Genomic DNA, 461,373 nt, shown 5'->3' with positions numbered 1-461,373 from the left:
TTGGCAGATCATCGAGAAGTACGGGGTGTCGATCTACTACACCGCCCCGACCCTGGTGCGCACATTCATGAAGTGGGGCAGGGAGATTCCCGACGCGCACGATCTGTCGAGCTTGCGCGTGCTCGGTTCGGTCGGTGAGCCGATCAATCCCGAGGCGTGGCGCTGGTACCGGGATGTGGTGGGCGCCAACAGGACTCCCATCGTGGACACCTGGTGGCAGACCGAGACCGGCACCATCATGATCTCGCCGCTGCCGGGCGTCACCGCGGCCAAGCCGGGCGCGGCCATGACCCCGCTGCCGGGCATCTCGGCCAAGGTCGTCGACGAAGAGGGTAAGCCGGTCGTACTGGGCGAGACCGAGGCCAACGGGTACCTGGTGCTCGATGAGCCGTGGCCGTCCATGCTGCGCGGCATCTGGGGCGATAACGAGCGCTACAAGGAGACCTACTGGGCGCGCTACGGCGACCAGGGCTGGTACTTCGCCGGTGACGGGGCCAAGCTCGACGCCGACGGCGATCTGTGGGTGCTGGGGCGCGTCGACGACGTCATGAACGTGTCGGGCCACCGCATTTCGACCGCCGAGGTGGAATCGGCGCTGGTCGGTCACTCCGGCGTCGCCGAGGCGGCGGTGGTCGGCGCGTCCGATGAGACCACCGGACAGGGCATCGTGGCGTTCGTGATCCTCACCGCCGGAGCCGAGAACACCGGGGATGACCTGGTGGCCGAGCTCAAGGCCGAGGTCTCCCGGGAGATCTCCCCCATCGCCCGCCCGCGCGAGATCCACGTGGTTCCCGAGCTGCCCAAGACCCGCTCGGGCAAGATCATGCGCCGCCTGCTCCGGGATGTGGCCGAGGGCCGCGAACTGGGTGACACCTCAACCCTGGTGGATCCCAACGTTTTCGAGGCGATTCGCGCCGGTAAGGCGTAAAGCTCCGGCGCACAACGGCATCGGCCCCATGACCGCTCGGTCATGGGGCCGATGTGCGTTCCGCGCAGGTCGCGCGACACGACCCGGGTCCTTATGTCCGGAATCAACCGTTAGAATTGCGTAAGGTGTGCCGGGAAGTCTGGTCGGCATGCGGTATGCGCCGACCGAGCTCCGGTGAGTCGCACTCCGCAGGTTCTGTCGACCGCACAGCCGGAAAGGTGCACCCTTTGATTGTTCAGTTGCGCTCCGAATTGTCCCGCTATCTCCGGACCGAAACCTTCGGTGGCGCACTGCTTCTCATCGCGGCGGCGACCGCGGTGCTGTGGGTGAACTCCGCGTGGGGCGCGGGCTACACGACCATGACCGAGACCCATCTCGACATTCCCGCGCTGCATCTGAATCTGACCCTGGCCGACTGGACCAAGGACGGACTGCTCGCGATCTTCTTCTTCGTCGCCGGACTCGAACTCAAACGGGAACTGGTGGTCGGCGAACTGGCCGATCCCAAACGCGCCACCCTGCCCATCGTGGCGGCCGTCGGCGGTGTCGTGATGCCCGCGCTCATCGCCGTCGGCATCGGCTGGGGTGTGGAGGGCATGGATCGCGGCTGGGCGGTGCCGGTCGCCACCGATATCGCGTTCGCGCTGGCGGTGCTGGCGCTCACCGGTTCTCGCATTCCGGCGGGCGCGCGGGTGTTCCTGCTGAGCCTGGCCGTGGTGGACGATCTGATCGCCATCATCCTGATCGCGGTGCTGTTCACCACCACGCTGAAGATGCTGTGGCTGGCGATCGCGATCCTGTGCTGCGCGGTGTGGGCGCTGGGCCAGTGGAAGCGCATCGGGACACCGTTCCTGTATGTGCCGCTGGCGCTGCTGGCCTGGTACTCGCTGCACGAGGCGGGCATTCACCCGACCCTCGCGGGCGTGGCGCTCGGTCTGCTCACCCGGGTGCGGCCCGATCCCGACGAGGACGAGCACTGCGTGCCCGCGGCCAAACTGGAGCACTTCTTCCAGCCCATCTCCGCGGCGCTCTGCGTACCGCTGTTCGCGCTGTTCGCCTCGGGCGTGCAGCTCGATACCGAGGTGTTCTCGGAGCTGTTCACGAACCGGATCTCGCTCGCCATCATCGTGGGCCTGCTGGCCGGTAAAACCCTCGGCATCTTCGGGTTCGCTTGGCTCGCGGTACGTCTCGGTATCGCCCAGCGGCCCGACGATCTTGATTATCGGGACATGTTCGCCCTGTCGGTACTAGGCGCGATCGGCTTCACCGTTAGCCTCTTGGTGGCAGAACTCGCACTCGCGGACGTCGGCGACGGCTCCGCGGTCGAACTCGCGAAAGCAGCGGTGTTGCTGACGTCTTTGGCGGCTTCCCTGGCAGGATCGGCACTACTGTTGCGTCGTGGCCGCGCCCACCAGGCGCGCCGTGACGAGCGGGCACTGCAAGGACAACAGTGAGCGACACCGGGGAGTTCCGGGACATGGAGAAGGGTCGAGCAATTGAGCTTCACACAGGGCGGTAACGGGCGAAACGGGGACCGCACCCGCACCATCACCTCGATTCCGCTGTCCGATGTCGATACGCACGAATCGGCGACCATCGGCAGCCTGGTGCGTGACGCGACCGAACAGATGTCGACCCTGGTGCGCGCCGAAGTCGCGCTCGCCAAGGCCGAGGTGACCGGCGAGGTCAAGAAGGGCCTGCAGGGCAGCGTCTTCTTCATCGCGGCGCTGACCGTCCTGCTGTTCAGCTCCTTCTTCTTTTTCTTCTTCCTCGCCGAACTGCTGGACGTATGGGTGTACCGCTGGCTGGCGTTCCTCATCGTCTTCCTGCTGATGATCGTGGCGACGGCGGCGCTGGCGCTGTTCGGCTATCTCAAGGTGCGCAAACTGCGCGCGCCGGAGAAGACCATCGAATCGCTCAAGGAAGTGAAGACGGTGCTGCCCAGCGGTTTCAGCGGCTCCGGTGAGCATTCGGCGGACGCCGGCGCGGGTCTCGGCAAGCCGCGGCTGTAGACCGTCGATTAGTCTCCTTCGGCGTGTCGTCGATATCGCCCCCCGATCCGTCCGCTGTCCGTTACGACGGACCGTGGACCCATCGGGATGTGCACGCCAACGGCATTCGCTTCCACGTGGTCGAGGCGATGCCCGCGGGCGGCGTGGTCTTCGCGGATCCGGATACGCCGCTGGTGGTGCTGCTGCACGGCTTCGGTGACTTCTGGTGGTCGTGGCGGCATCAACTGACCGCGCTGTCCGAACTGGGCTATCGCGCGGTCGCGATGGATCTGCGCGGCTACGGCGACAGCGATAAACCACCGCGCGGCTATGACGGCTGGACGCTCGCCGGTGATATCGCCGGACTCATTCGCGCGCTCGGGCATACCGAGGCCACGCTCGTCGGCCACGCCGAGGGCGGTCTGGTGTGCTGGGCGACCGCGGTGCTGCAACCGCGCGTGGTGCGCGCCATCGGACTGGTGAGCTCACCGCATCCGGCGGCGCTCAAGAGTTCCATCCTGCGCGACGGCAAACAGCGCGCCACCTGGCTGCCGAACTTCCTGCGCTATCAGATCCCCCGCTACGCGGAGAACCTCATCACCGCCGATAGCGGGGCCGAGATCGAACGCCTGCTGCGTCAGCACGCCGGTGAACACTGGTCCGCCACACCGGAATTCGCGGACACCGCGGAACGCATGCGCACCGCCATCCGGATTCCGGGCGCGGCGCACTGTGCGCTGGAATACCAGCGCTGGGCCTTCCGCAGCCAATGGCGGCCCGACGGTGCGCGATTCATGGAAACCATGCGCGAACCGATCGACATCCCCGTGCTGTCCATGCACGGCGATCGCGACCGCTACATCCTGACCAGCACCATTCGCCGCGGCCAGGAATTCTCCCCGCAGCGCCGCGTCATCACCATCCCGGACGCGGGACACTATGCGCACCAGGAGAATCCGGCGGCCGTAACCACGGAGCTCGCCAAACTCCTGGCCTGACAACCTCCGTCATACCGATATGATTTCGGCCGGGATCCAGGGTGGATCCCGGCCGAATTCGCGCTGCGGGCGGCGTCAGCTCAGGACGCAGCTGCCGGTGCCGACCGGGGTCGAATCTCCGGCCGCGCCATTCACTTCCGGGCGCACCTCGTCCAGGGTGAGTACGTAGCCGGTGTCGTCGTCGGTGACGGCGGCACCGAAGACCACGCCGAGGATATTGCCGTCGGTGTCCACCAGCGGGCCGCCGGAGTTGCCCGCGCGGACCTGACCGCGCACCGTGTACACCTCGCGCTGCACATTGTTGTCGCGATAGATGTTGGGGCCCTTGAGATCCAGGGTCTCGCGAACACGGGCGGCGCTGGCCGTGTAGCGGCCACCGCCCGGGTAGCCCAGCACGATCGCGGATTCACCGGAGTTGGCGGCCTTGGGGGCCAACGGGATCACCGGTGCGTTCAGACCGGGCACCGCCAGAACCGCGATGTCCTTGGCGGAGTCGAACAGCACGACCTGCGCCTCCATCGACCCGCGCGCGGTGTCCACACTCACCGTGCTGGTGCCCGCGACCACGTGCGCGTTCGTCATGACGCGCTCGGGTGCGACCACGAAGCCCGAACCCTCCAGCTGCCGTTGGCAACTCGGCGCGATACCGCGAATGCGCAGCACGCTCGACTGCAGCGATTGCGCCACCGGCAATTGCAGCACGCTGGCATCCGGCGGCTCCACGGCCGCGATCGGGACGCGCCCGAACGGTCCGATGACGTCCGGCAGCCCCGAGGTATTGAGCAGGTTGGAGAATTCGTTCGGCACCCGCCGCAGCCAATCCGGCGCGACATGGTCCACATTCACCAGGACCTGAGAGTTCTTGACCGCGGCCGCGATTCCCGGCTGCGACGAGTTCGCCAGCGGCAGCGCCAGCAGCCAGGCCGTGGCCAGCACCGCCGCCATCTGCAGGCCCGCGCCGACCACGCTGTCCACGCTGCGGGTGAACGGATCGCGCATACCGCTGCGCGCGGCCCGGCCCAGCACCATGCCCGCCACCTCGCCGACGATCACCAGGGCCACGATCAGCAGGACGCCGACCAGCACCCGGGATCGCCCCTCGCTGAGGTGAATCAGGATGTGCGGTGCGATCAGAATGCCCGCGACCGCACCCAGAACCACGCCTAGGAAAGCCAGCGCGGACGCGACCGCACCCTGCCGCCACCCGGAGGTGGCGGCCAGCAGCGCCAGAATCAAGATGCCGAGGTCGAGCCAGGCCGAAGAACTCATAACGTCATCCCAACCGCGGCCAAAGAGGCCTGCAGATCACGCACATCGTGATGGTCCCATTCATGTTCCCAACCGGAGACCGCGAGCAGTCCGGCCAGTACTCCCCCGGTGAAGCCCCACACCAGCATGCCGTCGACGGTGAACGCCGGACCCATATAGCCGAGTGGATGCCGCACCACGAATCTGTTCGCCGGATCGATGAGGTCCGCGACCGGCACCCGCACCACGCGGGTCGCCTCGTTCTCGCTGACCACACCGACCTCGCCCGGGGTGCGCCAGTACGCGACCACCGGCGTCACATCGAAGCGCGACGGCGGCACGAAGATCTTGGGCAGCACGGCGATCGGCTCGACGCCCGCCGGATCCAGGCCGGTCTCCTCCTGGGCTTCGCGCAGCGCGGTGCCGATGGGACCGTCATCGCCGGGTTCCACGCCGCCACCCGGGAACGCCACTTGACCGCTGTGCGTGCGCATGGTCGCCGCGCGCTGGGTGAGCAGCACATCGGCGTCGGCGGGCAGTCCGCCCAGCGCGTTCGGGTCGACCGTCTCGTCACCGCTGAAGAGCACCAGCACGGCGGCTTCGCGCGCTCGCATGGCCGCCGAAGCGAGCCGCTTCAGAATCGGATTCATGCCGGTCGGATCGGCCGGATCGTGGTCGGCCACCCCGCGCAGCCACTCCGGAATGGAGCCCGTAGGCACCTCGAGTCTCATGCCCACGCTCCAAGATCGACCACCACACCAGCAACCACCAAGCCGCACAAGCTATTTCGCCACCTCACGCCCGCACCCCGAGCTCAGCCGCGACGGTATCGGCAATGTCATCGACGCTCTTGAACGGGCGCACAACGAGTTTGGCGATCGAGCCATCCGCGCGCAACAGGACCGAGATCGGCAATACCGCGGGCGCGCCGACAGCGGTGCGCACCTTGGTATCCGGATCCTCCACCCCGGGCAGATGAATCCCGAGCCCGGTCAACCGCGCCAATCCCTTGGCCGTACCCGGATCACTGTGCACCGTCAGCACCGTGATCGACGCCGACGCCCGATCCGAGAACTGTTGCAGCAGCGGCAGTTCCTCCGCACACGGCCCACACCAGTACGCCCACAGATTCAGCAGCGCGGGCTTCCCCGCCAGCGCGGCGGTCAAATCCATGGGGCTGCCATTGGAGAGGCAGTTCAACGTCAGTCCACGCAGCGGACTGTCGGCAACCGGAGCCCCCGACGGAGCAGGACAGTCGACCAGCGCGGCCCGCGCCCGCTCACTCGCGGAAACCGGTTTGCCGCCGGGCGCGGCGGTACCACCGGCCGAACCCCCACCGGAGCCCGAGCACGACGCCACAGCCAACACCAAAGCCGCGAACACGGCGATCAATCCGACCCGCCGCCGAATTCCATCGCGGCCGACTCTTTTGCGACCGGCCCAGACCCGTTCGCGCACCGGCGCAATGGCGCCACCGGCCGAACCAATGCCGGAGGCGTCGGTCAGTCCAACTCCTGAGACCGGTCCGGTCCGCCGAATTCCGGTGCGGCCGGCGGAGTCCCGCGGCGCGGCGGCGGGCGAATGGCCGTGTTCGCCCGCGGCGTCGGGCCGGGGGCGTGCGGTGGGCCGGGGTGGAGCCGCAGGGCTCACAGCCCCACCAGTTCCAGCAGGTGCTCGGTTTCCGGGCCTTTGACCAGGGCGGCGGCGACGGCCGGATCGGTGGGGCCGGTGCCGTACGAAGGGCAGTCCTTGGCGAGGATGCAGGCGCCGCACGCCGGTTTGCGGGCGTGGCAGACGCGACGGCCGTGGAAGATGACGCGGTGCGAGAGCATCGTCCACTCTTTGCGTTCGATGAGCGCGCCGACGATGTGCTCGACCTTCACCGGATCTTCTTCATCCGTCCACCCCCAGCGCCGGACCAGGCGGCCGAAGTGGGTGTCGACGGTGATGCCGGGGACGCCGAAGGCATTGCCGAGGATGACGTTCGCGGTCTTGCGGCCGATGCCGGGCAGCTCCACCAGCTGATTCAGCGTATGCGGGAGTTCGCCGTCATAGCGTTCGACCAGCGCCCGACCCAACCCCATCAGCGAGCTGGTCTTGTTGCGGTAGAAGCCGGTCGGCCGGATGAACTCCTCCAGCTCGGCCCGATTCGCCTCCGCGTAATCGCGGGCGCTGCGGTACTTGGCGAACAACGCGGGTGTGGTCAGGTTCACTCTGACGTCCGTGCACTGCGCGGAAAGGATTGTGGCCACGGCCAATTCGAGGGGCGTGGTGAAGTCGAGTTCGCAGTGTGCGTCCGGAAAGGCCAGCGCGAGCGTGCGATTCATCCGGCGGGCGCGACGCACCAGGCCGGTGGGGGTTTCCTTGGCGCGCGACTTCGCTTTCCCGCCGACGGGCGCAGCTGCGCCGAGGGCGGGAGTCACCTGGCTGGATGTCGAGACACGCACGCGTCCACCTTACGTAACCGGTAAGCCCCATCAACCGGGCTGCGCACCCGCCGTGTTCCATCTGAGACCTTCGCCGTGTTTACTCCTCCCTATGCAAGGACTCGCTGTGGTGCTGTTTCCGATAGCGCTGATGCTGTTCGCATTGGTGATGGAACGTGTCGAGAACCGGCTTCGCAAGCTGCTCGAGCCCGATCCGGAGGTGCAGCAGTACCTGGATCGAGCCACGAATGCCGAGGTCAGTGACCTCACCAAACTGGGATTGCCCGCCGCGGCGGCGCGTCCGCGGCGCGCCCGGCCCGCGGCCAAGGGTCTGGATGTGGCGCAGGCCAGCTGAGCCGACGCGCTCCGCTTTTGACCGATCTGCCGTTTTTCGGCCGGTTGAGAGCATTTTCCGATCTTCATGGGTGGGCTCGACGGCGTGTCGCTAGAGTTGAACTTTGCGTGTCGCGAGATCGACGGTGCGTGTCGTGTAATCGGACTCCGCGTGTCGGAGAATGACCCCGCCGCGTGGTGTCTATCACTACCCGGACGTATTGCAAAGTAGACTGCACTGTCGGCCGAATGCTTCGGTCCAGAACAGAGCCATTTCCCATAAGGAGCACATTCGTGGACGAGGCCCTCGCCAGAGCAGGCATCTTCCAAGGCGTCGAGCCCACCGCGGTGGCCGCCCTCGCCAAACAACTTCAGCCCGTGGACTTTCCGCGCGGTCATGTCATCTTCAACGAGGGTGAACCGGGAGACCGGCTCTACATCATCACCTCCGGCAAGGTGAAGATCGGCCGACGTTCCCCCGATGGTCGCGAGAACCTGCTGACGATCATGGGCCCGTCGGACATGTTCGGCGAGCTGTCCATCTTCGATCCGGGCCCGCGCACCTCGACGGCCACCACCGTCACCGAGGTCCGCGCGGTCACGATGGATCGGGACGCCCTCAAGGCCTGGATCGATCAGCGCCCGGAGATCGCCGAGCAGTTGCTGCGGGTGCTCGCCCGTCGTCTGCGCCGGACCAACAACAACCTGGCCGACCTCATCTTCACCGATGTGCCCGGTCGTGTCGCCAAGGCGCTGCTGCAGCTCGCACAGCGCTTCGGCACCCAGGAAGCGGGCGCGCTGCGCGTGACCCACGACCTGACCCAGGAGGAGATCGCCCAGCTGGTCGGCGCCTCTCGCGAAACCGTGAACAAGGCCCTGGCCGACTTCGCGCACCGCGGCTGGCTGCGGCTCGAGGGCAAGAGCGTGCTCATCTCCGACTCGGAGCGCCTGGCCCGCCGCGCGCGGTAGTCACAGCGACACAGGGGAACAGAGACTCGTAGGGACCGGGTCGCCACGAAAGTGACGACCCGGTCCCTTCGTGCGTATCAGCCCTCGGCGCGGATGTAGGCGAGCTGGGCCTGCACCGAACTGTGCGCGGCGGGCCAGAGCCGCTTGTCGACGTCGGCGTAGACCTTCGCGACGATCTGCAGGGCTTTCGCGTTGGGGCCCAGCTCTTCCAGGGCCGCCCGCACCTGATTCAGGCGCTCCTCGCGATGCTTGATGTAGAAATCGATGACCGGCAAGGCATCCGGATGATCCGGGCCGTGCGCGGGCAGCAGCACCCGCGCCGGGGCCGCCTCGGCCAGCCGCCTCAGCGAGCTCAGGTAGTCGGCGAGCGCACCGTCACGGGATTCCAGAACCGTGGTGCCGGTGCCCAATACGGTGTCGCCGGTGAGCAGCACGGCATCCGCGTCATCCGGCCCGTCCACCAGGAAACTCACCGAATCCTCGGTATGCCCGGGGGTTGCCAGCACGGTGATGCGGAGTCCGGCGGCCTCGATGACCTCACCGTCTGCCAGCACCGAGGTCGAGCCGTGCAGAAATTGGGAGTCCTTGGCGCGCACCGGGGTTCCGGTCGCCTTCACCAGGCGATCGATACCGCCGGTGTGATCGGCGTGATGGTGCGTGATCAGCGTCAGCGCGATCCTGCCGCCGGTCTCGCGCACCAGCGCCTCGGTGTGCTCGCGATCCTTGGGACCCGGGTCCACCAGCACACAGTCGGCGCTGCCCGGAGCGCGCAGCAGCCAGGTGTTGGTGCCCTGCAAGGTCATTCCGCTGGGATTGTCGGCCAGCACCACACCGGCGGACGGAGTCACTTGCCGCAGTTGTGCATACGCGGGATGAGTGAGGGTCATACTTCTGTCCTAACCCAGGGAGTGCGGCGGGTCCAGGGTTGGACGCACCACACTTCCCACATCTCCTCGAATGGGCAAGCGCTCAGCGCACTTCGGCGATGAGTTCCACTTCCACGGGGGTGTTCTTCGGGAGTTCGGAGACGCCGACGGCGGAGCGCGCGTGCACGCCCGCATCGCCGAAGACCTCGCCGAGGAAGTTCGACGCGCCGTTGATGACGACCGGCTGATCGCTGTAGCCGGGGGCCGAGGCGACGAAGCCGACGACCTTCACGATGCGCACCACATTGTCGAGTCCGACCAGATCATGCACGGCCGCAAGCGCATTGAGCGCGCACAGCTGAGCGGCCTCGGCGGCCTGTTCGGTGGAGACCTCAGCGCCGACCTTGCCGGTGACGGTGAGCTGCCCGTCCACGAACGGCAGCTGGCCGGAGGTGTAGACGAGGTTCCCGGTCCGGATGGCCGGAATGTACGAGGCCACGGGCGCGGCCACGGCGGGCACGGTGACGCCCAGCTTCTCCAGGTTTTCCGCCCACGCGGTGGCGGCGGTCATCAGTTCTTGGGTCGCTTCAGGTAGGCGACGTGCTGCTCACCGGTCGGGCCGGGCAGCACCGAGACGAGCTCCCAGCCGTCGGAGCCCCACTGGTCGAGGATTGCCTTGGTGGCGTGCGTCAACAGCGGGACGGTTGCGTACTCCCACGCGGTCACTTCACTCATGGTCGTGAGATTAGCCCCGCTCCGGGTGGTCCCATACCTCGGACCCTGGTCTGGCGCATTCGATATCAGGAAATCGAGAATTCCAGAGTGGTGTATCAGACAGTCGGTGTCACTTGTGGGCATGAACCAGGAACGAGTTATAGGCTCGCGAGCGTGGGAGTACCGATAGCAGTGCCCGTTTCGGTTGAGCCGGGGGTCGAAGCAGGTTGGCCGGAGCGGGCGGACAAGGCCCGCCTGCATTACGTATCCGGGAAGGGCGGCACCGGGAAGTCCACGGTCGCGGCCGCACTCGCGCTCGCGCTCGCGGCGGGGGGCCGCCGCGTGCTGCTGGTCGAGGTCGAGGGCAGACAGTCCATCGCCCAGCTCTTCGATCTGCCGCCGTTGCCGCCCACCGAGACTCGCATCGCCACCGCCGAGGGCGGCGGCGAGGTGCTGGCGCTCGCGCTGGATGTCGAACACGCGTTCCTCGAATACCTGGACATGTTCTACAACCTGGGTTTCGCGGGCCGGGCCATGCGCCGGGTGGGAGCGATCGAATTCGTCACCACCATCGCGCCGGGCCTGCGGGACGTGATCCTGACCGGCAAGATCAAGGAATGCGCGGTGCGCGTCGACAAGTCGGGTAAACCGGCCTATGACGAAATCGTCATCGACGCCCCGCCGACCGGGCGGATCGCCAGCTTCCTGGACGTCACCCAGGCCATGGCCGAGATCGCCGGCGGCGGTCCGATCGCCTCGCAGGCCGAGGGCGTCTCCAAACTGCTGCATTCGCCGCAGACCATGATCCACCTGGTCACGCTGCTGGAGGCGCTGCCGGTGCAGGAGACCGCGGACGCGGTCGCCGAACTCACCGCCAATGACCTCAATATCGGCACGGTCATCGTGAACCGGGCCAACCACGGCTACCTACCGCGCGCGCAGCGCGAGAAGGCCGCCACCGGCGACCTGGATACCGACGCGCTGCGCACCGGGCTCGCCGAGGCCGGAATCACCCTGTCCGAGGCCGACTTCCAGGGCCTGGTCGCCGAGACCGTCGAGCACTCCGCTCGCCTGCACGCGCAGGACGAGAGCGCAGAGGAGCTCGCGCAGGTGGACATCTCCCGGCTGTACCTGCCGTCGCTGGCCGACGGTATGGATCTGGGCGGGCTGTACGAGCTGGCCGAAGTACTGAGCGCGCAGGGAGTCCGCTGACCATGATCGTTCCGGCCAATACCGTCCCCCTGGACATTTCGAAGATGCTCGCCGATCCGACCTCGCGCATCGTGGTGTGCTGCGGTTCCGGCGGCGTCGGCAAGACCACCACCGCTGCGGCCATCGCGCTGCGTGCCGCCGAGGCGGGCCGCAAGGTCGTCGTGCTGACCATCGATCCGGCGCGCCGGCTCGCGCAATCGCTGGGCGTCAGCGATCTCGGAAACACCCCGCAGAAGGTCGAATTGGGCGAGGGCGTCAAGGGTGAGCTCTACGCCATGATGCTGAATATGCGCCGCACCTTCGATGACATGGTGCTCGAGCACACCAGTCCGGAGAAGGCCGAGCAGATCTTCGCCAATCCGATCTATCAGACCGTGGCGTCCTCGTTCGGCGGCACGTCCGAGTACATGGCAATGGAGAAGCTCGGGCAGCTGGCGAGCAAACGCGAGTGGGACCTGATCGTGGTCGACACACCGCCCTCGCGGAACGCCCTGGACTTCCTCGACGCGCCCAAGCGTCTCGGCAATTTTTTGAACGGCAAGATGATCCGCGTGATCATGGCGCCGGGCCGTGGCGTCGGCAAACTGGTCGCGGGTGCCATGAGCCTGGCACTGCGTGGCGTGTCCACGATCGTCGGCGGACAGCTGCTCAAGGACGCCTCGGTGTTCCTGCAATCGCTGGAGTCCATGTTCGGCGGATTTCAGGATCGCGCGGATCGCACCTACGCCATGCTGTCCCGGCCGGGCACGCATTTCATCGTGGTGGCGGCCGCCGAACCGGACGCGCTGCGGGAGGCGTCGTTCTTCGTGGACCGGTTGTCCACGGACAAGATGCCTTTGGCGGGGCTGGTGCTCAATCGCACGCACCCCGTACTGAGTTCGCTTTCGGCCGAGCAGGCGCAGGTGGCGGCGGACAAGCTGGCCCCGCAGACACCGGTGAACGGCGAATCCGAGACCCCGGCCGCGCTGGCGGCCGCCGTACTGCGGATTCACGCGCAGCGGGCGGTGACGGCGAAGCGGGAACAGCATCTGCTGCACCGGTTCACGGGCGCGCACCCGCGGGTGCCGATCGCGGCGGTGACGGCCCTGCCGTTCGAGGTCGCCGATCTCGAGGCGTTGCGAGCGGTCGGCGATCAGCTGGCCGAGGCGGGAGCAGCCCGAACCGCCTGACGCATATGCGCCAGCCTTGGCGCGACTGCGCAACCCCCCTGAATTACGACGGAGGATTTGCCTGTTCTGCCCGTTCCGACCCCAGACACGGACCGAGCCCGCATCAGCGGGCTCGGTCCGTTCTGCCTATGGGAATACGGCTGATTACATGGCTACTTTCTGCGTACGCTGGACACGGAAGAAGTCCGCCCAGGAGGTCACCTCGGGATGCTGCTTCAGCAGCGCGCGACGCTGCCGTTCGGTCATGCCGCCCCACACACCGAACTCGACCCGGTTGTCCAGGGCGTCCGCCCCGCATTCCATCAGCACCGGGCAGTGCCGGCAGATGGTTGCCGCCTTGCGCTGGGCAGCGCCGCGCACGAACAACTGGTCGGGATCCACTTCCTTGCATCGGGCCTGGGAAACCCAGGCGATCCTTGCTTCGGCCTGCTCCACGTCCAATCGAGCTATCGGGGTAGTCATGTGCATTTAAGTGCCCCTTTGCAGTCCGAACACCGGGTCACGGCGCTCCAGAATCGCGTGTGCAGCGCGCAGATACCCAACCCCACTGCGAACTGCACCACATTCCACTTTGAGTGTTAGCTCTATCACACTGGGTTCTCAATCTAGATAGTGGTGTAGCGCTCGCGCAAGACCGTCCTGAGATTTTCTGGTACGTCCGTCCATGCATTCGTTGCCTAAAACCGGGCAGTCGGCATCTTTGAGACGAATGGACACCCCGTGCCCGGGCGAGCACCGAGCACCGGAAAGGGCAATTAGGCTAGGGGCCGTGCCGATCACACGAACGCTCGCGAGACTGGCCGGCAGCTGCGTCCTGGCCGCCGTTCTCCTCGCCGGGCTGCTGTTCCCACTCGCCGGCGGCTTCGGCTATATCTCCAACCGAGCCGCCGACGCCGTAGACAACGTCTCCGCCGAACTGGTGGAAGGCGCGGTCCCGGCGGTGTCGACCATGGTCGACGCCAACGGGCAGCCGTTCGCGTGGCTGTACGAGCAGCGCCGATTCGAGGTCCCCAGCGACAAGATCTCCAACGACATGAAGCTCTCGCTCGTGTCCGTTGAGGACAAACGCTTCGCCGAACACGGTGGCGTGGACTGGCAGGGCACCTTCCGTGCCTTCCTGACCAACACCAGCGGCGGCGAAGTGCAGCAGGGTGGTTCGACCATCGACCAGCAGTATGTGAAGAACTATCTGCTGCTCGTGGTCGCCAAGACCGACGCCGAACGCCGCGCCGCCATCGAGACCACGCCCGCCCGCAAGATCCGCGAGATCCGCATGGCGATGACGCTGGACAAGCAACTCACCAAGGACGAGATCCTCACCCGCTATCTGAACCTGGTTCCGTTCGGCAATTCGTCGTACGGCATCCAGGACGCCGCGCAGACCTACTTCGGCGTGGACGCCAAGGATCTGAACATCGTGCAATCCGCGATGCTGGCGGGCATGGTGCAGTCCAGCTCCAAGCTGAACCCGTACACCAACCCCGCGGGCGTGCTCGAGCGCCGGAACACCGTGCTGGACACGCTCATCGCGAATATCCCCAGCCGGGCCGACGAGTTCCGCAAGGCCAAGACCGATCCGCTGGGCGTGCTGCCCGAGCCCAAGGGGCTGCCGCGCGGTTGCATCGCGGCCAATGATCGCGGGTTCTTCTGCGATTACGCGCTGCAGTACCTGGCCAATGCCGGGATCAGCCGCGATCAGATCGACAAGGGCGGCTACCTGATTCGCACCACGCTCGATCCCGATGTGCAGAACTCGACCAAGGCGTCGGTGACCGCGAACGCCGATCCGAATCTGGACGACATCGCCTCGGTGATGAATGTCATTGCCCCGGGTCAGGATTCGCATCCGCTGCTGGCGATGGCGTCGAGCCGCACCTACGGACTGGACGGCAATGCGCATCAAACCGTGCAGCCGCAGCCGTATTCGCTGGTAGGCGACGGCGCGGGCTCGATCTTCAAGATCTTCACCACGGCCGCGGCGATGGAGAAGGGGCTCGGCATCAGCGCACAGCTGGACGTCCCCGCGAACTTCCAGGCCAAGGGCATGGGTAACAGTGGCACGCCGGGCTGCCCGGCCGAGACGTATTGCGTGAAGAACGCGGGTGCCTACAAGTCGCCGATGTCGGTGACCGAGGCGCTGGCGACCTCACCGAATACCGCCTTCGTCAAGCTGATCCAGGCCGTCGGCGTCACGCCGACGGTGGATATGGCCGTGCGCCTGGGCATGCGCTCGTACGCGCAGCCGGGGACCTCCGGGCATGGCAATCAGAGCCTGGCGGACATGGTGAAGGATCAGAACCTCGGTTCCTTCACCCTGGGCCCGGTCGGCGTGAACGCGCTGGAGCTGTCGAATGTGGCCGCGACACTGGCCTCCAGTGGTCGCTGGTGCCCGCCCACCCCCATCAAGGAGGTGCTGGATCGCAGCGGTAAGCCGGTGCCGCTCACCCAGCAGGCGTGCGAGCAGGTGGTCGATCCGGGCCTGGCCAATACGCTCGCCAACGCGCTGAGCCACGACGTGCTCAGCGGTACCGGTGCCGGTGCCGCCGGATCGGTCGGCTGGACCTTCCCGCTGTCCGCCAAGACGGGAACCACCGAAACGCACCGCTCCTCGGCCTTCCTGGCGTTCAGCGGCTCGTTCGCGGGTTCGGCGTACATCTACGGTGACAGCCCCACTCCGGGTGAGATCTGCTCGTACCCGCTGCGCAATTGCGGCAGCGGAAACCTGTACGGCGGTAATGAACCGGCGCGAACCTGGCTGGGCGCGATGAAGAACGTGCTCGGCAAGTTCCCGCCGCTGAGTCTGCCGCCGCTGGATGACAAGTACGTGCGCGGCTCGAACAATTCGCAGATTCCGGATGTGATCGGCCAGAGCCAGGCCGAGGCGACCGGCAACCTGATCGCCGCCGGATTCCAGGTATCGGTGACTTCCACGCCCGGCGCGAACAAGGGCACGGTCATGAGCATCTCGCCGGATGGTTCGGCCATCCCCGGCTCGGTGATCACGATCTACGTCAGCGACGGCACCCAGCATCCGCTGCCGTCCGCCGCTCCCCCGCCATCCCTGCCGGGGATCCAGTTGCCGGGCCTCCCGCAACTCCCCCCGATCCCCATCCCCATCCCGATCCCCCGCTAGCGCGGTAGAGAACCGCTAGCGCGGAGAAGAACCAAAGCGGCCCCTCGCCAATGGCGAGGGGCCGCACTCGTTCCCACGATCGTGATCACTCCCGCCTCCAGCGGAACGCGAGGGCCCCTAGCCGGTATCGGCGAGGGGCCCTGATGCTTTCGCGTATCGCGGTCAGAGGCGGGCTTTGACCGCCGCGGAGACGCGGGTGCCGTCGGCGCGCCCGGCGGCGAGGGCGGTGGCGACCTTCATGACCTGGCCCATCTGGCGCATGCCGGGGCGTTCGCCGAGTTGTTCGGCGACGTCGGCGATGGCGGTGTCGGCGATATCGCCCACCTCGGCGTCGGTGAGCGGGGTGGGCAGGTACTCCTCGATGATCTGTTCCTCGGCGCGCTCGGTGGCGGCGAGTTCTCCGCGCCCGGCCTGCTCGTAGACCACGGCGGACTCATTGCGCTTCTTCGCCTCCTTGGACAGGACGGCGATCACCTCGGCATCGGTGAGTTCCTTCGCCTCCTTGCCGGCGACCTCGGCGGTCTGCACGGCGGCGAGCAGCATGCGCACGGTGTTGAGGCGCAGCGTGTCCTTGGCCTTCATGGCGGTGGTGAGATCCGCGCGCAGCTTCGATTTGAGTTCCGACATGGCCGCCACGGTACCGTTCATCACCCGCGAGGCTCGACGCATTTTCAACGGGTCGCCTATTCTGGGCGAATGCCCGTAATCTCGACCGTCGCCCTTCGCCGTACCGCTCTGGGAGCCGCAGGGGCCGCCGTCGCCGGAGTCGGATACGCCACGCTGATCGAGCGCAACGCCTTCACGCTGCGTGAGGCGACGCTGCCGGTGCTGGCGCCGGGTAAACCCTCGCTCCGGGTGCTGCACATCTCCGATCTGCACATGATGCCGGGTCAGCAGTTGAAACAGGCGTGGTTGCGGGAGCTGGATCGGCTGGAGCCGGATCTGGTGGTGAACACCGGTGACAACCTCTCGCATATGAAGTCGGTGCCCGCGGTGGTGCAGGCGTTGGGCGGGTTGCTGGGTCGTCCCGGCATTTTCGTGTTCGGGTCGAACGACTATTTCGCGCCGGTGCCGAAGAATCCGCTGAAGTACTTCAAGAAGGATCACAAGCGCGTTTTCGGTGATCCGCTGCCGTGGCAGGATCTGCGCGCCGCGTTCACCGAGCGCGGCTGGCTGGATCTGACGCATGTGCGCCGCGATATCGAGGTCGCCGGGGTGAAGATCTCCACCGCCGGTGTGGATGATCCGCATTTGAAGCGGGATCGCTACGACACCGTGGCGGGTGCCCCGAATCCGTTGGCGGACTTGAGCATCGGGCTCACGCATTCGCCGGAGCCGCGGGTGCTGGATCGTTTCGCCGGTGACGGTTACGACCTCATCATGGCGGGTCACACCCATGGCGGTCAGCTGTGCGTTCCGGGTTTCGGTGCGCTGGTGACCAATTGCGGTATCGACCGTTCGCGGGTGAAGGGTCCGTCGCAGTGGGGTTCGCATACCCGGCTGCACGTGTCGGCCGGGCTGGGCACGTCGCCGTGGGCGCCGTACCGGTTCTGCTGCCGTCCGGAGGCCACGCTGGTGACTCTGGTCGGCGCGCCGCCCAAGCAGCCGGTGGCGGAGTCGGGTCGCGGGCGCACCACCTCGGAGGCTGTCGCGCGATAGACCCGTTCCGCGATATACAACGCGGTATGTAGTCGTCAGTCAGGGGTGAGCCGTGGCCAGTGGTAATGAACCGAACGAGGATCCGACAACGAAGGGTCCGGATCCGGACTGGTGGCAGGGCGCGCCCGCCGCTGATTCGCCGTGGCAGTCGCATCCGGCGCAGCCGCAGCAGCCCGCACCGAATTACGGTGTGGGCCAGTCGGATCCGACGGTGCATCAGCCGTGGGGGCAGCAGCCGCCCCCGACCGCGCCGTTCACGGGCGGGCAGCCGTATCAGAGCGCCCCGAATCCGTATCAGAGCGCGCCGAGCCAGCCGTATCAGCAGACGCCGTATCAGTCCGGGCCGAATCCGTATCAGCAGCCGCCGCCGCAGCCGCCCTACGGTCCGCCGGGTTACGGCCAGCAACCTCCCGGCGGCGGTAAGGGCAAGGGCTGGTTGTTCGCCGGTATCGGCGCGCTGGTGCTGGTGATCATCGGCGCGGTGGTCACCGTGGTGCTGGTGAACCGCGGCTCGAATGATCCTTCGGCACATGGGAATACGACGCCGTCGTTGATCAGCGCGCTCACCACGACCCCGTCCGGCAACAAGCCGAGCACCTCCCCCAAGCCCACCAGCGCCCCGAAGACGTCCACCCCGGCCGCGGTGATTCCCGGCTACCAGGTGGTGACGATCACGGAAAACGGTGCGGCATACGACATTCCGAAGGAATGGAAGCTGGACCGCACCGGTCAGACCAGCTTCAACAGCGGCGGTGATTCCGTTCCGATCGCGGGCCTGGCGCAGGATGGCGTCGATTACTGCCCGAACTACGTCCGCACCAACGTATTCCTCAGTCAGTCAACGGAAACCGATCCCGCCAAGGCCGCGGCCGATATCTCCACCCGTATGGCCAAGATCGGCTGGTCGACCTCCACGGGTTCCACCCCCGGCGCGTCGGAACCCTTCAGCAACACCGATAATCAGCTCCAGGGCGTCTACTTGGAGACGAAGGGCAACGCCCCGCCCCCGGCGTCCGGCTGCGCCTCCACCTACTCCATCTACACCTTCGCCTTCCCCGGCGACAACGGCGCGTTCGTCTTCACCATCGCCGCCGACACCGGCGTGGCCAACTCCGTGGACGCCACCCTGGCCAAGAAAATCCTGGCCACGATCCGCCCCCTCTAACCCCTTCCCCCAACCACATTTACCCCCTCTGACCACCCGATTTATCATCCGGCCCACCCATCGGCTAAGCTACTCCACGTTCACATCACGGGGTGTGGCGCAGCTTGGTAGCGCGCTTCGTTCGGGACGAAGAGGTCGCAGGTTCAAATCCTGTCACCCCGACGTGTTGGTTGAGACACAGGAAAGGCCCTGACTTCGGTCGGGGCCTTTTCGCTGTTTCGGGGTCGGTTCGCGGCTGTTCGAGTCAGCCTGCGGCGGGGTGCAGGGGGTGGGTGCCGAGGCGGTGGGCTCGGGTGGTGATGAGGGTGCGTAATGCGGCCGCTGTGAAGGCATTTGCGGGGGTGAGGACGAAGAGGCGGTGGGCCGAGGTGTCGGGGGCCACCAGGGTGTCGTAGTCGAGGGTGAGGGTGCCTTCGGTGGGGTGCTGGAAGCGTTTACGGCCGTGGTGGCGTTCCTGGACGGTGTGGTCGTTCCACCAGGTGGCGAAATCGGGGCTGGCGGTGCGCAATTCGGCGATGAGGTCGCGCAGGCGGGGGTCTTCGGGGTTGCGGGCCAGGTTGAGGCGGAGGTCGCCCACGGTTTCGCGGGCGACCTTGGGCCAGTCGAGCTGGGTGGCGCGGGTGGGTTCGTCCAGGAAGATGAGGCGGGCGATATTGACGCCGGGGAGGAAGTCTTCACCGAAAAGGGCTGCGGCCGCGGCATTTCGGGAGAGGACATCGCCGCGGAAGTCCATGGCGTAGGCGGGCAGGAGCGGCATCCCGTCGAGGATCGACCGCATGGAGGCGCTCAGCGGGGCCTGGGCGCGCTGCGGCGGGGGCTGGGAGCCTCGGGCTATCAGGTGCAGGTGGGAGCGTTCGGAGTCGTTCAGCTGCAGGGCCGCGGCGATGGCGTCCAGGGCGGCGGCCCCGGGGGTTACGGCGCGGCCCTGTTCCAGGCGGATGTACCAGTCGATGCTGACGGCGGCGAGTTCGGCGACCTCTTGGCGGCGCAGGCCGGGGGTGCGGCGTTTGCCAGTGCCGGGCAGCCCCGCGGCCTCGGGCGTCAGTCGTTCTCGCATTGCGCGCAGGAAGGAGCCCAACTCGACTCCGGATTCCGCTCTGTCCACCGGACCATCATGGCGCAGGGCGTTGAGCACGGCCGATCGGGTGGTACGCGAGATACCAGGATGCGGACGGCCTTCTCCGTGATCCCACTATCCAAGATTCTTGTCTCAACAATTGAAATAGGAAATCTTGGAGGATCGTCATGAACAACATCGCGCGAATCGCGTCCGCCGCCATCGCCGCCTCCGGTCTGCTGAGTGTGGCGGCCTGTGGATCGGACAGCGAGCCCGCCCCGGCGGCACCGCCCGCCGCCGCGGGAGTCACGGTGCGGAGTGTGGCTCCGGCGGGGACCGCGACGTTCGAGGTGAGCAGTCCGGACGTGAAGGATGGAACGTTCGGGGCGGACAACTTCGCGGGGGCGTTCGGCTGCACCGCGGCCAATCATTCGCCTCGGGTGCGGTGGTCGGGCGCTCCGGCGAACGCGAAGAGCTTCGCGGTCACCATGTTCGATCCGGACGCGCCGACCGGCAGTGGCTTCTGGCACTGGGTCAACTGGGATATCGCCCCCACCGCAACGGAATTCGACACCGGCGTCACCGCCGTGACCGGAACCAACGATGCGGGCGCGCCCGAGTACCTGGGCCCCTGCCCGCCGAGCGGCGATAAGGCGCACAACTACCGAATCACGGTGCTGGCCTTGGACGTTCCGAAAATGGATCTGCCCGCCGCCACTCCCCCGGCGGTCGCCTCGTTCTCGATGAGCAGCCACGTCATCGGCATCGGCCAGCTGTCGGTCAGCGCCCAGCGCCCCTGAACCACGAATACGCGACGACCCCCGGCCCATCAGGGTCGGGGGTCGTTGTCCTACAGCAGTTTTCAGCCCAGGTGCAGCTTCTTCATGAGGCGCAGGGTCATGAGGGTGCTCTTGAGCTGCTTCTCGTAGGGCATGCCCGCGCGGGCGGCGAGGATCTGCTTCTTCTGCACGCCGACATTGATGGTGTCGGTGTACTTGAGGATGCCCGCCGCACCGTGCCGGGTGCCGACGCCGGAGCTCTTGACGCCGCCGGAGGGGGTGCCTTTGGCGGCGTAGGTGGTGACGAAGCCGTCGTTGATATTGATGGCTCCGGCTTCGAGCTTCTCGGCGATGCGCCCGGCGCGGGCGAAATCGCCCGCCCAGACGCTGGCGTTGAGGCCGTAGTCGGTGTCGTTGGCCAGGCGGATGGCCTCTTCGTCGCTGCCGAATTTGTAGATGGCCACGACGGGTCCGAAGGTTTCCTTGGTGGCGAGTTCCATGTCCTTGGTGACGCCGGTGAGGATGGTGGGCTCGTAGAAGGCGGGGCCGATGTCCGGGCGGGGCTTGCCGCCGGTCACCACGGTCGCGCCCTTCTCGCGGGCCTCCTCGACGTGGGCGCATACGCGCTGCATGTGCTCGACCGAGACGAGTGAGCCGATCTCCGGATCGAAGTCGTAGGTGGCTCCGGCTTTCGCGCCCAATTCCTCTGCGGCGGTGACGAATCGGCGCACGAACTCGTCGTAGACGCGTTCCTGCACGTAGATGCGCTCGATGTGCATGCACGCCTGGCCGGTGTTGCCGAAGACGGCGAAGGTGGCGCTGGGGATGCATTCGTCGAGGTTGACGTCGTCGAGGACGATCATCGGGTTCTTGCCGCCGAGTTCGAGCGAACAGCCGATGAGGTTGTTGCCCGCCTGTGCGCCGATGGTGCGCCCGGTGTTGGTGGATCCGGTGAACATGACGAAGTCGACGTTGTCGATGATGGCCGGGCCGACGTCGGGCCCGCCGCCGCACACCACCTGGACTAGTCCGCGCGGCAGGCCCGCCTTGTGCAGCAGTTCGATGCCGAACAGCGTGCACAGCGCGGTCTTGTTGTCCGGCTTGAGGATCAGCCCGTTGCCCGCCATGAGCGCGGGGGCGGAGTCGGACATGGAGATGGCGAACGGGAAGTTCCACGGTGCGATGACCGCGACGACGCCCTTGGGGCGGTGTTCTTCGGTGGAGCTGGTGATGACCGGCATGGGTCCGCTGCGCTTCTTGGAGCGCAGGGTCTTCTCGGCGGTCTTGAGGTAGTGCGCGATGACCATCGGGGTGTCGCAGGCTTCTTCGATGGCCATGCGGCGGGCCTTGCCGCAGCCGATCTGGATGAGGTCGGCGATGGTCTCGATCTCGGTGAGGATCAGCTCGTGTGCGCGCTCGAACACTTCGAGGCGCTGCTTGAGCGGGCGGCGTGCCCACTCGACCTGGGCGGCGCGTGCGATGGCGACGGCGGCCTCGACGTCTTCGGGCGAGGACTGCGGCAGCTTGCCGACCACGTCACCGGTGTAGACCTCGATCATGTCGAAGGGTTCGCGGGCCTCGCCCGCGGTGCCCGCGGTCACCATGCCGGTGAGCCGGTTGATCAAGGATTCCGTTACCCGGGGCGGCAGCTTGCTCTGCGTACTCGTACTCATGGCATATCTCCCATAACTTGCCGCCCGTGACGGCGGTCACCACAATCCAAACTAGAACACGTTATTGTTCAAGACAACGGCGCGGGGTAGTTTCGTCCCCGAATCTGCGGAAAGAAAGGTCGGCGATGACGACAGCCACCACTGAAACAAGTAGCAATACCGAGCCTCACGCTCTCGTGGAGAAGCGTGGCGGCACGCTGATCGTCACCATGAATCGCCCCACCGCCAAGAACGCGCTCACCGGCGAGATGTTGAGCATCATGACCGAGGCGTGGGAGCGGGTGGACAGTGATCCGGAGATCCGCTGCTGCATCCTGACCGGTGCGGGTGGCGCGTTCTGCGCGGGCGCGGACCTCAAGGCCATGTCCAAGCGTAACCCGAGCGACGGCATGGGCGAGGGCTCCGCGTTCGATCCGACCCGGATGCCGGGACTGCTCAAGGGCTACCGCCTGAGCAAGCCGCTGATCGCCGCGGTCGAGGGTCCGGCCATCGCGGGCGGCACCGAGATCCTGCAGGGCACCGATATCCGCATCGCCGGTGAGAGCGCCAAATTCGGTGTGTCCGAGGCGAAGTGGAGCCTGTTCCCGATGGGCGGGTCGGCGGTGCGACTGCCGCGCCAGATCCCGTACACGGTGGCGGCGGAGCTGCTGCTGACCGGCCGGCACATCACCGCGGCGGAGGCGTTGCAGCACGGGCTGATCGGGCATGTGGTGCCGGACGGGACCGCGCTGGACAAGGCCCTGGAGATCGCCGAGTTGATCAATAACAATGGGCCGCTTGCGGTTCAGGCGATCCTGAAGGTGATCCGCGATACCGAGGGCATGCACGAGGAGGAAGCCTTCAAGATCGACGCGAAGGTCGGCCTGCCGGTCTTCCGCAGCGAGGACGCGAAGGAGGGCCCGCGCGCCTTCGCCGAGAAGCGCAAGCCCAACTTCCAAGGCAAGTAAGGAGGTGGGGGGCCGCGGCCCCCAACCCACCGCTTACCGGGCGATCAATTCTTCGCCGAGGAAGCCACCCGATTGATGCCGCCACAGTTGCGCGTACGTTCCTTCCGCGCGCAGCAGCTGCTCATGGGTGCCGGACTCGACGATCCGCCCGTGATCGAGCACCACGAGCCGGTCCATACCGGCGACGGTGCTCAACCGGTGCGCGACCACCAGCGCCGTACGCCCCTCCATCAGCTCCCAGAGTGCCTGCTGCACAAGCTTTTCGCTCTCGGAGTCGAGGGCGCTGGTGGCTTCGTCCAGCAGCAGGATGGGTGCGTCGCGCAGGATGGCGCGCGCGAGCGCGACCCGCTGCCGCTGTCCGCCCGACAGTTTCACGCCGCGTTCGCCGAGCAGGGTTTCCATGCCCTGCGGTAGCGCGTCGGCGAATTCGGTGACGTGCGCGGCTTTCGCGGCGCGCAGGATCTCCTCGTCGGTGGCCTCGGGCCGGGCGAAGCGGATGTTCTCCCGCAGTGTGCGGTGGAACATGGCCGGATCCTGCGGCACATAGGCGAGCTGGCTGCGCAGATCGCTCTGCTTCAGCTTCGAGATGTCCTGTCCGCCAATGCGAATCACGCCCGCATCGACGTCCATCAGGCGCAGCAGCAACTGGGTGAGCGTGGTCTTGCCGCCGCCGGAGCGCCCGACCAGACCCAGCTTGGATCCGGCGGGCACATCGAGGTCGAGCCCGGTGAACAGCGGCCTGGCCCCCGCGTGCGTGAAGTGCACCCCGTCGAATCGCACATCGGAACCCTTGGGCCGCAGCACTTCCGGCTCGGGGTTGTCCACAACGGTGGGCGGGGTGCGCAGCAGTTCGGTGAACTGGGCGGCCTCGGTGAATGTGCTCTCCAGCCGCCGGTAGATCTGGTTGAACCGGAACATGATCCCGGTCGCGTTCCAGTAGTAGGTGAACGCCACCATGATCGCGGTGACCGAGGCGTGCCCGCCGCTGAGCCCGAGCACGATGAGCAGGCCCGCGACATTGGTGACGACCACCAGCGGCGTCACCACGGTGTCGATGCGCAGGTTGGCGTAATCCCAGGACAGCAGGGACTTTCGCCGCTGATCGAGCACCCGCCGCCGATGCTCGTCGGCTTCCTGTCGTTCGGCCGCGAAGGCCCGCACCACCTGCATATTGGCCAGGCTGTCGGCCACATGCCCGGACACCAGCGCGATGGACGCCTCGCGATCGTCGACCAGCGCCTGTCGCCGTTGGATCAGGGGCGCGATCACCAGCGCGGTGAACAGGATCATGCCGATCAACACCACCACCAGCATGGGGTCGTAACGCCACAGCACGATCGCCGCGAAGCCCAAAGGCAGTAGGGCGGAGAAGATTTCGAATGCGAAGGTGTCGACGAACTGCTCGAATCGGGTGGCGAAGCTCAGGGCCCGCTTGGTGAGCGATCCGGCGAAATTGTTGTGGAAGAACGCCGCGTCCTTGGCCAGCAGTTCGTCCATGGCGATCACGTACAGGCTTTCGATGCCGTAGGCGTCGAGCCGGTTGAGGCAGTGGATTCCGATGCGCCACAGCACTTCCGACAGCACGATCACCCCGGCGAAGGCCGCGACCAGCGGCCCGACCGTGGACAGGCTGGAATCGCCGGTGCTTGCGACCCGGCCGATCAGGATCGCGACCAGTAGTGGCGCGATGTAACTCTGGCAGACGCTGCCCAGGGCAGGGCCCAGCATTCCGCCGGTGGTCAATAGTTTTCGCCGGGCCATTTCCCGGCCGTAATATCGCAGAACCAGTTTTATCGCGGGCGCGCGCGAGCTCATCCGTCCCCTTCTCGAATGGTTTCCGAGCAGTGCAGAAGAGCTATCGTGCCGCGCGGGGGCGGGTTCCGGCCAGCGATTATTCGCTGGCCGATTGCGGTGGAGGGGCTGCTTCGTCACAGGGAAGAAGAGGCGCTGGGCGATCGCAGAGCCCCGATCGCCCAGCGCCGATTGCGGTCACCGGTCGGAGCACGAGCCGGTTTCCGCGCGACGGTTAATCCGTCGGCTTCACGGTGCGGCCCACTATCCGGCGCATGACGCCGGGCAGGAATCGCCGCATCAGGTAGAAGGGGTACGCCTGTCCGGGGAATACGAACAGCGGGCTCTTGGGCTTGGCCAAGGCTTTTTCGAGCGCGTCGATGACGCCTTCGGGGCTCATGCCACCGGTTCCGGCGAGCACCGATTCGTTCTCTTCGCGGACCTTGTCCAGGAAGGCGGTCTCCACCATGGGCGGGCACAGTCCGAGCAGCCGCACGCCGCTGTCCTGGAGTTCGTAGGCGAGACTGTCGATGAAGCCGATGACCGCGAATTTCGAGGCGGAGTAGCCCGCCATACCGGGTGAGGGCAGCCAGCCCGCGACGGAGGCGAAGAGTACGACGGTGCCGGTCCTGGTCTGTTTCATGGCCGGGATGACGGCCTGGCACAGGTTGACGGTGCCGATGTAGTTGACGTCGATCATCCGGCGGATCTGCGCCACATCATGATTCAGCGCGGAGGCGTGCACGTGGCACATGCCCGCGGCGTGCACCAGCCGGTCGATGGGCCCGAGTTCACCGCGCACCTTCTCCACCACCGCGTGCACCTGTGCGGTATCGGAGACATCGCAGGTGTAGGTGGCCATATTCGGTGAGCGCCTGGCGGTTTCGGCCAGTCCGTCGGCGTTCAGGTCGACGGCCGCGACCTTCCAGCCCGCCGCGGCGAGCCGCTGCGCGACGATGCGGCCCATTCCGCTGGCCGCGCCGGTGACGAGTGCGGTCTGGGTCATCGGGCCTCCCGGGTCGGCAGTACGGTGGTGGCGTCAGCGAAAGTCATTGCGAGCGAACCGATCCGGCTGCCGAACAGCGCGCCCCTGGGTAGGCCGAGGGCGCGCAGCTGCTGTGAGATCGGATGATTGCCGAGTTCGACGCGGACGCCCCCGGGCCGGCCGCGCACGGCGCTCGGGTTCATCACCCACGGTGTCCGGCGCAGCGTCCCATTGCGGTGGGTGTAGGCGTCGATGGACGCCCCGCCCGCGCCGCCGGGCATGGGCAGCCCGCCCGCGACCCGCATGCTGAGGACGAACTCGCCGTCGACGCGCACATCGCACAGGTGCCCGCCGCGTACCGGCATGATGTCGATATCGGCCATCAGTTTGGGGAATCCCCAAATCGACTGTCCCGCTTCGCAGGTGAAGCTTTGATTGACCGGCAGCCAGTGGATGTAGGCCCCGGTGCTGTCCTTGCGCCCGGGCTGACGGGCCATGAGTGAGAAGGCGAATTCGTGGTACGGCCCGAGATCGCCGTCGACGTATCGCACGAAGGCGAGCGAGAGGATCGCCCTGCCCAGCACGGTGACCGGTTCCAGTCCGGCCGGTGCGAGCAGCTCGCGCGCCGCCGCGGTATCGGCGAAGAACAGTGCGGACGCGGCGTCGGCATGTCTGATCTCGACCGGCATGCGAACCTGTTCACCGAGCACGGTGTGCGCCTCTGCCATGTCAGAATTAGAACAGGTTCCTGTGATATTCGCCATCGATTCGGCCAAGGTATCTCGCTGATCGGACCCTGACGTGGCATTCGCTTCCATAACCGGTTATCGCACCTCGTGCGCGGGCTCGGCCGCGGCGGCGTGCGCTTTGGCCCAGCGGTAGTCGGGTTTTCCGCTGGGGGTGCGCGCCACGGTCTCGACCACCCAGATGCGCCGGGGCAGTTTGTATCCGGCGAGATGCGACCGCACGTGCTCCTCCAGAGCCGGGAAATCGATTCCGGCCGGAGCCGACACCACCGCGCCGACCAACTGCCCCCAGCGCTCGTGCGCGATCCCGATCACGACGGCGTCGTACACCGATTCGTGCGCCTTGACCACGGCTTCCACCTCTTCGGGGAAGACCTTCTCACCGCCGGTGTTGATGACCATGTTCCCGCGCCCGATGAGCGTGATGGCCCCGTCGGCTTCGACCCGCGCCCGATCGTCGGTGATGACCATGCGCTGCCCATCCACCGTGCGGAACAGCCTGTCGGTCTTGACCGGATCCTTGTAGTAGCCGATCGGCACATTGCCGGTCTTGGCCAGCCAGCCCTCGCCGCCCGGCGCGACCGGTTGCCCGTCCTCATCGACCACCACCGCGCCGCGTCCGGTGTTCACCCGCGGCCCGCGTCCCGGGTCGTCATCCTTCTGCGCGAAACCGATTCCCCCGAAACCTGTTTCGGATGACCCGATGGACTCGGTGACCAGCGTGTTCGGGAACAGTTCCAGCAGTTCGTTTTTCACCGGCTGGGTCAACTGGGCCGCGCCGGAGCCGATGGAGAACACCGAGGCGGCGTCCACGGGTGCGGCCCGGTAGGCGTCGATGAGCGGCCGGGCGATGGCGTCGCCGGTGATGACCAGGATATTCGGCTGCTCCCGCGCCACGGTCTGCCAGATGCGCGCCGGATCGAAGCGGGGTTCGAACAGCACGGTGTTCCCGGACCAGAGCGCGGTGAAGGTGGGCATCATGGCGGCGGCGTGGATCAGCGGCGGCAGTACGAACCAGCGCAGCGGCTGTTCCAGTGCCGCACCGGCGCGGGATTGCTGATATTCGTCGGCGACCGGTTCCCCGGTGTAGAAGTCGATGCCGCCGCCGAGGACGCGCCACATGTCCTCCTGCCGCCACATGACGCCCTTGGGGAGTCCGGTGGTGCCGCCGGTGTACATGATGAACAGGTCGTCGGCGCTGCGCTCGTCGAAATCCCGTTTCGGGGACGAGTTTTCGAGTGCCTTTTCATAGGACATGGAGGCGGTGGGCAACCCGTCGCCGCCCTGATCGTCCTCCACCACGAGACTGTGCCGCAGTTTCGGCAGCTGCGGCCGGACCGCCTCCAGCAGCGGTGCGTAGCAGCGGTGGTGCACAACCATTTCCAGGTCGGCGTTGTCGTAGACGTAGCGCAGTTCCTCGGCCTGATAGCGGTAGTTGATATTGACCGGCACCGCGCGAATCTTGAAGCAGCCCAGCAGCGTTTCCAGGGTTTCGATGCTGTTGTGCATATGGAAGCCGATATGGGTGCCGGGTCCGGCCCCGGCGGCGGCGAAGTGATGCGCCAGCCGGTTGGCGCGCTCATCGAGTTCGGCGAAGGTGAGCCGCCGTTCGCCCTCGATGACGGCGAGCCGGTCGGGTACCGCGTCGGCGGAGTGTTCGTAGAGGTCGGCGAAGTTGCGGGCCATGGGCGTTCGCTTTCTACAGGACGGTCAGCGGCAGGGGGATGCCCCGGTCGGTGAAGGTGAAGGCGGCTCCGGTGCTGAAGCGGGTGATCGCGACCTCGCCCGCCTCCCGGAAGGGTGTCGCGGACAGCCCGAATTCGACGGTGAGCGCGGTATCGGTGCTATCGCGTACCCGCACCTCGAAGCGCGGATTCACACCGCGCGCAAGGGAGTTGAGCGCTTCGAGATGCGTATCGTCGACGAGCGCGGCCCAGGCTCCGTCCGCCACGGCACCGCAGTCGCGGCCGAGTCGCAGTTCCACCGTCCGCTCCCCGCCGTGCGTCTCGCTGCTCACCTCGGCGTCGACGTAGACCGCCGGGTTCAGGGCGGGGTGCAGTCGCAGCACCTTGGCCAGCGCCGCCGCGTCATCGCCGAGCCCGAGCGCGATGCGCAGCCGCTCGGCGGTGATTCCGGCGATGCCGGTGAACTGTTTGCGTGTGATGTCCAGCGCCACAACCGAATCCGAGCGTTCGGCGACCGCCCGGCGGAATCCGAGGGTCAGCAGATGCTGTTGCAGGCACACCTCGTCGGCCATCCGGATCAATGCCGATCGGGAGAAGTCCGTGAACCGCAGATCGTTCAACAGCGGTCCGGCATAGTCGTGCCGGCCATCACCATCGGAATCGATCGCCGCCAATTCCACGGTAGCCGCGTGTGTTTCGGCCAATGCCCGGGCATCGTCCGGAGCTTCGAACGGCGGCTGCGACCGATCGATGGTCACCGTCCACGCGCAGACCGGCGTCCGGTCCGCGGGCACCCGGGGCGGCCGATGCAGCGGCCGCACGCGCGCATACGGATTGGTGGCCAGCGCCGTGGCATCGAAGGTGGGGTCTTCGATGTGGTGGCACATGCCGACCACGTACTCCTCCCCCATGGGTTCGACATCGGCGAGCGCCCCGCAGTGGTCCAGGTGGAATTCGCCGTGGTCGTGATCGTGCACCCGGTACCGGAAGTCCATGAATTGCGGTGGCGCGCCGATATCGAGCTGGAAGCCCTTGAAGATGGCGTCCACCCCGTCCCCGGTGATGCCGAGGGCGTCGCGCATGCGGCGGGTGTAGATCGGCGAGGCCAGCCGCCATTCGTCGATGGCGACCCCGGTCATGCCCTCGCGCCCGAAAGCGCCGATGGCATGGGCCATTCCGGAGCGGTCGATGAGATGCCCGCACAGCAGCAGTTCGGGTACGAGAACGGCCAGCTCGCCGCGATTCAGCGAGCTGTATCGACTGTTCACCACAGTGGCGCCGGACCCTGGCCGACCGGATACCAGCCTTTGAGCGGTTCGCCCGAGACCGAGCGCTCGATCCGCTTCTGCATGCCCGAGGACAGCACCCCGCCGGAGATCATCTCCACGAAAAGCGCTGTGACATTGCCGAAGTCGAAGAAGTCGCGCTGCCAGGACCATTGCCCGTCACCCGCGTACCGGAACCAGCTGCCGCCGATGCCCTCCGGGCTGTAGGGCCGTCCGTCGGCGCGGGTCTTCTCGTTGATCTGCTTCCAGAAGCCGATGACGCTGCCGCTGCGCTCGTCGACCACGAATTCCTGATAGGGGTAGGTCCAGCCCTCGAGTCCGAACATCTCCTGTCCGAGGGCGATATCGCGGATCTCATCGCGCCCGACCGCCATGAATTCCTGGGTGGGCCCGTAGTTCCAGCCGTAGGTGGCGTCGGGGGTGTAGAAGTCGGCCAGGGGTTTCCAGTCGCCGAGCGCCTCGCAGCGCCGGTTCTCCTCCACCCAGCGGGTGATCATGTCGTCGAGTTCGGTGCGGGACCAGGCCATGAGGGTTCCTTCAATCGGCCGTGCTGTCGTCACGGAGTGCGAGCGCCTGGGTGGGGCAGTAGCGGACGGCGGTGCGGGCCGCTTCGAGATCGTCGCCGGGGTCGGCGCTGAGGATCTCGACCTGGCCCTGCTTGGGTACGCGGAAGAGCCCGGGGGCTTCGTCCTGGCAGACGGCGTGCCCCTGGCACAGGTCGATGTCGACGACGATCCGCATGGCTATTCTCCTGAATCCTTCGGCTGCTCAGGGTCTTTCAGTGGGGCTTCGGGCTGGACCTCGACCAGCACCAGGTGTGCGCCGCGCGGGGTGGACACGACGGCGACGATGGCAGCGGCGATATCGGCGGCGCGCAGGAAGTGCGGATGCCGTGCGAATCCCCATTTCACCCAGTCCTCGAGCATGGGCCCGATGACCGCCGGATCGGCGCTCATGCCCATACCCGTGAGGGTCTGGCCCGGGCGCACGATGGAGGAGCGCACGCCGGTGCCCTCGAGTTCCATCCGCAATTGCCGGGCCAGGGCTTCGACGCCCATCTTCGCGCCGTTGTACGCACCGACGCCCGGTCGCGGCCGGTCGGCGCAGTCCGAGCCGATGACGACGAAATCGCCGCGTTGCCGTTCGATCATGCCGGGGATGAGGCGGTGCGCGAGCCGTTGCGCGCCGACCAGATGCACTCGGACCTGAGACTCGAAAACCTCGGGATCCATGGCCCAGCCGGACGAGAATTCCAGGTCACCGGCTCCCGACACCACGATTTCGATTGGCCCGAGCGCGTTTTCGGCCGCCGTCACGAATTCGTCGACCGAGGCGGTATCGGCGACGTCGAGGCGGTGCGCGAAGGCTTCGCCCCCGTCGGCGCGAATCTTGTCGGCGAGTTCCTCGCAGATCTCCACCCGCCGTGCGCCGAGTGCGACGGGATATCCCAACTCCGCGAGGGCCGTAGCGGTCGCCGCCCCGATACCGGAGGACGCCCCGGCGATCAGGACCGGCCGCCGCGCCGGATGCGGTGTGAACCTTGGCATTACCGAACCTCCACTGTCACGGGCAATTTCGCGAAGCCGCGCACGTTCACCGAATGCACGCGCTCACTGCCGGGCAGCAGTTCGTACGACCGCACCCGATCGGTGAACTCGCGCAGCACGATTCCGGCCTCCAGGCGGGCGAGGTGCGCGCCGAGGCAGAAGTGCACGCCGCGGCCGAAGCTGATCAGTCCGCCCTTGTCGGCGCGGTCGATGTCATAGCTGTCCGGATCGTGGAAGGCCGCCGTATCGCGATTCGCCGAGCCGATGAGCAGCAGCACCTTCGAGCCCTGCGGAATCGTCTGCCCGTAGTACTCGAGGTCCACCGCCGCCGTGCGTGCCAGGATCTGGCTGGACGCGTCGTAGCGCAGCGTCTCCTCGACCCAGTCGTCGACCAGATCCGGATGCGCGGCGACCTTGGCGTATTGCTCGGAATGCACTCCGGCCCAGTGCAATGCGTTGCCGAGCAGTTTGGTGGTGGTCTCGTTTCCGGCGACCACCATGAGGAACATGAAGCCGATGATCTCCTCATCGGTGAGCCGATCCCCGTCGGCCTCGGCGTCCAGCAGCGCGGAGGTCAGATCCTCGGTGCGCTGTTTACGCCGTTGCGCGACCATCTCGGTGTAGTAGCCGAACAGGTGCAGCGCCGCCTCCATGGCGGGCACCGGCACATCCAGCACGCCCTCTTCGCGATGCAGCAGTACGTCCGCGAGCCTGCGCAATTCGGCGCGATCGGCGTCGGGAACGCCGAGCAGTTCGGAGATGACGTCCATGGGCAGTTTGCCCGCGACATCGTCGATCCAGTCGAAACTGCCTGCCGCGAGCGCGGGTTCGAGGTGTTGCAGGGTGATCTCGCGAATGCGATCGCTCATCTCGGTGACCCGGCGCGGGGTGAAGCCCTGGTACACGAGTTTGCGCAGCCGCAGGTGCCGCGGATCGTCCATGGCCAGGAAGGACATGGTGTGGTGCGCGTGCGGCCCCCAGGCGGCCGGATCGAGGGAGACCCCGTTGGCGCTGGAGAGGTTCACATTGTCGCGGAATCCGGCCGCCACATCGGCATGTCTGGACAACGCCCAGAAGTCCAAACTCGGATTGTGATAGAGCGGCGCTTCGGCCCGCAGCCGCTGATAGACCGGGTACGGGTCCTCATGGATGCGGTAGTCGTACGGGTCGAACAGCAGCGGCTCGACGGAGGCTGCGGTCATCGTCTCTGCACCTCGTATTCGATAACACGTTCGTCGACTCTGACGGACGGTGTCCAACCCCCTGGGACATCTGGCTGGACATGTGTCCGTACGGTACTAGCGCGGGGGCTGTCTGACAACGGGAATCGAAAATCGACACTCGGAACCAGTCTCGCAAACTGAAACATGTTCTTGCGTGTTTCCGGCGTCCGAACTTATAGTCCGTACACGTGTCCGGACAGCATGGGAGCTACCGTTGAGCCTGAGCAATCTCATTCCAGATGGCGGGTCCCAATTGCTGATCGGGGGCAAGCTCGTCCCCGGCGGGGCCGGTGTGTTCAGCAATGTCGATCCGGCGACCGGGGAGCAAATCGGCTGGGCGGCCAATGCCGACGCCACCGATATGGATGCCGCTATAGCCGCCGCCCGCACCGCCTTCGACGACACCGGCTGGTCGCGTGATCCGGCCTTCCGCGCGCACTGTCTGCGGCAGCTGCGCGATGCGCTGCGCGCGCATATCGAGGACCTGCGCGAGATCACCATCGCCGAGGTCGGCGCGCCCCGCATGCTGACCGCCGGACCGCAGCTGGAGGGACCGATCGGGGATCTCGGCTACTTCGCCGATCTGGCCGAAAGTTATTCCTGGGAGACCGATCTCGGCGTCGCCTCGCCCATGGGGATCAAGAGCAGCCGCACGCTGCGGCGCGAGCCCATCGGTGTGGTCGGCGCGATCACGCCGTGGAACTTCCCGCATCAGATCAATTTCGCCAAGCTCGGCCCGGCCCTGGCGGCGGGGGCGACGGTGGTGCTCAAGCCCGCGCCCGACACCCCGTGGTGTGCGGCGGCGGTGGGCCGAATCATCGCCGAGGAGACCGATATTCCGGCCGGGGTGATCAATATCGTCACCTCCGACGACCACGGTCTGGGGTCGCGGCTGGTCACCGATCCACGCGTGGACATGATCTCGTTCACCGGATCGACGCGCACCGGCAAAGCCGTGATGGCCGCCGCCGCACAGTCTTTGAAGAAGGTGTTCCTGGAGCTGGGCGGCAAATCGGCGTTCATCGTGCTCGATGACGCGGATCTGTCGGCGGCGGTGAGCTACGCGGCCTTCGGGGTGAGCGTGCACGCCGGACAGGGCTGCGCGATCAGCACCCGGCTGCTGGTGCCGCGCGAGCACTACGATCAGGCGGTCGAAATCGCCACGCGCGCTCTGAAAGGCATCCGGCCCGGCGATCCGAACAAGCCCGGAACCGTCTGCGGCCCACTGATTTCCGAACGGCAGCGCGCCACCGTCGAACGCTATCTGGACAGTGCGCGCAGCGAGGGCGGCACCGTTATCGGCGGTAACCGCCCAGATCGCCCCGGCTACTTCATCGAACCCACTCTCATTGCGGGCCTGACCAATTCGGCGACCGTGGCCCAGGAGGAGATCTTCGGCCCGGTGCTGGTGATCATCGCCCACGACGGTGATGACGATGCCGTGCGACTGGCCAACGATTCCCCCTATGGCCTGTCCGGAACCGTCTGGGGCGTCGATACCGAGCGCGTCCGCACCGTGGTGCGGGGCGTGCGCACCGGCACCCTGAGCGTGAACGGCGGCATCTGGTATTCCGCCGACGCCCCCTTCGGCGGATACAAGCAATCCGGTATCGGACGGGAAATGGGCATCGCCGGATTCGAGGAGTACCTCGAGACCAAACTTATCGCGACCGGCTGCTGAAGGAGCATGTCATGGCCCGATTCACCGATAGAACCGTCATTGTCACCGGAGCCGCGCAGGGTATCGGGGAGGAGTACGCCAAAGCACTCGCCGCCGAGGGCGCGAAAGTCATTGTGGCCGACCTGAACACCGAGCGCGGCACGGATGTCGCCAAGCAGATCACCGCCGGCGGCGGGACCGCGATCTTCCGCGAGGTGGATGTCTCCGAGCCCGAATCCGCGGCGGCCGTAGCCGAATTCACCCTCGGCGAATTCGGCCGCATCGACCATCTGGTCAACAACGCCGCCATCTACGGCGCCATGAAGCTGGATCTGCTGCTGTCCGTGCCGTGGGACTACTACAAGAAGTTCATGGGCGTGAATCTGGACGGCGCGCTGAATATGACGCGCGCGGTGTGGAAGCCGATGCGCAAGCAGGGCGGCGGGTCGATCGTGAACCAATCCTCCACCGCCGCATGGACGTACTCGGGCTTCTACGGACTGGCCAAGGCGGGCATCAACAGCCTCACCCAGCAGCTGGCACATGAGCTGGGCAGCGCGAACATTCGCATCAACGCCATCGCGCCCGGCCCCATCGATACCGAGGCCACCCGCTCCATCGTGCCGGAGCAGTTCGTGGACGAGATCGTCAAGGGCGCGGCCATCAAGCGCCTGGGCACCCCGCAGGATCTGGTCGGGGCCTGCCTGTACCTGCTGTCGGACGATGCCAAGTGGGTCACCGGCCAGGTGCTCAATGTCGATGGCGGAACGGTATTCCGGGCATGAGCGACACCGCGGTGGGATTCATCGGCCTGGGCAATATGGGCGCGCCCATGGCCAAGCGGCTGCTCGACTGGCCGGGCGGACTGGTGGTCTGCGATATGCGGGCGGACGCGCTGACGCCCTTCACCGACGGCGGTGCGACGGCCGCGGCGACGGCGGCCGAAGTGGCCGAGACGTGCGCCGTCATCTCGGTGGTGGTGCTCGACGACGCCCAGGTGCGATCGGTCGTCACGGGCGACGCCGGGATTCTGCGAACTGCCGAGCCGGGCACGGTGATTGCCGTGCACTCGACCATCTCCGATAAGACGGCGGTCGAGCTCGCGGCCGAATGTGCCGAGCACGGTGTGGAATTCGTCGATGCCCCGATCAGCGGCGGCGCACCCGCCGCGCAGAAGGGCGGACTCGCGATCATGGTGGGCGGCAGCGAGACCGCCTTCAAGACCGTGCGCGCCCCCTTCGCCAGTTTCGCCTCGCTCATCGTGCACGCGGGCGAGGTCGGCGCGGGCACCCGAATGAAGCTGGCGCGCAACCTGCTCCACTTCATCGCCTTCACCGCCGCCGCCGAATCGCAGCGGCTGGCTGAGGCCGCGGGACTCGACATCACCGAACTCGGCAAGGTGGTGCGGCATTCCGATTCGCATACCGGCGGTCCGGGCGCGATCATGTTGCGCAACACCACCGCACCGGTCGCCGCGGACGATTTCTGGTTCCCGATCCTGACCCACGTACGTGATCTCGGCGAGAAGGATCTCGCCCTGGCCCTGGACCTCGGCCGCCGGCTCGGCGTCGACCTACCGCTCGCCGATCAGGCGCTCGGCGGACTCGGTGACGGTCTCGGCGTCGGCCGTGGCGCAATCGCAAAGGAGCAGTGGTGAAATGACCGATGAACGCAGAGAACGCGGTCTGAAGAAGATGAGCGAGGTGTACGGCTGGGAGTTCCAGGACGGTCCGGGCGTGCACTTCGGCGTCACCGCCGATCATCTGTTCGCCGATATCTGGTCGCGTCCGGGACTGTCCATTCGCGATCGGCGACTGCTGCTGCTGGGCGCGGTCACCGCGCAGGGCCTGTTCGATATCGCGGAGATCCAGGTCGGCGCGGCACTGCGCAATGACGAACTGGACGAGGAGCAGTTGCACGAGATCGCGCTGTTCCTGTGCCACTACGTGGGCTGGCCCGCGGGCACCACCCTCGACGGCGTCGTCGGCAAGGCCGCCAAGGCGCATAAGAAGCAATAGCCCTCCACCAGTTAGGAATTCCAAGACCATGGCCGATACCGCAACCGTGCGACCACTCCGGGCCAGTGAGGTGAGCTCCTGGGATCTCGAAGCCGAAGTGGTCGTCGTCGGCTTCGGCATTGCCGGGGTGTGCGCTTCCATCGAGGCGGCCCGGGCCGGGGCCGATGTGCTGGTACTGGAACGCACCGGCGGGTGGGGCGGCGCGGCCGCCCTGTCCGGCGGGTTCATCTATCTCGGCGGCGGTACGGCGCTGCAGCGCAAGCTCGGGTTCGAGGACACCCCGGAGGAGATGGAGAAGTTCCTGACCGCCGCGCTCGGACCGGGTGTGGACAAGGCCAAGATTCACGATTACTGCCAGGGCAGTGTCGAGCACTTCGACTGGCTGGTCGCCAACGGCGTGCCGTTCAACGAGGTGTTCTGGGGCGAACCCGCCTACGAACCGCCCGCCGATGAGGGCCTGATGTTCTCCGGCGGCGAGAACTCCGCACCGTTCAACGCCATCGCCACCCCCGCACCGCGCGGGCATCTCGCCTGGACCCGGGATAAGAAGCTGGGCGAGAAGGGCGGCGGCTACATGCTGATGGAGCCGCTCGCCCAGCAGGCCGAAAAGCTGGGCGTGCGACAGGAATTCGATGTCCGGCTGCAACGCCTGGTCGTCGACGACGCCGGCCGCGTGGTCGGCGTCGCCGCCAAGCGGTATGGCAAGGAACTGTTCGTGCGCGCCGAACGCGGTGTGGTGCTGGCGACCGGCAGCTTCGCCTACAACCACCAGATGGTGGAGCAGTACGCGCCCAAGATCCTGGGCCGTCCGGCCGCGACCGTCGAGGAGCACGACGGCATCGGCATCCGGGTGGCGCAGGCGCTCGGCGCGGATCTGGCGCATATGGACGCCACCGAGGTCGCGCTCATCGCGGACCCGCAGGTGATCGCGCGCGGCATCCTGGTGAACGGGCACGGTCAGCGCTTCATCACCGAGGACACCTATCCCGGCCGCATGGGTCAGGCCGTACTGCAGGATCAGGACAACAAGGCGTACCTGATCATCGACGAGGCGGCGCTGGAGGCGGCGTTCGAGACCGAATCGTCGATGAGCTTCCTGCGCATCGCGCCCACCTGGGTGGCCGAGACCATCGAGGAGCTGGAAGGCGAGATGGGTTTGCCCGCGGGCACCCTGCGAACCACCATCGATCTGTACAACCGGCATGCCGAGAACGGCGAGGATCCGTTCCTGCACAAGAAGACCGAGTGGGTGAAGCCGATCAGCGCCCCGCTCGGCGCGTACGACCTGCGCGGGTACACCGGCGGCTTCACGCTCGGCGGACTGCGCACCGATCTGGATTCGCGGGTGCTGCACGTATCCGGCGAACCCATCGCGGGACTCTTCGCGGCGGGCCGGGTCTCCTCGGGCATCTGCGCGGGCGGATACGCCAGCGGCTGTTCACTGGGTGACGGCAGTTTCTATGGACGGCGCGCGGGTGTAGCCGCGGCCAAGGGCAACTGAGAAAGGTAGGCGCACATGCGATTCGGTATTGTTCTCTTCACCAGCGATCGCGGGATCACGCCCGCCGCTGCCGCCAAGGGCGCCGAGGACAACGGGTTCGACTCGTTCTTCGTCCCGGAGCACACCCATATTCCGGTCAAACGCGATGCGGCGCATCCGCTCACCGGAACATCCGAACTGCCCGATGACCGGTACACCCGGACCTTGGATCCGTGGGTCTCGCTGGCGACGGCCGCCGCGGTGACCTCGCGCATCGAATTGTCCACTGCGGTGGCGCTTCCCACCGAGAGCGATCCGATCACGCTCGCCAAGACCCTGGCCACCCTGGACCATCTGTCCGGCGGCCGCCTCACCCTCGGTGCCGGATTCGGCTGGAACACCGATGAACTCACCGATCACGGCGTGCCCGGCAATAAGCGGCGCACCGTGCTGCGCGAGTACATCGAGGCCATGCGCGCCCTGTGGACGCAGGAAGAAGCCAGCTACTCCGGCGATTTCGTCTCCTTCGGGCCGAGCTGGGCCTGGCCCAAGCCGGTGCAGCCGCATATTCCGCTGCTGATCGGCGCGGGCGGCACCGAGAAGACCTTCAAGTGGATCGCGCGGACCGGCGACGGCTGGATCACCACGCCCGCCGAAACCGATGTCTCGGCGTCCACCGCACTGCTCATGAAGATCTGGAAGGAAGCCGGGCGCGAGGGCGCTCCGCGCGTGGTGGCACTGGACTTCAAGCCCGACGCCGACAAGCTCGCGCGCTGGGCCGAGGCCGGGGTCACCGATGTGCTGTACGGACTTCCGGACAAGCCGGAGGCCGATGTGCTGACCTATCTGGAGCGACTGGCGGGCAAGCTGGAGCCGATTCGTAACGCATGACCGCCCGGTGACCGATCGTTACCTGAAAGACATACGCCCCCAGTAGATTTCGCTGCGCCCAAGGAAAGGTGTGCCCGTGCGTATCGCCCTGCTGTCCTATCGCAGCAAAACCCACTGCGGGGGACAAGGGGTGTACGTCCGATACCTCAGCCGCGGCCTGGCCGAACTCGGGCACGAGGTCGAGGTGTTCTCGGGACAGCCGTATCCGGAGCTCCTCGACCCGCGCGTGCGGCTCACCGAGGTGCCGAGCCTGGACCTCTACCGGGACTCCGATCCCTTTCGCACACCGCGACCGTCGGAGATCCGGGATCGGACGGACCTGCTGGAGGTCGCCACCATGTGGACGGCGGGCTTCCCGGAGCCGCGCACCTTCAGCATCCGCGCGGCCCGCGTCTTGCGTTCCAGGACAGCCGACTTCGATGTCGTGCACGACAATCAGTGCCTGGGCTACGGACTGCTGGACATCGCCCGGCACCTGCCGCTGGTGGCGACCATCCACCATCCGATCACCCGGGATCGGGCGGTCGACCTCGCGGCCGCGCCGTGGCATCGAAAACCGTTCGTGCACAGGTGGTACGGCTTCCTCGGCATGCAGCAGCGGGTCGCCCGGCGGATACCGGAACTGATCACGGTCTCGTCCTCGTCGGCGACCGATATCGTCAGCGACTTCGGGGTGCGCCCGGAGCAGGTGCGAACGGTGCCGCTGGGTGTGGACACCGAACTCTTCCGGCCACACGACGAGCCGCGCGCACCCGGCCGGATCGTCGCCGTGGCCAGCGCCGACAAGCCGCTCAAGGGCATCGCGCATCTGCTGAACGCCATTGCGCGGCTGCGCGTCACGCACACCCTCGAACTCCGGCTGGTCGCCAAACTGGAACCGGACGGCCCCACCGAGAAATTGATCGCCGAACTCGGCCTCGCCGATATCGTCACCGTCGTCAGCGGACTCGGTGACGATGAGCTGGCCCTACTGCTGGCCTCCGCCGAAATCGCCTGTATCCCATCGATGTACGAGGGTTTCTCACTGCCCGCCGTGGAAGCCATGGCCAGCGGCACGCCCCTGGTGGCCAGCCGCGCCGGTGCGCTGCCCGAAGTGGTCGGCGACTGCGCGGAGCTGGTCGAGCCCGGCAATGTGGACGAGTTGACCCGCACCCTGGGCGCTCTGCTCGACTCCCCCGCGCACCGGCAACGCCTGAGCCTGGCGGGCCGGAACCGCGCCCTGTCCGTCTTCAGCTGGGAAGCCGTTGCCGCGCAAACGGTTTCCGTCTACGAAAACGCCATCGCACGCCATCAGGAGGCCATTTCATGCTGACCGTCGACTTCGACCGCCTGGGCATCGGCCCGGGCACCCGCGTCATCGATGTGGGGTGCGGGGCCGGACGGCATTCCTTCGAGGCGTATCGGCGCGGGGCCGATATCGTGGCGTTCGATCAGAACGGCAGCGATCTCGCCGATGTGGACACCATGTTCGGTGCCATGGCCGAAGCCGGTGAAGCGCCCGAATACGCCAAGGCCGAGACGGTGCGCGGGGACGCCCTGGACCTGCCCTACGGCGACGGCGAATTCGACGTGGTGATCGCCTCGGAGATCCTCGAGCACATCCCGCAGGACGGGGCCGCCATCGCGGAACTGGCGCGCGTCCTCAAACCCGGTGGGGCGCTGGCCGTTACGGTGCCGCGCTGGCTGCCCGAACGCATCTGCTGGGCGCTGTCGGACGAATACCACGCCAATGAGGGCGGGCATGTGCGCATCTACCGCGCGGACGAGCTGCGCGACAAGGTCACCGCACGGGGTTTGCGATTCATCCACAGGGCGCACGCACATGCGCTGCACTCGCCATACTGGTGGCTCAAATGCGCGGTGGGCGTCAACAATGACAAGCATCCCGCGGTGAGCGCCTACCACCGAATGCTGGTGTGGGACATGATGTCCGCGCCCCAGCTGACCCGCACCGCCGAACGACTGCTCGATCCGCTCATCGGCAAGAGCGTGGCACTGTACTTCGCGAAGCCGGCGGTCCGCCGTGCCCACCGCTGAGCTACCCGCGGTCCCCGGCGTCCTATCCGCCCGGGACTGCCTGCGCACCGCCGAAACCATCGCGGCCGCACAGGAATCCGACGGCGCGCTGCCCTGGTTCACCGGCGGCCATACCGACCCGTGGGACCATATCGAGAACGCCATGGCGCTGACGGTGGCGGGCCTGTGGGATCAGGCCCGCGACGCCTACCGCTGGTCCGCGAAAACCCAGCGCGCGGACGGCTCCTGGCCCATGCAGTTCCGGGCGGGCGTCATCGAGAACGCGGACGCCGACACCAACTTCTGCGCGTACATCGCCACCGGCGTCCTGCACTTCCTCACCAGCACGGACGATTTCGAATTCGTCCGGGAGATGTGGCCGACGGTCCGCGCGGCCGTGGATTTCGTCCTATCCCTGCAACAGGGCGACTTCGGTGAGATCCACTGGTCCCTCGGCCCCGGCGGCTCCTCCGGCGCAGCGCTGCTCACCGGCTGCTCCAGCATTTTCCACAGCCTCCGCTGTGCGCTGTCCCTGGCCGATCAGCTCGACGATCCACAGCCCTCCTGGGAGGTGGCGGCCTTACGCCTGGGCCATGCGCTGCGTGATCACCCCGAGGCGTTCCTCGACAAGAGCCGCTACTCGATGGACTGGTACTACCCCATCCTCGGCGGCGCGATCCGGGGTCGCGCCGCGTACGACCGAATCACCTCGCGCTGGGAGGATTTCGTGGTCCCGACCCTCGGCATCCGCTGCGTCTCCGACCAGCCCTGGGTCACCGGCGCGGAAACCTGTGAACTGGTGCTGGCCCTGGATGCCCTGGGCGACAACCGGCGTGCTCGCCAGCTCTTCATCAATATGCAGCATCTGCGCGAGGCGGACGGTTCCTACTGGACCGGCCTGGTCTTCACCGACGGCAAACGCTGGCCCGAGGAACGCACCACCTGGACCGCCGCCGCGACCCTGCTGGCCGCCGACGCGCTGACCCGAACCACGCCCGCCAACAACATCTTCCGGGATCTGCCGCGCCCCACCCGCATCACCGCGAGCCACTGCGCCTGCGCCACCAGCCCGACGCACTGAGGGCTAGTTGCAGGCGGCGTTGCGCTGGAGGATGCGCAGGGATCCGGTGACGGAGAGTTCACGGAACTTTCCGGAGTCCAGGGCCCGGCGATAGATGTTGTAGGGGGCCTGCCCGCCGTCCGCCGGGTCCGGGAAGACATCGTGGATGGCGAGCAGGCCGCCGCCCGCCACCCAGTGCGTCCAATTGTCGTAATCGCGCTGGGCGGCTTCCTCGGTGTGGCCGCCGTCGATGAAGAGCAGGCGCAGCGGTGTGCGCCAGAAGCGCGCGGCGGTGGCGGAGGAACCGATTATGCCGATGACGGTTTCGGTGAGACCGGCACGAATCATGGTGCGGCGGAACGTCGTCGAGGTGTCGAAAACACCGGTCTCCGGATCGATCAGCGTGGGGTCGTGGTATTCCCAGCCGGGCTGATGCTCTTCGGAGCCGCCGTGATGGTCGACGGTGAAGACGGTGGCACCGGTCTCGCGCGCGGCCGCACCCAGATAGATCGCGGATTTACCGCAGTAGGTGCCTATTTCGAGAATCGCGCCGTCGCCCGCGTAGGTGCGGGCGGCTTCGTACAGCGCGCGGCCTTCTTCCGGCGGCATGAATCCGACGGCCTGTTCGGCGAGTGCGAACAATGCGGCGGTATCGGCGGAAATGTCGGCCTGAGTCATCCGAAAACCTTTCTGGGGCGCGCGCATTGATACGGATTGCGTATCGGCGAGTTGCCCGGAGAGCAGCGCCATAGTAGCATCCGGACACGTGTCTGATTCTCTTTCCGACCGCCCGGTCGTAAACATGGAGGCCACTCGCCGCCGCCTCACCGAGAAGCAGGCCGAGACCGTCGACCGCCTCACCCGGGCGGCGATGGAGGTGCTCTCGCGCGAGGGGTTCGCGGGGCTCACGGTGCGCATGGTGGCATCGGCCGCCGGGGTCGGCACGGCCACCGCCTACACCTACTTCTCCTCCAAGGAACACCTGGTCGCGGAGATGTTCTGGCGACGCCTGGCCGCCACGCCGGCACCCGATCTCGCCGATGCGGACAGCACCGAGCGGGCGGTGGCGGTGCTGCGGCAGATCGCCATGCTGGTCGCCGATGAGCCCGCGCTGGCGGGCGCGGTGACCAGTGCGCTGCTCGGCACCGATCCGGATGTGGCGCATCTGCGTTTGCGCATCGGCAGCGAGATTCGGCAGCGGCTGATCGACGCGCTCGGCGCGGACGGCGATCTCGAAATGGTGGAAACCCTGGAATTGCTGTACGCGGGCGCACTGGTGCGCGCGGGCATGGGTTACGCCTCCTATGCCGAAATCGCGGACCGGCTGGAGAAGGCCGCACTGCACGCATTGCGCGGCTGACCCGCCGCGGTCGCTTTCCGCTCGAAATCGTTTATCCCCCAGTGAAATCTCTTGCCGCGCCCGCATACCCGTAGTACCGTCCAGACAGGTGTCTACTCCAGCGCGGGAGGTATTCCGATGACCCTGGTCAAGCCCCAGCAGGTCTCGGGCGGCGAGCACGAGCACGGCCATCTCGAAGAGTTCCGGACCGATCCCATCGCCCTGATGGCGCGCGTGCGCGCCGAATGCGGTGATATCGGCTCATTCCGGCTCGCCACCCGGGATGTGATCCTGCTGTCCGGTGCGCAGGCCAACGAGTTCTTCTTCCGGGCGGGTGATGAGGATCTGGATCAGGCCGCGGCCTATCCGTTCATGAAGCCCATCTTCGGCGAGGGCGTGGTGTTCGACGCACCGCCCGAACGCCGCAAGGAAATGTTGCACAACACCGCATTACGCGGTGATCAGATGCGCGGGCACGCCACCACCATCGCCCGCGAGGTGGATCGCATGCTGGCGTCCTGGGGTGACGAGGGCGAGATCGATCTGCTCGAATTCTTCGCCGAGCTGACCATCTACACCTCCTCGGCCTGCCTCATCGGCACCAAGTTCCGCGAGGAGCTCGACGACCGCTTCGCACACCTCTATCACGAGCTGGAGCGCGGCACCGACGCCTACTGCTACGTGGACCCGAACGCGGATATCGAGAGCTTCCGCCGCCGCGATGAGGCCCGGCATCAACTGGTGAAGCTGGTGCGGCACATCATGGCGGGCAGACTAGCGAATCCGCCTCGGGGCAAAGAGGATCGGGACATGCTCGACGTCCTGGTGTCGGTGCTGGACGAGCAGGGCAAACCCCGGTTCTCGGCCAGCGAGATCACCGGCATCTTCATCTCGATGATGTTCGCGGGCCATCACACCACCTCCGGCACCGCCGCCTGGACGATCATCGAACTGCTGCGCAATCCCGAGGTGCTCGGCAGCGTGGTGACCGAACTGGATGAGCTGTACGCCGACGGCGCGGACGTGAGTTTCCATGCGCTGCGCCAGATTCCGCGCTTGGAAGCGGTGCTCAAGGAGGTGCTGCGCATGCATCCGCCGCTCATCATTCTGATGCGGGTGGCGCAGGACGAGTTCGAGGTGTGCGGGCATCGCATCGCGCCGGGCGATCTGGTGGCGGCGACACCCGCTGTCTCCAACCGGATTCCGGAGGATTTCCCGAATCCGAATATCTTCGATCCGGCCCGTTATATCGATCCCAATCAGGAAGACCTGGTCAATCGCTGGACCTGGATCCCGTTCGGCGCGGGCCGGCATCGCTGCGTCGGCGCGGCCTTCGCGCTCATGCAGTTGAAGGCGATCTTCTCGATTCTGCTGCGCGACTGGGAGTTCGAACTCTCCCAGCCGTCGGACAGCTACCGCAACGACCATTCGAAAATGGTCGTGCAGTTGGAACAGCCGTGTGCGGTGCGTTATCGCAGGCGCACGCGTTAGACCGCGCTCTCGATCGCCGCGATGACCGAGGGGTCGGTGGGCTCGGTGCGGGGGCGGATGCGCGCCAGCACCGAGCCGTCGCGGCCGATCAGGAACTTCTCGAAGTTCCACTGCACGTCACCGGCGGTGCCGTCGGCATCGGCGGTCTGGGTGAGCTCGCGGTAGATGGGGTGCGCGCCCTCGCCGTTCACCTCCAGCTTCTCCAGCAGCGGGAAGTCCACACCGTAGGTGGTGGAGCAGAATTCGGCGATCTCCTCGGCGGTGCCGGGCTCCTGGCCCATGAACTGGTTGCTCGGCGCGCCGATCACGGTGAAACCGCGGTGGCCGAAGGCGTTCTGCAGTTCCACCAGGCCGTTGTACTGCGGGGTCAGACCGCATTTGGAGGCCACGTTGACCAAGAGCACCACCTTGTCGCCGGCCAGCTCGGCGAGGGTGGTGGGCTTGTCGTCCAGGGTCTGTACGGGAATTTCGCGAAGTGAGGTCACATTCGCATAGTAGAACGGGTTCGCCGCGAACAGCCGCTCACCCGTAGTTGACCGGCCAGTGTTTGATCCCATTGATCCACCCTGCGCGCAACCGTTGCGGCGGTTCGAGCTCGGTGATATTCGGCATGACATCGGCGATCGCATTGAACATCAGATCGATTTCCAGCCGCGCCAGATTCGCGCCCACACAGAAGTGCGCACCGGTCCCGCCGAATCCGACATGCGGATTGGGATCGCGCAGCACATTGAACGAGAACGGATCGTCGAACACGTCCTCGTCGAAATTGGCGGAGCTGTAGAACAATCCGACCCGATCGCCCGCACGGATGGCCTGTCCGCCGAGTTCGGTATCGCTCAGCGCGGTGCGCTGGAATGAGGTGACCGGCGTCGCCCAGCGCACGATTTCATCGGGTGCGGTGCGCGGCCGCTTTTCCCGGTACAGCTCCCACTGTTCCGGATTGTCGACGAACGCCTTCATACCGTGCGTAATGGCATTGCGGGTGGTTTCATTGCCCGCCACCGACAGCAGGATGACGAAGAAGCCGAATTCGTCCGAACCCAGTGCCTCACCGTCGATATCGGCGGTCACCAACTGCGTGACGATATCGTCCATCGGGCAGGCGCGGCGCTGTTCGGCCAGGTTGTAGGCGTATCCGAGCAGTTCGGCATTGGCCTGCATATTGGCCCCGGCGAACTCCGGATCATCGAAGTTCAACAGCTGATTGGACCAGTGGAACAGCTTGTGCCGATCATCCTGCGGCACCCCGAGCAGTTCGGCGATGGCCTGCAATGGAAGTTCGGAGGCCACCTGCTCCACGAAATCGCCGCCGCCGGTCTCCTTCGCCTCCGCGACAATCGCCGCGGCGCGCTCGGTGAGAGCCTTGCGCAATCCCTCGACCGCGCGCGGGGTGAAGCCCTGCGAGACGATGCGCCGAATCTTGGTGTGCTTCGGCGGATCCATATTGATCAGCAACGCATTTCGTGACAGTTCCAACTGTTCCGGTAGCGAATCCGCAGGCATCCGGATGATGGAACCTTTTTCATGCGAGGACCAGACGTCCGGTCTCCGGGATATCTCCTTGACATCCTCATAGCGGGTGATGGCCCAGAATCCCGCGTCGGTGAACGGGGCCGCTTGTTCGGGCGTCTGGGCATTCCACCAGACGGGTGCGGTGCGCCGTAGTGCGGCGAACTCCTGAGCGGGGCTGTGATCAGCCCACAGCGCCGGATCGGTGAAATCGAAACCTGCCGGTAGCGACGGAACAGTCATTGTTCCTCCTCGCACATATTGCCGCCATGATCGCAAAAATGGAACGCGTTTCATGTGAATTGAACCACGCCCCGGCCGCTCCTACCATGGTTTCGACGGGCCGAACCCGCCCCGGCGACAACCTGCGAGGCCAGCTAATACACAGCATCTCTAGAACAAGTTCTACCGATTGCCGGATGATCATATTTTCGGCCCCTGAGGTCGCCCGCATGGCTGGACATCAAGTCCGCCCTGTGCGCAGACTAGAACTTGTTCTACAGTGACCGCAGGCACACTCAAGGATGAGGTAACGAAGAATGACCGCTTCTCCGCGCTCCGGGGACAACGCAACCGAGGCCGATTACGTAGTCGTCGGATCGGGCAGCGCCGGCGCCATCGTGGCCGGCCGGCTCGCCGAGCGCGGCGCCAGCGTGATCCTGTTGGAGGCCGGCCGCAAGGACAACACCCGCATGGTCACCATGCCCGGCGCGATCAGCATGGTGCACACCGTCCCGCAGCTGAAGAAGCGCGTGACGTGGAAGCAGTTCTCCATCCCGCAGAAGCACGCCAACGATCGCCGGATCCCCATGACGCGCGGCAAGGTGCTCGGCGGTTCCAGCTCCGTCAACGGCATGCTCTACGTGCGCGGCAACCGGGCCAACTTCGATTCCTGGGCCGCCGAGGGCAATACGGGCTGGAGCTACGACGAGGTGCTCCCCGCCTACAAGAGCCTGGAGAACTGGCAGGACGGCGCGAGCGAGCTGCGCGGCGCGGGCGGCCCCATCGAGGTCACCCGGCAGCAGGACCTGACCCCGATCGCCCAGCAGTTCATGGTCGCCGCCTCCGACACCCTCGGCGCGCCGATCATCGAGGACTACAACGGCGAATCGCAGGAAGGCATCTCGATCTTCCAGCAGAGCGTGAAAAACGGTCTGCGCTACAGCTCTTCGCGCGGTTTCATCACCGACCGGCCGAACTCCAACCTGACCGTGCTCACCCACGTGCACGTGACCCGGGTAGTCATCGAGAAGGGCCGCGCCACCGGCGTGGAACTGGCCGAGAAGAACGGCACCCGCCGAATCATCAGGGCGGCCAAGGAGGTCATCGTCTCCGGTGGCGTCATCGGCTCCCCGCAGCTGCTCATGCTGTCCGGCGTCGGCCCGGCCGCGCACCTGCGTGAACTCGGCATCGACGTGCTCGCCGATCTGCCGGTCGGGCAGAACCTGCACGATCACCTGTTCGTGCCGATGACCTTCATCTCCAAAAAGGCCATCCACCGCGGTATTCCGACCCACTTCGCCAGCGGCATCATGCAGGAACTGGCCCGCCCGGGCAGCTCCTGGATGGGGCGCACGGTCTTCGAGGCGTGCGGCTTCGTCAAGACCAAGTACGCCGAGGGCGACTACCCGGATATGCAGATCCACACCCTGCCGTGGAGCTACCCCATCCCCAACCAGGATGAGGACAAGCTGCACCTGGTGGATCGCCGTCCCGGCTTCACCATCTTCCCGAGCCTCATCTACCCCAAGAGCCGCGGCGAACTGAAGCTGGCCTCGAACGATCCGTTCGCCTCCCCGCTCATCGATCCGGGCTACCTGAGCGATCCGCGGGATACCGAATTCCTCGTCGAGGGCATTCGGATGATCCGGGAGATCATGGCGCACAAGAGCATTGCCGGTGACTGGACCGAGGAACTCGCCCCCGGCCCCGCGCTGCAGGACGAGACCGCGCTGCGCGCCGAACTGCCCAACCGCGTGCACTCCATCTACCACCCGGTCGGCACCTGCCGCATGGGTGTGGACGAGCGCGCGGTGGTCGATCCGACGCTGAAGGTGAACGGTATCGAGGGCCTGCGCGTGGCGGACGCCTCGATCATGCCGAGCATCACCGGCGGCAACACCAACGCACCGAGCTACCTCATCGGCGAGAAGGCCGCGGAGTTCATCGGCGCGTAAGCACCGAGCAGGACAGCGGTGCCGGAAAACTGTTACTTCCCTTACGGTTCCGGAACCGCCGGTCACCGGCCACAACGCGCGGTGACCGCTCCGCCCCGAGCCTGACGACCTCAGCGCTCGGGGCGGAGTTCTTTCGTGCGACCGAACCGATGGGAATGCGATGTCACTGCCGCTCGATATCTGGCTGAACGCCCCCGTCGCCGAATCCGCCGCGCGCGCACGGCAATTGCGCGCGGCGGGGGTGGACGGCGTCTTCACCTTCGAGGGCGCGCACGATGTCTTCCTGCCGCTCACCCTGGCCGCGGACAGCGGGCTGGGGCTCATGACCAATGTGGCGATCGCGTTCCCGCGCAGCCCGATTCACCTCGCGCACGCCGCCTATGACCTGCAACTGTTGTCCGGCGGCCGATTCCGCCTCGGCCTGGGTTCGCAGATCCGGCCGCATATCGAGCGCCGCTACGGCAGCACCTGGTCCCGCCCGGTGGACCGCATGGGCGACACCGTCGCGGCGGTGCGAGAGATCCTGCGTGCCTGGCAAACCGGGGATCGCCTGGACTATCGCGGCGAATTCTGGCAGCACACCCTGATGCCGCCGAATTTCGATCCCGGCCCCAATCCCCATGGCGTGCCACCGGTGCTGGTCGGCGCGCTCGGCCCGCGCATGACCGAGATGGCGGCACGGGTGGCGGACGGGGTGCTGGTCATGCCCTTCAACACCGAGCGGCACTTCCGCGAGCGCACGCTACCGGCGATCGACAAGGGCTTGGCGGGCTCGGACCGGCCCTTCGAGATCATCGCCGAAGCCATTGTCGCCATGGGTGATTCGGCGGAGGAGATCGCGACCGCACGACAGGCGGTGCGAAATCTGCTGGCCTTCTACGGTTCGACGCCGTCCTATCGCCCGGTGCTCGAGGTACAGGGCTGGGCCGATCTGCAACCCGAACTCAACCTGCTGTCCAAACAGGGCCGCTGGCGCGAGATGGCCGGGCTGATCGACGATCCGATGGTCGACGCGCTGACCGTGAGCGGGACGCCCGCACAATGCGCGGACGAGATCCGGAATCGGTTCGGAGACCGAATCTCCCGGGTGTGCTGCTATTTCCCCGGATATCCGATCTCCGATACCGCTATCGCCGAACTGGCCGCCGCACTGAAATAGCCGCTCGGCTACTCGATCACGATCGGCTCACCGAGCTCGTACACGCTCTGCCGCCCGGTCATATCCGTCACCAGCAGGCGCGGCAGATGCGGCCCCGGATCGGTGTAGGCGTGTGAGACCGCCGTACCCGTGGTGACGGTGTGCGCGCCGTCGCCGAAGTACCAGTCGTACTGGCGGATCGCCCCGCCCGCCGGTTCGGCGTCGAAGTCCACCATCGTCCCGGCCGGACCCGCCGTCCGGGAGATGGTGAACCCGTCACCCGAAGGCCCACCGCCGCCGAACCATTCGCGCATGGCGGGGTTCAGCAGGAAGGCCCTCGCGTACTCCCGCGCACCCTCGGGGTCCGCGTGCGCGATGGCGGTCGCGCGGCACTGCGGCGGTACCTCGGTGAGTTGCGGGCAGGCCAGCAGGCGCAGTGAGATCTCCTCGTCGCCGAGCGGATTCATCCACAGTTTGCGATCACCGTCCTGACTGGCGAGGCCGTCGGCCGCGACCGCGAACGCCTCACCCGCGGCGGCATTGGCCTGGGCCGCCGCCTGCCGGAACGCCTCCGCCGAGACGCGCACGAACTCGGACCAGCGGGCCCGCAACACCTCCGGCACACCCGGCGCGTCCGCACCGTGAAAGTAGTTGGATACCAGTACCTTCGGATTACCCGGTAGCGCGTGCGCCTTCTCGATGGCGGCACGCATACCGCGACCGCCGTAGCCGAGTTTCGCGCCGCTGAAATACGGCACGTGCGCGGCGGGGTTCGCCGACTCGGCTCCGATGCCGCCGCATTCCCGCCGTATCGCGGCGGTCAGATCCTTGGTGCCGGGGGTGACGCCGACCGGAATGCCGAAGACCGGATCCAGATCGTTGATACAACCGTCCAGCAGCACCAGGTCCACCGGATAACCGTGCGCGCGGGCCTCGGCCCCCGCCTGCTCCAATTGGCAGAACACATCGGGTAGTTCATTCGCGCCGGATTCGTCGGCGGTCTTCGGATCCACGGGGCATTGCGCATCGCCCGCCCCGGTGTGCAGGCCGGGGGCGTCCAGCGCCGCACCGGAGACCGAATAGTCGTGCAGCCGGGTGGCCCGCCCGGTCTGCTCGCCGAGCGTCTGGGCGGTGAGCCCCGCGAAGGTGCGGTCCAGATCCAGGCCCTGCCCCCAGGTGACCGCGTCACCGGCCGAGACCACGTGCAGCGGGCGGCATTCCCGGCCCACCCGCAGATTCCAGGGCTTGCCGTAACCGCTCGCCGCGCCGCCGGGGACTCTGGCCCGGGCGTCCACCCGTAGTCGGCCGTCCGCGGGTAGTTCGTCCTGGCCGATATCGAAGCCGATCGTCATCACATCGCTGTTCATCGGGATGATGCCGGTGCGGATCGGTTGTCCGCCGCCGAGAATTCGCCATTCCACATCGGCGTGCGCGGGCACCCCGGTCGGGAAGTACACGGCGGTGGTGCCGTGCAGCGGACCGGCGCACTGCCCGTCCGCGGGCGTACTGACATCGATGATGAGCGGTAATTCGGGGATGACGTCGGCCCGGGCCACCGGCCCGGCCGCCGCTGTCGCACCCACCAGCACGGGCAGCACAGCCGCCCGTAACCAGCGGGATCGCCACAACTTCACATGCGCCTCCTGAGGCATTCCGCAACTTGACAGCAGCCATAGTGCGGGGGACCCGGCCGGGGTCGATCAGGCGCGCCGAATTGGCCTAATTTAGTCCTTTTGACCGGCGTTTCTGCTAGACAAACGGTATGAATGCGAGAAACCTCACGCTCGCGACACTGGCTTTCGGCCTCACCTTCTGGGCCTGGAACCTGATTGGACCGCTATCCGGTAGTTACACAGACGATTTGGGCCTGTCCCCCGGTCAGACCTCGATGCTGGTGGCCACACCGGTGCTGGTCGGCTCGCTCGGCCGGATTCCGGCCGGCGTGCTCGCCGACAAGTTCGGCGGACGGCTCATGTTCGCCGTCATCTGCTTCATATCGATCATTCCCACGCTCTTCGTGGGCTGGTCGAATTCCTATGGGGCGCTCATCTTCTGGGGTTTCTTCCTGGGCATCGCGGGCACCTCGTTCGCGGTCGGCGTTCCGTTCGTGAACGCCTGGTTCGAACCGGCCCGGCGCGGCTTCGCCACCGGCGTGTTCGGTGCGGGCATGGGCGGTACGGCGCTCTCGGCGCTGCTGACCCCGCGGCTGGTCGATCATCTCGGCCGCGCCACCACCCACGTCATCATGGCCGTGGCGCTGGCGATCATGGGCGTGATCATGCTGATGTTCAGCCGCAACTCGCCGAACTGGAGCCCGGCCACCGAGCCCGCGCTGCCGCGCATTCGAGAAGCGTTGCAGCTCAAGGCGACCTGGCAGGGCTCACTGCTGTACGCGGTGGCGTTCGGCGGTTTCGTGGCCTTCTCCACCTATCTGCCGACGGTGCTGCGCAATGTGTACGAGTTCGCGCAGTCCGATGCGGGCCTGCGCACCGCCGGATTCTCCATCGCGGGTGTGCTGGCGCGGCCGCTGGGCGGCACGCTCTCGGACAAGCTGGGGCCGGTCAAGGTACTGGCCATCTCGTTCGCGGGCACCGCGATCATGGCGGTGGTGCTGAGTTTCGAACCGCCGCAGGAGTTTCCGGCCGGCACCAGCCTGGTGCTGATGGCCTTCTTCCTCGGCCTGGGCACCGGCGGCGTCTTCGCGCTGATCGCCAAGCTGGTGGATCCGGCCCGGGTCGGCACCGTGACCGGCGTGGTCGGCGCGGCGGGCGGGCTCGGCGGCTATTTCCCGCCCTTGGTCATGGGCCTGGTCTACAGCTCCCGGCACGACTACACGCTCGGCTATCTCCTGCTGGCGCTGACCGCCGCGGCCGCCTTCGCGTACACCCTGAAGGTGGGTCGAGAAATCTGAATTCTGTTCCGCCCCAGCATTTTTCGTGAATGCAAGATCTTCTTAAGGCCGTGCCAAGCACGGCCCCGCATTGTTGTGTGCAACACCGGGACACCGGTACAGCCACCACAGATGTCCTGCCGCGAAGGGGGCGGCAGGCCGGGCGCGGGAACCCGCCGAACCTGTCCACGAGGGGTGTCAGGATCGGCGGGTTCCGCGTTTCGAATCCCACCGCCGGGTGATCTTGATACCCGGTATCGTGGAGATAAGTGCGCCAAGGAGATTGGATCCGACGATGGAAACAGTGATCGTCTTCGTGTTGGCCTGTGTGATCTATTGGTTCGGCCTCATACGCTGACCCGCTGGGGCCGCCGCCACCGCCACCAGGGCATCGGCGATCTGCGCACAGAAGACGTCGGCGTCGTCGGTGCCGTGCGTGAGCGCCCGGAACAGGGTCGCGCCGCGCAGCAGTTCGAACACCGCGTCCGCATCGCATCCGGGATCGGCCTGACCGGCCCGCACCGCACCGGCGAGCAACTCGCCCAGCGCCTCTCGCGTGGGCAACTCCCCCCGGTCCAGCAGGCGGCGATAGCTGTCGTGATCGTCGTGGTACTCCGAGAGCAGTCCGGGAATGGCCGAGCGGGCCGCCGGATGCGCCGAGACGGACAGGAACAGCCGGGTCCACGCCAGTAGATCCGCGCGCAGATCACCGCTCGGCGCGGGGTGGTGGATCTCGTCGAGCGCGAAGATCGCATCCTCCACCAGGGCCCGCTTACTCGGCCAGCGTCGGTAGATCGAGGTGGTGACCACGCCCGCCCGGCGTGCCACCGCGGCGATAGTGGTGGCCTGGTAGCCCTCGCTGACCAGCAATTCCTGTGTCGCCGCCAGCAATTGCGCATCCAATTGCGGATCGCGCGGGCGACCCGGCCCGGAGCGGGCCTGCGAAGGTGCGCTCACCGGAGTGCTCCCAACTGGTCGAGGAAATTCTGCGATTGAGGGTACCGCCCGGCCCGCTTTCAAATACGCTGTGCCCCGTATTCTAATTGCCACCGAGAGGTTCCCGTCGATGTTGACGCCCCAGGACGAACTGCTCTGCCACCAACTGCCCACCACCTTCGACCACGTCCAGCAGAGCGATCTGCGCTGGACCGAACGCGTGGTCATGTACGGCTTCGACACCGTCGGCGGGGTGAGCGTCATGACCGGTATGGCCCGCTACCCCAACCGCAATCTCATCGACGCCTACGCCATGATCACCATCGGCGATAAAGCCCATACCGTGCGCATGTCCCGGCAGATCGACGACCGGCACGACGGGCTCGGGTCCTGGCGGGTCGGGCCGTTCACCTACGAGATCGTCGAACCGCTGCGCAGGGTGCGCGCGAGGCTCGACGACAATGCGCACGGCATCCGGTTGCAGCTCGAATTCGACGCCCAATTCCCGGCTTACGAGCAGGAACCCGCATTCTTCCGGTCTCGTGGCCGGGTGCGCGAGGACGCCCGGCGGTACTACCAGAACGGGACCGTCAGCGGCTGGCTGGAAATCGAGGGCAAGCGCATCGACATCGATCCGGCCGACTGGTGGTTCGGGCGCGATCACTCCTGGGGCACCCGGCACGGCGGTGGCGGCGGAGCCATCGACGAGGGCGGCGGAATCCTGCAACCCACCGAGATTCCCGAGGGCGTCCTGTACTACATGGGCATCTTCCAATTCGAGGACGAGCTGGTGCATTTCGCGCAGCGCGAGACCCCCGAGGGACACCGCTGGCATTTCGAGGGGACGGTACTGCCGCGACTCGGCTCCGCCGCCGGACCCGAGCCGATTCGCGATGTGCGACACGACCTTACGTTCCGGGAGGAATTCCGGATCGTCAGCGGCGGCCGGTTCACCGTCGTCGACGCGGCGGGCAAGACTCGCGAATTCACCATCACCCCGGTCTCGGATTTCTGGCCGGGCCTGGCGGGCTACGACAACTATCGCGGCTACGCCTCCGGGGTCTGGAAGGGCGCGGACTGGAGTGACGGATTCGTGGTCGACCTCGCCGATACCGCGGAGCTGAAGCAGGTCAGCATGCTGAGCGAAACCTTCTGCCGCGTCGAGACCGACGGCAAGGTCGGTTACGGCCTGGTCGAAATGGTCTTCATGGGCCGCAATGAGCGGTACGGGTACGAAGGGTACCGAGCGTGAGCACCATTCGACTGCCCGCCGATAAGCTGGCGGCCGGCCTGGAACCGCTGCTGCACCGGAATTTCCCGGTGCCCGGGACGGCACGGATTCGCGACTTCCGCCGCACCGATCGCGGTTTCGCCACCGAGACATACCTTTTCGACGTCGACAGCGAAAGCGGTTCGCTGCCACTGGTTTTCCGGCGGCCGCCGGAGATGTCGCTGTTCCCGGACTACGATCTGCTGCGGCAGGTGCTGGTCATGCAGCGACTGGCCGGGACCGATATCCCGGTGGCGACCCCGATCTGGCTGGACCGAGGTGAAGCCGACCTGGGCAGCCCGTACTTCGTCATGAACCGGCTGGCGGGTGCCGCGCCCAGCGACTACCCGTCGTATCACGTATCCGGCAATTACTTCGAGGCCACACCGGAACAGCGCGCCCGCATGTGGTGGGGCTGCGTCGACACCATCGCCGATATCCATCGATTGGATTGGCGGGCACTGCGATTGGAGTTCCTGGCGCTGCCCGCCTACGGGACGACGCCGGTGGAGCAGCTGGTCAACTATCTGGACGCGGCATTGAGCTGGGCGACCGGCGGGACGCAGCCGGAGATCTACCGGCGCGCCATCGCCGAGCTGCGGGACAACCGCTACGACCCCGAGCACATCGTCTTGAACTGGGGCGATGCCCGCATGTCGAATATCCTGTACGACAGCGATTTCCGGGTCAGCGGCGTCCTCGACTGGGAGATAGCGCATCTCGGCGATCATGAGCTGGATCTGGCCTGGTTGCTGTTCCTGGACTGGGCCAGTTCGACTTTCGAAGGCCACGAACCTTTGCCCGGCACCCCGATCCGGGACGAGACCATCGCCTACTACGAGCAGCGCAGCGGGATGCGGGTGCGCAACCTGGTGTTCAACGAGATCCTGGCGGCCGTGCTGCTGTCGGTTCCGCTGCTGCGCATGGCGAATCGGGTGCAGCTGCCACCGGAGATGGATATCACCGGCTTCTGCACCACCCGAATCGAGCAGTTGCTGTCCTGACGGCGGCTGCTTCACAAAAGAACTCCGCCCCCGGGACTGGCACCGGGGGCGGAGTTCTTGTTTCGACGGCTAGCGGGCGTCGACCAGCTCGTCATCCACCGGCTCGGTGGGCGAAACCCCTTCCGCATTCGCCGCTTTCGCACCCCGCATCAGGAAGAACGCGAGCACGCAGGCGGCCAGGACGCTGACCGCACCGGCGGTGAAGGTGGTCGACATCGCGTTGGTGAAGGCTTCGCGCGCCGCCGCGATGATCGCGGCGTCACCGCTGCCGATAGCCGGGGCCAGGTTCTCGCGCACCAATTCCGGAGCCGATTCCGGCATGCCGTTGGTGTAGGACTTCGCCAGAATCGCGCCCAGCACAGCCACACCCAGCGCGCCACCGGTCTGCTGAATGGTGTCGTTCAGCGCCGAGCCGACACCGGCCTGCTCCGGCGGCACCGCACCCATCAGCGCGCCGATGGCGGCGGGCATGGCCAGACCCGCACCACCGCCGACCAGGGCCATGGCGACCGCGGGCATCCAGAATCCGGAATCGACGGTCAGCGTGGTCAGCACCCCGGTGCCCGCCGCCAGCACGAGCAGGCCGCCGATGGTGACGGTGCGGACGCCCAGCTTGCCGATCAGTCCCGCGCCGATGGCCTGACATACCAACGCCGCCAACGCCATCGGCGTGAAGGCCACCGCGGTCTTGATCGGCGAGTAGCCGAGCACGAACTGCAGGTATTGGGTGAGCACGAGCAGCAGTCCGGCATTGGCGAACACCACCAGCACCAGCGAGAAGCTGGAACCGGTGAAGACCCGATTGCGGAACAGCTGCATGGGCACCATCGGGTGCTCGGCCTTCAGCTCGCGAATGATGAAGGCGGAGAAACCGATCACGGCCACGATCAGCGACGGCCACACCCCGGCGAAACCCTTGGCCGGGAATTCGATAATGGTCCACACCAGCGCCGTAGTGCCGACGATCGACAGCACCATGCCCGGGAAATCCGGTTTCGTCCACGGCCCCTTGGATTCCGGCATGAGCGCCAGCGCCGCGATGATCGCGACGATCGCGATCGGCACGTTCAACAGGAATACCGAACCCCACCAGAAGTGGTTCAGCAGTACGCCGCCCATCACCGGGCCGCCGACCATGCCGACCATGGCCACCGCGCTCCACGCGGCGATCGCCTTGGGACGCTCTTCCTCGTCGAATACGGTGATCAGAATGGACAGCGTGCTCGGCATGATGAGCGCACCGCCGATACCCATGACCACGCGGCCCGCGATCAGTGTCTCCGGCGAGGTGGCGTACGCGGCCAGCAGTGAGGCCGCCCCGAACAGGGCCAGGCCGATCACCATCACCAGCCTGCGCCCGAACCGGTCGGACAGGCTGCCCGAGGTGAGCAGCAGGCCCGCGAACACCAGGATGTAGGAGTCCAGCACCCACTGGATGTCCTGGGTGGTCGCGCCCAGATCCCGGGACAGCTGCGGAATCGCGACATTGAGCACCATATTGTCGATCACCAGCACCAGCGAGCTCAGGCAGAGCACGATCAGGATCAGCCAGCGCTTCGGGTTGCGCTGTGCCGCATGCGAAGTCACCGCCGCGGCCAAGTCTTTCGCAGTCATCTCATATCCCCTCGAGAACTTTCACCGCACACTGTGCGGCGCTGTCGAACACTGTACGGTCTCCGTACACTGTTCGCAATACCGAACACCGTACCGGGATTCGAACAGCGTTCTAGCAGCGGATATGCTGACCGCCAGACGAAGGAGAAGTGGCCATGAGCGAGGACGAACAGCAGATTCAGTCGGTGTGGACCCGCCAGCCCGCGCGCGGCCGACGCCGCGATCAGCCCGCACTCAGCCGGGAGCAGATCGTGTCCGAGGCCCTGGCCCTACTCGACTCAGAGGGCAGCGAAGCGCTCAGCATGCGCAAGCTCGGGGCCCGGCTGGGCGCGGGGGCCACCTCGCTCTACACCCATGTGGCGAATAAGGACGAGCTGATGGAGCTCGTCACCGATGCCGTCTTCGGTGAACTCACCCCGCCGGTCGCCGGGCCGGATGGCTGGCGGCCCGCGATGGTGAGCTTCACCCGGGATCTGCGCGAGATGATGCTGCGCCACCCCTGGCTGTCCACGGTGCTCGGCGAAATGGGCCTGCTCTACCTCGCGCCGAATATGTTGCGGCTCAATGAATCCGTGCTCAGCCTGCTGGAGGATGCGGGCTTCACCCCCGATGACGCCGATACCGCGGTGACGGTGATCTTCTCCTTCGTCATCGGCATGGCATTGAGCGAGGCCGCCGCCCAGGTCACCTTCCGGCGCAGCGGGCTCACCGAGGTCGAATGGTTCCGCAAACTCATGCCCGCCGCGGAAGTGGCGGCGCGGCCGTACCCGACCCTGCACCGCCGCTACCTGAAGTTCGACGAACAGACCCTCGCACCCGATGTGGATATGCATCAGATCCGAAGTAGCGCTTTCGATATCCAGGTCGGCCGCATACTCGACGGACTCGACCCGGAGCTGCGCAAGGACTGTTAGCGGCCGGTCGGGAGATTGGCCCCACCGGTGACATCCAGGACCACACCGGTGATGAAGCCGTTGGTGGCCAGGGCGTGTACCGCGCGGCCCAGTTCCGCCGGATTGCCCACGCGGCCAACGGGAGTGGTGGCGGCCAGGCCGTCGAAGAGATCGCGGCGGCGCTCCTCCGGGACGCGATCCCACCACGGGGTGTCGATGACGCCCGGGGAGACCGCGTTGACACGGATGGGCGCCAGTTCGACGGCCAGCGGCGGGACCATCGATTGCAGCGCACCGTTGACGGCCGCCAGGCCCGCGGTTCCGGCGAAGGCGGCGCGAGCCGACGCGGCGGTGATGAGGGTGACCGAGGCGGTCGGATTCAGGTGCGGCAGTGCGGCTTTCAGGATGCGCACCTGCGGCCAGAACTTCTGCGCGAAGCCCGCTTCGAGATCGTCGAGGTTCAGTTCGGCGAAGGGTCCGCTGCCCGCGGCGCCGCTGACCGCGATGACCAGGTGATCGATCGGACCGAACTGCGCGAAGAAGGCGTCGATATCGGCCGGGCTGGTCGCGTCCATACGATAGCCGGTGGTCTTGCCGCCGATGCGAGTGACGGCCGCGTCGATCTTGTCTCGGGTGCGGCCGGTGATGATGACCTCGGCCCCCTGCGCGGCGAAGGTGGTGGCGGTGGCCTCGCCGATACCGGAGCTGCCGCCCATGACGACTACCCGCTGGACGGTGGTGGCCGAATCCGCTGTGGTCATGTCGAATGCCTTTCTGACCGTGGCCCCGTCTACTCTTACGAGACCCACAGTCTCGACAACGCAGTTACCGAGACTTTTAGTCTTGACAAAGCGGTGAGTTGGGTCACAGGAGGCACATATGGAACGACCGCATACCGGACGACGCCGCAATGAGGCCGCGCACCAGGCGATTCTGGATGCCGCACTGCGACTGCTCGCGGAATCCGAAGGGGCCAAGGTGAATATCGACGCCATCGCCAAGGCGGCGGGCGTCGGGAAGCAGACCGTCTACCGCTGGTGGCCATCCAAGGGGGCGCTACTGCTGGACGCGCTCACCGACCGGTCCGAACAGGATGTGGCGCGCCCGGACACCGGCTCGCTGCGCGAGGACCTACTGCAGCTGATCGAGTCCACTTTCGCCGGGGCACAACGGGTTCCGACCGGACCGGCGCTGCGGACGCTGGTGCGTGAGGCGGCGTGGGACGAGCATCTCGCGGAGTCGCTGCGCACCTTCGCCATGGAACGGCGCGAGGTCGCGCGGGAGGTGCTCGCGCGCGGACGCGAACGGGGGGAACTGCGCGCGGACGCGGACCTGGATCTGCTGCTGGACCAGTTCTACGGGCTGTTCTGGTATCGCTTCATCATCGGCCACGCCCCCTTGGACCGCGAAACGGCCGAGGAGCTCACCGATTCACTCCTGCGCTGAACGGACCCCTTGCGCCGAAAACGACACCGGGCCCGCACCTTTCGTGGTGCGGGCCCGGTCTCCTGCATAGCGCTAGCTGTTCAGCCCCGCTCGCACACCCTCTTCGATGCGCTTGCCGAGCTCGGTGTCCACGTTCTTCCAGTACTCGAAGACGCGGCTCAGCACCGGCTCCCGCACTCCACCCAGCACATGCCCAACCACGTTGGACACCAGGCGATCTCGCTCACCGTCATCGAGCACCTCGCGCACCAGCGTGCCCGGCTGGGTGAAATCGCCGTCCTCGGCATGCTCGATGTAGCCCGCGTGCACCATGGTCGGTTCGAAATCCCAGAGGCCGCCGTCGGGGGCCCGGTCCGGATCGGCGTGCGGGCCGCCGTACGAATTCGGTGCGTACACCGGGGTTTTCGCGTCGTTGTAGCTGTAGCGCATGGCGCCCTCCTTGGAGTAGGAGTTCACCTCCGCCTTGGGCTGGTTCGGCGGCAGCTGCGCGTAGTTGGTGCCGATGCGGTAGCGGTGCGCGTCGGCGTAGGCGAAGACGCGGCCCAGCAGCATCTTGTCCGGCGAGAAGCCGATGCCCGGAACGACATTCGAGGGTTCGAAGGCGGCCTGCTCGATATCGACGAAGTAGTTGCCCGGGTTGCGGTTCAGCGTCCACTTGCCGATCTCGATCAGCGGGTAGTCCTTATGCGACCACACCTTGGTCAGATCGAAGGGGTTGAAGCGGTAGCCCTCGGCGTCCGCGACCGGCATCACCTGCACATGCAGTGTCCAGCTGGGGAATTCGCCGCGCTCGATGGCCTCCCACAGATCCTGGCGGTGGAAGTCCGGATCGGTGCCCGCGCGGGTGTCCGCCTCGGCCTGGGTCAGCGACTCCACGCCCTGATCGGTCTTGAAGTGGTACTTCACCCAGAAGCGCTCACCGGCGGCATTGATCCACTGGTAGGTGTGTGAACCGTAGCCGTTCATATGGCGGTACGACTTGGGCACACCGCGATCGCCCATCAGCCAGGTCACCTGGTGTGCGGTCTCCGGGCGCAGGGTCCAGAAGTCCCACTGCATATTGTGATCGCGAAGTCCGTTGCCGGGCAGGCGTTTCTGCGAGCGGATGAAGTCCGGGAACTTGATCGGATCCTTGATGAAGAAGACCGGGGTGTTATTGCCGACCAGGTCGTAATTGCCGTCGGGGGTGTAGAACTTCACCGCGAAACCGCGCGGATCGCGCCAGGTGTCCGGGGAGCCCTGCTCACCCGCGACGGTGGAGAACCGCACCAGCGATTCGGTGCGCGCACCGGGCTGGAACAGCTTCGCCTTGGTGAAGCGGCTGACGTCGCCGGTCACCACCAGTTCGCCGAACGCGCCCGCGCCCTTGGCGTGCACGATGCGCTCGGGCACCCGCTCGCGGTTGAACTGAGCCAGCTTCTCGATCAGATAGTGGTCGTGCAGCAGGATCGGGCCTTGCGTGCCGGCGGTGAGCGATTCGTCGTCGCTCACCACCGGGGTACCGGTATTGGTGGTCGTCGGCTTGGTCATTCGAAGCCTCCTCAGGGTGGGGAAAAACTCTTTTTCACCCTGCTCCCTTTTCTGGAGTTAGTCAAGAAAAGCTGGCCGTTTCCTTGAAAAAACCTCGCTACCTGCACAGACGAGTTCACTGGAACGGGTTCACGCCCGGCGGAACCGTCAACCGCGGGGTCGGCGGCGTGGTCGGGGCCACCGGCTGCTGATAGGGGTAGCCCGGCCGCGGAATGTTCGATGGCCAATCCCGCAGCAGTTCCGTCGGGAAGGTCGGAAACGGCCGATACGGAAGGGTCGGCGGTGGATACCGCGCCCACGACGGGACGACCGGCTCGGGCGGCGGGGTGTAGGTGGTCTTGCTCGAATCGGGTGACACACCCGCGACGAGCGCCCGGAGGATCAGGAAGATCACCACCCCGACCACCCACTTGGTGACGCGCTTACCGCGGGCCTGCGCCTTGGTCTCGTACAGGAACTGCGGTTGCGGAACACTGGCGTAGCGGTTCGCCAGCCGCCGCGTCTCCTCCGCCTGCGCGGCCAGCGCGATCCGCTGATCGTCCTCATCCAGCCAGTTCAGATGATCGCGCACCGCCGAGCCGTACTCCGGATCCAGCAGCGCGACCCGCCGCAACTGCTCCTTCCCGGCTTCCCGATCACCGCCCTCGATATCGATCAGGGCGAGCTCGTACAGGGCCTCGGCGTTCTCCGGGTCCAAACACAGCGCCTCCCGGAACGCCGCCTCGGCTTGTTCGTTGCGCCCCTTCAGATTTCGGCGCAGGATGACTCCCCGCAGCAGATGCAGGCCGACATCGTCCGGATCGATCTCCAGTGCGGTGTCCAATGTCGCCAAGGCTGCCGCCGGATCCCGATCCCGCTTGGTGGAAGCCAGAATTCGCAGATTATCGGTGTTCTCCGGCGCGATCTTCACCGCCTGTTCGGCGGCGACCTGCGCCCGCAACCGATGCTCGGCGACCGCCTCCTCCCCCAGCCCGGCATCCCGAGCCATCCCCAACTCCCCCAGCGCCCGCACCCGCCACGCGAACGTGTTCTCCGGATCCCCCCGCAACGCCAGCGCGCTGTACTCCACCGCCCGCGAGTAATCCCGCAACCGCAACACCACATTGGCCATATCGGCCAGCGCCACAACATCTTCCGGCTCCCCCACCAGCACCTCCCCCAGCGTCTCCCGAGCCGCCTCCAACCGCCCCAGACTCGCCAGCACCCGAGCCCGCTCGATCCGGCTATCCATGCGGCACCAGCACAACCGGCGGAAAGGACCGCAGACCCGATTCGATCGCCGGGTCGGTGATCGGGAACAGCGGCCCCGGCCCGGTGGTCCGCACCGGCTGATGATCACTCGTGTCCGGGGAACACCCGCTCACCGCCAACCGGATGAACAGCAGAATCGGCAAGAGCAACAACGCCACCCGCCCCCACCGCCGCTTCCGCCGCGGCGCGGGAGCGGTCGTGGTCACGGGGCCGGACGCGGGACCGGAAACGGTCACGGGAGCGGGAACAGACCCGGGACCGGGAGCGGTCACGGTCGATCCCGCGGATTGCTCATGGCTCGGGTCGCGCTCATCCACCGGCACGGCCGAAGCGGACACGGCGGCAGCGAGCGCGGGCTCATCGGCCCCGAACTTCGGTGTCGACGCCGCGGTCGAACTCCGCCCCAGCACCAGCTCCATCTCGATCTGCCGGACGTACTGCCGGGCCCTTTTGCCGAAACGTGGATCGAGCCGCACCGCTGTCCGGAAGTGGCTGAGCGCCGGTGCGAGGTCGTCACGCTCGTATTCGAGACATGCCAACTCGAAGGCGGGCCTGGCATCCTCCGGGTCCAATCGCAATGCCTCCCGGTAGGCCGCTATGGCCTGATCGCCGAAGGAGGCATCGCGGTGTCGCAACCGGCTCAGGATCTCAGCCCGCACCTCATGCATGCTCGCGCGTTCGGAATCGATCGCGAGAGCGCGATCCACCGTCGCCAACGCGGCCGCCGGATCCGTCAGGCTCTGCACCTGGGCAAGGACGCGCAGAGAGCCGATGCCCTCGGGCTCGAGATCCACCGAGCGGTGCGCCGCGATCGACGCGTCGCCGTAGTGGTTCCGCTGCGATTCGGAGCCGGGCGGGGCAAATTTCGTGAGCAAGTAGAGCGTGAACGCGCGGTGCTTCCACAGCTCCACATTCTCCGGTTGCACCCGCAGTCCGGCATCGCAGAACTCCAGCGCGCGCTCCGGCTCGCTGAGACGAAGCGATACGACCGCCATATGGATGAGCACGGCACAGTTCTCCGGCTCACCCGCCAGCACCTGCGCGAAAAGCTCCCGCGCATCCTCCAGCCGCCCCAAATCGGCCAGTACAGCGGCTCTTTCAATCCGGCTATCCATGCGGGACCACCGGCGGCGGGGAGCGCAGGAACGATACGAACGCCGGATCGGTCGCCGGGTTGTAGGGCGGCACGTATCGAGTGTTCGTCACCGTCGGTGGCTGATGACCGCTCGAATCCGACGAACACCCGCTGGCCACCAACCGCACGAACAGCAGGATCGGAAACAGCAACAGCGCCGATCCACCCCAGCGCCGCGGCCGGTGCAGGCGGGTGGCCGCAGCCTTCTCACGCGTGCTCGCCGCCCTGGACCGCGCGCGCCGCTGCCGCGCTTGTTCTCGCGCCCGCACCCTCACGGCTTCCGCGGCGATCTCCCGCTCGACCCGCGCGGTTTCGGCACGCTCGACCTCGGACTCGATCAACCCGATATGCCGCGCCACCTCTTCCGCCCGCCCCGAATCCCATTGCGCCACCTTGCGCAACCGCGCGAGCGCGGCCCGCCTGCGACCGCACAGCCAATCCGCCAGGGCCAATTCATGTGCGGCAGCGGCATTCTCGGGGTCCGCGCGGAGCATCTCGCGCAATGCCGTCACGGTCGCGACGAAGCTCTCCGCGGTTGCCACGCGCCAGTGCTCGGCATTCAAGAGCCGCAGTTCCGCCAGTATCCCCTCGTTCCATTCGCCTTCGGGCGGAGAGAGACTGGGGACGACCGCACGGACAGGCTGGGACTCGATCAGGGCGATATGCCGCGACACCTGTTCGGCCCGTTCCGAATCCCATTGCGCCACTTCGTGCAATCGCGTAAGCGCGGGTCCACGACGCCCGCACAACCAATCGGCCAACGCCAATTCGTGTGCGGCGGCGGCATTGCGGGGGTCGAGGGCGAGCAGGTCGTGCAACGCCGCGACCGCCGCGTCGAAGCTCTCCGGGGTGGTCTCACGCCAGCGTTCCGGATCGAACCGGCGCAGTTCGGCGAGCGCCTCGGCGTTCCATTCGCCGGTGGGTCCCGAGGGAGCCGGTGCGGGCACCGACTCAGACTCGGGCTCGGGCTCGGGGCTGGAAGCCGCAGCGGGATCGGAGTAGACCAGGGTGAATCCGTCGGCCCGGTACTCATGCTTGATCCGGTGAAGGTAGTGCCGCGCCGACTCCGCGTAGTACGGGTCGATCCGTGCGGCCATATGTAGCCGCTCGGCCGCTTGACTGCGATCGCCGTGCTCGAAGTCGATGACGCCGAGGTGGTAGAGGGCTTCCGCGCTGTTCGGTTCCAGGCGGAGCGATTCGTGGTAGGCGGCTCGGGCTCGCTCGATGAATTCCGCACCGCGCGATTTCAGGCTGTACAGCACCGTGGCATACAACGAGTGCAGAGCGGCGTCCTCGGCATCGATCTCCAGGGCCCGCCCTACTGTCGCGAGGGCGGTGTCCGGATCGGATTCGGCCTGCGTCACCGCGAGAATGCGCAGGCTGGCAACGTCCTCCCCATCGATCTGCACGGCGCGCAACGCGTTCGCCAGGGCATCGGCGTAGTAGCGGCGCGCGGTTTCCGGCTCGGCGGCGGCCCGGCGGCCCAGCATCCAGAAGGCCGCGGCTCGCGAGCGCCACAGCGACGCGTTCTCGGGTAGTGATCGCAGCGCGTCACCGCTGTATCGAAGCGATCGCTGGTAGTCACCGAGCCGATATTCGATATCGGCCATCAGGGCCAGCGCCCACAGATTCTCCGGCTCGCCGGCGAGCACTTCCGCCAGCAGCTCCCGGGCGGCTTCCGGCCGCCCCAGTTGAACGAGCACACCGGCCCGTTCGATACGGCTATCCATTTGGTCTTCCCGCCCCTACCGCATGCTCGGTCAGCGGAGCTTCATGCGCTTCATGTAGGTGGCGAGTTCGTCGTAGGCGCCGTCGTTGTTGGCGAATTCGACTACGTTGCGGGCGGATTCGAACCAGGCGTTGGTGCTGGGGCGGATCTGGGTCATGGCCTGGTCGATATCGGACATGCGGATGGGGCGGACGGCTCCGGCGCGCAGGGAGTCGGCCATCGCCAATTGGGTTGCGGAGGTGGCGATGTGGGCCAGGTCCGCGCCGGAGAAGCCGTCGGTGCGCAGGGCTATGGCCTTGAGGTCGATGCCCTCGACGGGCCGGTCCTTCAGGTGGTGGCGCAGGATGGAGACGCGGGCGTCCGGATCGGGCAGGGTCACCAGGATCATGCGATCGAAGCGGCCGGGGCGGCGCAGCGCGACATCGATATCCCACGGGTGGTTGGTCGCACCGAGGATGTAGACGCCCTCGTTATCGCCTGTGGCCGAATCCATTTCGGTGAGCAGCTGATTCACCACGGTGCGCAGGCCCGCCGAGCCGGACATCTGGCTGCGCTTGTAGCCGAGCGCGTCGACCTCGTCGATGAACAGCACGCAGGGCGCGTTGCGGCGCGCCACCTCGAAGATCTGGTGCAGATTGCGTTCGCTCGCGCCCAGGTGGATATCGAGGATGTCGGCGATCTCGATCGGATAGAAATTCGCGCCCAGCTCGCCCGCCACCGCCGAGGCGATGAAGGTCTTACCGCAGCCGGGCGGACCGTACAGCAGCAGCCCGCCGCGCGCACTGGTGCCGAATGCCTTGGCCAGCTCGGGATTTCGCAGCGGGCCGAGCAGCGAGAGCTCCAGCTGCTCCTTCACGTTCTGCATACCGCCCACCTCGGACAGTGACAGCTTGGGCTTCTCGAACAGCCCCACATCACCCTCGTTGACGACCAGCGGTTCACCGTCGTCGTCCACGAACGCCGGTTTGATGATGTCGCCGACCTCGGCTTCGGCGGCGGCCCAGTCGAAACCGTTGCCGCGCGCGGACTTTAGAGCCTCGGACTCCGGTGCGGCAGGCTCGGCGGTCGCGGTTCCGCCGGACGCGGCAGCGGGGGTCGCGGCGACCGGAGCCGGGCTCGCGCCGCCCGCGAGCGCGGCCGAACAGCGTTGCAGCAGAGCCATAGCCGTCGCATTCCCGGGATCCTGACCCAGCGCGACCGCGCAGTGCGTGAGCGCGTCCGCGTAGCGCTCACGATCGGCGAGCAGTTCGACCACCCGCAGCCGCAGCGACAGCAGCTCGGGGTTCTGCTCGAGCACGCTCGTCAGTTCGGTGATCACCGGATCGTCGGTCAAGGCTTCCCCCCGGGAAAAAGTTCGGTCTTCGGTGCGAATGCTAAACGGTCGCGGTGACAGTGCGCACCGAATAGTTTGCCGCGCGAACCCGCACGGGCCGCCGGGTAGCGCAGATCACACCGCCGGGGCCGGAATAGATCCCGCCGCGGCCCGGTTGATCCCCACTGTCGGCGTCGGTAACAGCCCCGGGCCGCACCCTCCGTCGCTACGAGCGACCACCCGCCGAGAGGCGCTTGTTGGGCGTCGACGCTGCTTCGCGGCACAGCCGCGAGCGACGCCGCCAGGACTCCCCCCGCCTGGCGGCGTTTTGCTGTGCGTTTCGGGGTCTGGGACAGTGCCCGCCGGATAACCTGAAACCCATGTTGCGCAAGCGCGGGGGTTGGGCCGGCGCGGTAGCGGTGGCACTGGTGATCTGCGGCGGCGGTTTCGCGCACGCGCAGCCGGCGGAAATGGCTCAGCCGGAAATACGGTGCGAGCAACCGCAGGGCCGGGAATTCGAACGGGCGGCTCCCGAGCAGGCCGGTCTGGACAGCGCGCGGCTGCGAGACGCGTTGAACTTCGCGGCAAGCCGAAATCGATTGAATGTGCAGGTTTTCCGACATAATTGCCTCATCGGCGAGGGGCCGGAAAACGCTCAAACCGGACATATTCCATGGAATGTCTGGAGCGTCACCAAGAGCATTGTCTCGTTACTCGCCGGAATCGCCTGGGATCAAGGCAAACTCGATATCGACGCGCCCATCGACCGTTATCTCCCGCCCGGCATCGGTGATGCCGAACATCGGTCGATCACCGTGGAGAATCTGCTCACCGAAACATCCGGTCTGCGAATCGGACTCGTCACCGAAGGGCTCACCGGCGTCATTCCGGTCGACCCGTTCAGCGCGGTGCAGGCGCTCGCGGTGCCATTCGACAATCCGCCGGGCACGAAATTCTCCTACAGTCAGCGCAATGTCGACCTGCTCTCCTATGTGATCGAACTGGCCATCGGCGAACCGCTCCAGGAGTTCGCACAGCGGGAACTGTTCGGCCCCATCGGCATACAGCGCGGCGACTACTACTGGGCCCGGGACCGCTCCGGGCACACCTACGGCTACGCGCACCTGATGATCCCGCCCGACGATCTGTCCCGGCTCGGCATGCTGACCGCGAACGACGGCCGCTGGCACGGCCGCGAGATCGTCTCGCGGGCCTATCTGCACCGCGCCACCACCTCGTCTAGCACCAACAGCTGCTACGGCTACCTGTTCTGGATCGGCCCCGACTGCGCCGAGAACGCCGAATTCCTGCCCGCCGACATGTATTCCATGTCCGGGCTGGGTCTACAGCACGTGTTCATCATCCCGAGCCTGGACCTGATGGTGGTGTGGACCGGGGTGTTCGGCGTGCACACCAACCAGGGCGCGAGCGGAATCCTGCAGTACGGCATGGAGGTTCCGCACGAATTCTTCCGGGAGCTGTTCGCCGCCTTCCACGACAGCCCGGTACCCGATCCCGGGCAGTTCGTGGAACCGCCGCTGCGCTTCGACGCCTCCAAATACTTCGACACCGATATCGCGCTCGCCGTGTTCGGCCTCGGACCGGACGCCTATCCGGGCTGTAATGTGCTGTCCTGCTTGAATACTCCGCTGGCGCCGCCGTTCAGCGACGCACCGCCGGGCTGTGCGCTGCTGGCATGCGTGGGTCCGGACCCACGCACCCCCGGCATTCACTGAAGGTCCGTTCCGGCATCCGTGGGCCCCCACACCCACGGATGCGTTACGGCGTCACAGCGGCGCGGCCTGCCAGTTCACGCAGATCATCGGCCGGTCGGCGACCCGCGAACTGGAGTAGATCGCGCACCACCTCCCGCGCGCGCGGATCATGGTGCACCAGCTCGGGAGCCAATCGCTCGGCATTGAGCAAGGCCCCCAGCGCATCCTGCGCCTGGCGTCGCTGCGCGTGCGCGCGAGCCACGTCGACCAGGAAACGCGCCTGCCGTTCGGGTGAGAGCACCGAGGCGTCCACCGACGCCGCGGTATCGAGCGCCTCACCCGCATCACCCAATTCGACGGCCACCGCGACCGCGTGCACGGCCACACTGGTCGGACCGAATTCGGTGTCGAAATCATTGCGGCCCTCACCGAGTCGCTGCGCGGCGTTGCGCGCGGCGGCCAAGCCGGTGCGCGCGGCGGTCCGATTGCCATCGGTCGCCGCGATCACCGCCAGCATGAGCTGCAGAGATCCGTAGAGCGACAACACTTCCGGGCGCAACAGCTCGGGATCGGCGACCTGCGGCGCGAGCGCCGCCACCGAAACCCGGGCCGCCTGCTCGGCCTGTTCCAACCGCTGTAGTCGCAGGAAAGCCTGTGCCATGCGGTAGGTTCCGGCCACGACGCTGAGCGCGTCACCGGATTCCTCGGCCGCGGTGAGCGCCCGATCGGCGGCTACCCAGGCCGCGTCCACTTCCTCCTGACGGGTGAATGCGGTGGCGGCCACCTGATAGGCGCGTGACAACAGTGTCAGCACCTCCGGCCGTTTCGCGGAGGTGGTCCGCGCCGCGTGTTCGAGATCCGGAATCAGTTCCAGCAGTGCGCTACCGACCTCGACGAGCCGGGACTCGTGCGCCAACTGCCATGCCAGATCTACTCGTTCCTGTAGCCCCGGCAACTCATCGGCCGACTCGCGATCGGCCTCGTCACCGAGAAGTTGCTCCAGCGCTGGATGTCCGGTGAGCAACAGTCGCAGTTGTTCGAAAACGGCGGATCCGGCTCGATGACCATCGCCACGATCGGCGGCCATCGGTTCGGCCGCCTCGGGTCTCAGGTCTCGCACCGCGACTCCGAGGACGTCGGCCAGTCGCTGGAGTACGGACAGTCTTTCGACCGGCAGTACATCCCGTTCGACTTGCGACACCCAGCTTTCCGAGCGCCTGATTGCCGCGCCCAACTCTTTCTGCGATAGTCCCCGCCGCCGGCGCAACTCCGCTACCCGTGCCCCTAGGGTACTTTCGGCCACCGGGTCAAACTCCTTCTGCCTGATCGGCTTTCCCGGCCGTCACCGCCCGCTTGTTTCGCCGATACCTACCATGCCCTTCTCCTTCCCAGATGGGATCTGCGGACAAGGATTCCACGCCGGGCGAGCTTACGGCGCACAGTATGGAACATGTATTTTTCTTATTGCACCGCAATTTTTCTGTGTTTACCGTTTACTTGGGACCCGTCGCACCAATCCGACAACAAGAGGTGGCACATGACCGCCGCACCGCAAACGCGCGAAGTCCATGTGCGCCTACGCTTTCCGGGTGGCATGGTGCTCGACTACCGAGCCGCCCGCGCAATTGCCGAACGCCTCGCGGCGCACTTGCGTCCGCACAGTATTGAAGTCACCATCGGGACATCGGCAACCACCCCCGATGGTTCCTCGATAGATCGACTTCCACCACTACCCTGTGCGGAACTCTGGACCGACTGAAGAAGGCCAGAATATGAAAAACGGACCGTTCAATCCGTGATGGATCGAACGGCCCGTTTTCGAGACTTTGGACTCAGCGGTCCGCGAGCAGAACTTCGGCGATCTGAATGGTGTTCAGCGCCGCACCCTTGCGCAGGTTGTCACCGGAGATGAACAGCGCCAGACCGCGACCGTCCGGGACGCCCGGATCCTGGCGGATGCGGCCGACGAGCGAATCGTCCTTACCGGCGGCGGCCAGCGGGGTGGGGACATCCACCAGCTGGACGCCGGGGGCGTTGGCGAGCAGCTTCTTCGCGGTCTCGACCGAAATCGGTTCCGCGAATTCGGCGTTGATCGACAGCGAATGCCCGGTGAAGACCGGCACGCGCACGCAGGTGCCGCTGACCAGCAGATCGGGCAGGCCGAGAATCTTACGAGACTCGTTGCGCAGCTTCTGATCCTCGTCGGTCTCCTCCGAACCGTCGTCGACCAGCGCGCCCGCGAGCGGGATCACGTCGAAGGCGATCGGGGCCACGTACTTGTTCGGGGCCGGGAAATCCACGGCCGAACCGTCATGCACCAGCTTCTCGGCATCGTCGATGACCGCGCGCACCTGGGTGGCGAGTTCCTCGACGCCCGCCAGGCCGCTGCCCGACACCGCCTGATAGCTGGAGACGATCAAGCGTTGCAGACCCGCCTGATCGTGCAGCACCTTCAGGACCGGCATGGCGGCCATGGTGGTGCAGTTCGGATTGGCGATGATGCCCTTGACCAGATTGCGGGTCGCCTCCGGATTCACCTCGGAAACCACCAGCGGCACTTCGGGATCCTTGCGCCAGGCCGACGAATTGTCGATGACCGTGACACCGGCCGCCGCGAAACGCGGAGCCTGCACCCGGGACATGGTGGCGCCGGCGGAGAACAGCGCGATATCCAGACCGGACGGATCGGCGGTCTCGGTGTCCTCGACCACGATGTCCTGCCCGCGGAACGGCAGCGTCTTACCGGCCGAGCGCGCGGACGCGAAGAACCGCACCTCATCGGCCGGGAAGTTGCGCTCCTCCAGCAGCTTTCGCATCACCGCGCCGACCTGACCGGTCGCGCCGACAACACCTACGCGTACGCCCATGATTAGCGCCCCGTTCCGCCGTGCACCACGGCCACTTCATCGCCGCCCAGATCGAAGGCGCGGTGCAGCACCTTGACGGCCTCGTCCAGATCGGTGTCCTTGACCAGCACCGAGATTCGGATCTCGGAGGTGGAGATGAGATCGATATTGATGCCCGCGTCCGCGAGCGATTCGCAGAAGGTGGCGGTCACGCCCGGATGCGACTTCATACCCGCGCCGACCAGCGACACCTTGCCGACGAAATCGTCGTACACGACCTGCGAGAAGCCGATCTCGCCCTGCGCCTTGGTGAGCAGTTCGACCGCACGCGGGCCGTCCAGCTTGGGCAGGGTGAAGGTGATGTCGGTCTTACCCGTCTCCACCTTCGAGATGTTCTGCAACACCATGTCGATATTGATCTCGGCATCGGCGACGGCCCGGAACACCTTGGCGGCGTAGCCCGGCTTATCCGGAATGCCGACCACGGTCACCTTGGCCTCGCTGCGGTCGTGCGCGACGCCCGTGAGAATTGCCTGCTCCAACGGGATGTCCTCCATCGATCCGGAAATCAGGGTGCCGGTCTTGTCGGTGTACGACGAACGCACATGAACCGGCACGTTGTAGCGGCGCGCGTACTCGACGCAGCGCAGCATCAGAACCTTCGAGCCGCAGGCGGCCATCTCCAGCATTTCCTCATAGGAGACGGTGTCCAGCTTCTGGGCATCGGCGACGATGCGCGGGTCGGCGCTGAAAACGCCGTCCACATCGGTGTAGATCTCGCACACATCGGCATTGAGCGCGGCGGCCAGCGCGACCGCGGTGGTATCGGAACCACCGCGACCGAGCGTAGTCACGTCCTTACTGTCCTGGGACACACCCTGGAAACCCGCGACCAGCACGATGGTGCCCTCGGCGAGCGCGTTCTGCACCCGGCCCGGAGCCACATCGATGATCTTCGCGTTGCCGTGCGTACCGGTCGTGATGACGCCAGCCTGCGAACCGGTGAACGAGCGGGCTTCCGCGCCGAGCGAATGAATGGCCATGGCCACCAGCGCATTGGAGATGCGCTCACCCGAGGTGAGCAACATATCCATTTCGCGGGCGGGCGGCGCGGGCGCCACCTGCTGGGCCAGATCCAATAGTTCGTCGGTCGTATCACCCATCGCGGAGCAGACGACCACGACATCGTGGCCCTGCTTCTTCGTCTCGACGATCCGCTCGGCGACCCTGCGGATGCGCTCGGCGGTGGCGACCGAGGATCCTCCGTACTTCTGGACGACGAGAGCCACTGCGGGAATCCTCCAAGATCGACAAACTGCTGCTACCGACCTGCAAGACTACCGGCCGAGGTCCATCGGTTTTCGTGCTACCTCCCGGCTAGCCGGTCGCCGAACGGTCACGGCCCGAATCATGGCTTCCCGAAAGAGCATTGAAGAGCCAGCTGTACTTGGTGTTGTGAAAGGCCGCGAAAGCCCACTCCCCCTCGGACCGAACAGCGACGTAGAGATTCACTTTCGTATTGAACCGACCGCGCCGCCGCCTGCCCTTCACCACCGCGCCACGACCGTGTACGACCGCGACGTCGGGAGTGAGGAAACGCACGCCGGTGATCTCCCCGTCGAGGCGCGTGCCCTTCAAATACTTGGCGAACACCGGAACATGCGAGGTCTCGATGGCCTCGCGCCCCTCGAGGTGCTGGCCGAACCAGGTCACATAGTCGGCGTCGGGGGTGAATACGGCGGCGTAGGCGTGCGCGTCCCCTGCCTCCCACGCCCGGTTGGAGCGATCGAAGAGCGAGCGGATGGCGGTTTCGTCGGTGAGTTGAGCGGTCATGGCATCCCCTGAATCAATCGATATCTGACTGAGTAAATAGTTGATTCAGTAAGATATTGCGCGGGACAGACTATGCTGTCAAGGGATGACGAAAAAACACCGTGAGCTCGCCGCCGCGCTCACCCTCGCCGCCCAGCGCACCGCCACCGATGCCGTCATGGTGCACGGGGCCATCGCCGACAAGCTCGGCCTGCACGTCACCGACCTGCGGTGTCTCAACCTGCTGCGGCTGGACGGGCCCGCCACCGCGGGCGAGCTGGCCCAGCGGACCGGGCTCACCACGGGGGCGATCACGCGGATGATCGACCGGCTGCTCAAAGCCGGTTACGTGCGCCGCGAACACGACGAGCTGGATCGGCGGCGCGTCATCGTCACCGCCATCCCCGAGCGCATCGACGAAATCGCCCCGCACTACGAGGTTTTGGCGCGCGAATTCGGCAAGGTCATGAACGACTACACCGATGAGCAGATGCGCGTCCTGCTCGATGTGTTCCAGCGGCTGCACGAAACCTCGGTGCATGTCACCGCGCTGCTACGCGATCCAGCCAGGTGACCTGGGCGTCATTCTCGAAGGCCTCGCGGCGGGTGACTCGGAAACGGGAGGGGTGGAATTCGCCGTCGAAGAGCCGTACGCCCGCGCCCGCGATGACCGGATAGGTCTTGATGACGAGCTGGTCGATCTCGTCGATCAACTCCCCGGCCAACTTTCCGCCACCGCACAGCCACACATCCCTGCCCTCTTCCTTCTTCAGTCGGCGGACCAGCTCGACCGGGTCGCCGCTCACGATTTCCACATCGGGGAAATCGGCCTGGGCCAGCGTGCCGGAGATGACGTACTGCTTCAGGTGCGGATAGGGGTTGGTGATGCCGACGGACAGGCCCGGCTCATAGGTGCCGCGACCCATGAGGATGGTGTCGAACTCCCGGTTCGGCTCATCGACCGCCAGGCCCACCGATTCGCGCAGGAAGGCCGGGATGGTCTCGGGGTAGCGCGCTCCGATCCAGGCGGTCATGACCGCGTCGACCGGCAGGAAGTCGAACTCACCCCGCGGGCCCGCGATGATGCCGTCGATGGAGGCGCCGACGTAGTAGACAAGATTTCGCATGGTTACCGCCTCGTTCGTTGTACTTCGTTTGTAGTGATTAGGAATGTAGTACTACGTCTGGAGTGGTGTCAACGGGAAAGTTTCGGAAAGTTTCGGCGTCGATTCGCGTGTTATCGACTCGAGTTCATTCTGTGACCTGGGTCACCAATTCGGTAAACGGAACTTACCCACGGGTACGTTCCGATTCCATTGCGCGACAGTGAAATTCATGATTCCGGCGAACCAGACAAGACCGGGCGGTATGCGACACAGTTGACTCGGCGAGCGACGCTGGTCACAATCGGTGCCCAAGCTGGAGGGTAGGAATGCGCACTAAGACTGATCACCGCTTCATCATCGACATCGATCCCGATCAGGTGATGGAGGCGTTGCTCATGGTCGAGCAACTTCCCGACTGGTCCCCCTCGTATCAGGACGTCCGGGTCGCCACCCGCGACAAATTGGGCCGCCCCAAGCGGGCATACGTCTCGGCCACCCTCATGGGCCGCCCCGATCGCCAGGTCATCGAGTACACCTGCAGTGAGAACCGGGTCGCCTGGAAGGTCTCCGAATCCAGCGCCGGCGCGGGCGGCCAGGGCTGGTTCGACCTCGCCGAAACCGAGGACGGCGGTACCGAGGTCTGGTACCACACCGAGCTCTACCTGCCGATTCCCGCACCGGGCATGTTCCTCAAGCGCACCGCCCGCCGTGAGGGCGAGACCACCATCGAGAACTTCATCTCGTTCGTCGAATCGGTCACCGGCATTGCGGGACTCGGCGAGGTGGAGGAAGCACCCTACGTCGAACAGGCCGGGTACGAACCCACGAGCTATTCCCAGCCGCTGCACTACGGCGGCCGGCTCGAACCCGGCTTCGGCACCGCGTGACGCCGACGGTGAACACGCCTCGCTGACACTGCCCTTCGGGCCGCGAACCCGGCACTATGTCCAACATGCCCGGTGCGCAACGAAAGCGAATAATGCCGGTGGCGCGAGACGCCTCCGTCACCCAGCTGGAACTCTTCTTCGACCTGGTGATCGTGTTCGCGTTCACCATGGTCACCGATCTGGCCGCCCACGAGACCACCGCGATCAATCTGCTGCGCGCGCTGGTCATCCTCATGCTGCTGTGGTGGATGTGGATCGGCTACTCCTGGCTCGGCAATGTGGTCAAGGCCGATGAGGGCATCGCGCGGGTGGCCATGTTCGTGGCCATGGGCGCGGCGTTCGTCATCGCGCTCACCATTCCCGAAGCCTTCCACGACCTTCCGGGCGGCTGGTACGGGCCGCTGGTCTTCGTCATCGCGTATCTCGTCGCACGCCTGGTGCACCTGTCGGTGTTCTGGATGGCCAGCGCCGATGACGAGAAGCTACGCGGGCAGGTCATTCGCTGGGCCTTCGGCTCACTCACCATCGCCGCGGTGCTGCTGCTGCTCGGCGTGCGCAGTCACGGCGACTGGCAGATCCTGCTCTGGCTGGCCGCGCTCGCCGGCGAAATGCTGTGGACCGGATTCTCCGGCAACGACTGGGTGGTCAACTCCGCCAAGCATTTCGCCGAACGGTACGGGCTGATCATCATCATCGCGCTCGGCGAATCCATCGTCTCGATCGGTGTGGGCGTGGCCGGACTGCCGATCTCCTGGGCCATCACGCTCGGCTCGCTGCTCGGACTCGCGGTCGCGGGACTCATGTGGTGGGCGTACTTCGATGTCGCGGCACTGGTGGTCGAACACGAGATGGAGCACAGCACCGGTGAGCGGCGCATTCAGATCGCGCGCGGCTGCTACACCTACTGGCACTTCCCGATGATCGCCGGAATCGTGGCCATGTCACTGGGATTGAAGAAGGTGCTCGGCTATGTGGGCGGGGCGCAAGGGCATTCGCTCGAGGACAAGCTCTACGGCATTCCGCTGTATGCCCTTTACGGGGGCGCAGTGGCCTATCTGCTGGCGTTGGTGGGTTTCCGGTACTACGCGACACACAAACTGCTCATACCGCGCGTGGTGGCCGCCGTGGCCCTGCTGGCGCTGATCCCGCTCGCCACCACCCTGCCCGCGCTCGGTTCCCTGGCACTGCTGTGCGCGGTGCTGCTGGCGCTGATCGCCTGGGAGACCGTGCGTTACGCGAATCCGCGCGATCGCATCCGGCACGGCGGCGACGAGCTCCGGCACGGTGGCGATGTCCGGCACGGCGGCGGCGAGGCCGCACAGCACGGGTGACGTTGTGGCCGCGCGGGTGAGAACTATTGCTGGAGCCGGTGATTCACCGACTCCGGCACCCGCACCCCGGATCGCACCGCCGTCCGCATCTGATCGATGTTCTCGCGCAGCACATCCGCCACCAGCTCATCGGTGCGCGGATCGGCGAGCACCTGGAATACCAGGCGGAAACTGGCATCGGCGATACCGCGAATGATGTCCTCGTGGAACGGGAGATAGCGCACCCGGCCCAACTGCGGATCCTGGCGGATGAGCTCGAGCATCATCTGATCGAGCTCGCCCCGGTTCTCCTCCAGCGCGTTCGCGATATTGCGGGCGTAGTGGCCGGTGCGCAGCACCTCGCCGACCTCATCGATGACGGCCATGGTGACCGGGCGCTTCACCGCCTCGACGATGACGCCGACCGAACGATTCACCACGGCGGCGGTGACGCGTTCACCGAGTGCGCGATCGGCCACCCGGCCGACGCGGACCGCGATCACCACGATCCGCAGCAGCCGGAAACCGCGGAAGAACGGGCTGGTCACCGGGATCATGCCCAGTACCTCGTACCAGTAGATGAACGGGAACGTCCAGCTCCACGCCTCCCGCCGCCAGCGCCACAGGAATTCGGCCAGGAAGATCGCGCAGATGCTGTAGTCGACGACCCGAATGGCGTTATAGGTGTGCCCCGACACCGGGAAGAATGTCACCCAGACCACCAGCGCCACCGACACCACGGCCAGTGCGAGCATGAACAGATCCGTCCACAGGGCGGGTGGCTTCGGCGGGAATGCCTCCGCCTCCGGTGCGCCGATTTCGCTCACGCCGACCCCTTCCTCACTGAACGGTCTGGCGCCAGCGTAATTGCCCCGGCCGGATCGGTCCGAAACGCGTGACTCGGGCTGCGTCCTGGCTCGCGACGCATATATACAGCGTGCGCGAGCAACCTCGCAGCCCGTCGTCCAGCTATCTACCCGCGCGAATGATCGCCTCGATATTGCGTTCGGCGAGCGCGGTGATGGTGAGGGACGGATTCACCGTCGCGGTACTGCCCGGAATGCCCGCGCCGTCCATCACGTACAGACCCGGATGACCGTGCACGCGACCGTTCACATCGGTGGCCCGGCCGAAGACCGCGCCGCCGAGCGGATGGGCGGTGAACGCCGCGTTGGCGTCATAGCCGATCGGCGAATAGTCGACCGAGGAGTTCGACAGGCCCGCGATGCGGCGATCCACGGTCCGGCACGCGGCGATCACATGATCCTGGGTGGCGCGCGGCCAATTCAGGCCGACGGTATTGCGGGCCCGGTCGTAGCCGAAGCGCGCCCGGGTCGGATCCAGCACCATACCGAGCGAGGCGATGGCCAGGGTGTCCACGGGAATGCCTGGGACATACCAGTTTTCGAGCGTCAGCGGTACACCGGACTCGTCCAGGATGCGGCTGGCGCTGGGCACGCCGCCACCGGTGGTGGTGGGCTCGCTGACGCTGCGCGCCAGCACCACATCGCCATTGGTGCCCCAGCCGTCGCCGATGTGCTCGTTCAGATTCGGCAGCGTGCCGGTGGCCTGCGCGCGCACCAGCAGTTCCGAGGTGCCGACCGAACCCGCGCCCAGGAACAGGCGGTCGCAGGTGAGCGTGCGGGTGCCGAGTATCTGACCGGTCGGGGCCAGTTTGGTCACCGACACCACGTACTTGCCGGTGCCGTCCTGGCCGATCGAATCCACCCGATGCCCGGGGAAGATCCCGGTGCGACCGGTGGCCTCGGCGTAGCGCAGGTAGTTCTGATTCAGATCGAACTTCGCGCCATTGGAATTGCCGAGATTGCTGCGCGAGGCCGTGGCCGACGCCCGCGACGCGCCCGCCAGTTCGGCGCGCAGCACATCCCAGTTGAAGATCGAATCATTGGGCACCGGTTGATAACCCGCCGCCCGCACCTGCCGATCCCACACCCGCGAATGCGTGAACGGGGCCGAGTTGTAGATATCGGCGGGCATCGGGCTCAGCCGCAGCATGTCCCGCACCCGCGGGTAGTAGACCCGGTCCAGTTCGTCGTAGTCGGCGATACCGCCGAACACCGTGTCGAACAGGTGCTTCGGCGGCGCGACCATGGCCCCGGTGAATACGATCGAGCCACCGCCGACCGCCGCACCGCGCCATACATCGATGCCGCCGAATTCGGTGACGTCGAGCACGCCGCCGAAATCGGCGAACGTCATCGGCACCTTGGTGACGCCGGTGAAACTGGTGCGATGCCAGAAGCCGCGGCCGTCCGGCAGATCGTCACCGGTGAAGATCTCCCGATTGGGATCGTTCGGCCAGCGCGAACCGCGCTCCAGCACGGTATTGGATACGCCCGCCTCGGCCAGCCGCCGCGCGGTGACCGCCGCCCCGAAGCCCGAGCCGATCACGATGGCGTCGGTGTGCTCCGGCGGATCAGGCAGCGGCGCAAAGATTTCCGGGACCCACGCCTGGAAGAGCGCGTTCCAGATCGGATTCGCCGCGGCGGTACCCGCGCCGCGCATCGCGGCCCCGGATCCCATACCCGCCAGCAGAGCCGCCATACCGGCAGCTTTGAACACCGCGCGCCTGCGCAACCGGCCACCTCCCTCATCAAGTAGGCCGCGCGCGACACTACCGGCCGGTCGCGCCCCGCTCAACACATTCAGGGTGAGCCACAAGACTCGCCATGCGTGTCGGCTATGTGTCGCGGGGAAGACGTGCTAGCGGGGGCCGAACGGCCCCCGAAAACAGTCTACGAACAGCGTGACGGAGTGGTGTTTCACAATCGGGGAGTCCAGGGGTGACCATCCACCATGCACCGGGAAACGGTCAATGCAGTCAGGCGCGCAGACGTTCGCGACGCAACTGATCCACCTCGGGGAGATCGAGGGGGGCGAGGGTGTCCACACCGAGGGCCTGCTTCAGCAGGTAGTCGGCGAGCTCGGGATTGCGGGCCAGCGCCGGACCGTGCATGTAGGTGCCCAGCACCGAACCCTGGACCACGCCCTCGAGACCGTCGCCGACACCGTTGCCCACCCCCTTGGTGACGCGGGCCAGGCCGGAGGCATCGCCGCCGAGTTTGGTTCCGCCGCGGTGGTTTTCGAAGCCCGTCAGCGGCTGGGTGAGACCGGGCAGCAGCGGCTGGGTCGCGACCTCGCCGATGGCGCGCTTGTCCTGGGGCGAGGTGGTGACGTCGAAAAGCCCTACGCCGTCGACCTTTTCCCCGGACGACGTCTCGTACCAGTGGCCCAGCACCTGGATGGCGGCGCAGATGGCGAGCACCGGCGCACCGCGACCCGCGGCCTGCTGGAGGCCCGGGTAGCGCTGGAGATGCCGGGTGGCCAGGCGCTGGGCCGAATCCTCCGCACCGCCGAGGGTGTAGATATCCAGCGAGTCCGGCACCGGATCGGACAGATTGATCTCGACGATCTCGGCGTCGTGGCCGCGCAGGCGCAGGCGCTGGCGCAGCACCAGGGCATTGCCGCCGTCGCCGTAGGTGCCCATGACATCGGGCAGCACCAGGCCGATACGTACGGTCGATTCGCTCATGCGCGGGCCTTCGCTTCCAGGTCGCGGTTCAGGTCACGGAAGGCCGTGTAGTTGGCGAGCACCTCGACCTTGCCCGGCGGGCAGGATGCGATGGCGCGCAGGGGATCCGCGACGGTGATGTGATCGACGCCCGCATAGGTCAGGCGCACCGCGAGATCGGTGGCGCGTTCGCCCGCTGCCACCACCTGGGTGCCCTCGAAATGTTCGAAGCGCACATCCCAGAGCCAGGACAGATCCTCGCCGTCCGGCACCTGGCCGTTCACCGCGATCACCAAACCCGTTGCGGCGGAGTCGATCATGGACAGCGCCTCCTGCCAGCCCGCGGGATTCTTGGCCAGCAGCAGTCGCGCGTTATGCCCGTTCACCTCGACGGTGCGGTAGCGGCCCGCGATCTCGGTGACGGTGCCGGTGGCATTGGCCGCGGCGAGCGGATCCGCGCCCATCGCCACGGCGGCGGCCACCGCCTGGGTGGCGTTACCCCGATTGGCGCGCCCCGGAAGGGCAAGCGCCAGCGGCAATTCCAGGCCGTCCGGACCGTGGATACCGTGCTCGTCCACCCGCCACTGCGGTTCCGGGCGTTTGAAATCCGCGCCGGTGCTGTACCAGTGCTCGCCCTCCCACACGATGGGCTCACCGCTGCGCGGGCAGCTGGCCGAGTCCACCGCCCAGCCGCTCCCGGCGGACACCCACACCACATTCGGGTGGTCGTAGGCGATCGAGGTGACCAGTACGTCATCGCAATTGGCGATCAGCACCGCGTCCGGATGGCGCGCCATACCGGCGCGCAGGCGGCGCTCGATCATATTGATCTCGCCGACCCGGTCCAGCTGATCGCGGGACAGATTGAGCAGCACCACCGCGGCGGGCTCCAGCGCATCGGCCACATGCGGCAGATGCAGTTCATCCACCTCGATGGCGGCCAGCGGCGCGACCCGATTCGCGGTGAGCGCGGCCACGATTCCGGCATCCATATTGGCGCCGTCCGCCTGGGTGGCGACCGCGCCGATCGTCTGTAGCGCGGCGGTGGTCATGCGGGTGGTGGTCGACTTGCCGTTGGTGCCGGTGACCAGCACCGTCCGGCGACCCCGCCCGAGCTGGGTCATGATCGTCGGATCGATTTTCAGCGCGATCAGGCCGCCGATCATCGAACCGTTGCCGCGCCCGGCGCGCCGCGACGCCCATGACGCCGCCGTCGCCGCCCGCAGCGCCAGCTGTCCGCGTACCGAAATGTCTGCCACGCCGCGAGTTTATTGGTGCGACCGGGCCGATGCGCAGGCGGCATCGACCCGGCGCGCGTGAGGTGCGCCGCACTCAGGACTTGTAGAGCAACTCCTCATAGGTGTGCGAGTAGTGCTGCTCCAATTGTTCGAGCGTTTCGGTGGCGTCCGGCTGCAATTCCTTCACCAGGCGAGCCTGGCTGGGCAGGGTGTCGACCGGCCACCGCTCCGGCTTCCACAGGCCGCTGCGCAGGAATGCCTTGGCGCAGTGCAGGAAGATCTGCTGCACATCCACTTCGACGGCCAGGATCGGGCGATGACCCTTGACCACCATGTCGTCGAAGTACGGGGCATCGCGCACCAGTCGCGCACGGCCGTTGACGCGCAGGGTTTCCCCGCGACCGGGGATCAGGAAGATCACGCCCACATGCGGATTGCTCAGGATATTGAGATAGCCGTCCGCGCGGCGATTGCCCGGCCGTTCGGGAATGGCGATGGTGGTGTCGTCGAGCACCCGCACGAAACCGGCCGGATCGCCCTTGGGCGAGGCATCGCAATTGCCGTCGGCATCGCTGGTGGCCAGTACCACGAAGGGAGACAGGGAGATCCACTCCTTATCGCGCTCGTGCAGCGCGACCCGCTCCTTGGCGACGGCCCGGGGCGTCGGAGCGCCCAGGAGTTCACGCAGTTCAGCCGGATCCTTGATCTCGCTCATGACTTCGATTGAACGCGCGAACCAGGGTGTGCCGCCAGTGATTTGTAGGGAATGTCGCTACATGGGAATGTCGAAGAGATTCGTCTGACCGGCCTTGTAGCGCGCGATATCCAACTGCCGGAACGGTTCCAGCTCGGTGGCGCGGTACAGCTTGAACAGCTGGCAGCGCGGGGCATTGGAACCCGAGACGTCCAGTACCGCGTTCACCGCGGTGCGCGCGGCCTCGGACGCGCCCTCCATCGTCGCCAGATCCACATTGGTGCGCACGTAATCGCCTGCCAGGAACAGGTTTTCGATATCGGCGGTATGCGATTCCGGGCGCAGCGCCCAGGAGCCCGCGGTATTGATGAGCAGCGGATCGGCATTGGTGTTGCGCTTGGCCCCGGCGTCCCAGGTGATGCCGGTGTCCAGGAACCAGGAGTGCAGATCGGCATCGCTCAAGAGTTCGCGCTGATCATTGAGGTGCGCCTTGAGCTGCGCCCACACCTCGCGGGCGATCTCGTCGTGGGTGCATTCCTTGGCGGGTTTGCCGTACAGCATGCCGGGGGTGTTCCAGTCGGAGATGTCCACCGACAGGCAGTCCTTGACGGTACCGTCGCCCATACCCGTCACCGGGGTGCGGTTCCAGAATTGATTCTGCGAAATGGAGGTCAGCGACCACGGCGAATCCACATAGGCGGCATGCCCGCGCGCGATATTGGTCTCGGTCTTCAGGAAGAACTGGATGCCGGTCATCCAATCCACCATGAGCTGATTCATGCCCGCCAATTCCGGTCGGCGGGAAAGGATTTCGGGTGTCCACAGGGTGCGGGCGACCTCGGTGGGCACGGCGGAGATGAAATAGTCGGCCTCGACCTGACGGGCCGCGCCGGAACCGTCCACAATGCGCGCGGAAGTTATTCTGCCGTCCGCGATCTCGAGTCCGCGCACCTCGCCGGTCGCGAATTTCACGCCCAGATCACGCAGCCGCGCGACCCACGGATTGATCCACGCCTCATTGGTGGAACCGTTCAGCAGCCGGTCCAGCGCACCGTCATTGGCGACCTCCAGGGGATTGCCCAGGAACTGCTCACCCATATTGCCGATGGTGAGGGTGCTGGCCAGATCGTCCTTGGCCGCCACCAGCAGCGTGGTGAGGGTGCGCGAGAGCAGCATGCGGAATTCGGTGGAGCGGCGGCCCGCGCCCACGTATTCGCGCCAGGCGACCTTGTCCCACTGGCCGTAGCGGCGGGCATCGCAGCTGGTGTTGAAGACCAGTAGTCGATTGGCGAAGTAGAGCGCGTCCGATTCGGACATCTTGGTGCTGGTGGCGATGGCCGAACCGACGGTTTCCCGGAAATCGTCGGGGGTGGCCCAGATTCGCCCGGCCTTACCCATCGGCAGGATCACGTCATCGGCGTCGCGGCGGGAGAAACGCGCCTCGGAGGCGGCGACCAGATTGTCCCAGACCCCGTTCGCGTTGCCCGCGAACGGGATTCGCCGCATGGTGTCGGGAATGTGCCGGTAGAAGCCGGGGAAGAAGCGGAAACCGTGCTCGCCCATGAGTTCCGGGCGGCCGTCCCGGCCACTGTTCGGCACCGGGATGCTGCGGGCTTTGCCACCGAGTGCCCGGCGCTCGTACACGGTGACGTCGAAACCGCGCTCGGCCAATTCGTGCGCGGCGGTGAGACCGGCGACACCGCCGCCCAGTACGGCCACGCTGCGGCCCGGATCGGCGTGCGCGGGAGTGGGTCGCAAGGTGGCGGCGGCGCCCGCCAGCGCACCAGCCGCGACCGCGCCACGCAGCATCGTTCGCCGCGTGACGGACAAACGCTGTCCAGTCATTCCCTACCTCCCACGCCTGGGGGAATCCTAGGCAGCGGGAACCGGGGTTTGGTCCGTTGGGTCCTGTTTTGCGTACCTTGTGTTGAACATTGATGCCCGAATGCCGACTATTCGCTTCGCAGACTTCGCAGACTGTCCGGGCCGCGCCGAGGTCGCGGTGAACGCGCCCGCGATGACAATGGCCGCCCCCAGCAGGGAAACCGCCGTCGGACGCTCATGCAGGAACGCCCACGAGGCCGCGATGCCCACCACCGGAACCAGCAGCGACAGCGGTGCGACCGTGCCCGCCGGATAGCGGCTCATCAGATACGTCCACAGGCCCGAACCCGCGATGGTGCCCAGCAGCACGATGTACGCCAGCGCGGCATAGGCGGGCCAGCCGGTCACCGAGAACGAGGCCGCCAGATCGCGCAGGCCGGTGGTCGGTCCCTCCACGAGCGCGGACAGCGCGAACATGGGCAGCGGCGGAATCACCGTCATCCACAGCGTCAGATGCAGCGGATTCACCGGACCCCCGGGCGCGGCATGCGCCGCCGCCATGCGGGACCCGATATTGCCGAAGGCCCAGCCCAATCCGGCCAGCAGCGTCAGCACCAGCGGCAGCAGCGCCGCACTGTGCGATCGGTCCCAGCCGATCACCGCCATCCCGGCCATGGCGACCGCGATACCGGCGAATTGCATGGGCCGCAACCGTTCTCGCAGGAACACCGCCCCGAGCAATACCGTGAAGGGCGCGGACGACTGCAACACCAGCGAGGACAACCCGGTCGGCATCCCGGCCCGCATGGCGCTGAACAGAAACGCGAATTGCAGAATCCCGAACCCGACGCCGTACAGCAGCAACCAGCGCCACGGCACCTGCGGCCGCGGCACGAAGATCAGCACCGGCACCGCGATCACCGCGAACCGCAGGGCCGCGAAGAAGAACGGCTCGAAGTGATCGAGTCCGACCCGAATGGCCAGGAAATTCAGTCCCCAGAGCACCACGACACCCAGGCCGAGCAGCCGATCACGATTGGTCATGCGGCAAATACTGAAGCCATCGATAGGTAAGATCAATCGAATAATTCTGCACCAATGATGTAGTAGAACTTATCTATGCACCACCCCGAAGACCCGGAACACCCCACCCCACCCCGCACCGTTCCCCGCCCGCGCCGCATCACCACCCCGACCGCAATGGGGCCCCGCCACCTCCCGGCGGGCACCCCACCCCGGACCCTGGCGGAGGCCGTCGCGGCACCGGCCGGGGCGGACAACCCGGACACGGCGAGCCTGCGGCCCCCCGGACTTCGGCCCGATTCTCCCGGCGGCGGAGCGGAAAATAGTGGGCGCGTGGGTGATTCGAGTGAGGTCGGCAGCGGGGGGCCGCTCATGTCGGTGGAGCGGTTGCGGGTGCTGCGCGAATTGGCGGATCGGGGAACGGTGGCGGCGGTGGCGGCGGCACTGTCGATGACACCGTCGGCGGTTTCGCAGCAGTTGAAGGTGCTGGCTCGCGAGGCCGGGGTGGCGCTGCTGGAGCCGGACGGGCGGCGGGTGCGCTTGACCGATGCCGGGCGGGCACTCGTCGTGCGGGCGGATGAGGTGCTGGCGGCGATGGAGAAGGCAGCGGCCGAGATGGCGTCCTATCGGGGGTCGCCGCGCGGACAGGTGCGGGTGGCGCTGTTTCCGTCGGGGGCGGCGCTGCTGCTGCCGCAAGTGCTCGCCGAATTGGCGGAGACCGGGGTGGAGATGGTGGCGGCCGATGAGGATGTGCCGCCGGTGGAAGTGCCTCGGCTGCTTGCCGATTACGACGTGGTGCTGACCCATCGCGATGAGCGGTCGGCGTCCATGAGCGGGGCGCGGGTGGCCTCGCGGGTGCTGATGCGCGAGCCGATCGATGTGGTGGTGGGGCCCGAGCATCGGCTGGCGCGACAGGGTGCGGTGGTGCCCGCCGAGCTGGCGGATGAGACCTGGTTGAGTGTGCGGGGCGGATTCCCGGTGGACGACGTACTGCGGTCGATCGCCACCGTCACCGGCGTGCAGCCGCGAATCGCGCAGCGGCTCAACGATTTCACCGTGATCGAGGCGCTGGTCGCCTCCGGCTACGGCATCGCGCTCATGCCCCGCCACGCGGTGCGGCATCCGGATCTGGTGATGCTGCGCCTGGCGGGCGTGCGCGCGGCCCGCCTCTACGATCTGGCGACCCGGCCGCACGCGGAGAAAAGGCCCGCCGTCGCCACCGTGCTCGCGGCCTTTCAGCGAGCCGCCCGCCGCACCACCGCCGGCTGATGCGGGCCTTCGCGCCCGGGAATACGCTGCCGCACACTGAACATCCGGTGCGGCACTTGACTTGGAGTGCACTCCAAGTCATAGCGTGAACACATGAGCATTCGTCTCGGATATCAGATGCCCAACTTCAGCTACGGGGTAGCGCCGCGCGAGCTGTTCGCGGCCGTGGCCGCGCAGGCGCGCGAAGCCGAGGCGGCCGGATTCGACGCCGCCTTCGTCATGGATCACTTCTATCAGCTGCCGCTGCTCGGCACGCCCGATCAGCCCATGCTGGAGGCGTACAGCACGCTGTCCGGACTGGCGGCTGTCACCGAGCGAATTCAGTTGTCCGCCTTGGTGACCGGCAATACCTACCGCAATCCGGCGCTCACCGCCAAGACCGTCACCACACTGGACGTGGTGAGCAGCGGGCGCGCGGTGCTCGGGATCGGCGCGGGCTGGTTCGAGCTCGAACATCAGGCGTACGGCTTCGATTTCGACACCTTCACCCAGCGGTTCGAACGCCTGGAGGAGGCCCTGCAGATCATCACGCCGATGCTGCGCGGTCAGCACTCCACCTTCGACGGCAAGTGGTATCGGACCCTGGACGCCATGAACGAGCCGCGCGTGCGCGACGATCTGCCGATCATGCTCGGCGGCGGTGGCGAGAAGAAGACGTTCGCGCTGGCCGCGCGCTTCGCCGACCACCTCAATATCATCTGCAACGCCTCCGAACTGCCCCGCAAGCTGGAGGCCCTGCACGCCCGCCTCGACGAGGCCGGCCGCGCCCGCGAATCCCTGGAGACCAGCTACCTGGCCTTCGTCATCGTCGACGAAGACGGCGACCGCGCCCGCAAGACCCAGGCGGATCTCCTTGCCCGCATCGGCATTACGGACCTGTCCTCCATGCCGGTCGAGGCCCTGAAGCAGTCCCCCGCCGACCGCCAATTCGTCGGCACCCCCGACGAGGTGGCCGAACAGCTGCAAGCCCGCGTCCTCGACCACGGCATCGACGGCCTCATCGTCAACCTGGTCACCAACGGCCACGAGCCCGGCACCGTGGATCTGGCAGGCCGCGCCCTCGCACCCCTGGTCCACGCCTGACGTCAGACGACAGAACGCCCCGCGACTTCATGTCGCGGGGCGTTGTCGTATTCACCTGTGGCGCAGTGCTTTTCCGCTCAGCGCGGGTGGTTCGGGGAGAAGCGCTGGGAGGCGTGGTAGCCGAAATCGTCGGCGACCATGGCGGCCAGTTCCAGCAGGGCGCGGCGGGTCGGCTTGGAGACCAGTTCCAGGTCGATTTCGGCGCCCTCGGCGAGGTGATCGTCGAACGGCACCACCTGTACCGCGCGGGTGCGATCCAGGAACAGCTTGCGCAGCTGATCCAGATCGACCGTGGAGGAACCCTTGCGAGATGCGTTGACCACCACCACGGTTCGCTCCACCAGCTTGTGGTAGCCGTGATGATCGAGCCAGTCCAGCGTCGCCGAGGCGCTGCGCGCGCCGTCGATGGCGGGTGAGGTCACCAGCACCAGCGAGCTCGCCATATCCAGCACGCCGGACATGGCCGAGTGCATGAGTCCGGTGCCGCAGTCGGTGAGGATGATGTTGTAGAACTGCTGCAGGATGCCGATCGCCTTGCGGTAGTCGGCCTCGCTGAACGCCTCCGACACCGCCGGATCCTGTTCGCTGGCAAGCACTTCCAATCGGCTCGGAGCCTGCGAAGTATGCGCGCGCACATCGGAGTACCGGGTGATGTGGCTGTCCTCCAACAGGTTTCGCACCGTGGAGCGGGTCTGCCGCGGCACCCGGTGGGCGAGCGTGCCCAGGTCGGGATTGGCGTCGATGGCGATGACCCGGTCACCGCGCTCGGAGGCGAACGTCGACCCCAAACCGACAGTGGTGGTGGTCTTTCCGACACCGCCCTTGAGCGACAGGATCGCGATCCGGTAATCACCGCGCACCGGCTGATTCACCCGATCCACCAGCTGCGCGTGCATCAGATCCGCGGGCGACTCCCCCGGGTTGATCACACCGCCGGACGCCTTGTGCACCGCACGCCGCCAGCCACTGCGCGGCGCGCGCCGCGCCCGGCGCAGCAGATTCAGATCATTGACCGAATGCCCCGGCGGCGGCTGCTGCTGGAATCCGCCCTGCTGCTGCGGAAATCCCTGCTGCGGCTGACCATTCCAGCCCTGCTGCTGCGGGAAACCCTGCGGCGGCAGCTGCTGCTGCGGCGCCTGCGCGGGCGGCGGGGACCAGCTGTAGATCGGCCCGCCCGGTTGATCATTGGACGGCGCGAACTGCCCGGGGTGACCGAACTGCCCGGGTGCGCCGCCCGGTCCGGCAGCGCCCTCCGGTCCGTGCTGAGCGCCCGGATCGGGCTGGCCGGACTGGTCGGGAAACACCCGGCGAACCATGCCGTCGCTGCCGATTTCCTGCCGGATCTCGCCGTACGGGGTGTTGTCGCGGACCTCACCGTAGCTGCCGTCCGGACCCGGGAACTGGCCCGGCGCAGCCGAATTCGGCGGCGGCGCGAACTGTCCGGCATCGGGTGCGGGGTAGTTGCCGGTGGGCGGGAAACCCTGCGGCGGACCCTGCGGGAACTGGTTGCCCGCGAACGGGCCCTGTCCCTCGAACGGGCCGTTCGGGCCGCCCTGGTACGGCTGGCCGTACGGACCCTGCTGCGGGAATCCCGGCTGGCCCGCACCGTACGGTGCGGCCTCGGGCGGGAAGACGGTGGTCTGCTCGATCGAGTCCGGCACCGGCGGGAAGAAACCCGCGCCCTGCTCACCCTCGCCATTGGCTTCGGCCTCGGCCTTACCCGGCTCCGGGGCGCCCGCGCCGGACGAGGCGTGCTCATCCTTGACATCGTCGGCGTCCACCGGCAGCCCGGCCGCGGCCTGTGCGGTCGAATTCTGATCGTTCGTAGTCACGTGTCCCCCATCTGCTCGACAGCTCGAACAGAGAGCTCGGCGCTAATGCGGTTCCACGCTAGCATTGCCGACGCTCTCCCACCCTGGCCTGGTAATACCTCGCACCCCCGCGCAACTGCGCCGCTACCGGGAGTTCACTGTGGAAAACGATGATCCCGCCCCGAATCTCGGAGCGGGATCAGCACTGTGGATCGATGTGGATCAGTTGCCGCGGGCCGCGCGGTTGACGGCCGAGACGACCGCGCGCAGCGATGCGGTGGTGATCGAGGTGGCGATGCCGACGCCCCAGGTCACCTTGTCGCCGATGGCGCATTCCACGTAGGCGGCGGCCTGCGCGTCATCGCCCGAGGACATGGCGTGCTCGCTGTAATCCAGGACACGCACGTCGTATCCGATGGTGGCCAGCGCGTCCACGAACGAGGCGAGCGGGCCGTTGCCCTCACCGGAGATGGCCTGTTCGACGCCGTCCACCTTGACCACGGCCTCGATATGGTCGACGCCGCCGTCCAATTCGGAGGCGGTGACCTTCTGCCGGATGCGCTCCAGCGGCACGATCGGGGTCAGGTACTCCTCGGAGAAGACGTCCCACATCTCCTTCGGGGTGACCTCGCCGCCCTCACCGTCGGTGATCTTCTGGACCGCCTGCGAGAACTCGATCTGCAGACGGCGCGGCAGCACCAGCCCGTGATCGGTCTTCATGATGTACGCGACGCCGCCCTTGCCGGACTGCGAATTCACCCGGATGACCGCCTCGTACGTGCGGCCGACATCCTTCGGATCGATGGGCAGGTACGGGACCGCCCAGGTCATATCGGCCACATCGGAATCCGCGGCGTCGGCCGCGGCCTTCATGGCGTCCAGGCCCTTGTTGATGGCGTCCTGATGCGATCCGGAGAACGCGGTGTAGACCAGATCGCCGCCGTACGGGTGGCGCTCGGCGACGGGCAGCTGGTTGCAGTATTCGACCGTGCGGCGGATCTCGTCGATATTGCTGAAGTCGATCTGCGGATCGACACCGCGCGAGAACAGATTCATCCCCAGGGTCACCAGGCAGACATTGCCGGTGCGCTCACCGTTGCCGAACAGGCAGCCTTCGATGCGATCCGCACCGGCCTGGTAGCCCAGTTCGGCGGCGGCCACGGCGGTGCCGCGGTCATTGTGCGGGTGCAGCGACAGCACGATGGAATCGCGGCGCGCCAGGTTCCGGCTCATCCATTCGATGGAGTCGGCGTAGACGTTCGGGGTTGCCATCTCGACGGTCGCCGGCAGGTTGATGATCAGCGGCTTCTCCGGGGTCGGCTGAATGATCGCCGATACCGAATCGCATACGTCCAGTGCGTAATCCAGCTCGGTGCCGGTGTACGACTCGGGGCTGTACTCGTAGCGCCAGCGGGTGTCCGGGTACTTCTTCTCGATCTCCAGGCACAGCGTCGCGGCGTCGGTGGCGATCTTCTTGACGGCCTCGCGGTCCGCGCGGAAAACCACGCGGCGCTGCAGGATCGAGGTGGAGTTGTAGAAGTGCACGATGGCCTGCGGTGCGCCCGCGCACGCCTCGAAGGTGCGCTCGATCAGTTCGGCGCGGGACTGGGTCAGCACCTGAATGGTGACATCGTCCGGGATCGCGCCGTCCTCGATGATCTCGCGGACGAAGTCGAAGTCGGTCTGCGAGGCGGCGGGGAAGCCGACCTCGATCTCCTTGTAGCCCATCCGCACCAGCAGATCGAACATGCGGCGCTTGCGGGCCGGGCTCATCGGATCGATGAGCGCCTGATTGCCATCGCGCAGATCCACCGCACACCAGGACGGGGCGCGATCGATGATCTTGTCGGGCCAGGTGCGGTCGGGAACCGAGATGGGCTCGACCTCCTCCGCGAACGGCCGGTACCGGAAGGTCGGCATGGAGGAGTTCTTCTGCGTGTTCCAGGCAGGCTGGTCGGCAGGGGCCGGCTTCGACGGCACGTTGATCGTGCGCGAACCGGAAACGAAAGCATCAGCGGGTGACATGGCGATTTATCTCCGAGAGTGTGGCTGGATCCCAGGTATGGGGTAGACCGGCACGACGAACACCCGCGACGGGAGCCGGTCCGTATCAGACCCCGCCGCGGCGGCCGAGGAGAAGGCTTGCCCGCTGCATGATGATCACGAGTTTACAGCGTGGCAATACGGTGCCGGAACCCAGGTGCACGGCTACCCTCGGCCGCATGGCGATGCTGGCGAATCTGCTGGGGCAATGGTCCGGCGCGAACGATTTTCGGCTGATGCCGACCGACACCATGGAAACCTCCGCCGCGACCGTCACGGTCAGCTTCGGGGCGGGCGGGAATCTGGCGTCGATCGGCTACACCTGGAGTCATCCGGCGGACGGGCCGCAGCAGGGGATGCTGGTCGTCGGCGCGGACGCGGACGGGCAGGCGCAGGCGCTGTGGAGTGACACCTGGCATCAGAAACCAGGACCGTCGGTGCTGACCGGTACCGCGCTGCCGGGGGCGCAGGTCGAACTGTCGGCGACCTACGCGGGTGACTGGGAATGGCGAATCATGGTGGACGACACCGTGGACGGGGTCTTCCGGCTGCGGATGGACAATGTGGTGCCCGAGTCCTACAAGCCCGGCGTCGGCGCGTACACCGCCATGGAGCTCACCGCGCATCGCGGATAATCGCCGCGAATGATCAAGCGGCGGTGCACAGTTCGTGGATGAAGCGCATTTTCTCCAGTACCGGCCCGGCCAGCACGAACGGGTAGAGGTCGGGATGGCCCATGGAACGGTTCACCATGTTCAGCGACCAGGCCAGCGGTAGCCACAGTTCGATGATGCGATCGAAACCGGAGCGGCCGACCTGCGGGCGATCCATGGTCGCGCCCGCCGGCGCGAAGCCGAACGCGGCGGCGGTATCGAGGGTGTCGCGAATGTGCAGGTAGTGGGCGAAGGTTTCGGCCCAGTCCTCGGCCGGGTGCATGGTGGCGTACGAGGAGACGAAGCTCGACTCCCAGCCGGGCGGCGGACCGTCGGCGTAGTGCTTGTCCAGGGCCGCCTGATAGTCGGCGAAGGGATCGCCGAACAGGGTGCGCGACCGCTCCAACTCGGCATCGGTCACCAGCACCGGGAAGTAGTAGTGGCCGATCTCGTGCCGGAAGTGGCCGAGCAGGGTGCGGTAGGGCTCGGACATCTCCACGCGCAATTGTTCGCGGTGCACGTCATCGCCTTCGGCCAGATCCAGGGTGATGACCCCGTTCTCATGGCCGGTCATGACCTGATGGTCGGCGCTGGCGAGCAGATCGAAGGCCAGGCCGAAGTCCGGATCGGCGATTCGGTCCACGATGGGCAGACCGAGTTCGGTGAGTTCCACCAGCAGACGGCGTTTGGCGGCCTCGGCCTCGGCGAAGGCGGGCAGCCAGTGCTCGTCCTGATCGGATGGCCGGGTGCGGGTGAGGCGGCAGGATTCGCACAGACCGGAGCCGCGCACCAGCCAATTGCATTGCGCCACATGCCGGTTGTCGCAGAGCCGGAAGGTATTGGCGTCCACGACGCCGTCCAGATCGGGGTCGATGACTTCGCCCTCGGGATGGTTGTGCGTCTCCTCGGGCGCGGCGTCCTTCGCCAGCACCAGCAGTGTGCGATCGGCGAGGCTGAAACCCAGTGGGCTGCGGCAGTGCAGGCACAGCGAGTTCTCGAAGGCCAATTGCTGACCGCAGTTGGGGCAGGCGAAATCGCGCATGTCACACCTCTATCGGGGCGACGTCGACGGAGACCCGGATGCTGCTCTCCTTGGCGTCGGTGTAGATGATGCCGCGCACCGGCGGTACGTCGGCGTAATCGCGGCCCCAGGCCACGGTCACATAGCGTTCATCGGCGAATTGATTGTTGGTGGGATCGAAATCGACCCAGTGGCCCTCGGCGCTGCCGTCCGGCAGCCAGACCGCGGCCCAGGCGTGCGTGGCGTCCGCGCCGACCATGCGTTCCTTACCGGGCGGCGGATCGGTGGCGAGATAACCCGAGACGTAGCGGGCGGCCAGGCCGAGCGAGCGCAGGCAGGCGATGCCGAGCCGGGCGAAATCCTGGCAGACGCCGCGCCGATCGGCGAAGACGTCCGCGACGCGGGTGCTGACGTTGGTGGAACCGGATTCGTAGGTGAAATCGGTGTAGATGCGGGCGGTCAACTCCTCGACGGCCTCGAGCAGCGGGCGACCGGGCGGAAAGGATTCGGCGGCGTAGGCCGCGACCTCGGGAATGATCTCGGGCGGAGTCAGATCGAGTGTGAATTCCACTGCGAGCGGGCCGTTCTCGATGGACGGGCAGGCTTTCTCCCACGGGGCGGGCGCGGGCGGATCCGGCGGATTGTGCACCTCGACCACCGATTCACCGGTCACCTCCAGGCGGCGATGATCGGCGGTGACATGGAAATACAGGGTGGTGTTGCCGTAGACATCGGTGCCGACCGAGCGATCCGACGGCACCGGATCGATCCGGACCTCATGGGAGAGCAAACGCTGGCTCGGAAATTCGCGCGGTGTGAGATAGGCGCGGCCGTAGGAACTGGTGACCGCGTCCGAATACACGTAGACGGTGCTGTGCACAACCCGATAGCGGCGCATCCTCACTCCACCACCCGGGTGGAGCCCCACAGCGGCTGGATCTCACGCGGCACCGAAAGCCTTGTGGTCTCGAATGATTCGGAGATCTTGCGCAGGCGCAGGTGCACCCCGTCCAGCAGTTCGGCGAGTTCGGTGCGGCAGCCCGCGCTGTCGGTCACCTCCAGATCGGCCGGGTCGACGCGGCGCAGCATTCGCTGAGCATCGGTCAACAGCCGTTGCGGGCGCGAGGATCCCGAAGCGGCGGGCAACGCGAGGAAGTCCGCTTCCAGGCGTTCCAGCTGATAGGCCAGTGAGCGCGGATTGCCCGCGTCGAACAGCAGCAGGCCCGCGAGCGCGGCGACTCGTACCGAATCACCGTGCCGCCTGCGATAACTCACCGCGGACACACTGGCCTGCAGCACCGCCTCGGTCACCACCCGGGTGACCGGATCCGGATAGGAATCGGTGAGCGCGGCGGCGAGCAGGGACGACAGCGCCAAGCCGCGCTCCAGCCTGCGGCCGATATCCATCACATGCCAACCGGTGTCGCGCACAGTGGATTCCGCGTCGATGCCGGACAGCGACAGCAGTGCGGCGAGTGCGCGCGAATGCACCGCCGACAGTGCCGCGCCCCGATCCCTGCGCGCGCCACGGTATTCCGACAGCGCGCGGTCGATGGCGCCGAGAATCATCCAGGTATCCGGTGAAAGCTGGTCTCGCACAGCGCGAGCCGCCTTCCCGTATCGCTCGATGGCGAACGCCAGCGACCCGGGCAGCTCCCGGTCGACCGTCAGCGACACCAGATAGCCGTGATCGCGCCGCGAAGCACCCGGTAGCGCGATGGGCACCGTCGGCTGATCGGAGAACTCGCGCCGCCGCGCCGCCGCCGACAACTCCGGCGACGGCGTGCCTTGGCTCTGCCACTGCCCACCGGAACCTTGGCTCTGACTCTGGCCACCGGAACTCTGGCTCTGGCTCTGGCCCCCGGAGCCCTGGGTCTGCCCGCTCGAACCTTGACTTTGGGACAGGTCGCCTTCGCTCTGCCGTTGGTCGCTCGAATTCTGTTGCTGCCCGGCTGGATACGGATCAGCGGCAACGCCGTCCGGTGACGGGCCGGTCGAATCCGGTTGCGGCGGTGTCTTTCTCGGTGGTGGCGGGGTGGTGCCGGTCATATGCCCCAGGGCCGCGATGAGGATGGGCATGGCTTCCGCGCCCTCCATCCAGGGGCGGTAGCGGTAGTCCTGGTAGCGGTCGTGGGTGGCGCCGAGCAGGCGGACGGCGGCCTCGGCGCGTTCGGCATAGCGGCCCATCCAGAACAGGTCGTTCAGGACGCGCGGTGAACTGATGACGTCGAGGGTGGGGAGGACGGGGGCGCGGCGTTCGTGCTCCTCCGGGATCTCCGTGGCGGGCACCGCGGCCGGGGCGGCGCGCACCCAGACATCCTTGGCGGTGGCCTCGCCGATCATGCCGTCCGGGCCGGTGCGCTGATGCAGTTGGCCGAGTCCGCCCGCCATGACGCGATATCCGACCCGTCCGGCCAATGAGAACAGCCGGACCGCGACCGGCGCGGCGGCCAATTCGCCGGACCCGGCCACGGCCGGAGCCACCGAGAAGCGGGCGGGTTCCTGGCCCACCCACTTCCAGCCCTCGGCGGTGATGCGGTCCCGCCATTCGTCGAGTTGCGGCCGGGTGAGCAGGGATCCGAAGACGGTGGCATCGTCGACGGTGGAGCGCAGAATCAGCCGGGGCAGGTCGGCGAGCAGTTTGGTGTGCTGGGAATCGTCTCCGCCCCAATAGGTTTCGACACTCGGCAGGATGAGGTCCTGATCGAGCAGCGCACGCGAGAGTTCGGGCAGGAACGCGGCCAGGGCCGGGCTCTCCAGCAGTCCGCTGCCGAGCGTATTGACCACGGTGACCGCACCGCGCCGCAGCACCTCGACCAATCCCACCACTCCCAGCCGCGAATCCGGCCGCAAGTCCAGCGGATCGGAGAATTCCGCATCCACTCGGCGCAATACGACGTCCACCTGTTTGAGCGTGCCCAGCGAACGCATCCACAAACGTCCGTCGCGCACCACCAGATCCGCGTTCTCCACCAGCGGGAAACCCAGTACCGACGCCAGATACGCCTGATCGAAGGCGGTTTCGGAATGCGGGCCGGGGCTCAGCACCACCACCACGGGTTCCTCCGCGGCGGCGGGCGGGGCGGCCTCCACCAGCATGAGCCGCATGGCGCGCATGAACGGATTCAGCGGTAGCGGACTGGCCAGTTCGAAGGCCGCCGGAATGGCCGCGGACACCACCCGCCGATCGGCGAGCGCGTACCCCGCACCCGAGGGCGCCTGCGCCCAATCCGCCAGCACGCGGAAACCGCCGTCGCTGCGGCGGCTGATATCGCAGGCGTGCAGGAACAGCTGATGCCGTCCGGGCAGTGAGATCCCGTGCGCCGCACGCACATAACCGCGGCAGCCGAATACCACCTGGGGCGGCAGCAGACCCGCGGTGAGGGTGCGGCGCGGCCCGTACACATCGGCGAGCAGTGCGTCCAGCAGTCGCGAGCGCTGCACCACGCCCGCCTCCAGGCCCTGCCAGTCCGCGGCGTCCAGCAGCAGTGGAATCGGGTCCAGTCGCCAGGGTCGCGGTGCGGCGGGCTCATTCGCGTCGCCACCGAGATCGGTGTAGGTGATGCCGTCGTCCTCGATGCGGCGGCGCACCCGGGCATCGAGGGCGTGCAAACCGTCCCGGCCCTGCTCCAGGAATTCGGCGGACAGTTCGGCCCAGAGCGGGCGCAGGCGGCCGCTGTCGTTCACCAGTTCGTCGTAGTAGCCGTCGACGGGCAGGCCGACGGCATCGAAGGAACCCGTATCGGCTGCCGCCGCACGGTATTTCGCGTACTCCCCGGCAGCTCCCACCGTCACCACTTTCAGCGTGTGCCTACCGGTCGCCGGTACCCCAGACCGTGCGCGCCCGGCGTAGGTCGAGGATCCCAGGCGCGCCGATATCCGTGGCCTGTATGGCCATTTTGGCACGCAGATCCGCGATGTCGACCGGACCGGAGGTATGCCCGGCCGGTTCGAAGCGCCGGTTGCGCCGCGATTGCGCCACCATCGCGTTCACCGGCGGCCCGGCATAGAACATGCCGCCCGGATGCGCGACGTGATAGGTGCAGCCGCCGCGGGACAGACCGGTCTCCAGATCCACCACGTCGAAGGTCAGCGGGGCGTCCACGGTGATGGTGGGATGCAGGGATTCCGGTGGCTGCCAGGCGCGATACCGGACACCGCCGACCTGCACATCGGCCTTGCCCGCGGCCATCAGCGGGATGGGGAATCCATTGCAGGTCACCACATATCGGCCGCGATCGGCACCGGTCACCCGCACCTGCATGCGCTCCACCGAGGAATCCACATAGCGCGCGGTTCCGGCGGCGGTGGTCTGCTCGCCGAGGGTGTTCCACGGTTCGATCGCCCCGCGCAATTCCATTTCCACATCGCCGAGCACCACCGTCCCGAAACGCGGAAAACGGAACTCGGAGAACGGTTCCAGCCAGCTGATATCGAATTCGATACCGTGCGACCGCAGATCGGCCACCACATCGGCGATATCGGCGGCCAGGAAATGCGGCAGCAGATAGCGGCCGTGCAGATTCGCACCGTGCTGAATGAGCGGCGCGGTGTACGGCTGCTCCCAGAACCGCAGCACCAGCGCCCGCACCAGCAGCGATTGCACCATGGCCATGCGGAAATGCGGCGGCATCTCGAACCCGCGCAATTCCACCAGACCGAGACGGCCGCGCGTGGAATCCGGGCTGTACAGCTTGTCGATGCAGAATTCGGCGCGATGGGTGTTGCCGGTCAGATCGGTGAGCAGATGACGCAGTGCCCGATCGACAACCCAGGGGGCGGCGGCATTCTCGCGCGGGATCGCGCCCTGCGATCCGGGCAGGACACCGTCGTCGAATCTCGCGTGACCGCCCGCTCCCCCGGTGCCCGAGGTGGAATCGCGGCTCAGCCGGGCGATCTCGGCGAAGGCGATCTCCATTTCGTAGAGCGCCTCGACCCGGCCCTCATCGGCGCGCGGAGCCTGTGAGGTGGGGCCGATGAAACGGCCGGAGAACAGGTACGACAGCGCGGGATGCCGCTGCCAGTAGCGCAGCATGGAAACCAGCAGATCGGGACGCCGCAGCATCGGCGACCGCGCCGGGGTGGCACCGCCCAGTGTGATGTGATTGCCGCCGCCGGTACCGCGATCGGTGCCGTCCACATCGAAGGATTCGGTGCTCAGCCGCGCCAATCTGGCTTGTTCGTAGAGGGTTTCGAGCAGGGTCGACTGTTCGGCGAAACTCGTCGTCGGCTGCACGTTCACCTCGATCACGCCCGGGTCCGGGGTGATCGAGAGCGATTGCAGCCGGTCATCGGCCGGCGGGCCGTAGCCCTCCAGCACGACCGGCCGCCCGATCGCCAGCGCGGCCGCCTCGACCCGGCGCACCAGATCGCAGAACGCGCCGAATTCCGGCACCGGCGGCAGGAAAACGTACAGCCGGTCATCGCGAATCTCCGCCACCAGCGCGGAGATCGGCGCTCGATCGGCCGATTCCAGCACCGCGGACGGCTCATCCGCCGCGAGCGGCAGCCGGGGTGCGAACGGGTCCGCCTCCGGCCGCGCGGGCGGGGCCTGCCATGACACCGACCCCAGCGGCAACCGCAGTCCGGCGGGAGAATCACCTTCCGTCAGGATGATTCGGCCGCGCCGCAGCCGCCAGTCCGCACTGGCCCAGCCCGCCTCATCGGCGCGCCGATACAGCGACAGCACATACGCCGCGGGTGCGCCCACCCCGGAATCGAGCCGTTCCAGCAGTTCTCGCCGCGCCAGTGCCGAATCACGTTCCGGCGCAATATCGTCCTCGCGCTCGACCGGATCGCCACTCGGCAGCGCCGCGTGCGCGGCCATCCGCAGCAGCGGATCCTCATATGCCGCTCGCACCTGCGACGGCGGCAACCCCAGCCCCGCCACCACATGCGCGATCAGATCACGCGCGTCATCCACACTGTCGTCGGCACTCGAAGCGCTCCGGACAACCTCTCCCCCATCATGTTCCAGCGGCGAATCCCCGTGCGCATCCTCTGCCAGGTGGTGTGCACCGTTACCGGCATCGAGATCCGCGGAACCATCGCCTGGAACGTCCGTGCCATCACGCGGCGACGCGGCGGAATCGATGTCGGGACTCGCGTCCGCCGAATGCGCTGCTCGCGCACCATCGGGATCGGTCCCGGGAGGCGCGGGCACCGTGTTATCCGGCTGCGGCGCAAGGGGATCCGGCCTGAGGTGCAGTGGGGTCGGCACGACGGGCTCGCCGAGCGCCGCGTTCGCCTGGAGGGCGCGGCGTTGTTCGCCGAGCAGGGCGGCGCGGCGTTCCTCGTTCGCGCGGCTCGCCCGGATTTGTTCATCGGTGGTGCGGGTCGAGGAGCGGCCGCCGGAGCGGTGTGCGACCTGGTTCAGCTGGGCGATCGGCGGGGACAGCCAGGGGTCGGCGAGCAGTTCGGGGTGATTCCACAGGGGTTCGCCGTCGGTACGCCAGAGCAGCGCTATCTCCCAGCGCGGCAGGGGTTCTCCGGGATACCACTTGCCCTGGCGGTACTGGGTCAGCCCGCGCGGGGCGTAGACGCGACGCAGGCGCTGGGCGAGATCGGCGGCGCGCTCACGCTTTCGGGGTCCGTCGGCATCGGTGGTCCATTCCGGGCCGGTCTGATCGTCGAGGGACACGAAGGTGGGTTCACCGCCGAGGGTGAGGTCGATGCCCACGGCGCTCATGCGAGCGTCGACGGCGGCGCCGGCCTCGGTAATGCGCTCCCATTGAATATCGCTGTAGGGCAGCGTGACTCGCGGGTCCTCATGAATGCGATGGACCGTATTGGTGAAGTCGAGGGTGGCCTGCACCGGATCGGTCGCACCGGTGATGGGGGCCGAGGAGACCGGGTGCGGGGTGGCGGCCAGCGGTATGTGACCCTCACCCGCGAACAGGCCGGAGGTGGGGTCCAGGCCGATCCAGCCCGCGCCGGGCAGATACACCTCGGTCCAGGCGTGCAGATCGGTGAAGTCGGCGGGCGGGCCCGAGGGTCCGTCCAAAGACGGTACGTCCTGGGCCAATTGGATGAGGTAGCCGGAGACGAAGCGGGCGGCCAGCCCGTACTCGCGCAGGATCGACACCAGCAGCCAGGCCGAATCACGGCAGGAGCCGAGACCGGACTCCAGCGTGTGATCCGGTGTCTGCACACCGGGTTCCAGCCGAATGGTGTACGCGACGTCCTGGCACAGCGCCTGATTGAGGGCGATCAGGAATTCGATGGTGCGGGGTCCGTCCGCGGGCCGATGCCGGGCCACCCAGTCGAGTACGGCTTTGCCTGGGCCGGAACCGGATTCGCCTTCGTCCACGGGGCGCAGATACGCCTCGAGATCGGCGGCCAGCGCGGGGACATAGGTGAACGGGAAATGCTCGGCGGCCTCTTCGACGAAGAAGTCGAAGGGGTTGACCACATCCATATCGGCGATCAGGCCGACGGTGATGGACAACTCCTGCGCGGGTTCGGGAAACACCAGGCGCGCCAGGAAGTTTCCGAACGCGTCCTGCTGCCAGTTCACCCAGTGTTCGGCCGGGGTGACGTGCATCGAATACGACTGAATCGCGGTGCGCGTATGCGGCGCGGGTCGCAAACGAACCACGTGCGGATGGATCCGCACGGGGCGATCGAAGGTATAGGTGGTGCGATGTTCGAGGGAAACCCGAATCCCCATAGTCAAGTTCACCACGCCAGGCCGAGACACGCTGGGTTTATTCCCGACAGATCGGACGACACGCGGTGACCTCCCCCTGCTTGTCGGACCCGGGTGCTTGGATTTCGAGTAGACGGTTGAAGGAGGACGCATGAATTCCTGCCATGGAACGCTCATCGCACATGCCGACGGTTCGGCCGAGTGCACCGATTGGGCATGCGCGGACACCGACCGGCTACGCCACCCCTACCTGGCCGACTGCTCCGATATCGCGGGCGGCTGCGAATGCGTCGAGCCCGAGTTCAGCACCGGCCCGCAGACCCTCGCCGGGTGACTACTAGCCTGGTCAGGTGAGCTACGACCACGTTCTACTACCCTCCGGCGTCGCCGCGACGGCCGCCGAGATCGACGCGTTCCTGACCGCGCAGGATCGCAAGCCCGCCGCCGAGCCGGTGGCCGCGATGGCCGCCGAACTCGACGCGCGCAATGGTGAGCTCATCGAGGAGGACGCCTTCCTCGGTGCACCCGCCGCCGACGGGGCCATGGGCGAGGCGCTGTTCATCTCCAGCCCGTACGACGCCATCGGACATGTACGGGCACTGCTTTTCGAGCTGGCGACCCCGCGCGGGTACGCCCTCTACGATCCGCAACTGTCCTGGCTCATCGACCCCGCCGGTGCGGTGCCGGTCGCGGTATCGCACGGCGGCGCGGGTGATTTCCCCTATCTCACAAGCGAACTCGCGCATTTGTGGGTACCGGAACTCACCGCGCCCGGCCCTTATCTGATCGTGGAGAGCGGCGATCAGACCTATATCCAAACCTATCGCCATGAGAATGGCCGCTACGACGTGGAATACCGCGATGGATCACCGGACCGCCATTTCACCGTGCGCGTGGACGATCCGGCGACCGTGGCTGATCTGATCTGGTCGTGGACGCTCGGCGATCGGTCGAAATTCGACGTCCTCGATTGGCAGCGCCTCACCTTCTGAGCCGGGTCTACCGGACCGGACAATGGTTTCCACCGGTCCTGTGCATTCGGCGTCCATTCCGATCGGAAGATTACGATCCCGGTCGATAATCGGTGTTTCGCCAGCTCAGCGGCACTGAATCCGATGGATATCGCCAACTCGAGGTGCGCGGCCGAATAACAACAGCGTCTCGATTCGGGATTGGGCACCCGAGAGATTAAGTCCGCGCAGGCGTAGGAACGCTAGCCTTTCACTAATTTCGCGCTGTGCTGTTCCCCTGAGGCAGGAGAGAACTGTGAAGCTACGCCCGAAGAAAGCGACACCGAGGCTGCGTAAGAGCCTGGCGGTACTCGCCGGAATAGCCGCCGCGCTGGCCGCGGTAGTTGCTTTGCACGCCACGGGGGCGGGTGCCGATATACCCAGGAACAGCCAGCACATTCCCTGCCCGCAACCGGCGGCACTGGCACCGCCGGTGTGGACTTAGACAACTCTCGTAACTCTCAGGGGTAAACCCCTGAAACCCCGTTCGGCCGAGTTCTCGGGGCGAGCCCCCGAACCCCGCAAAGGTCATGCCCTTACAAGGCGCGGCGGCCGGAAAGGGCTCGGCCCAGGGTCAATTCGTCGGCGAATTCGAGGTCTCCGCCCATGGGGAGGCCCGAAGCGAGGCGGGTGACGCTGAGGCCCGGGAAATCGCGGAGCATGCGGACCAGGTAGGTCGCCGTCGCTTCACCCTCGGTGTTCGGGTCGGTGGCGATGATGACTTCGCTGACGTCGATGCCGTCTTCCTGATTGCCGATGCGCTGCAGCAGTTCCCGAATGCGGAGCTGATCGGGGCCGATACCGGACAGCGGGTCCAGGGCTCCGCCCAATACGTGGTAGCGGCCGCGGAATTCGCGGGTGCGCTCGATGGCCTGCACGTCCTTGGGCTCCTCGACCACGCAGATCATGGTGCGGTCGCGGCGCGGGTCGGAGCAGATCCGGCAGAGCTCACCGTCGGAGACGGTGCCGCAGACGGCACAGAAGCGCACGCCGTCGCGCACCTTCTGCAGGGCCGCCTGGAGCCGGTCGATCTCCGGCGGTTCCACGCCGAGTAGGTGAAACGCGATGCGCTGTGCGCTCTTCGGACCTACACCGGGCAGTTTGCCCAGCTCGTCGATGAGATCCTGAACCGGACCCTCGTACACGCCTCCACCTTCCCGTGGCCGAAACCGCCCGGCCGTATTCCTGTCCGAAACCCGGACGCGGTCATATCAGCCGGGCAGCGCCTATCTCAGCAGCCCGGGCTCAGAAACCCGGCAGCGCCCCGCCGGGTCCGCCCAGACCACCGGCCAGCGGGCCGAGCCGATCGGCGGCCAGCTGCTGGGCATTCTCCATGGCCGCGTTGAGCGCGCCGATGACCAGGTCCTGCAGGGTATCCACATCCTCGGGATCGACCACCTTGGGGTCGATGGTCAGCGCCAGCACCTCACCGGTGGCGCGAATCCGGGCGCGCACCAGGCCACCGCCCGCCTCGCCCTCGACCTCGGACTCCGCGATCTCCTGCTGTGCGGCCATCACGGCTGCCTGCATCTGCTGCGCCTGGGCCATCAACTGCTGGATATCGAACTCTCCACCGGGTTGCACGGCGTGTCCTCTCTGCGGGGGAAGTAACGGTGCCCAGCCTAGTCGTCGTTCCGCGCGGCGCTCTTGACTCTCCCCCGGTGGGAGAGTGTTCGCTGAAGGCATGACAGCGACGGTTCCGATCGGGGAGTTCTCCCGGCTCAGCTATCTCAGCGTGAAAGCGCTGCGCTACTACCACGAGATCGAATTGCTGCCGCCCGCCACGGTTGATCCGAGCACCGGGTACCGCTTCTATTCGACCGATCAGGTGGAGCGGGCGCATCTGATCCGCCGCTTGCGCGAGCTGAATATGCCGGTGCCGGAGATCAAAGCGGTGCTGGACGCGCCGGATCGCGGGACGCGCGATGCCGCACTGCGCGCACATCTCGAGCGCATGGAAGCCGAACTCGCCCGCACCCGCGATGTGGTGGCCTCACTGCGCGCGCTGCTGTTGCCGCCCGGCGATGAGCCGCTGAAGGTCGAATATCGTTCCGTCCCCAGCTTTCCCGCGCTCGCGATCGCCGAGGTGGTGTCCCGCGACGGCATCGATGTCTGGTGCGACACCAGTTTCGGCACGCTGTACCAGGCTCTGGAAGCCGCGGGCATCGCACCGGACGGCCCCGGCAGCGCGACCTACGCCATGGAGTTCTTCGAGAACGATCACGGTGAGGTGGTGGCCTTCGTGCCCATCGCACCCGCCGATCGGGAGCGTTGCGCCGCGCTCGGCACGGTGATCGATCTGCCCGCCCGCCGCTTCGCGGTGGCGGTGCACCTGGGTCCGTTCACCGATTTCGACCGCACCTACGGCGCACTGGGCAGCTATGTCGCCGAACATGACTCGGCGCTCGCGGAACCCGTCCGCGAACGCTATCTGGCCGGTCCCGGCGATGTCGCCGAGGCCGACTACATCACCGAAATCTGCTGGCCCATCGGCCGGCTCTGAACAGGAGAACCGCCATGCCATTGACCATCGCCAACATCACCGTCGACTGCGACAACGCCGCCGAACTCGCCGGATTCTGGGCGCAGCTGCTGGAGCGCACCGTCGATCCGGACGCCAACCGGGAATTCGCCACCGTCGGGCAGAGCACCGGCGTCACCCCGACGCTCATGTTCATCCGGGTGCCGGACAAGACGCCGGGCAAGAATGTGGTGCATCTGGATCTGCACGGTGAGGACCTCGCCAAGCAGATCGAACGCGCGGTTGCCCTCGGCGCCAAGCACATCGCCGATTTCGACGAGTACGGCATCAAGTGGTCGACACTCGCCGACCCCGAGGGCAACCTCTTCGATATCGCCGGTTAGGAAAGTTCCCGCTTCAGGTTCTCCAGCACCTCGGCCTGGATCTTCTTCAGGCCGAGCGGTGCGAAGATGCCTTCGAAGATGCCGCCGATGCCGCCCGCGCCCTTCCAGCTGGTGCGCGTGGTGACCAGCGAACCGCTGCCCTGCGGGGTCACTGTCCAGGTGGTGACCATGGAGGAGTTCGAATCCCGTTCGGTCACCATGGAATCGGAGACCGAGATGGTGGCGTGCACATTGCGCGACCGCTTCTCGGTGGCCTTGAGCGTCCAATCCACCACGGTGCCCGCACCCTTGCCGCCCTCGACCACCTTGTAGTCCAGGTAGTGCGCGGAGTTGATGCGCGGCCGCACCGATTCGTAGTCCGCGATCGCCTCGAGGGTGCGCTGCGGATCCGCCGTCACGACGATCGAACTGGAGGCGCTGACCTGTCCCACCATGTGCTCCTTAATTCCCGCTGTGCTGTTCCGCCTCCCAGACTTTAGCCCCAGGCCCAGCCGCACAACACTTTCAGATTCGGTTCCGCGTCGCGCTAGCCGGTGAGCAGCAGACCCGCGACGGCCAGTGTGGTCGCGGCGACAGCCAGCACCAGACCGGAGAGTACGAAGCGCGCCGGCGGAACCCGCACCCGATAGACGCGGCAGAACTCCAGGCACAGCAGGGTGGCCAGGGAGGCCCACGGGGTCACGATCGGGGCGACATTCGAGCCGATCAGCAAGGCCAGCAATTGGTTTCGGTTGGCGTCCGGGATCACGGCCTCACCGGCGGTGTAGGCGGGCAGGTTGTTCACGATATTGGACAGGCCCGCGCCCGCACCCGCCGCGCGGAACGCACCGGACGCTCCCGGATCGTCACCGATCAATCCGTGCATCAGATGTGCGAGGCCGAACCGGCTCAGGGTGGGCACCACCAGGAACAGGCCGGCGACGAATACCAGCAGCTGCCAAGGGAACAGCGACGGCCGCAGCACCGAGCGATCGAAGATCGCGAACGCCACCAGGGCGATCAGCGCCGCGGCCGCGGCCGCGTAACCGATGTGATCACCGGCCAGCGGGATCGCCAGCACGAAGGCCAGGCAGGCGCCGCCGGTCGACCAGAGCAGCCACCGTTCCCGGGAATCGGCCGGGCGCACCGGTTCCGGCACCACATAGCGATCCGCGCCGCGCCGCGAACGCCGCCAGTAGAACACCCACAGGCACACCATGGTGGCCGCCGTGGACAGCAGCTGCGGCAGCCACATGCGGGCCGCGAAACCGGTCACATCGAGGCCGACGCGATCGGCGGCGAGCAGATTGGTGAGGTTCGAGACCGGCAGCAGCAGGCTCGCGGTATTGGCCAGCCACAGCGTGGTCATGGCCAGCGGCAGCGGCGCGATCCGCGCCGGCACCGCGAGGGCCAGCATGACCGGGGTGAGCAGGACCGCGGTGGTGTCGAGATTGAGCACGACGGTGGTCACCGTGGCGAAGAGCCCGCACAGTAGGAACAACGCGGCGTAGTCGCCACCCGCCACGATCGCGAGCCGATGCGCGATCACATCGAATACCTTGGCGGCGCGGGCCAGTTCGGCCAGCACGATCACACTGCCGAGAAACAACAGCAGCGGCGCGATCCGCCGCATATTGTCGGCCGCCTCGGCGCGGGGTAGCAATCCGGTTGCCACACAGAGCAATCCGGCGGCCAGCAGCGCCAGCCGGACTTTATCCAGGTTGCTCGGACGCCAACGCACCGCCTCATTCAAGCAGCGGTGCGCGCTATAGCGCCGTCCGCCCCCGAGCAGTCCGGGCGATCGGCTGAGGCGCGAAGACCGGAAAAACTCCGGAGCGGAAATACATCCAGATAGTTAGCTCTAGTAACTATAATCACCGGGATAACGGGAATAGACTCGATATGCGGCTGGTAGCGGGTGTTGATGCGTATGCAAACTGTGCGTGAAAAACCGCCCCGCCGGTGTGCTCCTGCTGGCCGTACCGGTCGGTGCAGGCTAGCGTTTCGGGGGTGGCAGTGAGTCTGTTGGGGAAGGCAGGCCGGATACCGGCCGTGCGGGAATCAGGGTTCGCAGCGCATCAGGCAGGGGTCGATCGGCTACTCGCTTCGTATCGAGCCATACCGCCCGATGCGAATGTCCGGCTGGCCAAGAAGACCTCCAATCTGTTCCGCGCCCGGGCCAAGAGCACCGCGCCCGGACTCGACGTCTCCGGATTGACACAGGTCATCGCGGTCGACCGGCACGCCAAAACCGCCGACGTCGCGGGCATGACCACCTACGAGGATCTGGTCGCGGTCACCCTCCAGTACGGGCTCGCGCCGCTGGTGGTGCCGCAACTCAAGACCATCACCCTGGGCGGCGCGGTCACCGGACTCGGGATCGAGTCGACCTCGTTCCGCAATGGGCTGCCGCACGAATCCGTCCTGGAGATCGACGTACTCACCGGGGCGGGCGAGATCATCACCGCCACCCCCGACGGCGAGCACGCGGACCTGTTCCGGGGCTTCCCGAACTCCTACGGCACGCTCGGCTACTCCACCCGGCTGAAGATCCAGCTCGAAGCGGTCGAACCCTATGTGGCACTGCGCCACATAAGGTTTCATGAACTGCGGGAGCTGGAAACGACCATGGCGCAGATCATCGCGGACCGCTCGTACGCCGGGGAGCGGGTCGACTACCTCGACGGCGTGGTGTTCACCGCCGACGAGAGCTACCTGGTGCTCGGGCGGCAGACCGATGAACCCGGACCGGTCAGCGACTACACCGATATGGACATCTTCTACCGGTCCATCCAGCACGATTCGACCGAGCCCAAGCGCGACCGGCTGACCATCTCGGATTACCTGTGGCGCTGGGACACCGACTGGTTCTGGTGCTCACGGGCGTTCGGGGCGCAGAACCCGAAGATCCGGCGCTTCTGGCCGAAGAAGTACCGGCGCAGCAGTTTCTACTGGAAGCTCATCGGACTCGACCAGAAGTACCACATCGGCGACCGCATGGAGGCCCGGCAGGGCAATCTGCCGCGCGAACGCGTGGTGCAGGACATCGAGGTGCCCATCGAGCGCACCGCCGACTTCCTGGACTGGTTCCTGCGCGAGATACCGATCGAGCCGATCTGGTTGTGCCCCTTGCGATTGCGCGACTCCGGCGGACCGGAGCGGCCGTGGCCGCTCTACCCCCTGGAACCCGATCGTACCTATGTGAACGTCGGCTTCTGGTCGGCCGTGCCGACCCGGCCGGGACAGCAGGAGGGCGCGGCCAACCGCGCCATCGAGAAGGAGGTGTCCGCGCTCGACGGGCACAAATCCCTCTACTCGGACTCCTACTACGAGCAGGACGAGTTCGCCGAGCTCTATTACGGCGGCAAGACCTACACCCAACTCAAAGCAACCTACGACCCGGATTCTCGTTTACTGGATCTGTATTCGAAGGCGGTGCAACGCAAGTGACCACGTTCAAGGATCGTTCCGACGTTTTCGCCGAGCTCGGAACAAAACTCACCATTGCCGAGATCTTCGAGACCCTCATCGAGGGACCGATGCCGATCCGCTTCACCGCGTACGACGGCAGCAGCACCGGCCCCGAGGATTCCGAGTTCGGGCTGGAGATCGTCAATCCGCGCGGCGTCAACTACGTCGCCAACGCGCCCGGTGATCTCGGCATGGCGCGCGCCTACATCTCCGGCGATATGATCGCGCACGGCGTGCACGCGGGCGACCCGTACGAACTGCTGAAAGCCATGGCGGGCTTGAAGTTCCGGCGCCCCACCGCCATGCAGCTGGTCGTCATCGCACGCTCGCTGGGCTGGGAACTGCTCAAGCCGGTCGCCCCGCCGCCTCAGGAGACGCTGCCGCGCTGGCGGCGCATCGCGCTGGAAGGCTTGCGGCACAGCAAAACTCGCGACGCCGAGGCCATCCACCACCACTACGACGTCTCGAACACCTTCTACGAGTACGTCCTGGGCTCCTCCATGACCTACACCTGCGCGGTGTACGAGGACGAGCAGTGGAGCCTGGAACAGGCGCAGGAGAACAAGTACCGGCTCGTCTTCGACAAGCTGAACCTGAAGGCCGGAGACCGGCTGCTCGATATCGGCTGCGGCTGGGGCGGCATGGTGCGCTACGCCGCCAAGCGCGGCGTAAAGGTCATCGGCGCAACGCTTTCCGCCGAACAGGCGGAATGGGCGCAGCAGAAGATCGCCGAAGAGGGCCTGACCGAACTCGCCGAGGTGCGGCATTCGGACTACCGCGATGTGCGCGAGGGCGATTTCGACGCCGTCTCCTCCATCGGGCTCACCGAGCACATCGGCGTGCACAACTACCCGGCCTACTTCGAATTCATCAAATCCAAGCTCCGGGTCGGCGGCACCTTCCTCAACCACTCCATCACCCGGCCGGAGAACACCCGCACCACCAAGGCGGGCGACTTCATCGACCGCTACGTCTTCCCCGACGGTGAGCTAGCGGGCTCCGGGCGCATCATCTCCGATATCCAGAACGTGGGTCTCGAGGTGCTGCACGAGGAGAACCTGCGCCGGCACTACGCGCTCACCCTGGCCGAATGGTGCGAGAACCTGGTGAAGAACTGGGAAGCCGCCGTCGACGAGGTCGGCGAGGGCACCGCCAAGGTGTGGGGCCTGTACATGGCGGGCTGTCAGCTCGGCTTCGAGCGCAATGTGGTGCAGCTGCACCAGGTGCTCGGGGTCAAGCTCGGCGAGGACCAGGCGTGGACGGTACCGCTGCGCCCGTGGTGGAAGCCCTAGGAACAGGCCCTACGACAGGTTCGGCACCGGCAGCCCGAGACGGGCGGTCAGCCACGGCAGCGTCGAGGTGAACGCCGACGACGCGAACTGCCAGGTATGACCGCCCTCCGCGGTGTGCACCGTGCACTCGATGCCGACGCGGCGGCCATCCTCGCAGAGGGTGTTCGCCGCACCCAGCTCACCGGTGTCGAAGACGCCGTCGTGGCCGCCCAGGCCGACCGAATCATCATCGGCGGCAGGCTGTTTCGGGCGGAAGTTACCGCCGTTGCCGTAACCGTTCGCATTGGCGTTGCCGCCGTTGCGCATACCGCCCTGATGCTGCGGCGGGGTCAGATCGTCAAAGACGCCGACCATATCGGTGTACGGGCCATGCTCGGCCATCACCGTCTGCGGATCGAATCGCGCCCAGGTGTCGGCGTTTCCGGCGTACAGGCGGCGAATCGTCTGCTCCTTGGTGCCCGCCGTCGGGCCGAGATCACCGGCGATATCGAGGAACGTGTGCAGTAGCTCCGGGTGCATGACCGCCAGATCGACCGCGCAGGTGCCGCCCATGGACCAGCCCACCGCCGCCCACTTCGCCGGATCCGCCGACACCCCGAACGCCGACTTCGTATAGTCCGGAACATCATTGGTGAGATGGTCCGCGGCGTCACCGCGACTGCCGTTCACGCATTCGGTGTCATTGTTGAAACTGCCGCCGGAATCGACGAACACCAGCACCGGCGCCTGACCGTTGTTGCCGTTCACGAAATCGTCCACGGCGGGCATGATCTGGCCGCTGCGCACCCAGTCCGCCGGGGTGTTGAACTCCCCGCCGATCATCATCACCACCGGCAGCGCGGGCGGCTTGTCACCGGCGAACCACGCGGGCGGCAGGTACACGTACTCCTCGCGATGCTTGAAATGACTGCCGGACTCCGGAATATCCACCGGCACAATGCGTCCCGAGCCCACATTGGTATTGCGCAACGAGGCCAGCGACGCCAGCGAGGTCTGATGCGGCAGCGGTTCGGCCGTAAGCGCTTCCCACGCGGCATTCGCCGTCGGGTAGTAACCCACCCACTGATTCAGCACGATCAGCGCGTTCACCAGCGCCAGCGGCACGGCCAAGAGCGCCGCCCCCTGCTGCCACCACGGTCCCGACCGCCAGCCGACAATGAAGGCCCCACCCGCCGCCGCGATCATGGCGATGCACACCCACAGCAGCATCGGCGCCGGATCCGAGGCCAGCCCCTCGTCCATCATGTACAGCCACGCACCCCAGGCCGCCGCCACCCCGAGCGCCACACACACCGGCACCGAGAACAGCCACCAATTCCGCTTGCACCGGGCCAGCGCCACGATCAGCGCGAACACCGTCGCGAACAACACCACCTGCGGTAACCACCCGTGCAACAGCGAAATCCCGTGATGGAAGTTCCCACCCCGCCCCGTCATCACCGGAACGTGCGGTGCGGGAGGAGGACCGAGCGGAGGACTCTGCGACAGCACACGGGTGAACAGCACGACGGCGATTCTCAACACCGTTCCTCGAGAAACCCTGTGAACCCCCTCGAGGTCACCTGGCTACCCGCGCGATCAGAGCAGCGAATCGAGGAAGGCGCGCGGCAGCTCGGGAGCGTCGGGACTGCCGATATCCACCAGCGGGAGCTGGGTGCGCATGGTGCGCAGGATGTTCCGCACGCCGGGGCCCGCGTCCAGGAAGGGCCGGGTCCAGCCCAGCGGGGCGAACCGCACCACCACCGGGGTCAGCACCGCGATGGACTCCCCCACCCAGCCGGACGCGGACAGGCATTCGGTGAGCAGCAGGGCGGCATCCATTTCCGCGCGCGGGCGGTCCTTCTCGCGAATGCGGGCGTGCAGGGCGCGGGCGCGTTTGACGGCCGTGTCATCGGTGCCCAGGGGGGCCAGGTCATCAGCGGGGCCGCGATCGTCGCCGCGGTAGTGGCGGTAGAGCAGCGCTCGGACGGTGGCGAATTCCTCGGCCTCGGCGGCCAGGGCGGCCGCACCGGACAGATGCCGGACCGGGCGGGTCATCGGGTCGGTGACCAGGCCCGCGGTGAGTTGATCCGGCGGCAGGCCCAGGCGGAAGCGCTCGGCCCTGATATGGGCGGCGAGGCGATTGAGCTTGCGATCCAGGGCGATTCGCGCGCCCTCATCGAGTCTGGCGGTGGCGGTGTCCAGATCGCCGTGCACCGCCTTCACGCGGGCACCGATGACGAAGGTGCTGATCAGGAAGTCGACCGGCCCCACGTGGGTGGCGAGTTGATAGCTCTGGTCCAGCAGGCGTTCGGCGCTGTCGAGATCATTGCGGCGATAGGCGAGTTCGCCGAGCAGGGCGGCGGCCACCCGCACCGGCTGCGAATGCGGACCCGAGCGATCCCGCGCGGTCTGCCAGGCCTGTTCGAAAAAGGCTGTGGCGGAATCGATATCGAGTTGTTCGTAGGCGGCATCACCCTGACCGCAGAGGCCGAAGACCGCACCCAGCGGATCCGCGGACAGCGCGTGATACGGCGCGGCCCACTCCTGCATGCGGCGCGCGCCGTCGAAATCGAATTCGCAGAGCCGCACGAAGGAGGCCAGATTCGCGGCGGTGGAGACCGTCCAGGGCGGCAGCTCCTCCGCCAGGCGCAGACTGTCGGCGAGTTTGTCCAGGACGCCGTCGGTGCGATCGCGCGCCACCTGATCGGCGGCATCGAGCACGGCCGCCTGACAGCGCTGATTCACCGCCTCGGCATCGGTGGGTGAACTGCGCGCCAGCATGCTGGACAGCCGGCCCAGCGCGGTGCGGGCCGCACCGGACTGTTGCAGATTCACATTCGCCCGGGCCAGCGCCATCAACAGCTTGCTGCGCGAAGTCACCTGCTGCACAGGCAGTTTCGATACCGTTCCGAACAGCGTGGCCAGCCGCGAGCGGTCGATCAGATCCATGCCGCCGTTCTCGATGAGATCGAGGGCGAACTTGAAATCGGTGGCGGCCAGCGCGTGATCCACCGACTGCCGCAGCAGCTGATGTTCGGCGAACCAGCGGGAAGCCTTGCGGTGCAACGATTTCACCTGCCCGGGCTGAGCGCGTTCCAGCCGCGCGCGCAGATGTTCGGCCACCATCGGCTGCATGCGATACCAGGACGGGTCATCGGACAGCCTGTGCACGAACAACTCTCGCTGTTCAGCCTGATCCAGTAGCGCACCGGCCTCGGCGCTGCCGCTCAACGCCTCGGCGAGCGAGGCGTTCACCCGCTCCGGCACGGCGACGGCGGACAGGAAGTCGAGCATGGCCGGTTCCAGGCTGTCGAGCACATTCTCGGCGAGGTATTCGCGAATCGCCTTGCTGTCACCGGATATTCGAGTGATCAGCTGATCGGCGTCCGCCCCCGCGGCCCGCAAGGACAGGCTCGCCAGCTGAATGGCGGCGGGCCAGCCGTCGGTGGCGGCGTAGATCTGCTCGACCTGACGGTCGGTGAGTTGCAGCCCGGTGCGGTCGACGAGAATCTGCCGCGCCTCCGCCTCGGTGAGTTTCAGTTGATCGCAATCGATTTCGACGAGTTCATCGGCGACCTGCATGCGGCTCAACGGCAATCCGGAGCGCTCGCGGCTGGTGATCACGAAACGCAGGTGGTGACAGCCGTTGTCGAGCAGATTGTCCATCACCCGGTGCGCGCCGGTATCGGTCACCCGATGCCAATCATCCACCACCACGACAATGGTGTTCCCGCCCGCGTGCACCTCGTCTATCAGCGCGGACACCGCGTACGGCACCGCCTCGGCGGGCCGCTCCTCCAGCACCTGCTCCAGTCCGGCCCCGAGTTCGGGCCGCACCCTGCGAATGGCGGCGATGATGTGCGCGAGCAGCCACACCTCGTTGTCGTCGTATCGGTCGATGGCGATCCAGGCCACCGACACCCCGCGATCGGTGAGTTCGGCGCACCATTGCGCGGCCAGCGTGCTCTTGCCGAATCCCGCCGGGCCGTGAATGACCGCGAGCCGTCGCCTGCCGCCCGCCCGCAGCGGGTCCAGCAGCCGCGGCCGCGCCACCGGTTCGCGCGCGGGGGTCGGCGGCCGGAATTTCGTCGCGGCCGTTGGCGGTAGCGTATGCCCGCTCGGCGTGACGGACCCGCCCACGGGTGTGAAGGTCCCGCTCGGGGTGCTCGGCGGGCGCAGGGTCAGCGAGCGGTTGCGCGGTGAGTTCATCACCGTGCGCTGGCGCGAATACTGTTCGGTGGCTTCGGAATCCGCCTCGTCACCGGGGCTGTCCAGCAGCGCCATCTCATCCGGCACCTGCCCGTGCCCGGTCTGCACAGTGCGCAGCAGATCACCGAATTCCACCGCCGACTCCGGGCGATCGCGCGGATCCGGGGACATGGCGGCCTCGATGGCCGCCGCCACATCCGCCGGAATCTCCTGTTCCCGCAGATCCGGCAGCGGTGCGCTGGTGATGCGCAGGAACTGCGCGACGATCTTCTCCCCCGCCTGCCGCTCATAGGCGGCATGCCCGGTCAGCAGCGCGAACAGGGTGGAGCCGAGACCGTACACATCCGAGCGCACGGTGGGCTCGTCACCGCGCAGCACCTCGGGGGCGGTGAACGCGGGCGATCCGGTGATCAAACTGGTCGAGGTGCGGAAACCACCCGGAATCCGGGCGATGCCGAAATCGGTGAGCTGCGGTTCGCCGTATCGGCTCAGCAGCACATTGGCGGGCTTCACATCCCGGTGCAGCACCTGCGCGCGATGCGCGGTCTCGATCGCGCCCGCCAGCTTCACCCCGACCCGCAGGGAATCCGACCAGGTCAGCGGGCCGTTATCGCGCACGAGCTGTTCCAGGGAACCGTGCGTGGCATACGGCATCACGATGTACGGCCGCCCGCTCGCGGTCACGTCCACCTGGAGGATGTCGACGATATTCGGATGCCCGGAGAGCCGCCCCATGGCGTGCTCCTCGCGCAGGAAGCGCTCGCGGCTCTCATCGTCGATCTCGGTGGAGAGCACCTTCACCGCGACGACCCGATCGAGTACGCGCTGCGTGCAGCGGAAAACCACCCCGAAACCGCCGCGGCCCACCTCCTCGGCATCGATCAGTCCCATGGCCTCGAGCTCATCGGTGATGCTCACGGGAACATATGCCTGCGTGGCCGTTTCGGGCCGAGTAGAGTCGCTCCGGGAGCCTCCCGGGCGCGGCTGTGGTTCCATCTCTACCCCACCTCGCACTGGACGAGCGCGCACCGAATCTACGGGCGATACCGGTGTTCTACCCGCGCATATTCAAACGTAGCGCGCTAGGCACGTATGTGTGTGGAATTCAGCACAGCGCCGAGGTCCGAGCGGGGTTCCGGGCGCACCGAAATCCGGTACGACCGCCCCGAAATCCACGGGATGCCCAACGTTGGCCGCACCCGGCCCGAACATCGCCTCGCCATACCCGGACATCGCTTCGGACGATACGAACGTCACCCACGCTCGACAGGGCATCGGATACGACAGGACCCGGGCCGTGGGGACGACCCGGGTCCTGTCTGTACCCGCTATCGCGCCGAGGTTATCCGAACCCTCAGCGCGACAGGCGCTTTCGTATTACTTGCGCAGCGAGGCCGGAACCTCGAAACGCTCGCCGAACTTGGCGGCCAGCTCATCGGCGCGAGCCACGAAGCCGGCGGTGCCGCCCGGGTAGCCCACGATGAACTGGTGCACGCCACCGGTCCAGGCCGGGTAACCGATGCCGAAGATCGAGCCGATATTGGCGTCGGCGGTGGTGGTCAGCACACCCTCGTCGAAGCACTTCTGGGTCTCGATGGCCTCGATGAACAGCATGCGGTCCTTCAGGTCCTGCAGCGAAACGCCCTCGGGCAGTTCACGCTTGGAACCGAAGGCCTCACGCAGGCCCTCCCAGATGCCGGCGGTCTTGCCGTCGACGTAGTTGTAGAAGCCCGCGCCGCCCAGCTTGCCCTTGCGGTCGAACTTGTCGATCATCGTGTCGATGACGTTGCCCGACGCGAGCGAGGCGGCCGAGATGACCTTGCCCTCGGCCTCGGCGGCGGCCTTGGTCTCCTTGAAGATCTTGTTCATGGTCTCGAAGTTGAGCTCATCGCTCAGCTTCAGCGGCGCGGCCGGGTAGCCCGCCTGCAGACCGGCCTGCTCGATGGTCGCGGGATCGATGTTCTCCTGCAGCATCATGATCGCTTCATTGATGAAGGTGCCGATCACGCGCGAGGTGAAGAAGCCGCGGCTGTCGTTGACCACGATCGGGGTCTTGCGGATCGCGAGGGTGTAGTCGTACACCCGGGCCAGCGCCTCGTCCGAGGTCTTCTCACCGCGGATGATCTCGACCAGCGGCATCTTGTCCACCGGGGAGAAGAAGTGGATGCCGATGAAGTCCTCGGCCCGCTTCACACCGTTGGCCAGCAGGGTGATCGGCAGCGTCGAGGTGTTCGAGCCCAGCAGGGCGTCGGCGTCGACGATGTCCTCGATCTCCTGGAAGACCGCGTTCTTCAGTTCCGGCTTCTCGAAGACGGCCTCGATGACGAAGTCGACACCGGCGAAGTCGGCCGCATCGGCGGTCGGGTGGATCTTCGCGAGCAGCGCCTTGGACTTCTCCTCGGTGGTCTTGCCACGCGAGAGCGCCTTCTCCTCGAGCTTCTCGGAGTAGTTCTTGCCGCGCTCGGCCGCCTCGATGGTGACGTCCTTCAGCACGACCTCGTAGCCGGCCTTGGCGGAGACGTACGCGATACCCGCGCCCATCATGCCCGCGCCGACGACGCCGATCTTCTTGATCTCACGCTTGGGCACGTCCTTGGGACGCGAACCACCATTGTTGATCGACTGCAGATCGAAGAAGAACGCCTGGATCATGTTCTTCGCGACCGGGCCGGTCAGCAGCGAGACGAAGTAGCGCGACTCGATCAGCGACGCGTTGTCGAAATCGACCTGCGCGCCCTCGACCGCGGCGGCCATGATGGCCTGCGGCGCCGGCATGTTCTGGCCCTTGAGCTGCTTGCGCAGGTTGGCCGGGAACGCCGGGAGGTTGGCGGCGAGCGCCGGGGTGGACGGGGTGCCGCCCGGGATCTTGTAGCCCTTGACGTCCCAGGGCTGCACGCCCTTGTCCGGGTTGGCCTTGATCCACGCCTTCGCGGCGGGGACGAGCTCCTCGATCGAGCCGACGACCTCGTTGATCAGGCCGGTGGCCTTGGCCTTCTGCGGGTTGAACTTGTTGCCCTGCAGCAGGACACCCATCAGGCCGTTCGCGATGCCGAGCATGCGGGTGATGCGGGTGACGCCGCCACCGGCCGGGAGCAGGCCGAGGGAAACCTCGGGCAGGCCCAGCTGCACGCCCTTGACGTCCGCGGCGATGCGGTAGTGGGTCGCAAGGGTGATCTCCAGGCCGCCGCCGAGGGCAGCGCCGTTGATCGCGGAGACGACCGGCTTGCCGAGGGTCTCCAGACGACGCAGGTCACCCTTGATGGAGCCGAGCTCCTCCATGATGTCCGCCGCGTTCTCCGGGGTGGTCTTCATCATGTTCTTGAGGTCGCCGCCGGCGAAGAAGGTCTTCTTGCCGGAGGTGATGACGACACCGGTGATGTCGTCCTTCTCAGCCTCCAGGCGATCGACGGTCGCCTTCATGGAGTCCTTGTAGAGCTGGTTCATGGTGTTGGCGCCCTGGTTGGGGTCGTCCATGGTCAGCACGACGATGCCGTCGGCGTCCTTTTCCCAGCCGATCATGTTCTCAGTCATTGTCTTTGGTTCTCCTCGAGAAAAGTCGGTGGGCGTTAGACGCGCTCGATGATGGTGGCGACGCCCATGCCGCCGCCGATGCACAGGGTGATCAGGCCGTAGCGCGCGTTGCGACGGTGCAGCTCGTCGACAACGGTGCCGGTGATCATCGCGCCGGTGGCGCCCAGCGGGTGGCCCATCGCGATGGCGCCGCCGTTGACGTTCAGCTTCTCGTCCGGGATCGCCAGATCCTTCTGGAACTTGAGCACGACGGAGGCGAAGGCCTCGTTGATCTCGAAGATGTCGATATCGTCGACGGTCAGGCTCGCCTTGGCGAGAGCCTTGAACGCGGCCGGGGTCGGGCCGGTCAGCATGATGGTGGCGTCGGCGCCGGAGGTGGCGGTGGCCACGACGCGAGCGCGCGCGGTCAGGCCGGAAGCCTTGCCGGCGTCCTCGTTGCCGACCAGCACCAGCGCGGCGCCGTCGACGATGCCCGAGGAGTTACCACCGTGGTGCACGTGGTTGATGGCCTCGACGTAGGTGTAGCGCTGCATGGCGACGGCGTCGAAACCGCCCATTTCGCCGATGCCGGCGAAGGCCGGGTTCAGCTTGCCCAGGTCGGCGGCGGTGGTGCCGGGACGCATGTGCTCGTCGTTGTCCAGCACGGTCAGGCCGTTGAGGTCCTTGACCGGTACGACGGAGTTGGCGAAGTAGCCGTTCTTCCAGGCGTTGGCGGCCAGGTCCTGCGAGCGCACGGCGTAGGCGTCGACGTCATCGCGGGTGAAGCCCTCGATGGTGGCGATCAGGTCGGCCGAAATGCCCTGCGGGACAATGTAAGCCTCGTAGGAGGTCTTCGGGTCCATGAACATGGCGCCGCCGTCGGAGCCCATCGGCACGCGGGACATGGACTCGACGCCACCGGCGATGACCAGGTCATCGAAGCCGGAGCGGACCTTCTGGGCGGCCAGGTTGACGGCCTCGAGGCCGGAGGCGCAGAAGCGGTTGATCTGGATACCGCCGACGGTGTCGGGCAGGCCCGCGGTCAGCACGGTGGTGCGGGCGATATCCGCGCCCTGGTCACCGACGGGGGAAACAACACCCAGGATGATGTCCGAGATCCGATCCTCATCGAGGTTCGGGAAACGGTTCCGCAGCTCTTCGACCAGACCGGTGGTCAGATCGATCGGCTTGACCGAGTGCAGCGACCCCTTCTTGTTGCGGCCGCGCGGGGTGCGGATGGCCTCGTAAATGTAGGCCTCTGTGGTCATATCGGAGTTTTCCTTCCGTAATGTGCGCCGACACCGCGTTGTGCGGGGCGGCCGCGGGTAGCCTCGCCGATCGACTTGTTCGGGCGACCGTCTGACGCTGTACAAACAGCCTCAGAGGCGGACCGACGCGCTCTCTGGCAACCCGTACGCCTGGGCATACCTTAGAACCTCGCCGAACCGATACTCACGGCCACCCGATCATAGTACCGCCCGATGCGAACTCCGGTTAACTTAATGCGTCTCACAGGGCAACTGTCAACCCTCCAGCGGAGTCGCCCCCAGTTCCGACCGCAACAGTTCCAAGGCCACATCATCAGGGTCGCGGCGCTCCTCGGCGGGGATCGGCACGGCGGCGGCCGCCAGCAGCTCGCGCTCCTCCTCGTCCGTAGTAGCAGGTGGGACGCCGTCATAACCTACTGGCGAGTAGTCCGACGGCCCCGGGTCGTCCGGATAGTCCGGCCCGTCAGGCAGCGGAATATCGTCCTCCGGAGGTGCGTTCCGCACCCCCGCGCCACCGTTGCCGCCGCGGGCCTGCGCACCCGCCGCGGCGGTCCCCGCACCCCCGGCCGCCGCACCCGAACCACCTTGCGCCGAGCCGCCGAAGCCCGAACCGCCCGCTGCCGCATCACCCGCTGTGCCGGGGGCCACACCGTCACCCGCCGTGCCGGGCGCGGCCGCCGGGCTCCCCCACGCCGCCGGGGCGGCGACCGTGGTGGCCGCACCCGCCGTGGCGGCCTTGGCCTGACTCGGCCGCGAGAACTTGGCCGCGGCCTTCTTCGGCGCGGCTCCCGCACCCGCCGCCGGTCCCTTACCCGCTCCACCGGCACTCGCCTGCGGAGCGGCGGGCGCGGCCCCGCTCCCCACTTCCCACTTCACGTCATGCTCACGCCCCAGCACGGCCTTGACCGCCGACCGCACCGCATCCAGATTGGCGGGCTGCGACAACCGCTGCGCCAGCGGCGCGTGCTGATGCGCGAAAACAATCGTCCCGCCCTCGAGCCGCGATACCGAGGCCCCGGACAGCAGCGCCTGCACCGCCGCCCCGAACTCCCGCACCTTGGCCCGAATATCAGCCCAGGCCGCCTCGATCTCCCGCAACACATCCTCGGAGGAGTCACCCCCGGCCACCGGCGCGACGGGTTCGCTCACAGCGGCAACCGGCTCGGGCTCGGGGATCAACTCGGGCTCGGCGGCCTGGTCGGGTACTGAAACAACCTCGGCCGCAACAGGTTCCGGCTCGGCCAGCGGAGCGGCGACCTCAGCCGGAGCCTGCGGATCGACCTTCGCCTCGGAGTCCGCCACAAGTTGCGCGACCACCTCGGAAGCGGCTGCCGCATCAACGGATTGCGCCGAGAACGCGAACGCGGGCGTCAGTTCATCGGCCGAGTCGCCATCGGGCTCGTCCATGCCGAGTGCCATCTGATTCGGATCGATTTCCGGTTCGGCCGCTTCGGGTTCGGCCGCAGCCAGCTGCGCACTGCCCGCGGCACCGGCGGAATCCGCCGAACCTCCCTGCGCCGCAGCGGCTGCCGCGGCCCGAGCCGCCGCTTCCTTGGCGGCGGCGGCAGCGGCCAAATCCGCTTCCGCAACCAATCCGGGCAGCGGAATATCAGCAGCGGACCCGTCCTCAACAGCGGCGATATCAGCCACTCGCTCCGATACCGCTGCGGGCGCAGCGGGCGCTATCCCCATCGCACCTGCCGAATCAGCCTGCGGCGCAGCGTCCGAGATAGTGTCGGTGCTGGCAACGTCTTGCGCTGCAACAGTTTCCGTGGACGGCACAGGTGCAGCCTGCGACGCGGCGTCAGCCACCGGGCCACGCACCGCATTCATCTCCGGCGGCCGGACCGCCGCAACGGGAGCTTGCGCGGGCGAATCACCCTGCGGCACAGTCGCTTGCACCGGCGATTGCGGAGCCGCTGCCGCAGGTTGCTGCACGGGAGCCGCTGCCGTCCGCTGCTGCGGAGACACGGCGGCCTGAGGCTGCTGTGGCGCGGGAGGGTTTGCGCCGGGGCGGTTTTCGCGCAGGGCAGCGAGGGCTTCCGCGCCTCGGCGGCGTGGGGCTCCGGTCGGCGGCGCGGCGGGTGCGGCTGCTGCGGGGCTGGACGCGGGTGCGGGGTCGGAAGCCGGAGCGGACCGGCCCGCCGAGGGAGCGGCCTGCGGGATGGCGCCGCCCGCCATGCGGCGCTCGAGGGTTTCGAGGCGTTGCAGGGTGGCGGTTTCGGCGTCGGAGGCGGCGGGCAGGAGCATGCGGGCCGCGACGACTTCGAGTAGGAGGCGGGGGGCCGTTGCGCCGCGCATATCGCCGAGGCCCTCGTGCAGGAGTTCGGCGTGGCGGGCGAGGGTGGCGGGGCCGAGGCGGGCGGCCTGGTCTCGCATGCGGGCGAGGACATCGCCGGGGCCGGTGACCAGGTTGCGCTCGGTGGCGTCCGGGACCGCGCGCAGCAGGATGAGGTCGCGGAGGCGTTCGAGCAGGTCGGTGGCGAAGCGGCGGGGGTCGTGGCCCGCTTCGACGACGCGGTCGATGGTGCCGAACAGGGAGGCCCCGTCGGAGTTCGCCAGGGCGTCGACGGCGTCGTCGATCAGGGCCACATCGGTGACGCCGAGGAGGGAGACCGCGCGCGGATAGGTGACGCCTTCGGGGCCCGCACCCGCGAGCAGCTGGTCCAGCACCGAGAGGCTGTCGCGAGGTGAGCCGCCGCCCGCGCGAATCACCAAGGGGTACACGGATTCTTCGACTTCCACATGTTCCTGCTCGCAGATCTTGCCGAGCAGGCCGCGCATGGTGGCGGGCGGGAGCAGCCGGAAGGGGTAGTGGTGGGTGCGGGACCGAATGGTCGGCAGCACCTTCTCCGGTTCGGTGGTGGCGAATACGAAGATCAGGTGGGCGGGCGGCTCCTCGACGATCTTGAGCAGCGCGTTGAAGCCCGCGGTGGTCACCATGTGCGCCTCGTCGACGATGAAGACGCGGTAGCGGGATTCGGCGGGCGCGTAGAAGGCGCGGTCGCGCAGTTCGCGGGTGTCGTCGACGCCACCGTGGCTCGCGGCGTCGAGTTCGATCACATCGAGGTTGCCGGAGCCGCCGGGCCCGAGCGCGACGCAGGACGAGCAGACCCCGCACGGCGTGGAGGTCGGACCCTCCACACAGTTCAGCGAGCGCGCGAGGATGCGCGCGGACGAGGTCTTGCCGCAACCGCGCGGGCCGGAGAACAGATACGCGTGACTGATCCGCCCGGTGTCGAGGGCGATACTCAGGGGATCGGTGACGTGCTCCTGCCCCACCACTTCAGCGAACGTTGCCGGTCGGTACTTCCGGTACAGAGCCACGGCCCACAGGTTACCGAGTACCCCTGACATCGAGCGATTCGCTGCCCGCGCGGCCGCCCATGCGTCGCGTTCCAGCACTCCGGCGCGTCAAACTGTGGGTTATGTCACATCCATTCTGGATGCCCGTTCGATACCGACCGGACTGAACTCGATTCTGCTGTGACCCGTGAGCAAATTCTTGGCGTGGGTGTCCAGGGACGATAGCCGGACACCGGCTCCGCCCAAGATCGCCGTTTACGGATGCGTGTTCGGTTTCATCCACGCAGACCGGACATAACGATCCAGTGAACCGATGCAGCAAGATCGCAATCGTTTGGCTACCGTGGACATCGGCAACTTCGGTAGCCAAACCTTCATCAGGTTGGTGGCCCCGGCCGGTCCCTCATCCCGACCGGGGCACAACCAAATCTCATCGGAGGATCTCCCAAGTGCCGTCGCACGACGACATCGCCCACGCCTGGCTCTCCAGCACCGAATTCGCCGGTGATCTCGCCGCGGTCGGACTGCTCAGTCGAGCCATCAGCCCGCAGGACTACGACATCAAGCGTGATTCGCTACCGGTGTCGGCAGCCGCGGATCCGGCCACCGCGGGCGCGATTCTGGAACTGCTGCAGCGCGGCCAGGTGCCGACGCTGGCGGCCATTCAAACCCTCATCGTGCAGAACGATATGCGCGCCGAGGCCGAGCGCATCGAACGCCTGGGCCGCCGTGCCCAGCGCAGTGTCGACGATTTCGGCCGGGTGCTGGCCAAGCTCACCGACGAATACTGGACCGCGCACGGCACCGGGCCGACGCGCCGGGACATTCTGCTGTCGGAGCCGGTGTTCGCGCTGATTCGCGATCGCGTCGGCGATATCCCGCCGACCGCGGTGAAGCATCTGTGGTTGATCGAGCGGGCGCAGCGCGCGGGCTGGATCGCCTACAACGCGACACCCCGATCCCTGTGTGCCGGAAGGCGTTTCCATGCCGCCCGGTTCGGCAATCGGGTGTCGCTGCGGCCGGTGAACGCCATCGGCACGCTGGTGGCGGCCTATCTGCGCGATCAGCTGGCGGAGAACGAGCGGCCGCCGCGCTGGTCGGTGCTCGCCTATGAGCTGCGCGATGATCGCGGCCGGCGCGTGTTCAACGACACAGCCGACGCCCGGGCGCAGCAGCAGTGGCTCACCACCGCCGAGTGGATGGCGCTGACGGATGACCTGCCCGTGCCGGGACCGCGTGGAATGCGGGCATTGTCGCGCAAGAACAAAGAGCGCCGCGCCTGATCGCTGTTACATACACGTATCCAAGTCCTCATTTTCGTAACAGCGCCGAAACGTGAGGATTCGGTAACTTCCGTGCAACGCGATTTCGCGCGGAAGGAGTTTGTTCATGAACATCGATCCGGCGGCTACCGCCTGGCTGCTCGCGGCCACGGCGATGGTGCTGCTCATGACGCCCGGCCTGGCTATTTTCTACGGCGGCATGGTGCGCTCCAGCGGTGTGCTCAACATGCTCATGATGAGTTTCATCTCGATTCCGCTGGTCACGGTGGTGTGGCTGGTGGCGGGGTACAGCCTGGCGTTCGGTGATGACGCGGGCGGCGGACTCATCGGAAATCTCGGTCATTTCGGACTTTCCGGAATTGATCCCACGACTGTGCACGCGGGCAGCGGAATTCCGGAACTGCTGTTCGTCACCTTCCAGCTGACATTCGCGATTCTCACCGTGGCACTGGTCAGCGGCGCGATCGCGGACCGCGCGAAATTCTCCGCGTGGATGATCTTCGTTCCGATCTGGGCGCTCATTGTGTACGCCCCCATCGCGCACTGGGTGTGGACGCCGAACGGCTGGCTGGCCTCGTTCGGCACCATGGATTACGCGGGTGGCCTGGTCGTCGAGATCGCCTCGGGCGCTTCGGCACTCGCGCTGGCGATCGTGCTCGGCCCGCGCGTGGGCTTCAAGGTCGATGCCATGCGGCCGCACAATCTGCCGTTCGTGCTGCTCGGCGCGGGCCTGCTGTGGTTCGGCTGGTTCGGCTTCAATGCCGGTTCGGCCTTGGGCGCCAATGGAACCGCCGCCGCGGTGTTCTTGAATACGCTCGTCGCGGGCTGCCTCGGCATGCTTGGCTGGCTCATCGTGGAGCAGGTGCGCGACGGCCGGCCGACCACCTTCGGTGCGGCCTCGGGTGCGGTGGCCGGTCTGGTCGCCATCACCCCGTCCTGCGGTTCGGTCAACACCATGGGCGCGCTGATCGTGGGTCTGGTCGCGGGCACCGTGTGTTCGTTCGCGGTGGGCTGGAAGTTCAAGGGCGGCTACGACGATTCGCTCGATGTGGTGGGCGTGCACTTCGTCGGCGGCATCGTGGGCACGCTGCTCATCGGATTCCTGGCGAACCGGGCGATGACGGGTGAGAACGGTCCGGAGGGGCTGCTCTACGGCGGCGGACTCGCACAGCTGGGCAAGCAGTTGGTCGGCGTGCTCGCGGTGGCGGCGTTCGCGTTCGGGGTGTCGTTCGCACTGGGCAAGGTGATCGATCGGACCATCGGTTTCCGGGTGAGCCGCGAGGAGGAGATCTCCGGTATCGACTTCGCGCTGCACGCCGAGACCGCGTACGCCGAGGGCGTGAACGGGCACGGTCATCAGATCAAGCGGGACGGGCCGTTCGGGCACTGAGCCGATAGCCATGAAAGTGGCCGGGGCAGCGAATGATTCGCTGCCCCGGCCATTTTCGTGTGGTCAGTTGACCTTGTTCAGTGCCGCCGCGAAGGTGTTGCACTGCGCGGTGCGGTTCTTGTCGTAGCCCATCTCGAACCACGCGCCGCCGTTCTGCGAGGTGCCGTGATCGCGCATATCGCCGGGGGCGTCGCCGCGGTGGTACATATCGTTGCGGGCGACGCCGATCTGCGCATTGCTCAGTGCGCCACCGTTATTCGACGAGGACAGGAACATGCCGTCGAAGCAGTTGGCCTGGAGTTCGGTGCGGCGGGACAGTTCGAGGCCGGTATCGCTGCGCGCGCCCGCGTCCCGGCGCTGCTGATGCACCTTGCCCAGGATGCCGGATTCGGCCTGGACGTGATGCCCGTACTCGTGCGCGAACACCGACAGGTAGACCACCCAGTTGTTCTTGTAGATATCGGTCTGCAACTGGCTGATCGGCATGTAGATGGTCTTGTCGGCCGAGCAGTAGAAGGCGGCGAAATTACTGCTGTTGCCGGTGCACAGCGTGGTGATGCCGCTGGTGGTGGCCGAGACGTTCAGTTTCGGCGGTTCGAACGGCAGCTTGATATCGGTGAAGAGGGGTTTCCACGCTTCGGCGAGACAGTCCGCGGCCGTTTGGAAGAAGGTGCGCGCGACGTCGACGTCGGTGCTCCACGGCGTGTACGCGCAGTTCTCCGGCAGCAGGGTGAGGCTGTCATCGGTGACCAGCGGATTGTCCGAGGTCTTGGCGACGCCCGCGTTCTCGGTGCCCGGATCGTTGCTGTACCCGGTCTGCACCTTGTCGCCGGTTCCCAAGGCGCTCAATCCGGTTCGAATGGCGGTGCGCAGCACAACGGTGCTGACCAGCAGAATCAGAATGACCACGAGCGTGCCCCAGCGACGGCGGCGCGGCGGAGCCGGACGCTGGACCGCCTGCATCCCGGTCTGGGTATGCGCGGCGGGCGGCGGCATCGGCGGGCGATACGCGGGCTGCCGCGGCTGCGCGAAGGTGGGCGCGGGCCCGGAGCCCTGCGGCGATGAGAAACCCTGTCGCTGTGGATAACTCGGCTGCTGTGGATAACCCGTGCGCGGCTGCGCCGGAATCCCTCCCGGCGGTGCGGAGGGGTGCGGCGGCTGCACCGGATAGCCGCCCGGGCGCGAGGGATACCCACCCGGCCCACCGGGGTACCCGCCCGGCTGACCCGGATAGCCGCCGGGCTGGGCCGGATTCCCACCGGGGCGCGGGGGCTGCCCGCCGGGTTGTGCGGGGTGCTGTGGACGGCCGCCGGGCCGCTGGGGATAACCGCCGGGCGGTGGCGAATTGCCTTGCCGCGGTTGTCCGGGCGGCTGCTGGGGGCGGCGCGGATCGGGTTCGGGCGGCCAGCCGCCGTGGTTATTCGGTCCGTAGCCGGACGGTGGGCGAGTCATACCCCCGCACCCCCTCGTTCTCACCGATAACCGACAGCCGCTGAGGAAGAATAGCAAGCTGGCTAGAGTGACCATCCATGCAGATTTTTCGGGGCGGCGTCCTCGTGGCGCTGCTGCTCGCGCTGGCGGGCGTGGCAGCCCCGGCCGCCCAGGCGCAGCAGCCCGACGGTGTGAAGATCACCGCGGATGTGGATCTGGGCGATGACGGCCTGCTCCGGGTGACCGAAACCGTGGAAGTGCCCGCCGGCAACGAGTTCCGGCAGGTGCTGCCGCTGCGGGTGCAGGTCACCGATGCCATTCAGCGCACCTTCCAGGTGAGCGATATCCAGGCCACCGGTGACGGTGAGGCCACCGTCGCGGACGACCGTTTCACCATCGACGCCCGGTCCGGCACGGTGACGTTCAAGTACACGGTGCACAACACCGTCGCCGATTCCGCCGGGGCGCAGACGTTCCGGTGGACCGGGGTGCTCAATACCGATGTGGCGTCCATCAGCGTGGTGGTGACGAGTCCCGATTTCCGGATGGGCGTCACCAAATGCACCATCGGCCCGCCCGGTAAGCCGGAGGACTGCGCGGATATCCGCGTCGAACCGGACGGCGTCGCGCATCTGGACAAGACGGATCTGCGCAAGGGCGATGTCATCGATGTGACCCTGCAGATCCCGCCCGGCACGGTGAAACCGAATGCCGATATCCAGGACGATGATTCACCCGGCCCGTTCTCCATCACCGGCCCGGTGCTGGCGGCGTTCGGAGCGCTGCTGGCGGCGCTGGCGGCGGCCGCCGGATATGTGGTGTGGGCGCGCAGGCAGCAGCCGAGCGCGCAGGTGCTCGATCCGCTGGAGCGCCAGGGCGATCACATGCGATTCACCTCCCCCGACGGCATCCTGCCCGGCACCGCCGGTCTGCTGATCGACGGCTATGTCGACGCCCCCGATATGGCGGCCACGGTGGTGGATCTGGCTGTGCGCAGCTATATCTGGATCGCGGCGATCGGTGAATCCGATTGGCGGATCAGCCGGATGAACCCGATCGACGACCAGCTCACCGGTTACGAGCGCGCGGTCTACGAGACATTCCTGCCCGAGGGCACCGATGCGGTCATGGTGTCGACGCTGCGCGACAGGGTGAACGCGCGGGAGGTCCGCCGCACCCTCATCGACGAGGCCACCGCGCAGGGCAGTTTCATCGACCGCACGCGCCGGGGCTTCGAATTCTGGCTCGGCGCAACGCTGGTGGTGGCCGGTGCCGTCACCACCCTCGCCCTCGCGCTGGGTCCCGGTCACGCCCTGATCGGTGTCGCATTGATCCTGGGTGGCGTGGCGGCCCTGCTGCTCCCCCGCTACCTACCGTCCCGCACCGCCCTCGGCCGGGAGCTGGCTGGCCGCGTACAAGCCATGCTGCGCAGCCTGGATGCAGTTGTCCCACAGAACATTCCGGCACCCGACCGGGAAATGATCTTCTCCCGGGCGCTGCCCTTCATGGTGGCGGGCCGCCGCACCGATCAGTGGGTGCGCACCTTCCGCGACCTGAACCCGACAGATGACGGCACCCCCGGCCTCTACTGGTTCGGCGGCTTCGAATCCGATCACGATCTCTACCGTTTCGCGGCCCACTTCCCTTACTGCATAACCGAATTGGAGAAGCTCTTCACCGAGAGCTGAGGCCAGTCACGCTCCCGAATGGACGGCGAGCGCGCGCCGGGCGTAGGCGCGGACGTCGGCGTCGGAGTCGTCCAGGGCGATGTTCAGGGCATCGCGTGCGGCGGTGGATTCGGGCCAGCTGCTGAGCGTCAGCACGGCCGCCTTGCGGATATCCGGGTGGATATCGGCCAGCGCCAGGCTCAACGGTTCGGCGGCCAGGTCCGCGCCGACGGCCGGGAGCCCGCGCGCCGCGCCCTCGCGCACCTGCCAGGCCGAATCCTTCAGGGCGACAGTCAGAGTCGTGATGTCATCGGCATTGCCGAGCCGAGCCAGCGCGGTCAGGGCGGCGGCCCGGACGAGCGGATCGCGGTCGGCGAGCAGGGCCCGAACCGCTTCCAGTCCGCCGATGCCGATGGTGGCCAAACCCTTGGCAGCCACGATGCGGACCTCGCGGTTCTCATCGTGAGCGGCGGTAGCCAGCGTGGACCAATCATCCAGTGACACAAGACCGTTGATCGCCTCTATGCGTACTCGATGATCGGGGTCGACGGCGGCCTTGGCGAACAGTTCCACCGAACCGGCGCGCAGGGCACGCAGCAGATCCACCACGGTCGCGCGGACCGCCGGGTCCGGGGAATCGGCATGCTCGGCGAGGGCGCCGCCACTGCGCTCGGGCAGGATTTCGACGAGTTCCCGCAGTCCGGCGACGGCATTGCCGCGTACCGCCGAGTCGGAGTCGGCCAGCGCCGCGATGAGTGGCACGTCGAAGCCGTCCGGGGTGCCCTCGGTGAGCACGGAGAGGGCGGTGGCGCGCACCTGGGGGTCGGGATCGGCGAGGAAGGATTCGAGTTCTTCGACGGTGGGGCCGTCCAGGCTCAGCAGCAGTGCGATCCGCGGGGCGACAGGGGCTTTCGCGGGGGCTTCCGCATCGGGTGCGGTGCCGGGCGTGGTCGGCGCGGCGGCCAGGTTCGGCGGGCTGCCGATCAAGGCGGGCTGCCGCACCGGGATGACGGTGGGGTCGTCGGTGGGCAGATCGTCCAGGCCGGGAACCGGGACGAAATACGGTGCGACGGGGCGCTTCAGGAATTCCATCTCGCCGTCGTCCGCCTTGCGGAGGTTGAGGTGGTAGCGCCATTCGACGTCATCGCGCTCGGGGAGGTCGGCGCGTTCGTGGTAGAGGCCCCAGCGGGATTCGGTGCGGGTCAGCGAGGAGCGGGCGGCCATCTCCGCGCAGTCGCGAATGAAGGTCACCTCGGCGCAGCGCATCAGCTCGTGCGGGGTCTGCGCGCCCATGGCGGCGATGTCGTCCAACATGCGGTCGAAGGTCTCGATGGCGAGGGAGAGCTTGGTGGCCGTCTTCGGCGGGGCCACATAGTCATTGACGAAGCGGCGCAGTTTGTACTCGACCTGCTGCTGCGGCGGGCCTTCGGGATTGCGCAGCGGGCGGTAGACGAGTTCGTGTGCGGCGGCCAGCTGGTCGGCGGGCAGTTCGGCGGGGGCCGGGGTGTCGGCGAGGGTGCTCGCCGCGTGCGAACCCGCGAGGTCGCCGTAGACGAACGCCCCGATCATGTAGTTGTGCGGCACGCAGGCCAGATCACCGGCGGCGTAGAGGCCGGGGACGGTGGTGCGGGCGTTCTCGTCGACCCAGACGCCGGAGGCGGAATGTCCACTGCACAAACCGATTTCGGAGATGTGCATCTCGATATCGTGGGTGCGGTAGTCGTGCCCGCGATTGGCGTGGAAGGTGCCGCGGGTGGGGCGCTCGGTGGTGTGCAGGATGCCTTCGAGCGCGTCCAGGGTTTCGGTCGGCAGATGCGAGACCTTGAGATAGATGGGGCCGCGCGCGGATTCGATCTCCCGCTTGACCTCGGACATCATCTGACCCGACCAGTAATCGGAGTCGACGAAGCGCTCACCGAGGGCGTTGACCTGGTAGCCGCCGAACGGATTGGCCACGTACGCGCAGGCCGGGCCGTTGTAATCCTTGATGAGCGGGTTGATCTGGAAGCATTCGATACCGGAGAGCTCCGCCCCCGCGTGGTAGGCCATGGCGTAGCCGTCGCCCGCGTTGGTGGGGTTCTCATAGGTGCCGTAGAGGTAGCCGGAGGCGGGCAGTCCGAGGCGTCCGGCCGGACCGGTCGCCAGGATAACGGCTTTCGCGGCGACGGCCACGAATTCGCCCGTGCGCGTGTTCAATGCGGCCGCGCCGACCGCGCGCCCGTTCTCGGTGAGCACCCGCACCGGCATGAGCCGGTTCTCGATCTGGATCTTCTCGCGCATCTTGCGTTGCCGCAGTACGCGATACAGCGCCTTCTTGACATCCTTGCCCTCGGGCATGGGCAGCACGTACGACCCGGAGCGGTGCACGCGGCGGACCGCGTATTCACCGTAGGCGTCCTTCTCGAATTTCACGCCGTAGCGTTCGAGCCGCTGCACCATGGCGAAGCCGCGGGTGGCGGTCTGATAGATGGTGCGCTGGTTGACGATTCCGTCATTCGCCCGGGTGATCTCGGCGACGTAGTCCTCGGGTTCGGCCTTGCCCGGGATGACGGCGTTGTTGACGCCGTCCATACCCATGGCGAGCGCGCCGGAGTGCCGCACATGCGCCTTCTCCATGAGCAGCACGTTCGCGCCCTGTTCGGCGGCGGTGAGTGCGGCCATGGTGCCCGCGGTGCCGCCGCCGATGACCAGGACGTCGCAGTCGAGCCGGGTGATCGCGGCGAGGTCGGGAATCTCCATCAGGCACACCAACATTCGTGAGGGGATCGGTCGGGGACGCCGTCAGAGCGCGGCGAGATCGCCCGAATGGTCCAGGGCGGTAATGATTTCGGCGCGCAACACGGTGCGGTCCACACCGAGTTCGCGCGGTTGCGGCACATCCAGCAGGGCACGCAGGGGTGCTCCGGCGCGGCCCAGGACCGCGACGCGGTCACCCAGCAGCAGCGCCTCGTCCACATCGTGGGTGACGAAGACCAGGGTGGTGGGGTGGGTGCGCCAGGTGTCGATCAGCAGGCGCTGCATGGTGGCGCGGGTCTGTGAGTCGAGCGCGCCGAAGGGTTCGTCCATGAGCACCGAGCGGGGCGCACCGGCCAGACCGCGCGCGAGCTGAACGCGCTGGCGCATACCGCCGGACAGGCTCTTGGGCAGGAAGTCGGCGAATCCGGTGAGACCGATCTCCTCGATCCACCTCTCCGCCAGCGTCTTTCGGCCCGCGCGGGGTTCCCCGCGCAGTTTCAGCGCCAACTCGATATTGGATCGCACGGTGCGCCAAGGCAGTAGCGCGTTGTCCTGGAAGACGACGGCTCGATCCCGATTTGTTCCGGTGACCGGCGTCCCGTCGGCGAGCACCTGTCCGGCATCGGGTCGCAGCAGTCCGGCGAGGGCGCGCAGGACGGTGGATTTTCCGCATCCGGACGGCCCCGTGAGAATCAGGATCTCGCCCGGGCGGACCTCCAGGGACAGGTCCCGGATCACCGGCGCACCGGTGTAGGACAGGTCGATTCCGTCCACCCGCAGACTCATACCGCTGGTCATTTGGTCACCTCCGGTACCCGCGGCAGCCAGTGCGTGACCCGCCGTCCGATGAGTTCGACGGCGGCGGAGGTGCCGTACCCCAGCACGCCGATGGTGATGATGCCGACGAACACGCCCGGGTAGTCGACGATGGTGTACGCCTGCCAGGTGCGGTACCCCACACCGAGGCGGCCGGAGATCATCTCCGCGGAGACCACGCAGATCCAGGACACCCCGATGCCGACGGACAACCCGCTGAAGACGCCGGGCAGGCTGCCGGGCAATACGACCCGCAGCAACACATCCCAGCGACTGCCGCCGAGCGTGCGCACCGAGTCCTCCCAGATGGTCGGCAGCGCACGCACGGCGTGCCGGGTGGAGACCATGACCGGGAAGAACGCGGCCAGGAAGGTGATGAATACGATCCCGGCCTCGTCATCCGGGAAGAGCAGAATCGCCACGGGCACAACGGCGATGGCCGGAATCGGCCGGGCCAGTTCGGTGAGCGGCCCGATGGTGTCCGCGATCCAGCGCGAACGCCCCAGCGCCACACCGAGTGTCACGCCGAACACCGCCGCGAGCCCGAATCCGGTGAGGATGCGGATCAGCGACTGCCCGAGGTCGAGATAGTAGGTATCGGTCCCCAGCTGCTTGTGGAATGCCCGCACGATCTCGGTGACGGTCGGCAGCGTGTCGAACCGCACCCAGAGCCGAATGTTGTTGGCGGTCAGGAACTGCCAGGCCCCTATGACCACGAGCACCGAGATGAGCTTGACCAGGCGGGAGGTCCACACCACCCGGATCGCCCGCCCCGCGCGAGCGTCCCCAACTCCGTCATCCCGGCGTGTTCGTGGCCGGGATCCACCGTTTTCGACCTGGTCACCGTGGATCCCGGCCAAAAGCGTGCCGGGATGACGAGAGGACTGTGCGGCGGCCTGCGAGGTCATTGCCGGACCTCGGTGATGGCTTGGTCGTAGCCGACGACCGCGCCCGAGGGGTGCTGGGTCAGGTAGCGCTGGGCCGCGGCGGGGGTGGTGAAGGGCAGGTAGGTGTCGCCGTCGCGAACCCAGATGGCCTTGTCGGCGAACCAGCGGGTGCCGAGTTCGGCATCGGGGACGTAGGCGGCGCGGACCGTTTTGCCCTGTGCGCGAGCCTGTTTGATGGCACGCAGCAGACTGGTGGGGTCGGCGGCGGGCTGGGTGGCGGCGGAACCGGTGAACCAGATCTCACCGGCCTGGGCCGGGTTGTCGGTTGGGCGGTTGGTCAGCGGATCGATACCGGTGACGGGTGCCGGGTTGGCGTTATTACCCAGTGCCGCATCGTAGTTCGCGCCGCTCTCCTGGAAGGCCTTGCGCAGTGCGGTGTCGTCGACGAACTTGTCGATATCTAGGTCGGCGAAGTCACCGATCGACTTCAGGTACGGCACATCGGCTTTGAAGGCGTCGAGCAGTTTCGGCTTCAGCGTGGTGTCGAAGGAGGTTCCGCCCGGCCCGTTGTAGAGGTACACGACCTCCTGAGGCAGGCCGCTGCCCTCGGCGACGAGCTCGGCCGCTTCCAGGGGCTGCTTGTGGATGAAATCGGTCGCGTCCAGTTGTGCGCGCAGGAACGCATCGAGCACCTCCGGGTGCTGTTTCGCGTAGTCGCGACGGGCCACCACGCCGTGGAAGGTCGGGACGTTCAGCTCCGCACCGTCGTAGAGGAGCTTGGCCTTGTTCTGGAATACCAGCAGTCCGGGCCAGGCCACGAACTGGGACAGCGCCGCCACCTGACCGGATTCCAGTGCGGAGGAACCGATCTGGGGCTGCTGGTTGAGCACCTCGACCCCGGTCTTGGGATCGATGTGCGCGCGGGTCAGCGCCTGCACCAGGGTGCCGTGCCCGGCGGAGCCGACGCTGGCCGATACCTTCTGCCCCGCGAGATCATTGATGGCCTGCGCCTTCGAATCCGGCGCGACCACAACCATATTCAGCGCACCCTTGGGGTTGTACCCGGTGATCGAGACCAGTTCGGTCTGGGACCGCTCATTGGCCTGCGTGCGCGAACCGTTGATCAGCAGCGGGTAATCGCCCATGGAGCCGATATCGATCTTCTCGGCCACCATCTGCGCGGTGATGGGGGCACCGGTGTCGTAGTCCTGCCATTCCACCGCGTACTTGGGCCCCCCGTGCGCCGACAGGTCGTTGAGCCGCTGCTCCAGGAATCCCTTGGCCTTCAACAGGGTTCCGGCGGTGACGGTATTGATGGTCTTGGACTGGTAGCCGATGACGACCTTGACGGTATCGCCGTCACCGGAGGATTCCAGCGAGCAGCCGGACGCGGTGAGCGCGATGGCGGCGGCGACCGCGGCGGCGGCGAGACGGGCGATGCGGTGGTGCTTCATGCGTGGTCCTTCAGCGGAGCAGGTAGGGCATATTGACGGTGACGGCGCCGGTGGGACAGCGCGCGGCGCACGGGCCGCAGTACCAGCACTCGTCCACGTGCATGAAGGCCTTACCGTTTTCCGGATTGATGGCCAGCGAGTCGAGCGGGCAGATCTCCACGCAGAGCGTGCAGCCCTGGATACACAGGGATTCGTCGATGGTGACGGGGACGTCGGCGCGCTGATTGACCAGTGCCATCAGGTCAGCCTCCAATCGGTGCGTTCGGGCGGCCGGGTGAGGCTGCCGCGCATGGTGATCCGGTCGCCGCGCATCCGGATGTATTCGAGGTCGACGGGGCGGCCGTCGTCGAGTTTGGTGAGGCGTTCCAGCAACAGCAGGGCGCCGCCCTCTGGCATTTGCAGGGTCGCTGCCGAATGGGTGTCGGCGGTAATGGCTTCCAGGGCCAGGTCGGCGGAGCCGAGCGGGCCGCCGCTGATCTGTTCGATGAGCGCGAACACGTCGTTCGTCTCCAGATCGCGGGTGATGACCTCATCGCCGATATCCGGGACGAGGTAGGTCAGATCGAGACTGAGAGGCAGATCACCGAACCAGCGCAGCCGCTCGATATATACGGCGGGTTCGCCCGGCGCGAGCCGCAATTTGCGGGCAACCGCCGGGGGCGGGGTGGTGCGGGTGGCGGCGCGCACCTCATTGCGCACGTCACCGTGGCCGCGCAGGGTTTCCTTCAACCCGAGCAGCGCGTCCAGACCGTGGTCGTATTTGCGGCGTGCGACGTGCGTGCCGATCTTGGGTGCGCGCTCGATCAGCCCCTCATCCTTGAGGAGGGCGAGGGCGTCGCGCACGGTGTTGCGCGAGACCGTGAATTCGGCGGCCAGCTCCTGCTCGGTGGGCAGTGAATCCTCGATCGCCCCGGCGTGAATCTGCTGGCGCACGATATCGGCCACCTGGCGGGCTCGATCGGCCCGGCGGGCGGGGGTGCGCAGCGGTGTGGGTTCCGGCGTCACGTCATCTCCTTTCCGCCATTGACCAGCGGTTTCAGACTTTAACGGGGACGCCGGAGAGTACCGCTCGAGCGCTTCACGCCACCCGGCACGGCCTGTGGATTTGCGCCGCCCGCGCATGCGCCCGGCCTGCCGCGATCCGCGCTCGGAGGGCTATTGCGCCACCCCGCTCCGACCAGCTGAGTCTTGTAATCACGGTGATCGGAATACCTGCGCTCGCGGGCGCGACGAGGTGGAGTGAGCAGGCACTCATTTCTCGAGATATGGGAGAACGGATTCCGTTCGCCCTGAGCGGGATGTTAACTTTGTACCCATGTCCGCCAATCGCACCGCTGCCGCACGGGTCACGTATGTGACCGTGGCGCTCGGTGTTCGGCTGCCTCGCCAACGCGAACTGTGTTGTCGCTGCTTCCAGGCAGCCGAGCTCTGATTCCCCGATCGGCCTCGAATCCTTCGTGATTCGCTCCCGGGTCCGGGCCTCCTCGCTGCACCGCTGAATCTCTTCATGTAGGCACTCGTCCCCCCTTTTCCAGGCCGGGACCGCAGCAAGGACTTCATATTATGACCAGCCCCACCCTTGAAAAACGTACCCACGGCACCGTCGCCACCGCTCGTCTGGCCCCGGCCCGCCCCGCGGTGCCGCCGGAGCTGCGCATTACCGACAACCCCGCCGCGGCCGTGCTGCGGGCCGCCGCACGCGGCCCGATCTTCCGCGATATCGCCGCGCAGAGCACGGGTTTGAGCATCGCGACCGTGAATCGCCAAGTGTCGGCGCTGCTTACGGCCGGACTGCTGCGCGAGCGCGCCGATCTGACCGCCTCCGGCGCGGTGGGCCGTCCCCGCGTGCCGTTCGAGGTGGACACCGATTCGTTCGTGACGCTCGGTGTGCACATCGGTTCCACGCTCACCCGCATCGTGGCCGCGGATCTGTCCGGCCGGATTCTGGGCGGGCTCGAAATCGCCACTCCCCAAACGGGTCAGGACGCGGCGCTGACCATAGTGGCCCGCAGTGCCAAGGCTTTCCTGGATCGACTGCCGCGCCGCCGTCCGCTGTGGACCGGTGTGGCGCTGGCCGGCCGGGTAGATCCGGCCGCCGGTGTGGTGGATCATCCGCGCCTGGGCTGGCAGGCCGCGCCGGTGGCGGCGGTGTTCAGCAGCGTGCTGGATCTGCCGGTGTCGGTGTCCGCGCACGTGGAGGCCATGGCCGCCGCGGAACTGCTGCTGGCCGGGCGCGAGCCGGGCGAGGGTCAGCGACCGGGTTCCAGCCTGTACATCTACGCGCGGGAGACCGCGGGTGTGGCTGTGACACTGCATGATCGGGTGCACACGCCCGCCAACGGCCCGGGTTCCATCGCGCATCTGCCGACCGGTTCGGACGCCGATTGCACCTGCGGCCGCAAGGGTTGCTTGGAGGCGACCATCGGTGAGCGCTTCTTCCTGGAGCGCGCGGTGCGCCGCGGTGTACTGCCCAAGCCGGAGGCGCCGCGCCGCCCGGTGATCACCGATCTGTACCGGGCCGCCGATTCGGGTTCGGCCGCAGCGAAGGATCTGCTGCTGGAGCGGGCCGAAATCCTCGGGCGCACAGCGGCTCTGGTGCGGGATATGTTCAACCCGGACCGAGTCGTGCTCGGCGGTCAGGCTTTCACCGGCTACCGGCCCGGAATGGAGCGGGTGGCACAGGCTTTCGCGGAGAGCACCACGCTCCCGGCGGCGGATCTGCGCATCAGCCGTTTCGGCGGCCGGGTGCAGGAGTTCGCGGCGGCGGTTACCTCGCTGAGCGTGTTCTACGCCGATCCGGTCTCGGCCATGCGCCGCGCCACCCGTACCGCCCGCTGACCCACCGACCCGAAAACGCCCGGCTGGATGGTCCCAGCCGGGCGTTTTCGTTTGTCCCGCACGCCTTTTCAGGCTCGCCTACGCCCGTCAAGCGGCGCGGCGGATCAGCGGAAGATGGTCATGTACCAGAGGCCGTCGTTGCCCTGGTCGCAGCGGTAGCGCCAGCCGTCCTCACCGCGCAGGTTGACACCACCGGCCTGGAAGCTGCCGTTGGAACCGTCGGCGTCGCAGGCCTGCACGGAGCCGTAGCTGCCGTCGACCTGGAGCTCCTCGGCGTGCGCCACACCCGCGCCCAGTCCGGCGGCGGCGAGCGCGAGGGCGGTGACGGCGAGAGTCTTCTTCATGGGGTTTTCCTATCGTTCGATGACCTCTGCACCACATTCAATAGGTCGCATCGTGACGATTTCATGACTGGCACAGGAGGTTTCGAAACATGGAAGAGCCGGGCCCGGACGGTCCACGGTCCGGGCCCGGCTCGACGACCACATCTGCGGGTTGGCCCTAGGGCGCAGATGTGGTTTTTCCGCGCCGCTCGCTCACGGAGTCCCCGTTCGCTCGCGAGCGGCGGCGGATTCACGCCGCGCGAACGTGGGTCAACCCCCATTCGCGGGCAAGCAGGCGGTGCGAATTCAGGCGATCCGCGTGATCGTGGGTGACGCTGGTGATCACGAGTTCGTCCGCACCGGTGAGTTGTTGCAGGGCGCGCAGCCGCTCGGCCACCGAACTCGGTGAACCGACGAACTGGGTGGCGACCCGGTCATCGATCAGGCGGCGCTGATGATCCGAGAGCGCCGGAGCGGTGGCGGGATCGAGGTACTCGGCCGCCCCGGCCCCGCTGCGAATGCTGTAGACCCAGTGCCCGTAGCTAGAGGCCAGGTGCCGCGCGGTCGCATCGTCTTCTGCTACCACGACATCCGCCGATACCACCAGGTAGGGGCGCGGGAAGCGTTCGGAGGGACGGAAAGCGGCGCGATACGCCTCCACCGTCTCGATGATGGTGCCCGGCGACACGTGATAGTTCGCCGCGAAGGGAAGTCCCAATTCGCCTGCGAGCTGCGCGCTTTCACCGCCGCTGCTGCCGAAAAGCCACAGCTGCACATCCGCGCCCTCACCGGGGAACGCCCTCAGGTGCACGCCATCACCGGCCGTATAGGTGCCCGCCAGCAAGTCCCGAATCTGCTGTACCTGTTCGGTGTACGGCAGCGGTTGCGCCCCGGGCAGACTGAGCGCCTCCAAACCCGCTGCGATACGGGAGGTGTCGAGCAGCTGCCCCGGATTGAAGGGCGGCGGCAGCACCACACCGTCGCGCACCTCGGTGCGCCGGTCCTGCTTCGGCACCGGCGGCACCCCGGCGGAACGGATCTGTGCGCCACGGTGACCGGAGCGGCCCAGACCCAGATCCAGGCGGCCCGGGTACAGCGCGTCGACCGTACCGAACGCCTCCACCACGGCGGCGGAGGTGTGATGACCCAGCTGCACCGCCGCCGTGCCCACCCGAATGGATTCGGTGGCGGCGGCGATGAGGCCGATCAGGGTGGTGGATGCCGAGCTGGCCACATTCACGAAATGGTGTTCGGCGATCCAGAAGCGCCGGTAGCCCCAGCGTTCGGCCTGTCGCGCCAGATCGATGGTGTTGCGCAGCGCCTGCCGGGCGTCCGAGCCCGCGCTGATCGGTGAGAGGTCCAGGACCGAGAGCGGAGTGGTCATAGCGCCTGCCCCTTGCGCGGATCCTGTTCGCCCGCCGTGATTTCCACCGGGAGACGGTTCTCCGGCGGGGCGACCGGGCAGGTCGCGTAATCGGTGAAGGCGCAGGGCAGGTTCGCCGTGCGGTTGAAGTCGATGGTGAGGGTGCCATCGGCGGCCGGGCGGGGCAGATCGAGGCGGCGCGCGCCGCCGTAGGTGGTGACGCCGCTGGTGCCGTCGGTGAAGAGCAGGTGCAGGCCGGAGGTCTGGTTGCCGAACACGACCAGCGTGTGTTCGGTCCCGTCGAGCTCGAAAGTGACCGTGCCGGTGGCGACATGGTGGTGTTCGAGCCCCGCCACGACCGCGCCGGTGGTGACCACGCGCGCCACCTCGAAGGGGGTGAACCGGCCGGTGACCACCCAGCGCGGATCGGGCGCGTAGGCCGGGATCGCGGTGAACGCAGCCAGGGACGGTGCGGCCGGATCGTGCACGCGCAGCGCGAATTGCCCACTGCGGCGGATGACTTCGATGAGCCGATCGCCGTGGCGCACCTCGAGGCCGGGCGCGCCTTCACCGGGTGTGAGGACGGTGGTACCGGACAGCACCGCGCCGTCGCGGGTCAAGGGTGTCGCCACGCCCTGCCCCGCCGGGTCCGCGGTGTCGGATTCCGCTGTCACGTAGACGTTTTCGGCATCGGCGCGCCAGCGGCCCGGCAGCCCCGGCACGGTCTCGTCGGCATTGCCGAGCCAGTGCAGTCCGGTGAGGCTGAGCCAGCCCAGGGGCTGCCGCGCCCAGGCGTCCCGCTCGGATTGCCAGGTGGCCCACTGCTGTTCGAATTCGGTGACGATGGCGGTCATGACGCGCGTACTCCTTCGGTGCTGCGGTGCGGGTGGCGCAGACCGAGGTGGTCGCGCAGGGTGGGGCCGGTGTACTCGGTGCGGAAGCTGCCGAGTTCCTGGAGTTCGGGGATCACCTTGTCGACGAATTCGTCGAGGCCGGTGGGGGTGAGATGCGGGACCAGCACGAAACCGTCGGCGGCATCGCTCTGCACGTAGTGATCGATGGCCACCGCGACCTCGCGGGGCGTGCCGACGAACTGCTGGCGCGCGGTGGTCTCGATGATCAGATCGCGAATACTGAGGTGCTCGGCCGCCGCCTTGGCGCGCCAGGCTTCGGCCACCGCGCGCGGATCCTTGGCATGCCGCACCCGGCCGCGGGTGATGTCGGCATTGTCGACCGGATCGATATCGGGCAGTGGGCCCTCGGGATCGTATTCGGACAGGTCGCGGCCCCACACCTGCTCCAGGAAGGCGATCGCGGTCTGCGGGGTGACCTGTTGGCGGCGAATGCGTTTCGCGTTCGCCGCGGCTTCCTCGGTGGTGTCGCCGAGCACGAATCCGGCGGCGGGCAGGATCTTCAGGTCGTCGCGGGCGCGGCCGTATTTGGCCAGGCGATCCTTGACGTCGGTGTAGAAGCGCTGCCCGTCCTCGAGCTCGCCGTGCGCGCTGAAGATGACATCGGCCTTGGCGGCGGCGAATTCGCGACCGTCATCGGAGTCTCCGGCCTGGATCTGCACGGGATAGCCCTGTGGACTGCGCGGCAGCACGTAGTCGCCGTCGATGTCGAACTGATCGCTGCTGAAGCGCACCCGCGGCGCGGGCTGGGCGAAGACGCCGCGTTCGCGATCCACCACGAGGGCATCGGCGGGCCAGCTGTCCCAGAGCGCGCGGGTCGCCTCGATCACCTCGTTGGCGCGGGTGTACCGCTTGGCGTGCTCCAGATAGCCGCCGCGCCGGAAGTTCTCGCCGGTGAAGGCGTCCGAGGAGGTGACCGCGTTCCAGGCCGCACGACCGCCGGACAGAAGATCCAGCGATGCGAATTGCCGTGCCAGTTCGAAGGGTTCGTTATAGGTGGTGTTGATGGTGCCCGCGAGCCCGAGATGCGTGGTGACCGCCGCGAGCGCGTTGAGCACCGTAAAGGTGTCCGGCCGTCCCACCACGTCCAGATCATGGATGCGGCCGCGCTGTTCGCGCAGGCGCAGGCCCTCGGCCAGGAAGAAGAAGTCGAACAGACCGCGTTCGGCGGTGCGCGCCAGGTGTACGAAGGAGTCGAAATCGATCTGACTGCCCGAATTCGGGTCGGTCCACACCGTGTTGTGGTTGACGCCCGGAAAATGGGCGGCGAGGTGGATCTGCTTACGTATCCGCTGTTCCGGCATGGCTCTCCTCAGGCGTTCAGATAGCGATTGACGGGGCGCGGCAGCCCGAGGCGATCCCGCAGCGTCGGCGTGCCGGGATCGGCCGGGATACCGGCGGTCAGCTCGGCGAGGTACGGCAGCGCGGCGGGCAGGGCCAGCGGACGCAGTACGACTCCGTCCGCATGGCAGTCGGTGTCGATCCGGTCCAGTAGATCCTTCAGTTCCGCGGCGGAGCCGATGTGGAAGAGCGTGCCGGGCGCGGGGGTGGCGATCCAGTCCTCCAACTGCGATACCTCCACGGCGGCGTCATCGGCGTTCACGGCGAGGTGGATATCGATATCCAGCAGTATTCGCACCTGATTCGGATCGCGACCGGCGGCGGCCACCGCCGTGCGGAGTTCGGTGCGCAGCGCGGCGGCCGCGTCCAGATCCTGGGCGGTGACGCGAATCAGGTCGGCGCGGTGCACCGCGAGCCGGGCACTGTGCGAATCGGCGGCGCGCACGGTGACCAGCGGCTGTCCCTGCGGCGGGCGCGGGGTGATGGAGGGCCCCTTCACCGAGAAGTTGTCGCCGACGAAATCGATGTAGTGCAGCCGATCGCGGTCGATGAAACGCCCGGTCGCGACATCCCGGATCTCGGCATCGTCCTGCCACGAATCCCACAGGCGGGCAACCACTTCGATGGCCTCATCGGCCTCGAACCAGCGCGAGTGCGCATCCTGTTCGGGCTTGCGGCCGAACAGTTTCGCCTCGCCGTCCGCCGATACGGTGACCTCCCAGCCCGCACGGCCGTAGGACGCGAAGTCCAGGCTCGCAATGGCTTTGGACAGATGGAAGGGTTCGGTATGGGTGACCGGGGCCTGCGGAATCAGGCCGATCCGCTGCGTCGCGGCGGCGGCGCGGGCGGCGATGGCGACCGCGTCCAGGCGGCCGGTCGCACCCGCGGCCTGGAGCGCGAACGAGTCCGGCAGGAACGCCAGATCGAAGCCCGCGTGCTCGGCCGCGCGCAACGCGTCCACCCAGTAGCCGCCGGTGAACAGCTCCTCGGCGCGTGAGTCCGCGCGCCGCCAGGAGGCGGGGTGCGCGCCGGTGCCGGACAGTTCCAGGCCCAGCAGCAGCGGTGCGAGTTGCGGCATCACGCTGTCCTTTCGAGAGGGGTGAGCAGGGCGGGAGGGGCATCGGCCGCCCCGGCGCGGGGCACGGCGGCGAGCAGCTCCCGGGTGTACTCGTGCACGGGGTTGTCGAATAGTGCCGCGGTCGTGGCGGTTTCGACGATGACGCCCTGCCGCATCACCGCGACGCGATCGGCGAGGCGGCGCACCACGGCAAGATCGTGCGAGATGAACAGGTAGGCGAGATTCAGTTCGGACTGCAGGTGTTCGAGCAGGTCGAGAATCTGCGCCTGCACCGAGACATCCAGGGCCGATACGGGTTCGTCCAGCACCAGCAGGTCCGGGCGCAGCGCCAGCGCACGGGCGATGGCGACGCGCTGCCGCTGTCCGCCGGAGAGTTCGGCGGGGCGGCGATCGAGGTAGTGGGCGGGCAGGGCCACCTGATCCAGCAGTTCGGCGACGGTCTCCCGCCGGGACTTGCGATCCCCGATCCCGAAGGCCTGCAACGGTTCCGCGATGATCCGCGCGATGCTGAGCTTCGGGTTCAGCGAGATGTAGGGGTTCTGATAGACCACCTGGACGCGGCGGCGGAACTCGCGCAGCTTCGCCCCGCGCAGCCCGCCGACCTCCCGGCCGTCGAAGGTGACGACGCCCGCGTCCGCTTTTTCCAGGCGCGCCGCGATGCGCGCGGTGGTGGACTTGCCGGAACCGGATTCGCCTACCACAGCGAGGGTTTCACCGCGCGCCACCTCGAACGATACGTCCGAGACCGCCGTCAGCGAGACACCATGCCCGATCGAGAAGACCTTGCGCAGCCCGTTCACCGACAGCAGCGTTGTGCGGTCCGCGAGCTCCGGGCGCGGCGGGAGTTCGGTATCGAGGCTGGGTGCGGCGGCGATCAACCGCCGGGTGTACTCGTGTTGCGGATTGCCGAGAACCTCTGTGGTATCGCCGGTTTCGACCACGCGCCCGTGCTGCATGACCACGATGCGATCGGAGCGTTCGGCGGCGACCGCCAGATCGTGCGTGATGAGCAGTACCGAGCTGCCGGATTCGGCGGTGCGACTGGCCAAATGGTCCAGGATCCGGCGCTGCACGGTGACATCGAGAGCGCTGGTCGGCTCATCGGCGATGACCAGTTCGGGCGCGCAGGCCAGCGCGATGCCGATCAGCACGCGCTGACGCTGTCCGCCGGACAGGTCCTGGGGATATTGGCGCGCCCGCGTCTCGGGTCGGTCCAGTCCGGCCTCGGTGAGAATCCGCACCGCCTCGATATGCGCGGTGCGGCGGTCGGCGCGGCCGTGAATGCGCAGCACCTCCGCCACCTGATCGCCGATGCGCAGCACCGGGTTCAGCGCGGTGCCCGGATCCTGCGGCACCAGGCCGATACGCGCGCCTCGAATCGCCTGCAGGGCACGCCGATTCGCCTGGTCCAGCCGCTGTCCCGCGAAATCGACGGAACCGCCGGTGATCACGCCGCCGTTCAGCAGTCCGATCACCGCGTGCGCGAGAGTGGACTTACCGGAACCGGATTCGCCCACCAGCGCGACCGTCTCCCCGGCGCGCACCTCGAGCGAGACGCCGTCGACCGCGACGGTGGTCCCGGTGCTCCCCCGGTACTCCACCTGCAGATCGCTGATGCTCAGCAGTGCGTCACTCATCGGGCGTTGTCCTTGTGCAGGGCGCGGGCAATGCGCTGGGTGGCGAGCACCAGGGCGATGATCACCAGGCCGGGCAGGGTGGTCAGCCACCAGGCGGTGGCCAGGAAGTTCCGGCCCTCGGAGACCAGCGAGCCCCATTCCGGGGTGGGCGGCACCGCGCCGTACCCGAGGAAGCTGAGTGAGGCCACGAACAGCACCGCCATACCGAAGTCGATCACCGCGAGCGCGGCCACCGGCCCGTAGGCATTGCGCAGCACATGCCGGAACAGCACCACCGGCCAGCGCACGCCGGCGGCGAACGCGGCCTCCACGTACGGTGCGCGGCGCACCCGCAGCACCTCACCGCGCATCACCCGGGCGAACCGGGCGATGAGCGAAATACCCACGGCCAGTGCCACATTGCGGGTGCCCATACCGAGCACGGTGATCAGCGCCAGTGAGACCAGCAGATCCGGAATCGAGAGCAGCACATCGGTGACGCGCATGATCACGCTGTCGACCGCACCGCCCGCGGTACCCGCCACCAGGCCCACGAGGGAGCCGATGACCAGGCCGAGCACCACCGCGAAAACGGTGGCGCTGAGCGAGAGTCCCGCACCGTGCACCATGCGCGTGTAGAGATCGCGGCCGAGGTTATCGGTGCCGAACCAGTGCTCGGCGCTCGGACCGCGCAGCTTCTGCGCCGGAATCCCATGCAGCGGATCGCCACTGGCGAATACACCCGGAACCGCTGCCCAGCCGAGCACCAGCAGCAGGATCACACCGGCGACGACCAGGCCGTAGTTCCGGCGCAGCCAGGTGAGCGCCTGGCGTGCCGAAACAACTTGGACCGCTTGGATGCCGGTGCGGCGGCCCGCCTCGGGTGCTGCGCTGGGCGCGCCCAGCGTGAGGGCCTCAGACATCGTTGACCTCATCGCCGGTGAACCAGTAGGCCATGCCCGGATCGAGCATCGCGTGAGTCAGGGTGATCACCCGCAGTCGCGGCGGGCGCGCGGGTTCGGCTGCCGCGCTGTGACTCCCGGCGACCTCGGTATCCGGCCGCGTCCTGGTGAGCAGGGACAGGCCGCCGAGGGCGACGGTCAGGACCGCCAGCAGGTAGAAGATCTCAGGCATGCGCGGACTCCTTACGCGAACTGCGCTGTGCCACCCGGGGATCGAGCAGCGGATAGGCGAGGTCGATGAGCAGGTTGACCGTCACGAACACCAGCGAGGCGAACACGACGATGCCCTGCACCACCGGAATGTCCTGGTACAGCACCGATTGCTGGGTGAGGCGGCCGATGCCGGGGCGGGAGAACACCGTCTCGGTGACCACCGATCCGGCCAGTACGGTGCCGACCCACAGGCCTGCCACGGTCAGCGCGGGCGCGACGGCCGGGCGCAGCACATGCCGCAGTTGCACCCACCAGCGCGATGCGCCCTTGGCGAAGGCAACCTCCACGAACGGCTGCCGCCAGGTGGTGACCAGGCTGGAGTACAGCACCTGCGCGATGACCGCGCCCACCGGCAGCGCCAGCGTGATCGCGGGCAGGATGGTCGCCGCGAATCCGGTGCCGCCGAACGCGGGCACCAGTTTGAACCGGAACGAGAACAGTTGCAGCAGTAGCAATCCCACCCAGAACTGCGGCATGGACGCACCCAGCGGCGGTAGCGCGGTGAGCAGGCTCCGCAATCGCGGCCGCTCGGTGTACGCCGCCGCGACGGCCAGTCCGGTACCGCCGAGCACCGCGAACACCATGGCGAGCGCGGCCAGCGCCAGCGTCGAGGGCAATGCGTCGGCGAGCGCGCCGGTGACCGATTGGCCGGTACTGATCGAATACCCCAGATCCCCGTGCACCGCATGCGTGATCGCATGCCAGTACTGCACCCAGATCGGTTGATCCAGGCCGTATCTGGCGCGCATCTCGGCGATGGCGGCGGCATCGGTGGGCAGACCGTCGGCCGCGTTCGCGGCCATTTCCACCGGGTCCGACGGCAGCAGGTAGAGCACCACGAAGGACAGCGAGAAGGCCGCCCACAGCACGAGCACCGCCTGCAGAATCCGCCCGATCACGTACCGGCGCATGGCGATTACCGTCGCAGTCCGGCGTCGTGGAACTGCAGGCGCGCCGAGGCGTCGAACTTGATGTCCGCGACATTCTTGCCGACGCCGATGGCCTGGGACAGTTCGATGGTGGGAATCCACAGGCCGTCGTCGAGCACCGCGTTCTGCGCCTCGCCGAGCAGGCGGGTGCGCACCGCGTTGTCGGTAGCCGCGAGTTGCTGGTCCAGCAGCGCGTCGAGCTTGTCGGTCTCGGTGCGGGCGTTGAGGTTTCGCCCGTTCACCGCGAACTGGCGCAGGATATCGCCGTCGGCCCGGCTGACGTTGTAGTAGGTGACGTCGTAATCCTTGTTGTTCTGCCGGGTGGTGCTCTCGGCCACCGATACCGGCTCCAGCCGCAGATCGATGCCGACAGCCCGCACCTGCTGCTGGGTCAGTTCCAGAATCGCCTGGTTACCGGCGAATACGGCCGAGAACAGCACGCCGAAGGACAGCCGCTGGCCGTCCTTGACCCGGATGCCGTCGGCCCCGGGCACCCAGCCCGCGTCATCGAGGATCTTCTTCGCCGCGGCCTGATCGAACTTCACCCGGGACGACAGATCCAGGTAGCCGGGGGTCGCCGAGGCCAGCACGCTGGTCGCGTACTTGAACTGCGGCCCCAGCACGGTGTCCACCAGTTCCTTGCGGTTGATGGCGGTCAACAGCGCGGTGCGCACCGCCGGATCGCGCAGTGCGCCGCGAGTCACGTTGGGCTGCAAGCCGAATGGCACACCCGGATTGGCGGTGTACTGCACCTTGCCGCCCGCGCCCTCGATCTGCGGGGCGTCCTGCGGCAGCGCGTCACTGACCGCGTCCAGCTGCCCTGAGGCCAGGCTGCCGGTGCGCACACCCGATTCGGGCACGACGGTGAAGACGATCTTGTCCAGCAACGCCTCGCCCTGGGTGGCGAAAAGCGAAGAGCCCCAGTGGTATCCGATGCGCTTGGCCAGCGTGGCGGAAGCGTTCTGCTTCCACTCCGCGTAGGTGAATGGGCCACTGCCGATATTGCCGCCGAGGCAGCGATCATCGGCCGATTTGGCGAGGGTGGCCTCGGACTGGATGCCGAGCTGCGTGGTCGAGGACGCCTGCAGGAACTGGGCATTCGGCGCGTTGAAGTCCACCCGCACGGTACGCGGGTCCACCGCCGTGCTGCCGGTGTACCCGGCCAGGAAGCTGGCGGCCTGCGGGGCCTTCACCCCACCCAGCGCGACGATCGAATCGAAGTTCTTGCGCACGGTATCCGCGGTGAGCGGGGTGCCGTCGCTGAAGGTGACGCCCTCCTTCAGATGGAAGGTGAAGCTGCGCGCGTCCTGGCTCACGAACCAGCTGTCCGCCAGCCACGGCCGGAGCTGACCGGTGGCCGGATCCTGATCGGTGAGCGAATCCACGATCTGCCGGGTCACGTACAGCGTCTGATTGGTCCCCGACTGCGCGGGATCCGAGCAGGTCGGGGCCGTCGAGAGACCGTAGCGCAGGGTGCCGCCCGGCTGCGCCGGACCGGACGCGGCCGCACCGTCGTCGCTCCCGCACGCCGCCAGGGCTAACGCGGCGGCCAGGACACCGGCGAGCGCGACCGGACGCCGCAGGCGAGCCGCGGCCGATCGGCTCGGCGATGCCGCGACGGGCTCGGTGTGCACGGCTGGGGATGAATTCACTGTGGATCTCCGGAGGGGTAGCGATCGGCGCCGAGCGGACGGCTCGGAATGCGGTGGCGCAGTTCGGGCGCCACCTCCGCCTGGAACAGTTCGAGGCTTTCGCGGTGCTGCTTCTCGGTGCGGCCATCCGCGTCGGCGCTCAGGTGCAGCACCTCGTGACCGAGTTGCTCGTGGTAGCGGTGCAGCTTGTCCAGCACCTGCGCGGGCGAGCCGAGCAGGGCCGAGGAGCGCGCGGCGAAATCCTCGACGGTCTCGAACACGATGGGCACGTTGAACTTCGCGGCCGCGGCCTTACGGGCCTCGAAGATCGGGCGATAGAGGTCCAGTGCCTCCTGCGAATCCCGGGTGACCAGGAAACCGGCCGTGCCCGCGCCCACCAGCGCCTCCGCCGGATCATGCCCGTAGGCCGCCCAGCGTTCGCGGTAGTGCCGGACCAGCGCCGCATACGGTTCGATCGGATAGGTGACATTCGCCGAGAACAGCGGATCACCGTGCAGCGCAGCGTAATCCGCGGATTCCTCGCTGGTGGCGCTGCCGTGCCAGATACGCAGGCGCGGTTGCAGCGGGCGCGGCAACGCCTTCGCCTCGGTCAGCGACGGGCGGAACTTACCGCTCCAGGTGACGCTGTCACTGGCCCACAGCCGCCGGAACAGTTCGTAGCCTTCGCGATTGCGCTCCCACTGATCCTCGGTGGTGACGTGGAACAGCTGCGCCTGCGCCGCGCCGTTGCCCTTGCCGATAATCAGTTCCAGGCGGCCGTCCGAGAGATTGTCCAGGGTCGAATAGTCCTCGAAGGCGCGCACCGGATCCAGCAGGCTGAGCGTGGTGACACCGGTGAACAGCGCGATCCTATTCGTGACGGCGGCGATATGGCTGAGCACCACCGGCGGTGCGGCCGAGATGAACGGATCCTCGTGCCGCTCCCCCACCGCGAAACCGTCATAGCCGAGATCCTCGGCCAGGCGCGCGCTGTCGACCACCCGGCGCAACCGCTGCCGGGGCGACTCCTGGATGCCGGTGACCGGGTCCGGGGTATGCGTGATCAGGGTCAGGAGAAGGAATTTCACGTGCTCAGCCCTTCTTCTTCGGCAGGCCGGGCGGGTTGATCCGAGAGGCCGTCACGGTCTCGTTCTTCAGACCCCAACGGTCGATCACCTTCTGGTAGAGGCCGTGGTCGATGGCGTACTGGATGGCCTCGTGGATCGGCCCGATCAGGCCGTTGTCCTTCTTGACGAGCACGCCGATCTCGGCCTGCAGGGCATCGCCCGCACCGGAGAGGGTGCCGATCACCTTGGTCTGACCGGCGGTGACGGCGTGATACTGCGCCGACGGGTTCGGCCCCAGATAGCCGTCCAGGCGACCCGAGGACAGGCCCAGGTAGTAGTCGGTGATCTGCTGGAAGTAGGCGATATCGATCTTGGGCAGACCCTCGGCGATATTCGCCTCGTTCCACTGCACCAGGATCTGCTCCTGATTGGTGCCGGAGCCGACGCCGATCCGCTTGCCCGCCAACGACTTTCGATCGGTAAAGGTCCAGGTCGCGTCCTTGGGCACCTCGAGTGCGAGATTGTCCAGGCGGTAGGTGGCGAAGTCGAACTTCTCCTTGCGCTCCTCGGTGACGGTCACATTGGAGATGAAGGCGTCCACCTCACCGGAATCCACCTTGACCGAGTTCTGCGCCCAATCCGCCGTGCGCAGATCGACTTTCAAGCCGAGGATGTCGGCGAAGAGATTGGCGAAATCCACCTCGGAGCCGACCGTGGTGCGATCGTCATTGGCCAGGAAGCGCAGCGGCGGCGCGGACGCCGCCGAACCGGTCACGATCAGCGTGCCGCGATCACGGATCGCCTTGGGCACCTGCGCCGCAATGGAATCCACCTTGTCCGCGTGCACGCGGCCGGACTGCTGCGGGGTCAGATCGTAGGTCAGGCCGTTCACGGTGCGGGTGCTGTCCGCGCCGCCGTCGCCGTTACCGCACGCGCCGACGAACAGGCCCAGGATCGCGACCGCGAGCGCGGTGCTTATCCGTCTGCGACGACTCGACAAAGACATGACAATCCTTCACTGAAAGGCAATGCGTCAGAGCGCATGCGAGAGAAAAGCTTTGGTGCGCTCGTGCGCGGGCTCGTCGAAGACCTGGGCGGGCGGGCCCTGCTCGACTATTCGCCCGGCGTCCAGCAGTACGACGGTGTCGGCCACCTCGCGGGCGAAACCCAGTTCGTGCGTGACGATCACCAGCGTGGAACCCGACCGCGCCAGATCCCGGATGACATCGAGCACCTCGCCGACCAGCTGCGGATCCAGCGCCGAGGTGGGCTCGTCGAAGAGCAGCACCTGCGGACGCAGCGCCAGCGCGCGGGCGATGGCCACCCGCTGCTGCTGACCGCCGGACAGCCGGCGCGGATACTCATCGGCCTTGTCCGCCAGGCCGACTCGTTCCAGCCACCGCAGCGCCTCGGTGCGGGCTTCGGTCTTGGGCCGCCGTTGCGCGCCGATCAGCGCGAAGGCCACATTGTCCCGAACCGTCTTGTGCGGGAAGAGATTGAAGTTCTGGAAGACGAAACCGATACGTGAACGCTGCCGCAGGATCTCGCGCTCGGGCAGTTCGTGCAGCCGATTACCCTTGCGGCGGTAGCCGACCAGCTCACCGCCCACCCGGACGGTTCCGGCATCCACCTTCTCCAGGTGATTGATGGTGCGCAGCAGGGTCGACTTCCCGGAGCCGGACGCGCCGAGGATCACGGTCACCTCACCCGCGCGCACCGCCAGATCCACCCCGCCGAGCACCTCGAGATCGCCGAAAGACTTTCGGATGCCGCGCAATTCGACCGCGTACTCGCTCATCGCTGGCTCCCCTTCGCGAAGTGGCGTTCGATGTAGTACTGCGCGACGTTCAGGATCGAGGTGAGGACGATGTACCAGACCGTCGCCACCATGAGCAGCGGCACCACCCGGCCATTGCGGCCGAAGATCACCTGCACCTGGTAGAACAGCTCCGCGATCGCCATCGTCGAGACGATCGAGGTGCCCTTGAACAGGCTGATCACCTCATTGGCGGCATTGGGCAGAATCCCACGCATGGCCTGCGGCGCGATCACCCCGAAGAACTGCCTGCGCCAGGGCAATCCGAGCGATCTGGCCGCCTCCCACTGGCCCTGATCCACCGAAATGATCCCGGCGCGAATGATTTCCGCCGAATACGCGGCCTGATGCAATGCCAAACCGATGACGGCGGCGGTGAATCCGCTGATCACACCATTCACATCGAAGGTGTAGAACGCCGGTCCGAACGGCACGCCCAGCGACAGCGTCTTGTACAGGTACGCGATATTGAACCAGAACAGCAATTGCACGATCAGCGGAATGGACCGGAACAACCAGATGTAGGCCCACGAAATAGCCTGCAACACCGGATTTTTCGACAGCCGACCGATCGCGAGCCAGACGCCGATGAAGAAGCCCAGCAGGGTGCCCCAGAACGTCAGCTCGATGGTCACCTTCAGTGCCGAGAGCACCGAGGCGGCCGTGATGTACTGCGCGAACGTGGACCAGTCCCAGCCCGGATTCACGGCCAGGCCGTGCGCGAACTGCGCGACCAGCAGCAGCGCGATGCCGCCGACGACCCAGCGCCAGGGATGGCGGGTGGGTGCGACGGTCAGTGCGCCGTCGTCATGATGTGCGTCCTCCTCCCGGGAATCGGGCGGCGCGGCAAGGGTACTCATGTGGATCTGTCCTCCATCGGTCCCGGCGGTAGCACCCGCACCCGATTCGGGGGGTTGCTGCGACTTCTACGAGCCAGGTCTCTCGGTCGCTCTGGATGGTGAGGATGACGTTACGAGCCGGTGCGGCGACTGTCGCCGGTCCGGATCAACGTGAATTCAATGGCGCGGCAGTATCTCTCGGCGGCTCCGCAGCACGCCGTCCCGGCCGATCAGCTGGCGGCCTCGGTCAGTCCCGGCGGCGCGCCGTCGTGCAGCGAACGGAATCCGCTGCGGTGGAACACCAGCGGCTCGGTATCGGGATGCGCGGTCAGCCGGTGCACCCGCAACAGCACCACCGCGTGATCGCCCGCCGGAACCTGTTCGTGCACAGAGGCTTCCAGCCAGGCGCTGGCGCCCGCGATGAACGCGGCATTGCCGTGCCCGCTGCGCAGCTCCACATCCCGGAAGCGGTCACCGCTGCGCGAACTCAGACTGCGCGCCGCGGCCTGCTGCTCGGTACCGAGCAGGCTCAGCCCCAGCAGCGACGCCTTCTCCAGCCGCGGCCAGGTCTCCGACGAGTACTGCACGCACAGCGATACCAGCGGCGGATCCAGCGATACCGGCACGAAGGTGCTCACCACCATGCCGTGCGGCACCCCGCCGATCCGCGCGCAGACCGCCACCACCCCACTGGGGAAGTGCGCAAAGGTCTTTCGCAGATCCGCCCCATCCACCGTCGTGAGTGCGGCCGCATCGCCGCGAATCGAGGTCAGCTCACCCATCACCCCAGTGCACCACCGCGGACGTCGTCCGGACACCATTGGATTCACGGAGATCCCAAGGAAATACGACAAACCCGCTCGGTCGTTCGACCGAGCGGGTTCATCCATCTCTTGCGGTACATCACCGGACCCGATATGGACCGGTGATGTACCGAGCTGGTTCCGGTTTACTTGGCCGGAGCCACCGGAGGCTGGTTGATCGTCGTGAAGTACTGCACGGCAGCGAGAATCGCGACCGGCGCGGTCACGAAGATCTGACCGCCGACCGTACCGAGGAAGCCCACCAGGCTCGCACCGACGATGCAGCCACCCAGCGGACCGGCACCGAACAGTGCCAGCAGCGGAGTGGTGGCGGCGAAGGCCACGCCCGCACCGAGCACGCAGCCCAGCGCCGCGCCGCCGATACCACCGACCAGGGTGCCGATGGTGGCGCCCAGGGTGATGGTCTGGGTCAGGCGGGTCCAGGCGGCGACCTCACGGTCGTAATCCGTCTTCCACGGCGCCTGGTTCTCGTAAGGCAGCGCGACCGGCTTGTACACAGCCTTGTCTGCGACGAATTCGGGAGTCAGGGTCGCGGTGCGATCCTTGATCTCCGCCGCGATCGGGAACTCGAAGTCGTCAACGCGGAACTTCAGCTCGGTGCCGGCGACGGTGGCGCCATTGGCGGCCTTCACCTTGAAGACGCCATCCTCGACCACGAGCGAACCGGCGTCGGTGCTGATAATGGCGTTGGTCTGGGTATTGGTGATGCTGTAATTGATTGCGCCCGAATCGGACTCGGGGGCGGCATTGACGGCGCCTGCGGTCACGCCCAGGGCAGCGGTCACCAGCGCGGAAACGACCGCAAATTTACTCAACTTCATGTACTGCTTCCCTCATCTCTCATGCAGTGCGCGAGCAAGCATCGGGGAAAAGCCCGCAAATGAGGAGCGTTAAAAACCGGGTGATTCAAACCGGGACACGAGCAATCCCCGCCCGGATAGTCCGGACGGGGATCGGGTGCTTCCGTAAGAAATTACGACCTACTTGCCCGAAACGGCGGGCTGGTTGATGGTCGTGAAGTAGTTGAACGCCGCGGCGATCGCGACCGGGGCGGTCACGAAGATCTGACCCGCGACGGTACCCAGGAAACCGACCAGGCTCGCACCGACGAGGCAGCCACCCAGCGGACCCGCGCCGAACATCAGCAGCAGCGGAGTCGTCGCGGCGAACGCGATGCCCGCGCCGATAACGCAGCCCAGGGCCGCGCCGCCGATGCCACCGACCAGGGTGCCGACGGTGGCGCCCATGCTGATGGTCTGGGTCATGCGGTTCCAGGCGGCCAGTTCCCGGTCGTAGTCCGTCTTGAACGGGGCAAGGTTCTCGAACGGCAGATTGACCGGCTTGTAGACGGCCTTGTCCGCGACGAATTCAGGGGTCAGGGTCGCGGTGCGATCCTTGATCTCGGCGGAGATCGGGAAGACGTAATCGTCGACGCGGAAGCTGAGTTCGGTGCCGCCGATGACGGCGCCGTTGGCGGCCTTCACCTTGAACACGCCGTCCTCGACAACCATGGAACCGGCATCGGTCCGGACGATCGTCTGGTTGCCGGTATTCGTGGTGGTGTAATTGATGACATCCGCGGCGGCGGGCTCGGGGGCCGCGCCGGCCGTACCCGCGGCGATGCCCAGGGCAGCGATCAGCAGCGCCGCGGTAGCGGCGAATTTCTTCGAGAGCATGTTTTTCGGTTTTTCCTCATCAGGTGGTCCGCAGGGAGAACCCCCCGATCGAAACCGAAATACGAGAACGAATGATGGCTCGAGGGTGCCGCGAAAGTGAATATCTTCGCGACACCCTCAGCAATAGCCGGACGAACTACTTCGGAGGTGCGACAGGCGCCTGGTTGATCGTCGTGAAGTATTGCGCGGCAGCGAGAATCGCGACCGGCGCGGTCACGAAAATCTGACCCGCGACGGTGCCCAGGAAGCCCACCAGGCTCGCACCGACGATGCAGCCACCCAGCGGACCGGCACCGAACAGTGCCAGCAGCGGAGTGGTGGCGGCGAAGGCCACGCCCGCACCCAGGACGCAACCCAGCGCCGCGCCACCGATACCACCGACCAGGGTGCCGATGGTGGCGCCCAGGGCGATGGTCTGGGTCAGACGGGTCCAAGCGGCGACCTCACGGTCGTAATCCGTCTTCCACGGCGCCTGGTTCTCGTAAGGCAGCGCGACCGGCTTGTATACCGCGTGAGCCTGATCGAACTGCGGGGTCAGCGTCGCGGTGTGATCCTTGATCTCCGCCGCGATCGGGAAGACGAAATCGTCCACCCGGAAGTTCAATTCGGTGCCGGCCACGGTCGTGCCGTTGGCCGCTTTTACCTTGAAAACCCCATCCTCGACCACGAGCGAACCGGCGTCGGTCCGAACGATCGTGTTGGTCTCGGAATTGGTAATGGAGTAATTGATCCCGGCGTCATCGGTGTTGGCCGGAGACGCGCCGGCGGTCGCGGTCGCCGCACCGAGCGCGGCGATAACGAACGCCGCGACACCGGCGTATTTCCTCATCTTCATTGGTACTGCTTCCCTCACCACTGCCTGAAACGGACTGATGACAGCAAGCATTAAGCAAATTCCCAGGATCCTGGAGGTTAAAAACCAGCTTGATTCGATAGGGCCGCGACCCCGTCACTTCACTTTGGCGGCCGCTTTGGCCTGTTTCTTGAATTCCCTTACCTGCGCCAGGGATTCGGCATCGGTCACATCGGCGACCGAGCGGCGGGAGTTTTCCTCGCCATAAGCGCCCGCGGCCTCGCGCCAGCCCCTACCGGTGAACCCTTTTTGTTTGCCCAAGATCGCCAGGAAGATTCGGGCCTTCTGGTCGCCGAAGCCCGGGAGGGCCTTGAGGCGCTTCAGGACTTCCTTGCCGTCCGGATCTCCGGCCGTCCACAGGCCGGAGGTGTCGCCGTCATAGTTCTCGACTATGAAATGCGCCAGCTCCTGGACGCGGCGGGCCATGGAGCGGCCGTAGCGGTGTATGGCGGGCGGGGTGGCGGCCAACTCCTCGAATTCGGCGGGATCGGCGGCGGCGATCTTATTGATGTCGAAGCCGCCCATCCGATCGGCGATCTTCTGCGGGCCGCGGAACGCATGCTCCATCGGGAACTGCTGATCCAGGGTCATACCCACCAAAAGCGCGAAATCGTCTGCCGAGAGCAGGGCGTCGGCGGCGGGTTCTTGAGCGATACACACAGCGCGGCTCACCATGGCTCGATCATCCCACCCGGTCCTCGTTGCGGTGACGCGGGTCACGAGTAGGGTCGGCCCCATGCCCGACACCATGGCTAATTCTTCAGTGGGAACCGTGCCGCACGACGGCCTCGGATCCGGCTCGAAACCGGATCGGTTCGATCGCGACGGCCAGGATCAACTGGTCGATGTCCAGGATTTGCAGGCCGCGCTGCCCGGCGTGCGCCGACTGCGGAACTGGGCGCAGGACGCATTGGCGGTACAGCCCGGCGAAAGCGCCGTCGATATCGGCTCCGGTACCGGATCCGAAGTGTTCACCTTCGCCGACCGGGTCGGCCCGACCGGATCCGCGATCGGCGTCGAACCCGATCCGCGACTGCTGGCCGAGGCCGAACGGCGCGTGCGCCAGTCCGGATCCACCGCCAAATTCGTCTCCGGCGACGCCTACGGGCTGCCGTTCGGCAGTGAGACCTTCGATGTCGCCCTGTGCGAGCGGGTCTTCCAGCATCTGACCTCGCCCGCCCGCGCGGCCGGGGAGATCGCCCGGGTGCTCAAGCCCGGCGGGCGCGTGGTCGTGATGGACAGCGACTGGGGCACGGCGGTCGTGCACCCGGGCGATCGCGCCGTAGTGCACGAGGTGATCGAAACCATGATCGCTGGAACCACCAATCCGTTCGCGGGGCGGCGGCTCGCCGGACAGCTCACCGCGGCCGGACTGGTCGTCGACGATATCGGTTCGCACGCACTGATTCAGGACGGCGGCATCGGCGCGGGCGCGCTGGTGGCGCGGATCGCGGATATGTCCGTGGCGCGCGGCTCCATCACCGAACAGCAGCGCGATCAGCTCATCGCCGATCTGGAGGCCGGGGCCGCCAGCGGTGACATCCACCTGTCGGTGACCATCTTCGCGGTGCTGGCGCACAAGCCCGCCTAGGAAATGTTCGGCAAAAGCAAAGGCGCGCACCGGATTCCGATGCGCGCCTTTCTCATTGCGAATTATTCGCCGCTGAGGCTCAGGATCTTCTCGGTGGCCGCGAGCAGGACGCAGGTGGCCAGGCCGTCCATCGCCTTCTCCAGCTCACCCAGTGACGGGAAGCTCGGGGCGATGCGAATGTTCTTGTCCTCCACATCTTTTCCATACGGGTAGGACGAACCCGCGGGGGTCAGCGCGATACCCGCGTCCTTGGCCAGCGCCACCACCCGGGTCGCGGTGCCCTCCAGCACATCCAGGCTGATGAAGTAGCCGCCCTTGGGCTCGGTCCAGGACGCGATCTTCGAGGCGCCGAGGCGATCCTCCAGAATGCGCAGCACCAGTTTGAACTTGGGCTCCAGGATGGCGCGATGCTTCTGCATATGCGTGCGCACACCCTCCGCGTCACCGAAGAAACGCAGGTGACGCAGCTGATTCACCTTGTCCGGGCCGATGCTCTTCTTACCGGCGTGCTTCAGGTACCAGTCCAGGTTCGCGGTCGAGGAACCGAAGAAGCTCACGCCCGACCCCGCGAAGGTGATCTTCGAGGTGGAGGCGAAGACGTAGGGGCGGTTCGGGTTTCCGGCCGCGGCCGCCAGACCCAGCACGTCCAGCACCGGATCCGCGGCATCGGTGAGCGGATGCACCGCGTACGCGTTGTCCCAGAACAGGCGGAAGTCCGGCGCGGCCGTCGGCATCGAAACCAGTTCGCGGGTAATGGCTTCGGAGAAGGTGACACCGGTCGGGTTGGAGTAGTTCGGCACCGCCCACAGACCCTTGATGCTCGCGTCGGTGGCCACCAGTTCGGCGATGGCATGCACATCCGGGCCGTCATGATCCATCGGAATCGGGATCATCTGCACACCGAGCGATTCGGTGATGGCGAAGTGCCGGTCGTAACCCGGTGCGGGACACAGGAACTTGATGACCGGCTCGTCCACCCAGCGCCGGACCGAATCGGCGTTGCCGTGCAGCATCGAGAACACGATCACGTCGTGCATGAGCTCCAGGCTGGCATTGTTTCCGGCCAGCAGATTCGACACCGGAATGCCGAGCAGTTCGCCGAAGATGGCGCGCAGCTCCGGAAGCCCGTGCAGGCCACCGTAATTGCGCACATCGGTGCCGTTGCCGTCGCGGTAGTCGTCATTGCCCGGCAGCGAGAGCAGATCCAGCGACAGGTCGAGCTGCTCGGGCGCGGGCTTACCGCGGGTAATGTCCAGCGTCAGCTTTTCGGTCTTGAGCTTCGCGTAGTTCGCGGTCTGCGTCTCGTGTTCGGATACGAGTTCCGCATGGCTCATCAAACCGATCTGCGTCTGCCGAGGCATCAGTGCAGCCTTTCCAGGGGCTAGGGGCAATGTGTGCGGGCTCGCGCGCGTGCGTGAACCCAACTGGTCACGTTACTTGGTGGCACCGGCCGGTGGGGAGCTATATACGTCCCCGCACACCCCGAAAATTAAAGGGGACCCAGCGCACCCGGCAGAGCCCGTTGACCCTTGCTGCCTTCCGGCCCTGGGGGAGTTCACAGGATGCGCGCCGCGCTGGATCCGTCGGCCAGTGTAGCGGCTCGAGAACACCCGCGCCGCCGGGGGTCGTTACGATCCTTTGCGACAGCGCGGGGTGAGCCCCGCTCGGTACCGGAGGGGAACCAGTAGTGACGAGCTCAGGAGCGGGTGGGCCGCAGGATCCGGCCAATCATCAGGAGACCGCGCAATGGTGGGCCACCCCGCCTACCGGGACCGATGCCGGGCAGCCGGTCACCGGCGCGGATCCGACCATGCTCAACTACGGCACCGCCGGAAACCAGTACGCCCCACCGCCGCAACAGTTTCCGCCGAACTATCAGTCCGCGCCCGCGCAGCAGGCGGTGCCGAACTATCAGGCCGCGCCCGGATACCAGGCCGCGCCGCCGGTCGGCGGGTACGGTCAGCCGCAGTACCAGCCGGGGCCGCCGCCCATGAACACCATCTACAACAACCAGCCGCCGTCCGGCGGCGGTGGTAAGACCGGCTGGATCATCGGCGGTGTGCTCGGACTGGTGGTGCTGGTCGGCATCGGTATCGCGGCGGTCGCACTCACCCAGAAGGACAAGCCGCTCACCACGCTCGGCAATGACAAGAAGGCCATGGACGGCAACTACTCCATGGACAAGGTCGGCAACGCGTGCAGCCTGATCGACCCGACCGTGCTGACCAAATGGTCCACCACCTCCAAGGGCAGTCCGACGCATTCGGAGACCAAGCCCACCGATTACAGCGGCGGCCGCCTGAACTGCACCGCCGGCTACTCCGGGCAGTCCAGCACCAGCAAGTACCACACCAATGAGGCGGACATCACCCTCGATGTCACCTTCCTCAGCGCGTACGGCAAACCCGATTACGACTCCTGGAAGTCCTACGACACCGGCACCACCGGCAGCGGCCGCTCCTCCGGCGATGTCACCGGCCTGGGGTCGCAGGCGTACTGGCACGCCGAAACCCGCGACTACTCCTCCTTCACCGTCCTGGACTACACCGTGGCCGCTCAGGACAGCAATGTCTCGGTCAAGGTCAAGATCAGCGTCGACCGCGGCAGCGGCGAAACCATCACCAAGGACGATGTGGCCCAGGTCGCCAAAGACCAGGTCCAGAAGGCCCTGACCGGCCTCCGCAAGAACTGACCACCCCCTGGCGAATGCTCCCCAGAACCTCGCGATTTGCTTTCGACAGGGGTGCAACCGGTATATTGCTCCACGGAGGATTCGCCTAGTGGCCTATGGCGCTCGCCTGGAACGCGGGTTGGGTTAACGCCCTCAGGGGTTCAAATCCCCTATCCTCCGCTCACGAGGCCCCCACCGAACCAGTTTCGGTGGGGGCCTTCGTCCTTCCCGCAGGGTCGCGACGACCTCCGCCAAGGCCGCGCTCAACAGGGTGGCGTAGGCGTCGAGGTCGGGGATGGCGGCCGGGTCGGCGTGCAGGGAAATCGTGACGGTGTCGCCGAGGCCGTGAATACCGTGCGTGAGACGCATCACCGAGCCGATGGCCGGGAAACCCGCTGTGAAACGGACCCCGCCGGTGGCGAAGGTCAGGTCGGCGGGGCCGCGGTGGACGCTGGAGATGACGGTGTGGCCTGAAACCTTTTGGGGTAGAACGTCTATCGGGTAGGCCATGATGTCTCGGTGCAGGATGGGGGCCGGAATGGCCTCGGTGGCGCGGGATCTGGCTTCCTGTAGCGGATGTTCGGCGCGGTGGCGGCGCTGGGCCAGGTCGGCGGCGATGCGGGCGGCGCGGTGCGAGATATCCGGCTCCCGGATGAACAGGTCGACTGTCAGGTCGCGGTAGCTGTTGCGGGGACCGGAGTCGGTGGCAACCGCCATCGGGATTTGAGCCAGGAGGGTATCGGTGGGTTCAGCGCGGGAGTCCAGGTAGCGCTGTAGGGCCAGGGAGATCGCGGTCGCGGCGATCACGGTGACGGTGTGGCCGGGGGCTTTCAGGTCCGCGGCGGGGTGCACGAGCATGCGGGCTACGTGGGCCGCGGGGGCGGAGCCGGTGCCGTTCAGCGGGTTCGGCGGGGCGGTGGGGGCCGGGGGCGGGAGCGCACCGGCGGAGGTCAGTTCGGCTAGGCGCTGTTCGGCGCGATAGGCAGCGAAACCTCGGAATACCGTGCGCACCATGGCTATCGGGAAGTTCGGGACGGCCGAGGCGGTGGCCGACCATTCCGGCGGGATCACCCTGGACAACGAATTCCGCAGGGAGCCATCGGTTTTCGGAGCGTCCTCGATCGATTCGGTGAACAGGGCGCGGGCCAGGGCGGCGGCGCGGCGGCCGTCGGCGAGAGCGTGCGAGAGCTGAAGCACGGCGATCAGGGCCGGTTCTCCGGCGGCGAAACCCGGAGCGGCGGTGACGTTCCGGAACAGATGCAGACGCCAGGGGCGGTGTGCGGCATCCAGCACGGTGCCGAGCAGGCCGCCGAGCGCGGTACCGAATTCGGGCCACTCACCTGCGGGCGGTTCGTGCTCGAGCACCTGGTCGTCGATGAATTCGCAAGCCGCCCAAATGGGATACGCAATGTTTGCAGGAGTGTCCAGCACGCGCACCAGCAAATCCGGAATGCGAGTGACCCGATTCGCGATGGATCGCCGGAGAACGGCGGTCGGCTCCCCCGTCTCCGCGAATGCGTAGAGCAGTAACAAGTCGTTGGGGGTGCGGGTGGAAAGCCAGTACATGGTGGCGTCCCGGGGCGTCAGGGCGGTACCGGCCAGGTTCACTCGATGAGCCTAGCGAAAGGCCGTACGGGGCACGGACTCTGGGTGCTACCGTTTGTAGTAGAAGCCTTACCATTCTCTACGGGGGCGGGTGACCGCAATGGCAACTCGTAATCGTCTGGCCGAACAGGCCGATGCGGCGGATGAGCGGTATCAGGCCGCGTCATTCCTCAAAAGATCCATCAACAAGGTGTTTCCGACGCACTGGTCGTTTCTGCTCGGAGAAATAGCGCTGTACAGCTTCATCATTCTGCTGCTCTCCGGCGTGTATTTGACCTTGTTCTTCGACCCGTCCATGACCGAGGTCACCTATAACGGCGCATTTCAACCACTGCGCGGCGTCACCATGTCGCGCGCCTACGAATCCGCGCTCGATATCTCCTTCGACGTCCGCGGCGGACTGTTCGTCCGGCAGGTGCACCACTGGTCCGCACTGCTGTTCTCCGCGTCCATGATCGTGCACCTGTGCCGCGTCTTCTTCACCGGCGCCTTCCGCAAACCGCGCGAGGCGAACTGGGTGATCGGCGCGATCCTGTTGATACTGGCCATGTTCGAAGGCTTCTTCGGCTACTCGCTCCCGGACGACCTGCTGTCCGGCACCGGGCTGCGCGCCGCCTTCGCCGGCATCACCATGGGCGCGCCCATCATCGGCACCTGGCTGCAATGGCTCATGTTCGGCGGCGACTTTCCGGGCGACATCATCATCCCGCGGCTCTACATCGCGCACGTGCTGCTCATACCCGGAATCATGCTGGCGCTCATCGCCGCTCACATCGCCCTGGTCTGGTATCAGAAGCACACCCAGTACCCCGGCCCCGGCCGCACCGAACGCAATGTGATCGGCACCCGCATCGTGCCGGTGTTCTCCCTCGACCAGGGCGCGTTCTTCGCCTTCACCCTCGGCGTCGTCGCCATCATGGGCGGCATACTGCAGATCAATCCGATCTGGAATCTGGGGCCCTACAACCCATCCCAGGTTTCCGCGGGCACCCAGCCGGACTTCTACATGATGTGGACCGACGGCTTCCTGCGCCTGTTCCCGGCCTGGGAACTGCATATCTTCGGGCATATGGTGCCCGGCGCGTTCTCGGTGGGACTGGTCATGCCGATCATCTTCGGCCTGCTCATCGGCTATCCATGGATCGAGAAACGGCTCACCGGCGATGTGGCCCGGCACAATCTGCTGCAGCGGCCGCGAGATGTACCGGTGCGCACGGCAATCGGGGCCATGTCCCTGATGTTCTATCTCATCCTCACCCTGGCCTGCGTCAATGACATCATCGCGCTGCAATTCCACATCTCGCTGAACGCGACCACCTGGGGATTCCGCATCGCGCTGCTGTTCGGGCCGCCGCTGGCCTACTTCGCGGCCTATCGGCTCTGCCTCGGCCTGCAACGCGGTGATCGCGCGGTACTCGAGCACGGCATCGAAACCGGTGTGGTGCGGCGACTTCCGCACGGCGAGTACATCGAGGTGCATCAGCCGCTCGGACCCGTGGACGCACACGGGCATCCGGTGCCGCTGGAATATCAGGGCGCGAAGGTGCCCCGGAAGATGAACGAACTCGGGGCCGCCGGACGGCCGGGCACCGGGAGTTTCTTCCGCGCCGACCCACCCGCCGAGCGGGACAGCAATGCCGAGGTCGAACGCGAGGCCGAGCACACGCAGCTGGCCGTGCTGCGGCGCGCGCAGGACAACGGCAACGGCAACGGCAGCGGGCACTGACGCACCGAATCAGGCACTGACGCGAAAAGCCCCGAGTCAGTCGACTCGGGGCCCTGCTATCTCGGTTCTGCCGACCGCTCAGGCCCGCTTGAACTCCCCATCGGATACGCCCGCTACGAACGCATCCCACTCACCCGGGGTGAACGCCAAGACGGGGCCATTGCCGTGCTGCTTGCTGTCACGCACGCCGACATTGCCGTCTTCGGAAAAAGCGACCTCTACACAGTTACCGTTGGGGCCGCTATGTTTGCTCTTGCGCCATACGGCGCCTGTGAAATCCACATTCACTGTACTAGCTCCTTTGCTGCGTCAAGCACGAGATCTTGCTGGCATCGATCTTGGTGACGCCGGAATCCGGCATTTACAGCGGATCCTGCGTACGCCGCGAGTTGCACGCAACCTCTCCGTACAACCTGCTCTCTGCACTTCACGATGGGAATGCACCCCCGATGGCCGTTCCCGCGCTAAACACTAGCAGGGTTCGTCATAAGGAGATCGCATTCTTTCGTTTTCAATCAGCAAATTTAGGGCAAGGTTAACCAGCTAATTATTTGCTTGAAAATAGCCGGACTTTCGAGCGCACAAATTATGAAGGCCGCAATTAAGTTGTCGGCGCATTTGCGCACCTTTCCGCTATCGCACACCACCCTGGTCGTCACGGCATCGGGGATCATGGTCCGCATGGGCGAACAGCCGCAGGACGAGACCGGACGAGACCGCGACGATGAGGGGCGTGCCCGGAATGCCCGACCGCGTGACCGATTTGGGCGACCGCTGCCCTTCGGAAGCACCGGCGTACCGCGCATTCCCGATGATCTACAGCTCACCCCCGAGGCGACCCTCGACTTCGCACAACGCCTGCTCGACGAGGGCCTGGCCTTCAACGCGCACGAGGTGCTGGAGGCCGCCTGGAAGAACGGCCCGTTCGCCGAGCGGATGCTGTGGCAGGGCCTCGCCCAATACGCCGTTGGCCTGACCCACATTCAGCGCGGAAATTCGAAGGGCGCGCGCACCCTGCTCGAACGCGCGGCGCATCGGCTCACGGCCTTCGGACCACCTCCGTACGGTATCGACGCCGCCGGACTCATCGCCCGCGCGCACACCCTGCTCGCCGCGCTGGACCGGGAAACGCCGTTGTCGGAGGCCGATCTGAGCCCGCAGCTGCGGATTCACTGAATACGCAAAACCGCTGCCACCGCACACCCGAGGTGTGTGCACCCGCAAACATGCGAAGGACCCGCGATCAGCGAAGGCTGCGAAGGCCGGGGCCGCGACTCACCATCGAGCAACCCGCCTAGCATTGGCCACCGTGCCCGGATTCGGACGATTCGCCCCCAGCCCCTCAGGTGATCTACATCTGGGGAATCTGCGCACCGCCCTGCTCGCCTGGTTGTTCGCCCGCTCCACCGGACGCGGCTTCCTGATCCGCCTCGAGGATCTGGATCGGGTGAAAGCCGGTGCGGCCGAACGTCAACTGGCCGACCTCGCCGCCATCGGACTGGACTGGGATGATCCGGTGGTCCGCCAATCCGAACGCCTGCCGCTGTACGAGGACGCCATCGCGCGCCTGACCGCCGCCGGGCGCACCTACGAATGCTTCTGCACCCGCAAGGAGATACAGCAGGCCGTCACCGCACCGCACGGACCCCTGGGCGCGTATCCCGGCACCTGTCGCGATCTCACCGAAAACGAACGCGCACAACGCCGTGCGACGGGCCGACCAGCGGCCTTGCGCCTGCGCGCGGACATCACCGAGCTGGAGATCACCGACGAACTGCTCGGCAGTTATCGCGGCGCTATCGATGATCTGGTGCTGCGCCGCGGCGACGGCAGCCCGGCCTACAACCTCGCCGTCGTGGTCGACGATGCCGCGCAGGGCATCGACCAGGTGGTGCGCGGTGACGACCTGCTGCCCTCCACACCGCGGCAGGTGTACCTCGCGACGCTGCTGGGGCTGCCGATCCCGCAATACGCCCATGTGCCACTGGTTCTCAATACCGAGGGACAGCGGCTGGCCAAACGCGACGGCGCGGTCACCCTGCACGATCGAATCGCGCTCGGTGAATCTCCGGCGCAGGTCCGGGGCGTGCTCGCGGCCTCGCTGGGCTATCCGAACGCAACCACAACCTCGCAGTTACTCACCGGATTCCGGCCGGACACCCTGCCGAAAGAACCATGGCGACTCGACCCTGACGGGTTGTTGCAACCCTGGTCAGGTCCGTAACGTACGCAACCGACCCAGATCCCGAACGAATTCGACGAGGACGGCGAGAACAATGACGAGCGGTGGGTACGACCCCAACCAGTATCCGCAGGGCGGCCAGCCGTACGGGCAGCAGCCGTACCCGCAGGGCCAGCCTTACGGTCAACAACCCCAACAGCCCTATGGGCAGTCCGATCCCTACGGTCAGCAGCCGCAGCAGCCTTACGGGCAGCAGCCGCCGTCGGATCCGTACGGTCAGCAGCAGCCTCCGGCCTACGGCCAGCAGCCCGGTTACGGCCAGCAGCCGGCCGACGGCTACGGCCAGCAGCCTCCGGCCTACGGCCAGCAGCCGGGTTACGGCGGTCAGCAGCCGTACCAGCCGTACGGCGGCCAGCCGGGTTACAACGCACCGGGTTTCGGTGGCGGCGCACAGCCCGGTGATCTGTGGCTGCGCCTCGCGGCGCGCATCATCGACAGCCTGATCGTCGGCATCCCGGCCGGCATCATCTACGCGGTACTGCCGGGCAAGCTCGGCTGGGCCTGGGAGGTGCTGGTCCCGGTTCTGCTGTTCGGTTACTTCGTGCTGATGGAGACCTCGCAGGGCGCGACCCTCGGCAAGAAGATCCTCGGCCTCAAGGTGCTCGCCCCCGGCGGCGGCAATGTGGATCCGGCCACCTCGGCCAAGCGCAACCTGTTCGTGCTCGTGCAGCTGATCCCGTGCCTGGGCTGGCTGGTCAGCATCGGTGCGCAGATCTACATCGCGGTCACCATCGAGCAGGATCCGAACAAGCAGGGCTGGCACGACAAGTTCGCCGGCGGCACCCAGGTCGTCAAGGGCTGACAACAGCCGACAATGGCTCGGTGAAGCGGGGCGCATCCATCGAATGGATGCGCCCCGCAATCGTTTTCGGCCGAACTAGGAACCGGCTCCGATGAACGCCGCGCCGATGATCAGCCACAGCACGATGCCGAGCGCCAATCCGGCCGCGCCGACCCAGATACCGCCCTGCGCGAGACCGCGGCCGTCCTGCCCGGAACTCTTCACCTGATTCAGCGCGATCACGCCGAGGATCAGGCCGACCAGCGAACCGATCGGCAGGAAGCAGAAGAACAGCGTGGACAGGCCCAGCACCGAGACGATCAGCGAGGCGATGGCCATGCCGTTGGTGCCCAGACCGGCGGGCTGAAAGCCGTACGGCTGATACCCCTGCGGCTGGCCGTAGGGCGCGGCGGGCGGATAGGCACCCGGCGTGGGCTGCGCGAAACCGCCCGACCCGGGCTGCTGAAACCCGCCCGAATTGGGCTGTGCGAAACCGCCGGAGTTGGGCTGTGCGTAACCCCCGGAGTTGGGCTGTGCGAAACCGCCCGAGTTCGGTTGCGCGTACCCGCCCGAATTGGGCTGTGCATAGCCCCCGGACGGATTCGCCTGCGGCGGTGGATAATTCGGATACTGCAAGGGCTGCGGGCTGGCGTCCGCGGGCTTGTGCAGATTCGGTGCGGACGAGTATCCGGCCGGAGGCGGTGGCGGTTGCTGCGCCCCCGCGTCGGCGGGCGCGCTCTCACCCCCGTACTGCTTCCACCACTCGTCGGAATCCCCGGATTGCGTCATTGCTTCAGCCTATGCCACCCCACCAGCCCATAACCATCGATCGCAGCGGGGATACTGCTCGGGTGAGCGATACGAAAACGGTCGATTCGGACCGATCTGGACACCCCGCGCCCGAGCACGCAGCATTCGCCTCGGCCGCGGGGGGCTACTACACGCAGGTGGTCGTGGTCTTCACCGCGGTCCTGCTGATCTCCAATATCTGCGCCACCAAGGGCGTGCAATTCTTCGCCGACAAGCATGCCTCACTCGGCCCGATCCAACTGCTGCCGATCAATACCGACGGCGCGTTCTTCCTCTTCCCGATCGCCTATGTGATCGGTGACATCCTCAGCGAGGTCTACGGCTTCAAGGCCACCCGCCGCGCCGTCTACTACGGCTTCGGGATGCTGCTGCTCATGGTCGGCACCTTCTGGATCGCCATCGGCCTGCCCGCGGCGGACTTCTACGAGAACCAGGACTCGTTCCGCAATGTCCTGGGCACCACACCGCAATTGGTGCTCGCCGGACTCGCCGGATACTTCGTCGGCCAGTTCCTGAACTCGGTCACGCTGGTGATGATCAAGGAGCGCACCAAGGAGAAGCATCTCTGGGCGCGCCTGCTCGGCTCCACCGTGGCCGGTGAATTCGGCGACACCCTGGTGTTCTGCTCCATCGCCGCCACCGCCATCGGCATCCACACCTGGCCCGACTTCATCAACTACGTGCTGGTCGGGTTTATCTGGAAGACCCTGGTGGAGGCCATGATCCTGCCCATCAGCTACCGCTGCATCGCCTTCCTGAAGAAGCGCGAGACCAGCTACCGCCCGCGCGAGCGCTCGGCGCTCTACGAGTAGGCGGCCACGGCGCGATCGCCGCGTGCGTCGCGGCGATCGCGCAAACGCGCGTATTCCCTTGCCATATCGATGATCTCGGCATCGGACAACCCGCAGATCCGCGCGAATTCGAGGTGCCCGTCGGTGATCTCACCGTGCGTGCGCACCAGCGCCGCCTTGAATCCCAGCACCGCGCTCACCCGCAATACCGCGCGCGCCGCGGTCGATCCGTTCGCCTCGATCATTGTCGGTCCCGGCATCCCTGCCTCCTCATCTCGGCGTCGAGATGATCGTCGCGCGTACGGGGTACGCGGAACAATGGCTATCTGTGCATGGATCGATTAGCCAGGCTCACTGATCCGGCGCGGGTTACAGCTCGGGAGCCTTGATCCGGCCCCGCCACTGACCCATGAACTCGGTCTTGTAGTCGGCGAAGTAGCCGCCGTCGATGCTCTCGCGAATGCGGTCCACCAGGCGAATGGTGAAGCGCTCATTGTGGATCGTGCACAGCGTGGAGGCCAGGATCTCCTTGGCCTTGAACAGATGATGCAGGTAGGCGCGGGTGTAGTTGGCGCAGGTGTAGCAGTCGCAGGTCTCGTCGATGGGGGTGAAATCGCGGCGGAACCGGGCGGTGTCGATATTGAACCGGCCCTTGTCCACATAGATGGCGGCATTGCGGGCCACCCGCGACGGATTCACGCAGTCGAAGGTGTCCGCGCCGTTCTCGACCGCGACGAACACATCCTCCGGCTCGCTGATGCCGAGCATATGGCGCGGCTTGTGCTCGGGCAGCTCATCACAGCACCAGCCGACGATGGTGCCCAGATTGTGCTTCTCCAGCGCGCCACCGATGCCGTAACCGTCGAATTCCGTTCCAGCGGCGCCGCGCAACGCCTCCAGATCGCGAGAAGCCTTGCGGCGCAGGTCTTCATACTGCGCGCCCTGGATGACGCCGAACAGCGCCTGATACGGGCGATGGGTGCGCGCGTCGGTGAGGCGTTCGTGTTCGTCCAGGCAACGCTGCGCCCAGCGGCGGGTGCGCTCCAGCGATTCCTCCTGGTAGCCACGGGTATTCATGAGCGTGGTGAGCTCATCGAAGGCGAACATGATGTCCGCGCCGAGCTGATGCTGAATGCCCATGGACACCTCGGGCGTGAAGCGATGCCGGGAACCGTCCAGGTGTGAGCGGAAGGTGACGCCGTCATCGTCGACGTGCGCGAGGCGCTCCTTGCCCTTGGCGATCACATCGTCGTTCTGCACGCCGACCGATTCCATCGCCAGCACCTTCTTGAACCCGACGCCCAGCGACATGACCTGGAAGCCGCCGCTGTCGGTGAAGGTGGGGCCGGGCCAGTTCATGAACTTCGACAGCCCGCCCGCCTCGTCCACGATGTCCGAGCCCGGCTGTAGATACAGGTGGTAGGCGTTGGCCAGCAGCGCCTGCGAACCGATTTCCTTCATGGTCTCGGGCAGCACCGCTTTCACGGTCGCCTTCGTCCCGACCGGGATGAACGCGGGCGTGGCGATATCCCCGTGCGGGGTGCTGATCAGCCCGGATCGGCCATGCTGACCTTCCAGACGGGTACCGACCTTGAACGAGAATTCGGATGCTGACACCCGAGCATTCTCCCAGCCCCGGCAGGACGACTCACCAGCGCCTCACCGCTCGGGTGAGGCGCGCCACGACACACCTCAGCTGCTGGATTTCGAGAGTTCGATCGCCTCGGGTTCCTCGTCCTCGTCGATCGGGGCGGCGAATTGCGCCTGGTAGAGGCGGAAGTACGCGCCGCGTTCGGCGAGCAGGCGGTCGTGTGTGCCGGTCTCGACGATCCGGCCCTTCTCCATGACGACGATCAGATCGGCGTCGCGGATTGTCGAAAGCCGGTGTGCGATAACGAAACTGGTGCGATCTCGGCGCAGCGCCGCCATGGCGTGCTGCACCAGCAATTCGGTGCGGGTGTCGACCGAACTGGTGGCCTCGTCCAGGATGAGAATCGACGGCTTGGCCAGGAACGCGCGCGCGATGGTGATGAGCTGCTTCTCACCGGCGCTGACGCCGGAGCCCTCCTCATCGATCATGGTCTCGTAGCCGTGCGGCAGCGCGTGCACGAAACGATCCACATACGCCGCCCGCGCCGCCGCAAGGATCTCGTCCTCGGAGGCGTTCGGATTGCCGTACGCGATGTTCTCCTTGATGGTCCCGCCGAACAGCCAGGTGTCCTGCAGCACCATGCCGATGCGAGAACGCAGATGGTCCCGCGTGATTCGGGTGATATCCACATCGTCGATGGTGATGGCGCCCGAATCCACCTCGTAGAACCGCATGAGCAGATTCACCAGCGTGGTCTTGCCCGCACCGGTCGGCCCGACGATCGCCACCACGTGCCCGGGCTCGGCGACCAGCGAGAGTTCCTCGATGATCGGGGTCTCCGGCTCGTACCGGAAGGACACGTTCTCGAACGCGACGCGCCCGCGATCCACCGGCCGCGAATCCTCGATCTCGGGATCGGGCACCTGCTCGGCGGTGTCCAGGATCTCGAAAATGCGCTCCGCGGAAGCGACTCCGGATTGCAGCATGTTGATCATCGAGCCGATCTGGGTGAGCGGCTGGGTGAATCCCCGCGAGTACTGGATGAACGCCTGCACCTCACCGAGGGACAGCTGACCCGAGGCCACCCGCAGACCGCCGACCACCGCGATCAGCACATAGTTCAGGTTCCCGAGGAACATGATCGCGGGCATGATCAGCCCGGAGATGAACTGCGACTGGAACGAGGCGTTGTACAGCTTGTCGTTGGTGTCGTCGAAACGCTCGCCGACCTCGCGCACGCGGCCGAACGCGCTCACCACCTCGTGCCCGGTGAAAGCCTCTTCGACCTGGGCGTTGGCCTGGCCGGTCAGCTTCCACTGATCCACGAAATGCGGTTTCGACCGCTTGGCGATCTGCGCGGTCACGATGACCGCCAGCGGCACGGTGAGCAGCGCGATCAGCGCCAGCAGCCAGGAGATCCAGAACATCATGCCCAGGATGCCGATCACCGACAGCACCGAGATGAGCAACTGGCTCATGGTCTGATTCAGCGTCTGCGCCACATTGTCGACGTCATTGGTGACGCGGGAGAGCACATCGCCGCGCGGCATGGAGTCGAAGTAGCTCAGTGGCAGGCGGTGGATCTTCTCCTCGATCTCCCCGCGCAGGCGCTTGACGGTCCGGTTGATCACCACATTGAGCAGATACGCCTGCAACCAGCCGAATACCGAGGAGCCGACGTACAGCGCCAGCACCAGTGCCAGCACATGGCCGACGGCCGTGAAGTCCACGCCGACACCGGGAATCACGTCCATGCTGGCGAGCATGTCCGCGAAGGTCTTGTCACCGCCCTGGCGCAGCGCCTCGACGGCCTGATCCTTGCTGGTGCCCGGCGGCAGGCTCTGCCCGAGCTGTTTGCCGACCACACCGTCGAAGATGAGGTTGGTGGCCTTGCCGAGAATCTGCGGGCCCAGCGTATTGAGCACCACCGAACCGATGGCGAGCACCAAAACCACTGTGAGATAGAAACGTTCGGGCGCGAGGCGGCGCATCAGCCGCTTCAGCGAGGGACCGAAGGATTTGGCCTTGGTATCCGGCGCGCCGGGATTCGGTGCTCCGGGCCTCATCGGACCTCCTCCGCGCTGAACTGGGACTCCACGATCTCCCTGTATTCCTTGCAGTCGCGCAGCAATTGGTCGTGCGTGCCGATGCCCGCCATGGCGCCGTCCTCCAGCACCACGATCTGATCGGCCTCCCGGATGGTCGAAATGCGTTGCGCCACAATGATCACCGACGCATCGGCGGTCTCGGGGCGGAGCGCGTCGCGCACCCGCACATCGGTGGCGACGTCGAGCGCGGAGAAGCAATCGTCGAAGAGGTAGACGCGCGGCCTGCGCACCAGCGCGCGGGCGATGGCCAAGCGCTGGCGCTGACCACCCGAGACGGTCGTACCACCCTGTGCGACAGGGGTTTCCAGCCCCTGCGGCATATCCCGCATGAAGTCCGCGGCCTGCGCGATCTCCAGCGCGTGCCACAGTTCGGCATCGGTGGCGTCCGGTTTGCCGTAGCGCAGGTTCGAGCCGATGGTGCCGGAGAACAGGTACGCCTTCTGCGGCACCAGGCCGATCTGATTGCGCAACCGCTCCAATTCGATGTGGCGCACATCGGTGCCGCCCACGTAGAGCGCGCCGTCGGTGACATCGATGAGCCGCGGGATCAGATTCACCAGCGTGGTCTTACCAGCACCGGTCGCACCCACGATGGCCGTGGTGGTGCCGGGTTCGGCACGGAACCGAATCGCCCGCAGCACAGGCTTTTCCGCGCCCGGGAACTTGAATTCGGCGAACTGGAAATCCACGATCGCCGGATCGTCCTTGAAGTCCTGCGGCAGCCGCGGTTCGGTCACCGAGGATTCGGTGTCCAGCACCCCGGCGATGCGCTCGGCCGAGACCGCCGCGCGCGGGGCCATCATGGCCAGGAACGAGGCCATCATGACCGCGGTCAGGATCTGCATGATGTAGGACAGCATCGCGGTGAGCGAGCCGATCTGCATGGTGCCGTTGTCGACACTGTGCCCGCCGAACCAGATCACGCCGACGGCGGTCACATTCGAGATCAGCATGACCAGCGGGAACATCAGCGCCATATAGCGGCCGACATACAGCGACTGTTCGGTGAGCTCGGTATTGGCGACCCCGAAACGCCACGCCTCCTGCCGTTCGCGCACGAAGGCGCGCACCACGCGGATACCCGTGATCTGTTCGCGCAGAACGCGATTCACCGCGTCGATGCGTTCCTGCATGCGCCGGAAGCCGGGCACCATGCGGGCGATGATCAGGGCCATGGCCAGGCCGAGCGCGGGCACCGCGATGAGCAGCAGCCAGGACAGGCCCAGACTCTGCCGCAGCGCCATGATGATGCCGCCCACGCACATGATCGGGGCCATCACCAGGATGGTCGCGCTCATCAGCACGAGCAGCTGTACCTGCTGCACGTCATTGGTATTGCGGGTGATCAGCGAGGGCGCCCCGAAAACGCCGACCTCGCGGGCGGAGAAGGTGCCGACCCGGTGCAGCAGGCCCGCGCGCATATCGCGGCCCGCGCCCATGGCGGCCTGTGCGCCCAGATAGACCGAGATGCCCTGGGCGATGATCTGTACGCCGGTGACGGCGAGCATCATCAGACCGGTGCTCCAGATATAGCCGATATCGCCTTTGGTGACGCCTTTGTCGATGATGTCGGCGTTCAGGCTCGGCAGATAGAGCATGGCGATGACCGATATCAATTGCAGTACGACGACCCCCGCCAACTGCTTGCGGTAGGGCGCCAAGAAGGTGCGGAGTAGTCGAATCAACATGATGCTTGGCAGGCTACCGCCATAGTGGGAGCCTCGGCGCGACGTTTTCCCAGCTTGCCGGTGAATCCCCGGATGACCTGCGGGATTCAGATGTCCGGGCGGTCCAGATCCTGCCATTGCGTGGCGGTCGCACCCTCCGAGGATCGAGTGCGGCGGGTCCAGGCGTCCGGATCGTGCAGCAGCTCGTCCAGGAATGATGGCAGCAGATCGTGCGCGATATCGGCGATGGTCACGCGCTCCAGCACCGAGCGGATATTCACCCGCAAACCGATCCACACCCGCTGCAGCGGTTCGGCCGCTCCGGCGTAGCTGACATCCTCCGGACGCTGTCCGCGCACCGACGCGAGGGGCCCTTCGACGGCGCGAATGACATCGGCGATGGTTATTTCGCCGGCCGGGCGGCCGAGCCGATAACCGCCGTCCGGACCGCGGCGACTGGTCACCAATTTGCCGCGCCGCAGATCCGCGACAACCGATTCCAGCACCTTCGGCGGAATATCCTGCGCGGCCGAGATGGCATCGGCTTTCACCGAATCCGATTGCGCCTTCGCTATTTCCACGAGGGTGCGCACCGCGTAATCGACCTTCGCGGTGATGTGCACTGCGCTCTCCTGATCTCGTCCGGCGGGTGAACGAAACCTTATCGCGCCACCAACCGTGGATTCAGCACGCCCAGTGCGGCTTCCAGTAATACGCCACCGATCAGTTCCTCCGAGGCCCCGGGGACGCTGTCCTTCGACATCAGCCCCGCGCCGAGCACCTGCATGGCGGCGTACGCGCGCAGCACGGTCTCGTCATCGGCGCCGGGTCCGGCGAGCCAGGCGCACATGCGGCGACTGAGTTCGATCATGTCCGGATAACGGTCACCGAGTGCGTTCAGGATTGCGACGGTATCGCGCATACACAGGGTGCCCGCGGTGCGATGGCCGAGCGTCGAGCGCAGATGCGCCTCGAGTACTTCGCGCACGGTCTCCGGTGAATGCGGAATTGCGTCGAGGCCCTCTACCAGAGCGCGTAGGTCATCGACCATCGGCTCGACAATCGCTATGAGCAGATCCACTTTCGAGGCATAGTGATAGTAGAGCGATGCTTTTGTGATTCCCACCGCATCGGCTACCTCGCGTAAGCTGCTCTGTTCGAAGCCTTTGCTGGTAAATAGCTCAATCGCGGCGTCCCGAATCGCGTCTTTCGTGCTTCTACCTGCGACAACTGTTCCCGCCACGCTACGACCCGCCATGCGCATCATCCTCTCACCGGCTTTCGCGACGCGAGGAACGTCGGAAAAGTCGAGGTTGTTCCTCCGCTTACTCAACGGTTAGTCTACCTACCGCACGGTAGGCAGAAATTACGTGGAGGCGAGGAGCGGACAGCGCGCTCCCGCGGCAGGGCTGTCTACGCGCTCACGACGCACGGTGCAGTGCGAATGAAACCATCGCCCCGAGACCATCGCCAGGAGAACCCCTCGTGTCCGTATACCTCTATAGGTGGGGAAAGTTCGCCTTCCGCCAGAAATGGCTCGTCATCGGAGTCTGGCTCGCCGCCCTGATCGTCATCGGCGGCGTCGGCGGCTCCCTCGCCAAACCCTTCCAGGACAGCTTCAGCATGCCCGGCCTCCCCTCGGAGCGGGCCACCGAAATCCTCGACAAGCACTTCCCGGGCGCCTCGGCGGACTTCGATCCCGATGCGGTCACCGGCACCTATGTGATCGGCGCGCCCGCGGGTGAGAAGCTCACCGATCCGAAGAACGCGGCACAGCTGCAGGCGTTCGTCGACAAGCTGAACGGGCTCGACATCGTCGACAAGGCCGTTCCGGCGATGAACCCGATCGATGTCACCAAGAAGATCGGCGAATCCGCCAAGATCGACTGCCTCACCGGCGATCGTCAGTCGGCGGACTTCACCGGCATCTGCTCGGCCGCACCGCTGAACGTGCTCGGCAAGGACGGCACCGCCGACTCGGTCGCGACCGTCAAGGCCAAGTACGACATCGCCAAGTTCTCGGACATCACCAAGGATGACCAGAAGAAGGCGTACGACGTCGGTGACGAGGCGCGCGCCAACGGCCTCACCATCGAACTGACCGGTTCCATCGCACAGGAACAGGGCGGCTCACAGGGCACCTCCGAGATGATCGGCATCGCGGTCGCGCTGGTGGTCATGATGATCGGCTTCGGCGCGGTCGTCGCGGCCTTCGTGCCGATCCTCACCGCGCTCGTCGGCGTGGGCACCGCCATCTCCATCATCATGTTCGGCACGCACTGGCTCACGGTGCCGACCTTCACCCCGATCCTGGCGTCCATGATCGGCCTGGCGCTGTCCATCGACTACGCCATGTTCATCGTGTCCAGGTACAAACATGAACTGGCCGTATCGAATTCGCCGGAGGAAGCCGCAGGCACCGCGGTCGGCACCGCCGGATCCGCGGTCATCTTCGCCGGTCTGACGGTCATCATCGCGCTGGCGGGATTGGCGTTCGTCGGTGTCAGCTTCCTGACCTACATGGGTATCTTCGGCGCGGTCGCGGCCTTCATGGCGGTGCTCGTGGCGGTCACCCTGATGCCCGCGCTGATGGGCGCGTTCGGCCGCTTCCTGTTCAAGCCGAAGCTGCCGCTGGTCGCCCGGCACGATCCCGAGGACGAGAACTCCGTCACCAACGGACAGCGCTTCGCCCGATTCATCGGCAAGGCGCCGGCTCTGACGCTGGCGGTCTCGGTGGTGCTGCTCGGCCTGCTGGCCGCGCCCGCGCTCAATATGCAGCTCGGCCTGCCCGGCGGCGACTCCATGCCGAAGGATTCGACGCTGCGCAAGGCGTACGACCTGCAGACCGCCGGATTCGGCGAGGGCGCGAACGGCACCCTCATGATCGCCGTGGATATGAGCAAGACCCCCGCCGATCAGCGCACCGAGGCCCTGGACGAGCTGCGCGCTCAGCTCGGCCCCAAGGGTCCGTACCAGGGTGTGGAATATCTGACGCACGCCCAGACGAGCAAGGACGGCGAAGCCGCCCTGTTCACCGTCGTCCCCAAGGCAGGGCCGAATGACAAGGTCACCAAGGATCTGGTCAAGGACGCCCGCAATGCCGAGTCGAAGTTCAACGACAAGTACGGCATGGAGTACGGAATCACCGGCACCACAGCGATTTACGCGGATGTGTCGGCGGGTCTGCTCAGCAAGATCGTGCCCTACCTGGCCATCGTGGCGGGCGCGGCGTTCCTGCTGCTGATCCTGGTGTTCCGCTCGATCCTGGTGCCGCTCACCGCCGCGCTCGGCTTCCTGCTGTCCATGGCGGCCACCTTCGGCGCGACGGTGCTCATCTTCCAGGAGGGCAAGTTCAACCTGGTCGAGGCGCATCCGCTGGTGTCATTCCTGCCAATCATGTTGATCGGCTTGGTATTCGGACTCGCGATGGACTACCAGGTGTTCCTGGTGACCCGCATGCGCGAGGAATACGTGCACGGCAAGTCCGCCAAGGAAGCCATGATCAGCGGCTACCACCACGGCGCGCGCGTGGTGACCTCCGCGGCCATCATCATGATCTCGGTGTTCAGCGCCTTCATGCTGGAACCGAACGTGGTGGCCAAGTCCATGGGCTTCGCCATGGCGGCGGGCGTGCTGCTGGACGCCTTCGTGGTCCGCATGGTGCTCATCCCGTCACTGCTGGTGCTGATGGGCAAGTGGGCGTGGTGGATTCCGAAGTGGCTGGATCGGGTCCTGCCCGATATCGATGTCGAGGGCGCCAAGCTGGCGGCGCTCAAGGAGTCGTCGGCTCCGGTGTCGATGGATAAGGAGCCGGCCGGGGTGTGATCCCCCGATAGATCGAAAGTCTCTGCCCCGCATCTGAATTCAGGTGCGGGGCAGAGTCGTTTCCGTGGTTGCTCACGCGCGGGCCAGTTCCTCGCCCATGCGGGCGGTGATGGTGATCAGCACGCGGGCGGCGGTCTCCAGGTCTGCGGGCGAGACCGAACCGTAGGCGGGGCCGATGATCTTGCCGGAGGCCGCCCGCACCCGGGCCACCAATTCGCTACCGGCATCGTTGATCCGGATCTCATCGCCGGGCAGCGTGGCCAGCAGATCCTTGCCGACCAGCGCCGCGACGGCGGCTTCGACGTCCGCGGGGTCCCACTGGGTCATACCGGCGACCCGGGCGACATGGGCGGTGCGGGCGACCGGAACACCCTGGGCCAGAGCCTGATTCAGGGTGATCCACTGCCGCTCGTCCAGGGTGGTGCCCGCCAGCGCGCGGGTCAGTACGGCGGTGTGGTGCTTCTCGGCCTGGCCGATGATCGCGGGGTTCAGGACGGGGGCGGTGGTGGTCATTTCGAGCTCCTGATGCGGGGTGTTCGGTTCGGTGTGCAGCAATCATGACACTCAGTTCCAGAAGTGCGCAAGTACCAATTTGGACCGAGTTTCTTCAGCGACTCAGTTTCGGCACCGGCTATGATCACCGGCATGACCACGGACGACCGCGCGCTTCCGCTGCGCGAACGCAAGCGCCTGCGCACCCGCCGCGCCCTCGCCGATGTCGCGCTGCGCCTGTTCACCGAGCAGGGCTTCGACAGCACCAAGGTGGAGCAGCTGGTCGAGGAGGCCGAGGTCTCGCGCAGCACCTTCTTCCGCACCTTCCCGACCAAAGAAGCCGCGGCCACCGAGGCCGAAACCGAGTTGTGGGCGAATTACCTTGCGGCACTGGAGGTTCGGGAATTATCCGGTCCCGTGCTGGACGAACTGCGCGATACCCTCGCCGCCGCCGCGCGGGAACTGCCCGAGGACTGGGACCGCCGCTACATCGCCACCCGCCGCCTGGTGCTGACCGCACCCGCACTCATGGGCCATGTGGAGTACCACCGCTCCGGTATCGAGAAGCAGGTAATCGACTGTCTCACAACCAAACTCGACCTCCCCCCGGAGGATCTGCGCCCGCACATCCTCGCCGAGCTCACCACCACCGCCTGGAGCATCGCGGGCCGCGCCTGGGTCGGCGCCGATGGCGACGGCGGCCGCGAGGCCCTCATCGAGCGGCTGCACCGGGCCTTCGCCGCCATCGGATCGGCACTGGAATTGACCGCTGGCTAGCCCCTCCGCGAAGCGATCAGGAATCGAGAAGCGCGCACACCCCTGCGGCAAATAATGTTCTTCTCATGAACATCACAGCAGCTCAGACCACCATTACCGCCATCACCCTGGAGGCCGACGACCCGGCCGCGACCACCGCGTTCTACGCCGCGGCGTTCGGCCTCGGCGACCGCCTGCGGGTGCGCGCCGCCCAGGCCCCGTCCACCGGTTTCCGCGGCTTCGTCCTCTCGCTCGTGGTGTCGCAGCCGAGCACCGTGGACAGCCTCATGGGCACCGCCGTGGAAGCGGGCGCGACGGTCGTGAAGCCCGCCAAGAAGAGCCTCTGGGGCTACAGCGGCGTCCTGCGGTCGCCCGACGGCGTGGTGTGGAAGATCGCCACCTCCGCCAAGAAGGACACCGGCCCGTTCACCCGCGAAGTCGACGCCTTCGTACTGCTGCTCGGCGTCGATGATGTGAAGGCCACCAAGCAGTTCTACGTCGAGCACGGCCTCGCCGTCGCCAAGAGTTTCGGCAGCAAGTACGTCGAATTCGAGGCCCCGGAGGCCGCCCCGGTCAAGCTCGCGCTCTACACCCGCAAATTCGCGGCCAAGGACGCGGGCGTGAGCGCCGAGGGCAGCGGTTCGCACCGCGTCGCCATCCAGACCGCCGCCGCCCCTTTCACCGATCTGGACGGTTTCGACTGGGAGCGGATCTAAATTCGCATCGCACCCACCGGGATATTTGAAACGTTTACATTTCATTCAATGGGTATCGCGATTACCGTTCCGACCCATGACACGAATCCTGACCAAGGCATCCGCCGCCACCGCCCTGTTCGCCGGCATCATCGCCGCCGGATCGGGCCTGGCGAACGCCGAAGCCCCGACGCTTCAGCCCGCACCGATCGCGGCCGATTCCGGATCGAGCCAGGCCAGCGTCGTGCAAACCGGTTCCGGCACCGGATCGGCCGCGCTGGATCTCCCCACCGCCATGCTGCTGTGCCGCCTCACCGGCGGCACCTACAACCTCGGCCTCGGCAGCAGCATGATGAACCACGGGCCCAGCGGCTGCTTCAACGGCCTCTTCGGCAAAACCCCGATCGGATGACATTCCGACAAAAAGCCGCCCACCTGAAATCAGTTGGGCGGCTTCAGCATTGGTCGCGCAGGCTGGAATCTCCCGCCCCGTCAACCGGTCAGTGCGGGGTGTTCGCGTAAGCGGAACCCGCGCTCGCCAGCTGGAGAGCCTTCGCGAAGAAGATGCTGATAAGTTCCATGTCCCCTGAATTCCTAACTCCCGTGGATTGGGCGGACCACATTCCGCCGGGACTACCGATATCACATGTGCGCCACCACCGCATCCGGATATGTTGTGGCACAAGCAAAAAGCCCCTCGCCTGTAATCAGGCGAGGGGCTTGCAGCGGTGGCGGAGGGATTTGAACCCTCGGAGGGGGGTTACCCCTCACACGCTTTCGAGGCGTGCTCCTTAGGCCGCTCGGACACGCCACCGCCGGTGACTTTACCGGACCACCTGCCGAATCCCGAAATCGCCTGCGGAGGGGGTCAGGGGCGCTGGGTTTTGAAGAAGGTGTCCAGTAGGGCGGCGCATTCGGGCTCCAGAATCCCGCCGCGAACCTGGGGGCGATGATTGAGACGTCGATCACGTACCACGTCCCAGAGCGAGCCCACCGCACCGGTTTTCGGCTCCCACGCGCCGAAGATCAGCTTGCCCACCCGGGACAGCACCAGCGCGCCCGCGCACATGGTGCAGGGTTCGAGGGTGACCGCGAGGGTCGCGCCCTCCAGCCGCCAGCCGTCACCCATGACCTTCGCGGCAGCCCGCAGCGCCAGCACTTCGGCGTGCGCGGTCGGATCACCGAGCGCCTCACGGGCATTGGCGGCCCGGGCCAGTTCGCGGCCCGACGCGTCGAAGACGACCGCACCCACCGGTACGTCCCGCGGGTCGGCTGTGCGCGCGGCCTCGATGGCCGCGCGGATCATGTCCTCGTCTACGAGCGGGTTCAGCGCGGGAGTTTGTCGAGGGCCGCGGCGAACTGGTCGGCGAAGCCCAGTGAGCGAGCCACCATGCCGAGCTGTTCGTCCGGGTAGAGGTCGGTTTCGGCGAGGATGACGCTGAGCACCGGTTCGGGCAGGCCCAGATCGGACAGAACGCCGAGGTCGCCCTCCTCCCAGGGTTCGATGTCGTCCAGTTCGTCCGGATCGATATCCGGGATCTCGATATTCAGTTCCTCGAGGACATCGGCCGCGATGTCGTAGTCGATGGCCGCGGTCGCATCGGAGAGCAGGATTCTGCTCCCGGTCGGGCCGGGGCGGAGGATGATGAAGAACTCGTCGTCGATATCGAGCAGGCCGAATACCGCGCCGGAAGCTCGCAGCTCACGCAACTCGGCCTCGGCCGCGGAAAGACTGGAGAGGGCAGCCGCGCTCAACGGCGTGACTTTCCAATCGGCTTCTTCGCGGACAACCGCCACTGCGAACCCTTCCACGTCGTCGTACTCGTCCGACGCCGCCCTGTTCGTGCTCGAGCGCTGTGCTGCCATGGGCGCAACGGTAGTCCGCTTCGGGGGAAATGTTGAAGTCGTATGCGAATCTGATCGCATGACGGGCCATCCGAAAGCAGCTGTCTGTGTCCTGGGCGCCGGATTGATCGGCGGATCGGTGCTCCGCGCCGCCGCCGCGGCGGGTTACGAGGTGTGGGGTTTCAACCGATCCGAGGCCGGTGCGAAAGCCGCCCGCGCCGATGACGTCGACGTGACCAGCGAGATCGAACCGGTGCTGCGGCGGGCTGCCCGCGAGGACGCGCTGATCGTGGTCGGCGTGCCCATGCCCGCACTGGACACCATCCTCTCGGATGTGAAGTCCTTCGCACTCGAATGCGCGCTCACCGATGTGGTGAGCGTCAAAGCCCCGGTGGCGGCGGCTATGAAACGGCATGAGCTGGCGGCCCGCTACGTGGGCGGGCATCCGATGGCCGGGACCAGCGAGTCCGGTTGGGCCGCATCCACTCCCGACCTGTTCCAGCGGGCCGCGTGGGCGGTGAGCGTGGATCCGGGGACGCACGCGGGCGCGTTCGAGCGAGTGGCGCGATTGGCCCTGGATTGCGGTTCCGTGGTGGTGCCGGTGCTGAGCGAGGAACACGATCGAGCCGTGGCGCGCATCTCGCATCTGCCGCACGTGCTGGCCGAGGCGCTCGCGATCCAGGGCCGCAATGGCGGAGCGCTGGCGCTGGGCCTGGCGGCGGGTTCGTTCCGCGACGGCACCCGGGTCGCGGCCACCGCGCCGGATCTGGTGCGGGCCATCTGCGATCCGAACGCGACCGCACTGCTGGAGGTGCTGGAGGACGCGCTGCGGGTGCTGGAGGGCGCGCGGGACAGCCTGCGCGAGAACGGCACCATCGGGCAGCTGGCCGATGCGGGACATGACGCGCGTGTCGACTTCGACGACAACGAGCGTTGGGCGATCACCGATATCCGCCCGGGGGACCAGGATTGGGCCGAGCGGCTGGCCGAGGCGGGACGACGCGGCGGGGTCATCGAGTCGCTGTAGGGCGGCTCAGATGCGTTCGGCGAGGCCCGGGTAGTCGAGCAGGAAGCCGTCGTCGTCGACCTTGACGGTCGCGCTCGATACCGGTGACAGCACGTGGATGCCGTCGGCGCCGCTGCTGTAGGTGAGGCTGGCTTCCTGGACATGCAGGTCGGGCAGGCGGACGTAGACGACCGGGACCTGGACGTCCTCGCTGGCGTGCGCGAGGCCGTAGCGGCGGATGGGCAGGGTGTTGAAGAACGGGCTCAGCACCACGTCGACGTCGAGCGCACCGCCAAAGGTGGAGCGCACATGTGTGCCACCGGCGTCGATGAGCCAGTAGTTCTCCTCGTCGCGGGCGATGGAGGCGTGCCGCTCGCCGGTGGCGAGGGTGCTGCGCAGGGACAGTCGCCGGGTGACGCCGTTCTCGTCGGTGACCAGGTCGTAGGACGCGCTGAAGGCCGGATGATCCTCGCACTCCCCCGCGATGATGCGGCCGGCCGCGCGAATCCGGTTGCCGCTGAGCACAACCCGCACCGATTCCATTCGCGACGCGTTATGCGCGCGCCAGGTCAATATCGACGGCCATTTCGGCGCCGCCGGTTTCGAATCCTCGCTCCCGCTCTCCGTCACGCCTATAACCGTACGTGCAGCCGGTTTTCCTCCGGTGACCCCCGGCGCGCGTTTCCCGGCGGCGTGTCGGGGCGCTGACGACCGCAGGCGATGCAGACCGCCCGGTATGCCCGGTGTTGCTCGAGGTCGGGTCGCGGGGACTCGAGTAACGTGTTCGCGGGCATGTGTGGGGAACTCGGGGCTGGAAGGGACTTTTGTGACTGGCGCGCGGATGGTCGGGCTGTTCGCCGGGATCGGCGGGCTGGAGCTCGGACTGGCCGCGCACGGCTGGCAGAGCGAACTGCTGTGTGAGATCGACGCGGGCGCGCAGGCCGTGCTAGCCGCCAGGTTCCCCGGGGTCGAGCTGCATTCGGATGTGACCCGGCTGCGCGCGCTGCCCGCCGGCACCGATCTGGTGGCCGCCGGATTCCCCTGCCAGGATCTGTCCCAAGCCGGACGAACAGCCGGAATCACCGGTGCCCGTTCGGGTTTGGTGGACGAGGTGTTCCGCCTGGTGAAGCGCAAGCGCGGACCGCGCTGGCTGCTCATCGAGAATGTCCCGTTCATGCTGCAACTGGGCGCGGGCGCGGCCATGCGGCACATTACGAGCGCGCTGGAGGAGCTCGGATACACCTGGGCATACCGGGTGGTCGACGCGCGCGCGTTCGGGCTGCCACAGCGCCGTCAGCGGGTGCTCATGCTGGCCTCGCGCACCGAGGACCCGAGGCCGGTGCTGTTCGGCACCGATGCCGGACCGCATCCGGTCGGCGATCCGGCGCACGATCCGTGCGGCTTCTACTGGACCGAGGGCAATCGCGGACTCGGCTGGGCGGTGAACGCGGTGCCGACCCTCAAGGGCGGGTCGGGGCTGGGCATCGCGAGCCCACCCGCGGTGCGGCTGCCGTCGGGCGAACTGGTCACCCCGGGCATCACCGACTGCGAACGGCTGCAGGGTTTCGATCGGGATTGGACGACACCGGCCCTCGATGTCCCCGGCGTGCGGCGCGGGCATCGCTGGAAGCTGGTCGGCAATGCGGTGAGCGTGCGGATGGCGTCCTGGATCGCGGGCCGCCTCGCCGATCCCGCCGACGACCCGTTCCCGGCGGGCGAACCGCACACCCGCCGCGCCTGGCCGCTGGCCGCGTGGGGCCGCGACGGCGCGGTGTACCGGGTTCCGGTGTCCACCTGGCCCGTACACGCGCCCTACGAGGATCTGCGCTGGTTCCTCGACGATGTGAGCCTGCTCTCGGCCCGCGCCACGGCCGGATTCCTGCGCCGCACCACCATGGGCACACTGCGCTTCCCGCCCGGTTTCATCGAGGACGTGGAGAACCATCTCGACCGAATGGGAGGATTCCCCCGCGAGGCCGCCTGAGCCGAACGGGCGAATTCGCCGATCGCACTTCACGAGTCGCTCTGCCGTTCAGGAGTAGTCATGCCGCGTCCGATCACCGATGCGGCGACCAGTGCGCGAATGGCGAAGCAGCGGCGGGTCGACACCAAGCCGGAAATGGCGCTGCGCCGGGAATTGCACAGGCGGGGTGCGCGGTTCTTCGTCGATAGGGCTCCGCTGCCGAAGATGCGGCGGCGAGCCGACATCGTGTTCCCGCGGCGGAAGGTGGCGGTGTTCGTGGACGGCTGTTTCTGGCACAGCTGTCCGCAACACGCCACGTCGCCGAAGAACAACGCCGAGTTCTGGGCCGAGAAATTGGCCGGGAATGTGGCCCGGGATCGCGATACCGATGCGCGGCTGACGGCGCAGGGCTGGACGGTGGTGCGGGTGTGGGAACACGAATCGGCGCAAGCGGCCGCCGACCTGGTATTGCTGGTATTGGCCCGCGGGGCGTGAAGCCCGCGCGGTCGATGCGCGACAATGGACGTACCACCGGACCGTCCGACCAGTACGGCTGCGAGAGCGAGCGAGGCCAGCGAAAGCGAGTACGGCTATGACCCGGACCCAGGAGAAACAGGTAGCGGCGGCCCCGAGTGACGCACCGCCCACTCCACGCTGGCGACGGGTACTGCGCTGGTGCATCGCCATCCTGATCGGGCTGGCCGGGCTCGGTTATTCGTCCTGGGTGCTGGAATTCCTGCTACCCATCCCCAGCGATCCGACGAACACCTTCCTGAGTCAGCTGGCCGAGAAGGGTGCGCCGTTCCGCTGGGTCTTCACCACCGGTGACACCGTGTCGGGGACGATGCTCGCGGTGGCCGGTATCGGCGGCCTGCTGTTGTTCTCGCGCCGCCGCTATTCCACCATCGGCTGGATCGCGCTGACCTGTTTCGGACTCTCCACCATCGCCGATGCCCAGTGGCCGATCGATCCCACTGTGACGCATACGTATTCGGAATCCGGACTGGTTCCGCAGCTGCATCAGATTCACGCGCTCACCAGTTCGCTGGCGGTGTTCTCCATCTACATCGCGATGATCGCGTTCAGTGTGGCGGCGTTCAAATACAAGCGCTGGCCGATTCTGCGCCATACCGGCCTGTGGATTCTCATCATCGGTTCGGTCGTGACGGCCTGGATGCTGATCGCCGACAATCTGCCCGGCAATTACGGTCTCGGCATCGCACAGCGCATCCAGGTGGGCGCGATGTCGCTGTGGCTGGTCGTGCTCGCGGTGCAAATCGTTCTCGCCGAACGGGATTCCGACCGCCGCGCTGGGTAGGGTCGATGCTGTGACCAGCGACGCACTCACCGAGATTCCCACGCAGCTCGACACCGTCGCGGCCGCGACGACCCTGCTGCTCGACGCCGCCTCCGGCCTCACCGACGCCGATCTGATCGAGGCGTCGCTACTGCCCGGCTGGACCCGCGGGCATGTGCTGACGCATCTGTCCCGCAATGCCGACAGCCTGGTGAACCTGCTGCTGTGGGCGCGCACCGGTATCGAAACCCCGCAGTACGCAAGCGCTTTCCTGCGCGACGCCGATATCGAAGCCGGCGCCCCGCGCGCCATGCGCGAACAATTCGAGGACCTCACCGCGTCCGCCGAGCGCTGGCTCGCCCTGGCCCGGGTGATGCCCGCCGAATCCTGGCAGGCGATCGTGCGCAACCGCCAGGGCGGCGAGCTGCCCGCCAGCCGCGTGCTGTGGATGCGCCTGCTGGAGGTCGAGATTCACCACGTGGACCTGAATATCGGCTACACGCCCCAGGATTGGCCCGCCGCCTTCGTCACCCGCCTGCTCCCCCAGGCCATCGGTGACCTGTCCGCCAAGGAGGGTCCGGGCTTCACCGTCACCGCGACCGACACCGGCTACACCGGCACGGTAGGCACCCCTGAGACGGAAATCACCGGCCCCGCACCAGCTCTCGCCGCCTGGCTCATCGGCCGCTCCGATGGCGCGGATCTCACCGGCACCCTCCCGGACCTCGCGGACTGGAAATAACGAGCACCACCCCGGATAACAAGAATGTCCCCGCACCTGCTGGTGCGGGGACATTCTGCTGTGCGCCCGAAGGGATTCGAACCCCTAACCTTCTGATCCGTAGTCAGATGCTCTATCCGTTGAGCTACGGGCGCATGGTCGAACATATTCAGTTGTAGCAGCCCGGCGAACCGGGCTTGGCGGAGGCGAGAGGATTTGAACCTCCGGTCCCCGTGAAGGGACAACTCATTAGCAGTGAGTCCCATTCGGCCGCTCTGGCACGCCTCCTGGAGCCTTCTCTTACGAGGGCGCCGGTCCTTTCGAACCGCCGGGACGAAAGATTACACAGCGGGTGACCAATAGGCAAAACGGCTGGTCAGAGGCTCGATGCGGGCCATCTGACGAGGGTGGTCTCAGCGCAGGTGACTGTCGAACCATTCGAAGATGCGGGTTTGCGCGTCGAGGGTGGCGGCGTCCTCGGGGCCGGCCGGATCGAAGCCGGGGTGATCGGGGCGGTGCCGCAGGCCCGGATAGCTGACCACGAGGGTGGCGACGTCGGCGCGGGCGGCGGCGTCGCGCAGGCGGTCGACCTGATCGGGCGGGGTGCGCGGATCGTCCGCGCCGAACAGGGCGAGCCAGGGCGCTTTGAGGCCGGGCGCGGCGATGGCGAGCGCGACAGCCTGTGGGGTGAGCGGGGTTTCGATGCCGGGGGCGGCGACGCTGACGGCCGCGCCGATGCGGCGATCGGTGGCGACCAGGGCGGCGGCGGTGCCCGCGGAGTCGAAGCCGAGCACCCCGATGCAGTCACCGAAGACGCCGTGCCCGGTGAGCCATTCGAAGCAGGCGTCGAAATCCTCGACCAGGTCCGCGCCGAAAACCTGTTCCGGCACCACGCCATTGGCGCGGTGGAAGAGGTCGGGCGCGACCACCGTCCAGCCCTCATCGGCCAGGGATCGCATGAGATCCAGCAAAGGATCGGTGAATTCGCGCGATTCGTGCAACACCACGATGCCACCTCGTGCATGACCATCCGGTTCGATCACAGTGAGAGGAACCCGCATCGTCTCGTGCACAGGCGCTAGATCTCGGAAAATGCCCGCCATGCAGCCAGAGTAGTTGCGCAAGGTAACTTCGGGATTAATGTTTTGCCGGGGTCAATGCGCAGAACATTTTCCGGTACAAACACCCGCACGGCAAACGCCGTGCCACTTTCGCGGCGGTCACCGATCGGCGGCCGCGGCGCATCGGTACGGCACCACCGGGGCGGTGCGAATCGGGCACCGCATAGGGTGGGATGGTGAGCGCGCACATTCGTCCGGATCTCGATGCCATCCCGGCGTACATCGCCGGCCGCAGCCACCCCGACCTGGTGAAGCTGGCCAGCAACGAGACCACCTTTCCGCCGCTGCCCTCGGTGGCCAAGGCCATCGCCGAGGCCGCCGAACTGGTGAACCGGTACCCGGACAACGCCGCGCTCGAATTGCGCAGCGCCATCGCCGAATTCCACGGTGTCGCGGTGGAGAACGTGGCGGCCGGTTGCGGCAGTGTCGCCATCTGCCAGGAACTGGTGCAGATCACCTGCCTCGCGCCCACCGATGAGGTGGTTTTCGCGTGGCGCTCGTTCGAGGCGTACCCGATCGTGACGCAGGTGGCGGGCGCGACGGCGGTACGAGTGCCGCTCGATCACGATTTCGCGCACGATCTGGACGCGCTGGCGGCGGCGATCACGCCCAATACCCGCGTGGTGTTCGTGTGCAATCCGAACAATCCGACCGGGACCGCGCACGGCACCGCCGAACTCATCCGCTTCGTGGATTCGGTGCCCGCGAACGTGCTGGTGGTGCTGGACGAGGCCTACTACGAGTACATGCGGCTGGACGATCAGCCCAACGGCGTGGAGATCGGCCGCACCCGGCCCAATGTGCTTGTGCTGCGCACCTTCTCGAAGGCGTACGGCCTCGCGGGGCTGCGCGTCGGCTATGCGGTCGGCGATCCCGACGTGGTCACCGCGCTGATGAAGGTGCATATCCCGTTCAGCGTGAACCGGGTGGCGCAGGCCGCCGCCATCGCCTCGCTGGACGCCCGGCACGAGCTGCTCGAGCGCACCAACGCCGTTGTGGCCGAACGCAATCGCATGCGGGACGCACTGGCGGCGGTGGGCTATCGGGTCGCGGACAGCCAGGCCAACTTCCTGTGGCTGCCGCTCGGCGACCGCAGTGCCGAATACGGTCAGGCCAGCGCCGAGGCCGGAGTGCTGGTGCGGCCCTACGGAGATGACGGCGTCCGCATCACCGCGGGCGACCCGCACGAGAACGACCTGTTCCTGAGCTTCGCCACCGATCCGGCGACCGTCGCGCGCTTCCTCGGCTAGCCGATTCCGAGGTTGGGCTAGCCGATTCCGAGCCCCAGGGCCAAGGTCGGCCAGGAGCGCGGGAGTTCGTCGGCCCAGTAGGGCCAGGAGTGGGTGCCGGTGAGGCGGCGGTCGACCACGGCCGGAATGCCGAGTTGACCGAGGCGGTCCGAGAGTTGCGCGGTGCACATGTCCGCACCCGCTTCGAGCGGTCCGCCGAACAGAATCGATTGGCGGGCATCGGGATTGCCCGGACCGTCGTGTTCACCGGGCAGCCCGCTGCCCGAGGACAGGTAGATGGTCTTGCCGCGCAACGCTTCCGCGTGCAGCAGCACATCGTGCGCGGCCCACTGCGGATCGTCCGAGGGGCCGAACATATTGTCCGGATCGCCGCCGAAGGTGCCGACCACGGCGCGCGCCTGCGCCTGGCCGAAGTCCGAACTCATTGCGTAGCAGCCGCTGTGCGCCCCCACGGCCCGGTAGAGCTCCGGATGGCGCACGGCCAGCATCATGGCCGCCTCCGCGCCCATGGAGACGCCGGTGAGCCCGTTGACGCCGTCTCCGCCGAAGCGGGCGTCCAGCAGTGGCGGCAGTTCGCGGGTGAGGAAGGTTTCCCACCGGTTGGTGCCGAGTTTGGGGTCGGCGTGCAGCCAGTCGGTGTAGTAGCTGGCCGGTCCGCCGAGGGTGAAGACCACGTTCACGTTCTTATCGGCGAAGAAGCGCAGTGCGCCGCCCTTGTTCGCCCAATTGTTGGCGTCGGCCGCGGCGCTGCGCCCGTCCAGCATGTAGAGGGTGGGGCGCGGGGAATCGCGGACGGCGGGCAGCAGCACCTGCACGTCCACGGTCCGCCCCATGGCGGGTGAGTTGACCGAGACCTGCAGCAGCCGATCGTTCAGATTCTCGATGCGCGCGATGGCGGCGTGGCTGGGATGCACGGCGTCGACCGCGGGCGGAGCCTCCTCGTTGGACCCGGAGTCCACGGGCGGTTCGGCAAGCGATTGCGGAAGGCTGAACAACGCCGCACCGGCGAGCAGTGCGGCGCTGGCGAGGGCGCCGGCGAGGCGACGCCGTACTGCACTGCGGCGAAGCACCCTGCCAATCCTGCCAGAAATCAATCGGCGGCGAGATCACGTTCCCAGCGCGTCTCCACATCGGTGAAGCGCCACACGGCGATTGCGACCGCCCAGGTGCCCAGGAACAGCCCGGCGATGACGAAGCCGAGGTCGCCGAGGTCCAGATTTCCGATCCAGGCGATGAAACCCGTTGTGATATCGAGACGTTCGACGAAGATCGAGATGATCTCCTGCACGCCGATCAGCAGTGCGACGGCCACGGACAGCCCGGTGATGACCAGGTTGTAGTAGATCTTGCGCACCGGTCGCGCGAACGCCCAGTCGTAGGCGTAGCTCATGAAGGAGCCGTCGAGGGCGTCGAACAGCGTCATACCGGCCGAAAACAGCACGGGCAGAACGAGAATCGTGTACCAGGGCAGTCCGGTGGCGGCCGCGCCGCCCGCGATCACCAGCAGCCCGACCTCGGTGACGGTGTCGAAGCCGAGCCCGAAAAGCAGTCCGACCGGGTACATCTGCCACGGTTTGCGCACCAGCTTCACCACCGGCCCGAGAATCCGGTTGAGCGCGCCGCGGTGTTCGAGTTCGTATTCCAGGCGCGCCTCGTCGAGGTCACCGCCGCGCATGCGCCGGTACACCTTCCAAATGGCCACCAGCGACGCCAGATTCAGCAGGCCGATGGCGATCAGGAAGATGCCGGAGATGCTGGTGCCCCACAGCCCCGTCCACCTGTGCAGGGCAGAGCCTTCGTCCTCGATGGGCCCGGCGAGCGCGCGCACGCCCGCCGCCAGCAGGGCCACCATCAGGAAGACGATGCTGGAATGGCCGAGGGCGAACCAGAATCCGACGGTGTGCGTCTTGGCGCGGCCGTTCTCGGCGACGAGTTTGCGGGTGGTGTTGTCGATGGCGGCGATATGGTCGGCGTCGAAGGCGTGCCGCATACCGAGCGTGTAGGCGGTCACGCCCAGCCCGACCCCGAAGACCGCGCCCTGCACCATGTGATGGCCCGGCACCACGAATATCAGCAGGGTGCCCCAGCCGATGATGTGCAGCGCGAGAACCGCGAGACCCATTGCCACCCAACCGCGCACGACACACCCTCATCTCGCCGTGCCCGCACCTGCGCCACATCCTCGGAGCCCAAGGCGCGGGCGTCGACGCAAATGGGCACCGGCAACTTGATCCGGTGCCCATCTACGTATCTTCAGCGGAAGCGGAGGGATTTGAACCCCCGGTCGCTCTCACGACGCTCGCTTTCAAGGCGAGTGCATTCGGCCGCTCTGCCACGCTTCCAGCGGGTTGATGTTAGCAGCGTCCAGTTATCCACCGCTTCGCTCCGGCCGGGTCCGTGACCGACCTGCTAATCGGCGCGATGGTCGCCCGCTCGGTCGATGACTTCCATCGCCGCCGCCATCGCGGCGAGCTGCTGCGGGGTGAGCAGGTCGATGAAGTAGCGGCGGACGGCGGCGACGTGGCCGGGGGCGGCCAGGCGCAGGCGGCGCAGGCCCTCATCGGTGAGCTGGGCCAGCACGCCGCGGCCGTCGTCCTCGCAGGCGGTGCGGCGGACCATGTGCTGGCCTTCGAGGCGGCGGATCTGATGGGTGAGGCGACTGCGGGAGGAGAGCACGCCGTCGGCGAGATCGCTCATGCGCAGCGAGCGGCCGGGCGCTTCGGAGAGTTTGACCAGGATGCGGTAGTCGGCGAAGGAGAGCGCGCTGTCGCGTTGCAGTTGGCGATTGAGGTCGGCCATGAGGCGCTGGCCGCCGTCCATATAGGACCGCCACGCGCGCTGCTGCTCGGGGGTGAGCCACCTCGGTTCGGCGGCTATACCGCGGCCGCCGGATTCGAAAGCCACGCGCTGATTGTAGCCAAACAGGCGTGTCGAACCCGGGCGAGCTGCGGTGGAGTTTTTCCCGAAGATCAGTTCAGCGGAAGCTGCTGATCATGGTGCGGCTCAGGTCGTGCACGGTGGTGCAGCCCGAAAGTCCCATGGCCGCATCGAAATCCGCGAGCAGGGTGCGCAGTGCGTGCCGGACGCCGTCGCGTCCGGCGATGCCGAGACCGTAGGCCCAGGGGCGGCCGTAGAGCACGGCTTTCGCACCGAGGGACAGCGCGATCATGACATCGGAGCCGGTGCGGATGCCGGAATCGAAGAGCACATCGGCGCGATCGCCGACCGTCGCCACGATGGTCGGCAGCGCGTCCAGGGCCGCGATGGCCCCGTCCACCTGGCGGCCGCCGTGATTGCTGACGACCACCGCGTCCGCGCCCGCGTCCACGCATTGCCGGGCGTCATCGGGGTGCACGACGCCTTTCACCGCGATGGGCAGAGTGGTCCAGTCGCGCAGTTTCGCGATGTCGGCGGGCCGCAGCCCGTGATTGCCGAACAGGCCGATCCAGGTGAGCACGGCCGCGCGCATGGCGTCCGCGCTCTCCTCCGGGGGGGCGGGGAGTTTGGCGCGGAAGACCGGATCGGAGAGATAGTTGGCGATGCCCTTTGCGGCCAGGAACGGCAGGTGCCCGAGTTCCAGATCGCGCGGCCGCCAGCCCAGGGACGGAGTGTCGACGGTGACGACAATGGCCTTGGCTCCGGCCTTTTCGGCGCGTTCGACGAAGGAGCGCGCGAGTTCGGGATCGCTGGGCCAGTACAGCTGATACCACCAGTCACCCGCGAGCGCCCCGGCTTCCTCGATGGTGGAGGAGCCCGCGGTGGAGAGCACCATGCCGATGCCGAGTTCGCGGGTCACCTCGGCGACCACGGTTTCGCCGCGCTCGTGCAGCAGACCCAGCACACCGATGGGCGCGGTGAGAATCGGTGCGGCCAAATGGGTTCCGAGCACTTCGACCGACAGGTCGCGAACGTCCGGGCCGCTGGTGCCGCGCAGTACCCGCGGCATGAGCCGGTATTTCTCGAAGGCGTGCAGATTGTTCGCCGCGGTGCGCTCGGCGGAGGCGCTGCCCGCCACATAGGCGAAGGCCGCCGGTTCCAGTACTTCCCGAGCCCGGGCTTCGAGTCCGGCCGCCGTCATGGGTAGGGCGGGGACATTGCCGGCGAGTCCGGAGAGGTAGATCTCGTTCTGGAAGTCGACGAAACTGCTCATTCGGCAAACGCTAGTACCAACACCGGTGGTACGGGGGGTGTCGGAAATACTTTCCCGGAGCGTAACTTCCGGAAAGGTTCCGGCCGGAATGCGCTGGTATCAGCGTCGGTTGCTGCGCACGCGCACCAGTGCGCGCGGGGATTCGGCGGCGACGAAGCCGGAAATGGCCATTGCGGTCAGGATGGTCAGCGCACACAGTGCGGTCACGAAGCCGATCATGGATTCTCCCTTTCGGATGTGGTCATTACACAATGACCGCCGAAGCTGACAGGAGGCTGTGCGCCCGCCCAGGCCCGCCTGGCAATAACCGAGCCCGGCCTGACAGTAATCGTTGATCCGCCGCCGTAGGCTCGCTTTCATGTATGCGGTGACACTCGACGGTTTCGGTGAGCCAGAGGTCATGAAATGGGCGCAGGTACCCGACCTGCCCGCGCCCGGACCCGGTGAAGTTTTGATCGAGGTGGCGGCGGCCGGTGTGAACCGCGCGGATCTGCTGCAACGGCAGGGGTTCTATCCGCCGCCACCCGGTGCGAGCGAAACATTGGGACTGGAGGTCTCCGGTGTGATCGCGGCGCTCGGCCCGCATGTGCGGGATTGGCATGTGGGCGACAAGGTCTGCGCGCTGCTTTCCGGCGGCGGTTATGCCGAGCGGGTGCTGGCGCCGGAATCCCAATTGCTGCCGGTGCCCGAACATCTGGATGTGGTTGCGGCGGCGGCACTTCCGGAGGTGGCGGCGACGGTCTGGTCGAATCTGGTGATGACGGCGGGCCTGCACAGCGGACATCTGCTGCTGATTCACGGCGGCGGCAGTGGAATCGGGACGCATGCCATTCAGGTGGCGCGGGCGCTCGGTGCGCGGGTGGCGGTGACCGCGGGTTCGGACGCGAAGCTGGAACTGTGCCGGGAACTGGGCGCGACGGTGCTGATCAATTACCGCGAACATGATTTCGTCACCGTCATCCACAGCGAATATCCCGGTGTGGACATCATTCTCGACAATATGGGTGCGGCCTATCTGGAACGCAATGTCGAGGCGCTCGCCGATGACGGCCGACTGGTGATCATCGGTATGCAGGGCGGGATCAAAGCGGAACTGAATCTCGGTGCGCTGCTTGCCAAACGCGGCACCATTCACGCCACGAATCTGCGCCGCCGCCCCGAGCACGGTCGCGGCTCCAAGGCCGAGATCATCACCGAGCTGCGCAGGCACCTGTGGCCGATGATCTCCGACGGCACCATCGTCCCCGTGGTCTCCGACGAACTGCCCATAACCGATGTGGCACAGGCACATCGGCTGCTGGACTCGCCGGAGAACTTCGGGAAGGTGATCCTGCGGGTCGACTAGGTGTCGAGTGCGGTGAGGGCGCGGCCGAGCTGATCGATCTCGAATTTGGTCGTATACGGGGCGAGACCGATGGTGACCGCCCCGCCCTCATCGTTCACGCCGAGCGCGTCGAGCAGGCGGGAGCCGCCGTGCGATCCGCTCAGCGTGCCGATGCGGGCGTCGGCGAGTTTGGCCGAGACCTTCTCCGCCTGCATGCCCGAGATGGTGAAGCTCACCGTCGGGATGCGGGTGGAGGCGCGGCCGATGACGGTCAGGTTCGGGATGGTGTCCAGCACCGACATCAGATGTTCGAAGAGCTGATCGTGATAGTCCTGCAGCGATGTGATGGACATCTCGAGGCGTTCGCGGCGGGTGCCGGTGGCGCGTTCGTCGAGTACGGCCAGATAGTCGATCGAGGTGGCCAGGCCAGCCAGCAGCGCGTACTGGTGTCCACCGACCTCGAGCCGCTCCGCGCCCTTGGCGTAGGGGTTGAGCGACATGGACGGAATCCGGTCCAGGAACGCGGGATCGCGGAAGACCAGTGCGCCGATCTGCGGTCCGCCCCACGCGGGTGCGCTGAGCGCGATCACATCGGCATTGAGTTCGTCGATATCGATGAGCGCGTACGGCGCGGCCCCGAAGCAGTCGGCGACCAGCAGTCCGCCCACCTCGTGCACGCGATCGGCGGCCACCCGCACCGCGGGCGCGGAGCCGACGATCGGGGAGGCGGCGGTCAGCGCGACCAGCCGGGCGGTGGGCCCGATGAGCTCCTCGAATTGCCAGGCCGGCATTTCGCAGGTCTCGATCTCCACTTCGGCCCAGCGCACATGTGCGCCATAGCGATTCGCGATGCGCAGCCACGGCGCGACATTGGCTTCGTCATCCAGGCGCGACAGCACGATCCCGGTGCCCAGACCCAGTCGGGAGCTCAGCGATTCGGCCAGCCAGGCCAGCAGTACCGCGCGATCCGGGCCGAGCACCACGCCCGCCGGGTCGCCGCCGACCAAATCCGCGACCGCCTCGCGAGCGGCCTCCAGAATGGCGGCGCTGCGCTTGGCCGCGCCGTGCCGATTGGTATGCGAGAAGGCGGAGGTCCGGAAACCCGTTGAGACGGCTCGGGATACCGAATCGGGGACCAGCATGCCCGCTTGCGGGTCGAGGTGGATCCAGCCGTCGCCCAGGGACGGTATTAGGCCCCGAACCCGTGCGACGTCGTAAGTCATGCTGGTCACTCTAAAGGCAGAGGGCAAGTCGGCGTAACGGTGTGTGCGGTTTGGGTGGGTGCCGCTTAGCGCCGTCGGCGGTGACGGGACATGATGGGGGGATGACGCAATCGGATGGGGCGCCGGAATCCATTGTGGTGATCGGCCCCGAGGGCAAGCCGTTGATGATTCCGGCCGCCGCGCAGATCGGCGGCGAACCGGTCGAGGTGACCGGACAGGTTGTCGGTGAGGGTAATTCCGGCGATTCCGGCGAACAGGATGAGTCGCTCGCCGACATGGTGGAACAGCCCGCGAAGGTCATGCGCATCGGCACCATGATCAAACAGCTGCTGGAGGAAGTCCGGCACGCACCGCTCGACGATGCCAGCCGCAGCCGGCTGCGCGATATCCACCGCACCTCGATTCGCGAACTCGAACAGGGCCTCGCGCCCGAACTCCGCGAAGAACTCGAACGCCTCGCCCTGCCCTTCAGCGATGACGTGATCCCCTCCGACGCCGAACTGCGCATCGCCCAGGCGCAATTGGTCGGCTGGCTGGAGGGCCTGTTCCACGGCATCCAGACCGCCCTGTTCGCACAGCAGATGGCGGCCCGCGCGCAACTCGAGCAAATGCGCCACGCCCTCCCGCCCGGCATGAGCGGAACCGATGCGCGCGGTGGGTCGTCCTCCGGCGGTGGTGGCCAATATCTCTGACCATCTGCGGGTCGGCAGCAGGTTCCCGACGCAACTCGCGGGCTATTAGATAGGGTCGGGGACTGTGCCTGCTGCTGCTCCCCCCGACTCGGCGACGACCGAAGTGCGCCCGGATGATGAAACGGTGACGCTGGTGTCGGATTCGCAGTCCTTCGCGCGTGCCTTCAAAGACTTCCGCGACGGATTCTCCCAGCGTGAATTGTGGCTGGCGCTCGGCTGGCAGGACATCAAACAGCGCTATCGGCGTTCGGTGCTCGGGCCGTTCTGGATCACCATCGCCACCGGTTTACAGGCGGCGGCGATGGGTGTGCTGTACGCCACCCTGTTCGGGCAGTCGCTGAATTCGTATCTGCCCTATGTGACTGTTGGCCTGATTGTCTGGAATGTCATCAATGCCAGCATTCTCGAGGGCTCCGATGTCTTCATCGCCAATGAGGGCCTGATCAAACAACTTCCGTCGGCGCTGAGCGTGCACGTGTATCGCCTGGTGTGGCGGCAGTTCCTGTTCTTCGCGCACAACCTGATCATCTACGTGATCATGCTGGCGGCGTTCAGCATCTGGCGGCATCTGCACTGGTCGGCACTGCTGGCGATTCCGGGCCTGCTGCTGATTTTCCTGAACGCGCTCTGGGTGACCATCGTGTTCGGCATTTTCAGCACCCGCTACCGCGATCTCGCGCCGATCCTGGGCAGCACCACGCTGATGCTCTTCGTGCTGACCCCGGTCATGTGGAAGCCGACCGCGCTGACCGGCACCGCAAGCGACCGCGCGAAACTGGCCGAGCTGGTGCCGACCTTCCACTACCTGGAAATCGTGCGCGCGCCGCTGCTGGGCGATCCGATTCACCTGCGCAGCTGGATTGTGGTGCTGGCCATCACCGTCGTCGGCTGGATAGTCGCGATACTGGCCATGAAGAAGTTCCGTTCCCGCGTCCCCTACTGGGTGTGAAGGCTCAATGACCGACCATGTGAGTATCGAAACCCAGCACGCGTGGGTCGAGTTCCCGATCTTCGACGCCAAATCCCGATCGCTGAAGAAGGCGGTCCTGGGGTCGGCCGGTGGCGCCATCGGGCGCAATCAGTCCGATGTGGTGGTCGTGGAGGCGTTGCGCGATATCACCATGTCGCTGAAAGAGGGCGATCGGATCGGCCTGGTCGGACACAACGGCGCGGGCAAATCGACGCTGCTGCGGCTGCTTTCGGGCATCTACGAGCCCACCCGCGGTAGCGCCCGGATTCGCGGGCGGGTCGCCCCGGTCTTCGATCTGGGCGTCGGCATGGATCCGGAGGTCTCGGGCTACGACAACATCATCATTCGCGGTTTGTTCCTCGGGCAGACCCGCAAGAAGATGCTGTCGCTGATCGACGAGATCGCCGAATTCACCGAATTGGGCGAATATTTGGCGATGCCGCTGCGCACCTACTCCACCGGTATGCGGGTGCGCCTGGCCATGGGTGTGGTGACCTCCATCGATCCGGAGATCCTGCTGCTCGACGAGGGTATCGGCGCGGTCGACGCGGAATTCATGAAGAAGGCGCGAATCCGTTTGCAGGAATTGGTTTCCCGCTCCGGCATCCTGGTTTTCGCGAGTCACTCCAACGAATTCCTCGCCCAACTATGTGATTCCGCGATGTGGATAGATCATGGACAGGTACGCATGCACGGCGGCATCGAGGAAGTCGTGCGCGCGTACGAAGGCCCGGAGGCGGGCGATCACGTGGCGCAGGTGCTGCGGGATCTGGCACGTGAACCCGAACGGAATCCCGCATGAGCGACCGTCAATCCGGCAACGCTGACCAGACCACACCGCATTTCGGCGACGATGCCCGCATCGTCGCCATCGTGGTGACCCATAAACGCCGGGAACTGCTGGCGGAGTCACTCAAGGTGCTCTCCACCCAGACCCGGCCCATCGACCACCTCATCGTCGTGGACAACGGCAATGAGGCCGAGGTGGGTGAGCTGGTGCGCAATCAGCCCATCGAATCCACCTACCTGGGCTCCGCGCACAATCTCGGCGGCGCGGGCGGTTTCGCGCTCGGCATGCTGCACGCGCTCACCATGGGCGCGGACTGGGTGTGGCTGGCCGATGACGACGGCCGCCCCGACGGGCCGGAAGTGCTTGCCACGCTGTTCGATTGCGCGAAGCGGCATCAGCTGGTCGAGGTGTCGCCGGTGGTCGCCGATATCGACGATCCGGACCGGCTGGCGTTCCCGCTGCGCCGCGGCGTGGTGTGGCGGCGGCTGCGGTCCGAACTCGGCGACGAGGATTTCCTGCCGGGCATCGCCTCGCTGTTCAATGGCGCGCTGGTGTCGGCGGAGGCCGTGGACATCATCGGCGTACCGGATCTGCGGCTGTTCGTGCGCGGTGACGAGGTCGAGGTGCATCGGCGACTGGTGCGGTCCGGGCTGCCGTTCGGCACCTGTCTGCAAACCGCGTACCTGCACCCCAATGGGTCCGAGGAGTTCAAGCCGATCCTGGGCGGGCGGATGCACACCCAGTATCCGGACGATCCGGTGAAGCGGTACTTCACCTATCGCAATCGCGGATACCTCATGGCGCAGCCGGGCATGCGGAAGTTATTGCCGCAGGAGCTGGCTCGGTTCGGCTGGTTCTTCCTGTTACAGCAGAAGGATCCGCAGGGGTTCCTGGAGTGGCTGCGGTTGCAGCGGCTCGGGCGGCGCGAGCAGTTCCGCAAGCCGGAAGCCAAGACATAAGCGCTGGTCAGAAAATCGATTGCGCCGATCGGGCGAACCTGACAGGGTTGGCCCCGTTCTTATTCGGCGTCGCGATCGCCCCGGTGGTCGCCAAGGGAGAGATGAGGAGGTGGATTACGTGACTACAGCAGCTCGGATTGTCGTGCCCGCGCGTGTTTTCGCCGCGCCGTGCGTATCCACCTCGAATATCTCGCGCTGAGTCCCGGACGGGCTCGGCCCGTCGAAGGACTCTCCCACCATGTCTGTGGTCGACTACGACCTGCTCTCCCCCTACGGCTGGACCGCCGAGGTGGCCGCCGAATACCTTCCGCTGCTGGGTGATTCGCTGACCCCGGCGCGACTGCTGCGCATGGATCGCAGCGAATGCGATGTGGCGGTGCCGATTTCCGGCACTCGCCTGCCCGATCAGGCCGCGGCGGTCATCGTGCGCGCCCGCTGCCCGCGCTCGGACTCCGATGTCACCGGACTGTGCACCGGGGATTGGGTGGGGCTGAGCACCGAATCCGGTGAGCGGCCCGTGACGCGCGGCATGCTGAATTCGGCGGTGGTGCGAAAGCTGTTGCCGCGCAGGACCGCCATCGTGCGGGCCGCCGTCTCCGGGCATTCGGATTCGCGGGCACGCGCCGGGGATCAGGTGCTGGCCGCCAATGTCGACACCGTGCTGATCTGCTCGCCCGGTGACGGGGATGTGGATCTCGGGCGCATCGAGCGCATGCTCGCGCTGGCCTGGGAATCCGGGGCGCAACCGGTGGTGGTGCTCACCAAAGCCGATCTCGCCCAGGATCTCTCGCTGGACGAGGTGCGGGCGGCGGCTCCGGGCGCGACCGTGCTCGCGGTGAGCGCGTCGACCGGACTCGGCATGGAGGTGCTGACCGCCGTGCTGGACGGCACGGTGGCGCTGCTCGGACCGTCCGGCGCGGGCAAATCCACCCTCGCCAATGCTCTGCTGGGTTCGGAAGTGTTCGCCACCAACGCGGTTCGCGAGGGTGACAAACGCGGACGGCACACCACCGTGCACCGCGAACTCCGTCCGCTCCCCGGCGGCGGCACCCTCATCGACACCCCCGGGCTGCGCTCCATCGGCCTCTGGGATGCCGCCGAGGGCATCGGCCGCACCTTCAGCGATATCGAATCCCTGGCCGTCGCATGCCGTTTCACCGATTGCTCACACGATCGGGAACCCGGCTGTGCCGTACAGGCGGCCATCGAATCCGGAGAAATCCCCGAACGCCGCCTCACCAGCTACCGCAAACTCTCCCGCGAGAACGAGTGGATGGCGGCCCGCTCCGACCACCGCCTGCGCGCCGAACGCGAACGCGCCTGGAAACAGATCGGCAAGGACCAACGCCGCATGTACCGCGACCGCACCAAATTCGGCCGATGACCACGCCGACCGCGCCCACCCCGAGCGCACCCCCGCACCCCCTGGCCGCCCAGGTCCTCAAAGCCTGGGCGCGCTGGGGGCACCTCCCCGACCTCCCGCCCCCGCCGCCAAAACCCTGGGTCGGCGGCGGCGGTAGGCCCTAGCGCCTGCCGGGAACACAGGGTGGGGGCCACACCCTCACCTCCCCCGTCATCCCGGCATGCTTTTGGCCGGGATGACGAGAGGCCGTGTCAGGGCGACTGGCGGTTACGTGTCGGGGCGCTGGACGGGTGAACAGATGGGGGCAGATAGGTTGGAAGGGTGCGAAGAGCTGCGAGTTTTCCCGATGCGGGGTTGAGTGCCGCCCTGCGGTGGGTGGCGGCTCGGGGCGGGTTGATGGCCGGGATGAGCCGATGAGTTTCGTGGTGGGGTGGGTTCGGGGTCGGCTGCGGGCCATGCCGAGTGCGCTGCTGTACCTCGGGATCGGGGCGGTCAGCTCGGTGGTGTCGGTGCTAGCGCTGGTGGGGCTGCTGCTGGTCGCGGCGGCCTGTTTGGTGGGGGTGGGGTTGCCGCTCATGCCGGAGGCGGTGCGGGTGGTGCGGCCGCTGATCCGGTTCGATCGGCGGCGGGCCGCGGACTTCCTCGGGGTGGAGGTGGCCGAGCCGTATCAGCCGATGGACGGGGATTGGCGGCGGCAGTGGGCGACGCTGGTGCGGGATCCGGCCAATCGGCGGGATCTGGGGTGGCTGGTGCTGCACGCGGTGACCGGGATCTTCGTGGGCACGATCGCGGTGGCGTTGCCGTTCGCGGCGGTGGCGCAGGCGGTGCGGCCGTGGTTCTGGCAGGCGCTGCCCGAGCGCAGTGTCGAGGGGCTGGGATTCGTCGTCGACTCGTGGGGTTTGGCCGCGGTGGGTTCGATCGCGGCGCTGCCGTTCCTGTGGCTGGGGCTGCAAGCCCCGGTGGTGGCACGGTGGCAGGCCCGGATCGCGGCCGCACTGCTCGGCCCGGCGAAGGGGATCGTGCTGGCCGATCGGGTGGCGGCGTTGACCGCGACCCGGGCCGCCGCCCTGGACGCGCACGGCGCGGAATTGCGCCGCATCGAACGCGATCTGCACGATGGCGCGCAGGCGCGCATCGCCGCGGTGATCATGCAGCTCGGAGTGGCCGACCAACTGCGGCAACGAGATCCGAACGCCGCCGATGAACTGGTGCGCAAGGCGCAGGACACCGCTACCGCCGCACTGGCCGAACTGCGCGATGTGGTGCGCAGCGTCTATCCCCCGGTGCTGTCCGATCGCGGTCTCGCCAGCGCGATTTCGGCCTTGGCCGCGCGCAGCCCCATCCCCTGCACGGTGGATCTCGGCTCGGGTGCGCATCGCCCCGGCCCCGCGGACCAGGGCACCGAGTCGACGCCGGGCTTCCCGCGCCGTCCCGCGGCCGTCGAAGCCGCGGCCTATTTCGTGATCGCGGAGGCACTCACCAATGCCACCAAACATTCTCGGGCCGAGCATGTTTCGGTGTCCCTCGGCGGTTCGGCCGACATGTTGACGGTTGAGATCGCCGATGACGGGGTCGGCGACGCCCGGGATATCGAGGGTGGCGGGCTGGCCGGCATCAGGCGTCGGGCCGAAGCCTTGGACGGGCGCATGCTGCTGAGCAGTCCGGCCGGGGGCCCTACTGTGGTGCGCGTGGAGTTGCCATGCGGGTTGTGATCGCCGAGGACGATGCCCTGTTGCGTGAAGGGCTGGCGCTGCTGTTGAAATCCGCCGGGATCGAGGTGGTGGCGGCGGTCGACAATGCCGATGATCTGCTCGCCGTGGCGACGGCGGATCGGCCGGACGCGCTGGTGGTGGATGTGCGGATGCCGCCCACGTTCACCGATGACGGTTTGCGGGCGGCGGTGCGGGCCAGGCGGATTCACCCCGGACTGCCGGTGCTGGTGCTGTCGGCATGGGTCGAGGACAGTTATGCCGCCGAACTGCTCGGGGACGGTGCGGGCGGGGTGGGGTATCTGCTCAAGGAACGGGTCGGGAAGGTGGACCGGTTCCTGGAGTCACTGCATCGGGTCGCGGCGGGCGGGACCGCCATGGATCCGGAGGTGATCTCGCAGCTGCTGGTGCGGCGCAAGGCCGATGATCCGCTGTCCGCGCTCACGCCTCGGGAACGAGAAGTGCTGGCGCTCATGGCCGAGGGCCTGGACAACGGCACCATCGCCGAGCGCCTGACGGTGTCCGAAGGCGCTGTGCTGAAACATATTCGGAGTATTTTCGCCAAACTCGGACTGTTCGCGGACGAGGTCGGGCACCGCCGGGTGCTGGCGGTGCTCGCCTATCTCAACGCCTGACCGGACGCATCAATCCCGCTGGCAGGTCTCATCATTCGCGGGCAGCGTGCCGTCCAGGAAATACTTGTTCACCGCCGCGTACACGCAGTTGTTCGGGTAGCGGCCGAAGATCCAGTGAATGGCGACATTGTCCAGCGTCACCAGGCGCGAGGCCGTCATCGCCCGGTGCAGGCCCTGGGCATTGCCGTAGCTGGTGCGGGTGTCGCCGGTGGACTGCACGATGAGCGCGGGCACCGAATTGTCCACGGCCGTACGCTCTTCCAGCGGCGGAGCCCAGAACGCGCACGGGGTGATGTTGTTGGTGAACGCGCCGAACACCGGCTGGGTGGGGCGGGCCGCTTCGATATTGCGCCAGTACCACGCCGGATCGCGGGGCACCCCGGCATCACCGCACATGATGGCCATCTGCGCCGCGCCGTCCTCCGGATCGGCCTTCAGCATGTAGGCCAGGGATTTCAGAATGCCCGGGTCCGGATCGACCGAGACACCGTCGGCCGCGTCGGCGAACAGCCGGACCATATCGGAGACCGCGTCGTAGGCCCGCGGATCATCGAGGACGGTGAACAGCATCATCGGCAGCGCATGGTCATCCACATCGTATTCGCCCACCCGGATCGGCTTTTCGGCCGCGCGCCGAATCAGATTCTGGACGGTGGCGCGCACTTCTTCCCGGGTGCCGCCGAGCCGGTACGTGTTGTTCTTCGCGGCCGCGGAGTCGGCCCAGGCGTCCAGGGCCGCCTCATTCGGCACGCCCATATCCCGCACCATGTCCACCGCCCCGTAGCGGGCCGGATCGACCGCGCTGTCCAGCACGATGCGATCGCTGCGCTCGGGGAACATCTGGGTGTAGACCGCGCCCAGGTAGGTGCCGTAGGAGGTGCCGAAATAGCTGGTCTTCGGCTCCCCGAGCACCTGGCGGATGACATCCATATCGCGGGCGGTATTGCGAGTGGTGAAGTACCGCAGTCGTTCTCCGCCGGAGGTGGCGCAGCGGGCCGCGAGTTCAGCTTGGGAGGCAACCGATTCCGCGTAACCCGCGGCGTCGATTCCGGCCGATTGCAGGCCGAATCCGCGCGGCCAGCCGCAGTGCACCGCGGATGAGCGGCCGATACCGCGCGGGTCCATGCCGATCAGGTCGTAGCGGGCGCGCACCTCGGGGGTCATCGCGGCGGCGATCTCCGGAGTGAAGTCCAGGCCCGCACCACCCGGGCCGCCCGGATTGGAGAGCATGATGCCGCGCCGGTTCGCGGTATCGGTGGCGGCCATCCGCGATATCGCGACGGTGATCGTCTCGCCCTGCGGGGCAGCGTAATTCAGTGGAACGGTGATATCGGCGCACTGCGCGCCCACCTTGTCCAGGCCGGGCAGATCGCACGACTTCCATTGCGGCCGTTGCCCATAGAACCCGTCCAATGCGGGTTCCGCATCGGCGGGCGGGACGATGGGGGTGACGATCAGGGCCCCGACCACCGCGGCGACCCCGGTCAGCACGCTCGCGCCGATGGTCAGCCGCCGCCTCGTGCGGCGGTTACCGCGCGGGGCCGCCACGTCGGGGAGATCGGGTGGGGATGCCGCGGAATCGTCGGGACGATCGCTCTTCGAGTGGCGCACAGTCATTCCTTCCAAAACATGCAGCGGTGACGAGTCTGGTTGCGGCTCAGCGCGATTCAGCTGGCGCAGAAGGCTGCATCCACAACCTTGACGACCAGCTCGTCGGTCGCCTCATCGGTGGGGAGCTGGTTCACCGTGACGGTGATCGCGGTGCCGTCGGCGAGCACGCCATTACGGGTTTCGAAGCCGGGGATGCTGCCGCCGTGGCCCCAGATCTCCCTACCGCAGGTGTTGGCTTCGCGTATGAGGCCCAATCCGTATCCCGCGCCGGGCATCCGGTCGAAGGGCACGGTCTGCTTCATCTGCTCGAGCAGGGTGGCGGGAACCAGGTCCCCCTTCATCAGCGCGATGAAGAAGCGGTTGAGTTCGGCTCCGGTGGAGACCATGGCTCCCGCGGTGCCGCCCCAGGACGGGTTGAGATCGGTGTAATCCTGTTGTCGGCCGTCGATCACCTGGTATCCCCTGGGATGTGGTCCGCGAATGACGGTTTCGCCATCGGCCGGGAAGTAGGTGTCCTTCAGACCGAGTTTGCCGATGATGCGGGCGTCGATCTCGGCGGCGGCGGATCGGCCGGTGATCTTCTCGATGAGCATGCCGAGCAGCTGGTAGTTGGTGTTGGTGTAGACCGAGCGCGCGCCGGGCGCGTATTGCGGGGGCATCGTCATCGCGGCGCGGACCAGTTCGGCCGAATCATATTGCCGGTAGCGGGTTTCGGGCCGCAACACCTGCACCTGTGCGGGATTCGGGGGCTCCGTCGCCGCCGGGTTGGCGCTGGCGAGGTAGTCGGGCAGACCGCTGGTGTGCTGGAGCAGTTGCCGCACGCTGATCTTGTTGCCGTCATTGCCGCTGCCCTGCACCACGCCCGGCAGATAGCGCTCGATGGGCGCGTCCAGGTCGAGTTTGCCTTCGGCGACCAGTTGCAGCAGAACCGTCGAGACGAATGTCTTGGTATTGCTGCCGATTCGGACCTGCGCGTTGTCGGCGATGGGCGCGCCGGTGGTGACATCGCCGACGCCCGCGGTCAGGGTGCGCTGTCCGTCCGGTCCGGTGATGACCACCTGGACGCCCGGGATTCCGCCTTTCACGGCCGCGTTCATGGCGTCGGCGATGGCGCGGTTCCGGTCGGGGCTGTTCGGTGCGGGAGGGGTGTCCCCGCTACCGCATCCGGCCGCGGTGAGTGCCGCGATCAGTCCGAGTCCGGCCAGCGCGGTACGGCCGCGATGCCGCGCGAGTGTCCTCATGAGAAGGCGTTCCTCCTGTTCAGGCCGGGTTGTCCGGCGGATTCCAGCCTAGGAAAACGGCTCTGACCTGCCCATCCGGTAAACACCCTGATCTTTGGTAGCGCTGGCGCTACCGGTGGTATGCAACTCGTTGCATAACGCGGCGAATACGCCTACTGTCCGAATTGCAGGGTTTCGCCCCGGCCTCGCATGGACGCGCGGATTATCGAACCGGGGCGAAGGCAAGGGAGAGGGAGCTGACCATGACGCAAGAACGCAAGCCGCTGGCGGGCCGGACCATGATCATGTCGGGCGGCAGCCGCGGCATCGGGCTGGAGATCGCCAAACGAGCGGCGGCGGACGGCGCGAACATCACGCTGATCGCCAAGACCGATACCCCGCATCCGAAACTGCCCGGCACCATTCACACCGCGGCGGCCGAACTGGAGCAGGCGGGCGGCACCGTCCTCAAGTACGTCGGCGATGTCCGCGATGACGGCGCGGTGGCCGAGGCGGTACAGCAGACCGTGCAGCGGTTCGGCGGCATCGATCTGGTGGTGAACAACGCGTCGGCAATCGACCTGTCCCCCACCGAGATTCTTCCCATGAAGAAGTACGACCTGATGCAGGACATCAACTGCCGCGGCAGCTTCCTGCTCTCGAAGACCTGCATTCCGGCACTGAAGGATTCCGCCCAGGCGGGCCGCAACCCGCACATCCTGACCCTGTCGCCGCCGCTGAACCTGGACCCGAAATGGGCCGGGGCCTCACTCGGCTACACCATCGCCAAATACGGAATGTCCCTGACCACACTGGGTTTGGCCGAAGAACTCCGCAAGTACGGCATCGGCGTCAACTCGCTGTGGCCCCGCACCACCATCGCCACGGCGGCGGTACGCAACCTGCTCGGCGGCGAGGAAATGGTCGCCACCTCCCGCACCCCCGACATCTACGCCGACGCCGCCTACCTGGTCCTGACCTCCCCCGCCAAGGACACCTCCGGCAACTTCTTCCTCGATGACGAAGTCCTTGCCGCCCACGGCATCACGGACCTCGACAAATACCGCGTCATCCCCGGCGACGGCCCCCTCACCACCGACCTGTTCCTCTGATTCGTTCCGGGCAACGGCGGGTCGCGTACGCGCGGCCCGCCGTTCTCATGCCGCGGCGGCGATTCGGCGCAGCATGGAGCGGACGACGAGGCGGTGGCCGCCACTGCCTATGACGAGGGCGCGATAGAGGCGGCCGTGCAGGCCCGGGAAGACGGCGCGGGTTTCGGCGGTGAGGCGGGTTCGGGTGGGGGTTTCCTCGGTGAGGGTGAAGGTGAGGGCGTAGCGGGAGAAGGGGTGGTGGCCCACGGCGGCGAGCCGATTCGGCGGGTCGGCGGCGTCGAGGGTGAATCCGCGCGGGAGTGTGCTGAGATCATTCGGGTTCTCGCAGGTCGTGCGCAGTAGGGCGGACCATGTTCCGGCGCGGTCGGCGGGGACTATTGTGGAATGCTCATCGATATAGGGCAAACGCTCCATATAGAAGGACTGTACTAGTTCATGGCACCTCCCCGGAAGCACGACACCGATGTGATCCTCGACGCGGCACGCACCCTGGTGCTGCGCGATGGGCCGCGGGCGGCCAGCGTGGCCGCCATCGCGGAGGCCAGTGGCGCGCCCGTGGGGACGCTGTACCACCGGTTCGGCAATCGCAATGGCGTGGTGATCGCGGCCTGGCTGCGCGCGCTGGAGCGTTTTCAGACCGGGGTGGTGAACGCGGCTGTGGCGCAGCCGGATCCGATCGAAGCCGCGGTGGCCATGACCACCGCGTCGCTGACGTTCGGGCGGGAGTTGCCCGAGGACGCCAAACTGCTGCTGAATCTGCGGCTCCGCGATCTGCTCGACGGCACACCGGATACCGAATTCAACGAGCGACTGGCCGTGATGAACGAACCGCTGTTCGCCGAATTCCATCGAATCGCGCGGGGCGTCTTCGGTTCCGACGGCGAACGTGAACTCGACGCGGTCCGCCGCGCGGTGGTGGACCTGCCCTACGGCGCACTGCGACGCTTCGCGCAGACGGCGTCGTTCCCGGACTGGCTGGACGACGACCTGACCGCCGCCACCCGCACGCTGCTGACCGCACAACGCTGATCCCGCCACTTGGATATGAACGAAGCGGCCACACCCCCTCTGGGATGTGGCCGCTTCGATGTTCAGATCGAACTCACTTCGGGTCGATGCCGTAGAGGCGTTCCCAGTTCTCGCGGCTGGTGAGTTCGGGCATGGCGGCGCGCCACTGCTGTTGCAGGGACGGGAGCTCCTCGCGCAGCTGCTTGAGCACCTTGTACGCGCGGACCAGCAGGCGGCGCGCGGTTTCCTTGTCGCGGCGGCGAATTCGCACACCGGACTGGGAGGCGTCGGTGACCACCACGTGGTCATAGAGGCCGATATGCCACCAGTGCGCGTCCTCGCGGGTGACGCCGACGACGCCCGGAATGGTGCGGCCGGTCCACTGGGTGAACGCGCGCTTGAACAGGATCAGCAGCGGGCGGCTGGGTTCACCGCCGGCGCGGCGCACGTGCACGTGCGCGTTCACCACCGGTGCGGTCGACGCCGGATGCTTGATGGTCTCCGGGTAGTCGGCGCGCGAGCCGCGGGCGGTGGCGAGGGCTTCGATTCCGCCGTCGCGCAACGCCTTCGGGCCGCGCAGGTAATCCTCGATACCGGCCAGGGTGGTGTGCGCCAGACCGTACTGCATACCGACCAGATATTCGCCGATCTCCCGGAAGAGCTGGCGGGTAATGGCTTTGGCGTCGAGATCGTGATGCAGCGAGGACACGATGAGCGAGTTGCGCGAGCTGAAGTAGCGCGCCCAGTCGTCGAAGTCCTTCCAGTAGAAGTCGGCGTGCCAGACGGCGGCGTTGGGCAGGGTGACGGTGACGAAACCGTTCTCCCGTGCGCGCAAACCGTATTCGACGTCGTCCCATTGGAAGAAGATCGGCACCGGCAGCCCGATCTTCTTGACCACCTCGGCCGGGATGAGGCAGGTCCACCAGGCCTGGTACCCCGCGTCCACGCGGCGTTCCTGGTTCTTCTTGAGCATGCTGGTGTTGCGCAGCGCCTTGGACACCTTCTGCCCGTGCCGCAGCGTGGCCAGATTCGTCTCCTCCGCACCGACATTGAGGTAGTCGGGGTTGTAGAGGAACAGCATCTGCGCGCCCACCAGGGTGGGTTCGGTGGTCATATTCGCGAAAGCGTTGAGCCGCAACACCGTTTCCGGCTCACACAGGATGTCGTCGTCCATCAGGATGATGTCGGCGTGCTCGTTGGCGCCGGACACCTCGTAGAGGCCGCGGGTAAAACCGCCCGCGCCACCGAGATTCGGCTGCCGGATGTAGCGCAGCTTGTCACCCAATTTGGGTGCCGTCTCGGTGTAGAGGGGTTGATCCTGCACCAGATCGCTGCCCTGATCGACCACGTACACCGCGTCGATGGCGTCGAGCACGGTGGCGTCCGAGGCGAGCGCGGCCACGGTGGCCGCGCAGTCCGGCGCGCGGTTGAACGTGCAGATGGCGATGGCCACCGGGCGCACGTGATCCGGTGCGGGCGCGGTCCATTCCAGATCGCTGACGGTGACCTCGCCGCCGATGGCGTCGATCTCCAGCCACAGCGCGCCGCCGTCGATGAACATGTCCAGGGCCGTGGTCAATACGACCCGCCCGGTCTCGCTGGTTTCGGCGGTCGCGACGACACGCCGATGCCCGGCGATATCGGAGGCGGCCAGTCGCACCTTGGTCTTACCGCCGACCTCGAGGGTCATGGCGACCTCGACGGCGGTGACGGTGGTCCAGCGCTGCCAGTAGCTGGCGGCGAAGCGCCCGAAGTAGGTGTTGGTGTGCGCCTTCGCGCCTTTGTCCAGTCGCAGGCTGAAGCGTTCGCGATGTGCCTTGCCGCCCTTGACGACCGCGTACAGCTCATCGCTGATCCGCGGCGCGGGACCGGTGAACAGTCCGCGCGCGAGCACCAGCCGCTCGGGAGCCGCGTGATCCGCACGTAGCGTCGCGGGGGCTCCGGCGGTCAACCGGTCATTGATTTCGGTCACGGCTTGGCCAGCCGACGCATCCATGAATTCCCTCGACATCCTTTGAAAACAACAGACACCGGCAACACTTGACGTGGACGCACACCCACTGTCACCGCTCGGCCCGGCGACAATATCAATCGTCGGGCATAGCGTCAGCGCGAACCCGCGTTAACGCGATTCTTCGCGCGCGCCGGTGAAGACGAATTTGTCATATGCCCAGTAGCGGAAGACAACCGCGACGATCTGGCCGATGAGTGTTCCGGAGATGTTGTCCGCCAAGGGACTGGACAGGTCGAGCACATACCGGGAGAAGCCGAGGCAGCTCAGTTGCAGTCCGATCGCGACCACATTGAACAGGGCGTAGAGGACGTATTCGCGCGTCTGGCTGCCGCCCTTCTTGTGCGCGAAGGTCCACCATTTGTTGCCGAAATAGGTGACCACGGTGGCGACGCCGATGGCGATGATCTTGGCGAGCAACGGCTGATGGAACAGCGGGCCCTCGCCGCCCGCGAACACCAGCAGGTTGTAGGTGCCCGCGTCCACGGCGAAGCCGAGCAGGCCCACGACCAGGAACGCACCGCCCTGGCGTAGCGCCGAACGCACCTTGTCGACGAGGGTTTGCGGAACGCTCTCGGCGGACTCCGCGGGACTGACGCCGGGGGTCGCCGACTCACTGCTGGGCACTCGGCGACGGTACCGCAGCATTCTCGGGTACCCTCCCCGTGTTCGTATTCGCCTTCCGATCACATCGAGGATTGACCGGGTGGACCCCACCGAGCTCCGAATTGCCGCCGTGGTTCCGTGCCACAACGAAGAGGCCTCGGTCGCACAGGTCGTCACCGACCTCAAGGCCGCCGTGCCCGGAATCGTCGTATATGTCTACGACAACCGGAGTACCGACGCGACCGCAGAGCGGGCGCGCGAGGCCGGCGCGATCGTGCGTCACGAATATCGGAAGGGCAAGGGCAATGTGGTGCGCCGTGCCTTCGCCGATATCGAGGCCGATGTCTATTTGATGATCGACGGCGATGACACCTATGACGCGTCCGCCGCACCGCGCATGATCGAAGCGCTGCTATCCGGGCCGTACGACCATGTGCTGGGCGTGCGCCGCGAGATCGCCGGTGAATCCGCCTACCGCCCGGGCCATGAGACCGGTAACAAGGTCCTCAATGGCGTTGTGGCGCAGGTGTTCGGCGAGAATGTCGAGGACATGCTGAGCGGATACCGGGTGTTCTCCCGGCGATTCGTGAAGAGTTTCCCGGCGGTTTCGCGCGAATTCGAGATCGAGACCGAATTGACCGTGCATTCACTGCATCTGCGCGTCCCGCAGACCGCGGTGCCGGTCGGATTCAAGGATCGTCCCGAAGGCAGCGAATCCAAACTGCGCACCTACACCGACGGTTTCAAGATCCTGCGGCTGATCGTCGGCCTGGCCCGGCATGAGCGCCCGGTCGCGTTCTACGGCCTGTTCGGCACGCTGGCCTGGTTGATCTCGATCATTCTGATCACCCCGATAGTGATCCAGTTCTACGAGATCCACGAGGTGCCGCGGTTCCCGACGCTGTTCCTGGGCTTCACGCTGCTGCTGCTCGGCAGTCTGGCCTGGACCGCGGGCCTGGTGCTGGACGGCATCCGCCGGTCCCGGCACGAGGCCGCCCGCCTGATGTACCTGCGCTATTCCGCCGTCGGAGCGGATGAACCCGCCGATGAACGCTCGGGCGGTACTCGGCGATGACCCCGCCTGCCACACCCACGAATGGCCGTACAGCAGAATCGGACATCGTGGTAACCGAGGCAAGCGACAGCACGGCCGCGAACGCGACGGCATCCCCGGACGGGGCGGTGCGGACCGTCATCGCCGCACCCGCGACGACCGCGCCGGAACCGGCGGAACCGGAAACGAGCGGGCTCACGGGCGCGATCGCCGGAATCGAAAGGCGTTTCGGCGCGGCCGCTTTGGCGTTCCTGCTGATCGCCGGAGTATTCGGCGCGGTGTGGTCGGTGCTGACGCCGCCCTTCTGGGGACATGACGAGATCACCCAGTTCGGGCGCGCCTACCAGGTGGCGCACGGCGGGTTCCTGCCGGAGAAGATCAAGGACGATCGCGGTCCGGCCTGGGGCGGTCAGGTTCCGGTCACCATCGACGCGCTGCAGAGCTACGCGTTCGACGATTATCAGAACAACAATGACGAGCCGGAGCCGAAGGTCGCCGATCCGGACGCCTACGACCGGCTGGGTTCGGCCGCGGTATCCAAGCACACCACGCAGGTGTGGTTCACCAATACCGCCGCCTACTCGCCGATTCCGTATCTGCCCGCCGCGGCGGGCATTCGGCTCGCCGAGGTGCTGGATCTCGATGTCGGCGGGACCATTCTCGCGCCCCGCTGGGCCGGACTGCTCGCCTATCTGGCGATCGTCGGGTTCGCGCTGCGCACGCTGCGCGGGCATCGCATCCAGTGGCTGGCGCTGACGGTCGCGGTGCTGCCGATCGCGCTGTTCCAGGCCGGGACCGTCACCGCGGACACCGTCACCAACGCACTGGCGCTGCTGGTGTCGGCGCTGGTGGTGAAGGGCCTGTTCCTGGGTGAGCGGCTGTCCCGCCCGGAAACCGTTGCGGCGCTTGCCGCCACGATTCTGCTGCCGGTGTGCAAGCCGACCTACGTGCTGCTGGCCATGCTCATCGTGGTGATCCCGGCGCGCAATCTCGGTTTCGGCGGCACCGAGCGCATCGCGGTGTGGCAGCGCCTACTGCCGTGGGCCGCCGCCGCCATCGGCGGTATCAGTTTCGCGCTGTGGATGAAGATCGCCGCGCCGACCGGTGACGGCATGAGCCTGATGCGGCCGCAGAAGCAGTGGGGCACAGTGCGTCCCGGCGATCAGCTGCATAACGTCCTGACCGATCCGGGCCATTTCATCCGGGTGTTCGGCGACAGCATCGCGCGCCGCGATCAGCGCTGGTTCATGCAGTTCTTCGGCGAATTGGGCTTCGCCTACGTCGATGTTCCGGCGCTGACCGTCTGCGCGAGCCTGGTCGCCTTCGCCGTGAGCGTCGGCATCGCCGACCGCCTCACCGGCGACCGCCTGCGCACCTGGGTGGTCCTGCTGACCATGGCCGCAAGCGTCGCGATGATCTACGTAACCCTCTACATGTCCTTCACACCGGTCGACTATTTCATCATCGACGGCGTCCAGGGCCGCTACTTCGTCCCCCTGGCCCTGCTCACCCTCGCGGTGTTGCTCCGCTGGATGCCGTTGCGCCTCACCGATTCCGGCAACCGCACGCCGAGTCGAGGTCCCGCGATCACGGTCGTGGTCGCCACCGTCGTATCGCTGACGGCCGCGGCCGTCACGTACTCCACCGTCGTCTGGGGCTGACCTCCGGCGAACTCGGTAGAGTTCGAAAATGGGAGAAAAGGGGCGGCTGCGGCGCATCGCCGCAGCCGGGGCGGGGCAGCTCGGCGGCTGGAAGCACTGGCGAAAATTACGGGTTGCCTGCCTGATCCTGGTGTGCGCGTTGCTGATTCCACCCGCCGCGGTGGCGATCTACCTGTGGCGGCAGAACTCGGGGACACCCGACCACGCCGCCCATACCCGGGGGCAGGACGCGGTCTGGCTCGGGCACGCGTGGGTCGACGGGCGCAAGACCGAGGCCGATCTCGTCGCCTTGGGAAAACTGCTGTCCGATAACGGAATCCGTGACCTGTACGTGCACACCGGCCCGCTTGACCATGACGGCACCCTGCCGGAGTCACTCCATCCGCAAGCCCGGTGGTTCGTCGAGACGGCGCATCGTTTGCTGCCCGATATCCGAGTGCAGTCCTGGCTCGGCGATATTCTCGCGCCGGAATTCGACGGGCTCGACGTGGAGAACGCGCCGACCCGGGATCGGGTGCTCGGTTCGGTGCGCCAGGTGCTCGACCTCGGATTCGACGGTATTCATTTCGATTTGGAGCCGGTGCGCTCCGGATCCAAGGGTTTCCTCACCCTGCTGGATCAGACGTGCGCGGTGACCTCCGGTGCGCGGCGACAACTTTCGGTGTCCGCGCCGGTGATCGATCCACTGCCGGGGCTGCACTCGGTGGGCCTGGCCGTGGCAGATCACGGAAAGTGGTGGTCCCAGGCTTATTTCGCGGAAGTCGCGCGCCGGGTGGACCAGGTCGCGGTGATGTCGTACGACACCGCGATGCCGTGGGAATCGCTGTACGGCGGCTATGTCGCGCAGCAGACCCGGCTGGCATTGCAGGTCACGCCACCACGGGTGACGCTGCTGATGGGACTGCCCGCCTTCTGGGCCGACGATGCCGGGCATCACGGTGCGGCCGAGACGGTGGCGGGCGCGATCCGCGGGGTGCGATTGGGTGTGGGGCGCACCGATATCCACCGCGCGGCATTCGGCGTGGCGCTCTACGTGGATTTCACGGCCACACCCGAGGATTGGGCGGTATACAGTCGTGATTGGGGAGCGCGGGTCGCCGTCGCCGAACCCGTGCCGCGCTAGAGGACTTTTTCCCCGGCGGCCGCGTAGGCGTTCTCGGTGGCGGTTTTCTGTGGCCGCCACCAGTTCTCGTTGTCGCGGTACCACCGCACGGTGTCGGCCAGTCCGGTGCGGAAGTCCGAATATCGGGGTTTCCAGCCGAGTTCGGTGCGCAGCAGGGTGGAATCGATGGCGTAGCGCAGATCGTGGCCGGGGCGATCGGTGACGTGATCGAAGTCGTCCGGAGCGCGGCCGAAGGTCTCCAGAATGAGCTCTACGACGGATTTGTTGTCGCGTTCGCCGTCCGCGCCGATGAGGTAGGTCTGCCCGATTCGACCGCGCTCCAGAATTTCCCAGACGGCGCTGTTGTGGTCGTCGACGTGAATCCAGTCGCGCACTTGATGTCCGGCGCCGTAGAGCCGCGGCCGCACCCCGTCGATGAGATTGGTGATCTGCCGCGGGATGAATTTCTCCACATGCTGGTACGGGCCATAGTTGTTGCTGCAGTTGGAAAGTGTGGCCCGCACCCCGAAGGACCGCACCCAGGCGCGCACCAGCATATCGCTCGACGCCTTGCTGGCGGAGTACGGACTGGACGGGTTGTAGGGCGTGGCCTCGGTGAACGCCGCCGGATCGTCGAGCTCGAGATCGCCGTAGACCTCATCGGTGGAGATGTGGTGATACCGCACCTGATGCTTGCGCACGGCCTGCAGCAGCGAATAGGTGCCGACGATATTGGTTTGCACGAAGGGCCAGGGATCGGCGAGCGAATTGTCATTGTGCGATTCGGCGGCGAAATGCACCACCGCGTCCACTCCGCCGACCAGACGGTCGACCAGCGCGGCGTCGGCGATGTCGCCGTGCACGAACTCGATGCGATCGGCGATCGAGGCCAGCGAAGCCCGATTCCCGGCATAGGTGAGTTTGTCCAGGACGGTCACCTGGACATCGGGACGGGTGGTCACGGTCTGATGAACGAAGTTCGCGCCGATGAAGCCGGCGCCTCCGGTTACGAGCAATCGCACATCGAAAACCCTACGTCGCCTTCGGAGTCCAGCGGCGTTCGGTCTCCATGTTGCGGTTCCTACACCGTTCCACCGTTTCCCGGGAGCGGAATCGGACACAAGAAGGAAACAAGTTGACCACCGAATACTCGTACTTTCATACGGAAAGTCATGAATTCGCGGAATACCCGGGACTTTCGGGTCAGGATCATTCCGGTTTTACGGGAAAACACTGTGACCTTCGCCACAAAGAGACCGCATAGTAACAAACCAGCCGGCGGGAAGCGCACCCGAAAACCATACGCACGCAGCACATTTCCGAAAGCTGACGAACCGTGCGATCGGTGAAGTGAACGTAATTTGAACAAACGGTCACGACCGGTTCACCGCTCGTTAGCTGTCCTGGCTTTCGATTCTCCTGTCCCCCCGAGCTCTTCCCCGATGAGGTTCTGAAAAAAATGCTGATGAGGAAATTCGCCGCCACGTCGGCGCTGCTGATCGCCGCCATGGGCGTCACCGCCGGCACCGTGAACGCGGCGCCCGCGACCGATGAGGCCGCTGCGATCAACTACACCGCGACCAACACCGAGACCAACACGATCATCCGCACCGATGCCGGTTCCATGGTCGTCGAGGACGGTGTCTTCAAGGTCAAGGCCGCCAACGGCACCACCGTCGCCGGTACCGAACTGAAGTTCCGCGTCGATGATTTCGAGTTCCCCATCGCGGCGAATATCTCCGACCACACCGCGACCCTGACTCCCGAGTACTCGATCGACAAGGCTGTCTACAAGCCGGTCGCGCTGCCTTACGAGAACGTGGCTCCGTGGAAGTCGGACTACGACCGTGAGCAGGCCGCCTGGAACCGCATGAAGGACACCATCGCGCTGGGCGCCACCGTCGGCACCCTGGTCGGTGGCATCGGCGGCGCGGCCCTGGGCTGTGTCATCGGCGCCGGTATCGCCTTCGCCGCCACCACCCCGCTGCTGCTGATGTTCGGCGCCGGTCCGCTGGGCGGCTGCCTCGTCGGCGCGAGCCTGGTCGGCTTCCTGGGTACCGTCGCGGGTCAGATCTTCGTGACCGCCCCGGTCGCCATCCTGGCTGCCGCGCAGTACTTCACCACCATCAACCAGCCGTCGATCAACCCGGCCCCGGCCAAGTAATTCGACTGCGGTAGCACACGAAATCCCCCGCCCGGACCACCCGGGTGGGGGATTTCGTCGTGATGGCACACCCGTGTCCGCACAGCCGCCCCGCCCGCCGACACGGCAGGCGGGGCGGCTTTCGTTGTATCAGGCTGTCCGGGCGATCTGCGCGGATTCGATTCGGGCGCGGACGAATTGGGCCACGTGCGCGAGCGCGGCCCGGCTCTCGGGCATATTCGGGAAGATGGCCATGAAGGCGTGCACCTGGCCCCGCCAGATCTCCAGGGTGGCCGGTACGCCCGCCTGGGCGAGCCGCTGCGCCATGATCTCGCTGTCCCGGCGCAGCACCTCGTCCTCGGCGACGATGAGCAGTGCGGGCGGCATTCCGGCGAGCGGGTTGTTGATCGGTGAGAGTTGCGGATCCAGGCGGCCGTTCACCTCCGCGCCGAGCTTCACCACGGTTTCCAAGGCGGACAACGGGATCAGCGAATCGCGATGGTAGTTGGGGTGCGCGCGCTTCTCGGTGCAGTCCAGATCCAGTGCGGGACACAGGCCGACGAGTCCGGCGGGCACCGGGAGTCCGGCATCGCGGGCGCGCAGTGCGGTCGCGAAGGTCATATAGCCGCCCGCGGAGTCACCGGCGAATACGATGCGCGATGCGGGCACGCCGTGGCTGAGCAGCCACTGGTAGGCGGTGAGGCAGTCGGTGACCGAACCGGCGATATCGGTCCGGGGCAGTTGCCGGTATTCGACGCTGACGACGGGCATTCCGGTGCGCCGGGCGATCGCGGCGACCACGGGCCGGTGCGTATCGAGTCCGCAGAGGAAGAAGCCGCCGCCGTGCATGTACATCACGACGCCGTCGCTCATGGCGCTGCGCGCTCCGGCGGGCCGCACGATCTCCATGCGGAAGCCGTTGAGCCGCACCTCTTCCCGTTCCACCCCGCGCGGTGCGGGCCGCAGCCTGGCGAGACTGTTGATGACGCCGCTGACGATCGGCATGGCGCCTTCGGTCAGGGTCATGAGTTCCCCGGCGGGCCGGATGGTCGCGCGGCTGACGGCCTCCAGGGTGCGTGCGTAGACGCTGACGGTATCGGGATTGACGACCGGGGCCTCGGCGTGGTCGTCGCGGGTCTTCGCCATTGCGCACCTACCTCATTGTTGGCGCGCCGAGCCGTTCGTCCGGAGAACCGAAGACAGCTCGGGTTATCCGGCGCGGGAGAGTCGGCGCTGACATCTCACATAGCGTCGTTTCAGAACACCATGGGAACGTGACCTACGCAACAGATATCGCCGAATAGGTATGGCCGCAAACGACCGTGACGGTTTCGCGGCGGAGTCGGAACCTCCCCGCTCTCGCTCGCAACGGAACTGGCAGACTCTCGTGACATGCGTGGAATCATCCTGGCGGGCGGCACCGGGTCGCGTTTGCACCCGATTACGCGCGGGGTGAGCAAACAACTTGTCCCCGTGTACGACAAACCGATGGTGTACTACCCGCTGTCCACCCTCATGCTGGCGGGCATCCGGGACATCCTGGTCATCACCACCCCCGAGGACGCGGACGCGTTCACCCGGCTGCTCGGCGACGGCAGCCAGTTCGGACTGAATCTGAGCTACGTCGTGCAGCCCGAACCGGATGGGCTGGCGCGCGCCTTCGTGCTCGGCGCGGAGCACATCGGGAACGAGACCGCCGCACTCGTGCTGGGCGACAACATCTTCCACGGTCCGGGCCTGGGCCAGAGCCTGGGCGGGTACGCGCACGTGGACGGCGGCGCGGTCTTCGCGTACCGGGTCTCCAATCCGACCGCGTACGGCGTGGTCGAATTCGCCGACGGCAAGGCCATTTCCATCGAGGAGAAGCCCAAGACGCCGCGCTCGAACTACGCGATCCCGGGGCTGTACTTCTACGACAACGACGTGCTGGCGATCGCGCGCGAGCTGAAGCCGTCCGATCGCGGCGAATACGAGATCACCGATATCAATCGCGCCTACCTCGAACAGGGCCGATTGAATGTGGAGGTGCTGCGCCGCGGCACCGCGTGGCTGGACACCGGCACCTTCGATTCGCTGCTGGATGCCGCCAACTACGTCCGTACCATCGAGGAGCGCCAGGGCCTGAAGATCGGGGTACCCGAGGAAGTGGCCTGGCGTATGGGTTTCATCGACGACGAGCAATTGGACGCGGCCGCCCGGCCGCTGGTGCGTTCCGGTTACGGGGCCTACCTGCTGCGCCTGCTGGAACAGGGACGAGTGGAATGAGCATGCGAATTCGCGAACTGGCGGTGCCCGGCGCGTGGGAGTTCACCCCCGCCCTGCACGGCGACCAGCGCGGAGTCTTCGCCGAGACCTTCAAATCCTCGGAGTTCGAGAAGATCGTGGGGCGGAAATTCGAACTGCTCCAGGTCAATACCTCCACTTCGGCGGCGGGGGTGCTGCGCGGTATCCACTACACCGAGGATCCGCCGGGCCAGGCCAAATACGTGACGTGCGTGCGCGGCGCGTTCCTGGACGTGGTGGTGGATCTGCGGCCCGGGTCGCCGACCTTCGGGCGGTGGGACAGCGTCGTCATCGACGATGTGGAGCGGAAATCGGTATTCCTGGCCGAGGGGCTGGGTCACGCGCTGCTGTCGCTGGAGGACGATTCCACCGTCATCTATCTGTGCTCGCTGGAGTACGCGCCCGAATTCGACCGGGATCTGGACGCTTTCGATCCGGACCTGGGCATCGAATGGCCGGAGCTGGATCGCTACGGAAACCCGCTCAGCTTCACCCGCTCCGCCAAGGACGCCGCGGCGCCGCGCCTGGCGGATCTGAAACTGCCGCACTGAGAACGACTTCCGAATACGGCACTGGGGCGCACCGTGTACTACGGTGCGCCCCAGGTCTTTCAGGATGGCCGTCGCCCGTGTGAGCGGCGGGCGTCGGCCCGGTGTCTCAGCCGACCAGTGCGACCTCCGGCTCCGCCGCGACGGCCTTGCGCGCCTTGCGCTTGGGCAGGTAGACCGTGAGGGCGACCAGCGCGCCGACAATGGCGACACCGGCGGCGAATTCCAGTCCGGGGCGGTAGTTGTCGAGCACCGCGGCGGGGCTGGTGTCGGTGTGCGATCCGGAGGAGATGATCGCGGTGGTCACCGCGAGCACGATGGCCGCGCCGACCTGCATGGCGGTCTGCAGCACGCCTGCCGCCAGGCCCTGTTCATCATCATCGATGCCACTGGTGGCCTGGATGTTGATGGCGGGGAAGCCGACCCAGCCGATGCCGACCAGCAGCACCGCGGGCAGCAGCACCGTCAGGTAGGCGGGGGCGGTGTCGATGCGCAGGTACATCAGGTAGCCGATGGCCATGATGGTCATGGTGACCGCGATGATCGGCCCGGTGCCGAAGCGATCGACCAGCTTGTCCGAGACGAAGGCCGAGGCGACCACCAGCAGGCCGACGGGCAGCAGCGCGAGCGACAGCTTGAGCGGCGACCAGCCGAGGGTGTCCTGCAGGTACAGCGTGGTGATGAACTGCCAGCTGAAGAAGGAACCGGCGACCGCGATGATGGCCAGGCTGGCCCGCCACAGCGTGGGCTTCTTCAGGATGCCGAGGCGAACGAGCGGGTAGCGCACCCGCTTCTCCACCGCGACGAATCCGGCGAACAGTGCGGCGACCGCGATGAACGAGATGATGGTGCGCGCCGAGGCCCAGCCGGCTTCGGGAGCCGAGACCACGGTGTAGACCAGCAGCAGCATGCCCGCGGTGGACAGCAGCGCGCCGAGCAGATCGTGACCGCCCTCTTCGGCGGGCCCGTCCTTGGGCACCAGGTAGAAGGCCGCGATCAGGGCCGCGATGGCGACCGGGAAGGGCAGCAGGAAGGTCCAGCGCCAGCCGAGACCGGTCATGAGTCCGCCGAACAGCAGGCCCATGGAGTAACCGCCCGCACCGAACACAGTGTAGATGGACAGCGCCTTGTTGCGGGCCGGGCCCTCGGCGAAATTGGTGGTGATGATGGACAGTCCGGTCGGCGCGGTGAACGCGGCGGCCAGGCCCTTGATGAAGCGGGTCAGGATCAGCAGCGGACCGGAGCTCACCAAGGCGCCCGCGAGAGAGGCGATGGCGAATACGGCCAGGGCGATCAGGAAGACCTTGCGCCGGCCGAGCAGGTCGGCGGTGCGGCCGCCGAGCAGCAGCAGGCCGCCGTAGCCGAGGACATATCCGGAGACCAGCCACTGCAGGGTGGAGGTCTGCAGGTCGAGTTCGGTGCCGATGGACGGGAGGGCGACGCCGATCATCGACACGTCCAGGCCGTCGAGGAACAGCACGATGCACAGGGTGATGAGCATGCCCCAGAGCCGGAGCGTCCACTGCGTGGAGTCTGCCGCGGTGCTCACTGCGGGGCGTAGGTCTGTGGAAGTCACGAGAGAGGACAGTACATGCACACGCATATGTTGTCCAAACATTTAATGCAGTTGCATGAGTTGCACTCTCGCACTAAGATGGCGGCCATGCCGAAGCCGACAACGACTGTCGAACAGGTCGTTCCTGATGCTCTAGTAGCTCAGTGGCGCGATCTTCTCGCCCGGCACGCGACGACCTCCTGCGCCCTCGAGAAGGAACTGCAAGGCCGCCACCACCTCGGGCTCAGCGAATTCGAAACCCTCGACCGGCTCATGGACGCCGGGGTCGAGAGCTACAAGATGGCCGATCTGGCCCACGACATCCATCTGAGTCAGAGCGCGCTCTCACGCGCGGTGGCGCGGCTGGAACGCGACGGACTGGTCAGCCGCACCCTGTGCACGGAGGATCGGCGAGCTATCTTCGTCTGCCTCACCGATAAGGGTCGCGAACTGCACGGCGAGGCCGCGCCCACGCACCGCGAGGTGCTGGAGCAGTCGCTCAGCGAATAGATTTCGCGCGAAAATACTGCGGCGCGGCGGTTTTCACCACCGCGCCGAGCAATGAGCCGCGTTCAGACCGTGGCGCGAATGGTCTCGATCAGCGGGAGCGCGTCCACCGCGATGGCCGCCGCCGCCGCGAACGCCTCGCGATACCGCTCCACATCGGGTTCCTTGTCCAGGTAGGACGCACCCGTCAGCGATTCCACGTAGACCACCGGCGGTTCGGTCTGTTCGGTTGCGGTGGAAGGGAATTCGAGCAGCACGAAGCGCCCGGCGTCCATACCGTGGTGATAGCCGCAGTCGGCGGGCAGCAGCCGCAGCCGCACATTCGACAGTTCACCCAGTTTGCGCAGCTTGTCCAGCTGGCCGATGGTGACCTCGTCACCGCCGATGCGATGCCACAGCACGGCCTCGGAAATGATCACGTCCAGATGCACCGGCGATTCGGCGCGGGTGAGCAGCGACTGCCGGGCGGTGCGCACCCGCACGCGCCGGTCCATCTGCTCGGCGGAGATGCCCGGATTGGCACCGGCCAGCACCGCGCGCATATACGCCTCGGTCTGCAAAAGCCCGGGTACCAGCTCGTTTTCGTAGGTGGTGAGCCGCGCCGCCGCCTCTTCGAGCCCGATGTAGACCTCGTACCCCTCGTCGATCACATCGCCGAACTCGGTCCACCAGCCGCGCGCCTTGGTTTCCCGGGCCAGGGCGGTGAGCGGTTCGATGGCGTCCTCGGGCGCGCCGTAGATGCGGCACATGGCCTCGACATCGAGGCTGCGCAGTGAGGTCTGCCCCGTTTCTATCCGCCAGATCTTGGCTTCGGACCATTCCAGCCGCTGCGCTGCCACCCGGGTCGTCATCCGGGCGCGATTGCGCAGGTCGCGCAGGTGACGGCCGAGTTGCCGCCGCGGCATGGTGGATCCGGTGATGCCCTGCGGTAGTGCCATCCCTCCCCCTTACGAGTCTTGCGCTCGCATTGTTGCACAATTACTTGCGCGACGACCGTCTCCCGAAGCGCCAGAACTGCACGGCGCGAACATCTTCCGACAATTGATTGACCGGTTCTGCCACGTCGGAAAGGGCTTGGAACAGGTCATCGCCCATCTCGGCGATGTGCTCCACCCGGCTTGCCAGCCGTGAGGCGTTGAGCACGAATTCCAGCAGCAATCGCACCACCGCGGCGATGGTCAGGCCCAGTGGAATCGCGAAGACCACCGCGAAGACGATGCCCAGCCAGGCCGAAACCCGCCACAGCCCAATGGTTCCCACGATCGGGATGGCGAAAGCGGCTGCCAAGCCCAGGATGTAGGCCAGCGGCAGCAGGGTGCGGGTGGCGGCGCGATGGAATTGCACGTCCAGCAGCGCGCGGATGGCCTCGAGACTCCAGGACCCGAAAGCGCTTGGGCTGGCGAAGGGTTCGACGGGCTCCTCGTCGACCACGGCCTCCTGTTCCAGCCGCCGGTTCATGCGCCGGGCCGCGGAGTCCTTGAAAGCGGCCCACCGCCGGATCTCGAACTCCTCGACCTCGAGTTCATCGAGTTCGGGTGTCTTGCCGTTCGATTGGTCGGACATGCCGTCGATCTCCTCTCCCGCAGACCTTTTCGACCATGCGAAGTCTCATCGCTATCCCCCTTCTGGGACAGATCGAAACAGTGTGTTCTAGAACACTCCGAGGTTGGATGTTGCATTCCTGGGTAGCGCGAGCGATAGACCTCCTGACGGCGTCTTCGCAGGCAGTGGGCTCCTCCCCCGGACCTGTCGCAGATGTGCCAGCGACTCTGTCGCGCCACGAACAAGGACGAGCCGTCTCTTTTGGAGGGAAAAACCATATCGGCGCAAAACAACGTTGTAACGCAACGAACGGCTCGTTCCGATACCCCGCACAGAGCAGGACATAGATCTACCGGGGAATGGAGAAACCAGTGCGAACGACGTTTTCGTCTTCCGTCATGGCGGCAGCACTGGCCGCCTCTGCGCAGGAGTACACCGAGCGTGGATGGACGGTCGCCGAAACGGCCAATGGCATCAGCCTGGTCACCGATGAGAACCTGTCGGGCATCGAGGTAACGGGTGAGACCGCCGCCTTCGTCCGCCGGTACTTGCGGGCCAACGATCTGACCGGGCCGGTCATCGAGATCCCGGGCGCCGAGCGCCGCGAGATCCACCTGGTCACGGGGCTGCGCAAGGCCGCCATGGCCATCGAGGCGCTGCGTGCCGCGGGCGCCATCGTGCACACCGACGGCGCGGGCATCCCGCTGCCGCCGACCCAGCTGTTCGACGGTTCGGCCTGTTGGGGCGTGGCACCGCACGAGGCCCGCTGGGTCCCGCCGGTGGTCGCCATCTCGGCGGCGGTGCGCGCCGCCGCCAAAGGCGGAGTCAAGCCACAGAGCACCCGCATCGCTTCCTGAGGGGAATGACGCACCGTCACATGTGAATAGGCACTACCGCCGGTAGCTAATAGCTATAACAGCAGAACCGCGGATGCTCCCCGGCATCCGCGGTTTTTGGCGTATCTGGAAGTGGAAACTCTTCAGGCGGTGCGCAGTCGGCGTGACGGGTGTGAATTGTGATGTGTGAGAGCTGCTCTGGGGCCGGAGGGATGACCCGATTGCACCGGCTGCTCATCGCCGAGCACCTTGGCGCGGGCCGCGCGGCGATTGCGGACGCCGAGGGTGCGCAGGATGGCCGAGACGTGGTGATCGACGGTCCGGACCGACAGCACGAGGTATTCGGCGATCTCCGCATTGGTCAGGCCCGCGCACAGCAGGTCCAGAACGTCCTGCTGGCGGCCGGTCAGCCCGGGCACGGTGTGCGAGCCGGGCGACGGTGCCGGAGCGGGCCGCGAGATGGCCGACCGGGCGGCCGGAGGCGGCACGGGGGCGTCCGGCAGCGGGATGAAGATGCCGGTTTCACCGCCGACGCTGAGCACGACCGCCGATCCATTGCCCGCGGCGATGTCCTGCCAGGCCGCGCGCAGCACCTCGAGTGCTTGTGTTCGCTCCAAAAACCGCATGTGGCAAGCCTGGTCGCGGGAGCCGCGCCGCGTCTGTCTCCGCCGACACGGTCGGTGTGTCGGAAAACCGACACTCGCAATTGATGCCCAGTTGACGCGTTGCTGTTTCCGTTGTCGTGCCACCGCGCGATGATGAGGTATGACCCCCGCCATGAACACCTCGCGGACCCTGCCGCGCACCTGTCCGCTGTGCGAGGCGGTGTGCGGGCTGGAGATCACGCTCGACGCCGATGATCACGTGACAGCTGTACGCGGCGATAAGGCGGATCCGTTCAGCCGTGGTTTCATCTGCCCCAAGGGCGCGACGCTCGGACATCTCGACGAGGATCCGGACCGGCTGACCGCGCCCATGCTTCGGGACCGCGCCACGAACACCTGGCGGGCGGTGAGCTGGGATGAGGCGTTCGGGGTGATCCGGGAGCGGCTGCCGCAGGTCACCGCCGCGCACGGCAATCAGTCGGCGGGGCTGTATCTCGGCAATCCGAACGCGCACACGGTGGCGGGAGCACTGTATGTGCCGCTGCTGATCCGGGCGCTGGCCACCCGGAACCTGTTCTCCGCCAGCACCTCCGATCAGATGCCCAAACAGGTGGCGTCCGGGCTGATGTTCGGCGATCCGCTCACGGTGGCGGTGCCGGATCTGGATCGCACCGATTACCTGCTCATGCTGGGCGCGAATCCGCTCGAATCCAATGGATCACTGTGCACCGCACCGGATTTCCCGGGACGGTTGAAGGCACTGCGGCAGCGCGGCGGGAAGTTCGTGGTGGTGGATCCACGCCGCACCCGCACCGCGAAACTCGCCGATGAGCATCTGTTCGTGCGGCCGGGCAGTGATGCGTACCTGCTGTTCGGGATCGTGCACACGCTGTTCGCGGAGCATCTGACCGAGGTGCGGGTGCCGGTGCGCGGACTCGATGAAGTCCGCGATGCCGCAGCGCCTTTCACCCCCGACGTGGTGGCCGAGCGCACCGGGGTGGCCGCGGACACCGTGGTCCGGCTCGCGCGCGAGCTCGCCGCCGCGCCCACCGCCGCCGTCTACGCGCGCATCGGCACCTGCACGGCCGAATTCGGCACCGTGACGCAGTGGCTGGTCGATGTGATCAACGCGCTGACCGGCAATCTGGATTCACCCGGCGGCGCGATGTTCGCCAACGCGGCGGCGCTCGGCATCGTCCGCACCCGGGCCTTCCGGCTCGGGCGCTGGAACAGCCGGGTGCGTGAACTGCCCGAGGCCATGGGTGAACTGCCGGTCGCGACATTGGCCGATGAGATCCTCACACCCGGTGACGGGCAGATTCGCGCCATGGTGACGGTCGCGGGCAATCCGGTGCTGTCCGCACCCAGTGGGCCGCGCCTGGCCGACGCCTTCGCGGGACTGGACTTCATGGTGAGCGTGGACCGCTACCTCAACGAGACCACCCGGCACGCCGATGTGATCCTGCCGCCGCCGCGCATCCTGCAATCACCGCACTACGATTTCGCACTGCTCAACTTCGCCGTGCACAACTACGCGCGGTACTCGCGGCCGCTGCTGCCGCTTGGTCCGGATGAGCTCTCCGAATCCGAGATCATGGCGCGGCTGGCGCTGGCCATCACCGGTCAGGAGACGCAGCCGGGCGTGGATCCGCTCGCGGCCGTGGACGAATTCGTGATCGCGGGGACGCTGCACAAGGCCGGGCTCTCGGAACGGCGGTCGGAACTGCTGGGCGAGAACACCATCGAACAGCGCATCGACATGATGGTGCGGCTGGGTCCCTACGGCGAGTGGACGGGCTCGGATCGTGGGCTGAATCTGCAAGTGCTGCTGGATAACCCGCACGGGATCGACCTCGGACCGCTCCAGCCGCGACTGCCGGAGTTGTTGCTCACCGCGTCGAAGCAGGTGGATCTCGCGCCGGAGGCGCTGTTGGCCGATGTGCGGCGGCTGCATGAGCGGCTAGCGGACGCCGCGCCCGCCATGGTGCTGGTCGGGCGCAGGCATCTGCGGTCCAACAACAGCTGGCTGCACAATGTGCCGCCGCTGGTGGGCGGTGCGAATCGGTGCACGCTGCATATTCATCCGGACGATATGACCCGGCTCGGGCTGGACGGGCACGCGGTGGTGAAGTCCGCCGCGGGCGTGCTCACGGTGGATCTGGAGCCGACCGAGGACATCATGCCGGGTGTGGTGAGCCTGCCGCACGGCTGGGGACACGGCGATTCCGAGCAGTCGGTGGCGCGGGCGCACGCCGGGGTGAATGCCAATGCGCTGACCGATGATTCGCTGGTGGACGCACCTTCCGGCAATGCCGTGTTCAACGGTGTGCCGGTGACATTGACACCCGCCTGAGACACCGGGCGGACAGAACGATCGTGAGACCGAGCGGGGCGGGTATGTCGGCCGCTCGGGTGGAGAGGGGCGCGCCGTGACCGCGGTTGGCACAGGCCGGATTTCGATATCGCGGGTGGCGCTGTGGGCGGTGCACGTGGCGTTGCCCGCCGCCGGACTGCTGCTGTTGATCACGCATCCGCCGCTGGATCACATGTACATGGACGGCGGTGTGCACTTCTGGCTGATCCTCGGCGCGGCAGTGCTGTCGCTCGGACTCGGGGTGCTGCTGTTGCGCGCCGCCCGCGCGCACCGGGATATGCGGTTGATCCTGGTTTCGCTGGTGTTCCAAGTGAATTCGGGTTTTCTGGGCCTGCACGCGCTGGCCACACCGGGTGTCATTCTCTCCGAGCCGAATGTGGGCTTCACCGGAGCCGTCCCGGTCGGTATGGTGCTGGGCGGGCTGGCGGCGCTGGCCTCGGTCGTGGAGTACGGGCCCACCGCGCGGGCGCACCGCTTCACCGAGCTCCTCGCCGCCCTGCCTCTGACTCTCATGGCGGTGTGGGCACTGGCCTCGCTGACCCGGGTGCCGCCGTTCGATTCGGTGCCCGATCCGGACGAGGTGCAGGGGCCGCTGGTGGCGGCGGCCTTCGTCGGCGGGGCCTGCTATCTGGTGGCCGCGGGCGCGTACGCCGTTCTCTACCTGCGCAATCGGTCGACGATCCTGCTGAGCGTGCTCACCTCGTTCGTACTGCTGGCCGAGGCCATGTTCGCGGTCGGGTTCGGGCGCAGCTGGCGGCTGTCCTGGTGGGAATGGCATGTGCTGCTCGGGGTGGCGTTCGCGCTCATCGCCATCAGCGCGCATCGCAGCTTCCTGCGCGAGGGCTCCGCGCGCGGACTGTTCGACAGCATCACCCAGCGCAGCACCCTCGCCGCCATCCAGCGCGATTACGCGCGGGCGCTGGAGGAGATGGTGATCGCGCTGGATCAGCGCGGCACCGGCGGGGTGCGCCCGGATGAACCGCTCGGCGCTGTGGGACAAGAGCTTTCGCGGCGCTTCGGGCTCACCGAGCGACAGGTCGCGGTGCTGCAGCAGAGCGCGCACGCGCTCGGCGATGAGCGGGAACAGGTGCGGCGGCTCGGTGCGCTGGTCGCGGTCGGCGAGCGCGCCAATGTGATTCGCGGTGAGGACGAATTGCTCACTGAGATACAGCAATTGGCCAATCACGCTTTCGACCGCGACCTGGTGCGCATCGGCGTGCTGCGGCAGGGACGGCTGCATTTCAGCGACGGACAGCCGCCGAATCCCGCCGCGTTCGCATACCCGTTGACGGTCAAGGGAATTCGCACCGGCGTGCTGGAACTGTCGCGCACCGGACCGGGCGCGCCGGCACAGCTCGGGCCCGCCGAACACGCGGTGGCGCAGTCGTTCGCCAGCCAGACCTCGGTGACACTCGAAAACGCCAGGCTCTACCAGCAATTGGACGGACTGTTCCGGTCCTATATGTCGCCGCAGGTGGCGACCGCGCTGCTGGCTGATCCGTCCCAGGCCGGATTGGGTGGCGAGGTACACGAGGTGAGTGTGCTCATGGCGGATCTGCGCGGGTACACGCCGTTCTCCGAACAGGCCGGGCCGGTGCAGGTCATGCGCATGCTCAACACCTACTACGGGGTGATCGTGCCCGAGATCCTCGCCGAGGGCGGCACGGTGGTGCAGTTCGTCGGCGATGCGGTGATGGCGATCTTCAACGCGCCGGTGCGGCAACCGGATCACGCGCTGCGCGCGGCACGGGCGGGGCTGGCGATTCAGCGCGCGACGGCCGCGGTGCGCGAACGCCAGGGCACGGCGTACGTCACGGCGGGGCGGCCCGGAACGCCGGGACCCACCGGCCCGGGAAGAGAGGCGCATACCGGACCGTCCGGGCAGGCCGGGTCTGATCCGGCCGACGAGGCGACGGTGCGGTACGGCCGGGTCGGCACCGGCGACACCGTCCAGATCAAGCGCGCGAGCGGTGCGACCGCGCTGGAGTGGCCGATGTTCCGGGTCGGGGTGAATACCGGTCCGGCCATCGTCGGCAATGTGGGCGCGCGGGAGATGCGGAATTTCACCGCCATCGGCGACACCACGAATCTGGCCGCGCGCCTGGAGGGTTTGGCCGAACCGGGCACGGTGGCGATCGGGCCGCTCACCCGGCAGCGGCTCGGCGATCGGGCGCGGGTGACGAACCTGGGCGATTTCGACATCAAGGGCAAGAGCCTGCCGGTGACGGTGTACCGGCTGAACGGACTGCGGTGAGGTAGTGGCGGAATTCGAACTGCTGGAAGGTCTTTCGCCGGAGGAACGGCGGGAGTTCATCGCGGCGTGCACACCGCGGCGGTTCCGCCGCCGCGATATCGTCTGCCACGAGGGCGATCCCGGGGATTGCGTGCACCTGATCCTGTCCGGGCGCTACGTCGTGCGCATCACCACGCCGCTGGGCAATTCGGCCACCCTGACCATTCTCGGGCCGGGTGAGATGTTCGGTGAACAGGCGCTGCTGAGTCCGGACGCGCGGCGCACCGCGACCATCGTGGCGGTCACCGACGGGGAGACGCTCACGCTGAACCGGACCCAGCTGGAGCGGTTGCGGCGGGAGCATCCGCAGGTGGAGCGCTTCCTCACCACTTCGCTCGCGGCGCAGGTGCGGCGACTGTCGGCGGCGGTGCTGGAGGCGCTGTACCTGCCGGTGGAGACGCGGGTGCTGCGGCGGCTGGCGCATCTGGCGGCGGTGTACGGCGACGGGGACGGTAAGCCCGCGCTCATCCGGCTCACCCAGGAGGATCTGGCGTCCATGGCCGGGACCACGCGGGCCACGGCCAACAAGGTGTTGCGCGAGCTGGAGGATGCGGGCGTGGTGCGGCTGGGGCGGGGTTCGGTGCTGGTGCTGGACCGGGCGCGGTTGACGCGCGGACGATAAGGGGGATTGCGGCATACCGGTGGTTAAGGGTCCGAAGACCCTTGTTCTCGCGCATTCGCCGGACGAAAATAGCTAAACCGTATAGCATTTCGGATGGCCTGAGTTCGTGGCCGAGCCTCTTTTCATCCGGTATTCAGCTACCAAAGGGGTCGGACGATGCCCGGTATCAGAAACGGCAGCGACGGCGAGCGAGAACTGCAGGAGCGCTACGGCACCCAGGAACGAGCCGATCGGTTTTATTCCGATCAGGTCCGGAATCGGTTGAATGCGCAGATGATCGAATTCATCGGCCGGATGGATATGGCCTTCATCGCCACCGCCGATAAACATGGTGAGTGCGACACCAGCTTTCGCGCCGGAAAACCCGGCTTCCTGCATGTGATCGACGATCGCACGCTCGCCTATCCGGAGTATCGCGGCAACGGGGTGCTCGCCAGCCTGGGGAACATGCTGGAGAACCCGCACGTCGGCATCCTGCTGGTGGATTTCGTGCGCGATCTGATCGGGCTGCACATCAACGGCACCGCCCGCATCGTGGACGACGCGCTGATGCGGCGCTGTGTGCCGGAGCTGCCGCCGGGTGAGCGCGGACGGCAGGCCGAGCGCTGGGTGGTGGTCGATGTGGAGGAGGCGTACATCCACTGCCGCAAGCACATTCCGCATCTGGTCCCCGCACAGCGCGAAGCCGTGCAGTGGGGCACCGACAATGTCCGGGCCAAGGGCGGCGATTACTTCCACACCAAGGCCGAGGCCGAATCCGTTGCCCTAGTGGATCACTGACCTTACCGCAGGTACGAGGCTCCATTGACGTCCAGCACGGTGCCCGAACTCCAGATCGCCTCCGCGGAGGCGAGATAGCGCACCGCCGCGGCGATCTCGTGCGGTTCGGCCACCCGTCCGAATGGGCTCTGCCCCTTGACCGCATCGGTGACCCGCTCGGCCACCCGTTCGGTGGCGACGAAGCCCGGAGCGACCGCCGCGACGCCGATGCCGTAGGGCGCGAGGGCGACCGCGAGCGATTGCGCGAGGGACTGCGCGCCGGCCTTGGTCGCGCCGTATGCCACGTGATCGGGTTCGCCGCGATAGGCCCCGCGCGATCCGATATTCACGATTCGACCGGGTACGCCGCGCTCGATCATGTTCCGCGCCACCAGGAATGACACATTCGCGGTACCGATGAGATTGACGTCGACGGTCTGCCGCCAAATCCGCTGCCACTGCTCGTAGGAGGTATCCGCGACCGGTTGCGCCAGATTCACGGCGGCATTGTTGACCAGCACGTCGACACCGCCGAGTGCGTCGATGGCGGTGTCCACCACCAGTTTCGCGCCGTCGGGGGTGGAGATGTCGCCGCCGATCAGCGCATGTCCGGATCCCGGCAGCGCGGCGAGCGTCCGCTGGGCCTCCTCGCGCCGCGAGGAGTAGTGCACCGCGACTCGATCTCCGGTTTCGGCGAACACTGTCGCGACCGCTCGGCCGATCCCCCGCGAGGCTCCGGTGACCAGTACCGCCCGGGTCATAGTTCAACCACCATGCGATTCACCCTGCCACGTGCGAGGGCGGTCTAGTTGATCTTGAAGATGACCGCGCGCTGCACGATGAAATTGATCACGGTCGCGGTGCCCTGCGCCACGCAGAACGCCAGCCAGATCCGCCACCACTGATCGGGCAGGGCGTAATAGCAGAGCTGGTTGATCCCCACCTGAATCGCGAAGGTCGCCGCGTACAGCACGATGACCGCGATGAAGCGGTTGCGATTCGGCTCGGCGTTGAAGGTCCAGCGCCGGTTGATCAGGTAGGCGGTGGTGGTGCCCGCGATGAAACTGATCGACTTCGCCACCGGGAGCGGCAGTCCGAAGACCTTGAAGAGCAGCGTGTAGAGGCCGAAGTCGACAATGGCCGACAGGCCGCCGGTGACGCCGAACCGGATGATCTGGGTCTTCAGATCGACGTCCGTACCGCCCGGCTCGTCGACGAGGGGCAGCTCGGGCGGCAGGGGCAGATGGGGTTCCGCGGTCACAAGGCATGAGGGTATCGCCCGGGACGAAGGACACAAGCCTCGAGACGGTTATGCCTGTAGCCTCTATCCCGATGTCCACGAAAGCTCAGACCACCACCACGGCCGCTCCCGATACGAAATCGGCGAGCGCGGGTGCGGACGTAGCGTCGAACGGTTCCTATGAACTGCCCACGCAGACCCGCCGCCTGACCGGTTGGGGTCGCACCGCAGCCACCACATCTGAAGTCCTGTCGACCAGTGATCCGGAGGTGATCGCCAAGGCGGTCGCCATGGTCGCCGACGACAACGACTCCAAGCCCGCGCACCTACGCCGCGGCGTCATCGCGCGCGGCCTCGGCCGCTCGTACGGCGACCACGCGCAGAACTCGGGCGGGCTCGTCATCAATATGCCCGCGCTGAACCGCATCCACCGCATCGACCGGGATTCGCGCCTGGTCGACGTGGACGGCGGCGTCAGCCTGGACCAGTTGATGAAGGCGGCGCTGCCGTTCGGGCTGTGGGTTCCGGTGCTGCCGGGTACGCGGCAGGTGACGATCGGCGGCGCCATCGCCTCCGATATCCACGGCAAGAATCACCACTCCGAGGGTTCGTTCGGCAATCACGTGCGGTCCATCGACCTGCTGACGGCCGACGGCAAGGTGTCGACCATCGGGCCGAAGAAGAACGCGAAGCTGTTCTGGGCGACCGTCGGCGGTAACGGGCTGACCGGCATCATCCTGCGCGCGACCATCGAGATGGTGGCGACGGAGACCGCGTACTTCATCAACGACGGTGTGAAGACCAGCACCCTCGACGAGACCATCGCCGCGCACAGCGATGGCAGCGAGGCGAACTACACGTATTCGAGCGCGTGGTTCGACGTGATGAACCCGCTGCCGAAGCTGGGGCGCGCCACCATCACTCGCGGCCGGTTGGCCAAGGTGGATGAGCTGCCGAAGAAGAAGCAGCGCAATCCGCTGAAGTTCGACGCGCCGCAGCTGCTGACGGTGCCGAACATCTTCCCGAGCTTCACCGCGAACAAGCTGACCCTGGGTTCGGTCGGCGAGGCGTACTACGCCATGGGCGGCAACTACACCGGCAAGATCCAGAACCTGACCCAGTTCTATCACCCGCTGGACATGATCGCGGAGTGGAATCGGGCGTACGGTCCGGCCGGATTCCTGCAGTACCAGTTCGTGGTGCCGACCGAAGCCGTCGATGAGTTCAAGAAGATCATCATCGATATCCAGGCGTCGGGGCACTATTCGGCGCTGAATGTTTTCAAGCTGTTCGGCCCGGGTAACCCGGCGCCGTTGAGCTTCCCGATGCCGGGCTGGAACATCTGCGTGGACTTCCCGATTCGGAACGGGCTCAACGAACTCGTCACCGAGCTCGACCGGCGCGTCACCGAATTCGGCGGCCGGCTCTACACCGCGAAGGACTCCCGCACCACGGCGGAGACCTTCCACAAGATGTACCCCCGGATCGACGAGTGGATCAAAATCCGCCGAAGTGTCGATCCCACAGGCGTTTTCATGTCCGATATGGCGCGAAGGCTGGAGCTTCAGTGATCAATGCGGTAGGGAATCCGCAGTCCATTCTGCTGCTTGGCGGCACCTCCGAGATCGGTCTCGCGATCTGCTCGGAGTACCTCAAGAAGGGTCCCGCGCGGATCATTCTGGCGGCGCTGCCCGGCGACCCGCTGCGCGAAGAGTCTGTCGCGCTGCTGAAGTCGGCCGGTGCCTCCGAGGTCGAGGTCATCGACTTCGACGCGCTGGAGATGGACTCCCACCCCAAGGTCATCGACGCGGCCTGGTCGCACGGTGACGTGGACGTCGCCATCGTCGCGTTCGGCATGCTCGGCGACGCCGAGGAACTGTGGCAGGACCAGCGCAAGGCCGTCATCGCCTGCGAGCTGAACTACACCGCCGCCGTCTCGGTCGGTGTGCTGGTCGGCGAGAAGATGAAGGCCCAGGGCTACGGGCGCATTATCGCCATGTCCTCCGTGGCCGGTGAGCGCGTCCGCCGCTCCAACTTCGTCTACGGCTCCACCAAGGCGGGCTTGGACGGCTTCTACCTCGGCCTCGGCGAAGCGCTGCGCCCGCACGGACCGCGCGTCACCGTGATCCGACCGGGGCAGGTCCGCACCCGCATGTCGGCGCATGTGAAGGAAGCGCCGCTGACGGTGGACAAGGAAGACGTGGCGGCTCTCGCTGTCGCGGCTTCCGAGAAGGGCAAGGAAATCGTCTGGGCCCCGGGGACTTTCCGGTACATCATGATGGTGCTGCGGCATATTCCGCGGCCTGTGTTCCGGAAGCTGCCCGTGTAGGCGGGAGCGAAAACGCAACGAGCGGTGGCCGATTCGGCTGCCGCTCGTTTTTCGTTCAGGTGGAGATAAAACATCGATATTCTGAATATCCTTATATCACAACGCAATTCGACTTTCGGGGTCTGTTTTGCGGGAGTAGAATAGGGGTATGAATTCAGGGGAGAACATCGCAATCACGGAGAGTGCATCAGCACTTTCCGCTGCGATTGACACCCTGATCTCTCAGCCGCTTATTCCGGTGTCGGACAACGACATTGTCGAATTGATGCAGCAGATCGAAACCGCTACCCGCAAACTCGACGCGCTCAAACTCGACCTGGTCGTGCAGACCTGCTCACGGTCACTGCCCAAGCGGGCGGGCGCAGGCAGCGTGGCGCTGTTTCTGCAACAGACACTGCGGATCTCACACGGGGACGCGTTGAACCGGTGGCACTGCGCCGAACAAGCAGCCATCTGGCCGCGTGTCGGAGACAACTCCGAAATCTCCGTCCCTGCACCAATCCTGCCGAACACCGCACTGGCGCAGGAAGAAGGCGCGATCGGCCTCGACCATGTGCGCGTTATCCGGCAGGTCATGGACCGGCTGCCCAACAAGGTCACCGCCGAAGACCGGGCCTTGGCCGAAGAGCACCTGGCGCGGCATGCGCGTGCGTTGAACCCGAACCAGCTCCCCAAAATCGGGGACAGGATCCTGGGTCATCTCGACCCGGATGGCACCCTGACCGATGACACTGATCGTGCGCGGATGCGCAGCATGCGGTTGAGCCCGCAGGGCTTCGACTTGATGTCCACCATGACCGTGGTGTTGACCCCCGAAGCCCGCGCCGCCATGGACGCCGTCTTGGCCAAGCTCGCACGGCCGGGTCTGTGCAACCCGGCCGATCCCGAGAGCCCGTTCGTGGTCGATGAGAACCTCGACCCCGAGGTTGTGAAGGCCGCTGCCAAGCGCGATATGCGCACCACCGTGCAACGCCAGCATGATGCGTTGTTCGCGCTGCTGCACCCGGACTTCCACCCCGCACACCTGGGCGTGCACCGTGGGTTGCCGGTCACCACCATTGTGACCATGAGCATCCACGATGTGGAACGCGCCGCTGGTGTGGCCACCACGGCCACCGGTGGGACTGTGCCTGTCGCTGTGGCGTTGGAAATGGCCGCCCGCAAGAGCAAGACGTTCTCGGTCATCACCGACGGCGAGGACATGCCCCTGCACATCGGTCGGGCCCGCCTGGCGAACCCGGCCCAGCGGATGGCGTTGATCGCCACCGAACGCGGCTGCACCCGCCCCGGTTGCACCGCACCCGCCAGCATGGCCGCCGTGCATCATGTGACCGAGTTCGTCAAAGGCGGACTGACCGATATCGAAAACCTCACCCTGGCATGCGATCACTGCCACGCTTTGGTCAACGACACCCCCACCGGATGGACCACCATCAAACTCGGTAAAGGTGCGAAGTTCGCCGGACGTACCGCCTGGATCGCTCCCGCGCATATCGATCCGACTCGGACACCGCAGGTCAATCACATGCATCACCCGGACGAGTTGATGGCCACCGCCCCGGCCGCACCACCGTTGCCCGTCAGCCCTGTTCGAGCGTGTGCGCCGAACAGGATGCGTCAGCGACCCTGGGTATTGCCTCGCCCGGCTTGCCCAGCCAGGCAATAGGCTCCACCCCACCTGTTTTCACCGTCAGGAGCCTTCCTGCCGGTCCTACAGGCATGTCCGCACCTCTACAGGCATGGCCCGTACCTCAATCCAGGTGCCCCGTCTCCGGTTCCAGCCCTGCCGCAGTCCAGGCAAAGAAGCAGTGCTGGTTACTTCGCCTGCCGTACCCGACTTGCTCTCCCGCAACCCAGGCCGCCCCTCACGTCCCCGACGGGGTGACTGGCTGTGGTCACCTCCCAAGACTCGAGAACCAAGCCGCCCAAGTGTTTTGGTTCTTGTTGTTGGTCTTTGTCTTTTGTTCTTGTTCTTTTCTTGTCCGGGCGTCTTTGTCTTTGGTTCTTTTTCTTTCCAGGTCTTGTCTGTTGAGGTTTGGGTCTCTGAAGGCCGTGTCGGCCGGGCGAGAGTTCATGAGGGTCCGAAGATCGTTAGGCTTCGCTGCGGTAAGCGGTCCATGGAAGCGAACCCGGAGGCGGAGTGGGAATGAGCGAGAAAGCAGGCAGCCGGGGGGCGATGCTGGTGCGGCAGGCCGGGGGTGCGCTCGGTGAGGGCGCGCTGGCGGCGGTTGTCGCGGCCGTTGTCGCCGGTATCGGTCTCGTGGCGTTCTCGACCGTGCAGTGGCCCGCCTTCAACTCCTCCAACGTGACTCGGGCGCTGACGACCGTCGGCCAGGTGGTGACGCTGGCGCTGCTGGTCGCGGCGATCGTGCTGGTGCGCATGGACAAATGGCCGTGGGTGGCGAAACTGCTGTCCTGGGTGGGTATTTCGGGGTTCGCGACCGTCACCCTGGGGATGCCGCTGGCTGCCACCAAGCTGTATCTGTTCGGCATCTCCGTCGACCAGGAGTTCCGGACCCAATATCTGACGCGACTGACGGACAGTGCGGCGCTGCACGATATGAACTACGTGGATCTGCCGCCGTTCTATCCGGCCGGATGGTTCTGGGTCGGCGGACGTTTCGCGAGCCTGACCGGTATGGCGGGGTGGGAGGCGTTCAAGCCGTTCGCCATCATCGGGCTCGCGGTAACGGCGGTTCTCGCGGTTGTGCTGTGGTCCAAGCTGATTCGAGCGGACTGGGCTATCGCGATCGCGGCCGCCACGACCGCTGTGACACTGGCCTACGGCTCGCCCGAGGCGTACAGCGCTCCGCTGGTGCTGCTGTTCGCGCCCGCGATGGTGCTGGCCTGGGGCGCGTTGTACCGGCCTGCCGAGCCCGCGGCCGCCACGGCGGGCGGCTGGGGAGCGGTGCTGGGAACCGGGCTGTTCCTCGGGGTGGGGGCGATGCTCTACACCCTGTACTTCGGTGTCGCGGTATTCGCGGTGTGCCTGATGGCACTGGTCGCGGCAGGACTCGCACTGCGCGAGCGCGGTAAAGCGGTTCGAGCGCAACGGCATCGGGTCGACGGTGAACCGGCCGTCCCCGGACGCTGGCGCGTGGTGTGGCCGATTCTGCTGCGGCTAATCGGCGCCGGAGTCGTCGCGGGCCTGTTGGCGCTGACCGTATGGTTCCCGTTCCTGCTGAAGCTGCTGGGCGGCACCATCCCCAAGTCCGGCACCGCATTCCACTATCTGCCCGAGGGCGGGTCGCAGCTGCCGCTGCCCATGTTCGACTTCTCCCTGATCGGCGTCTTCTGCCTGCTCGGCACGGTGTGGCTGGTGCTGCGGGTCGGAAGTTCGCGTCGCGCACAGGCTTTGGGCATCGCCGTCGTGGCCGTCTACCTGTGGTGCCTGCTGTCCATGACCGCCACCGCGGCGGGGACCACACTGCTGTCCTTCCGCTTGGAGCCGATCCTGTACGCGCTGCTGGCCACGGCCGGGGCGTTCGGGTTCGTCGAAGGCGCTCGCGCGATCTATCAGGTGCTGAACGAGCCCGCACGAATGCCGTTGGCGGCGGGGGTGATCGCGGTGATCGGCGCTGTCGCGTTCGCGCAGCAGATTCCGCATGTGCTGGCCAATGAGATCACCACCGCCTACACCGATACCGATGGCAACGGTGAGCGGGCGGATAAGCGGCCGCCGTCCGCGGTGTCGCACTACCGGGATGTGGATGCGGCGCTGCTGGCGCAGACGGGGCGCGCCCGCGATCAGAGCGTGGTGCTGACCGCCGACACCAGTTTCCTGTCGATCTACCCGTACTACGGATTCCAGGCGCTCACTTCGCATTACGCGAACCCGCTCGCCGACTTCGCGGCACGCTCCGCGGAGATCAAGCGGTGGAGCGAGTTGAAGTCGCCGCAGGAGTTGCGGGACGCGCTGGCGAAGTCGCCGTGGCGGGCACCGGACGCGTTCCTGTTCCGGCGTTCCGGCGACGATTACACGCTGCGGCTGTCCGAGGACGTGTACCCGAATGATCCGAATGTGAAGCGGTACACGGTGGCGTTCCCGAAGTCGTTGTTCGCGGATCCGCACTTCCGGATCACCGAGATCGGGCCGTTCACACTGGTGGTCGTTCAGCCCTGAGAGTTATAGCCGGGGCCACTCAAATGTGATGTGGCCCACGGTACTTATCCCCAAAAGGGGGCAGAAACCTGGGGATGAAGGCCCTTTTCTGTGGATAACTCGACAAACTTGCCAGCGCGGTCTCAGATGCACGCGGTAGCGTGGGCCGCTGTTCTGAAGGCAAAAGGGGTTATCGCGTGGCACAGGGGTTCGACACCGTTCTCGACCGAACAGTACCGAAAACTGTTGCCCCGGAGCGCACTCGTGGGCAGCGTGTCGCGCACCGGGTGCGCACCGCCCGCGCCGATCTGATCGCCGCCGCCGGATACCTCTCGCTCGCCGTGCTGGTGTTGTCCGGGCAGTGGCTGCACACCGATCGCGGGTACCTGATCAAGAGCGGTCAGGACCAGACCATGTGGGAGTGGTTCTTCGCGGTCACCGCGCACAAGATCGCGCATCTGGAGAATCCGCTCGGCACCAGCCTGCAGAATTATCCCGACGGTGTGAACATGATGGCCAATACCGCCATGTTCGGGGTCGGTGTCCCGCTGACGCCGGTGACGCTGCTGTTCGGGCCGACCGTCACCTTCGTGCTGGTGCTCACGCTCGGGCTGTTCGGCACCGCGTTCGCCTGGTACTGGCTGTTCTCGCGGGAGCTGGTCACCTCCAAATTCGCGGCGGCCGTAGGCGGTTTGTTCTGCGGGTTCGCGCCCGCCATGATCTCGCACGCCAACGCTCACCCGAATTTCGTTGTGCTGGCGCTGCTTCCGTTGATCGCCTTGCAGCTCATCCGGGTCGCCAGGCTGTCCGGCACTCCGGCTGACGCCCGTAAGGCCCGCCGACTGCGCGATGCCTTCATCCTGGGCCTGCTGATCGCCTTGCAGATCGCGCTCGGTGAGGAGCCGCTGCTCATTTTCGCGCTGGCCTTCGGGCTGTTCGCGTTCGTCTACTACCTGCACGCACCGCGCACCGGATTGCGCGTGGTGCGCACCGTCGCGCCGACAGTGCTGCTGGCGGCGGGAATCACGCTCGCGTTCACCGAGATTCCGCTGTGGTGGCAGTTCTTCGGGCCACAGTCCTACCGGTCCATCGATCACGGGCCGATGCAGAACGATCTCAAGGCGCTGTTCCAGTTTCCGTCCGAATCGCTGGGCGGGGTGTTCCAGCACGGGCAGAACGTGGCCATCAATCCGACCGAGGAGAACTCGTATTTCGGCTGGCCGCTGCTGCTGCTGGTGCTCATGACCGCCGTATTCATGTGGCGCGAGCGGGTGGTGCGGGCCGCGGTCGTGGTGATCGCGGCGGGCACCCTGCTCTCGCTCGGCTCGACCCTCACGATCGGTAAGCGCGACACCGGAATCGCCCTGCCGTGGCAGTGGTTCGAGCGGGTGCCGTTGCTCAACTCGGTGCTGGAATCGCGGTTCACGATGGCCGCCATTCCGGCCATCGCGATCGTGCTCGCCATGGGAACCCAACGCGCCCTGGACTATTGGCGGGTGTCGGCGACCGATTGGCGGCCGCTGGCCTGGTTCGCGGCCGTGGCGCTGGCGCTGCTGCCGCTCGCCCCCACCATCCTGCCGGTGGTGCAGCGCCCGGCCGCGCCCAGGTTCTTCACCGATGGCACTGTGCGCCAGTATGTTTCGCACGGTTCGGTGGTGATCGCGCCGCCGCCCACGCCGCCCGATGCCCGCGCGCTGCAATGGCAGACTCGCGCCGATTTCCAGTTCCCGTTGGCCGGAGGCTATTTCGTCGGACCCACCGGGACCGAGAAGAAGGGGCGGTACGGGCCGGATGACCGTCCGACCGCCAGCCTGTTGATCAAGGCGCAGCAGTCCAACAAGGTTCCGGTCATCGATGACGCCGTGAAGGCGCAGGCCCTGGCCGACCTGCGGTTCTGGCAGGCCGATGTGATCGTGCTGCCGCCCACCGACAATGCCGACGTCCTGCGGTACACCGTGGATCAGCTGATCGGCATCCCGGCCGAACGTGTCGACGGCGTATGGCTCTGGGATGTGCGGGGACTCGTCAACTGACCCTCGTATAGGTGACGTGGCCGCTGATATCCAGGTCCCGGACTATCTGCCCGCCGGTCAGCCGCAGCACCTGGGTGGTCTGGGGATGACAGTTCGAACCGCCGCTGGTGGTGATGCCGTTGCCGACGGTGATATCGGTGGCGGAGACATCCAGTAGCCGATAGTCGAACGAGCACACCGGGGTTCCATTGCGGTACACCGTCGAGGTTTCCACCACCTGGTTCAGTTCGCCCTGCCGAATGGTGAGGCGGTAGTCGTCGGCGTTCTGATCACTGGAGCCGGTCCACTCCCCCAGGAACGCGGCGGGCACGCGACCGGCGGGTGTGGCGACGGTGGTCGCGGTCGGCACGGTGGCGGTGGGCGCGGTGAACGCCGGGGTGACCGGCGCGGTCGCCGCCGTCTGCACGATGGCCGACAGCGGTGCGCCCGGCGTGCTCCCATTGCTCTCCAGCTTGTACGCGAGCAGGAATCCGCCACCGGCGAGCAGTATCGCGACCGCGCCACCGAGCACCCCGGCGAGCACGCGGGAGCCGCCGCGTTCGGGTGGCGGCACGGGGACCGGGGTCGGCGGCGGGGTCGGCTCCGGCTGCGTATACGGGTGCGCGAACCCCGATGCGCGCAGCGTGGTCTTCATCCGCGCCGGGTCGACCGGCGGAATCGGCTGTGGCGCACTGATATACGGCATCCGGTCGGCGGTCACCGGCCCGGACAGGGCGGTCCACGCGGCGTCCACGAAATCGGCGCAGCCGCCGAACCGGTACTCCGGATTCTTGGCCAGCGCCCGATCGAACACGAAATCCAGGGCGCGCGGCAGATCCGGGCGCACCTGGGTGATGCGCAGCGGCGGAATCTGGGTGTGCGCGAGCACCCAGCCCGCGAGATCCTTGGCCATATACGGCCGATGCCCGGTGAGCAGTACGAAAAGCGTGCAGGCCAGCGAATATTGGTCGGTGCGCGGATCGAGATCGCGGCCGGAGACCTGTTCGGGTGAGGCGTAGGCGAAGGTGGCCGCCACATCACCGGTGCGGGTGAGATGGGTTGATTCGTCACGCAGCCGGGCGATTCCGAAATCGGTCAGCAGTGCGCGCTCGGCTCGCCCGTCCTCGGCCGGGGAGAGCAGGATGTTCGACGGTTTCACATCGCGGTGCAGGACGCCCTTGCCGTGCGCGTAATCCAGCGCCGAGGCCACCCCGCTCGCGATGCGCAGCGCCCGTTCGGGATGCGTGCCGCGCAGGGCGTCGGCATCCTTGCCCTCCACGTACTGCATGGAGATCCACAGTCGCCCGGCGTCTTCCCCGGTGTCGTAGACGGCCACGATATTCGGATGGTCGAAGCGCGCGGTGATATCGGCCTCGCGTTCGAAGCGCTTCCACGCCTCGGCATCGGCGTGCACCTTGTCACTGCCGAAGACCTTGATGGCGGCCAGCCGGGGTAGTCGCGGATGGCGGGCCAGGTAGACCGCACCGGAGCCCCCGGCACCGATACCGCGTTGAATGACATACCCGGCGATCACCTCGCCGGGACGCAATTCCGCCATGACGCACCTACTTCAGCGGCGCTCGGGAAAGCCAGTCGCTCAGAACATTATCGACGGTGTGGCCCGGCCAGCGGAGCAGTAGCACGAAACGTGACCTGGGATCGCCGTCCGGAAAGCTGACCGCGGCCATCGCGTGCTTGGCATCGGTATCGGTGAAAGTGGCCGGGTCAACGCTGTTTCCGGTGGTGACGGTCAGCGCGCCGGCCACATCCTGATGCGGAAACGAGAGGGTGCGGGCATTGCCGCCGAAGAACAGCGCCGCCGCCGATTGGGCCGGGCGGACACCGAAATCGAAGAGGCTGAAGCGCACCTGACCGGTCGGGTCCTGGGCATTGCAGAGCACCCGGTGCGTGCCCTGGGCCGGTTCACCGGCGGCCGGATCGAGTTTCTGGCAGTTCGCGCCCTGCCAGCCCACCGCACCGCCGGTGGACGCCAGTTGCCCGATCAGGCTCGGGAAAGCCTGTGCGATGGGTTCGTGGTCGCGGCCCCAGGAATCGGCGACCGCGCCCGCGCTGGTGTACGTGATCAGCCCGCTCACATCGGTTTTGCGGCTCACCCGCCCGTCCGAGAGCAGGGTGAGGGTGGTGGGACCGTTGGCACGGCAGGCATTGGCGGGTTCGCGGTCGACGATTTCGGAGGTGCCGATGAGCAGGCGGTCGCCGTCGGCTGGCACCTGGCCGAGCGGGGCGGCGAACTCGCAGTGGAAGGGAGAACCGTTGGGCAGCACGCCGTCCACGCGGTTCTGCAGAATCGAATCGCCCACCCGGCCCTGCTGCACGATGAGGCGATAGTTGGTCTGGCCCTCGGTGGCGAGCCAGGTGCCGACGAATTTGTCCGGCACCGTGCCGGTGTCGACGGCAGGCGGTTCGGAGCCGGTGCGGTAGAGCGCGAAGCTCACACCCGCGGCGACGATGGCGGCCGTGATCACGGCGACGCCGATCTGTCTGCGAAACAGTCTCCGGGCCAGTGGTTTTCGCGGTGTGGACGCGGGCGATGCGGCGGCCCCGCGCGCGGTGACGCGAGCGGGCGCGGTGACCGCGAGCGCCGGGTCCGAGTAGTAGGCGGCGGTGGCGGCCTCGGCGAATTCGCGACAGCTGGGATAGCGGTCGGCGGGATCCTTGGCCAGCGCGCGCTCGAACACCGGGTTCAGCGCGGCGGGCAGGTCCGGGCGGATATCGCTGACGCGCAATGGTTTTCCCTGCGTGTGCGCGTGCACCCAGCCGAGCAGATTGTCCGCGGTGAAGGGGCGCTGATCGGTGAGCAGGACGAACAGCGTGCAGGCGAGTGAGTACTGATCGGAGCCGGGACCGACCGGTTTCCCCGAAACCTGTTCGGGCGAAGCGAAAGCGAAGGTCGCCGAGATATTTCCCGGACTCGTCAGATTGGTGGTCTCGTCCCGCAGCCGGGCGATGCCGAAATCGGTGAGCAGCGCACGCTCCGGGCGACCGCTGTCCGGGGCAGCGATCAGCAGGTTCGACGGTTTCACATCGCGGTGCAGCACGCCCTTGCCGTGCGCGTAATCCAGCGCGCCGCCGATCTCCTCCGCGATCCGCAATGCCCGCTCCGCCGAAACTCCTTGCAGCTCAGCGGCATCGGTGCCCTCGATGTACTGCATGGAGATCCAGAACCGATCGTCCTCGATCCCCCGGTCGTACACCTGCACGATATTCGGGTGATCGAAATGCGCGGCGATATCGGCTTCCCGCTCGAATCGCTTCCACACCTCGTCGGCCGCGGTGACGTCATCGCGCTTCAGAATCTTCAGCGCCGTCAACCTGGGCAGCCGGGGATGCCGCGCCGCGTAGACGACGCCTGATCCACCAGCACCGATTCGCCGCGCTATGACAAACCCGGCGATCACTTCGCCCGGACGCAGCTCGGTCATGCTCCCTCGTAATCTCCCGGCCCGGCCCCTCGCCCAGTTCGGATAACAACCATCCTGACGTGTTTCCACCGGAAGAGCCAGTTTCCACCTCGCGGGGGAGGATGAACGCGGCGGGGGCACAGGTTATTTCAGCGCCGCGGTAGCCCGGCTGCGCCGGGAACTCGAGCAGGGTGGATAGCATCGGCACTCGTGCGCGAAGACACCCGAGCGTTTCATCGAGTCCGACTGCTCGCCGTGGTATCCGGAATTCTCGGATTCCTGCTGGCGGTGCTGACCCCGATCCTGCCCGTCCGGCAGGACCGGCCCACCGTGCACTGGCCACAGGGGGATTCGGCGAATATCGACGCGCCGCTGGTGTCCTATGTGCCGCTGAACCTGGATGTGAACCTGCCGTGCCAGGTGCTGCGGGAGCTGCCGAAGGGGACGCTGTTCTCCACGGTGCCGGTCGCCTCGGGCAAGGCCATCGACAAGGGCCTGGTCATCAAGGTCGACGAGGGGGCCGAGGCCGCGCCCACGCTGTCGGTGCTGCTGCGCAATATCCCGCTGCTGTCCGCACCCGTCGCCGAGATCCAGGACTGCACGGCGCTGACCCTGCACTCCGATGCCGGCTCGACCCGCGTCGAGCTCACCGGTGTCAGCCGCAAGGACGGCACGCCGTTCGTCGGCAGCGTGGGCGGGGACACCCGGCCGCAGGTGGTCGGCATGTTCACCGATCTGAGCCGCGCACAGCTCGGAACCGGTGCCGCGCAGGCGGATATCGACGCCCGATTCACCTCCAGCCCGAGCTGGCTCAAGTACGCCGCGATCATCGGCGCGGTGCTGTTCACGCTGCTGTCGCTGTACGCGCTGCACCTGCTCGACACCCGGGACGGGCGACGGCCGCGCCGGTTCCTGCCCGCGCACTGGTGGCGCTTCCGGCTCGTCGACGGCGTGGCGCTGGGCACGCTGGTGCTGTGGCATTTCATCGGGGCCAATACCTCCGATGACGGCTACATCCTGAATATGGCTCGGGCCTCCAAGGTTTCGGGCTACATGGCCAATTACTACCGCTGGTTCGGCGTCGCCGAAGCCCCGTTCGGCTGGCCGTACGAAGTGCTGGTCTGGATGACCCGGATCAGCGATTCCAGCCCCTGGATGCGCCTGCCGTCACTGCTCGCGGGCATCGTGTGCTGGCTGGTGATCAGCCGGGAAGTGCTGCCGCGCTTGGGCGCTCGGGTGCGCCGCGACAATGTCGCGGTCTGGACCGCCGCACTGGTGTTCCTGGCCGCCTGGATGCCCTATGACAACGGACTGCGGCCGGAACCGATCATCGCCGCGGGCGCACTGCTGACCTGGTGCTCCATCGAACGTGCCATCGCCACCGGGCGACTGCTGCCCGCCGCCGTCGGCGTGCTGATCGCCGCCTTCTCGCTCGCCGCCGGGCCGACCGGGCTCATCTGCATCGCGGCGCTCATCGCGGGCTCGCGACCGGTGCTCCAGGTGATCATCAAGCAGGCCAAGGGAACCGGATCGGCGCTGCTGCGGTACGCCGCGCTGCTCGCGCCGAGCGTAGCCGCCGGAACCCTGGTGCTGGTGGTCGTCTTCGGTGATCAGACCCTGGCCTCGGTGCTGGAGGCCACCCGGGTGCGCAAGATCATCGGGCCGAATGTGGCCTGGTTCGACGAACGCACCCGCTGGGATTCGCTGCTCATGCTCTCCCCCGACGGATCGCTGGCCCGCCGGTTCGGCATTCTCGCCATGCTGCTGTGCCTGGGCGTCTGCGTCATGGTGATGCTGCGCAAGAACGGCCGGATTCCCGGGGCCTCGCGCGGACCGTCCGCGCGCATTCTCGGCATCGTGTTCATGTCGCTTTTCCTGATGATGTTCACGCCCACCAAGTGGACGCACCACTTCGGCGTCTACGCCGGACTCGCCGGATCGGTGGCGGCGCTGGCGGCGGTCGCGGTGGGCGTCAACGGGATTCGCTCCCCGCGCAATCGGACGCTGTTCTGCGCGGCGGTGCTGTTCCTGCTGGCCATCACCTTCACCGGGCCCAATGGCTGGTGGTACGTGTCCAGCTACGGCGTGCCCTGGTTCGACAAGGCCCCGCTGATCGCGGGCAAGGGCCTGTCCACGCTCTTCCTCGGCCTGGCCATCCTGTGCCTGCTCATCGCCGCCTTCCAGCACTATCGCGAACCGTACCGGCAGCCGAAACCGCTGCGGGCCTTCGACAAATTCGCGAGCATGCCGCTCACCATCGCGGCAGCGCTGCTGGTGCTGTTCGAGGTGCTGTCGCTGGCCAAGGCCGCGGTCAGCCAGTACCCGGCGTACAGCATCGCCAAGTCGAATATCGATGCGCTGAAGGGTGATTCGTGCGCGCTCGCCAATGACGTACTGGTGGAGACGAATACCGCGGACTCGCTGCTGCAGCCGTGGACCGGTGCGGCCGCCGACGGATTGGCCGCGGAGAACACCGGATTCACCCCGAACGGCGTCGCCACCGATCTGACCGCCGATGCGGAGGAGACCGTCACCGGCGGAGCCAACTCGGTGAACAAGGACGACAACAAGACCACCAACACCACCGGCGCGGGCACCGGCGGCGGTAAGACCACGCAGGCCGGTGTCAACGGCTCCACGGTGGCACTGCCGTTCGGGCTGGACGCGGCGCGCACGCCGGTCATGGGCAGCTACACCGAAGGTGATCAGGCTCCGGCCAAGCTGACCACCGAGTGGTACAAAGTCGACCTCTCCGACAGCGTTCGGAATGACCCCGCCTACCAGGTGCTCGTCGTGACCGCGGCCGGGCGCATCCGCTCGATCAACAAGGACCACGTGGAGACCTACGGCGCGGACCTGTGGGTGGAGTACGGCACCCGCGCCGCCGACGGCTCCATGAGCGAGGTGAATCGGATTCGGCCGCTGGATATCGGCGGCGCACCGTCGTGGCGCAATCTGCGGGTGCCGATCGCCGATATCCCGGTGGGCGCCAACAGCATCCGCCTGGTCGCCAATGATCCGGACATAACACCCAAACAGTGGCTGGCTGTCACCCCTCCTCGACTGCCGAAACTGCAAACCCTGAATTCGCTTGTCGGCCATCAGGCTCCGGTCCTGGAGGACTGGCACGTCGGCCTGGCCTTCCCCTGCCAGCGCCCGTTCGACCACCACGACGGCATCGCCGAGGTGCCGCAGTGGCGCATCCTGCCCGACCGCACCGGCGCGGACGCCTCCAATGCCTGGCAGGACGATATCGGCGGCGGCCCGCTCGGCTGGACCGGACTGCTGCTGAAATCGCAGACCAAACCGTCCTATCTGAACCATGACTGGGGCCGGGACTGGGGTTCGCTGGAGCAGTTCACCCCGTACGTCCCGGACGCGGTGCAGGCCGCGCCGGATGTGGCGGTGCAGACGCGCTCCGGACTGGCGAAGGACTCGCCGATCAGGGCGAAGTAACCGGCGACACCGCGGGAATCGGGTGCGACACGGCATACGTGTCGCGCCGCCGGAGTGAAGAGCGCCACTCGGGCCGGGGGCAGATACCATCAGCAACCGTGCCCGACGCCTCCGCTGTATTGAGCAAACCGCCAACGCCGCCGATTCCCACCGCGACGCCGCGCGACTTCCGCATCGCGAAGATGATCGCGATCGTCGCCGGTGTGCTCGGTGCGCTGTTCGCGCTGGCGACGCCGTTCCTTCCGGTCACCCAGACCACCGCGGTGGTGAACTGGCCGCAGAACGGCACCCTCGGCAATGTCGACGCACCGCTCATGTCGCAGGTGCCGATCGATTTGAGCGCCACCATTCCCTGTTCGGCGATCGGGCAATTGGATCCGCGCGGCGGCATTCTGCTGGCAACCGCGCCGCCGCAGGGCAAGGGCGCGGACCTGGAGGGACTGTTCGTCCGAGTCTCCGGCGACACCGTCGACGTGCTCGATCGCAATGCGGTCGTGGTGTCGGCGCAGCGCTCGGAGATGACCGAATGCTCCGCCATCGTCATCGAATCCGACGCCAAGCGCACCTACGCGAAATTCGAGGGCCTCAACCGGACCATCGAGAAGCCGACCGCCGACGGCGGCCGCGAACTCGTCACCGTGCCGGTGGAGAACTCGCTGCTCGGGGATCTGCGGCCGCAGGTGGTCGGCGTCTTCACCGATCTGAAAGGTGATGTGCCGCAGGGCCTCTCGTTCCACATGAACGTGGACTCGCGGTTCTCCTCGGCACCGACCATCCTCAAGCTGGTCGCCATCATCGCGGCCGTGCTGTTGACCCTGCTGGCCATGGGCGCGCTGGCGGTGCTCGACACCAGCGACGGGCGCGGGCACCGGCGCATCTTCCCCCGGCACTGGCTGCAGCCGACCTGGGCGGACGGCGGCATCATCGGCACGCTGGTGCTCTGGCATTTCGTGGGCGCCAACACCTCCGACGACGGCTACATCCTGACCATGGTGCGCGTCGCACCGCACGCGGGATACATGGCCAACTACTTCCGCTGGTTCGGCGTTCCGGAAGCGCCGTTCGGCTGGTACTACTACGTCATCCAGGCCTTCGCGGAGATCTCCACCGCGAGCCCGTGGGTGCGAATTCCCGCGCTGCTGTGCGGCATTCTCTGCTGGCTGGTCATCAGCCGCGAGGTGGTGCCCCGGCTCGGGCGCGGCGTCGCCACCTCCAAGGTGGCGCTGTGGACCGGCGGCCTGGTGTTCCTGGCGTTCTGGCTGCCCTACGACAACGGCCTGCGCTCCGAGCCCATCGTCGCGCTGGGCGCGCTGCTGACCTGGGTCTCCATCGAACGAGCCATCGCCACTTCACGATTGCTGCCCGCCGCGGTCGCGGTCCTGGTCGCGGCCTTCACCCTGGCCGCGGCCCCAACGGGTTTGATGTGTGTGGCCGCACTGCTCGCCGGTATCCGGCCGCTGGTGCGGATCGTGGTGCGCAGGCGTAAACGGTTCGGTGATCTCGCACTGCTCGCCCCCATCGCCGCCGCCGGATTCCTGGTGCTGGTGGTCGTCTTCGGCGATCAGACCTTCGCCGGAATCATGGAAGCCAACCGGGTGCGGCAGGCCACCGGACCGAATCTGGCCTGGTACGAGGACTATCTGCGCTACTACTACCTGTTCGTCGAAACCGTCGACGGATCACTGGCACGCCGCTTCGCGTTCCTGGTGATGATCCTGTGCCTGGTCACCACGCTGCTGGTGCTACTGCGCCGGCGGCAGGTGCCGGGCATCGCCTCCGGGCCGACCTGGCGACTGCTCGGCGTGGTGTTCGGAACCATCTTCTTCATGATGTTCAACCCGACCAAGTGGACCCACCACTTCGGTTCGTACGCGGGCATCGCGGGCGCGCTGGCGGCGGTGACCGCGGTCGCGGTGTCCGCCACCGCATTGCGCTCCCGCAAGAACCGCTCGGTCTTCCTGGCCGGGCTCATGTTCACGCTCGCGCTGGCGTTCTCGGGCATCAACGGCTACTGGTACGTCTCCAGCTACGGCGTGCCGTGGTTCGACAAGCGCGTCTCACTGCACGGCTTCCAGTCCAACACGCTGATGCTGGTGTTCTTCGGCCTCGCGCTCGCGGTGGTGGCCTGGCAGTCACTGCGCGAGGGCTACGCCAAACCGATGGCGAACGGAAAGACCGCGCGCGGCAGGCGAGTTCGCAAATTCGCCGCCATCCCGCTGACGGTCGTCGCGGCGCTCATGGTGGCGTTCGAGGTGCTGTCGCTGGTCAAGGGCGCGGCCACGCAGTACCCGGCGTACTCGCTGGCCCGCTCCAACTTCGACGCGCTGTCCGGCAAGGGCTGCGGGCTCGCCAATGACGTGCTGGTCGAACCGAATGTCAACGGCGGCAACCTGACCCCGGTCATCGATCCGGCGCATCCGCCGCTGAACGGTGATCCGCTCGCCGGTGTCGATCCGAAGGGCTTCTCCCCCAACGGAGTTCCCGAGAAGCTCGACGCCGACAGCGTCGAGGTGAAGCCGGGCACCGGCAACACCTCGAATCAGACCGTCGGCCCGGCCTTCGAGAAGGGCCAGAACGCGGGCACCGGCGGCGGTAAGGGCGCGGAGGGCGTGAACGGTTCCACCGTGGCGCTGCCGTTCGGCCTGGACCCGGCCACCACCCCGATCATGGGCAGCTGGCAGGACGGCGTGCAGCAGCCCGCCAGCCTGATCTCCAGCTGGTACCAGCTGCCCGCCCGCTCGGCCGATTCACCGCTCATCGTGATCTCGGCGGCCGGGCGCATCATGTCCTTCGACGACACCGGCAATATGACCTACGGGCAGCAGCTGCTGGTCGAGTTCGGCCATCAGAACGCGGACGGGTCGGTCAGCCAGCTGCCCGGCAACTACCGGCCGCAGGACATCGGCCCGGCACCGTCCTGGCGCAATCTGCGGGTGCCGGTGGACGCACTGCCGGACGGCACCGACGTGATTCGCATCAACGCCAACGACCCGATCCTCATCGGTGATCAGTGGCTGGCGTTCACCCCGCCGCGCATGCCGAAGTTGCAGACGCTCAACAGCTACCTGGGCACCGAACAGCCGATCCTGGAGGACTGGGCCGTCGGCCTGCAATTCCCGTGCCAGCGGCCGTTCGACCATCGCTACGGCGTGGCCGAGGTGCCCAACTTCCGCATCCTGCCGGACCGCCCGCTCGCCATCAGCTCCACCAACACCTGGCAGGCGGAGGAATTCGGCGGACCGCTCGGCTGGGCGGAAATGCTCGGCTCCTCCGAGACCGTGCCCACCTATCTGAAGGACAACTGGGCGCGCGACTGGGGTTCGCTGGAGAAGTACACGCCGTACTACCAGGCGAATCCGGCCGAGATCCAGACCGGGACGCAAACCCGCTCCGGACTCTGGTCACCGGGCAAACTCCGGGCCTGACCTCCCCTCGAACGACAACCGGCCGTCCGCGAAACGCGGGCGGCCGGTTCCGTTTTCGAGACCGTTTCAGAGACCGTTTCCGGGCCGCCTCACCACCAGTGGGCACCCGTTGTGAGACCGGCGCGACCCACCCGGGAGGATAGAGCCCATGGTGAACATGCAACTCGGCGATGTGGCGGCCTGGTACGACGTGCACGGCGACGGTGAAGCCGTGGTCCTGCTGCACGGCGCCTTCGTCGATTCGCGCATGTTCGCGCCCGCCATGCCCTCGCTCGTCGGCCGCTTCCGGGTGTACACGAACGATCGCCGCGGCCACGGGCACACCCCCGATGTGCCCGGCCCGATCTCCTATGACGTCATGGCCGAGGACACCATCGCGTTCCTGGAACAGGTCGTCCGCGAACCCGCGCATCTCATCGGGCACAGCGACGGCGCGAACGTGGCCCTGCTGGTGGCCCTGCGCCGCCCCGACCTGGTCCGCAAGCTCGTGCTGATCAGCGGAAACTTCCACTACGACGGCATTCTGCCGGGCGTGCTGGACGGCTTCGAAGACGAAGAGACCATGCGCTACCTGGGCTCGAACTACGGTGCGGTCTCACCCGACGGCGAAGAGCACTTCCCGATCGTGGCCCGCAAACTGGCCGAAATGTGGGAGACGCAGCCCGATCTCACCCCCGAGGATCTGAAGGCCGTCTCCACCCGCACGCTGGTCATGTCCGGTGACGACGACTCCGTCTCCCTGGAACACACCATCGCCCTCTACCGGGCGATTCCCGATTCCGAACTCGCGATCATTCCCGGCACCTCGCACCTGCTGGTCATGGAGAAGCCGAACGAGGTCTACCCCTTGATCGCCGACTTCCTGACCAACGATCCGGTCCCGACGCGACAGCCCATCCGCCGCGCCGCTCCCGCCTGATCGCAGTGCTTATGCTCTCTCAGTGCCCGTCCGAGTTCATTCGGTGCCGGTCCGAGTCAACTCAGTGCTCGGTGTGCGCGACCCACTCGTAGACGGGGAGGCTGCCCTCCGGGGTGTCCTCCCACCGCGGCGTCACCTTGAACCGCTCGTACCCGCCCCCGTGCGCAACCCTCAACTCGATACCCGGCGGCGTAATGGGCACGATCCGCTGTTCCAGCCCGTCAGGTCCGCCTTCGAGCAATGCCTTCGGTGAGCTACTCATAGCTGAAGGCTCTCACATCCACCCCACCCGACCGACCGATTCAGCACAATCGGCGAGCCGCGCCTACAGGGGCAGCAGGTGGTGTTTACGGGGGTTGCGCGGCAGCTGCTTATCCCGCAGGACCTGGAGGGCACGGCGGATTTCCAGCCGAGTCGAAGCCGGGTCGATCACGCCGTCGATATAGCCGCGCTCGGCCGCCACCCAGGGGGTCGCGATGGTGGCGTTGTAGAAGTCGATCATCTGCTGCCGCATCGCGGCGCGCTGCTCTTCCGGGGCAGCGTCCAAAGACTTTGCGCCGATGAGGGTTACGGCCGACTCCGCGCCCATGACCGCGATCCGCGCGGTGGGCCAGGCCAGATTCACATCCGCGCCCAGCTGTTTGGAACCCATGACCGCGTAACCGCCGCCGTAGGACTTGCGGATCACCACCGTCACCTTGGGAACCGTGGCCTCCACGAAGGAGAAGATGAAACGGCCGCCGCGCTTGATGACGCCGATCTTCTCCTGCTCCACACCGGGTAGGAAGCCCGGGGTGTCGACCACGAACACCAGCGGAAGTTCGAACGCGTCGCAGAGCCGGACGAAATGCGCGGCCTTATCGGAGGCGCGGGCATCCAGGGCTCCGGCGTAGACCAGCGGCTGATTGGCGACCACGCCCACCGAGCGACCGTCCACGCGCGCGAAACCGCAGATCACGTTGCGCCCCGCGGATTCTCCGAATTCGTGGAAATCGCCGTCGTCGAAAATGCGCAGCAGAATGTCGTGCATGTCGTAGCCCGCGTTATCGGCATCGGGGACGATGCCGCGCAGTTCCAGATCCGATTCGGTGAGCTCCGGTTCCATACCCGGATTCACGATCGGGGCGAGTTCCTGACAGCTGGACGGCAGGAAGCCGAGATAGTCCCGCACCCATTGGAACGCTGCCGCTTCATCTTTCGCGACATGGTGGATATTGCCGTACTCGGCCTGATTGCGCGCGCCGCCGAGCTCCTCGAGGCTCACATCCTCGCCGGTGACCTCGCGAATCACCTTGGGACCGGTGACGAACATGTACGCCGCCTCGGTCGCCACCACCACATCGGTATTGATCGGCGCGTACACCGCACCGCCCGCACAACTGCCCAGGATCATCGAAATCTGCGGCACCAGACCGGAAAGCGGCTCCTGGCGGCGACCCAGCTCGGCATACCAGGCCAGCGAGGTGACCGCCTCCTGCACGCGCGCGCCACCGGAATCATTGATGCCCACCACCGGACAACCGACCTTGGCCGCGAACTCCATGATCCCGGCGACCTTGCGGCCGAACATCTCTCCCACCGAACCGCCGTACACGGTCTGATCATGGGAGAAGACCGCCACCGGGCGGCCCTCCACCAAACCGTGCCCGGTGACCACACCATCGCTGAACAGGGCGTTCTTATCGCCCGGATTCCGCACCAGCGCACCGATTTCCACGAAGGTGCCCGGATCCAACAGCATGTTGATCCGATCGCGGGCGGAAGGGATACCCTTCCTGGCCCGCTTCGCCCGCCCCGCCTCGCCCGCCGGTTCTCTCGCAACGGCCAACTTGTGTCGCAGGTCGGCGAGTTTCTCAGCGGTCGTGGCCACGGGGCTCCCTTCGGTAGAAACCTACTTTCGCAGAACCTTTTTCACGGTGGGGCTATTTCGGGGTCGTGTCGATTGCCCCAAGTTTCTTGGTCAGATCGGCACCGATGACCCCGATACGCGGTTCATCGACGATATCGATGTGATCACCCGGGATGTGGATGATCTCCAGATCCGGAATGTGCTCACCCCAGCCACCGTTCGGCAGTCGCTCGGCGAAACGCGGTTCCAGCTCGATGATTCCGTCGTGGTAGCGGTCGGCCAGGTACAGCACGACATGACCTTCATACCGCTGCGGCGAGATGCGTTGCAACTCACCACCGTCGATGTACGAGCTGCGCTGATGTTCGAGCACGCCGCCCGGAATGTCCACGCCCGCGAACTTGACCAGCTGCAACACGATATCGATCTGTTCGGCATCGGTCGCGGCGGCCAGCTCCTCGAGCTGCTCGTCATCCAGCTCGCCCTCGAAACCATAGGTCTTCTTGGCGAAGTTCTGGAAACGACGCACCCGGTTCAACCGCTCTTCCGGTGTGTCGACATGCGGCTGGGAAGGCAGCGCCACATCGATCAGGCCGACCTCGCGGACATCCGCGCCCTCGGCGCGCATCAGCTCGGCAACCTTGAGCGCGAACACGCCACCCAGCGACCAGCCGTACAGGAAGTACGGACCCTCCGGCTGCCGCTTGCGAATCTCCGGAATGTACTGGCGCGCACGCTCTTCGATGGAACCCTCGACGCGTTCGAAACCGTACATCGGGGTGCCCGCCGGAAGGCGCTTCAGCAGCGGCTCGTAGACGAGCGTGTTTCCGCCCGAAGCGTGGAAGACGAAGACCGGCACCGCGTTCGATCCGGCTTCCTTCGCGCGCAGCGTGCGCACGAAGCCCTCGACGTCATCGCCGTGCTCCTGATAGGTGGCGACCAGATCGGCCAGCTTCTCGATGGTCGTGCAGGCGCGCACATCCTCGACGCTGACCTGAGCCTTCACCCGCTCCGAGAGCCGGTCGACCAGCTTGGTCAGGGTGGCCTCGTCGAGCTCGGGCAGCGGATTGAAAATGCCGCCCGCGGACTTGCCGGTGGCCAGTGCCCAGGTGCCGAAGGCCAAGCGCTCCGGCGCATTACGCGGCGGGACATTGTCCTTATCGGTCTCGGCGACCGGCGGCGCGGCCTCGATATCGGCCGGGGTCAGCGAAATACCCTCGGCGGCTTCGGCTTCCACGACGATCTCGGTGGCCGCCGCGACCACGTCGGTGGTCTCACGGTCCAGGCGATCGGCGAGAGACGGCACCGCGTTGGCGGTGGCGTCGGGCAGCGCGGCCAGCGGATCGGTGCCCGCGGCCATGGCGGCCCGTGCCGCACTGACGAAATCGGCGTCGACCGCGATGTCCTCGCCCGCGGCCTGCCGCTTGGCGATGGCGTCCAGCTGATCGCGATGTTCGATGGCGTAGCGCAGCACCTTGCCGACCTCGAGCAGGCTGGCATCGCGGACCGCCTGCAACTGCAACTGCGGGATGTCGAATTCGTATTCGACGCGGTTCTTGATGCGCATGGCCATCAGCGAGTCCAGACCCAGCTCCATGAGCGGGATCTCCATCGGCAGATCCTCCACGGCGTAACCCATGGATTCGGCGACGATGATCGCCAGGCGCTGCTCGATGGTCTGCGAACCGTTCGGGTTCCAGCGCTCACCGGCCTCCTCGACCACCTCGACGGCGGCGGCCAGCGCGGTCTCGGCGCTCGCCGCGGCCGTAACCGGCTGTGTCACAACCGATTCCGGCAGCGGTGCACCCAAGGTGACCACGGCGTCGAACAGTGCGCGGAAGGCGTTGCCCTCCTTGGCGTGCACCGACACCGACGCACCGCCGGGATGCGGGGTGAGCGTGGTGGTCAGGGTTCCGGCAGTCGGAATCGTGCCGTGCGCCACGGACGCGCCCACCGCGACATCCGAAAGCACCTGTGCCGCAGCGGCCTGCACCAGCGCGGTGAGATCCTCGGCGGCGGTGGCCTGCACCTCCCACACGTGGCGGCCGTCCGGCAGCGCGACGTGCGCACCCGGAATCCGGCTGCTGCCGGAGTCACCGGACAGGTTGACCTTGGGCCAGTACTGCTTGCGCAGGAACGCGGTGCGCGGCACATCGGCGTAATCGCCGGCGGACAGCAGCGACGGCAGATCCACCGGGTGGCCCTGCACGTACAGCTGCGCCAAAGCCGATACGACGGCGGCGGATTCGTCTTCCTTGCGCTTGAGCGTCGGAATCAGCGCGGCATTGTGCACGCCCGCCGCGAAGGTGGTGCCCAGCACCTGCATGAGCGCCACCGAATTCGGCGCGAGCTCCAGGTAGGTGGTGATGCCGGTGTCCACGGCCTGCCGGATGGCATTGGTGAAGTACACCGAGCCGCGCATATTGGTGACCCAGTAGTCCACATCGTGCACGGGGGCGTGACCGGCGCGGTAGACGCCGTCCTTGTGCACGGTCGAGTACAGGTCGTGCTTCAGCGCGGTGGGCTCCAAACCGGCCAGCTCAGCGGCCAATTCACCGAGCAGCATGTCCATCTGCGAGGTGTGGCCCGCGCCGCGGGTCTGCAGTACGCGCGCGAACTTGCCCTCGGCCTCGGCGCGCGCCACGATCGCGTGCACCTGATCCGGCGGGCCGCCGATCACGGTGTTGGTGGGCGCGGCGTACACCGCGACCTCCAGATCCGGGTAGTCGACCAGGACTTCCTCGATGGCCTCGGCCGAATATTCGACCAGCGCCATATTGCGCACCTGATCATCGGTGAGCATGGCCTCGCCCTCGGCCATCAGCCGCGACCGGGCGCAGATGACGCGGACCGCGTCCTCCAGGTTCAGGCCGCCGGAGATGTACGAGCCCGCGACCTCACCCTGCGAATGCCCGACAACGCCTTCCGGCTGTGCGCCGTGCGCGCGCAGCACGGCCGCCAGGCCGAGCTGAATGGTGAAGGTGCCGACCTGACCGGTGCCGATATCCCAGTCCTGCTCATCGTCGAGGATCATCTCGACGACCGAGTAACCGGCCTCGTCCTGCACGTATTCGTCGACCTGGTCGACGGTCTTACGGAAGATCGAGTTCTCGGTGTAGAGCTGCTTGCCCATCTTGCGGTGCTGTGCGCCGAAACCGGCCATCACCCACAGCGGGCCCTTGGCGGCCGGGGCGTCGGCGGTGAAGACGCCGGTGCCCGGCTTGCCCTCCGCGATGGCGCGCAGACCGGCGATCGCCTCCTCGCGGGTCGTGGCGATGACCACGCCGCGCGAACGGCCGTGATTGCGCTTGGCCAGCGAACGGGCCACATCCTCGAGCGGAGTCGCCTGTCCCACTTCGGATTCCAGCCAATCGGCCAGATCCGCGGCGGCGCGCTTGCGGCGCGAGGGCAGGTACGCCGACACCGGCAGGATCACCGGCAGCGGCTCCTCGCGGGTCCACTCCTGTTCCGGCGCAGCGGTTTCGGTGCCGTCGGAGACGATGCGCTCGGCCTCGGCCAGCACATCGGTGGTCTCGTCATCGAGATCGCCGTCGACGGTATCGGCGGCGGGGGCGGCCGCAGTGGGCACGTACTCCTGAATGACCACGTGCGCGTTGGTGCCGCCGAAACCGAAACCGGACAGACCGACGGTGGCGACACCGCTGTAGCGCGGGAATTCGGTCGGCTGATCGACGACCTTGAGATGCGCGGTGTCCCAGGGAATGTAGGGATTCGGCCCGCTGTAATTGATGCTCGGCGGAATCACATTGTGCTGCAACGCCATAATGATCTTGGCCAGACCGGCCGCGCTCGCGCCCGATTCCAGGTGACCGAAGTTCGTCTTGACCGAACCGAGCAGCGCGGGCTTATCGGCTTCGCGGCCGCGGCCGACCACCCGGCCCAGCGCATCCGCCTCGATCGGATCGCCGAGCAGCGTGCCGGTGCCGTGCGCCTCGATGTAATCGACGCTGGACGGGGTGATTCCGGCATCCCGGTAGGCGCTGCGCAGCACCTCGGCCTGGGCATCCGGATTCGGCGCCAGCATGCCGTTGGAGCGGCCGTCATTGTTGACCGCGGAACCCTTGATCACCGCGTAGATCTTGTCGCCGTCGCGTTCGGCGTCGGCCAGGCGCTTGAGCACCACCAGCGCGCCGCCCTCGCCGCGGACCATACCGTCGGCATCGGCGGAGAACGCCTTGATATGACCGTCTTTGGCCACACCGCCATTGGCGTCGAAGCCGAGCGAGGCCATGGGCGCGACGAGTGCGTTCACACCGCCCGCGACGGCCAGTTCGGTCTCACCGTTGCGCAGCGAACGCACCGCGTCATGCACCGCCACCAGCGAGGACGAGCACGCGGTGTCGATGGCGACCGACGGGCCGCGGAAGTCGAAGAAGTACGAGGTGCGATTCGCGATGATGGACGAAACGCTGCCCATGATGCCGTATGCCTCCGCCGACAGCGGGGTCTTCTCGTCACCGGTGATGCTGCCGACGCCCAGCGCCGCGATCAGCATGAACTCATTGCCGGACGAGCCGATGTACACGCCGACCGGCTTGCCCTTGAGGGTGTTCGCCGGAATCCTGGCGTGCTCCAACGCTTCCCAGGTGAGCTCCATGGTCAACCGCTGCTGCGGGTCCATGCGCTCGACCTCGACCGGCGAGGTGGCGAAGAATTCGGCGTCGAAGCCCTTGATGACCTCTTGATCGAGGTAGCCGCCCTTGGTCATCGCGTTCGCGACGGCCTCGGCGGCGCGCGGATCGCTGGTGAACTCGGACCAGCGGCCCTCGGGTAGATCGCGGATGCCGTCACCGCGATTGATCAGGAATTCCCAGGTGGATTCGGGCGTCTCGCCCGCACCCGGCAGACGCGTGGACAACCCGACGATCGCGATATCGTGCGCCTCGCCCGGGGTGTAGCCCGCGGTATAGAACGAGTCGTCAGCCGATTCGGCCGGAAGATCGGGTTCCCCGTTGATGATTCGCTCCGACAGCGAAGCGATCGTCGGGTGCTGGAACACGATGGTCGGATTGAGGATGACCCCCGTCAGATCCTCGATGTCACCGCCGAGCGCGAGCCCATCGCGTGAGGCCAGGCCGAATTCCTCCAGCGGCCGGTCCGTGGTGATCTTCTCGATCGGCTGCCCGGTCGCGTCGGCGACCCAGCGGCGCAGCCACTCCTGCAGCTCGCCCACGGACATGTTCGCACCGGTGGGAGCCGGTTTCGCGGCGCCTTCGGACACCGTCGGAGCATTGTCGGTCGTCTGGGTGGGGGACGTGCCCTCGTTCTCAGCCATCAATTCCTCAAGTTACCTGTCTGCGTACCGTGCGCGGCGGTATTGAGATTTCACCGTTCCCGTCGGGGACGGTGGTGTGCTCCAAGCATGAATGGCGCGGACCTGTCCGGCCCGCGCCACTCCACGTTAGATGCTCGGCCTCACTCCTCGTCAGGAGCATCGGGGAAGGCCTGCTGCGTGTAACCACCACGCAGCGTGCCTTCGATGTACGCGGCCTTGCATGCGGCACGCGCGATCTTGCCACTGGAGGTACGGGGAATCGAGCCCGCGGGTACCAGCAGAATGTCGCGCGCGGTCACTCCGTGACGAGCGGAGATCGCACCGCGCACCGCGTCCGCGATCGGACCTGGATCGGCCTTACCGGCGCCCGGACCACGCTCGGCCACGATGACCAGCTGTTCGGAACCGTTGTCCGCGTCGAAGGCCAAGCCCGAATGACTGTCCGCGGCAAAGACTTCGGCGGGCAGCTGATTGGCCGGGACCGAGAACGCGGCGATGAAACCGGCACGCAGCGCGCTGGACGCCTCCCCCGCGGAGTACTCCAGATCCTGCGGGTAGTGGTTGCGGCCGTCCACGATGACCAGGTCCTTGACGCGGCCGGTGATGTACAGCTCGCCGTCCACGTAGACGCCGTAGTCGCCGGTGCGCAGCCAATTGCCGTCGGCCGGAACACCTTCGGCGTGCGAACCCTCGGCGACCCGGTTGACGATCCGGTTCCGGAAGGTCTTCTGGGTCTCCTCGGCGCGACCCCAGTAGCCGATGCCGACATTGTTGCCGTGCAACCAGATCTCACCGACCCGGCCCTCGGGCAGCTCGGTCGCGCCCTCGGGCGAATCGACCGATTCGGGATCGACGATCGCGCCCCACTGCGAGAGTGCGACATAACCGCAGGACACCTGGGCGATGGAGTTCGGCGTACCGTGCTCCACCTTCACGATGCGACCGGCATTGAGCTCGGTGCGATCGACGTAGATGACCTTGGCCTCGTCCTCGTGCCGGGTGGCCGATACGAACAGGGTCGCCTCGGCCATGCCGTAGCAGGGCTTGATGGCGGTCTTGGGCAGGCCGAACGGGGCGAACGCCTCGTTGAACTTCTTCATGGATCCGGTGGTCACCGGCTCGGAGCCGTTGATCAGGCCGATCACATTCGAAAGATCAAGTGATTCACCGTTCTTCGGCACGGCACGCGCGGCGGCGTGCTCGAACGCGAAGTTCGGTGCGGCGGCGAAGGTTCCGGCGCCGTCGGAGACCGCGGCCAGTTCCTGGATCCAGCGCGAGGGCCGCCGCACGAACGCGGACGGCGACATGATGGTGATGTACTTACCGCCCACGGCGGGCAGGATCACCGTCAGCAGACCCATGTCGTGGTACAGCGGCAGCCAGGTGACGCCGCGTGAATTCCAGTTCAGGTCCAGCGCGTTCACCATCTGCAGCACATTGGTGCCGACACCGCGGTGGGTGATCTCGACACCCGCCGGGACGCGTGTCGAACCCGAGGTGTACTGCAGATACGCGATATCGTCGACCGCGATATCGGGCCGGATCCACGACTCTCCGACACTGTCGGGAATCGCGTCGACCGCGATGATGCGGGGCCGCTGCGCGGCGGGCAGACCACGGAAGAACTGGCGGACCCCGGCGGCGGAGGAGCTGGCCGTGAGGATCGCCGAGGGCGTGCAGTCACCGAGCACCGCGTGCAGGCGGTCGGTGTGGCCCGGCTCGTCCGGATCGAACAGCGGTACCGAGATGGTGCCCGCGTAGATGGCAGCGAAGAAGGAGATGACGTAATCGAGGCCCTGGGGGGCCAGGATCGCGACACGATCACCACGCTTGGTCACCTGTTGCAGACGTGCAGCCACCGCGCGCAGCCGAACGCCGAACTGACTCCAGGTCAGATCCTGATACACACCGTCGCGCTCGCGTGAATAGTCGATGTACCGGTAAGCCAGATCATCGGCGTCGTTCCCGTGGGTGTGCTTCTCGACGTAGTCGACGAGGGTGCGCCCCTCGGGAATCGTGATGTTCCCCGTTTCGTCGAGGTAATCGTCGAAAGTCTCGTCCATTCCTTCTTCTCCTCCGAGGCACACGCGACATGGGCGGCGACGATGCCGCTGTTGCCTTGTGGGGCCCCGACTTTTCGCCCGCGGGGAGCTCTCTCGAGAGCCGACCTGCAGAATTCCGTTGCGGTCTGCGCGGTGACCGTCTATTGGCTAGATGTACTCAAACCAGGGTCATGTTACAGAGGAGCCACCCTGCCATGCTCCGGAGCGGCTAAACATATCCCAGCTCACTCGACTCGCACATACGGGATCACCGGCGCGAATGCGATGGTTTGGGTGCGCCACCCCCCGCCCCGAGGGGTGGGATGTGAATTGCCGCACCCGGGTCGCCCGGGCGAGGGACGGCACGGGTGCGCCGAACCCCACTGCTGTCATCAACACCTGCTCCTGGCTGTCCGGACCGAACCGCTTACCGGACTCACCGGTAACACGACTCGCAGCACTTTACAGCGTGACCCTGAAACTGGGGGGTCGGTCGGAACTTCAGGAGTGGGCGGGATGCGGCGCGTTCTCAATCAGGCCATCTGCCCAGTTCACGGTCCACTGGGTGGCCGTGGTGCCGTTGTCATCCACCACGAATCCGTTGTAGAGACTGTGCACCGGATTGCCCGCGGCCTTCACCAGGGTGCCGACGCTGCTGAGGATGTTCATCGGGTTGAGCGCCTGTTTGGGCGAATCACAGATCATGTCGCCGGGGGCGCAGATGGTGAAGGTGCGATTGGCCAAGGCGCCGAAACCGTCTCGCGGTCCCGTCATGGTGATGCCCGGGACATTGAGCCCGCGCAGCGCCACCTCGGCGCCCACACCGGCGGGAGACTGCCCGATCTCGGTGGCCTGGCCCGGCCCCTGATCGCGCCGCCCGTCGGCGATGACCGTCACGCCCAGCACCTTGTTCTCCGGGATAGGCCCCTTGCCGGCGCCGATCTGTGCGGCCACATCACCCGCGATCACCGCGCCCTGTGAGAAGCCGGTGATGACGTAGGTGGTTAGCGGGCACGCCTTGTAGGTGGCGGCCAGCTTGTCGGTCGCGCGTGTGATGCCCTCGGAACGACTGTTGTTGTAGGACTGCTGACCGTCCGGGGGCAGCGCGATCGGATTCGAGAACTGCGCCACGTACGGAACGGTGTAGACCTCGAGCCGATCGTTCGGGAACTTCTCCCGCACCGGGTTCGAGATATTGAGCATCAGCGACGCCGGATTCGAGGCCGGGTTGTACGGGTCGTCGGCACTGCTGGATTCCCAGGTGCCCGGGACCGACAGCATCAGCACATCCGGGCAGTCCGCCGACTGCGAGGTCGGCTCCTTCGGCCCGGGCGGTTTCGGTCCCGGCAGCCGGAGCCGGCCCGCCAGCAGGTACCACAGCAGCAGTACCACGATGATGACGATCACGATCGCGGCGATGAGCAGCAGGCAACCCGCCGGTTTCGACCGGCTTCCGGAGCGGCGTCGGATGGTCACTTGTTGCAGTAACTCTTCGAGGCGACTTCGTAGTAGATCTTGCCCGCCTGATCGACCGACATCTTCGACTCGTCGAAGGACGGATCCGATCCGGCGATGGCGGTCACGTAGGTGATGATCTGATCCTGCGTGGCGCCTTCGGCGGTGCCCTGGCAGACCAGGCTGCCCGCGGTGAGCGCGATATCCGGTGCGCCCGGGTTGATTCCGCGCTTCTTGAGCTCCTCGAGGAAGGTCTTGTCGCGATCGGTCAGCGCCGGGGTGCCGCTGGGCGTGGTCAGGAACTGGCTCGGCACCGGCTGCGGACGCTCGGCCTGCGGCACCTCGCTGGGCGCGGCGTCGGAGGTCTGCGGTGCGGGCTGAGCGCTGGGTGCGGCGCCGCCGGGAGCGGTGGTGGCGGCCGCGGCCTTGGTCGTGGTCGGAGCCAGCGTGGGCGTACTCGTCGCGGTCGAATCATTGTTGCCACAGGCGGCAAGCAGTCCGGCTGCGGCGACAGTGAGCACTACGCCGAAAACCTTTCCACGGGTCCGATGCATGTGATGGATTCCTTGATCTGTCTGCGGGCACAAGGTCGCACCCAGGCTAGCGGCAACCTCGGCGCACGTCCCCGCACCCTTTGCGAACCTCATGCACTTCTCAGTGTCCAATTGCCCTCCGCTGCGCTCCGGGCGGGGGCTGCGGCCCTGATGTCCCACTTCTTCCCTCCCTCCGCTCCTCCGCTTCGCTCCCCCGCTCCACTCAGTCCAGAAGCGGGACGGCCGCAGCCCTTGCGGGCTGGTCCGGTGCTAGTTCGGACGCACTTCGGGGCCGAGAGCCGGGATTGGCAAGGGGAACATTTCCGCCGGTAGCGCCGGTTCGACGGCCGGGGCCGCCGGTTGCGCCGGGGCCGTCGGCGGTACGGGTGCGGCGGCGGGAGCCGGTGTGGGAGTGGCGGGGGCCGGGGCCGGGGCGGGAGGTGGGCCGCCGACGGGGGCGCCGATCGGTTTGCCGTCCAGGCCGAAGGCTTGGGCGCGGCCGTCCTGCACCATCACCGTGCCGCCCTGGAAGGGTTGCTGCACAGTGCCATTGGGGTTGGTGCCCTCATCGCCGATCGGGAAGCCGAGGCCGCCGTTCTCGAAACCCTGTGCGGCCCAGGCGTCCATGATCGGTCCCTTGCGCACCCCCCAGGCTCCGGAGAGCGGGCTCCAGTAGATATTGCCGCCCTCGAAGGCAACGAAGCGGCCGAGGTCGCGCAGGCCCTGCTCCTCATTGATCGGGAAGCCGAAAGGACTGTTCTCGAAACCGATTTGGGCGTAGCGACCCAGGATCAGGCCCTGCACCATATGCGCTCCGGTCTTGGGGCTGAAGTAGATCGGGCCGTTCTCGAAGCCCTGCACCACGCCGTCCTTGTTGGGGGTGGCGATCTCCGGACCGTTCGGATATCCGGCCGGTCCGCGCTCGAAACCCTGTTTGCCCCAGGCGTCCAGGATCGCACCGCGCACCATCTGCGCGCCGGTCTGCGGGGTCCAGTAGATGGAACCGCCCTGGAACGATTGGAAGCGGCCGCGACCGTCGGGCAGCGGCGCGTCACCGCCGGTCGGGAAGCCGAGGCCGCTGGCCGCGCCGTTGAGCCCGGAGTAGCTGCCCGCGATCGCGCCGCCGACCGGCTGTGCGCCGGTCGCGGGCGAGTAGAACATCACGCCATTGCGGAAGTCCTGTGCCACACCGCCATTGCCGACGGGGTACTCGGGGGTGAGGCAGTCGCCGAGCCAATTGTTCAGTGCCAGCGCCCCGCCGATGGCACCGCCGGGCTTGCAATCGCTGAGACTGCTGTCGACGCCGAGCGCGGCCGCGGTCTGCGGCCAGGACTGGCGCATCTCGAAATCCCAGTACGGCCAGGTGTGCGTGCCGGACGGGCGGTAGCTCACCTGCACCGGGATATTCAGTTTGTTCAGTTTCGCGACGAAGTTCTGAGTGCTCAAGCGGGACAGCACTTCCAGGCCCATACCCGCGTAATTGGTGGTCAGCCCGGGCAGTTCACCGGGCGGATCGGTGGCGCCCGCGGTGCCGCTGCCGCTGGAGACGTACAGTCCGATGCCCTTGAGCTTATCGGCCAGCTCGTACGGGTCGTGCGCCTTCCACTCCGGGCTGGACGGCGGCCCGAACATGGCGCCGGAATCGAATCCGCCCGCGTCCTTCATGGCGAAATTGACCATCTGCGGCATGCCGAGCGTGGTGAGGGTGAGGAAGCCGGAGTACGACGCGGCGTGCCGGACCCAGCCGGGATTGCGGGCCGCGAGCATCATGGCGGCCGAGCCGCCCATCGAAAGTCCGGATACCGCGCGCACATTGGTGGCGTGCCACTGGCTCTCCAGCAGCGGCGGGAGTTCCTTGGTCAGGAACGTCTCCCACTTGTAGTTGCGGCCCTGATCGGGTTGCAGCCAGTCGGTGTAGAAGCTGGACTGGCCGCCGACGGGCAGCACCACGGTGACGTTCTTGTCGGCGAAGAATCCGGCGGCGCCGGCGTCCTTGGTCCAGCCGTTCTCGTCATCGGTGGCGCGCAGGCCGTCGAGCATGTACATGACCGGGAATTTGGCGTCGGGTTTGGCGCGCCAGTCGCGGGCCAGCAGCAATTGCACCTCGACGGGTGCTCCGGTGGCGGGTGAATTGACCCAGAGGGCCACCCGGCGATCTCCCAGCCACACCGCTTTCTGCACGGTGGCGGGCACGCTCGGGGCGGCGTCGGGTTCGGCGGCGGCGATGCCCGCGCCGGTTATCCCGCCCGCACCCCCGAAAATACCTGCGGCCAGCGGAAACACGGCTGCGGCGGCGCATGCCGCCCAGCGTCGGCGCGCCCGCTTCGTCCCACTGACAACTCCAACCACACAAGTGTTGTACCCCCGATCAGGTCCGCCGTCCGGTAGGACGCGCGGTAATCGAGGGCACTACAGCAAACGACCGGTTTCTTTTTGGACTCGTCCGGTACGAGTTCCCGACTACGCGCCCAGCGCCGCCAGAATGTCCGGGCGCGCACCGGTCAACTGGTCTTGCCAATAGCCCCACGAATGCGTGCCCTTGGTCGGCAGGCTGTAGTGCGCGCCGATGCCGAGCTCGTTCATCCGGGACATGAACGAAACCGTGTTCAACATCGAGAGCGCCTCCAGCGCCACCGCGTTCAAGGTGTTGAACGCGCCGTTCTCCGGATCATCGTGCGCGCCCAGCACACCCCAGGACGCCGAGATGTACATGGGCAGACCGCGCAGCTGCGGCGCGAAGACGAACGGATCCATCCGCAACCACTGCGGGCTCCACGGCCACGCCATCGAATCCACATTGAAGCGACCGGCATCGAGCATGGCGAGCCGGATGGCCTCGCGCATACCCGGCGCGGAGATGTTCAGGTAGCCCGAGAACGAGGAGGCGTGCTTGAACATATCGCGGTGATACGCCGCCAGCGCCAGCGCCGCGGAACCGCCCATGGAGAGTCCGGCGATCGCGTTCTTGGTGCGGGACACCCCCATCGGCTCCAGGAACGCGGGCAGCTCCTCGGTCAGGAAGGTCTCCCACTTGTAGGTGAACTTCTGGCCGTTGGTGCTCGAGGGCGCACGCCAATCGGTGTAGAAGCTGGACTGGCCGCCGACCGGCATCACCAGGTTGATGTTGTCGTCGGCGAACAGCTGCAGCGCGTTGGTCTCGAATGTCCAGGCGTTGAAGTCATCTCGCGCGCGCAGGCCGTCGAGCAGATACAGCCCGGCGTCGCCGCCGTTCTTGGCCCACTGCACCTGCACCTTCACCGGGCCCATGCTGGAGGGCACCATGAATTCCTCGAAGCGCGGGCGCGGCGGGGGTTCGGGCGCGGGCTCGGCGGCGGGTGCGCCGGGTGCGCCCGGCGGCGGGGCGGGCGGGGCGGGCTCGGCCACCGGTGCGGGCGTGCCGCCCGTCTCACCGGCGGGTTCGACTGTGCCATCGGGTGATTGGCGCAGCGGACCGGTGGGCGCGGCCTGCGCCGTCCCGGCGATGCCGGGCAGTCCCGACATACCGGGCAGCACGGCGACACCCGGGAGGGCGGTCACCGCCAGGGCGGTCGCCAGCACCCGGCGACGCCAATTGTGCGCGCGCCCGGCAGCCGAGGTGCGCTGGGACGAAACAGTTTTCCGAACCGAATCTGGGCATGACGCACCCGTTACTGCCATCAGAATGTGCTCCTGAACCGCAAAGGGGGAACGACACCAAACGTGACCGGCGTCACGGACAGGGCAGCACTTTACCGGTGCATAGGGGGTAACTGGCCGGTATCTCGGTCAGCTGGCGTGTATTTCGGCTTTTCCGTCGCGAAAGTCGATGAATCCGTGCTGGAAATTCTGCCGCACGCCATTCGAAATAGGACTTTCGTCGCTAATCGGAAATCCGAGTGCCCCAGTCGGTCCCGCCGCTCCCTCGTACGCGCCGCCGATCATTCCGCCCACCGGATGCGCCCCACCCGCCTGCGACCAGAACACCCGGCCGCCCTTGAAGTCCTGCGCCGCACCGCCCGCCACCGCGAACTCCGGTGTGAGGCACTCACCGAGCCATGATTTCGCCAGCGCCACAGGCAGAATCGCGCCCGCCGACGCGCACCCCGGTTTGGCGGCCTCCACACCCAGCGCGGACGCCGCCTGCGGCCAGGACTGCCGCATCTCGAAATCCCAGTACGGCCACGAATGCGTGCCGGACGGACGGTAATTCACCTGCACCGGAATGCTCAGCTTGTTCAGCTTGGCCACGAACTGCAGCGAGGAGACCCGGGCCAGCATCTCCAGCGCTGTCGCCGTGAAACTGGTGCTCACCCCCGGGATGCCGGCGGGGATGTCGTAGACGCCCACCAGTCCGCTGCCGCTGGAGACGTACAGGCTCACGCCCTTGAGATGTTCGGCCAGCGCGTACGGATCGTGCGTGCCCCACTCCGCATCGTTGATCGATCCCCACATGGCATCGGAGTCGTAGCCGCCGGAATCATGCATGGAGTACCGAATCGCCTGCGGCATACCGAGAGTGGTGGTGGTCAGCACGCCGGAATAGGAGGCCGCGAAACGCGCGAAGCCGGGATTGCGGCCGACCAGCGTCATGGCCGCGGTGCCGCCCATGGACAGGCCCGCGATGGCGCGCACATTGCCGGTGCGCCATTCCCGGTCGAGCAGCGGCGGTAATTCCTTGGTGAGGAATGTTTCCCACCTGTAGAACTTGCCGTTGTCGGGCTTACGCCAGTCGGTGTAGAAGCTGGACTGACCGCCTACCGGGAGCACCACCGTGACGTTCTTGTCGGCGTAGAAAGCCTGTGCCCCCGCATCTTTGGTCCAGCCGTTCTCGTCATCGGCCGCACGCAAACCATCCAGCAGGAAAAGTGCCGGGAATCTGCTGTCCGGCTTGATATTCCACTCTCTAGGCAGCAGCAGCTGCACTTGGATCCGGGTCCCCATCGATGGCGAATCGATCCACAGGGCGACCCGTCTATCGGTCAGCCACACCACATTTCGAATAGCCGGTATCGACGATACTTGCGCCGCACCGGGATCCGCCGTGGCAGTCCCTCCCCCGATCAGAACCGTCGTAGCCGCCGCAAGCGCCACGAGCCCACCCCACCCGGGTCTCCGTCGTCTACCTCTTGCCACAGGTGCAACACTAGTTCGCTTCCGCCCCTGCGGCTTCCGAACTTCGCCATACACGAAGGACCGGCCACCCCGTCGGGATGGCCGGTCCTGTATGTCTAGATTTGCCGGAAACCGGAAATCAGGAGTTCAGCGCCGCGAGAATCTGCGGGCGAGCCTTCCACAGCTCCGCTTCCCAGTTCTTCCAGTTGTGCACGCCGATCGCTGGGTAGTCGTAGGTCACATTCTGACCGATACCCAGCTGATTCATCCGGCCCTGGAACAAACGGGTGGTGACCATCGAAATGGCTTCGATGCCCATGGCATTGGCGGTATTGAACACACCCGACGCCGCATCGGCGCCACTGGGCAGACCGCTGGAGGCCGAGATGTACATCGGCAGACCCTTGAGCTGCGGCGCGAACACCGACGGGTCCATGCGCAGCCACGCCGGGCTCCACGGCGCGGCCATGGAATCCACATTGAAGCGACCGGCATCGAGCATCATGACGCGAATGGCCTCACGCATACCCGGCGCGTTCCAGTTCAGCGGACCGGAGAACGAGGAGGCGTGCTTGAACATATCGCGGTGGTAGGCGGCCATGCGCAGTGCGGCCGGACCACTCATCGACAGCCCGACAATGGCGTTCTGCGTACGCGAAACACCGTATCCGGCAAGGAAATCCGGGAGCTCTTTAGTGAGGAACGTCTCCCACTTGTAAGTGTACTTCTGACCATTGGTATTGCTCGCCGAAGTCCAGTCCGCGTACCAGCTGGACTGACCGCCGACCGGCATCACCAGGGTGACATCGTCGTTCTCGAATTGCTGCTGGGCGTTCGTCTCGAACGACCAGGCGTTCTTGTCATCGCGGGCGCGCAGGCCGTCGAGCAGATACAGCGCCTTGTTGCCGCCGTTCTTCGCCCACTGCACCTGCACCTTGACCGGGCCCATGCTGGACGGGACCATCAGCTCTTCGTAACCGCCGGCCGGGGTGCGGTGCACCGGGCTCGCGATCGGAGCGGCCATGGCGATCGTCGGGGCCGCGACCGCTGCGGCGGTCGGGATGGCCAGCGCCGCGGCGCTCGCAGCCAGAAGTCGTGTTCCCCATCCACGCTGAACACCACGTCTGGACTGGACTCCACCCGGCATGGCAGACCTGCCGAAACGCATGGATACTGCTCCTTCTCTACTGCTGTTGGTTCAGTTGTAGTCGCTCTGCGCGAACGGGCAATACCGTTGCTGCATAAGCGATCAGCACCCACGACGAATCCCGACGCTCCGAAGTGAGTGAGGCGCTCCCACGGTCTGGTTACATGCGCTCGCTGGAGGGTATTCGACCTTCCACACGGTTGGCAAGGTGATGCTAAATCCAGACCGTAATCGTGCGGTGACCTTATCGCGAATCATCAGTGATGTCGCGGCAACAGGAAAATCCTTACGGTCAGCCGATGTTCGCGCTCAGATCGGGCAGCATCTTGTAGACCTGGTCCTCCCAGTACTTCCAGCTGTGCACACCTTCGGGGGTGTAGTCGAACACCGCATTGCTGGGACCGAGTGAGTCCATACGGGCTTGGAACGCACGGGTATTCGCCAGTGCGACAGTCTCCAGACCCGCCGCATTCGTCAGGTTGTAAGCATCCAGTGGCGAGTTCACCGCATCGCGCGCACTCGGCCGGCCGTTACCTGTGGATATCCACAATCGGGTGCCATTGGCCCGCAGCTGCGGTGCGAACACGAAAGGATCGTTGCGAAGCCACAATTCGCTCCACGGCGGTCCCCACATGGAGTCGATGTTGAAGCCGCCCGCATCCAGCAGCGCCAGCCGCAGCGCCTCGCGCATACCCGGCGCGGAAATATTCAGATATCCGGAATATGAAGCGGCATAGCGGAACTGATCGGGATGATAGGCCGCCATCACCAGCGCCGCACTCCCACCCATGGACAGACCGAATACGCCGTTCCCGTTCGGATTGAAACCGAGCCGGTCGCGCAGCGCATAGCGCAGATCGCGGGTGAGGAAGGTTTCCCAGTTGTAGGCGGTGGCCTGGCCGTTGGTATTGCTGGGCGCCATCCAGTCCGAGTAGAAGCTGGACTGGCCGCCGATCGGCATCACCACATTGATATTCCAGGCGGTCAGCACCCGCTCGACCTCGGTGTCGATCTCCCAGCCGGACAGGTCGTTTCGGGCGCGCAGGCCGTCCAGGGCGTACACCACGCGCTGGGTATTGCCGTCGGCCGCGCGGAAGACGCGGGATTTGATCGGGCCCATGCTGGAGTCGACCCAGAAGTCCTGTCCGCCCGGATCGAAGCTCGCGGCCGCCGGGGCCGCCGCGGGGCCCAGGGCGACCATCCAGGGCAGTGCGAGCGCCATCGCAAGACCGGCGACCGAACGGCGCAGGAAGGTGCGGCCGTGCCGAACCTGGACCGAGCCGAGTGTCCGAACAGACCTCATCGATTCGCCTTTCACCGCGATCGCCGTTGACCACAACAGAAATGGAGAAGCGTTCGCTCCTCTATATGCGGTTATTCGGAGCGGACCGATGCGAAAACGGCCAGGAGACCGAATTGTGACTAGATCGACTCTTCAGGCAAAAATGCGAAAAGCCCCCCACCCAGATTGGGTAGGGGGCTTGGTATTACAACCCTTTTGTGAGGGTTACCCGATATTCGCCGACATGTCCGGAATCATGCGGTACGCCTCGTCCTGCCAGTTGGTCCACGCGTGCAGACCGGCGGGAGGGAAGGAATACACCACATTTCGCGCGCCGAGCGTATCCATCCGGATCTGGAAGGCGCGAGTATTGGCCAGCGCCAACGCCTCCAGCGGCGAACCACGTACCAGTCGATCGGCGGCCGCGCCCAGCGGAATATCCAGATCCTGCGGCATCGGCGTACCACTGCCCGCCGCGATCCACAGCCTGGTGTTGTTCGCGATCAGCGTGGGCGCGAAAACGAACGGATCCATCCGCAGCCAGCGATCGCCCCACGGCGGCGCCATCGAATCGACGTTGTAGCCACCCGCGTCGATCATGGCGGCGCGAATCAGCTCGCGCATACCCGGCGCGGAAATATTCAGATAGCCCGAATACGAACCGGCATAACTGAACTGGTCCGGGTGATAGGCCGCCAACGTCAGTGCGGCCGAACCGCCCATGGACAGGCCGAACACGCCATTGCGATAGGGGTTGAACCCCAACCGGTCTCGCAGCGCCCAGCGCAGCTGATCGGTCAGGAAGGTCTCCCAGTCGTACCGGTAGCTCTTGCCCGGACCGCCGCCCAGCGCCTCGGTGGCACCGGAACCGGTGTTGGCCGCCGAGGATCCCGCGCCCGCCGGGATGCCGAAGAACGAGCTCGGCGAATTCCAGTCCGCGTAGAAGCTGGACTCACCGCCGACCGGCATCACCACATTGATATTCCAGGCCGCCAGGATCTCCGGAACGTTGGTGTCGTTCTCCCACCCGTTCAACAGCTCGGTGGCGCGCTGACCGTCCAGCGCGTAGACCACCCGATTGGTATTGCCGTCCGCGGCGCGCAGCACCCGCGTCTTGATCGGCCCCATCACCGGAGAGTCCACCCAGAAGTCGAAAGCCGCCGGGTTGAAAGCCGCCGTGGCGGGCGGAGTTCCGAGCACCGTCACGCCCAATGGCAGCAGCAGCGCGGTGGCCAAGCCCAGCACCACCCGTTTGAAGCCTCTAACCCGCATCGACCTAGCCCTCTCGTTGGAGCAGAACCGAGCTTGCAGACGTACTGAACAGATCATCAGCGATGCGACGCCCTAAACGGCTGACCCGACCGGCGTGTTACGGAGAAGACCGCCCAGTCCCTGGTGGGCGACCAACCGAAACGAAACGGCCCCCGCCCTATTGGGCGGGGGCCGTGCTGCGCTCACGGGCTCGGAGAACCCCTCGACTACCGGGGTTTCAGGGGGACCCCTGAGAGCTACGAGAGTTGTCCTATCCGATGTTGTTCGACAGGTCCGGGATCATCCGGTAGACCTCGGAGGCCCAGTTCTGCCAGTTGTGCACACCGGTGGCCGGGAAGTCGTACGTCACGTTGCTCGCGCCGATGGAGAGCATCCGCGCCTGGAAGGCTCGGGTGTTCACCAGCGCCAGCGCCTCCAGCGGCATGCCCTGGATGACCGACATGAACGAGGTCACGTCACCCGCGCCGGGAATGGCGCTGGCCGCGGATACCCACAGCCGGGTGTTGTTGTTCTTGAGCAGCGGCGCGAATACGAACGGATCCATCCGCAGCCACTGCGGGCTCCACGGCAGCGCCATCGAGTCGATGTTGTAGCCACCGGCGTCGACCATGGCCAGGCGCAGCGCCTCACGCATACCGGGTGCGGACACGTTCAGGTAGCCGGAGAACGAACCGGCGAAGCTGAACTGATCCGGGTGGTAGGCGGCCAGCGTCAGCGCGGCCGAACCGCCCATGGACAGACCGAACACACCGTTGCGGGTGGCGCGGAAGCCGAGCCGGTCACGCAGCGCGTTGCGCAGGTCCTGGGTCAGGAAGGTCTCCCAGGTGTAGCGGTAGCTCTTGCCAGGTCCACCGGCCATGAGCTGGAAAGCGCCGGAGCCCGAGGACGATCCGGACGCGGAGCCCGAGGAGGACAGCGAACCGGAGCCGGTGCCGCCGGGGACGCCGAAGAAGGTGCTGGGCGCGGCCCAGTCGGCGTAGAACGAGGATTCACCGCCGACGGGCATGACGACATTGATATTCGCGGCGGTCAGCGCCCGCGCCACATCGGTGTCGTTCTCCCAGCCGTTGAGGATGTCCTGGGCGCGCATACCGTCGAGCGCGTAGACCACGCGATCGGTATTGCCGTCGGCCGCGCGGAAGACGCGGGTCTTGATCGGCCCCATACCGGCCGACGAGTCGACCCAGAAGTCGAACGCGGACGGATCGAAGGCCGCGTTGGCGGTTCCCGTCACTCCTGCCGCCGACACCCCGAACGGCACCAGCAGTGCCAAGGCCACGCCGACCGCGGACCGCTTCACCCAACCGCCGCTCGATCTCCGACGTCTCTCCTGCGCGCCTCGCATCATCAGGTCCTTTTCATATCGTTCGTCTCCACCGTGCATCGCGGAGCACGGTGGGCGTCTCGGGGAGCCTATCGCCCCATGGCTAACCGAGCGTTATCGGAATGAGATATATGTGACCCGGACCACTCCGTCGGGCTTTTATGGTCTGGACCAGCACATTGATACAACAAGGGGCACAAAAACGCCCGCTGTGCGCGCACTGCGGAGTTGCTGTGAATGTGACCCGGCAATCGCATCAGCCGATATTGGCCGACAGATCGGGGATGAGGCGAAGCATCTCGCTCTCCCAGTTCTTCCAATTGTGCACACCCACCGCCGGGAAGTCGTAGGTCACGTTCTTCCCGCCGATGCTGTTGAATCGAGTCTGAAATGACTTGGTGCCCACCAGCGCAATGGCTTCGATGCCCATGCCCTGAACGGTCGAGGCATTGATGGCATCGGCCGAGGACGGCAGGCCGCTGCCCGCGGAGATGAACAGTCTTGTGTTGTTGGCCTTCAACTTCGGCGCGAAGGTGTACGGATCGATGTGCTGCCACCGGGCGTCCTTGGCGGTGGCCAATGCGTCGATGTTATAGCCGCCCGCGTCGAGCATGGCGACCCGGACCGCGTCCCGCATACCGGACATGGACAGATTGAGCGCGCCGGACAGCGATGCGGCATAGGAGAATTGGCTCGGATAGTAGGCGGCCAGGGTGAGCGCGGAACTGCCGCTCATGGAGAGTCCGACCACGCCGTTGCGAGTGCTGCTGAAGCCCAGGCGATCTCGCAGCGCGGCGGGCAGGTTCTGGCTGAGGAAGGTTTCCCACCGGTATGCGGTGGTTTTGCCCGGTCCGCCCGCGAGCGCCTGTGCCGCACCGGATCCGGTGCCGGACAGGGTGCCCGCCGGAATGCCCAGGAAGGTGCTGGGCGAGGTCCAGTCGGCGTAGAAACTGGACATGCCGCCGACCGGCATGACGACATTGATATTGGCGGCGGTCAGGGCCTGTACGGCGGTGGTCTCGATTTCCCAGCCGTTCAGATCGTCGCGGGCGCGCATACCGTCGAGTGCGTAAACCACTCGGTTGGTATTGCCGTCGGCAGCCCGGAACACGCGGGATTTGATGGGGCCCATGGTCGAATCGACATAGAAGTCCATACCGGCCGGATCGAAGGCGGCCCGCGCCTGCGGTGCGAGTCCCGTATCGGCCATCGGCACCCCGAGCGATAGCAAGGCCGCCACAGCCGATGCCGACGCGGAAAGCTTGAGCAGGTCACGCCTTCCCATGTCCGGAATCCGCTGCGCCCCACCCACAGTCAAGCCTCGCATCCGAGCGGCCTCTCATCAGTATTGCGACAAACGTTGCGACACATACCAAGATGATTCGCGACGAACGTGTCCGTGGATGCTATCGCGGAACACACCCCTCGGTGTTACCAAACCGAGATGAGATATCGGTTTGCTATCCCGAATCGGACACAACGGCGGCGGTCCTGTGTTAATGGACCGCCGCCGTGGGTGTTTCGTGAATTTTGCCGGGAGTTACTCCCGGTCCTCGCTATTTCTGCGGCGAGGGGTACGGATCGACCAGACCGCACCGTTCGATCTCGTACTTGGGCACCCGATCGATCCGGTATTTCGAGAAGCCGAGCGACTGCGCCACATTGTGCCGCCAACGCTCGAAGGTCAGCGGTGACCGCGAGGACGCCAGCAGATCCTGGGTGGCCGGGCAGCTCAGCGCGACCCGCGCCTGCGCCACCCATTTGTCGTCCATGTACCAGGGCAGCCACGGATGCCGATCCACCATGCCCGCGTCCACCACGACCCAGTCCGGGTAGAGGTTCTTGTCATGGCCGATGCGGCCGTCCTCGAGCCGTTCGGTATGCGCCGCAAGCGGATACGCCAGCCCCATCTGATCGATGACGCGCACGCTCAGCGGAACGTTCATGCTGGTCATGCCGAGATTCAGGAAGAACACGGTATGTCCGTTGCCTTCCGGGGCGATGGGCTCCGGCGGCGGTGCGATGTACCAGAACATGAAGGACGGCGAATTCAGCAGCAGGCCGCCGTCGGGGGTGTTGGCGATATCGCGGACCATGGCGCGCATGCGCGGATAGTCCAGATAGTCCTCGGCGCGGATCGGATGATCGTGACCGGTATTGAGGACGTAGTAGATCCGCTCGTCCACGATGCCGGTGGAGCTGATCTTGGTTCCGGTGGTGATGGCGGTGGTGTTGGCCGCGAACAGCGCCCAGCCCGCCGTACCCAGGAATCCGGCCAGCACCACCACGAAAGCCCAATCCCGGCGGCGCATTTCGCGGGTACCGGCGAACAGGCCACGCGGTATCCGAATCGGCAGCACGGCCACCGGCAGGATGAGGCAGAACAGCTGCGGCAGCAGCATGCGGCCGTGCATGAAGTCGCCGCCGACGCGGATCTCGTAGACGGTCAGCAGCAGACCACTGCCGACCATGAGCGCGACCACGGCGGCGGGGGTGTGCAGCCACACGCTGAAGCGGTGAATCCGAGTGCGCCAGCTCTTGTCCGGCGTTCCGGCCGTCTCGCCGTCATCGACGGAGTGCCGCCCGGTCTCGTCGTCGGCGCGTCCCGACCACACCGCGAACGCCGCGGCGACCGCGAGCAGCGCCAGCGGAATCAACAGCCAGTACGGTCCGGCGAAATTCCACAGGTAGACGAAACCCTGCTTCCACTTCGCGCCGCCCGCGTCCTTGGCCACGGCCGTATTCGGGTACGGCAGACCGTAATAGCCCATCCGCCACACCTGGTAGACGATCGGCACCAGCCCCGCGACCGCGACGATGAGCGCGCGGAACACGATCGGCCGCAGCCGGGTCTCGGGCAGCGGCGCGCAGAAGATCATCAGCAGCGCCAGCGCACCCACCAGGGTCATCTCCGGGCGGATCAGCGGCGCCAGCCCGGCGAAGAACACCAGGCCGAAAAACCCTGGCAGCCGGACCCGTTCGGCCTGACTCCAGCGAATCAGCAAGTACCACAGCACCGCCAGATAGGCGATGACCAGGCTGGACTCCAGACCCGAGGTGGCGTAATCGCGGGCCGGGGGCACCGCGATGTAGACCAGCGCACCGGCCGGAAGCAACAGCGCCGATCCGGTGCCGCCCCACAACCGGGCCGCACCGAGCATGGCGAAGACGATGGCCAGCACCGACAGCGTGAGCGCGATGCCGAGCACCACGTACTCCAGCCGCAGATCGGTCAGCCAGCTGAAGAACCAGACCAGATAGGTCCAGGCGGTGCTGGTGTTGGTTTCGACGCGTTCACCCGCATTGAATACCGGGCCGTTGCCCGCCATCAGGTTTCGCACCGTGCGCAGCACGATGAGGCCGTCATCGGCGATCCAGCGCCGCTGCCAGCCTCCGGCCGCGAATAGGGTCGCGGTCAGCACGATCCCACCGACGAAAACGGTGCGGGATAGTCGCGAGAATCTGCGCGCGGACGGATCCGTCGCACGCCGATGGGCGCGCCCGAGCGGCAATTGTGCCGTAGGCGCGCCCCCCTCTCGCTCTTCTCCCTCTACCACGTCAGGTGAGATAGACAGCGACACCTACCGCTCCGATCCAGGCGATTGCGAGGAACTGGAGGACCCGGTCCCCCAGGGCGATCTCTTCGGGTTCACCGGCTTCGCCGCCGTCCACATCCACCGCGTAGCGCAGGACCGCGATGGTGAACGGGATCATCGAGATCGCGAACCAATCGGTGTCCTTGACCCGGCCCTGTTCGAACGCCCACAGCCCGTAGAACACGACCACCGCGGTGGCCGAGACGGTCCAGACGAAACGCAGGTAGGTCGCGGTGTAGTACTGCAGCGACTTGCGGATCTTCGCGCCGGTGTCGAGCGCGATCTTCAACTCCGCATAGCGCTTTCCGGCCGCCATGAACAGCGAGCCGAACGCCATGATGAGCAGGAACCATTGGGACAGCTTGATATCCGCGGCCGCGCCGCCGGCCACCGCGCGCAGCAGGAAGCCGGAGGAGACGATGCAGATATCGAGCACGGCCTGATGCTTGAGGCCGAAGCAGTAGGCGAGCTGGATGGCGATGTACACCGACATCACCACGGCCAGATGCCAGGACGCGAGGAACGAACCCGCGATGGACGCCACCAGCAGCACCGCGGACAGGCCGTAGGCCAGATTCACCGGCACCACACCGGCGGCGATGGGCCGGTAGCGCTTGGTCGGGTGGGCCCGGTCGGCCTCCACGTCCAGCGCGTCGTTGACCAGGTAGATACCCGAGGCCGCCATACAGAACACCACGAACGCGATGGCGACGTGGCCGAGCACGGACGCGTCGGTGAGCACCAGATCACCGGCCGCGGTCTTGCCCGCGGCCAGCGGTGCGGCGAGCACCAGCACGTTCTTGACCCATTGACGCGGGCGCATGGCCTTGATCAGGCCGCCGCCCAGCGTCTTCGGCGGTCCCTTGACGACCGCCTCGTCCAGCTCGGTGCTGGTCGGCTCTTCGCTCATGTCAACAAGGGCTCTTTCTTCCTGCGCGGTCACTTCGCGAGTCTCTTTTCGGCGGCAAGCACTACAGCGGCTGATGCGGCGCCCAGCGCGGAACCGGCGAGCACGTCGGATGGGTAATGCACCCCGAGGACGACCCGGGACAGCAGCATCGGCGGGACGAGCACCGCGGGCAAGGGTAACCCGGTGAGCCTGCCGAGCAACACAGCCGCTGCCGTCGTTGAGGTCGCGTGCGAGGACGGGAAGCTCAGCTTGCTCGGCGTCGACACGTTGACCTGCACGGATGGATCATTCGGGCGCGGACGGCGAACAACCCGCTTGATCACCACGGAGGCGGCGTGCGCACCGAACGCGCCGACGGCGACCCCGGCCCATTCGCGGCGGCGCGGCTTGTCCACGAGCGCGCCGACCGCGGCGATGCCGATCCAGCCGAGCGAATGCTCACCGAAATGCGACATTCCGCGCGCGGCCTTGATGACCGCCGGATTGCGGCCGATGGTGCCCTGCACCAGGTTCAGGATCTTCACCTCGGGCGGGGCGGCCGGAGCCGGAGCGTCCGGAACCACATGCAATCCGCGGTCGGACTCGGCGGCCTGGCTGGCTGTCATTTGCTCCCGTTCCCTGAGTTGTCGATCCCGAAGGTGTTCTCCCACGCGGACTTACTGGTGAGATGCGAATGCGCCGCACGATACTGCTCGCGCACCTCGGGGAAGCGCTCGGCCAGCTCCTTGCGCAGGCGCATGGCCTCCTTGAAGAGTTCGGCGGCCTTGCGCGGATCGCGCTTGCGGTAGACGACGCCGCGGCCGTCGGCGGTGGTGACGGTGACGCCGTCCACCTGGGACAGCAGGAACCAGCGCGCGTCCAGGGTGGGGACGTTCAGCTGCGGGGTCTCGTGGTGCGCGGTGTTGGCCTTGCGGAAGTTGTGCAGCACGCCCTTGCCGAGCCGGACGATCTTGGCGAGCGGGTTGCCCGGCTCACCGACCGCACCGACCTCGGCGCGGCTGGCCATCGGCAGCTCGGTCGAGGAGGGCACGACCACCGCGTCCGGGTATTCCTTGCGCATGGCGTGCACCTTGCCGAGCGCGGTCGGCAGCAGTTCGAACAGCTTGTCCGGACCGGCGAGGTAGTCGCGGATCGCCTCGTTCTGAATGGCGACCGTCGAATATTCCAGGCACAGCAGGTGTTTCAGCGTCGCCTTGATGGTGTTGATGACCATCGGACGGCCGTCGTTGGGCAGGTGCAGCGAGGCGACCACCAGGCGATTGCGCAGGTGGAAGTACGCCTGCCAGTCGATGGCGTCGTCCTTGTCGCTCCACGCCATATGCCAGACGGCCGCACCCGGCAGGGTGACGGTCGGGTAACCGTGTTCCCTTGCGCGCAAACCGTATTCGGCATCGTCCCACTTGAGGAACAGCGGCAGCGGCTGCCCGAGCTCCTCGGCGACCTGACGCGGGATGACGCAGGTCCACCAGCCGTTGAAGTCCACGTCGATGCGGCGGTGCAGCAACTTGGAGTTGTCGCGGTCGCTGAGCGGGTTCTTCGAGAAGTCGTGGTCGTACTCGACATTCGGGGCCGCGGTCCACATGAAGATGGACCGATCCACGATCTCGCCCATGACGTGCAGATGCGAGCGTTCCTGCAGGTTGAGCATCTGCCCACCGGTCAGGATGGGGGACTTGGCGAATCGCGAGAACGCGAGCGCGCGCAGAATGCTGTCCGGCTCGATCTCGATGTCATCGTCCATGTAGACGATGTACTCGGCATCGGTGGTCTTGAGCGCTTCGTACATGACGCGGCTGTAGCCACCGGACCCGCCCAGGTTGGGCTGGTTGTGGATGGCGAGCCGATCACCGAGGGGCCGTGCGGCTTCGGCGAATCCGGGCTCGTCGACCACCTTGCGAGTGCCCTGATCGGGAATGATGACGGCCTTGATCTTCGCCATCACCAGCGGGTCGCTGCCAAGGGCGGCAATGGTTTTCACCGCGTCGGTGGGCCGGTTGAAGGTAGGCATGCCGACCGCGATCGAGCCCTCGCCCGGCGCTTCCATCGGCGCGTACCAGCCGCCGCTGCGCATTTCGACGTGGGTGTCGGTGGTGATGTCGAACCAGATCCAGCCGCCGTCCTCGAACGGGCCCAGATCCACCTCGAATTCGACGAGCGCGGCCGCGGCCGCGCCGTCACCGGGCGTGCTGAACTCGTCGCCCTGAACGTGGATGCGGGAGCCGTCCGCCTTGGAGCGGTAGACGTCCACGCGGCCGTGGCCGGACAACTCCAGTTGCAGCACCACCGATTCCAGTACGCTCCAGCGCCGCCAGTAACTGGCCGGGACCGCGTTGAAGTAGGTGCAGAACGACACCTCGGATTCCGCGCCGATGGCCAGCGCGGTACGCGTGATGGCGTGTGCGCGACGGGCATTGGTCTCGGATTCCTCGAGGTACAGCTTGCGCACATCGAGGGGCTCACCCGGCCGCGGCAGGATGATGCGTTGCAGCAGCGAGATAGCGCGGGTCTCGGTGGTCATCTCTTCCAGCGTCGCTTGTGCGGTCATTCGGCGGTGTCCACCAGGGGTGCGCCGGACTCCAGGTGCGGGCGCAGCACATTGTCGAACATGCTGAGCGCGGCGCCGATGGCCATATGCATGTCCAGGTACTGGTAGGTGCCCAGGCGTCCACCGAAAAGCACCTTGGCGGAAGCGGTTTCGGCCTTGGCGCGCTCGCGGTAGGCGAGCACCTTGGCGCGGTCCTCGGGGGTGTTGATCGGGTAGTACGGTTCATCGCCGGTCTGGGCGAAGCGCGAGTATTCGCGCATGATGACCGTCTTGTCCGTGGGGTAGTCGCGCTCGGGGTGGAAGTGGCGCGGCTCGATGATGCGGGTGTAGGACACATCGCCGTCGTTGTAGTTCATCACCGAGGTGCCCTGGAAGTCACCGGTTTCCAAGACCTCGGTCTCGAAATCGATGGTGCGCCAGCCGAGTTCGCCTTCGGCGTAGTCGAAGTAGGCGTCCAGCGGTCCGGTGTAGACGACCGGGGCGTCCGGGTTCTGCGCGCGGATCTCGTCGCGGACGTCGAACCAGTCGGTGTCGACGCGCACCTCGATGAGATCGCTCTCGGCCATCTTGGTCAGCCAGGCGGTGTACCCGTCCTTGGGCAGACCCTCGTAGGCGTCGTTGAAGTACCGGTTGTCGAAGTTGTAGCGCACGGGCAGTCGGGTGATATTGCCGGCGGGCAGGTTCTTGGGATCGGTCTGCCACTGCTTGGCGGTGTAGTCGCGAATGAACGCCTCGTAGAGGGGGCGGCCGATCAGGGAGATCGCCTTCTCCTCGAGATTGGCGGCGTTCTTGGTGTCGATTTCGGCGGCCTGCTCGGCGATCAGCGCGCGGGCTTCCTGCGGGCTGAAGTAGCGGCCGTAGAACTGGGAGATCAGGCCCAGTCCCATCGGGAATTGGTAGGCCTGGCCCTTGTGCAGTGCGAAGACGCGGTGCTGATAGCCGGTGAACTCGGTGAACTGATTCACGTAGTCCCACACCCGCTTGTTGGAGGTGTGGAAAAGGTGGGCACCGTACTTGTGGATTTCGATGCCGGTCTCAGGCTCCGCCTCCGAATAGGCGTTACCACCCAGGTGGTAACGGCGTTCGACCACCAGGACCCGCTTGCCCAGCAGGTTGGCGGTGCGTTCGGCGATGGTCAGCCCGAAGAAGCCGGAGCCGACGACGATGAGATCGAAGGGGGATGCGACGGTCACGGGAGCCCAGCGTAGTGGAAGAAGGTATTGCCGTGCGTGGGCTCCGGTATGCGGGGTTCGGGGGGCTCCGAGGATACGACCGAAATGGGCGGTGGTCATCCCGGTGATCGGGATGGGTTGTCGAGGTATTTGCTCAATATTCACCGAAGTAGGGACAGACGCTTCATGAGCGCTGTATTACATACGCACCAGACTGAACGCCCGTCCAGTTTGTTGCCGTGAGCGCATCAGCGGCCGTGCCCATACGCTCGACCCGGAAGACCTATCCACATGCGGTTTCATCGCCTCGCCCCCTTCGTGGGCGCACTCACCCTCTCGGCCATAGTGGGCACCGCCGCCCTGATTCCGGCCGCCGCTCCGGCGCACGCCGATACCGAAACCCTCGCGACCATGCCGGTCGCGCAATCCCCCGGCCTGTGTGGCAACGGCGCGGCAAGCTTCGACGACATCGTCACCAATGCCGCCACCGCGATCCGCACCGTCGTTCCCGCAGGTCAGCTGACCGCATTCGATCAGCAGGTGAATGATTTCCGGCAGACCATCGCCGATGTCCATGTGCACCGGCGCGGACTGCCCAGCAGCCCGGTGGGCGCGGGCGACCGGCTCGAATTCCTCGATGATCCGATCGTGTCCTACCTGGTCAACAGCCTTGACGCGATCCGCACCGGCACCATCGACAAGACGGTCTCGCTCTCCCAGGTGACCGTCGCCGATGTGGTCGAGGTGTTCATCCTCGGCACCCGCATCGTGAAGATTCCGGCGCAGCTGGCCGCCAGCCTGGTCCCGACCGCGGGCTTCATTCTCAAGCCGATCGTCGGCGCGATCTTCAACGGCGTGAAATCCCTGGCCCGTGCCGTACAGGCGCAGCTGGTGCGAAACTGCGACGCGCCCAACGCCTATGAGAAGTTGCGGCTGGAACTGCCGGATGAGCACATCGCCGTGCCGCAGCCGCTGCTGGATCTGGCGAACCAGCTGGTCAAGGCCGACGGCGCCTGCACCCCGCTGGCCGAACTCAAGACCTCCGATCTGGTCGAGCGTTCGCGCGCCTTCCTGACCCGGACCGCCGGACTGCCGGTCGATCCCGCCGCCGTACAGGCCAATGCCGATGCGCTGCAAGGGTTCCTGCGGGACAACCGGGTCGCGGACATCGTCACCATGCGGCGCGTCGAACAGCTCGGCCCGCTGGTGAACGCCATGGACTACGGCCCGCTGACGTTCCTGGCGAACCTCGGTTTCGACATCTACGAGGGCAAGGCGCTCAATACGGTCTCGCTGGCGGATGTGCAGGTGGAGAACGCCTTCGATCTGATCACGCTGACCCTGGACACCACCAGCCTGCTCATCACCGTGGGCAGCACCATCGCCGGTTTCACCGGTGTGGCCTCCACCATCACCACCCCGCTGGGCATCGCGCAGACCCTCGCGTTCGCACCGACCACGTACGGTATGCCGATCCTGCGCGGCGTCATGCAGTCCATGTGCGCCGCTTGATCATTCAGGCGTGCTCATTCAGGCGTAGGGGTAGGGCATATAGCCCTGCGGGATCGCCGGCGGCGGATTCTTCCCCGCGGCGATCCAGCGACCGGTGGGCGGCACCGCGGCGAGCATGAGGATCAGCAGGCCGATCGCGAGCCCGATGAGATCGGGGCTCTCCGGGCTCTCGGCCAGGCCGACGAGGCCGCCGATCAGCGCGATCGAGGTGATGGCGATCAGCATGACGCGCCCGGCCGTCTTACGGGCGAGCAGTAGTAGCGCGGCGACGAACCACAGCACGCCCATCACCAGGACGAGGACCCCCAGGCCGATCGCGACGGTGACGTCGTCGTCGAACGATGAGCTCTCGTAGTCCGTGTTGTAGTGGCTCGATCCGAACGTCGCGCCGATGAGAATGATGCCGAGGCCGGCCAGTCCGGCCAGCACCGCGACGAGGATCGACAGCACCGCGGCGGCAATGGCGGTCGCGCCACTGGGCGGCGGCTGATAGCCGGGATATCCCGGCTGTGGATACGCGTAACCCTGTTGGGGATAACCCGGTTGGGGATAAGCGGGCTGTGCATAACCCGGTTGCTGATAGGTCGGCTGTGGATATCCCGGCTGCTCATATCCGGGCTCCCCCTGCCACGGATTCTCCGGCGGCCCGTACGGATAACTCATGGTCCCTCCCCATTTCGATGGCGGGAACTCTACCGCGCGGCACCGACACCGGCGATGCCATATTCGGTGCGTGTGACCCGGAAAGCGGCAACCCCTTCCGATGCCATGACACCGAAAGGGGTTGCGGTATTACCTGATTACAGTCGCGCGGCGGCATACGCGACCATCGCGTCCCGGACGAACTCGGTGGTGCCGGCGCCGTGCCGGTCGTAGTTCTCCGCGAATCGCGGGTCCGCGACATACATTTCACCGAGATTGGTGAAGTACTCCGCGTTCGGCCGCTTACCCTGCCAGCCGATGGTCACCCAGTCGAAGTGGCGCTGCACGATGGCCTGCACCTCCGCGCTGTCGACCGTCAGCCCGGCGGCGCGCGCCCGGCCGTAATCGGCGGCGATATCGAGGTGGGCCCGCATATGCGCCTTCTGCTCGGCGTCGCTCATGGACCGCCACCAGCGATCGCCGCTCTCCCAGGCGTCCTTTCCCCACCTCTCGATGACCTCGTCCTTGTACTTGCTGTTGTCGAATCCGTCGAACACTTCGTCAGCCATGAGTGGCTCACCCGCTTCCGTTTTCCGCAATGTGGTGTGCACCGAGGCGATTTGCCGTGCGATCCGGTCCTGCTCCTGTTTCAGCAATTCCAGATGTGTCCGCAATGCGGCGGCGGTGTCCTTCTCCCCCGCGAGCACTTCACCAATGGCCGGTAATCCCAGTCCGAGCTCGCGAAGCAGCAGGATCCGCTGCAATCGAACGAGTGATTCCTGGCCGTAATAGCGATACCCATTGGTCCCCACCCGGGTCGGCGTCAGCAGCCCGAGCTCACCGTAATGCCGCAGTGTGCGACTGGTGGTCCCGGCGGCTTTGGCCAGATCCTGGATAGACCATTCGGTAGCCATCCCGTCCTCCCTCGTTCACCTCGATGAATTCAGCATGCAAGTTGACGTAGCGTCAAGGTCAAGCCTAAGTCAGGAACGAACTTGCTTCAGTGATCCGGCGCATGACACGATCGCCCGGCGTGATGGCGGAGACCGGTATTCATCGCGTCGCTCGAATTCTTTTCCGGGGGATGAGGAATCAATGAAGGTAACGGGCCGCGCCCGAATGCTGTCCTGGGCTGCCGCGGTCGTGACCGCGCTGAGCGCCTCCGTGCTGTTCACCGGGACGGCCGACGCCGCTCCCCCGGTGACGCTCGGCGGGGGCTCGGGCATCTATGTCGAGCAGCTCGACGATCCGAACAGTACGGCCGACTGCACGCTCACCACCATCGGTTACGACCGGGACGGCCGGCTGGTCGGGATCACCGCCGGGCACTGCGGTGAGGTCGGCGCGCGGATCGCCGCCGAATACACCCGCAGCGGTGGCATCGGCGTCATCGCCGAGAAGAGCGCCGGAAATGACTGGGCTGTAATCGTTTTCGACGCGGCGCGGGTCAATCCCACCAAGCAGGTGGCGCAGTCGGTGATCAATACCGTCGGCGCTCCGCCGAATGTCGGTGACATCCCGTGCAAGAACGGCCGCACCACCGGGTACACCTGCGGACCGGTCTGGCAGTCCACGCCGAACTGGTTCCGCAGCCAGGTGTGCGCCAACCACGGTGACTCCGGCGCGCCGGTGATCATGGGTGATCGCCTGGTCGGAATGGTCGTCGCCGGAACGGATTTCGACGCCGGGCCGATCTCGATCGAACTGCCCGCCTGCAAGGGCGCCGGTGACCTGATCCACGAGCCGGAACTGTCCACCACCATTTCCATGGTGCTGGCCGATATCAACCGGCACGGCGGCGCGGGCGCGGGCTTCCGCCCGTTCTGATCGCCACCTGACGAAGCGCGGCCCCCGGTTCACCACCGGGGGCCGCGCTTTCGTTGAAAGACTTCAGTATCCGGCGGTGAAGCGGATGCGGTGATGCTTGGGGTTCTCGGCCTCGTCGAGGAGGACGACCGCGAGGTCTTCCATCGAGATCGCCGAATTGCCTTCGCCATCCTGGAGGAGTTCGCCCGCGCCGATCCGGTAACTGCCCGTGCGCTCGCCCGGTTCGAGCACGGCTGAGGGGCTGACGTAGACCCAGTCGACCTCGGTGTCGGCCTGCTGGAAGACGGCCAGCTGGTCATTGCAGGCGGTGGCGATCGGCATGAGTTCGGCGGGAAAGTCGGGCTGCTCGGTGAGGATGGCATCGGTGCCGGGGACGATCAGGCTGCCCGCACCGCCGACGACCAGCAGTCGAATATCGCTGTCCGCCAATGCTTCCAGAAGCGCCGCCGCCACTTTCGGCAGCTGCGGTTCGTCGCCGATACCGGGCCGGGTCGCGCTGATCACCAGATCGCTTCCGGCGACGGCGGCTTTGATGTCCTCGGGATCGGTCGCGTCACCCGCGATGACGGTTGCCTCGTCGGGCAGTCCGCGCACCTTGCCGGGATCGCGGGAGACAGCGGTGACCTGGTGGCCGCGCTGGATCGCCTCGGCGACGACCCGGCTGCCGACTCCGCCGGTGGCTCCGAAAACGGTGATACGCATGACTTCTGAACTCCTTCGAGGAATGGTGATCAGGCCGCGACGCGCGCGGTTTCCTTGACCGGTTCGGTGACGGGCTTGGGGGTGGTGGCGGTCTGCCCGAGCAGGGTGCCGCCCAGTGCGATGGCCATGCCGAGCACCTGCAGCGGTGCGAGCGACTGCCCGAGGGCGAGCCAGCCGATGACAGCGGCCGAGAGCGGGCTCAGCAGTCCGAGGAACGCGACCGAGGTGGCATTGGCGCGGGCCAGGCCGCGGAACCAAATGGCGTATGCCAGAGCGGTTCCGATGATTACGAGGTACAGGTAGCCGCCGATGGCGCGACCGTCCAGCGCGGGCGGCATGCCTTCGACGAGGAATGCGATCGGTACCAGCACGAGCCCACCGGCGATGAGTTGCCAGGCGGTCATGGCGAGCGGCTTGACGCCCTCCGGGCGACCCCAGCGCTTGGTCATGACGGTGCCCGCCGCCATGGAGGCCGCGCCGCCGAGTCCCGCGATGATCCCGATGGTGTCGAGTGCGGCGGTGGCGCGCAACACCACCAGCGCGACGCCCGCCATACCGATCACCGCCGCGAGCAGCTTGCGGAGCGTGAGCCGCTCGTTCAGGGCCAGCGCCGCGAATCCGAGCGCGATCAGCGGTGCGGCCGCGCCCAGCACCGCGGCCACGCCGCCCGGCAGCCGGTAGGCCGCCAGGAACAGCAGCGGCATGAACGCGCCCATGTTCAGCAGGCCGAGAATCCCTGCCTTCCAGACCCATTCGCCGTGCGGCAACTTGCGGGTGATGGCGAGCAGCAGCAGTCCGGCGGGCAGCACGCGCACGAGCGCGGTGAACATGGGCCGGTCCGGCGGCAGGAATTCGGTGGTTATCGCATACGTGGAGCCCCACACCAGCGGGGCGAGCCCGGTCAGAGCCAGGGTCGCGGCGGTTCCGGTGACGCTGGGGCGGGTCACGATGGTCATCTCTAGCTCCTCATTGATAATCTCAACGTTGAAATAAAACCACTGAGATACCTCAGCGTCAAGTATCTTCACGTTGAGATTATTTCCATCGAGAGGAGCGCCGGTGCCCGACGCCGTCGACCAGATCACCGCCGCCTGGCGAGAAGTACGCCCCGACGTGGACGTTTCCCCCATGGAGATCGTGGCCCGCATCAACCGGCTGTCCCACCTGCTGGAGCGCGAACTGGCCGAGTTCTTCCGCGGTCACGGCCTCGAGTTCTGGGAATTCGACGTCCTGGCCACCCTCCGCCGCTCCAACGACCCCCGCGGCCTGACCGCGGGGGCGTTGAACAAGGCCGCCATGCGCACCTCCGGCGCCATCACCAACCGCATCGACCGCCTCACCGCCAAGGGCCTGGTAGCCCGCATCCCCGACCCCGACGACCGCCGCGCCATCCGCGTAAACCTCACCCCCGAGGGCCTGGCCCTCGTCGACAAGGTTCTCCCCCTCCATATGGTCAACGAGGAACGCCTCCTGTCAGCCCTCTCCCCCACCGACCGCGACCACCTCAACCCCCTCCTCCGCACCCTCGCAATCTCCCTCGGCGACACCTCCCTCACCTGAGACACACCAAAAAGGGCGGCACTCCCATCGGAGTACCGCCCTGATTCACGTTCCCGCATCACCGCATTCACAAGGTCGCCCGCTCGCCGCCGCATGACACGGAAGCAGTTCCGCCACTTCTTGTTTCATCACCGATGCAATAAGAATGAGCTCATCGAGTCGAAAAGATTCCGGCGCGTCGAGCCGGTCGCCGAGCAGCCATTCCGGCAGCCCACTCCATTCGGCAAGCTCCGCGACACTCACCCCCGTCTCACTCATTGCGCGCCCAACCCTCTTACCGACACATTTGCCCATCCAGTCCACCCGGACCGCCTCCCACTCGAGCCACAACGTGCAGCTCGAGCCCTCGCCCATGAAGACACGTGCCACCACATCAGTTGCTGTTCGAACATATGTTCTATTATCTGAGAACACACGACGCGAGGTCAACAACCGCCGTCCACACAATCCGTCCGAGGACCCCATATCGATTAACCGTCATCCCCCAATAGACAGGTGAGACCCGTTGTCCGGCAACCCATTCGGCGCCTACATTCGCCTACAGCGAACGGCATCCGGCCTGACCCGAGAACAACTCGCCGCCCGAGTCAACATTTCGGTCTCCCTCATCGAGAAAATCGAACTGGGTTCCCGCCCCACAACCCTCAACACCCTGAAAACCCTCTTCGACGGGCTGGACGTCCCACCCTTACACCGCCGCCACATCCTCAACCTGAGCCTCCCCGGCGTCCTGAACCACCCCGCGGACACCATCCCCGACCCAACCCCCGACGACCTGGCCGACCTAGCCAGCCTCCCCCACCCCGCAGGCTTCCTCCTGATCCCGAGGTTCACCCTGGTAGCGGTCAACGAGGCTTACCGCACCCTGTTCCCCGGAATCACCAACGGCACCAACCTCATCGAGTGGCTCCTACTCGACCCGACCGCCCGCTCCACCGTCGTCGACTGGCACGGAGAAGCCCACCGCCTGGTCTACGGCCTCCGAATCCTCACCCCCACCCCCGATTCCCACACCACCGAACTCATCACCCGCTGCCGCCAGTCCCCCGAATGGGATCACCTCTGGACCACAGCCCTCCCACCCCAATCCCTCTTCCACGACCACATAGAAATCCGCGATCCCTCGAACAACAAAGCGCGCCAACTGAATACGCGCCTATACAGCCCCGAGTTCCCCGACCGCCCCTGGTGGCTCCACCGCCTCATCCCGATCCGGGAATGAGCCCGAAACCTAGTCCCAGCGATAGCGGAACGCCTCCCACCTATCCTCGGCTCGCCCCGCCGCCCGGTCGTCGACAATGCGTTGCTTCCTAGCGACGATGTCGTCAACAACGCGCTCGAAACCCTCGCTCACCGACCCACAATGCATAACTCGCCCCGACTCCATCACTTCCCACACCGCCGGATCCGCATCCGCGAGATCAGCCCCATCGATAACGAGAAAGCTGTACCCACCGGCCTCGGAAATCACCAGCAAATTCGCCACATCCCGTATCGAATGCTCCCCCGCCAGCGCCAGCCCAGCCACCGCCATCTCCTTCGTCTCCGCATCCGGCCCCCGAATCCCGAACACGGTCCCCGCATAAACCGCACCCCCCTGCCTCCCCAAGATCCGCATCACCTCCCGAAACGCCGCCGGAACAACCCCCACCCCTTGCCCCGCCGCCCACCCATCGATCTCGACATCCGTTGCCCCCTCAACCAATTCACCCCTAAACCCGACGACCAACGCCCGCTGGAATGCCGCCCTGATCCGCTCCGCCGCGTCCAGCTCATCCGCTTGCCTACTCATCCCGCCGACCAGTCTCCAGCCATCAGATCGCAGTACCCCGATTCTTGAAAGTCGAACTGTCACCGAATTAAGTGCGAAGAATACGTATCACCTCATTGGTGATAACCGTGAACCATGCGGTAACGGAATCCCAACGCTTCTCAAGTTTATAGTTTCCACACAAATCCCAGACCGGAGGGTTCGGTTGACTCAAATCAGATCCATCAATTATCGAAAAGGCTTCACCTTCATATACAGAGATGACCAGCTCCCCTGCGGATCAGTTATCTTGGCATTCTGAGGAGGCAAACCACCCAGGAGCTCCAACGCCAGGGACTTATCGCTCACATGAAGGCCCCTGGTCCGACAGCGCCAGCTGCAAGACAGTACAGTCCGGGTTGAACTCCGATAAGCGCAAACACTGAGCGTACGGCCGATGGAACCGCCGGAGCCCCTTGCTCAGCGGCCAGCACATCAATATCTTCGTCGTACGCGCCCATCATCTGACTGGTCTGCATACCAGCGCGTACCGCAGTCGCGAAGATGCTTTGAATCTTCCGTTCCAGCTCATCCACTATTACTCCTCATCAGCGCCGGCACCCCCGGAACCACTTTCATCGACCATCAGATTGCGGTGCCCCGGTTCTCGAAGGCGGGCACGATCAAACGCTCATCCAGTTCCTGACACCGACACCGCCATGCGAATTCATCAGCGGTGCTGGGGCTCGCAACAAACCTATCGAACTCAGACTCGTCGAGTTCGTAGTATTCCGAATAGTCCACTCGCCCATTGGAAACCGGTATGGACAGGTAACGCTTGCCCGAGTTCCTCTCGGTGCCGATCGAGAAGAACATCTCACGACTCACGAAGACATCTTCGAAATCGACTTCATCCCAGTTCATTGCGGTCAGAGCTCAGCATCCTCGGGATCCAATCCCATCTGCTCCATCATTCTCGTGTGGGCTTCCACCCTCTGTGGGGGCTTCGAGTTCAGCTCGCATAGGAGTTCCAGTTCCACGCCCAGCAGGTCAATTGAACCCACCTCCTCTGCGGCGCCGCCTGCAGACAGGAACGCTTGCGCGACCGATCAAGCACTCACCCAGCGTGTGGAATTTATTTGATCATACTTGGACGTATCCATACTGATGCCAACTCACCATCAGCGAAACCCAAGAGCGTGCCGGTAGCAATCTCACCAAGAAGATCGACGGATAGATCCACTCGTGCGATACATACCCATCCACTTGATTCGTCATACGATGTCGACCACTCTGTATTATCTCCTATTCGGATAGATACTCCAGGCAATAGGTCCGGCTCCGCATAAACCCTGACAATGGAAGGTAGAGCACCAACAGGATCGAGACGCTCTGCTATCCAGTTCGTGTTGGAATGCAATCCCCAAGCATACAATGCTCGACGTGATTCGATATCGACCTCGATTTGCAAGTAGACAATCGCGATCGATGTGACACCTTCCTTGCCGATCCATTGTCCCGCGCCAAAATCATCGAAAGATACATCGAATGAATGGTCCGTGACGCAATACTCAGGATTCAAAGGAACCGGGTCACCCGGAAGAACCTCAAACCGTACTACAGTCATTTCTCTCCTTCAAACATATAGTGCAGGATCTTCCCGGTCTCAGTATCGATTATAAGCTCATAATGTCCGGCACTCTTACCGAGTGATCCGAACACCTTCCACAACATAGCATTTGGCGTCCCCTGAGGATCCGGGACCGCCTTTGTCGAATCCAAGATCCATTGCGTAAATTCGCTAGACCGGAGAAATGGTCGCGCCGCATAGAGGTCCTTTCCATATTCTCTGATATGCTTCGCCGCTGCGTACGACCAGCTCAGTTCCCGTGCATTCAGACCCAGATTGTTGGCTGTTGACCCTCGAGCGACCGAATCGCCGCCTCTGCCGACTTGCAGAAAATCGAACTCAGCTGGATTTGGAACACTTCTATCGCCGAATCGAGGCAGGATATCGAGGCTCATGGGTTCGATGAGGGCCTCCGCTGGACTGAATCCAGAGATCGGGCCTTGATACAGCTGTATAACTGCTTCCTGATCAAGTACCGGATTCAGTGGCATGTGGTCACTAATGGGTAGATTAGAGGGCCTGATCTCGCGAGTCTTGGCGGCTAAATCCAAGGTCACTACGTCCGACGTCGGGGGAAATGTCGGGGGTACTTCAGGCCGTGGCCCAGTTAGGACTTCGATGCCTTTAGGCGCCGTCTTTACCGTGCCACTAGGACTGATTTCGAACGGCGATGGTGAAGGTTTCGCTGCAATGCCAACGTTTCGAGCTGGGAATGCTGCTTGCTGACTGTATGCTTCGAAGTCCTTCAAGAGTTGCTGGGTCTGTAGTTGGCGGGCGGCTTGGATTGCGTCGGTGGAGGATCCGATTGCGGCGAGTTCTGCCATGAACTCGGGGGCGGCTTTGCGTAGCAGACCTTTGACGACGGATGCCACGAGTTGGCCCGAGCCAGGGACTACCATGAGGATGTTGATGCCGAGCATTGCTGCGGCACCGGCGATTTCCCAGCCGCTGTGGTCGCCTTCATCGTGCGCTGCTTCCCATAGCGTTATCGCGGGGCCGACTGTCATGCCGACTAGGGCATCTTGGGCCATCTCGGTGAAGTCGACATCGCGACGGTTCATCCGGAGGAGTTCTTGCTGCAGCTGTTTGGCTGTGTATTGCGGTGGTGCAGCCCACCTCACGGGGCGGGTGGGATCGGTGAGGACCGGAATTCCCTTGTCACTCTTCAGGTAGCCCTCTACCGCGGGGTCATCCCATGGAATCCCGGCTTGCATCAGGCGCGCGATCGCGGCTTGCCGATCCAGCGTCTCCTGCTCGTTGCGGGGCTTGAAGTACGCCCACTTCAGGTCGACGAGTTGTTCGCTCGGCGTGTACCGAGCCGCCAATAGCCGGGCCCTGGCGGCTTCGTATCGGTAGATTGCGTCGGTGGCAGCTCCAGGGCCGACAAAGGGGGCTGGGCGACCTGCCAGGAAAATAGCCAGGTCCGCTGCGAACTGTTCTTCGCTGTAGTCGTATCCCTGCGCACCATAGTTACCGGTCCGGTAGGCGGGCTGCAGATCGGTGATCGCCTTGGGCACAACAGGCGAGACCGGGACAGTTGCTTGGGCGGTGACCGTGACCGGCTCCTTGTAGCCGGGAAGAGCCAACTCTGCCAACGTCTTCGGAGTCGAGGCAGCCGCAGGGTCCGGCTGCGGAGAAACCATCTGCTGGACCAACTGCTCAGCCGCCGATGGCGGCTCAGCGGGCTCCTTGTATCCCGGCATCGCGAGCTCCGCCAAGGTTTTTGGAGAGTCCGGCTGTGGGGCGGGGTTCACATACATCTGGTCGAGCAGGTTCGGCAGACCGCTGGTCGTGGCCGGTGCCGCCTGGTTGTTCGGCTGCGGATTCGGACTGGCCGGATTGACGGGTGCCGGTTGTGATTGCACCGGTGGTGCGGTGGGAATCGGCGGGGGGCTGGGTGGGGTGTAACCAGCGCGTCCGGTCGGCGGGCCCTCGATATCCGGCCTCATCGGCAAATAGGGAACGGGGCCCAGCGGGCCGCCAGGGGCGTACGGGTCGTTATGAATGCCAATTGGCTGCGCCTGCGAAATCGGCTGGCTTACAGCTGTTTCCGGTGTGTCCGTCATCAAGTCGTTGGCGTTGTGGATGCGAGCCAACCGCTGGACGGCACCTACACCGTCGCGGACGGGAATGTTGTGCACCTTGCGGGGGGGCCGCGGCGGTATCGACGGCGGCGATGGTGCTTGCGAGCCATGCGGATCGCGAGGTAACCCACGAGGGCGGACCAGGTGTTTCTGTCCAATTGCTAGACATCGATGCTGGGCCGCCTTTCGGGTTCGGACACAAAAAATCCCCATTCCGGGGGGAATGGGGAGTGACGGGGGCGCTGGGGTTACGCCTGTTTGCGTTTGAAGTTGTCCACCAGTGCTCGGGTGCCATTGATGCGTTTGACGCGGTGAGACGTGTCGCCCTGTGGAAGATTGTTGAAATTGAAGGTTCGGGAACGACTGGCGGCGGAAACGGAAGTCGCTGCTGCGCTGAAACTTCCGGGTTTCCAGGCCGGGACTGGGTTCGGCGTCATGGGGGACTCCTACTTCTCGAGCTTCTCCAGGCGGGTGAGGACTTCGGCTAGGGCGTCCACGAGGGTGCGGTTGCCGAGTTGGGGCCAGCCCGCGTATTCGGCGGTGTCACGCTGGTCCTTGCCGCACAGCTGTTCACGGATGTCTTTGACATCGCTGCTGATCGGGCCGCAGAACGAGGTGATGAAGTTCTGGATTTGGGTTACTTCGGCGGCGCTCATGGGGGCGTCCTCTCCGTCTATCAGGGCCTGGACATCGCGGCGGAAGGCGTCCATGTCGATGCCGGCGGGGTCGATTTTTCCTTCGGAGCTGTACTCGCGGTGGGCTACGCAGTCGTCGGCGTTGCGGCCGATGCGGCGCAGGATGGCGGCGCAGCCGCGTTTGTAGGCATCCAATTGCGCTGGGGTCCAGTCGGTTCCGTCGCCTCGGGAGACGGCTTCGATGCCGATTACGTAGTAGTTGGCGTTGTTGGTGGGCCAGCCGGGCCAGGAGCCGCGGCCGGCGTGCCAGCAGACGCCCGCGGCGATTACGCGGAAGGTGCCGTCCTTTTCCAGGACCAGTTGGGCCAGTGGGCCTTCCAGGTCGGGGCGGCCGTATTGGACAATGCGCCAGTCGTCGGGGCTGCCGCCGGCGGTGTGGTGGCAAAGGACGCCGCGGATGTCGGCGAAGTCGCCGTGGCCGCGGTCGCGCCAGCCTTCATGTTCGATGACTTTTAGGCCCGCGTCGCGTAGAACGTCGGCGAGCCATACCGGATCTCCGGTCCATGACATGGATGTGGCCTTTCTCCCGGATCAGTTGATTCGCACGAAAGTGGCAGCGCCCGTTTGGATGTTGGGCTCCCAGCCGGTCAACTGCGGATTGCAGTACGCCTGCACGGTCACCACGTCGCCGTCGGCAAGGTTGACAGTCGCTGTGGCGGTGAGGGTTCCGGAGGTTCCGTTCACCGATGGGCCAGGAGACCCTGCCGCCACACCGTTCACGAACAACCGTGCCTGCTGACTGTTGGTACTACTGCCGCCGCCAGAGAAAGGCAGCGACGCGGTCAGCACGGCGGCGGTATTGGCACCCTGACTACGCACACCGTTGCCGGAGAGCGTCGAACCAGGATATCCAGTGGTGTCGGCGGTCCAGTTGGTGATTTCCGCGTAACTCCCAGTCAGCTTTTGGGAGCTACCGCTTTTGGTCATGCCGGACGGGGCGAACGAACCTGCACCGGAGACAACGATCAGTGCCATCAGACGGTCACCGCCTTCAGACTGGCCTGGAGACCCTTGCCCGCCGGACTGTCGACGGTGGTGACGAAGACCGTCAACCGGTCACCCGCCGCGATAGCCCAGGGCCCGCCCGCTGTGACGACCGTGTCCGTGGCGTGAGCGGCGGCGGCAATGGTTGCCGAGGAACCGGCGAGCGTAGTTCCGTTCTTTCTCAGTTCGACAACCAGATTGCCGGTGCCCGCGGTTTCTCCGCGATATGTGATCGCGGAGATCGAGATGTTGCGTTCGATGCGCAGCCCTTCCGCCATCACATTGCCGGCACCCGCAGCGCGATTTCCGCTGTGCGACTTGAAGGTGAAGTCGTAGAACTGTCCGGCAGTGGTCGGCGTGCGCGAATCGGTCAGGCGTGAATCCGTGGTGGCGACGGCGGCTACTGCCGTGCGAACGGCGGTCGCATCGGCGGCGGTCAGTAGCGATCGCCCGATGGCTGTGGCATCGGAGATTTGGCTCGCGGTGTGCGTGTGCGCGACAGGGGTGCGCGCGTCGGAAAGCCGCGGATCGTCTCCGGCCGCAGCGGTACCCGAGGTGTTCCCGAGGGTGGCGGGGAAAGTGGTTGGCTTATTGGTGATTCCGACCCAGTCGGTCGTACCCGCCGTCCCTGCGGGTCCGCGCACCACGATGCCCTGGCCATTGGGCGTCCAGCCGCCGACGGCGTGGTAGACGTACAGCAGCCCGTCCGCCTTGACCACGTACTGCGCGCCCTCCTTGGGCGTGGCCGGGAGCAGCGCGTACGTGGCGACCTGTCCGTCGAACTGGATCCCGGTGCCGTGTTCACCGCGAGTGACGGCATTGCCGGGGCTCGCGGGCACCGGCGAGGCCAGCGTGAGATCGATCAGGCCGATCGCCCCGGCATCCGGGTTCGCGCTGTCCGCGCCCGGAAAGTACTCACCGACAGTGAAACTGAACGAATCCAGCGGAACGCTCTCACCGTCATAATTCAGATCGAACGACACCCGCCAGGTCCAGTTGCCCGGATTGGTGTCGGCACTCGGGGCGACGAGCCGGATACCGCGCTTACCGCGCCAGGTGAGATAACCGAATTCGTCCAGCTCGCACACGTAGTGGTTGGGCAGCTGTACGTAGGTGGCGGGTGCGGGCTGGCCGCCCGCCACCAGGATTTTCGGCGCGTCGGCGGTGAAGGTCAGAGTGCCTGCGAGCGGCGGGAATTCGGGCAGGTCACCGATATCGGGGCCGTCGGCGACATTGGCGAGGAATCGCCCGACAACCTTTCCGTACTTCAGCGGGGGCAGATCGGCCATGAGTGGATGCCTTTCGAACAGCGGGCAGCCGGAAGCGGCGTACCTGAGTTGGGTGTGGCTCCGAAAGAGCCTGGGAGACAGTCGCGCCCGGATTACACCGGGTCGGCGTAGACGATTACCTGCGCGTCATTCGGCTTGACGAAATACCGTTCCGTGCCGATGCCGCGGCGCGCGATGACATACAGCGTGATGGTCTGGTTGGCGGGCACGACGCCGAAGGTTGAGTTCGGCAGCGCCACATACTGGTACCAGGGCGTGATCCACACGCTCGTGAAGTTCGGGGTGCTGGTGCCGGCGCCGAAACCGATGAGATCCCCGGTGGGTCCGCCGATGCGGATTTCGACATTGCAGCGAGATTTGTAGCGCGGGCCCTCGGTGCCGATATTGATCCAGCCCTCGACGATCGGCCGCCAATCCATGGATTGAGCCGGAATTGTCAGGGTGGCAAGCACTTTCGTGTCTTCGTTCAGTCCGGTACCACCGGCGAACTGGCCCTGGCCGATGGCCCAGGGGCCGCCCAGACGCGGGCTGGGAACGGGCACGAACTTCTGCAGTGCCACGCTCCAGGAGAGCACGACATCCTGTGCGAGCTGGTGTGTGTCGTCGACCAGGACATCGGCCGAATCCTGAATCCGCCCGGCCGCGCCCGCATCACCGGTGTCACCGGTGACACCGCGCGGGAAGGTGATCTCGACGCTCTGATTCGGTGCGGAGCCGATGATCCGAGCGCTCGCGGCGGAACCGGTCGCCCCGGCGACAGCGGATCCGCTGAGCCGGTTGGCTTTTCCGCGCACTCCCGCCTTGCCGAAGGCATTGGCGAACGCGACGAGTTCGAGTCCGGTCCAGTAGTAGACCGCGTTCTCGGCGATCACTCGCCACGCTTTGCGAGCATCGGCGGTGGTGAGGTTGAGCGCCTGCAAGGCGGCGACATCGGCCACATCGCCCTGCCAATCCCACGGCCAGGCCGCGTCACCCATGGGACCGGCGTCACCGGCCGGCCCCTGACGCAGTTCGATCAGTGCTTCGCGGTCGACATGTTCGACCGGATTCACGGTGTGCGGCAAGCCGATCGAGTCGGCGATACCCCGCATGGTGATCATGACATCGTCGTCGAAGACGGTATTGGGTTCGTTTGTCACAGCTGTTGCTCCAAACTCAGGCGGGTGTCGGCGCGAAACCGACCGGCTGTGCCCAGCAGATGATTTGAGCGACGCCCTGGTAGTAGAAGTAGTTGGAACCGCCGGTGATGCGGCGCAGCACGACGTACAGCACGGCCGGTTGACCGGCCGGAACCACACCCACGGTGCTGTCCGGGGTGATTCGCGCACCGAAGAACGGGTGAAAGTGGTTCGCGGCGTCGACGCCCGAGGGTGTTCCGGAGCCCAGCGCTACGATCTGACCGCTGTCGGAACCCAAGCGGACCTCGGCGTCGACGCGAGTGTCGAACGTCTGCTCGCCCTCCGCGGTCTGGACGTAGACGGAGCCGGCGATGACCGGGCGCCAGTCCACGTCCTGGGCCGGAATATTCAATCGCGCAACGGTATTCGGTGAGGTGCCGATGTTCATCTGGCTGGCTGCCCATGCCGGGCCGCCGTCCCATGCGTTGCCGTCCTGGAGCGACCAGGGGCCACGCAGCCCCGGATAAGGCCGCGGCCGCCATTTACCCGCGCCCGAATCCCATTGGGGCACAGCCTTATCGATATGTGGGCCGTTGAGGTAGTCGGGTGCGTTGCGAATCGGCCCGGGACTGCCCGGATCGCCCTTGCTGCCCTGCACTCCGCGCGGGACCGTCAGGTTCAGCACCAGATTCGGCGCGGTGCCGGTAATCGTGGCGAGTAGGTCGGAGCCTGCCGGTCCGGTGGCAACGGTTCCGATACTGACGGTGCACGACGCACCGTCCGGGCCGGGCGCGCCGAACGCGTCGACGAAGTTGTCGAACCCGGTGCCGTTCCAGTACACGAGGGTGTCGGTGGACAGCACCCGCCAGGCCTTACCCGCGTGTGCCACACCGAGTTTGGTGGACAAAGCGGATAGCGCGGCTTGATCCGCGATATCGCCCTCCCAGCGGAAGGCCCGGCACGGTTCACCGGCGGGGCCGGTGGGTCCCGGCGAGCCGGTCATCAGTTCCAGCGATCCGTCACGCGGTGTGGCGTGCATGGACTGGACCAGGCCGGGAGTGCCGATGCCCTCGTCGAGTCCGCGGATGAGGGTGTGTTCGAAGTATTCACCAATTGTGGACATGTCACCTCACTCAGATGGGTCGGGCGTAGACGACGAGCGATGCCCGGCTGGTCCGATAGCCGATCGCGCCGTTGCCGGTATCGCGTTCGACGGCGAGGACCAGGCTGGCGGGCTGTCCGGCGGGAACGACCGCGAAATCGGAAGTCGGCGATAGGGTTCGGGTGGACTGCTCATCGCGATAGGTCGGGATGATCGGCGAGTACAGGTACACGCCCGAGCCACCGGCCGAGGCGCTGACCACCTGGCCCTGCGAGTGGTACAGGCGCACGGCGACGCGCGCGGACTGCTGCCCGTTGTTCACCGAGTAGGTCGACATATGCCCGTACACGGCGGGCCGCCACGCGAACGGCTGCGCCGGGATCGTGAAGGTTCCGACGACGAACTGCGCGACCGCGGCTTCCTGATCCCCGCCGAAGTCGGATTCATACCAGGACCAGGGGCCGACAGCCAGCGGAGTCGGCATACCGCGGAACTTTCCGCTGGAGCGCTGGAAGGCGAAGACACCGCCGTGGGTGAGGCCGGAAGTCTGGTCGAAATCCTTCGCCTGGGTGATCGGCCCGGAGGCTCCGGCCGGTCCCTTCGCGCCCTTCGCACCTGCGGGCGCAGTCGAGTTCAACTGCTGTTGCGCCCCCGCACCGACGAATTCGACCGCAGGGGTGGTGAGATTCGGCAGATGCTTGGTCGGTGCCGCGGTGATCTGGTTGGCGTCCGCGACTGGCCCGCGCGCACCGACCGCGCCGGGTGAATGCTTCCACGCCGTGCCGGTCCATACGTCCATGCCATTGTCGTCGAGCCGATGCCACCACTTGCCTCGGTCCTCGGCATTCAACCCGGTCGGCCGCGCGGCCGTATTGGGGATCTCCCCCATCTTGCGAAAGGTACTGCGCGGGCGGCCGCGCTGCCCCTGCGCACCGGCGGGACCGGCGGGCAGCGGCAGGGCGGCGACATCGTCGGAGACTGAGACGGTCGCGTTGAGGATCGGCACGCCGTCGAGATCGAGCTGCCGATCCACGCTCAGGTGGGCGGGAAAACTGGTGTCCGCCATGGGTTTCACTCCTTCACGGGCGAATCAGAAGATGAGCAGGTCGAGGTCGGCGCCGACATCGGTGGACAGGTCCTTGATGGCGTGCGCGAAGCGGCCCAGGCGCTGCCAGGCTTTGACGATCGAGTCCTCTTCGTCCGAGCCGTCACCCACGGTGATCTGCCATTTGGACGCGGTTTCACGATCGTCGTGGAAGGTGAGTTCGGTGACGTAGTCGGTGAATACCGCCGGGCCGACGGCGAAGCCGATCTGATCGCCGAGACCGAAGTCGCGGCCGAGCAGGTAGGGGGCGTTGTCCTCGATGGTGACCTTGTGGCTGGTGTAGCCGCGGGTCAGGTGCAGGCCCTGCCGGGCGGCGACCAGGCCGTCGAGGTTGAACGCCTTGTCACTGCCGGTGATGTAGAGCTCGCGGAACGCATAGGGACCGGCGCGATCCACGCGTTCCATATCGCGGTAGACCATCCAGGCCAGGAAGACGTCGTTGAGCTGTCCACGATAGAGCCAGTCCAGGCCGATCAGGGATAGCAGGCCCTTGATGACCACCTCGATACCGGCATTGACCCAGCCGGGTGATCGGCCGCCGATGATCACATCGGTGGCGAGCGGTTTGTGCAGGGCGATTTCCGACGCACCGATGCCGGAGTATTCGCCCTCGAAGTACCAAACCCAGGGGAAGTTCCTGGTGGTGCCGAATTTGCCGGGTTGGCTGTAGACGGCCTCGTATTCGGTGGTGGAGTCGAAGCGCGGATAGCGAACCGGGGTGGTGCCGTCGTCGGCGAATTCCTCTATCCAGGACAGGATTCCGTCGAGCAGCGTGCCGGTTGGACCGGTGACGCCGGACTTGTCCACCGTCTCCAGCACCACGGTCGGCTGTTCCAGGAAGAACCAATCGGGTGCGGGCTGCTCGTCCTCGCCCGGCAGGAAGAAGCGGGCGGTGAGCATGACGCCGGAGTCCTCTAGCATCGGCTCGAAAAGCTTGTCCGCCATATCAAATCGCGCCGAGGCGGCGCTCCAGCGGCTGGTGTCGGTCGCGGGATCCACCGGGACGACCGCGACCGGGAACAGCGGATTGCCCACACCGCTCCACAGCGGATCGTCGGCGGTTCCCGGCGGCGCCCAGCCGGGCGCCTGCAACCGCATCAGATTCATCGTCAGATAGGTGGTGATGATGGTGCGTACCGGGCCGAAAAGGATGTGGTGGCGCGGGAACTGGGCCAGCACGGGCGCAAAGGGCGAGGCCCAGCAGCAGATCGTGGCGACATGATTCCAGGCGTGAATGGCCTCGATGTCCACGGTTTCGACACCGTTGTCGTCGCGCACCAGCGACGCTTTGGTGATGTACCCGTCCCACCGGAAACCCTTGGTGTTCACGGTGATCGGGATGGTGGCGTCCTCACCGTCCTTGTTGTTGAACAGGTGGTCGTAGTGCACCATGTCGCGCGGGCAGATCATCTTCAGACCGCCCGCGGCATTGCGCGGATAGGTGAATTCGAGGGAGAGGTAGTTGTGCTCCTCCCCCACTTCGCGCATGAATTTGTCCCAGTAGCGCACCAGCACTTCGGGATCGCGGGCCTGCTCCTGGTCGACGCGGAACGCCTCGTCCATGCGCCGGGCCTCGGCCTCCGGGTCCCAGTTCGGGCTGTCAGGCATCGTTACCGCCTTCCGTGGGGGTCTCTGGTGGATCAACCGGTGGGGTCTCGGGTGGATCCGGCGGGGTTTCGGGTGGTTCTACCGGCGGGGTTTGGACCGCGATTACGGCTCCGAACAAAGGCATCCGAATCGTCAAAGGTCGCGGCGAAAAAGGCTGATCCGCAAAGGGTTCGATGAAGTCGACGGGTGCCGGTCCCACACCGACCACGACCGGTTCGTCGCTCTCGGTGTCAGCCATCAGAACGGCCGCGAGGAACGGGGTGTGGTGGCGGCGATAATGCTCGAACCGAGTGAGCCGCCCTCCACCTTCACGGTGATATCGGTGGCGCTCCACGGATCCATGGGCGTCAGCCAGCGGCGACCGGCCAACTGCCCCCAGACATTTCGACCCTTCGGGTATTCACCGGAGTAGACCCGCGCGGTGCGATGCCGTGGATGGGTATCGATTTGCAGCGTCTCCCCCGCGACCAGCGTGGGTGTCTGCACCATGCGCAGCAGATCGCCGTCGCCCGGATCCAGAATGGACCAGCGGCCGGGGCCGTTCATGGTGTATCGCGGCCAGGCGGGCTGATCTGCCGCATTGCGCACGCGCACGATGCCCTGACCGACACCGGCGGTGTTGGCCCACACCGAGTTCTCCTGCAGATGATGTTCCAGCGGGTCCATCGCCATCGCCGACATCTTGTACGCGGCAACGGCATTCACCGCCGGATCGATACTCGACACCGGCTCCGGCGCGGCATCCAACTGCGCCTGCTGGAAGCGCCAGCCCTGATGCCGAGTGAAATACCCGACGGTCACCGGCTTATCGGTGGACCAGCCCCGGAACCAGGCGTCATGCACCGCGTGGAAGTCCCGGACCGGGTCAACACCAGTGTCTTTCGACGCGCCGGAGATGACGATCAGGAAATCCCATTCCTTCTTCGACCGCACCGAACGCTCGAAGGTCGCGCCGTCCTGTCGTGCGCCCTCGGTGATCAGCAGCTGGACGGGCGCGAACATGAACCCGTTCTGCTGGGACAGCCGCACGCCCTCGCGCCCGGAGTTGGGGCCGGACAGATGCCACACCCGGCCGTTCACATCCCACACCACGACCTTGGTGCCGTGGGTTTCCAAAAGTTGGTGGGTCATCGCCCCATACCTCCTCCGCGTTGCTGCGCCACAGCCCGGCGCCGGCGAACCCGCTCGGTCGCGATGGACGCGCTCTTGGGGTCTGTTCCGTTGAAGTTGTAGATATCGCCGCGCATGGTGCGCCCGCCCGGTCCGTCAGCCAGATCGGTGAGGCCGAAACCTGTTCCGACGAGCTCTTTCACGGCGTTTCCGGCCCATTCGATGGGGCGGGTGATTTGGGAGCTGATCATGCTTCCGGCCATGGAGCCCAGCAAGGAGCCGATGGCGGGACCGAGGGCCGCCGCCGGTCCGAGGAACGGAGCGATGGCCGTGCCGATCACTCCGCCGATGGTGCTTCCGGCTGTGGAGGCAGCGCCGGAGATCGCTCCGGTCAGGCCGCCGAGCAGGCCGTGCTGTTGCAGGCCGGAGATGCCGTATTCGAGCGCTGAGACACCTATCTGCTGTTCGTGACTCAGCTGGCCGCCACTCGAGGAGCCGCTCTGGCCGTTGGGGGTCCATTTGATGCCGAACGTGTTGCCGAGCCAGGTGCCGAGCGTATTGGTGTATTCGTGGTTCGGGTCGGCGGCGTTGTAGGCATCACCGATGGGCTTCATGAACTGTTCGGCGGCGGTCCGCACCATTTCCGGAGCGTTCTCGCCCAGAATCGGTTTGAGCAGCTCTCCGAGGTTGCCTCCGGCTTGGTTCGCGACGACCTGGAGCAGGTCACCGAAGTTGCCGGAGTTGGGGTTGTACCTGTGGCCGGTACCGACGAGGTCCTGTGCGCCCGCGGGATCGGATTTGCCCGTCAGGGTGTCGATCCAGCTCGTGCCCGGCACATCCCGGACCATTGGGCCGGTGCCGTCGTCCTTGAGGTACTGGCCGACCTTCATACCCTCGGGGATCTCAGATGTGAGCGCTCCCACCACATCCGAATTGGGCACCAAGTAGGCCCAGCCGGAAACCGGGTTGCCATTGGCATCCTGGCCGTTCAGATAGTCCCAGCGAGCCGACAAATCCGGGGTGCCGCCGGTGCCGCCACCCCCCGACCCACCTGCCGGACCCGCGGCGCCGACAACGGTGCTTCCGCCGCCACCGTCCCCAGTCGGTTCGGGACCTCCGGTGTCGCCGCCGGATGTTCCTGCACCGCTGTCGTTTCCACCACCGGTGGATGTTCCGCCACCGACAGAGGTGCCGCCGCCCAGGCCCCCGGTCGACCCGAGCTGACCACCTTCGGTTTTCACACTCATCGAAGCCGTGAGCGCACCGCCGAACTGCGATCCGATCAAGCGGCCGAGCTGCTCACCGATCTGCGGGGCGAGGTCACCGCCCGGACCCAACGCGGGTTTGATCGCATTCCCGAGCATCGACCCGAGGGTGCTGCCGGCCGCGGTCGCCGCACCGGCAATACCGGAGCTGAGAGCCTGTGCGAGCGAGGACAATTCGGCACCGGCACCGGCCGTGCTGGAGGCGCTTGACCCGCCGAACATTCCGAGAATGCCGGAGGGGGCCGCCTGCATCGATGCGGTCAGCCCGGACTGCGAGTCCGCCGAATCACGCGGCAGTGTCGTGGATCCGCCGGACCCCTGTCGAGGTGCGAGCAGACCGCCTGGCTGGAACATCGGTGCCAGTGCGGAACCGAGTGCGGCACCCGCCCACGCACCGGTATTCAGCGCGGCATTGCCGATATTCCCGATGCTGTCGGCGATGACGCCCTGGCCGAGCATGTCGCGCCAGTTCTGTGCGTCAGTCGCGGGATTGGCTGCGGGACCGCTGAATCCCTGCAGCATCCCGGCCAGGAATCGCGCCGACGGCACCCAGCCCGAGTTGATCATCTCGAGCAGCGGCAGGGTGTTGTCGACCGCCGACGCTCGGACGACATACTCACCGTCGGAGGCTCGCAGGGGGACGCCGTCGCCGAGCGGTCCGCCGGGTCCGCGCACCATTCCGGAGGCACGATTCCGGTACTCGGATTCGTCGATATATCCGCCGTTCGCGCGGCGGATCGGCTCTATGCCGAACGCTTCCGAATCATCACTCGACGAGCCGGATCGGTTCCGACTCTTCGCGGGGTTGAGCAGAGTGGCTTTCGAGCTGAATTTGACGATGCGGGTTTCGGTTTCGCGATCATCCGGTTCCGGGAGACCGCGCACCAGCTCGAGCGCCTGCGCGGCAACACGATTGGCGAAGAAGCTCGGCACATGTCCGAGAACTTCCTCGAACACGCGGGCCATGGCTCCAAACGGTCCGGAGCGACCCACGATAGAGTTGGAGACGCCGGAACCGTTGTCCGCGATCAGAATCGGATCGCTGTCGGGCAGTGTGATCAGCGAGGTTCCAGCGGTCGGCCCGCCTTCCCACAGCGCACCGCTGGGCAGCGTGACCTTCTTGCCAGGTCCGGGCTGCCCGCTGCTCGTCATCGCCAGAATGTCCGGCAGTGTCATCGCCGATGGGCGTTGCTTGTCCACAATTCATCCACTTTCTGAGCTGATTGCGCCCGAGCTCGGCCATCGGCGACGCGACTACTGGCTCCAGCCGAGGAATTCGTTGATCTGGTTGATATCCGTTGCCGTGCCGAGCTTTTCGCGACCGGATTCGAGGCCGGGGCGCGGAATCGGTTCCGGCCGATTGCGCCCGTGCCGGGCGTCGTCGCTCTTGGACCACACCAGCCAGCGCAGGCAGTCGGCCATATCGGCGAGCAGGTACTGGTCGAGTTGCCAGCGGCTGGTCTCGGCGTACATATCGCGGGTCAACGCCGAATCCGGCGGTAGGAACTTGACGATGGCCTTGAGGTCGCGCCAGCTCAGCTCATCGGTGCTGAGCTGGCGCAACCGCAGGCCGAGGGCAATCAGGTCGTATTCGATTGCCTCGGAATGCTCTTCGAGAAGAACATCGAGGCCTAGGATTCCCCCAGGCTGATCCCCGAGTGCGCGCGCCAGGCCTCCAGCAGTTCGTGGTAGGCGTCCGGATCCATATCGTCCAGGGCCGCAAGCGCTTCCGGTGTGAGAGTCAGTTCCAGCAGGGTGTACATCGCGTCCACGTCACCCAGGCGGCGGATGCGTCGCACCAGGCCCGGCTTGAGGTAGGACAGCGACGGCAACTCGATTTCGATGCCGTTCACCTTGTAGGAGAAGTCGTCCTTCACCTTGGTCGGGGTCGAGATGGTGATGGGGGCTTTCGGGGAAGTCATTGGTACACAGACCCTTTCGTTGATTTAGTGACAGGGGAAAGGCCCAGCGGCGACGAGCGGGCCTGCGCATAGGTGTGTAACCCGTCGCCGCTGGGGGTCTAATTAGGCGGTGGTGATGCCGTCGTCGAGGTAGCGGTACGCCTTGATACCGGTGTCGTCCTTGAACGCTTCGACGGTGATGGTGAAGCCGGCCAGCTCATTCGAGACGAACTTCTTCTCGGTGACGGCGGAGATCTGTGCGTTCGGAAGCACGATCCGCAGCTTCTTCTTGTCGTTCAGCATGTCGAAAACCCAAGCGCGGCGCGGCAGCACCGAACCGGTCTCGTTGATCTTCAGCAGCGTGCCGGTGGTGGCGGTGGCCGGGGTGACGGTCAGGTTGCCCGGACCGAACACCTCGCCCAGCACATCCTTGTCCCAGGCGGCGTAAAGGGTAAGCCCGAACCGCACCGAGTGCTCGGTCTGCAGCTTGGCGATGATGTCGGCGTTCCAGTCCTTGACCGTCTCGACCTTGCGCTCACCCTGGGATTCGATGCCGTCTTCGGAGACGTAACCCAGGGGCTTGAACGAGGCATTGATGACGTCGGCCGCGGTGGCCGGAAGCGCGGTGCCGATCGGGGCGACGAGAACGCCACCGGTGACCGCGAGGTTAGGAGTGCCGGAGCCGATGTACTTGCTGGAAGGCAGAGCCATTGTTGTTATCTCCCTTGGGATGTTGCGCAGGCCCTCGGGAATCGTGCTTATTCAGTTATCAACTCGCACCGCAGTGGGAGTTACGCGAGAACAGTGCCTCGCACAATCAAGTCGGTGACAATCGTGTACCGCGGGGCAGCGGTCACCGGATCGGTGTCGTTCTCCTCCCCCGCATCCTCCACGTAGTCACACCACACAGTGCCGATGTACCCGGGCGCGGCAGCGTTCACAATGCTGCGCACCAGCGCAGCCAGCCCCGCCGCATTCCCGGCATCATCAGAACACTCGAAGACAACCCGAGGCCGATCAAGCACCAACTGAGCGCCACGACGCCCAACCTGATCCTCGATATCCCCCCGAGCCTTGCGGTCATTGCGGCTCACCCGCACCATCCGCGTCGGCTTGGGATCCGGAACCCTCGAAACCGCCTTCGCAGTCTCGGATACCGCCGCAAATTGCGCGGTAAGAAAATCAGTCAAAGCCTTCTCGATATCAGGAAACACGATCCGTTCAGGCACCGAGCAACCTCCTTTCGGTCAATGGGAACTATTTTGAAGACAATCCGAGTTCATCGAGGCTCGACGCCGTCAGTCCCAATTCCGGATCAAGAACCAGGATGATGGTTGTCGAAGCGGACCGATTCGATTCGCATACAATTTACATCTGCGGCAATTCGACGAATGGAAATATATCGCTGAATTTCTGAAGAATATCGGAGCGATCTCGCAATGCCGCCAACGCATCAGTCGCACTTAGCGGCGCATCGTAAATATCGATTCCACGAAGGAATGCTATACCATACAGAGCTCGCTCTTCTTGATTCGAACACCCACAAGACGGCACAAATCCAATGCAATCGAATATCTTGGACAGATCATCATCGAACGTTGCCAGGTCAAAGATATAGCCTGGAATTGCATTCACATCATTTTCAATAATTATCCGATCGCACCATTTTCGAAGTTCAACCCTATCGATTGCCTCGCAGAAGATACAGTCGACTACAAACCCAATTATTGCGCAGTCATCTCGCGTTAACCCAGAAGACTCAGTAATTGAATTCACCTCCCATGACTCATTCCTTCGCCGCCGATATGACCGCTCTTACCGTGATACTTGGTTGGAACCAACTGCATCCTACCGACGTCTTGGTGGTGATGCCATGTGAAACCGCTGATCTTTTCAGCGCCGCTGTGAATCTGCCCCAACTGTACCGCATCGAACAATCCACCATCCAATTCGCCACGGACTATTGCCGCTGAAAGATCTCTAGATGCCATTCGCATCTGACCAGCATAGCTTTCAGCCCTGAAGGGCGCCAATGGCAGTCGCGTATCAAATGGGGCGACATGATCAAATATCGGAAACCCTCGGAAGTCATAAGGAATGCCGGTTCGAGGATGTTTTCTTCCGGCCATATGAACCATTCGACCATCTGCTTCTGGCACAGTTGTAGACGTGACGTTAGCGGATCCGAATCGATCCTCGAGCCACTGCCGCATTGCCCGTGCGCTATATGGCTCGTCACGCGCCGAATACGCGCCATGATTTTGAGGACTGCGAGGTGATGCGCTTCCGGGCGTTGAATGCGCCGGAGGAACGCCTCCAGATGACGCAGAGGAATCGAATCTTGTTGCTATCCAATTGCGGATAACATCCATGCTGCGGACACCAACACCTTGACCAGGCTCGTTCGGCTTCAAGAACTTACCGTCTAGCCAGTTACCGGAAGAGGCTCCTGCGTGGAAATCGGCGAATCCGCCAGCCACGGCCGGATGAAAACCGGCACGACCACCACGCAATACGTCGATTATTCCCTCGACTGCAGCGTCGATCCTGAAGTCGACCGTTGATCTTGCCCTGGTTACCGTCTCCCGGGTCGGCCAAGAAATCGCAGGAAGTCTGCCCTCTACGTTCAGCCGTCCCCATTCTCGACCAGTGACCGCACCAAATTGCTCGCGCACGGCGGAGCTTCTGATTCGAATATTCCGCATTACATCGGCCATAATTCGAGCAGGATTGGAGGTTGCTGATTCCGTCAGTGCATAATTAGCTCGTATACCAACGGCAGCGTTAGTCGCATCTAGCATTCCGGGCTTCGCAACAGAGGCAGCAGCACCCGCGCCTGTTCGCCCAGCACGGCCAAGCCCCTTCGTCGGAAGAAGCAAGGAACCAATACCAATAGTGGCGGTTCCAAGCGTCTCGGCCGGGTGGTTGGAGAATCCCGTCCAGTCGGTGCCTGAGAGAAGTTTCGAATTTTCGTTGAGACTGTTGAGCGCGGCATGCCAGGTGGTATCCCATGTTTTGCCCCAACTCTGCTGTCCTGTGATGGATTTATAACCACCATCAATGGTGCCTACAACTGTTGTGAGATCGGCATATAGTTTGCTGCCGATGCTTAGATCGAGTTGTTTGAATGCCTCGAGCCGGGTCGTCAGATTCAGGTCGTACCCCCAAAGCGGGGCGGCCTGGTTCAGGGCATCATTGACTCCAGTAAGTGCGCCAAATCCTTCGGCCAAACCCAAGAAGCTGTGAAGTGCTCCCTTACCGAAGTTCAATGCAGCTTGTCGTGACTTTTCGGCGCGGCTCCGAGTGTCGACCGGCTTGCCCTCCCAGTCGAGGACTAGAACGGTGCCGTTGCTGTACGAGATTCTTGTGTGACCAGCCTCGTGAGTAATGTCTCCGCGTAGACCGGTGATCGGGTCAACAATTGCCTCGCGAAGCTGATTGGACGGGTCCAGGTGGTATTCTCGCTGCTGTCTCGAGTACCATGCGTCCTTCGACCAACCGCCGGTTACCTGTCCGTTCGGTCCTATATCGAGATGGCCGAGCCAGCTTCCCTCTGAGTCATAGGTATTCTTTCCTCCGGAATAGGAGACGGTCTGTTTCCCAGTTTTTGGATCAGTCGAGACAATGACTTCTTTATGATTGCCATCCAGAAACCGGTCAGCCCATCGTCCGTACTCGTCGAGAATCTTCCCGCGACCATCCTTGTCGAGGAAGCCGACGAAATCGGAGCTAATGCCACTCGTATATCGGGTTGCGCGGGTGAGTATTTGATTGCCGAGCAGATCGCTGTGGGTGTTGTCGTACAGGCCAGTCCAGTTACGAACACCTAGGTCGTAACCCACCAGTTTTCCACTTGCGTCATATGACCCGGATTTCACCCATTCCCAGTTGGGTCCTACTTCGAAGGGTCGACCGAATCCTGACGTCGACATTCCCGGAGCAAAGTTGAGACCCCATCCACCCCGCCGCCAATCTGCGGTGCTGAAGAACGAGGAAAAGCCGTTGGGATCGTCTTGCCATCGCACATATCCTGGGCCGCCCTCAACTGCAGCTACTCGTGCCGTGTTGGTTACGACTTGCGTCGCAGTGACGACAACGACGATGTCAACGGTGTTCCTACCGTTGCCCGGTGGGATTGTGTATTTATAGGTAAGCCCCGTCTTCGGAACCACGACGTCCCAGCTGCTACCGACTTCATGACCACTTGTGTCGGGGAAGGCGAGCGGATCGACATTCTTGACGGTCACTCCGGGCTGCACCGGAGACGGAGATTCCAGCGGTGGTGTGGTTGGTTGAATATTTGCCCGTTGTATTTTGGCGTTTTGGGCTTCTTGCTCGAGGGCTTGCGGATTTGTCTGGGCCGGTGGAGCAGGGACCGTGTTCGGTTGAGCAGCCACGGTGGGTTGATCCTGCGTCTGCGGCTTCGGCGGATTCGGCACGGCCGGGATCGTCGGCACCGCCGGTGTTGTCGTAACCGGAGGCGTCGTCGTGATCGGTTGGTCGATAGGCGCAACGATTATCGGCGCGCCGGCTACAGCCAGCCCCAGGTCATTCGCATGGTTGATTCGCGTCAGCTGCCGAACGGCGTCCGCGCCAGATTCGACGGAATAGTTGTGGACTCTCCCGCCACCGCTTGCGGTGTTGAACGGATTGAACTGCGCGAGCCGGCTTTCAACCAGCTGGTTCCATGCCGCTGCCCGGGCTGCCACCCAACTTGGGGTATCGACGGTTGGAGCAATCGACATTGATCACTCCTCACGGGATGCGCGCGCCTCGTTGATGCGCTGGCGGAGTTGGTTGACCAGGGCGGCGTAGGCGTCGGTTTTGGTGGGGGCTTCGGTGGAGAGGCCGCGGGGGTGGGTGGCGGACCAGAAGCCTTCGTCGGTTTGTTTGACTTCGATGAGGTCGAGGTCGTAGAAGGTTTCGGGGTCGGGAACCGGCCAGTTGCCTTCGGGGTCTTTCGTGATGTGCATGCCGGTGTCGAAGGCGCCCGGGAGGCCGCCCGGGGTGGGGGCCCAGCGGATTTCTTCGAGGTCGGGATGGACTCGGACGCCGCGTTTTACGAGGTATTCGGCTACTCGGGTGGCCTGTTTGATGCTGGTGACGGTGGGGTCCGCCAGTTTGCGGCCTACCTGGCTGTGCCATTCGGGGAGGTGGATTACCGCGAGTTCCTCTGCGAGGGCGCGGACTTGGGGGTCCAGCTCTTCATCCGGCTTCGCCTCGGCGAGTTTGCCCGACAGCGTCTGCTGGAGCAGGGCGAGGAATTCCGGTGTGACCAGCTGACCGGTGTCGGTCTTCACGTATTCCGAGGAGGGGGCCGCGTGGTTGCCGAAGCGGACCGATTCGATGATTTCCTTGCCGGACATGGGGATTCGCGAGCCTTTCGGATGTGGGCATGGCTGAACGCCGGCCCTGTCCGGGCTCGGGATCACGTGGGAAGGTCCCGCCCCCGGGGAAATGGGGGCACCCGGGGGCGGGACCTATTGCGCCCCTGCGCAACTGGGAACGTCTACGACCGCGGACCACCTGCGGGAGACGGTGCGTCAGGGGCGGGCATGCGGCTGGCTCTAATCCCGCGTTGTACCTGTCGAGAGGTTTCGGGGGCTGGCCGCACGGGCTTCGATGACGGTGGGGACCGTCAGAGTTCTTCTTCGAGAGTTGCCGGTATCTGGTACTTGACCGGGGGCGGTTCCTGACCGGGGACGTGCAGGCGCAGGAAGATCAGCAGCTCGTCGATGTGACTTTGCAGGGCACGGATGAGGCGGATGGCGTCGCGGAAGCGGCGTTGATCGGTGGCGGCCTGATCCTCCAGTGCCGCAACACGTTCGCGGAGTTTGCCGACTTCGCGGGCCTGCCAGGCGGTGACCGCGCCGATGATTGTCGCCGCGGCCGCGCCGGTGGCTTGGACGAGATCGGGGCTGAGCCACTGCTGCATTCAGCCCTCACCGCCCGGGCGCTGTACCGGAGTCACCGCCGGCCGGATGATCAGACCCGCGATTACGGGAGTGAGCAGGCCGTAGAGCTGGAGCACCGCGTCGATCCAATCCGTATTCACTTGGTGCCCAAGGAAATAGGCGACGAGGCCGGTGATCGCGACGAGCACGGATCGCACCAGAGCGGGCTCGGGAACCCCATTGATTCGCATGAAATTCTTCCTTCCGGCAATGCCAACGGACCCCGATTGCCGCTCTGGAAGCAGGGTCGTGGGCGGGCTAGGCGAGCAGCTGGGCGACGGCGGCCAGCAACTTGACGACGAGGCCGCCGACGGTGATCCACTGATCCAGAGTGAGACCGAAAACCATTGCAATACCTCCTGATTCGACGGCTGCAGGCATGCTTCAACGACAGAACCCCCGATCCGACTGGCGGATCGAGGGTTCTGTTGGTTCGAAGACAGATGCTCTGAAGAGGGTGAAACCTCTTGCCGGAGAGCGAGTTTCCCGTGAATTCGGGATCAAGGCGCAACTGTGGCGCTGCAGATAGCTTCACTTAAGCGGCGACCAATGTCAACACCCTTCTCGAAAATTCATGAAAGACGCAGGTAGAAGGCCTACTACACGGCGTCGAGCGCATCGGCGATCTTGCGAGCCATCGCATTCACGACGGGACTCGGGGCACCCTTGCGCGAGTGAACCGCGGCCTCGACCGCGACCAGCACCGTGCTGCGGAAGTTGTCGGCCTCAGCCGGCGATTGCCGCTCCAGGATCGCCATCGCCGCGGTCAGGTTGGGGAACACATGCTCGGCGAACTCGGCAACGGTCTTGCCCGGCAGCACAATGTCCCTGGACTTGGCAGACAGCACATGGCCAACCACTCCGGTAGCCGAAGTCAGCGCGATTGAAGCCTGCGCATTGCCCTTGGCGCCGGCCGCGGCCAGCAGAGAAACCGCGCCGTATGCCGCGCTGCGAAGAACGCTCTTGTCCTGGTCGGTCAGGGTGACGGTGGCGATGGTGGTGACAGACATTTCGTGTACTCCTCGAAATCGTTTGTGGCGCTTGCCCGAACCGGATTGGCCCGGCCGCTTTGTTCGATGTACACACTTTGTCCGACCCCGCTGACATCACCCTGACGCCCGGCTGACATGTCGACTGACACCGTGAAGCCTCCCGTGACAGCCACTGGACCCTGCCCGAATCCGCTGGAATACAGGTTCGATGGCTGAAGCTGACAGACCGCGTGCTCTCCAGTTGCTCCAGGAAGCCCTCAGCCGGGTTATGGCACAACCGAATTCCGGGTTGTCGGACCCTTCTGAGAAGCTCTGCGGCATGAGTTCGAGATCGTCGGCGGATGCGGCGGGCAACAGTGTGTTCACGGCGGTTACCGGGTCGGGGATGCTTGCGCTTTGGGATCCGGTCAGCTTCGCGCACGTCGTGGATTACGACGGGTGGGAGGTGGAGTTGCTCGAGGATGAGCCGGTTGGGGAGCATATTCAGACTGGGAAGCTGGTTCCGCTGAATATCTTGGCCGACGGGCGATTCGGGGTGCTGGTGCGGGTGGACGCCACCGGTGCGGCCGAGCTCACCGCGCGGGAGCGCAAGTATCTGCAGGAGTCTTCGGAGCCGTATCTGTTCCGGTCCACGGGGACTGCCAAGGTGAGTGGGATCGAGAGTGTCGGCGCTTTCGACGATACCGAGGCGTCGGTGGCGGACATGGTTCCCACCGAGATCGACCTGCCCGCTGGGGATTACGCCGTGACGGTGCACCTCCTCGATTGGGAGGCGGAACCCGGGGCCATGGATGACGAGGGCGACGCCACCCCGTCCGCACTTCCCGACTTCGTCGTACTGATCGAACCCGCGGCCGGGCATTCATTCAGAACCGCGATCGAGACCTTCGACGACCTCGACTGAAACACGACTGAGCCGTACCACGGGTCCTCATCGGGACGCGGTGGCACGGCTGGTCGTCGGCCTCATGGCCGTCACGCGGCGTCGAGGGCCTCGGTGATCTTGTTGGCCATGGCGATGACGACGGGGGTGGGGTCGCCTTTGCTGGAGTGGAGGGCGGCTTCGATTGCTACCTGGATGGTGGCGCGGAAGTTGGTGGCCTCCGCCGGGGAGTGGGTTTCCAGGAGGGTCATGGCTGCCGTCAGGGCGGGGAGGACCTGGTCGGCGAGGTCGGCGACGGTTTTGCCGGTGAGGTGGATGTCCTTGGACTTGGCGGAGAGGACGTGGCCTACCAGGCCGGTGGCCGAGGTGAGGGCGATGGAAGCCTGGGCATTGCCCTTATGGGGCGTACCGGCGGCGGCGAGGAGGGAGACCGTGCCGTAGGCGGCGGTGCGGAGGGTGCTCTTGGCCTCGTCGGTCAGGGTGACGGCGGGGGTGGTGTTGTTCGACATGGTGTGCTCCTCGAAAGGTGTTGGGACCCTGTTGTTCGGGTCGTTTTGTTCGATGTACACACTTTGGCCGGGTGAACTGACATGCCTCTGACACTCACCTGACACGTCTACTGACACGGGGAGAGGTGTGGTGACTTTCGTTGGCGCATGGGGTGGGCGAGGTGGGCGTCGAGGACTTCGCCGACTGTGAATTGTTCGGGGCAGTCGGGGGACCAGGGGCCGGGGATGGGGGTGATTTTGCCTGCGTCGCGCAAGGTTTGTATGCGGCGGACTGTCACTTTTGCGAACGGTTCGCCGAGTTCCCTTGCAAGCGTGGCGATTCCGGACATGTTCAATCTGGTTCGGCGAGCCGCGGCCAGCTGGGACGCGTTGATGGTCAGCTTTGCCGGTGCGGGGCTGATGATGTTCAGGGCGGCGTCCACCGCGGAGCGGATTTCGGCGGGGGCCGATTCGACGCCTTCGGTCATGGCGAAGGCGATGAGGTTGCGGTGTAGCCAGCGGGAGAGGCCGGGGGTGGTGGGGTCACCTTTGTAGGGGACGGCGCGTTGTTCGCAGATCAGGCGGACCCAGGAGACCAGGGTGGCGTGCAGGTGGTCTCGGGCGCGGGCGGCGGCGGGGCTGAAGGGTAGTGGCTGATCGCTGGTGCGGGAGGACAGGCGGTGGCTCGGGGCATTGTGGCGGGCTCGACGTGTGACCGCGTCTTCGAGATCCTCAGCTACACCGGGGATTTCGGAGAGAACGGCAGCGAGGTCGCGGATGGCTTCGTGGGTTAGGTATAGGTGGTCGGTGTTGGGCATCAGGCGACCTCGCGGTTGATGATGGTGGCCAGCAGGGCGGCGTGGCCCTGGCGGACGTAGTCGTCGGTGTGGCGGCCGTCGGTGAGGTAGCCGCGGGCGTAGGCGAGGGCTCCGCTCCAGGCGGACCAGTTCTTGGGGGCCCACCAGCGTTGAACTCGCTGGTGCAGGACGGCGTCGACCAGGCTTTGGCCCCAGCGCAACGCGGCTTCGGGGGAAGAGATGCAGAAGTACTGAGTCAGATCTGCGACCGTGCGCAGGGGGTTGCCCGCGGGAAGCGCGGTGATGGGGTCACCGGCGGCTGCCGCCCAGAAGGTGGGGAGTCCATCGACGGGGCGCTGGCCTGCGATTCCGTAGCCGCCGGGGTCCCGTGTGATGCATTGACCCGCTGGGCGGAGGGGGTCGGCGATCAAGGCACAGGCGAGGACCTCGAGATCGGGGTGCAGGCCGCGGCCGATTTCGGCGGCCACATCGCCCGCAATGGCCGCGCCTTGCGAATAACCCGCTATGACAACACGATTCGCGGAATCGGTGATCGCCGAGAGCAGCGCCGCCTTCCCCGCGGCGCTGCTCTCGGCGTACGAGACGCGCAAGCCGTAGTCGGCCGGATACGGGACCATGCGGGGCGCGAAGCGGCTGTGGTCGAGGGTGCGGGAGAAGGTGTCGGTGATGCTTTCGCCGTAGGGGACGCCCGTACCGCCGACGATCAGGACGTCGATCACGCGGATCCCTCGGCTGGAAGATAACTGAACAGGTCCATACGGAACACAATAAGGTCCGTTTGGACCTTTTTCAAGTCCGTATGGACCTGTTACTGTTTTGGCACGATACGGCAGAGATACGGCACGGATTTTCTGGAGTCGTTTGCAACTGGGCCGTTCGGACCTCAGAATGGTCCATATGGAACTGCGGGATCTCCACGAACTCAATCGCGCCGTCGGCGGGGAGCTCAGGGCTGCCCGTGGACGGCGCGGGATGACACGGCCTCAACTCGCTGCCGCATCGGGGGTGGCGGTCAGCACCATTCAGCGGTTCGAGAATGGGGAGCGGTCGCCGGATCTGGGGCAGCTTTACGCGCTATGCACTGCGCTGGAAATCTCGCCGCAGGAGATCGTCGCCAGGTCGGTCGAGATCGTCAAAGCTGGCGGGGAGTAGATCTATCGGATTGCGGTTCAAGGCTTCCGAGACCCGGAAGAGGTCTTCCAGGGTGGGGGTGCCGCCCGAAATGCGCTGTGCCAGTTCGGCACCCAGGCGAGTAGCCACCACTCGCATAGCCTCGGCATCGAAGATCTGGCTGAACCACGTCACAAACGCAGTGTGGCACAACAGATCCCGAAATCCGGGCGGACGAGCCAACAGCGGCTACCCGTCGACCTGGTGCTGCACCGCCCAATCACAGATCGCGGCGAGCGGCTGCTCGAGGGATTTGCCGAGGGCGGTCAGGGCGTACTCGACGTGCTGGGGAGCCGTCTCCTTGTAGACGTGCCGCTCGACAAGACCATCCGACTCCATCGAACGCAGGGTTTCGGTGAGCATCTTCTGCGTGATGCCGGGGAGGCGGCGGCGTAGGTGGGCGTGGCGGTGCGGACCGTCCAAAAGCGCGTAGACCAGCAGGATTCGCCACTTGGACGAGAGACGTTCCAGGGCTTGGCGGGTGGCGCAGGATTCTTCCAGGACGTCTGGGATCACCAGGGGCATGGGGGCTCCCGGGGTATGGGCACTTGAAAGTGCCTTCTGGTGGCGGATGGACGGCGGTTCTAACTTCATCCTCACCGTAATGGAGAAGGGAAGAACACCATGTCGCAGGAATTTCAGGTGCATACCTTCACGGCCGGGGAGAACGGCATTTTCGTGAATGGATACCTGGTGGAGACGGCGGAGGCGGTCGTGCTGATCGACTCCACGCTGTTGGTCTCGGATGCGCAGGCGCTGAAGGAGAAGATCGCCGCACTCGGTAAGCCGGTGGTGGGCGCGTTCGTGACGCACCCGCATCCGGACCACTTCAACGGGCTGCCGTACGTGGTGGCCGAGGAGACGCCGGTGTACTCGACCGCCGCCGTGGCCAAGGTGATCGCGGACAGCGCCGATGCCAAACGCGCACAGTGGGGTCCGACCTACGGCGCGGAATGGCCGGATCGGTACCGGGTGCCGGAGACCCTCGTCGAGAGCGGATCGACCGTCGAGATCGGCGGTGTGCGGGTGACCGTGCACGAGGTCGGACCGGCTGAAAGCCATTCCGACAGCTGGATTCTCGTGGAGAGCGGGGACCAGCGGGTCGCATTCATCGGCGATCTCGCGTTCTGCGGTGTGCACTCCTATATGACCGACGGGCATTCGACCGAATGGCTGGCGGCGCTGGAGCGGCTGAGCGCCGAACTGGGCGGACTGACGCTGTACCCGGGACATGGACCCGCCGGTGATATCGGGATTCTTGCCGAGCAGCGGAACTACCTGGTGGCGTACCGCGAGGCCGTCGAGGGACTCCGCGATGGGGCGAATTCGCTCACCGACGCGCAGAAGGACGAATTGTCCGCTCGCATGGCGGAATTCGCGCCGGACGCGGGACTCGGCTGGCTGATCCCGCTGGGGGCCGATCCGGTCGCCGGTGAACTGGCGGCGGAGTAACGGGCTGTGGATCCCGGCCAAAAGCATGCCGGGATGACGGGCTCGGTCGTGCGCGGCCATTACGTTCGGCCGCTCAGGACGCACAGTCAGAAGGACGCTGCGGGTGGGGTCGGAGTGGAGGCGGTGCTGGGGGCCACGGTGTTGCCGGGGATGACGGGGGCGGTGGTCGGTGCGAGGGTTCCCGGAACACCGAAATGGCTTGCCGGAGAAAGGCCGCGGTTCGGGCGCGGCTGGGGTGCGAGCATATCGGCGAGGCTCCGCAGGATCGCGCCCGCCGGATCGTGCGGCGCGGCCGGGTTGGAATAGCCCGGGTCCGTGCCGGACGGATCACCGAGGGTCGGATCGGTGTAGCCAGGGTCGGTGTAGGTGGGCACCGTCGGGTCGATAAGTGTTGGGGCGGATTGGAATTCGCTCAGCGCGGGGCCGACTTCGAGGTTGTCGATGCTCGGGATGCCCCCGTCGGGCGCGGCGGAGTATTCGGCCCGCAGGATGTGATTGTCGTGCACCAGCACCTGCCCGGCCGTGGACTGGACGGCCGCGGTGGTGCGGGCGTCTTCCTTGTCCGTGCCCGGATACGCCTGGCAGTCGGTGGTATCGCAGGTTTGCGCATAGGGGTACCGCTGTTCGGCCAGCACATAGGACCGGGCCGCGATCGCCTGTGCGCGAAGGGCTTCCGAGCCGCCCTCATCCGCCCAGTTGGGCACCATCTCGGCGGGCACCACGCCGAGCAGATAGTCCTCGAGATCGACTTCGTTGATCACGCGGCTGGAGTTGCCGTCCAGCGCGACTCCGAGCACACCGCGGTAATTGGAGCCCTCGCAGAGTTCCAGGTGTTCGTCCTTGGGCCGGTTGCTGCCGTTCTCGAGCGGATAGGCGTAGGGATCGTCGGTCGTTCCCTCCCACAGCACCGCGCCATCGCAGCCCTGGGTGATGGTGACATCCGCACCCGCCGCGGTCGGCGTGAGGTGCGCGGCCTGGCCCGGAACCACCCGGCGGCCCGCGACATACAAGCCCGTCTCGGATTCGACATCGAGGGTCTTGTCGTCCAGACCCATGAGCCGGACGCGAACCGGCACCGAGGCGAGGGTGTCGAGCTGCGCGCCCGGGTAGTAGTGCGCCAGGATCGTCTCGGCGGTATTACCGCCGACGGCGCGATCGAACGCGCCGTTCTGACTCAGCCCGCGGCCGTGACCCGGACTGTTGACGAATTCGTACTCCTCGTCCGGCCAGGCCCAGAGCAGGCCCGCGGTCGCGCCACCCAGGGTGCACGCGGCGACCGATAAGGCTAGTAGGCGGCGCCGTCTCCGGCGTTGATGTAGATGCCCGTTCGGCATGTCATACCCATTCTGTCGATAGCCGAAGCTACATTCGAGTTACCGAAAGCTAATCCTCAACCACACGTTCAGGGATTGTGACAGTTGGGACTAGTGTGATCGTTGGTTCGCCGGGAAGCAACCCCGGGCCCCGGCGATCCGCAACGGTTTTACGTCGAATGGGAGCTGCTCGTGCCGTACCGCCGAACGAAACACTCGTATGTCCTCCCGGTTGTCACCATCCTGGCGATCACGACGCCGCTCGGCATATTGGCGCTGGGAGACTCCCGAGACATCAAGCCCACCGACGCAAGCAATCCGGCAGCAATACCAGCGGAAATGGCGGAGGTCGCACTCGCCTCCGCACCCGATCTGGTGCTGCCGCTCCGTGAACTGACCGGAATGAACCTGCCCGACCTGCATCTCTCGGATCTGCGCATGCTGCCGCTGCCCGCGTCGATCCATATTCCGCCCGGGCTCGCGCCGGGGCTCGGCTTACCCAGCGAGATACCGTTACCGCGACTAGGCAGGCCCGGTATGCCGGGCGCAGGAAACTATGTAAACCCCGGCGGCGCACCAGGATTCATCGCCGCCCCCGGGCCCGAGGTACCGGGCGCCGATACCGGAAACCCCTCCCCCGCACCGCAACCGGTGCAGAAGCCGGATCTCACCGGCGATCTCAATACTCCCGCCCTGGCCCCCAACGCCGTGCCGAACGAGCTGGTCAACAAGGTCGGGGCGCAGGTCAAGGAACTCAGCCGGGACACCCCGTTCAGCATGGTGGCGCTCACCGCGCCCGAACTCGTGGGGACCACCGCGTACATTCGCGCCAAACGCTCCGATGGCGGCTGGGGACCCTGGTACGACAGTGAAGCCGTCGACACCCCCGCCAAGAAGCCGGGGCGCACCGGCACCGAACCGATCTACGTCGGCAAGACCAAATCCGTGCAGATCCTGGTGACCAAGAAGAACACCGGGCGCGCGGTGGCGGCTCCCGTGGATCCGCCTGCGGCACAGGATGTTCCGGCGAATCCGGCGCCCGAGGCCGCCCCAGGAGCCCAGGCCGCCCCGGAGCCCGCGCCCGCCAATCCGGAGGCTCAGCCCGCGCCCGCAGCCAACCCCGAGGCGCAGCCGGTGCCGAACGCTCCCGCGAACCCGGACACGCTGGCCACGCCCGCGCAGCCGGAGGTCGCGCCGTTCACCGATCACGGTGATCCGGCCCAGATCAACCTGGAGAAACTCGCCGCCATCCTCATCGATCCGGGCCGTGGCGCGGCCGATGAGAACCTCAATCGGGTGGCCGCGCCGCTGCCCGGCGGCGGACCCAAGGTGATCAGCCGCGCGCAATGGGGTGCGGACGAATCGCTGCGCTGCGAAGAACCCACCTACGACGACGCCGTCAACGCCATCACCGTGCACCACACGGCGGGGCGCAATGACTACACCGCCTCCGAATCGGCGGGCATCGTGCGATCGATCTACGCGTATCACGCGAAGACCTTGGGCTGGTGCGATATCGGCTACAACGCGCTGGTCGACAAGTACGGGCAGATCTTCGAAGGCCGCTTCGGCGGACTCGATCGGCCCGTCGAGGGCGCGCACGCGGGCGGATTCAATATCAACACCGCCGGTGTGGCGTTCATGGGCAATCACGAGGAGGAAGCGCCCACCGAGGAAGCCATGCAGGCCATGGGCAATTTCATCGGCTGGCGCGCCAAGGTGGCCGGGATCGATCCCGAGGGCAAGACCACCATGTACTCCGAGGGCAGCGATTACACGCGCTATCCGCTCGGACAGGCCGTGAAACTGCCGAATGTGTTCGCGCACAGGGATGTCGGGAACACCACGTGCCCGGGTGATATGGCATATGACCTGATGGACCGGATTCGCTCGCTCGCGGAGAATGTCGCGGGCAAGCCGAGTGGGCCGCCGCCCCCGCAGCAGCAACGGCCGACGCAGCAGCGGCCGCAGCGCAATGCGGGGAATCAGCAACAGCCGCAAAGCAATCCGAACAGTGAGGCCGATCTGGCGACGCTCGCGGATCTGACCACCAAGCTGCTCGGGATGCTCGAGACCAGCCCGGTTGCCAAGTATTACGAGGCGTCCGGCGGGCCGAACGGTCCTATGGGACAGGCGAAGTCGGAGCCGATCGCGACCGCGAACGGCGGGCAGTACGCGCAATTCGTGAACGGATACGTGTACTCGACGCCGGACGGGCAGGCGTTCGCGGTGGTCGGGAAGATCCTGGAACGGTTCCTGCAATTGGGAGCGGGGACCGGGGCGCTCGGGCTGCCGACCAGCGGGGAGTACCCGGTGCAGGATGGGGTGCGCACCGACTTCCAGAACGGGTCACTGATTTTCAGTCAGATCACCGGGATCGTCACGACGGTGCTGAAGAACCTCGGCGCCGGACAGGGTCAGGGGCCCGCGCCGATTCCGGCGATGCTGGGCAATGGGCAGCAGGCGGATCCGATTCCGGCCGCTATACCGGAAGCTGCTGCGGGGCAGTAGGTTTCAGGGATCGACGCGATTGGCCGGGTTTCCACGCGATAGGTGTGGATCCCGGCCAAAAGCATTCCGGGATGACGGAGGGGTCAGAGCCACCAGCGTTCGAGGATTTGGGCTACGCCGTCTTCGTGGTTGGCCGGGGCGACTTCGTCGGCGGCGGCTTTGGCTTCGGCGTGGGCGTTGCCCATGGCGACGCCGTGGCCTGCCATTTTGAGCATGGGGACGTCGTTGGGCATATCGCCGAAGGCGATGATGGTGGCGTGCTGGACACCCAGGCGCTGGGCGACGCTGGCCAGGCCGGTGGCCTTGGTGACGCCGGGGGCGGACAGTTCGATCAGGCCGTTGTCCGTGGAATAGGTGAGATCGGCGCGGCCGGTGAGATGGGGTTCCAGGATGGCGCGCATTTCGCCGCTGGTCATGCGCGGCAGGCGGATGAGCATCTTGATCGCGGGGGACGCGATCACCTCCGCGCGCGAGACCTCGGTGTCATCCGGGTTCAGCCAGGCGTGCTCATATTCGGGGGAGCTCACGAATTGCGGGGTGGCGGCGTCGTGGGCGGTCGCGCCGACCCGCTCGGCGGCGAGTCCGCAACCGGGGAGCAGGGTTTCGGCCAGGTCCGCCGCCCAGGCCAGGGTCTCCACATCGAGAGTTCGGCTCGCCAGGATTCGATCCTGCGCGCTGTCGTAGATGACCGCGCCGTTCCCGCATACGCACAGCGGCGCGTAACCGAGTCCGTCCACCACCGGATCGATCCACCGGGGCGGGCGACCGGTCGCCAGGACGAAGGGCACGCCGTCCGCGATGAGGGCGTCGATCGCGGCTTTGGTGCGCGGTGTCACCTGCTCACCATTGTCGATGAGGGTCCCATCGACATCGGTCGCGACCATCTTGGGTTTGGGCAGGTGGAAGAGAGTCACCTAGTCCATCCTGCCTGAAATCCGAGCCCGGAATGTGCAGCCCGGGTGAATTGCCCGGCATTGGCTGATCCTCGTTACCGCCCCGATGCCCTGCTCGTTATCCGCCACTGCGCTCCGTAACGCACGGTTATCCACAGGTACTCCTATGATCTGGTGCAGAACTCGACCCGAGAGGGACTGATGGCCGGCTTTCTCCTGCGACGCGCACTGAACTATGTCGTGCTGCTCGTGCTGGCGTCGTTTCTGACGTTCAGTCTGGCGTCACTCACGTTTCGCCCACTCGACAGTCTGGAACAGCGCAATCCGCGGCCACCACAGTCGGTGATCGATGCCAAGCGCGCCGAACTGAATCTCGACGCACCGATCCCACAGCGCTACCTGGACTGGGTCGGTGGCATCGTGACGAGCGGCGACTTCGGCAAGACGCTGGCCGGACAGCCGGTGAGCCAGGAATTGCCGCGGCGCATGGCGGTCAGCTTGCGGCTGCTCATCATCGGTTCCGTGCTCGGCACCCTGCTGGGCGTATTGATCGGCGCGGCCGGTGCGATCCGGCAGTACAAGTTCAGTGACTATTTCACCACCACGGTATCGCTGCTGATTCTGAGCACGCCGGTATTCCTGCTCGCGACGCTGCTGAAATACGGTGCGCTGGAGGTCAATACGCTGAGTGGGACGCAGGTCTTCTACTACACCGGCGAGACTTCGGCGAACGCGGTGCACGGCGCGTGGAACCAGATCGTGGACCGCCTTCAGCATCTGGCGGTTCCCACGCTCGGCCTCGTACTCGGTTCGATGGCCGGATACAGCCGCTATCAGCGCAATGCCATGTTGGACGTGCTGCAGAGCGATTTCATTCGTACGGCCCGAGCCAAGGGCCTCACCCGCACCCGGGCGCTGTACAAGCACGGTCTGCGGACCGCCTTGATCCCGATGGCGACGCTGTTCGCCTATAGCTTCGGCGGTCTCATCACCGGCGCGACCTTCACCGAGAAGATATTCGGCTGGCATGGCGTCGGCGAGTGGCTGGTCGATTCGATCAACGCTCAGGACCTCTACCCGGTTGTGACGATCACCGCGTTCACCGCGCTGGTGATCCTGCTGTCGGGTCTGCTGTCCGACATCGTGTACGCGATTCTCGACCCCAGGGTGCGTGTGGGATGACCGAAGCCGAAATCCTCGTTCAGGGTGCACCCGAACCGGCCGCGGCCGGTCGACGGAAGTTGGTGTGGCGACGCTTCATTCGCAATAGGTCCGCGGTGATCGGCGGAGTGATCCTGCTGCTCATGCTGATCCTGAGCTTCGCGCTGCCGCCGATGCTGAAGTACGACTATCAACAGCTCGATTACACGGCCCTGCTCAAACCGCCGAGTGCGCGGCATCCGTTCGGCACCAACCAAATCGGGCAGGACGTACTCGCGCAGACCCTGCACGGGCTTCAGAAATCACTCATCATCGGCTTCGCGGTGGCATTGATCTCCACCACCATCGCGGCCCTGGCCGGTTCGGTGGCCGGACTGCTCGGTGGCTGGACGGATACCGCCATCATGTGGGTGGTCGATCTGCTGCTGGTGGTGCCGAGTTTCATCATGGTGGCGCTGTTCGCGCCGCGCACCAAGGGCAGCGGGTCCATCATTCTGCTGATCGTTCTGCTCGCCGGGTTCAGCTGGATGATCAGTGCGCGCCTGGTGCGCGGCTTGGCGCTGAGCCTGCGCGACCGTGAATTCGTCCGGGCCGCACGGTATATGGGTGCGTCCACCTGGACCGTGATCACCACCCACATCCTTCCCAATATCGCCTCGATCCTGATCATCGACACCACCCTGGCCGTCGGTTCGGCGATCATGGCCGAAACCGGCCTCAGCTACCTGGGATTCGGTGTGCAGCCGCCGGACACCTCGCTGGGCACATTGATCGCTTCCGGCACCAAGTCCGCACTCACCTATCCGTGGCTGTTCCTCTTCGCGGGTGGTCTGCTCATCACCACGGTGCTCTGCGCCAATCTCGTCGGTGATGGACTGCGAGACGCTTTCGACCCGAGTTCGAAACGGGCACGTTCGCGCCGGAAGGATCGCGCATGACGGACAAGACGGTTCGCACCACCTCGACAACCGCGCCGCTGCTCGAGGTCTCCGATGTGCACGTGAGCTTTCCGAGCGAGGAAGGTCGCGTCGACGCGGTGCGCGGGGTGAGTTACACCGTGCAGGACGGAGAAGTACTGGCCATCGTCGGTGAATCCGGGTCCGGCAAGTCGGTGTCGTCACTGGCCGTCATGGGTTTGCTACCTGATCAGGCCAGGGTGCGCGGATCGATTCGATTGCGCGGTCGAGAACTGCTCGGGATGGGCGACAAGCAGCTGTCTACCCTGCGTGGCAGCAAGATCTCGATGGTATTCCAGGATCCGCTCTCCGCATTGACCCCGGTGTACCGAGTCGGCGAGCAAATCGCCGAAGCTCTACTGGCGCACGGGAAGATGGGTAAGGCCGAGGCGGCCGAGCGGGCCGTCGAGCTGCTCGACCTGGTGGGCATCCCGGATCCGGCGGTGCGCGCCAAGGCTTTTCCGCACGAGTTCTCCGGCGGTATGCGCCAGCGCGTGGTGATCGCCATGGCGATAGCCAACGACCCCGAACTCATCATCTGCGATGAGCCGACGACCGCGCTCGATGTGACCGTGCAGGCACAGATCCTGAATCTGCTGCGCAAGGCACGCGATATCACCGGCGCGGGCGTCGTGATGATCACTCACGATATGGGTATCGCGGCCACACTCGCCGATCGTGTCGCCGTGATGTACGCGGGTCGGATAGTCGAAACCGCGCGTGCCACAGAGCTTTTCCACGCACCTCGAATGCCCTACACGGTTGGGTTGCTTGGCTCCATTCCACGGTTGGACGGTCCGGCTCGAGCCCCCCTGGTACCGATCGTGGGCGCACCCCCCGCAATGCACGCGCTCCCGACGGGCTGCTCCTTCGCACTGCGCTGTCCGGTCGCCATCGAAGATTGCCACGCGGCCGAACCGCCCCTGCAGGACACCGGGCCCGGACATCGGGCGGCGTGCATCCGAATCGCGGAGGTCGGTACCGAGGATCTCTTCACCGCCTATCGGCGCGAAGTTTCGCCACCGGATGAGGTCGCACACACCGATGCCCATGCGGTGCTGCGGGTCTCGGACTTGAGGAAAACGTTTCCCATCACTTCCGGCGTTATCTTCCGCCGCCGCACCGGCGTGGTCCACGCCGTGGACGGGATCAGCTTCGAGGTACGGGCGGGGCGCACTCTGGCGCTGGTCGGTGAGTCCGGTTCCGGCAAGTCGACGACACTCACCCAGATCATGGAATTGGTGGCGCCGGAAAGCGGAAGCATCGAGGTGCTCGGCAGCGATGTCTCGACCCTCACCCGGGAACGCCGCCGCGAGATCCGGCGCAAAATGCAGATCGTCTTCCAGGATCCATCCTCATCGCTCGATCCACGCCTGCCGATCTTCGACGCGCTGGCACAGCCACTGCGGGTGAACGGACGTCCTGCCGGGGAAATCCAGAGCCGGGTAAGGGAACTGCTGAGGTTGGTCGGCCTGCGCCCGGAGCACGCCGATCGCTATCCGGCCGATTTCTCGGGCGGGCAGAAACAGCGCATCAATATCGCGCGGGCGCTGGCCCTGGACCCGGAGATCCTGGTGCTTGACGAACCGGTCTCCTCCCTGGATGTATCCATTCAGGCCGGCGTGCTGAACCTGCTGCGCGACCTGCAAGCCGAGCGCGGGCTGTCGTACCTGTTCGTATCCCACGATCTGTCGGTCGTGCGCAATCTGGCCCACGACATCGCGGTCATGTACCAGGGCAAGATCGTCGAATACGGCCCGGCGGAGCAGATTTTCGAAGACCCACAGCACGAGTACACGCGCGCTCTCATCAGTGCGGTACCCGTGCCGATCGTCGCAGGATAGGTGTAGCGCGTGAAGATTCGCATCGGGTCGCTGAGATGGGTGACACCATTCGCCGTCGCAAGCCTATTGCTGGCCGGCTGTTCCGGTGCGGAAGGCGGAGCCCCCCAGGGTGCGAACGCACAACTGGGCACCACCAGCGATATCAATCCGCACGATGTCGCCGAGCTGCGCGACGGCGGGAATCTGCGGCTGGCGCTGACCGCTCTGCCGATGAACTGGAATGCCCTGCATACCGATGCGGACGGCGAAGTCGGCGCGCTGGACCGGCCGATCATGCCGCGAGCGTTCCGCACCGACGCCGCGGGTGACCTCACCGTCAATACCGACTACTTCACGAACGTCGAACTGACCGGCACCAATCCACAACGGGTCACCTACACCATCAACCCTGCGGCCGTCTGGTCGGATGGTAGCCCGATCACGTGGCTGGACATCAGCTCTCAAGCACACGCACTCAGCGGAGCCGACCCCGCATACCTGATCAAGATGAGCTTCGGATTCGACCGGGTAGCGAAGGTCGAACGCGGAGTGGACGACCGGCAAGCCGTCATCACCTTCGACAAGCACTGGGCGGACTGGAAGGGGCAATTCGCCGGGGAGGGTTTTCTCTATCCCGCATCGGTGACCTCGACTCCGGATGCGTTCAACAAGAGTCAACTCAATGAACCGACACTGACCGCCGGACCGTTCCTGGTGAGCTCGATCGACCGGGCTCAGGGTCGAATCGTGCTGGGCCACAACCCGAAATGGTGGGGTGCCAAGCCGAAACTGGACACCATCACGTTCAGCGTTCTCGATAGCAACGCTCTCATTCCGGCGTTGCAGAACAATGAAATCGACGCCGTCGGCATCGGTTCCCGCGATGATATGAAGACCGCGCGCAATACTGCGGGAATCACCATCCGCCGAGCGCCCGGGGCGAGCTGGTCGCATATCAGCTTCAATGGCGCGCCCGGTTCGATTCTCGCCGATCCCGCACTGCGGGTGGCGATTTCGAAGGCCATCGACCGGCAGGGCATCGCGACGGCGATCCAGAACGGCCTGGTGGAGAATCCCAGACCGCTGGGAAATCACGTCTACCTGCAGGGCCAATCCGGCTATCAGGACAACAGTCTGTCCTTCGACCCCGAGACCGCGGCCAAGGAATTGGATGGCCTCGGTTGGAAACTCGACGGTGATGTGCGCGTGAAAGACGGCCGCCGACTGGAGATTCGGGATGTCATGTACAACGACGACACCTGGGTCCAGATCGCGCAGATCATCCAGCAGAACCTCGCCGGGGTGGGCGTAAAGCTCATCATCGACACCAAACCAGGACGCGGCTACTTCACCGACGTCATCAAGCCGGGCAATTTCGATGTAGCGCACTGGGTCTGGTCCAGCGATGTCTTCGCGTTGAAGAATCTCCCGCAGGTCTACCGTTTCGACCCGAACGATCTGCAGGGCAACTACGGGCGTATCGGGACACCGGAGATCAACGACCTCATCAATCAGGCGCTGGGCGAACTCGATCCGCAGAAGGCGATCGAGTTGGCGAACACGATCGACCGCAAGATTTTCGAGATCGGGTTCTCGCTACCGCTGGTGCAGTCGCCCGGGAATGTGGCCGTGCGGGCCGATCTGGCCAACTACGGCGCACCCGGACTGGCCTCCTACGACTACACCAAGATCGGCTTCTTGAAGTGACCCAGCAATATTCGGATGGAAGGAGCAACCGGTGAGGATTCGTTCGATCGGCATACGGCTCGCGGTCCCACTGGTCGCGGTCGCCCTGGTGGCGACCGGCTGCGGCGGAGACGACGGCAGTACCGGAACGGGCACGGCCGCACTCGGCACGACCAGTGACATCAACCCACACGATATCGCTGATCTGCGGGACGGCGGCAATCTGCGGCTGGCCATCTCCGCCTTCCCCGCCAACTGGAACACCATGTCCATCGACGGCAACGACGCCGAGATCACGGGCTTGGAGAAGCCGATGATGCCGCGTGCGTTCGCTACCGACGCGGCCGGGACACTGACGGTCAACAGCGACTACTTCACGAGTGTCGAACTGACTAATACGAATCCGCAGCAGGTCACCTACACGATCAACCCGAAGGCCGTGTGGTCCGATGGCTCACCGATCACCTGGGAGGACATCAGCTCTCAGGCCAACGCGCTGAGCGGACGCGACAAGGCTTATCTGATCGCCAACAACAATGGATTCGACCGGGTCGAGAAGGTTGAGAAGGGCGTAGACGACCGGCAGGCCGTTATCACCTTCAGCAAGCATTTCGCGGATTGGCGCGGCCAGTTCGCGGGCAACTCCTTCCTGTACCCGAAGTCGGTATCGGCGACGCCGGAAGCTTTCAACAAGGGACTGGTCGATGCCATCGCCCTCACCTCGGGCCCGTTCGCCGTACAGTCGACCGACCGGGCCCAGGGACGAATCGTGCTGGGCCACAACCCGAAATGGTGGGGCGCGACTCCGAAGCTCGACACCATCACCTTCAGCGTTCTGAACAGCGCGGCGCTGATTCCGGCGTTGCAGAACAATGAGATCGACGCGGTCGGCATCGGCACCCGCGATGATCTCAAGACAGCACAGGGCACCGCGGGCGTCACCGTGCGGCGTGCGCCCGGTAACCAGTGGTCGCACTTCACCTTCAACGGTGCGCCCGGTTCTATCCTGGCCGACCCCAAGCTGCGGGTGGCCATCGGCAAGGCCATCGATCGGCAGGGCATCGCGACGGCTATTCAGAACGGCCTCGTCGCGGACCCCAAACCACTGAACAACCATGTCTATCTGCAGGGGCAGAAGGGCTATCAGGACAATGCCCCGGCCTTCGACACCGCGGCCGCGGCCAAGGAATTGGACGATCTCGGCTGGAAGGTTCCGGCAGGCGGCGGCACCCGGGAGAAGGACGGGCGCAAACTCGAGATCCGGGATGTGATGTACAACGACGACACCTGGGTGCAGATCGCGCAGATCATCCAGCAGAACCTCAGCGCCGTCAATGTCAAGCTGAACATCGACACCAAACCCGGCCAGGGCTACTTCACGACCGTGATTCAACCCGGTGATTTCGATGTGGCGCAGTTCAGTTGGGTCGGCGATCCGTTCCCGCTCGGCAGCATCAACCAGATCTGGGGCTACAACCCGGAGGATCTGCAGGGCAACTACGGCCGCATCGGTTCTCCGCAGCTGAACGCACTTATCGAACAGACCGTCTCCGAACTCGATCCGGACAAGGCGATCGAACTCGCCAACCAGGTCGACAAACAGGTCTTCGAGGAGGGTCATTCGCTGCCGCTCATGCAGTCACCCGGAAACGTCGCCGTTCGCGCCGATCTGGCGAACTACGGAGCACCCGGACTGGCCTCCTACGACTACACGAAAATCGGCTTCCTCAAGTGACCTTCCGGACGGGTCATCCGTTGACCTATCCGGCCGTTGTGACGATCGGCGCCCTCGCGATTTGCCTCGCGTGGGCGCCGTTCGGCGGTTCGGAGCAGGTCGCCGTGCTTGCGGCGGTCGCGGTGATCATCTTGGGGTACAGCGCTTTTCAGTTCGCCGGGGCGCTGGGTGTGCTGCCGGTCGGGTTGCCGCGCGGGGGCGGGTGCCGGGATGTGGGGGTGCGGCGGGTGCGGCAGCAGCATCGGCTGGTGAGCCGGTCGTGGCTGGAGTTCACCACCGGGGGGCGGACCCGCTGGCTGCCGGTGTATTTCGATCCGACCCTGGTGACGCTGACGCAGGGGAACGCGGCGATGGCCGGGCGCGCTATCACCGTGGACGGGGTGCGGGTGTATCCGTCGGGGCGGATGCGCAGTAGCGAACCGGTGGGGCGGTTGATCGACAATCCGGCGCGGGCGGATGACAATGCGGCGGTGCTGGCAGCGACGGTCGCGCGGTACGGGCGGCGGTTGCTGCTCGATGCGCAGGCCGCTATCGCGGGGCCGTTCATCGGGCTGCTGTGGGTGTATGTGGCGGGTGGCGGACCGATGGCTTTCGCGGCGGGGACCACGGTGGGGGCGGCGGCCGCCGTCTGGCTGGCGGCGGTGCGCGGGTCCGATCCCAGCTGAGGGGGCGCGAGCCGACCCGGCTGATCAGGATGGGATCCGGTGCTTGGTCCAGGACTCCGGCCGCGTAGCCGTTGTCAACTGGGAGGAAACGGCCAGGCTAGGATCGGGTTATGACAGGGCGCACCGAAATTCGCGATACCGGCGATCCGGCTCCGGTGCAGCGGGAGATCGCGGCGGATACGCCTACCGGGGTTGATCTGGAACGGATCATCGGTAAGCAGGTGCGGTCGTTGCGGCTGGCCAGCGGGCTGTCGGTCGGGGATATGGCGGCCAGGGTGGGGATCTCCAAGGCCATGTTGTCCAAGATCGAGAATGCGCAGACCTCGTGCAGCCTTTCGACTTTGGCGCGTTTGGCGGCCGGGTTGGATGTGCCGGTGACCTCGCTGTTCCGGGGAGCGGACGCCGCGCGCGAGGCGGTGTTCACCCCGGCGGGACATGGCGCGCGGATCGTGGGGCGCGGCACTCGGGTGGGGCACCACTACGAATTGCTCGGGGCATTGCGCGGACAGCACAAGCGGCTGGAGCCGGTGCTCGTCACGCTCACCGAGGCCAGCGAGACCTTTCCGCTGTTCCAGCACGCGGGGACCGAGCTGCTGTACATGCTCGAAGGTGTGATGGTCTACGGGCACGGGGATTCCGAGTACACGCTGCGGCCCGGCGATGCGCTACTGCTCGATGGCGAGGGACCGCACGGGCCGAATGAGCTGGTGCGGTTGCCGATTCGCTTCCTAGCCATCACCGCGTATCCGGATAACCACGTCGAGGAATAGTCAGGCGACCCAGGCCGCCATCACCTCCGCCAGCGCCGTCGCGCCCGCGTGGCAGTCGACCGGGTCCGCGTGCTCGGCCGGGGAATGCGAGACGCCGGTGGGGTTGCGGACGAAAAGCATTGCGGTCGGGACACTATCGGAGAGAATGCCCGCATCGTGGCCCGCCGCCGTGGGGATGACCGGGATCTCACCGAGATGGGAGAGCGCGGCCGCCAGGCGATTACGCGGCTCGGCGGGGAAATCGACGATGGGCGTGATGGATTCAGCCACCACGTTCAGGTCGATGCCGTCCACCGCGGCGTGCCCGCGCGCGGCCGCCGAAATGTGCGCGACCAGCACCTCGAGGGTCGGCTGATCGGCGGCCCGGGCATCGAGCCACGCTCGAACGCGGGATGGAATCGCATTGGTGCCGTTCGGCGATACCAGCACCTTGCCGAAGGTCGCCACGGCCGACAGTGCGGCGGCTTCCGTGCGCGCGGTGTGCACGGTGGAGGCGAAGGCCAGCATGGGGTCGTGGCGGTCGACCAGCCTGGTCGCGCCCGCGTGATTGGCCTCGCCGGTGAAATCGAACTCCCAGCGGCCGTGCGGCCAGATCGAAGAGGCCAGGGCCAGTGGGGAATCCACCAGGTCCAGGGCGCGACCCTGTTCGATATGCAGTTCGACGAAGACGCCGACGCGCTCGGTGAGGGTGGTGTCGGCGCCGAGGTCCTCGGGGCGGCGGCCCGCGCGAATCAGCGCCTCCGCCAAGGTGATTCCGTCGATATCGCGCAGGCCCAAAGCGCGTTCCGGAGCCAGGACGCCGGTCGAGAGCTGGGAACCTATGCAGGCGACGCCGAAGCGTGCGCCCTCCTCGTCCGAGAACGCCACCACCGCAATGGGAATCGTGGGCTCGACACCGCGAGCCCGGAGCAGGTCCACCGCCGCGAAGGCCGAGACTATGCCGAGCGGGCCGTCGAACGCGCCGCCATCGGGTACCGAATCCAAGTGTGAGCCGGTGACGAACGCGCCCTTGGGATCGCCGAGCCAATCGCGAGGAAACCACCAGGCCCAGAGATTGCCGTTGCGATCCTGTTCCAGCTCCATCGAACGCGCGGCGGCACAGCCCCGAAACCATTCGCGCAGTGTGAGATCCGCATCCGACCAGGCATAGCGGCGGTAACCGCCGGAACCGCCGTCCCGGCCGACTTCGAGAATCTCCGCCCAGAGGGGATCGAAAACCGCTCCTGCCTTAGCCGATTCACTGTCCGGCAGAGTCATAGCGGGGCTCCCGGCACCCAGCTGGTGCCCGCCAGGGGCACGCGGGCCATGGCGGCGGCTTCGATGGTCAGGGCGACCAGGTCTTCCGGTTCGAGGTTGCGCAGGTGGGATTTACCGCAGGCGCGGGCCAGGGTTTGCGCCTCCATGGTGAGGACGCGCAGGTAGTTGGCGAGGCGGCGACCGCCCTCGACGGGGTCGAAGCGGGCGGCGAGTTCGGGGTCCTGGGTGGTGATGCCCGCCGGATCGCGGCCGTCCTGGAAATCGTCGTAGAAGCCGGGGGCGGAACCGAGTTCCTCGTAATCGGCGGCGTAGCGGGGGCTGTTGTCGCCCAGTGCGATCAGGGCCGCGGTGCCGATGGCCACCGCATCGGCGCCGAGGGCCATCGCCTTGGCCACATCCGCGCCCGTGCGGATACCGCCGGAGATGATGAGCTGCACCTTGCGATGCACCCCGAGCTCCTGGAGCGCCTGTACGGCCTGCGGAATGGCGGCCAGGGTGGGGATGCCGACATGTTCGATGAAGACGTCCTGGGTGGCGGCGGTGCCGCCCTGCATACCGTCGACCACCACCACGTCCGCGCCCGCTTTCACGGCCAGTTTCACGTCGTAGTAGGTGCGGGTCGCGCCGACCTTGATGTAGATCGGCTTCTCCCAGCGCGTGATCTCGCGCAGTTCCAGGATCTTGATGGCGAGATCGTCCGGACCGGTCCAGTCCGGATGGCGGCAGGCGCTGCGCTGATCGATACCCTGTGGGAGGGTGCGCATTCCGGCGACGCGTTCGCTGATCTTTTGACCGAGCAGCATGCCGCCGCCGCCCGGCTTCGCACCCTGACCGAGCACGATTTCAATGGCGTCGGCCTTGCGCAGGTCGTCCGGATTCATTCCGTATCGTGACGGAAGGTATTGGTACACCAGGTATTTGGACTGACCGCGCTCCTCGGGCGTCATACCGCCGTCACCGGTCGTGGTCGACGTGCCGACCGCGCTCGCACCGCGGCCCAGTGCCTCCTTGGCCTGACCCGACAGCGCGCCGAAGCTCATGCCCGCGATGGTGACCGGGATATCCAGGTGCAGTGGATGTTTCGCGTGCCGATCGCCGAGCACCACATCGGTGTCACAGCGTTCGCGATATCCCTCCAGCGGATACCGGGACATGGACGCGCCGAGGAACAGCAGGTCATCGAAGTGCGGCAGTGGGCGTTTGGCGCCCCAGCCGCGAATATCGTAGATACCGGTGTCGGCGGCGCGCTGGATTTCCGCGATGGCCCGGCGATCGAAGGTCGCCGATTCGCGCAGCACGGGATTCGGGGAAGTCATGGTGTGGCCTCCTGGCTGATCAGTACGCGGCGGCGTTGTCGACATGGAAGTGATAGAGCTCGCGGGCCGAGCCGTAGCGGGTGAAATCCGCGGGATCGGCGTCGAATCCGGCGGCGTCGAGGAGTTCGCACAGTTCGGCGAGATGTTCGGGGCGCATCGGTTTGCGAATGCAGTCCGCGCCCAGCGACGCCACCGTGCCGCGCACGTAGATGCGCGCCTCGTACAGCGAATCCCCCAGTGCCTCACCGGCATCGCCGAGCACCACCAGGCGACCGGCCTGACCCATGAAGGCGCTCATATGGCCGATGCTGCCGCCCACCACGATATCGACGCCCTTCATCGAAATACCGCAGCGCGCACCGGCATTGCCCTCGATCACCAGCAGTCCGCCGTGCGCGGTCGCGCCCGCCGACTGTGAGGCGTCACCGCGCACCCGGACGGTGCCGGACATCATGTTCTCCGCGACGCCGACCCCCGCGCTGCCCTTGATCGTCACCGCCGCGCGCTGATTCATGCCCGCGCAGTAGTAGCCGACATGGCCGTCGATGCCGACTTCGATCTCACGGTCCAGACCGCAGGCCAGCGCGTGCGCGCCACGCGGATTGGCGAGGCCGAACACGGCCGGGGGCTCCGCCGCCATGAGGACGGAATTCACCGCGCGCGTGCCGGATTCGGCCACATCGAGCACGGTGCGCTCGCTCACGATCGCCGCCATACATACACCTCTTCCGGTTCCGGTTCGAAGATTCGGGCCTGTGCCACACCCGGCAGATCCGCCAGTGCGCGATACTCCGATGCCATCGCCACCCAGCGATCGGTCTCGGCGATGATCGCGGGCTTGCAGGCGATGGCATCGCGTACGACGGCGAACGAATCGCTCGTCGACACCAGCAGCGTGTAGAAACCGTCGAAAGCGTCATTGAGCAGCAGCAATGACTTTTCGAGGTCCGCGCCCTGCGCCAGCTGCCGCGCGACGAAACGCGCGCCCACCTCGGTATCGTTCTCGCTGTCGAATTCGACTCCCGCGCGCTGCAATTCGTGCTTGATACTCATGTGATTGCTGAACGAGCCGTTGTGCACCAGGCATTGGCCCGGGCCGACGGAGAAGGGGTGCGAACCCTCCGCTGTCACAGCGGATTCGGTGGCCATCCGGGTGTGCGCGACGCCCTGCCAGCCCTGCGCCCGCGGCAGGCCGAATCGATGCGCCAGCTCGGTGGGGTTGCCGATCCCCTTGAGCACGGCCAGATCCGAGCCGAAGCCGATGACCCGCGCATCCGGCGCGATCTCCCGGACCGCGCGCACCAGCACATCCGATCCGTCCTCAGCGGGAAGAGCGGCATGCAGCACGATGGTCGGGTCCAGCGCTATCGCGGTGACCGCCGTACCCACTGCGGCGGTGAGCCTTTCGGCGAGGTCGGCCGCCGATAGCGGGCTGTCCAGCAGTGACACGGTGACCGTGCCCGGTGGCGACCACACCGGATCGCCGTAGACCGCCATACCCGCCGAATCCGGGCCGCGGTCGCACATTTGATCCAGCATGCCGGTCAGCAGGGCGCCCAGGCGTGGATACAGCGCCGGGTCTCGAAGGTGCAAGCCCACGATTCCACACATCGAAATCACCCTCCTTTCGAAGTCAGGGACGTCAGAACGCCGTCAGATAGTTGTCGATCTCCCAGCTGGAAACCGTGTTGTGCCAGGTGAAGAACTCCTCGCGCTTGCGTTCGGCGAAGTAGGCCGCGACGCCCGGACCGGCGATATCGAGCGCGGCCGTCACCACCGGATCCGATTCCAGCGCGTCCATGGCGTGCACCAGGGTCATGGGGAGCATGTCGCCGCGCTGCTCACCGGGCACGCCGGGATCGAGAGCGCGATCGATGCCGTCGAGTCCGGCGGCGATGGCGGCGGCCGTGGCGAGATAGGGGTTCGCGGAACCGTCCGCACCGCGCAATTCCACCCGATGCTGATCGGGCACCCGCAGATAGTGCGTGCGGTCGTTACCGCCGTAGGTGGCATAGCGCGGTGACCAGGTCGCACCGCTCGCGGTGCTGGTGGCCCCGGTTCGCTTGTAGGAGTTCACCGTTGGCGCGATCACGCCTTGCAGGGCACAGGCATGGTCGAGCATTCCGGCGAGAAACCCGTAGGCGGTCGCGGACAGGCCCAGGCCGCGCGGGTCATCGGCATCGGGGAAGAGCGGTTGATCGCCGTTCCACACCGACAGGTGCATATGCATACCGGTGCCGGTGCGGTCGGTGAACGGCTTGGGCATGAAAGTGGCCTTCATACCGCGCTTTTCGGCGATCACCGAGAGCAGGTAGCGGGCGGTGATCACGCGGTCGGCGGTGGTGAGCGCGTCCGCGTAATCGAAGTTCTGCTCGAACTGGCCGTTGCCGTCCTCGTGATCACTGGCGTAGTTGCCCCAGCCGAGTGAATTCATGGCCTGCGAGACCTCGGCCAGATGGTCGTACATGCGGGTCACATCGCGGGCGTCATAACAGGGTTGCAGGCTGAGATCGGCGGTATCGGCGGGTGCGAGACCGTTCGGCCCCTTGTCCACCAGGAAGTATTCGATCTCCGTGCCGACATTCACCGTGTACCCGCGCTCGGCGGCGCGAGCCAGCGTGCGCTGCAGGATGACTCGCGGCGCGAACGGCCACGGCTTGCCCTCCACGTGCGGGGTGCAGTGCACCAGCGCCAGACCGGGGCGCACGAACGGAATCGGCGTGAACGTCTCCGGGTCCGGAATCGCGACCAGATCCGGATCGCGGGGCTGCTGCCCCATCATTCCGGCGGCGTATCCGGCGAACCCGACGCCGTCCTGTTCGAGCTGACCGACCGCCTGTACCGGAACGAGTTTCGCGCACGGCTTGCCGGACAGCGTGGTGAACAACGCCAGGATGAAGGTGGTGTCGGTGGCCCGCGCCAGCTCGGTGAGCGTGCGGTGACCGGTCGACGGCATGGCCGGGGAGATCGGCGTGACCGTCGCGGTGGTGGTGTCTATCGCCATATCGGCTCCTGGAACAGAGGTACGGATGTGGTGGTGCTTCAGCGCATTTCGCCGGCACCGAGATACGGGTGCGGGCTGATCAGGGGCTGGCCCTCGGCGAACCGGGCGTAGCGGAAGTCGGCGGCCTCGACATTCGGCAGGTCGGTGCGGCCGTCCAGCAGCAGATCCGCCACGAGGCGGCCGACGGCCGGGGAGATCTTGAAACCGTGACCGGAGAAACCGGTGGCCAGGAACAGTCCGGGCGCCGGCGCGGGACCGATGATCGGGTTGTAGTCGGGGGTGACGTCGTACGCACCGACATAGCTGCCGGTGATCCGGGGGTCCGGCATATCCGGCAGGCGATGTTCCAGCCGCCCGACCACCTTCTCGACGGTCGAATCGTCGGCGCGATTCACGAAATCGTCCGGATCGATGTATTCGGGAACGGCGTGATCGCTATTGCCCGCGAGCAGTTCGCCATTGGGTTCGCGGCACAGGTATTGCAGGCTGACCAGATCCGAGAGCACCGGGACCGGCGGCAGCGGTTCACCCTGATCGATCAGGAGTAGCTGGGCGCGTTGGGCTTTCACGTCCACCTCGACCCCGGCGGTGGCGGCGAGATCCGGCGTCCACGGTCCGGCGGCCAGCACCACATTCGCGGCATGCACTTCCGTGCCGTCAGCCAGGCGTGCGCCGATGACGTTGTCGCCCTTGACGATCAGCTCCAGCACAGGTGACTGCTGGCGGATCCGGACGCCGCGCCCGCGCGCCGCCGCACCGAAAGCCATACCCGTCAGATACGCCTCACCGCGTCCACCGCGCGGTTCATAGGCGAACCCCGCGAAATCGTCGACGCGCAAACCCGGCCACAGCGTTGCCATCTCATCGTGGCCGAGCAGTTCCACCTCGATGCCGAGCGCCTGCTGCATGGCCACATTGGCGAGCAGCGGATCCAGATTGTCCGCGCCGACGCCGACCGCGTACCCGCACTGCCGGAAGCCCAGGTCATCGCCGAGGATCTCGGACGCGTTCTCGAAGAACGGCACCGACCACCAGGACATGGCGGCCAATGACGATGCACCGTAATGGCATCGGACCACCCCGCTGGATTTGCCGGTCATACCGGAGCAGAGGGTGGCGCGCTCGAGCACCAGGACGTCGGCGGCACCGCGGTCGGCCAGGGACCAGGCGATGGCGAGCCCCTCCAGGCCACCGCCGATGATCAGGAATTCCGCGGTGTCGGTCATATCCATCCTTCGGCTTCATATGTCTTCTACAGTGAATCACTGTTGATTGATATGAAACCATAGCGGTAAGCGGGCGGCCCAGCGGTTTACGCATCTTTCACAGTGGCGTACCACGACGCAACATCGGCGATGGTCCACTATCACGCAACGGCGATTCCTATCAAGGGACACCGTTGGTATGGATTCGCTTCTAAGTCAGGTGATACATGGAACAAGCAGTAGCCGCGGCCGATACCGCGTGGATGCTCGCCGCCTTCGCCGCCGTGTCGCTCATGGTGGCGGGACTGGCGCTGTTCTACGGCGGCATGGTCAGCGTCAAGAACACCCTGAACATGGCCATGATGGTCTTCGGCGCGCTCGCGGTGGTGGGCGTGCTCTGGATCATCGTCGGCTACTCGGCGTCCTTCGGCGATTCGCTGGGCGGCGCGGGCATCCTCGGTGATCCGCTCGAATACTTCGGATCGTCCAAACTGCTGGACGCGCCGAGCACGCCGGGACTGCCACCGGCCATCTTCTCGGCCTTCCAATTGCTTTTCGCCGCACTGACGGTCGCGCTCATCGCGGGCGCGGTCGCCGACCGGATGAAGTTCGGCTCCTGGATGACCTTCGCTGGCATCTGGGCGCTGCTGGTGTACTTCCCCGTCGCGCACTGGGTCTTCGCCTTCGACAGCAAGGACGGTTCGGTGCACGGCGGCTGGATCGCCAACAAGCTCAAGGCCATCGACTTCGCGGGCGGCACCGCGGTGCACATCAACGCCGGCATCGCCGGGCTGGCGCTGGCGCTCATCCTCGGCAAGCGCAAGGTGTTCCCGAACGCCCCACGGCCGCACAGCCTTCCGCTGACGATGCTGGGCGCGGGCATCCTGTTCTTCGGCTGGTTCGGGTTCAACGGCGGTTCGGCGCTGGCCGCCGGGAACGCCGCGTCGGTGGTGGTGCTCAACACCATCGCCGCGTCCTGCGCGGGCATGATCGGCTGGATCGTGGTGGAGAAGTTCAAGGAGGGACACGCCACCTCGCTGGGCGCGGCCTCCGGACTCATCGCCGCCCTGGTCGGCATCACCCCCGCCTGCGGTGCGGTGTCACCGATGGGCGCGCTCATCGTCGGCGCGGCCTGCGGTGTGGTGTGCTGCCTCGCGGTCTCACTGAAATACCGCTTCGGACTGGATGATTCGCTCGACGTGGTGGGCATCCACCTGGCGGGCGGCATTCTCGGCACGCTACTGATCGGCTTCCTCGCCGACGGCTCCGCGCCCAATGGCGTGGCCGGACTGTTCTACGGCGGCGGACTGGATCAGCTGTGGCGGCAGACCGTCGCGGTGCTGGCGGTGCTGACCTACACCTTCGTGGTCACCTTCGCCATCGCCAAGGTCATGCAGCTGTTCGGCGGCATTCGCGCCGACGACGAGGCCGAGGACGCCGGACTGGATCTGGCCGTGCACGGTGAAACCGCCTATGTGCTGGACCATCTCACCGTTCCGGTCGCCAAGCACGAACCGGCGGACGCGGTGACGGCCGCCGAGGCCATCACCACCAAGGCAGCCGCGGCGGTCGAATAACCGCGGCACGCAGCCCCTTCCGGACTCTCACCCTCCTCATCGAGGCCGGAAGGGGCATGTGCGCGTTACCGCGACCTATGCACTATTGCTCGGCGCGGCGGGCGGCCTTCTCCGCCGCCTCGGCGCGATCGAGCTCGTTCGCCTCGTCCAAAGTCGGTGCGCCGCCGCCCAATCGAGCGGGCACCCAGTACGCGCCCGGCTCGTGCACATAATCCTTCTGCACGTTGAGCAGCATGGCTTCCATGGTCTTGTGCAGCTGATCGGTCAGCTCCGAAGCCGGTTCGAACGGCTGAATCGGTGCGCCCACTTCGATGGAGATGGGGGTGTTGGTGCGGCCCAGGCGCTTCGGATGCCCCTTGGTCCAGACGCGCTGCGCGCCCCAGATCACCATCGGGATGATCGGCACATTCGCCTCGATCGCCATACGCGCCGCGCCCGATTTGAATTCCTTCAACTCGAAACTGCGGCTGATGGTGGCCTCCGGGTACACGCCCACCAATTCGCCGGAGCGCAGCCGATTCACGGCCTCGTGGTACGAGTCCGCGCCCGCGGCGCGATCCACCGGAATATGTTTGAGCGCCCGCATGATCGGCCCGGTGATCGAGTTGTCGAATACCTCCTTCTTCGCCATAAAACGCACATAGCGCTTCGTCGTACGCGCAGGCAGGCCCGCATACGTGAAGTCCATGTACCCGGTGTGATTGATGGCGACGACAGCGCCACCGCTCGCCGGGATGTTTTCGTCGCCGGTGACAGTGAACTTCAGGCCCTGAGCCGCGAAGACGGTACGGGCCAGCCCGATGATCGGGAAGTAGACGGGTTCCACAGTTGCGTCAGCGTAGTCGCTGCTCGCGCGGCTACCAGTGATCCAGGTAACAGCCATTCGCTGAAAACAGACATTCACCCTGAACTCCGGCGGGAGGGGTTCCTGCATAGGCGACGTTTCGGGGTAGCAAGTACCCTGGGTGGCTGGTAACGGTCGAGGAGGAAGAAGCTCGTGCAGATCACCAGCGTCGGACACGCCGGGTTCCACATCTCCACCGCAGCGGGGACGATCCTGTGCGATCCGTGGGTCAACCCGGCATATTTCGCTTCATGGGTTCCCTTCCCCGATAACACCCAGCTGGATTGGGACGCGCTCGGCAATTGCGATTTCCTCTACGTCTCGCATCTGCACCGCGACCACTTCGACGCGAAGCACCTCGCCGACAAGATCAATAAGGACGCCACTGTCCTGCTGCCGGACTATCCCGTGCCGGACCTGCGCCGCGAACTGGAGCAGCTCGGCTTCACCAAATTCTTCGAAACCGAGGATTCGGTCAAGCACACCGTCACCGGACCGGGCGGCGACCTCGAGATCATGATCATCGCGCTGCGCGCGCCCGCCGACGGGCCCATCGGCGACTCCGGCATCGTCGTCTCCGACGGTGAGACCGTGTGCTTCAACATGAACGACGCGCGGCCGGTCGATATGGATGTGCTGCACGATGCGTTCGGGCACATCGACATTCACCTGCTGCAGTACTCCGGGGCCATCTGGTACCCGATGGTGTACGACATCCCCACCAAGACCAAGGCCAACTTCGGCAAACAGAAGCGCCAGCGCGGTATGGACCGGGCGCGCTCCTATATCGAACAGGTCGGCGCGACCTGGGTGGTGCCGTCCGCCGGGCCACCGGTCTTCCTCGACGACGAACTGCGCTACCTCAACGACGATCGCGGGGACGAAGGCAATATCTTCCCCGACCAGGTCGTCTTCCTGGAGCAGATGCGCATCCACGGCAACGAGGGCGGGATCCTGATGATCCCGGGCTCGGTCGCCGATGTGCGCGGTAAGGAACTCCAGCTCGAGCATCCGGTCGACCCGGACACCGTATACGGGGACAAGGCCGCCTACATCGAGGCCATGGCACAGCGCTTCGCGCCCGTCATCGCGGCCGAAAAGGCCACCTGGGCAAGCGAATCCGACGGACCGCTGCTGCCGCGCCTGAAGGATCTCTTCGAACCGATCATGGCGCAGAGCGATCTCATCTGCGACGGCATCGGCTATTCGGTCGCGCTGGTCATGGGCGATGAGACCGTCGTACTCGATTTCCCCAAGCGGATCGTGCGCGCGCCCATCGACGGAGAAGGCAAGCAGCGCTACGGCTTCCGCATCGACCCCACCCTGGTGCGCACCGTCCTGCGGGATAACGAACCCGACTGGGTGAACACCATCTTCCTGTCCACGCGCTTCACCACCTGGCGCATCGGCGGATACAACGAATTCCTCTACACCTTCTTCAAATGCCTCACCGACGAGCGCATCGCCTACGCCGACGGCTGGTTCTCCGAGGCGCACGACGATTCCGCCTCCACCGAACTCGACGGCTGGGAAATTCAGCGCCGCTGCCCGCATTTGAAGGCGGACCTGTCGAAATTCGGTGTGGTCGAGGGCAATACCCTCACCTGCAATCTGCACGGCTGGCAGTGGGATCTGGAATCCGGGCGCTGCAAGACCTCCAAGGGACATGAGCTGCGCTCGCGGAAGCTGGACGCACCCGCCTGACCCGTGGAGACCGGCCGGAGCCGCTGGGACTCCGGCCGGACCATGAATTCGGATTCGGCTGGTTCGGCTATATCAGCCCTGGACCTCGGAATCCTTCAATTCGCGGGTGAGCCGGGAGGACCAGGGACACCAGAAGCAGCCCGGCAGGAATGCGCCGCACGCCTCGTCGAGATAGTCCTCGGTGTATTGAATGCTGGAGTCGCAGACCTCGATGGCCATCGTGAAGAACGTGATGGTGTCCGGGTCGAAGGCGAAGGACCAGCCCGGATTGTACGGTTCCGGCCGCTTGCGAATCTTGCCCATCACATGGGTGGACATCGTTTCCTCACCGGACAGGATGCGGCGCGCCTCCGCTATGCGCTGATCGTTGGTGAGTTTGAAGACGAATTCCTTGCCGGAGTAATCGGTGAATGCGAAGTAGGCCATGGCATTCCCTCTCGACGATGCGATCGGATGAGAACAAACCTGCCTCTCGATGGTATGTTCACCCGAGCTCCGAGATCTCTCGAATTCAATTGTGCGGCAATGGAATTGCAATACCGGACCGTATGTAGCCGGTGAAACGGCAGCGCGAAGATCGACTAGCCGGTGTTCGAGACCGATTGACCGTTTCTTCCGGAAACATACTGTGGTGCAACCTGTTTCGCCTGAACGATCAAGTCACGAATGGCCATGGCCCCGCGTGCCACCGCGGCCAGCATCCGGCCGTCGGGGCCGATCAGGACACCCGACGGGGTGCCGCGCACCCGATAGCGCAGCGCCGCCTCATTACCCCGCTGCACCAGCATCGGAATCTCCCCCAGGCCCTGCTCGCGCGCCCACGCGGTATGCGGTTCCAGCTCACCGTTACCCACCACCGCGATGGTGAGCGTGGCGGCCGCACGCGCTTGCCAGCGCGGCAGCTCCCGCGCCAGCGCCGCACACATCTCACAGCCCGGATGCACGAAGACCAGCAGCAATGACCGGCCGGGCGCGAGCAGAGCCGCCAAATCGGTACGGCCGCCTGCGGTATTCAACAGCTCGAACTCCGGGGCCACCGCACCCACCGGGAGACCCTCCGCGCCGAGCGTGGACAGGGCCTGTTCGTCCAGTCGCCGCCGTACCGCGCGCAGCTCGCCCGCCAGCCGGGTGAACAGCGCGGCGAAGACCGCGGTCACCACCATTCCGATGGCGTGATCCACCGGAAGCGAGCCCGGCACACCGGGTTCGGCGAGTACGCCCACGGCGGTGACCAGTGCCAGTGCGATCAACGCCGCATTGCGCAGCAGCGTGGCCCGGCCGATCGGCGCGGTGCTCGCCGCGCCGAAACACGCGCAGGACGGATGCTTTCCCTGCCGCAGCAGCCGGGTCACCGCGACGGTGAACGCCAGCAGCAACGCCAGGCCGAACAGGGCGCCCGCGAACCCGGTCCACGGCGACACCAGCAGCACGACGACCAGCGTTTCCGCAATGGGCAAGCTCCGGCTCACCAGCGGAGTCCAACGGATCGGAACCCCGAACTCCCCCACCGCCTTCCGCGTCCCGGCCGGATCGGCGAACTTTCCCACCGCCGCCAGCCCGAACACCACACCGAGCGCCAGCCGCAGCCCCCACACCCCGTATTCGATGGTCATCGATCAACCATCACACAGCGCGATGGGAGCCCAATCCGTAATGGGCGGAACGAATTTCGTCAGACGTGATGGCGAATGACACCGACCGTTCGGTCACCCGCGCGTGCGGGTGCAACTACACTCCCGGCGCGGCGTCCGTCACTCCCGCGCGGCGACCGCGACGGCCACGAACGTGAGCGCACAACCGACAACCGCGAGCGTTGACACTCCGGCCCCGGTCGGCGCGACCACATCCAGGGCCAGGGACATCAACAACTGACCCGCCACCGAGGTCAAGCCGAGTAGCAGCACCCCGATCCAGCGCACCACCAGTACCGCCAGCGCGATGAACACCACGCCGATCACACCGCCCAGATACAACCAGGGGGCACTGGGAAATCCATGCGGCCAACCACTTCCCCAGATCACGACGGCCTCGACAACCAACAGACCCGCCAGGCCGGTCGCGAAGTTCGCCAGCGTCGCCGATCGCGGTCCGCCCACCGCGCCCACCCGGCCGTTCACCGCCTGCTGCCAGGCCACCCCGAAGCCCGCCAGCAGCGGCAATACGATCAGCAATAGCTGCGGCCCGCCGCGCAACCCCTCCGGCACCGACAGCCCGCCCCGCTCACCTGAGCGCCCGGCCACCGACAGCGCGACCGCGACCAGCGCCAATCCCGCTCCCACGGAACGCAACAGGGTCACCGGCGTCCGCCCGCGCGGACCCAGCCCCACCCGATCCACCAGCAGACTGCTCGTCAACTGCCCAGCCACCACCGCGACCGTGAAGGCCGTGACCCCGATGGCCGCCACCGTGAGCCCCTGGCAGGCCACGAAGAACGCGCCGCACAGGCCGCCCAATAGCTGCCACCGGCGCAGTTCCCCCGCGCGCAGCGCATCCCATACCCGCCGCAGCCCGTCGCGCCCCCGCGCGCTCAGCACGACGATCGCACCCACCACCAGCAACCCGGACCCGAAACTGATGACCGCGGCGGCGACACCATCGCCCAGGCGCTCCCCCAACTCACCGTTCACGCGCGCCTGCACCGCCACACCCGCACCGATGCAACCCCCGAACACCAATCCCGCTCGCCGTCGCCCAGTCACACTTCAATCCTCCCCGTGCCGACCGCCCGGCTTTTCCACAGCCCGGCCGGAATGGCGAGATGTGTTGCGCGGGAACGAAGCTGAGAATGGCCCGGGGTGGGGTGGGTCGGTTACGGTCGTTGCGTGACCGAATCAACAATCGGCGATACGCACGACGCCGAAACCTATCGGGTACTCGATGAAGCGTGGAATTCCTGGGGGCGGCTCGATAGTGATGTGATCGCGCATTTGATCAATCCCGCGTTCATGGGCGGGCCGCAGTGGCCCGCATTGCGGCAGGCACACGCCATTTCGCGGCGCGATGACGCGCTGCTGGTCGCCAGTAGCGGGCTGGCGGACCCCACCGAATGGGAGAACTCAGATCCGACGAATGGGTACGAACTGGAGGTGTTCGGGATATCGCCGGACATTCCCGCCGACAGCGATACCATTTCGGTGGCGACCTCCTGGTTGGGGCAGACCGTGATGACGGTGTCGAATCTGGTGGCGCAGTACGGATTCCGGGTTTCGGACATGCTGGAGCAGTACGGGGTCATCACCATTCAACTGGAGAACGCGCAATTGCCGCGCGCCGCCACCGGAACCTATCTCGATGAGGACGGTGCGCTGGTGGTCATGCTCGGCCTGATCGGCGATGAGCTACCCGGCACCGTACCCGGACCGCTGTCACCGATCCGGTTGGTCAATGTGAAACTGCTGACCGTCGCCGAAGGACGCTTCTGCGTGAACAATTCGATGGGCGACGCCGACGCGCGCCACGAACTCGCCCGGCGCTTCGCCGAACAGGGCGACGTGCTGCGGTCCAGTATCAATCGGCCGTCGGTGGTCTGACCGCCTCCCCACCCGGCAGCCAGGTCGGCAGCAGCGCGGCGATCAACAGCAGCGGGGTGCCCAGCGCCGCCACCAGCACCGGAATGGGCAGCCAGGCCGCCGCCACACCGACGAAGATGAAGACGATCAGCGCGATCACCTCGGTGACCAGGCCGGACACCGAGGTGACGGTGGCCCGGGCCGGACCCTCGATGGCGTCCTGGAGCCGGGCCGAGGCCAGCACATCGGCGTTGTAATCGATGCCGTACGCGATCGCGATGGCGGTGAAACCCACCGCGACAAGGGGATAGACGACACCGGGGTGCGCGGTGGCGAGCCCGCACAGCAGCGCGCCGCCGATGAACAGCACGCCGGCGATACCCATCGCGATCGAAAAGGCCCGCGCCGAAACGCTTTCGGTGCGACCGGCCAGCGCGGCTCCAGCCAGCGCGCCCGCGACGGTCACACCGACCAGCACCGCCGATATCGACGGCGAGACACCGGCGTGGTCGGCGAGCAGCGCGAAGTACTCGTCGAACGCGGTGATGCCGTTCAACAGCGCCACCAGGATCACGCCGCGCCGAATCACCCTGACATGCAGTGACTCTCGAAGTCCGGAACGCAACATGTGCGCATATCGCGATATACCGGCCGGAGTCGACGCTGCTGAAAGCGCGGCCGGCGCGGCATCGGGCTCCTCCTCCAATTCCTCTACGTCCGAAGCGGATACCACCTTCGGCGCACTCGGCAATGCCACCGCCGACAGCACGTGGATGCCGGCCAGCACCACGCTCGACCAGCCGACCAGGGCGTAACCGCCCCACGCGTACAGCGGCGCGGCCGCGAGAATGCCTACGAGAGCGGCGGATTCGGCGGCCGCACGGGTGTAACCCATCAGCCGGGGATACGCCGAGGTCGCGGCACGGGCGGCGAGATCGTCATAGATCAGCGCCTCGAAGGTGCCCGAACGCAACGCACCCGAGGTGCCCCAGAGCACGAAGCCCGCCGCGAAACCCGCATACGACGGCAGCAGCGTCCACACCAGGAAACCGGCCGTGAGCAGGACACCGGAAAGAATGAGCAGCCCGCGCCGCGACACCGTATCGGCCCACGCGCCCGAGGGCACCTCCAGCAGGAACGAGGTCGCCGACCAGATGGCCAGCAGCGAGGAGATCTGCGCCGTGCTCAGACCGTGGTCGGCGAACAGCAGCGCGTACAGGGCGTAGTACGGAATCAGATCCGCCGTCAGCGCGAACAGCACCGCGCGCAGCGTGCGGCCGCGCACCGGATCGGCGCGGCGATTACCTAGAAGTGCGAGCCAGGATCAACAGGCGTAGACGAGCATGCGCATGAGATCAACTCTGCGCGCCCGGCACTCCCCCGTCAAACGGATTGTCGACCGGAATCCAGCCGTTGGTGTTCACCTCGTGCTCGGTGCGGCCCACTCCGACCAGACCGTGCCGGTCATTGAGATCGTTGATGAGCTCGGACACCGGATGCGAATCGCTGTAGTGGTAACCCTGCGCCAGCGCGAAACCCAGTTCGGTGAGCACCGCGGCCTGGTATTCGGTCTCCACACCCTCCGCGATCACCTGCAGGTCCAGTGACTTGCTCAGCGCCGCGATGACTCCCAGCAGCGGCGGGGCCGGGGAATCGGAGCGGATGGCGGCCACGAAGGACTGATCCACCTTCAGGATGTCGCTGGGCAGCGTGGCCAGGCGACTCAAAGACGAATAGCCGGTGCCGAAATCGTCGATGGCGATGCGGACGCCGGTCTCACGCAGCTTGTGCAGATTCGCGATGGCGGTCTCGGATTCGGCGGCGATCTCGCTCTCGGTCACTTCCAGGACCAATTGATCCGCGGGCCAGCCGGTATCGGCGAGAATTCCGGAAACCCGGTCGGCATAGGCGGATTCGGCCAATTCCAGGCCGCTCACATTCACGTTCAGCGTCAGATCCAGCTGAGCGAACGTCTCCTGCAACCGCATCGCGTCGGCGCACGCCCGGCGCAGCACCAGCTCGTCCAGATCGGAGATGAGGTCGTATTCCTCGGCCACCCGGATCAGGCCCTCGGTGGTCACATCCGGTTGCGCGTGCGAGGACCAGCGCAGCAGCGCCTCCACCCCGACCGCGCGGGTCGCACCGTCGGACAGGCTCACGATCGGCTGATACTGCACATCCAGGGTGCCGCGATCGATCGCCTCGCGTAGCTCCACCGCCAGCGGCAACTGCCGCGACGACTCCAGCACCGTGCGATTGCGGCCCGCCTGCTTGGCCCGATACAGGCCCACATCCGCGCGGCTCACCAGCAGCGAACCCGACTCACCCGGCTGCCACGAGGTGACACCCGCGGAACAACCCGTTGTCACCGCCGCGCGCAATTGCTCGGTCAGCAGAATCGCGGCCTGCTCGGTCGAATTCGGCAGCAGCAGTGCGAAGGCGTCACCGCCGTAGCGGGCCAGCCGCTGCTCCGGGGTCAGCAATTTCTGCCAGGTGTCACCCACCCGCTGCAGGACCGCGTCACCCGCGCGATGCCCGAGATGGTCATTGATCTTCTGAAAACGATCCAGGTCCACCAGCACCAGCGACAATGCCTGGCCGGTGCGCTGCGCGTGATCGATGGCATTGGCCAGCGCGCGATCGAAACCGCGGCGATTCAGCAGACCCGTCAGCACATCGATATCCGCGTCCGACGCCATCCGCGTGAGAATGCCGACCACAATGCCGATTCCGATGGTGATACCCGCCGGAATCAAACCCGACCACCACGGCAGACCGCGCGAGGGCACCACCCACAAACAACACAGCACCGCGAAAACCAGATGCGCGCCGAGCCATTTCCAGGCGAAGAAAATCGCGGCATCACACGCTACGAACACATAGAACGCGGCCAGACTGATCGCGCCCACGGTATTCGGAAACCAATGCACCGCAACGGTCACCAGCACCGTGGCCACCGCCACATATCCGTGATGCACGTAGTGCGGCATGCGCGGGCCCCAGAACAGCAGACTCACCCCGAGCAGCAATGCCACCAGCGCCGCACTACCCACCAGCGGCCGATTGCCCTCATCACCCGGAGCGACGGCCGTGATCACCAGACCAAGCACACCACCCATGACGTAGAACGCACCGGTGGTTCGAGCCATGACCATTGCCGTCGCCAGCGCCGAAGCCGTCCGCACCCGCGTTCGGGTATCGCCGCGAGACCCGATTCCTCGCACGCTGCCCAGCCTAAACGGTGAGTTGATATTTGCTCACCGGATCGGCTCGAGCACTTCGACACCCACGAACGGGACCAACGCCGCCGGGACCCGGACCGAGCCGTCGGCTTGCTGATGATTCTCCAGCAGCGCGACGATCCAGCGGGTGGTGGCGAGCGTGCCATTCAAGGTGGCGGCGGTTTGCGGCTTGTTGTTCTCATCGCGGTAGCGGACATTGAGGCGACGCGCCTGGAATGTCGTGCAATTCGAGGTCGAGGTGAGCTCGCGATAGGTCTCCTGGGTCGGAACCCAAGCCTCACAGTCGAATTTGCGCGCGGCCGAGCTGCCCAGATCACCGGCGGCCACATCGATGACGCGATACGGCACCTCGATGGCGGCGAGCATCTCCTGCTCCCAGGCCAGCAGGCGCTTGTGCTCGGCGTCCGCGTCCTCGGGGCGGGTGTAGACGAACATCTCCACCTTGTCGAACTGATGCACGCGAATAATGCCGCGGGTGTCCTTGCCGTAGCTGCCCGCCTCGCGCCGGAAACACGACGACCAGCCCGCGTAGCGCTTGGCGTTCGCCGCGCCCAGATCCAGGATCTCGCCCGAGTGATAGCCCGCCAGCGGAACCTCCGAGGTGCCGACCAGGTACAGGTCGTCCTCTTCCAGGTGATAGATCTCCGCCGCGTGCTGACCCAGGAAACCGGTGCCCGCCATGATCTCCGGGCGCACCAGCACCGGCGGAATCATCATGGTGAAACCATTCCTGGTGGCCCGCTGCGCCGCCAGCTGCAACAGGCCCAACTGCAACAGCGCGCCATAACCGGTGAGGAAATAGAAGCGCGCGCCCGAAACCTTCGCACCGCGTTCCATATCGATGATGCCCAGCGATTCACCCAATTCCAGGTGATCCTTCGGGGTGAAATCGAATTCGCGCGGGGTGCCGACATGCTCGAGCACGACGTAATCGTCCTCGCCGCCCGCGGGCGCGCCCTCCTGCACCACATTCGACAGCGCGCGCTGCGCGGCATCGAGCACGGCGTCGGCGGCGTTCTCGGCGACCTCGGCCTCCTTGACCTTCGCCGACAACTCCTGCCCCTGCGCCAGCAGCACCGGGCGCTCCTCCGCGGACGCCTTGCCGACCTTCTTGCCCAGCGCCTTGTGCTCGGCGCGCAGACCATCGGCATTGGCGACGGCCGCGCGCCGCGCCGTATCGGCCGCGAGCAGGGCATCCACCAGGGCCGGGTCCTCACCGCGAGCCCGCTGCGACGCGCGGACCACGTCCGGGTTCTCCCGCAGGAATCGAAGGTCGATCATGGCTCAAGCCTATCGGGGCGGGGCCAGCGAATTTCCCTTAGGTCCAGGACCGGACAAATGCGTCAGCGCCAGTTTCCGTCCTTTTCCCGCGTTCCGGTCGCCCTCATTCACAGGATCGACCAGAGTTGGGTCATGGGTACGGGCGGAACGCCGCTGCGCCCGCGCACGTATCCCTCGCCAGACCTCCCGAGGAGTCCCCATGCCCCAATACACGCCGAGCACAGTCGATTTCATCGTCGTCGGCGCCGGATCCGCCGGGGCGGCCGTGGCCGCTCGGCTCAGTGACCGGCCCGGCGTCAGCGTCGCCGTCGTCGAAGCGGGCAGCGCCGACCGCGATAAATTCGTGCACATCCCCGCCGGATTCTCCAAGCTCTTCCAGGGTGAGAACGACTGGAACTACCGCACCGAACCGCAAACCGAACTGCACGACCGCCAGGTGTACTGGCCGCGCGGCAAAATGCTCGGCGGCTCCTCATCGATGAACGCCATGATGTGGGTGCGCGGCTTCGCCGCCGACTACGACGAATGGGCCGAGCACGCCGGGCCCGGATGGTCATTCGAGCAGGTGCTGCCCTATTTCCAGCGCATGGAAACCGTCGAGGGGCCGGAAGGCACCGTCGGCGAGGGGCCGCTGTACATCTCGCCGCAGCGCAGCCCGCGGGCCGTCACCCAGGAGTACCTGACCGCGGCGACTCAGGCCGGGTTCACCCTCGAGACCGCGAATGCCGATGTGCCGCAAGGGTTCACGCAGACCATGGTGAGTCAGAAGCGCGGGGCGCGCTGGAGCACCGCCGACGCCTACCTGCGGCCCGCGCTGCAACGGCACCGGGATCTGACGCTGATCACCGACGCGCATGTCACGCAGGTGCTGTTCGAAGGCAATCGCGCGGTCGGCGTCGAATACCGGATCGGCGGCGAGACCAAACAGCTGCACGCCAAACGCGAGGTCATCCTGTCCGGCGGGGCGATCAACACACCGCAGCTGCTCATGCTGTCCGGTATCGGACCCGTGGACCAGTTGACCGCGCTGGGAATCCCGGTGCGGCACCACAATCCGGAGATCGGGCGCAATCTGCGCGATCATCTGGCCGCGCCCATCGTGTATCGCACCAAGGCGGGCAGCCTCTACGGCGCGGACAAGAACCTGCTCGAACTGGGCAATTACCTGCTGCGGCGACGCGGGCAGCTCACCTCCAATGTCGGTGAGGCGTACGGATTCGTGCGCAGCCGCCCGGATCTGGACCTGCCGGACCTGGAATTGATCTTCGCGCCCGCGCCCTACATCGGCGAGGGGCTCGGCGAACCCGACGGGCACGCGCTGACCTTCGCGGCGGTGCTGCTCAAGCCCGAATCACTCGGGGAGATCACGCTGACCTCCACCGATCCGTTCGTCGCGCCGCGCATCGATCCCAAGTACGTCTCGGAGATCAACGACCGCATCACGCTCATGGCCGGACTGCGCACCTGCGTCGAAATCGCCTCGCAGCCCGCGCTCAAGGAGCACATCGGGGAGCTCATGCAGCCCGAGATGCCCGCGAGCACGCCGATGGACGAGGTGCTCAAGCGGTGTTTGGACGCGCATTCGCACACGCTGTACCACCCGGTCGGCACCTGCCGGATGAGTTCGGACTCGACCGGCGTCGTCGATCCGGAACTGCGGGTGCGCGGGGTCGAAGGGTTGCGTATCGCCGATACGTCGGTCATGCCGATCATCACGCGCGGGCATACCCACGCGCCCGCGGTGCTGATCGGTGAGAAGGCCGCCGACCTCATCGCGGGATAGCGATCGCGGGGTAAATACGGTGTGCTGCGCCGGTTCCCACGCCGGGAACCGGCGCGTCGGGGTGCGAAGTTCAGTGGGACATGGCGGGGGCGATGCCGCGCTGACATGATGGACGGCGATGTCCGACGAACGAGTGCCTCCGCCAGAACAGCCCGCGTGGCCATCCGCTGGTCCCCGAAAAGGGGGGTCCAGGCGGGCCGGTCGTTCGGGTCCGTCGTCAGGTCAGCCGGGTCCTTACGGTCAGCCCGGGCCGTCCGGTCGGTCGGGTCCATCGTCGGGTAAGCCCAGCCCGCTGGCCGGGCTGCGATCGAAGCTGAGTACGGAAGGTCCGCTGTCCGCGCCCACACTGCGCTGGGGGCTGCTCGCCGTCGCGGTGGGTGCGGTGGTCGCCGCGCTCATCACCATGGTCGTCTCCGGCTTCGACTCCGGACGGGTGGAGGCGCATACGCCGGGCGGGGCGCAGCCCACCGGGGCGGTCGCGGGCGCGGCCTTCGGCACCGCCAAACAGGGCGACTGCCTGAGCTGGAGCAAGAGCAATGCCAGCGATCTGGTGAAGGTCGACTGCGGCAGCAAGCACCTGTTCGAGGTCACCGCCGATGTCGACCTGAGCAAGTACCCGGGCCGCGAATTCGGGCCGGGCTCACGCTTTCCCGATTCACTGCGCTTCTCCGAACTGCGCGATGAGCACTGCGTCAGCGCCGCGCAGAGCTACCTCGGCGGCAAATTCGATCCGCGCGGCAAATTCGTCGTCGGCCTGATCAATCCGGGCGAAGCGGGCTGGAAGGCGGGCGAGCGCACGCTGCGCTGCGGCCTGCAGGTCACCGGCAGCGCGGGCACCGCGACGCATCCCATCTCCGGCAGCGTGCGGAACGTCAATCAGTCCAAGGTGTTCGACGTCGGCACGTGCGTGGGCATCGCCCGCAACCTGCCCACCGATCCGGTCGACTGCGCGCAGCCGCACGCCTTCGAGATCGTCTCCACCGTCGACCTCGGCGCACGCTTCCCGAACGGCGCGCCCAGCAAGGACGATCAGGACAAGGTCATGGAGGACCAGTGCGCCAAGGACTCCACCGACTATCTGGGCTCACCGGACGCGTTGCGCAACAAGACCCTCACGCTGTTCTGGGATTTCCTGGACACCCGCAGCTGGCTGGCCGGTAGTCAGAGCCTGAACTGCCTGATCGGCAAGGGCGCGGACCAGGAGGGCTTCGCCACCATCACCGGTTCCGCGCGCGGCGATCTGCTCATCGACGGCCAGGCCCCGGTGCCGCCGCCGAACAACGGCCGCTACACCCCGCCACCGCTACCGGGCGCGGCTCCACCGGTCATCCCGCAGCCGCGGTGATCGAACAGAACGGCGCACCGTGTCGGTAACCATGTCCGACGAGCGCTTCGAAGAGCTCGTCGGTGACGCACTGGACCTGATTCCGGCCGAGCTGGCCAAGGCCATCGACAATGTGGTGGTTCTCATCGAACCGCGCAGCGACGAGGACCCGCACCTGCTCGGGCTCTATCACGGGATAGCGCTCACCGAACGGGACTTCAGCCACTACGGGGGCGCATTACCCGACACCATCACCATCTATCGCGAGGCCATCCTCGGCATGTGCCACAGCGAAGAAGAGGTGGTGGAAGAGGTGGCAATCACAGTGATTCACGAGATCGCGCACTACTTCGGGATTGACGACGACCGCCTTCATCAGCTGGGATGGGGCTGATCCGGGGTTGCGGGGAACCATTCAGCTAACCGGTGCGTCCAAGAATTCATAGCCGGTACCGCTGTCTGTTCCACACACCAGGAGGGGAGTCGCTTCATGGTCGGCCACGTCCTCGTGCAGCCCGAGGTCATTCTCGCCGCTGCTCTCGAGCTCGACCTGCTCGCCGAACGACTCTCGGCGGCATCCGCTTTCACCGCGCCCGCCACCCATGTGCTGCCCTCCGGCACCGAGGAAGTCTCCTTCCTGGCCGCCGCACACTTCAATCAGGCGGCATTCAGCCACGATCGGGCAACCGCCCAGGCCGTACTCGAACTGCATCACGCCGCCGCCACCCTGCGCACCCAGCTCGCCCAGTACCTGGTGCAGGACGCGGTACGCGCGGCCGGTATCGCCGCCATCCAGGTGTAGAGGGGAACACTCGAATGACATTGGGCATCACCGGGGTCTTCTGGCTCCCCCGCATGGCCGAATTGAACTCCGTCACCTTGAACGCCGGGGCGCACGCCATTCCGATCGCGGCCGCGGGCACCGCCTGGGGCGGGCTCACCGCCGCCTGGGTCGACGCCACCACCACCGTTGCCCGGGTCATGGCCGAGGTCGGGGTCGGGCTCCAGGGCATCAACGGGTTGAACGTGCTGGGCCGCCTCACCGGATTCACCCTCTGGTCCGAACAGCAGAGTGTGCTGGCAGCGGCCATGGCCGCCAAGGCCGCCGCCAATGTGACCGCGTACACCGTGGCCTCGATCGTCATGCCGAGCCTGCCCGAGATCGCGGCCGTCGAAGCCGCGCGGGTGGCGGCGCATTCCACCGGTGGCGCGCTCAACGGCACCGCCGAAGCGGCCGAGGCCGCGAAACTCGCGCTCGATATCCGGGCCGCGCTGGTCATGGAGACCTACGAGGCCGCCACCACCGCGCTGGTCACCACGCCCGGCGAATTCTTCCTGCCGCCCGCCATCGCCATGGGGGCCGGATCCGTCAATGGCGCAAGCGGTTTCGGCGACGGCTCCGGTGATCCGGTGCAGGCCGCGCTGGCAGCCGCGGCCGGGCTGGCGAACAACCCCGCGGTCCTCAGCGCCATGAGCCAGGCGGCCGAGGTGGCCGGGACCGTGGCCACCTCCGGTGCGACCACCGTCGGCAATGTCGCGAGCACCGCGATCACAGCCGTGGCCAATGGGCTTGCGCCGGGTCATATCGGGACCGCCATGCCCGGCGTCGGCGATGCGGGCCTTGCCACCGTGGGCGCGGGCGTGGCCGGAGTGAGCACCAGCGCGGTTTCCTTCGGTGGTGGCGGCACGAGCGTGAGCATCGGAAACGGTGGCGGCACACTGAAATTGCCCGAAGGCTGGGGTGCGGGCACCGGAATCCCGAGTGGCGCGCCGGCGGCCCCCGTGGCCGTCGCCGAACCGGTGAGCGTCGCGCCCGCCGCGCAATCCGCCGCACCCGTGCGCGCCTCGAATTCCAGTCCGCTGCTGGGCAATCAGGCACAGCGCGATGAGGACGAGACCTACGACGGGCATGCCTACGGGCGCTCCGTGGAACACTTCGCCGACGGCCGGGTCATCGCGCCCGCCGTGATCGGCGGCGATGCGATGGATGCCCGATGAGCAGGATCAACACCGGTCCGGTGACAGTGGTCGGCGATTCGGCGGCGCAGCGGTGACCGTGCTCGGCGCGGGGCACGGGCCGTCGGTATTGCGGTCGGTCACGCTGTCGCTCGACGAAATGCAGTATCTCCAGGAGGCTTTGGAGTTCGATGAGCTGCCCGTGGTGCTGAATGCCATGGGGCGCTACGACAATGCCGTCGATCACGACGCGGCCATGAATGCCGCGGCGGCGGAATTGGCCGAACGTGATCTGCTCGACGGTGATCAGGTGCATCCGGAACTCGCCGAGCGGCTGCGCGTGCTCTACCGCCCGCACTGGGTGATCGCCCTGCGCTGGTACGTGAACGGCCAGGTCAACCGGTTCTGCCTGGCCAAAGGCGACGATATCGAAGTCGTCGCGCTGCGCGGCCCGCACTCCTACGTCATCGATACCGCCGGACACGACCTGCCGGGTACGGTCATGGCCGCCCTCGGCCCCGCCGACCCGCTCGAACTCGACGGAATGAACGCGCCCACAGCCGAATTGGCCCCCATCTTCGACGATGCGGGCGATGTCACCACCACCGCGAACCGCCTCGCCGAGGTGGGCAAACCACCGCGCGACGCGAAAACCCTTGCCTCCGCACTGGTTCAAGTCGACTCGCACGCCGAAATCGCCGGCGTCATCTACGGTGACGGCACCCGCGACACCGCCGACAATCACATCGCCGTCTTCAACACCCGGCACGGCAGATTCCTCGCCACCGCCAGCACCGCCGACGACGGCACCAAATGGACATCCCTGGCAACGGGCACCCCTGCCCGCCTGCGCACAGCGCTACAGGATCTGATCACCGGTTTGCCTCTGCGCCAGGAGTTTCCGAAGTTCCGGGCACCCAGCTAGCCCACCACGTCGCCCCACCCCGTCATCCCGGATCGCCCCACCCCGGGTGTCTGCGCCCTCAACCCTTTCGGGGGTGTGTGCGCCCTCGCGGCCCTGTCGGGGCAATCAGCCCATGGGGTCGTCGCCGGTGGGGGCGGTGTCCTCGCCGAAGGGTGGGAGGTAGCGGCCCCAGCGGGTGCATTCCCAGGTGCCGTCGGAGTGCGGCAGGAGTTCGATGGTGTCGGTGTTGTCGAGGTGGTTGTTGGCGGCGAAAAGCCTTGGGACCGAGGCTAGTTCGCGGGAGACCAGGCGCATTACGGCGCCGTGGCTGACCAGGATGATGTCGCCGGAGTCATCGTCGGAGAGGTATTCGTCGCGTAGGCGTTCCAGGGTGGGGACGTAGCGGTCCAGCACTTCCATACCGGTTTCGCCGCCGGGGACGCGCTGGCTCAGATCACCGAAATGCCAGGCGTGGTAGATGTCCTGGAAGGTTTCGTGCGCTTCGCGGGTGTTCAGGCCCTCGAGGTCGCCGAGCTGGACCTCCTGCATACCCTCCAGGGTTTCCAGCTTCACGCCGGTGGCGTCGGCGATATGGCCGCCGGTCTGGCGGGCGCGCAGGGCCTCGGAGGAGAAGAGACGGCGCGGTGGCGTCGACAGGTTCGCGCCGAAGGTTTTCGCCTGCGCCACACCGCGTTCGGTGAGCGGCAGGCCGGGGAGCCTGGTGTCCAGGATCTTGGCGACATTGCCTTCGGTCTCGCCGTGTCGCACCAGGATGAGCTTGCCGGTCACAGGTCGGCCACCCCTTTCTTCAGATCTGCCAGCCAGGCCGCCGCGGGTTCATCGGCGGGCGGCGGCGCACCGGTGGCCGAGGTCGCGGGCCAGGAGCCGAGGAACCGGATCCGGGCGGCGGTGCGGTGCAACGCCTTCAACGCCTCGGCGACCGCGGTGTCATCGATATGGCCGACGCAATCCAGGTAGAAGCGGTACGTGCCCATGCCCGTTCGCGTCGGGCGGGATTCGATACGGGTGAGATCGATACCGCGGGTGGCGAATTCGGCGAACGCGCGCATGAGCGAACCCGGTTCGTTCGCCAACTCCAGCACGATCGAGGTGCGGTCCACCCCGGTGCGCGGCGGCGCGGGCTGCGGCGGCGCGACCAGTACGAAACGGGTCACCGCCGAATCCACGTCGGCGACATCGGTCGCCAGCGCGGTCAAACCCAGGCGCTCACCCGCGAGCGCGGTCGAGACGGCCGCGTCCGCGTGCCCGGCCACCACATCCTCGGCGGCGGCGGCATTGGAGGCCGAGGTGAACATCTCCGCCTCCGGCAACCGATGCGCCAACCAGATGCGCACCTGCGCGGCCGCGATCGGATAGGCGGCGATCCGCCGCACCTGCGAGAGCTCGATACCCGGCCGCGCCAGGATGGTGAACGCCACATTCAGTTCGGTCTCGGCGATGATCTGCAGGCGGGGACCCAGCGCCAGCGCGTCCAGCGTCGGCGCGATCGACCCGTCCACCGAGGATTCGATCGGCACCACCGCACCGTCGACCTGTCCGGCGCGCACCAGTTCGATGGTCGCGCCCTGACTCGGGGCGGGGACACGCTCGACCGGCCCGCCGAAGGTTCCGGTGGACTCGAGTTTTGCGAGGGCCATCTCCGTGAAGGTTCCCGACGGCCCGAAATAGGCGATGCGCGGCACGGTCTAGACACTACTTGCGCACGGTGAGCAACTCCCTATTTTGAATCACTCCCTTACCTACCCCTAAGGCTGGAGCGCGCGCAGCCCCGCGGCGACGGCGTCCGGATCGGATGTCTCGATGGCGAGCAGCACGGTGCGCAGCGCTTCGACGGCGGGCTGTTTCAAACCCGACAGGAAGGGGAGGTCCGGGGCGGCGAGAGCGGTCGGTATGTCCTCGCCCATGAGCGCCGCGACAGCGGCGGCGATGATCGCCAGGGCGCGTTCGCCGGAATCGGTGCGGGCCACGAAACCGGTGTCGCCGTGTGCGATTCGAACCAGGAATTCCGCGACCGCCACATCGTCGACGCTCAGGTCGAGCACCTCGGCCGGGGCCGGATTCGCGCTGATGGGACGGATCAGGCCGTCGGTGATCCCCTGCACGGCGGGTTTCCCGGGGACGCTCAATTGCAGGATGACCGGTTCGGGGGCGGGGGCGGAATCATGCGGCACGGGGTCAACCGTACTGAGTCGATGGGTTGCGCGAGATCACACTCTGACTTAGCTTAGGTTTACCTAATTAATCATGGAGGTAGGCATGACCAACACGGCTCCGGTCGTCGCGCCCCACACCGCCGAGCGCGTGCACAGCGCCTGCGCCCACGCCGAGAGCGCGATGCTGGCCGTGCCCGGCCTCGACCCGGTACCGACCTCGGTGCACCTGCTGCGCCAGTGCGGCGACATCGTCATCGCCGTACCATCCAATTCGGTTGCGGCCGTACTGGTTATGACCTGCGGCAATACCGGCTCGCCCGCCGTGCTCGAACTCACCGACCACGCACCGCTGCCGCTGCGCGAACCCGTCCGCGCCCTGGTCTGGCTGCGCGGCTGGGTGCACGCGGTGCCCGGCAACACCCAGCGCGCGCTCGCCGCCGCCGTCGCCGAGGACCACCCGCATCCGGCGCTGCTCGATATCGGCCACACCGCCACCCTGCTGCGGCTGGTCGTCGACTCCGCCGTCGTCGCGGACACCTCAGGCGCGGATTCGGTGACGCGCGAACAACTCCGGCAGGCACACCCGGACCCGTTCTGCGCCATGGAAGGCGCCTGGCTGCAACACCTGCACGCCGACCACGCCGACGTCATCGACCGGCTCGCCCGGCATCTGCCGCCCGCACTGCGGCGCGGCGCGCTCGTGCACCCGCTCGCCATCGACCGGTACGGGGTCACACTGCGCGTGGAAGCCGTCGAAGCAGACCACGACATCCGCATCCCCTTCCCCACCCCCGCGCACGATGTCGAATCGCTCAGCCGCGCCGTACAAGCCTTGGCGGCCAACCCTTTCGAACACGGCCTGCACCGCATCTAGCCGAATACGCTTCACCGGGCCCGACTCCCGACCGGAACCACGCTGGGACGACACCGCGGCCGACGGAACCCCGCCCGCCCGCTCGGCGCAGGTGGTTTCGGCCGCGCGCATAGATTGGCGGCATGAATTCGGGAGCCGAGACCTCGGCCACGTGGCCCGCGCCCGCATCGACCGACGCCGAACGGCGGGCGATCCGGATCGAGATCGCGATCGTCCTGGTCGTCACATTCGGGCTGAGCGGGGCCAATGCGGCGCTGTCACTGCTCGAGAGCGCGCTCGCACCGGGCGGGGTGGGCGGGCAGACCGTCGCGCTGAATCCGTCGCGGGCCGCGCAATCCGCCATCGATCTGCTGTTCCAGCTGTTGAGCGTGGCGCGGCTGCTCGGGTGGGCGGCGCTCGGGCTGTACCTGTTGTGGCGCAGTGGAATCGGGCCGCGCCTGATCGGCATCGCCCGCGTGCGGTGGCGAGCCGACGTGCTGCCGGGGCTGGCCTTGGCCGCGATCATCGGGATTCCCGGGCTCGGGCTGTATCTGGTCGCGCACGCACTCGGGGTGAGCGTCACGATCGTGCCCGGCTCACTGGATCATTGGTGGCGGCTGCCGGTACTGGTGTTGAACGCCTGGGCGAATTCGGCGGCCGAGGAAGTGCTGGTGGTCGCGTATCTGATCACCCGATTGCGGGCGCTCGGCTGGTCCGAGAACCGGTCACTGCTGGCCTCGGCGCTGCTGCGCGGCAGTTACCACCTGTATCAGGGGCTCGGCGGCGGTATCGGAAACCTGGTGATGGGACTCATATTCGGGCGCTACTGGCAGCGCACCAACCGGCTCTGGCCACTGCTGCTCGCGCACGCGCTGATCGACACCGTCGCCTACATCGGCTATTCCGTACTGCGCGGACATGTCTCCTGGCTGCCGTAATGCGATTGGAATGAACCCTCGAGCGGGTGGAATCAGTAGAGTTCCGGTGATGAACGGCGACGACCCCCAGCAACACGCACGGATGCGCCGGGAGCCGCCGCCGAATCGTGCGAGCCAGCCCCCGGCCGGACCCGCACGGCCCGGAGCAAACCAACCGCAACCGCCGCGGGCGCAGCCGGGCGGACCACCACGCGCGGGACAGCCACCGCAACGGAACCAGGGTCCGGCGGCACGCGATCCGGGTGCGCGGCCGAATCCGAATCCGCGCCAGGGTGATCCGGCCGCCGGAGCGCACGGCCCCACCCACAAGATCTCGCGTGACGAGCCGAGACCAGCACTGGCCTGGTCGGAAGTCCCGCCCACCATGAACCGGCCGCCGCAGCGGAATCCGGGCGCGGCACCGGGCAATCAGCCACCCCGGCGCGAACCGGGTGCGGCACAGCGCAATCAACCCGCACCACGGGAACAGGCTGCGGGACAACGCAATCAGCCACCCGGCGCGGGACAGCGCGGGGCATCCCAGTACGAGCGGACACGCGTGGCCGCGCCCATGGGGCACGCACCCACGCAGACTCCGCAACCCTTCCGCGAGGATTCACCGCCACCACCGCCGCCCGCGCTGCCGCCCAAACGCGGTGGCGGCAAAGGCGGCGGCGGTGATCGTCCGCCGCGCGGACCCAAGCCGAAGCGCAAACGGCACTGGTTCCGGTGGATCACGGCGCTGCTGCTGATCGTGCTGCTCACCCCGATCGTGGCGGCCATCTACGTGGATACGCATCTGACCCGAATCGACGCGCTGCCCGGCTACTCCGGGCGGATCGGCGACACGCCCGGGACGAATTGGCTTCTGGTCGGCTCGGACAGCCGCACCGGGCTCACCGCGGAGCAGGAACAGGAGCTCGCCACCGGCGGTGAGGTCGGCTCCGAGCGGACCGACACCATCATCCTGGTGCACCTGCCCAAATCCGGGCAGCCGACGCTGGTCAGCCTCCCGCGCGACTCCTACGTGGCCATTCCGGGTCATGGAAAAGACAAGCTCAACGCGTCTTTCGCCTTCGGCGGCGCACCGCTGCTGACGCAGACCGTCGAACTCGCCACCGGACTGCGCATCGATCATTACGCACAGATCGGCTTCGGCGGGTTCGCCGATATCGTCGACGCGGTCGGCGGTATCGATATGTGCCTGGACCAGGCGATCAACGATCCGCTGGCGGGTATCGACCTGCAGGCGGGCTGTCAGCATCTCAACGGCGCCGAGGCGCTCGGGTTCGTGCGCTCGCGTGCCACCGCCCGCGCGGATCTGGATCGCATGCTCAACCAGCGCAAATTCCTCAGCGCGCTACTGCAGAAGGCGACCAGCGTGGGCACGCTCGCCAACCCGTTCCGGTCCTGGCCGCTGATACAGGGCTTGACGAAAACCTTGAAGGTCGACGAGGGCTCGCACGTCTGGAACCTCGCACTGCTCGGCAAGGCGATGGCGGGCAATCCGATAGCGACAACCGTGCCGGTCGGTGGGTTCGAGGATGTGGACGGCAGCGGCAATGTGCTGTTGTGGGACAAGACCCGGGCGGGTCAGTTCTTCGACGCCCTGGCCGCGGATAAACCCGTCCCGAGCGATTTGATCACCACCGTCGGAAATTAGCGAAATTAGGCAAGTATTGCCTCAATAAGGCTGTACTCAATAAGGCTGCACTTGGATGACACGCCCTCTGACCAGGGATTAGTGTCATCCGCATGTCCAGCCGAACCCAAACCAAGAGCAGCAAGTTCCACGCCCTGCTGCAGGATCAGATCCGCAACGAATTCAATGCCGAGCGTCAGTACATCGCCATCGCATTGTGGTTCGATCACGCCGATCTGCCGGTCCTGGCCAAGTACTTCTACAAGCAGGCTGTCGAAGAGCGCAATCACGCGCTGATGATCGCGCAGTACCTGCTCGATCAGGATTTCGTGGTCGAGGTGGCCGACAACAGCGCCGCCAAGTCCAGCTTCGAGAACGCCAGGGAGCCGATCGCGCTCGCGCTCTCCCAGGAGCAGACGGTCACCGAGCAGATCGTGGCGCTCGCCAAGACCGCCCGCGAAGAGGGCGACTACCAGGGCGAGCAGTTCATGCAGTGGTTCCTGAAGGAGCAGGTCGAGGAGGTGGCGACTATGAAGACCCTCCTCACCGTCGCCGAGCGCGCCAGCGCCAACATGTTCGACCTGGAGAACTTCGTCTCACGCGAGATGAGCTCGCCGAAGGATGCGTCCGGCTCGCCGCACACCGCGGGCGGCTCGCTCTAGGCAGCGCATACGAAAAGGCCCGGTTCCCTTGCGGGACCGGGCCTTTCGCTATCAGCGCAGGGTGACCTGGCGCGAGCGCAGGCCGTCGCGGGAACGGCGGATATCCGAGGTCATCGGCTCGTCATTCTTCAGCGCGGCCGCCAGGCGGGCGCCGAATTCCTTTGCGGCGGGCTCCCATTCGGTGGGGTGACGCTCCGGATCCAGATCGAACACCGGCACCAGCAAACCGTGGGTGCGGAACGAGCCCGCGAAGCGCGAGCCCTCACCCAGGTTCAGTTCACCGGCCGCGTGCAGCCGCGCCAGCGCCACCATGAGCGCGTCCTCGTCCTCCGGGCGCACCCAGCGCAGATGCGCCTTCTCACCGGCGTCCACCCACCAGGCCGCGCCGATGGCGTCCGCGCCCAGGTTCAGGCGGGCCGACGGCATGATCGCCTGATTGGCCTGCTCGATGGTGGCGGCCACCTGCGGATCCGGGGTGACGCCCGCCGGCACCCACCAGTTGAAGTCCTGATGCACGGTCAGATCCAGCGCGGCGTTGTCGAGCACGTCCGAAAGGCTCGGCGCGCCTTCGACACTCGCGGCCGCGAGCGAATCGCCCGGCTCCGCGGACTGCGTCCACAGAATCGCGGTGGCGAGATCGGCGGCCGGATTATCCGACTGGAACTGCACCTGCGTGCCCACGAACCCGACCGGCTCATCACCGGCGCGCACCAGCGCGGCCACCGCGCCCGGCAGCACCGTCGACAGCGTCACCGCGCGCTCGGCGGCCACACTCGGCGACAGCTTCAGCGTCGCGGTGGCGGAAGGCACGAACTCCCGGAGCGCCACCAGATCACACTCGGCGGCCAAGCCCTCGAACGGGCGCGTCACGACCTGCGACGCCGCCTCCTGCGCGGCGCGGCGCTCGGCCAGCTTCTGCGCCCGGTTACTGTCCGGCTTGGGACTGTTGCGCTTGCTCTTACCCATAGCTGGCAAACGTACCGTGTCCGATTGAGCGGGCTGCGGTGCGGCTTATCGAATCAGGCGACGGGGAGCAGGCCCTTGGTGTGGCCGGGGTGGTTGGTGGCTATCCAGCTGACGCCGAGGTCGGCGCAGAGGCGGACGTCCTCGGGGTCGTCGACGGTCCAGACGTAGGTGGCGCGGCCCGCGGCGGCGGCCTTGTCCACCAGGTCCGGATGTTCGCGCAGGGTGCGGACCGAGGGGCCGATGGCGGTCGCGCCGACCGTGGTGGCCGCGCCGCCGGAGAGGTAGAGGGACGATTCGCCGAGCAGGACCGTCGGCAGCAGAGGTGCCGCGCGGCGGATGCGCCACACCGCGGTGGCGGCGAAGGAGATGACCACGGCACGGGAATGGTCCGCCGAGGCCGGGGCGGCGATGCCGTAGCGCTGCAATTCGGTGAGCAGGGTGGTTTCCACCAGCGCGCCGTAGCGGACCGGATGTTTGGTCTCGATGAAGAGCTTGGTGGGGCGGCTCTTCCAATCCAGCACCAGCTCAATGAGTTCGGACAGCGTCAGCACCGGGGACGGTTCCTCGGCGGTGCCGAAGTTCAGGGCGCGGAGTTCGTCCAGGGTCAGCTCGCTGACCGCGCCGACGCCATTGGAGGTGCGGTCAACGGTGCGGTCGTGCACGCACACCAGCTGACCGTCCTTGGTCAGTCGGATATCGCATTCGACGCCGTCGGCGCCCTCCTGCAGCGCGAGATCGTATGCGGCGAGGGTGTGTTCGGGTCGCGCCGCCGACGCCCCCCGGTGCGCCACCACGAATGGTGCGCGGCTTTCCCGGCTCACTTCGCCAATACCTCCTCATGCTTCGATTCCGGCGCGCCGCCGGCCGCCGCGTTCGCGGTCGCCGGATTCGGTGCGGTCGCCTCATCATTCCCGACCGCGTCCAGCGGCGCGCGCCCGGCGGAACCCGAAGCCCGCTCGGCCGCGGGCCGCACCGGCGCGATCACCGGGACCGCGGGCGTGGTCGCGGGCAGCCAGCGCTTGACCGTATGCGGATTACCGCGCAGGTCCAGGCCCGCGAACGCGCGCACCAGCCACAGCGTCAGTACCGCGACACCGGCGGCGACCAGATCGGCCCACATGCTCACCAGCACGCCGTCCGCCCGCACCTGCAGGGAGGCCGCGAACCGGTACAGCGTCACCGCGACGACCAGCACGCCATTGAGAATCCAACCCGCCCACCAGATCCGGACCACGCGCAGCAGGCGCGGCTCCAGCTCGCCCGCGCGGACCGTCTCGGTGAGGAAAACACCCGGCCACAGGAGATTCACGCCGGGAATCAAAGAGCCGAGGAACAATTCGGCGGGATGCCGCGGATCCGTCCGGCGCACACCGGCATACGCGGTGCGGCGCACCTGCACCAGCCAGCCGACCAGTGCGACCGCGGTCAGCAGCGCCACCAGGGCGGCCGCGATCGCGGAAACCGTCACCGCCCCATCGGAAACCCACAGCTGCCAGGGCGGGATCAGGCGGGTGCGATTGCGCAGCAGAATGCCGTACCGGCCCAGTTCGGCGAGCGCGGCCAGACCGAAAACGACCGCGGTGGTGAGCAATAGGCGCGGTACGCGCGCGGCCAGGGCCTCGAGCCTGCCCACCGGTGTGGTGGTGGTCGCCTCGGGGACGCGGTCCCGCAGTCCCCAGCGCGGAATCTGTGTGTAGTGCGGGGTCTGCGCCGCCACCGGCTGCCGAACGGGCTGCGCCGGTTGCGTTTTGCGGCCGGGCGGGCGGGCCACCCAGCGGTAATTGCGGCGGGCGGGCGGCGCGTCCACGGCCGCGGGCGAGAGCAGTACGCCGTGGCAGCGCGGGCACCAGTGCAGCGGTTTGCCCTGCACGGCCCAGCGGGCCCCGCAGCGGGCACACGGCTGAACCACCGTGGATCGCTGATTCGCCACATTCCCCCCGTTCATCGGCTGCACCTCACTAGTAGATCTTCGCCGCGGCCGGATCGTCACCCGTGAGGGCACGCCCGGCCTGCTGCCACGCGACCATGCCGCCGGAGACCATGACCGCTTCGAAACCGACGCTCTCCAGGTACTGCACCGCCTGTACCGAACGGCCGCCCTGCCGGCAGATCACGTAGATCTGGGCGTCGTAATCCAATTCGTCCAGGCGCGGGGGCAGGTCGACGAGGGGGATGTGCAGGGCGCCGGGCGCGTGGCCGAGCCGCCATTCATCATCCTCGCGCACATCCACCAGCAGCGCGGGTGCGGATGCGGTGGTCGCCCAGGGCTCGGCGGCGTCGAACTCCGCGGGCACCTCCTCGATCGGAACCGAGGGAATATGGGGACTGGTCACGCCTTCGATCCTGCCACGGGCACGCGGGGGACGTGGAGTTCCGTCCCGAGTTATCCACATAATCCACAACCTGATCCACAGGTTGAGAACTGTCCGGAATCTCCAGCCGTGCGGTTCGTAATGCCGGGTCAACCGTTCCGAAATGTCCCCTCCACGTCTCGGAGCGGCCGACCCGACAACTGGTTGGACGGCGGCGGATCCCGATCGGTTCCGTTCGCTCCCGAAAAAAACGACAACACTACAGAAAATCGGAAATCCTCAGCCGGTACAGGCAAGATCGGTAGCCTGGCGCTATGACTGTGAGCAGGGGGCTACTCGACGGACTGGACATCACCGGACTCAACACCGCACTGTCCGAGGCGACCTGCCTCGGAATCGACGTCGACGCGGCGGCCGGAACACTACGGCTGGAACTCGACGTTCTGACCCTCCCGGAAAGCGGGCCACCGCCCGCCGACTGCGATCTGTACCTGACCCTGACCGGGGTCACCCGCGTCGCCGCCTCATTGCGCAGGCAGCGCTGGGACGACCTCGAACCGGTCGTACTGCCCTTGGAACTCGACGGCCTGCACGACGCCGTCAGCAGCTTCGGCGGCGGCGCGCTGCACGGCTGGGAATTCTTCGACCTCAGCGACCGGGCCTGGACCCAGTGGCGCAAACTGCTCAGCTTCGACACCGTGCTCGATGACCGCCCGGCCGCGCACATGCTGGAAATCTCGCAGGAAGAAGGCATCGATCCGCGCGAACTCGATGTGCGGGTGTGGTTCGACGGCATGGTCGTCACCGATCAGCAGGGCGCCGAACTGCCGCTGACCGAATTCATCGCGGGTGGAGTGCGCTGGTGGCAGGCGCACGACGCGGGCGATCCGCGCACCATGAAGCCGAATATCGTGCCGCCGCTGTAACTTCCGGACAGCCCCCGGCGCAGAACTGGGCCGCACCGTCACTCGCGGTGCGGCCCTCACCATGCGCACCCCCGATTGCGATCACGGGCAGTCCAAGGGTTGGGATAACCGGCTGTACACCGGAATGTGGGGGCAGACACCCCGGTTGCCATGAAGCGGGTGTACGAATGATGGTTGGGTGCGCCGGGCACAATCGCCGAGGGCACACAGCCCCGACACTGAGGAAGGGACATCGTGGCTGAGTACACGCTGCCAGAACTGGAATACGACTACAGCGCCCTGGAGCCCCACATCTCCGGGCAGATCAACGAGATCCACCACAGCAAGCATCACGCCGCCTACGTCGCGGGCGCGAACGCCGCGCTGGAGAAGCTGGAAGCCGCCCGTGAGGCGGGCGATCACGCCAGCATCTTCCTGAACGAGAAGAACCTCGCGTTCCACCTCGGTGGCCACGCCAACCACTCCATCTGGTGGAAGAACCTCTCCCCCAACGGTGGCGACAAGCCGGTCGGCGACCTGGAAGCCGCCATCGACGACCAGTTCGGGTCGTTCGACAAGTTCCGCGCGCAGTTCACCGCCGCGGCCAACGGTCTGCAGGGTTCGGGCTGGGCCGTCCTGGGTTACGACACCCTGGGCCAGAAGCTGCTCACCTTCCAGCTGTACGACCAGCAGGCCAACGTGCCGCTGGGCATCATCCCGCTGCTGCAGGTCGATATGTGGGAGCACGCCTTCTACCTGCAGTACAAGAACGTCAAGGCCGACTACGTGACCGCGTTCTGGAACGTCGTCAACTGGGCGGACGTGCAGGATCGTTTCGCGCGCGCCGTCACCCAGGGCAAGGGCCTGATCTTCGGCTGATAGGCCGGGACTTCGTGGGGGCTCCGGCCCCCACACCCCTACCGGGACGCCCCGAGACACGCCCGACGTGATCACGGGTTCGGGGGCCCGGTGGGCAGAGAAACCTGGGACGCAGCCCCGGATTTTCAGCGCAGCAGCCCCGCGAATCGGTTGATTCGCGGGGCTTTTGTGTTGTTCGGGGGCGGGGCAGGCGGGCGCTGGCACTCTTTGGTACTTGTGTGCCAGACATAACCGGGTACAAACTCGGGTACTACTAGGACGGGCATAGCCGCCCCGGATTTCTTCACTTCGGGAGGCCGCGATGAGCGATCAGATCGGTGTGTTGCCGTTTCAGGCTCATGGGTCGTTGCATGGGTTCGTAATTTCGGGGCGCTGGCCCGACTCCACCAAGGAATGGGCGCAGCTGCTGGTACTCGCGGTGCGGGTGGCCAGTCTGCCCGGGTTGTTGCCGACCACCACCGTGTTCGGGGCGCGGGAAGAGCTGCCCGATGATCCGGAACCCGGGATGGTGGGGCTGGTGATCGCCGAGGGGACCGTGCTCGGGGAGGCCGCACTGGCTCCCGGCAGGTTTGCCGAACGTGTGCCGCCCGCATTGATCATGTTGCATCCGCCGCGCGAGACCCGGCCGTCGCTGCCCGAATGCGCGGGCGCGGCATCCGGGACGCTGCTGCTGCCGGGGCTGCCGCATCTGGGGCTCGAACATCGGGCGGCCTGGGTGGAAACCGATATGGACGGGGCGGTGACCTCGATGGTTTCACGGGTGGGCGTCGATCCGATCAGTGATCCCGACACCGCGGTTCTGGCTATGCTGCTGGCCGCGTAAGGGTTCCCGAAACCTCTCGGCAGTGCGTCCAAACTTATTGTGCGCATTGCGATTTCGACTACAGGTGTTTGCGCATGCCGGGTTTGCCGGATAAGGTGGATCGCAGCGAAGGGGAGTAGCCCCCAATCGTGTAGTCGACATACTGATCCGTTCCAGGATCCGGCTGCGCGAACCGGGATCCACCGGTGGGCGAGACCTTCGGCCGAGACAAACCAAACCGATCACGGTGCGGATGTCGGCTGAAGCGCCCCCGCATTTCAGTCGACAGGCCGGAGACCTGGGAGCTGACATTCATGATCACCACGATTTTGCTGAGCTTCGGCGCGCTCTTCCTCGCCGAACTGGGTGATAAATCGCAGTTGATGGCCTTGACGTTCGCGCTGCGCTACCGCTGGTGGGTGGTGCTCAGCGCCATCACCGTCGCCAGCATTCTGGTGAACCTCATCGCCGTCGGCGTCGGGCACTTCCTCGGTGCGGCACTGCCCACCGATCTCATCGCGTTCTTCGCGGCCGCCACCCTGATCGCGGTCGGCCTGTGGACGCTGCGCGAACTGCTGCCGGGCAACGCGCCCGAGGACGACGCGGAAACGGTCGCGCCGCAGACCAAATCGCGGTCGGCGTTCCTGGTGGTGCTGTCCGCGTTCCTGCTCGCCGAACTCGGCGACCGCACCATGTTCGCGACCATGGCATTGGCCACCAAGAACGGCTGGATCGCGGTGTGGATCGGCTCGGTCGCGGGCATGGTCGCGGCGGGCGGGCTCGCGATTCTGATCGGTGTCACGGTCGGCAAGCACATTCCCGAGCGGGCCATCGCGCTCTGCTCCGGACTGCTGTTCCTGTACTTCGGCGCGGTCACGCTACTCGGCGCGCTGGCACCGGAACTGGGGACGCTGGGCAACATCGCCCTCGGCGCGGTACTGCCCGCGGCGGCCGGTGCGGTGCTGATGCTGGTGCGGCGCAAGAACTCCGCCCCGGCAACCGATTCAGTCGTCGAGCGGACTCTCGCCGAATAGCGCGCCCGCGCGGCGGACCAGGTTGGTCAGGGGTTCGCGCAGGGCGCGCAGGCCGTCGATATCGCCAACGGCTATGCGATTGGTGACCATGGCGCTGAGCGCGGCCACCAGGGTTTGGCAGGCGAAGCGCTGTTCCTCGGTATCGGCGCGCAGAATGTCCGCGACCATGGCGACGAAGGTTTCCTGCAGGCTGGTGCGGCGGATGATGGCCTCGGGGCCGACCGCGTACACCTCGACGAGAAACAGTCTGGCATAGGCGGGTTCGGCGGCGAGGGCGTCCAGATACGCGCCCAGGACACGTTCGATGCGCTCGGATTGGGTTTCCCCGTCGAACTCCGCGCCCGTGACGGCGAGGATGCCGGTGAGCATGAGTTCCACCGCGCGCTCGTACGCGGCCTCGAAACAGTCTTCCTTGGAACGGAATTGCTCATAGAAGGTTTCCCGCGACACACCGGCGCGTTTGATGACCGCGGCGACAGGTGTTCCGACATAACCGTTTTCGGCCATCGCCTCGGCCATTGCCAGCAGGATGCGATCGCGTTGCGCGGCGACCACGGTCTCGCGCGGCAGGCCGTGGCGACCGCGGGGCAGTTGGCGGGAGGTGACTGCCGAATCGGGCATCAGGCGAGCTTCCTCATTCTGCTCGGGCGGGCGGGCTGCTCGGTGGTGAAGGCCACCGGTTCGGTGCGCGCCACTTCCAGACCCGGTGCGACACCGTGCCGCAGAGCGTAGTCGACAACCCGCTGCCCGACCCCTCGGAAGCTCAGCACCACACCCACCCAGTACGGCGAGAACACCCGGCGGGAGCGGCGGGCCAGGGCGCGTTCCATGGCGTCGATGGCCGGGCCCAGCGGTGCGATACCCGAGACCGTGCTGCGGCCGAGAATGCTGCGCGCGGCATCGGTGCCGAAACCGCGACTGGTCATATCGGTGTCGAGTTCGGCGAAATAGGCCATGCCGACCTTCGCGCCGGTGTGGCGCAGTTCTATCCGCAGGGTGTCGCCGAGGGCTTCCACCGCGGCCTTGGACGCGCTGTACGCACCGGCCAGGGGTAGGTGGATGGCGGCCGCCAGGGAGGACACCAGCAGCACGTACCCGCCCGGATGCGCGATATGCGGGCCCGCGGCGCGCAGCGTGTAGTACGCGCCGAGCACGTTCACGGTGAGCGTCTGCTCCAGCACCGTCGGATCGCCGTGCAGCAGCGAAAGTTGCCGGGCGATACCGGCATTCACCACCACCGCGTCCAAACCGCCCAATTCGACGGTGAGCGAGTTGACCACGCGCTGCACCTGGGCGGGATCGCCGACATCGCAGTAGCGCCAGGGGGCGTCACCGCAGTCGGCGGCGACCTCGGCCAGCAGTCCCTCTTCGATGCCCAGGAGCGCCACGAGAGCGCCGTGGGCATGCAACTGCCGGGCGAGAGCCGCCCCGATACCGCGGGCGGCACCGGTGATCAGGATGCGTTGCCCGGCGACGTGGCGGGCGGGAGATAGGAGACCACGGCGCGAACGTCGGGCCGCGTGGGCGTTCATAGCAGCGACAGTAGCACTCAACGAACACCCATGTTCGCAAACGGGGTAGTTGTCTTTTCGCCTGCGCAAACCAGACGACCTTCTTCCGCAGCCCCCGCGCGGAGGGCAGCGGAGGGCGGAAATTACAGTGCCTATTGACGGAGGGCCAGTGAGAGGGCGCTCCACGTTCGAGAGGACCAATCACCGTGGAGATTTCCGGCTCCGCCGCCATCGTCACCGGAGGTGCTTCCGGCCTCGGTGCGGCCACCGCCAAGCGCCTCGCCGACGCCGGCGCCACTGTGTTCGGCCTGGACCTGGCCCAGTCGATCGAGCGCGCGGGCGATAGCGTCCCGGCCGGTGTCACCCTGATCCCGACCGACGTCACCAGCGGTGACGAGGTGGCCGCCGCGGTCGCCAAGGTCGTGGAATCCGGTGTGCCGCTGCGCATCGTCGTCAACTGCGCCGGTGTGGGCTGGGCGGGACGCATCCTGTCCAAGAACGGACCGCACGATCTCGAGCTGTTCCGCACGGTCATCACCGTGAACCTGCTCGGCTCGTTCAACGTCATGCGACTGGCCGCCGACGCCATCTCCAAGACCGAGCCGGTCGACGAGTACGGCCAGCGCGGCGTCATCATCAACACCGCCTCCGTGGCGGCGTTCGAAGGCCAGATCGGGCAGATCGCCTACTCCGCCTCCAAGGGCGGCGTCGCCGGTATGACCATCCCGGCCGCGCGTGATCTGGCGCAGTTCGGCATTCGCGTCAACACCATCGCCCCCGGCATCATCGACACCCCGATGCTCGCCGGTGTCACCGAGGAATACCGCAAGGGCCTCGAGGCGGGCGTTCCCTTCCCGTCCCGCCTGGGCCGCCCGGACGAGTACGCGCAGCTCGCGCAGTACATCACCGAACACGACTACCTCAACGGCGAAACCATCCGCATGGACGGCGCTCTCCGCATGGCCCCGCGCTGAGCTATTCCCAGGGGCTCCGCCCCCGGACCCCCGGAATCGGGGGCGCTGCCCCCGGCCCCCGTCGGAGGCTTCGCCCCGAACCCCCATTTACAGCGCATGGCCCGCACCGTATTCCGGTGCGGGCCATGCTATTTCACGAGGTCGGCGGACGCGGAGGCTTCAGCGCCCTGCCGGAAATCTCAGTGGGGGCGGACGGCCGCGGCTTGCGGACCCTTCTTACCCTCGGTGATTTCGAAGCTCACGGCCTGGCCCTCTTCGAGCTGGCGGTAGCCGTTGCCTTCGATTTCAGAGTAGTGAACGAACACATCGGGGCCGTCCTCGCGGGCGATGAAGCCGTAGCCCTTCTCCGCGTTGAACCACTTGACGGTGCCCTGAACCATAACTTTCTCCTGCTGGATGTTGCATCGGCCGCCGCGGTCACGGCGACCGGGTCGAATCAGAAGGCGACTTGCAGCTTGCCTGGCAAGAGAAGCGCCCGCACGATGTTCAGCGCGAGCATGTGAGACACGAACACGAAAAACTTACGACCAAGCAGTACAACGTATGGCGTTCCGACGAGTTCCCCGGTTCGGCGGATCATCGCGCGCGTCACAATCGCGCCGAACCGGGCATGACCGAAAACCGCCAGTCAGAGGGTTTTGGTGAGGCGGTCGGCGAGGACTCGAGCGAACCGCGCCGGATCCTTGAGCTCGCCGCCCTCGGCCAGAACCGCTGTGCCGTAGAGCAGTTCGGCGGTCTCGGTGAGGTCGGCCGGCTTGTCCGCGTCATCCTTGACCTTGGCGAACGCATCCCGCAGGCCGGTGACCAGGGGGTGCGACGGGTTCAATTCCAGGATCCGCTTGGATTCGGGCAGCGCCTGACCGGAGGCCCGGTACATGCGTTCCAGCAGCGGCGTGAAATCGAATACGTCACCCACGATGCAGGCGGGCGAGGTGGTGAGGCGGGAGGTCAGGCGGACCTCCTTCACATTCTCGTCCAGGGCGGTGGTCAGCCAGCCGAGCAGATCGGCGAAATCCTTGTCCTGCGCCTCGCGCAGGGCCTCGGACTCCTTCTTCTCGTCCTCCGACTCCAGATCCACCTCGCCCTTGGCGATGGATTGCAGTGGCTGACCGGCGAACTCGGGCACCGAACCGACCCACATCTCGTCGACCGGATCGGTCAGCACCAGCACCTCGAGGCCCTTGGCCTTGAAGGCTTCCATATGCGGGGAGTTCTCGATCTGCTCGCGGGACTCGCCCGTCATGTAGTAGATCGCCGTCTGGGTCTCCGGCATCCGCTCCACGTACTGGGCGAGGGTGGTGAGCTCCTCGGTCGAATGCGTGGACGCGAAAGACGAGACGCCCAGGATGGTTTCGCGGTTATCGGCGTCGGAGAGCATGCCCTCCTTGAGAACTCGGCCGAACTCGCGCCAGAACGTCTGGTACTTGGACTGATCCTCGGCCTTCTGCAAATCCTTGACCGTGGACAGCACTTTCTTCACCAGGCGCTTCTGAATCATCCGGATCTGCCGGTCCTGCTGCAGGATCTCGCGAGAGACATTGAGCGACAGGTCCTGTGCGTCCACCACGCCCTTGACGAAGCGCAGATACTCCGGCATCAGCTCTTCGCAGTTGTCCATGATGAACACGCGGCGCACGTACAGCTGCACGCCGCGCTTGTGCTCCCGGGTGAACAGGTCGAACGGGGCGGTCGAGGGCAGGAACAGCAGGGCCTGATATTCGAACGTGCCCTCCGCCTTCAGCGGAATGACCTCCAGCGGGTCATCCCAGGCGTGCGAGACGTGCTTGTAGAACTCCTTGTACTCCTCGTCGGTGACCTCGCTCTTGGGGCGGGTCCACAGCGCCTTCTGGGAGTTCAGGGTCTGGGTTTCGGTGAGCGTCTTCTCGGTCTGCTCCTCGCCCTCACCGTCCATGACGGTGCGTTCCACATCCATGCGGATGGGCCAGGCGATGAAGTCCGAGTACTTCTTCACGATTTCGCGGAGCTTCCACTCCATCGTGTAATCGAAGAGGTGGTCCTCGTCATCGGCGGGCTTGAGCTGCAGCGATACCGACGTGCCCTGCGGGGCCTCGGCGAGTTCGGTGATCGTGTAAGTGGAGCTGCCCGCGACGGATTCCCAACGGGTGCCGGTGGTTTCGCCCGCCTTGCGGGTGGTCAGGGTGACCTTGTCGGCCACCATGAAGGTCGAATAGAAGCCGATGCCGAACTGACCGATCAGCTCTTCGGCGGCAGCATCGGATTTGGCTTCCAGCAACTGCTTGCGCAGCGTGGCCGTTCCCGACTTGGCGAGGGTGCCGATCAGATCCACCACCTCGGCACGGGACATGCCGATGCCGTTATCGCGGACGGTCAGCACGCGCTGATCGCGATCCACCGACAACTCGATGTGCAGATCCGAGATATCGGCCTGCAAATCCTTGTCGCGGAACGATTCCAGGCGCAGCTTGTCCAGCGCGTCCGAGGAATTCGAGATCAGCTCCCGCAGGAACGTGTCTTTATTCGAATACACCGAGTGAATCATCAGCTCCAGCAGCTGATGGGTCTCGGCCTGAAACTCCAGGTTCTCGACGTGTTCGGTCACGATGCGATATTACGACGCGCGAAATCCGCGATGGCGGGAACCTCCGCATCCGCCCGATCGGTCATCCAGTCGCGCAACACCTTCGTCGCCTGCACATCATCCTCGTTGTACTCCAGGATGCGGGTGCGCTGCGACATGTCCGGTTCGCCGCCGTCATAGGCGACGGCCAGGCGGTACCAGCTCATCGACGCCTCACCGCCCGCCTCCGGATCGCGCCAGGAGAAACCGGCGACCGGGGCGATCTTCTTCAGGCCCTTGCCGTTCGGGCAGATGAACTGCTCCGACACCGCCTGGAACATGTCCACCCACTGCGGGCTGTCCACGAACTTCTGGATATCGCGCTCGGTCGGGATGCCGGGCATGCCCGCGAAACGACGGGCCGACTCGTACAGCCACTTGTCCTCGGCGGTGCGCGAATAGCAGTAGGCGGCAAAGGTTTTGCCGTCCGCGGCGGCCTGCGCGCGGGTTTCCATCAGCCAGGCCCAGAATTCGGCGAAGGAACGGCCCTCATCCTCGGTGGGCAGCGGATCCCAGGTGACGAAGGGGCGGTAGACGCCGTCCAGCAGGGTGCCCCACAGGTAGGCGCCGTGTTCCTGGAAGCTCTCCAGATCGACGTCCACCTCGACATCGGCGCGGGTCACCCGGACCTGGTCGACGCGGCGGACCAGCGGGGCTCCGGTGGCCCAAGCACGCGCGGTCACAATGGTTTCGGTGAACGGCTCGAAATGCCAGTCGTCCGGATCGTCGCCCGTCCAGGCGGCGAGATCGTCGATGGTGTGCACATCGTGGCGGCGCAGCACCTCGGCGCGCGCGCCCGGGGCGACCAGGCTGATATCGCGGTGTTCGGCCAGCCACTTCTCACAGCTGAGCGCGCCCTCTTCGGGAGCGCGGGTCCACCACGGGCATTGGCGGCATTCGGGGACCTTGGACGGGACCGTCGGCAGCTCGCCGCGCACCACCGCGATGCGGTCGGCGTAGCGGCGGTCGTAATCGTCCAGGATGGGGCCGAGATCGTGAATCAGGATGCGGTCGAAGGCATATCCGATCGCGCCGCCCACCAGGGCGGGGCTGGCATAGCCGTGCCGCTGCAGCATGCGATACAGGTGCGCGAGGCGCTGCTGATCACGCGGCTGCGGGCGGGTGCGGACGTAGCGGTCCGCCTTCGGGGTCCAGGAATACAGGCCGCTGGTGATCGGATGGAAGTCCGCCGGATCCGGTTGCCGCGGATCGGTCACCTTGTGATTGACCACCACGATCGGGATGTACCCGCCGCGATCCGCGTCCCGCCACAGGATTTCGCAGCCGCCGCGCCGGCCGGTGTCCGTCTCCTGCGGCAGCAGGCCGCCCCAGATGCGGTCCGCGCCCGCCGCCATCGCGGCCATCGTCGCCTCCGCGCGACGGCCCGCCGACTGGGCGGCGTCGATGACGGTCCAGCGCTCCGGATCGCCGCCGACGAGCGTGTCCCGCACCTGAATTCGATGCGCGGCCGCCGCATCCCGCCGCTGCTGCACACCGGCGTCCTCGGTAACTCCGGTCAGCACCTGGGGATGCGAGGAGTCCAAAAGCAGCCGGTGCCGGCAGCCGATCAAGGCCCGCGCGTCAAGAAACGCGGCCCGCTCGCCATGGTCACCGATGCCCGAATACACGGATAGCAGTATGGCGCTATCCCCCGACACTCCGACCCCCGCGCCCCTCGGCGCGCGGAGAAGATGATGCGGGGGGCACCCCCACACCCCCGGGTGGTGCGGAAACAGTCGGGGGCTCCGCCCCCGAACCCCCAAAGACGAAGGGCCGCGAGCAACCCCGGCGGCGAGGACCGGGACCCAGACCCCGAGACCTCGCGTCAGCGTCTGTCTCTCGAACCGCGTGGTTCGTTGATTGGGCATGGTGTTCGCTCGGTTGGCTGGGGAAACGATAGGGTGACGGTCAAACTGTGTTTCATGGGCGGACAGGCAATTCCCCCGGCCCTGTGCTGCCATGGCGAACCAGCATGACGGAGGCCATCTATGGGGTTGTTCACCAAGCGCAAGAAGAAGGTCAGCCGGCGGGCTGAGGCCAAGGCGCTGAAGCACAAGGCCGGTATGGAGGCCAAGCTCGGGGCTCGCAATGAGCGGAAGAAGCATCGGGGTGAGGCCCGGTTGCAGCGGAAGATCGCCAATGCGGAGATCGCCAAGCTGCAGGCCGAGGAGAAGGCCGCGGTGAAGCTGGCCGCCAAGGCCGAGCGGGATCCGTTCAGCGTGGCCTCGGTGCGGAAGTATCTGGGGGTGGCTCGGATTCTGGTGCCGGTGCTGGCACCGCTCGCCTATCGCGGCGCGACCATGCTGCGCGGGCAGTTGGATACGCGGCGGGCGCAGCAGTTGGGCGTCGGGGTGAATCAGCTCGGCGAGTTCGCCGGTCCGGGTGCGAAATTGCAGGCCCGGCTGGCGAATGTGGAGAGCACGCTCACCGATCTGGAGAAGAAGAACCCGAAGGATTCCGATACCGCGAAATTCGTCGCCGCCACTCGCGATCGGCTGGAGAGCCTGACCACCGCGGTGCGCACGGCCGCGCAGATGCCCGTGCAGCGGCGGCGCGCCGTGCACGCCTCCATCTCGAACGAGCTGTCCGGTATCGAAGCCGATGTGCTCGCCCGCCTCGGCGTGAACTGATCAGCACCTCACGATGACGCACCGTGTACGAGCAGGCAGCCGGGAACCACGCCCGCGGACTGTCCTCGTACGCGGTTCCGCATCGCGGGTGCCGCACAAGGCATTCCGCGGCAGCCTCGCCGGTGCCGCGCTGGCGGTGCTCGCGATCGCCGCGCACGGTATCGCGGGCGGCGGCTATCCGGATTCGGCCGGATCGACCCTTTTACTGCTGGTCAGTGCCGCGATCGGGGCATCGGCGGCGGTACTGCACTCCCCCGGCGCGCTGCCCGTCCTGATGGTGCTCGGGCAACCGGCCTGCCATCTGGCGTTGAGCGGCGCGGCCCAGCACGGGCACGTCTCGGGGGCAATGGATTTCGTGAACGACGGCGTCATGCTCGCGGCGCATGCCGTGGCGGCCGTGCTGTTCGCGGTGCTGATTCTGGCGGCCGAACGGCTGTACGGGCTTGTCTCGCAGGCGGTTCGAGCGGTGCTCACGCGCCCCGCCGCGCCCGTCGTCGGGCGCTCGGCCGCTCGCTGGGCCGCGGTGGTGGAGTCGCTGGGGCGGCTCGCGGTGGGGGCCAATGGGTCTCGGGCACCGCCGGTTGCGGCGTGATTTCCTCGCACCCGTAACCCTTTGCCAGAAAAGGCCATTCACCCATGCTTATTTCCTCTTCGCGTGCGCTCGGCACGGTCGTCGCGGCCGCGAGTCTGACGCTGCTGGGCACCGGAATCGCGTCCGCGCATGTCACCGTCGACGCGCCGGGCGCGTCGCAGGGCGGGTACGCGGTCGCCACCTTCAAGGTGCCGACCGAATCCGATACCGCCGCCACCACCAAAGTCAGTGTGGTGCTGCCGAATTTGAAGAGCGCCCGCACCGAACCGCTGCCGGGCTGGACCGCCAAGGTGGACAAGAACGACAAGGGTGAGGCCGTCGCCGTCACCTGGACCGCCGATCCCGGCAATGCCGGTGTCGCGCCCGGTCAGTTCCAGCGTTTCGTGCTGTCGGTCGCGCTGCCCAAGCAGGAGAAGGTCGCCTTCCCCGCCACCCAGACCTACAGCGACGGCAAGGTCGTGGTCTGGGATCAGAAGGACAACCCGGACGGCAGCGAGCCGGAGCACCCGGCTCCCGCGCTGACCCTGGCGGCCGGTGGCGGCGATGACGATCACGCCGCGACCACCACCGAGGCCAAACAGGAAAAGGGCACCGACAACACCGCCCGCTGGCTCGGCGGCATCGGCCTGGTGCTGGGCGCGCTCGGTGCGGCCCTGGGTCTGGGCAGCGTCATCCGCGGTCGCAAGTCATGAGCCGCAAGCTCTTCGCCGGTGTGCTCACCGGTCTGCTGATCACCGGTTTCGCCCTGCTGGGCGGCGGTGTGGCGAACGCGCATTCGGCGGCCATCGGCTCCAGTCCGGAGAACGGCGCGCAGATCGAGGTCTCCCCCGCGCGGGCGAACGTCACCTTCAATGAGAATCTGCAGGAGAGCTACCCGTCCATGACGGTCACCGGACCGGACGGCAACCTGTGGTCCAAGGGCCAGCCCAAGGTGGAGGGCCCGACCGTCAGCATCGAGGTCGGCGAACTCGGCCCGACCGGCGATTACAAGATCGCGTACCGGGTCACCTCGGCGGACGGGCATCCGGTCAGCGGCACCCGCACCTTCACACTCACCAAGGCGGGCAACGGAACTCCCGGTCCGAAGGCCGACTCCTCGGCCAAATCGGGCGGTTCCGGCGGCGGCGTGCCGCTGTGGGTGTTCATCGCGGGCGCGGTGGTGCTGTTCGGCGGCGGGCTGGCCTTCGCACTGCTGGGCGGGCGGGGCAAGCAGCGTCAGTGAACCGGTCCGAGGGCACCGATCGCCGCCGTGAGCGCGGGACGACCGGCGACAGTCCACTGAGATGGCTACTGCTGCTGGTCATTCCGCTCGCACTGTGCGGTTGGGCGTTGGCCTGGGCGCTCGCGGCGAACGATCCCGTGCAGGCGGAAGCGCCGGTGCGGGTGCTCGCCGACTGCGCGGGCGCGATCGTGCTCGGATCGGCCGCGCTGCCGCGGCTGTCCGAACGCCTGTCTCCGCCGTGGCGGCTGCTCACCGTCGCCGCAGGGGTCTGGGCGGTATTGGAATTCGCGATGCTGGTGCTGGAAGCCTCCGAGGTACAGGGCATTCGGGTCGTGAAGCTCGGTGCTGGACAGTTCGGCGACTACCTCACCACGGTGAGCGGCGGGCAGATCGGTATCGCACTGCTGATCGGCAGCGGCGCGGTCGCGATCTACAGCGCCTTCGGTTTTCGCAGTCCGGATCGGGTGACGGCGGATCTGGTGCTGGTGTTCACCGCGGTGACGCTGGCGCTGCGCCCGATCACCGGGCATATGTCGCAGCAGAGTTTCGGATCGGTGCTGGGCGCGGTGCACGCGCTGGCCGCCTCGGCCTGGTTCGGGGTGCTGCTGGCGCTGGCGCTGACCGTGCGCACCCGGGGTGAGTGGGCGGTGCTGCTCCCCCGCTATTCGCGCTGGGCGCTGCCGCTGGCCGCCACGGTGACCCTGACGGGCATCGTGAACGGCCTGGTTCGGGTCGGCGGGCTCACCGAATTGGCGACCACCGGTTACGGGCGACTGCTGCTGGCCAAGACGGTGATCCTCATCGCGCTGCTGGCGCTGGGCTGGTGGTGGCGGCGCACCTGGGTGCCGGTGGCGGCCGATCACCGCATGGACGCGGAATCCTCTTTGCGCCGTGCGATTTTCGAAGTGCTGTTGATGGCGGTGGTGTTCGGTGTCGCGGGCACGCTGGCGGTGACCGCGTAGGAATCGGCGGCGCGGACCGAATGTGGCGCTCACCTCATCATCCGCGCATGAATTTGCAACAGGTTACTGTCGTGCGCATGACCGAAGTCAAGATCGTCGCGGACTGCACCGCCTCGGCGGAATCCGCCTTCGCCTACGTCAACGATTACAACAATCTGCCCAAATTCATCAATGAGATCAACAGCTTCAAGCCGTTGACCGAGCAGACCGAGGGCGTCGACGCCACCTTCGACGGCACCATCGGACTGGGCCCGGTCTCACTGCATTCCACGATCAAGATCGTGCGGCATGAACCCGGTAAAGCCATCGCGGTGAAGTCCATCAAGGGCTTCGAGATCGAATCCACCTTCCTGTTCCACGACCGGGGCGATGAAGCCTGCACCATCGACGCCATCGTCGACTACCGGGTGCCCGGCGGCATTGCCGGAAAACTGCTCGGCAAGACCATCGAGCCGTTCGTGAAACTGGCCGTGAAGAGCTCAACGCACAACCTGGTGACGCAGGTCGCCGCATTCCACAAAGAACGCACCAGCGCCTGATCGCCCGGGGTCGCCAAAGCCGCCGACCCCCCCGAATATTTGTCCGATTCGGCCACGGCGGGGATGCTGGGCACATGCCCGAACGCAGCACCCCGACCCTCGCGCAGCGCCTCGGCTATATTTGCGGCCGCACGCTGCCGCCCTCGATGACGGACTGGGTGCGCGACGATGTCATCGGTCCCGGAGCCACCCGCCGCTATCTGCTCCGCATTCTGATCCCGATCATTCCGGTGCTGTGCCTGTTCCTGCTCATCCCAGGTCCGCTCTGGATGCGCCTGGCCATGATGGCGCTGCTGTATCTGCCGCTCATCTATTTCACGGTCGCGCTCACCTATGTGTTCCGGCGCAACAAACTCATCAAGCACGGTCTCGATCCGGCGCTCGCGGACGCCGATCGGCGCGATCGTGAAGCCGCCGAACGACAGTCGTACGAACAACGGCACGGCCGAGCCTGAGCGTTCCCTGTGGTTCCGGTCTCGAATGCGGTGCGATCCATGAATACCGGCCTAATCTCGGTGAGAAGACCTATACCGCTTCGGGTTCACGGAGAACCACATGCAACCGTATTGGAATCCCGCACAACTGCGAGCCGGCGATGCCGACCGGGAACGCGTGATCGAGGGCCTGAATCAGTGTTTCAGCGAAGGCCGGATCAGCGCCGATGAACTCTCCGAGCGAATAGGGCAGACCTTCAACGCCCGCACCTTCGCCGACCTCGATGTGGTGCTAACCGGGTTGCCCGTGGTGCGGCCCAGGCCGCCGATGCCGGGTATGTCGGTGATTCCGGGCAATGCCCCGATGTACTACCGCCAGCATCGGCAACAGCAGTGGAATGGCATGGGGCTCACCGCGTTCATGCTCGGCCTCTTCGGATTCGTCTGCGGTATCACCGCCATCCCGGCGGTCGCACTGGGCGCGGCCGCGATCGCCATCGACCCCAAGCGCCAGGACAAGGGCTTCGCCATCGCCGGAGTCGCCGCGGGCGGATTCTGGCTACTGCTGTTCGCACTGCTCATGCTGAACTGACGAGCGGCTCAACGAAAATCCGAATGCGAGGACACCGCGCGCTCGAACGCCCGCAAATCCGCCTCCAATTGCCGGAAAAGCCAATAGTCGCCGAGGAATCCGAGCACACCGGCCAGGCATAGCCATTTGATCGGGCCGATCGCCAGGGACACCTCGTGCGGGGTCAGGAACAGCAGACTGGTCACCACGCCGATCAGCGGAATCGCCACGGCCACAGCCAGATAGCGGGTGCAGCGGCGACCCAGCGCGCGCAGCGCGTCCTGATCACCGGCCATCTCACCGTGCGTCAGCAAACGCGGATAGAAACAGCGCACCACGAAGAACGTCACCAGGAAGAACGGGTACGCGACCGCCACCGCACCCGAAACCAGCAGTGTCGCGGTCAGATTCACCAGCTGACCCGTGGACAGATCGGTATAGACCAGTAGCGAAATCGCCGCCACGATCGCCGACACCACCCACCACAGGAATGCCAGCAACGCCACCCGATCACCATTGACCAGGGTGTCCCGGCGCGCACGGGCCAGAATCTCCGGGTCATAGCTGCGGCCCCGGCGCAGACCGCGCCATACGATGAACGCGCGACGGCACAGATAATTGGTGACGATGATCGCGGCGGGCGTGGTGAACAACGCCAAACCCGCACCCACCGTTTGCAGATGCCGCCGCTCGGTCTCGGTGAACCAGATATCCCACAGCGGGCCGTTGTGCAGATTCGCGTACGCCATACCGAGGAAATCGCCCAGGAAACTCGCGGCCGTCACCAACAGCAGTAGCGACCACGGTCCGACCCTGGCGCGCAGGCTGTTTCGCGGCGGATCCACCAGATCGCGGGCGCGGTGATCCAGGCACAGATCCAGCTGCTGCGCCAGTGCCGCGCCGTTCACCCAGCGGTCGTCACGATGCGGGGCAAGACATTTCAGCAGTACCCGGCGCAGGGTCGGCGGGCAGTCGGCCGGAAGCTGTTCCAGGTATTGCGGATCGATCTCCCGCTGCCGCAGGCGCAGCATGCGTTCCAGCGAGGATTCCGAATCGCCCGCGCGGGTCTCGTCATCGAAGGGGCGATGGCCGGTGAGCAGCTCCCACAGCACCACCCCGAGCGCGAAGATATCGGAACGGCCGTCCAAATCCTCTGCGGTATCCGGCAATTGCGGATGGCAGGCGGCCAGCTGCTCCGGCGACATGTACGCCAGCGAACCGCCGAAATACGCGAGCGGACTCGTGCCCGCGACGTGCAGGCTGAAACTGATATTGAAATCCGCGAGCTTGGGAATGCCGTCCGCGGTGAGCAATACATTGGCGGGCTTGATATCCCGGTGCAGCACACCGTTGTCCGCCGAATAGTCGAGGGCGCGGGCCAGTCTGCTGCCCAGCCACGCCACCGTCTCCGGCCAGGTGTGCGCGGCGATGGCGGTGCGGGTCGCCGATTCGCTCGGCACCAATCCGCCCTTGTCGCGCATGGCCGTATCGACCGCTTCCAGCAGCAGCCCGCCATCGCGCTCCGCCTCGGGGCGTGTGCGCACCAGACTCAGCACCTTCGACAGCGTGCCGCCGGGCAGGTACTGCATGTACATGAGTTTGAGTTCGCGCTCATCCATCAGGCGCTGATCGAAAACCCGCACGATGTTCTCGTGGTCCAGCTGGGCCAGGGTCTCGGATTCGGTGCCGTGATTCTGCGACACCTTCACCGCCACCAGGCGCTGCATGGAACGCTGCCGAGCCAGGAAGACCCTGGCGAACGCGCCCGCGCCCAATTCGACCAGCAGATCGAAATCGTCGACGCGATCACCGACCTCGATGCCCTCCAGGGCGGCGCGGGCGCGCGGGCTGGCGATCAGGGTGCTGCGATAGTCGCGTTCACCCCAGGCGACCTCGGTGAGCGCGGCCTCGGTCGGATAGCCGCTCTCGTCGATACCGCGACCGGAACGGCGCAGCGCGTGGAATTCCTCGTAGGCCAGATCGGGGGGCAGCGGGCCGGAACGGAGTTCGTCGTATTCCAGGCGATATTCGGCCAGGCGCTTCGGGAAGTCGTAGCGGATCCAGCGGTATTCCAGATCCACCTTGATCAACTCGATCAGGCACAGGCGGCGGAATTGGGTGGCCTGCGGCAGGAATTCGGACAGTTCCGGTGGCTGACCCGCCTGCTCCCAGGCCGCGGCGAAGCGTGCCGCGACCGCCGTGAGCAGCGAGCGGGTCTCGCCGACAGCGTCCGAGTCGATCGCAGACTCCAACCTCATGCCCTCCGCGTACACCATGGCAACCGGTCCTCCTCCGGGAGTGCCACCGCCTTAAGTATGCGCCCGCAAGTCGGTACCGGCGTACCGAATTACCTGCGCGGACACGGTCGCGGAGGCCGCCACGACGAGCCCGGAACCGCCGCGACGGGCGGACAGCACGCCGTCGCGGGCACTAATGTTCCGGACATGAGTGAGCAGTTTCCGGACCGTATCTGGGGTTCGCGCACCAATCTTCTTTCCCGCGTTGCCAGTCCGTTCGCCGCGACCAAGCTCGGGTCATTGGTGATACGCAAGCTCACGCCGCTGGATCGGCGGATCCTCGAGCGCACCGGCGGCAAATACACCGTGCTCGGGCCGATCGGCGCGCCCGTCATCCTGCTCACCACCATCGGGCGCAAATCCGGGCAGCCGCGCACCACCCCGCTGCTGTACGTGCACGACGGGGACACGCTGTACGTGATCGGCAGCAATTTCGGACAGGAACACCATCCGGCCTGGACCGGGAACCTGCTGGTCAATCCGGACGGCGAGGTCACCATCGCGGGACAGCGGATTCCGGTGCGCGCCAGCCTCATCGAGGACGAGGCGCGCAAGGGCGAGATCTTCACGCGATTCGAGGAGACCACGCAGGCGTACACCGCCTACAAGAACCGCACCGCGCGTGATTTGCGTATTTTCGCCCTGACAAGATAAGCGGGTGACCGAATCAGCAAACATCGTGGCGACCGCCGACCTAGCCGATGAGATCGGCCCCGAGATCCGCAGCTGCGACACCCAGTTCATTCAATTCGGCGGCCGCGAAGCCTTCGCCGGCCGCATCGTGACCATCCGCTGCTTCCAGGACAACCTGCTGGTCAAGCAGACCCTCGGTGAGCCGGGCAACGGCCGGGTGCTGGTCGTCGACGGCGGCGCGAGCATTCACACCGCCCTGGTCGGCGACATCATCGCGGGCCGCGGCGTCGACAACGGCTGGTCCGGCGTGATCGTCAACGGCGCGGTGCGCGATTCGGCGATCCTGCGGACGCTGGACATCGGCGTCAAGGCGCTGGGCACCAACCCGCGCAAGAGCACCCAGACCGGATCGGGCGAGAAGGATGTGCCGGTGGAGTTCGGCGGCATCACCTTCACCCCGGGCGACATGCTCTACAGCGACCATGACGGCGTCGTCGTCCGTTCCGAGGACTGAACAACTCTCGTAACTCGCGGCTCCACCTCCCTGCGCCGGGGCTCCGCCCCTGAAACCCCAACAGCGACACCCGGAAGCCCGCTTCTCGAGAGACTCTGTGAATACTCTCAGCGACCTGTTTCCCCGCCCCGCCGCACGTTTGCTCCGGGGCACACGGGGGCGCTTCGGGCAGGAGCGTCAGTAGTTGGCGACGCGGGCTTTGTGGCCCGCGATGGTGACCACGTCTCCCGCTTGTAATTGGCGGCCCCGGCGTAGCTCTACCTCGTCATTCACCCGGACGAGGCCGCCCGCGATGACGTTCTTGGCTTCCGAACCGGAATCGATGAGGTTCGCCAGCTTCAGGAATTGGCCGAGTCGAATGACTTCGTCCTCGATCGGCACATCGACTGGATCCGACATGGCTACATCCTCACCCGCGGGTTCCCCGAGACCAAATATCGGGCCCGCAACCCGTCGGTAAGGCACCCGCAACAAGACACGAACCGGGTTCCGAGTGCGCGGGAGCGACGGAAACATACACACTGGTGCGGTGACTTCGACGCAGGACCGGCAGCACCGGGAACTCGAATACAGACCCGACGCGCGGTCGCCCGAAGTGCCGCATCGCGGACACGGGCGTCTCCGGGAAGTCCCGCACGTTGCGGGGCTGGTCCTGGGCGTCTTCGCGGTCCTGTGTGCCATGTGGAGTATTTCGCCCGGTCTGCGCTATCTGACCTCCGGTTTGCGGCACTACGTCGACACCTATTACTTCGACGCGCCCGACACCTCCCTCGTCTGGGCGCTGGTGGTCGGCCTGCTCGCCGGCGCGACCGCCAGCCGCAAGCGCATCGCCTGGTGGTTACTGTTCGGCTATATGGCGGCGTACGCGCTCGCCAACGCCCTGGACTTCGGCACCGAGGGCGATGTGAACGCGCTCGTCGCGCTGATCGTGCACCTCGGAGTGATGGGTGTGCTGCTCGCGGCGTGGAGCGAGTTCTACACGCGGGTGCGCGGCGGCACCGTCCTGCGCTCGTTCGGCGTGCTGTTCGGCGGCCTGGCGCTCGGCTGCGTGGTCGGCTGGGGTCTGGTGGAACTCTTCCCCGGCAGCCTGCCCTCGGACGAGCAGCGACCGCTGTGGGCCATCTCCCGGGTCACCGGAGCGATCCTGGTCAGCAACGAGGACTTCGACGGGCATCCGCCGCATCTGGTGAACCTGCTGCTCGGCCTGTTCGGCGCGATCGCGCTGCTGGCCGCGGTGATGGTGCTGTTCCGTTCGCAGCGCGCCACCAACGCGCTCACCGGGCTCGACGAATCCGCGCTGCGCGGGCTCATCGAACGCTCGGATGTGGAGGATTCGCTCGGCTACTTCGCCACCCGCCGCGATAAGGCCGTCGTCTTCGCGCCCAGCGGTAAGGCCGCGGTCACCTACCGCGTGGAACTCGGCGTCTGCCTGGCCTCGGGCGATCCCATCGGATTGAAGGAGGCGTGGCCGCACGCCATCGACGCCTGGCTGAAACTGGCCGACCAATACGGCTGGGCCCCCGCGGTAATGGGTGCCAGTGAGATCGGCGCGACCGCCTACAAGCGCGCCGGACTCTCCGCGCTGCGCCTGGGCGACGAGGCCATTCTGGAGACCCGCACCTTCTCGCTCGCGGGCCCGGAGATGAAACAGGTCCGGCAGGCCGTGAACCGGCTCGCCAAGCAGGGCGTCACCGTTCGGGTGCGACGGCACAAGGAAGTCGAGCCCGAGGAGATGCGCGAGGTCATGCACCGCGCCGAACTCTGGCGCGATACCGAGACCGAACGCGGCTTCTCCATGGCCCTGGACCGGCTCGGCGATCCCCTGGACGGCGACTGCCTGCTGGTCGAGGCCATCGACTCGAACGAGCGCGTGCTCGGCATGCTGTCCCTGGTGCCGTGGGGCCGCACCGGCGTCTCACTCGATCTGATGCGCCGCGATCGCCAAAGCCCCAATGGCGTCATGGAATTGATGATCTCCAAACTGGCGCTCACCTCCGACCAGTACGGCATCACCCGAATCTCGTTGAACTTCGCGGTCTTCCGCGCGGTCTTCGAGGAGGGCAGCCGCATCGGCGCGGGACCCGTACTGCGACTGTGGCGTTCGGTGCTGATGTTCTTCTCGCGCTGGTATCAACTGGAGGCGCTGTACCGCTCCAATGTGAAATATCAGCCGGACTGGGTGCCGCGCTTCTCCATGTTCGAGGAACGCCGCCAGTTGCCGCGCGTCGCCATCGCCAGCGCGCTCGCCGAGGGCTTCCTGCCGCGAATCGGCAAGGAACAGAACGCTTCCGCACACACCGGTCTGCGCTCCTCGGTGCCGGACACCATGACCGGACTGCACGCCGACGGCAGCATGCCCGATCTGCCGCCGGAGGATCTCGCCGAATCCGGACCGCGCCGCCCCGAACAGGTGCGGGTGCGCATGGACAAACTGCGCAAACTCAATGACTCCGGCGTCGACGCCTATCCGGTTGCCTATCCCCCGACCCACACCGTCGCCGCCGCGCGCCGCTCCCCGCAGGGCACCACGGTGCGAGTCTGCGGACGGCTCTTGCGGATTCGCGATTACGGCGGCGTCAGCTTCGCACTGCTGCGCGACTGGTCCGGGGAGATCCAGCTGGTCATCGATCGCGGCCGGGTGGGCGCGGAACGCAGCGCCGACTTCGACACCTACTTCGATCTCGGCGATCTCATCGAGGTCAGCGGTCAGATCGGGCGCAGCCGCAGCGGTGAGCTATCCCTGCTCGCCGCCGACTGGCGCATGATCGGAAAATGCCTGCACCCGCTACCGGACAAGTGGAAGGGCCTGGCCGATCCCGAGGCGCGCGTGCGGCAGCGCTACGTCGACATGGCCATCAACACCGATATCCGCGAGGTGATGGCCAAGCGCAGCGCCGTGGTGCGGTCGCTGCGAGACACCTTGCACGGCTGGGGATTCCTGGAAGTCGAGACCCCGGTGCTGCAGCAGGTGCACGGCGGCGCGAACGCCACCCCGTTCACCACGCACATCAATGCCTACGATCTCGACCTGTACCTGCGCATCGCACCCGAGCTGTACCTGAAGCGGCTCTGCGTCGGCGGTATGGAGAAGGTGTTCGAACTCGGCCGCGTCTTCCGCAACGAAGGCGTCGACTACAGCCACAATCCCGAGTTCACCATTCTGGAAGCCTATGAGGCGCACAGCGATTACGAGCGCATGATGCACGCCTGCCGCCAACTCATCCAGGAGGCCGCGCTGGCCGCCAACGGCAAGATGGTGGCCATGCGGCCCGGACCGGACGGCACGCTCACCGAGGTGGACATCTCCGGCGACTGGCCGGTCAAGACCGTGCACGGCGCGGTATCGGAGAAACTCGGTGAGACCATCAGCCCCGAGACCGATGCCGAACGCCTGCGCCTGCTCTGCGATAAGGCCGGTATCACTTGGCAATTGGGCTGGGACGCCGGGCAGATCGTGCTGGAGATGTACGAGCACCTGGTCGAGGCGAGCACCGAGGAACCCACCTTCTACATCGATTTCCCGACCTCGGTCTCCCCGCTGACGCGCGCGCACCGGCATATCGCCGGGGTCACCGAACGCTGGGACCTGGTCGCCTGGGGCGTCGAATTGGGCACCGCCTACAGCGAATTGACCGATCCGGTGGAGCAGCGCAAACGCCTCACCGAACAGTCCATGCTGGCCGCGGGCGGCGATCCGGAGGCGATGGAACTCGACGAGGACTTCCTGCAGGCCCTCGAGCACGCCATGCCGCCCACCGGTGGCCTCGGCGTCGGCGTGGACCGCGTGGTCATGCTGATCACCGGGCGCAGTATTCGCGAAACCCTGCCCTTCCCGCTTGTGAAACCTCGTACGGGGTAACCCGTTTCGAAGAGTCTCGGCGATCTTGTGAACGTTTCGATGTTCACAGCCGATTCACAGTGGACTCCCAGAACCGGGACTGCCCGTTAACCTTGTGAGCAGTCCCGGGGAGGGGACCACCGAATAGATGAGATGGGGTTTCACATGCACTACCTGGACTTGATGACCCAGGCCAACCTGCTGGACCACCAGGTGTGGACCAATCCGGACACCTGGACCTCCACCATGGAGTACGCCGCCAAGAAGAAGTCGTCCAAGAAGGGTGGCAGCTTCTGGATCTTCGGCGCGGTCTGCTGCATCGGCATCGTGGTGCTGATTCTCGGCATCGTCTACCTGATGCAGAACAAGAAGAAGAACCAGGGACAGTAGGCCCTCCCCGCCCCGAGCGGGACGTGCCGGCGGCGTGCGGCAGAGTGGGGATATGCAGTTGATCCTCGTCCGCCATGCCCAGCCTCGGCGCGTCCAGGGGCTCACCGGCCCGGCGGACCCCGATCTCACCGAGATCGGGGTCGAGCAGGCGGCCCGGGTACCCGCGGCCCTCGCCCACCATCGCATCGCCCGGGTGGTGAGCAGCCCGCAATTGCGGGCCCGCGACACCGCCAGGCCCACCGCCGAGAAGCTGGGCCTGGACACCGAAGTCATCGACGGCCTCGCCGAATACGATCGCGAGCTGCCCGCCTACATTCCGATCGAGGACGCGCAGCAGGAATTCCGCGCCGTCTACGACCGCATCAAGGCCGGATACCTACCGGAGCAAATCGACGGCGACGCCTTCCGCAGCCGCGTCCTGGGCAGTGCGGCGGCCATCGCCGATGCCGCCGACCATGACGACACCGTGGTCGCCTTCGCGCACGGCGGCGTCATCAACGTGCTGCTGCAGGACGTGCTCGGGCTGGAACGGCCGCTCACCTTCCCGATCGACTACTGCTCGATCACCCGAATTCTGTACTCCCGCACCGGCCGCCGCACGGTCGCCACGGTGAACGAGAACGGGCACGTCTTCGACCTGTTGCCGAGGCATCGCCAGCCGCGCGAGTGAGTCGCCCGAGGGCCTCGCAGTCGATTCCCAGAGTCGTCGGACCACGCTCCCAGGCCCGGCCACTTGTATGGGGACCACGAGCCGCGACCGCGGCCCGGCCCCCGCGAAAGGATCCACCGTGACCGCCTCCTCGTCACCCCGCAAGTCCCGCCGCCGCATGGCGCTGCGCATCGCCGCCGCCGGTGTCCTGGCCGCCGTACCGCTGGCCCTGGTCGCCCTGCCCGCCACCGCCGCCACCCCCGACACCCCGACCGCCGTGCAGGTCGATCAGAACTGGCCCGGCCAGAACAACGACGGCGATCGCGATCACCACCATCGCGGCAATCGCGGCGACCACCCCGGTGACCGCGACTGGAACCGGGGCGGCCAGCCGGGCGACAACACCCCGCCGCCCGCGCCCTGGCAGCCGCCCGCCACCGGCTCCGCCGGATAACCCTGGGAGACAACGAGAAAGGCCGCTCCCGGTACCGGTGGGAGCGGCCTTTTCGTATTCTGTTGTGAGCGAACGACTTACGCCGCGTTGGCGAGCCAGTTGTGCATCCAGCTCAGTGCGGTCTGACCGCCGCCGACGCCGTAACTGCCGTAGCTGGTGTGCCGTCCGGTGCGGAAGAACTGCTCGAACTGCTGGGCGCGCTGCTCGTTCGCACCCTCGCTGAGCTGCGACTGCAGGGTGGGGATACCGCCCTGTGCCATCAGATCGTTGATGATCGCGCCGACCTCGAGCTGGTACCGCCACAGGTTGGCCGGATTCGGGTCGGAGGTCTGCGCCAGGAATCCGGCGAACCGGCTGACGAAGTCGCTCTCCTCGGTGGAGCAGTACAGATCGCCGACCGCGCAGACCGTGCGCACGCGATCGGAGATGAAGCCGAAGCCGCCCATGCGCGGACCGCCCGCACCCGCACCGGGCGCGATCGGGCCGACCTGCACATCGGTGATGGAACGACGCGGATCGGAGATGAGCGCCACGGCCGCGATGCGATCCGGCGGCACCACACCGAGTCCGGAGCCGATCTCCGCGGCCAGATCGCCCGCGGCGTCCGCGCCCTGGCTGTAGCCGGTGATGGAGATCTTGGTGCCCGGGCAGCGCGCCCCCATGGCCTGCACCAGGCCGCGCGCGTTATCGGTGGCTTCCTTCTTGGAGGCGCCGTAGACGTCACCCTCCCAGGGGAAGGCGGTGGCCGCGTAGGTCACGTAGTCCACCTCGCCGGGTAGCCCGTTGGTAACCTGCGACAGCATTCCGGGGCCGGGGGTCTTGTCGTGACCGGTCTCCCAGGTGCCGGGGATGGCCACGGTGTACATGACCGGGCATCCGGGGTCCGCCGTAACGGGACCACTGCCCAGCACGATTCCAGTTATGAGCACGCTCGCCGCTGCCCCCGCAGCCGCGACAATTCTTTTCAACCGCACTACTGCTCCAGTTCACGCCTGCCCGGGATAACTTCTCCATCCCGATTCCCGATCATGGTGTCGTCGCCGGATGACAATCCGGTGCACTCAGGGTTAACCGAAGTAACCGCCCCGTATGAGATGCGCAAACCAGACCGTATGACAGAGATCAGCGACACAACGCCGATAACAATAAAGGTGACCTTGTCCCCGCGCCACGCGACCTGAACAAGTTGTCCGATTTCGACGGCTATTCGGCACGTCAGGTCAGGGTGCCGCCCTCTTTGCCACGACCTATCCGGTGGCCGGAAAAGCCTGTACGAGACCTCGGAAATACGAAAGCGGCCGCGGATCCGAAGATCCGCGGCCGCTTCACATATCAGCTCACACTGGGACGAACATCACCGCTGGGCGACATCGGTCGGGCGGATCGGGGACGGCAGCGCCGTCTCGCCCTCGAGGAACTTGTCGACCGCGGACGCGCAGGCGCGACCCTCGGCGATGGCCCACACGATGAGCGACTGACCGCGGCCCATATCGCCGGCGACGAAGACGCCGGGAACCGTGGTGGCCCAATCACTATCGCGCTTGACGTTGCCGCGCTGGTCGTAGCCCACGCCCAGACCCTCGAGCAGACCGTTCTTCTGCGGTCCGACGAAGCCCATGGACAGCAGCACCAGATCGGCCTCGAGCGTGAAGTCGGTGCCCTCGACCTTCTCGAAACGGCCGTTCACCATCGACACCTCGTGCGCCTGCAACCCGGTGACCTTGCCATCGGCGCCGACGAAACGCTCGGTGTTGACCGAGAACAGGCGCTCGCCGCCCTCCTCGTGCGCGGACGCGACCCGGTACATGAGCGGGTAGGTCGGCCACGGGGTGGAACCGGCGCGCTCCTCGGGCGGGCGCGGCATGATCTCGAACTGGTGGACCGACACCGCACCCTGACGGTGCGAGGTGCCCAGGCAGTCCGCGCCGGTGTCGCCGCCGCCGATGATGATGACCTTCTTACCGCGCGCGTTGATGCGCGGCAGGCCGTCCTCATCGGTGATCGGATCGCCCAGCTGCACGCGGTTGGCCAGCGGCAGGAATTCCATCGCCTGATGGATGCCGTCCAGATCGCGGCCCGGGATGGGCAGATCACGCGCGATGGTCGCGCCACCGGACAGCACCACGGCGTCGAAACGCTCGCGCAGCTGATCGGCGGTGATGTCGACGCCCACGTTCACGCTGGTCTTGAAGACGGTGCCTTCGGCTTCCATCTGCGCGATCCGGCGATCGATGAAGCGCTTCTCCATCTTGAATTCCGGGATGCCGTAGCGCATCAGGCCGCCGATGCGGTCGTCACGCTCGAACACGGTCACGGTGTGACCGGCGCGGGTCAGCTGCTGCGCGGCGGCCAGACCGGCCGGGCCGGAGCCGACGACCGCGACCTTCTTGCCGGTCAGACGGGTCGGGTACACCGGGGTGACCCAGCCCTCGTCGAAACCGTTCTCGATGATCTCGACCTCGACCTGCTTGATCGTCACCGGATCCTGGTTGATGCCCAGGACGCAGGACGCCTCGCAGGGCGCGGGGCAGAGGCGGCCGGTGAACTCCGGGAAGTTGTTCGTGGCGTGCAGCCGGTCGAACGATTCCTTCCAGGAACCCTTGTACACCAGGTCATTCCATTCGGGAATCAGGTTCCCGAGCGGACAACCGTTGTGGCAGAAGGGGATACCGCAGTCCATGCAGCGGCTGGCCTGCTTCTGGAGCGTCTCGTGGGAGAACTTCTCCTCGTAGACCTCTTTCCAGTCCAGCAGGCGCAGTTCGACCGGACGGCGCTTCGGCAGTTCCCGACTCGTGTGCTTCAGGAAGCCCTGTGCGTCACCCATTTACGACTCCAACTTTCGCGCCGAACACGGCGCACCCAACAAATGCGGTGCAGGTCATGTCAGCCACGTGCGGCCTCCATGATCGCCGCGTCGACATCGCGGCCGGCCTTCTCGGCCTCCGAGATGGCCAGCAGGACCTTCTTGTAGTCCCGCGGCATGACCTTCACGAAATGGTTCACCTGCTGCGACCAGTCGCCCAGGATGCGTTCCGCGACAGCCGAACCGGTCTCGTCGCGGTGCTGGGAGATGGTGTCCCGCAGCCACGAGGTCTCCTCGGCCGAGAGCTGCTCGAGGTCGACCAGTTCACCGTTGAGGTTCTTCTCGAAGGTGCCGTTCGGGTTGTAGATGTAGGCGATACCGCCGGACATGCCCGCGCCGAAGTTGCGGCCGGTCTCGCCGAGGATGACCACCTTGCCACCGGTCATGTACTCGCAGGCGTGGTCGCCCACACCCTCGACCACCGCGGTGGCGCCCGAGTTGCGGACGCTGAAGCGCTCGCCGGCCACACCGCGGATGAAGGCCTGACCGCTGGTCGCGCCGAACAGGATCACGTTGCCCGCGATGATGTTCCGCTCCGCGACGAACTCCTCCGGCACGTCCAGGGACGGCCGCACGATGATGCGCCCACCCGAAAGACCCTTGCCGACATAGTCATTGGTGTCGCCGTGCACGCGCAGGGTGATACCGGCCGGGACGAACGCACCGAACGAGTTACCGGCGGAACCGGTGAACGTGATGTCGATGGTGTTGTCCGGCAGGCCGACGCCGCCGTACAGCTTGGTCACCTCGTGGCCGAGCATGGTGCCGACGGTCCGGTTCACGTTGGTGATCTTGGTGTCGAACTTGACCGGCTTACCGCGCTCCAGCGCATCCGCGGCCTGCGCGATGAGCTGGTTGTCCAGGGCCTTGTCCAGACCGTGGTCCTGGCCCTTGGTGTTGCGGCGGTCCTGCATCATGAACGCCGTCTCGACATCGTCGAGGATCGGAGACAGATCCAGCTTGGCGGCCTTCCAGTGCTCCTTGGCCTGCGTGGTGTCGAGCAGGTCGACGCGGCCGATGGCCTCGTCGAGCGTGCGCAGCCCCAGCGAGGCGAGCAGTTCGCGCACCTCTTCGGCGATGTAGAGCATGAAGTTCTCGACGAACTCCGGCTTACCGGTGAAACGCTCACGCAGCACCGGGTTCTGGGTGGCGACGCCGACCGGGCAGGTGTCGAGGTGGCATACGCGCATCATGATGCAGCCCGAGACCACCAGCGGAGCGGTCGCGAAACCGTACTCCTCGGCGCCCAGCAGCGCGGCGATCATGACATCGCGGCCGGTCTTCATCTGACCGTCGACCTGCACCACGATGCGGTCGCGCAGCCCGTTGAGCAGCAGCGTCTGCTGGGTCTCGGCCAGGCCGAGCTCCCAGGGACCGCCCGCGTGCTTGAGCGAGGTCAGCGGCGAAGCGCCGGTGCCGCCGTCGTGACCGGAGATCAGCACCACGTCCGCGTGCGCCTTGGACACACCCGCGGCGACGGTGCCGACGCCGGGCTCCGCGACAAGTTTCACGTGAATCCGCGCCTGCGGGTTCGCGTTCTTCAGGTCGTGGATCAGCTGCGCCAGATCCTCGATCGAGTAGATGTCGTGGTGCGGCGGCGGGGAAATGAGACCCACGCCCGGAGTCGAATGCCGGACCTCGGCGACCCACGGGTACACCTTGTGCGCGGGCAGCTGGCCGCCCTCGCCCGGCTTCGCGCCCTGGGCCATCTTGATCTGGATATCGGTGCAGTTGGTCAGGTAGTGCGCGGTCACGCCGAAGCGGCCCGAGGCCACCTGCTTGATCGCGGACCGACGCCAGTCGCCGTTCTCCTCCGGCTCGAAGCGCGCCGGATGCTCGCCGCCCTCACCGGAATTGGAGCGGCCGCCGAGCCGGTTCATGGCCACGGCCAGGGTCTCGTGCGCCTCGGCCGAGATGGAGCCATAGCTCATCGCACCGGTCGAGAAACGCTTCACGATCGCGCTGGCGGGTTCGACCTCGTCCAGCGGAATCGGGTTGCGGCCCTTGGACTTGAACTGGAACAGGCCGCGCAGCGAGGCCAAGCGCTCCGACTGATCGTCGACGAGCTTGGTGTACTCCTTGAAGACCTTGTACTGGCCCGAGCGGGTGGCGTGCTGCAGCTTGAACACCGTATCCGGGTTGAACAGGTGGTATTCGCCCTCGCGCCGCCACTGGTATTCGCCGCCGACCTCGAGCTCGCGGTGCGCGCGCTCATTGCGGTTCTCCAGGAACGCGACCTTGTGCCGGGTGGCGACCTCGGCCGCGATGTCGTCGAGGCCGATACCGTCCAGCGGCGAGCGCAGACCGGTGAAGTACTCGTCCACCAGTTCCTGCGACAGGCCGACGACCTGGAACAGCTGGGCGCCGCGGTAGGAGGCGATGGTGGAGATGCCCATCTTGGACATCACCTTCAGCACACCCTTGCCGGCGGCCTTGTTGTAGTTGTAGACGGCCTTCTTGAAGTCCTCGGCATGATCGCCGGTGCTGCCCGGCATCTGCAGCTGACCGCGCTCCAGCATGTCCTCGATGGACTCGAAGGCCATGTAGGGGTTGATGGCGGCCGCGCCGAAGCCGACGAGCAGCGCCATGTGATGCACCTCGCGGGCGTCACCGGCCTCCACGACCAGGCCGACCTGGGTGCGGGTGCGCTCCTTCACCAGGTGGTGATGGACGGCCGCGGTGAGCAGCAGCGACGGGATCGGCGCCAGCTTCTCGTTGGATTCGCGGTCGGACAGGATGATGATGCGCGCGCCACCGTCGATGGCGGTCGAAACCTGTTGCTGCACAGCCTCGATGGCCTTGCGCAGCCCCTTGCCGCCCTTCTTGACCGGGTACAGGCCGTGCACGACGACCGAACGCAGATCGGGGCGCGAGCCGTCATCGTTGATGTGCACGAGCTTGGCGAGCTCGTCGTTGTCCAGAATCGGCTGGGTCAGGGTGATCTGACGACAGGAGTCCGGGCCCGGGTTCAGCAGATCGTCCTCGGGGCCGATCATGCTGCGCAGCGAGGTGACCACCTCTTCGCGGATGGCATCCAGCGGCGGGTTGGTGACCTGCGCGAACAGCTGCGAGAAGTAGTCGAACAGCAGACGCGGACGCGCCGACAGCACCGCGATCGGGGTGTCGGTGCCCATCGAACCGAGCGCTTCGCCACCGGTCTGCGCCATCGGCGAGATCAGCAGGTTCAGCTCTTCGATGGAGTATCCGAAGATCTGCTGGCGGATCAGCACGCGGTCGTGCGACATGTGCACGTGCGGGCGGTCCTGCAGGTCCGACAGCTTGGTCGGGCCGTTGTCCAGCCACTCCTGGTACGGGTGCTCGTTCGCCAGCGTCGACTTGACCTCGTCATCGCTGATGATGCGGCCCTGTTCGGTGTCGACCAGGAACATGCGGCCGGGCTGCAAACGGGTCTTCTGCACCACGGTGGACGGGTCGATGTCGAGCACGCCGACCTCGGAGGCCATCACGACCAGGCCGTCCTCGGTGACCCAGATGCGGCCGGGGCGCAGACCGTTGCGGTCCAGCACCGCGCCGACGAAGCGGCCGTCGGTGAAGGCCACCGAGGCCGGGCCGTCCCACGGCTCCATCAGGAACGAGTGGTAGCGGTAGAAGGCGCGCTGGGCCGGATCCATGGACTCGTGGCGTTCCCACGCCTCCGGGATCATCATGAGCACGGCGTGCGGGAGGCTGCGGCCGCCCAGGTGCAGCAGTTCGAGCACCTCGTCGAAACGGGCGGTGTCGGACGCGCCGGGGGTGCAGACCGGGAAGATCTTCTCCAGGCGGTTGTTGCCCTCGGAGTCGATGCCGAAGGCGTTCGACTTCAGCAGCGCCTCACGCGCCCGCATCCAGTTCTCGTTACCGGAGACGGTGTTGATCTCGCCGTTGTGGGCGACGCGGCGGAAGGGGTGCGCCAGCGGCCAGGACGGGAAGGTGTTGGTGGAGAAGCGCGAGTGCACGATGCCCAGCGCCGACTCCACGCGATCATCCTGGAGATCCAGGTAGAAGGCGCGCAGCTGCGGCGTGGTGAACATGCCCTTGTAGACGAAGGTCTGACCGGAAAGGCTCGGGAAGTACACCGATTCCTTGCCGACGCTGCCTTCACCGGCGCCCGCTTTGCCGAGCTGATGCTCGATGCGCTTGCGGATGACGTAGACGCGGCGCTCCAGATCCATGCCGGAGAGCTGCTCGGCGGAGTCCTTCGGCGAGGCGATGAAGATCTGCCGGAAGGTGGGCATGGCGTCGCGGGACAGCGCACCGAGCGAGGATTCGTCGATCGGGACCTCGCGCCAGCCCAGGACCTCGAGGCCCTCTTCGCGCACGATCTTCTCGACGCCGTATCCGGCGCGAGCGGCCTCGCGGCGAGCCTGCGGAAGGAAGGCGATACCCGTGGCGTAGGAGCCTTCGGCGGGAAGGTCGAAGTCGACGATCGCACGGAAGAACTTGTCCGGGAGCTGAATCAGGATGCCCGCACCGTCACCGGAGTTGGGTTCGGCACCCGCGGCGCCGCGGTGCTCCAGGTTCAGCAGGGCGGTAATAGCCTTGTCGACGATGTCGCGGCTACGACGGCCGTGCATGTCGACGACGAATGCGACGCCACAGGCGTCGTGTTCATTCGCCGGGTCATAGAGCCCGCGGGGTCCGTGCCCATAGCCGGCACCGCCGGTGGGGGACCTGTGGCCGGGAAGTTGCGTCATGCCTCTGCCTTCACAAAAAACAGGCCTTCGAAGAATTGCGGCCTTCGTCGAACGCCTCCGTCAGACTGCGCCCAGGCGGTTCGGAGACCAGCGGCGCTGATGGTCGTCCCGTGCAGTCAACTCTCCAGTTGTTTTCACCCGTTTCGATTTTTCGTCGGGTGCTCGGCGGTAACCGAACGCTTACGTGTTAGCTACCAACCGCGCCGTTCTCGCCTATTACGCTGAGCACCGATCGGGCCTCTGGACGGTATGGGGCGATATGCCGAACTTGTCGCATCCGGCGTAAGAGCAAACGATAAGTCAGGACTCGAGCCCAACCAACTTAGGTTGCACTAATACCAGCGTCTAGCTGGGCTTCTTCATCGATCCTCCAGTACCTGCGCGTTGTCCAGTGTAAAGCAGGCATGCGGGGGACCCGCAGTTGACTTGCCCATAGTTCTCCGCGCGCGCGAGGGAGGTGGCCGAGCGCCCCGGCGCGGCCCCGGGACAGCCTCCTACCTGCAATGAAACAGACTTCCCCACAAGGGCATCCGGCAAACCGGGCGTGCTGCGGCTAATTCTCCGGAGACCTTCGGGAAGCGGTTCGGAGGTCCGGGCGACAAGCCAATGCAATGATCCGACCGTACGGAATCTTTCTTAAACGTGGGATTTGGCACACGTCTGGCAAACAGTGAATATGCGGTAAGTCACTACTTCAGGGATTCTGCGGCCGATACCTGCGTGATCAATGCCACGTCACGGCTGGGAAGCCGTCAGATGTGAGGCTGGACACATCACAGCCACCACACTCGGTGTAACCGCCCCCTTCCTGTCACGCTGAAACAACGAATCAGCCACGGTTTAGAGAACCCGAATAAGCCTGGGACTTAGAGGATGTGAGCTCCCATGACCGTTCTGCTCACCTGGCTCGGCGGAGCGCACGCGGGGGTCACCGATCGGCACGAGCGCACGGGGTATTCGGTTACCGGTGCCGTGGTGGCGTTGTTCGCGCTGACAGCCGGGGTGATCACCGCACTGGCCACGAGCGCGGCGCAATGGCCCTTGGCCGCGGTGATCGTGGTCGCCCTGATCGCAACCCTGTTGGTGGGGGCGGTATCTCGCACGCTGGCGACCGCGTCGACCCCCGCGCGCGGTGAAAGCCGCCGGGCACGAGCCGAATTCGGCGCCCGCGCCGGAGTGGCCGTACTCGTCGGCATCGTCATCGCCGAATTGGCCTGCACCGTCCTGTTCGGCGGGACCGTGAACCGGCTGCTCGACGAAACCTCCCGGCGCGGAGTCGAATCCGCGCCCGCCGTGATCACCGCGCGCACCGAACTCGACCAGGCCCGCGCCGATCGCAAGGACCTGGATCAGCAGATCGCCAAGGCGCAGACCGATGTCGACAGCGCACTGGTGATCGCCCGCTGCGAAACCAATCCGGACCCGCAGTGCCCGGCGACCCGCATCACCCGGGTGCCCGGATACGGCGCGGAGGCCCGCACCGCACTGCAGATGCTCGACGATTCGCGGGCGCAGCTCACCGCCGCGCGCGCCAAGATCGACGGACTCGATACCAAGGTCAGCGATAAGGACAAGGCGCTCGGCACGGCCCGCGCCGACGCCTACACCGACGGCGATCGCGGACTCGGCGCGCGCTGGGTCGCCATGAACGACCACACCACCGATCACGCCGGGCCGTTCGTGCTGCGCCTGGCCGTGGCACTGCTGCTGATCGTGCTCGCGCTACTGCCGCTGCTGCTCCGATTCTGGCGCGGCGAAACGGCTTTCGACCGCGATATCGCCACCCGCACCGCCACCGACTGGGTCGAACAGGCCGCCGAGGTCGCCATCGCGGAAACCCAGGCGCAGGTCCGCGTCGAAGCCGAGAAACTGCGCGCCGAACAACAGCTCACCGCCGCGAAACTGGCCCTGCACGCCGATACCGCCATCGACCGGGAGCGCCAGCGCACCCGCATCATCGCGGCCATCGGCAATTTCCAGATCGGCATCACCGAACCCGCGCAACAGCGCGCCATCGACGAATTCGACCGGGCCGCACAGCATGAGCTTCCGGCCGCGGTCCGAAAGGACGACTCCGTGTCCCAGGAGGGGATTGTGACACCGACGCCGAACCTGCCCGCCCAGCTCGGCCAGGGCGGCGCACTCGCGCCGATCGGCCCGGGCGGGGCACTGGTGCCCGCACCCGCACCGCAGCCCGCACCCGCGAACAAGGGTGGCGGACTGGAACTTCCGATCATCGGGACGGTGCCGTTCACCGATACCGCCGCCCGCTGGATCCGGCCGCTGGTGCCGTCCTTCGTGGCCAATGCCATCGATACCGCCACGCATCCGCTGCGCACCGTGCGGCAGGCGTTCGAGGAGGCGGAGGAGATCACCTTCACGCTCAAGCGGACCCGCAAGGTGACGGTGGATTCCTCGGATTCGGGCGCGCAGGCGCAGGCGCAGCAGCTGTACCAGCAGCATCCGCAGTACGGGTATCAGTTGCCGCCGGGTGCGCCGCAGCAGGTGTACGCGCAGCGCGTCGCCTCGCAGGCGGTCGATCAGCCGTATCAGCAGCAGTATCCGAATTACGGTGCGCTGCCGCAGGGTCAGGTCGTCGAGCCCGGATATCCGCTGCCCGCCGCACCGCATCAGGGCGCGATCCCGGGGCGGTACAACCCGGAACTGGAATACCGCGGCCCGCGCGAACTGCCGCCCGCCAAGGATCAGTAGGAGCTACGAACACGGCTGTGGCCCGGCATGTTTCACGTTGAACACGGAAACAGCCGGGCCACAGCCTTTTTCAGTTGGTGCGCGCCTTGTGCTTGCTCGTCGCGGCGCGGTACGTGATGACCGCCGTGACCAATAGGATCAGCGTGGTGCCGGTGGCCGCGAGGTGGATACCGTCCACGAACGCGCCGTGCGCGGCGTTCAGCAGTGAGCTCGACGCCGGTTCACCGAGAGAGCGTGCGGTTTCCACCGCGCCGCCCAGGGATTCCCGGGCCGCGTCGGTGTGCGCGGCCGGAACCGCGGACAGGTCCAGGCCGTGCCGGAACGCGGCCATCACACCGCTGCCCAGCACCGCGACGCCAAGCGCCACACCGGCTTCCAGCGCCGTCTCGGAAATGGCGGCGGCATTGCCCGCGCGCTCGGCCGGAGCGGTGGTGATGATCATGTCGGCCGAAACCGTCAGCGCCACACCGACACCCAGGCCGATCAACAGGAATCCGATCATGAACGGCAGCACCGACGCCGACGGATCGGCTTCCAGCAGCCAGAACAGGGACGCACCCGCCGCGGCCGTCACCAGCGCACCGCACAGCACGCTCACCGGACGCCAGCGACCGACCAGCCACGCCGCCAGCAATGAACCGGCCATACTGCCGAACGTGCCCGGGATCAACAGCAGACCCGCCTGCAAGGGCGCACGACCCAGCACCAGCTGGAGATACTGCGAACCGAAGAACAGCACACCGGCCAGCGCGAAGATGGACAGCAGATTGGTCAGCACCGCGGCCCGGAACGGCGGCAGCCGGAACAGCTCCAGATCGATCAGCGGATCGGTCAGCCCGCGCTGGCGGCGAATGAACACCACGCCGGCGACCACACCGATCACACCCGCGATCAGCTGATTCAGCGCCGGTCCGTGTGCGGCGAACTCCTTGACCGCGTACACGATCGGGATCAGCGCCAGCATGGACAGGCCCGCGCTCATCAGGTCGAAGCGGCCCGGATTCGGATCCTTCGACTCCGGTACCAGCAGCGGTCCGAGCACGATGAGCAGCGCCATCACCGGCAGGTTCACCAGGAACACCGAACCCCACCAGAAATGCTCCAGCAGCCAGCCGCCCAGCAGCGGACCCATGGCCGCACCCGAACCCGCCATCGCACCCCAGACCGAGATGGCGAGGGTGCGCTGGCGCGCGTTGGTGAACATGGATCGGATCAGACCGAGCGTGGCGGGCATCAGCGTCGCACCGGCGACACCCTGCAGAACGCGTGCGGCAATGAGCATTTCGGGGCTCACCGACCAGGCCGCGACCGCGGAGGCGAGACCGAATCCGGCCGCGCCGATCAGCAGCAGCCGCCGGCGCCCGATGCGGTCACCGAGCGTGCCCATGGTGATGAGCAGACCGGCCAGCACGAACGAGTAGACGTCGATGATCCACAGCAGCTGCGGCGTGGTCGGGGTGAGATCGCCGGAGATGGCGGGCACCGCGAGGTCGAGCACGGTGGCGTCGACCGAGACCAGCAGCAGGGCCAGCGCGAGCACGCCGAGCCCGGCCCAATCGCGCAGGGACGCACGATCCGAACCGCTCTCGGATGCCAACGCCGCGGCCGAGTCCGGGGTGGCGGGCATGCCGGAATCCCGGCGCGCGGTGGCGGGCCGGGGGTCGTTGACGCTGGGATCCGCCTCTGATCCGGGTCCGGATCGGGCGGAGGTGTGGGTGGCCATGGGAGCTTTCTCTTTCAGAGTTGAACCGTCTGGACGGTACAGTAACAGACTTACCGTCCGGACGGTACAGTTATGCAGCGTGAGTATGACCAATTCGCCGTACAGTGATGCACCGTGACAACCCCTCGCGATCCGGCGGGCACCCGTAACCGGATACTCGACGCGCTCGAAACCCTGCTGCTCGACAAGGGCATGTCCCAGGTGACGCTGGAAAGCGTCGCGGCGGCGGCAGGCGTCTCCAAGGGCGGACTGCTCTATCACTTCAAAAGCAAGGACGCGCTGCTCGCCGGATTGGTCCGCCGCCTCGGCGAACGCGCCGATCAGCAGTTGAACAGCGCCGTCGCACAGGGCGAATCGGTCGCCGAGTGGTATCTGCAGACCCCGCATCCCGACAATGACTCCGATGCCCTGGAGCTCGCGCTGTACCGCTCCATGCTGGCCGCCATGCGCACCGTCGACGGCCCCCAGGACACCGCCGTCGACGAGGCGGATCGGGCGCTCGCCGAAATGATGAGCGGCTGGAAAACCGCGCTGGACAATGAAATACGCGATCCGGTCAAAGCGGAAATCGTCCGGCTCGTCGGCGACGGCGTCTACCTGCGCGCACTGCTCGGCATGCCGCCCGTCGACCCCGCCCTGTACCGCCAGGTCGTGGCACGCCTGCTCGGCGAATAAACATGGGGCGACCACGGGGCACCTGCCAGTTACAGTAGGTCCGTGTTGCCCGCCGCCGCCGATTCAGTCGGTCCGTCGGCCGGGTCGGTGGGGGAACCGCACACCGAACCGGCGACGGTCCCGATCCGACCCGTGCAGTTCCGTGAACTGCTGGATCTGCCATTCGCAATGATCCAGGCGCGGATCGCCACCTTCGCCGCCGTCTTCGGGGTGGCCATCGCGATCGCGGCCGCGATTTCGGTCGGCGTCACCGTCTTCGTCTCGGTCGCCACCGGCGATTCGGACAGCGGCACCTTCTGGGGCGCACTGCTGACCACCCTGATCGCCGCCTGGGTATTGCGCCTGTTCGTGCGCGGTTTCACCGTGCCGATGGGACTCGCGGTGGTGCACCGGCAGCCGCTGAGCTGGCGGGCGGCGCTGGGCCGGTTATCCGCCGAAGCCGGTCCGCTGCTGGGGTATTCGGCCATGTACACGCTCATCGGGGTCTGCGTGCTCGCGCTGGGCGCACCGCTGATGTTCACCGCGCCGTTCGCGGTGATCTGGCTGCTGTGGCTGCGGGCCCGCCGATTCGCCACGGTCCCGGCCATTTTCGAGGAAAACACCACGTACCGGATCGCCACGCTGCGCTCGAAACTGTTGATATCCGGCACCGATTGGCAGCTGGTGGGCGTACTGCTCTATCTGCGCGGACTGCTGCTGGTGCTGATCGTGCCGCTGCTCGCGCTGCCGCAGTTCGCGGCGGGCATCACCGGCACCCGGCGCTGGGCGGTCACCGTCCTGCTCATCACCGCCGGTCTGCTCTTCGTCGCACTCGCCGAAATGGTGGAATCCTCCGCCCAGGTCGTCGCCTACGTCGACCGCCGCTGCCGCCGCGAAGGCTGGGATATCAAGATTCCGCCGGAGGCCCGGCCGTGAACACTCCCCTGCCGCCGTACGAGCGGCCGCGCACGGACGGGTCCGCCCCCGTCGACGCGAATCAGCAGCCGCACAACCACTTCGGGCCACCGCCGGAACCCGCACTCGGTCCCGCCGCCGCACATCTGGCTGCCGCGGAGGACGCCGCCCGGCGCGCGGATTTCGGCACCGCGCTGCGCGAGCGGTACCGCGCGGTCACCCGCGGTCTGGAACAGCGCGGCATTCTCGAGGAGCAGCGCGCCCGCACCGCCCGCGAGACCGCGCAGGCCGCGACCACCGCGCTCCCCGGTGAGGCCGTCGAATTGCCCGCGGCCGCACACAGTTTCGACGAGATCGTGTACGGCGGCCGACCCGGCGCGGAGGCCGAATACCGGCGGCTGGAACAGGCCGATCAATTCTCCGTCGCGCCGCCGCCCAAGAACGCGCCCGCCGAGATCACCGAACAGCGCCGCAAGACCGGGAAGCAGCGGGGCGCGCGCGAGAAGAAGGAACGCGAACCCCTCGAATTGCCCGCGCTGCTGCGGGATTGGCGCTTCTGGGCGGTGCTGGGCGCACTGCTCGGCATCGTGGTACTGGTCTACCTGGTCACGCATATCAGTCCGCCGCCGCCCTCGCCGCCGGAGCATCACGACAACACGCCCTACACACCGCCGCCGTCGACGTCGAAACCGCCGCCGACACCCCGGCATCCGCCGAACTTCGGCGAAGGCGACGACTCCATCTTCGAACGCCTGCCCGCATGGGCGGCGTTCGGCGGCGCCCAGTTGCTCATCGCGTGGGGCGCGGTGCTGTGGTGGCGCGGCCGCCGCCGCGGCGCGGTGGTGCGCGAACCGCTGCCCGTGGAAGCGCCCGCCAACGAGGTGCTGGCCGGACAGGCCGGGCTGTACCGCAAATCCCGCGACCACGATCATGTGGCGGCGAAGCTGCGGGCGGCCACCCTGCGGCGGCTGCGCCCGACCCTCGGCGTCACCGCCGAAACCCTGCCCGAGCTGGTGATCGCGCCCCTGGCCGCACGCCTGCACGCCGACCCGGCCATGCTGCGGGCCGCACTGTACGACCCGGTTCCGGACCGGGGCACGCTGGAACTCGTGGCCGCACAACTCGAATGGATCGAAGCGGAGGTCTTGTGACCGGATCAGAGCCCACAGCCGTCGTCGTGATGGACACCAATCACGCGCCGACGCCCGAACAGGCCCAGCAGGCGCTGCTCGCCCTGCGCGCCGAGATCGGCAAGGCTGTCGTCGGCAACGACCAGGCGGTCATGTACCTGGTGCTGGCACTGCTGTGCCAGGGTCACGTACTGCTGGAAGGCGTTCCGGGCGTGGCCAAGACACTGCTGGTGCGCGCCCTGGCCAAGGCGCTGGACCTGCAGCACAGCCGCATCCAGTTCACCCCGGACCTGATGCCCGGCGATGTCACCGGATCACAGATCTACGATCCGCATTCGGCCGAGTTCACCTTCCGCAGCGGTCCCGTCTTCACGAACCTGCTGCTCGCCGACGAAATCAACCGCACCCCACCGAAAACCCAGTCCGCACTGCTGGAATCGATGGAGGAGCGCCAGGTTTCGGTGGACGGCGTGCCCCGGCCGCTGCCCGATCCGTTCGTGGTGATCGCCACCCAGAACCCCATCGAGCAGGAGGGCACCTATCCGCTGCCCGAGGCGCAGCTGGACCGGTTCCTGTTCAAGGTCGACGTCCAATTGCCCGGGCGCGAAGACGAATTCCGGATTCTGCAACGCCATGCGGCGGGCTTCGATCCGCGCGACCTGGACGCCGCCGGACTGCGGCCGGTCGCCGGACCCGAGCACATCACCGCCGCCCGCAAGGCCGTCGCCCAGGTGACATTGAGTCCCGAAGTGCTCGCGTACACGGTCGACCTGTGCCGCGCCACGCGCACCTCCCCCGCCGTCGCGCACGGCGCGTCCACCCGCGGCGCGACCGCGCTGATGGCGGCGGCGCGCGCCTTCGCCTGGTTGAACGGCCGCGGTTACGTCACCCCCGACGATGTGAAAGCCGTTGCCACGACGGTGCTCCGGCATCGCCTGCAACTGCGGCCCGAACACGAGGTGGAGGGCGTCACCGCCGAAGGGGTGATGGCGTCCCTGCTGATGTCCGTCCCGGTTCCGGTGTAGATCGTGGTCGTCACCGGCCGGCTGGCCATCGCGGCGGGCGCCGCCGCACTCTTCGTCACCTTCGTCCTGCCCTCCTGGGCGGGACTGCTCGGCGCGACCGCGGTACTGGTGGCGCTGGTACTGCTGGACGTCCTACTGCTGGGTTCGCCCGGGGCGCTGGAACTTTCGCGCGATCCCCGCACCACGGTGCGCACCGGGCGCACCGCCGAGGTGGAACTCACCGCGCTGAACACCGGCGACCGCACTTTGCGCGGCACACTGTGGGACGACTGGCCGGACAGCGCACAGGCCCGCAATCGCGCGCACGCGCTGAAACTGCCGCCCAACACCAGGATTCGGCTGCACACCGAACTCACCCCGGAATATCGGGGCGATCGAGTGGCCGGACCGGTCACCGTGCGCCTGCTCGGCCCGCTCGGCATCGCCGGACGCCAGACGCGCCGCACCGTACCCGCCCGGTTGCGCGCGCTGCCGCCGTTCCGGAGTGAGAAGCTGCTCGCCTCCAAAGTCCGTCAGCTGCAACATCTCGAGGGACGCAACACCACCAACCGGCGCGGACAGGGCACCGAATTCGATTCCTTCCGCGAATACGTCGCGGGCGACGATGTGCGCACCATCGACTGGCGGGCCACCGCGCGTGCCAATGACGTGCTGGTGCGCACCTGGCGGCCCGAACGCAACCGGCACGTGGTCATGCTGCTCGATACCGGCCGGGTCAGCGCGGGCCGCGTCGGCGACGGCACCCGCCTGGACGCCACCATCGAGGCCGCACTGCTGCTCGGCGGACTCGCCGCCGCGGGCGGCGATTCGGTGGATCTGCTCGCCTACGACAACGCGCTGCGCGCCGAAGTGCGCGGCATCGGCGGAAAACGCCTGCAGCTCAAGCTCATGCACGCGCTCGCGGGCGTCACGCCGCAATTGGCCGATACCGACTATCAGGGCCTGCTGCGCACCACGTTGCAGCGCGCCCGTCGCCGCAGTCTGGTCGTCTGGTTCACCCACCTCGATGCCGCCACCGTGCAGGAGGGCCTGCTCCCGGTGCTGCCGATCCTGGCCGACCGGCATCGCGTGCTGATCGTCGCGGTCACCGATCCGGATATCGCGGCCGCCGCCACCCGCCGCTCCGCGCTGGACGACCTCTACACCGCGGCCGCCGCCGAGAATGTCATCGCCGAACACGCGGTGGCCCGGGAAACCCTGCGCCGCATGGGCATCCGCGTCATCTCGGACTCCCCCGACCGGCTGCCGGGCGCGCTCGCGGACGAATACCTGGAGCTCAAGCAAACGGGCGCAATGTAATTCGCGCGCTGGTCAGGCCGCCCGCTGGAATGCCTTGGTGTCCGGCTTGGGCGGAGGCGGGAAGGAACGACGCTGGCGTTCGGCGAGCACCGCGCCCAGAATCTGCACGGGCGGATAGCCGTTCAGCGGCGGGGTGTGCAGCCGCGCACAGACCGTGACCACCAGGGCACGGCCCAACTGATCCTGCGCCACGGGCGTGAGGGTGCGGAAGCGAGTCAGGTACTGGCGCACGGCGACCGCGAGCTCATCGGAGAGTCCGGTCAGATCGAGCTGGCGCGCCCAGCCCTGCAACCACGGCGGCGGCAGTACCAGCGCGGCGAACGGCAGCCGACTGCGATCGTGCACCACCACCGTGCCCGCGAGCGCGTCGCCGATGCGGCGGGCGTTCGGCGAGCACAGCGACACCACGACCGCGATCAACCCGGTGCCCAGAATCCAGAAGTCCACGATGCCCGCCAGACCGCGGGTGACCGCGTGCCGGAAGTCGGTGGGTCCGCCGTCCGCGCGCACCACCCGCAGGCCGAGCGCCATCTTGCCGAGCGACCTTCCGCGCGACAGGGTTTCGCTGAGCACCGGATAGCCGATCAGCGTCAGTGTCAGCACGACCACCAGCATGGTGGAGATCCACGCCGAATCCGCGTCCCAGAGGAACAGCGCCCACAGGCAGAGGAAGAACACCGCGGTCCCGAAGATCAACTGGATCATCAGGTCGAGCAGGAACGCCGCGGCCCGGGTGGGGATGCGCGCGATGGGCAGTTCTACGGCGACGGCCTCGCCGGTGGTGAAAAGGGCCATGTCACTCCTGCTCGGGGGCGACTAGCATTCTTCCGAGCCGAGGCACAGGAAGGCAACCGATGGACCTGGACGCGTATACGTTCCTGCACAGACCTTCCTGGGATCGGCTGGACTATCTCGCGACGCGCCGTAAGAAACTCTCCGGCACGGAATCCGACGAACTGGTACGGCTGTACCGGCTCACCTCACAGCAGCTGGCCCGCCTGCAATCGCGTTCGGCCGACGCCGAATTGGTGGCCGGACTCTCCGCCGTGCTGACCCGGGCGCGCGGGCGCGTGCTGAGCGCCCGCACCGACACCCTCGCCGAGATCCTGCGCTTCGTCACCCATCGCTTCCCGGCCGCGCTGTACCGGTCCCGGCGCTGGTGGCTGTCCGTCGCGGCGGCGTTCATCGGGGCATCGGCCGCCCTGGGCGCGTGGGTGGCGAATTCGGAGTCCGCGCGACGGCATCTGGGCCTGGACACCGATACCGACCGCTTGACCAAGCCCGGCGGCGAATTCGAGACCTACTACTACGAACATCCGCACGATGCCTTCGCGGCCCAGGTGTGGACCAATAACGCGGCGGTGGCCGCGGTGGCCCTGTTCATGGGGGTACTCATCCTGCCCGCGGTCTACGCGCTGGCCATGAACGCGCTCAACGTGGGCGTCAGCGCGGGCCTGATGGCCGACGCTGGTCGCCTGGACGCCTTCTTCACCTACATCCTGCCGCACGGCATGCTGGAGCTGACCGCGATTTTCGTGGCCGGCGGCGCGGGAGTGAAACTGGGCTGGACGCTGATCGATCCGGGCCGCGAGAGCCGTCCGCAGGCGCTGGCGCGACAGGGCCGTGCCACGGCCGTTATCGCGCTGGGCCTGGTGGGCGTGCTGCTGGTCTCGGGTTTCCTCGAGGGCTTCGTCACGCCGAGCGAGTTGCCGGACGCGGTGCGGATCGGGATCGGCGCGCTCGCCGAAATCGGTTTCCTGGCCTACGTCTTCGGTTTGGGCCGGCGGGCGGTGCTGGAGGAGGAGACGGCTGCGGCGCGGGAGCACATGTCCGGCAACTCGGCGGTCCGGAATCCGGAAGCGGTTGCGGGAGTGGTCGGTTCGACACTGGTGGCAACGGCCCGGAAGTGATTTCCACTGGCCGCAGCGAGTCCGGCTCAGCTGCGGCCAGCGTTACCGTCGACTCTACACAATCGTTATGGCTACGCAACCTCCGACTTGCTGGGTGGGCGTATATGGCCACCAGGCGAAATGCCCTTTGCGCGAAGGCAACCCGACAGGTCCGCTATTTACCGGCATACGCTTTGCGAGCGGTCTGCGGAGGTTAAGGAAACCACCCGCGCGGTACCGTTCGGCGACCGAGTTTCGACCCCTCGCTCGGACTTCCCCGACACCCCGTCGCCCGGTTTGCCGATTTCTCTCGCGATAACCCTCCATCACCGGTTCAACCCGCGTTAAGCTGGAGTTTCGTGGCTGGTCGGCACCATTGCCAAGCGGTCGCCCGAGAGTAAACAAACCCCAAGTTTGTTTAACTCAGTTTTGACTAAACGAGCATCAGGCAATGGCCGCAGATAATCGGTCACATACTCGAACCGACACCTTCCGGCAATCGATTTTCACCCCTCCGCGGACCGCCGGAGGCCATCCGGCAACGCCCCGGCCGAGGAGTCCCCGATATGCCTGCGATCTTCGTCACATCCGGTGTGACCTGCGGTGACCCCCGCCTACGCGGGACCGGCCCCCGAACGGGGTCCCGGACAGCGAAAAGCGAAGAGCCCCATCCGATTCCGGATGGGGCTCTTCGTCTTGGTGGGCGAAGGGGGACTTGAACCCCCACGTCCTTACGGACACTGGCACCTGAAGCCAGCGCGTCTGCCATTCCGCCACTCGCCCGAGCGACTGAAAGAACGTATCACGGGGTATGCACCAAAAAGAAATCGCCTGGTTATCGGCTGTGACGGCGGCCGATGCCGGCACGGGAACCCCGACCCGTTTCCAGGAGTTACAGGTGTGGACGATCGTGGATATCATGCAAGGACCGTGTCCCAGCGGCGACACGCCATGTCCGCGTGTCGCACAGTAGGACCGCCGCAGACCACACGGCGCCACCAGGAGACCAAGACACGAAGCACGCTTCACTCGCGGGAGCGTCCTGACCCGAGAGGAGGGGCTCGATGGGGATCGTCTCGCGATTCGAACGTCGCCTCCAGGGTGCCGTCGGCGATGTGTTCGCCCGCGTCTTCGGTGGCAGTGTCGTTCCGCAGGAGGTCGAGGCAGCGCTCCAGCGCGAGGCCGCGGACCACGTTCAAGACCTCGGCAACGGGCATCTGCTCGCACCGAACAGCTACGTCATCACCATCAACGAGTCGGACCTGGGGCAGCTCGTCCAGGGCGAGGGACAGGCCGACCACGACCTCGCGGTACGCGCGTTCGCCAAACACTTACAGGACTACATCCGTGAGCAAGGCTGGCAGACGTACGGCGAAGTGCACGTGGAATTCGAGGCATCCCCTACGCTGCACACCGGACAGTTCAGGACACGCGGTCGAGTGGACCCGGACGCCGTCGGCGGTAGTGTCGACCGCCGGGCGGGTCCGGCGGTGGGACCTGAACGCACACCACGACCCAACCCGCAACCAGGAGCTGGCCCCATGACGCAGAACTCAGGCTACGACCCAAGCCGTGAGCCCGCGGAGTCCGATCCACGAAACCGCGGGTACGCGCCCCCGCCCGCGAGCCGACCCGCTCCGCAGGGCTACGGCGAATACGGCCGCGGCGGTGCTGCCCCGCAGTACCCGGATCAGCAGGGCTACGGCGCTGCCCCGGATCAGCAGGGCTATGGCGAGTACCAGAACGGCTACGACTACAACCAGCAGGGCGGCCAGGGCTACGGCGCTCAGCAGGGTGGTTACGGCGATCAGGCGTACGGCCAGCAGCAGGGCTATGCCGATCAGGCGTACGGGCAGCAGCCCGGATACGCCGATCAGGCCTACGGCCAGCAGGGCTATGCCGAACCCGGCTACGGCCAGCAGGGCGGCGGCTACGCCGAACAGGGCGGCCAGCAGGGCTACGGCCAGCAGGCGTACGACCAGGGCGGCTACGGCCAGCAGGGGTACGCGGAACCGGGTTACGGCCAGCAGCAGGGCTACGGCGACCAGCAGGGCTATGCCGATCCGGGCTACGGCCAGCAGGGGTACGCCGAGCCGGGCTACGGGCAGCCGCAGGGCTATGCCGAGCCCGCCGCCGGTGGTTACGGCGACGACCAGTACGGCCAGCAGGCCGGGTACGGCCAGCAGCCCGCCGCGGGCGGTTACGCCGCTCCCGCGCGCAGTGGCTCGGGCTACTCGGCCACGCTGCAGCTGGACGACGGCTCCGGCCGCACCTACCAGTTGCGCGAGGGTTCCAACATCATCGGCCGCGGCCAGGACGCACACTTCCGGCTTCCCGACACCGGGGTTTCGCGGCGGCATATCGAGGTGCGCTGGGACGGCCAGACGGCCATGCTCTCGGACCTCGGTTCCACCAATGGCACGCTGGTCAACGGGTCGCCCGTCCAGGACTGGCAGCTCGCCGACGGCGATGTCATCCGCGCCGGGCATTCCGAGATCCTGATCAGGATCGTCTGATCCCGTAAGCTCGCGGTGCAGATCACGATATGGCTGGATTTTCCTGCGCCGTATCGTGATCGCAACCGGTCGACGGCCCTATGATGCTGCCAATACTCGCGGCTCAACAGGCCGCGCCGACCAGGCGCACCGGTTGGGGGTCGCGGAGCTTTCTCCGTACTGACAGCCCGTACCTACGACACGGTCGAACAGGAGGTGGAGCACCGTGCAGGGACTGATCCTGCAACTCACCCGGGCGGGGTTCCTGCTGTTGTTGTGGCTGTTCGTGTGGGCGGTGCTCCGGACCCTGCGCAGCGATATCTACGCGGCCTCCGGCATCCGGGTGCCGCCGCGGACCCAAGGTGGTTCCGCGGTGCTCCCCTCCTTGCGCCGAGGCCAGAAGGGCGCCAAATATCTCGTGGTGACTCAGGGTTCACTCGCCGGCACCCGCATCTCACTCGGCACGCAGCCGGTGTTGATCGGGCGCGCGGACGACTCCACGCTGGTCCTCACCGACGACTATGCCTCCACCCGGCATGCGCGCCTGTCGCCGCGCGGGGAGGATTGGTATGTCGAGGATCTCGGTTCCACCAATGGGACCTACCTCGACCGGTCGAAGGTCACCACCCCGGTCCGAGTTCCACTCGGCACCCCCGTCCGTGTCGGTAAGACAGTGATCGAGCTGCGATCGTGACTCTTGTTCTGCGCTACGCCGCCCGTAGCGACCGCGGTCTCGTACGAGCCAACAACGAGGACTCCGTCTACGCGGGCGCGCGCCTACTCGCGCTCGCGGACGGCATGGGCGGTCATGCCGCCGGTGAAGTCGCCTCCCAACTGATGATCGCGGCGCTCGCGCATCTCGACGACGACGAACCGGGCGATGATCTGCTCGGCAAGCTCGATCGCGCGGTGCACGAGGGCAATGCCGCCATCGCCGATCAGGTCGAGGAAGAGCCCGAACTCGACGGGATGGGCACCACGCTCACCGCCGTCCTGTTCGCCGGGCGCAAACTCGGCCTCGCCCATATCGGCGACTCTCGCGCCTACATGCTCCGCAATGGCGAACTCACCCAGATCACCCGCGACGACACCTTCGTGCAGTCGCTGGTGGATGAGGGCCGGATCACCCCGGAGCAGGCGCACACCCATCCGCAGCGCTCGCTCATCATGCGCGCGCTCACCGGCAACGAGATCGAGCCCACCCTGGTGGTGCGCGAGTCCCGCGCCGGGGACCGGTATCTGCTCTGCTCGGACGGCCTCTCCGATGTGGTGAGCGATGAGACCATCGCCAACACCATGCGCGAGGGCAGCACCGACGAGGCGGCCGACCGGCTCATCGAATTGGCTTTGCGCAGTGGCGGTCCCGACAATGTGACCGTCGTGGTCGCCGATGTCATCGACCTCGACTACGGGCAGAGCCATCCGATCGTGGCGGGCGCGGCCTCCGGCGAGGATGACGACACTCCGCCGCCGAATACCGCCGCCGGCCGCGCCGCCGCCATGCGGCCGCCGAGAGCCGCCCCGCGCCGGGCCGTACAGCAGCCCGAGCCGGAGCCGCCGCGCAAGAGCCACAAACTGCGCTGGATCGCGCTCTCGCTGGCCCTGCTGGTCGCCATCGGCGCGGGACTCACGGTCGGCTACAACATGATTCGCAGCAACTACTACGTGGGCACCCAGGACGACAAGGTCGTGGTGCTGCGCGGACTGCCCGGTTCGGTGCTGGGCTATTCGATCCACGATGTGGATCAGATCGCCTGCGTCACCCGCACCGGTGAATTGCAGATCAGCGCGATCGGTTCCAGCTTCGGCGCGGGCTGCCGCGAACTGCGCCTGGTGGATCTCAAACCGACCGGCCGCGATTCGGTCAACAAGGGTCTGCCGCCGGGCTCCCGCGAGGAAGCCGGCAAGCAGCTGCAGGCGCTGACCCGCAATGATCTGCTGCCGCCCTGCGAGAAGGCACAGCCGCAGCCGCAGCCGTCGACGACTCCGCCGAGCACCCCGGTCGATCCGAACGCGCCCGTCACCACCACACCAGTCGTTCCCACCACCACCCCGGCCGCCGTGCCGGGTGGCGAGAACCATCCGCTGGAACCCCGCAAGACCGATCAGCCCACCCCCACCACTACGACCGCGCCGCAGCAGCCGGGGCAGAACTGCAGAGTGACGGACTGATGTCCGCACCGGCACCACCGTCCGCTGGGGCCTTTCCCAGTCCTCCGGGCGGATTCGCTCCCGCGCCCCCGCCGTCCACCCGGCGGAATGTGGAACTGCTGCTGCTCGGTCTCGCGGCGGTGGTCACCACGGTGTCGCTGGTGCTGGTGGAGGCCAGTCAGGAACAGGCGATCACCTGGGAGATCGCCAAACTGGGCGCGGCCTATCTTGCGTTGTTCGGGGTCGCGCATCTGGCGGTGCGCCGTTTCGCGGCGTTCGCGGACCCTTTGCTACTACCGATCGTGGCGCTGCTGAACGGTCTCGGCCTGGTGCTCATCCACCGGCTGGACCTGGCCGAGAAGCAGGATGCCATCTTCGCCTCGCAGCCCATCCCCTCCCCCGATGCGAACCAGCAGGTGCTGTGGACGGGGTTGGGGATGGTGGTTTTCACGGCCCTGTTGCTGCTGCTGCGTGACTACCGGACGCTGGCGCGGTACGCGTACACGCTCGGACTGGTCGGCCTGGTGCTGCTCGCCATCCCGGCCATCCTGCCGGATCGGTTCTCGCAGGTGAACGGCGCGAAGATCTGGATTCGACTGCCCGGCTTCAGTGTTCAGCCCGGTGAGTTCGCCAAGATCCTGCTCATCATCTTCTTCGCCGGGGTGCTGGTCGCCAAGCGCGATCTGTTCACCGCCGCCGGTAAGCACGTGTTCGGGATGGAACTGCCGCGCGCCCGCGATCTGGGCCCGATGCTGGTGGTCTGGATCGTCTGCGTCGGCGTGCTGGTGCTGGAGAAGGACCTCGGCACCTCGCTGCTGATCTTCTGCACGGTGCTGTGCATGCTCTACATCGCCACCGAGCGGGTCGGCTGGGTGGCGGTCGGCGCGCTGCTGCTCGGTATCGGATTCGTGTTCGCGTACAACGTCTTCGGGCATGTGCGGGTGCGCGTGGAGACCTGGCTGCACCCGTTCGCGGATTACAACAACACCGGCTATCAGATCTCGCAGTCACTGTTCGGGCTCGCCACCGGCGGGCTGGCCGGCACCGGGCTCGGCAGCGGACGGCCCTCACAGGTGCCGTTCGCCAAGACCGACTTCATCATCTCCGCCATCGGCGAGGAGCTCGGCCTGATCGGCCTGGCCGCGGTGCTGATGCTGTTCTGCGTCTTCGTGATTCGCGGTCTGCGCACCGCCATCGCGGTGCGCGACAGTTTCGGCAAGCTGCTGGCGGCGGGTCTGGCGTTCACCATCGCCATCCAGCTGTTCGTGGTCGTCGGCGGTGTCACCAAACTGATTCCGCTGACCGGTCTGACCACGCCGTTCGTCTCCTACGGCGGCTCCTCGCTGCTCGCCAACTACGCACTGCTGGCACTCTTGATCAAGGTGTCCGATGCGGCGCGCGCCCCGGCCCCCGTCCGTAAGCGGGCGCCGGAGCCGCTCGCGGACGCGCCCACCGAACTGGTACGGCGACCGAAGGGTGGTACCGCGTGAACACACCCCTGCGCCGGGTGGCGATGGCGGTCATGCTGATGATCGTCGCGCTGCTGATCAACGCCACCTACATCCAGGTGCAATTCGGGCCGATCGGCAAGGCGGACAGCCTGCGCAACGATCCGCGCAACGGCCGCGTACTGCTCGACGAGTACGCCCGCCAGCGCGGCCAGATCTCCGCGCAGGGCACGGTGCTGGCGAGTTCGGTGTCCACCGACGACCGGTACAAGTACCTGCGCACCTATCCGACCGATCCGCTGGCGTACGCGCCCGCGACCGGTTTCTACTCCATGCAGTACGGCAGCACCGGGCTCGAGCACGCCGAGGATTCGGTGCTGAACGGTTCGGACAATCAGCTGTTCGGGCGGCGCTTCATCGATATGGTGTCGGGCCGGGATCCGCGCGGCGGCAATGTGATCACCACGATCAACCCGGCTATGCAGAAGGTCGCGTACGAGCAGCTGACCGCCAAGGGCTACACCGGTTCGGTGGTGGCGATCGAGCCGAGCACCGGGCGCATCCTCACCATGGTGTCGACGCCGTCCTACGATCCGAACCTGCTCTCCGGTCACGACGGCGCGGCCGCCGCGCAGGCGTGGCAGAACCTGCAGTCCGATCCGCGTCAGCCGATGCTGAATCGCGCTGTGTCGCAGACGTATCCGCCGGGCTCCACCTTCAAGGTGATCGTGACCGCCGCGGCGCTGTCCAACGGCATCGCCAAGCCCGAGGATCAGTTGACCGCGCAGTCGCGAATCACGTTGCCGGACACCACGACCACACTGGAGAACTACAACGGCAGCCACTGCGGTCCCGGCGACGCGCCGACCGCATCGCTGACCGACGCGTTCAAGTTCTCCTGTAACACCGCTTTCGTGGACCTCGGTATCAAGGTGGGGGCCGCGAAACTCAAGGACGAGGCCGCCGCGTTCGGCATCGGAACCCATCCGAACATTCCGATTCCGTGGGCGGACAGCACGGTCGGGACCATTCCCGACGCACCGGCCCTCGGCCAGAGCAGTATCGGACAGCGCGATGTGGCGCTGACTCCGCTCGACAACGCCGTCATCGCCGCGACCGTCGCCAATGGCGGCGTGCGGATGCAGCCGCATCTGGTCGATCAGTTGCAGGCCCCGGACCTGAGCACCCTGGAGACCGTGAAACCCATGTCGGTCGGCCAGGCGATCAGCGCACCGGTGGCCACCCAGCTGACCAATCTGATGATCGAGTCGGAGAAGAACACCCAGGGAGGCACCCAGCAGCGGGGCTACCAGATCGCGTCCAAGACCGGCACCGCCGAACACGGCAACGATCCCCGCAATACCCCGCCGCACGCCTGGTACATCGCCTTCGCGCCCGCGCAGAACCCGAAGATCGCCATCGCGGTGATCGTCGAGAACGGTGGCGACCGCGCCCTGGCCGCCACCGGCGGTTCGGTGGCCGCGCCCGTCGCGCGGGCGGTGCTCGACGCCGGGCTGGGGGGCTGAACGGACATGACAGGGCAAGGTAGACAGGGTCGGAAATGCTGAACAACGGTGCGATGATCGCGGACCGCTACCGGCTGCATCGGCTGATCGCCACCGGTGGCATGGGCCAGGTCTGGGAAGCTCTCGACACCCGGCTGGATCGCCGGGTCGCGGTGAAGGTGCTCAAGGCGGAGTTCTCCGCCGACCCCACCTTCCGGCACCGCTTCCGCACCGAGGCCCGCACCACCGCGCAGCTCAATCATCCGGGTATCGCGGGAATCTACGACTATGGCGAGACCATGGACCCCTCCGGCGGCGAAACCGCCTATCTGGTCATGGAACTCGTACAGGGCGAACCGCTGAACGCGGTGCTCAGCCGGCTCGGGCGCCTGTCCGTGCATCAGGGTCTGGACATGCTCGAGCAGACCGGTCGTGCGCTTCAGGTCGCGCACGCGGCGGGCGTGGTGCATCGGGATGTGAAGCCCGGCAATATCCTCGTGACGCCGACCGGTCAGGTGAAGATCACCGACTTCGGCATCGCGAAGGCCGTGGACGCCTCCCCGGTCACCAAGACCGGCATGGTGATGGGCACCGCCCAGTACATCGCCCCCGAACAGGCCACCGGCGAGGACGCCACCTCCGCCTCGGACGTGTACGCGCTCGGCGTGGTCGGCTACGAGGCGCTCGCCGGGGAACGCCCGTTCACCGGTGACGGCGCGCTGACCGTCGCCATGAAGCATGTGCGCGAAGCGCCGCCGCCGCTGCCCGCGGATCTGCCGCCGAACGTGCGCGAGCTCATCGAGATCACCATGGCGAAGGATCCGACCCAAAGATTCGCCACCGGAGGCGAATTCGCCGATGCGGTGGCCGCGGTGCGATCCGGTCGCAGAGCGCACACCCCCGGCGGTGGCAATCCCGCCATCCCCACCGGTGCGACCAGAATCCTGCCGCCCGGTCCGACCATGATGATTCCGGGCGGCCGCGCCGATCAGGCCACCACCCGCTACGCCACCCCGCCGCAGTCGATGCGGCAGCCGCAGCAGCCGCCGATGACCGGTTCCACGGTCATGATGTCGGGTCCGCAGACGCCGCCGCCGGGTCCGCCGCGACCGATGCACGTCGGCGCGCAGGACGGCGACGGTGACGGCGGCCGTTTCACCAACTCACAGAAGGCCATGGCCGGACTCGGTGTCGGCGCGCTCATCCTGGGTGCGGCGGCCGCGGTGGTACTGCTCAACGGTTCCGGGTCCGAGTCGACCCCGACCACCCGCACCAGCGCCGTGATCGCGCCGCCGCCGGTGGTGACCACCACCACGACGGTGCCACCCACCACCACCCGGGAGAAGCCGGTTCCGCCGCCGCCCACCTACGATCCGACCACCGAACCGCCGGTCACCACGGTGCCGCCCACCACCACGGTGCCGCCGACCACGACGCCGCCGGTGACGACGACACCGCAGACCACCACGGTCCCCAAGACCACGACCGCGCCGACGACCACCAGTCGCGGTGCGCGTCCGCCGTGGGACCTACCATCATGGCCAGCGGTTCCCGGTGGCGCCCGGGGCTACTACGGAACGACGGAACCCAGTGCTCCCGCCCTCCCCCAAGGACAGTCATGACGACCCCGAAGAATCTCTCCTCCCGCTATGAGCTGGGTGAGATCATCGGCTTCGGCGGCATGTCGGAGGTGCACAAGGCGCGGGATCTGCGGCTCGGGCGTGATGTGGCGATCAAGGTGCTGCGCGCGGATCTGGCCCGCGACCCCACGTTCTATCTGCGCTTCAAGCGTGAGGCGCAGAACGCGGCGGCGCTGAATCATCCCGCCATCGTCGCGGTGTACGACACCGGCGAGGCCGAGATCGACGGCGGGCCGCTGCCCTACATCGTGATGGAGTACGTCGACGGCGATACGCTGCGCGATATCGTGCGCGGCAAGGGTCCGATGGCGCCCCGGCGCGCGATGGAGATCATCGCGGATGTGTGTGCGGCACTGGACTTCTCGCACCGCAACGGCATCGTGCACCGGGATATGAAGCCCGCCAACATCATGATCAATCGCGCGGGCGCGGTGAAGGTGATGGACTTCGGCATCGCGCGAGCGCTGGCCGACAGCTCCAACCCCATGACGCAGACCGCCGCGGTCATCGGCACCGCCCAGTACCTGTCCCCCGAACAGGCCCGCGGCGAACAGGTCGACGCGCGCTCGGACGTGTACTCGGTCGGCTGCGTACTCTTCGAAATCCTCACCGGCGAACCGCCTTTCACCGGTGACTCACCGGTCGCGGTCGCCTACCAGCATGTGCGCGAGGACCCCCGGCTGCCCTCGCATGTGCATCCGGGCGTGCCCCGCGAACTCGATTCCGTCGTGCTCAAGGCCATGAGCAAGAACCCGGCCAACCGGTATCAGACCGCCGCCGAGATGCGCGCCGACCTGATCCGGGTGCTGGGCGGGCAGAAGCCCACCGCGCCCATGGTGATGAACGACGAGGACCGCAACAACTTCCTCGACGACGATCTGCCGCCGCCGCGCTCCTACCGCACCGTCGAGCGCCGCGATGACACCACCGAACAGGAACTCGTCGCACCCGCCGACGGCGGCGGCCGCCGCATCGGACTGATCGCGGCACTCGCGGTCGGCATCCTCGCGGTCGCCGGTATCACCATCTGGCTGCTCGTCGGGCCCGGCAGCAAACCCGATCAGGTGGCCGTGCCGGAATTGTCGAATCACAATTCCCAGCTCGCGCAACGCGATCTGGAGAAGCTCGGCTTCAGCGTCGCCGTGCAGGACAAGGCGGACAGCAAGATCGCGCCCGGCAATGTGATCGCCACCCAGCCGCTCGGCGGCTCGCGCATCGACAAGGGCAGCACCGTCACCCTGCAGGTCTCCACCGGACCCTCCCAGGTCGCGGTGCCGCGCCTGGCCGGACTCACCCAGCAGCAGGCCGAACAACAGCTGAATTCGGTGGGGCTGCGGCTGAATTCGGATGTGAAGCGGGAAGCGTCCAGCGTCGACGAGAAGGACAAGGTCACCAGCCAGAGTCCGGGCGAGGCGCAGAAGGTCGACTCCGGCGGTCAGGTCACCATCACCCTCGGTTCCGGGCCGGAGAAGGTCCGCGTCCCCGATGTGGTCGGGCAGCAGATCGATGTGGCGCAACCGAATCTGGCCGACAGCGCGGGCTTCAAGGTCAGCGTGCAGGAAGTGCCCAACAATCTGCCCAAGGGCACCGTGATCGGCACCAATCCGGCCGCGGGCACCATGGCGGACAAGGGCTCCACCGTCACCGTGCAGGTCTCCACCGGCGATAACGTGCAGATGCCGAGCCTGATCGGGCTCACCCCCGCACAGGCTGTGGATATCCTGCGGCAGCGCGGCTGGAACGGGCAAATCACCCAGAACACGCAGAGCACCCTGGACGCCAGCAGCGTCGGCCGGGTCATCGCCCAGCAGCCGACCGCGGGATCCTCGATCGCCAAGAATCAGACGGTGACAATCACGACCGGCGTCATCTCGCTCGGCCCGCCGTGACAGACATCCGGGACTGACGGAAATCGGGTTGTGGAGAAGTTATCCACAACCCGATTTTCTTGTTGAAAAGCTGTCTACAGGCGCAGATGCCGGTTCATCGACATGGCTTCCGCAGCGAGATCGGCCAGTTCGACCACCTCGACACCGTGCTCCCGCAGTTTCTCCACACCCTGGCAGTTGTCCACAAACGTGCCGGGCTCGCGCCAGGCGATGACCACGCGCCGAATGCCCGCGGCCAGAATGCGATCCGTACAGGGCGCGCGATCCTTGCTGCCGCGCAGCGAACACGGCTCGAGCGTGCTGTAGATGGTCGACGACGACAGCCGATCGTCATCGGGTTCCAATTTGTTCAGCGCGGATTCCTCCGCGTGCACCTTGTCATCGGTTTCGCGGGACCAGCCGTGGATGATCTCCACCCCGTCCGCGCCGACGATGACCGCGCCCACCGAGAACGCGGTCGCACTCGGCGGGCACAGTCGCGCCAGGCCGATCGCGTGCCGCATCCAGCCGCGATCCGAGCGAGCCTCATCCGACATCGGAATCCTCCTTCGGCAGATAGCGCAGTACCGCGATATCACCGATGCGGCCGACATCGGCCAGTCGCATGCGGTGCCCGGGACCACCCGGGAAATCGGCGGGCCCGAGAAAACGGGGTGCGTCCGGATCACCGACCACGATCGGTGCGACGGCCATACTGATCTCGTCCACCAGATCGGCGGCCAGGAACGCGGTGTGGATGGCACCGCCACCCTCCACCATCAGGCGGCCGACACCCTGGCTACCGAGGTCGTCCAGCAGCGCGGCGAAATCCACTGTCGCGCCCAGGGATACGACCTTGGCCAGCCGGTCGAGACCGTGCCCGATGCGTTCGGCCCCGGAATCGGTGGTGTAGACGATTCTTTCGCCGCCGCAGTGCCACAGTCGGCGCGCGGGATCGAGATCGCCTGTCGCCGTGACGATCACCCGCAGCGGATACTCCGGTTTCCCGGCCGCGACCCGCGATATCCGCCGGTCCGCACTGTTGACCAGCAGGCGCGGATCATCGCTGCGCAGGGTGCCCGCGCCGATCAGAATCGCGTCCGACTCCGCGCGCAGCGCGTCCACCCGATCGAAATCGGCTGCGTTGGAGAGCAACAGCCGATCCGGTCCCGCATCGTCGATATAACCGTCGATGCTGACCGCGACCGACAGCAGCACATGAGGCCGATCTCGACCGGCACTCATACCAGCGCCGCGACCTCCGCCTCGAGCGTGCGCACCAGACCCTCCGCCGGGCGCTCCCCGACCTGACCCAGCCAGTTCGCGAGCATCCGATGCCCGCCCTGGGTGAGCACGGATTCGGGATGGAACTGCACGCCCTGGATCGGCAGGGTGCGATGCCGCATGGCCATCACGATCCCGGATTCGGTGCGGCCCAGCACTTCCAGCTCGGGCGGCATGGTCTCTTCCAGCACGGTCAGCGAGTGATAGCGGGTGGCGGTGAACGGATCGGGCAGTCCGGCCAGCACGCCCGCGCCGACGTGGAAGACCTCGCTGGTCTTGCCGTGCAACAGTTCGGGGGCGCGGGTCACGGTGGCGCCGAACGCGACACCGATGGCCTGATGGCCCAGGCACACCCCGAGCAGCGGGCGCTCATGCCGGGCGGCGGCCTTGACCAGATCGATGCTGACGCCCGCGCGTTCCGGCGTGCCCGGGCCGGGACTGATCAGAACTCCGTCGAAGTCCTGTACGACGGCGTCCACATCGGCGAGTTGGGGATCGTCATTACGCCAGACGACCGCGTCCACGCCCAACTGTCCGAGATACTGGACCAGGTTGAAAACGAAGCTGTCGTAATTGTCGACGACCAGTACACGCATGATTCGAGAGTAGTCACCCGGCTCGCTCGCGTCGCACGCAATACCATCGTTTATTCCCCAAGGGCGGCTCGCGCCGGGAGCGCTCGAGTGACCTGGGATAATGTCTACCAAGACCTGCACGCCGAAACTGAGGACGTCATGCCCAAGTCGAAGGTCCGGAAGAAGACCGACTACACGATCAACCCGGCCAGCCGCACGCCTGTGAAGGTGAAGTCGGCCGGCCCGTCGCCGGTCTGGTACGTGTCCATCATGCTGGGGTTCATGCTCGCGGGCCTGGTGTGGCTGCTGGTGTACTACCTGGCGGCGGACCACATCGGCTGGATGAGCGACCTGGGCGCATGGAACTTCCTGATCGGGTTCGGCCTCATGGTCGTCGGCCTGATCATGACCATGCGCTGGCGATGAGCTCCTTACACGAGTGTTATTCATACACACCTGTGGATGACCTTGTGGACAACTCGAGGACAGAGTGGGGAAAGTGACCACCGATCCCCAACTCTCCTGGTCCACACCCCCGGCGGCGCTGGTCGTCTGCGGTCTCGGCGGTCTCGTCATGGCCGTGGCGGCCGTCGTCACCAGCGATAACGCGGGCCGGTTGCTGATCGGCCTGGCCGCCCTCGGCCTGCTGTTCCTGGCCGCGATGGGACTGCGGCAGCGACCGCGCCTGGCCGTCGAACCCGGGCCCATCCCCAAGATCGTGGTCCGCGGCCTCACCGGGCCGCGGTTCTACACACCCGATCAGGTGCTGCGCGCCCGCATCGTGCAGTACCGCCGGCTCGGCCGGCGCATGCCCATGCTGGAAATGGATGTGCGGCACGACGGCGAAGAGCGGCTGATCATCTTCGGCCGCTGGGATCTGGGCGCGCGCCCCGAGAGCGTGCTCGACTCACTGCGCCCGTACCTGGTGCATCAGTGAGTGCTGTGACCCCGCGTCGGTACAGGACCCGGCGCTAGTACAGCGTCGGCGCGCCCAGCACCGTCACCAGGACCGCGATCAATCCCACCACCGCCACCGCGATCCAGCCGATCCGCATGGCCGTCGCCGGTGTGCTCGCCTTCAGCCAGCGCGGCAGATACAGGATTCCGCCCGTGGCCGCGGTACCGGCCAGCAGCCCGCCCAGATGCGCCCAGATCGAGATCCCCGGCACCGCGAACGTGATGATCAGGTTGATCACCAGCAGCACCAGGATCTGAGTCAGGTTCTGCCGCGTCCGCAGCATCACCACCGCCACCGCGCCGAAGATGCCGAAGATCGCGCCCGACGCGCCCGCCGACGCCTGCAACGGATCGGACAGCAGCGTCACCGCGGCCGAACCGCCCAGCAGCGACACCAGATACACGCTGATGAACCGCGCCCGGCCCAGCGCGACCTCGCAGTAGGGGCCGAGCACGTACAGCGCGAACATATTGGTCAACAGGTGAATCGGGCCGATGTGCAGGAAGCCGGAGCCGATCACCCGCACCCATTCGCCGTGCCCGACCAGCGCGGGCACCAGCATCCAGTCCCGGAACAGCGCGGAGAACTTGTTGTCCACCACGCTGTGCGCCTGAATCGCGGTGACCGCGAAGACGATCACGTTCGCGGCGATGAGCGCCCAGGTGACATACGGTTCCGGGCGTTTACCCTGCACCGCGCCCGCCTGATTGCGCACCGGCCGCACATCGGCGCGGCCCTGCTGCACACATTCGACGCAGTGCTGTCCGACCGCGGCCGGGGTCAGACATTCCGGGCAGGCGGGACGTCCGCAGCGGCTGCATCCCAGACCGCCGGTGGGCCGATCGGGATGCCGGTAACAGGTCGGGGCGGGCTGCTGCGGTTGCATGTCGAATTCTCTTCGGCTCGGACCGGATTCAGGCGATGCTGATCTTCTCGATCACGATCTCGTCCTTGGGACGGTCATTGCGATCGGTGGCGGCGTTGGCGATCAGGTCGACGATCTTGCGCGACTCCGGATCCACCACCTCGCCGAAGATGGTGTGCTTGCGGTTCAGGTGCGGCTGCGGGCCGACGGTGATGAAGAACTGCGAACCATTGGTCGCCGGACCGGCATTCGCCATGGCCAGCAGGTAACCGCGGTCGAAGCGCAGTTCCGGATGGAACTCGTCCTTGAACTCGTAGCCCGGGCCGCCGCGGCCGGTGCCGGTCGGATCGCCGCCCTGGATCATGAATCCGTCGATGATCCGGTGGAAGACCGAGCCGTCGTAGAACGGGCCCTCGGTGCCGCCGGAGGCGTTCTTGGTCTTGTACGGGGCGGTGCCGTCGGCCAGGCCGAGGAAGTTCCGCACGGTCGCGGGAGCGTGGTTACCGAAAAGCGCGACCTTGATGTCGCCCTGATTGGTGTGCAGCGTCGCAACAGCAGTCTGATTCGGTGAGGTCACGCGACCAGCCTAGAGCCCGGGGCGAGAGGGGCTCCGGCGCGGCACACCCAGCGGCGGCCAGCGACCGCTTCCTGTGATTCCCTGCCCGAATTCGGGCACATATGTTGGCGAAACAAGATCCATCAGGCAAGCTCGGACCGTGACTGACGGGGTTCCGGCCGATCTGGTCCGCCATGTGGCGGCATCCACCGGGCTGCCCGAGGCCGTCGCGGCCCGGGTGGTCGCCGACGTCACCGGATACTTCGGCGAGACCGCGGAGGAATTCGTGCGCCGCAGGCACGCCGAACTACAGCGCCGCCAGGTGCGCAATGCCGAGATCTGGCAGCGCATCGCGACCGAGCTCACGCAGCGCCCGGTCGCCGCCCCCGAATTCACCGAACGGCAACTGCGCCGCATCGTCTACGGCTAGCCGGCGGCTACCGCAGCAGCATCCCATTGACCACGTCATATACCTGATCGAGGAGAGCCTCGCGCAATGTGTGGAATCGTCGGATACATCGGACACCGCGAATCGGTCCCGGTCCTGCTGGAGGGCCTGCACCGGCTGGAGTACCGGGGCTACGACTCCGCCGGACTGGCCGTCCCACACCGCGGACGGCTGCGGATCACCAAAACCCAGGGGCGCGTACAGGATCTGCGCAACAGGGTGGACGCCGAAGGCACCCGCCTGCGCGGCACCGTCGGCATCGCGCACACCCGCTGGGCCACGCACGGCGAACCCAGTGACGCCAACGCGCACCCGCATACCGACGGCTCCGGCCGAATCGCCGTGGTACACAACGGCATCGTCGAGAACGCCGAGAAACTGCGCGCCGCCCTCATCGCCGACGGCGTCGAATTCCTCTCCGACACCGATACCGAGGCCATCGCGCACCTGATCGCCGCCACCCTGGACAGCACCGACACCCTCGAGGACGCCGTGCGCAGCGCACTGCATCACGTCGAGGGCACTTTCGGTCTGCTGGTACTGGATTCGCGCCGCCCCGACGAACTGGTGGTCGCCCGCAACGGCAGCCCCATCGTGCTCGGCGTCGGCGACGGCGAGATGTTCGTCGCCTCCGATGTGGCCGCGCTGGTGCACCACACCCAGCGCGTGGTCTTCCTCGACGACGGCGAGCTGGCCACCGTGCGCGCGGACGAATTCCGCACCAGCACACTCGGATTGGATGCCAGCCGCACCGACAAGACGCCCACCACCATCGATATGGCGGCCGAGGACTACGCGCTCGGCGGCTATCCCGATTTCATGCGCAAGGAGATGGCGGAACAGCCGGACGCGGTACGCCGCGCGCTGCGCGGGCGGCTCGACGAGCGTTTCGCCACCGCCATTCTCGGCGGACTCAACATGGACGCGCGCGAACTGCGCGGGATTCGCAAGGTCGTCTTCCTGGGCTGCGGCTCGGCCTATTACGCCGGACAGCTCGGCGCACAGCTCATCGAGGAACTGGCGCGGATTCCCGCCACCGCCGAACCCGCCTCGGAATTCCGCTACCGCAATCCCGTGGTGGATCCGGACGCGCTCTACATCGCCATCAGCCAGTCCGGGGAAACCCTGGATACCCTTGCGGCCGTTCAGGAATTGCAGCGCAAGGGCGGGCGCGTCATCGGCGCGGTCAACGCGGTCGGCAGCGCCATCGCGCGCGAATGCGGTGCGGGCATGTTCCTGCACGCCGGTCCCGAGGTGTCGGTGGCCTCCACCAAGGCGCTCACCAATATGACCGTGTCCTTCGCCATGCTGGCGCTGCTGCTGGGCCGGGTCCGCGATCTGTCCGCCGCGGGCGGCGAGCGCATCGTCACCGGGCTGCGCGCGCTACCCGACGCCATCGAGGCGGTGCTGGAACAGGATCGGGAGATCGCCGAGGTCGCCGCTCGGTTCGCCAAGGCGCGCAGCATGTTCTTCGTCGGACGGGTGCGCGGCTGGCCGGTGGCCCGCGAGGGCGCGCAGAAGCTCAAGGAGATCTCCTACATTCACGCCGAGGCGTATCAGGGCTCCGAACTCAAGCACGGACCGCTGGCGCTGATCGACCCGGAAATGCCGAGCGTGGTGTTGATTCCGGGTGACGAATTGCTCGCCAAGAACATCACCACCATCGAGCAGATCAAGGCGCGCGGCGGCCCGGTCATCGCCATCACCAATACCGATCTGCCGGACGGCCTGGCCGACGCCGTGATCCGCGTCCCCGCGGTGGCGACCGAACTCGACCCGATCATCCTGACCATCCCGCTGCAACTGCTGGCCTATCACATGGCCATCGCCCTGAACCGGGATGTGGACAAGCCCCGCAACCTCGCCAAGAGCGTGACCGTCGAGTAACCCGATTCGCCCCTTCGCTCCCCTCCTGTGCACCCTTGGGTGCGCGAAGTCTTTCGCTGTGCCAAAGTGGTCGAATGGGCCTGGGGCGTTTTCGGAATCGGATCATCGTTGCGGCTGTCTTCGCGATCGCGGGTGGTGTCGCCGCGATCTTCGCGAGTCGCCGTCCGCAGCCGCCGGCCCCCGCGGCGGAGCCGCCGCGCCTGGGGTATTCGCGCAACGGCTCCTCCCCCACTCAGATCGCGGAATCCGCGCGCTGAGTGGGTAATTCACACTTTTCGGGCTAGCGGCTCACCGACCGCTTGTACTGCTTCAGTGCCAGCGGCACGAAGATCACCAGGATCACCACCACCCACATGAGCGTGGTGATCTCCGGATGCCGCATCGGCCAGACATCGGCGCTCGGCCCCATCGGGCTGGTATTGCCGAACAGATTGCGGCTGGCCTGCGTCACCGCCGACACCGGATTCCATTCCGCGATCACCCGTAGCACGGTGGGCAGCGTCGCGGTCGGCACGAAGGTGTTGGCGATGAAGGTGAGCGGGAAGATCACCATGAAGCTGGCGTTGTTGTAGACCTCCGGCGCGCGCACCAGCAGGCCGACCACCGCCATGATCCACGAGATGGCGTAGGCGAACAGCAACAGCAGCACGTAGGCGAACACCGCGTCCAGGAACGATCCGCGAATCCGCCAGCCCACCGCCAGACCCGTCAGCGACATGACCACCAGGCTCACCACATTGATGCACACATCGGCGAGCGTGCGCCCGATGAGCACCGCCGACGGCGCCATGGGTAGCGACCGGAAGCGGTCGATAATGCCCTTCTGCATATCCTCGGCCAGGCTCAGACCGGTGAACGTGGCACCGAACACCACGGTCTGCGCGAAGATGCCCGCGATGAGGAATTCGCGATATGAGGTGCCCTGCAACTGAATCGCCGATCCGAAGACGTACGCGAACAGGAGCACGAACATGATCGGCGACAGCGTCGAGAAGATCAGCACATCGGGCACGCGCCGAATCTTGATGACATTGCGTTTGGTGATGGTCACGCTGTCGGTGAAGACCATGCTCAAACGTTCTGCGAGCGAAGGCTTTTCGGCGGTGAGCACGGCGGCGGTCATCGATTGCCTCCTGCGGAATCCGCGGCGGTCTTGCCGCCGTTGACCAATTCGTCTGCTTCATGACCGGTGAGCGATAGGAATACGTCATCGAGCGAAGGCCGCCGCAGGCCGACATCATGAATGGTCACTTCATGTTTCGCGAGTTGGCCGATGGCATCGACCAGCGCCTGCGAACCGTCGTTCACCGGCACGATGATGCGCCGCAGACTCGGTTCGAGCCGAATCTCGCCCTGCGCCAAGCCTTCCAGCGCGCGCTGCGCGATCGGGAGACTGTCCACATGGTCCACGACCAGTTCGATGCGATCGCCGCCCACCATGGCCTTGAGCTGATCGGCGGTGCCCTCGGCGATCACCTTGCCGTGATCGATGACGGCGATGGAATCGGCCAGCCGATCGGCCTCCTCCATGTACTGGGTGGTCAACAGCAGCGTCGTGCCGCCCGCCACCAACTCCTCGATGACATCCCAGAGATCCTGGCGCGCACGGGGATCCAGACCGGTGGTCGGTTCGTCCAGGAACAGCACGGGCGGATTGGCGACCAGCGCGCCCGCCAGGTCGAGCCGGCGGCGCATACCGCCGGAGTACCCCTTGACCGGACGATCGGCCGCGTCGGCGAGCCGGAAACGCTCCAGTAGTTCGCGGGCGCGATCCTTACTGCGTTGCGTCCCCATGTGATACAGCCGCCCCACCATCTCGAGATTCTCGAAACCGGTGAGATATTCGTCAACCGCGGCGTACTGCCCGGACGCGCCGATGCGGGAGCGCAACAGCTGCGGATCCTTGAGCACATCCACCCCGGCGACGGTGGCGCGGCCGGAATCCGGGATGAGCAGCGTGGTGAACACACGCACGGTGGTGGTCTTGCCCGCGCCGTTCGGGCCGAGCAGGGCGGTGACGGTGCCCTCGGGCACCGATAAATCGAGTCCGTCAAGAGCGACCAGTTTGCCGTACTTCTTGACCAGACCCTCGGCGACTATTGCGTCGGGCATGATTCTCCTGATGTCTCGCGATGTGGCAGCCGCAGGGGCTCTGAACTGCAAATATGCTGCTGAACAAGACCGGACATTTGGGACTGAGTATGCCTGGGACGCAGACCGGATGCCATGACTTTTTCCTCGCGAACCACCGCGAGTGAACAAGACGAGGGCCGCATCCCGCTGGGGGTCCGGCGGTGCTCGGGGTTGCCGGTGCGGGATGCGGCCACCTCGATGATCGCCCCGCGAGCGAGCCCGGATCGCGAGTAGCGCGCTACTCGAATCCGACAGGCCGACACCGCTTTCCCGGGCACGAACGTATGTTCGCACAGGGGTATGACACTTATTCCTCGAAAAAAATCTCCGGAACGCGCCCCCGATTTCCACACAATCCGCCGGTGTCGCGTAGGATCGATCGCGTCGGCCCCTCCCCCCCGGGCCGACCTACGCGGGCCTCGGCTAACTCCCCCCCTTCGCCGAGGCCCGCCCCCATGTCCGGGGCCGGTCTGATCAGCGATTACACCAACGGACGAATCCCGATCACACCAACGGTCGAATTTCATTGCGGCGCAGGACATGCCCGTGCAGACGGTTGATACCGCGCACGCGGACGGTGCGCAGATTGCGCAGATCGAATTGCGGATCGCCGCCGATGGCAAAGGACGCGCCCTCATCGATGAGCACGGTGCCGGGACGCGCCACACCCGTAAGGCGTGCGGCCACGTTCACCACGGAGCCGTAGAGGTCGCCGAAGCGCTGCAGGACCTCGCCGTAGGCCAGACCCACCCGCAGCTCCTGGGTGACGCCGTGCGAGGCCGTGGCGGCCTCCTGGATGGCCAGGGCGATGCGCGCGCCCTGTTCGGCGGTATTGGCGGCGAACATGACTTCGTCACCGACGTTCTTGATCACCCAGCCGCCGTGCGCGGTGATGGCATTGCTGGTGGCGGTTTCGAACGCCTCCAGTAGCGCGGAGAGCTCATCGGGCTCCAGATGGCGGGTCAGGCGGGTGTAGCCGACCATATCGGCGAAGCCGACCGCCAACACCCGCAGCGTGTCCCCCGCGACCGCGCCATTGTCCAGTGAGCGGGCCAGCGCCGCGTCCAGATGACGCCGGAATGCGTAGCGCTGCAACGCTTCGAACTCCTCGACCACCTCCGCGGTGACCTCACGCGCCAGCTCGGTGCGATCGGCCTCGGGCTCCGCGGCGGCCCGCGCCGCGATGCGCGCCAGAATCTCCTCGGTGACCAGATCCACCTGCCATTCGGCCAGCCGCGCCATGGACCGGCCCAGCGTGCGCGCCGCGGTGGTCTGACGGTGAATGTCCGCTGACGCCAGCACATTCAGGCGACTGAACGCCTGCGCCGCCTCGATATCGGCATCGGTGTATTCGACGGCGTCGTCATTGGGATCGGCGGGAAATCCGAGCGACACCCACAACCGGCGGGTCAGCGACGAGGGCACCCCGGTGCGCTCGGCGACCTCACGACGGTTGTATTTGCGCGGCCCGTTCAGCAGGTACGGCTCCACCACCGATTGGACCAGCTTGGACAGATTCGGGGACGCCATGCCGCCACCTTACGGGGCGAACGCAATGAGCTTCGCGCCGATGTTGTGTGTCACAACACGGAACGAGAAGAAGTGGAGCCTAGGGGAATCGAACCCCTAACCCCTGCCTTGCAAAGGCAGTGCTCTGCCAATTGAGCTAAGGCCCCGAGCCGGGATCAGCGCGTGGTGACCTCGTGCCAGAGATCCGCGTCATTGCGCTGGCGCAACTTGCTGATTCCGAAGATCACCGCGGCGATGACGCCGATCGTGAGGAGAAATTTCATGAATCCCACCCTACTGTGATGTTCGAGAGTGGGCCTAGGAGGACTTGAACCTCCGACCTCTTCGTTATCAGCGAAGCGCTCTAACCGCCTGAGCTATAGGCCCTCATCCGGTTCCGAGTGTGTCACTCGAACCGAGGCTGAAGATTACCCGAAGGTTGTGCGGATAAGCAAAACGGCCGGTCACAGCCCTGTTCTGACGGGTGCGACCGGCCGATGCGAGACTGCTTCTAGTCGGGGTCCGCCAGGGTCACCTGGATGCCGCCGACCAGATCCGTGCACTGGTTGTAGACGAACACGCCGACCGTCGAAAGCGCTGTCAGCAACACCACATTGATCATGCCGATGACACCCGCGTAGCCGAACACCGTGCCCGCGTCGATCAGCCCGGACGCCGAGGAGTCCGAAACCATATCGGTGAACGTGGAATTCAGCCGCTCCCACACACCCATGCCCTCGAGCACCAGGTACAGCAGGCCGACCGCCAGCATCCACACGAAGAACAATGCGACGCTGATGACCAGCGACACCTTCAGCGTCGACCACGGATCGATATGGCGCACCTGCACGGTCGCGCGCAGCGGCTCACCGGTGGCAGCGGCGGCGGCCACCGCCGCGGGGGCGGACGGCGATACCGGACCGGACGGCGGAATCGGCTCCGGCGGCGGCAGCGGATGCCGCATCTCCGACAGATCCGGCAGATCCTTCACCAGTTCCGGACGGGCGATGCTGCGGGTGGGCCCGTCGATACCGACGGACTTCACCATGGCGGCCTCCTTGCGCGCCGCCTTGGCCGCCAGATCGGCGGTGGTGCGCGCGTTGGAGACACCCGCGTTCAGGCCCACGCCGCCGGGACGACCGGTGGTGGGGGCCTGCCCCGGGCGGTACAGGTTGGACTGCGGTTCCCGCTGCGGCAGCTGCGACCACCCGCCGTCCTGGTAGGGGTTGCCGGCGGACTGACCGTCCACGGCTTCGGGGGCGGTCACCTCCGTCGGATCGCTGATTCGGCCCGTGACATCCGAGGCGAAATCACCTGAGTTGTCGGGGATTTCATTGGACACCTGCGGCGTACCTCCCTCGTTCCCCGAACCCGGCCGTGGAATCGGCCGCGGCGGAATCGGAGACGGGGCGATTCTCTCGGTCACGCCATTGGCATGACCGCGCTGGTCATTCGGCTGATTGGTCAATGGTGAATCCTTCGATCCGTTGTGCCGCCGCTGCTGGGGTGAAACTACTGCTACGCCGAACCGCTGGTGTCATCTTCGGCAACCTGGTCGGGCTCGTCCGCGTTACGCGCGATCGCAAGCAAGGTATCGCCCTCACCGAGGTTCATCAATCGCACACCCTTGGTCTGGCGTCCGGCCTTGCGAACCTGATTCGCCGCGGTCCGGATAACGCCGCCGCCCGATGTGATGGCGTACAGCTCATCATCGTCATTGACGATAAGCGCTCCGACCAGACTGCCACGTTTTTCGTCGTATTGAATGGTCAATACGCCCTTTCCACCGCGACCCTGCGCGGTGTACTCACCGAGCGCCGTCCGCTTGGAATACCCGCCCGCGGTCGCGACGAGCAGGTACGTCTGATCGTCGTCGCGAACCACGTTGAGCGACAACAGTTCATCGGACTGGTTGAAGCGCATGCCCTGCACACCGGAGGTGGCGCGGCCCATCGGGCGCAGCACCTCGTCATTGGCGGAGAACCGGATGGACTGGCCGTGCGCGGAGACAAGCAGCAGATCGTCCTCACCCGAACACAGTGCCGCACCGACCAATTCGTCCCCATCGCGCAGATTGACCGCCACGATGCCGCCGGTGCGGTTGGAGTCGAAATCGGTCAGGCGGGACTTCTTGACCAGGCCGTTGCGGGTCGCCAGCACCAGGTACGGGGCGTCCTCATAGGTGGTCAGCTGAATGACCTGGGCGATCTTCTCGTCCGGCTGGAACGCCAGCAGGTTCGCCACATGCTGACCGCGCGCGGTCCGGCTCGCCTCGGGCAGCTCGTACGCCTTGGTGCGGTAGACGCGGCCCTTGTTGGTGAAGAACAGCAGCCAGTCGTGCGTGGAGGTGATGAAGAAGTGCCGGACCAGATCGTCCTGCTTGAGACCCGCGCCCTGCACGCCCTTGCCGCCGCGCTTCTGCGAACGGTAGAGATCGGTCTTGGTGCGCTTGGCGTACCCGGTCTCGGTGATGGTGACCACCACGTCCTCGCGGGCGATCAGATCCTCATCGGTGACATCGCCGTCCGCGGCGATGATCCGGGTGCGGCGATCATCGCCGTACTTGTCGACGATCTCGGCCAGCTCATCGCGCACGATGGCGCGCTGACGCTCCGGCTTCTCCAGAATGTCCTTCAGATCGGCGATCTCGAGCTCGATCTTCGCCAATTCGTCGATCAGCTTCTGGCGCTCCAGGGCCGACAGGCGGCGCAGCTGCATATCGAGGATGGCGGTCGCCTGGATCTCGTCGATCTCCAGCAACTGCATCAGGCCGGTGCGCGCGGTATCGGTATCGGCCGACCGGCGGATCAACGCGATCACGGCGTCGAGCTGATCGAGCGCCTTGACCAGGCCGCGCAGGATGTGGGCCCGCTCCTCGGCCTTGCGCAACAGGTACTTGGTGCGCCGGACGATGACGTCCAACTGGTGGTTCACATACAGCCGGATCATCTGATCCAGGCGCAGCGTGCGCGGCACCCCGTCCACGATCGACAGCATGTTCGCGCCGAACGAGGTCTGCAGCTGGGTGTGCTTGTAGAGGTTGTTCAGCACCACCTTCGCGATCGCGTCACGCTTGACGGTGACCACGATGCGCATGCCGACGCGGTCCGAGGACTCGTCGTGGATATCCGAGACACCCGCGATCTTGCCGTCCTTGACCTGCTCGGCGATCGCGTTGATGAAATTGTCGGTATTGACCTGGTACGGCAGTTCGGTGATGACGATCGTGGTGCGCCCGCGGGCGTCCTCCTCGATCTCGACCACACCGCGCATGCGGATCGAACCGCGACCGGTGCGGTACGCGTCATTGATGCCCTGGGTGCCCACGATCAGGCCCGAGGTCGGGAAATCCGGACCCTTGACCCGCTCGATGCACGCCTCGAGGGTGGTCTCCTCATCCGCCAGGTGATTGTCCAGCGCCCAGAAGATGGCCTGCGCCAGCTCGGTCAGATTGTGCGGCGGGATATTGGTGGCCATACCGACGGCGATGCCATTGGAGCCGTTCATCAACAGCGCCGGCACCCGCGCCGGGAGCACCATCGGCTCCTGCGTCTTACCGTCGTAGTTCGGGGTGAAATCGACCGTCTCATGGTCGATTTCGCGCAGCATCTCCATGGCCAGCGGGGTCAGACGGCACTCGGTGTAGCGCATGGCGGCCGCGCCGTCATTACCGCGCGAACCGAAGTTGCCCTGGCCGTCGACCAGCGGATAGCGCAGCGACCACGGCTGGGCCATACGCACGAGGGTGTCGTAGATCGCCGTGTCACCGTGCGGGTGGTAGTTACCCATGGTGTCGGCGACCGGGCGCGCGGACTTCACATAGCTGCGATCCGGGCGGTAGCCGTTGTCGTACATCGCGTACAGAATCCGGCGATGCACCGGCTTCATACCGTCGCGCACCTCGGGCAGCGCGCGCCCGACGATGACGCTCATGGCGTAGTCGATGTAGGAGTTCTGCATCTCCTGCTGGATGTCGACCGGTTCGATGCGGTCGCCGCCCGAAGGCGGAAGCGAAGTCTCAGTCATGAATTGGTCTCCGTAGGAAGTCTTTTCGAGGGGTTCCGGACGCAAGGGGGACCCGGGGGAATGAACTCCCGGGTCCTACTTCGCTAGACGTCGAGGAACCGAACGTCCTTGGCATTGCGAGTGATGAAGCTGCGCCGAGCCTCGACGTCCTCACCCATGAGGATCGAGAACAGCTCGTCCGCGGCCGCCGCGTCGTCCAGCGTCACCAGACGCAGGACGCGCACGCTCGGATCCATGGTGGTTTCCCACAGCTCCTTCGGGTTCATCTCGCCGAGACCCTTGTAGCGCTGGATGCCGTCGTCCTTGTTGATCTTCTTGCCCGAGGCCAGACCGGCCTCCAGCAGCCCGTCGCGCTCACGATCGGAGTAGGCGAACTCCGGCTCGGTGCGCTGCCACTTGAGCTTGTACAGCGGCGGCTGCGCGAGGTACACGTGCCCCTGCTCGACCAGCGGCCGCATGAAGCGGAACAGCAGCGTGAGCAGCAGCGTCGAAATGTGCTGGCCGTCCACGTCGGCGTCGGCCATCAGCACGATCTTGTGATAGCGCAGCTTGGCGATATCGAACTCGTCGTGGATACCGGTGCCGAAGGCGGTGATGATCGCCTGGACCTCGTTGTTCTTGAGCACCTTGTCGATACGCGACTTCTCGACATTGATGATCTTGCCGCGCAGCGGCAGGATCGCCTGGTACATCGAGTCACGACCGGACTTGGCCGAACCACCGGCGGAGTCGCCCTCCACGATGTAGATCTCGGACTTCACCGGATCCTTGGAGCGGCAGTCGGCCAGCTTGCCCGGCAGACCACCCAGGTCGGTGGCGGACTTGCGGCGCACCAACTCTCGCGCCTTACGCGCGGCCACCCGCGCCTGCGCCGACGACACCGCCTTGGTGACAATGGTCTTCGCATCGGCCGGATTCGCCTCGAACCAGTGCGCCAGATGCTCATTGCAGGTGCGCTGCACGAACGACTTGACCTCGGTATTGCCGAGCTTGGTCTTGGTCTGGCCCTCGAACTGCGGGTCCGAGATCTTCACCGAGACGATCGCGGCCAGGCCCTCACGGATGTCGTCACCGGTGAGGTTGCCGTCCTTCTCCTTGAGGAGCTTCTTATCCTTCGCGTACTTGTTCACCACCGTGGTGAGCGCGGCGCGGAAACCCTCTTCGTGGGTGCCGCCCTCATGGGTGTTGATGGTGTTGGCGAAGGTGTGCACGGATTCGGAGTAACCCGAATTCCACTGCATGGCGACCTCGAGCTCATGCCCGGTGCCCTTACCGGTGAAGCCCACCACCGAATTGTGGATCGGCGACTTGGTCCGGTTGATGTGCTTGACGAAGTCCTCGAGCCCACCCGGGTAGTGGTAGGTGCGGGTCTTCACCTTCGGCGTCGCGGCCGGGGCGTTCTCGTCCAGATGCTTGGGCGCCTCGGCGGTATCGCCGACCACCTCGTCGGTGACATCGCTGTCGGACACCCGCTGATCGGTCAGCGTGATGGTGAGTCCCTTGTTCAGGAACGCCATCTCCTGCAGGCGGCGCGCGACCGTCTCGAAGTTGTAGACCGTGGTCTCGAAGATATTCGGATCGGCCCAGAACCGGATGGTGGTACCGGTGCGCTTGGTGGCATCGCCCTGGAACAGCTTGCCCGGCTTGGAATCCTTGTACTCCTGGGTCCAGTGGAATCCGTCGGTGTCGACCTCCGCCTCGAGGCGGGTGGACAGCGCGTTCACCACCGAGATGCCGACACCGTGCAGACCACCGGAAACGGCGTACGCGTCGGAGTCGAACTTGCCGCCCGCGTGCAGCTGGGTCATGACCACCTCGATGGTGGGCACACCCTGCGCGTGCATGGCGACCGGGATACCGCGGCCGTCGTCGACGACCTCGACGCCACCGTCGGCCAGGATGGTCACATCGACGCGGGAGGCATAACCGGCCATCGCCTCATCGACGGAGTTGTCCACAACCTCCCAGATGAGGTGGTGCAGGCCGCGCTCGCCGGTGGAGCCGATGTACATACCGGGGCGTTTGCGGACCGCTTCGAGGCCCTCGAGAACAGTGATGGAGTCGGCACCGTAGCCCGGGTTGCCTGACTTGGGCTTGGTCGAGCCGTCTGCGTTGGAGTCCATGGCAGCCACTGGTCGGTAGCTCTCCTTACTTGCTGATCCTCCGGGCGCCGGACGGTGAGCACACGTGGAGCCCCGGAGCAGGTCTGCTCGAGGGTTACGGATCCACGCGCAAGCTGTCGCCGAACGCGCCGGGAGGTATCGCCGCTAGTTACTCCCCCATCCTACTGGTACGACCGACACAGAATGCACCTATGACACCCCTGAGTGCCTCATACGTGCGTGAAATCGACCATCAATATGTCCGGTCATGGGTGAGAGGGGTTCCGGGACCTTCAGCGGGCGATGACAGCGAGCCGCCGGGGGAGTTAGCGACAGGGTTCGCCGCGATCGAGATCCGGACACTCCCAGCCTAGTGCGCGGCACCGACAATTTCCGTGCACGTTCCACGTGAAACGATCGTTTGACCAGCGAAGGAGTCAGCCGCGCAAGCGATTCCGCGTGTCTATCCGTACGTGTCGCGCGGGCCGCGACCCTTGATATGCCGCTCGCCCTTACGCCAACTCGGGGCCGTCGGGCCATTGATGCGCAACTGTTTGACCACCCCGTGACCCACCGCCGCCGCGATCTTCGCGAGGATCTGCGACTGGAACATGCGCAGCTGCGTCGCCCACGCGGTCGACTCCGCCTGAATGCTCAGCACATTGTTCTCCAGCGAAACCGGCTGCGCGTGCGCGGCGATGTCCTCCCCCACCACCTTGGCCCACTGGCCGAACACCATGCCCTCGGCCACCTTGCCCGACCAGCCGCGCCCCTTGGCCAGCTGACCGGTCAGCGCGCCGAGCAACTGCGGATCGCGATCATCGGGCCCGGACCCGGACCAACCGCGCCGCTTACCGCGCAATGCGCGAATCCCACCCTTGCGCGGCGGCGACGCCCGGCCCTGACCCACCGATTTACCGGCGGCGCGAGCCGCGGCCCTGGCCTCTTCCAGCGCCCGGCGGGCGAGATCCACACCCCGCAACTCACCATCGGGCCCGGTGGCGGACTCCCCCGCCGCCGCGGACCGCGCGGGATCGAAGGCTTCCGGCTGCTCGGCCATGCACAGGTCCCTTCGGTCGCGATCGGTTCGAGATCTCGGTTCCAAGATCTGCCGGTTCCCGGCGATTCTGCCGCATACCGCCGACAGGCACGCCGTAGCCAGGGGTGATGTCGCACTCGCGCCACCGGCACGGCGGCCGGGTAACAATCCCGCACCTGGGGAGAAACCTGGGGAATTGGGGATAACTCCGCGCAGGTCACCGGGCGTACACCCACCGGCGACCTCGCCGTCATCCCGCCGCGATCCGGCTGTCACCCCGGCTGGACCCGTTCGCCATCCCGGCACGTTTCGGCCGGGCATCCGCGCCGACGGGTGGGCTACACCGCGATTCGCGAAGTGCGGCTGTCCGCCTCGCCCGTGGTCTCCACCCGCATCGGGGTGGCCTCGAGTTCAGGCGGCACATCCTCGACCACCGCGGCGGTGATGAACACCTGTTCCGCCTCGGCGGCGACGGCGGCCAGCGCGGTACGGCGGCGGCGATCCAATTCGGCGAACACATCATCGAGGATCAGCACCGGATCGGTGCCCGCCGTACGCAGCAATTCGAACGCGCCGAGCCGCAAAGCCAGTGCGAACGACCAGGATTCACCGTGACTGGCGAAGCCCTTAGCGGGCGCGGAACCCAGCATCAAATCCAGATCGTCGCGATGCGGGCCGACCAGACAGACCCCGCGCTCCAGTTCCTTCTGCCGGGCATCGGCCAACTCGCGCAACAGGATCGCCTCGAGATCGGCGTCGTCGTCGAGCTGTGGAGTACGCGCCGGATCGAGCAATTCCGGTGGCAGATAACCACTTCGGTACGCGATGGACGCGGGCCGCGATTCCGGCGCGATCGATCCGTAGGCCTGTGCGAGATGTGGATAAAGTTCGTGCACCAGTCGCAGCCGCTGCGCCAGCAGCACCGCACCGTGCGCCGCGAGATGTCCGTCCCACACGTCCAGGGTGCTCAGTTCCGCGCCGCGCCCACCGGAACGGGCAAGTCGCCCAGCGGTTTTCAACAGCGCCGAGCGCTGGCGCAGCACCTTGTCGTAATCCGCGCGCACACCCGCCAGGCGCGGCAGCCGCGCGGTGGCGAGCTCGTCCAGGAAGCGCCTGCGCTCGCCCGGATCACCGCGCACCAGCGACAGATCCTCCGGCGCGAACAGCACCGTCTGGAGAATCCCCAGGATCTCGCGCGGCCGCCGCACCGGTGAGCGATTGATCTGCGCGCGATTGGCGACGCCCTGATTGAGCTCCATATCCACCCGCAACTCACGACCGGTGTTCACCACGGTCGCCCCGATGCGGGCCTTCTGCGCGCCCATGCGGATCAGCGGGGCATCGGCGGACACCCGATGTGAGCCGAGTGTGGACAGATACCCGACCGCCTCGATCAGATTCGTCTTGCCATTGCCGTTGGAGCCCAGGAAAACCGTTCGGCCCGGCGGCAATTCGAGTTCGGCGGCTTCCCAGGACCGGAAATCACGCAGCGACAGGGTGCGCACATACATCCGGCTAGCCACCCTGCCCTTCGACCTGGGGAAATGTTGATGGAACTGGGGATATCCACCCCGTGCAGCGAAAAAACCCGGCGGCGCGGGGTGAAACCCCAACGCGCACCGAGTTTTTCACAGGTTTACCCACACTGTGCACAGTGTTCGGCCGACCGATCGCCGATCAGCCCGGCAGTCGCACCGGCATCAGCAGGTAGATGTAGCTGCTGGCCAGCGCCGCGAACGCACCCGAATCCAGCTGTGCCGGATCCTCTTCCGGTGCGGGCACGAAGACGGCCGGACGGCTGGGGGTGGTGAATCCGAAGGTCACCTTATCGGTGCGCAGCGCACCGAGTCCGTCGACCAGGTAGCCCGGATTGAAGGCGATGGTGAGCCCCTCACCGCGGAAGTCGGCCTCCAGCCACTCCTCGGCGCGACCGGCGTCATCCCCACCGGCCGACAGCAGCAGGCCCTCCTCGGAGAACTCCATCCGCACCTGAGCGCCGCGCTCGGCCACCAGGGCCACGCGCTTGATGGCCTCGACCAGTGCGCTCACCGAGAGCGTGGCCACCGAGGTGTGCTCCTTGGGGAGCAACTGGCGGAACTTGGGGAATTCGGCGTCGAGCAGGCGCGTGGTGGTGCGGCGACCGCCGTTGACGATGCCGAGCAGGCCATCGCTGCCGGTACCGAACGCCAGCTGCACCGGCTGATCCGAGGAGCCGAGCGTCTTACCGGCCTCGGACAGCGTGCGAGCCGGGACCAGCACCGCGGTCTCCACATCGGCGCGACCCGGATTCCACTCCAGCTCGCGCACGGCGAGGCGGAAACGGTCGGTGGCGGCCAGTACGACCTTCGGGCCCTCGATCTCGACCCGGATGCCGGTGAGCATGGGGAGGGTGTCATCGCGGCCGGCGGCGACGGCGACCTGGCCGACCGCCTCGGCGAACAGATCCACCGCGAGATCACCGGTCTGGGGAGGAAGTTCGGGAAGCTGGGGATAATCCTCGACCGGCATGGTGGGCAGCGAGAACTTGGCGCTGCCGCAGGCGATCAGCACGCGGGTGCCGTCCACCGATACGTCCACCGGCTTGTTGGGCAGTGATTTGGTGATGTCGGCCAGCAGGCGGCCCGAGACCAGTACCTGCCCCGGTCCGGCGACCTCGGCGGCCACGCGCATCTGCGCGGAGACCTCGTAGTCGAAGCCGGACACCGTAAGACCATCTTCATCGGCCACGAGGAGCACACCGCCGAGCACAGGCACCGGAGGCCGCGACGGCAGGCTGCGGGCCACCCAGGCTACGGATTCGGCGAAGTCCTCGCGAGCGACCCGAAACTTCATGCTTGCAAGCTCCATCGCCCGGTCTGTTCCTCTCCCAGTCTCGATCAGTAGTGATCAGTGAATTCGTCAGGGGCTGCTTCCCCCTGGAACCCATGCAGTCTCGCACAGGGGGCCGACATCAAACCGTACCCGCGATCTGCGCGCGCCGGGGCGGAGGGTCCAACTGAGTCCGGGGTGTCCGTTCTTCTCCAGGCGTCCTTGTGCACGAGCCGGGAACCGCTCCCGGCGAACCGTTCGCTCCCAAGCCGAGTTTCCACACACCTGTTTTAGAAGAGAATTCTAATTAGAGAGAAATGAAGTAGTAGTAGGCACTGTGGAATCTGTGGACTTCCCCCCTTTCCGCAGGTCCGAGGGTGAGGCGGCGTGTGGATGTCTCGAGGGTGTCTCGAGGATGAACGGCCGATGGCTGTGGAGTCACAGCCAGTTTCCACATCCATCCTCGAGCCATCCTCGAGTTGCTCCACGGTTTCCGGCCTACCTGCGCACATGGGGGCGAATCGGTGGACAACTACGAGTTTCCTCGAGGACTCCCATGGGACTCCTCGAGGAATCCACAGGGCATAACTCGCATCCGCCCAGGTCAGACCTCGAGGATGAAGCAACCTGTGGGAACTGTGCACTACCGGTTGTGCACCCCTGTTAGTAGAGCCCTGTGGGTAAACCGGTGCACAACTCGAGGATTCCACACGGTTTCCTCGAGGATTCCTCGAGGAATCCACACCCCCGAAAACACAAGACCCCCACGTCAGACGACGTGGGGGCCTGTTAGCTGTGGATCAGCGGGAACGCTGTTTAATCCGGGCTGTGAGTTCTTGAACCTGGTCGTACACCCGGCGCCGCTCGGTCATCTCCTTGCGCACCTTCTTGTCGGCGTACATGACCGTGGTGTGGTCGCGGCCGAACGCCTGGCCGATCTTGGGCAGCGATAGGTCCGTCAGTTCACGGCACAGGTACATGGCGATCTGCCGGGCCTGCGCCAGCGGGCGGGCCTTACCGGGACCGGTCAGCTCCTCGAGCGTCGTGTTGAAGTACTCCGCGGTCACGGCCATGATCGTGGACGCCGTGATCTCCATGGTGGTGGCGTCGGGCATGAGATCGCGCAGCACCACCTCGGCCAGCGACAGATCCAGCGGCTGCCCGTTCAGCGAGGCGAACGCGGTCACCCGGATGAGCGCGCCCTCCAGCTCGCGGATATTGCGCTCCACCCGGCTGGCGATGAGTTCCAGCACGTCATGCGGCACATCCAGGCGATCCATCCGCGCCTTCTTGCGCAGGATCGCGATGCGCGTCTCCAGCTCGGGCGGCTGCACATCGGTGATGAGGCCCCATTCGAAGCGGGTGCGCAGCCGCTCCTCCAGGGTGGCCAGCTGCTTGGGCGGCCGGTCCGAGGACACCACGATCTGCTTGTTCGCGTTGTGCAGGGTGTTGAAGGTGTGGAAGAACTCCTCCTGGATGCCTTCCTTGCCCTCGATGAACTGGATGTCGTCCACCAGCAGGATGTCGGTCTCGCGGTAGCGGCGCTTGAACGCGACCTTGCGGTCGTCGCGCAGCGAGTTGATGAAGTCGTTGGTGAATTCCTCGGTGGACACGTACTTCACCCGCATGCCCGGGAACAGCCGCTGGGCGTAGTGCCCGGCCGCGTGCAGCAGGTGGGTTTTTCCCAAACCCGAAGCGCCCCAAACGAATAGCGGATTGTAGGCGCGCGCGGGCGCCTCCGCGATGGCCACCGCCGCGGCGTGCGCGAAGCGGTTGGACGCGCCGATGACGAAGGTCTCGAAGGTGTACTTGGCGTTCAGGCTGTTGGCCGAGGACGGCTGCGGCGTCTCGCGCTCGGGCGACTTGTTGAAATAGGTCGGCCACGAATTGCGCGCGTTCACGACCGGTTCGTCGTCCTCGTGATCCTCGTCCACCGGTCGGCGCGCGGGCTGCGACGGCATGGGCGGGGGTGGCGGTGCGGGCATATGGGCGGGTTGCGCCGCCATATGCGCCGGTTCCGGATCGGCCTCGGGCGAGAACAGCGACTCCTGGCCGGGCGGCAGGTTCGGCGCGCGATGGTTTTCCCGGCGTCGCGGCGGTTGCTGCGGTTCCGGAACGGGTACCGGCAATTCTTCGGCCATCTGTGGCTGACCGAATTCCACCGGTGGATAAGATTCGCGCTCGCCGTACTCCGCGGGGTAGTCCGGTGCCGGGGCGTAGCGGGGCTGTGGATAGTCCGGCTGTGCCTGGTAGTGCGGCTGCTGACGTTCCACCGGAGCCGGTGCCGGGGGTGCCGGCTGGTAGCTCATCGGGGCGTGATCGGGCTCACGCGGGCGTTCCGGCCGGGAGGTCATGCGGGCATGCCGGGGTGCGTTGGGCGAGCGGTCGACCGGGGAGTTCTGCTGTGCCCTTATCCGCACGCCGAGGCCCTCGACCTGAAGTCCGCGCCGTGCCAGCGAGCGCAGGATCGGCTCGCGGAGATCGCGTTCCACCACCTCTTGCGCCATGGTTCCGGGCACCGAGAGCAGGGCGAATCCCTGCGCGAAGGTGATCGGTTCGATGATGCCGAGCCAGGCTTTGTGCGCCTTGCTGACCGGCTGGATCTCTCCGTCCGCGGAGCCGCTCGCGAGTTCCGCGATCACCTCGGGCCAGACAGCTGTCAGCACATTCTGCTCGTCGTTCACGAACGGAGTCCTCCCCGGAGCAAGGTCGATTGGAGCAGACGGGCGGCGACTGCTCGATTCCCCCAGGTAACCGGGTGTCGGCGAGCACCGTCAGCCCCACGAATATGCCACTCCAAGGGTGTTTCCACACAATTATCCACAGATGTGGACAACCTGGGGATGCGTGTCGCATCCCGTCGAATCCCCCTATTCGGGCGCAGACCTGCGGTTCTTCAGCAATCAGCTGGCAACTACACGCTAGGTCGCTCCAACGCCTCGAAGGACGGTACATGAAGCGGGGCCATTCGGTCGAACCGGCTTTTCAGCCCCGGAAAGTGCGCTCTTACCCCGAGTTTGACCCTCGTCCAGCAGATAAGTACCCTTCTACAGTCACCCTATGGTGCGGTGGCGGCTGTCTGCTGCCCGTGCCGATAAGGGTATTTGCGTCCGTGGATCTCAGATTCGCCGGATCGCAGACCGTTTCACCGATAAAGCTTCGGGCGTCAACCGACGCCCGCCACCTATGAGGAGTGTTGACCGTGGCCAAGGGCAAGCGGACGTTCCAGCCGAACAACCGTCGTCGGGCGCGCGTCCACGGCTTCCGTCTCCGGATGCGTACCCGTGCGGGCCGCGCCATCGTTTCGGCGCGCCGTGGCAAGGGCCGTAAGTCTCTGACGGCCTGATTCGAGATCAGTGCTGCCTGAGCCGTATCGGCTGCACCGTCGTACCGATTTTTCCCGGACGGTGCGCCAGGGCCGGCGGATCGGGAGACGGGATCTCGTTGTGCACGTACTGCTACACGACGATCTGTCGAGCGGACCGGAACCATCCATTCGGGTGGGCGGTCCGCGTTTCGGCTTGATCGTCAGCAAGGCGGTGGGTCCGGCGGTGGTACGCCACCGGGTGGCCCGCCGCCTGCGTCATATCTGTGCGAGCGTCGCGGTGGATCTACCCGCGGGCGCCGATATCGTTCTGCGCGCCCTGCCGGGCGCGGCGAACGCCGCTTCCGTCGATCTCGAACGTCAGATCCGGAGCGGCCTGCGCAAACTCGGCACCCTCAGCGAATCCGGTCCGGCCGGTGGCGAATCGGGAACAGCTGGCAGCGACTCATGAACGTCCTGCGCGCCGCTGCCCGTCTCCCGGCCAAAGCTCTGATATTCCTCATCGAGCTGTATCGGACCTATGTCTCCCCCACCCGCATGCCGGTATGCCGCTTCACTCCCACCTGTAGTGAGTACGCGGTGACCGCGCTGCGCACCCGCGGTCTGTTCGTCGGACTCGGACTGGCAGCCGTGCGAATCGTGAAATGCGCACCCTGGCACCCTGGTGGGTGGGACCCCGTACCGGAACGTTCACGTCACCGGCACGCGGCAGCAGCCAAACAAGGGTCACCGTCCGCGGTGACCGGCGAGACGAACGACGGGAGTACATAACGCCGTGCTCGATTTCATCTATTACCCGGTGTCGGGAATCCTCTGGTTCTGGCACCGCGTCTTCGGGTGGGCGCTGGGCGATGACAGCGGTTTCGCCTGGGCGCTGGCCGTGGTGTTCCTCGTGTTCACATTGCGGTTGGTGCTGTACAAGCCGTTCGTGAAGCAGGTCCGCACCACCAAGCAGATGCAGGAACTGCAGCCGCAGATCAAGGAACTGCAGAAGAAGTACAAGAACGATCGTCAGCAGATGACGGTCGAGATGCAGAAGCTGCAGAAGGAACACGGCTTCAATCCGCTCATGGGCTGTCTGCCCGTGCTACTGCAGGTTCCGGTGTTCCTGGGTCTGTTCCATGTGCTGCGCTCGTTCAACCGGACCGGCACCGGTATCGGCCAGTTGGGCATGACGCCGTATGACAACGCGCATACCGCGAACTACTTCTTCAGCGCGGGCGACGTCCAGTCCTTCCTGACCGCACGGCTTTTCGGCGCTCCCCTGTCGGGCTTCATCACCGAGAAGAACGCGGTGCTGGAATCCTTCGCGGAGTACGGCGGTATGCCGAGCAAGGTCGCCATCATCGCGGTCTCGGTGCCGCTGATGATCATCGCGGGCCTGGCGACGCACTTCAACGCGCGCGCCTCGGTGGAGCGGCAGAGCGAGGCGGCCGCCGCCAACCCGCAGGCCGCCATGATGAACAAGCTGGCGCTGTACGTGTTCCCGCTGGGCGTGCTCGTCGGTGGTCCGTTCCTGCCGATCGCCATCCTCATCTACTGGGTGTCCAACAACATCTGGACCTACGCGCAGCAGCATCTCGTCTTCGGCCGTATGGAGAAGGAAGAGCAGGAGAAGAAGGACGCGGCCATCGAGCGTCGCGCCCAGAACGCTCCGAAGCCGGGCGCGAAGCCGGTCGACACCCGTAAGAAGCCGGTCGTCGACGCACCCGCGCAGGCCGATACCAATGGCGTCGATATGGCCAAGACCGATGCGCCGCAGGCCGGCCAGAACGGTTCCGCCAAGCCGAATCAACAGTCGAACCAGCAGAAGAAGCGGTCCGGCAATCGCGGGCGTGCCAACCAGAAGCGCCGTCGCTGATCTTCTCTACAACTCCAGATGAAGGAAACAACCATGACTGCTGTTGAAACCGACGGAGGGGACCCCACAGTGACGGCTGCGACGGCGGCGGCACCGGATACCGAGACCGCGGTGGCGGCCGAGCCCGTGGTGGATGCCGAGGAAGCGCTCATCGAAGAGGGCGAGATCGCCGGTGACTACCTCGAACAGCTACTGGATGTGCTCGACTTCGACGGTGACATCGATCTCGATGTCGAAGGCGATCGGGCCGTGGTGAGCATCGACGGCGGTAAGGATCTGGCGAAGCTGGTCGGCCGCCGCGGTGAGGTGCTGGACGCCCTCCAGGAGCTGACCCGCCTCGCCGTGCAGCAGGCGACCGGCGTGCGCAGTCGCCTCATGCTCGATGTCGCGGGCTGGCGCGCGGGTCGTCGCAGCGAGCTGAGCGCGCTCGGCACCGAGGCCGCCAAGCGCGTACTGGAGTCCGGTGAGCGCGAGGCGCTCACCCCGATGACTCCGTTCGAGCGCAAGATCGTGCACGACGCGGTCGCCGCCGTCGACGGTGTCGTCAGCGAGAGCGAAGGCGTGGAGCCGAGCCGACGGGTCGTCGTCCTCCCCGCGTGACACGCACACCGCACCGAAGCCGGGGCCCCCGCGTCGAACAGACCGGGGGCCCTACGCTTGTCCCGAGTTCGAATTGTGCAACCCCGCGACTGCTCGGGGGTTGAGCGCGAGTCCCCCGCGTTGTCCCTGGGGTTCGGGGGCGAAGCCCCTGAGAGTCCCGAGAGTTGGTTTAGTCGGAAGGATGTTTCACGTGGAACCTGGCACCGAGTCGACCGATCTCGCTGTCGAGCCGCCCGCCGCAGCCGCGGTGATTTTCGGCGATCGATTGGAGATCGCGCGCCGGTACTACACCGTGCTCGCGAGTGCGGGAGTCGAGCGCGGGTTGATCGGACCTCGCGAGGTGCCCCGGCTATGGGATCGGCATATCCTCAATTGCGCGGTGATCGGCGAGCTCATCCCCGAGGGCGCGACCGTCGTCGACATCGGTTCCGGCGCGGGCCTGCCCGGTATCCCGCTCGCCATCGCGCGCCCGGATCTCCGAATCACCTTGGTGGAGCCGCTGCTGCGCCGGACCGTTTTCCTGGCGGAGTTCATCGAGGCCGCCGGGCTCGGGGTCACCGTGGTGCGCGGGCGCGCGGAGCAGCCGGGCGTGAAGAAGGAGGCGGGCGGCGCGGATATCGTGACCTCCCGTGCGGTCGCTCCCCTGGCGAAGCTGGCGGGTTGGTCCATGCCGCTGGTGCGCGATCACGGACGCATGCTGGCGCTCAAGGGAATCAGCGCGGTCGAGGAATTGGAGCGCGATCGCGATGATCTCGCCAAGGCCGGTGCGGGCAAGACCGAGGTGCTGGAATGCGGTGTGGGAGTGCTGGAAACGCCGACCATGGTGATCAGTGCGGAGAAGCTCCCCCGGGCCGATCGTCGTAAAGCCCGCCCGAAGAAATAGTTGAAACACTATTCTTTCAAAACCCCTGTGCGCCGCGCCCCAGCTCGGTACTGTCCGGGTCACCCACACCGAGGTGGGATCGGAGCACAGGAGTTTTCATGAAGACCACACGGCGTGCCGGTTTCGGCGTCGCACTGCTGGGCGCACTGGCCACGACCGCGCTGGTGACCGCGCCCCAGGCCAACGCTCTCGTCAACGGCATCAGCGTTTCGGACACCACCCTGTATGTCGGCAAGACCTACACCATCACCGCGGACGTCACCTTCACCTCGATGCTGTTCCAGGTGACCTTCACCGATAACGGCACCGAGATCGGCAAGGCGAACGTGAGCAATAGCAAGGCGACCATCCAGTGGACGCCCAGCACCACCGGTTCGCATGAGCTGAAGGCGACCCAGGAGATCATCAGCAGTAAGTCGACCACCGTCACAGTGACGACTCAGCCGACTACCCCGGGTGGGGGCACCGGCTCCTCCGGGAGCAACCCGCTCGCCGGATTGCTGAGCTCGCTCTCCGCCAAGTAGCTACTCCCCCACCGCGTCCCGGGAACGGGCGCGACGGCCGGCCCGCCGTCGCGCCCGTTCCCGTTTTGGTTGGCGGCCGATCCCGGCCGCAAGTCCGGCCGACCCTCGCCGCAGAGTCTTTGTCCGGCATGGTTTCCCGTGAAACATCGCGCGAATTCCCTTCGGGGTGATCGATTATGCGTGTCGCGGGTGCGGGATTGCTGTTCAACTTCCGTATTGTGTCCGGTACTGGCAAGCTATGAACGTCGAGCGTGAGTGCCCCACAGTGGCGGTGCCCGGCGGCCTTCCCTACGCGCATCCACTCGGCCACGTGTCTTTGAGTTCTCGGGGTTAGGAGCCTGTATGTCCAACGGTCCGGCGAATGTTTCACGGGAAACAACGTCCCGGGTGCCCGGCATGCTCGATACCGGAGCTTTCGATGTAGAGGAGTTCAGCCGCACCCCGTTCGGAAATATCTCCCCCACCGATACCCCGATCGCGGCGGAAGCACAGCGCGCCAGCCAGGTTCTGCATCCCGGCAATACCGCGATTCCGCGCCCGCGCGAACAGCGCGTCATCACCATCGCGAATCAGAAAGGCGGCGTGGGTAAGACGACCACCGCCGTGAATCTGGCGGCGGCGCTGGCGGTGCAGGGGATGCGCGTGCTCGTGGTCGATCTCGATCCGCAGGGCAATGCCAGCACCGCGCTCGGCATCCCGCATCACTCCGGCATTCCGTCCAGCTACGAACTGCTCATCGGCGAGTGCACCGTCCGCGACGCCATCCAGCAGAGTCCGCACAATGAACGCCTGCTGTGCATTCCGGCCACCATCGATCTCGCCGGTGCTGAAATCGAACTCGTCTCCATGGTCGCCCGCGAGGGCCGGTTGAAGGCCGCCATCCAGGAGGCGAACCTCGCCGGATACGACATCGACTACGTCATGATCGACTGCCCGCCCTCGCTCGGCCTGCTCACGGTGAACGCGCTCGTGGCGGCCAAGGAGGTGCTGATTCCGATCCAGTGTGAGTACTACGCACTGGAGGGCGTGGGTCAGTTGCTCCGCAATATCGGTCTGGTGCAGGCGCATCTGAACCCCGAATTACATGTCTCCACCGTTGTTCTCACCATGTACGACGGCCGCACCAAGCTGGCCGACCAGGTGGCCGAGGAGGTGCGCGCGCACTTCGGTGACGCGGTGCTGCGCTCGGTCATCCCCCGCAGCGTGAAGGTTTCCGAGGCGCCGGGCTACGGCATGACCGTGCTCGATTACGATCCGGGTTCACGTGGCGCCATGAGCTATTTGGATGCGGGACGTGAGATGGCAGCCAAGGCGGCGCGCCCGGAGCCGGTGCCGACCACCGACGCCGGATCCAGTGTGTAATGACAATCGCGGCCGCGGTGCATGGTGAACAACGAAAGGGGTCCTAGACCGATGAGTCAGGCGAAGAAGGGTGGACTGGGACGTGGTCTCGCCGCGCTGATCCCTACCGGACCCGCGGTCACGCCGGGGGGCCTCGGCAGCGCCGCAGCCAATGTCGTCATCGGGTTGGATCCGATCGGCCCGCAGCCGGCTTCGGCCTTCCTGCATCGGGTTCCGGATCCGGAGGAGCCGGCGGCAGCGGTCGACGAGGTGGACGCGGGCGCGGTCTATCGGGAGATTCCGCCCGAGCAGATCGTGCCCAATCCGAAGCAGCCGCGTCAGGTTTTCGATGACGAGGCGCTCGCCGAACTCGTGCACTCGATCAAAGAGTTCGGTCTCATGCAGCCGATCGTGGTGCGTCAGATCGCGACCGTGCCGGAGCCGCAGTATCAGCTCATCATGGGTGAGCGGCGCTGGCGGGCGAGCCAGAAGGCGGAACTCGAGGCCATCCCGGCGATCGTCCGGGAGACCGCGGATGACGCGCTGCTGCGGGACGCGCTGCTGGAGAATATCCATCGCGTGCAGTTGAATCCGCTCGAAGAGGCGGCGGCCTACGAACAGCTGCTCGAGGAATTCGGTGTCACCCATGAGGAATTGGCTTCGCGAATCGGCCGTTCCCGACCGGTCGTGACGAATATGATTCGCCTGCTGAAACTTCCGATTCCGGTGCAGCGCCGGGTAGCGGCCGGCGTGCTTTCCGCCGGGCATGCCCGCGCGGTGCTCGCGCTGGAGGCGGGAGCCGAGGCGCAGGAGGAGCTCGCGAAGCGGATCGTCGCGGAGGGCATGTCGGTTCGCTCGACCGAGGAAGCCGTCAAGTTGGCGAATCGGAATCCCGATAGCGCGGTCACTCCCCCGGCGCCGAAGCGTAAGCCGATTCAGATGCCGGGTTTGCAGGATGTCGCCGAGCGACTGTCGGAGTCCTTCGACACTCGCGTCACGGTGGCGCTCGGTAAGCGCAAAGGCAAGATCACCGTCGAGTTCGGTTCCATTGACGATCTCGAGCGAATTGTCAGCCTGATGGAGCAATCCAAGCTTTGAAATCGGCCCTACTCTGGGGTCGAGGCTGAAACGTCACTGTGACGTACACGATCCCAGGCCCCGAGAGGCGTGTTGCTTTGATCGCTTATTCTTGCTGGCGAGTAGATATCGATGCGGCGTGAGTGTGGATGAATCGGACAGCTGGAGGCTGAGCAGAGCGGTGTCGACCAGCGTTACCGCATTGACCCTCGGCGGACTCGACAAACTCCCCTCGCACGCACGGCGGTGCGTGTTCTGGGAGATGGATCCGGCAGTGGCAGCGGACTCCCGCGAATTCAGTGACCCGGTCTTCGAAAAGGAGGCCTGGCTCTCGACCGTACTCCTGGAGTGGGGGTCGTGTGGGCAGGTCGCTCTGGTCGACGGACAGTCGGCCGGGGTGGCGCTGTACTCACCGCCGAGCCGGGTGCCGCGCGCCGGGCTCTTCCCCACCTCCCCCGTGAGCCCGGATGCCGTCCTGCTGACCACGCTGCGGGCCGAAAGTCCGTATCAGGACACCGATGTCGCCCAGCAGCTCATTTCGGCCGTGGTAGCCGATCTGGTGCGTCGTGGTGTGCGCGCCATCGAGGCGTTCGGAATGCGCTGGGATCCACCGGCTACCGCGATGGCGGACCGGTTCGGTTCCATGACGCTGCTGGAGCGCATCGCACCCACTCCCCCGCGTGCGTCCAAGACTCCGCCGCCGTCGGCGGGGTGCGCACCGGACACCTGCATGATCGATGCCGACTTCTTGGAGGAGGTCGGTTTCAAAGTGGTTGCCGCGCATCATCGTTTTCCGCGGCTGCGGCTGGAACTCGATAGCGACCACCTGTGGAAGGAAGACGTCGAGCGCGCGCTGGATCAGCTGCTCGCGGCGGCGGCGATGACGATGCCGAACCGGCTCGTCACCCTCTGACAGCGGCCGAAACGAACAAACCCCGCTGTGCCGAGGAGATCGGCGCGGCGGGGTTTCTCGTTGTGCCGGTGATTCCGGTGAGCTCAGATGCGATCGGCCGCGGCGAGTTCTTCCGCGAGCAGTTCGGCGAAGGTGTACGTCCCGGTCGGCTGATCGTCCTGGCCGAGCAGGTACAGCCGCTTCACCGAAATCAGGATCGCCTCGGCGATCACATCGCGCATGCGCGGATTGGTGAGCACGCTCGAGTCGTAATCGCTTGTCAGATAACCGATGTCGACCTGGACGGTCGGCATCTTGGTGAGCCGCAGCAGATCCCAGGTGCGGGCGTGCGTGCGGCAGTCCTGAAGTGAAGTGCGCGCGACGATTTCACGCTGGATGAATCCGGCCAGCACCTGCCCGATCATCGAGGTGGAGCCGTGCGAATTGCCGAAGTGGAAGCTGGCGACACCGCTGGCGGAGGTGCTCGGATTGCCCGCGCAGCGCAGCGAGATCATCAGATCGGCGTCGAAGGTGTTGGAGGTCTCGGCGCGTTCGGCGTCGGTGGGGTTCGCGCCCCAGGGCCGGGACAGGAAGGTCTCCATACCCGTTGCGGCCATGCGTCCTTCGAGGCGGCTGGCCAGATCCCAGAGGATCTCCGATTCGTAGACGTCACCGAATTCGCTGGGCACCGAGGAGCCCTTGTCGGGTCCGCCCATGCCCGGATCGATGACGATGCGCTTACCGGTCAGCTGCGGACCGGCGCGGTGTACGACTTCTTCCTCGGCGATGCGATGCGGATTGCCGCCGGTGACGCGCGCGCCCAGCAGTTCCAGCGAGCGCAGCGTGTCCGGCCCGCAGATGCCGTCCCCCGCGAGACCGATCTCGCGCTGGAAGGAGGTGAGCCCCTCATGTGTGTGCGGCCCGAAGTAGCCGTCCACCCGGCCCACGTAGAACCCCAGATCCTGTAGCCGCCGTTGCAGTGTGGCGACGTCGTCGCCGTACAGCGGTGCGGACAGCTGATAGATCAGGGTGCGTGCGCCGAGGCGGTAGGAGGCTTCCTTGAGGGCCCGGTAGGTGGCCGGGCCCACCACGCCGTCGACGAGCAGACCGCGATGCTGCTGGAAGGCGCGCACCGCGGAGTCGAGGTCGTGGTCGAAGGTGGCTTCGATGTTCTTCCAGTACTCGCCGTTGCCATTGCCGTTGGTGTCGGCAATGGGGTGTGAGTTCAGGAATCCGAGACTTGCGAGGGTGCTCCGAACCTCAGCTACGGCTGGTCCAGTATCGCCGTGACGAAGTCGGTGCATGCGTAAGAGCCCTTTCCTTCCGCCAACCCGGGTACCCACTCGTGCACAGGTTTACACACCTGTGCACGACCGGAGCGTCGGTCGATTGTCTCAGACCCGGACCAGATTTCGGCAACTGTCGAGTGCAGGCATCGTACGGCGCGTCGTTAGATAACACCCTCGAGTTCGCGCAAGAGGGCCGCTTTGCCCTTTGCGCCGACGATCCGCTTGATCTCCTTGCCCCCTTGGAACAGCACCATGGTAGGCAACGACAGAATGCCGTAGTCCTTCGAGGCCTCCGGATTGGCGTCGGCGTCGACCTTTGCGATGGTCAGGGCGTCGGCGTGGGTGGCGGCGATCTCCTCCAGCACGGGCGCGACCATCTTGCACGGACCGCACCAGGCCGCCCAGAAGTCGACCAGTACCGGCTTCTCGCTGGCCAGCACGTCCTGCGCGAACGTCTTATCGCTGACCGTGATGGTGGCGGAGGTCTTGGCGTCGGACATGGTCGCTCCTTAGTTGTTCACTTCTACCGGCTGGCCGGCGTGATCGAGAGTATTGGTAGAGATGTCGCCCTGCTCGGCGAGCCAGCGCTCGGCGTCGATGGCCGCGCGGCAGCCGGTTCCGGCGGCGGTGATGGCCTGGCGGTAGGTGTGGTCGACCAGATCGCCCGCGGCGAAGACGCCCTCGGCCGAGGTGTAGGTGGACTGCCCCTGCACCTTCACGTAGCCCTCGCCGTCCAGTTCGACCTGGCCGGTGACCAGTTCGCTGCGCGGGTCGTGGCCGATGGCCACGAACAGGCCGGTGGCGGGCAGTTCGCTGGTCTCGCCGGTGCGGGTGTCCCGGATCGTGAGGCTGGTGACGGCCGAATCCCCGTGCACCGCAGTGACTTCGGAGTTCAGCAGGAAGCGGATCTTGTCATTGGCCTTGGCGCGCTCGAGCATGATGCGGGAGGCGCGGAACTCCTCGCGGCGGTGGATGATGGTGACGCTGGAGGCGAACTTGGTGAGGAAGGTGGCCTCTTCCATGGCGGAGTCGCCGCCGCCGACCACCACGATGTCCTGGCCCTTGAAGAAGAAGCCGTCGCAGGTGGCGCAGGCGCTGACGCCGCGGCCGAGGAGATCCTGCTCACCCGGGATGTTCAGGTAGCGCGCGGCCGAGCCCATGGCCAGGATCACGGCGTAGGCCTCGAAGGTCTCACCGCCGACGGTGACCTTCTTGATCTTGCCGGAGAGGTCGAGGGCGTCCACGTCCTCGGTGCGGATGTCCGCGCCGAAGCGCTTGGCCTGCTCGCGCATCTCCTCCATGAGATCCGGGCCCATGATGCCGCCGCGGAAGCCGGGGAAGTTCTCCACCTCGGTGGTGGTCATGAGCGCACCGCCGAATTGGGTGCCTTCGAACAGCAACGGCTGCAACTCCGCTCGCGCGGCGTACACGGCAGCCGTGTATCCGGCCGGTCCGGAACCGACGATGATCAGGTCGCGAACAGCGGTAGTCAAGAGGGCCTCCGAAGGCAGATGTGAAACAGGCAGGTCGGTCAACAACAGGGTAAACGCTGTTGTTCCCGAACCCGCGTGGGCCGGGCGCGCGCGTGAGCCGCCACACTCCGGGCGAAACCGCCCGGGCGTGCGGACTACATATCCCGCTGACCAGTGCCGTTGGGGCTCAGCCGATTACCGTCGCGCGGTATCGAGCGTGCTTGTCCGATGCCGATTCAGCGCCGGCGCGGGCTCAGCCGATATCGACGCTGGTGAGCAATTGTGGATTGGCGGCGGTGCAGCCGTTGCCCAGCACCACCGCGGTGATCTGCGGGGCGCGCGGACCGGCGAGCAGCACCAGCACGGCCTGCTGGCCGCCGTAGGAGACGCTGCGGCTGCCGAGCACCCGATTGTCCAGCTGTGCGGCCGTCAGACAGTCCGATAGCGCGCTGCCGTGGGCGAGCGGGCCGCTGATGTCGTGGCGGCCCATCGCGGCCAGCGCCATGGATGGCGGGAAGTCGGCGGGCAGCTGATTGTCGGCGGGCTGGGCTGCGGCGGGCGCGGCGCTGCGGTTGTGCATGGCGTCGAAGGCCACCACCCCGCCCGCGAGCACGGCCGCCGCGGCCGCGGCGGCGCTGAGCCAGCGCTGGCGGCGGGTGAAGCGTTCATCGGGCCGCACCGAATCGGTGTCCGATTCGTACTCGTCGGCGTCGAGTTCCTCGGGGGTGAGGTCGCCGAGTTCGCGCGGGTCGAGCTGACCGGTGTCGAATACCGCGGATCCGTTCAGCATCGGCATGGGTGCGGTGGAAGGTGGTGTGGGATGGGTGGATTGGCGGGGCACGGGTAACCGGTGCACGGTGGCGATCTGCCCCGGATCGGTGATGTCGGTGGCGGCGAGGTCACCGATCATGCGCTCGAGCCGGGTGGTGATCTCGTCCGGCATGGGGTGGATGAGGTGGTCGTTGCGGCCCAGATCGCGCAGGCGCAGGTTCACCTGGTCGAGTGAGCGCAGATAGCGCATGGCCGCGGGATCGCGGCGCACTTCCGTCCACAGTTGTGCGGACAGATCCGCCGGGACGTTCCCGGCGTGCAGATCGGCGAGCAGTTCGTCGGACCAGGGCGGGCGCGGGATGGTTCCGGCGGTCGCCGTTCCCGGTGCCATTGATCCTGCGAGTACTGCGTCGTCCTCGTTCATTGCCCCTCCAGATCGGACCCGTGTGGGAAATCGCAGACCTGTCTTAGTTTTCGACGCACCGGAGTCGCGTCCGGTTCCCCGGATATCCTGCTCCGCGCGCGGCGGAATCAGGTGTTCATCGAGTGCAGATGTTGTTCGAGTCGCCGCCGCCCGCGGGCGCACCGGCTTTTGATGGTTCCGGCCGGAACACCGAGCAGCACAGCGGCTTCCGCGATCGAATAGCCTTCGAGCTCCACGGCGACCAGGGCGGTGCGCTGTTCGGCGGGTAGCGTGAACAACGCGGCATCGACCACGAGCGCTGCTTCCAGGCTCGCGAAATCGTCGCGGGGACAAAGGGGTTCGAGTACGGACTCGTCGGACAAAGGTACCGTGCGCCGGAGTTTGTTGCGACGGATGCGATCCAGGCACGCGTTCACCACGATGCGGTGCAGCCAACTACGCACCTCGGACTCGCCGCGGAAGCCGCCCGCGCAGCGATGAACGGACAGCAGCGCGTCCTGGAGTGAGTCGGCGGCGTCCTCGTGGGTGTAGGAGGTGCGCACGGCGATCTGCCAGAGATGGTCGCGGTGGCGGCGGAATAGCTCGGTGAAGGCGTGTGGCTCGCCGAGGGCGTGGGCGGCGAGCAGATCGCGATCGGTGGCCTCGCAGACCCGGTGGCGGGTGCGGACAGCCGTCGCTGTGGCCCGAGTTCGTGACTCGGTCGCTACTCCGAAATCGTGAGCTGACGACAATGCGACTCCTGAAACCAGCAGAGAGTACGCAAGATCATATCGAAGATAACGATTCGGCAGCAATGGAATGCGCGATAAAAGCGCAGCTAGCGGGCGTTTTCGGGCGAACCGGACAGCGTCTTCGATAACCGGAACGACCCGAAAATCACGAAATTATGGAGCGGCCTCGAAGCGGATCTCCCCGATGGAGGTCTGGTACTGACCACCGTTCTGCGCCAGCGCGGTGATCCACACCAGCACGTAGCGGGCGGGCTGATCGGCCTGCACCGCGATCTCGGTGGTGCCGTTGCCGAGCGTCGCCGCCCCGATCAGCTGGGTCTGGTCCAGCGTCGGCGAGGCGGTCGGCGAGGTGCGGATCTCCACCTGGGTGCCCGGGGTCGGCGAATCGATGATCACCTTGGTGAGCTTGCTGGGGCTGCCCAGCGTCGCCAGCACCCCCACCCCCTTCTTGAGGGCGGGGAACTGCTGGAAGTACGCGTCGGTCCGCCACAGCGTGCTCGGATTGTTGTCCAGCACCGCGCCGATGCTGCCGACCCCGTCGGGCGTGCCCTCGGGCGAGAACACCATGGCCCCGGTGACCGGCACCGGAACGCCCGCCGCCGCACCCGCGGTGGTCTGCGGCGAGCCCGGTGCGGGCGGGGCCAGGCTGGAGGTGGTGAGCCCGATATTGCGCTGTTCGTTGAGCGGCGCTTCCGAACTGCCGGGCGCGAATACGCTCAGCAGCCACCAGATGATGACGCCGACCACCAGTGCGGCAAGTACGCCGAGCCCGACCAGGATCCACATCATCCGCTGCGAGCGTTCCTTCTCGGCGGCGAGCAGTTCCGGATCGGCGAGGGTTTCGTCCGGTGCGGACGGCGGCCGCTGGCCCAGGCGCAGCACCGGGATGAGATCGGTCTTCTGATCCACCACGGACGCCTGTTCCAGCACGTGCTGGACGGTGGCGGCGGTGCGCACGCCCTTGTTGGATTCCAGCGAGCGCACCGCGACCGCGGAGATCTCGAAGGGCACCTCGGGCCGAATCGTCCTGGGCTCCACCGGAGTTCCGTCCGGGCCGAAATCGGCCAGGGGCAGTCCGCCGATGGTGGCGGCGGTGCCGGTGACCCCGCCGACGCGGATCGGCCAGTGCGCGGTGATGAGCGCGTACAGCATGGCCCCGAGTCCGCGCACGTCCGATTGCGCGTCCGAATCGCCGAGGGTGCCGGGGAAGGCGAGCACGGCGTCACCGGAGGCGCTGATGCGCACCCGGTCCGGATGGTCGATGGAGAGCGAACCGCCGCCGCGGTGCGCGAGTTCGGCGGCCGCCGCGAGCGCCCGGATGGCGCGTGCGGCTCCTATCGGCGACGGGACGGTGTCGGCCATCTCCTTGAGGGAGCGGCCGGGCGTCCATTCGGCGACCACGATGCCGCCGGAGGAACCGCGCACCACGTCGAGCACGCGCGCCAGGCCGGGCGAATTGATCCGCCCGAGGCGCAGCGTGCGGGACAGGATGGCCTGCGGTCCGTCGTGCCCGGAGTTCTCGGCGGCCTGCTGGTCGGCGTCGACGAAGGTGAGCGCGACCTCGCGGTCGAGTTTCACGTCCAGCGCCTGCCAGAACTTGAGCCCGCGCGCGCCGCCGTGCCCGGCGAGCAGCCGGTATCGGCCGCCCGCGACCGAGGCGCCCGGCAGCAGTTTGGGCCCGCGCTGGATGCGCTTGGTGGCCTCCACCCGCATGGGTGGCATCTGCGGCGAAATCGCCTCGTAGACACCGGTTTCGGGGCCCGCCTGGGCCTCCTCTAGGTCGTCCGGATCCGCCCGGTCGTCCCGCCCGGTGTTCCGGTGCGTGGAATCGGCCGTGCCGCCCCGCTTTTCATCCGCACGATCCGGAGTCGGGGGCGCATCCGTGGAGAGCCCACCGCCCGCGGCCGCTGCGGATTCGGCGGCCGGGACGCCGCTCGCCGCGTCGTCGCTCACCCTCGTTCCTCCTTCGCCCTGGTATGTCGGAGACCGATGCTGTTGGGCCGGACCAGGTGTCCTGCGGACACCGTCGTCCGAAGCGGCGCGAGCACCCGGATCCGCCCTGCCACCGAGGTCGGGGAGGGCGTGTCCGGAGCTTGCGCTTGCCTGCCGAACAGGGTACGGGAACTCACCCTTGCCGGTGATGTCAACCGCATCGGGTCGGATGACGGGCAGCACCATGGTCTGCGCGTCGAGATAGGGATCGAACCGGTAGTAGTACGGCGCGGCGCGCAGATCCGGCTTGGGCAGCAGTGTGGTTTCGCCGAGATCGCCGACCAGTCCGCCGTCGAGTTCGAGATCCGGTGCGGGCGCGGTGAAGCCGAGTCGCCGGGAGATGGCCACGGTGATGGCGACGATCTCCGGGATGCCCGCCAGGCGCATGAGCCCGAAGGCCACGCCGAACATGATGAGCGCGGTGAGGCCGACGCGCACCAGTGAGCCGAGTCCGCCGAACGAGTCCGAGAGCCGGTGCAGCCCGATGACCTTGTCCGCGATCAGCATGACCGCGCCACCGGCCATGGAGGCCAGGACGACTCGGGTGACGGTACGCCCGACATTGGTCATGCGCAGATCGCCGAGGCTGCGGTGCAGCAGGAATCCGCCGATGACCGCGCCGGTGACGAAGCCGAGGCCGTTGGCGACGCTGAGCGCGATGACCACGTGCCGCTCATCGAAGAACACGGGGGCCAGCGCCGAGAGCGCGATCTTCACACCGGTGATGCCGAGGATGATCCAGGTCGGCGTCCACGCCTGTTCGCGGGCATAGAACACCCGTAGATGAATCAGCACCAGTGCGTAGGGAATCAGCGTGAAGGCGGACCAGGACACGGCCTCGCCGAGTCGCGCGGCCTGCCCGAGCCCGAAATGCCCGTAGCCGAACAGGGCTTCACCGATCTGCGGTCCGGCGAAGGTCATGAAGGTGACGACCGGGACCAGCGCGATCATGGTCAATCGGGTGGCGGTGCCGAGATCGTCGACCACGGCCGGTGTGTCGTCGGCGGCGGCATTGCGGCTCAGTCGCGGCATGATCGCGGTCAGCAGCGTCACGCCGAGCACGCCGTACGGCAATTGCAGTAGCAGCCAGGCGTTTTGGTAGATGGCCGGTCCGGCCTTGTCCCAGTGCGAGGAGATGCGGGTCGCGAAGGTCCAGCCGACCTGGCTGATCAGCACGTACAGGATGATGGCCGCGCCCATGCCCGCGAACTGCTTGAGCCGGGCGTCCACGCCCCACAGTGGCCGCAGGTCGATGCCCTCGCGCCGGATGGCGGGCAGCAGGCTGACCATCTGCACCACTACGCCGAGCGTGACGCCGATGCCGAGGATGAGCAGTTTCGGCTCGCCCATGCGCACCGGGTCGAGGCTGATCTCGCCCGGTGTCATCCGGTACGCGATGAGCACGGTGAGCACCACGAGGTTGTTCAGCACCGGCGCCCAGGCACCGGGTTTGAACACCCCGTGCGTATTGAGGATGGCCATGAGCAGCGCCGAGGTGCCGTAGAACAGCACGGCGGGCAGCAGCAGGAAGGCGAGCGCGGTGGTGAGCGCGGTGCTGACCTTGCCGTCATTGGAGAGGAAGACGTGCGTGGTCAGCACCGGCGCGAGGATGAGGACTATCAGCGTGCCGGTGCCGAGCACGGTGAGCGCGGCGGTGAACAGTCGCCGCACGAAGGCGCTGCCGCCGTCCGGGTCCTCTTTCTCCGCGCGCACCAGGGTGGGCACCACGATGGCGGTGAGCACCGCGCCGAGCAGCAGCTCGGAGATCATGGTCGGGATGGTGCTGGCGACGGTGAAGGCGCTGGCGATGGCCGGGCCGAGCACGGTCAGCAGCAGCAGCTGTTTGCCGAAGCCGGTGATGCGGCTGGCGAGGGTGGCGATGGCGATGGAGCCGGAGTCGCGGACCAGGCGAGCGTTGGAGCTCTCCGGTTTCTCGGCGACGGCGACCCGTTGTTCGCGGGTGTTGGGTCCGCCGGGTGTGCGCGGCAGCGGTTGTGATTGCCGCGGTAGCGGATTCGACTGCGGGGTCGGGTAGCGCTGTCCGCCGGTCGGCGTGTTGTACGGCCCGCCCCCGGGTGGCTGAGTGGGGTCGCCGGGGCGGTGTCCCCAGTGGTAGCGGTCCTCGGGTGCGACGTGTGCGCCGCGGCCCTGCGGTGGTCCGGCGGGTCGCGGTGGCTGCGGGTTGGCCTGCGGTCCGGGTTGCGGGCGGCGCGGGGGCTGACCGGGCGGCCGCTGCATGATCGGACCGGATTCGCCGGTGCGCGGGCCGGGTCCGGGCCCGGTGGGCGGACCGGACGGTTGACCGGCTGGGCGACCGGGCATGACGGTCGGAATTCCCTGGGACGGCGGATTCCCGGTGCGCGGGCCTTGATTCGGCGGTCCGGGTCGTTGCGGGCGCTGCGGCGGGATGCCGCGTTCCCAGGGTGCGGAGGGTGCGCGGCGCGCGCCTGCCCCCTCCGGGGGAACGGGTCGCCCGCCCGGGCGGGGTGCGCCGCCGTCGGGGCGTCCCGTCGGCCGCGGTCCGTCGTAACCGTCGGGTCGGCCCGCGGGACGCGGTGCGTCATAACCGTCGGGACGGCCGGAGGCATTGCCGTCGGGACGGCCGGAGGAGCGGGGATCGTCGCCGTACTCGCTCATCACGCCTCCTTTCGTTGCTCGCGTTTGGCGCGCGAGAACCTGTTCACCCGGCGTCGGGTTTCCGGATCCAGCCCCTCGTCGGCCGGATCGGACTGGCCGCGGAAGCGGTGCCAGAGCCGGCGTCCGGCCAGCAGGAGCAGCAGCGCACCGGCACTAGCGGTAATTATCGCCAACACACGACCGTAGGCGTTGGATCGCACGGATACCGATACCGCATTGCCGAGTGGCACCCCGTCGGGTGTGGTAAGTGCGATGGGTATCACCAGGTTTCGGCTGTCCGAGACCTCGGTCGGGATCTGGAAGGACCGGGTGCCCTTGGCGGGTAATACCTGTTCGCCGATATCGGTGATGTTCGTCTCGGCGGGCGCGTCGATCCGGAATTTGATGCGGATGGCGACGGGCAGGTCGTTGCGGGCGACCAGCAGCAGCGGGCTCTGTTCGGAGGCGAGGGTGTAGACGCCGCCGGGCGGCAGCACGGTGACCGAGCGGAAGAGGTCGTCGACGGTGCGGGTGGTCTGGTCGATGCGGCGTTGCGCGAAGGTGTCGGCCTGTGCGCCGCCGGCGCGCCGATCGGACATGGTGAGCGCCCGGATCAGATCGTCGCGCAGCGGAGTGAGGAACCCGCGCGGACTGAGTTCCTGCTGCGGCACATCGGCCAGCGCGCTCATCAGTTCGGTGATGTTGTGCGCCTGCTGCCGGACCGGTTCGGCGAAGTGCCCGGGGACGGCCTCATCGGCCGCGGCGGGCAGATAGTCCAGGTCGTAGGGCTGCGGATCGACCTGTTGCGCAAGCAGATCGGTGAGCGCGCGCGGGGCGGCGAGGTTGTCGCGGTACATCAGGTCGAGCTGTCCGAGCAGGGCGGTGGCCTCATCGCGGTTGGGTCCCCACTGCTGCGGCGGCATGAGCAGCAGTGAGCGCGGGCGGCCGGGTTGCGGGTTGAGCGCGGTCCAGGTGATGGCGCCGAGCGCGTCCTGCAGCCGGGCGGCGCGGGAGTCGTTGGTGACGTCGTAGCGGACCCGGTCCGGGGTGTACGGCGGGGTCGGCGGGTGCGAGCCGACCGCGGCCAGGGCGGTGGCGGACCAGATGTCGAAGGTGGCGGCGTGCAATTCGGGTGCGCCGGGCGCCGGATCGCCGCCGCCGGGCGCGGGCAGTGTGAGTCCGTCCAGTCGCACCAGGTCGGGGCTCACCGAATCCGCCGGGGCGGCCGGGCTTTTGGCGCTGGAGATATTGGAGCGGCCGTCGGCGGGTGTCACGGCGTTGTCGGCGAGTAGGGCGGTGCTGTAGCCGTGGTGGGCGAGCAGTTGCGCGCCCTCGGTGTCGATGCTGCCGGCGTCGGGCAGCGCCACCCCGCGCACGGATTTCACCGCGAGCAGCTGGTCGACCAGGTCGGCGGGGGCGTTGAGCGCCCGATCGGAGAGCGTGATGTCGCCGGTGGCGGCGAGGGCGCCGGGATCGACCTGTGCGAACGGCAGCGCGACCACGCACATGCTCGGTGCCAGGGTGCGCAGCCGGTCCAGCCAGGCTTTGGCGGCGTGATCGCCGGTGCCCGCGCGGGTGCTGCCGTCCGGATCGGACGGGCTGGCCAGGACGCGATAGCCGTCCTTCATATCGGAGACGGTGATCAGCAGGTCCGGGTCGACGGCCAGGCACAGCGAGGTGTTCAGGCTCTTATCGCGCGGGGTATCGGGTTTGAGCGTGGTCTCCAGCGCTGACAGCAGTTGGTCCAGGCGTCCGCCGGAGGTGAGCGAGGCGGCCAGATCGTCATCGGTGAGCAGCGCCTCGCCGTCGGCGGAGCCGGGCTTACCGGCGACCAGCCGCGGCCGGTCGGCGAGCGGCCAGAGCATGGTGGTGGCGACGGGCCCGCCGTCCGGAGCGGCCGGAACCGCCGGTGGCGCGGGATGTTTCGGATCGGCGGCCGCGGCGGGGATGCCGAGTACCGGCAGCAGGAAGCGGGCGTCGTCGAGCCGGGCCTGCCCGCCGTACGCGGGTTGCCCGTTCACATTCAGCAGCAGCGGGTAGATGCCGGGTGCGGTGATGTCGAGAGTGGATATGCCGCTGGGCAGTTCGGTCGCCGAGTGCAGAGCGACGGTGAGGCTGAACTGCTTTCGCTGGCCGGGCGTCAATTGGTCTGCGACATCCTGGAATTCGCCGGTGACGTCGTAGCTGCCCTGATCCAGGCGCAGCGCGGAGCGCAGCCCGCTGGGGCTGGTCACGGGTGTGGCGCGCTGGATGCGCACGCTGACATCGTCGACCTGGCGGTCGCCGATATTGGTGACCGTCCCCGACACCACGAAGTACGGGTCGCTGGTGGCGGTGATCGCCGTCGGCGTCACCGAATCCAGCGACAGTTTCAGGAATTTCGGCCCCGTGGACGTATTGCTGCCGGTGGGTTCGGCCGCCGCCGGATGCGCGGTGAGCACAACCGGTACCCCGGTGAGCACAGCCAGCACCACCGCGACGAGCGACAGGATCCAGCGGTGCAGCGCCCCCGCGGTGTGTTGCCCAGGACGCCCAGACCCCGCACGCGTCATTGTCTGCCGTTCTCCATCCGGTCGATCAGCCGGTTCGCGACCTCGGCCAGCCTGCGTTCGTCAGCGTAGGCGAGCCGGGAATCGAGCTCGCTCAAGGGAACCCAGGCCACCTTGGTGACTTCGACGTCGGCGTCGGAGAGTTCGCCGTCGAGGAAGCGCATCAGATAGTGGTGCACGGTTTTGTGTACCCGCCGGCCCTCGGTGACGAACCAGTAGTCGATGCTGCCGAGTTCGGCGACCACGCTGCCGTTGATGCCGGTTTCCTCGGCGACCTCGCGGATGGCGGTCTGCTCGGCGGTCTCGCCCTCTTCTATATGTCCCTTGGGTAGCGACCAGAGCAGTCTGCCGCGGCGGTCGGTGCGCCCGATCAGTGCGGCGCAGCGCTTCTCCCGGGGCCCGTCGAGGCCGTCGACCACGAGTCCACCGGCGGAAGTCTCCCGCACCGTGCGCATGCGAGGTTTCGCCGCATTACCGGCCGAACTACGGCGCCGGGGCTGGCGGCGTCGACTGTTCGCGCGATCGGCCGGAGACACCGCGTCAGTCTATAGGGCGCAAATGCTCGGACAGTCGCACCGCAGCGGTGCCGTCCCGACGGCGTGGTGACCGTGATCCGGCGCGCGCTCGGCGGATGTCCGTGGTAATGGATTTGCGGGCTCCACTAAGCTCGGATTTCGTGGTTTCGCAGAAGTCCGAGGAAGCAAACGTGGATCGCCGAACCCGATTGCTGGCCTCGGCGGCGATCACGGTGGGCCGGTTGTCCGATGTCCTGACCCCGCTCGGGGAATTGTTCGCCCAGCACGGGCATGAGCTGTATCTGGTGGGCGGCACGGTGCGTGACGCCGTGCTGGGCCGGTTGGGCACCGATCTGGATTTCACCACCGACGCGCGGCCCGAGGCGGTGCAGGAGCTCATGCGCGGGTGGGCCGATCATCTGTGGGATACCGGCGGGCTGGCCTTCGGGACGGTGAGCGCGTCCAAGGCCGGGCAGCAGTTGGAGATCACCACCTTCCGCGCCGATTCCTACGATCGCGTATCGCGCAATCCGGAGGTCACCTTCGGCGACACCCTGGAAGCGGATCTGGTGCGCCGCGATTTCCGGGTGAACGCCATGGCGGTGCGCATCGGTGAACTGGGTGAACTCGAGTTCGTCGATCCCCTGAACGGGATGGAGGACCTGCTCGAGGGCGTGCTGGATACCCCTGCGCTGCCGCGGGATTCGTTCAATGACGATCCGCTGCGGATGCTGCGCGGTGCGCGGTTCGTATCGCAGCTGGGTTTCCGGCTCGCGCCGCGGGTGCGCGAGGCGATTGTGGAGATGGCCCCGGAGATCGACCGCATCACCGCGGAGCGGGTGCACGCGGAGCTGGACAAGCTGATCGGCGGCGAGCATCCCACCGAGGGCATCGACATCATGGTCGAGACCGGGCTGGCCGAGCGGGTGCTGCCCGAGGTTCCGGCCATGAAGCTGGAGATCGACGAACATCACCAGCACAAGGACGTCTACGAGCATTCGCTGACGGTGCTGCGCCAGGCCATCGATCAGGAGGAGGGCGATCCGGATCTGGTGCTGCGCTGGGCCGCCCTGCTGCATGACATCGGCAAGCCGCCCACCAAGAAGAATGAGCCCGGCGGCGGTGTGAGCTTCCATCACCACGAGGTGGTGGGCGCGAAAATGGTGCGAAAGCGTATGCGCGCCTTGAAATACCCCAAACAGTTCACCGAGGACGTGGCGCGCCTGGTCTACCTGCACTTGCGCTTCCACGGCTACGGCAAGGGCCAGTGGACCGATTCCGCGGTCCGCCGCTACGTCACCGACGGCGGCGAACTCCTCCCCCGCCTGCACAAATTGGTCCGCGCCGACTGCACCACCCGCAATAAGCGCCGCGCCGCCCTGCTCCGCTCCACCTACGACGACCTCGAAGTCCGCATCGAGAAACTCGCCGAACAGGAGGACCTGGCCCGCGTCCGCCCCGACCTGGACGGCAACGCCATCATGGAACTCCTCGACATCAAACCCGGCCCCGACGTAGGCAAAGCCTGGAAGTTCCTCAAAGAACTCCGCCTCGACCGCGGCCCCCTCCCCCGCGAGGAAGCCGAAGCCGCCCTCCTCGAATGGTGGCAAACCGCCAAGAGCTAGAAGACGATCAGTGTCGTTCCGGCGACGATCGCCGAGCGGATCTGCGCCAGGTCGAAGGATCCGGCCAGCCCGGGCAGGTCGGCGGTGAACCGCACGTGGTCCCCGAGCCGCTCGGTGCGACTGATCCGCGCCTGATTCGGCAGATCCACCAGCGGAATCGGCTTCAGCGTCGTAAGTCGTTTCGGCGCACGCACTTTCCGCCAGTGCGCACTGTGCACGGTGATGGTGAGCAGATTGTCGGTGATATCGGCATCGACCAGCGCCCTGATCCGTTTTCGTTTGTGCCGTGCCAGCGCGAGCCCGTCCGCGGCGGGTTCCAGCTCCCAGTCCGGTTGCCAGCTGTTGACCCAATCCAGCAGCGCCGCACGCGATATCACCCCGGTGATATCGAGTTGCGCGGCCCGCAGCTTGGTCGGCACCCCCGGCACCAGCCGCACCCCGTGCGCGATGACCGTCAGTTCCTCGATCGGATGCTCATCCCAATACATCTCGGTGAGCACGGTTTTGGTCTGGAAATGCGCTCCCCGCCGCCGCACCTTGAGCGTGTGCAGGTTGGCCCGCACATCGTGGCCGAGGAAGGTGGCGCTCACCTCCTGCCCGCCGAATCGGCTGAGTATCCCCTCGGACAGCAGCGTCATGAGCACATCGGGCATGAGCGCGGTGACGGTGCCGACCCCGAGGTCGGCGACGGGATCGAGCCAGGCGGTGGTGAAGCTGGTCCACTGGTCGACCCAGGTCTGGTCGAACAGGCGTTTCCCCAGGTCGAGCCCCATGTCCACCGCCCGCAGGGGTGACCAGGCCCTGGGATCGAAATACGTGGCCATGATTGTTTCGAGCGTACTGGCCGGTGCCGACATCGGACATGGTGTGCCCAACAGGTGAACCGCGCGCGGTTATGACCTGAGTCACGAACATTCCGGCGGGCATGTTGTCCATGGCGTCGCCCGCGACCACAATCGGTGGCATGACCGTGGACCTGAACAGCGACCTGGGCGAGGGTTTCGGCGCGTACGGCATGGGTGATGACGCCGCCATGCTGGACGTGGTCACCAGCGCGAACATCGCCTGCGGGTACCACGCGGGCGACCCGTCGATCATGCGCCGCACCTGCGCGATGGCTGTCGAGCGGGGTGTACGCATCGGCGCGCATATCGGCTACCGCGATCTCGCCGGTTTCGGCCGCCGCGCCATGGCGGTGTCACCCGCCGAGATCCGCGACGAAACCCTGCATCAGCTCGGCAGTCTCGATGCGTTCGCCCGCGCCGCCGGGGACCGCGTCCGCTATGTGAAACCGCATGGCGCGCTCTATCACGCGGCCGCCGCCGACTCGGCGCTCGCGTCCGCGATCGTCACGGCCATGCGCGAATTCGATTCCACCCTCGCACTGCTCGGCCCGGCGGGGACGGAGATGGAGACCGCCGCGAACGCCGCCGGAATCCCTTTCCTCGGTGAGGGTTTCGCCGATCGCGCCTACACCGCCGACGGCCTGCTGGCCCCGCGCGGTACCCCGGGCGCGGTCTTGTCGCCGGATAATGCGCTGGCCCAGGCTCTTTCGATCGCCCGCGAAGGCAAGGCGATCACCGTCGACGGCGGCACGGTCGCGATCTCAGCGGCGAGCATCTGCGTGCACGGCGATTCCCCCGCCGCGGTGGAAATGGCCGTCCGTATCCGCGCGGCTTTGGCCGATGCGGCAATTCCCGTCCGCCCCTTCACCTGATGCTCGCGGACTCTCGTCGCCGACCTGTCCGCGGTGCGCG

General features: G+C 66.4%; 405 protein-coding genes, 9 tRNA genes, 1 other RNA gene, 2 pseudogenes and 1 riboswitch (1 of these 418 only partly in view). Of the genes and pseudogenes, 176 read left to right on the top strand and 241 right to left on the bottom strand.

Annotated elements, in window-relative coordinates:
• The 4 genes from acs to AB0L82_RS19060 all read left to right on the top strand — a co-directional run.
• Positions 1-928 carry the 3' portion of an acetate--CoA ligase gene (gene acs / locus AB0L82_RS19075; RefSeq protein ID WP_364637528.1) on the top strand. 1,019 nt of this gene lie to the left of the window's left edge, so the window shows 928 of its 1,947 coding nt (coding positions 1,020-1,947); the start codon falls outside the window, past its left edge; the stop codon is at positions 926-928.
• A gap of 227 nt (positions 929-1,155) precedes the next feature.
• Entirely contained in the window at positions 1,156-2,382 is a 1,227-nt protein-coding gene (gene nhaA / locus AB0L82_RS19070) for a Na+/H+ antiporter NhaA (protein ID WP_364637526.1), read from the top strand.
• Between the two features lie 42 nt (positions 2,383-2,424).
• Positions 2,425-2,940 (top strand): phage holin family protein, encoded by a 516-nt coding sequence (locus AB0L82_RS19065; RefSeq protein WP_364637524.1) that lies wholly within the window; start codon positions 2,425-2,427, stop codon positions 2,938-2,940.
• 32 nt (positions 2,941-2,972) lie between these two features.
• Positions 2,973-3,917, top strand: a complete 945-nt coding sequence (locus tag AB0L82_RS19060) for an alpha/beta hydrolase (protein ID WP_364637994.1) — start codon at positions 2,973-2,975, stop codon at positions 3,915-3,917.
• Between the two features lie 75 nt (positions 3,918-3,992).
• Here AB0L82_RS19060 and AB0L82_RS19055 read toward each other — a convergent pair whose 3' ends face one another.
• The 4 genes from AB0L82_RS19055 to nth all read right to left on the bottom strand — a co-directional run bounded on the left by AB0L82_RS19055 (position 3,993) and on the right by nth (position 7,513).
• Positions 3,993-5,186 carry a MarP family serine protease gene (locus AB0L82_RS19055; protein WP_364637522.1) on the bottom strand — a complete coding sequence of 398 codons (1,194 nt, stop codon included), beginning with the start codon at positions 5,184-5,186 and terminating at the stop codon, positions 3,993-3,995.
• Complete coding sequence (locus tag AB0L82_RS19050; RefSeq protein WP_364637520.1) at positions 5,183-5,896, bottom strand: CoA pyrophosphatase; 714 nt, start codon at positions 5,894-5,896, stop codon at positions 5,183-5,185. Before AB0L82_RS19050 ends, AB0L82_RS19055 begins: the two co-directional genes overlap by 4 nt.
• Before the next feature lie 64 nt (positions 5,897-5,960).
• Positions 5,961-6,548 (bottom strand): TlpA disulfide reductase family protein, encoded by a 588-nt coding sequence (locus AB0L82_RS19045; RefSeq protein ID WP_364637992.1) that lies wholly within the window; start codon positions 6,546-6,548, stop codon positions 5,961-5,963.
• A gap of 263 nt (positions 6,549-6,811) precedes the next feature.
• Positions 6,812-7,513: an endonuclease III gene (gene nth / locus AB0L82_RS19040; RefSeq protein WP_364637990.1), complete on the bottom strand. Its 702-nt coding sequence runs from the start codon at positions 7,511-7,513 to the stop codon at positions 6,812-6,814.
• Positions 7,514-7,703: 190 nt separating this feature from the next.
• Between nth and AB0L82_RS19035 the strand changes: the two genes are divergently transcribed.
• Together AB0L82_RS19035 and AB0L82_RS19030 are read left to right on the top strand one after the other, a co-directional pair.
• Positions 7,704-7,946, top strand: coding sequence for a hypothetical protein (locus AB0L82_RS19035; protein ID WP_153802894.1), 243 nt, complete (start codon positions 7,704-7,706; stop codon positions 7,944-7,946).
• 272 nt (positions 7,947-8,218) lie between these two features.
• Positions 8,219-8,893 (top strand): Crp/Fnr family transcriptional regulator, encoded by a 675-nt coding sequence (locus tag AB0L82_RS19030; RefSeq protein WP_019044571.1) that lies wholly within the window; start codon positions 8,219-8,221, stop codon positions 8,891-8,893.
• Positions 8,894-8,970: 77 nt separating this feature from the next.
• Here the strand turns inward: AB0L82_RS19030 and AB0L82_RS19025 are convergent, their stop codons facing one another.
• The 3 genes from AB0L82_RS19025 to AB0L82_RS19015 all read right to left on the bottom strand — a co-directional run bounded on the left by AB0L82_RS19025 (position 8,971) and on the right by AB0L82_RS19015 (position 10,494).
• Positions 8,971-9,780: an MBL fold metallo-hydrolase gene (locus AB0L82_RS19025; RefSeq protein ID WP_364637518.1), complete on the bottom strand. Its 810-nt coding sequence runs from the start codon at positions 9,778-9,780 to the stop codon at positions 8,971-8,973.
• An 82-nt stretch (positions 9,781-9,862) separates the two neighbouring features.
• Positions 9,863-10,330 (bottom strand): RidA family protein, encoded by a 468-nt coding sequence (locus AB0L82_RS19020; RefSeq protein ID WP_364637516.1) that lies wholly within the window; start codon positions 10,328-10,330, stop codon positions 9,863-9,865.
• A complete protein-coding gene (locus tag AB0L82_RS19015; protein ID WP_153802898.1) occupies positions 10,330-10,494 on the bottom strand; it encodes a DUF4177 domain-containing protein in 165 nt (54 codons plus the stop codon). The genes AB0L82_RS19020 and AB0L82_RS19015 overlap by 1 nt, the downstream gene beginning before the upstream one ends.
• A gap of 171 nt (positions 10,495-10,665) precedes the next feature.
• Between AB0L82_RS19015 and AB0L82_RS19010 the strand changes: the two genes are divergently transcribed.
• Both AB0L82_RS19010 and AB0L82_RS19005 read left to right on the top strand, forming a co-directional pair.
• Positions 10,666-11,685, top strand: a complete 1,020-nt coding sequence (locus tag AB0L82_RS19010; protein WP_364637513.1) for an ArsA-related P-loop ATPase — start codon at positions 10,666-10,668, stop codon at positions 11,683-11,685.
• Positions 11,686-11,687: 2 nt separating this feature from the next.
• The gene (locus AB0L82_RS19005; RefSeq protein ID WP_364637511.1) at positions 11,688-12,854 is read left to right on the top strand and encodes an ArsA family ATPase; all 1,167 of its coding nucleotides are present in this window, start codon (positions 11,688-11,690) and stop codon (positions 12,852-12,854) included.
• 144 nt (positions 12,855-12,998) lie between these two features.
• On the opposite strand, the gene AB0L82_RS19000 is transcribed toward AB0L82_RS19005, so the two are convergent.
• Positions 12,999-13,322, bottom strand: coding sequence for a WhiB family transcriptional regulator (locus AB0L82_RS19000; protein ID WP_067569470.1), 324 nt, complete (start codon positions 13,320-13,322; stop codon positions 12,999-13,001).
• Between the two features lie 301 nt (positions 13,323-13,623).
• On the opposite strand from AB0L82_RS19000, the gene AB0L82_RS18995 reads away from it, so the two are divergent.
• On the top strand, positions 13,624-15,987 hold the full coding sequence (locus AB0L82_RS18995; protein WP_364637509.1) for a penicillin-binding protein: 2,364 nt from the start codon (positions 13,624-13,626) through the stop codon (positions 15,985-15,987).
• A 162-nt stretch (positions 15,988-16,149) separates the two neighbouring features.
• Here the strand turns inward: AB0L82_RS18995 and AB0L82_RS18990 are convergent, their stop codons facing one another.
• Positions 16,150-16,614, bottom strand: a complete 465-nt coding sequence (locus AB0L82_RS18990) for a GatB/YqeY domain-containing protein (RefSeq protein WP_364637507.1) — start codon at positions 16,612-16,614, stop codon at positions 16,150-16,152.
• A gap of 69 nt (positions 16,615-16,683) precedes the next feature.
• Between AB0L82_RS18990 and AB0L82_RS18985 the strand changes: the two genes are divergently transcribed.
• The 3 genes from AB0L82_RS18985 (at position 16,684) to AB0L82_RS18975 (ending at position 18,973) form a co-directional block, all read left to right on the top strand.
• On the top strand, positions 16,684-17,646 hold the full coding sequence (locus tag AB0L82_RS18985) for a metallophosphoesterase (protein ID WP_364637505.1): 963 nt from the start codon (positions 16,684-16,686) through the stop codon (positions 17,644-17,646).
• Positions 17,647-17,698: 52 nt separating this feature from the next.
• Positions 17,699-18,811 (top strand): hypothetical protein, encoded by a 1,113-nt coding sequence (locus AB0L82_RS18980; RefSeq protein WP_364637503.1) that lies wholly within the window; start codon positions 17,699-17,701, stop codon positions 18,809-18,811.
• An 88-nt stretch (positions 18,812-18,899) separates the two neighbouring features.
• Positions 18,900-18,973, top strand: a tRNA-Pro gene (locus AB0L82_RS18975).
• Between the two features lie 82 nt (positions 18,974-19,055).
• Here AB0L82_RS18975 and AB0L82_RS18970 read toward each other — a convergent pair.
• Positions 19,056-19,916 (bottom strand): helix-turn-helix transcriptional regulator, encoded by an 861-nt coding sequence (locus AB0L82_RS18970; protein WP_364637501.1) that lies wholly within the window; start codon positions 19,914-19,916, stop codon positions 19,056-19,058.
• A gap of 140 nt (positions 19,917-20,056) precedes the next feature.
• Here AB0L82_RS18970 and AB0L82_RS18965 point away from each other — a divergent pair, with 140 nt between their 5' ends.
• A complete protein-coding gene (locus AB0L82_RS18965; RefSeq protein WP_364637499.1) occupies positions 20,057-20,668 on the top strand; it encodes a YbhB/YbcL family Raf kinase inhibitor-like protein in 612 nt (203 codons plus the stop codon).
• Between the two features lie 62 nt (positions 20,669-20,730).
• Here AB0L82_RS18965 and AB0L82_RS18960 read toward each other — a convergent pair whose 3' ends face one another.
• Positions 20,731-22,320: a succinic semialdehyde dehydrogenase gene (locus AB0L82_RS18960; protein ID WP_364637497.1), complete on the bottom strand. Its 1,590-nt coding sequence runs from the start codon at positions 22,318-22,320 to the stop codon at positions 20,731-20,733.
• 125 nt (positions 22,321-22,445) lie between these two features.
• On the opposite strand from AB0L82_RS18960, the gene AB0L82_RS18955 reads away from it, so the two are divergent.
• The gene (locus AB0L82_RS18955) at positions 22,446-23,267 is read left to right on the top strand and encodes a crotonase/enoyl-CoA hydratase family protein (RefSeq protein ID WP_364637495.1); all 822 of its coding nucleotides are present in this window, start codon (positions 22,446-22,448) and stop codon (positions 23,265-23,267) included.
• Between the two features lie 33 nt (positions 23,268-23,300).
• Here AB0L82_RS18955 and AB0L82_RS18950 read toward each other — a convergent pair whose 3' ends face one another.
• The 9 genes from AB0L82_RS18950 to AB0L82_RS18910 all read right to left on the bottom strand — a co-directional run bounded on the left by AB0L82_RS18950 (position 23,301) and on the right by AB0L82_RS18910 (position 32,509).
• Positions 23,301-25,082, bottom strand: a complete 1,782-nt coding sequence (locus tag AB0L82_RS18950; RefSeq protein ID WP_364637493.1) for an ABC transporter ATP-binding protein — start codon at positions 25,080-25,082, stop codon at positions 23,301-23,303.
• Between the two features lie 211 nt (positions 25,083-25,293).
• Complete coding sequence (locus tag AB0L82_RS18945; RefSeq protein WP_364637491.1) at positions 25,294-26,064, bottom strand: SDR family oxidoreductase; 771 nt, start codon at positions 26,062-26,064, stop codon at positions 25,294-25,296.
• The gene (locus tag AB0L82_RS18940; protein WP_364637489.1) at positions 26,061-26,771 is read right to left on the bottom strand and encodes an acetoacetate decarboxylase family protein; all 711 of its coding nucleotides are present in this window, start codon (positions 26,769-26,771) and stop codon (positions 26,061-26,063) included. Before AB0L82_RS18940 ends, AB0L82_RS18945 begins: the two co-directional genes overlap by 4 nt.
• A 96-nt stretch (positions 26,772-26,867) precedes the next feature.
• A complete protein-coding gene (locus tag AB0L82_RS18935) occupies positions 26,868-28,475 on the bottom strand; it encodes an acyl-CoA synthetase (protein ID WP_364637487.1) in 1,608 nt (535 codons plus the stop codon).
• A gap of 13 nt (positions 28,476-28,488) precedes the next feature.
• Positions 28,489-29,745, bottom strand: a complete 1,257-nt coding sequence (locus tag AB0L82_RS18930; RefSeq protein WP_364637485.1) for a hypothetical protein — start codon at positions 29,743-29,745, stop codon at positions 28,489-28,491.
• A complete protein-coding gene (locus AB0L82_RS18925; RefSeq protein ID WP_364637483.1) occupies positions 29,739-30,287 on the bottom strand; it encodes a nuclear transport factor 2 family protein in 549 nt (182 codons plus the stop codon). The genes AB0L82_RS18930 and AB0L82_RS18925 overlap by 7 nt, the downstream gene beginning before the upstream one ends.
• Positions 30,288-30,297: 10 nt before the next feature.
• The gene (locus AB0L82_RS18920) at positions 30,298-30,501 is read right to left on the bottom strand and encodes a ferredoxin (RefSeq protein WP_364637481.1); all 204 of its coding nucleotides are present in this window, start codon (positions 30,499-30,501) and stop codon (positions 30,298-30,300) included.
• A 2-nt stretch (positions 30,502-30,503) separates the two neighbouring features.
• Positions 30,504-31,307: an SDR family oxidoreductase gene (locus tag AB0L82_RS18915; protein ID WP_364637479.1), complete on the bottom strand. Its 804-nt coding sequence runs from the start codon at positions 31,305-31,307 to the stop codon at positions 30,504-30,506.
• Complete coding sequence (locus AB0L82_RS18910; RefSeq protein WP_364637477.1) at positions 31,307-32,509, bottom strand: cytochrome P450; 1,203 nt, start codon at positions 32,507-32,509, stop codon at positions 31,307-31,309. The genes AB0L82_RS18915 and AB0L82_RS18910 overlap by 1 nt, the downstream gene beginning before the upstream one ends.
• 241 nt (positions 32,510-32,750) lie before the next feature.
• Between AB0L82_RS18910 and AB0L82_RS18905 the strand changes: the two genes are divergently transcribed.
• From AB0L82_RS18905 to AB0L82_RS18865, 9 genes are all read left to right on the top strand, one after another.
• Positions 32,751-34,211 carry an aldehyde dehydrogenase gene (locus tag AB0L82_RS18905; RefSeq protein ID WP_364637988.1) on the top strand — a complete coding sequence of 487 codons (1,461 nt, stop codon included), beginning with the start codon at positions 32,751-32,753 and terminating at the stop codon, positions 34,209-34,211.
• Between the two features lie 11 nt (positions 34,212-34,222).
• On the top strand, positions 34,223-34,975 hold the full coding sequence (locus AB0L82_RS18900; RefSeq protein ID WP_364637475.1) for an SDR family oxidoreductase: 753 nt from the start codon (positions 34,223-34,225) through the stop codon (positions 34,973-34,975).
• Positions 34,972-35,847, top strand: coding sequence for an NAD(P)-dependent oxidoreductase (locus AB0L82_RS18895; RefSeq protein WP_364637473.1), 876 nt, complete (start codon positions 34,972-34,974; stop codon positions 35,845-35,847). The genes AB0L82_RS18900 and AB0L82_RS18895 overlap by 4 nt, the downstream gene beginning before the upstream one ends.
• A 1-nt stretch (position 35,848) precedes the next feature.
• A complete protein-coding gene (locus AB0L82_RS18890; RefSeq protein WP_364637471.1) occupies positions 35,849-36,208 on the top strand; it encodes a carboxymuconolactone decarboxylase family protein in 360 nt (119 codons plus the stop codon).
• A gap of 28 nt (positions 36,209-36,236) precedes the next feature.
• The gene (locus tag AB0L82_RS18885) at positions 36,237-37,709 is read left to right on the top strand and encodes an FAD-dependent oxidoreductase (protein ID WP_364637469.1); all 1,473 of its coding nucleotides are present in this window, start codon (positions 36,237-36,239) and stop codon (positions 37,707-37,709) included.
• Between the two features lie 15 nt (positions 37,710-37,724).
• Positions 37,725-38,579, top strand: a complete 855-nt coding sequence (locus AB0L82_RS18880; RefSeq protein WP_364637467.1) for an LLM class F420-dependent oxidoreductase — start codon at positions 37,725-37,727, stop codon at positions 38,577-38,579.
• 76 nt (positions 38,580-38,655) lie between these two features.
• Positions 38,656-39,891 (top strand): glycosyltransferase family 4 protein, encoded by a 1,236-nt coding sequence (locus AB0L82_RS18875; RefSeq protein WP_364637465.1) that lies wholly within the window; start codon positions 38,656-38,658, stop codon positions 39,889-39,891.
• Entirely contained in the window at positions 39,885-40,616 is a 732-nt protein-coding gene (locus AB0L82_RS18870) for a class I SAM-dependent methyltransferase (protein WP_364637463.1), read from the top strand. The genes AB0L82_RS18875 and AB0L82_RS18870 overlap by 7 nt, the downstream gene beginning before the upstream one ends.
• Positions 40,603-41,676: a prenyltransferase gene (locus tag AB0L82_RS18865; protein ID WP_364637461.1), complete on the top strand. Its 1,074-nt coding sequence runs from the start codon at positions 40,603-40,605 to the stop codon at positions 41,674-41,676. Before AB0L82_RS18870 ends, AB0L82_RS18865 begins: the two co-directional genes overlap by 14 nt.
• A gap of 3 nt (positions 41,677-41,679) precedes the next feature.
• Here the strand turns inward: AB0L82_RS18865 and AB0L82_RS18860 are convergent, their stop codons facing one another.
• Entirely contained in the window at positions 41,680-42,333 is a 654-nt protein-coding gene (locus tag AB0L82_RS18860) for a class I SAM-dependent methyltransferase (protein ID WP_364637459.1), read from the bottom strand.
• Between the two features lie 124 nt (positions 42,334-42,457).
• Between AB0L82_RS18860 and AB0L82_RS18855 the strand changes: the two genes are divergently transcribed.
• Together AB0L82_RS18855 and AB0L82_RS18850 are read left to right on the top strand one after the other, a co-directional pair.
• Positions 42,458-43,015 carry a helix-turn-helix domain-containing protein gene (locus AB0L82_RS18855; RefSeq protein ID WP_364637986.1) on the top strand — a complete coding sequence of 186 codons (558 nt, stop codon included), beginning with the start codon at positions 42,458-42,460 and terminating at the stop codon, positions 43,013-43,015.
• A 117-nt stretch (positions 43,016-43,132) separates the two neighbouring features.
• Positions 43,133-44,485: a cytochrome P450 gene (locus tag AB0L82_RS18850; protein WP_364637457.1), complete on the top strand. Its 1,353-nt coding sequence runs from the start codon at positions 43,133-43,135 to the stop codon at positions 44,483-44,485.
• Here the strand turns inward: AB0L82_RS18850 and AB0L82_RS18845 are convergent.
• Positions 44,482-44,970 (bottom strand): glutathione peroxidase, encoded by a 489-nt coding sequence (locus AB0L82_RS18845; protein WP_364637455.1) that lies wholly within the window; start codon positions 44,968-44,970, stop codon positions 44,482-44,484. The genes AB0L82_RS18850 and AB0L82_RS18845 overlap by 4 nt on opposite strands.
• Before the next feature lie 37 nt (positions 44,971-45,007).
• Positions 45,008-46,240, bottom strand: a complete 1,233-nt coding sequence (locus AB0L82_RS18840; RefSeq protein WP_364637453.1) for a cytochrome P450 — start codon at positions 46,238-46,240, stop codon at positions 45,008-45,010.
• Between the two features lie 296 nt (positions 46,241-46,536).
• On the opposite strand from AB0L82_RS18840, the gene AB0L82_RS18835 reads away from it, so the two are divergent.
• Positions 46,537-48,174: a GMC family oxidoreductase N-terminal domain-containing protein gene (locus tag AB0L82_RS18835; RefSeq protein WP_364637451.1), complete on the top strand. Its 1,638-nt coding sequence runs from the start codon at positions 46,537-46,539 to the stop codon at positions 48,172-48,174.
• Positions 48,175-48,334: 160 nt separating this feature from the next.
• Positions 48,335-49,333, top strand: coding sequence for a TIGR03617 family F420-dependent LLM class oxidoreductase (locus AB0L82_RS18830; protein ID WP_364637449.1), 999 nt, complete (start codon positions 48,335-48,337; stop codon positions 49,331-49,333).
• Positions 49,334-49,341: 8 nt separating this feature from the next.
• Here AB0L82_RS18830 and AB0L82_RS18825 read toward each other — a convergent pair whose 3' ends face one another.
• Positions 49,342-50,946, bottom strand: coding sequence for a PKD domain-containing protein (locus AB0L82_RS18825; protein ID WP_364637447.1), 1,605 nt, complete (start codon positions 50,944-50,946; stop codon positions 49,342-49,344).
• Between the two features lie 128 nt (positions 50,947-51,074).
• On the opposite strand from AB0L82_RS18825, the gene AB0L82_RS18820 reads away from it, so the two are divergent.
• Positions 51,075-52,223: an MFS transporter gene (locus tag AB0L82_RS18820; protein WP_364637445.1), complete on the top strand. Its 1,149-nt coding sequence runs from the start codon at positions 51,075-51,077 to the stop codon at positions 52,221-52,223.
• Between the two features lie 312 nt (positions 52,224-52,535).
• Here AB0L82_RS18820 and AB0L82_RS18815 read toward each other — a convergent pair whose 3' ends face one another.
• Complete coding sequence (locus AB0L82_RS18815) at positions 52,536-53,159, bottom strand: TetR/AcrR family transcriptional regulator (RefSeq protein WP_364637442.1); 624 nt, start codon at positions 53,157-53,159, stop codon at positions 52,536-52,538.
• Between the two features lie 109 nt (positions 53,160-53,268).
• Here AB0L82_RS18815 and AB0L82_RS18810 point away from each other — a divergent pair, with 109 nt between their 5' ends.
• Complete coding sequence (locus AB0L82_RS18810) at positions 53,269-54,390, top strand: hypothetical protein (protein WP_364637440.1); 1,122 nt, start codon at positions 53,269-53,271, stop codon at positions 54,388-54,390.
• Complete coding sequence (locus AB0L82_RS18805) at positions 54,387-55,412, top strand: phosphotransferase family protein (RefSeq protein WP_364637438.1); 1,026 nt, start codon at positions 54,387-54,389, stop codon at positions 55,410-55,412. The genes AB0L82_RS18810 and AB0L82_RS18805 overlap by 4 nt, the downstream gene beginning before the upstream one ends.
• Positions 55,413-55,481: 69 nt before the next feature.
• Here AB0L82_RS18805 and AB0L82_RS18800 read toward each other — a convergent pair whose 3' ends face one another.
• Positions 55,482-57,026 carry an MFS transporter gene (locus tag AB0L82_RS18800; protein WP_364637436.1) on the bottom strand — a complete coding sequence of 515 codons (1,545 nt, stop codon included), beginning with the start codon at positions 57,024-57,026 and terminating at the stop codon, positions 55,482-55,484.
• A gap of 155 nt (positions 57,027-57,181) precedes the next feature.
• Between AB0L82_RS18800 and AB0L82_RS18795 the strand changes: the two genes are divergently transcribed.
• Positions 57,182-57,940: a TetR/AcrR family transcriptional regulator gene (locus AB0L82_RS18795; protein WP_364637434.1), complete on the top strand. Its 759-nt coding sequence runs from the start codon at positions 57,182-57,184 to the stop codon at positions 57,938-57,940.
• Here the strand turns inward: AB0L82_RS18795 and AB0L82_RS18790 are convergent.
• The gene (locus AB0L82_RS18790) at positions 57,937-58,680 is read right to left on the bottom strand and encodes an SDR family oxidoreductase (protein WP_364637432.1); all 744 of its coding nucleotides are present in this window, start codon (positions 58,678-58,680) and stop codon (positions 57,937-57,939) included. The genes AB0L82_RS18795 and AB0L82_RS18790 overlap by 4 nt on opposite strands.
• 118 nt (positions 58,681-58,798) lie before the next feature.
• Between AB0L82_RS18790 and AB0L82_RS18785 the strand changes: the two genes are divergently transcribed.
• Positions 58,799-59,365 carry a TetR/AcrR family transcriptional regulator gene (locus AB0L82_RS18785; RefSeq protein WP_364637430.1) on the top strand — a complete coding sequence of 189 codons (567 nt, stop codon included), beginning with the start codon at positions 58,799-58,801 and terminating at the stop codon, positions 59,363-59,365.
• 72 nt (positions 59,366-59,437) lie between these two features.
• Here AB0L82_RS18785 and AB0L82_RS18780 read toward each other — a convergent pair whose 3' ends face one another.
• From AB0L82_RS18780 to AB0L82_RS18760, 5 genes are all read right to left on the bottom strand, one after another.
• The gene (locus AB0L82_RS18780) at positions 59,438-60,895 is read right to left on the bottom strand and encodes a catalase (RefSeq protein WP_364637428.1); all 1,458 of its coding nucleotides are present in this window, start codon (positions 60,893-60,895) and stop codon (positions 59,438-59,440) included.
• Between the two features lie 115 nt (positions 60,896-61,010).
• On the bottom strand, positions 61,011-62,126 hold the full coding sequence (locus AB0L82_RS18775) for a tetratricopeptide repeat protein (protein WP_364637426.1): 1,116 nt from the start codon (positions 62,124-62,126) through the stop codon (positions 61,011-61,013).
• Positions 62,119-63,261 (bottom strand): tetratricopeptide repeat protein, encoded by a 1,143-nt coding sequence (locus AB0L82_RS18770; protein ID WP_364637424.1) that lies wholly within the window; start codon positions 63,259-63,261, stop codon positions 62,119-62,121. Before AB0L82_RS18770 ends, AB0L82_RS18775 begins: the two co-directional genes overlap by 8 nt.
• On the bottom strand, positions 63,254-65,011 hold the full coding sequence (locus AB0L82_RS18765; RefSeq protein ID WP_364637422.1) for a tetratricopeptide repeat protein: 1,758 nt from the start codon (positions 65,009-65,011) through the stop codon (positions 63,254-63,256). Before AB0L82_RS18765 ends, AB0L82_RS18770 begins: the two co-directional genes overlap by 8 nt.
• A gap of 30 nt (positions 65,012-65,041) precedes the next feature.
• The gene (locus AB0L82_RS18760; protein ID WP_364637420.1) at positions 65,042-66,343 is read right to left on the bottom strand and encodes an ATP-binding protein; all 1,302 of its coding nucleotides are present in this window, start codon (positions 66,341-66,343) and stop codon (positions 65,042-65,044) included.
• A gap of 359 nt (positions 66,344-66,702) precedes the next feature.
• Here AB0L82_RS18760 and AB0L82_RS18755 point away from each other — a divergent pair, with 359 nt between their 5' ends.
• A complete protein-coding gene (locus AB0L82_RS18755) occupies positions 66,703-68,058 on the top strand; it encodes a serine hydrolase (protein ID WP_364637418.1) in 1,356 nt (451 codons plus the stop codon).
• A gap of 43 nt (positions 68,059-68,101) precedes the next feature.
• On the opposite strand, the gene AB0L82_RS18750 is transcribed toward AB0L82_RS18755, so the two are convergent.
• A complete protein-coding gene (locus AB0L82_RS18750; protein ID WP_364637416.1) occupies positions 68,102-69,340 on the bottom strand; it encodes a helix-turn-helix transcriptional regulator in 1,239 nt (412 codons plus the stop codon).
• A 234-nt stretch (positions 69,341-69,574) separates the two neighbouring features.
• Here AB0L82_RS18750 and AB0L82_RS18745 point away from each other — a divergent pair, with 234 nt between their 5' ends.
• Positions 69,575-69,796, top strand: a complete 222-nt coding sequence (locus tag AB0L82_RS18745) for a hypothetical protein (RefSeq protein ID WP_364637414.1) — start codon at positions 69,575-69,577, stop codon at positions 69,794-69,796.
• A 73-nt stretch (positions 69,797-69,869) separates the two neighbouring features.
• On the opposite strand, the gene AB0L82_RS18740 is transcribed toward AB0L82_RS18745, so the two are convergent.
• From AB0L82_RS18740 to AB0L82_RS18730, 3 genes are all read right to left on the bottom strand, one after another.
• The gene (locus AB0L82_RS18740; protein WP_364637412.1) at positions 69,870-70,904 is read right to left on the bottom strand and encodes an aspartate-semialdehyde dehydrogenase; all 1,035 of its coding nucleotides are present in this window, start codon (positions 70,902-70,904) and stop codon (positions 69,870-69,872) included.
• Between the two features lie 2 nt (positions 70,905-70,906).
• On the bottom strand, positions 70,907-72,172 hold the full coding sequence (locus tag AB0L82_RS18735; protein WP_364637410.1) for an aspartate kinase: 1,266 nt from the start codon (positions 72,170-72,172) through the stop codon (positions 70,907-70,909).
• An 88-nt stretch (positions 72,173-72,260) separates the two neighbouring features.
• Positions 72,261-72,716: an SgcJ/EcaC family oxidoreductase gene (locus AB0L82_RS18730; RefSeq protein ID WP_364637408.1), complete on the bottom strand. Its 456-nt coding sequence runs from the start codon at positions 72,714-72,716 to the stop codon at positions 72,261-72,263.
• A gap of 85 nt (positions 72,717-72,801) precedes the next feature.
• On the opposite strand from AB0L82_RS18730, the gene AB0L82_RS18725 reads away from it, so the two are divergent.
• Positions 72,802-73,269, top strand: a complete 468-nt coding sequence (locus tag AB0L82_RS18725; RefSeq protein ID WP_364637406.1) for a MarR family transcriptional regulator — start codon at positions 72,802-72,804, stop codon at positions 73,267-73,269.
• Here the strand turns inward: AB0L82_RS18725 and AB0L82_RS18720 are convergent.
• Positions 73,238-73,822: a dihydrofolate reductase gene (locus tag AB0L82_RS18720; protein ID WP_364637404.1), complete on the bottom strand. Its 585-nt coding sequence runs from the start codon at positions 73,820-73,822 to the stop codon at positions 73,238-73,240. The two genes, AB0L82_RS18725 and AB0L82_RS18720, sit on opposite strands and share 32 nt — an antisense overlap.
• A gap of 305 nt (positions 73,823-74,127) precedes the next feature.
• On the opposite strand from AB0L82_RS18720, the gene AB0L82_RS18715 reads away from it, so the two are divergent.
• Together AB0L82_RS18715 and AB0L82_RS18710 are read left to right on the top strand one after the other, a co-directional pair.
• The gene (locus AB0L82_RS18715; protein ID WP_364637402.1) at positions 74,128-74,688 is read left to right on the top strand and encodes an SRPBCC family protein; all 561 of its coding nucleotides are present in this window, start codon (positions 74,128-74,130) and stop codon (positions 74,686-74,688) included.
• A gap of 65 nt (positions 74,689-74,753) precedes the next feature.
• Positions 74,754-76,019: a low temperature requirement protein A gene (locus tag AB0L82_RS18710; protein WP_364637400.1), complete on the top strand. Its 1,266-nt coding sequence runs from the start codon at positions 74,754-74,756 to the stop codon at positions 76,017-76,019.
• A gap of 23 nt (positions 76,020-76,042) precedes the next feature.
• Here AB0L82_RS18710 and AB0L82_RS18705 read toward each other — a convergent pair whose 3' ends face one another.
• From AB0L82_RS18705 to AB0L82_RS18675, 7 genes are all read right to left on the bottom strand, one after another.
• Positions 76,043-76,825, bottom strand: a complete 783-nt coding sequence (locus AB0L82_RS18705) for an ion transporter (RefSeq protein ID WP_364637398.1) — start codon at positions 76,823-76,825, stop codon at positions 76,043-76,045.
• Positions 76,826-76,967: 142 nt separating this feature from the next.
• Positions 76,968-78,563 carry a GMC oxidoreductase gene (locus AB0L82_RS18700; RefSeq protein ID WP_364637396.1) on the bottom strand — a complete coding sequence of 532 codons (1,596 nt, stop codon included), beginning with the start codon at positions 78,561-78,563 and terminating at the stop codon, positions 76,968-76,970.
• A 277-nt stretch (positions 78,564-78,840) separates the two neighbouring features.
• Positions 78,841-79,551, bottom strand: coding sequence for a glutamine amidotransferase (locus tag AB0L82_RS18695; protein ID WP_364637394.1), 711 nt, complete (start codon positions 79,549-79,551; stop codon positions 78,841-78,843).
• Positions 79,548-80,789 carry a MurT ligase domain-containing protein gene (locus AB0L82_RS18690; RefSeq protein WP_364637392.1) on the bottom strand — a complete coding sequence of 414 codons (1,242 nt, stop codon included), beginning with the start codon at positions 80,787-80,789 and terminating at the stop codon, positions 79,548-79,550. The genes AB0L82_RS18695 and AB0L82_RS18690 overlap by 4 nt, the downstream gene beginning before the upstream one ends.
• 73 nt (positions 80,790-80,862) lie before the next feature.
• Complete coding sequence (locus AB0L82_RS18685) at positions 80,863-81,483, bottom strand: pyridoxamine 5'-phosphate oxidase family protein (RefSeq protein ID WP_364637390.1); 621 nt, start codon at positions 81,481-81,483, stop codon at positions 80,863-80,865.
• A gap of 57 nt (positions 81,484-81,540) precedes the next feature.
• Complete coding sequence (locus AB0L82_RS18680) at positions 81,541-83,307, bottom strand: FAD-dependent oxidoreductase (protein WP_364637388.1); 1,767 nt, start codon at positions 83,305-83,307, stop codon at positions 81,541-81,543.
• A gap of 27 nt (positions 83,308-83,334) precedes the next feature.
• Entirely contained in the window at positions 83,335-84,330 is a 996-nt protein-coding gene (locus AB0L82_RS18675) for an EamA family transporter (RefSeq protein WP_364637386.1), read from the bottom strand.
• A 351-nt stretch (positions 84,331-84,681) separates the two neighbouring features.
• Between AB0L82_RS18675 and AB0L82_RS18670 the strand changes: the two genes are divergently transcribed.
• Both AB0L82_RS18670 and AB0L82_RS18665 read left to right on the top strand, forming a co-directional pair.
• Positions 84,682-85,578, top strand: a complete 897-nt coding sequence (locus AB0L82_RS18670) for a LysR family transcriptional regulator (RefSeq protein ID WP_364637984.1) — start codon at positions 84,682-84,684, stop codon at positions 85,576-85,578.
• Positions 85,579-85,671: 93 nt separating this feature from the next.
• Positions 85,672-86,661, top strand: coding sequence for an LLM class F420-dependent oxidoreductase (locus AB0L82_RS18665; protein ID WP_364637384.1), 990 nt, complete (start codon positions 85,672-85,674; stop codon positions 86,659-86,661).
• 77 nt (positions 86,662-86,738) lie between these two features.
• Here AB0L82_RS18665 and AB0L82_RS18660 read toward each other — a convergent pair whose 3' ends face one another.
• Together AB0L82_RS18660 and leuA are read right to left on the bottom strand one after the other, a co-directional pair.
• Positions 86,739-88,493: a MinD/ParA family protein gene (locus AB0L82_RS18660; RefSeq protein ID WP_364637382.1), complete on the bottom strand. Its 1,755-nt coding sequence runs from the start codon at positions 88,491-88,493 to the stop codon at positions 86,739-86,741.
• A gap of 201 nt (positions 88,494-88,694) precedes the next feature.
• Entirely contained in the window at positions 88,695-90,497 is a 1,803-nt protein-coding gene (gene leuA, locus AB0L82_RS18655) for a 2-isopropylmalate synthase (RefSeq protein WP_364637380.1), read from the bottom strand.
• A 197-nt stretch (positions 90,498-90,694) separates the two neighbouring features.
• Between leuA and AB0L82_RS18650 the strand changes: the two genes are divergently transcribed.
• Entirely contained in the window at positions 90,695-91,150 is a 456-nt protein-coding gene (locus AB0L82_RS18650) for a hypothetical protein (protein WP_364637378.1), read from the top strand.
• 13 nt (positions 91,151-91,163) lie between these two features.
• On the opposite strand, the gene AB0L82_RS18645 is transcribed toward AB0L82_RS18650, so the two are convergent.
• From AB0L82_RS18645 to AB0L82_RS18630, 4 genes are read right to left on the bottom strand one after another with little or no spacing between them, the layout of a single operon-like run.
• Positions 91,164-92,210: a putative zinc-binding metallopeptidase gene (locus AB0L82_RS18645; RefSeq protein ID WP_364637376.1), complete on the bottom strand. Its 1,047-nt coding sequence runs from the start codon at positions 92,208-92,210 to the stop codon at positions 91,164-91,166.
• Position 92,211: 1 nt separating this feature from the next.
• Complete coding sequence (locus AB0L82_RS18640; RefSeq protein WP_364637374.1) at positions 92,212-93,087, bottom strand: transglutaminase family protein; 876 nt, start codon at positions 93,085-93,087, stop codon at positions 92,212-92,214.
• A gap of 2 nt (positions 93,088-93,089) precedes the next feature.
• Complete coding sequence (locus AB0L82_RS18635; protein ID WP_364637372.1) at positions 93,090-95,984, bottom strand: circularly permuted type 2 ATP-grasp protein; 2,895 nt, start codon at positions 95,982-95,984, stop codon at positions 93,090-93,092.
• A gap of 16 nt (positions 95,985-96,000) precedes the next feature.
• Positions 96,001-99,858: a transglutaminase family protein gene (locus AB0L82_RS18630; RefSeq protein ID WP_364637370.1), complete on the bottom strand. Its 3,858-nt coding sequence runs from the start codon at positions 99,856-99,858 to the stop codon at positions 96,001-96,003.
• Between the two features lie 130 nt (positions 99,859-99,988).
• On the opposite strand from AB0L82_RS18630, the gene AB0L82_RS18625 reads away from it, so the two are divergent.
• Together AB0L82_RS18625 and AB0L82_RS18620 are read left to right on the top strand one after the other, a co-directional pair.
• Positions 99,989-100,171, top strand: coding sequence for a hypothetical protein (locus AB0L82_RS18625; RefSeq protein ID WP_364637368.1), 183 nt, complete (start codon positions 99,989-99,991; stop codon positions 100,169-100,171).
• 16 nt (positions 100,172-100,187) lie between these two features.
• Entirely contained in the window at positions 100,188-100,829 is a 642-nt protein-coding gene (locus AB0L82_RS18620) for a hypothetical protein (RefSeq protein WP_364637366.1), read from the top strand.
• Positions 100,830-101,383: 554 nt separating this feature from the next.
• Here AB0L82_RS18620 and recR read toward each other — a convergent pair.
• Both recR and AB0L82_RS18610 read right to left on the bottom strand, forming a co-directional pair.
• Entirely contained in the window at positions 101,384-101,992 is a 609-nt protein-coding gene (recR, locus tag AB0L82_RS18615; RefSeq protein ID WP_364637364.1) for a recombination mediator RecR, read from the bottom strand.
• A 100-nt stretch (positions 101,993-102,092) separates the two neighbouring features.
• Positions 102,093-102,431 carry a YbaB/EbfC family nucleoid-associated protein gene (locus AB0L82_RS18610; RefSeq protein ID WP_364637362.1) on the bottom strand — a complete coding sequence of 113 codons (339 nt, stop codon included), beginning with the start codon at positions 102,429-102,431 and terminating at the stop codon, positions 102,093-102,095.
• A 100-nt stretch (positions 102,432-102,531) separates the two neighbouring features.
• Here AB0L82_RS18610 and AB0L82_RS18605 point away from each other — a divergent pair, with 100 nt between their 5' ends.
• Both AB0L82_RS18605 and AB0L82_RS18600 read left to right on the top strand, forming a co-directional pair.
• Positions 102,532-103,350: a MerR family transcriptional regulator gene (locus AB0L82_RS18605; RefSeq protein WP_364637360.1), complete on the top strand. Its 819-nt coding sequence runs from the start codon at positions 102,532-102,534 to the stop codon at positions 103,348-103,350.
• 14 nt (positions 103,351-103,364) lie between these two features.
• On the top strand, positions 103,365-103,712 hold the full coding sequence (locus AB0L82_RS18600) for a VOC family protein (protein WP_364637358.1): 348 nt from the start codon (positions 103,365-103,367) through the stop codon (positions 103,710-103,712).
• Here the strand turns inward: AB0L82_RS18600 and AB0L82_RS18595 are convergent.
• Both AB0L82_RS18595 and AB0L82_RS18590 read right to left on the bottom strand, forming a co-directional pair.
• Positions 103,709-104,143 carry an SRPBCC family protein gene (locus tag AB0L82_RS18595; RefSeq protein ID WP_364637356.1) on the bottom strand — a complete coding sequence of 145 codons (435 nt, stop codon included), beginning with the start codon at positions 104,141-104,143 and terminating at the stop codon, positions 103,709-103,711. The two genes, AB0L82_RS18600 and AB0L82_RS18595, sit on opposite strands and share 4 nt — an antisense overlap.
• Before the next feature lie 95 nt (positions 104,144-104,238).
• Positions 104,239-105,432 (bottom strand): SLC13 family permease, encoded by a 1,194-nt coding sequence (locus AB0L82_RS18590; protein WP_364637354.1) that lies wholly within the window; start codon positions 105,430-105,432, stop codon positions 104,239-104,241.
• A gap of 275 nt (positions 105,433-105,707) precedes the next feature.
• On the opposite strand from AB0L82_RS18590, the gene AB0L82_RS18585 reads away from it, so the two are divergent.
• Entirely contained in the window at positions 105,708-107,141 is a 1,434-nt protein-coding gene (locus tag AB0L82_RS18585) for an FAD-binding oxidoreductase (protein WP_364637982.1), read from the top strand.
• Positions 107,138-108,454 (top strand): class I SAM-dependent methyltransferase, encoded by a 1,317-nt coding sequence (locus AB0L82_RS18580; protein WP_364637352.1) that lies wholly within the window; start codon positions 107,138-107,140, stop codon positions 108,452-108,454. The genes AB0L82_RS18585 and AB0L82_RS18580 overlap by 4 nt, the downstream gene beginning before the upstream one ends.
• A gap of 9 nt (positions 108,455-108,463) precedes the next feature.
• Here the strand turns inward: AB0L82_RS18580 and AB0L82_RS18575 are convergent, their stop codons facing one another.
• The 5 genes and pseudogenes from AB0L82_RS18575 to AB0L82_RS18555 form a co-directional block, all read right to left on the bottom strand.
• Positions 108,464-109,891 carry an alpha/beta hydrolase-fold protein gene (locus AB0L82_RS18575; protein WP_364637350.1) on the bottom strand — a complete coding sequence of 476 codons (1,428 nt, stop codon included), beginning with the start codon at positions 109,889-109,891 and terminating at the stop codon, positions 108,464-108,466.
• A 141-nt stretch (positions 109,892-110,032) separates the two neighbouring features.
• Positions 110,033-113,563 carry a protein kinase gene (locus AB0L82_RS18570; RefSeq protein WP_364637348.1) on the bottom strand — a complete coding sequence of 1,177 codons (3,531 nt, stop codon included), beginning with the start codon at positions 113,561-113,563 and terminating at the stop codon, positions 110,033-110,035.
• Between the two features lie 459 nt (positions 113,564-114,022).
• Positions 114,023-116,176 (bottom strand): 3-hydroxyacyl-CoA dehydrogenase NAD-binding domain-containing protein, encoded by a 2,154-nt coding sequence (locus tag AB0L82_RS18565; protein ID WP_364637346.1) that lies wholly within the window; start codon positions 116,174-116,176, stop codon positions 114,023-114,025.
• A 35-nt stretch (positions 116,177-116,211) separates the two neighbouring features.
• Positions 116,212-117,423 carry an acetyl-CoA C-acetyltransferase gene (locus AB0L82_RS18560; protein ID WP_364637344.1) on the bottom strand — a complete coding sequence of 404 codons (1,212 nt, stop codon included), beginning with the start codon at positions 117,421-117,423 and terminating at the stop codon, positions 116,212-116,214.
• 1,665 nt (positions 117,424-119,088) lie between these two features.
• Positions 119,089-120,750, bottom strand: a pseudogene (locus tag AB0L82_RS18555) (DNA polymerase III subunit gamma and tau); the annotation flags it as partial.
• Positions 120,751-121,178: 428 nt separating this feature from the next.
• On the opposite strand from AB0L82_RS18555, the gene AB0L82_RS18550 reads away from it, so the two are divergent.
• On the top strand, positions 121,179-122,012 hold the full coding sequence (locus AB0L82_RS18550; protein WP_364637342.1) for a hypothetical protein: 834 nt from the start codon (positions 121,179-121,181) through the stop codon (positions 122,010-122,012).
• 106 nt (positions 122,013-122,118) lie between these two features.
• Positions 122,119-123,402, top strand: coding sequence for an ammonium transporter (locus tag AB0L82_RS18545; RefSeq protein ID WP_364637340.1), 1,284 nt, complete (start codon positions 122,119-122,121; stop codon positions 123,400-123,402).
• Positions 123,403-123,465: 63 nt separating this feature from the next.
• Here AB0L82_RS18545 and AB0L82_RS18540 read toward each other — a convergent pair whose 3' ends face one another.
• The gene (locus AB0L82_RS18540; RefSeq protein WP_364637338.1) at positions 123,466-124,854 is read right to left on the bottom strand and encodes a neutral zinc metallopeptidase; all 1,389 of its coding nucleotides are present in this window, start codon (positions 124,852-124,854) and stop codon (positions 123,466-123,468) included.
• A gap of 77 nt (positions 124,855-124,931) precedes the next feature.
• Between AB0L82_RS18540 and AB0L82_RS18535 the strand changes: the two genes are divergently transcribed.
• Positions 124,932-126,521 (top strand): DUF2207 domain-containing protein, encoded by a 1,590-nt coding sequence (locus tag AB0L82_RS18535; protein ID WP_364637336.1) that lies wholly within the window; start codon positions 124,932-124,934, stop codon positions 126,519-126,521.
• A gap of 6 nt (positions 126,522-126,527) precedes the next feature.
• Here the strand turns inward: AB0L82_RS18535 and AB0L82_RS18530 are convergent, their stop codons facing one another.
• The 6 genes from AB0L82_RS18530 to AB0L82_RS18505 are packed head-to-tail and all read right to left on the bottom strand — an operon-like array spanning position 126,528 to position 133,398.
• Positions 126,528-129,239, bottom strand: coding sequence for a fumarate reductase/succinate dehydrogenase flavoprotein subunit (locus AB0L82_RS18530; RefSeq protein WP_364637334.1), 2,712 nt, complete (start codon positions 129,237-129,239; stop codon positions 126,528-126,530).
• 42 nt (positions 129,240-129,281) lie between these two features.
• Positions 129,282-130,034, bottom strand: coding sequence for an ABC transporter ATP-binding protein (locus AB0L82_RS18525; protein ID WP_364637332.1), 753 nt, complete (start codon positions 130,032-130,034; stop codon positions 129,282-129,284).
• A complete protein-coding gene (locus tag AB0L82_RS18520) occupies positions 130,031-130,960 on the bottom strand; it encodes an ABC transporter permease (RefSeq protein ID WP_364637330.1) in 930 nt (309 codons plus the stop codon). Before AB0L82_RS18520 ends, AB0L82_RS18525 begins: the two co-directional genes overlap by 4 nt.
• Entirely contained in the window at positions 130,957-132,393 is a 1,437-nt protein-coding gene (locus tag AB0L82_RS18515) for an ABC transporter substrate-binding protein (RefSeq protein ID WP_364637328.1), read from the bottom strand. Before AB0L82_RS18515 ends, AB0L82_RS18520 begins: the two co-directional genes overlap by 4 nt.
• Positions 132,394-132,403: 10 nt before the next feature.
• A complete protein-coding gene (locus tag AB0L82_RS18510) occupies positions 132,404-132,631 on the bottom strand; it encodes a ferredoxin family protein (RefSeq protein WP_067574315.1) in 228 nt (75 codons plus the stop codon).
• Positions 132,631-133,398, bottom strand: coding sequence for a GntR family transcriptional regulator (locus AB0L82_RS18505; RefSeq protein ID WP_364637326.1), 768 nt, complete (start codon positions 133,396-133,398; stop codon positions 132,631-132,633). The genes AB0L82_RS18510 and AB0L82_RS18505 overlap by 1 nt, the downstream gene beginning before the upstream one ends.
• 558 nt (positions 133,399-133,956) lie before the next feature.
• On the opposite strand from AB0L82_RS18505, the gene AB0L82_RS18500 reads away from it, so the two are divergent.
• Positions 133,957-135,231 (top strand): ROK family protein, encoded by a 1,275-nt coding sequence (locus AB0L82_RS18500; protein ID WP_364637324.1) that lies wholly within the window; start codon positions 133,957-133,959, stop codon positions 135,229-135,231.
• Positions 135,232-135,335: 104 nt separating this feature from the next.
• Here AB0L82_RS18500 and AB0L82_RS18495 read toward each other — a convergent pair whose 3' ends face one another.
• The 19 genes from AB0L82_RS18495 to AB0L82_RS18405 all read right to left on the bottom strand — a co-directional run bounded on the left by AB0L82_RS18495 (position 135,336) and on the right by AB0L82_RS18405 (position 153,348).
• On the bottom strand, positions 135,336-135,575 hold the full coding sequence (locus AB0L82_RS18495; RefSeq protein WP_364637322.1) for a hypothetical protein: 240 nt from the start codon (positions 135,573-135,575) through the stop codon (positions 135,336-135,338).
• A 229-nt stretch (positions 135,576-135,804) separates the two neighbouring features.
• Positions 135,805-136,938, bottom strand: a complete 1,134-nt coding sequence (locus tag AB0L82_RS18490; protein ID WP_364637320.1) for an LLM class flavin-dependent oxidoreductase — start codon at positions 136,936-136,938, stop codon at positions 135,805-135,807.
• Positions 136,935-137,771, bottom strand: a complete 837-nt coding sequence (locus AB0L82_RS18485; protein WP_364637318.1) for a DUF1684 domain-containing protein — start codon at positions 137,769-137,771, stop codon at positions 136,935-136,937. Before AB0L82_RS18485 ends, AB0L82_RS18490 begins: the two co-directional genes overlap by 4 nt.
• Positions 137,768-139,132 carry an NtaA/DmoA family FMN-dependent monooxygenase gene (locus AB0L82_RS18480; protein WP_364637316.1) on the bottom strand — a complete coding sequence of 455 codons (1,365 nt, stop codon included), beginning with the start codon at positions 139,130-139,132 and terminating at the stop codon, positions 137,768-137,770. Before AB0L82_RS18480 ends, AB0L82_RS18485 begins: the two co-directional genes overlap by 4 nt.
• A gap of 8 nt (positions 139,133-139,140) precedes the next feature.
• Positions 139,141-140,247, bottom strand: coding sequence for an LLM class flavin-dependent oxidoreductase (locus tag AB0L82_RS18475; protein WP_364637314.1), 1,107 nt, complete (start codon positions 140,245-140,247; stop codon positions 139,141-139,143).
• On the bottom strand, positions 140,247-141,884 hold the full coding sequence (locus tag AB0L82_RS18470) for an ABC transporter ATP-binding protein (protein ID WP_364637312.1): 1,638 nt from the start codon (positions 141,882-141,884) through the stop codon (positions 140,247-140,249). The genes AB0L82_RS18475 and AB0L82_RS18470 overlap by 1 nt, the downstream gene beginning before the upstream one ends.
• Positions 141,881-142,786, bottom strand: coding sequence for an ABC transporter permease (locus AB0L82_RS18465; protein ID WP_364637310.1), 906 nt, complete (start codon positions 142,784-142,786; stop codon positions 141,881-141,883). The genes AB0L82_RS18470 and AB0L82_RS18465 overlap by 4 nt, the downstream gene beginning before the upstream one ends.
• A complete protein-coding gene (locus AB0L82_RS18460; protein ID WP_364637308.1) occupies positions 142,779-142,997 on the bottom strand; it encodes a hypothetical protein in 219 nt (72 codons plus the stop codon). Before AB0L82_RS18460 ends, AB0L82_RS18465 begins: the two co-directional genes overlap by 8 nt.
• Entirely contained in the window at positions 142,990-143,949 is a 960-nt protein-coding gene (locus AB0L82_RS18455) for an ABC transporter permease (RefSeq protein ID WP_364637306.1), read from the bottom strand. Before AB0L82_RS18455 ends, AB0L82_RS18460 begins: the two co-directional genes overlap by 8 nt.
• Positions 143,950-143,954: 5 nt before the next feature.
• A complete protein-coding gene (locus AB0L82_RS18450; RefSeq protein WP_364637980.1) occupies positions 143,955-145,502 on the bottom strand; it encodes an ABC transporter substrate-binding protein in 1,548 nt (515 codons plus the stop codon).
• 113 nt (positions 145,503-145,615) lie between these two features.
• Entirely contained in the window at positions 145,616-146,686 is a 1,071-nt protein-coding gene (locus AB0L82_RS18445; protein WP_364637304.1) for an LLM class flavin-dependent oxidoreductase, read from the bottom strand.
• A 4-nt stretch (positions 146,687-146,690) separates the two neighbouring features.
• Positions 146,691-147,671, bottom strand: a complete 981-nt coding sequence (locus tag AB0L82_RS18440) for a transporter substrate-binding domain-containing protein (RefSeq protein WP_364637302.1) — start codon at positions 147,669-147,671, stop codon at positions 146,691-146,693.
• 27 nt (positions 147,672-147,698) lie between these two features.
• Complete coding sequence (locus tag AB0L82_RS18435; RefSeq protein ID WP_364637300.1) at positions 147,699-148,463, bottom strand: amino acid ABC transporter ATP-binding protein; 765 nt, start codon at positions 148,461-148,463, stop codon at positions 147,699-147,701.
• On the bottom strand, positions 148,460-149,341 hold the full coding sequence (locus tag AB0L82_RS18430; RefSeq protein ID WP_364637298.1) for an amino acid ABC transporter permease: 882 nt from the start codon (positions 149,339-149,341) through the stop codon (positions 148,460-148,462). Before AB0L82_RS18430 ends, AB0L82_RS18435 begins: the two co-directional genes overlap by 4 nt.
• A 10-nt stretch (positions 149,342-149,351) precedes the next feature.
• A riboswitch (SAM riboswitch) is annotated at positions 149,352-149,443 on the bottom strand.
• Between the two features lie 107 nt (positions 149,444-149,550).
• Positions 149,551-150,102 carry a flavin reductase family protein gene (locus AB0L82_RS18425; protein ID WP_364637296.1) on the bottom strand — a complete coding sequence of 184 codons (552 nt, stop codon included), beginning with the start codon at positions 150,100-150,102 and terminating at the stop codon, positions 149,551-149,553.
• A 167-nt stretch (positions 150,103-150,269) separates the two neighbouring features.
• Complete coding sequence (locus AB0L82_RS18420) at positions 150,270-150,965, bottom strand: hypothetical protein (protein WP_364637294.1); 696 nt, start codon at positions 150,963-150,965, stop codon at positions 150,270-150,272.
• A 159-nt stretch (positions 150,966-151,124) separates the two neighbouring features.
• A complete protein-coding gene (locus AB0L82_RS18415; RefSeq protein WP_364637292.1) occupies positions 151,125-151,820 on the bottom strand; it encodes a hypothetical protein in 696 nt (231 codons plus the stop codon).
• Positions 151,821-151,956: 136 nt separating this feature from the next.
• Complete coding sequence (locus tag AB0L82_RS18410; RefSeq protein WP_364637290.1) at positions 151,957-152,655, bottom strand: hypothetical protein; 699 nt, start codon at positions 152,653-152,655, stop codon at positions 151,957-151,959.
• A 114-nt stretch (positions 152,656-152,769) separates the two neighbouring features.
• Complete coding sequence (locus AB0L82_RS18405) at positions 152,770-153,348, bottom strand: HhH-GPD-type base excision DNA repair protein (RefSeq protein WP_364637288.1); 579 nt, start codon at positions 153,346-153,348, stop codon at positions 152,770-152,772.
• 97 nt (positions 153,349-153,445) lie between these two features.
• On the opposite strand from AB0L82_RS18405, the gene AB0L82_RS18400 reads away from it, so the two are divergent.
• Positions 153,446-154,264 carry a methyltransferase domain-containing protein gene (locus AB0L82_RS18400; protein ID WP_364637286.1) on the top strand — a complete coding sequence of 273 codons (819 nt, stop codon included), beginning with the start codon at positions 153,446-153,448 and terminating at the stop codon, positions 154,262-154,264.
• 62 nt (positions 154,265-154,326) lie between these two features.
• On the opposite strand, the gene AB0L82_RS18395 is transcribed toward AB0L82_RS18400, so the two are convergent.
• Positions 154,327-155,625: an aminotransferase class I/II-fold pyridoxal phosphate-dependent enzyme gene (locus AB0L82_RS18395; RefSeq protein WP_364637284.1), complete on the bottom strand. Its 1,299-nt coding sequence runs from the start codon at positions 155,623-155,625 to the stop codon at positions 154,327-154,329.
• Between the two features lie 129 nt (positions 155,626-155,754).
• An RNA gene (gene ffs, locus AB0L82_RS18390) (signal recognition particle sRNA small type) lies at positions 155,755-155,849 on the bottom strand.
• 102 nt (positions 155,850-155,951) lie between these two features.
• Between ffs and AB0L82_RS18385 the strand changes: the two genes are divergently transcribed.
• Entirely contained in the window at positions 155,952-156,956 is a 1,005-nt protein-coding gene (locus AB0L82_RS18385) for a hypothetical protein (RefSeq protein WP_364637282.1), read from the top strand.
• 74 nt (positions 156,957-157,030) lie between these two features.
• A tRNA-Ser gene (locus AB0L82_RS18380) sits at positions 157,031-157,115 on the top strand.
• Here AB0L82_RS18380 and AB0L82_RS18375 read toward each other — a convergent pair.
• Positions 157,089-158,543, bottom strand: coding sequence for a wax ester/triacylglycerol synthase domain-containing protein (locus AB0L82_RS18375; RefSeq protein ID WP_364637280.1), 1,455 nt, complete (start codon positions 158,541-158,543; stop codon positions 157,089-157,091). The genes AB0L82_RS18380 and AB0L82_RS18375 overlap by 27 nt on opposite strands.
• A 97-nt stretch (positions 158,544-158,640) precedes the next feature.
• On the opposite strand from AB0L82_RS18375, the gene AB0L82_RS18370 reads away from it, so the two are divergent.
• Positions 158,641-160,266, top strand: a complete 1,626-nt coding sequence (locus tag AB0L82_RS18370) for a cytochrome bc complex cytochrome b subunit (RefSeq protein ID WP_364637278.1) — start codon at positions 158,641-158,643, stop codon at positions 160,264-160,266.
• A gap of 78 nt (positions 160,267-160,344) precedes the next feature.
• On the opposite strand, the gene AB0L82_RS18365 is transcribed toward AB0L82_RS18370, so the two are convergent.
• Entirely contained in the window at positions 160,345-160,554 is a 210-nt protein-coding gene (locus tag AB0L82_RS18365) for a DUF397 domain-containing protein (RefSeq protein WP_364637276.1), read from the bottom strand.
• Positions 160,555-160,947: 393 nt separating this feature from the next.
• Between AB0L82_RS18365 and AB0L82_RS18360 the strand changes: the two genes are divergently transcribed.
• The 3 genes from AB0L82_RS18360 to AB0L82_RS18350 all read left to right on the top strand — a co-directional run bounded on the left by AB0L82_RS18360 (position 160,948) and on the right by AB0L82_RS18350 (position 163,310).
• Complete coding sequence (locus AB0L82_RS18360) at positions 160,948-161,442, top strand: DUF309 domain-containing protein (RefSeq protein WP_364637978.1); 495 nt, start codon at positions 160,948-160,950, stop codon at positions 161,440-161,442.
• Between the two features lie 133 nt (positions 161,443-161,575).
• Positions 161,576-162,490 carry a tRNA glutamyl-Q(34) synthetase GluQRS gene (gluQRS, locus tag AB0L82_RS18355; RefSeq protein ID WP_364637274.1) on the top strand — a complete coding sequence of 305 codons (915 nt, stop codon included), beginning with the start codon at positions 161,576-161,578 and terminating at the stop codon, positions 162,488-162,490.
• Positions 162,491-162,542: 52 nt separating this feature from the next.
• On the top strand, positions 162,543-163,310 hold the full coding sequence (locus AB0L82_RS18350; RefSeq protein ID WP_364637272.1) for an RDD family protein: 768 nt from the start codon (positions 162,543-162,545) through the stop codon (positions 163,308-163,310).
• A 75-nt stretch (positions 163,311-163,385) separates the two neighbouring features.
• On the opposite strand, the gene AB0L82_RS18345 is transcribed toward AB0L82_RS18350, so the two are convergent.
• On the bottom strand, positions 163,386-164,078 hold the full coding sequence (locus tag AB0L82_RS18345; protein ID WP_364637270.1) for a DUF4190 domain-containing protein: 693 nt from the start codon (positions 164,076-164,078) through the stop codon (positions 163,386-163,388).
• 62 nt (positions 164,079-164,140) lie between these two features.
• Between AB0L82_RS18345 and AB0L82_RS18340 the strand changes: the two genes are divergently transcribed.
• Positions 164,141-164,911 (top strand): queuosine precursor transporter, encoded by a 771-nt coding sequence (locus AB0L82_RS18340; RefSeq protein ID WP_364637268.1) that lies wholly within the window; start codon positions 164,141-164,143, stop codon positions 164,909-164,911.
• Here AB0L82_RS18340 and AB0L82_RS18335 read toward each other — a convergent pair.
• From AB0L82_RS18335 to AB0L82_RS18310, 6 genes are all read right to left on the bottom strand, one after another.
• Positions 164,902-165,150, bottom strand: coding sequence for a hypothetical protein (locus AB0L82_RS18335; RefSeq protein ID WP_364637266.1), 249 nt, complete (start codon positions 165,148-165,150; stop codon positions 164,902-164,904). The genes AB0L82_RS18340 and AB0L82_RS18335 overlap by 10 nt on opposite strands.
• A gap of 109 nt (positions 165,151-165,259) precedes the next feature.
• Positions 165,260-166,507, bottom strand: coding sequence for a tRNA guanosine(34) transglycosylase Tgt (gene tgt / locus AB0L82_RS18330; protein WP_364637264.1), 1,248 nt, complete (start codon positions 166,505-166,507; stop codon positions 165,260-165,262).
• Positions 166,508-166,582: 75 nt separating this feature from the next.
• Complete coding sequence (locus AB0L82_RS18325) at positions 166,583-168,547, bottom strand: ABC transporter ATP-binding protein (protein ID WP_364637262.1); 1,965 nt, start codon at positions 168,545-168,547, stop codon at positions 166,583-166,585.
• Positions 168,544-170,277, bottom strand: coding sequence for an ABC transporter ATP-binding protein (locus AB0L82_RS18320; RefSeq protein ID WP_364637260.1), 1,734 nt, complete (start codon positions 170,275-170,277; stop codon positions 168,544-168,546). The genes AB0L82_RS18325 and AB0L82_RS18320 overlap by 4 nt, the downstream gene beginning before the upstream one ends.
• Before the next feature lie 86 nt (positions 170,278-170,363).
• Positions 170,364-170,879: an Rrf2 family transcriptional regulator gene (locus tag AB0L82_RS18315; protein ID WP_364637258.1), complete on the bottom strand. Its 516-nt coding sequence runs from the start codon at positions 170,877-170,879 to the stop codon at positions 170,364-170,366.
• 38 nt (positions 170,880-170,917) lie between these two features.
• Positions 170,918-171,514, bottom strand: coding sequence for a TetR/AcrR family transcriptional regulator (locus tag AB0L82_RS18310; RefSeq protein WP_364637256.1), 597 nt, complete (start codon positions 171,512-171,514; stop codon positions 170,918-170,920).
• 227 nt (positions 171,515-171,741) lie between these two features.
• Between AB0L82_RS18310 and AB0L82_RS18305 the strand changes: the two genes are divergently transcribed.
• Positions 171,742-174,081: an MMPL family transporter gene (locus AB0L82_RS18305; RefSeq protein ID WP_364637253.1), complete on the top strand. Its 2,340-nt coding sequence runs from the start codon at positions 171,742-171,744 to the stop codon at positions 174,079-174,081.
• Positions 174,082-174,153: 72 nt separating this feature from the next.
• Here AB0L82_RS18305 and AB0L82_RS18300 read toward each other — a convergent pair whose 3' ends face one another.
• On the bottom strand, positions 174,154-174,594 hold the full coding sequence (locus AB0L82_RS18300) for a hypothetical protein (protein ID WP_364637251.1): 441 nt from the start codon (positions 174,592-174,594) through the stop codon (positions 174,154-174,156).
• 132 nt (positions 174,595-174,726) lie between these two features.
• Between AB0L82_RS18300 and AB0L82_RS18295 the strand changes: the two genes are divergently transcribed.
• From AB0L82_RS18295 to AB0L82_RS18285, 3 genes are all read left to right on the top strand, one after another.
• Complete coding sequence (locus AB0L82_RS18295; protein ID WP_364637249.1) at positions 174,727-175,350, top strand: TetR family transcriptional regulator; 624 nt, start codon at positions 174,727-174,729, stop codon at positions 175,348-175,350.
• 65 nt (positions 175,351-175,415) lie between these two features.
• Entirely contained in the window at positions 175,416-176,045 is a 630-nt protein-coding gene (locus tag AB0L82_RS18290) for a glyoxalase (RefSeq protein ID WP_364637247.1), read from the top strand.
• A gap of 76 nt (positions 176,046-176,121) precedes the next feature.
• On the top strand, positions 176,122-176,436 hold the full coding sequence (locus AB0L82_RS18285; protein WP_364637245.1) for a hypothetical protein: 315 nt from the start codon (positions 176,122-176,124) through the stop codon (positions 176,434-176,436).
• A 314-nt stretch (positions 176,437-176,750) separates the two neighbouring features.
• Here AB0L82_RS18285 and AB0L82_RS18280 read toward each other — a convergent pair.
• From AB0L82_RS18280 to AB0L82_RS18270, 3 genes are all read right to left on the bottom strand, one after another.
• A tRNA-Ser gene (locus tag AB0L82_RS18280) sits at positions 176,751-176,838 on the bottom strand.
• 54 nt (positions 176,839-176,892) lie between these two features.
• Positions 176,893-177,330 (bottom strand): nucleoside deaminase, encoded by a 438-nt coding sequence (locus AB0L82_RS18275; protein WP_364637243.1) that lies wholly within the window; start codon positions 177,328-177,330, stop codon positions 176,893-176,895.
• Positions 177,331-177,350: 20 nt separating this feature from the next.
• A complete protein-coding gene (locus AB0L82_RS18270; RefSeq protein ID WP_364637241.1) occupies positions 177,351-177,890 on the bottom strand; it encodes a tRNA adenosine deaminase-associated protein in 540 nt (179 codons plus the stop codon).
• A gap of 58 nt (positions 177,891-177,948) precedes the next feature.
• Here AB0L82_RS18270 and AB0L82_RS18265 point away from each other — a divergent pair, with 58 nt between their 5' ends.
• A complete protein-coding gene (locus AB0L82_RS18265; RefSeq protein ID WP_364637239.1) occupies positions 177,949-178,896 on the top strand; it encodes a prephenate dehydrogenase in 948 nt (315 codons plus the stop codon).
• Between the two features lie 6 nt (positions 178,897-178,902).
• Here AB0L82_RS18265 and AB0L82_RS18260 read toward each other — a convergent pair whose 3' ends face one another.
• Positions 178,903-179,505, bottom strand: coding sequence for a putative glycolipid-binding domain-containing protein (locus tag AB0L82_RS18260; RefSeq protein ID WP_364637237.1), 603 nt, complete (start codon positions 179,503-179,505; stop codon positions 178,903-178,905).
• A 211-nt stretch (positions 179,506-179,716) separates the two neighbouring features.
• Here AB0L82_RS18260 and dcm point away from each other — a divergent pair, with 211 nt between their 5' ends.
• From dcm to AB0L82_RS18240, 4 genes are all read left to right on the top strand, one after another.
• On the top strand, positions 179,717-180,859 hold the full coding sequence (gene dcm, locus AB0L82_RS18255; protein WP_364637976.1) for a DNA (cytosine-5-)-methyltransferase: 1,143 nt from the start codon (positions 179,717-179,719) through the stop codon (positions 180,857-180,859).
• Positions 180,860-180,919: 60 nt separating this feature from the next.
• On the top strand, positions 180,920-181,333 hold the full coding sequence (locus tag AB0L82_RS18250) for a very short patch repair endonuclease (RefSeq protein ID WP_364637235.1): 414 nt from the start codon (positions 180,920-180,922) through the stop codon (positions 181,331-181,333).
• Positions 181,334-181,430: 97 nt separating this feature from the next.
• A complete protein-coding gene (locus AB0L82_RS18245; protein WP_364637233.1) occupies positions 181,431-182,156 on the top strand; it encodes a DUF998 domain-containing protein in 726 nt (241 codons plus the stop codon).
• Positions 182,157-182,166: 10 nt separating this feature from the next.
• Complete coding sequence (locus tag AB0L82_RS18240) at positions 182,167-182,877, top strand: maleylpyruvate isomerase family mycothiol-dependent enzyme (RefSeq protein WP_364637231.1); 711 nt, start codon at positions 182,167-182,169, stop codon at positions 182,875-182,877.
• 61 nt (positions 182,878-182,938) lie between these two features.
• Here AB0L82_RS18240 and AB0L82_RS18235 read toward each other — a convergent pair.
• From AB0L82_RS18235 to AB0L82_RS18225, 3 genes are all read right to left on the bottom strand, one after another.
• Positions 182,939-183,011: transfer RNA gene (locus AB0L82_RS18235), tRNA-Arg, on the bottom strand.
• A 43-nt stretch (positions 183,012-183,054) separates the two neighbouring features.
• Positions 183,055-183,144: transfer RNA gene (locus AB0L82_RS18230), tRNA-Ser, on the bottom strand.
• A 125-nt stretch (positions 183,145-183,269) separates the two neighbouring features.
• Positions 183,270-183,959, bottom strand: coding sequence for a dienelactone hydrolase family protein (locus AB0L82_RS18225; RefSeq protein ID WP_364637229.1), 690 nt, complete (start codon positions 183,957-183,959; stop codon positions 183,270-183,272).
• Positions 183,960-184,153: 194 nt separating this feature from the next.
• Here AB0L82_RS18225 and hisC point away from each other — a divergent pair, with 194 nt between their 5' ends.
• Positions 184,154-185,227, top strand: a complete 1,074-nt coding sequence (hisC, locus tag AB0L82_RS18220) for a histidinol-phosphate transaminase (protein WP_364637227.1) — start codon at positions 184,154-184,156, stop codon at positions 185,225-185,227.
• A 17-nt stretch (positions 185,228-185,244) separates the two neighbouring features.
• Here hisC and AB0L82_RS18215 read toward each other — a convergent pair whose 3' ends face one another.
• From AB0L82_RS18215 to AB0L82_RS18195, 5 genes are all read right to left on the bottom strand, one after another.
• Entirely contained in the window at positions 185,245-186,297 is a 1,053-nt protein-coding gene (locus AB0L82_RS18215) for an alpha/beta hydrolase family protein (RefSeq protein ID WP_364637225.1), read from the bottom strand.
• A 20-nt stretch (positions 186,298-186,317) separates the two neighbouring features.
• The gene (locus AB0L82_RS18210) at positions 186,318-187,349 is read right to left on the bottom strand and encodes a HoxN/HupN/NixA family nickel/cobalt transporter (RefSeq protein WP_364637222.1); all 1,032 of its coding nucleotides are present in this window, start codon (positions 187,347-187,349) and stop codon (positions 186,318-186,320) included.
• 135 nt (positions 187,350-187,484) lie between these two features.
• Positions 187,485-187,569: transfer RNA gene (locus tag AB0L82_RS18205), tRNA-Ser, on the bottom strand.
• A gap of 67 nt (positions 187,570-187,636) precedes the next feature.
• Positions 187,637-188,047, bottom strand: coding sequence for a MarR family transcriptional regulator (locus AB0L82_RS18200; protein WP_364637974.1), 411 nt, complete (start codon positions 188,045-188,047; stop codon positions 187,637-187,639).
• A 154-nt stretch (positions 188,048-188,201) separates the two neighbouring features.
• Positions 188,202-189,377, bottom strand: a complete 1,176-nt coding sequence (locus AB0L82_RS18195) for a lactate 2-monooxygenase (RefSeq protein ID WP_364637220.1) — start codon at positions 189,375-189,377, stop codon at positions 188,202-188,204.
• Between the two features lie 358 nt (positions 189,378-189,735).
• Here AB0L82_RS18195 and AB0L82_RS18190 point away from each other — a divergent pair, with 358 nt between their 5' ends.
• Positions 189,736-190,722, top strand: a complete 987-nt coding sequence (locus tag AB0L82_RS18190) for an NAD(P)H-quinone oxidoreductase (protein ID WP_364637218.1) — start codon at positions 189,736-189,738, stop codon at positions 190,720-190,722.
• Here AB0L82_RS18190 and AB0L82_RS18185 read toward each other — a convergent pair.
• Positions 190,719-191,924: a cysteine desulfurase-like protein gene (locus AB0L82_RS18185; RefSeq protein ID WP_364637216.1), complete on the bottom strand. Its 1,206-nt coding sequence runs from the start codon at positions 191,922-191,924 to the stop codon at positions 190,719-190,721. The genes AB0L82_RS18190 and AB0L82_RS18185 overlap by 4 nt on opposite strands.
• Positions 191,925-192,025: 101 nt before the next feature.
• Between AB0L82_RS18185 and AB0L82_RS18180 the strand changes: the two genes are divergently transcribed.
• From AB0L82_RS18180 to AB0L82_RS18145, 8 genes are all read left to right on the top strand, one after another.
• A complete protein-coding gene (locus tag AB0L82_RS18180) occupies positions 192,026-192,616 on the top strand; it encodes a bacterial proteasome activator family protein (protein WP_364637214.1) in 591 nt (196 codons plus the stop codon).
• Between the two features lie 130 nt (positions 192,617-192,746).
• Positions 192,747-193,565: an ABC transporter permease gene (locus AB0L82_RS18175; protein ID WP_364637972.1), complete on the top strand. Its 819-nt coding sequence runs from the start codon at positions 192,747-192,749 to the stop codon at positions 193,563-193,565.
• 7 nt (positions 193,566-193,572) lie between these two features.
• Positions 193,573-194,388, top strand: coding sequence for an ABC transporter ATP-binding protein (locus AB0L82_RS18170; RefSeq protein WP_364637212.1), 816 nt, complete (start codon positions 193,573-193,575; stop codon positions 194,386-194,388).
• Positions 194,385-195,335, top strand: coding sequence for a glycosyltransferase family 2 protein (locus AB0L82_RS18165; protein ID WP_364637210.1), 951 nt, complete (start codon positions 194,385-194,387; stop codon positions 195,333-195,335). The genes AB0L82_RS18170 and AB0L82_RS18165 overlap by 4 nt, the downstream gene beginning before the upstream one ends.
• A 244-nt stretch (positions 195,336-195,579) precedes the next feature.
• A complete protein-coding gene (gene rsgA, locus AB0L82_RS18160; protein WP_364637970.1) occupies positions 195,580-196,719 on the top strand; it encodes a ribosome small subunit-dependent GTPase A in 1,140 nt (379 codons plus the stop codon).
• Entirely contained in the window at positions 196,716-196,862 is a 147-nt protein-coding gene (locus tag AB0L82_RS18155; RefSeq protein WP_364637208.1) for a hypothetical protein, read from the top strand. The genes rsgA and AB0L82_RS18155 overlap by 4 nt, the downstream gene beginning before the upstream one ends.
• A 249-nt stretch (positions 196,863-197,111) precedes the next feature.
• Positions 197,112-198,410 carry a sensor domain-containing protein gene (locus AB0L82_RS18150; protein ID WP_364637206.1) on the top strand — a complete coding sequence of 433 codons (1,299 nt, stop codon included), beginning with the start codon at positions 197,112-197,114 and terminating at the stop codon, positions 198,408-198,410.
• Positions 198,398-199,042: a response regulator transcription factor gene (locus AB0L82_RS18145; RefSeq protein WP_364637204.1), complete on the top strand. Its 645-nt coding sequence runs from the start codon at positions 198,398-198,400 to the stop codon at positions 199,040-199,042. Before AB0L82_RS18150 ends, AB0L82_RS18145 begins: the two co-directional genes overlap by 13 nt.
• Before the next feature lie 9 nt (positions 199,043-199,051).
• On the opposite strand, the gene AB0L82_RS18140 is transcribed toward AB0L82_RS18145, so the two are convergent.
• A complete protein-coding gene (locus tag AB0L82_RS18140; RefSeq protein ID WP_364637202.1) occupies positions 199,052-200,653 on the bottom strand; it encodes an alpha/beta fold hydrolase in 1,602 nt (533 codons plus the stop codon).
• 56 nt (positions 200,654-200,709) lie between these two features.
• Complete coding sequence (locus tag AB0L82_RS18135; RefSeq protein WP_364637200.1) at positions 200,710-201,894, bottom strand: serine hydrolase domain-containing protein; 1,185 nt, start codon at positions 201,892-201,894, stop codon at positions 200,710-200,712.
• Between the two features lie 242 nt (positions 201,895-202,136).
• Here AB0L82_RS18135 and AB0L82_RS18130 point away from each other — a divergent pair, with 242 nt between their 5' ends.
• The gene (locus tag AB0L82_RS18130) at positions 202,137-202,985 is read left to right on the top strand and encodes an NAD(P)-dependent oxidoreductase (protein ID WP_364637198.1); all 849 of its coding nucleotides are present in this window, start codon (positions 202,137-202,139) and stop codon (positions 202,983-202,985) included.
• A 45-nt stretch (positions 202,986-203,030) separates the two neighbouring features.
• On the opposite strand, the gene AB0L82_RS18125 is transcribed toward AB0L82_RS18130, so the two are convergent.
• Positions 203,031-203,399 carry a hypothetical protein gene (locus tag AB0L82_RS18125; protein ID WP_364637196.1) on the bottom strand — a complete coding sequence of 123 codons (369 nt, stop codon included), beginning with the start codon at positions 203,397-203,399 and terminating at the stop codon, positions 203,031-203,033.
• Positions 203,400-203,420: 21 nt separating this feature from the next.
• On the opposite strand from AB0L82_RS18125, the gene AB0L82_RS18120 reads away from it, so the two are divergent.
• Entirely contained in the window at positions 203,421-204,014 is a 594-nt protein-coding gene (locus AB0L82_RS18120; RefSeq protein ID WP_364637194.1) for a TetR/AcrR family transcriptional regulator, read from the top strand.
• 73 nt (positions 204,015-204,087) lie between these two features.
• Here AB0L82_RS18120 and AB0L82_RS18115 read toward each other — a convergent pair whose 3' ends face one another.
• Together AB0L82_RS18115 and AB0L82_RS18110 are read right to left on the bottom strand one after the other, a co-directional pair.
• Positions 204,088-205,989 (bottom strand): glycosyltransferase, encoded by a 1,902-nt coding sequence (locus AB0L82_RS18115; RefSeq protein ID WP_364637192.1) that lies wholly within the window; start codon positions 205,987-205,989, stop codon positions 204,088-204,090.
• A gap of 126 nt (positions 205,990-206,115) precedes the next feature.
• Positions 206,116-206,631 carry a GtrA family protein gene (locus AB0L82_RS18110; protein ID WP_364637190.1) on the bottom strand — a complete coding sequence of 172 codons (516 nt, stop codon included), beginning with the start codon at positions 206,629-206,631 and terminating at the stop codon, positions 206,116-206,118.
• A gap of 79 nt (positions 206,632-206,710) precedes the next feature.
• On the opposite strand from AB0L82_RS18110, the gene AB0L82_RS18105 reads away from it, so the two are divergent.
• Genes AB0L82_RS18105 through AB0L82_RS18095 form a run of 3 tightly spaced genes read left to right on the top strand, consistent with a single transcriptional unit; the run spans position 206,711 to position 210,448 of the window.
• Positions 206,711-207,685 (top strand): glycosyltransferase, encoded by a 975-nt coding sequence (locus AB0L82_RS18105; RefSeq protein ID WP_364637188.1) that lies wholly within the window; start codon positions 206,711-206,713, stop codon positions 207,683-207,685.
• A 47-nt stretch (positions 207,686-207,732) separates the two neighbouring features.
• The gene (locus AB0L82_RS18100) at positions 207,733-209,325 is read left to right on the top strand and encodes a DUF2142 domain-containing protein (RefSeq protein WP_364637186.1); all 1,593 of its coding nucleotides are present in this window, start codon (positions 207,733-207,735) and stop codon (positions 209,323-209,325) included.
• 28 nt (positions 209,326-209,353) lie between these two features.
• Entirely contained in the window at positions 209,354-210,448 is a 1,095-nt protein-coding gene (locus tag AB0L82_RS18095) for a hypothetical protein (RefSeq protein WP_364637184.1), read from the top strand.
• Here the strand turns inward: AB0L82_RS18095 and rfbB are convergent.
• Positions 210,445-211,449, bottom strand: a complete 1,005-nt coding sequence (gene rfbB, locus AB0L82_RS18090; RefSeq protein ID WP_364637182.1) for a dTDP-glucose 4,6-dehydratase — start codon at positions 211,447-211,449, stop codon at positions 210,445-210,447. The two genes, AB0L82_RS18095 and rfbB, sit on opposite strands and share 4 nt — an antisense overlap.
• 437 nt (positions 211,450-211,886) lie before the next feature.
• Here rfbB and AB0L82_RS18085 point away from each other — a divergent pair, with 437 nt between their 5' ends.
• Positions 211,887-212,591 (top strand): hypothetical protein, encoded by a 705-nt coding sequence (locus tag AB0L82_RS18085; RefSeq protein ID WP_364637180.1) that lies wholly within the window; start codon positions 211,887-211,889, stop codon positions 212,589-212,591.
• 129 nt (positions 212,592-212,720) lie between these two features.
• On the opposite strand, the gene AB0L82_RS18080 is transcribed toward AB0L82_RS18085, so the two are convergent.
• Positions 212,721-213,716, bottom strand: coding sequence for an alpha/beta hydrolase (locus AB0L82_RS18080; protein ID WP_364637178.1), 996 nt, complete (start codon positions 213,714-213,716; stop codon positions 212,721-212,723).
• Between the two features lie 246 nt (positions 213,717-213,962).
• On the opposite strand from AB0L82_RS18080, the gene rfbA reads away from it, so the two are divergent.
• Together rfbA and rfbC are read left to right on the top strand one after the other, a co-directional pair.
• The gene (rfbA, locus tag AB0L82_RS18075) at positions 213,963-214,835 is read left to right on the top strand and encodes a glucose-1-phosphate thymidylyltransferase RfbA (RefSeq protein WP_364637176.1); all 873 of its coding nucleotides are present in this window, start codon (positions 213,963-213,965) and stop codon (positions 214,833-214,835) included.
• A gap of 2 nt (positions 214,836-214,837) precedes the next feature.
• Positions 214,838-215,404 (top strand): dTDP-4-dehydrorhamnose 3,5-epimerase, encoded by a 567-nt coding sequence (gene rfbC / locus AB0L82_RS18070; protein WP_364637968.1) that lies wholly within the window; start codon positions 214,838-214,840, stop codon positions 215,402-215,404.
• Between the two features lie 106 nt (positions 215,405-215,510).
• Here the strand turns inward: rfbC and AB0L82_RS18065 are convergent, their stop codons facing one another.
• Positions 215,511-216,977: an MFS transporter gene (locus AB0L82_RS18065; RefSeq protein ID WP_364637174.1), complete on the bottom strand. Its 1,467-nt coding sequence runs from the start codon at positions 216,975-216,977 to the stop codon at positions 215,511-215,513.
• Positions 216,978-217,064: 87 nt separating this feature from the next.
• Between AB0L82_RS18065 and AB0L82_RS18060 the strand changes: the two genes are divergently transcribed.
• The gene (locus tag AB0L82_RS18060) at positions 217,065-217,466 is read left to right on the top strand and encodes a MarR family transcriptional regulator (RefSeq protein ID WP_364637172.1); all 402 of its coding nucleotides are present in this window, start codon (positions 217,065-217,067) and stop codon (positions 217,464-217,466) included.
• Positions 217,467-217,528: 62 nt separating this feature from the next.
• Here AB0L82_RS18060 and AB0L82_RS18055 read toward each other — a convergent pair whose 3' ends face one another.
• On the bottom strand, positions 217,529-218,401 hold the full coding sequence (locus tag AB0L82_RS18055; protein WP_364637170.1) for a helix-turn-helix transcriptional regulator: 873 nt from the start codon (positions 218,399-218,401) through the stop codon (positions 217,529-217,531).
• A gap of 40 nt (positions 218,402-218,441) precedes the next feature.
• Positions 218,442-219,026, bottom strand: coding sequence for a DUF4282 domain-containing protein (locus AB0L82_RS18050; protein ID WP_364637168.1), 585 nt, complete (start codon positions 219,024-219,026; stop codon positions 218,442-218,444).
• A 338-nt stretch (positions 219,027-219,364) separates the two neighbouring features.
• Here AB0L82_RS18050 and AB0L82_RS18045 point away from each other — a divergent pair, with 338 nt between their 5' ends.
• Positions 219,365-219,862: a hypothetical protein gene (locus tag AB0L82_RS18045; protein WP_364637166.1), complete on the top strand. Its 498-nt coding sequence runs from the start codon at positions 219,365-219,367 to the stop codon at positions 219,860-219,862.
• A gap of 122 nt (positions 219,863-219,984) precedes the next feature.
• Here AB0L82_RS18045 and AB0L82_RS18040 read toward each other — a convergent pair whose 3' ends face one another.
• Complete coding sequence (locus AB0L82_RS18040) at positions 219,985-220,467, bottom strand: helix-turn-helix transcriptional regulator (RefSeq protein WP_364637164.1); 483 nt, start codon at positions 220,465-220,467, stop codon at positions 219,985-219,987.
• A gap of 151 nt (positions 220,468-220,618) precedes the next feature.
• Between AB0L82_RS18040 and AB0L82_RS18035 the strand changes: the two genes are divergently transcribed.
• The 4 genes from AB0L82_RS18035 (at position 220,619) to AB0L82_RS18020 (ending at position 226,515) form a co-directional block, all read left to right on the top strand.
• Entirely contained in the window at positions 220,619-222,799 is a 2,181-nt protein-coding gene (locus tag AB0L82_RS18035) for a molybdopterin-dependent oxidoreductase (protein WP_364637162.1), read from the top strand.
• A gap of 76 nt (positions 222,800-222,875) precedes the next feature.
• Positions 222,876-225,074 carry an adenylate/guanylate cyclase domain-containing protein gene (locus AB0L82_RS18030; RefSeq protein WP_364637160.1) on the top strand — a complete coding sequence of 733 codons (2,199 nt, stop codon included), beginning with the start codon at positions 222,876-222,878 and terminating at the stop codon, positions 225,072-225,074.
• Between the two features lie 4 nt (positions 225,075-225,078).
• Entirely contained in the window at positions 225,079-225,735 is a 657-nt protein-coding gene (locus tag AB0L82_RS18025; RefSeq protein ID WP_364637158.1) for a Crp/Fnr family transcriptional regulator, read from the top strand.
• Positions 225,736-225,891: 156 nt separating this feature from the next.
• Complete coding sequence (locus AB0L82_RS18020; protein ID WP_364637156.1) at positions 225,892-226,515, top strand: pyridoxamine 5'-phosphate oxidase family protein; 624 nt, start codon at positions 225,892-225,894, stop codon at positions 226,513-226,515.
• A gap of 2 nt (positions 226,516-226,517) precedes the next feature.
• On the opposite strand, the gene AB0L82_RS18015 is transcribed toward AB0L82_RS18020, so the two are convergent.
• Together AB0L82_RS18015 and AB0L82_RS18010 are read right to left on the bottom strand one after the other, a co-directional pair.
• The gene (locus tag AB0L82_RS18015) at positions 226,518-227,255 is read right to left on the bottom strand and encodes an SDR family NAD(P)-dependent oxidoreductase (protein ID WP_364637154.1); all 738 of its coding nucleotides are present in this window, start codon (positions 227,253-227,255) and stop codon (positions 226,518-226,520) included.
• Positions 227,256-227,299: 44 nt separating this feature from the next.
• Complete coding sequence (locus tag AB0L82_RS18010; protein ID WP_364637152.1) at positions 227,300-227,755, bottom strand: GtrA family protein; 456 nt, start codon at positions 227,753-227,755, stop codon at positions 227,300-227,302.
• Positions 227,756-227,826: 71 nt separating this feature from the next.
• Between AB0L82_RS18010 and AB0L82_RS18005 the strand changes: the two genes are divergently transcribed.
• The 5 genes from AB0L82_RS18005 (at position 227,827) to AB0L82_RS17985 (ending at position 236,198) form a co-directional block, all read left to right on the top strand.
• Entirely contained in the window at positions 227,827-229,305 is a 1,479-nt protein-coding gene (locus tag AB0L82_RS18005; protein ID WP_364637150.1) for an FAD-binding oxidoreductase, read from the top strand.
• Complete coding sequence (locus AB0L82_RS18000; protein WP_364637148.1) at positions 229,302-230,063, top strand: decaprenylphospho-beta-D-erythro-pentofuranosid-2-ulose 2-reductase; 762 nt, start codon at positions 229,302-229,304, stop codon at positions 230,061-230,063. The genes AB0L82_RS18005 and AB0L82_RS18000 overlap by 4 nt, the downstream gene beginning before the upstream one ends.
• Positions 230,064-230,328: 265 nt before the next feature.
• A complete protein-coding gene (locus AB0L82_RS17995; protein WP_364637146.1) occupies positions 230,329-231,729 on the top strand; it encodes a DUF222 domain-containing protein in 1,401 nt (466 codons plus the stop codon).
• Between the two features lie 510 nt (positions 231,730-232,239).
• The gene (locus AB0L82_RS17990) at positions 232,240-234,186 is read left to right on the top strand and encodes a galactan 5-O-arabinofuranosyltransferase (RefSeq protein WP_364637966.1); all 1,947 of its coding nucleotides are present in this window, start codon (positions 232,240-232,242) and stop codon (positions 234,184-234,186) included.
• Between the two features lie 176 nt (positions 234,187-234,362).
• On the top strand, positions 234,363-236,198 hold the full coding sequence (locus tag AB0L82_RS17985; RefSeq protein ID WP_364637144.1) for a glycosyl transferase: 1,836 nt from the start codon (positions 234,363-234,365) through the stop codon (positions 236,196-236,198).
• Here AB0L82_RS17985 and AB0L82_RS17980 read toward each other — a convergent pair.
• Together AB0L82_RS17980 and AB0L82_RS17975 are read right to left on the bottom strand one after the other, a co-directional pair.
• Positions 236,191-237,735: a serine/threonine-protein kinase gene (locus AB0L82_RS17980; RefSeq protein WP_364637142.1), complete on the bottom strand. Its 1,545-nt coding sequence runs from the start codon at positions 237,733-237,735 to the stop codon at positions 236,191-236,193. The genes AB0L82_RS17985 and AB0L82_RS17980 overlap by 8 nt on opposite strands.
• A gap of 7 nt (positions 237,736-237,742) precedes the next feature.
• On the bottom strand, positions 237,743-239,620 hold the full coding sequence (locus AB0L82_RS17975) for a serine/threonine-protein kinase (RefSeq protein ID WP_364637140.1): 1,878 nt from the start codon (positions 239,618-239,620) through the stop codon (positions 237,743-237,745).
• Positions 239,621-239,809: 189 nt separating this feature from the next.
• Between AB0L82_RS17975 and AB0L82_RS17970 the strand changes: the two genes are divergently transcribed.
• The 3 genes from AB0L82_RS17970 (at position 239,810) to AB0L82_RS17960 (ending at position 247,399) form a co-directional block, all read left to right on the top strand.
• Positions 239,810-243,055, top strand: a complete 3,246-nt coding sequence (locus tag AB0L82_RS17970) for an arabinosyltransferase domain-containing protein (RefSeq protein ID WP_364637138.1) — start codon at positions 239,810-239,812, stop codon at positions 243,053-243,055.
• 182 nt (positions 243,056-243,237) lie between these two features.
• Positions 243,238-246,480, top strand: coding sequence for an arabinosyltransferase domain-containing protein (locus AB0L82_RS17965; protein ID WP_364637964.1), 3,243 nt, complete (start codon positions 243,238-243,240; stop codon positions 246,478-246,480).
• Between the two features lie 148 nt (positions 246,481-246,628).
• Positions 246,629-247,399, top strand: coding sequence for an alpha/beta hydrolase (locus AB0L82_RS17960; protein ID WP_364637136.1), 771 nt, complete (start codon positions 246,629-246,631; stop codon positions 247,397-247,399).
• Positions 247,400-247,460: 61 nt separating this feature from the next.
• On the opposite strand, the gene AB0L82_RS17955 is transcribed toward AB0L82_RS17960, so the two are convergent.
• The 19 genes and pseudogenes from AB0L82_RS17955 to glf form a co-directional block, all read right to left on the bottom strand.
• On the bottom strand, positions 247,461-247,661 hold the full coding sequence (locus AB0L82_RS17955) for a DUF5988 family protein (RefSeq protein WP_330184029.1): 201 nt from the start codon (positions 247,659-247,661) through the stop codon (positions 247,461-247,463).
• Positions 247,662-247,724: 63 nt separating this feature from the next.
• The gene (locus tag AB0L82_RS17950) at positions 247,725-249,269 is read right to left on the bottom strand and encodes an acyl-CoA carboxylase subunit beta (protein ID WP_364637133.1); all 1,545 of its coding nucleotides are present in this window, start codon (positions 249,267-249,269) and stop codon (positions 247,725-247,727) included.
• A gap of 52 nt (positions 249,270-249,321) precedes the next feature.
• Positions 249,322-254,544, bottom strand: coding sequence for a polyketide synthase Pks13 (gene pks13 / locus AB0L82_RS17945; RefSeq protein WP_364637131.1), 5,223 nt, complete (start codon positions 254,542-254,544; stop codon positions 249,322-249,324).
• A gap of 140 nt (positions 254,545-254,684) precedes the next feature.
• Positions 254,685-256,607, bottom strand: coding sequence for a long-chain-fatty-acid--AMP ligase FadD32 (gene fadD32, locus AB0L82_RS17940; protein WP_364637129.1), 1,923 nt, complete (start codon positions 256,605-256,607; stop codon positions 254,685-254,687).
• A gap of 480 nt (positions 256,608-257,087) precedes the next feature.
• Positions 257,088-258,062: a cutinase family protein gene (locus tag AB0L82_RS17935; protein WP_364637127.1), complete on the bottom strand. Its 975-nt coding sequence runs from the start codon at positions 258,060-258,062 to the stop codon at positions 257,088-257,090.
• Complete coding sequence (locus AB0L82_RS17930; protein WP_364637125.1) at positions 258,059-258,595, bottom strand: DUF732 domain-containing protein; 537 nt, start codon at positions 258,593-258,595, stop codon at positions 258,059-258,061. Before AB0L82_RS17930 ends, AB0L82_RS17935 begins: the two co-directional genes overlap by 4 nt.
• A gap of 249 nt (positions 258,596-258,844) precedes the next feature.
• A complete protein-coding gene (locus AB0L82_RS17925; RefSeq protein WP_364637123.1) occupies positions 258,845-260,923 on the bottom strand; it encodes an alpha/beta hydrolase-fold protein in 2,079 nt (692 codons plus the stop codon).
• A gap of 111 nt (positions 260,924-261,034) precedes the next feature.
• On the bottom strand, positions 261,035-262,132 hold the full coding sequence (locus AB0L82_RS17920; protein WP_364637121.1) for an alpha/beta hydrolase family protein: 1,098 nt from the start codon (positions 262,130-262,132) through the stop codon (positions 261,035-261,037).
• A gap of 294 nt (positions 262,133-262,426) precedes the next feature.
• Positions 262,427-263,614: pseudogene (locus tag AB0L82_RS17915) on the bottom strand (alpha/beta hydrolase-fold protein); the annotation flags it as partial.
• A gap of 190 nt (positions 263,615-263,804) precedes the next feature.
• Positions 263,805-264,812, bottom strand: coding sequence for an alpha/beta hydrolase family protein (locus AB0L82_RS17910; protein WP_364637962.1), 1,008 nt, complete (start codon positions 264,810-264,812; stop codon positions 263,805-263,807).
• A 292-nt stretch (positions 264,813-265,104) separates the two neighbouring features.
• Entirely contained in the window at positions 265,105-266,115 is a 1,011-nt protein-coding gene (locus AB0L82_RS17905; protein WP_364637119.1) for an alpha/beta hydrolase family protein, read from the bottom strand.
• A gap of 204 nt (positions 266,116-266,319) precedes the next feature.
• Positions 266,320-267,366: an alpha/beta hydrolase family protein gene (locus tag AB0L82_RS17900; RefSeq protein ID WP_364637117.1), complete on the bottom strand. Its 1,047-nt coding sequence runs from the start codon at positions 267,364-267,366 to the stop codon at positions 266,320-266,322.
• Between the two features lie 250 nt (positions 267,367-267,616).
• The gene (locus AB0L82_RS17895; RefSeq protein ID WP_364637115.1) at positions 267,617-268,711 is read right to left on the bottom strand and encodes an alpha/beta hydrolase family protein; all 1,095 of its coding nucleotides are present in this window, start codon (positions 268,709-268,711) and stop codon (positions 267,617-267,619) included.
• A gap of 235 nt (positions 268,712-268,946) precedes the next feature.
• On the bottom strand, positions 268,947-269,975 hold the full coding sequence (locus AB0L82_RS17890; RefSeq protein WP_364637113.1) for an alpha/beta hydrolase family protein: 1,029 nt from the start codon (positions 269,973-269,975) through the stop codon (positions 268,947-268,949).
• Positions 269,976-270,246: 271 nt separating this feature from the next.
• Positions 270,247-272,202 carry a flagellar motor control protein ZomB gene (gene zomB, locus AB0L82_RS17885; protein WP_364637960.1) on the bottom strand — a complete coding sequence of 652 codons (1,956 nt, stop codon included), beginning with the start codon at positions 272,200-272,202 and terminating at the stop codon, positions 270,247-270,249.
• Between the two features lie 46 nt (positions 272,203-272,248).
• Positions 272,249-273,196: a decaprenyl-phosphate phosphoribosyltransferase gene (locus AB0L82_RS17880; RefSeq protein WP_364637111.1), complete on the bottom strand. Its 948-nt coding sequence runs from the start codon at positions 273,194-273,196 to the stop codon at positions 272,249-272,251.
• Between the two features lie 29 nt (positions 273,197-273,225).
• A complete protein-coding gene (locus AB0L82_RS17875) occupies positions 273,226-273,801 on the bottom strand; it encodes a phosphatase PAP2 family protein (RefSeq protein WP_364637108.1) in 576 nt (191 codons plus the stop codon).
• A complete protein-coding gene (locus tag AB0L82_RS17870) occupies positions 273,798-275,741 on the bottom strand; it encodes a glycosyltransferase (RefSeq protein ID WP_364637106.1) in 1,944 nt (647 codons plus the stop codon). The genes AB0L82_RS17875 and AB0L82_RS17870 overlap by 4 nt, the downstream gene beginning before the upstream one ends.
• A complete protein-coding gene (gene glf / locus AB0L82_RS17865) occupies positions 275,738-276,934 on the bottom strand; it encodes a UDP-galactopyranose mutase (RefSeq protein ID WP_364637104.1) in 1,197 nt (398 codons plus the stop codon). Before glf ends, AB0L82_RS17870 begins: the two co-directional genes overlap by 4 nt.
• Positions 276,935-277,204: 270 nt before the next feature.
• Here glf and AB0L82_RS17860 point away from each other — a divergent pair, with 270 nt between their 5' ends.
• Positions 277,205-278,425 (top strand): hypothetical protein, encoded by a 1,221-nt coding sequence (locus AB0L82_RS17860; protein WP_364637102.1) that lies wholly within the window; start codon positions 277,205-277,207, stop codon positions 278,423-278,425.
• 18 nt (positions 278,426-278,443) lie between these two features.
• Here AB0L82_RS17860 and AB0L82_RS17855 read toward each other — a convergent pair whose 3' ends face one another.
• Complete coding sequence (locus tag AB0L82_RS17855) at positions 278,444-279,088, bottom strand: hypothetical protein (RefSeq protein ID WP_364637100.1); 645 nt, start codon at positions 279,086-279,088, stop codon at positions 278,444-278,446.
• 137 nt (positions 279,089-279,225) lie between these two features.
• On the bottom strand, positions 279,226-279,981 hold the full coding sequence (locus tag AB0L82_RS17850) for a MerR family transcriptional regulator (protein WP_364637098.1): 756 nt from the start codon (positions 279,979-279,981) through the stop codon (positions 279,226-279,228).
• 181 nt (positions 279,982-280,162) lie between these two features.
• Between AB0L82_RS17850 and AB0L82_RS17845 the strand changes: the two genes are divergently transcribed.
• Positions 280,163-280,894: a S1 family peptidase gene (locus AB0L82_RS17845; protein ID WP_364637096.1), complete on the top strand. Its 732-nt coding sequence runs from the start codon at positions 280,163-280,165 to the stop codon at positions 280,892-280,894.
• A gap of 63 nt (positions 280,895-280,957) precedes the next feature.
• Here the strand turns inward: AB0L82_RS17845 and AB0L82_RS17840 are convergent, their stop codons facing one another.
• Together AB0L82_RS17840 and AB0L82_RS17835 are read right to left on the bottom strand one after the other, a co-directional pair.
• The gene (locus AB0L82_RS17840) at positions 280,958-281,596 is read right to left on the bottom strand and encodes an NAD(P)H-binding protein (RefSeq protein WP_364637094.1); all 639 of its coding nucleotides are present in this window, start codon (positions 281,594-281,596) and stop codon (positions 280,958-280,960) included.
• Positions 281,597-281,625: 29 nt separating this feature from the next.
• Positions 281,626-282,552 (bottom strand): EamA family transporter, encoded by a 927-nt coding sequence (locus tag AB0L82_RS17835; RefSeq protein ID WP_364637092.1) that lies wholly within the window; start codon positions 282,550-282,552, stop codon positions 281,626-281,628.
• Positions 282,553-282,655: 103 nt separating this feature from the next.
• On the opposite strand from AB0L82_RS17835, the gene AB0L82_RS17830 reads away from it, so the two are divergent.
• On the top strand, positions 282,656-283,156 hold the full coding sequence (locus tag AB0L82_RS17830; protein ID WP_364637090.1) for a MarR family transcriptional regulator: 501 nt from the start codon (positions 282,656-282,658) through the stop codon (positions 283,154-283,156).
• A 45-nt stretch (positions 283,157-283,201) separates the two neighbouring features.
• Here AB0L82_RS17830 and AB0L82_RS17825 read toward each other — a convergent pair whose 3' ends face one another.
• Positions 283,202-283,399 (bottom strand): hypothetical protein, encoded by a 198-nt coding sequence (locus tag AB0L82_RS17825; RefSeq protein ID WP_364637088.1) that lies wholly within the window; start codon positions 283,397-283,399, stop codon positions 283,202-283,204.
• Positions 283,400-283,661: 262 nt separating this feature from the next.
• Between AB0L82_RS17825 and AB0L82_RS17820 the strand changes: the two genes are divergently transcribed.
• Positions 283,662-284,378: a helix-turn-helix domain-containing protein gene (locus AB0L82_RS17820; RefSeq protein ID WP_364637086.1), complete on the top strand. Its 717-nt coding sequence runs from the start codon at positions 283,662-283,664 to the stop codon at positions 284,376-284,378.
• A gap of 9 nt (positions 284,379-284,387) precedes the next feature.
• On the opposite strand, the gene AB0L82_RS17815 is transcribed toward AB0L82_RS17820, so the two are convergent.
• From AB0L82_RS17815 to AB0L82_RS17695, 25 genes are all read right to left on the bottom strand, one after another.
• The gene (locus tag AB0L82_RS17815) at positions 284,388-284,948 is read right to left on the bottom strand and encodes a hypothetical protein (RefSeq protein ID WP_364637084.1); all 561 of its coding nucleotides are present in this window, start codon (positions 284,946-284,948) and stop codon (positions 284,388-284,390) included.
• A 323-nt stretch (positions 284,949-285,271) separates the two neighbouring features.
• Positions 285,272-285,502 (bottom strand): hypothetical protein, encoded by a 231-nt coding sequence (locus AB0L82_RS17810; protein WP_364637082.1) that lies wholly within the window; start codon positions 285,500-285,502, stop codon positions 285,272-285,274.
• 49 nt (positions 285,503-285,551) lie between these two features.
• Positions 285,552-285,830 carry a hypothetical protein gene (locus tag AB0L82_RS17805; RefSeq protein WP_364637080.1) on the bottom strand — a complete coding sequence of 93 codons (279 nt, stop codon included), beginning with the start codon at positions 285,828-285,830 and terminating at the stop codon, positions 285,552-285,554.
• 211 nt (positions 285,831-286,041) lie between these two features.
• Positions 286,042-286,533: a hypothetical protein gene (locus tag AB0L82_RS17800; RefSeq protein ID WP_364637078.1), complete on the bottom strand. Its 492-nt coding sequence runs from the start codon at positions 286,531-286,533 to the stop codon at positions 286,042-286,044.
• Positions 286,530-288,632 carry a hypothetical protein gene (locus AB0L82_RS17795; RefSeq protein ID WP_364637076.1) on the bottom strand — a complete coding sequence of 701 codons (2,103 nt, stop codon included), beginning with the start codon at positions 288,630-288,632 and terminating at the stop codon, positions 286,530-286,532. The genes AB0L82_RS17800 and AB0L82_RS17795 overlap by 4 nt, the downstream gene beginning before the upstream one ends.
• 236 nt (positions 288,633-288,868) lie before the next feature.
• Positions 288,869-289,057 carry a hypothetical protein gene (locus AB0L82_RS17790; RefSeq protein ID WP_364637074.1) on the bottom strand — a complete coding sequence of 63 codons (189 nt, stop codon included), beginning with the start codon at positions 289,055-289,057 and terminating at the stop codon, positions 288,869-288,871.
• 9 nt (positions 289,058-289,066) lie between these two features.
• Positions 289,067-289,825, bottom strand: coding sequence for an N-acetylmuramoyl-L-alanine amidase (locus tag AB0L82_RS17785; RefSeq protein ID WP_364637072.1), 759 nt, complete (start codon positions 289,823-289,825; stop codon positions 289,067-289,069).
• A 21-nt stretch (positions 289,826-289,846) separates the two neighbouring features.
• Positions 289,847-290,290: a hypothetical protein gene (locus tag AB0L82_RS17780; protein ID WP_364637070.1), complete on the bottom strand. Its 444-nt coding sequence runs from the start codon at positions 290,288-290,290 to the stop codon at positions 289,847-289,849.
• On the bottom strand, positions 290,290-291,588 hold the full coding sequence (locus AB0L82_RS17775; RefSeq protein ID WP_364637068.1) for a hypothetical protein: 1,299 nt from the start codon (positions 291,586-291,588) through the stop codon (positions 290,290-290,292). Before AB0L82_RS17775 ends, AB0L82_RS17780 begins: the two co-directional genes overlap by 1 nt.
• Before the next feature lie 92 nt (positions 291,589-291,680).
• Entirely contained in the window at positions 291,681-292,727 is a 1,047-nt protein-coding gene (locus AB0L82_RS17770) for a hypothetical protein (protein ID WP_364637066.1), read from the bottom strand.
• Positions 292,728-292,743: 16 nt separating this feature from the next.
• Positions 292,744-293,829 carry a hypothetical protein gene (locus tag AB0L82_RS17765; RefSeq protein WP_364637064.1) on the bottom strand — a complete coding sequence of 362 codons (1,086 nt, stop codon included), beginning with the start codon at positions 293,827-293,829 and terminating at the stop codon, positions 292,744-292,746.
• Positions 293,830-293,839: 10 nt separating this feature from the next.
• Positions 293,840-294,874 (bottom strand): hypothetical protein, encoded by a 1,035-nt coding sequence (locus AB0L82_RS17760; RefSeq protein ID WP_364637062.1) that lies wholly within the window; start codon positions 294,872-294,874, stop codon positions 293,840-293,842.
• Between the two features lie 24 nt (positions 294,875-294,898).
• Positions 294,899-296,521, bottom strand: coding sequence for a phage tail protein (locus tag AB0L82_RS17755; RefSeq protein WP_364637060.1), 1,623 nt, complete (start codon positions 296,519-296,521; stop codon positions 294,899-294,901).
• Positions 296,522-296,758: 237 nt separating this feature from the next.
• Positions 296,759-297,652 (bottom strand): phage tail protein, encoded by an 894-nt coding sequence (locus AB0L82_RS17750; protein WP_364637058.1) that lies wholly within the window; start codon positions 297,650-297,652, stop codon positions 296,759-296,761.
• Positions 297,649-300,096, bottom strand: coding sequence for a hypothetical protein (locus AB0L82_RS17745; protein WP_364637056.1), 2,448 nt, complete (start codon positions 300,094-300,096; stop codon positions 297,649-297,651). The genes AB0L82_RS17750 and AB0L82_RS17745 overlap by 4 nt, the downstream gene beginning before the upstream one ends.
• 54 nt (positions 300,097-300,150) lie before the next feature.
• On the bottom strand, positions 300,151-300,459 hold the full coding sequence (locus AB0L82_RS17740; RefSeq protein WP_364637054.1) for a DUF5361 domain-containing protein: 309 nt from the start codon (positions 300,457-300,459) through the stop codon (positions 300,151-300,153).
• Positions 300,460-300,527: 68 nt separating this feature from the next.
• Positions 300,528-300,818, bottom strand: a complete 291-nt coding sequence (locus tag AB0L82_RS17735) for a hypothetical protein (protein ID WP_364637052.1) — start codon at positions 300,816-300,818, stop codon at positions 300,528-300,530.
• A 102-nt stretch (positions 300,819-300,920) separates the two neighbouring features.
• On the bottom strand, positions 300,921-301,508 hold the full coding sequence (locus tag AB0L82_RS17730; RefSeq protein ID WP_364637050.1) for a hypothetical protein: 588 nt from the start codon (positions 301,506-301,508) through the stop codon (positions 300,921-300,923).
• A gap of 80 nt (positions 301,509-301,588) precedes the next feature.
• Positions 301,589-302,026 carry a hypothetical protein gene (locus AB0L82_RS17725; protein WP_364637048.1) on the bottom strand — a complete coding sequence of 146 codons (438 nt, stop codon included), beginning with the start codon at positions 302,024-302,026 and terminating at the stop codon, positions 301,589-301,591.
• A 139-nt stretch (positions 302,027-302,165) separates the two neighbouring features.
• Entirely contained in the window at positions 302,166-302,432 is a 267-nt protein-coding gene (locus AB0L82_RS17720) for a hypothetical protein (protein ID WP_364637046.1), read from the bottom strand.
• Between the two features lie 137 nt (positions 302,433-302,569).
• Entirely contained in the window at positions 302,570-305,542 is a 2,973-nt protein-coding gene (locus AB0L82_RS17715) for an HNH endonuclease (RefSeq protein ID WP_364637044.1), read from the bottom strand.
• Between the two features lie 3 nt (positions 305,543-305,545).
• The gene (locus tag AB0L82_RS17710; RefSeq protein WP_364637042.1) at positions 305,546-306,163 is read right to left on the bottom strand and encodes a hypothetical protein; all 618 of its coding nucleotides are present in this window, start codon (positions 306,161-306,163) and stop codon (positions 305,546-305,548) included.
• 272 nt (positions 306,164-306,435) lie between these two features.
• Entirely contained in the window at positions 306,436-306,732 is a 297-nt protein-coding gene (locus AB0L82_RS17705; RefSeq protein WP_364637040.1) for a hypothetical protein, read from the bottom strand.
• A complete protein-coding gene (locus AB0L82_RS17700; RefSeq protein WP_364637038.1) occupies positions 306,733-306,942 on the bottom strand; it encodes a hypothetical protein in 210 nt (69 codons plus the stop codon).
• A gap of 408 nt (positions 306,943-307,350) precedes the next feature.
• Entirely contained in the window at positions 307,351-307,761 is a 411-nt protein-coding gene (locus AB0L82_RS17695) for a hypothetical protein (RefSeq protein WP_364637036.1), read from the bottom strand.
• 301 nt (positions 307,762-308,062) lie between these two features.
• On the opposite strand from AB0L82_RS17695, the gene AB0L82_RS17690 reads away from it, so the two are divergent.
• Positions 308,063-308,647 carry a hypothetical protein gene (locus AB0L82_RS17690; protein ID WP_364637034.1) on the top strand — a complete coding sequence of 195 codons (585 nt, stop codon included), beginning with the start codon at positions 308,063-308,065 and terminating at the stop codon, positions 308,645-308,647.
• Between the two features lie 71 nt (positions 308,648-308,718).
• On the opposite strand, the gene AB0L82_RS17685 is transcribed toward AB0L82_RS17690, so the two are convergent.
• From AB0L82_RS17685 to AB0L82_RS17675, 3 genes are all read right to left on the bottom strand, one after another.
• Positions 308,719-309,135: a hypothetical protein gene (locus tag AB0L82_RS17685; protein WP_364637032.1), complete on the bottom strand. Its 417-nt coding sequence runs from the start codon at positions 309,133-309,135 to the stop codon at positions 308,719-308,721.
• A 107-nt stretch (positions 309,136-309,242) separates the two neighbouring features.
• On the bottom strand, positions 309,243-309,932 hold the full coding sequence (locus AB0L82_RS17680; protein WP_364637030.1) for a hypothetical protein: 690 nt from the start codon (positions 309,930-309,932) through the stop codon (positions 309,243-309,245).
• On the bottom strand, positions 309,932-310,651 hold the full coding sequence (locus tag AB0L82_RS17675) for a PE-PPE domain-containing protein (protein ID WP_364637028.1): 720 nt from the start codon (positions 310,649-310,651) through the stop codon (positions 309,932-309,934). The genes AB0L82_RS17680 and AB0L82_RS17675 overlap by 1 nt, the downstream gene beginning before the upstream one ends.
• A gap of 169 nt (positions 310,652-310,820) precedes the next feature.
• On the opposite strand from AB0L82_RS17675, the gene AB0L82_RS17670 reads away from it, so the two are divergent.
• Positions 310,821-311,084 (top strand): helix-turn-helix transcriptional regulator, encoded by a 264-nt coding sequence (locus tag AB0L82_RS17670; protein WP_364637026.1) that lies wholly within the window; start codon positions 310,821-310,823, stop codon positions 311,082-311,084.
• Here the strand turns inward: AB0L82_RS17670 and AB0L82_RS17665 are convergent.
• Positions 311,007-311,237, bottom strand: a complete 231-nt coding sequence (locus tag AB0L82_RS17665) for a hypothetical protein (protein WP_364638050.1) — start codon at positions 311,235-311,237, stop codon at positions 311,007-311,009. The genes AB0L82_RS17670 and AB0L82_RS17665 overlap by 78 nt on opposite strands.
• Positions 311,238-311,291: 54 nt before the next feature.
• Positions 311,292-311,627, bottom strand: coding sequence for a helix-turn-helix domain-containing protein (locus tag AB0L82_RS17660; protein WP_364637024.1), 336 nt, complete (start codon positions 311,625-311,627; stop codon positions 311,292-311,294).
• Between the two features lie 99 nt (positions 311,628-311,726).
• On the opposite strand from AB0L82_RS17660, the gene AB0L82_RS17655 reads away from it, so the two are divergent.
• Positions 311,727-312,554, top strand: a complete 828-nt coding sequence (locus AB0L82_RS17655; RefSeq protein WP_364637022.1) for an MBL fold metallo-hydrolase — start codon at positions 311,727-311,729, stop codon at positions 312,552-312,554.
• 86 nt (positions 312,555-312,640) lie between these two features.
• Here AB0L82_RS17655 and AB0L82_RS17650 read toward each other — a convergent pair whose 3' ends face one another.
• Positions 312,641-313,888 carry a SpoIID/LytB domain-containing protein gene (locus AB0L82_RS17650; protein WP_364637020.1) on the bottom strand — a complete coding sequence of 416 codons (1,248 nt, stop codon included), beginning with the start codon at positions 313,886-313,888 and terminating at the stop codon, positions 312,641-312,643.
• A gap of 318 nt (positions 313,889-314,206) precedes the next feature.
• On the opposite strand from AB0L82_RS17650, the gene AB0L82_RS17645 reads away from it, so the two are divergent.
• Complete coding sequence (locus tag AB0L82_RS17645; RefSeq protein WP_364637018.1) at positions 314,207-316,378, top strand: N-acetylmuramoyl-L-alanine amidase; 2,172 nt, start codon at positions 314,207-314,209, stop codon at positions 316,376-316,378.
• Positions 316,379-316,461: 83 nt separating this feature from the next.
• On the opposite strand, the gene AB0L82_RS17640 is transcribed toward AB0L82_RS17645, so the two are convergent.
• Positions 316,462-317,262, bottom strand: a complete 801-nt coding sequence (locus AB0L82_RS17640) for an HAD family hydrolase (RefSeq protein WP_364637958.1) — start codon at positions 317,260-317,262, stop codon at positions 316,462-316,464.
• Between the two features lie 210 nt (positions 317,263-317,472).
• Here AB0L82_RS17640 and AB0L82_RS17635 point away from each other — a divergent pair, with 210 nt between their 5' ends.
• The 7 genes from AB0L82_RS17635 to AB0L82_RS17605 all read left to right on the top strand — a co-directional run bounded on the left by AB0L82_RS17635 (position 317,473) and on the right by AB0L82_RS17605 (position 326,067).
• The gene (locus AB0L82_RS17635; protein WP_364637016.1) at positions 317,473-318,453 is read left to right on the top strand and encodes an ABC transporter permease; all 981 of its coding nucleotides are present in this window, start codon (positions 317,473-317,475) and stop codon (positions 318,451-318,453) included.
• Entirely contained in the window at positions 318,450-319,370 is a 921-nt protein-coding gene (locus AB0L82_RS17630; protein ID WP_364637014.1) for an ABC transporter permease, read from the top strand. Before AB0L82_RS17635 ends, AB0L82_RS17630 begins: the two co-directional genes overlap by 4 nt.
• Positions 319,367-321,232 (top strand): ABC transporter ATP-binding protein, encoded by a 1,866-nt coding sequence (locus AB0L82_RS17625; RefSeq protein ID WP_364637012.1) that lies wholly within the window; start codon positions 319,367-319,369, stop codon positions 321,230-321,232. The genes AB0L82_RS17630 and AB0L82_RS17625 overlap by 4 nt, the downstream gene beginning before the upstream one ends.
• A gap of 9 nt (positions 321,233-321,241) precedes the next feature.
• Positions 321,242-322,918: an ABC transporter family substrate-binding protein gene (locus AB0L82_RS17620; RefSeq protein ID WP_364637010.1), complete on the top strand. Its 1,677-nt coding sequence runs from the start codon at positions 321,242-321,244 to the stop codon at positions 322,916-322,918.
• A 31-nt stretch (positions 322,919-322,949) separates the two neighbouring features.
• On the top strand, positions 322,950-324,632 hold the full coding sequence (locus tag AB0L82_RS17615; protein ID WP_364637008.1) for an ABC transporter family substrate-binding protein: 1,683 nt from the start codon (positions 322,950-322,952) through the stop codon (positions 324,630-324,632).
• Entirely contained in the window at positions 324,629-325,297 is a 669-nt protein-coding gene (locus AB0L82_RS17610; protein WP_364637006.1) for a hypothetical protein, read from the top strand. Before AB0L82_RS17615 ends, AB0L82_RS17610 begins: the two co-directional genes overlap by 4 nt.
• A gap of 110 nt (positions 325,298-325,407) precedes the next feature.
• The gene (locus AB0L82_RS17605; protein ID WP_364637004.1) at positions 325,408-326,067 is read left to right on the top strand and encodes an XRE family transcriptional regulator; all 660 of its coding nucleotides are present in this window, start codon (positions 325,408-325,410) and stop codon (positions 326,065-326,067) included.
• Here AB0L82_RS17605 and AB0L82_RS17600 read toward each other — a convergent pair whose 3' ends face one another.
• Genes AB0L82_RS17600 through AB0L82_RS17575 form a run of 6 tightly spaced genes read right to left on the bottom strand, consistent with a single transcriptional unit; the run spans position 326,068 to position 332,870 of the window.
• Positions 326,068-327,324 (bottom strand): allantoate amidohydrolase, encoded by a 1,257-nt coding sequence (locus AB0L82_RS17600; protein WP_364637002.1) that lies wholly within the window; start codon positions 327,322-327,324, stop codon positions 326,068-326,070. It abuts the gene before it with no gap.
• A complete protein-coding gene (locus AB0L82_RS17595; RefSeq protein WP_364637000.1) occupies positions 327,321-328,640 on the bottom strand; it encodes an FMN-binding glutamate synthase family protein in 1,320 nt (439 codons plus the stop codon). The genes AB0L82_RS17600 and AB0L82_RS17595 overlap by 4 nt, the downstream gene beginning before the upstream one ends.
• 19 nt (positions 328,641-328,659) lie before the next feature.
• Complete coding sequence (locus tag AB0L82_RS17590; RefSeq protein WP_364636998.1) at positions 328,660-329,355, bottom strand: protein glxC; 696 nt, start codon at positions 329,353-329,355, stop codon at positions 328,660-328,662.
• Positions 329,340-330,251 (bottom strand): glutamine amidotransferase family protein, encoded by a 912-nt coding sequence (locus AB0L82_RS17585; RefSeq protein WP_364636996.1) that lies wholly within the window; start codon positions 330,249-330,251, stop codon positions 329,340-329,342. Before AB0L82_RS17585 ends, AB0L82_RS17590 begins: the two co-directional genes overlap by 16 nt.
• Positions 330,252-330,282: 31 nt before the next feature.
• Positions 330,283-331,644, bottom strand: coding sequence for a type III glutamate--ammonia ligase (gene glnT / locus AB0L82_RS17580; protein ID WP_364636994.1), 1,362 nt, complete (start codon positions 331,642-331,644; stop codon positions 330,283-330,285).
• A gap of 38 nt (positions 331,645-331,682) precedes the next feature.
• A complete protein-coding gene (locus tag AB0L82_RS17575) occupies positions 331,683-332,870 on the bottom strand; it encodes an FAD-binding oxidoreductase (RefSeq protein ID WP_364636992.1) in 1,188 nt (395 codons plus the stop codon).
• 206 nt (positions 332,871-333,076) lie between these two features.
• Between AB0L82_RS17575 and AB0L82_RS17570 the strand changes: the two genes are divergently transcribed.
• Complete coding sequence (locus AB0L82_RS17570) at positions 333,077-334,426, top strand: ammonium transporter (RefSeq protein WP_364636990.1); 1,350 nt, start codon at positions 333,077-333,079, stop codon at positions 334,424-334,426.
• 82 nt (positions 334,427-334,508) lie between these two features.
• On the opposite strand, the gene AB0L82_RS17565 is transcribed toward AB0L82_RS17570, so the two are convergent.
• Positions 334,509-335,252, bottom strand: coding sequence for a lysophospholipid acyltransferase family protein (locus AB0L82_RS17565; protein WP_364636988.1), 744 nt, complete (start codon positions 335,250-335,252; stop codon positions 334,509-334,511).
• A gap of 171 nt (positions 335,253-335,423) precedes the next feature.
• Here AB0L82_RS17565 and AB0L82_RS17560 point away from each other — a divergent pair, with 171 nt between their 5' ends.
• Positions 335,424-336,974: a Rieske 2Fe-2S domain-containing protein gene (locus AB0L82_RS17560; RefSeq protein WP_364636986.1), complete on the top strand. Its 1,551-nt coding sequence runs from the start codon at positions 335,424-335,426 to the stop codon at positions 336,972-336,974.
• A 72-nt stretch (positions 336,975-337,046) separates the two neighbouring features.
• Here the strand turns inward: AB0L82_RS17560 and AB0L82_RS17555 are convergent, their stop codons facing one another.
• The 3 genes from AB0L82_RS17555 to AB0L82_RS17545 form a co-directional block, all read right to left on the bottom strand.
• Positions 337,047-337,400 carry a calmodulin gene (locus AB0L82_RS17555; protein ID WP_364636984.1) on the bottom strand — a complete coding sequence of 118 codons (354 nt, stop codon included), beginning with the start codon at positions 337,398-337,400 and terminating at the stop codon, positions 337,047-337,049.
• A 155-nt stretch (positions 337,401-337,555) separates the two neighbouring features.
• Entirely contained in the window at positions 337,556-338,587 is a 1,032-nt protein-coding gene (locus AB0L82_RS17550) for a MauE/DoxX family redox-associated membrane protein (RefSeq protein ID WP_364636982.1), read from the bottom strand.
• A gap of 138 nt (positions 338,588-338,725) precedes the next feature.
• The gene (locus tag AB0L82_RS17545; protein ID WP_364636980.1) at positions 338,726-339,673 is read right to left on the bottom strand and encodes a DMT family transporter; all 948 of its coding nucleotides are present in this window, start codon (positions 339,671-339,673) and stop codon (positions 338,726-338,728) included.
• A 123-nt stretch (positions 339,674-339,796) separates the two neighbouring features.
• On the opposite strand from AB0L82_RS17545, the gene AB0L82_RS17540 reads away from it, so the two are divergent.
• Positions 339,797-340,504, top strand: a complete 708-nt coding sequence (locus tag AB0L82_RS17540; RefSeq protein WP_364636978.1) for a hypothetical protein — start codon at positions 339,797-339,799, stop codon at positions 340,502-340,504.
• On the opposite strand, the gene AB0L82_RS17535 is transcribed toward AB0L82_RS17540, so the two are convergent.
• From AB0L82_RS17535 to serS, 3 genes are all read right to left on the bottom strand, one after another.
• Positions 340,482-341,744: an MFS transporter gene (locus AB0L82_RS17535; RefSeq protein WP_364636976.1), complete on the bottom strand. Its 1,263-nt coding sequence runs from the start codon at positions 341,742-341,744 to the stop codon at positions 340,482-340,484. The two genes, AB0L82_RS17540 and AB0L82_RS17535, sit on opposite strands and share 23 nt — an antisense overlap.
• 94 nt (positions 341,745-341,838) lie before the next feature.
• Positions 341,839-343,707, bottom strand: coding sequence for a bifunctional diguanylate cyclase/phosphodiesterase (locus AB0L82_RS17530; RefSeq protein WP_364636974.1), 1,869 nt, complete (start codon positions 343,705-343,707; stop codon positions 341,839-341,841).
• Positions 343,708-343,740: 33 nt separating this feature from the next.
• On the bottom strand, positions 343,741-345,006 hold the full coding sequence (gene serS, locus AB0L82_RS17525; protein WP_364636972.1) for a serine--tRNA ligase: 1,266 nt from the start codon (positions 345,004-345,006) through the stop codon (positions 343,741-343,743).
• A 199-nt stretch (positions 345,007-345,205) separates the two neighbouring features.
• Between serS and AB0L82_RS17520 the strand changes: the two genes are divergently transcribed.
• The 6 genes from AB0L82_RS17520 (at position 345,206) to AB0L82_RS17495 (ending at position 350,994) form a co-directional block, all read left to right on the top strand.
• Complete coding sequence (locus AB0L82_RS17520) at positions 345,206-346,789, top strand: GMC family oxidoreductase N-terminal domain-containing protein (protein WP_364636970.1); 1,584 nt, start codon at positions 345,206-345,208, stop codon at positions 346,787-346,789.
• Positions 346,790-347,090: 301 nt separating this feature from the next.
• Positions 347,091-348,134: a septum formation family protein gene (locus AB0L82_RS17515; protein ID WP_364637956.1), complete on the top strand. Its 1,044-nt coding sequence runs from the start codon at positions 347,091-347,093 to the stop codon at positions 348,132-348,134.
• A gap of 19 nt (positions 348,135-348,153) precedes the next feature.
• Positions 348,154-348,507 (top strand): metallopeptidase family protein, encoded by a 354-nt coding sequence (locus tag AB0L82_RS17510; RefSeq protein WP_364636968.1) that lies wholly within the window; start codon positions 348,154-348,156, stop codon positions 348,505-348,507.
• A 96-nt stretch (positions 348,508-348,603) separates the two neighbouring features.
• Positions 348,604-348,915: a PE family protein gene (locus tag AB0L82_RS17505; protein WP_364636966.1), complete on the top strand. Its 312-nt coding sequence runs from the start codon at positions 348,604-348,606 to the stop codon at positions 348,913-348,915.
• Positions 348,916-348,929: 14 nt separating this feature from the next.
• Positions 348,930-350,111, top strand: coding sequence for a PPE domain-containing protein (locus tag AB0L82_RS17500; protein ID WP_364636964.1), 1,182 nt, complete (start codon positions 348,930-348,932; stop codon positions 350,109-350,111).
• A complete protein-coding gene (locus AB0L82_RS17495; protein WP_364636962.1) occupies positions 350,101-350,994 on the top strand; it encodes an ESX secretion-associated protein EspG in 894 nt (297 codons plus the stop codon). The genes AB0L82_RS17500 and AB0L82_RS17495 overlap by 11 nt, the downstream gene beginning before the upstream one ends.
• 105 nt (positions 350,995-351,099) lie before the next feature.
• Here the strand turns inward: AB0L82_RS17495 and AB0L82_RS17490 are convergent, their stop codons facing one another.
• From AB0L82_RS17490 to AB0L82_RS17480, 3 genes are all read right to left on the bottom strand, one after another.
• The gene (locus tag AB0L82_RS17490; protein WP_364636960.1) at positions 351,100-351,762 is read right to left on the bottom strand and encodes a histidine phosphatase family protein; all 663 of its coding nucleotides are present in this window, start codon (positions 351,760-351,762) and stop codon (positions 351,100-351,102) included.
• Positions 351,759-352,676: a prephenate dehydratase gene (pheA, locus tag AB0L82_RS17485; protein WP_364636958.1), complete on the bottom strand. Its 918-nt coding sequence runs from the start codon at positions 352,674-352,676 to the stop codon at positions 351,759-351,761. Before pheA ends, AB0L82_RS17490 begins: the two co-directional genes overlap by 4 nt.
• Positions 352,677-352,739: 63 nt before the next feature.
• Positions 352,740-353,165, bottom strand: a complete 426-nt coding sequence (locus AB0L82_RS17480; RefSeq protein ID WP_364636956.1) for a hypothetical protein — start codon at positions 353,163-353,165, stop codon at positions 352,740-352,742.
• Between the two features lie 85 nt (positions 353,166-353,250).
• Here AB0L82_RS17480 and AB0L82_RS17475 point away from each other — a divergent pair, with 85 nt between their 5' ends.
• From AB0L82_RS17475 to AB0L82_RS17460, 4 genes are all read left to right on the top strand, one after another.
• A complete protein-coding gene (locus AB0L82_RS17475; RefSeq protein WP_364636954.1) occupies positions 353,251-354,021 on the top strand; it encodes a DUF2470 domain-containing protein in 771 nt (256 codons plus the stop codon).
• Positions 354,022-354,143: 122 nt separating this feature from the next.
• Positions 354,144-354,938: a type II CAAX endopeptidase family protein gene (locus tag AB0L82_RS17470; protein WP_364636952.1), complete on the top strand. Its 795-nt coding sequence runs from the start codon at positions 354,144-354,146 to the stop codon at positions 354,936-354,938.
• Between the two features lie 49 nt (positions 354,939-354,987).
• Entirely contained in the window at positions 354,988-356,580 is a 1,593-nt protein-coding gene (locus tag AB0L82_RS17465; protein WP_364636950.1) for an LCP family protein, read from the top strand.
• Positions 356,581-356,672: 92 nt separating this feature from the next.
• On the top strand, positions 356,673-357,221 hold the full coding sequence (locus AB0L82_RS17460; protein WP_364636948.1) for a ferritin: 549 nt from the start codon (positions 356,673-356,675) through the stop codon (positions 357,219-357,221).
• A gap of 51 nt (positions 357,222-357,272) precedes the next feature.
• Here the strand turns inward: AB0L82_RS17460 and AB0L82_RS17455 are convergent, their stop codons facing one another.
• The 4 genes from AB0L82_RS17455 to AB0L82_RS17440 are packed head-to-tail and all read right to left on the bottom strand — an operon-like array spanning position 357,273 to position 360,520.
• Positions 357,273-358,187 carry a DUF5926 family protein gene (locus AB0L82_RS17455; protein ID WP_364636946.1) on the bottom strand — a complete coding sequence of 305 codons (915 nt, stop codon included), beginning with the start codon at positions 358,185-358,187 and terminating at the stop codon, positions 357,273-357,275.
• 53 nt (positions 358,188-358,240) lie between these two features.
• Positions 358,241-359,008: a glycerophosphodiester phosphodiesterase gene (locus AB0L82_RS17450; RefSeq protein WP_364636944.1), complete on the bottom strand. Its 768-nt coding sequence runs from the start codon at positions 359,006-359,008 to the stop codon at positions 358,241-358,243.
• A complete protein-coding gene (locus tag AB0L82_RS17445; protein WP_364636942.1) occupies positions 359,005-360,132 on the bottom strand; it encodes a DUF4328 domain-containing protein in 1,128 nt (375 codons plus the stop codon). Before AB0L82_RS17445 ends, AB0L82_RS17450 begins: the two co-directional genes overlap by 4 nt.
• Positions 360,133-360,145: 13 nt before the next feature.
• Positions 360,146-360,520, bottom strand: a complete 375-nt coding sequence (locus tag AB0L82_RS17440) for a rhodanese-like domain-containing protein (protein WP_364636940.1) — start codon at positions 360,518-360,520, stop codon at positions 360,146-360,148.
• Between the two features lie 293 nt (positions 360,521-360,813).
• Between AB0L82_RS17440 and AB0L82_RS17435 the strand changes: the two genes are divergently transcribed.
• From AB0L82_RS17435 to AB0L82_RS17420, 4 genes are all read left to right on the top strand, one after another.
• Complete coding sequence (locus AB0L82_RS17435; protein WP_364636938.1) at positions 360,814-361,425, top strand: hypothetical protein; 612 nt, start codon at positions 360,814-360,816, stop codon at positions 361,423-361,425.
• 234 nt (positions 361,426-361,659) lie between these two features.
• Positions 361,660-362,283, top strand: coding sequence for a superoxide dismutase (locus tag AB0L82_RS17430; protein WP_364636936.1), 624 nt, complete (start codon positions 361,660-361,662; stop codon positions 362,281-362,283).
• Positions 362,284-362,584: 301 nt separating this feature from the next.
• Entirely contained in the window at positions 362,585-363,106 is a 522-nt protein-coding gene (locus tag AB0L82_RS17425; RefSeq protein ID WP_364636934.1) for a peptidase, read from the top strand.
• 293 nt (positions 363,107-363,399) lie between these two features.
• Positions 363,400-364,119, top strand: a complete 720-nt coding sequence (locus AB0L82_RS17420) for a TMEM165/GDT1 family protein (protein WP_364636932.1) — start codon at positions 363,400-363,402, stop codon at positions 364,117-364,119.
• On the opposite strand, the gene AB0L82_RS17415 is transcribed toward AB0L82_RS17420, so the two are convergent.
• Positions 364,090-364,740 carry a TetR/AcrR family transcriptional regulator gene (locus AB0L82_RS17415; RefSeq protein ID WP_364636930.1) on the bottom strand — a complete coding sequence of 217 codons (651 nt, stop codon included), beginning with the start codon at positions 364,738-364,740 and terminating at the stop codon, positions 364,090-364,092. The genes AB0L82_RS17420 and AB0L82_RS17415 overlap by 30 nt on opposite strands.
• Positions 364,740-365,651: an SDR family NAD(P)-dependent oxidoreductase gene (locus AB0L82_RS17410; RefSeq protein ID WP_364636928.1), complete on the bottom strand. Its 912-nt coding sequence runs from the start codon at positions 365,649-365,651 to the stop codon at positions 364,740-364,742. Before AB0L82_RS17410 ends, AB0L82_RS17415 begins: the two co-directional genes overlap by 1 nt.
• 185 nt (positions 365,652-365,836) lie before the next feature.
• Between AB0L82_RS17410 and AB0L82_RS17405 the strand changes: the two genes are divergently transcribed.
• Positions 365,837-366,604: an SDR family NAD(P)-dependent oxidoreductase gene (locus AB0L82_RS17405; protein ID WP_364636926.1), complete on the top strand. Its 768-nt coding sequence runs from the start codon at positions 365,837-365,839 to the stop codon at positions 366,602-366,604.
• 179 nt (positions 366,605-366,783) lie between these two features.
• On the opposite strand, the gene AB0L82_RS17400 is transcribed toward AB0L82_RS17405, so the two are convergent.
• The 3 genes from AB0L82_RS17400 to AB0L82_RS17390 form a co-directional block, all read right to left on the bottom strand.
• Positions 366,784-366,984 carry a cold shock domain-containing protein gene (locus tag AB0L82_RS17400; protein WP_033085228.1) on the bottom strand — a complete coding sequence of 67 codons (201 nt, stop codon included), beginning with the start codon at positions 366,982-366,984 and terminating at the stop codon, positions 366,784-366,786.
• A gap of 248 nt (positions 366,985-367,232) precedes the next feature.
• Positions 367,233-369,185, bottom strand: a complete 1,953-nt coding sequence (gene htpG / locus AB0L82_RS17395) for a molecular chaperone HtpG (RefSeq protein WP_364636924.1) — start codon at positions 369,183-369,185, stop codon at positions 367,233-367,235.
• A complete protein-coding gene (locus tag AB0L82_RS17390; RefSeq protein WP_364636922.1) occupies positions 369,182-370,831 on the bottom strand; it encodes a TM0106 family RecB-like putative nuclease in 1,650 nt (549 codons plus the stop codon). Before AB0L82_RS17390 ends, htpG begins: the two co-directional genes overlap by 4 nt.
• Before the next feature lie 360 nt (positions 370,832-371,191).
• Between AB0L82_RS17390 and AB0L82_RS17385 the strand changes: the two genes are divergently transcribed.
• The 8 genes from AB0L82_RS17385 (at position 371,192) to AB0L82_RS17350 (ending at position 376,174) form a co-directional block, all read left to right on the top strand.
• Positions 371,192-371,833, top strand: a complete 642-nt coding sequence (locus AB0L82_RS17385; RefSeq protein WP_364636920.1) for a DUF6474 family protein — start codon at positions 371,192-371,194, stop codon at positions 371,831-371,833.
• 88 nt (positions 371,834-371,921) lie between these two features.
• Complete coding sequence (locus AB0L82_RS17380; RefSeq protein WP_364636918.1) at positions 371,922-372,425, top strand: hypothetical protein; 504 nt, start codon at positions 371,922-371,924, stop codon at positions 372,423-372,425.
• Between the two features lie 44 nt (positions 372,426-372,469).
• Complete coding sequence (locus AB0L82_RS17375) at positions 372,470-373,117, top strand: YcnI family protein (protein WP_364636916.1); 648 nt, start codon at positions 372,470-372,472, stop codon at positions 373,115-373,117.
• Positions 373,114-373,647 (top strand): copper resistance CopC family protein, encoded by a 534-nt coding sequence (locus AB0L82_RS17370; RefSeq protein ID WP_364636914.1) that lies wholly within the window; start codon positions 373,114-373,116, stop codon positions 373,645-373,647. Before AB0L82_RS17375 ends, AB0L82_RS17370 begins: the two co-directional genes overlap by 4 nt.
• On the top strand, positions 373,644-374,609 hold the full coding sequence (locus AB0L82_RS17365) for a CopD family protein (protein ID WP_364636912.1): 966 nt from the start codon (positions 373,644-373,646) through the stop codon (positions 374,607-374,609). The genes AB0L82_RS17370 and AB0L82_RS17365 overlap by 4 nt, the downstream gene beginning before the upstream one ends.
• A 77-nt stretch (positions 374,610-374,686) precedes the next feature.
• A complete protein-coding gene (locus AB0L82_RS17360; protein ID WP_364636910.1) occupies positions 374,687-375,148 on the top strand; it encodes an SRPBCC family protein in 462 nt (153 codons plus the stop codon).
• A 74-nt stretch (positions 375,149-375,222) separates the two neighbouring features.
• A complete protein-coding gene (locus AB0L82_RS17355) occupies positions 375,223-375,603 on the top strand; it encodes a DUF5313 family protein (protein ID WP_364636908.1) in 381 nt (126 codons plus the stop codon).
• Between the two features lie 100 nt (positions 375,604-375,703).
• Complete coding sequence (locus AB0L82_RS17350; RefSeq protein WP_364636906.1) at positions 375,704-376,174, top strand: DUF1707 domain-containing protein; 471 nt, start codon at positions 375,704-375,706, stop codon at positions 376,172-376,174.
• Between the two features lie 8 nt (positions 376,175-376,182).
• On the opposite strand, the gene AB0L82_RS17345 is transcribed toward AB0L82_RS17350, so the two are convergent.
• Positions 376,183-378,411 carry a serine/threonine-protein kinase gene (locus tag AB0L82_RS17345; protein WP_364636904.1) on the bottom strand — a complete coding sequence of 743 codons (2,229 nt, stop codon included), beginning with the start codon at positions 378,409-378,411 and terminating at the stop codon, positions 376,183-376,185.
• Between the two features lie 186 nt (positions 378,412-378,597).
• Here AB0L82_RS17345 and AB0L82_RS17340 point away from each other — a divergent pair, with 186 nt between their 5' ends.
• Both AB0L82_RS17340 and rraA read left to right on the top strand, forming a co-directional pair.
• The gene (locus AB0L82_RS17340; RefSeq protein ID WP_364636902.1) at positions 378,598-379,104 is read left to right on the top strand and encodes a nitroreductase family deazaflavin-dependent oxidoreductase; all 507 of its coding nucleotides are present in this window, start codon (positions 378,598-378,600) and stop codon (positions 379,102-379,104) included.
• Positions 379,105-379,108: 4 nt separating this feature from the next.
• Positions 379,109-379,597 (top strand): ribonuclease E activity regulator RraA, encoded by a 489-nt coding sequence (gene rraA / locus AB0L82_RS17335; RefSeq protein WP_364636900.1) that lies wholly within the window; start codon positions 379,109-379,111, stop codon positions 379,595-379,597.
• A gap of 177 nt (positions 379,598-379,774) precedes the next feature.
• Here the strand turns inward: rraA and AB0L82_RS17330 are convergent, their stop codons facing one another.
• Positions 379,775-379,996, bottom strand: coding sequence for an RNA-binding S4 domain-containing protein (locus tag AB0L82_RS17330; RefSeq protein WP_364636898.1), 222 nt, complete (start codon positions 379,994-379,996; stop codon positions 379,775-379,777).
• Positions 379,997-380,192: 196 nt separating this feature from the next.
• Between AB0L82_RS17330 and lysX the strand changes: the two genes are divergently transcribed.
• From lysX to AB0L82_RS17310, 4 genes are all read left to right on the top strand, one after another.
• Complete coding sequence (gene lysX / locus AB0L82_RS17325; RefSeq protein ID WP_364637954.1) at positions 380,193-383,456, top strand: bifunctional lysylphosphatidylglycerol synthetase/lysine--tRNA ligase LysX; 3,264 nt, start codon at positions 380,193-380,195, stop codon at positions 383,454-383,456.
• A 144-nt stretch (positions 383,457-383,600) separates the two neighbouring features.
• Positions 383,601-383,825: a hypothetical protein gene (locus tag AB0L82_RS17320; protein WP_364636896.1), complete on the top strand. Its 225-nt coding sequence runs from the start codon at positions 383,601-383,603 to the stop codon at positions 383,823-383,825.
• Positions 383,826-383,877: 52 nt separating this feature from the next.
• Positions 383,878-384,495 (top strand): histidine phosphatase family protein, encoded by a 618-nt coding sequence (locus AB0L82_RS17315; protein WP_364636894.1) that lies wholly within the window; start codon positions 383,878-383,880, stop codon positions 384,493-384,495.
• A gap of 118 nt (positions 384,496-384,613) precedes the next feature.
• Positions 384,614-384,928: a hypothetical protein gene (locus AB0L82_RS17310; protein WP_364636892.1), complete on the top strand. Its 315-nt coding sequence runs from the start codon at positions 384,614-384,616 to the stop codon at positions 384,926-384,928.
• Between the two features lie 77 nt (positions 384,929-385,005).
• Here the strand turns inward: AB0L82_RS17310 and AB0L82_RS17305 are convergent, their stop codons facing one another.
• The 3 genes from AB0L82_RS17305 to gltB all read right to left on the bottom strand — a co-directional run bounded on the left by AB0L82_RS17305 (position 385,006) and on the right by gltB (position 392,485).
• Complete coding sequence (locus AB0L82_RS17305; RefSeq protein WP_364637952.1) at positions 385,006-385,851, bottom strand: cutinase family protein; 846 nt, start codon at positions 385,849-385,851, stop codon at positions 385,006-385,008.
• Positions 385,852-386,282: 431 nt separating this feature from the next.
• Positions 386,283-387,752 carry a glutamate synthase subunit beta gene (locus AB0L82_RS17300; protein WP_364636890.1) on the bottom strand — a complete coding sequence of 490 codons (1,470 nt, stop codon included), beginning with the start codon at positions 387,750-387,752 and terminating at the stop codon, positions 386,283-386,285.
• Positions 387,753-387,811: 59 nt separating this feature from the next.
• Positions 387,812-392,485 carry a glutamate synthase large subunit gene (gltB, locus tag AB0L82_RS17295; RefSeq protein ID WP_364636888.1) on the bottom strand — a complete coding sequence of 1,558 codons (4,674 nt, stop codon included), beginning with the start codon at positions 392,483-392,485 and terminating at the stop codon, positions 387,812-387,814.
• A gap of 885 nt (positions 392,486-393,370) precedes the next feature.
• Here gltB and AB0L82_RS17290 point away from each other — a divergent pair.
• Positions 393,371-395,197 (top strand): DUF4407 domain-containing protein, encoded by a 1,827-nt coding sequence (locus AB0L82_RS17290; protein ID WP_364636886.1) that lies wholly within the window; start codon positions 393,371-393,373, stop codon positions 395,195-395,197.
• Between the two features lie 70 nt (positions 395,198-395,267).
• Here AB0L82_RS17290 and AB0L82_RS17285 read toward each other — a convergent pair whose 3' ends face one another.
• Positions 395,268-396,824 carry an MFS transporter gene (locus AB0L82_RS17285; RefSeq protein WP_364637950.1) on the bottom strand — a complete coding sequence of 519 codons (1,557 nt, stop codon included), beginning with the start codon at positions 396,822-396,824 and terminating at the stop codon, positions 395,268-395,270.
• A gap of 210 nt (positions 396,825-397,034) precedes the next feature.
• Between AB0L82_RS17285 and AB0L82_RS17280 the strand changes: the two genes are divergently transcribed.
• Genes AB0L82_RS17280 through AB0L82_RS17260 form a run of 5 tightly spaced genes read left to right on the top strand, consistent with a single transcriptional unit; the run spans position 397,035 to position 401,943 of the window.
• Positions 397,035-397,595, top strand: coding sequence for a TetR/AcrR family transcriptional regulator (locus tag AB0L82_RS17280; protein WP_364636884.1), 561 nt, complete (start codon positions 397,035-397,037; stop codon positions 397,593-397,595).
• A 42-nt stretch (positions 397,596-397,637) separates the two neighbouring features.
• Positions 397,638-398,510: a hypothetical protein gene (locus tag AB0L82_RS17275; protein WP_364636882.1), complete on the top strand. Its 873-nt coding sequence runs from the start codon at positions 397,638-397,640 to the stop codon at positions 398,508-398,510.
• Positions 398,507-399,640, top strand: a complete 1,134-nt coding sequence (locus AB0L82_RS17270; protein WP_364636880.1) for a DUF4129 domain-containing protein — start codon at positions 398,507-398,509, stop codon at positions 399,638-399,640. Before AB0L82_RS17275 ends, AB0L82_RS17270 begins: the two co-directional genes overlap by 4 nt.
• 29 nt (positions 399,641-399,669) lie before the next feature.
• Entirely contained in the window at positions 399,670-400,644 is a 975-nt protein-coding gene (locus tag AB0L82_RS17265; protein WP_364637948.1) for a MoxR family ATPase, read from the top strand.
• Between the two features lie 3 nt (positions 400,645-400,647).
• Positions 400,648-401,943, top strand: coding sequence for a DUF58 domain-containing protein (locus AB0L82_RS17260; protein ID WP_364636878.1), 1,296 nt, complete (start codon positions 400,648-400,650; stop codon positions 401,941-401,943).
• Between the two features lie 12 nt (positions 401,944-401,955).
• Here AB0L82_RS17260 and AB0L82_RS17255 read toward each other — a convergent pair whose 3' ends face one another.
• Entirely contained in the window at positions 401,956-402,738 is a 783-nt protein-coding gene (locus AB0L82_RS17255) for an RDD family protein (RefSeq protein WP_364636876.1), read from the bottom strand.
• A gap of 59 nt (positions 402,739-402,797) precedes the next feature.
• On the opposite strand from AB0L82_RS17255, the gene AB0L82_RS17250 reads away from it, so the two are divergent.
• Entirely contained in the window at positions 402,798-403,853 is a 1,056-nt protein-coding gene (locus AB0L82_RS17250) for a stage II sporulation protein M (RefSeq protein WP_364636874.1), read from the top strand.
• 676 nt (positions 403,854-404,529) lie between these two features.
• Here the strand turns inward: AB0L82_RS17250 and AB0L82_RS17245 are convergent.
• Positions 404,530-404,615: transfer RNA gene (locus AB0L82_RS17245), tRNA-Leu, on the bottom strand.
• Positions 404,616-404,896: 281 nt separating this feature from the next.
• Here AB0L82_RS17245 and AB0L82_RS17240 point away from each other — a divergent pair.
• From AB0L82_RS17240 to pknB, 7 genes are all read left to right on the top strand, one after another.
• On the top strand, positions 404,897-406,348 hold the full coding sequence (locus AB0L82_RS17240) for a DUF3662 and FHA domain-containing protein (RefSeq protein ID WP_364636873.1): 1,452 nt from the start codon (positions 404,897-404,899) through the stop codon (positions 406,346-406,348).
• A gap of 205 nt (positions 406,349-406,553) precedes the next feature.
• A complete protein-coding gene (locus AB0L82_RS17235; protein ID WP_364636871.1) occupies positions 406,554-407,021 on the top strand; it encodes an FHA domain-containing protein in 468 nt (155 codons plus the stop codon).
• Entirely contained in the window at positions 407,018-408,499 is a 1,482-nt protein-coding gene (locus AB0L82_RS17230; RefSeq protein ID WP_364636869.1) for a PP2C family serine/threonine-protein phosphatase, read from the top strand. Before AB0L82_RS17235 ends, AB0L82_RS17230 begins: the two co-directional genes overlap by 4 nt.
• Positions 408,499-409,968 carry an FtsW/RodA/SpoVE family cell cycle protein gene (locus AB0L82_RS17225; RefSeq protein ID WP_364636867.1) on the top strand — a complete coding sequence of 490 codons (1,470 nt, stop codon included), beginning with the start codon at positions 408,499-408,501 and terminating at the stop codon, positions 409,966-409,968. Before AB0L82_RS17230 ends, AB0L82_RS17225 begins: the two co-directional genes overlap by 1 nt.
• Positions 409,965-411,452, top strand: coding sequence for a penicillin-binding protein 2 (locus AB0L82_RS17220; RefSeq protein WP_364636865.1), 1,488 nt, complete (start codon positions 409,965-409,967; stop codon positions 411,450-411,452). Before AB0L82_RS17225 ends, AB0L82_RS17220 begins: the two co-directional genes overlap by 4 nt.
• Positions 411,453-411,487: 35 nt before the next feature.
• Positions 411,488-413,053: a protein kinase gene (locus AB0L82_RS17215; RefSeq protein ID WP_364636863.1), complete on the top strand. Its 1,566-nt coding sequence runs from the start codon at positions 411,488-411,490 to the stop codon at positions 413,051-413,053.
• Positions 413,050-414,960: a Stk1 family PASTA domain-containing Ser/Thr kinase gene (gene pknB, locus AB0L82_RS17210; protein ID WP_364636861.1), complete on the top strand. Its 1,911-nt coding sequence runs from the start codon at positions 413,050-413,052 to the stop codon at positions 414,958-414,960. The genes AB0L82_RS17215 and pknB overlap by 4 nt, the downstream gene beginning before the upstream one ends.
• A gap of 74 nt (positions 414,961-415,034) precedes the next feature.
• Here the strand turns inward: pknB and AB0L82_RS17205 are convergent, their stop codons facing one another.
• Genes AB0L82_RS17205 through AB0L82_RS17195 form a run of 3 tightly spaced genes read right to left on the bottom strand, consistent with a single transcriptional unit; the run spans position 415,035 to position 416,819 of the window.
• Entirely contained in the window at positions 415,035-415,496 is a 462-nt protein-coding gene (locus AB0L82_RS17205) for a dCMP deaminase (RefSeq protein WP_364636859.1), read from the bottom strand.
• Positions 415,486-416,184, bottom strand: coding sequence for a dihydrofolate reductase family protein (locus tag AB0L82_RS17200; protein ID WP_364636857.1), 699 nt, complete (start codon positions 416,182-416,184; stop codon positions 415,486-415,488). Before AB0L82_RS17200 ends, AB0L82_RS17205 begins: the two co-directional genes overlap by 11 nt.
• Positions 416,181-416,819: an aminodeoxychorismate/anthranilate synthase component II gene (locus AB0L82_RS17195; RefSeq protein ID WP_364636855.1), complete on the bottom strand. Its 639-nt coding sequence runs from the start codon at positions 416,817-416,819 to the stop codon at positions 416,181-416,183. Before AB0L82_RS17195 ends, AB0L82_RS17200 begins: the two co-directional genes overlap by 4 nt.
• Positions 416,820-416,957: 138 nt before the next feature.
• Here AB0L82_RS17195 and crgA point away from each other — a divergent pair, with 138 nt between their 5' ends.
• Together crgA and AB0L82_RS17185 are read left to right on the top strand one after the other, a co-directional pair.
• Positions 416,958-417,224, top strand: coding sequence for a cell division protein CrgA (crgA, locus tag AB0L82_RS17190; protein ID WP_364637946.1), 267 nt, complete (start codon positions 416,958-416,960; stop codon positions 417,222-417,224).
• A gap of 73 nt (positions 417,225-417,297) precedes the next feature.
• Complete coding sequence (locus AB0L82_RS17185; RefSeq protein ID WP_364636853.1) at positions 417,298-417,735, top strand: PH domain-containing protein; 438 nt, start codon at positions 417,298-417,300, stop codon at positions 417,733-417,735.
• Between the two features lie 34 nt (positions 417,736-417,769).
• On the opposite strand, the gene AB0L82_RS17180 is transcribed toward AB0L82_RS17185, so the two are convergent.
• Together AB0L82_RS17180 and AB0L82_RS17175 are read right to left on the bottom strand one after the other, a co-directional pair.
• Positions 417,770-418,642 (bottom strand): rhomboid family intramembrane serine protease, encoded by an 873-nt coding sequence (locus tag AB0L82_RS17180; protein WP_364636851.1) that lies wholly within the window; start codon positions 418,640-418,642, stop codon positions 417,770-417,772.
• A 28-nt stretch (positions 418,643-418,670) separates the two neighbouring features.
• Positions 418,671-419,198, bottom strand: a complete 528-nt coding sequence (locus AB0L82_RS17175) for a peptidylprolyl isomerase (RefSeq protein ID WP_364636849.1) — start codon at positions 419,196-419,198, stop codon at positions 418,671-418,673.
• 139 nt (positions 419,199-419,337) lie between these two features.
• Here AB0L82_RS17175 and AB0L82_RS17170 point away from each other — a divergent pair, with 139 nt between their 5' ends.
• Together AB0L82_RS17170 and glmS are read left to right on the top strand one after the other, a co-directional pair.
• The gene (locus AB0L82_RS17170) at positions 419,338-419,607 is read left to right on the top strand and encodes a hypothetical protein (RefSeq protein WP_364636847.1); all 270 of its coding nucleotides are present in this window, start codon (positions 419,338-419,340) and stop codon (positions 419,605-419,607) included.
• 66 nt (positions 419,608-419,673) lie between these two features.
• Positions 419,674-421,512: a glutamine--fructose-6-phosphate transaminase (isomerizing) gene (glmS, locus tag AB0L82_RS17165; RefSeq protein WP_364636845.1), complete on the top strand. Its 1,839-nt coding sequence runs from the start codon at positions 419,674-419,676 to the stop codon at positions 421,510-421,512.
• 280 nt (positions 421,513-421,792) lie between these two features.
• On the opposite strand, the gene AB0L82_RS17160 is transcribed toward glmS, so the two are convergent.
• The 13 genes from AB0L82_RS17160 to dnaA all read right to left on the bottom strand — a co-directional run bounded on the left by AB0L82_RS17160 (position 421,793) and on the right by dnaA (position 437,813).
• Positions 421,793-422,581: an ABC transporter permease gene (locus AB0L82_RS17160; RefSeq protein ID WP_364637944.1), complete on the bottom strand. Its 789-nt coding sequence runs from the start codon at positions 422,579-422,581 to the stop codon at positions 421,793-421,795.
• 50 nt (positions 422,582-422,631) lie between these two features.
• Positions 422,632-423,624 carry an ATP-binding cassette domain-containing protein gene (locus AB0L82_RS17155; RefSeq protein ID WP_364636843.1) on the bottom strand — a complete coding sequence of 331 codons (993 nt, stop codon included), beginning with the start codon at positions 423,622-423,624 and terminating at the stop codon, positions 422,632-422,634.
• A gap of 525 nt (positions 423,625-424,149) precedes the next feature.
• Entirely contained in the window at positions 424,150-425,175 is a 1,026-nt protein-coding gene (locus AB0L82_RS17150) for an adenylate/guanylate cyclase domain-containing protein (RefSeq protein ID WP_364636841.1), read from the bottom strand.
• 73 nt (positions 425,176-425,248) lie between these two features.
• A tRNA-Ala gene (locus AB0L82_RS17145) sits at positions 425,249-425,321 on the bottom strand.
• A 9-nt stretch (positions 425,322-425,330) separates the two neighbouring features.
• The gene (locus tag AB0L82_RS17140; protein WP_364636839.1) at positions 425,331-425,438 is read right to left on the bottom strand and encodes a DLW-39 family protein; all 108 of its coding nucleotides are present in this window, start codon (positions 425,436-425,438) and stop codon (positions 425,331-425,333) included.
• A 29-nt stretch (positions 425,439-425,467) separates the two neighbouring features.
• Positions 425,468-425,541 (bottom strand) — tRNA-Ile (locus AB0L82_RS17135).
• A 124-nt stretch (positions 425,542-425,665) separates the two neighbouring features.
• On the bottom strand, positions 425,666-426,496 hold the full coding sequence (locus tag AB0L82_RS17130; protein WP_364636837.1) for a DUF3566 domain-containing protein: 831 nt from the start codon (positions 426,494-426,496) through the stop codon (positions 425,666-425,668).
• A gap of 176 nt (positions 426,497-426,672) precedes the next feature.
• A complete protein-coding gene (gene gyrA, locus AB0L82_RS17125) occupies positions 426,673-429,180 on the bottom strand; it encodes a DNA gyrase subunit A (protein WP_364636835.1) in 2,508 nt (835 codons plus the stop codon).
• An 83-nt stretch (positions 429,181-429,263) separates the two neighbouring features.
• Complete coding sequence (gene gyrB, locus AB0L82_RS17120; RefSeq protein ID WP_364636833.1) at positions 429,264-431,303, bottom strand: DNA topoisomerase (ATP-hydrolyzing) subunit B; 2,040 nt, start codon at positions 431,301-431,303, stop codon at positions 429,264-429,266.
• Between the two features lie 442 nt (positions 431,304-431,745).
• Positions 431,746-432,342, bottom strand: coding sequence for a DUF721 family protein (locus AB0L82_RS17115; protein ID WP_364636831.1), 597 nt, complete (start codon positions 432,340-432,342; stop codon positions 431,746-431,748).
• A 317-nt stretch (positions 432,343-432,659) separates the two neighbouring features.
• Positions 432,660-433,832 (bottom strand): DNA replication/repair protein RecF, encoded by a 1,173-nt coding sequence (recF, locus tag AB0L82_RS17110; protein WP_364636829.1) that lies wholly within the window; start codon positions 433,830-433,832, stop codon positions 432,660-432,662.
• Between the two features lie 166 nt (positions 433,833-433,998).
• A complete protein-coding gene (dnaN, locus tag AB0L82_RS17105) occupies positions 433,999-435,168 on the bottom strand; it encodes a DNA polymerase III subunit beta (protein ID WP_364636827.1) in 1,170 nt (389 codons plus the stop codon).
• 761 nt (positions 435,169-435,929) lie between these two features.
• The gene (dnaA, locus tag AB0L82_RS17100; RefSeq protein ID WP_364636825.1) at positions 435,930-437,813 is read right to left on the bottom strand and encodes a chromosomal replication initiator protein DnaA; all 1,884 of its coding nucleotides are present in this window, start codon (positions 437,811-437,813) and stop codon (positions 435,930-435,932) included.
• Between the two features lie 518 nt (positions 437,814-438,331).
• Here dnaA and rpmH point away from each other — a divergent pair.
• The 10 genes from rpmH (at position 438,332) to AB0L82_RS17050 (ending at position 445,653) form a co-directional block, all read left to right on the top strand.
• The gene (rpmH, locus tag AB0L82_RS17095; RefSeq protein WP_083898281.1) at positions 438,332-438,475 is read left to right on the top strand and encodes a 50S ribosomal protein L34; all 144 of its coding nucleotides are present in this window, start codon (positions 438,332-438,334) and stop codon (positions 438,473-438,475) included.
• Between the two features lie 10 nt (positions 438,476-438,485).
• Positions 438,486-438,905, top strand: a complete 420-nt coding sequence (gene rnpA / locus AB0L82_RS17090) for a ribonuclease P protein component (protein WP_364636823.1) — start codon at positions 438,486-438,488, stop codon at positions 438,903-438,905.
• Positions 438,902-439,225, top strand: a complete 324-nt coding sequence (gene yidD / locus AB0L82_RS17085; protein ID WP_364636821.1) for a membrane protein insertion efficiency factor YidD — start codon at positions 438,902-438,904, stop codon at positions 439,223-439,225. The genes rnpA and yidD overlap by 4 nt, the downstream gene beginning before the upstream one ends.
• A 4-nt stretch (positions 439,226-439,229) precedes the next feature.
• Complete coding sequence (gene yidC, locus AB0L82_RS17080; RefSeq protein ID WP_364636819.1) at positions 439,230-440,315, top strand: membrane protein insertase YidC; 1,086 nt, start codon at positions 439,230-439,232, stop codon at positions 440,313-440,315.
• A gap of 33 nt (positions 440,316-440,348) precedes the next feature.
• A complete protein-coding gene (locus AB0L82_RS17075; protein ID WP_364636817.1) occupies positions 440,349-440,915 on the top strand; it encodes a protein jag in 567 nt (188 codons plus the stop codon).
• A gap of 181 nt (positions 440,916-441,096) precedes the next feature.
• Positions 441,097-441,798 carry a 16S rRNA (guanine(527)-N(7))-methyltransferase RsmG gene (gene rsmG, locus AB0L82_RS17070; protein ID WP_364636815.1) on the top strand — a complete coding sequence of 234 codons (702 nt, stop codon included), beginning with the start codon at positions 441,097-441,099 and terminating at the stop codon, positions 441,796-441,798.
• Between the two features lie 98 nt (positions 441,799-441,896).
• Positions 441,897-442,322: a hypothetical protein gene (locus tag AB0L82_RS17065; protein WP_364636813.1), complete on the top strand. Its 426-nt coding sequence runs from the start codon at positions 441,897-441,899 to the stop codon at positions 442,320-442,322.
• A 342-nt stretch (positions 442,323-442,664) separates the two neighbouring features.
• Positions 442,665-443,684 carry a ParA family protein gene (locus AB0L82_RS17060; protein WP_364636811.1) on the top strand — a complete coding sequence of 340 codons (1,020 nt, stop codon included), beginning with the start codon at positions 442,665-442,667 and terminating at the stop codon, positions 443,682-443,684.
• Positions 443,685-443,735: 51 nt separating this feature from the next.
• Complete coding sequence (locus tag AB0L82_RS17055; protein WP_364637942.1) at positions 443,736-444,761, top strand: ParB/RepB/Spo0J family partition protein; 1,026 nt, start codon at positions 443,736-443,738, stop codon at positions 444,759-444,761.
• 160 nt (positions 444,762-444,921) lie between these two features.
• Positions 444,922-445,653 (top strand): GNAT family N-acetyltransferase, encoded by a 732-nt coding sequence (locus AB0L82_RS17050; RefSeq protein WP_364637940.1) that lies wholly within the window; start codon positions 444,922-444,924, stop codon positions 445,651-445,653.
• 83 nt (positions 445,654-445,736) lie between these two features.
• On the opposite strand, the gene AB0L82_RS17045 is transcribed toward AB0L82_RS17050, so the two are convergent.
• From AB0L82_RS17045 to AB0L82_RS17010, 8 genes are all read right to left on the bottom strand, one after another.
• Entirely contained in the window at positions 445,737-446,936 is a 1,200-nt protein-coding gene (locus tag AB0L82_RS17045) for an N-acetylmuramoyl-L-alanine amidase (RefSeq protein ID WP_364636809.1), read from the bottom strand.
• Positions 446,937-447,082: 146 nt separating this feature from the next.
• Positions 447,083-447,421: a thioredoxin gene (gene trxA, locus AB0L82_RS17040; RefSeq protein WP_364636807.1), complete on the bottom strand. Its 339-nt coding sequence runs from the start codon at positions 447,419-447,421 to the stop codon at positions 447,083-447,085.
• A gap of 9 nt (positions 447,422-447,430) precedes the next feature.
• Positions 447,431-448,414 (bottom strand): thioredoxin-disulfide reductase, encoded by a 984-nt coding sequence (gene trxB / locus AB0L82_RS17035; protein ID WP_364636805.1) that lies wholly within the window; start codon positions 448,412-448,414, stop codon positions 447,431-447,433.
• Between the two features lie 232 nt (positions 448,415-448,646).
• The gene (locus AB0L82_RS17030) at positions 448,647-449,588 is read right to left on the bottom strand and encodes a hypothetical protein (RefSeq protein WP_364636803.1); all 942 of its coding nucleotides are present in this window, start codon (positions 449,586-449,588) and stop codon (positions 448,647-448,649) included.
• A 107-nt stretch (positions 449,589-449,695) separates the two neighbouring features.
• Positions 449,696-450,319 carry an RNA polymerase sigma factor SigM gene (sigM, locus tag AB0L82_RS17025; protein WP_364636801.1) on the bottom strand — a complete coding sequence of 208 codons (624 nt, stop codon included), beginning with the start codon at positions 450,317-450,319 and terminating at the stop codon, positions 449,696-449,698.
• A gap of 153 nt (positions 450,320-450,472) precedes the next feature.
• Positions 450,473-454,948, bottom strand: coding sequence for a murein biosynthesis integral membrane protein MurJ (locus AB0L82_RS17020; protein WP_364636799.1), 4,476 nt, complete (start codon positions 454,946-454,948; stop codon positions 450,473-450,475).
• Positions 454,948-457,479: a DUF6049 family protein gene (locus AB0L82_RS17015; RefSeq protein ID WP_364636797.1), complete on the bottom strand. Its 2,532-nt coding sequence runs from the start codon at positions 457,477-457,479 to the stop codon at positions 454,948-454,950. The genes AB0L82_RS17020 and AB0L82_RS17015 overlap by 1 nt, the downstream gene beginning before the upstream one ends.
• Entirely contained in the window at positions 457,476-458,012 is a 537-nt protein-coding gene (locus tag AB0L82_RS17010) for an NUDIX hydrolase (RefSeq protein ID WP_364636795.1), read from the bottom strand. The genes AB0L82_RS17015 and AB0L82_RS17010 overlap by 4 nt, the downstream gene beginning before the upstream one ends.
• Before the next feature lie 107 nt (positions 458,013-458,119).
• Here AB0L82_RS17010 and AB0L82_RS17005 point away from each other — a divergent pair, with 107 nt between their 5' ends.
• Positions 458,120-459,616: a CCA tRNA nucleotidyltransferase gene (locus AB0L82_RS17005; RefSeq protein WP_364636793.1), complete on the top strand. Its 1,497-nt coding sequence runs from the start codon at positions 458,120-458,122 to the stop codon at positions 459,614-459,616.
• Here AB0L82_RS17005 and AB0L82_RS17000 read toward each other — a convergent pair.
• Positions 459,613-460,440, bottom strand: a complete 828-nt coding sequence (locus tag AB0L82_RS17000; protein WP_364636791.1) for a hypothetical protein — start codon at positions 460,438-460,440, stop codon at positions 459,613-459,615. The two genes, AB0L82_RS17005 and AB0L82_RS17000, sit on opposite strands and share 4 nt — an antisense overlap.
• Positions 460,441-460,580: 140 nt before the next feature.
• Here AB0L82_RS17000 and AB0L82_RS16995 point away from each other — a divergent pair, with 140 nt between their 5' ends.
• Complete coding sequence (locus AB0L82_RS16995; protein WP_364636789.1) at positions 460,581-461,333, top strand: 5-oxoprolinase subunit PxpA; 753 nt, start codon at positions 460,581-460,583, stop codon at positions 461,331-461,333.
• The last annotated feature ends 40 nt before the right edge of the window (positions 461,334-461,373 follow it).

It is taken from the genome of Nocardia sp. NPDC052001 (assembly GCF_040680615.1).
Classification (GTDB): Bacteria; Actinomycetota; Actinomycetes; order Mycobacteriales; family Mycobacteriaceae; genus Nocardia.
This window is presented reverse-complemented; position numbering and strand designations above follow the sequence as displayed.

Excerpts from the sequence above, each read along its gene's own strand:
- AB0L82_RS19055 (WP_364637522.1), bottom strand. The coding sequence starts at position 5,186 with ATGAGTTCTTCGGCCTGGCTCGACCTCGGCATCTTGATTCTGGCGCTG.
- AB0L82_RS19050 (WP_364637520.1), bottom strand. The coding sequence starts at position 5,896 with ATGAGACTCGAGGTGCCTACGGGCTCCATTCCGGAGTGGCTGCGCGGG.
- AB0L82_RS19035 (WP_153802894.1), top strand. The coding sequence starts at position 7,704 with ATGCAAGGACTCGCTGTGGTGCTGTTTCCGATAGCGCTGATGCTGTTC.
- AB0L82_RS19025 (WP_364637518.1), bottom strand. The coding sequence starts at position 9,780 with ATGACCCTCACTCATCCCGCGTATGCACAACTGCGGCAAGTGACTCCG.
- AB0L82_RS19020 (WP_364637516.1), bottom strand. The coding sequence starts at position 10,330 with ATGACCGCCGCCACCGCGTGGGCGGAAAACCTGGAGAAGCTGGGCGTC.
- AB0L82_RS19015 (WP_153802898.1), bottom strand. The coding sequence starts at position 10,494 with ATGAGTGAAGTGACCGCGTGGGAGTACGCAACCGTCCCGCTGTTGACG.
- AB0L82_RS19005 (WP_364637511.1), top strand. The coding sequence starts at position 11,688 with ATGATCGTTCCGGCCAATACCGTCCCCCTGGACATTTCGAAGATGCTC.
- AB0L82_RS19000 (WP_067569470.1), bottom strand. The coding sequence starts at position 13,322 with ATGCACATGACTACCCCGATAGCTCGATTGGACGTGGAGCAGGCCGAA.
- AB0L82_RS18990 (WP_364637507.1), bottom strand. The coding sequence starts at position 16,614 with ATGTCGGAACTCAAATCGAAGCTGCGCGCGGATCTCACCACCGCCATG.
- AB0L82_RS18985 (WP_364637505.1), top strand. The coding sequence starts at position 16,684 with ATGCCCGTAATCTCGACCGTCGCCCTTCGCCGTACCGCTCTGGGAGCC.
- AB0L82_RS18965 (WP_364637499.1), top strand. The coding sequence starts at position 20,057 with ATGAACAACATCGCGCGAATCGCGTCCGCCGCCATCGCCGCCTCCGGT.
- AB0L82_RS18960 (WP_364637497.1), bottom strand. The coding sequence starts at position 22,320 with ATGAGTACGAGTACGCAGAGCAAGCTGCCGCCCCGGGTAACGGAATCC.
- AB0L82_RS18955 (WP_364637495.1), top strand. The coding sequence starts at position 22,446 with ATGACGACAGCCACCACTGAAACAAGTAGCAATACCGAGCCTCACGCT.
- AB0L82_RS18950 (WP_364637493.1), bottom strand. The coding sequence starts at position 25,082 with ATGAGCTCGCGCGCGCCCGCGATAAAACTGGTTCTGCGATATTACGGC.
- AB0L82_RS18945 (WP_364637491.1), bottom strand. The coding sequence starts at position 26,064 with ATGACCCAGACCGCACTCGTCACCGGCGCGGCCAGCGGAATGGGCCGC.
- AB0L82_RS18940 (WP_364637489.1), bottom strand. The coding sequence starts at position 26,771 with ATGGCAGAGGCGCACACCGTGCTCGGTGAACAGGTTCGCATGCCGGTC.
- AB0L82_RS18935 (WP_364637487.1), bottom strand. The coding sequence starts at position 28,475 with ATGGCCCGCAACTTCGCCGACCTCTACGAACACTCCGCCGACGCGGTA.
- AB0L82_RS18925 (WP_364637483.1), bottom strand. The coding sequence starts at position 30,287 with ATGGCCTGGTCCCGCACCGAACTCGACGACATGATCACCCGCTGGGTG.
- AB0L82_RS18920 (WP_364637481.1), bottom strand. The coding sequence starts at position 30,501 with ATGCGGATCGTCGTCGACATCGACCTGTGCCAGGGGCACGCCGTCTGC.
- AB0L82_RS18915 (WP_364637479.1), bottom strand. The coding sequence starts at position 31,307 with ATGCCAAGGTTCACACCGCATCCGGCGCGGCGGCCGGTCCTGATCGCC.
- AB0L82_RS18910 (WP_364637477.1), bottom strand. The coding sequence starts at position 32,509 with ATGACCGCAGCCTCCGTCGAGCCGCTGCTGTTCGACCCGTACGACTAC.
- AB0L82_RS18900 (WP_364637475.1), top strand. The coding sequence starts at position 34,223 with ATGGCCCGATTCACCGATAGAACCGTCATTGTCACCGGAGCCGCGCAG.
- AB0L82_RS18895 (WP_364637473.1), top strand. The coding sequence starts at position 34,972 with ATGAGCGACACCGCGGTGGGATTCATCGGCCTGGGCAATATGGGCGCG.
- AB0L82_RS18890 (WP_364637471.1), top strand. The coding sequence starts at position 35,849 with ATGACCGATGAACGCAGAGAACGCGGTCTGAAGAAGATGAGCGAGGTG.
- AB0L82_RS18885 (WP_364637469.1), top strand. The coding sequence starts at position 36,237 with ATGGCCGATACCGCAACCGTGCGACCACTCCGGGCCAGTGAGGTGAGC.
- AB0L82_RS18880 (WP_364637467.1), top strand. The coding sequence starts at position 37,725 with ATGCGATTCGGTATTGTTCTCTTCACCAGCGATCGCGGGATCACGCCC.
- AB0L82_RS18870 (WP_364637463.1), top strand. The coding sequence starts at position 39,885 with ATGCTGACCGTCGACTTCGACCGCCTGGGCATCGGCCCGGGCACCCGC.
- AB0L82_RS18860 (WP_364637459.1), bottom strand. The coding sequence starts at position 42,333 with ATGACTCAGGCCGACATTTCCGCCGATACCGCCGCATTGTTCGCACTC.
- AB0L82_RS18855 (WP_364637986.1), top strand. The coding sequence starts at position 42,458 with ATGGAGGCCACTCGCCGCCGCCTCACCGAGAAGCAGGCCGAGACCGTC.
- AB0L82_RS18850 (WP_364637457.1), top strand. The coding sequence starts at position 43,133 with ATGACCCTGGTCAAGCCCCAGCAGGTCTCGGGCGGCGAGCACGAGCAC.
- AB0L82_RS18840 (WP_364637453.1), bottom strand. The coding sequence starts at position 46,240 with ATGACTGTTCCGTCGCTACCGGCAGGTTTCGATTTCACCGATCCGGCG.
- AB0L82_RS18835 (WP_364637451.1), top strand. The coding sequence starts at position 46,537 with ATGACCGCTTCTCCGCGCTCCGGGGACAACGCAACCGAGGCCGATTAC.
- AB0L82_RS18830 (WP_364637449.1), top strand. The coding sequence starts at position 48,335 with ATGTCACTGCCGCTCGATATCTGGCTGAACGCCCCCGTCGCCGAATCC.
- AB0L82_RS18820 (WP_364637445.1), top strand. The coding sequence starts at position 51,075 with ATGAATGCGAGAAACCTCACGCTCGCGACACTGGCTTTCGGCCTCACC.
- AB0L82_RS18810 (WP_364637440.1), top strand. The coding sequence starts at position 53,269 with ATGTTGACGCCCCAGGACGAACTGCTCTGCCACCAACTGCCCACCACC.
- AB0L82_RS18800 (WP_364637436.1), bottom strand. The coding sequence starts at position 57,026 with ATGACTGCGAAAGACTTGGCCGCGGCGGTGACTTCGCATGCGGCACAG.
- AB0L82_RS18795 (WP_364637434.1), top strand. The coding sequence starts at position 57,182 with ATGAGCGAGGACGAACAGCAGATTCAGTCGGTGTGGACCCGCCAGCCC.
- AB0L82_RS18790 (WP_364637432.1), bottom strand. The coding sequence starts at position 58,680 with ATGACCACAGCGGATTCGGCCACCACCGTCCAGCGGGTAGTCGTCATG.
- AB0L82_RS18785 (WP_364637430.1), top strand. The coding sequence starts at position 58,799 with ATGGAACGACCGCATACCGGACGACGCCGCAATGAGGCCGCGCACCAG.
- AB0L82_RS18780 (WP_364637428.1), bottom strand. The coding sequence starts at position 60,895 with ATGACCAAGCCGACGACCACCAATACCGGTACCCCGGTGGTGAGCGAC.
- AB0L82_RS18775 (WP_364637426.1), bottom strand. The coding sequence starts at position 62,126 with ATGGATAGCCGGATCGAGCGGGCTCGGGTGCTGGCGAGTCTGGGGCGG.
- AB0L82_RS18770 (WP_364637424.1), bottom strand. The coding sequence starts at position 63,261 with ATGGATAGCCGGATTGAAAGAGCCGCTGTACTGGCCGATTTGGGGCGG.
- AB0L82_RS18765 (WP_364637422.1), bottom strand. The coding sequence starts at position 65,011 with ATGGATAGCCGTATCGAACGGGCCGGTGTGCTCGTTCAACTGGGGCGG.
- AB0L82_RS18755 (WP_364637418.1), top strand. The coding sequence starts at position 66,703 with ATGTTGCGCAAGCGCGGGGGTTGGGCCGGCGCGGTAGCGGTGGCACTG.
- AB0L82_RS18745 (WP_364637414.1), top strand. The coding sequence starts at position 69,575 with ATGACCGCCGCACCGCAAACGCGCGAAGTCCATGTGCGCCTACGCTTT.
- AB0L82_RS18740 (WP_364637412.1), bottom strand. The coding sequence starts at position 70,904 with ATGGGCGTACGCGTAGGTGTTGTCGGCGCGACCGGTCAGGTCGGCGCG.
- AB0L82_RS18730 (WP_364637408.1), bottom strand. The coding sequence starts at position 72,716 with ATGACCGCTCAACTCACCGACGAAACCGCCATCCGCTCGCTCTTCGAT.
- AB0L82_RS18725 (WP_364637406.1), top strand. The coding sequence starts at position 72,802 with ATGACGAAAAAACACCGTGAGCTCGCCGCCGCGCTCACCCTCGCCGCC.
- AB0L82_RS18720 (WP_364637404.1), bottom strand. The coding sequence starts at position 73,822 with ATGCGAAATCTTGTCTACTACGTCGGCGCCTCCATCGACGGCATCATC.
- AB0L82_RS18715 (WP_364637402.1), top strand. The coding sequence starts at position 74,128 with ATGCGCACTAAGACTGATCACCGCTTCATCATCGACATCGATCCCGAT.
- AB0L82_RS18710 (WP_364637400.1), top strand. The coding sequence starts at position 74,754 with ATGCCCGGTGCGCAACGAAAGCGAATAATGCCGGTGGCGCGAGACGCC.
- AB0L82_RS18700 (WP_364637396.1), bottom strand. The coding sequence starts at position 78,563 with ATGGCGGCTCTGCTGGCGGGTATGGGATCCGGGGCCGCGATGCGCGGC.
- AB0L82_RS18695 (WP_364637394.1), bottom strand. The coding sequence starts at position 79,551 with ATGAGCGAATCGACCGTACGTATCGGCCTGGTGCTGCCCGATGTCATG.
- AB0L82_RS18685 (WP_364637390.1), bottom strand. The coding sequence starts at position 81,483 with ATGAGCGAGATCAAGGATCCGGCTGAACTGCGTGAACTCCTGGGCGCT.
- AB0L82_RS18680 (WP_364637388.1), bottom strand. The coding sequence starts at position 83,307 with ATGACTGGACAGCGTTTGTCCGTCACGCGGCGAACGATGCTGCGTGGC.
- AB0L82_RS18675 (WP_364637386.1), bottom strand. The coding sequence starts at position 84,330 with ATGACCAATCGTGATCGGCTGCTCGGCCTGGGTGTCGTGGTGCTCTGG.
- AB0L82_RS18670 (WP_364637984.1), top strand. The coding sequence starts at position 84,682 with ATGTCGGTGGAGCGGTTGCGGGTGCTGCGCGAATTGGCGGATCGGGGA.
- AB0L82_RS18665 (WP_364637384.1), top strand. The coding sequence starts at position 85,672 with ATGAGCATTCGTCTCGGATATCAGATGCCCAACTTCAGCTACGGGGTA.
- leuA (WP_364637380.1), bottom strand. The coding sequence starts at position 90,497 with ATGTCACCCGCTGATGCTTTCGTTTCCGGTTCGCGCACGATCAACGTG.
- AB0L82_RS18650 (WP_364637378.1), top strand. The coding sequence starts at position 90,695 with ATGGCGATGCTGGCGAATCTGCTGGGGCAATGGTCCGGCGCGAACGAT.
- AB0L82_RS18645 (WP_364637376.1), bottom strand. The coding sequence starts at position 92,210 with ATGCGCGATTTCGCCTGCCCCAACTGCGGTCAGCAATTGGCCTTCGAG.
- AB0L82_RS18640 (WP_364637374.1), bottom strand. The coding sequence starts at position 93,087 with ATGCGCCGCTATCGGGTTGTGCACAGCACCGTCTACGTGTATTCGGAC.
- AB0L82_RS18630 (WP_364637370.1), bottom strand. The coding sequence starts at position 99,858 with ATGGGGATTCGGGTTTCCCTCGAACATCGCACCACCTATACCTTCGAT.
- AB0L82_RS18625 (WP_364637368.1), top strand. The coding sequence starts at position 99,989 with ATGAATTCCTGCCATGGAACGCTCATCGCACATGCCGACGGTTCGGCC.
- AB0L82_RS18605 (WP_364637360.1), top strand. The coding sequence starts at position 102,532 with ATGACAGCGACGGTTCCGATCGGGGAGTTCTCCCGGCTCAGCTATCTC.
- AB0L82_RS18600 (WP_364637358.1), top strand. The coding sequence starts at position 103,365 with ATGCCATTGACCATCGCCAACATCACCGTCGACTGCGACAACGCCGCC.
- AB0L82_RS18575 (WP_364637350.1), bottom strand. The coding sequence starts at position 109,891 with ATGACGGGGCGGGGTGGGAACTTCCATCACGGGATTTCGCTGTTGCAC.
- AB0L82_RS18565 (WP_364637346.1), bottom strand. The coding sequence starts at position 116,176 with ATGACTGAGAACATGATCGGCTGGGAAAAGGACGCCGACGGCATCGTC.
- AB0L82_RS18560 (WP_364637344.1), bottom strand. The coding sequence starts at position 117,423 with ATGACCACAGAGGCCTACATTTACGAGGCCATCCGCACCCCGCGCGGC.
- AB0L82_RS18545 (WP_364637340.1), top strand. The coding sequence starts at position 122,119 with ATGAACATCGATCCGGCGGCTACCGCCTGGCTGCTCGCGGCCACGGCG.
- AB0L82_RS18540 (WP_364637338.1), bottom strand. The coding sequence starts at position 124,854 with ATGACTCGCCCACCGTCCGGCTACGGACCGAATAACCACGGCGGCTGG.
- AB0L82_RS18535 (WP_364637336.1), top strand. The coding sequence starts at position 124,932 with ATGCAGATTTTTCGGGGCGGCGTCCTCGTGGCGCTGCTGCTCGCGCTG.
- AB0L82_RS18530 (WP_364637334.1), bottom strand. The coding sequence starts at position 129,239 with ATGGAGATTCCCGACCTCGCCGCGATCACCCGGCTCGACTGCGACGTC.
- AB0L82_RS18525 (WP_364637332.1), bottom strand. The coding sequence starts at position 130,034 with ATGACCAGCGGTATGAGTCTGCGGGTGGACGGAATCGACCTGTCCTAC.
- AB0L82_RS18520 (WP_364637330.1), bottom strand. The coding sequence starts at position 130,960 with ATGACCTCGCAGGCCGCCGCACAGTCCTCTCGTCATCCCGGCACGCTT.
- AB0L82_RS18515 (WP_364637328.1), bottom strand. The coding sequence starts at position 132,393 with ATGAAGCACCACCGCATCGCCCGTCTCGCCGCCGCCGCGGTCGCCGCC.
- AB0L82_RS18510 (WP_067574315.1), bottom strand. The coding sequence starts at position 132,631 with ATGGCACTGGTCAATCAGCGCGCCGACGTCCCCGTCACCATCGACGAA.
- AB0L82_RS18500 (WP_364637324.1), top strand. The coding sequence starts at position 133,957 with ATGACCAGCCCCACCCTTGAAAAACGTACCCACGGCACCGTCGCCACC.
- AB0L82_RS18495 (WP_364637322.1), bottom strand. The coding sequence starts at position 135,575 with ATGAAGAAGACTCTCGCCGTCACCGCCCTCGCGCTCGCCGCCGCCGGA.
- AB0L82_RS18490 (WP_364637320.1), bottom strand. The coding sequence starts at position 136,938 with ATGACCACTCCGCTCTCGGTCCTGGACCTCTCACCGATCAGCGCGGGC.
- AB0L82_RS18485 (WP_364637318.1), bottom strand. The coding sequence starts at position 137,771 with ATGACCGCCATCGTCACCGAATTCGAACAGCAGTGGGCCACCTGGCAA.
- AB0L82_RS18480 (WP_364637316.1), bottom strand. The coding sequence starts at position 139,132 with ATGCCGGAACAGCGGATACGTAAGCAGATCCACCTCGCCGCCCATTTT.
- AB0L82_RS18475 (WP_364637314.1), bottom strand. The coding sequence starts at position 140,247 with ATGCCGCAACTCGCACCGCTGCTGCTGGGCCTGGAACTGTCCGGCACC.
- AB0L82_RS18470 (WP_364637312.1), bottom strand. The coding sequence starts at position 141,884 with ATGAGTGACGCACTGCTGAGCATCAGCGATCTGCAGGTGGAGTACCGG.
- AB0L82_RS18465 (WP_364637310.1), bottom strand. The coding sequence starts at position 142,786 with ATGTCTGAGGCCCTCACGCTGGGCGCGCCCAGCGCAGCACCCGAGGCG.
- AB0L82_RS18460 (WP_364637308.1), bottom strand. The coding sequence starts at position 142,997 with ATGCCTGAGATCTTCTACCTGCTGGCGGTCCTGACCGTCGCCCTCGGC.
- AB0L82_RS18455 (WP_364637306.1), bottom strand. The coding sequence starts at position 143,949 with ATGCGCCGGTACGTGATCGGGCGGATTCTGCAGGCGGTGCTCGTGCTG.
- AB0L82_RS18440 (WP_364637302.1), bottom strand. The coding sequence starts at position 147,671 with ATGTCTTTGTCGAGTCGTCGCAGACGGATAAGCACCGCGCTCGCGGTC.
- AB0L82_RS18435 (WP_364637300.1), bottom strand. The coding sequence starts at position 148,463 with ATGAGCGAGTACGCGGTCGAATTGCGCGGCATCCGAAAGTCTTTCGGC.
- AB0L82_RS18430 (WP_364637298.1), bottom strand. The coding sequence starts at position 149,341 with ATGAGTACCCTTGCCGCGCCGCCCGATTCCCGGGAGGAGGACGCACAT.
- AB0L82_RS18425 (WP_364637296.1), bottom strand. The coding sequence starts at position 150,102 with ATGGGTGAGCTGACCTCGATTCGCGGCGATGCGGCCGCACTCACGACG.
- AB0L82_RS18420 (WP_364637294.1), bottom strand. The coding sequence starts at position 150,965 with ATGAAGTTGAGTAAATTTGCGGTCGTTTCCGCGCTGGTGACCGCTGCC.
- AB0L82_RS18415 (WP_364637292.1), bottom strand. The coding sequence starts at position 151,820 with ATGCTCTCGAAGAAATTCGCCGCTACCGCGGCGCTGCTGATCGCTGCC.
- AB0L82_RS18410 (WP_364637290.1), bottom strand. The coding sequence starts at position 152,655 with ATGAAGATGAGGAAATACGCCGGTGTCGCGGCGTTCGTTATCGCCGCG.
- AB0L82_RS18405 (WP_364637288.1), bottom strand. The coding sequence starts at position 153,348 with ATGGTGAGCCGCGCTGTGTGTATCGCTCAAGAACCCGCCGCCGACGCC.
- AB0L82_RS18395 (WP_364637284.1), bottom strand. The coding sequence starts at position 155,625 with ATGCCTCGGCAGACGCAGATCGGTTTGATGAGCCATGCGGAACTCGTA.
- AB0L82_RS18370 (WP_364637278.1), top strand. The coding sequence starts at position 158,641 with ATGGCAACTCGTAATCGTCTGGCCGAACAGGCCGATGCGGCGGATGAG.
- AB0L82_RS18360 (WP_364637978.1), top strand. The coding sequence starts at position 160,948 with ATGGGCGAACAGCCGCAGGACGAGACCGGACGAGACCGCGACGATGAG.
- AB0L82_RS18350 (WP_364637272.1), top strand. The coding sequence starts at position 162,543 with ATGACGAGCGGTGGGTACGACCCCAACCAGTATCCGCAGGGCGGCCAG.
- AB0L82_RS18345 (WP_364637270.1), bottom strand. The coding sequence starts at position 164,078 with ATGACGCAATCCGGGGATTCCGACGAGTGGTGGAAGCAGTACGGGGGT.
- AB0L82_RS18335 (WP_364637266.1), bottom strand. The coding sequence starts at position 165,150 with ATGCCGGGACCGACAATGATCGAGGCGAACGGATCGACCGCGGCGCGC.
- AB0L82_RS18325 (WP_364637262.1), bottom strand. The coding sequence starts at position 168,547 with ATGAGGCCCGGAGCACCGAATCCCGGCGCGCCGGATACCAAGGCCAAA.
- AB0L82_RS18320 (WP_364637260.1), bottom strand. The coding sequence starts at position 170,277 with ATGTTGATTCGACTACTCCGCACCTTCTTGGCGCCCTACCGCAAGCAG.
- AB0L82_RS18310 (WP_364637256.1), bottom strand. The coding sequence starts at position 171,514 with ATGGCGGGTCGTAGCGTGGCGGGAACAGTTGTCGCAGGTAGAAGCACG.
- AB0L82_RS18300 (WP_364637251.1), bottom strand. The coding sequence starts at position 174,594 with ATGACCACCACCGCCCCCGTCCTGAACCCCGCGATCATCGGCCAGGCC.
- AB0L82_RS18295 (WP_364637249.1), top strand. The coding sequence starts at position 174,727 with ATGACCACGGACGACCGCGCGCTTCCGCTGCGCGAACGCAAGCGCCTG.
- AB0L82_RS18290 (WP_364637247.1), top strand. The coding sequence starts at position 175,416 with ATGAACATCACAGCAGCTCAGACCACCATTACCGCCATCACCCTGGAG.
- AB0L82_RS18285 (WP_364637245.1), top strand. The coding sequence starts at position 176,122 with ATGACACGAATCCTGACCAAGGCATCCGCCGCCACCGCCCTGTTCGCC.
- AB0L82_RS18275 (WP_364637243.1), bottom strand. The coding sequence starts at position 177,330 with ATGATCCGCGCGGCCATCGAGGCCGCGCGCACAGCCGACCCGCGGGAC.
- AB0L82_RS18270 (WP_364637241.1), bottom strand. The coding sequence starts at position 177,890 with ATGGCAGCACAGCGCTCGAGCACGAACAGGGCGGCGTCGGACGAGTAC.
- AB0L82_RS18265 (WP_364637239.1), top strand. The coding sequence starts at position 177,949 with ATGACGGGCCATCCGAAAGCAGCTGTCTGTGTCCTGGGCGCCGGATTG.
- dcm (WP_364637976.1), top strand. The coding sequence starts at position 179,717 with ATGGTCGGGCTGTTCGCCGGGATCGGCGGGCTGGAGCTCGGACTGGCC.
- AB0L82_RS18250 (WP_364637235.1), top strand. The coding sequence starts at position 180,920 with ATGCCGCGTCCGATCACCGATGCGGCGACCAGTGCGCGAATGGCGAAG.
- AB0L82_RS18245 (WP_364637233.1), top strand. The coding sequence starts at position 181,431 with ATGACCCGGACCCAGGAGAAACAGGTAGCGGCGGCCCCGAGTGACGCA.
- AB0L82_RS18225 (WP_364637229.1), bottom strand. The coding sequence starts at position 183,959 with ATGGCGGGCATTTTCCGAGATCTAGCGCCTGTGCACGAGACGATGCGG.
- AB0L82_RS18210 (WP_364637222.1), bottom strand. The coding sequence starts at position 187,349 with ATGGGTCTCGCGGTTCTCGCGCTGCACATCATCGGCTGGGGCACCCTG.
- AB0L82_RS18200 (WP_364637974.1), bottom strand. The coding sequence starts at position 188,047 with ATGGACGGCGGCCAGCGCCTCATGGCCGACCTCAATCGCCAACTGCAA.
- AB0L82_RS18195 (WP_364637220.1), bottom strand. The coding sequence starts at position 189,377 with ATGAGCAGTTTCGTCGACTTCCAGAACGAGATCTACCTCTCCGGACTC.
- AB0L82_RS18190 (WP_364637218.1), top strand. The coding sequence starts at position 189,736 with ATGTATGCGGTGACACTCGACGGTTTCGGTGAGCCAGAGGTCATGAAA.
- AB0L82_RS18185 (WP_364637216.1), bottom strand. The coding sequence starts at position 191,924 with ATGACTTACGACGTCGCACGGGTTCGGGGCCTAATACCGTCCCTGGGC.
- AB0L82_RS18180 (WP_364637214.1), top strand. The coding sequence starts at position 192,026 with ATGACGCAATCGGATGGGGCGCCGGAATCCATTGTGGTGATCGGCCCC.
- AB0L82_RS18170 (WP_364637212.1), top strand. The coding sequence starts at position 193,573 with ATGACCGACCATGTGAGTATCGAAACCCAGCACGCGTGGGTCGAGTTC.
- AB0L82_RS18165 (WP_364637210.1), top strand. The coding sequence starts at position 194,385 with ATGAGCGACCGTCAATCCGGCAACGCTGACCAGACCACACCGCATTTC.
- AB0L82_RS18155 (WP_364637208.1), top strand. The coding sequence starts at position 196,716 with ATGACCACGCCGACCGCGCCCACCCCGAGCGCACCCCCGCACCCCCTG.
- AB0L82_RS18150 (WP_364637206.1), top strand. The coding sequence starts at position 197,112 with ATGAGTTTCGTGGTGGGGTGGGTTCGGGGTCGGCTGCGGGCCATGCCG.
- AB0L82_RS18145 (WP_364637204.1), top strand. The coding sequence starts at position 198,398 with ATGCGGGTTGTGATCGCCGAGGACGATGCCCTGTTGCGTGAAGGGCTG.
- AB0L82_RS18135 (WP_364637200.1), bottom strand. The coding sequence starts at position 201,894 with ATGAGGACACTCGCGCGGCATCGCGGCCGTACCGCGCTGGCCGGACTC.
- AB0L82_RS18130 (WP_364637198.1), top strand. The coding sequence starts at position 202,137 with ATGACGCAAGAACGCAAGCCGCTGGCGGGCCGGACCATGATCATGTCG.
- AB0L82_RS18125 (WP_364637196.1), bottom strand. The coding sequence starts at position 203,399 with ATGGAGCGTTTGCCCTATATCGATGAGCATTCCACAATAGTCCCCGCC.
- AB0L82_RS18120 (WP_364637194.1), top strand. The coding sequence starts at position 203,421 with ATGGCACCTCCCCGGAAGCACGACACCGATGTGATCCTCGACGCGGCA.
- AB0L82_RS18115 (WP_364637192.1), bottom strand. The coding sequence starts at position 205,989 with ATGGATGCGTCGGCTGGCCAAGCCGTGACCGAAATCAATGACCGGTTG.
- AB0L82_RS18095 (WP_364637184.1), top strand. The coding sequence starts at position 209,354 with ATGGGAGAAAAGGGGCGGCTGCGGCGCATCGCCGCAGCCGGGGCGGGG.
- AB0L82_RS18085 (WP_364637180.1), top strand. The coding sequence starts at position 211,887 with ATGCTGATGAGGAAATTCGCCGCCACGTCGGCGCTGCTGATCGCCGCC.
- AB0L82_RS18080 (WP_364637178.1), bottom strand. The coding sequence starts at position 213,716 with ATGGCGAAGACCCGCGACGACCACGCCGAGGCCCCGGTCGTCAATCCC.
- rfbA (WP_364637176.1), top strand. The coding sequence starts at position 213,963 with ATGCGTGGAATCATCCTGGCGGGCGGCACCGGGTCGCGTTTGCACCCG.
- rfbC (WP_364637968.1), top strand. The coding sequence starts at position 214,838 with ATGCGAATTCGCGAACTGGCGGTGCCCGGCGCGTGGGAGTTCACCCCC.
- AB0L82_RS18060 (WP_364637172.1), top strand. The coding sequence starts at position 217,065 with ATGCCGAAGCCGACAACGACTGTCGAACAGGTCGTTCCTGATGCTCTA.
- AB0L82_RS18055 (WP_364637170.1), bottom strand. The coding sequence starts at position 218,401 with ATGGCACTACCGCAGGGCATCACCGGATCCACCATGCCGCGGCGGCAA.
- AB0L82_RS18050 (WP_364637168.1), bottom strand. The coding sequence starts at position 219,026 with ATGTCCGACCAATCGAACGGCAAGACACCCGAACTCGATGAACTCGAG.
- AB0L82_RS18045 (WP_364637166.1), top strand. The coding sequence starts at position 219,365 with ATGGAGAAACCAGTGCGAACGACGTTTTCGTCTTCCGTCATGGCGGCA.
- AB0L82_RS18040 (WP_364637164.1), bottom strand. The coding sequence starts at position 220,467 with ATGCGGTTTTTGGAGCGAACACAAGCACTCGAGGTGCTGCGCGCGGCC.
- AB0L82_RS18035 (WP_364637162.1), top strand. The coding sequence starts at position 220,619 with ATGAACACCTCGCGGACCCTGCCGCGCACCTGTCCGCTGTGCGAGGCG.
- AB0L82_RS18020 (WP_364637156.1), top strand. The coding sequence starts at position 225,892 with ATGCCCGGTATCAGAAACGGCAGCGACGGCGAGCGAGAACTGCAGGAG.
- AB0L82_RS18015 (WP_364637154.1), bottom strand. The coding sequence starts at position 227,255 with ATGACCCGGGCGGTACTGGTCACCGGAGCCTCGCGGGGGATCGGCCGA.
- AB0L82_RS18005 (WP_364637150.1), top strand. The coding sequence starts at position 227,827 with ATGTCCACGAAAGCTCAGACCACCACCACGGCCGCTCCCGATACGAAA.
- AB0L82_RS17995 (WP_364637146.1), top strand. The coding sequence starts at position 230,329 with ATGCAGCAGATCGAAACCGCTACCCGCAAACTCGACGCGCTCAAACTC.
- AB0L82_RS17990 (WP_364637966.1), top strand. The coding sequence starts at position 232,240 with ATGCTGGTGCGGCAGGCCGGGGGTGCGCTCGGTGAGGGCGCGCTGGCG.
- AB0L82_RS17980 (WP_364637142.1), bottom strand. The coding sequence starts at position 237,735 with ATGGCGGAATTGCGTCCCGGCGAGGTGATCGCCGGGTATGTCATTCAA.
- AB0L82_RS17975 (WP_364637140.1), bottom strand. The coding sequence starts at position 239,620 with ATGACCGAGCTGCGTCCGGGCGAAGTGATCGCCGGGTTTGTCATAGCG.
- AB0L82_RS17965 (WP_364637964.1), top strand. The coding sequence starts at position 243,238 with ATGATCGCGATCGTCGCCGGTGTGCTCGGTGCGCTGTTCGCGCTGGCG.
- AB0L82_RS17960 (WP_364637136.1), top strand. The coding sequence starts at position 246,629 with ATGGTGAACATGCAACTCGGCGATGTGGCGGCCTGGTACGACGTGCAC.
- AB0L82_RS17955 (WP_330184029.1), bottom strand. The coding sequence starts at position 247,661 with ATGAGTAGCTCACCGAAGGCATTGCTCGAAGGCGGACCTGACGGGCTG.
- pks13 (WP_364637131.1), bottom strand. The coding sequence starts at position 254,544 with ATGGCTGAGAACGAGGGCACGTCCCCCACCCAGACGACCGACAATGCT.
- fadD32 (WP_364637129.1), bottom strand. The coding sequence starts at position 256,607 with ATGGACGAGACTTTCGACGATTACCTCGACGAAACGGGGAACATCACG.
- AB0L82_RS17930 (WP_364637125.1), bottom strand. The coding sequence starts at position 258,595 with ATGCATCGGACCCGTGGAAAGGTTTTCGGCGTAGTGCTCACTGTCGCC.
- AB0L82_RS17910 (WP_364637962.1), bottom strand. The coding sequence starts at position 264,812 with ATGCCGGGTGGAGTCCAGTCCAGACGTGGTGTTCAGCGTGGATGGGGA.
- AB0L82_RS17905 (WP_364637119.1), bottom strand. The coding sequence starts at position 266,115 with ATGAGGTCTGTTCGGACACTCGGCTCGGTCCAGGTTCGGCACGGCCGC.
- AB0L82_RS17900 (WP_364637117.1), bottom strand. The coding sequence starts at position 267,366 with ATGCGGGTTAGAGGCTTCAAACGGGTGGTGCTGGGCTTGGCCACCGCG.
- AB0L82_RS17895 (WP_364637115.1), bottom strand. The coding sequence starts at position 268,711 with ATGCGAGGCGCGCAGGAGAGACGTCGGAGATCGAGCGGCGGTTGGGTG.
- AB0L82_RS17890 (WP_364637113.1), bottom strand. The coding sequence starts at position 269,975 with ATGGGAAGGCGTGACCTGCTCAAGCTTTCCGCGTCGGCATCGGCTGTG.
- AB0L82_RS17880 (WP_364637111.1), bottom strand. The coding sequence starts at position 273,196 with ATGAGCGAAGAGCCGACCAGCACCGAGCTGGACGAGGCGGTCGTCAAG.
- AB0L82_RS17875 (WP_364637108.1), bottom strand. The coding sequence starts at position 273,801 with ATGACAGCCAGCCAGGCCGCCGAGTCCGACCGCGGATTGCATGTGGTT.
- AB0L82_RS17870 (WP_364637106.1), bottom strand. The coding sequence starts at position 275,741 with ATGACCGCACAAGCGACGCTGGAAGAGATGACCACCGAGACCCGCGCT.
- AB0L82_RS17860 (WP_364637102.1), top strand. The coding sequence starts at position 277,205 with ATGCGGTTTCATCGCCTCGCCCCCTTCGTGGGCGCACTCACCCTCTCG.
- AB0L82_RS17855 (WP_364637100.1), bottom strand. The coding sequence starts at position 279,088 with ATGAGTTATCCGTACGGGCCGCCGGAGAATCCGTGGCAGGGGGAGCCC.
- AB0L82_RS17850 (WP_364637098.1), bottom strand. The coding sequence starts at position 279,981 with ATGGCTACCGAATGGTCTATCCAGGATCTGGCCAAAGCCGCCGGGACC.
- AB0L82_RS17845 (WP_364637096.1), top strand. The coding sequence starts at position 280,163 with ATGAAGGTAACGGGCCGCGCCCGAATGCTGTCCTGGGCTGCCGCGGTC.
- AB0L82_RS17840 (WP_364637094.1), bottom strand. The coding sequence starts at position 281,596 with ATGCGTATCACCGTTTTCGGAGCCACCGGCGGAGTCGGCAGCCGGGTC.
- AB0L82_RS17835 (WP_364637092.1), bottom strand. The coding sequence starts at position 282,552 with ATGACCATCGTGACCCGCCCCAGCGTCACCGGAACCGCCGCGACCCTG.
- AB0L82_RS17815 (WP_364637084.1), bottom strand. The coding sequence starts at position 284,948 with ATGAGTAGGCAAGCGGATGAGCTGGACGCGGCGGAGCGGATCAGGGCG.
- AB0L82_RS17805 (WP_364637080.1), bottom strand. The coding sequence starts at position 285,830 with ATGAACTGGGATGAAGTCGATTTCGAAGATGTCTTCGTGAGTCGTGAG.
- AB0L82_RS17800 (WP_364637078.1), bottom strand. The coding sequence starts at position 286,533 with ATGACTGTAGTACGGTTTGAGGTTCTTCCGGGTGACCCGGTTCCTTTG.
- AB0L82_RS17790 (WP_364637074.1), bottom strand. The coding sequence starts at position 289,057 with ATGACGCCGAACCCAGTCCCGGCCTGGAAACCCGGAAGTTTCAGCGCA.
- AB0L82_RS17785 (WP_364637072.1), bottom strand. The coding sequence starts at position 289,825 with ATGTCATGGACCGGAGATCCGGTATGGCTCGCCGACGTTCTACGCGAC.
- AB0L82_RS17780 (WP_364637070.1), bottom strand. The coding sequence starts at position 290,290 with ATGGCACTGATCGTTGTCTCCGGTGCAGGTTCGTTCGCCCCGTCCGGC.
- AB0L82_RS17775 (WP_364637068.1), bottom strand. The coding sequence starts at position 291,588 with ATGGCCGATCTGCCCCCGCTGAAGTACGGAAAGGTTGTCGGGCGATTC.
- AB0L82_RS17765 (WP_364637064.1), bottom strand. The coding sequence starts at position 293,829 with ATGTCCACAATTGGTGAATACTTCGAACACACCCTCATCCGCGGACTC.
- AB0L82_RS17760 (WP_364637062.1), bottom strand. The coding sequence starts at position 294,874 with ATGGCGGACACCAGTTTTCCCGCCCACCTGAGCGTGGATCGGCAGCTC.
- AB0L82_RS17755 (WP_364637060.1), bottom strand. The coding sequence starts at position 296,521 with ATGCCTGACAGCCCGAACTGGGACCCGGAGGCCGAGGCCCGGCGCATG.
- AB0L82_RS17750 (WP_364637058.1), bottom strand. The coding sequence starts at position 297,652 with ATGACCCACCAACTTTTGGAAACCCACGGCACCAAGGTCGTGGTGTGG.
- AB0L82_RS17735 (WP_364637052.1), bottom strand. The coding sequence starts at position 300,818 with ATGACTTCCCCGAAAGCCCCCATCACCATCTCGACCCCGACCAAGGTG.
- AB0L82_RS17730 (WP_364637050.1), bottom strand. The coding sequence starts at position 301,508 with ATGGCTCTGCCTTCCAGCAAGTACATCGGCTCCGGCACTCCTAACCTC.
- AB0L82_RS17715 (WP_364637044.1), bottom strand. The coding sequence starts at position 305,542 with ATGTCGATTGCTCCAACCGTCGATACCCCAAGTTGGGTGGCAGCCCGG.
- AB0L82_RS17710 (WP_364637042.1), bottom strand. The coding sequence starts at position 306,163 with ATGTCCGGCAAGGAAATCATCGAATCGGTCCGCTTCGGCAACCACGCG.
- AB0L82_RS17705 (WP_364637040.1), bottom strand. The coding sequence starts at position 306,732 with ATGCAGCAGTGGCTCAGCCCCGATCTCGTCCAAGCCACCGGCGCGGCC.
- AB0L82_RS17700 (WP_364637038.1), bottom strand. The coding sequence starts at position 306,942 with ATGCGAATCAATGGGGTTCCCGAGCCCGCTCTGGTGCGATCCGTGCTC.
- AB0L82_RS17695 (WP_364637036.1), bottom strand. The coding sequence starts at position 307,761 with ATGTCTGTCACCACCATCGCCACCGTCACCCTGACCGACCAGGACAAG.
- AB0L82_RS17690 (WP_364637034.1), top strand. The coding sequence starts at position 308,063 with ATGAGTTCGAGATCGTCGGCGGATGCGGCGGGCAACAGTGTGTTCACG.
- AB0L82_RS17685 (WP_364637032.1), bottom strand. The coding sequence starts at position 309,135 with ATGTCGAACAACACCACCCCCGCCGTCACCCTGACCGACGAGGCCAAG.
- AB0L82_RS17680 (WP_364637030.1), bottom strand. The coding sequence starts at position 309,932 with ATGCCCAACACCGACCACCTATACCTAACCCACGAAGCCATCCGCGAC.
- AB0L82_RS17670 (WP_364637026.1), top strand. The coding sequence starts at position 310,821 with ATGGTCCATATGGAACTGCGGGATCTCCACGAACTCAATCGCGCCGTC.
- AB0L82_RS17660 (WP_364637024.1), bottom strand. The coding sequence starts at position 311,627 with ATGCCCCTGGTGATCCCAGACGTCCTGGAAGAATCCTGCGCCACCCGC.
- AB0L82_RS17655 (WP_364637022.1), top strand. The coding sequence starts at position 311,727 with ATGTCGCAGGAATTTCAGGTGCATACCTTCACGGCCGGGGAGAACGGC.
- AB0L82_RS17650 (WP_364637020.1), bottom strand. The coding sequence starts at position 313,888 with ATGCCGAACGGGCATCTACATCAACGCCGGAGACGGCGCCGCCTACTA.
- AB0L82_RS17645 (WP_364637018.1), top strand. The coding sequence starts at position 314,207 with ATGGCGGAGGTCGCACTCGCCTCCGCACCCGATCTGGTGCTGCCGCTC.
- AB0L82_RS17640 (WP_364637958.1), bottom strand. The coding sequence starts at position 317,262 with ATGGTCGCGACCGATGTCGATGGGACCCTCATCGACAATGGTGAGCAG.
- AB0L82_RS17635 (WP_364637016.1), top strand. The coding sequence starts at position 317,473 with ATGGCCGGCTTTCTCCTGCGACGCGCACTGAACTATGTCGTGCTGCTC.
- AB0L82_RS17630 (WP_364637014.1), top strand. The coding sequence starts at position 318,450 with ATGACCGAAGCCGAAATCCTCGTTCAGGGTGCACCCGAACCGGCCGCG.
- AB0L82_RS17625 (WP_364637012.1), top strand. The coding sequence starts at position 319,367 with ATGACGGACAAGACGGTTCGCACCACCTCGACAACCGCGCCGCTGCTC.
- AB0L82_RS17605 (WP_364637004.1), top strand. The coding sequence starts at position 325,408 with ATGACAGGGCGCACCGAAATTCGCGATACCGGCGATCCGGCTCCGGTG.
- AB0L82_RS17600 (WP_364637002.1), bottom strand. The coding sequence starts at position 327,324 with ATGACTCTGCCGGACAGTGAATCGGCTAAGGCAGGAGCGGTTTTCGAT.
- AB0L82_RS17595 (WP_364637000.1), bottom strand. The coding sequence starts at position 328,640 with ATGACTTCCCCGAATCCCGTGCTGCGCGAATCGGCGACCTTCGATCGC.
- AB0L82_RS17590 (WP_364636998.1), bottom strand. The coding sequence starts at position 329,355 with ATGGCGGCGATCGTGAGCGAGCGCACCGTGCTCGATGTGGCCGAATCC.
- AB0L82_RS17585 (WP_364636996.1), bottom strand. The coding sequence starts at position 330,251 with ATGTGTGGAATCGTGGGCTTGCACCTTCGAGACCCGGCGCTGTATCCA.
- glnT (WP_364636994.1), bottom strand. The coding sequence starts at position 331,644 with ATGGCGATAGACACCACCACCGCGACGGTCACGCCGATCTCCCCGGCC.
- AB0L82_RS17575 (WP_364636992.1), bottom strand. The coding sequence starts at position 332,870 with ATGACCGACACCGCGGAATTCCTGATCATCGGCGGTGGCCTGGAGGGG.
- AB0L82_RS17570 (WP_364636990.1), top strand. The coding sequence starts at position 333,077 with ATGGAACAAGCAGTAGCCGCGGCCGATACCGCGTGGATGCTCGCCGCC.
- AB0L82_RS17555 (WP_364636984.1), bottom strand. The coding sequence starts at position 337,400 with ATGGCCTACTTCGCATTCACCGATTACTCCGGCAAGGAATTCGTCTTC.
- AB0L82_RS17550 (WP_364636982.1), bottom strand. The coding sequence starts at position 338,587 with ATGACCATCGAATACGGGGTGTGGGGGCTGCGGCTGGCGCTCGGTGTG.
- serS (WP_364636972.1), bottom strand. The coding sequence starts at position 345,006 with ATGATCGACCTTCGATTCCTGCGGGAGAACCCGGACGTGGTCCGCGCG.
- AB0L82_RS17520 (WP_364636970.1), top strand. The coding sequence starts at position 345,206 with ATGCCCCAATACACGCCGAGCACAGTCGATTTCATCGTCGTCGGCGCC.
- AB0L82_RS17505 (WP_364636966.1), top strand. The coding sequence starts at position 348,604 with ATGGTCGGCCACGTCCTCGTGCAGCCCGAGGTCATTCTCGCCGCTGCT.
- AB0L82_RS17500 (WP_364636964.1), top strand. The coding sequence starts at position 348,930 with ATGACATTGGGCATCACCGGGGTCTTCTGGCTCCCCCGCATGGCCGAA.
- AB0L82_RS17495 (WP_364636962.1), top strand. The coding sequence starts at position 350,101 with ATGCCCGATGAGCAGGATCAACACCGGTCCGGTGACAGTGGTCGGCGA.
- AB0L82_RS17475 (WP_364636954.1), top strand. The coding sequence starts at position 353,251 with ATGACCAACACGGCTCCGGTCGTCGCGCCCCACACCGCCGAGCGCGTG.
- AB0L82_RS17470 (WP_364636952.1), top strand. The coding sequence starts at position 354,144 with ATGAATTCGGGAGCCGAGACCTCGGCCACGTGGCCCGCGCCCGCATCG.
- AB0L82_RS17465 (WP_364636950.1), top strand. The coding sequence starts at position 354,988 with ATGAACGGCGACGACCCCCAGCAACACGCACGGATGCGCCGGGAGCCG.
- AB0L82_RS17460 (WP_364636948.1), top strand. The coding sequence starts at position 356,673 with ATGTCCAGCCGAACCCAAACCAAGAGCAGCAAGTTCCACGCCCTGCTG.
- AB0L82_RS17455 (WP_364636946.1), bottom strand. The coding sequence starts at position 358,187 with ATGGGTAAGAGCAAGCGCAACAGTCCCAAGCCGGACAGTAACCGGGCG.
- AB0L82_RS17445 (WP_364636942.1), bottom strand. The coding sequence starts at position 360,132 with ATGAACGGGGGGAATGTGGCGAATCAGCGATCCACGGTGGTTCAGCCG.
- AB0L82_RS17435 (WP_364636938.1), top strand. The coding sequence starts at position 360,814 with ATGACTGTGAGCAGGGGGCTACTCGACGGACTGGACATCACCGGACTC.
- AB0L82_RS17425 (WP_364636934.1), top strand. The coding sequence starts at position 362,585 with ATGAGCGATCAGATCGGTGTGTTGCCGTTTCAGGCTCATGGGTCGTTG.
- AB0L82_RS17420 (WP_364636932.1), top strand. The coding sequence starts at position 363,400 with ATGATCACCACGATTTTGCTGAGCTTCGGCGCGCTCTTCCTCGCCGAA.
- AB0L82_RS17415 (WP_364636930.1), bottom strand. The coding sequence starts at position 364,740 with ATGCCCGATTCGGCAGTCACCTCCCGCCAACTGCCCCGCGGTCGCCAC.
- AB0L82_RS17410 (WP_364636928.1), bottom strand. The coding sequence starts at position 365,651 with ATGAACGCCCACGCGGCCCGACGTTCGCGCCGTGGTCTCCTATCTCCC.
- AB0L82_RS17400 (WP_033085228.1), bottom strand. The coding sequence starts at position 366,984 with ATGGTTCAGGGCACCGTCAAGTGGTTCAACGCGGAGAAGGGCTACGGC.
- AB0L82_RS17385 (WP_364636920.1), top strand. The coding sequence starts at position 371,192 with ATGGGGTTGTTCACCAAGCGCAAGAAGAAGGTCAGCCGGCGGGCTGAG.
- AB0L82_RS17375 (WP_364636916.1), top strand. The coding sequence starts at position 372,470 with ATGCTTATTTCCTCTTCGCGTGCGCTCGGCACGGTCGTCGCGGCCGCG.
- AB0L82_RS17370 (WP_364636914.1), top strand. The coding sequence starts at position 373,114 with ATGAGCCGCAAGCTCTTCGCCGGTGTGCTCACCGGTCTGCTGATCACC.
- AB0L82_RS17360 (WP_364636910.1), top strand. The coding sequence starts at position 374,687 with ATGACCGAAGTCAAGATCGTCGCGGACTGCACCGCCTCGGCGGAATCC.
- AB0L82_RS17355 (WP_364636908.1), top strand. The coding sequence starts at position 375,223 with ATGCCCGAACGCAGCACCCCGACCCTCGCGCAGCGCCTCGGCTATATT.
- AB0L82_RS17350 (WP_364636906.1), top strand. The coding sequence starts at position 375,704 with ATGCAACCGTATTGGAATCCCGCACAACTGCGAGCCGGCGATGCCGAC.
- AB0L82_RS17345 (WP_364636904.1), bottom strand. The coding sequence starts at position 378,411 with ATGAGGTTGGAGTCTGCGATCGACTCGGACGCTGTCGGCGAGACCCGC.
- AB0L82_RS17340 (WP_364636902.1), top strand. The coding sequence starts at position 378,598 with ATGAGTGAGCAGTTTCCGGACCGTATCTGGGGTTCGCGCACCAATCTT.
- AB0L82_RS17330 (WP_364636898.1), bottom strand. The coding sequence starts at position 379,996 with ATGTCGGATCCAGTCGATGTGCCGATCGAGGACGAAGTCATTCGACTC.
- AB0L82_RS17320 (WP_364636896.1), top strand. The coding sequence starts at position 383,601 with ATGCACTACCTGGACTTGATGACCCAGGCCAACCTGCTGGACCACCAG.
- AB0L82_RS17315 (WP_364636894.1), top strand. The coding sequence starts at position 383,878 with ATGCAGTTGATCCTCGTCCGCCATGCCCAGCCTCGGCGCGTCCAGGGG.
- AB0L82_RS17300 (WP_364636890.1), bottom strand. The coding sequence starts at position 387,752 with ATGGGTGACGCACAGGGCTTCCTGAAGCACACGAGTCGGGAACTGCCG.
- gltB (WP_364636888.1), bottom strand. The coding sequence starts at position 392,485 with ATGACGCAACTTCCCGGCCACAGGTCCCCCACCGGCGGTGCCGGCTAT.
- AB0L82_RS17290 (WP_364636886.1), top strand. The coding sequence starts at position 393,371 with ATGACCGTTCTGCTCACCTGGCTCGGCGGAGCGCACGCGGGGGTCACC.
- AB0L82_RS17285 (WP_364637950.1), bottom strand. The coding sequence starts at position 396,824 with ATGCCCGCCACCCCGGACTCGGCCGCGGCGTTGGCATCCGAGAGCGGT.
- AB0L82_RS17265 (WP_364637948.1), top strand. The coding sequence starts at position 399,670 with ATGGACACCAATCACGCGCCGACGCCCGAACAGGCCCAGCAGGCGCTG.
- AB0L82_RS17255 (WP_364636876.1), bottom strand. The coding sequence starts at position 402,738 with ATGGCCCTTTTCACCACCGGCGAGGCCGTCGCCGTAGAACTGCCCATC.
- AB0L82_RS17250 (WP_364636874.1), top strand. The coding sequence starts at position 402,798 with ATGGACCTGGACGCGTATACGTTCCTGCACAGACCTTCCTGGGATCGG.
- AB0L82_RS17240 (WP_364636873.1), top strand. The coding sequence starts at position 404,897 with ATGGGGATCGTCTCGCGATTCGAACGTCGCCTCCAGGGTGCCGTCGGC.
- AB0L82_RS17225 (WP_364636867.1), top strand. The coding sequence starts at position 408,499 with ATGTCCGCACCGGCACCACCGTCCGCTGGGGCCTTTCCCAGTCCTCCG.
- AB0L82_RS17215 (WP_364636863.1), top strand. The coding sequence starts at position 411,488 with ATGCTGAACAACGGTGCGATGATCGCGGACCGCTACCGGCTGCATCGG.
- pknB (WP_364636861.1), top strand. The coding sequence starts at position 413,050 with ATGACGACCCCGAAGAATCTCTCCTCCCGCTATGAGCTGGGTGAGATC.
- AB0L82_RS17205 (WP_364636859.1), bottom strand. The coding sequence starts at position 415,496 with ATGTCGGATGAGGCTCGCTCGGATCGCGGCTGGATGCGGCACGCGATC.
- AB0L82_RS17200 (WP_364636857.1), bottom strand. The coding sequence starts at position 416,184 with ATGAGTGCCGGTCGAGATCGGCCTCATGTGCTGCTGTCGGTCGCGGTC.
- AB0L82_RS17195 (WP_364636855.1), bottom strand. The coding sequence starts at position 416,819 with ATGCGTGTACTGGTCGTCGACAATTACGACAGCTTCGTTTTCAACCTG.
- crgA (WP_364637946.1), top strand. The coding sequence starts at position 416,958 with ATGCCCAAGTCGAAGGTCCGGAAGAAGACCGACTACACGATCAACCCG.
- AB0L82_RS17180 (WP_364636851.1), bottom strand. The coding sequence starts at position 418,642 with ATGCAACCGCAGCAGCCCGCCCCGACCTGTTACCGGCATCCCGATCGG.
- glmS (WP_364636845.1), top strand. The coding sequence starts at position 419,674 with ATGTGTGGAATCGTCGGATACATCGGACACCGCGAATCGGTCCCGGTC.
- AB0L82_RS17160 (WP_364637944.1), bottom strand. The coding sequence starts at position 422,581 with ATGGTCTTCACCGACAGCGTGACCATCACCAAACGCAATGTCATCAAG.
- AB0L82_RS17155 (WP_364636843.1), bottom strand. The coding sequence starts at position 423,624 with ATGCCCGACGCAATAGTCGCCGAGGGTCTGGTCAAGAAGTACGGCAAA.
- AB0L82_RS17150 (WP_364636841.1), bottom strand. The coding sequence starts at position 425,175 with ATGGCGTCCCCGAATCTGTCCAAGCTGGTCCAATCGGTGGTGGAGCCG.
- AB0L82_RS17140 (WP_364636839.1), bottom strand. The coding sequence starts at position 425,438 with ATGAAATTTCTCCTCACGATCGGCGTCATCGCCGCGGTGATCTTCGGA.
- gyrA (WP_364636835.1), bottom strand. The coding sequence starts at position 429,180 with ATGACTGAGACTTCGCTTCCGCCTTCGGGCGGCGACCGCATCGAACCG.
- gyrB (WP_364636833.1), bottom strand. The coding sequence starts at position 431,303 with ATGGACTCCAACGCAGACGGCTCGACCAAGCCCAAGTCAGGCAACCCG.
- AB0L82_RS17115 (WP_364636831.1), bottom strand. The coding sequence starts at position 432,342 with ATGGCCGAGCAGCCGGAAGCCTTCGATCCCGCGCGGTCCGCGGCGGCG.
- recF (WP_364636829.1), bottom strand. The coding sequence starts at position 433,832 with ATGTATGTGCGCACCCTGTCGCTGCGTGATTTCCGGTCCTGGGAAGCC.
- dnaN (WP_364636827.1), bottom strand. The coding sequence starts at position 435,168 with ATGGAGCTTGCAAGCATGAAGTTTCGGGTCGCTCGCGAGGACTTCGCC.
- yidD (WP_364636821.1), top strand. The coding sequence starts at position 438,902 with ATGAACGTCCTGCGCGCCGCTGCCCGTCTCCCGGCCAAAGCTCTGATA.
- AB0L82_RS17075 (WP_364636817.1), top strand. The coding sequence starts at position 440,349 with ATGACTGCTGTTGAAACCGACGGAGGGGACCCCACAGTGACGGCTGCG.
- rsmG (WP_364636815.1), top strand. The coding sequence starts at position 441,097 with ATGTTTCACGTGGAACCTGGCACCGAGTCGACCGATCTCGCTGTCGAG.
- AB0L82_RS17065 (WP_364636813.1), top strand. The coding sequence starts at position 441,897 with ATGAAGACCACACGGCGTGCCGGTTTCGGCGTCGCACTGCTGGGCGCA.
- AB0L82_RS17060 (WP_364636811.1), top strand. The coding sequence starts at position 442,665 with ATGTCCAACGGTCCGGCGAATGTTTCACGGGAAACAACGTCCCGGGTG.
- AB0L82_RS17055 (WP_364637942.1), top strand. The coding sequence starts at position 443,736 with ATGAGTCAGGCGAAGAAGGGTGGACTGGGACGTGGTCTCGCCGCGCTG.
- AB0L82_RS17045 (WP_364636809.1), bottom strand. The coding sequence starts at position 446,936 with ATGCACCGACTTCGTCACGGCGATACTGGACCAGCCGTAGCTGAGGTT.
- trxA (WP_364636807.1), bottom strand. The coding sequence starts at position 447,421 with ATGTCCGACGCCAAGACCTCCGCCACCATCACGGTCAGCGATAAGACG.
- AB0L82_RS17030 (WP_364636803.1), bottom strand. The coding sequence starts at position 449,588 with ATGAACGAGGACGACGCAGTACTCGCAGGATCAATGGCACCGGGAACG.
- AB0L82_RS17020 (WP_364636799.1), bottom strand. The coding sequence starts at position 454,948 with ATGAGCGAGTACGGCGACGATCCCCGCTCCTCCGGCCGTCCCGACGGC.
- AB0L82_RS17015 (WP_364636797.1), bottom strand. The coding sequence starts at position 457,479 with ATGACGCGTGCGGGGTCTGGGCGTCCTGGGCAACACACCGCGGGGGCG.
- AB0L82_RS17005 (WP_364636793.1), top strand. The coding sequence starts at position 458,120 with ATGGATTTGCGGGCTCCACTAAGCTCGGATTTCGTGGTTTCGCAGAAG.
- AB0L82_RS17000 (WP_364636791.1), bottom strand. The coding sequence starts at position 460,440 with ATGGCCACGTATTTCGATCCCAGGGCCTGGTCACCCCTGCGGGCGGTG.
- AB0L82_RS16995 (WP_364636789.1), top strand. The coding sequence starts at position 460,581 with ATGACCGTGGACCTGAACAGCGACCTGGGCGAGGGTTTCGGCGCGTAC.